General features: G+C 55.4%; 363 protein-coding genes, 7 tRNA genes, 1 pseudogene, 1 riboswitch and 1 other annotated feature (1 of these 373 cut by a window edge). Of the genes and pseudogenes, 172 read left to right on the forward strand and 199 right to left on the reverse strand.

Going from position 1 to position 418,977, the window contains the following annotated elements; genetic code table 11:
- Positions 1 to 1,620 carry the 5' portion of a bifunctional glycosyl transferase/transpeptidase gene (gene mrcB, locus PZBJ_RS08215; RefSeq protein ID WP_101762062.1) on the reverse strand. It extends 924 nt beyond the left edge of the window, so 1,620 of the gene's 2,544 nt are visible here — the first part of the coding sequence; its start codon is at positions 1,618 to 1,620; its stop codon lies off the left edge, out of view.
- Between the two features lie 98 nt (positions 1,621 to 1,718).
- A complete protein-coding gene (gene hrpB, locus PZBJ_RS08220) occupies positions 1,719 to 4,193 on the reverse strand; it encodes an ATP-dependent helicase HrpB (protein ID WP_101762063.1) in 2,475 nt (824 codons plus the stop codon).
- A 36-nt stretch (positions 4,194 to 4,229) separates the two neighbouring features.
- On the opposite strand from hrpB, the gene thpR reads away from it, so the two are divergent.
- The 9 genes from thpR (at position 4,230) to panD (ending at position 11,237) form a co-directional block, all read left to right on the forward strand.
- Complete coding sequence (thpR, locus tag PZBJ_RS08225) at positions 4,230 to 4,769, forward strand: RNA 2',3'-cyclic phosphodiesterase (protein ID WP_101762064.1); 540 nt, start codon at positions 4,230 to 4,232, stop codon at positions 4,767 to 4,769.
- Positions 4,770 to 5,474, forward strand: coding sequence for a DNA/RNA nuclease SfsA (gene sfsA, locus PZBJ_RS08230; protein WP_101762065.1), 705 nt, complete (start codon positions 4,770 to 4,772; stop codon positions 5,472 to 5,474).
- Positions 5,475 to 5,719: 245 nt separating this feature from the next.
- On the forward strand, positions 5,720 to 6,175 hold the full coding sequence (dksA, locus tag PZBJ_RS08240; protein WP_007888770.1) for an RNA polymerase-binding protein DksA: 456 nt from the start codon (positions 5,720 to 5,722) through the stop codon (positions 6,173 to 6,175).
- 70 nt (positions 6,176 to 6,245) lie between these two features.
- The gene (gluQRS, locus tag PZBJ_RS08245) at positions 6,246 to 7,175 is read left to right on the forward strand and encodes a tRNA glutamyl-Q(34) synthetase GluQRS (RefSeq protein ID WP_101762066.1); all 930 of its coding nucleotides are present in this window, start codon (positions 6,246 to 6,248) and stop codon (positions 7,173 to 7,175) included.
- A gap of 38 nt (positions 7,176 to 7,213) precedes the next feature.
- A complete protein-coding gene (pcnB, locus tag PZBJ_RS08250) occupies positions 7,214 to 8,626 on the forward strand; it encodes a polynucleotide adenylyltransferase PcnB (protein WP_206098210.1) in 1,413 nt (470 codons plus the stop codon).
- Positions 8,623 to 9,108 carry a 2-amino-4-hydroxy-6-hydroxymethyldihydropteridine diphosphokinase gene (gene folK / locus PZBJ_RS08255; RefSeq protein ID WP_101762068.1) on the forward strand — a complete coding sequence of 162 codons (486 nt, stop codon included), beginning with the start codon at positions 8,623 to 8,625 and terminating at the stop codon, positions 9,106 to 9,108. Before pcnB ends, folK begins: the two co-directional genes overlap by 4 nt.
- A gap of 42 nt (positions 9,109 to 9,150) precedes the next feature.
- On the forward strand, positions 9,151 to 9,945 hold the full coding sequence (panB, locus tag PZBJ_RS08260; RefSeq protein ID WP_101762069.1) for a 3-methyl-2-oxobutanoate hydroxymethyltransferase: 795 nt from the start codon (positions 9,151 to 9,153) through the stop codon (positions 9,943 to 9,945).
- Positions 9,946 to 9,960: 15 nt separating this feature from the next.
- Positions 9,961 to 10,815 carry a pantoate--beta-alanine ligase gene (panC, locus tag PZBJ_RS08265; protein ID WP_101762070.1) on the forward strand — a complete coding sequence of 285 codons (855 nt, stop codon included), beginning with the start codon at positions 9,961 to 9,963 and terminating at the stop codon, positions 10,813 to 10,815.
- Positions 10,816 to 10,856: 41 nt separating this feature from the next.
- On the forward strand, positions 10,857 to 11,237 hold the full coding sequence (gene panD / locus PZBJ_RS08270) for an aspartate 1-decarboxylase (RefSeq protein WP_101762071.1): 381 nt from the start codon (positions 10,857 to 10,859) through the stop codon (positions 11,235 to 11,237).
- Between the two features lie 54 nt (positions 11,238 to 11,291).
- Here the strand turns inward: panD and PZBJ_RS08275 are convergent, their stop codons facing one another.
- From PZBJ_RS08275 to hpt, 7 genes are all read right to left on the reverse strand, one after another.
- Positions 11,292 to 12,377, reverse strand: coding sequence for a CblD like pilus biogenesis initiator family protein (locus PZBJ_RS08275; RefSeq protein ID WP_158238601.1), 1,086 nt, complete (start codon positions 12,375 to 12,377; stop codon positions 11,292 to 11,294).
- Positions 12,378 to 12,465: 88 nt separating this feature from the next.
- Complete coding sequence (locus PZBJ_RS08280) at positions 12,466 to 15,093, reverse strand: TcfC E-set like domain-containing protein (RefSeq protein ID WP_101762073.1); 2,628 nt, start codon at positions 15,091 to 15,093, stop codon at positions 12,466 to 12,468.
- Positions 15,094 to 15,137: 44 nt separating this feature from the next.
- On the reverse strand, positions 15,138 to 15,629 hold the full coding sequence (locus tag PZBJ_RS08285; RefSeq protein WP_101762074.1) for a CS1 type fimbrial major subunit: 492 nt from the start codon (positions 15,627 to 15,629) through the stop codon (positions 15,138 to 15,140).
- A gap of 59 nt (positions 15,630 to 15,688) precedes the next feature.
- Positions 15,689 to 16,408, reverse strand: a complete 720-nt coding sequence (locus tag PZBJ_RS08290; RefSeq protein WP_101762075.1) for a fimbrial protein TcfA — start codon at positions 16,406 to 16,408, stop codon at positions 15,689 to 15,691.
- A 347-nt stretch (positions 16,409 to 16,755) separates the two neighbouring features.
- Positions 16,756 to 17,526 carry an ABC transporter permease gene (locus PZBJ_RS08295; RefSeq protein WP_101762076.1) on the reverse strand — a complete coding sequence of 257 codons (771 nt, stop codon included), beginning with the start codon at positions 17,524 to 17,526 and terminating at the stop codon, positions 16,756 to 16,758.
- A complete protein-coding gene (locus PZBJ_RS08300) occupies positions 17,523 to 18,449 on the reverse strand; it encodes an ABC transporter ATP-binding protein (RefSeq protein WP_101762077.1) in 927 nt (308 codons plus the stop codon). The genes PZBJ_RS08295 and PZBJ_RS08300 overlap by 4 nt, the downstream gene beginning before the upstream one ends.
- Positions 18,450 to 18,641: 192 nt before the next feature.
- Positions 18,642 to 19,178 carry a hypoxanthine phosphoribosyltransferase gene (gene hpt, locus PZBJ_RS08305; protein WP_101762078.1) on the reverse strand — a complete coding sequence of 179 codons (537 nt, stop codon included), beginning with the start codon at positions 19,176 to 19,178 and terminating at the stop codon, positions 18,642 to 18,644.
- A gap of 165 nt (positions 19,179 to 19,343) precedes the next feature.
- Between hpt and PZBJ_RS08310 the strand changes: the two genes are divergently transcribed.
- Entirely contained in the window at positions 19,344 to 20,633 is a 1,290-nt protein-coding gene (locus PZBJ_RS08310) for a cystathionine gamma-synthase family protein (protein WP_101762079.1), read from the forward strand.
- On the opposite strand, the gene cueO is transcribed toward PZBJ_RS08310, so the two are convergent.
- Positions 20,626 to 22,215 (reverse strand): multicopper oxidase CueO, encoded by a 1,590-nt coding sequence (gene cueO / locus PZBJ_RS08315; protein ID WP_101762080.1) that lies wholly within the window; start codon positions 22,213 to 22,215, stop codon positions 20,626 to 20,628. The genes PZBJ_RS08310 and cueO overlap by 8 nt on opposite strands.
- A 177-nt stretch (positions 22,216 to 22,392) precedes the next feature.
- Between cueO and PZBJ_RS08320 the strand changes: the two genes are divergently transcribed.
- Positions 22,393 to 22,740: a YacC family pilotin-like protein gene (locus tag PZBJ_RS08320; RefSeq protein WP_007888732.1), complete on the forward strand. Its 348-nt coding sequence runs from the start codon at positions 22,393 to 22,395 to the stop codon at positions 22,738 to 22,740.
- Positions 22,741 to 22,959: 219 nt separating this feature from the next.
- On the opposite strand, the gene PZBJ_RS08325 is transcribed toward PZBJ_RS08320, so the two are convergent.
- The 3 genes from PZBJ_RS08325 to dtnK are packed head-to-tail and all read right to left on the reverse strand — an operon-like array spanning position 22,960 to position 25,972.
- Positions 22,960 to 23,721, reverse strand: coding sequence for a DeoR/GlpR family DNA-binding transcription regulator (locus PZBJ_RS08325; protein ID WP_101762081.1), 762 nt, complete (start codon positions 23,719 to 23,721; stop codon positions 22,960 to 22,962).
- 6 nt (positions 23,722 to 23,727) lie between these two features.
- Positions 23,728 to 24,708 carry a D-threonate 4-phosphate dehydrogenase gene (locus PZBJ_RS08330; RefSeq protein ID WP_101762082.1) on the reverse strand — a complete coding sequence of 327 codons (981 nt, stop codon included), beginning with the start codon at positions 24,706 to 24,708 and terminating at the stop codon, positions 23,728 to 23,730.
- Positions 24,701 to 25,972: a D-threonate kinase gene (dtnK, locus tag PZBJ_RS08335; RefSeq protein WP_101762083.1), complete on the reverse strand. Its 1,272-nt coding sequence runs from the start codon at positions 25,970 to 25,972 to the stop codon at positions 24,701 to 24,703. The genes PZBJ_RS08330 and dtnK overlap by 8 nt, the downstream gene beginning before the upstream one ends.
- A gap of 182 nt (positions 25,973 to 26,154) precedes the next feature.
- On the opposite strand from dtnK, the gene PZBJ_RS08340 reads away from it, so the two are divergent.
- From PZBJ_RS08340 to PZBJ_RS08355, 4 genes are all read left to right on the forward strand, one after another.
- Positions 26,155 to 27,303, forward strand: coding sequence for an iron-containing alcohol dehydrogenase (locus PZBJ_RS08340; RefSeq protein ID WP_101762084.1), 1,149 nt, complete (start codon positions 26,155 to 26,157; stop codon positions 27,301 to 27,303).
- Positions 27,304 to 27,320: 17 nt separating this feature from the next.
- A complete protein-coding gene (locus PZBJ_RS08345; RefSeq protein ID WP_101762085.1) occupies positions 27,321 to 28,205 on the forward strand; it encodes a dihydrodipicolinate synthase family protein in 885 nt (294 codons plus the stop codon).
- 143 nt (positions 28,206 to 28,348) lie between these two features.
- On the forward strand, positions 28,349 to 29,302 hold the full coding sequence (locus PZBJ_RS08350) for a phosphoglycerate dehydrogenase (protein WP_101762086.1): 954 nt from the start codon (positions 28,349 to 28,351) through the stop codon (positions 29,300 to 29,302).
- Positions 29,303 to 29,345: 43 nt separating this feature from the next.
- Positions 29,346 to 30,671, forward strand: coding sequence for an MFS transporter (locus PZBJ_RS08355; protein WP_101762087.1), 1,326 nt, complete (start codon positions 29,346 to 29,348; stop codon positions 30,669 to 30,671).
- A 38-nt stretch (positions 30,672 to 30,709) separates the two neighbouring features.
- Here PZBJ_RS08355 and yacL read toward each other — a convergent pair whose 3' ends face one another.
- The 3 genes from yacL to PZBJ_RS08370 all read right to left on the reverse strand — a co-directional run bounded on the left by yacL (position 30,710) and on the right by PZBJ_RS08370 (position 35,074).
- Positions 30,710 to 31,072, reverse strand: a complete 363-nt coding sequence (yacL, locus tag PZBJ_RS08360; RefSeq protein WP_101762088.1) for a protein YacL — start codon at positions 31,070 to 31,072, stop codon at positions 30,710 to 30,712.
- Positions 31,073 to 31,242: 170 nt separating this feature from the next.
- Entirely contained in the window at positions 31,243 to 33,840 is a 2,598-nt protein-coding gene (gene acnB, locus PZBJ_RS08365) for a bifunctional aconitate hydratase 2/2-methylisocitrate dehydratase (protein WP_101762089.1), read from the reverse strand.
- A 238-nt stretch (positions 33,841 to 34,078) separates the two neighbouring features.
- On the reverse strand, positions 34,079 to 35,074 hold the full coding sequence (locus PZBJ_RS08370) for an aldo/keto reductase (protein WP_101762090.1): 996 nt from the start codon (positions 35,072 to 35,074) through the stop codon (positions 34,079 to 34,081).
- Between the two features lie 98 nt (positions 35,075 to 35,172).
- On the opposite strand from PZBJ_RS08370, the gene PZBJ_RS08375 reads away from it, so the two are divergent.
- Together PZBJ_RS08375 and PZBJ_RS24500 are read left to right on the forward strand one after the other, a co-directional pair.
- Complete coding sequence (locus PZBJ_RS08375) at positions 35,173 to 36,072, forward strand: LysR family transcriptional regulator (RefSeq protein ID WP_101762091.1); 900 nt, start codon at positions 35,173 to 35,175, stop codon at positions 36,070 to 36,072.
- A 280-nt stretch (positions 36,073 to 36,352) separates the two neighbouring features.
- Positions 36,353 to 36,499 (forward strand): Hok/Gef family protein, encoded by a 147-nt coding sequence (locus PZBJ_RS24500; protein WP_137385164.1) that lies wholly within the window; start codon positions 36,353 to 36,355, stop codon positions 36,497 to 36,499.
- Between the two features lie 144 nt (positions 36,500 to 36,643).
- On the opposite strand, the gene lpdA is transcribed toward PZBJ_RS24500, so the two are convergent.
- The 4 genes from lpdA to pdhR all read right to left on the reverse strand — a co-directional run bounded on the left by lpdA (position 36,644) and on the right by pdhR (position 43,716).
- Positions 36,644 to 38,068, reverse strand: a complete 1,425-nt coding sequence (gene lpdA / locus PZBJ_RS08380) for a dihydrolipoyl dehydrogenase (protein ID WP_008108560.1) — start codon at positions 38,066 to 38,068, stop codon at positions 36,644 to 36,646.
- A 173-nt stretch (positions 38,069 to 38,241) separates the two neighbouring features.
- The gene (aceF, locus tag PZBJ_RS08385) at positions 38,242 to 40,143 is read right to left on the reverse strand and encodes a pyruvate dehydrogenase complex dihydrolipoyllysine-residue acetyltransferase (RefSeq protein WP_101762092.1); all 1,902 of its coding nucleotides are present in this window, start codon (positions 40,141 to 40,143) and stop codon (positions 38,242 to 38,244) included.
- Between the two features lie 14 nt (positions 40,144 to 40,157).
- Complete coding sequence (gene aceE / locus PZBJ_RS08390) at positions 40,158 to 42,824, reverse strand: pyruvate dehydrogenase (acetyl-transferring), homodimeric type (RefSeq protein ID WP_101762093.1); 2,667 nt, start codon at positions 42,822 to 42,824, stop codon at positions 40,158 to 40,160.
- 127 nt (positions 42,825 to 42,951) lie between these two features.
- Positions 42,952 to 43,716, reverse strand: coding sequence for a pyruvate dehydrogenase complex transcriptional repressor PdhR (gene pdhR / locus PZBJ_RS08395; protein WP_008108566.1), 765 nt, complete (start codon positions 43,714 to 43,716; stop codon positions 42,952 to 42,954).
- Between the two features lie 513 nt (positions 43,717 to 44,229).
- On the opposite strand from pdhR, the gene aroP reads away from it, so the two are divergent.
- The 3 genes from aroP to PZBJ_RS08415 all read left to right on the forward strand — a co-directional run bounded on the left by aroP (position 44,230) and on the right by PZBJ_RS08415 (position 48,103).
- Complete coding sequence (gene aroP / locus PZBJ_RS08405) at positions 44,230 to 45,585, forward strand: aromatic amino acid transporter AroP (RefSeq protein WP_101762095.1); 1,356 nt, start codon at positions 44,230 to 44,232, stop codon at positions 45,583 to 45,585.
- Between the two features lie 161 nt (positions 45,586 to 45,746).
- On the forward strand, positions 45,747 to 47,153 hold the full coding sequence (locus PZBJ_RS08410; protein WP_101762096.1) for a glycoside-pentoside-hexuronide (GPH):cation symporter: 1,407 nt from the start codon (positions 45,747 to 45,749) through the stop codon (positions 47,151 to 47,153).
- Positions 47,150 to 48,103 carry a glycoside hydrolase family 43 protein gene (locus PZBJ_RS08415; protein WP_101762097.1) on the forward strand — a complete coding sequence of 318 codons (954 nt, stop codon included), beginning with the start codon at positions 47,150 to 47,152 and terminating at the stop codon, positions 48,101 to 48,103. The genes PZBJ_RS08410 and PZBJ_RS08415 overlap by 4 nt, the downstream gene beginning before the upstream one ends.
- On the opposite strand, the gene ampE is transcribed toward PZBJ_RS08415, so the two are convergent.
- Together ampE and ampD are read right to left on the reverse strand one after the other, a co-directional pair.
- On the reverse strand, positions 48,085 to 48,939 hold the full coding sequence (ampE, locus tag PZBJ_RS08420) for a beta-lactamase regulator AmpE (RefSeq protein WP_101762098.1): 855 nt from the start codon (positions 48,937 to 48,939) through the stop codon (positions 48,085 to 48,087). The two genes, PZBJ_RS08415 and ampE, sit on opposite strands and share 19 nt — an antisense overlap.
- A 16-nt stretch (positions 48,940 to 48,955) precedes the next feature.
- Positions 48,956 to 49,507 carry a 1,6-anhydro-N-acetylmuramyl-L-alanine amidase AmpD gene (gene ampD, locus PZBJ_RS08425; RefSeq protein ID WP_101762099.1) on the reverse strand — a complete coding sequence of 184 codons (552 nt, stop codon included), beginning with the start codon at positions 49,505 to 49,507 and terminating at the stop codon, positions 48,956 to 48,958.
- A 180-nt stretch (positions 49,508 to 49,687) separates the two neighbouring features.
- Between ampD and nadC the strand changes: the two genes are divergently transcribed.
- From nadC to hofC, 4 genes are all read left to right on the forward strand, one after another.
- Positions 49,688 to 50,584 (forward strand): carboxylating nicotinate-nucleotide diphosphorylase, encoded by an 897-nt coding sequence (gene nadC, locus PZBJ_RS08430; protein WP_101762100.1) that lies wholly within the window; start codon positions 49,688 to 49,690, stop codon positions 50,582 to 50,584.
- A gap of 177 nt (positions 50,585 to 50,761) precedes the next feature.
- Positions 50,762 to 51,205 (forward strand): prepilin peptidase-dependent pilin, encoded by a 444-nt coding sequence (ppdD, locus tag PZBJ_RS08435; RefSeq protein WP_101762101.1) that lies wholly within the window; start codon positions 50,762 to 50,764, stop codon positions 51,203 to 51,205.
- Complete coding sequence (gene gspE, locus PZBJ_RS08440) at positions 51,205 to 52,593, forward strand: type II secretion system protein GspE (RefSeq protein ID WP_101762102.1); 1,389 nt, start codon at positions 51,205 to 51,207, stop codon at positions 52,591 to 52,593. Before ppdD ends, gspE begins: the two co-directional genes overlap by 1 nt.
- Positions 52,586 to 53,785 (forward strand): protein transport protein HofC, encoded by a 1,200-nt coding sequence (hofC, locus tag PZBJ_RS08445; protein WP_101762103.1) that lies wholly within the window; start codon positions 52,586 to 52,588, stop codon positions 53,783 to 53,785. The genes gspE and hofC overlap by 8 nt, the downstream gene beginning before the upstream one ends.
- Before the next feature lie 33 nt (positions 53,786 to 53,818).
- Here hofC and PZBJ_RS08450 read toward each other — a convergent pair whose 3' ends face one another.
- Positions 53,819 to 54,859 carry a GMP reductase gene (locus PZBJ_RS08450; RefSeq protein WP_101762104.1) on the reverse strand — a complete coding sequence of 347 codons (1,041 nt, stop codon included), beginning with the start codon at positions 54,857 to 54,859 and terminating at the stop codon, positions 53,819 to 53,821.
- 218 nt (positions 54,860 to 55,077) lie between these two features.
- Between PZBJ_RS08450 and coaE the strand changes: the two genes are divergently transcribed.
- The 3 genes from coaE to yacG are packed head-to-tail and all read left to right on the forward strand — an operon-like array spanning position 55,078 to position 56,640.
- A complete protein-coding gene (gene coaE / locus PZBJ_RS08455; RefSeq protein ID WP_101762105.1) occupies positions 55,078 to 55,686 on the forward strand; it encodes a dephospho-CoA kinase in 609 nt (202 codons plus the stop codon).
- 4 nt (positions 55,687 to 55,690) lie between these two features.
- A complete protein-coding gene (gene zapD / locus PZBJ_RS08460; protein WP_101762106.1) occupies positions 55,691 to 56,434 on the forward strand; it encodes a cell division protein ZapD in 744 nt (247 codons plus the stop codon).
- Between the two features lie 8 nt (positions 56,435 to 56,442).
- On the forward strand, positions 56,443 to 56,640 hold the full coding sequence (gene yacG / locus PZBJ_RS08465; protein ID WP_061718119.1) for a DNA gyrase inhibitor YacG: 198 nt from the start codon (positions 56,443 to 56,445) through the stop codon (positions 56,638 to 56,640).
- A gap of 27 nt (positions 56,641 to 56,667) precedes the next feature.
- On the opposite strand, the gene mutT is transcribed toward yacG, so the two are convergent.
- The gene (gene mutT / locus PZBJ_RS08470) at positions 56,668 to 57,063 is read right to left on the reverse strand and encodes an 8-oxo-dGTP diphosphatase MutT (protein ID WP_101762107.1); all 396 of its coding nucleotides are present in this window, start codon (positions 57,061 to 57,063) and stop codon (positions 56,668 to 56,670) included.
- 188 nt (positions 57,064 to 57,251) lie between these two features.
- Between mutT and PZBJ_RS08475 the strand changes: the two genes are divergently transcribed.
- The gene (locus tag PZBJ_RS08475; protein WP_101762108.1) at positions 57,252 to 57,638 is read left to right on the forward strand and encodes a winged helix-turn-helix domain-containing protein; all 387 of its coding nucleotides are present in this window, start codon (positions 57,252 to 57,254) and stop codon (positions 57,636 to 57,638) included.
- Between the two features lie 40 nt (positions 57,639 to 57,678).
- Here PZBJ_RS08475 and secA read toward each other — a convergent pair whose 3' ends face one another.
- From secA to ilvI, 21 genes are all read right to left on the reverse strand, one after another.
- Entirely contained in the window at positions 57,679 to 60,384 is a 2,706-nt protein-coding gene (secA, locus tag PZBJ_RS08480) for a preprotein translocase subunit SecA (RefSeq protein ID WP_101762109.1), read from the reverse strand.
- Between the two features lie 76 nt (positions 60,385 to 60,460).
- Positions 60,461 to 60,961 carry a secA translation cis-regulator SecM gene (gene secM / locus PZBJ_RS08485; protein WP_338064763.1) on the reverse strand — a complete coding sequence of 167 codons (501 nt, stop codon included), beginning with the start codon at positions 60,959 to 60,961 and terminating at the stop codon, positions 60,461 to 60,463.
- A gap of 274 nt (positions 60,962 to 61,235) precedes the next feature.
- Complete coding sequence (gene lpxC / locus PZBJ_RS08490) at positions 61,236 to 62,153, reverse strand: UDP-3-O-acyl-N-acetylglucosamine deacetylase (protein ID WP_097094933.1); 918 nt, start codon at positions 62,151 to 62,153, stop codon at positions 61,236 to 61,238.
- Between the two features lie 101 nt (positions 62,154 to 62,254).
- On the reverse strand, positions 62,255 to 63,409 hold the full coding sequence (gene ftsZ, locus PZBJ_RS08495) for a cell division protein FtsZ (protein WP_008108602.1): 1,155 nt from the start codon (positions 63,407 to 63,409) through the stop codon (positions 62,255 to 62,257).
- A gap of 71 nt (positions 63,410 to 63,480) precedes the next feature.
- A complete protein-coding gene (gene ftsA / locus PZBJ_RS08500; protein ID WP_007888634.1) occupies positions 63,481 to 64,737 on the reverse strand; it encodes a cell division protein FtsA in 1,257 nt (418 codons plus the stop codon).
- The gene (ftsQ, locus tag PZBJ_RS08505; RefSeq protein ID WP_101762111.1) at positions 64,734 to 65,573 is read right to left on the reverse strand and encodes a cell division protein FtsQ; all 840 of its coding nucleotides are present in this window, start codon (positions 65,571 to 65,573) and stop codon (positions 64,734 to 64,736) included. Before ftsQ ends, ftsA begins: the two co-directional genes overlap by 4 nt.
- A 1-nt stretch (position 65,574) precedes the next feature.
- The gene (locus tag PZBJ_RS08510) at positions 65,575 to 66,495 is read right to left on the reverse strand and encodes a D-alanine--D-alanine ligase (protein ID WP_101762112.1); all 921 of its coding nucleotides are present in this window, start codon (positions 66,493 to 66,495) and stop codon (positions 65,575 to 65,577) included.
- Positions 66,488 to 67,963, reverse strand: coding sequence for a UDP-N-acetylmuramate--L-alanine ligase (gene murC / locus PZBJ_RS08515; protein WP_101762113.1), 1,476 nt, complete (start codon positions 67,961 to 67,963; stop codon positions 66,488 to 66,490). The genes PZBJ_RS08510 and murC overlap by 8 nt, the downstream gene beginning before the upstream one ends.
- Positions 67,964 to 68,034: 71 nt before the next feature.
- Positions 68,035 to 69,093, reverse strand: coding sequence for an undecaprenyldiphospho-muramoylpentapeptide beta-N-acetylglucosaminyltransferase (murG, locus tag PZBJ_RS08520; protein ID WP_101762114.1), 1,059 nt, complete (start codon positions 69,091 to 69,093; stop codon positions 68,035 to 68,037).
- A complete protein-coding gene (ftsW, locus tag PZBJ_RS08525) occupies positions 69,090 to 70,304 on the reverse strand; it encodes a cell division protein FtsW (protein WP_101762115.1) in 1,215 nt (404 codons plus the stop codon). The genes murG and ftsW overlap by 4 nt, the downstream gene beginning before the upstream one ends.
- Positions 70,304 to 71,620: a UDP-N-acetylmuramoyl-L-alanine--D-glutamate ligase gene (gene murD, locus PZBJ_RS08530; protein WP_101762116.1), complete on the reverse strand. Its 1,317-nt coding sequence runs from the start codon at positions 71,618 to 71,620 to the stop codon at positions 70,304 to 70,306. Before murD ends, ftsW begins: the two co-directional genes overlap by 1 nt.
- A gap of 2 nt (positions 71,621 to 71,622) precedes the next feature.
- A complete protein-coding gene (gene mraY, locus PZBJ_RS08535; RefSeq protein ID WP_007888613.1) occupies positions 71,623 to 72,705 on the reverse strand; it encodes a phospho-N-acetylmuramoyl-pentapeptide-transferase in 1,083 nt (360 codons plus the stop codon).
- The gene (gene murF / locus PZBJ_RS08540; protein ID WP_101762117.1) at positions 72,699 to 74,060 is read right to left on the reverse strand and encodes a UDP-N-acetylmuramoyl-tripeptide--D-alanyl-D-alanine ligase; all 1,362 of its coding nucleotides are present in this window, start codon (positions 74,058 to 74,060) and stop codon (positions 72,699 to 72,701) included. The genes mraY and murF overlap by 7 nt, the downstream gene beginning before the upstream one ends.
- Positions 74,057 to 75,544, reverse strand: a complete 1,488-nt coding sequence (gene murE, locus PZBJ_RS08545; protein WP_101762118.1) for a UDP-N-acetylmuramoyl-L-alanyl-D-glutamate--2,6-diaminopimelate ligase — start codon at positions 75,542 to 75,544, stop codon at positions 74,057 to 74,059. Before murE ends, murF begins: the two co-directional genes overlap by 4 nt.
- Positions 75,531 to 77,297, reverse strand: coding sequence for a peptidoglycan glycosyltransferase FtsI (locus PZBJ_RS08550; protein ID WP_008108616.1), 1,767 nt, complete (start codon positions 77,295 to 77,297; stop codon positions 75,531 to 75,533). Before PZBJ_RS08550 ends, murE begins: the two co-directional genes overlap by 14 nt.
- A 16-nt stretch (positions 77,298 to 77,313) precedes the next feature.
- Positions 77,314 to 77,634 (reverse strand): cell division protein FtsL, encoded by a 321-nt coding sequence (gene ftsL / locus PZBJ_RS08555; RefSeq protein WP_101762119.1) that lies wholly within the window; start codon positions 77,632 to 77,634, stop codon positions 77,314 to 77,316.
- Positions 77,631 to 78,572 carry a 16S rRNA (cytosine(1402)-N(4))-methyltransferase RsmH gene (gene rsmH, locus PZBJ_RS08560; protein ID WP_101762120.1) on the reverse strand — a complete coding sequence of 314 codons (942 nt, stop codon included), beginning with the start codon at positions 78,570 to 78,572 and terminating at the stop codon, positions 77,631 to 77,633. Before rsmH ends, ftsL begins: the two co-directional genes overlap by 4 nt.
- 2 nt (positions 78,573 to 78,574) lie before the next feature.
- Positions 78,575 to 79,033 carry a division/cell wall cluster transcriptional repressor MraZ gene (gene mraZ, locus PZBJ_RS08565; protein WP_007885013.1) on the reverse strand — a complete coding sequence of 153 codons (459 nt, stop codon included), beginning with the start codon at positions 79,031 to 79,033 and terminating at the stop codon, positions 78,575 to 78,577.
- Positions 79,034 to 79,522: 489 nt separating this feature from the next.
- Positions 79,523 to 80,533 (reverse strand): catabolite repressor/activator, encoded by a 1,011-nt coding sequence (gene cra / locus PZBJ_RS08570; RefSeq protein WP_101762121.1) that lies wholly within the window; start codon positions 80,531 to 80,533, stop codon positions 79,523 to 79,525.
- A 197-nt stretch (positions 80,534 to 80,730) separates the two neighbouring features.
- Positions 80,731 to 81,222, reverse strand: a complete 492-nt coding sequence (gene ilvN, locus PZBJ_RS08575; protein WP_008108620.1) for an acetolactate synthase small subunit — start codon at positions 81,220 to 81,222, stop codon at positions 80,731 to 80,733.
- Between the two features lie 2 nt (positions 81,223 to 81,224).
- Positions 81,225 to 82,949 (reverse strand): acetolactate synthase 3 large subunit, encoded by a 1,725-nt coding sequence (gene ilvI, locus PZBJ_RS08580; protein WP_101762122.1) that lies wholly within the window; start codon positions 82,947 to 82,949, stop codon positions 81,225 to 81,227.
- A gap of 732 nt (positions 82,950 to 83,681) precedes the next feature.
- Between ilvI and leuL the strand changes: the two genes are divergently transcribed.
- From leuL to leuD, 5 genes are all read left to right on the forward strand, one after another.
- The gene (leuL, locus tag PZBJ_RS24505) at positions 83,682 to 83,765 is read left to right on the forward strand and encodes a leu operon leader peptide (RefSeq protein ID WP_099686952.1); all 84 of its coding nucleotides are present in this window, start codon (positions 83,682 to 83,684) and stop codon (positions 83,763 to 83,765) included.
- 93 nt (positions 83,766 to 83,858) lie between these two features.
- Positions 83,859 to 85,421: a 2-isopropylmalate synthase gene (leuA, locus tag PZBJ_RS08590; protein WP_101762123.1), complete on the forward strand. Its 1,563-nt coding sequence runs from the start codon at positions 83,859 to 83,861 to the stop codon at positions 85,419 to 85,421.
- 2 nt (positions 85,422 to 85,423) lie between these two features.
- Entirely contained in the window at positions 85,424 to 86,515 is a 1,092-nt protein-coding gene (leuB, locus tag PZBJ_RS08595) for a 3-isopropylmalate dehydrogenase (protein ID WP_101762124.1), read from the forward strand.
- 4 nt (positions 86,516 to 86,519) lie between these two features.
- Complete coding sequence (gene leuC, locus PZBJ_RS08600) at positions 86,520 to 87,926, forward strand: 3-isopropylmalate dehydratase large subunit (RefSeq protein ID WP_101762125.1); 1,407 nt, start codon at positions 86,520 to 86,522, stop codon at positions 87,924 to 87,926.
- 3 nt (positions 87,927 to 87,929) lie between these two features.
- On the forward strand, positions 87,930 to 88,535 hold the full coding sequence (leuD, locus tag PZBJ_RS08605; protein ID WP_101762126.1) for a 3-isopropylmalate dehydratase small subunit: 606 nt from the start codon (positions 87,930 to 87,932) through the stop codon (positions 88,533 to 88,535).
- 36 nt (positions 88,536 to 88,571) lie between these two features.
- Here the strand turns inward: leuD and PZBJ_RS08610 are convergent, their stop codons facing one another.
- Positions 88,572 to 89,759 (reverse strand): MFS transporter, encoded by a 1,188-nt coding sequence (locus tag PZBJ_RS08610; RefSeq protein ID WP_101762127.1) that lies wholly within the window; start codon positions 89,757 to 89,759, stop codon positions 88,572 to 88,574.
- 254 nt (positions 89,760 to 90,013) lie between these two features.
- Here PZBJ_RS08610 and sgrR point away from each other — a divergent pair, with 254 nt between their 5' ends.
- From sgrR to thiQ, 4 genes are all read left to right on the forward strand, one after another.
- Positions 90,014 to 91,675 (forward strand): HTH-type transcriptional regulator SgrR, encoded by a 1,662-nt coding sequence (sgrR, locus tag PZBJ_RS08615; protein WP_101762128.1) that lies wholly within the window; start codon positions 90,014 to 90,016, stop codon positions 91,673 to 91,675.
- 35 nt (positions 91,676 to 91,710) lie between these two features.
- Positions 91,711 to 91,806, forward strand: a riboswitch (TPP riboswitch).
- 46 nt (positions 91,807 to 91,852) lie between these two features.
- A complete protein-coding gene (gene thiB / locus PZBJ_RS08620; protein ID WP_101762129.1) occupies positions 91,853 to 92,839 on the forward strand; it encodes a thiamine ABC transporter substrate binding subunit in 987 nt (328 codons plus the stop codon).
- On the forward strand, positions 92,839 to 94,425 hold the full coding sequence (gene thiP / locus PZBJ_RS08625) for a thiamine/thiamine pyrophosphate ABC transporter permease ThiP (RefSeq protein WP_101762130.1): 1,587 nt from the start codon (positions 92,839 to 92,841) through the stop codon (positions 94,423 to 94,425). The genes thiB and thiP overlap by 1 nt, the downstream gene beginning before the upstream one ends.
- Positions 94,409 to 95,110 (forward strand): thiamine ABC transporter ATP-binding protein ThiQ, encoded by a 702-nt coding sequence (gene thiQ / locus PZBJ_RS08630; RefSeq protein WP_101762131.1) that lies wholly within the window; start codon positions 94,409 to 94,411, stop codon positions 95,108 to 95,110. Before thiP ends, thiQ begins: the two co-directional genes overlap by 17 nt.
- On the opposite strand, the gene PZBJ_RS08635 is transcribed toward thiQ, so the two are convergent.
- The gene (locus tag PZBJ_RS08635) at positions 95,107 to 95,871 is read right to left on the reverse strand and encodes a DedA family protein (RefSeq protein WP_101762132.1); all 765 of its coding nucleotides are present in this window, start codon (positions 95,869 to 95,871) and stop codon (positions 95,107 to 95,109) included. The genes thiQ and PZBJ_RS08635 overlap by 4 nt on opposite strands.
- Positions 95,872 to 96,035: 164 nt before the next feature.
- Here PZBJ_RS08635 and polB point away from each other — a divergent pair, with 164 nt between their 5' ends.
- From polB to rluA, 3 genes are all read left to right on the forward strand, one after another.
- Entirely contained in the window at positions 96,036 to 98,396 is a 2,361-nt protein-coding gene (gene polB / locus PZBJ_RS08640; protein WP_101762133.1) for a DNA polymerase II, read from the forward strand.
- Positions 98,397 to 98,548: 152 nt separating this feature from the next.
- On the forward strand, positions 98,549 to 101,455 hold the full coding sequence (gene rapA / locus PZBJ_RS08645) for an RNA polymerase-associated protein RapA (RefSeq protein ID WP_101762134.1): 2,907 nt from the start codon (positions 98,549 to 98,551) through the stop codon (positions 101,453 to 101,455).
- 19 nt (positions 101,456 to 101,474) lie between these two features.
- Positions 101,475 to 102,134 (forward strand): bifunctional tRNA pseudouridine(32) synthase/23S rRNA pseudouridine(746) synthase RluA, encoded by a 660-nt coding sequence (rluA, locus tag PZBJ_RS08650; protein WP_101762135.1) that lies wholly within the window; start codon positions 101,475 to 101,477, stop codon positions 102,132 to 102,134.
- A gap of 168 nt (positions 102,135 to 102,302) precedes the next feature.
- Here the strand turns inward: rluA and djlA are convergent, their stop codons facing one another.
- The gene (gene djlA, locus PZBJ_RS08660; RefSeq protein WP_061718138.1) at positions 102,303 to 103,115 is read right to left on the reverse strand and encodes a co-chaperone DjlA; all 813 of its coding nucleotides are present in this window, start codon (positions 103,113 to 103,115) and stop codon (positions 102,303 to 102,305) included.
- A 182-nt stretch (positions 103,116 to 103,297) separates the two neighbouring features.
- On the opposite strand from djlA, the gene lptD reads away from it, so the two are divergent.
- From lptD to apaH, 6 genes are read left to right on the forward strand one after another with little or no spacing between them, the layout of a single operon-like run.
- Positions 103,298 to 105,667 (forward strand): LPS assembly protein LptD, encoded by a 2,370-nt coding sequence (lptD, locus tag PZBJ_RS08665; RefSeq protein ID WP_240632902.1) that lies wholly within the window; start codon positions 103,298 to 103,300, stop codon positions 105,665 to 105,667.
- Between the two features lie 54 nt (positions 105,668 to 105,721).
- Positions 105,722 to 107,017, forward strand: coding sequence for a peptidylprolyl isomerase SurA (gene surA, locus PZBJ_RS08670; protein ID WP_101762137.1), 1,296 nt, complete (start codon positions 105,722 to 105,724; stop codon positions 107,015 to 107,017).
- A complete protein-coding gene (gene pdxA, locus PZBJ_RS08675; RefSeq protein ID WP_101762138.1) occupies positions 107,007 to 107,999 on the forward strand; it encodes a 4-hydroxythreonine-4-phosphate dehydrogenase PdxA in 993 nt (330 codons plus the stop codon). Before surA ends, pdxA begins: the two co-directional genes overlap by 11 nt.
- A complete protein-coding gene (rsmA, locus tag PZBJ_RS08680) occupies positions 107,992 to 108,816 on the forward strand; it encodes a 16S rRNA (adenine(1518)-N(6)/adenine(1519)-N(6))-dimethyltransferase RsmA (protein WP_008108647.1) in 825 nt (274 codons plus the stop codon). Before pdxA ends, rsmA begins: the two co-directional genes overlap by 8 nt.
- Before the next feature lie 4 nt (positions 108,817 to 108,820).
- Positions 108,821 to 109,198, forward strand: a complete 378-nt coding sequence (apaG, locus tag PZBJ_RS08685; protein ID WP_101762139.1) for a Co2+/Mg2+ efflux facilitator ApaG/CorD — start codon at positions 108,821 to 108,823, stop codon at positions 109,196 to 109,198.
- Between the two features lie 49 nt (positions 109,199 to 109,247).
- On the forward strand, positions 109,248 to 110,117 hold the full coding sequence (gene apaH / locus PZBJ_RS08690; RefSeq protein ID WP_101762140.1) for a bis(5'-nucleosyl)-tetraphosphatase (symmetrical) ApaH: 870 nt from the start codon (positions 109,248 to 109,250) through the stop codon (positions 110,115 to 110,117).
- Between the two features lie 53 nt (positions 110,118 to 110,170).
- On the opposite strand, the gene folA is transcribed toward apaH, so the two are convergent.
- The 10 genes from folA to ribF form a co-directional block, all read right to left on the reverse strand.
- Complete coding sequence (folA, locus tag PZBJ_RS08695; RefSeq protein WP_101762141.1) at positions 110,171 to 110,653, reverse strand: type 3 dihydrofolate reductase; 483 nt, start codon at positions 110,651 to 110,653, stop codon at positions 110,171 to 110,173.
- Between the two features lie 285 nt (positions 110,654 to 110,938).
- Positions 110,939 to 112,081: a porin gene (locus tag PZBJ_RS08700; RefSeq protein WP_101762142.1), complete on the reverse strand. Its 1,143-nt coding sequence runs from the start codon at positions 112,079 to 112,081 to the stop codon at positions 110,939 to 110,941.
- Positions 112,082 to 112,318: 237 nt separating this feature from the next.
- Positions 112,319 to 115,543, reverse strand: a complete 3,225-nt coding sequence (carB, locus tag PZBJ_RS08705) for a carbamoyl-phosphate synthase large subunit (protein WP_101762143.1) — start codon at positions 115,541 to 115,543, stop codon at positions 112,319 to 112,321.
- Positions 115,544 to 115,556: 13 nt separating this feature from the next.
- Positions 115,557 to 116,705: a glutamine-hydrolyzing carbamoyl-phosphate synthase small subunit gene (gene carA / locus PZBJ_RS08710; RefSeq protein WP_101762144.1), complete on the reverse strand. Its 1,149-nt coding sequence runs from the start codon at positions 116,703 to 116,705 to the stop codon at positions 115,557 to 115,559.
- A gap of 469 nt (positions 116,706 to 117,174) precedes the next feature.
- Positions 117,175 to 117,990 (reverse strand): 4-hydroxy-tetrahydrodipicolinate reductase, encoded by an 816-nt coding sequence (gene dapB, locus PZBJ_RS08715; RefSeq protein ID WP_101762145.1) that lies wholly within the window; start codon positions 117,988 to 117,990, stop codon positions 117,175 to 117,177.
- Between the two features lie 221 nt (positions 117,991 to 118,211).
- Positions 118,212 to 119,165 carry a 4-hydroxy-3-methylbut-2-enyl diphosphate reductase gene (ispH, locus tag PZBJ_RS08720; RefSeq protein ID WP_064737614.1) on the reverse strand — a complete coding sequence of 318 codons (954 nt, stop codon included), beginning with the start codon at positions 119,163 to 119,165 and terminating at the stop codon, positions 118,212 to 118,214.
- Positions 119,146 to 119,616, reverse strand: a complete 471-nt coding sequence (gene fkpB / locus PZBJ_RS08725) for an FKBP-type peptidyl-prolyl cis-trans isomerase (protein WP_101762146.1) — start codon at positions 119,614 to 119,616, stop codon at positions 119,146 to 119,148. Before fkpB ends, ispH begins: the two co-directional genes overlap by 20 nt.
- Positions 119,617 to 119,619: 3 nt before the next feature.
- Complete coding sequence (gene lspA / locus PZBJ_RS08730; RefSeq protein WP_101762147.1) at positions 119,620 to 120,126, reverse strand: signal peptidase II; 507 nt, start codon at positions 120,124 to 120,126, stop codon at positions 119,620 to 119,622.
- Positions 120,126 to 122,945: an isoleucine--tRNA ligase gene (ileS, locus tag PZBJ_RS08735; RefSeq protein WP_101762148.1), complete on the reverse strand. Its 2,820-nt coding sequence runs from the start codon at positions 122,943 to 122,945 to the stop codon at positions 120,126 to 120,128. Before ileS ends, lspA begins: the two co-directional genes overlap by 1 nt.
- A gap of 27 nt (positions 122,946 to 122,972) precedes the next feature.
- Positions 122,973 to 123,911, reverse strand: coding sequence for a bifunctional riboflavin kinase/FAD synthetase (gene ribF, locus PZBJ_RS08740; RefSeq protein ID WP_101762149.1), 939 nt, complete (start codon positions 123,909 to 123,911; stop codon positions 122,973 to 122,975).
- Between the two features lie 318 nt (positions 123,912 to 124,229).
- On the opposite strand from ribF, the gene rpsT reads away from it, so the two are divergent.
- Positions 124,230 to 124,493 (forward strand): 30S ribosomal protein S20, encoded by a 264-nt coding sequence (gene rpsT / locus PZBJ_RS08745; protein WP_036619798.1) that lies wholly within the window; start codon positions 124,230 to 124,232, stop codon positions 124,491 to 124,493.
- 53 nt (positions 124,494 to 124,546) lie between these two features.
- On the opposite strand, the gene nhaR is transcribed toward rpsT, so the two are convergent.
- The 4 genes from nhaR to dnaK form a co-directional block, all read right to left on the reverse strand.
- Positions 124,547 to 125,449 carry a transcriptional activator NhaR gene (gene nhaR, locus PZBJ_RS08750; RefSeq protein ID WP_101762150.1) on the reverse strand — a complete coding sequence of 301 codons (903 nt, stop codon included), beginning with the start codon at positions 125,447 to 125,449 and terminating at the stop codon, positions 124,547 to 124,549.
- Positions 125,450 to 125,484: 35 nt separating this feature from the next.
- On the reverse strand, positions 125,485 to 126,663 hold the full coding sequence (gene nhaA / locus PZBJ_RS08755) for a Na+/H+ antiporter NhaA (RefSeq protein ID WP_101762151.1): 1,179 nt from the start codon (positions 126,661 to 126,663) through the stop codon (positions 125,485 to 125,487).
- A gap of 231 nt (positions 126,664 to 126,894) precedes the next feature.
- Complete coding sequence (dnaJ, locus tag PZBJ_RS08760) at positions 126,895 to 128,028, reverse strand: molecular chaperone DnaJ (RefSeq protein WP_101762152.1); 1,134 nt, start codon at positions 128,026 to 128,028, stop codon at positions 126,895 to 126,897.
- 104 nt (positions 128,029 to 128,132) lie between these two features.
- A complete protein-coding gene (gene dnaK, locus PZBJ_RS08765; RefSeq protein WP_101762153.1) occupies positions 128,133 to 130,037 on the reverse strand; it encodes a molecular chaperone DnaK in 1,905 nt (634 codons plus the stop codon).
- Between the two features lie 300 nt (positions 130,038 to 130,337).
- Here dnaK and satP point away from each other — a divergent pair, with 300 nt between their 5' ends.
- Positions 130,338 to 130,898 (forward strand): acetate uptake transporter, encoded by a 561-nt coding sequence (gene satP / locus PZBJ_RS08770; RefSeq protein WP_101762154.1) that lies wholly within the window; start codon positions 130,338 to 130,340, stop codon positions 130,896 to 130,898.
- A 38-nt stretch (positions 130,899 to 130,936) separates the two neighbouring features.
- Here the strand turns inward: satP and PZBJ_RS08775 are convergent, their stop codons facing one another.
- The 3 genes from PZBJ_RS08775 to tal all read right to left on the reverse strand — a co-directional run bounded on the left by PZBJ_RS08775 (position 130,937) and on the right by tal (position 134,019).
- The gene (locus PZBJ_RS08775) at positions 130,937 to 132,247 is read right to left on the reverse strand and encodes an MFS transporter (protein ID WP_101762155.1); all 1,311 of its coding nucleotides are present in this window, start codon (positions 132,245 to 132,247) and stop codon (positions 130,937 to 130,939) included.
- A gap of 110 nt (positions 132,248 to 132,357) precedes the next feature.
- Complete coding sequence (mog, locus tag PZBJ_RS08780; protein WP_101762156.1) at positions 132,358 to 132,945, reverse strand: molybdopterin adenylyltransferase; 588 nt, start codon at positions 132,943 to 132,945, stop codon at positions 132,358 to 132,360.
- Between the two features lie 120 nt (positions 132,946 to 133,065).
- Positions 133,066 to 134,019, reverse strand: a complete 954-nt coding sequence (tal, locus tag PZBJ_RS08785) for a transaldolase (protein WP_101762157.1) — start codon at positions 134,017 to 134,019, stop codon at positions 133,066 to 133,068.
- A gap of 212 nt (positions 134,020 to 134,231) precedes the next feature.
- On the opposite strand from tal, the gene yaaA reads away from it, so the two are divergent.
- Positions 134,232 to 135,008 (forward strand): peroxide stress protein YaaA, encoded by a 777-nt coding sequence (yaaA, locus tag PZBJ_RS08790; protein ID WP_101762158.1) that lies wholly within the window; start codon positions 134,232 to 134,234, stop codon positions 135,006 to 135,008.
- A gap of 178 nt (positions 135,009 to 135,186) precedes the next feature.
- On the opposite strand, the gene thrC is transcribed toward yaaA, so the two are convergent.
- The 5 genes from thrC to PZBJ_RS08815 all read right to left on the reverse strand — a co-directional run bounded on the left by thrC (position 135,187) and on the right by PZBJ_RS08815 (position 140,918).
- Positions 135,187 to 136,470 (reverse strand): threonine synthase, encoded by a 1,284-nt coding sequence (gene thrC / locus PZBJ_RS08795; protein WP_008108676.1) that lies wholly within the window; start codon positions 136,468 to 136,470, stop codon positions 135,187 to 135,189.
- A 3-nt stretch (positions 136,471 to 136,473) separates the two neighbouring features.
- Positions 136,474 to 137,403: a homoserine kinase gene (thrB, locus tag PZBJ_RS08800; RefSeq protein WP_101762369.1), complete on the reverse strand. Its 930-nt coding sequence runs from the start codon at positions 137,401 to 137,403 to the stop codon at positions 136,474 to 136,476.
- 2 nt (positions 137,404 to 137,405) lie between these two features.
- Positions 137,406 to 139,868, reverse strand: a complete 2,463-nt coding sequence (gene thrA / locus PZBJ_RS08805; protein WP_101762159.1) for a bifunctional aspartate kinase/homoserine dehydrogenase I — start codon at positions 139,866 to 139,868, stop codon at positions 137,406 to 137,408.
- Positions 139,869 to 139,894: 26 nt separating this feature from the next.
- Positions 139,895 to 140,017, reverse strand: a sequence feature (Thr leader region).
- Complete coding sequence (gene thrL / locus PZBJ_RS24510) at positions 139,953 to 140,024, reverse strand: thr operon leader peptide (RefSeq protein ID WP_071531027.1); 72 nt, start codon at positions 140,022 to 140,024, stop codon at positions 139,953 to 139,955. Its footprint overlaps the feature before it by 65 nt.
- A gap of 189 nt (positions 140,025 to 140,213) precedes the next feature.
- Positions 140,214 to 140,918 (reverse strand): tRNA/rRNA methyltransferase, encoded by a 705-nt coding sequence (locus PZBJ_RS08815; RefSeq protein ID WP_101762160.1) that lies wholly within the window; start codon positions 140,916 to 140,918, stop codon positions 140,214 to 140,216.
- Positions 140,919 to 141,507: 589 nt separating this feature from the next.
- On the opposite strand from PZBJ_RS08815, the gene arcA reads away from it, so the two are divergent.
- On the forward strand, positions 141,508 to 142,224 hold the full coding sequence (arcA, locus tag PZBJ_RS08820) for a two-component system response regulator ArcA (protein WP_008108686.1): 717 nt from the start codon (positions 141,508 to 141,510) through the stop codon (positions 142,222 to 142,224).
- A 46-nt stretch (positions 142,225 to 142,270) separates the two neighbouring features.
- On the opposite strand, the gene creA is transcribed toward arcA, so the two are convergent.
- A complete protein-coding gene (gene creA, locus PZBJ_RS08825) occupies positions 142,271 to 142,744 on the reverse strand; it encodes a protein CreA (RefSeq protein ID WP_101762161.1) in 474 nt (157 codons plus the stop codon).
- Between the two features lie 194 nt (positions 142,745 to 142,938).
- Here creA and robA point away from each other — a divergent pair, with 194 nt between their 5' ends.
- A complete protein-coding gene (gene robA / locus PZBJ_RS08830) occupies positions 142,939 to 143,817 on the forward strand; it encodes an MDR efflux pump AcrAB transcriptional activator RobA (protein WP_101762162.1) in 879 nt (292 codons plus the stop codon).
- A 40-nt stretch (positions 143,818 to 143,857) separates the two neighbouring features.
- Here the strand turns inward: robA and gpmB are convergent, their stop codons facing one another.
- Positions 143,858 to 144,505, reverse strand: a complete 648-nt coding sequence (gpmB, locus tag PZBJ_RS08835; protein ID WP_101762163.1) for a 2,3-diphosphoglycerate-dependent phosphoglycerate mutase GpmB — start codon at positions 144,503 to 144,505, stop codon at positions 143,858 to 143,860.
- 51 nt (positions 144,506 to 144,556) lie between these two features.
- On the opposite strand from gpmB, the gene yjjX reads away from it, so the two are divergent.
- Complete coding sequence (gene yjjX, locus PZBJ_RS08840; protein WP_101762164.1) at positions 144,557 to 145,078, forward strand: inosine/xanthosine triphosphatase; 522 nt, start codon at positions 144,557 to 144,559, stop codon at positions 145,076 to 145,078.
- Here the strand turns inward: yjjX and trpR are convergent.
- The gene (gene trpR / locus PZBJ_RS08845; RefSeq protein WP_101762165.1) at positions 145,075 to 145,398 is read right to left on the reverse strand and encodes a trp operon repressor; all 324 of its coding nucleotides are present in this window, start codon (positions 145,396 to 145,398) and stop codon (positions 145,075 to 145,077) included. The two genes, yjjX and trpR, sit on opposite strands and share 4 nt — an antisense overlap.
- A gap of 44 nt (positions 145,399 to 145,442) precedes the next feature.
- Complete coding sequence (gene sltY, locus PZBJ_RS08850; protein ID WP_101762166.1) at positions 145,443 to 147,362, reverse strand: murein transglycosylase; 1,920 nt, start codon at positions 147,360 to 147,362, stop codon at positions 145,443 to 145,445.
- A 258-nt stretch (positions 147,363 to 147,620) separates the two neighbouring features.
- Between sltY and atzF the strand changes: the two genes are divergently transcribed.
- The 8 genes from atzF to urtE all read left to right on the forward strand — a co-directional run bounded on the left by atzF (position 147,621) and on the right by urtE (position 159,353).
- The gene (gene atzF, locus PZBJ_RS08855; RefSeq protein WP_101762167.1) at positions 147,621 to 149,417 is read left to right on the forward strand and encodes an allophanate hydrolase; all 1,797 of its coding nucleotides are present in this window, start codon (positions 147,621 to 147,623) and stop codon (positions 149,415 to 149,417) included.
- A gap of 2 nt (positions 149,418 to 149,419) precedes the next feature.
- Positions 149,420 to 153,037, forward strand: coding sequence for an urea carboxylase (gene uca, locus PZBJ_RS08860; protein WP_101762168.1), 3,618 nt, complete (start codon positions 149,420 to 149,422; stop codon positions 153,035 to 153,037).
- 9 nt (positions 153,038 to 153,046) lie between these two features.
- On the forward strand, positions 153,047 to 153,745 hold the full coding sequence (locus PZBJ_RS08865; protein ID WP_101762169.1) for a GntR family transcriptional regulator: 699 nt from the start codon (positions 153,047 to 153,049) through the stop codon (positions 153,743 to 153,745).
- 28 nt (positions 153,746 to 153,773) lie between these two features.
- A complete protein-coding gene (gene urtA, locus PZBJ_RS08870; protein WP_101762170.1) occupies positions 153,774 to 155,042 on the forward strand; it encodes an urea ABC transporter substrate-binding protein in 1,269 nt (422 codons plus the stop codon).
- A 185-nt stretch (positions 155,043 to 155,227) separates the two neighbouring features.
- Entirely contained in the window at positions 155,228 to 156,793 is a 1,566-nt protein-coding gene (gene urtB / locus PZBJ_RS08880) for an urea ABC transporter permease subunit UrtB (protein ID WP_101762171.1), read from the forward strand.
- Positions 156,793 to 157,869 carry an urea ABC transporter permease subunit UrtC gene (gene urtC / locus PZBJ_RS08885; protein ID WP_101762172.1) on the forward strand — a complete coding sequence of 359 codons (1,077 nt, stop codon included), beginning with the start codon at positions 156,793 to 156,795 and terminating at the stop codon, positions 157,867 to 157,869. Before urtB ends, urtC begins: the two co-directional genes overlap by 1 nt.
- Positions 157,862 to 158,653: an urea ABC transporter ATP-binding protein UrtD gene (urtD, locus tag PZBJ_RS08890; RefSeq protein ID WP_101762173.1), complete on the forward strand. Its 792-nt coding sequence runs from the start codon at positions 157,862 to 157,864 to the stop codon at positions 158,651 to 158,653. The genes urtC and urtD overlap by 8 nt, the downstream gene beginning before the upstream one ends.
- Position 158,654: 1 nt before the next feature.
- A complete protein-coding gene (gene urtE / locus PZBJ_RS08895; protein WP_101762174.1) occupies positions 158,655 to 159,353 on the forward strand; it encodes an urea ABC transporter ATP-binding subunit UrtE in 699 nt (232 codons plus the stop codon).
- An 85-nt stretch (positions 159,354 to 159,438) separates the two neighbouring features.
- Here the strand turns inward: urtE and PZBJ_RS08900 are convergent, their stop codons facing one another.
- The 5 genes from PZBJ_RS08900 to rbsK form a co-directional block, all read right to left on the reverse strand.
- Positions 159,439 to 159,840 carry a hypothetical protein gene (locus tag PZBJ_RS08900; RefSeq protein WP_146001293.1) on the reverse strand — a complete coding sequence of 134 codons (402 nt, stop codon included), beginning with the start codon at positions 159,838 to 159,840 and terminating at the stop codon, positions 159,439 to 159,441.
- Positions 159,818 to 160,204: a polymorphic toxin type 44 domain-containing protein gene (locus PZBJ_RS08905; RefSeq protein WP_101762176.1), complete on the reverse strand. Its 387-nt coding sequence runs from the start codon at positions 160,202 to 160,204 to the stop codon at positions 159,818 to 159,820. Before PZBJ_RS08905 ends, PZBJ_RS08900 begins: the two co-directional genes overlap by 23 nt.
- A gap of 198 nt (positions 160,205 to 160,402) precedes the next feature.
- Positions 160,403 to 161,416: an aldose 1-epimerase family protein gene (locus PZBJ_RS08910; protein WP_101762177.1), complete on the reverse strand. Its 1,014-nt coding sequence runs from the start codon at positions 161,414 to 161,416 to the stop codon at positions 160,403 to 160,405.
- Positions 161,413 to 162,738, reverse strand: coding sequence for an L-fucose:H+ symporter permease (gene fucP / locus PZBJ_RS08915; protein WP_101762178.1), 1,326 nt, complete (start codon positions 162,736 to 162,738; stop codon positions 161,413 to 161,415). The genes PZBJ_RS08910 and fucP overlap by 4 nt, the downstream gene beginning before the upstream one ends.
- A 9-nt stretch (positions 162,739 to 162,747) precedes the next feature.
- On the reverse strand, positions 162,748 to 163,665 hold the full coding sequence (gene rbsK, locus PZBJ_RS08920; RefSeq protein WP_101762179.1) for a ribokinase: 918 nt from the start codon (positions 163,663 to 163,665) through the stop codon (positions 162,748 to 162,750).
- Positions 163,666 to 164,025: 360 nt separating this feature from the next.
- Between rbsK and deoR the strand changes: the two genes are divergently transcribed.
- Both deoR and ettA read left to right on the forward strand, forming a co-directional pair.
- Positions 164,026 to 164,796: a DNA-binding transcriptional repressor DeoR gene (gene deoR, locus PZBJ_RS08925; protein WP_101762370.1), complete on the forward strand. Its 771-nt coding sequence runs from the start codon at positions 164,026 to 164,028 to the stop codon at positions 164,794 to 164,796.
- Between the two features lie 232 nt (positions 164,797 to 165,028).
- Positions 165,029 to 166,696, forward strand: a complete 1,668-nt coding sequence (gene ettA / locus PZBJ_RS08930; RefSeq protein ID WP_097095007.1) for an energy-dependent translational throttle protein EttA — start codon at positions 165,029 to 165,031, stop codon at positions 166,694 to 166,696.
- A gap of 50 nt (positions 166,697 to 166,746) precedes the next feature.
- On the opposite strand, the gene nadR is transcribed toward ettA, so the two are convergent.
- The 3 genes from nadR to serB form a co-directional block, all read right to left on the reverse strand.
- Entirely contained in the window at positions 166,747 to 167,973 is a 1,227-nt protein-coding gene (gene nadR / locus PZBJ_RS08935) for a multifunctional transcriptional regulator/nicotinamide-nucleotide adenylyltransferase/ribosylnicotinamide kinase NadR (RefSeq protein WP_101762180.1), read from the reverse strand.
- Positions 167,974 to 168,078: 105 nt separating this feature from the next.
- A complete protein-coding gene (gene radA / locus PZBJ_RS08940) occupies positions 168,079 to 169,464 on the reverse strand; it encodes a DNA repair protein RadA (RefSeq protein WP_007886867.1) in 1,386 nt (461 codons plus the stop codon).
- Positions 169,465 to 169,477: 13 nt separating this feature from the next.
- Positions 169,478 to 170,455: a phosphoserine phosphatase gene (gene serB / locus PZBJ_RS08945; protein ID WP_101762181.1), complete on the reverse strand. Its 978-nt coding sequence runs from the start codon at positions 170,453 to 170,455 to the stop codon at positions 169,478 to 169,480.
- Between the two features lie 107 nt (positions 170,456 to 170,562).
- Here serB and PZBJ_RS08950 point away from each other — a divergent pair, with 107 nt between their 5' ends.
- Positions 170,563 to 171,243, forward strand: coding sequence for a YtjB family periplasmic protein (locus tag PZBJ_RS08950; protein ID WP_101762182.1), 681 nt, complete (start codon positions 170,563 to 170,565; stop codon positions 171,241 to 171,243).
- Here PZBJ_RS08950 and yjjJ read toward each other — a convergent pair.
- The 4 genes from yjjJ to PZBJ_RS08970 all read right to left on the reverse strand — a co-directional run bounded on the left by yjjJ (position 171,240) and on the right by PZBJ_RS08970 (position 174,199).
- Positions 171,240 to 172,562, reverse strand: coding sequence for a type II toxin-antitoxin system HipA family toxin YjjJ (gene yjjJ, locus PZBJ_RS08955; RefSeq protein WP_101762183.1), 1,323 nt, complete (start codon positions 172,560 to 172,562; stop codon positions 171,240 to 171,242). The genes PZBJ_RS08950 and yjjJ overlap by 4 nt on opposite strands.
- Positions 172,563 to 172,684: 122 nt before the next feature.
- Positions 172,685 to 173,368, reverse strand: a complete 684-nt coding sequence (gene yjjG / locus PZBJ_RS08960) for a pyrimidine 5'-nucleotidase (protein ID WP_101762184.1) — start codon at positions 173,366 to 173,368, stop codon at positions 172,685 to 172,687.
- A gap of 8 nt (positions 173,369 to 173,376) precedes the next feature.
- Entirely contained in the window at positions 173,377 to 173,817 is a 441-nt protein-coding gene (rimI, locus tag PZBJ_RS08965) for a ribosomal protein S18-alanine N-acetyltransferase (protein WP_101762185.1), read from the reverse strand.
- Complete coding sequence (locus PZBJ_RS08970; RefSeq protein ID WP_101762186.1) at positions 173,789 to 174,199, reverse strand: DNA polymerase III subunit psi; 411 nt, start codon at positions 174,197 to 174,199, stop codon at positions 173,789 to 173,791. The genes rimI and PZBJ_RS08970 overlap by 29 nt, the downstream gene beginning before the upstream one ends.
- A gap of 106 nt (positions 174,200 to 174,305) precedes the next feature.
- Between PZBJ_RS08970 and rsmC the strand changes: the two genes are divergently transcribed.
- From rsmC to PZBJ_RS08990, 4 genes are all read left to right on the forward strand, one after another.
- Entirely contained in the window at positions 174,306 to 175,337 is a 1,032-nt protein-coding gene (gene rsmC / locus PZBJ_RS08975; protein ID WP_101762187.1) for a 16S rRNA (guanine(1207)-N(2))-methyltransferase RsmC, read from the forward strand.
- Between the two features lie 132 nt (positions 175,338 to 175,469).
- Positions 175,470 to 175,556 (forward strand) — tRNA-Leu (locus PZBJ_RS08980).
- 34 nt (positions 175,557 to 175,590) lie between these two features.
- A tRNA-Leu gene (locus PZBJ_RS08985) sits at positions 175,591 to 175,677 on the forward strand.
- 29 nt (positions 175,678 to 175,706) lie between these two features.
- Positions 175,707 to 175,793 (forward strand) — tRNA-Leu (locus tag PZBJ_RS08990).
- 93 nt (positions 175,794 to 175,886) lie between these two features.
- Here the strand turns inward: PZBJ_RS08990 and PZBJ_RS08995 are convergent.
- Positions 175,887 to 176,171, reverse strand: coding sequence for a DUF1435 domain-containing protein (locus tag PZBJ_RS08995; protein WP_101762188.1), 285 nt, complete (start codon positions 176,169 to 176,171; stop codon positions 175,887 to 175,889).
- Positions 176,172 to 176,398: 227 nt separating this feature from the next.
- Here PZBJ_RS08995 and PZBJ_RS09000 point away from each other — a divergent pair, with 227 nt between their 5' ends.
- The 3 genes from PZBJ_RS09000 (at position 176,399) to PZBJ_RS09010 (ending at position 179,014) form a co-directional block, all read left to right on the forward strand.
- Positions 176,399 to 177,493, forward strand: coding sequence for a GGDEF domain-containing protein (locus PZBJ_RS09000; RefSeq protein WP_101762189.1), 1,095 nt, complete (start codon positions 176,399 to 176,401; stop codon positions 177,491 to 177,493).
- Between the two features lie 166 nt (positions 177,494 to 177,659).
- Positions 177,660 to 178,454: a siderophore-iron reductase FhuF gene (gene fhuF, locus PZBJ_RS09005; protein ID WP_101762190.1), complete on the forward strand. Its 795-nt coding sequence runs from the start codon at positions 177,660 to 177,662 to the stop codon at positions 178,452 to 178,454.
- A gap of 95 nt (positions 178,455 to 178,549) precedes the next feature.
- On the forward strand, positions 178,550 to 179,014 hold the full coding sequence (locus tag PZBJ_RS09010; RefSeq protein WP_101762191.1) for a YbaK/EbsC family protein: 465 nt from the start codon (positions 178,550 to 178,552) through the stop codon (positions 179,012 to 179,014).
- Here the strand turns inward: PZBJ_RS09010 and PZBJ_RS09015 are convergent.
- The 4 genes from PZBJ_RS09015 to PZBJ_RS09030 form a co-directional block, all read right to left on the reverse strand.
- Positions 179,011 to 180,231: an MFS transporter gene (locus PZBJ_RS09015; RefSeq protein ID WP_101762192.1), complete on the reverse strand. Its 1,221-nt coding sequence runs from the start codon at positions 180,229 to 180,231 to the stop codon at positions 179,011 to 179,013. The two genes, PZBJ_RS09010 and PZBJ_RS09015, sit on opposite strands and share 4 nt — an antisense overlap.
- Before the next feature lie 241 nt (positions 180,232 to 180,472).
- Positions 180,473 to 181,450, reverse strand: a complete 978-nt coding sequence (locus tag PZBJ_RS09020; protein WP_101762193.1) for a nucleoside hydrolase — start codon at positions 181,448 to 181,450, stop codon at positions 180,473 to 180,475.
- A gap of 12 nt (positions 181,451 to 181,462) precedes the next feature.
- Positions 181,463 to 182,485: a LacI family DNA-binding transcriptional regulator gene (locus PZBJ_RS09025; RefSeq protein ID WP_101762194.1), complete on the reverse strand. Its 1,023-nt coding sequence runs from the start codon at positions 182,483 to 182,485 to the stop codon at positions 181,463 to 181,465.
- A gap of 75 nt (positions 182,486 to 182,560) precedes the next feature.
- Entirely contained in the window at positions 182,561 to 183,943 is a 1,383-nt protein-coding gene (locus PZBJ_RS09030; RefSeq protein WP_101762195.1) for an MFS transporter, read from the reverse strand.
- Between the two features lie 584 nt (positions 183,944 to 184,527).
- Here PZBJ_RS09030 and PZBJ_RS09035 point away from each other — a divergent pair.
- Entirely contained in the window at positions 184,528 to 185,082 is a 555-nt protein-coding gene (locus PZBJ_RS09035) for a histidine phosphatase family protein (protein ID WP_101762196.1), read from the forward strand.
- Here PZBJ_RS09035 and PZBJ_RS09040 read toward each other — a convergent pair.
- Entirely contained in the window at positions 185,079 to 186,032 is a 954-nt protein-coding gene (locus PZBJ_RS09040; protein ID WP_101762197.1) for a YncE family protein, read from the reverse strand. The two genes, PZBJ_RS09035 and PZBJ_RS09040, sit on opposite strands and share 4 nt — an antisense overlap.
- A gap of 414 nt (positions 186,033 to 186,446) precedes the next feature.
- On the opposite strand from PZBJ_RS09040, the gene PZBJ_RS09045 reads away from it, so the two are divergent.
- Positions 186,447 to 187,460: a glycosyltransferase family 32 protein gene (locus PZBJ_RS09045; RefSeq protein ID WP_101762198.1), complete on the forward strand. Its 1,014-nt coding sequence runs from the start codon at positions 186,447 to 186,449 to the stop codon at positions 187,458 to 187,460.
- Here the strand turns inward: PZBJ_RS09045 and PZBJ_RS09050 are convergent.
- Entirely contained in the window at positions 187,434 to 188,357 is a 924-nt protein-coding gene (locus PZBJ_RS09050) for a LysR family transcriptional regulator (RefSeq protein WP_101762199.1), read from the reverse strand. The two genes, PZBJ_RS09045 and PZBJ_RS09050, sit on opposite strands and share 27 nt — an antisense overlap.
- A 120-nt stretch (positions 188,358 to 188,477) precedes the next feature.
- Between PZBJ_RS09050 and PZBJ_RS09055 the strand changes: the two genes are divergently transcribed.
- Both PZBJ_RS09055 and opgB read left to right on the forward strand, forming a co-directional pair.
- The gene (locus PZBJ_RS09055; RefSeq protein ID WP_101762200.1) at positions 188,478 to 188,867 is read left to right on the forward strand and encodes a tautomerase family protein; all 390 of its coding nucleotides are present in this window, start codon (positions 188,478 to 188,480) and stop codon (positions 188,865 to 188,867) included.
- Between the two features lie 213 nt (positions 188,868 to 189,080).
- Positions 189,081 to 191,372, forward strand: a complete 2,292-nt coding sequence (gene opgB / locus PZBJ_RS09060) for a phosphatidylglycerol--membrane-oligosaccharide glycerophosphotransferase (protein ID WP_101762201.1) — start codon at positions 189,081 to 189,083, stop codon at positions 191,370 to 191,372.
- Here opgB and PZBJ_RS09065 read toward each other — a convergent pair.
- The gene (locus tag PZBJ_RS09065; protein WP_101762202.1) at positions 191,369 to 192,082 is read right to left on the reverse strand and encodes a GNAT family N-acetyltransferase; all 714 of its coding nucleotides are present in this window, start codon (positions 192,080 to 192,082) and stop codon (positions 191,369 to 191,371) included. The two genes, opgB and PZBJ_RS09065, sit on opposite strands and share 4 nt — an antisense overlap.
- Before the next feature lie 107 nt (positions 192,083 to 192,189).
- On the opposite strand from PZBJ_RS09065, the gene pdxR (PZBJ_RS09070) reads away from it, so the two are divergent.
- Entirely contained in the window at positions 192,190 to 193,638 is a 1,449-nt protein-coding gene (pdxR, locus tag PZBJ_RS09070) for a MocR-like pyridoxine biosynthesis transcription factor PdxR (protein ID WP_101762203.1), read from the forward strand.
- Here pdxR (PZBJ_RS09070) and PZBJ_RS09075 read toward each other — a convergent pair.
- From PZBJ_RS09075 to PZBJ_RS09090, 4 genes are all read right to left on the reverse strand, one after another.
- A complete protein-coding gene (locus PZBJ_RS09075; protein ID WP_101762204.1) occupies positions 193,635 to 194,147 on the reverse strand; it encodes an RcnB family protein in 513 nt (170 codons plus the stop codon). The two genes, pdxR (PZBJ_RS09070) and PZBJ_RS09075, sit on opposite strands and share 4 nt — an antisense overlap.
- 156 nt (positions 194,148 to 194,303) lie before the next feature.
- Positions 194,304 to 195,449: a serine hydrolase domain-containing protein gene (locus PZBJ_RS09080; RefSeq protein WP_240632903.1), complete on the reverse strand. Its 1,146-nt coding sequence runs from the start codon at positions 195,447 to 195,449 to the stop codon at positions 194,304 to 194,306.
- 183 nt (positions 195,450 to 195,632) lie between these two features.
- A complete protein-coding gene (locus tag PZBJ_RS09085; RefSeq protein ID WP_101762205.1) occupies positions 195,633 to 196,415 on the reverse strand; it encodes a MetQ/NlpA family ABC transporter substrate-binding protein in 783 nt (260 codons plus the stop codon).
- Between the two features lie 17 nt (positions 196,416 to 196,432).
- The gene (locus PZBJ_RS09090; RefSeq protein WP_101762206.1) at positions 196,433 to 197,449 is read right to left on the reverse strand and encodes an isopenicillin N synthase family dioxygenase; all 1,017 of its coding nucleotides are present in this window, start codon (positions 197,447 to 197,449) and stop codon (positions 196,433 to 196,435) included.
- Between the two features lie 215 nt (positions 197,450 to 197,664).
- Between PZBJ_RS09090 and PZBJ_RS09095 the strand changes: the two genes are divergently transcribed.
- Positions 197,665 to 198,342, forward strand: coding sequence for a YecA/YgfB family protein (locus PZBJ_RS09095; RefSeq protein WP_101762207.1), 678 nt, complete (start codon positions 197,665 to 197,667; stop codon positions 198,340 to 198,342).
- 83 nt (positions 198,343 to 198,425) lie between these two features.
- Here the strand turns inward: PZBJ_RS09095 and PZBJ_RS09100 are convergent, their stop codons facing one another.
- Positions 198,426 to 199,475, reverse strand: a complete 1,050-nt coding sequence (locus PZBJ_RS09100) for a DUF1176 domain-containing protein (RefSeq protein WP_101762208.1) — start codon at positions 199,473 to 199,475, stop codon at positions 198,426 to 198,428.
- An 83-nt stretch (positions 199,476 to 199,558) separates the two neighbouring features.
- Entirely contained in the window at positions 199,559 to 200,452 is an 894-nt protein-coding gene (locus PZBJ_RS09105; protein WP_101762209.1) for a LysR family transcriptional regulator, read from the reverse strand.
- An 88-nt stretch (positions 200,453 to 200,540) separates the two neighbouring features.
- Between PZBJ_RS09105 and PZBJ_RS09110 the strand changes: the two genes are divergently transcribed.
- The gene (locus PZBJ_RS09110) at positions 200,541 to 201,320 is read left to right on the forward strand and encodes an NAD(P)H-dependent oxidoreductase (protein WP_101762210.1); all 780 of its coding nucleotides are present in this window, start codon (positions 200,541 to 200,543) and stop codon (positions 201,318 to 201,320) included.
- 30 nt (positions 201,321 to 201,350) lie between these two features.
- Here the strand turns inward: PZBJ_RS09110 and PZBJ_RS09115 are convergent, their stop codons facing one another.
- The 4 genes from PZBJ_RS09115 to PZBJ_RS09130 all read right to left on the reverse strand — a co-directional run bounded on the left by PZBJ_RS09115 (position 201,351) and on the right by PZBJ_RS09130 (position 206,173).
- Positions 201,351 to 201,680 (reverse strand): DUF1493 family protein, encoded by a 330-nt coding sequence (locus tag PZBJ_RS09115; RefSeq protein WP_008107769.1) that lies wholly within the window; start codon positions 201,678 to 201,680, stop codon positions 201,351 to 201,353.
- 127 nt (positions 201,681 to 201,807) lie between these two features.
- Positions 201,808 to 202,194, reverse strand: a complete 387-nt coding sequence (locus PZBJ_RS09120; RefSeq protein WP_101762211.1) for a DUF1090 domain-containing protein — start codon at positions 202,192 to 202,194, stop codon at positions 201,808 to 201,810.
- Positions 202,195 to 202,378: 184 nt separating this feature from the next.
- Complete coding sequence (locus tag PZBJ_RS09125) at positions 202,379 to 205,897, reverse strand: AAA domain-containing protein (RefSeq protein WP_101762212.1); 3,519 nt, start codon at positions 205,895 to 205,897, stop codon at positions 202,379 to 202,381.
- Positions 205,898 to 206,088: 191 nt separating this feature from the next.
- Positions 206,089 to 206,173, reverse strand: a tRNA-Leu gene (locus tag PZBJ_RS09130).
- A 273-nt stretch (positions 206,174 to 206,446) separates the two neighbouring features.
- Between PZBJ_RS09130 and PZBJ_RS09135 the strand changes: the two genes are divergently transcribed.
- Positions 206,447 to 206,956 carry a YjjA family protein gene (locus PZBJ_RS09135; RefSeq protein ID WP_101762213.1) on the forward strand — a complete coding sequence of 170 codons (510 nt, stop codon included), beginning with the start codon at positions 206,447 to 206,449 and terminating at the stop codon, positions 206,954 to 206,956.
- A 45-nt stretch (positions 206,957 to 207,001) separates the two neighbouring features.
- Here PZBJ_RS09135 and pdxR (PZBJ_RS09140) read toward each other — a convergent pair whose 3' ends face one another.
- On the reverse strand, positions 207,002 to 208,378 hold the full coding sequence (gene pdxR, locus PZBJ_RS09140) for a MocR-like pyridoxine biosynthesis transcription factor PdxR (RefSeq protein ID WP_101762214.1): 1,377 nt from the start codon (positions 208,376 to 208,378) through the stop codon (positions 207,002 to 207,004).
- A 110-nt stretch (positions 208,379 to 208,488) separates the two neighbouring features.
- Between pdxR (PZBJ_RS09140) and PZBJ_RS09145 the strand changes: the two genes are divergently transcribed.
- The 3 genes from PZBJ_RS09145 to PZBJ_RS09155 all read left to right on the forward strand — a co-directional run bounded on the left by PZBJ_RS09145 (position 208,489) and on the right by PZBJ_RS09155 (position 210,510).
- Complete coding sequence (locus PZBJ_RS09145; protein ID WP_101762215.1) at positions 208,489 to 208,968, forward strand: carboxymuconolactone decarboxylase family protein; 480 nt, start codon at positions 208,489 to 208,491, stop codon at positions 208,966 to 208,968.
- 95 nt (positions 208,969 to 209,063) lie between these two features.
- Positions 209,064 to 209,699, forward strand: coding sequence for a hypothetical protein (locus tag PZBJ_RS09150; protein WP_101762216.1), 636 nt, complete (start codon positions 209,064 to 209,066; stop codon positions 209,697 to 209,699).
- 133 nt (positions 209,700 to 209,832) lie between these two features.
- Positions 209,833 to 210,510 (forward strand): MarC family NAAT transporter, encoded by a 678-nt coding sequence (locus tag PZBJ_RS09155; RefSeq protein WP_101762217.1) that lies wholly within the window; start codon positions 209,833 to 209,835, stop codon positions 210,508 to 210,510.
- Positions 210,511 to 210,599: 89 nt separating this feature from the next.
- On the opposite strand, the gene PZBJ_RS09160 is transcribed toward PZBJ_RS09155, so the two are convergent.
- Genes PZBJ_RS09160 through PZBJ_RS09170 form a run of 3 tightly spaced genes read right to left on the reverse strand, consistent with a single transcriptional unit; the run spans position 210,600 to position 214,399 of the window.
- Positions 210,600 to 211,856, reverse strand: a complete 1,257-nt coding sequence (locus tag PZBJ_RS09160) for a c-type cytochrome (protein WP_101762218.1) — start codon at positions 211,854 to 211,856, stop codon at positions 210,600 to 210,602.
- Positions 211,857 to 211,860: 4 nt separating this feature from the next.
- Positions 211,861 to 213,630, reverse strand: a complete 1,770-nt coding sequence (locus PZBJ_RS09165; protein WP_101762219.1) for a GMC family oxidoreductase — start codon at positions 213,628 to 213,630, stop codon at positions 211,861 to 211,863.
- A 37-nt stretch (positions 213,631 to 213,667) separates the two neighbouring features.
- Positions 213,668 to 214,399: a gluconate 2-dehydrogenase subunit 3 family protein gene (locus PZBJ_RS09170; protein ID WP_101762220.1), complete on the reverse strand. Its 732-nt coding sequence runs from the start codon at positions 214,397 to 214,399 to the stop codon at positions 213,668 to 213,670.
- 532 nt (positions 214,400 to 214,931) lie between these two features.
- Here PZBJ_RS09170 and PZBJ_RS09175 point away from each other — a divergent pair.
- The 3 genes from PZBJ_RS09175 to PZBJ_RS09190 all read left to right on the forward strand — a co-directional run bounded on the left by PZBJ_RS09175 (position 214,932) and on the right by PZBJ_RS09190 (position 219,695).
- The gene (locus PZBJ_RS09175) at positions 214,932 to 216,500 is read left to right on the forward strand and encodes an ABC transporter substrate-binding protein (RefSeq protein ID WP_101762221.1); all 1,569 of its coding nucleotides are present in this window, start codon (positions 214,932 to 214,934) and stop codon (positions 216,498 to 216,500) included.
- Positions 216,501 to 216,834: 334 nt separating this feature from the next.
- A complete protein-coding gene (locus tag PZBJ_RS09185; RefSeq protein WP_101762223.1) occupies positions 216,835 to 218,337 on the forward strand; it encodes a helicase HerA-like C-terminal domain-containing protein in 1,503 nt (500 codons plus the stop codon).
- 80 nt (positions 218,338 to 218,417) lie between these two features.
- Positions 218,418 to 219,695 (forward strand): DUF445 domain-containing protein, encoded by a 1,278-nt coding sequence (locus PZBJ_RS09190; protein WP_101762224.1) that lies wholly within the window; start codon positions 218,418 to 218,420, stop codon positions 219,693 to 219,695.
- A 32-nt stretch (positions 219,696 to 219,727) separates the two neighbouring features.
- On the opposite strand, the gene lptG is transcribed toward PZBJ_RS09190, so the two are convergent.
- Both lptG and lptF read right to left on the reverse strand, forming a co-directional pair.
- On the reverse strand, positions 219,728 to 220,804 hold the full coding sequence (lptG, locus tag PZBJ_RS09195) for an LPS export ABC transporter permease LptG (protein ID WP_101762225.1): 1,077 nt from the start codon (positions 220,802 to 220,804) through the stop codon (positions 219,728 to 219,730).
- On the reverse strand, positions 220,804 to 221,904 hold the full coding sequence (gene lptF, locus PZBJ_RS09200) for an LPS export ABC transporter permease LptF (protein ID WP_101762226.1): 1,101 nt from the start codon (positions 221,902 to 221,904) through the stop codon (positions 220,804 to 220,806). Before lptF ends, lptG begins: the two co-directional genes overlap by 1 nt.
- 269 nt (positions 221,905 to 222,173) lie before the next feature.
- Between lptF and pepA the strand changes: the two genes are divergently transcribed.
- The 4 genes from pepA (at position 222,174) to PZBJ_RS09225 (ending at position 227,748) form a co-directional block, all read left to right on the forward strand.
- On the forward strand, positions 222,174 to 223,685 hold the full coding sequence (gene pepA / locus PZBJ_RS09205; RefSeq protein ID WP_101762227.1) for a leucyl aminopeptidase: 1,512 nt from the start codon (positions 222,174 to 222,176) through the stop codon (positions 223,683 to 223,685).
- Between the two features lie 173 nt (positions 223,686 to 223,858).
- Positions 223,859 to 224,320: a DNA polymerase III subunit chi gene (locus PZBJ_RS09215; protein ID WP_061718226.1), complete on the forward strand. Its 462-nt coding sequence runs from the start codon at positions 223,859 to 223,861 to the stop codon at positions 224,318 to 224,320.
- A 2-nt stretch (positions 224,321 to 224,322) separates the two neighbouring features.
- Positions 224,323 to 227,178 (forward strand): valine--tRNA ligase, encoded by a 2,856-nt coding sequence (locus PZBJ_RS09220; RefSeq protein ID WP_101762228.1) that lies wholly within the window; start codon positions 224,323 to 224,325, stop codon positions 227,176 to 227,178.
- 66 nt (positions 227,179 to 227,244) lie between these two features.
- Complete coding sequence (locus tag PZBJ_RS09225; RefSeq protein ID WP_101762229.1) at positions 227,245 to 227,748, forward strand: GNAT family N-acetyltransferase; 504 nt, start codon at positions 227,245 to 227,247, stop codon at positions 227,746 to 227,748.
- Between the two features lie 157 nt (positions 227,749 to 227,905).
- On the opposite strand, the gene miaE is transcribed toward PZBJ_RS09225, so the two are convergent.
- A complete protein-coding gene (miaE, locus tag PZBJ_RS09230; RefSeq protein WP_101762230.1) occupies positions 227,906 to 228,667 on the reverse strand; it encodes a tRNA isopentenyl-2-thiomethyl-A-37 hydroxylase MiaE in 762 nt (253 codons plus the stop codon).
- Positions 228,668 to 228,727: 60 nt separating this feature from the next.
- Positions 228,728 to 229,150: a ribonuclease E inhibitor RraB gene (gene rraB, locus PZBJ_RS09235; protein WP_101762231.1), complete on the reverse strand. Its 423-nt coding sequence runs from the start codon at positions 229,148 to 229,150 to the stop codon at positions 228,728 to 228,730.
- Between the two features lie 161 nt (positions 229,151 to 229,311).
- Here rraB and argF point away from each other — a divergent pair, with 161 nt between their 5' ends.
- The 4 genes from argF to ridA all read left to right on the forward strand — a co-directional run bounded on the left by argF (position 229,312) and on the right by ridA (position 232,438).
- On the forward strand, positions 229,312 to 230,319 hold the full coding sequence (argF, locus tag PZBJ_RS09240; RefSeq protein WP_101762232.1) for an ornithine carbamoyltransferase: 1,008 nt from the start codon (positions 229,312 to 229,314) through the stop codon (positions 230,317 to 230,319).
- A 243-nt stretch (positions 230,320 to 230,562) separates the two neighbouring features.
- Entirely contained in the window at positions 230,563 to 231,498 is a 936-nt protein-coding gene (pyrB, locus tag PZBJ_RS09245) for an aspartate carbamoyltransferase (protein ID WP_101762233.1), read from the forward strand.
- 10 nt (positions 231,499 to 231,508) lie between these two features.
- Complete coding sequence (pyrI, locus tag PZBJ_RS09250; protein WP_007886734.1) at positions 231,509 to 231,973, forward strand: aspartate carbamoyltransferase regulatory subunit; 465 nt, start codon at positions 231,509 to 231,511, stop codon at positions 231,971 to 231,973.
- A gap of 78 nt (positions 231,974 to 232,051) precedes the next feature.
- Positions 232,052 to 232,438 (forward strand): 2-iminobutanoate/2-iminopropanoate deaminase, encoded by a 387-nt coding sequence (ridA, locus tag PZBJ_RS09255; protein WP_061718232.1) that lies wholly within the window; start codon positions 232,052 to 232,054, stop codon positions 232,436 to 232,438.
- 152 nt (positions 232,439 to 232,590) lie between these two features.
- On the opposite strand, the gene PZBJ_RS09265 is transcribed toward ridA, so the two are convergent.
- Positions 232,591 to 234,975 (reverse strand): beta-N-acetylhexosaminidase, encoded by a 2,385-nt coding sequence (locus PZBJ_RS09265; protein ID WP_101762234.1) that lies wholly within the window; start codon positions 234,973 to 234,975, stop codon positions 232,591 to 232,593.
- A gap of 268 nt (positions 234,976 to 235,243) precedes the next feature.
- Between PZBJ_RS09265 and nrdD the strand changes: the two genes are divergently transcribed.
- Together nrdD and nrdG are read left to right on the forward strand one after the other, a co-directional pair.
- Positions 235,244 to 237,382 carry an anaerobic ribonucleoside-triphosphate reductase gene (gene nrdD / locus PZBJ_RS09270; protein WP_101762235.1) on the forward strand — a complete coding sequence of 713 codons (2,139 nt, stop codon included), beginning with the start codon at positions 235,244 to 235,246 and terminating at the stop codon, positions 237,380 to 237,382.
- Positions 237,379 to 237,945 (forward strand): anaerobic ribonucleoside-triphosphate reductase-activating protein, encoded by a 567-nt coding sequence (gene nrdG / locus PZBJ_RS09275; RefSeq protein WP_101762236.1) that lies wholly within the window; start codon positions 237,379 to 237,381, stop codon positions 237,943 to 237,945. The genes nrdD and nrdG overlap by 4 nt, the downstream gene beginning before the upstream one ends.
- On the opposite strand, the gene PZBJ_RS09280 is transcribed toward nrdG, so the two are convergent.
- On the reverse strand, positions 237,838 to 238,872 hold the full coding sequence (locus PZBJ_RS09280) for a permease (RefSeq protein WP_101762237.1): 1,035 nt from the start codon (positions 238,870 to 238,872) through the stop codon (positions 237,838 to 237,840). The genes nrdG and PZBJ_RS09280 overlap by 108 nt on opposite strands.
- A 239-nt stretch (positions 238,873 to 239,111) precedes the next feature.
- Here PZBJ_RS09280 and PZBJ_RS09285 point away from each other — a divergent pair, with 239 nt between their 5' ends.
- Positions 239,112 to 239,633, forward strand: coding sequence for a type 1 glutamine amidotransferase domain-containing protein (locus PZBJ_RS09285; RefSeq protein ID WP_101762238.1), 522 nt, complete (start codon positions 239,112 to 239,114; stop codon positions 239,631 to 239,633).
- Between the two features lie 38 nt (positions 239,634 to 239,671).
- On the opposite strand, the gene PZBJ_RS09290 is transcribed toward PZBJ_RS09285, so the two are convergent.
- Positions 239,672 to 240,097 (reverse strand): YhbP family protein, encoded by a 426-nt coding sequence (locus tag PZBJ_RS09290; protein ID WP_101762239.1) that lies wholly within the window; start codon positions 240,095 to 240,097, stop codon positions 239,672 to 239,674.
- A gap of 80 nt (positions 240,098 to 240,177) precedes the next feature.
- Between PZBJ_RS09290 and PZBJ_RS09295 the strand changes: the two genes are divergently transcribed.
- Positions 240,178 to 240,465, forward strand: coding sequence for a GIY-YIG nuclease family protein (locus PZBJ_RS09295; protein ID WP_101762240.1), 288 nt, complete (start codon positions 240,178 to 240,180; stop codon positions 240,463 to 240,465).
- On the opposite strand, the gene PZBJ_RS09300 is transcribed toward PZBJ_RS09295, so the two are convergent.
- Together PZBJ_RS09300 and ubiT are read right to left on the reverse strand one after the other, a co-directional pair.
- Positions 240,449 to 240,955: a GNAT family N-acetyltransferase gene (locus PZBJ_RS09300; protein ID WP_101762241.1), complete on the reverse strand. Its 507-nt coding sequence runs from the start codon at positions 240,953 to 240,955 to the stop codon at positions 240,449 to 240,451. The genes PZBJ_RS09295 and PZBJ_RS09300 overlap by 17 nt on opposite strands.
- Complete coding sequence (gene ubiT / locus PZBJ_RS09305; RefSeq protein WP_101762372.1) at positions 240,949 to 241,473, reverse strand: ubiquinone anaerobic biosynthesis accessory factor UbiT; 525 nt, start codon at positions 241,471 to 241,473, stop codon at positions 240,949 to 240,951. The genes PZBJ_RS09300 and ubiT overlap by 7 nt, the downstream gene beginning before the upstream one ends.
- Positions 241,474 to 241,676: 203 nt before the next feature.
- Between ubiT and ubiU the strand changes: the two genes are divergently transcribed.
- The 3 genes from ubiU (at position 241,677) to PZBJ_RS09320 (ending at position 244,694) form a co-directional block, all read left to right on the forward strand.
- Positions 241,677 to 242,672, forward strand: coding sequence for a ubiquinone anaerobic biosynthesis protein UbiU (ubiU, locus tag PZBJ_RS09310; RefSeq protein ID WP_101762242.1), 996 nt, complete (start codon positions 241,677 to 241,679; stop codon positions 242,670 to 242,672).
- Positions 242,673 to 242,681: 9 nt separating this feature from the next.
- Positions 242,682 to 243,566: a U32 family peptidase gene (locus tag PZBJ_RS09315; protein WP_101762243.1), complete on the forward strand. Its 885-nt coding sequence runs from the start codon at positions 242,682 to 242,684 to the stop codon at positions 243,564 to 243,566.
- 117 nt (positions 243,567 to 243,683) lie between these two features.
- Positions 243,684 to 244,694, forward strand: coding sequence for a luciferase-like monooxygenase (locus PZBJ_RS09320; protein ID WP_101762244.1), 1,011 nt, complete (start codon positions 243,684 to 243,686; stop codon positions 244,692 to 244,694).
- A gap of 3 nt (positions 244,695 to 244,697) precedes the next feature.
- Here the strand turns inward: PZBJ_RS09320 and PZBJ_RS09325 are convergent, their stop codons facing one another.
- Entirely contained in the window at positions 244,698 to 245,615 is a 918-nt protein-coding gene (locus tag PZBJ_RS09325) for an AraC family transcriptional regulator (protein WP_101762245.1), read from the reverse strand.
- A gap of 183 nt (positions 245,616 to 245,798) precedes the next feature.
- Between PZBJ_RS09325 and PZBJ_RS09330 the strand changes: the two genes are divergently transcribed.
- Complete coding sequence (locus PZBJ_RS09330; protein WP_101762246.1) at positions 245,799 to 246,545, forward strand: SDR family NAD(P)-dependent oxidoreductase; 747 nt, start codon at positions 245,799 to 245,801, stop codon at positions 246,543 to 246,545.
- 68 nt (positions 246,546 to 246,613) lie between these two features.
- Here PZBJ_RS09330 and PZBJ_RS09335 read toward each other — a convergent pair whose 3' ends face one another.
- From PZBJ_RS09335 to rlmE, 17 genes are all read right to left on the reverse strand, one after another.
- Complete coding sequence (locus PZBJ_RS09335) at positions 246,614 to 248,524, reverse strand: DEAD/DEAH family ATP-dependent RNA helicase (protein WP_101762247.1); 1,911 nt, start codon at positions 248,522 to 248,524, stop codon at positions 246,614 to 246,616.
- A 16-nt stretch (positions 248,525 to 248,540) separates the two neighbouring features.
- Positions 248,541 to 248,597 (reverse strand): protein YrbN, encoded by a 57-nt coding sequence (gene yrbN, locus PZBJ_RS24515; RefSeq protein ID WP_098053093.1) that lies wholly within the window; start codon positions 248,595 to 248,597, stop codon positions 248,541 to 248,543.
- A 104-nt stretch (positions 248,598 to 248,701) separates the two neighbouring features.
- The gene (nlpI, locus tag PZBJ_RS09345; protein ID WP_008104288.1) at positions 248,702 to 249,586 is read right to left on the reverse strand and encodes a lipoprotein NlpI; all 885 of its coding nucleotides are present in this window, start codon (positions 249,584 to 249,586) and stop codon (positions 248,702 to 248,704) included.
- Positions 249,587 to 249,715: 129 nt separating this feature from the next.
- Positions 249,716 to 251,854 carry a polyribonucleotide nucleotidyltransferase gene (gene pnp, locus PZBJ_RS09350; protein WP_101762248.1) on the reverse strand — a complete coding sequence of 713 codons (2,139 nt, stop codon included), beginning with the start codon at positions 251,852 to 251,854 and terminating at the stop codon, positions 249,716 to 249,718.
- Positions 251,855 to 252,163: 309 nt separating this feature from the next.
- Positions 252,164 to 252,433 carry a 30S ribosomal protein S15 gene (rpsO, locus tag PZBJ_RS09355; RefSeq protein ID WP_036620269.1) on the reverse strand — a complete coding sequence of 90 codons (270 nt, stop codon included), beginning with the start codon at positions 252,431 to 252,433 and terminating at the stop codon, positions 252,164 to 252,166.
- Between the two features lie 133 nt (positions 252,434 to 252,566).
- The gene (gene truB, locus PZBJ_RS09360) at positions 252,567 to 253,511 is read right to left on the reverse strand and encodes a tRNA pseudouridine(55) synthase TruB (RefSeq protein WP_101762249.1); all 945 of its coding nucleotides are present in this window, start codon (positions 253,509 to 253,511) and stop codon (positions 252,567 to 252,569) included.
- A complete protein-coding gene (gene rbfA, locus PZBJ_RS09365; RefSeq protein WP_101762250.1) occupies positions 253,511 to 253,918 on the reverse strand; it encodes a 30S ribosome-binding factor RbfA in 408 nt (135 codons plus the stop codon). Before rbfA ends, truB begins: the two co-directional genes overlap by 1 nt.
- 65 nt (positions 253,919 to 253,983) lie before the next feature.
- Positions 253,984 to 256,674, reverse strand: a complete 2,691-nt coding sequence (gene infB, locus PZBJ_RS09370) for a translation initiation factor IF-2 (protein WP_064737725.1) — start codon at positions 256,672 to 256,674, stop codon at positions 253,984 to 253,986.
- Positions 256,675 to 256,691: 17 nt separating this feature from the next.
- Positions 256,692 to 258,179 (reverse strand): transcription termination factor NusA, encoded by a 1,488-nt coding sequence (nusA, locus tag PZBJ_RS09375; RefSeq protein ID WP_101762251.1) that lies wholly within the window; start codon positions 258,177 to 258,179, stop codon positions 256,692 to 256,694.
- 24 nt (positions 258,180 to 258,203) lie between these two features.
- A complete protein-coding gene (gene rimP, locus PZBJ_RS09380) occupies positions 258,204 to 258,656 on the reverse strand; it encodes a ribosome maturation factor RimP (protein WP_137386838.1) in 453 nt (150 codons plus the stop codon).
- 212 nt (positions 258,657 to 258,868) lie between these two features.
- Positions 258,869 to 258,945 (reverse strand) — tRNA-Met (locus tag PZBJ_RS09385).
- A gap of 59 nt (positions 258,946 to 259,004) precedes the next feature.
- A tRNA-Leu gene (locus PZBJ_RS09390) sits at positions 259,005 to 259,091 on the reverse strand.
- A 49-nt stretch (positions 259,092 to 259,140) separates the two neighbouring features.
- The gene (gene secG, locus PZBJ_RS09395) at positions 259,141 to 259,476 is read right to left on the reverse strand and encodes a preprotein translocase subunit SecG (protein WP_101762252.1); all 336 of its coding nucleotides are present in this window, start codon (positions 259,474 to 259,476) and stop codon (positions 259,141 to 259,143) included.
- 214 nt (positions 259,477 to 259,690) lie between these two features.
- On the reverse strand, positions 259,691 to 261,025 hold the full coding sequence (gene glmM, locus PZBJ_RS09400; protein ID WP_101762253.1) for a phosphoglucosamine mutase: 1,335 nt from the start codon (positions 261,023 to 261,025) through the stop codon (positions 259,691 to 259,693).
- A gap of 3 nt (positions 261,026 to 261,028) precedes the next feature.
- Positions 261,029 to 261,862 (reverse strand): dihydropteroate synthase, encoded by an 834-nt coding sequence (gene folP / locus PZBJ_RS09405; RefSeq protein WP_101762254.1) that lies wholly within the window; start codon positions 261,860 to 261,862, stop codon positions 261,029 to 261,031.
- Positions 261,863 to 261,992: 130 nt separating this feature from the next.
- Positions 261,993 to 263,900 carry an ATP-dependent zinc metalloprotease FtsH gene (gene ftsH / locus PZBJ_RS09410; protein WP_036620266.1) on the reverse strand — a complete coding sequence of 636 codons (1,908 nt, stop codon included), beginning with the start codon at positions 263,898 to 263,900 and terminating at the stop codon, positions 261,993 to 261,995.
- A 175-nt stretch (positions 263,901 to 264,075) separates the two neighbouring features.
- On the reverse strand, positions 264,076 to 264,705 hold the full coding sequence (gene rlmE, locus PZBJ_RS09415) for a 23S rRNA (uridine(2552)-2'-O)-methyltransferase RlmE (RefSeq protein WP_007886684.1): 630 nt from the start codon (positions 264,703 to 264,705) through the stop codon (positions 264,076 to 264,078).
- 125 nt (positions 264,706 to 264,830) lie between these two features.
- On the opposite strand from rlmE, the gene yhbY reads away from it, so the two are divergent.
- Positions 264,831 to 265,124 carry a ribosome assembly RNA-binding protein YhbY gene (gene yhbY / locus PZBJ_RS09420; RefSeq protein ID WP_007886683.1) on the forward strand — a complete coding sequence of 98 codons (294 nt, stop codon included), beginning with the start codon at positions 264,831 to 264,833 and terminating at the stop codon, positions 265,122 to 265,124.
- Positions 265,125 to 265,250: 126 nt separating this feature from the next.
- Here the strand turns inward: yhbY and greA are convergent, their stop codons facing one another.
- Positions 265,251 to 265,727 carry a transcription elongation factor GreA gene (gene greA, locus PZBJ_RS09425; RefSeq protein ID WP_101762255.1) on the reverse strand — a complete coding sequence of 159 codons (477 nt, stop codon included), beginning with the start codon at positions 265,725 to 265,727 and terminating at the stop codon, positions 265,251 to 265,253.
- A gap of 246 nt (positions 265,728 to 265,973) precedes the next feature.
- On the opposite strand from greA, the gene dacB reads away from it, so the two are divergent.
- The 3 genes from dacB to pmrB are packed head-to-tail and all read left to right on the forward strand — an operon-like array spanning position 265,974 to position 269,127.
- Complete coding sequence (dacB, locus tag PZBJ_RS09430) at positions 265,974 to 267,407, forward strand: serine-type D-Ala-D-Ala carboxypeptidase (protein ID WP_101762256.1); 1,434 nt, start codon at positions 265,974 to 265,976, stop codon at positions 267,405 to 267,407.
- Positions 267,407 to 268,069: a two-component system response regulator PmrA gene (gene pmrA, locus PZBJ_RS09435; protein ID WP_101762257.1), complete on the forward strand. Its 663-nt coding sequence runs from the start codon at positions 267,407 to 267,409 to the stop codon at positions 268,067 to 268,069. The genes dacB and pmrA overlap by 1 nt, the downstream gene beginning before the upstream one ends.
- On the forward strand, positions 268,066 to 269,127 hold the full coding sequence (gene pmrB, locus PZBJ_RS09440) for a two-component system sensor histidine kinase PmrB (RefSeq protein ID WP_101762258.1): 1,062 nt from the start codon (positions 268,066 to 268,068) through the stop codon (positions 269,125 to 269,127). Before pmrA ends, pmrB begins: the two co-directional genes overlap by 4 nt.
- Positions 269,128 to 269,133: 6 nt before the next feature.
- On the opposite strand, the gene PZBJ_RS09445 is transcribed toward pmrB, so the two are convergent.
- On the reverse strand, positions 269,134 to 271,404 hold the full coding sequence (locus PZBJ_RS09445; RefSeq protein ID WP_101762259.1) for a TonB-dependent siderophore receptor: 2,271 nt from the start codon (positions 271,402 to 271,404) through the stop codon (positions 269,134 to 269,136).
- Positions 271,405 to 271,663: 259 nt separating this feature from the next.
- Here PZBJ_RS09445 and fes point away from each other — a divergent pair, with 259 nt between their 5' ends.
- Positions 271,664 to 272,893, forward strand: coding sequence for an enterochelin esterase (gene fes / locus PZBJ_RS09450; RefSeq protein WP_101762260.1), 1,230 nt, complete (start codon positions 271,664 to 271,666; stop codon positions 272,891 to 272,893).
- Positions 272,878 to 276,789 carry an enterobactin synthase subunit F gene (locus PZBJ_RS09455; RefSeq protein ID WP_101762261.1) on the forward strand — a complete coding sequence of 1,304 codons (3,912 nt, stop codon included), beginning with the start codon at positions 272,878 to 272,880 and terminating at the stop codon, positions 276,787 to 276,789. The genes fes and PZBJ_RS09455 overlap by 16 nt, the downstream gene beginning before the upstream one ends.
- Positions 276,790 to 276,963: 174 nt before the next feature.
- On the opposite strand, the gene PZBJ_RS09460 is transcribed toward PZBJ_RS09455, so the two are convergent.
- The 3 genes from PZBJ_RS09460 to fepD are packed head-to-tail and all read right to left on the reverse strand — an operon-like array spanning position 276,964 to position 279,727.
- Complete coding sequence (locus PZBJ_RS09460) at positions 276,964 to 277,761, reverse strand: ATP-binding cassette domain-containing protein (protein ID WP_101762262.1); 798 nt, start codon at positions 277,759 to 277,761, stop codon at positions 276,964 to 276,966.
- Positions 277,758 to 278,741, reverse strand: coding sequence for an iron-enterobactin ABC transporter permease (gene fepG, locus PZBJ_RS09465; protein WP_101762263.1), 984 nt, complete (start codon positions 278,739 to 278,741; stop codon positions 277,758 to 277,760). The genes PZBJ_RS09460 and fepG overlap by 4 nt, the downstream gene beginning before the upstream one ends.
- Positions 278,738 to 279,727 carry a Fe(3+)-siderophore ABC transporter permease gene (fepD, locus tag PZBJ_RS09470; protein ID WP_101762264.1) on the reverse strand — a complete coding sequence of 330 codons (990 nt, stop codon included), beginning with the start codon at positions 279,725 to 279,727 and terminating at the stop codon, positions 278,738 to 278,740. The genes fepG and fepD overlap by 4 nt, the downstream gene beginning before the upstream one ends.
- Positions 279,728 to 279,868: 141 nt before the next feature.
- Between fepD and entS the strand changes: the two genes are divergently transcribed.
- Positions 279,869 to 281,119: an enterobactin transporter EntS gene (gene entS / locus PZBJ_RS09475; protein ID WP_101762265.1), complete on the forward strand. Its 1,251-nt coding sequence runs from the start codon at positions 279,869 to 279,871 to the stop codon at positions 281,117 to 281,119.
- On the opposite strand, the gene fepB is transcribed toward entS, so the two are convergent.
- On the reverse strand, positions 281,114 to 282,079 hold the full coding sequence (gene fepB / locus PZBJ_RS09480; protein ID WP_101762266.1) for a Fe2+-enterobactin ABC transporter substrate-binding protein: 966 nt from the start codon (positions 282,077 to 282,079) through the stop codon (positions 281,114 to 281,116). The two genes, entS and fepB, sit on opposite strands and share 6 nt — an antisense overlap.
- A 176-nt stretch (positions 282,080 to 282,255) precedes the next feature.
- Here fepB and PZBJ_RS09485 point away from each other — a divergent pair, with 176 nt between their 5' ends.
- Genes PZBJ_RS09485 through PZBJ_RS09505 form a run of 5 tightly spaced genes read left to right on the forward strand, consistent with a single transcriptional unit; the run spans position 282,256 to position 287,112 of the window.
- Positions 282,256 to 283,437, forward strand: a complete 1,182-nt coding sequence (locus tag PZBJ_RS09485; RefSeq protein WP_101762374.1) for an isochorismate synthase — start codon at positions 282,256 to 282,258, stop codon at positions 283,435 to 283,437.
- A 10-nt stretch (positions 283,438 to 283,447) separates the two neighbouring features.
- Positions 283,448 to 285,064 (forward strand): (2,3-dihydroxybenzoyl)adenylate synthase, encoded by a 1,617-nt coding sequence (locus PZBJ_RS09490; RefSeq protein ID WP_101762267.1) that lies wholly within the window; start codon positions 283,448 to 283,450, stop codon positions 285,062 to 285,064.
- Between the two features lie 18 nt (positions 285,065 to 285,082).
- The gene (locus PZBJ_RS09495) at positions 285,083 to 285,937 is read left to right on the forward strand and encodes an isochorismatase (protein ID WP_101762268.1); all 855 of its coding nucleotides are present in this window, start codon (positions 285,083 to 285,085) and stop codon (positions 285,935 to 285,937) included.
- Positions 285,934 to 286,692 carry a 2,3-dihydro-2,3-dihydroxybenzoate dehydrogenase gene (gene dhbA / locus PZBJ_RS09500; RefSeq protein WP_101762269.1) on the forward strand — a complete coding sequence of 253 codons (759 nt, stop codon included), beginning with the start codon at positions 285,934 to 285,936 and terminating at the stop codon, positions 286,690 to 286,692. The genes PZBJ_RS09495 and dhbA overlap by 4 nt, the downstream gene beginning before the upstream one ends.
- Before the next feature lie 3 nt (positions 286,693 to 286,695).
- Positions 286,696 to 287,112: a hotdog fold thioesterase gene (locus PZBJ_RS09505; protein WP_101762270.1), complete on the forward strand. Its 417-nt coding sequence runs from the start codon at positions 286,696 to 286,698 to the stop codon at positions 287,110 to 287,112.
- 40 nt (positions 287,113 to 287,152) lie between these two features.
- Here the strand turns inward: PZBJ_RS09505 and cgtA are convergent, their stop codons facing one another.
- The 3 genes from cgtA to rplU all read right to left on the reverse strand — a co-directional run bounded on the left by cgtA (position 287,153) and on the right by rplU (position 289,162).
- Positions 287,153 to 288,328 carry an Obg family GTPase CgtA gene (cgtA, locus tag PZBJ_RS09510; RefSeq protein ID WP_101762271.1) on the reverse strand — a complete coding sequence of 392 codons (1,176 nt, stop codon included), beginning with the start codon at positions 288,326 to 288,328 and terminating at the stop codon, positions 287,153 to 287,155.
- A 249-nt stretch (positions 288,329 to 288,577) separates the two neighbouring features.
- Positions 288,578 to 288,835 carry a 50S ribosomal protein L27 gene (rpmA, locus tag PZBJ_RS09515; protein ID WP_007886647.1) on the reverse strand — a complete coding sequence of 86 codons (258 nt, stop codon included), beginning with the start codon at positions 288,833 to 288,835 and terminating at the stop codon, positions 288,578 to 288,580.
- Between the two features lie 15 nt (positions 288,836 to 288,850).
- Positions 288,851 to 289,162 (reverse strand): 50S ribosomal protein L21, encoded by a 312-nt coding sequence (rplU, locus tag PZBJ_RS09520; RefSeq protein ID WP_007886644.1) that lies wholly within the window; start codon positions 289,160 to 289,162, stop codon positions 288,851 to 288,853.
- A gap of 252 nt (positions 289,163 to 289,414) precedes the next feature.
- Here rplU and ispB point away from each other — a divergent pair, with 252 nt between their 5' ends.
- A complete protein-coding gene (ispB, locus tag PZBJ_RS09525) occupies positions 289,415 to 290,386 on the forward strand; it encodes an octaprenyl diphosphate synthase (protein ID WP_101762272.1) in 972 nt (323 codons plus the stop codon).
- A gap of 236 nt (positions 290,387 to 290,622) precedes the next feature.
- A complete protein-coding gene (locus tag PZBJ_RS09530) occupies positions 290,623 to 290,904 on the forward strand; it encodes a helix-turn-helix domain-containing protein (protein WP_101762273.1) in 282 nt (93 codons plus the stop codon).
- Positions 290,905 to 290,972: 68 nt separating this feature from the next.
- Here PZBJ_RS09530 and murA read toward each other — a convergent pair whose 3' ends face one another.
- The 7 genes from murA to mlaF all read right to left on the reverse strand — a co-directional run bounded on the left by murA (position 290,973) and on the right by mlaF (position 295,753).
- Positions 290,973 to 292,232: a UDP-N-acetylglucosamine 1-carboxyvinyltransferase gene (gene murA, locus PZBJ_RS09535; protein WP_101762274.1), complete on the reverse strand. Its 1,260-nt coding sequence runs from the start codon at positions 292,230 to 292,232 to the stop codon at positions 290,973 to 290,975.
- Between the two features lie 46 nt (positions 292,233 to 292,278).
- Positions 292,279 to 292,536, reverse strand: a complete 258-nt coding sequence (gene ibaG, locus PZBJ_RS09540) for a BolA family iron metabolism protein IbaG (protein WP_008104351.1) — start codon at positions 292,534 to 292,536, stop codon at positions 292,279 to 292,281.
- A gap of 114 nt (positions 292,537 to 292,650) precedes the next feature.
- Complete coding sequence (gene mlaB, locus PZBJ_RS09545; RefSeq protein ID WP_101762275.1) at positions 292,651 to 292,956, reverse strand: lipid asymmetry maintenance protein MlaB; 306 nt, start codon at positions 292,954 to 292,956, stop codon at positions 292,651 to 292,653.
- On the reverse strand, positions 292,956 to 293,591 hold the full coding sequence (gene mlaC / locus PZBJ_RS09550) for a phospholipid-binding protein MlaC (protein ID WP_101762276.1): 636 nt from the start codon (positions 293,589 to 293,591) through the stop codon (positions 292,956 to 292,958). Before mlaC ends, mlaB begins: the two co-directional genes overlap by 1 nt.
- A gap of 18 nt (positions 293,592 to 293,609) precedes the next feature.
- Positions 293,610 to 294,146, reverse strand: a complete 537-nt coding sequence (gene mlaD / locus PZBJ_RS09555; protein WP_101762277.1) for an outer membrane lipid asymmetry maintenance protein MlaD — start codon at positions 294,144 to 294,146, stop codon at positions 293,610 to 293,612.
- A gap of 4 nt (positions 294,147 to 294,150) precedes the next feature.
- Positions 294,151 to 294,933, reverse strand: coding sequence for a lipid asymmetry maintenance ABC transporter permease subunit MlaE (mlaE, locus tag PZBJ_RS09560; protein ID WP_007886633.1), 783 nt, complete (start codon positions 294,931 to 294,933; stop codon positions 294,151 to 294,153).
- A gap of 4 nt (positions 294,934 to 294,937) precedes the next feature.
- On the reverse strand, positions 294,938 to 295,753 hold the full coding sequence (gene mlaF / locus PZBJ_RS09565) for a phospholipid ABC transporter ATP-binding protein MlaF (RefSeq protein ID WP_008104360.1): 816 nt from the start codon (positions 295,751 to 295,753) through the stop codon (positions 294,938 to 294,940).
- A 227-nt stretch (positions 295,754 to 295,980) separates the two neighbouring features.
- Between mlaF and PZBJ_RS09570 the strand changes: the two genes are divergently transcribed.
- The 11 genes from PZBJ_RS09570 (at position 295,981) to npr (ending at position 303,982) form a co-directional block, all read left to right on the forward strand.
- A complete protein-coding gene (locus PZBJ_RS09570) occupies positions 295,981 to 296,964 on the forward strand; it encodes a calcium/sodium antiporter (protein ID WP_101762278.1) in 984 nt (327 codons plus the stop codon).
- A gap of 13 nt (positions 296,965 to 296,977) precedes the next feature.
- The gene (kdsD, locus tag PZBJ_RS09575; protein WP_101762279.1) at positions 296,978 to 297,958 is read left to right on the forward strand and encodes an arabinose-5-phosphate isomerase KdsD; all 981 of its coding nucleotides are present in this window, start codon (positions 296,978 to 296,980) and stop codon (positions 297,956 to 297,958) included.
- Positions 297,959 to 297,970: 12 nt separating this feature from the next.
- Positions 297,971 to 298,537, forward strand: coding sequence for a 3-deoxy-manno-octulosonate-8-phosphatase KdsC (kdsC, locus tag PZBJ_RS09580; RefSeq protein ID WP_101762280.1), 567 nt, complete (start codon positions 297,971 to 297,973; stop codon positions 298,535 to 298,537).
- Entirely contained in the window at positions 298,534 to 299,106 is a 573-nt protein-coding gene (lptC, locus tag PZBJ_RS09585; RefSeq protein WP_101762281.1) for an LPS export ABC transporter periplasmic protein LptC, read from the forward strand. Before kdsC ends, lptC begins: the two co-directional genes overlap by 4 nt.
- Entirely contained in the window at positions 299,081 to 299,635 is a 555-nt protein-coding gene (lptA, locus tag PZBJ_RS09590; protein ID WP_036648348.1) for a lipopolysaccharide ABC transporter substrate-binding protein LptA, read from the forward strand. The genes lptC and lptA overlap by 26 nt, the downstream gene beginning before the upstream one ends.
- Before the next feature lie 5 nt (positions 299,636 to 299,640).
- Positions 299,641 to 300,366, forward strand: a complete 726-nt coding sequence (lptB, locus tag PZBJ_RS09595; protein WP_008104371.1) for an LPS export ABC transporter ATP-binding protein — start codon at positions 299,641 to 299,643, stop codon at positions 300,364 to 300,366.
- Between the two features lie 48 nt (positions 300,367 to 300,414).
- Positions 300,415 to 301,854 (forward strand): RNA polymerase factor sigma-54, encoded by a 1,440-nt coding sequence (rpoN, locus tag PZBJ_RS09600; RefSeq protein WP_101762282.1) that lies wholly within the window; start codon positions 300,415 to 300,417, stop codon positions 301,852 to 301,854.
- A gap of 21 nt (positions 301,855 to 301,875) precedes the next feature.
- Positions 301,876 to 302,163 carry a ribosome hibernation promoting factor gene (gene hpf / locus PZBJ_RS09605; protein WP_101762283.1) on the forward strand — a complete coding sequence of 96 codons (288 nt, stop codon included), beginning with the start codon at positions 301,876 to 301,878 and terminating at the stop codon, positions 302,161 to 302,163.
- A gap of 160 nt (positions 302,164 to 302,323) precedes the next feature.
- On the forward strand, positions 302,324 to 302,806 hold the full coding sequence (ptsN, locus tag PZBJ_RS09610) for a PTS IIA-like nitrogen regulatory protein PtsN (protein ID WP_176970221.1): 483 nt from the start codon (positions 302,324 to 302,326) through the stop codon (positions 302,804 to 302,806).
- A 52-nt stretch (positions 302,807 to 302,858) separates the two neighbouring features.
- A complete protein-coding gene (gene rapZ, locus PZBJ_RS09615; RefSeq protein WP_101762285.1) occupies positions 302,859 to 303,713 on the forward strand; it encodes an RNase adapter RapZ in 855 nt (284 codons plus the stop codon).
- The gene (npr, locus tag PZBJ_RS09620; protein WP_008104379.1) at positions 303,710 to 303,982 is read left to right on the forward strand and encodes a PTS phosphocarrier protein NPr; all 273 of its coding nucleotides are present in this window, start codon (positions 303,710 to 303,712) and stop codon (positions 303,980 to 303,982) included. Before rapZ ends, npr begins: the two co-directional genes overlap by 4 nt.
- Before the next feature lie 5 nt (positions 303,983 to 303,987).
- On the opposite strand, the gene mtgA is transcribed toward npr, so the two are convergent.
- Together mtgA and arcB are read right to left on the reverse strand one after the other, a co-directional pair.
- Positions 303,988 to 304,710 carry a monofunctional biosynthetic peptidoglycan transglycosylase gene (gene mtgA / locus PZBJ_RS09625; protein ID WP_101762286.1) on the reverse strand — a complete coding sequence of 241 codons (723 nt, stop codon included), beginning with the start codon at positions 304,708 to 304,710 and terminating at the stop codon, positions 303,988 to 303,990.
- 876 nt (positions 304,711 to 305,586) lie between these two features.
- Positions 305,587 to 307,941: an aerobic respiration two-component sensor histidine kinase ArcB gene (arcB, locus tag PZBJ_RS09630; protein WP_101762287.1), complete on the reverse strand. Its 2,355-nt coding sequence runs from the start codon at positions 307,939 to 307,941 to the stop codon at positions 305,587 to 305,589.
- 902 nt (positions 307,942 to 308,843) lie between these two features.
- Here arcB and PZBJ_RS09635 point away from each other — a divergent pair.
- Positions 308,844 to 314,375 (forward strand): glutamate synthase-related protein, encoded by a 5,532-nt coding sequence (locus PZBJ_RS09635; protein WP_101762288.1) that lies wholly within the window; start codon positions 308,844 to 308,846, stop codon positions 314,373 to 314,375.
- A 129-nt stretch (positions 314,376 to 314,504) separates the two neighbouring features.
- On the forward strand, positions 314,505 to 316,259 hold the full coding sequence (locus tag PZBJ_RS09640; protein WP_101762289.1) for a sulfite reductase subunit alpha: 1,755 nt from the start codon (positions 314,505 to 314,507) through the stop codon (positions 316,257 to 316,259).
- Between the two features lie 53 nt (positions 316,260 to 316,312).
- Here PZBJ_RS09640 and sspB read toward each other — a convergent pair whose 3' ends face one another.
- From sspB to zapE, 5 genes are all read right to left on the reverse strand, one after another.
- Positions 316,313 to 316,801: a ClpXP protease specificity-enhancing factor gene (sspB, locus tag PZBJ_RS09645; protein WP_064737765.1), complete on the reverse strand. Its 489-nt coding sequence runs from the start codon at positions 316,799 to 316,801 to the stop codon at positions 316,313 to 316,315.
- A 3-nt stretch (positions 316,802 to 316,804) separates the two neighbouring features.
- Positions 316,805 to 317,446, reverse strand: coding sequence for a stringent starvation protein SspA (gene sspA / locus PZBJ_RS09650; RefSeq protein WP_008104394.1), 642 nt, complete (start codon positions 317,444 to 317,446; stop codon positions 316,805 to 316,807).
- A 329-nt stretch (positions 317,447 to 317,775) separates the two neighbouring features.
- Complete coding sequence (gene rpsI / locus PZBJ_RS09655; RefSeq protein ID WP_007886600.1) at positions 317,776 to 318,168, reverse strand: 30S ribosomal protein S9; 393 nt, start codon at positions 318,166 to 318,168, stop codon at positions 317,776 to 317,778.
- A 15-nt stretch (positions 318,169 to 318,183) separates the two neighbouring features.
- Positions 318,184 to 318,612, reverse strand: a complete 429-nt coding sequence (gene rplM / locus PZBJ_RS09660) for a 50S ribosomal protein L13 (RefSeq protein WP_007886599.1) — start codon at positions 318,610 to 318,612, stop codon at positions 318,184 to 318,186.
- Positions 318,613 to 318,850: 238 nt separating this feature from the next.
- Positions 318,851 to 319,978: a cell division protein ZapE gene (zapE, locus tag PZBJ_RS09665; protein WP_101762290.1), complete on the reverse strand. Its 1,128-nt coding sequence runs from the start codon at positions 319,976 to 319,978 to the stop codon at positions 318,851 to 318,853.
- Between the two features lie 190 nt (positions 319,979 to 320,168).
- Here zapE and zapG point away from each other — a divergent pair, with 190 nt between their 5' ends.
- From zapG to degS, 3 genes are all read left to right on the forward strand, one after another.
- Positions 320,169 to 320,573 carry a Z-ring associated protein ZapG gene (gene zapG / locus PZBJ_RS09670; protein WP_064737767.1) on the forward strand — a complete coding sequence of 135 codons (405 nt, stop codon included), beginning with the start codon at positions 320,169 to 320,171 and terminating at the stop codon, positions 320,571 to 320,573.
- A gap of 104 nt (positions 320,574 to 320,677) precedes the next feature.
- The gene (degQ, locus tag PZBJ_RS09675; RefSeq protein ID WP_101762291.1) at positions 320,678 to 322,048 is read left to right on the forward strand and encodes a serine endoprotease DegQ; all 1,371 of its coding nucleotides are present in this window, start codon (positions 320,678 to 320,680) and stop codon (positions 322,046 to 322,048) included.
- An 86-nt stretch (positions 322,049 to 322,134) separates the two neighbouring features.
- Positions 322,135 to 323,214: an outer membrane-stress sensor serine endopeptidase DegS gene (gene degS, locus PZBJ_RS09680; protein WP_101762292.1), complete on the forward strand. Its 1,080-nt coding sequence runs from the start codon at positions 322,135 to 322,137 to the stop codon at positions 323,212 to 323,214.
- 23 nt (positions 323,215 to 323,237) lie between these two features.
- Here degS and epmA read toward each other — a convergent pair whose 3' ends face one another.
- Complete coding sequence (epmA, locus tag PZBJ_RS09685) at positions 323,238 to 324,215, reverse strand: elongation factor P--(R)-beta-lysine ligase (RefSeq protein WP_101762293.1); 978 nt, start codon at positions 324,213 to 324,215, stop codon at positions 323,238 to 323,240.
- A gap of 136 nt (positions 324,216 to 324,351) precedes the next feature.
- Between epmA and PZBJ_RS09690 the strand changes: the two genes are divergently transcribed.
- On the forward strand, positions 324,352 to 324,876 hold the full coding sequence (locus tag PZBJ_RS09690) for a lipocalin family protein (protein WP_101762294.1): 525 nt from the start codon (positions 324,352 to 324,354) through the stop codon (positions 324,874 to 324,876).
- 39 nt (positions 324,877 to 324,915) lie between these two features.
- Here the strand turns inward: PZBJ_RS09690 and PZBJ_RS09695 are convergent, their stop codons facing one another.
- Positions 324,916 to 325,050 (reverse strand): entericidin A/B family lipoprotein, encoded by a 135-nt coding sequence (locus PZBJ_RS09695; RefSeq protein ID WP_007886592.1) that lies wholly within the window; start codon positions 325,048 to 325,050, stop codon positions 324,916 to 324,918.
- A gap of 145 nt (positions 325,051 to 325,195) precedes the next feature.
- Positions 325,196 to 325,762, reverse strand: coding sequence for an elongation factor P (gene efp / locus PZBJ_RS09700; protein ID WP_034826669.1), 567 nt, complete (start codon positions 325,760 to 325,762; stop codon positions 325,196 to 325,198).
- 42 nt (positions 325,763 to 325,804) lie between these two features.
- Between efp and epmB the strand changes: the two genes are divergently transcribed.
- Positions 325,805 to 326,833, forward strand: coding sequence for an EF-P beta-lysylation protein EpmB (gene epmB, locus PZBJ_RS09705; RefSeq protein ID WP_101762295.1), 1,029 nt, complete (start codon positions 325,805 to 325,807; stop codon positions 326,831 to 326,833).
- Between the two features lie 96 nt (positions 326,834 to 326,929).
- Positions 326,930 to 327,364 carry a DUF1090 domain-containing protein gene (locus PZBJ_RS09710; protein WP_101762296.1) on the forward strand — a complete coding sequence of 145 codons (435 nt, stop codon included), beginning with the start codon at positions 326,930 to 326,932 and terminating at the stop codon, positions 327,362 to 327,364.
- Between the two features lie 64 nt (positions 327,365 to 327,428).
- Here PZBJ_RS09710 and PZBJ_RS09715 read toward each other — a convergent pair whose 3' ends face one another.
- The 4 genes from PZBJ_RS09715 to PZBJ_RS09730 form a co-directional block, all read right to left on the reverse strand.
- On the reverse strand, positions 327,429 to 327,776 hold the full coding sequence (locus PZBJ_RS09715) for a DUF4156 domain-containing protein (protein ID WP_008104416.1): 348 nt from the start codon (positions 327,774 to 327,776) through the stop codon (positions 327,429 to 327,431).
- 197 nt (positions 327,777 to 327,973) lie between these two features.
- Positions 327,974 to 329,626, reverse strand: a complete 1,653-nt coding sequence (groL, locus tag PZBJ_RS09720) for a chaperonin GroEL (protein ID WP_101762297.1) — start codon at positions 329,624 to 329,626, stop codon at positions 327,974 to 327,976.
- Between the two features lie 46 nt (positions 329,627 to 329,672).
- Complete coding sequence (locus tag PZBJ_RS09725) at positions 329,673 to 329,966, reverse strand: co-chaperone GroES (RefSeq protein WP_101762298.1); 294 nt, start codon at positions 329,964 to 329,966, stop codon at positions 329,673 to 329,675.
- A 191-nt stretch (positions 329,967 to 330,157) separates the two neighbouring features.
- The gene (locus tag PZBJ_RS09730; protein WP_192236087.1) at positions 330,158 to 330,610 is read right to left on the reverse strand and encodes an FxsA family protein; all 453 of its coding nucleotides are present in this window, start codon (positions 330,608 to 330,610) and stop codon (positions 330,158 to 330,160) included.
- Between the two features lie 375 nt (positions 330,611 to 330,985).
- Here PZBJ_RS09730 and aspA point away from each other — a divergent pair, with 375 nt between their 5' ends.
- The 6 genes from aspA to PZBJ_RS09760 all read left to right on the forward strand — a co-directional run bounded on the left by aspA (position 330,986) and on the right by PZBJ_RS09760 (position 337,591).
- A complete protein-coding gene (aspA, locus tag PZBJ_RS09735; protein ID WP_101762300.1) occupies positions 330,986 to 332,422 on the forward strand; it encodes an aspartate ammonia-lyase in 1,437 nt (478 codons plus the stop codon).
- Between the two features lie 117 nt (positions 332,423 to 332,539).
- Positions 332,540 to 333,841: an anaerobic C4-dicarboxylate transporter gene (locus tag PZBJ_RS09740; RefSeq protein ID WP_101762301.1), complete on the forward strand. Its 1,302-nt coding sequence runs from the start codon at positions 332,540 to 332,542 to the stop codon at positions 333,839 to 333,841.
- Between the two features lie 83 nt (positions 333,842 to 333,924).
- Positions 333,925 to 335,625 (forward strand): protein-disulfide reductase DsbD, encoded by a 1,701-nt coding sequence (locus tag PZBJ_RS09745; protein ID WP_101762302.1) that lies wholly within the window; start codon positions 333,925 to 333,927, stop codon positions 335,623 to 335,625.
- A gap of 66 nt (positions 335,626 to 335,691) precedes the next feature.
- Positions 335,692 to 336,270 (forward strand): division control transcriptional repressor DicD, encoded by a 579-nt coding sequence (dicD, locus tag PZBJ_RS09750; protein ID WP_101762303.1) that lies wholly within the window; start codon positions 335,692 to 335,694, stop codon positions 336,268 to 336,270.
- A gap of 108 nt (positions 336,271 to 336,378) precedes the next feature.
- Positions 336,379 to 336,454 (forward strand) — tRNA-Phe (locus PZBJ_RS09755).
- 441 nt (positions 336,455 to 336,895) lie between these two features.
- Positions 336,896 to 337,591: an RraA family protein gene (locus PZBJ_RS09760; RefSeq protein ID WP_101762304.1), complete on the forward strand. Its 696-nt coding sequence runs from the start codon at positions 336,896 to 336,898 to the stop codon at positions 337,589 to 337,591.
- Positions 337,592 to 337,725: 134 nt separating this feature from the next.
- On the opposite strand, the gene PZBJ_RS09765 is transcribed toward PZBJ_RS09760, so the two are convergent.
- A complete protein-coding gene (locus PZBJ_RS09765) occupies positions 337,726 to 338,646 on the reverse strand; it encodes a DMT family transporter (RefSeq protein ID WP_101762305.1) in 921 nt (306 codons plus the stop codon).
- 270 nt (positions 338,647 to 338,916) lie between these two features.
- Between PZBJ_RS09765 and PZBJ_RS09770 the strand changes: the two genes are divergently transcribed.
- Genes PZBJ_RS09770 through PZBJ_RS09785 form a run of 4 tightly spaced genes read left to right on the forward strand, consistent with a single transcriptional unit; the run spans position 338,917 to position 342,246 of the window.
- Positions 338,917 to 339,756, forward strand: a complete 840-nt coding sequence (locus tag PZBJ_RS09770) for a transporter substrate-binding domain-containing protein (RefSeq protein WP_101762306.1) — start codon at positions 338,917 to 338,919, stop codon at positions 339,754 to 339,756.
- 2 nt (positions 339,757 to 339,758) lie between these two features.
- Positions 339,759 to 340,469, forward strand: coding sequence for a 5-oxoprolinase subunit PxpB (gene pxpB, locus PZBJ_RS09775; protein WP_101762307.1), 711 nt, complete (start codon positions 339,759 to 339,761; stop codon positions 340,467 to 340,469).
- The gene (locus PZBJ_RS09780; RefSeq protein ID WP_101762308.1) at positions 340,466 to 341,452 is read left to right on the forward strand and encodes a 5-oxoprolinase subunit C family protein; all 987 of its coding nucleotides are present in this window, start codon (positions 340,466 to 340,468) and stop codon (positions 341,450 to 341,452) included. Before pxpB ends, PZBJ_RS09780 begins: the two co-directional genes overlap by 4 nt.
- A 20-nt stretch (positions 341,453 to 341,472) precedes the next feature.
- Complete coding sequence (locus PZBJ_RS09785; protein WP_101762309.1) at positions 341,473 to 342,246, forward strand: 5-oxoprolinase subunit PxpA; 774 nt, start codon at positions 341,473 to 341,475, stop codon at positions 342,244 to 342,246.
- A 33-nt stretch (positions 342,247 to 342,279) separates the two neighbouring features.
- Here the strand turns inward: PZBJ_RS09785 and PZBJ_RS09790 are convergent, their stop codons facing one another.
- Positions 342,280 to 343,482, reverse strand: coding sequence for a pyridoxal phosphate-dependent aminotransferase (locus PZBJ_RS09790; protein WP_101762310.1), 1,203 nt, complete (start codon positions 343,480 to 343,482; stop codon positions 342,280 to 342,282).
- A gap of 485 nt (positions 343,483 to 343,967) precedes the next feature.
- Between PZBJ_RS09790 and nac the strand changes: the two genes are divergently transcribed.
- From nac to PZBJ_RS09825, 7 genes are all read left to right on the forward strand, one after another.
- Positions 343,968 to 344,891 carry a nitrogen assimilation transcriptional regulator NAC gene (nac, locus tag PZBJ_RS09795; RefSeq protein WP_049851333.1) on the forward strand — a complete coding sequence of 308 codons (924 nt, stop codon included), beginning with the start codon at positions 343,968 to 343,970 and terminating at the stop codon, positions 344,889 to 344,891.
- A 109-nt stretch (positions 344,892 to 345,000) separates the two neighbouring features.
- The gene (locus PZBJ_RS09800) at positions 345,001 to 345,417 is read left to right on the forward strand and encodes an acetyl-CoA carboxylase biotin carboxyl carrier protein (RefSeq protein ID WP_101762311.1); all 417 of its coding nucleotides are present in this window, start codon (positions 345,001 to 345,003) and stop codon (positions 345,415 to 345,417) included.
- A 112-nt stretch (positions 345,418 to 345,529) separates the two neighbouring features.
- Positions 345,530 to 346,282 (forward strand): SDR family oxidoreductase, encoded by a 753-nt coding sequence (locus tag PZBJ_RS09805; protein ID WP_101762312.1) that lies wholly within the window; start codon positions 345,530 to 345,532, stop codon positions 346,280 to 346,282.
- 22 nt (positions 346,283 to 346,304) lie between these two features.
- On the forward strand, positions 346,305 to 347,000 hold the full coding sequence (locus PZBJ_RS09810) for an amino acid ABC transporter permease (RefSeq protein WP_061718311.1): 696 nt from the start codon (positions 346,305 to 346,307) through the stop codon (positions 346,998 to 347,000).
- 5 nt (positions 347,001 to 347,005) lie between these two features.
- Entirely contained in the window at positions 347,006 to 347,761 is a 756-nt protein-coding gene (locus PZBJ_RS09815; protein ID WP_101762313.1) for an amino acid ABC transporter permease, read from the forward strand.
- A gap of 9 nt (positions 347,762 to 347,770) precedes the next feature.
- A complete protein-coding gene (locus tag PZBJ_RS09820; RefSeq protein WP_101762314.1) occupies positions 347,771 to 348,508 on the forward strand; it encodes an amino acid ABC transporter ATP-binding protein in 738 nt (245 codons plus the stop codon).
- An 88-nt stretch (positions 348,509 to 348,596) separates the two neighbouring features.
- Complete coding sequence (locus tag PZBJ_RS09825) at positions 348,597 to 348,872, forward strand: YmdA family protein (RefSeq protein ID WP_101762315.1); 276 nt, start codon at positions 348,597 to 348,599, stop codon at positions 348,870 to 348,872.
- Between the two features lie 40 nt (positions 348,873 to 348,912).
- Here the strand turns inward: PZBJ_RS09825 and PZBJ_RS09830 are convergent, their stop codons facing one another.
- Genes PZBJ_RS09830 through PZBJ_RS09845 form a run of 4 tightly spaced genes read right to left on the reverse strand, consistent with a single transcriptional unit; the run spans position 348,913 to position 353,769 of the window.
- Entirely contained in the window at positions 348,913 to 349,923 is a 1,011-nt protein-coding gene (locus PZBJ_RS09830) for a fimbrial protein (protein WP_101762316.1), read from the reverse strand.
- A gap of 11 nt (positions 349,924 to 349,934) precedes the next feature.
- Positions 349,935 to 352,493 carry a fimbria/pilus outer membrane usher protein gene (locus PZBJ_RS09835; RefSeq protein ID WP_101762317.1) on the reverse strand — a complete coding sequence of 853 codons (2,559 nt, stop codon included), beginning with the start codon at positions 352,491 to 352,493 and terminating at the stop codon, positions 349,935 to 349,937.
- Between the two features lie 11 nt (positions 352,494 to 352,504).
- Positions 352,505 to 353,191: a fimbrial biogenesis chaperone gene (locus PZBJ_RS09840; protein ID WP_101762318.1), complete on the reverse strand. Its 687-nt coding sequence runs from the start codon at positions 353,189 to 353,191 to the stop codon at positions 352,505 to 352,507.
- A gap of 53 nt (positions 353,192 to 353,244) precedes the next feature.
- Positions 353,245 to 353,769 carry a fimbrial protein gene (locus PZBJ_RS09845; protein ID WP_101762319.1) on the reverse strand — a complete coding sequence of 175 codons (525 nt, stop codon included), beginning with the start codon at positions 353,767 to 353,769 and terminating at the stop codon, positions 353,245 to 353,247.
- Between the two features lie 910 nt (positions 353,770 to 354,679).
- Between PZBJ_RS09845 and PZBJ_RS09850 the strand changes: the two genes are divergently transcribed.
- Positions 354,680 to 357,172: an inverse autotransporter beta domain-containing protein gene (locus PZBJ_RS09850; RefSeq protein WP_101762320.1), complete on the forward strand. Its 2,493-nt coding sequence runs from the start codon at positions 354,680 to 354,682 to the stop codon at positions 357,170 to 357,172.
- Between the two features lie 21 nt (positions 357,173 to 357,193).
- Positions 357,194 to 359,410, forward strand: a complete 2,217-nt coding sequence (locus PZBJ_RS09855; protein WP_101762321.1) for an Ig-like domain-containing protein — start codon at positions 357,194 to 357,196, stop codon at positions 359,408 to 359,410.
- A gap of 62 nt (positions 359,411 to 359,472) precedes the next feature.
- Here the strand turns inward: PZBJ_RS09855 and PZBJ_RS09860 are convergent, their stop codons facing one another.
- The 3 genes from PZBJ_RS09860 to PZBJ_RS09870 form a co-directional block, all read right to left on the reverse strand.
- Positions 359,473 to 360,642, reverse strand: coding sequence for a Gfo/Idh/MocA family protein (locus PZBJ_RS09860; RefSeq protein ID WP_101762322.1), 1,170 nt, complete (start codon positions 360,640 to 360,642; stop codon positions 359,473 to 359,475).
- A gap of 10 nt (positions 360,643 to 360,652) precedes the next feature.
- Positions 360,653 to 361,576, reverse strand: a complete 924-nt coding sequence (locus PZBJ_RS09865; protein ID WP_101762323.1) for a TIM barrel protein — start codon at positions 361,574 to 361,576, stop codon at positions 360,653 to 360,655.
- A gap of 147 nt (positions 361,577 to 361,723) precedes the next feature.
- On the reverse strand, positions 361,724 to 362,752 hold the full coding sequence (locus tag PZBJ_RS09870) for a LacI family DNA-binding transcriptional regulator (protein ID WP_101762324.1): 1,029 nt from the start codon (positions 362,750 to 362,752) through the stop codon (positions 361,724 to 361,726).
- Between the two features lie 318 nt (positions 362,753 to 363,070).
- Between PZBJ_RS09870 and PZBJ_RS09875 the strand changes: the two genes are divergently transcribed.
- The 4 genes from PZBJ_RS09875 (at position 363,071) to PZBJ_RS09890 (ending at position 366,386) form a co-directional block, all read left to right on the forward strand.
- Positions 363,071 to 363,952, forward strand: coding sequence for a sugar phosphate isomerase/epimerase family protein (locus tag PZBJ_RS09875; protein WP_101762325.1), 882 nt, complete (start codon positions 363,071 to 363,073; stop codon positions 363,950 to 363,952).
- A gap of 141 nt (positions 363,953 to 364,093) precedes the next feature.
- Complete coding sequence (locus tag PZBJ_RS09880; protein WP_101762326.1) at positions 364,094 to 365,113, forward strand: LacI family DNA-binding transcriptional regulator; 1,020 nt, start codon at positions 364,094 to 364,096, stop codon at positions 365,111 to 365,113.
- Positions 365,114 to 365,214: 101 nt separating this feature from the next.
- Positions 365,215 to 366,078, forward strand: coding sequence for a glutathione-dependent disulfide-bond oxidoreductase (gene yghU / locus PZBJ_RS09885; RefSeq protein ID WP_101762327.1), 864 nt, complete (start codon positions 365,215 to 365,217; stop codon positions 366,076 to 366,078).
- A 17-nt stretch (positions 366,079 to 366,095) separates the two neighbouring features.
- Complete coding sequence (locus PZBJ_RS09890) at positions 366,096 to 366,386, forward strand: DUF1330 domain-containing protein (RefSeq protein ID WP_101762328.1); 291 nt, start codon at positions 366,096 to 366,098, stop codon at positions 366,384 to 366,386.
- A gap of 45 nt (positions 366,387 to 366,431) precedes the next feature.
- Here the strand turns inward: PZBJ_RS09890 and PZBJ_RS09895 are convergent, their stop codons facing one another.
- Positions 366,432 to 367,883: a methyl-accepting chemotaxis protein gene (locus tag PZBJ_RS09895; RefSeq protein ID WP_101762329.1), complete on the reverse strand. Its 1,452-nt coding sequence runs from the start codon at positions 367,881 to 367,883 to the stop codon at positions 366,432 to 366,434.
- Between the two features lie 242 nt (positions 367,884 to 368,125).
- On the opposite strand from PZBJ_RS09895, the gene PZBJ_RS09900 reads away from it, so the two are divergent.
- A complete protein-coding gene (locus tag PZBJ_RS09900; RefSeq protein WP_158238602.1) occupies positions 368,126 to 369,052 on the forward strand; it encodes a glycosyltransferase family 2 protein in 927 nt (308 codons plus the stop codon).
- Between the two features lie 44 nt (positions 369,053 to 369,096).
- Here PZBJ_RS09900 and PZBJ_RS09905 read toward each other — a convergent pair whose 3' ends face one another.
- From PZBJ_RS09905 to PZBJ_RS09925, 5 genes are all read right to left on the reverse strand, one after another.
- On the reverse strand, positions 369,097 to 370,344 hold the full coding sequence (locus PZBJ_RS09905; protein ID WP_101762331.1) for an O-antigen ligase family protein: 1,248 nt from the start codon (positions 370,342 to 370,344) through the stop codon (positions 369,097 to 369,099).
- Positions 370,345 to 371,313: a glycosyltransferase family 8 protein gene (locus tag PZBJ_RS09910; RefSeq protein ID WP_101762332.1), complete on the reverse strand. Its 969-nt coding sequence runs from the start codon at positions 371,311 to 371,313 to the stop codon at positions 370,345 to 370,347.
- Positions 371,314 to 371,510: 197 nt separating this feature from the next.
- Positions 371,511 to 372,425, reverse strand: a complete 915-nt coding sequence (locus tag PZBJ_RS09915) for a substrate-binding domain-containing protein (RefSeq protein ID WP_101762333.1) — start codon at positions 372,423 to 372,425, stop codon at positions 371,511 to 371,513.
- A gap of 85 nt (positions 372,426 to 372,510) precedes the next feature.
- Positions 372,511 to 373,290 (reverse strand): TIM barrel protein, encoded by a 780-nt coding sequence (locus PZBJ_RS09920; protein WP_101762334.1) that lies wholly within the window; start codon positions 373,288 to 373,290, stop codon positions 372,511 to 372,513.
- Complete coding sequence (locus PZBJ_RS09925; protein WP_101762335.1) at positions 373,290 to 374,309, reverse strand: Gfo/Idh/MocA family oxidoreductase; 1,020 nt, start codon at positions 374,307 to 374,309, stop codon at positions 373,290 to 373,292. The genes PZBJ_RS09920 and PZBJ_RS09925 overlap by 1 nt, the downstream gene beginning before the upstream one ends.
- Before the next feature lie 197 nt (positions 374,310 to 374,506).
- Between PZBJ_RS09925 and PZBJ_RS09930 the strand changes: the two genes are divergently transcribed.
- Positions 374,507 to 376,462: a sigma-54-dependent Fis family transcriptional regulator gene (locus PZBJ_RS09930; protein WP_101762336.1), complete on the forward strand. Its 1,956-nt coding sequence runs from the start codon at positions 374,507 to 374,509 to the stop codon at positions 376,460 to 376,462.
- A gap of 154 nt (positions 376,463 to 376,616) precedes the next feature.
- On the opposite strand, the gene PZBJ_RS09935 is transcribed toward PZBJ_RS09930, so the two are convergent.
- From PZBJ_RS09935 to PZBJ_RS09945, 3 genes are read right to left on the reverse strand one after another with little or no spacing between them, the layout of a single operon-like run.
- Positions 376,617 to 377,300 (reverse strand): SDR family NAD(P)-dependent oxidoreductase, encoded by a 684-nt coding sequence (locus tag PZBJ_RS09935; RefSeq protein ID WP_101762337.1) that lies wholly within the window; start codon positions 377,298 to 377,300, stop codon positions 376,617 to 376,619.
- Positions 377,297 to 378,484, reverse strand: a complete 1,188-nt coding sequence (locus PZBJ_RS09940) for a sialidase family protein (RefSeq protein WP_101762338.1) — start codon at positions 378,482 to 378,484, stop codon at positions 377,297 to 377,299. The genes PZBJ_RS09935 and PZBJ_RS09940 overlap by 4 nt, the downstream gene beginning before the upstream one ends.
- 1 nt (position 378,485) lies before the next feature.
- Positions 378,486 to 379,907 (reverse strand): sodium:solute symporter family protein, encoded by a 1,422-nt coding sequence (locus PZBJ_RS09945; protein ID WP_101762339.1) that lies wholly within the window; start codon positions 379,905 to 379,907, stop codon positions 378,486 to 378,488.
- Positions 379,908 to 380,176: 269 nt separating this feature from the next.
- Here PZBJ_RS09945 and PZBJ_RS09950 point away from each other — a divergent pair.
- A pseudogene (locus tag PZBJ_RS09950) lies at positions 380,177 to 380,392 on the forward strand (isocitrate/isopropylmalate family dehydrogenase); the annotation flags it as partial.
- A gap of 14 nt (positions 380,393 to 380,406) precedes the next feature.
- Here the strand turns inward: PZBJ_RS09950 and PZBJ_RS09955 are convergent.
- From PZBJ_RS09955 to PZBJ_RS09970, 4 genes are all read right to left on the reverse strand, one after another.
- Entirely contained in the window at positions 380,407 to 381,735 is a 1,329-nt protein-coding gene (locus tag PZBJ_RS09955) for a glycoside hydrolase family 28 protein (RefSeq protein ID WP_101762340.1), read from the reverse strand.
- Positions 381,736 to 381,814: 79 nt separating this feature from the next.
- A complete protein-coding gene (locus tag PZBJ_RS09960) occupies positions 381,815 to 382,630 on the reverse strand; it encodes a carbohydrate ABC transporter permease (RefSeq protein ID WP_101762341.1) in 816 nt (271 codons plus the stop codon).
- Positions 382,630 to 383,502 carry a carbohydrate ABC transporter permease gene (locus tag PZBJ_RS09965; protein WP_101762375.1) on the reverse strand — a complete coding sequence of 291 codons (873 nt, stop codon included), beginning with the start codon at positions 383,500 to 383,502 and terminating at the stop codon, positions 382,630 to 382,632. Before PZBJ_RS09965 ends, PZBJ_RS09960 begins: the two co-directional genes overlap by 1 nt.
- A gap of 59 nt (positions 383,503 to 383,561) precedes the next feature.
- Positions 383,562 to 384,905, reverse strand: a complete 1,344-nt coding sequence (locus PZBJ_RS09970) for an ABC transporter substrate-binding protein (RefSeq protein ID WP_101762342.1) — start codon at positions 384,903 to 384,905, stop codon at positions 383,562 to 383,564.
- Positions 384,906 to 385,433: 528 nt separating this feature from the next.
- On the opposite strand from PZBJ_RS09970, the gene PZBJ_RS09975 reads away from it, so the two are divergent.
- Together PZBJ_RS09975 and PZBJ_RS09980 are read left to right on the forward strand one after the other, a co-directional pair.
- Entirely contained in the window at positions 385,434 to 386,033 is a 600-nt protein-coding gene (locus tag PZBJ_RS09975) for a GNAT family N-acetyltransferase (protein WP_101762343.1), read from the forward strand.
- Between the two features lie 13 nt (positions 386,034 to 386,046).
- Positions 386,047 to 387,138 (forward strand): ABC transporter ATP-binding protein, encoded by a 1,092-nt coding sequence (locus PZBJ_RS09980; protein WP_101762344.1) that lies wholly within the window; start codon positions 386,047 to 386,049, stop codon positions 387,136 to 387,138.
- Positions 387,139 to 387,216: 78 nt separating this feature from the next.
- Here PZBJ_RS09980 and PZBJ_RS09985 read toward each other — a convergent pair whose 3' ends face one another.
- Positions 387,217 to 388,341: an ROK family transcriptional regulator gene (locus PZBJ_RS09985; RefSeq protein ID WP_101762345.1), complete on the reverse strand. Its 1,125-nt coding sequence runs from the start codon at positions 388,339 to 388,341 to the stop codon at positions 387,217 to 387,219.
- 18 nt (positions 388,342 to 388,359) lie between these two features.
- Positions 388,360 to 389,238: a glucosamine kinase nucleotide-binding domain-containing protein gene (locus PZBJ_RS09990; RefSeq protein ID WP_206098208.1), complete on the reverse strand. Its 879-nt coding sequence runs from the start codon at positions 389,236 to 389,238 to the stop codon at positions 388,360 to 388,362.
- Positions 389,239 to 389,505: 267 nt separating this feature from the next.
- Between PZBJ_RS09990 and PZBJ_RS09995 the strand changes: the two genes are divergently transcribed.
- Complete coding sequence (locus PZBJ_RS09995; protein ID WP_101762347.1) at positions 389,506 to 390,666, forward strand: Gfo/Idh/MocA family protein; 1,161 nt, start codon at positions 389,506 to 389,508, stop codon at positions 390,664 to 390,666.
- Between the two features lie 64 nt (positions 390,667 to 390,730).
- Here the strand turns inward: PZBJ_RS09995 and PZBJ_RS10000 are convergent, their stop codons facing one another.
- Positions 390,731 to 391,969, reverse strand: a complete 1,239-nt coding sequence (locus PZBJ_RS10000; protein WP_101762348.1) for an MFS transporter — start codon at positions 391,967 to 391,969, stop codon at positions 390,731 to 390,733.
- A 419-nt stretch (positions 391,970 to 392,388) separates the two neighbouring features.
- Between PZBJ_RS10000 and PZBJ_RS10005 the strand changes: the two genes are divergently transcribed.
- Positions 392,389 to 392,988: a hypothetical protein gene (locus tag PZBJ_RS10005; protein WP_101762349.1), complete on the forward strand. Its 600-nt coding sequence runs from the start codon at positions 392,389 to 392,391 to the stop codon at positions 392,986 to 392,988.
- Positions 392,989 to 393,272: 284 nt separating this feature from the next.
- A complete protein-coding gene (locus tag PZBJ_RS10010) occupies positions 393,273 to 395,663 on the forward strand; it encodes a glucose/quinate/shikimate family membrane-bound PQQ-dependent dehydrogenase (protein WP_101762376.1) in 2,391 nt (796 codons plus the stop codon).
- Positions 395,664 to 395,849: 186 nt separating this feature from the next.
- Here the strand turns inward: PZBJ_RS10010 and PZBJ_RS10015 are convergent, their stop codons facing one another.
- From PZBJ_RS10015 to PZBJ_RS10025, 3 genes are all read right to left on the reverse strand, one after another.
- The gene (locus PZBJ_RS10015) at positions 395,850 to 397,061 is read right to left on the reverse strand and encodes an MFS transporter (RefSeq protein WP_101762350.1); all 1,212 of its coding nucleotides are present in this window, start codon (positions 397,059 to 397,061) and stop codon (positions 395,850 to 395,852) included.
- A gap of 112 nt (positions 397,062 to 397,173) precedes the next feature.
- Positions 397,174 to 398,064, reverse strand: coding sequence for a LysR family transcriptional regulator (locus tag PZBJ_RS10020; RefSeq protein WP_101762351.1), 891 nt, complete (start codon positions 398,062 to 398,064; stop codon positions 397,174 to 397,176).
- A gap of 175 nt (positions 398,065 to 398,239) precedes the next feature.
- A complete protein-coding gene (locus tag PZBJ_RS10025) occupies positions 398,240 to 398,608 on the reverse strand; it encodes a helix-turn-helix domain-containing protein (RefSeq protein ID WP_101762352.1) in 369 nt (122 codons plus the stop codon).
- 165 nt (positions 398,609 to 398,773) lie between these two features.
- On the opposite strand from PZBJ_RS10025, the gene PZBJ_RS10030 reads away from it, so the two are divergent.
- From PZBJ_RS10030 to PZBJ_RS10040, 3 genes are all read left to right on the forward strand, one after another.
- Positions 398,774 to 399,433 carry a response regulator gene (locus PZBJ_RS10030; RefSeq protein ID WP_008105599.1) on the forward strand — a complete coding sequence of 220 codons (660 nt, stop codon included), beginning with the start codon at positions 398,774 to 398,776 and terminating at the stop codon, positions 399,431 to 399,433.
- Positions 399,430 to 400,788: a sensor histidine kinase gene (locus tag PZBJ_RS10035; RefSeq protein WP_101762353.1), complete on the forward strand. Its 1,359-nt coding sequence runs from the start codon at positions 399,430 to 399,432 to the stop codon at positions 400,786 to 400,788. Before PZBJ_RS10030 ends, PZBJ_RS10035 begins: the two co-directional genes overlap by 4 nt.
- A gap of 388 nt (positions 400,789 to 401,176) precedes the next feature.
- A complete protein-coding gene (locus tag PZBJ_RS10040) occupies positions 401,177 to 402,043 on the forward strand; it encodes a nucleoside-specific channel-forming protein Tsx (RefSeq protein WP_101762354.1) in 867 nt (288 codons plus the stop codon).
- A gap of 166 nt (positions 402,044 to 402,209) precedes the next feature.
- Here the strand turns inward: PZBJ_RS10040 and yjdN are convergent, their stop codons facing one another.
- Together yjdN and PZBJ_RS10050 are read right to left on the reverse strand one after the other, a co-directional pair.
- Entirely contained in the window at positions 402,210 to 402,641 is a 432-nt protein-coding gene (gene yjdN / locus PZBJ_RS10045; RefSeq protein WP_101762355.1) for a VOC family metalloprotein YjdN, read from the reverse strand.
- Between the two features lie 78 nt (positions 402,642 to 402,719).
- Complete coding sequence (locus tag PZBJ_RS10050; RefSeq protein ID WP_101762356.1) at positions 402,720 to 403,622, reverse strand: LysR family transcriptional regulator; 903 nt, start codon at positions 403,620 to 403,622, stop codon at positions 402,720 to 402,722.
- Positions 403,623 to 403,735: 113 nt separating this feature from the next.
- On the opposite strand from PZBJ_RS10050, the gene PZBJ_RS10055 reads away from it, so the two are divergent.
- The 4 genes from PZBJ_RS10055 to PZBJ_RS10075 all read left to right on the forward strand — a co-directional run bounded on the left by PZBJ_RS10055 (position 403,736) and on the right by PZBJ_RS10075 (position 409,838).
- Positions 403,736 to 405,049, forward strand: coding sequence for an amidohydrolase (locus PZBJ_RS10055; RefSeq protein WP_101762357.1), 1,314 nt, complete (start codon positions 403,736 to 403,738; stop codon positions 405,047 to 405,049).
- A complete protein-coding gene (locus PZBJ_RS10060) occupies positions 405,046 to 406,491 on the forward strand; it encodes a M20 family metallopeptidase (protein ID WP_101762358.1) in 1,446 nt (481 codons plus the stop codon). The genes PZBJ_RS10055 and PZBJ_RS10060 overlap by 4 nt, the downstream gene beginning before the upstream one ends.
- Before the next feature lie 209 nt (positions 406,492 to 406,700).
- Complete coding sequence (abgT, locus tag PZBJ_RS10070; RefSeq protein WP_101762360.1) at positions 406,701 to 408,221, forward strand: p-aminobenzoyl-glutamate transporter; 1,521 nt, start codon at positions 406,701 to 406,703, stop codon at positions 408,219 to 408,221.
- 189 nt (positions 408,222 to 408,410) lie between these two features.
- Positions 408,411 to 409,838: an MFS transporter gene (locus PZBJ_RS10075; RefSeq protein ID WP_101762361.1), complete on the forward strand. Its 1,428-nt coding sequence runs from the start codon at positions 408,411 to 408,413 to the stop codon at positions 409,836 to 409,838.
- Between the two features lie 49 nt (positions 409,839 to 409,887).
- Here the strand turns inward: PZBJ_RS10075 and PZBJ_RS10080 are convergent, their stop codons facing one another.
- The 4 genes from PZBJ_RS10080 to PZBJ_RS10095 form a co-directional block, all read right to left on the reverse strand.
- Complete coding sequence (locus PZBJ_RS10080; protein WP_101762362.1) at positions 409,888 to 413,052, reverse strand: Ig-like domain-containing protein; 3,165 nt, start codon at positions 413,050 to 413,052, stop codon at positions 409,888 to 409,890.
- Positions 413,053 to 413,402: 350 nt separating this feature from the next.
- Entirely contained in the window at positions 413,403 to 414,722 is a 1,320-nt protein-coding gene (locus PZBJ_RS10085; RefSeq protein ID WP_101762363.1) for a c-type cytochrome, read from the reverse strand.
- An 11-nt stretch (positions 414,723 to 414,733) separates the two neighbouring features.
- Positions 414,734 to 416,518, reverse strand: coding sequence for a GMC family oxidoreductase (locus PZBJ_RS10090; protein ID WP_101762364.1), 1,785 nt, complete (start codon positions 416,516 to 416,518; stop codon positions 414,734 to 414,736).
- Between the two features lie 2 nt (positions 416,519 to 416,520).
- Positions 416,521 to 417,255 carry a gluconate 2-dehydrogenase subunit 3 family protein gene (locus PZBJ_RS10095; protein WP_101762365.1) on the reverse strand — a complete coding sequence of 245 codons (735 nt, stop codon included), beginning with the start codon at positions 417,253 to 417,255 and terminating at the stop codon, positions 416,521 to 416,523.
- Positions 417,256 to 417,551: 296 nt separating this feature from the next.
- Here PZBJ_RS10095 and sbmA point away from each other — a divergent pair, with 296 nt between their 5' ends.
- Complete coding sequence (sbmA, locus tag PZBJ_RS10100) at positions 417,552 to 418,787, forward strand: peptide antibiotic transporter SbmA (RefSeq protein ID WP_101762366.1); 1,236 nt, start codon at positions 417,552 to 417,554, stop codon at positions 418,785 to 418,787.
- The last annotated feature ends 190 nt before the right edge of the window (positions 418,788 to 418,977 follow it).

Below are 418,977 nucleotides of genomic sequence, written 5' to 3' on the forward strand. Positions count from 1 at the left end.
CAGCGCAATCGGTTCATCGGCGATCCAGCTGTTGAGGCGATAGCTGTTCGGCTGGCTCAGCGCGGTGAGATAGGTGGCCGGTTTTGCCAGCGAGCCAATCGAACGACGTGCCTGCAGCGCGCGGTTGTAACCGGCAAACTGTGGATCGGCACCGCCGACCATGGCGCGCACTTCACCGCTGAAGCGATCCACCACCACCATCGCGGTTTCCAGATCTTTCAGGCCACGCTGTTTTTTCAGCGTTGGAATACCTTCAATCACCGCTTTCTCTGCGGCATCCTGCGAAATCGCATCCAGCGTGGTGAAAATCTTCACGCCGGAGAGATCTTTCATTTTGTCGCCGAGCTTAGCCTGCAGCTCGTTACGCACCATCTGCATAAATGCCGGCTGAGGCGTGATCACGCCGCCTTTTGGCTGCACGCCAAGCGGACGCGCCGACAGCATGTCATACAGTTCCTGATCGATGACGTTCTGCTGCTGCAACAAACGCAGCACCAGATTACGTCGCTCCAGCGCCAGTTTCGGGTTACGCCACGGATTGTACAGCGACGCACCTTTCACCATGCCGACCAGCATCGCCTGCTGATCGAGGCTCAGCTCATCCACCGGACGACCAAAGTAGTAAAGGCTCGCCAGCGGGAAACCGCGGATCTGGTCATTACCGGTCTGGCCGAGATACACCTCGTTGAGATACAGCTCGAGGATGCGATCTTTGCTGTAGCGCGCATCCATGATCACCGCCATATAGGCTTCACGCGCTTTACGCCACAGCGAACGCTCGTTGGTGAGGAACAGGTTTTTCACCAGCTGCTGCGTCAGCGTACTACCGCCCTGCACCGCTTTACCGGCGGTGATGTTGGCGAGGAACGCACGACCAATCGAATACGGGCTAATGCCGTCGTGCTCGTAGAAGTGGCGATCTTCAGTGGCGATCAAGGTGCTCACCAGCAGATCCGGGAAACCGGCGCGCGGCACGAACAGACGTTGTTCACCGTTCGGCGACTGCAACATGGTGATCAGGCGCGGATCGAGGCGGAAGAAGCCAAAATCGCGGCCGGTATCGAGATTTTTAATCTCGCTCAGCTCATTGTTGCTAAAGGTCAGGCGCGCGTTGATCTGCCCCTCTTTGCTGTCCGGGAAATCAAACGGACGGCGCAGCAGATCAATGGTGTTGCCTTTGACGCTAAACTCGCCCGGACGGGTAATGCGCGACACTTCGCGATACTGCGTGCCTTCCAGCAGCGCAATCATCTCTTTTTTGTCGTACGACATGCCCGGTTCGAGGCTGACCATGCGGCCATAAACGGCAGCAGGCAGTTGCCACACTTTACCGTCGATGCGGCTGCGGATTTCCGAGTCGAGATAGACGCCCCAGGCGGCCATCACCACCACAAAGACCAGGAAGAGTTTAATCAACCAGCCCAACCAGCGACGTTTGCCGCGTGGCGGACGTTTTTTACTTTTTGGTGGCACCGGTCCACTCTCCTCATCTTCTTCGTCAAAATCGTCCTGATCGATATCATCATCAAGTTCCCTGCGGCGACCCCGCCGCGCACTGCTGCGCGGCGGCTTTGGCGCTTTTCCTTTGCGCCCGATAGGTTCGCGATCGTTCCCAGACATGCTTTTATTCTCCAGGTATTGCTACGGCGGCGGCCGTTACTCTAACTGCTTTCTCATGCTACGCATGGCAGAACCCTCTGAATTCGATCCACAGCGTTTCACGATGAAAATTTCTTGGTCCGCCTTGTGGGTAAGGCGTTGGCCGGATCGTCCGGCCACGGATGCTTTGGATAGCGCCCTTTCATCTCTTTCTGCACTTCGGGATACGCACCACGCCAGAACGCCGCGAGGTCACGGGTGATCTGCAGCGGACGGTGCGCGGGCGAGAGCAGCTCTAACACCAGCGGTACGCGGCCATCGGCCACCGCTGGGTTCTGTGCTTCGCCAAACATCTCCTGAATCCGCACCGCCAGCGCGGGTGGCTTCTCTGCATCGTAGCGGATCGGCAGGCGGCTTCCGGTCGGCACAGTGTAATGAGTTGGCAGCACAGTATCCAGCCGCTGACGTTGTGACCATGTCAGCAAATGTAATAATGCGCTGACAAGGTTGATGCTCTGCAATCCTTTCAGATCGCGTACCGCGCTCATCTCCGGCAGCAGCCAGCTTTCAAGCGTATCGAGCAGGCTTTCATCGTCCAGTGCCGGCCACGCCTCTTCCGGCAGCCACTGCGCGGCACAGTGCACCCGCAAGCGTAGCTGTTCAGCGTCTTCTTTCCAGCCCAGCACCGACAATCCTTTTTCGCGGATCCAGCGCAGCATCGCCGGATGCAATATTTCCGCCTCCGGGCGTGCCTGCGGCTGCGCTTTTAGGACCAGCGCGCCGATCAGTTCGCGTTTCCACGCGCGCAAAGTGCCTTTATCTTCATCCCACTCCACGTCGGTACGCTGCTCAATTAAGGTGGGGCATTCGCGGCGCAGCGCGTCGATATCCACCGGCAGCGCCAGTAACATGCGCGCCTCGGCGGCGCTGGCGCCCTGCAGCAGTGTCGGTGCAATCAGCCACTCATAGCGGCGCAAACCATCCTGCTCGTTAAGCATCGCGCCAATGCCGTTCGCCAGCTGATAGCGCGCGCTGTCGCCACGACGCTGCGCCAGACGATCGGCAAAACCGGCGGCCAGCAGCTGCGGGAACAGGTCGGGATTAATGGTGCCGCCGCTGGCGTTGAGGCGCTTCTGCCACTGACGCGCGCGGCGCTGCCAGTGCGACTGCGGATGGTTAAGCGCATCACGCAGATCTGCGCTGCCGCTGCGTGGCGGATCTTCCAGAATCGCCACCAGCAGCGCGGCGCTGGCGATGGCATCGTTGTTTTGCCCGGCAGCCACCAGAATCGCGCTCAGGCGCGGATCGCTGCCTAGCGCGGCCATTTTTCGACCGCGCGCGTTGAGCTGGTGATTCTCCAGCGCGCCTAGCTGGGTTAACCGCTCGCACGCCGCACGCACGTTGCGCGGCGGCGGCGCGTCAAGCCACATAAGCTGCGACGCATTCTGACATCCCCATTGCAGCAGATCGATCTGCAGCGAGGTCAAATCGCTATTGAGAATTTCCGGTTCACTCTGCGCCGCCGCACGCAGCGCCTGCTCTTGTGGCAGTAAGTGCAGGCAGATGCCAGGTTCCAGACGACCAGCACGACCGGCGCGCTGCGTCATCGACGCCTGGCTGATACGCTGCGTTTGCAGCCGCGTCACGCCGCTGCGCACGTCAAACTGCGCCGAGCGCTCCAGCGCGCTATCGACCACTAAGCGGATACCTTCGATGGTCAAGCTGGTTTCGGCGATGTTGGTCGCCAGCACCACTTTGCGGCGGCCCGCCGGAGACGGCAGGATGGCGCGGCGTTGCGCCTCCAGCGACAGCGCGCCATATAAAGGAGAAAGATCCACCTCGTCACTGACCCGCGCTTCCAGCTCGCGCTTAACCCGTTCGATCTCCGCCACGCCGGGCAGGAACAGCAGCAGCGATCCTGACTCTTCGCGCAGCAGTTGCGCCACCTCGCGCGCTACCGCTTCTTCAAAACGTTGCTGGCTGTTGAGCGAAGCATAGCGGCGCGTGACCGGGAAACTGCGGCCCTCAGAGACCACAAAGGGCGCATCCGGCAGCAGCTGACGCAAACGCTGATTATCGAGCGTGGCCGACATCAGCAGAATTTTCAGATCGTCGCGCAATCCTTGCTGCACATCGAGCAGCAGCGCCAGCGCGAGCTCGGCCTGCAGGCTGCGTTCATGGAATTCATCGAGGATCACCAGCGAGACGCCTTCCAGCATCGGATCGCGCTGCAACATGCGCGTCAAAATGCCCTCGGTGACCACTTCGAGGCGCGTGTTGGCACCGCAGCAGTTTTCACCGCGCATGCGATAGCCAACGATGCCGCCCGGCTGCTCGCCAAGCTGTTCTGCCAGACGTTGCGCCACGTTGCGTGCCGCCAGTCGGCGCGGCTCCAGCATGATGATGCGGCCGGGCAATGGGGTGTGTTGCAGCAGTTGTAATGGCAGCCAGGTTGATTTACCTGCGCCGGTCGGCGCCGCCAGCAACACCTGCGGCGACTGCGCCAGCGCGTCCAGCAACGCAGGCAGCACCTCGCTTACCGGTAACTCACTCAAACTCAACTCCCAAAATGCCTGTGCTAAGATGGCGCGCATTGTAGCACTCTGAGGCGCGGATTACCGGAGGCCAACCTGGCAACGCAACGTCTGTTTTTTGCTCTTGAACTGCCCGCTCCGCTCCAGCAACAGTTGGTGCAGTGGCGCGCGGATAATTTTGCTGCCGAAGCCGGGAAACCGGTGGCGGCGGCTAACCTGCACCTGACGCTGGCGTTTCTCGGCGAGGTCAGCGATGAGACGTCACGCAAGCTGCAGCTGCTGGCCTCACGCATCGAACAGCCCGGTTTTGCCCTCGATTTGGATGACGCCGGTCACTGGCCGCGTCCCGGCGTGGTGTGGCTCGGTTGTCAGCGGGCGCCGCGCGGATTACTGCAGCTCGCCAGCCTACTGCGCGCACAAGCCGCACGTCATGGCTGCGCACAGAGCCCGCAGCCGTTTCATCCGCACGTCACGCTGTTGCGCCAAGCAGCGTCACAGATCGCGCTGCCGCCGCGCGGTTTTCACTGGCGCACCGATATCCGCCATTTTGCGCTGTTCGCTTCGAACGTGACGCGCGGCCGCACACGTTATCAGGCGCTGGCCCGCTGGCCGCTACTATCATCCACAGGAGAGTAAATGGAATTCGATCCGCCGCTTAAACCCGCCCGCTTGATTGCCCGTTACAAACGCTTTTTAGCCGATGTGGTTACGCCAGAAGGTGAAACGCTGACCATTCACTGCGCCAATACCGGCGCGATGACCGGCTGCGCCACGCCGGGCGATACCGTGTGGTATTCAACATCCAGCAGTGCCACGCGGAAATATCCGCACAGTTGGGAACTCACCGAGACCCAACAAGGCCACTGGATCTGCGTGAATACGCTGCGCGCCAATCAGCTGGTGCGCGAGGCGCTGACGCTCGACACGATTCCGGAATTATCCGCTTACAGCCGCTGCCAGCCTGAAGTGAAATACGGCACGGAAAAAAGCCGAATTGACTTCCTGCTGCAAGCGGATGGCCGATCCAACTGCTATATTGAAGTCAAGTCCGTCACCCTTTTACAAGCAGGTAAAGGCTATTTTCCGGATGCGGTGACGGCTCGTGGACAGAAACATCTGCGCGAATTGAGCACCATCGTGGCAGAAGGTCATCGAGCCGTTTTGTTGTTCGCAGTTCTGCATACGGGGATTGAGGACGTTTCCCCGGCACGCCATATCGACGTGCACTACGCAGAACTACTGGAACAGGCGCAGCGTGGTGGTGTGGAAGTTTTGGCGTATCAAGCTCAAATTTCACCGTTAAAGATATTACTTACGCAACCGATTAACGTAGCGTTGTAATATTTAAGGCAATTTGGTGTGATAGGAATGTTCTGGGCGAGGCGCTGAATACGCGATTGTTCAGAGGCTTGTCAAGTAGTGGTCAGGAATAATTGCCAACCTTGATGGCTTCTGCTATTTATAGCGGCCTGTTTTTTTCCCTTTATGGGAATCGATAAGCCCTAAATCGTTTAGGTTGCAGGCACACAGTCAACACATGCAACTTGACGTATCTAGGGAAGTGCGTGTTATCCAGGAGAAACAACATGCAAGAAGGGCAAAACCGTAAAACATCGTCCCTGAGTATCCTCGCCATCGCTGGAGTGGAGCCGTATCAGGTGAAACCGGGCGAAGAGTATATGAACGACGCCCAGCTAGGCCATTTCCGTAAGATTCTGGAAGCCTGGCGCAACCAACTTCGGGATGAAGTAGATCGCACTGTGTCACATATGCAGGACGAAGCTGCCAACTTCCCGGATCCGGTCGACCGTGCTGCGCAGGAAGAAGAGTTCAGCCTGGAATTGCGTAACCGCGATCGTGAGCGCAAACTCATTAAAAAGATTGAGAAAACGCTCAAGAAAGTGGATGACGACGATTTCGGTTACTGCGACTCCTGCGGTGTAGAAATTGGTATTCGCCGCCTTGAAGCGCGTCCGACTGCCGATCTCTGCATTGACTGCAAAACGCTGGCAGAAATCCGCGAGAAGCAGATGGCTGGCTAATGGCCGTAAGCAAATTGCTACCGCACAGCCGGGAAAATCCCTGTTTTCCCGACGTGCGGTACACTTCGTTATGAATCCCTCAAACTGCATTGGGCGTTTCGCTCCCTCCCCTTCTGGTGACCTCCATTTTGGTTCGCTGATTGCTGCGTTAGGCAGTTACCTGAGTGCGCGCGCGCAACAGGGACGCTGGCTGGTGCGCATCGAAGATATCGATCCCCCGCGTGAAGTTCCCGGTGCCGCAACGCGTATTTTGCAGCAGCTGGAACATTATGGTCTTTACTGGGATGGCGACGTTTTATGGCAGTCACAGCGCCACGATGCCTATCGCGCCGCGCTAAGCTGGCTGCAAACGCATCGACAAAGTTACTTCTGCACCTGCACGCGTAGCCGCATCCAGCAGCTGGGCGGTTTTTACGATGGTCACTGCCGCGATTTGCAGCTGCCGCCGGACAACGCCGCGCTGCGCCTGCGTCAGCATGCGCCGGTTAGCGGCTTTGACGATCGCCTGCGTGGCCATTTACAGGCTGAAGCGCAGCTGGCGCAGGAAGATTTTATTATCCATCGCCGTGATGGGCTGTTTGCCTACAATCTCGCGGTGGTGGTTGATGACCATTTTCAGGGCGTAACGGAAATCGTGCGCGGCGCGGATTTGATTGAGCCCACGGTGCGCCAGATTGCGCTGTATCAGCAGTTTGCCTGGCCAGTGCCGGATTATCTGCATTTGCCGCTGGCGGTCAATCGCGATGGCAACAAGCTTTCCAAGCAGAATCATGCGCCCGCGCTGCCCGCTGGCGATGCGCGGCCGCTGCTGGTGCAGGCTTTACGCTTTCTTGGTCAGCCGGTTTCGGCTGGCTGGCAGGATGAATCGCTGGAAAGCCTGTTGAAACAGGCCGTCGCGCAGTGGAATATCCGCCTGATTCCGTTGCAGAACGGTCTTAAAGAGGATGAAACGACATCACCATTCCTAAATGGTTCTCAACAGGCTATGATTAGCCGCTGATTTTATTAACACCCTTTTTCTCACTGTCGAGGTGTCCCATTTTTACCCGAGTCGCTAATTTTTGCCGGAGAGTCCTCAAGCGTGATGAGGAGGCGCCTGAAGAGGTGGAAGCTGAAAGTCCTGGTCAGATGACTGTCATTCCACGAGAAAGCCACAACATCTCACGCAAAGATATCAGCGAAAACGCCCTCAAAGTGCTCTATCGCCTGAACAAAGCCGGATTCGAAGCCTACCTGGTTGGCGGCGGCGTGCGCGATTTGCTGCTCGGCAGCAAGCCGAAAGACTTTGATATCACCACCAACGCCACGCCTGAACAGATGCGCAAGCTGTTCCGCAACTGCCGTTTGGTGGGTCGTCGTTTTCGTCTGGCACATGTGATGTTCGGTCCGGAAGTGATCGAAGTCGCCACCTTCCGTGGTCATCATCATGAAGAGAGCGAAGAAGATCGCAACAGCTCGCAGCGCGGCCAGAACGGCATGCTGCTGCGCGACAACATTTTCGGCAGCATTGAAGACGATGCCCAACGCCGCGATCTCACCATCAACAGCCTCTATTACAGCGTGGCCGATTTCACCGTACGTGATTACGTCGGTGGCTTGCACGATTTGCACGAAGGCATCATTCGCATGATTGGCGATCCGGAAACGCGCTACCGCGAAGATCCGGTGCGCATGCTGCGTGTGGTGCGCTTCGCTGCCAAGCTGCAGATGCGTATCGCGGCAGAAACGGCCGAGCCGATCCCGCGTCTGGCGACGCTGCTGAATGACATTCCGCCGGCGCGCATGTTTGAAGAGTCACTCAAGCTGCTGCAGGCCGGTTACGGCTACCGCACCTATCAGATGATGCGTGAATATCAGCTGTTCCAGCCGCTGTTCCCGATGCTGACGCGCGGTTTCACCGCCGAAAGCGACAGCCTGATGGAGCGTATGCTGGCGCAGGTTCTGAAAAATACGGATACCCGCTTGCAAAATGATATGCGCGTCAATCCGGCCTTCCTGTTTGCCGCAATGTTCTGGTATCCGCAGCTGGAATCCGCCGAACGCATTGCGCAGGAAAGCGGCCTGACTTATTACGATGCTTTCGCCTTGTCGATGAACGAAACGCTTGATGAAGCCTGCCGCGCGCTGGCGATTCCCAAACGTATCACCACGCTGATTCGTGATATCTGGCAGCTGCAGCTGCGCATGTCGCGTCGTCACGGCAAACGTGCGTGGAAGCTGATGGAGCATCCTAAGTTCCGTGCCGCTTACGATTTGATGGCGCTGCGTGCCGACGTGGAAAACAATCCTGAGCTGCAAAAGCTGACGCATTGGTGGGGCGAGTTCCAGGCGGCGGCACCGGTGCAGCAGAAAACCATGATGACCACGCTGGGCGACGATCCGGCCCCGCGCCGTAAACCGCGCCGTCCGCGTCGCCGTCCAACCGGGCCTCGCACAAACAGTCCGCAATGACCCGCGTTTACCTCGCTTTAGGCAGTAATCTGGCCGATCCGCTGCATCAGGTTGATGCAGCGTTGGCCGCGCTCAATGCCATTCCGCATACCTCGCGCATCGCCACATCTTCCCTGTATCGCACGCCGCCGTACGGCCCGCCGGATCAGCCTGATTACCTCAATGCGGTGGTGGCGCTGGAAACCGCGCTGGACGCTGAGGCGCTGCTCGATCATTCCCAGCGCATTGAGCTGCAACACGGTCGCGTGCGCAAAGCTGAACGCTGGGGACCGCGCACGCTGGATCTCGATATCATGCTGTTTGGCAACCAGACCATTAACACGCCGCGCCTGACCGTGCCGCACTACGACATGCACAATCGCGCTTTTATGCTGGTGCCGCTGCTGGAAATTGCCCCGCAATTGTCGCTGCCGAATGGACAAGCCTTATCTGTGATTCTTGCCACCCTGGATCGCAGCGCTATCCGTTTGTGGTCTGAGTAAGCCGTAGTACACTGCGCGCATCAGAAAACTCTGGAGCGTGTGATGAAACCAACAACCCTCTCCCATTTACGCCAACTCAAAACCAGCGGGCGCAAATTTGCCACGCTGACGGCGTACGACTTCAGTTTTGCCCGCCTGTTTGCCGATGAAGGCATTCAGGTAATGCTGATTGGCGATTCGCTCGGCATGACCGTGCAGGGCCATGAATCGACCTTGCCGGTCACCGTGGACGATATCGCCTATCACACCGCCGCCGTGCGCCGTGGCGCACCGCTGGCGCTGCTGATGGCCGATCTGCCGTTTATGAGTTACGCCACGCCAGAACAGACGTTTACTAACGCCGCACAGCTGATGCGCGCGGGCGCCAATATGGTGAAGCTGGAAGGCGGCGAGTGGCTGGCGGAAACCGTGCGTATGCTAACCGAGCGCGCCGTCCCGGTGTGCGGCCATTTGGGCCTGACGCCGCAGTCGGTGAACATCTTCGGTGGCTATAAAGTACAGGGCCGCGATGAAGCCGCCGCTGAACGTCTGCTGGCCGATGCGCTGGCGCTGGAAGCCGCCGGTATGCAGCTGCTGGTGCTGGAGTGCGTGCCGGTGGCGCTGGCGGAACGCGTTACGAAAGCGCTGTCGGTGCCGGTGATCGGCATCGGCGCGGGCAACGTCACTGACGGCCAGATTCTGGTGATGCACGACGCCTTTGGCATTACCGGCGGTCACATTCCCAAATTTGCCAAAAATTTCCTCGCAGAAACCGGCGACATTCGTGCAGCGATTCGCCACTATATCGCCGACGTTGAAGCGGGCCTCTATCCAGCCGCTGAACACAGTTTCCAGTAAATCAGGAGATTTGCAGTGCTGATCATTGAAACACTGCCGATGCTGCGTCGTGAGATTCGTCGCTGGCGTCAGGCAGGTAAACGTATTGCGCTGGTGCCCACCATGGGCAACCTGCACGACGGTCATCTGACGTTGGTCGATGAAGCGCGCGAGCGCGCTGACGTTGTAGTGGTCTCGATTTTCGTCAATCCGATGCAGTTTGATCGTCCCGACGATTTAGCGCGCTATCCGCGCACGCTGCAGGACGACTGCGAGAAGCTGAATCGTCATAGCGTGGATCTGGTGTTTGCGCCCGCGCCCGCCGATGTCTATCCCAAAGGCCTGGATAGCCAAACCTTTGTGGAAGTGCCGGGTTTATCATCGCTGCTGGAAGGCGCCAGCCGTCCGGGACACTTCCGCGGCGTCTCCACCATCGTCAGCAAACTGTTTAATCTGGTGCAGCCAGATATCGCCTGCTTCGGCGAGAAGGATTTCCAGCAGCTGGCGATTATCCGCAAGATGGTGGCGGATATGGGCTTCGATATCGAGATTGTGGGCGTGCCAACGGTACGCGCAAAAGATGGCCTGGCGTTGAGTTCGCGCAATGGCTATCTCACCGCCGACGAGCGTAATATTGCAGCCGGTCTTAGCCAGGTGATGAACAGCATGGCCGAACGTCTGAGCAACGGCGAGCGCCATGTTGAAGAGATTATCGAGCAAGCGGAAGTGGCGTTGCGTGAGAAGGGTTTCCGTCCGGATGGACTGGCGATTTGCGATGCCGAAACCTTACAAGCGCTGAACGTGGACAGCCAGCGCGCGGTGATTTTGATGGCCGCATGGCTCGGCAATGCGCGTCTGATTGATAATCAGCAAGTGGATCTGACGGAGTAGTTTTCCGTTGTTTATTGGCAGCTTAACAAGGTTAGACAGTTATGATTCGCACCGTACTTCAAGGCAAACTGCATCGCGTTAAAGTCACTCAGGCAGATTTGCATTACGAAGGTTCCTGCGCCATTGACCAGGATTTCCTCGACGCCTCCGGCATTCTGCAATACGAAGCCATCGACATTTACAACGTCACCAACGGCCAGCGTTTTTCCACCTACGCGATTGCCGCTGAACGTGGCTCGAAGATCATCTCAGTCAACGGTGCCGCCGCACGCTGCGCCTGCGTTGGTGACATCATGATCATCTGCTCTTACGTGCAGGTCGAAGATGAAGTCGCACGCAGCTGGCAGCCGAAAGTTGCCTACTTCGAAGGCGATAACGAAATGAAGCGCCTCGCTAAGGCGTTACCAGTTCAGGTCGCCTAAACTCAGGGGCGCCCAAAGCGGCGCCCTTTTCCGATTCCCACAACCCGCAGCCTGCTACGGAATGCCGGTTTCGACTTTAAATTCCAGCCTCAGCGTGCCTGAGTACTGACCCGCCGCCTTAGTCGCGTGATCAAAGGCCGGCGTCGATAAGCGTAATCGTCCCAGCGTACAGGCCACCGGAACATTGATTCCCGGCAACATCACCAAGCGGTAGTCACCGTAGTCGTTACGGGGAATGACCAGCGCGGACTGGTTAGTGAATTGACGCGTCATGCCATTCCATTCCACGAATGCCTGAAAATCGATACGCTGGCTTTTATCCGTGTTCAAAGCGCCTTGTTTAATAATCGTGAAATCGGTACTGCTGCGATCGGGCAACATTACGCCATCAGAGAGCGTTAACTGCAGAGATTGACTGTTGGCGCCATAACCATCGTACATGCACATATCCAGATAGCTGTGGCCTGCGCCCGCCATATTTTTTCCCGTATCACGCAAGTTAAGCGCCATACGCGGCGTAGCGGTATGAAACGCGGGAAAATAGAGTTGCGCCGCATTGTCATCGATATTCAATTGGATATTTACGCGCCATTCCGCGGCTTTTTGAAACGGCTCTCCCTGCATCACATTTATTTTTAAATCGGCTTCCCATATGCCGCCGCTGGGCAACAGCGCGAGCTGATCTGCACTGATATAGACGCTCAGGCCCGATCCCTGGCGCAGATAGCCGCCACAGTTGGGCGAGAACTTATCGTTAATGGCATAGTGTTCATGGGTAAAATAGCCTCCGGTGCAGCGTGCAGCCTCGCCACGCCCATAAGGCTGCCGGTAAGCGATCAATTTCAGATTGACGCTATTTTTCGTTTTACGCTCAGTGAAAGTTAATACGATTTCAGATTCCGCTTCGCCGCCAGAATATTTCGCGCTCGTTTCACATGCCCCGTGCTGCGGATCAGTTGATGAGTCGCACAAATAGGTGCCATAGCCCCAGCGCCGGGCATCATCCACCTTCCAGCCAGCAATTTCGCGTACAAAAATATCAATTTTGCTTGGTAGTTTTTGTTTGGATACAGCGGCGGTGACAATTTTATTAATATCACTCGCTTCCTGATCGGCATGGGCCATCGGCGTGATTAACATCGTGCCGCATATTATTATGCCTACCCACTTATATATGCGTGAGCTCAGGGTTAAAAAGTGCATTGTTTGTCACTCGCTTTTGAAGCCATTAAGGGTTATTAAACGCAGCGAGGCTTATATTCTTGCGCATCGCGTCTGGTAGCGCCGCCACATCTATAAGCGGACACATCACTTCACCAACAAACTGCACAGCATTTTTACGCTGCTTCACACGTAGCGCGCAGGCGTATATCTGCATCGACTCCTGCAGATAAAGCGTGGTGATGCGCTGTGCGCTATCAAATAACATGCCGCCGTCGCTATCTAATTGCGCCGGTGTATTTATCACCCTGGCGTCGCGCAATGGCATACCATTTTCTTTGAGCGCCCGTCCGACATAGGTTAAATTCAGCCGCGCTTTTACCTTGCGCTGCACAATTTTACCCGGCAGCAAAAACAATGATTGTTCACTGCCACCGGTACTGAGCGTGGCGGCCTGCTGATTATCACTCGATGTGCTCTCACGAATGCGGTGCGTGCCCGATTGATATCCCACCGCCGGAAGAAAAGCACTGTCGCCAAAATTGAGCGCATAAGTATGGCCATTGGCCATGACTTCTGCCGCTGGACCCGATAACGCGTTGTCAGCATCCACGCTTACCACCACACCCGCCGGAGAATCCGTGCTGCCTGCGCTGCTGCCCGACCAAAATCCCTGAGACGTGGCGGCGAAGGCCGAGTTATAGCTTCCGGTTAAACTGGTTCCACCCTGGTTATGGGATAAGGTTCCATAGACGTTGCCATGCATCCCATCACGTCGCCCCGAGAGCTGAGAATACATTTCGCCTCCCTGGCTGCCCGTCGCGGTCACGCTTAATTCACGATATTCCGGAGCAAACCATGAAACCGCATGTGAAGCCTGCCAACCCATTTCAGCCCCCTGGCTGTGTTGGCGGCGATACTCGCCTCCAATCTGCGAAGTGTGACGCCGATCCGAAGCGGCTTCCTCGCGCGGCACATAGGACAGGGAAATACCGATGTATCCACCGCGATCGGGTTCCTGACCGCTACTTATGCTACGAAAGATGCCCGCACGCGCCGACACTAATAGCGTGTTAAGTGTGAAACTGCGGCTGATATCCAGCTGCCAGCGCGTCTGTTTGCTGGCCTGCTGATCTGTATAGCGCGGATATGAAGGCGCGGGATCAACCCTAACGTCAGGCGTTACTGAGGCGCGGCTCTTGCTGTATCCCAGCGACACCGCGCTGCCCGCAAGCTGACCAGAAAGCGTTGCATTCAGACTCTGTGAACAACGATATTGACCTGCGTGCGTGGCCGATATGCAGGTATTACCTTGCTGCTGATAACGATATAAGGAAAGCGTTGCGCCTTTAGTCATCGCAAGCTGCTGAATATTGCCAGCCAGCCCATGTTTGCTCGCCATTGCCCCGATTCCCAGATTGACTATTCCGAGGGATGAGACGTTTTGCCAATCCAGACGGGTTTCATTAAAGCTTTCTCCTGCCAGCACTGAAACGGCGCTGGTGATCGTCAGCGGTTCGGCAAGGCGCGTTCTGAAGCCACTCTGCAAAGCAAAAGGGGGAGGATTTTTAACGTCTGGCACCGAATTAACGGCCTCAGCCACCTTCCCCAGCTGTGTGAACCATTGAAAATCTGCCGGACCCTGCTGCAGCGTCGTTTTGCTAAACGGGTATTGTTGTACGCGGCTTAATGCGCCCTCTTCATAGAATTTCAACGTTAAAAGATAACGTCCCTGGGGAAATGCCTGACTATTTAGTTTCACCACGCCTGCGGGCAGGTATTGCGTACCCAACAGTTCATCATCGCGATAAACATCCACCCGCGTGGTTCGCGATAATAATAAGGTGATAGGTGTTGTTGTTTCGCTCTCTTCACTGTTATTAACGTAACTTTGGGTGGTGCCCAGCCGTACTCCATAAAATTTAGGCAGCGGTAATAACGATAAATTAAAATTTCCGCCGAGCGCGCCATAGAGATTGCGCTTATCTATTTCGCCAACCTGAACATAGCGGCGTGTGCCAATATCATGACGAACATACAGATCATCATGGCGAAATGTTTTTTCCGTGTAATGTGATTGTTGATTGAACAATGCTTGCCAGCTACCGGAGAGATAACTTTTTTCGCCCAATCCCAATGCACCATTTCCTATAATGCTGATATTTTTAGTTGTGTCAGACGTAGCGATATTGATTTGCTGCTGATGGATAAGTGCATTGTGCGCGTTCAGCGCAGGTGCGTAATAGCCAGTACCCGCAGGGGCTAGTGGCAGCCATGTGACGTTAATAAACAGATCAACATCATTGCGGCTTTCATTATAAATTAGCGCAGCACTTTCGGTATCCAATTGCCCACAACGTATTGAGGAAACATCATTTAAACAGGCTTTATGCCCATTACGGGCGAGTGGCTGACGCAAAGCCGTTGTTAGCTTTTTTTCGTGTTCCTCACTTAAACCATAAATTTCTTTGATCCGCTGAACCAATTTTTCTGGTTGCGAAAACTGGATTTCATCAGGTTTTACCAGCGCATCATAAAGCCCTAAGTCATGGCTGGCTAAACGCACAGACAGTAATTCATACTGACCCAGTAATAACTCTTCAAAACCTAATGGCACGTTCTCCTGGCTCTGCGCCAGGCAGGGATAAATCGCTGCACCGACCAAAAATAGAATTAACCAGGAGAACGTCTTCACAATTAAAATCTCAAGCCAGAAATATTACGATTGTCACAACAGCATTAAGGTGCCTGCACCACTGCCAGTCTTACCAGACCGGTATAAAAACCTGCTGCAGGCGTAACATTGCCGCTGGAGATTTCCAATGGAATGGAACGCGACGCACCGGCACCTTTTGCCGTTGAAAACAGGCTGGTCGCGGTAAAAGTAGTGTTAGTCGTCGTCAACGCTTTCCCATCAAATTTAACCGTCAGCGGAATGGTGTTTGCTGGCGTCAGGGTGTGCGTCAATTGCGCTGCGTTATACAGTTTGATGTTGAGGTCTTTTTCAACATCATTGGTATGCACGCGGGTATTAATAATTTTAGGCGCCAATTTATTCATATCGGCCAGATACTTCATTTCAATCGCTGAGGGTAGATTTGAGCCATCTTCCATCATTAATGTCATCATGGGATCAATGGATGCCGTGACGGTAATATCCTGATCAACCGCATAGGCATTGAAGGCCATGCCTCCCATTAAAGCCATTGCCGCGAGTACTTTCACTTTCATTTCCTATTCCTTTATTCACTTTTATTGAATTGGCTAATGTTAGCCGTTACGCAGGACAATCAAGGGAAGACACTTATTTTCTCTTGATCCTCTCCTTGTAATTTAAATACCAGCCTTAAAGCGCCATGCTTAGGCTGAATTTTCAGCGTGTAACGTTCACCGGGATAGACACTGCGTTGATCCTGGATCCATTGACATGCATTCTCTTTCATCTCTTTTTTGCAATAACTATAACGTTGCAGAATCACGCGAACATTACCGCGATTATGCAACTGCTGTTTATGTCGATCATATTCCACGGCAGGCTGAGCGATTAATGGTTGCTGGCGCACCAGCACACCCCAAATTAAGCTCATGCCAATCGAAGCATTGATTTTATTGGTCACAGCCGGTGCATCACTGTCTAAAGCGGCGACCGGCTCAAAGTAAATACGGTAAACGTGCTCATGACTCACCGGCTGCAGCGCTATAATCCGCACGAGTTTATTCGCTCCGGCAGGCAAAGCGAACTTAACCGGGGATACCACAATATTTTTACCCTGCCAGCTTTTTACTTCGCGTTCTTGTTCCTCTGGCGTTGCAGGATGAATAACCTCTTTAACCACCACACGTACATATTGGGTATTTTCGCTTTTAGAGGTGATTTGAATGGGCGTGTTTTCATTACGCTTTTCATCCAGGTTTATTACCATGGGATAAACGCTCATATTGGCCATCGCGGCATGAATCCCCATTAAGCCCAAAAGAATGGCGCTCAATACTGCTGTTAACTGCTTCATAATGCCTAAACGTCTTATGCTGTTCCGATAGCCTTTTATGACGACAATCTATTGTGGAAATTAAGTCACATCAGGGAAGACGTTTCGGGATAAGGCAGCGAGGAGAAAAGCGGATGCGGTTAAAATTTTAATAAGACCAGTTTCTTCAATATTTTAAGTCCAACCTTTAGAAGGTATTGGCTGTTAGCATCAGTCTTAAGCGCCAAAACAGGGCAGCGTTTAAGACATATCTCAATCTCAACCTGACCCGTTAAGAAGGTGTTAATGCCACAGGCGACAAACTCAGGACGAAAAAAAAGGCCATAAAATGGCCTTTACAAAGGAGGGGACAGAGGTGCTATGCCAGGTTAGGTCCGTAACCCGCGCCCACGCTGAATCAGCGAATACACCAGCACATAAAACACCACGATAAAGGCGATCAGCACAGATAGCGTGAACACCAGCGGCACATCGTTGATGCCGAGGAAACCGTAACGGAAGCCGCTGATCATATACACCACCGGATTCAGCTTCGACACCGCTTGCCAGAACGGCGGCAGCAGCGTCAGCGAGTAGAATACGCCGCCGAGATAGGTTAACGGCGTCAGCACGAAGGTGGGAATCAGGCTGATATCGTCAAAAGTGCGCGCGAATACCGCATTTAGCAGACCCGCCAGTGAGAACAGAATCGCCGTCAGCAACAGCGTCAGCGCCACCATCGACCACGAATGCACGTGGAACGGCACGAAGAACAACGAAATCGCGGTAACCAAAATCCCCACGCACACGCCGCGCGCCACGCCGCCGCCGACATAACCGGCGATAATGATGTGCGTTGGCACCGGCGCCACCAGCAGCTCTTCAATGTTGCGCTGGAACTTGGCGCTAAAGAACGACGATGCCACGTTGGCGTAAGCGTTAGTAATCACCGCCATCATGATCAGGCCCGGCACGATAAACTGCATGTAGCTGAAACCGTGCATATCGCCGATGCGTGAACCGATCAGATTGCCGAAGATAATGAAGTAGAGTGTCATGGTGATCACCGGCGGCACCAGCGTCTGAATCCAGATGCGGGCGAAGCGGTTGATCTCTTTGCTCCAGATGCTCTTGAGCGCCACCCAATACAAGTGCGTCATGCTTTCACTCCTGTTTTTCCCTGTGTCAGGCTGACGAACAGCTCCTCAAGGCGGTTAGCTTTGTTACGCATGCTCAGCACCTGCACGCCCTGCGTGCTCAGCTGGCTGAACACGCTGTTCAGACCTTGCTCACGCATCACTTCCACTTCCAGCGTCGAGGTATCGACCAGTCGATACTGGAAGCCCTCCAGCTGCGGCAGCGGGCTACGCGGCGCCAGATCGAGGATAAAGGTTTCGGATTGCAGCTTGGAGAGCAACCCTTTCATCGAGGTGTTCTCCACCAGCTCGCCGCTCTGAATAATACCGATATTGCGGCACAGCATTTCCGCCTCTTCCAAATAGTGCGTGGTGAGGATGATGGTGGTGCCTTTAATATTCAGCTCTTTCAGGAAACTCCACATCGAACGGCGCAGTTCGATATCTACGCCCGCGGTCGGTTCATCGAGTATCAGCAGCTTCGGCTCATGCATCAGCGCACGCGCGATCATCAGGCGGCGCTTCATACCGCCCGAAAGCATGCGCGCACGTTCGTTGCGTTTGCCCCACAGATCGAGCTGATTCAGGTATTTTTCCGCGCGTTTATTAGCTTCAGCGCGTTCAACACCGTAATAACCAGCCTGATTGACCACGATCTGCATTACGGTTTCAAACGGGTTGAAGTTGAACTCCTGCGGCACCAGCCCAAGCTGGCGCTTGGCGTTGACCACATCTTTTTGCAGGTCATAGCCAAACACGCGCACGCTGCCGCCGGTTTTATTCACTAACGAGCTGATAATACCGATGGTGGTGGATTTACCGGCGCCATTTGGCCCCAGCAGGGCGTAAAAGTCGCCCGCTTCCACGTTGAGATCGAGTCCTTTCAGCGCCTGTACGCCGCCGGGATAGGTTTTGGTCAGCCCGGAAATTTCCAGTGCATATGTCATTGCGAATCCATACCTTGTTGTAGAGACATCAAAGGCCTATGAAAATGGTAATGCGCACGAGCGATGTCGCGGTCATTAACATTAAGAAATCAATGGAGTTTAGCAGAGAGTCGAGCCAGCCCATAAACCGTTGGCTTACGGGCTGCGCAGTGTATCGCAGGCGGGGAAGTTTAGCCTTGGACGATTGTGCGGTTATTCACCGGTCGGGATAACTTTGCCGATATACGGCAGATGGCGATAGCGCTGGGCGTAATCGATACCAAAGCCGACCACGAACTCATCGGGAATGGTAAAGCCAACGTATTCAACCGTGACGTCCACTTCGCGACGCTCTGGCTTATCCAGCAAGGTACAAATCGCCAATGACTTTGGCTCGCGCAGGCGCAGGATTTCACGCACTTTGCTCAGCGTGTTACCGGAATCGATGATGTCTTCCACGATCAGCACATCCTTGCCACGAATATCTTCATCAAGATCTTTGAGGATTTTCACATCGCGGCTGCTCGACATGCCGCTGCCGTAGCTTGACGCCGTCATAAAGTCGACTTCATGCGGCACGTCGATGGCGCGGCACAGATCGGCCATAAACATAAAGGAGCCGCGCAGCAAACCCACCAGCACCATTTCGCTGCCGCTGTCGCGGTAGTGCTCGTTGATCTGCTTGCCCAGTTCGGCAATTCGGGTTGCGATCTCATGCTCGGAGATCATCACGTCGACGGTATGTTTCATTGCATGCGTCCAGTTACGGTTTTTGGAAAGCCACGAAGTCTATCATAGACGAGCCAGCGTCTAACGCCGCGCACAGAACGCAAACGATTCCGTGGCGAAATTTATCGCGCTGGCGTTAACTGTAGGAACACGTCCGCCCCTTTACCGCCGAGTTCTGGAGTTCCTATGACCGCTTCATCCAGTAAAAAAACCAAGATTGGTACGCGCGATCTGCACCCGGAAACGCAGATGCTGAATTACGGTTACGATCCGCAGTTATCGGAAGGCGCGGTGAAACCGCCGGTGTTTCTCACCTCCACCTTCGTGTTTAACAGTGCCGAAGAGGGGCAGGATTTTTTCGATTTCGTCGCCGGGCGCAAGCAGCCGCCGGAAGGCAAAACTGGCGGGCTGGTCTATTCACGCTTCAATCATCCCAACAGCGAAATCGTAGAAGATCGGCTGGCGGTGTATGAAGGCGCGGAAAGCGCGGCGCTGTTCTCTTCCGGCATGTCGGCGATTGCCACCACGCTGCTGACGTTTGCGCGTCCGGGTGAAGTGATTCTGCATTCCCAGCCGCTGTACGGCGGCACCGAAACGCTGCTGAGCAAAACGCTGCACGATTTGGAGATTAAAGCGGTAGGTTTCAGCGATGGCACCGATGAAGATAAGGTGCATGAAGCGGCGAAGCTGGCGTGGCAGCGCGGACGCGTAGCGCTGATCCTGATTGAAACGCCCGCCAATCCCACCAACAGCCTGGTAGACATTCAGTTGATGCAGCAGGTGGCGGATGTGATTGCGCAGCAGCAAGGTTCGCGGCCGATTCTTGCCTGCGATAACACGCTGCTCGGGCCGGTGTTTCAACAGCCGTTGCAGCATGGCGCAGATTTGTCGCTCTATTCACTGACCAAATATGTCGGCGGCCACTCGGACCTGATTGCCGGTGCGGTGCTGGGTAGCAAAGCGTTGATCGGCAAGGTACGTTCGCTGCGCAGCGCCATCGGCACGCAGCTGGATCCGCACTCCAGCTGGATGATTGGCCGCTCGCTGGAAACGCTGTCGCTGCGTATGGAGAAAGCCACCAGCAATGCCGAAAACGTGGCGGCGTTTTTACGCGATCATCCGCAGGTGGAAAAACTGCATTGGCTGCCGTATCTGGCGGCAGAAAGTCCGGCGGGCAAAACGTATCAGCGCCAGTGCAGCGGCGCGGGTTCAACCTTCTCGTTTGATATTCGTGGCGGGCAAGCGGCGGCGTTCCGTTTCCTTAATACGCTGGAACTGTTCAAGCTGGCGGTGAGCCTCGGCGGCACCGAATCGCTTGCCAGCCATCCTGCCAGCACCACCCATTCGGGCGTGCCGCAGGATGTGCGACAGCGTATTGGCATCACCGATGCGACCGTGCGCTTGTCGATTGGTATCGAACATCCTGACGACCTGATCGAGGATATTCGCCTGGCGCTGGAGGCGTCGGTTAACTGACGCTAAAACCGAGCATCATGCCGGTATCTTCATGCTCCAGCAGATGGCAATGCGCCATGTACGCATTGTCGGCGTTAGCGACATAGTTGAAGCGCACCAGCACTTCGCTGCGCCAGCCGTTAACGTTGACGATGTCCTTCCAGCCTGCGCGATGCGCCGCAGGCGGCTTGCCGTTTTCTGACAGGATGCGGAACTGCGTGCCGTGAATGTGGAACGGATGCAGCATGTGATCGCCTTCACCGGAAATCGTCCACTTCTCCACTTTGCCCAATTCCACGTTGAACATCGGCTTGGTCATATTAAATGCCTGACCGTTAATCTTGTTGCCATTATGGAAATCATAGGCGGCAGTTTTGCCGTGGCTGCCGTGATCCATCGCCATATCGCCATGATCCATCGGCTTCGCGCTATCACTCATCGCCATGTTGCCATGATCCATTTTCATGCCGCCCATGGCTTTATCGCCGTAACGATCCATCAGCGCCTGCATACCTTGCTGATCAAGCTGCGGATCCATCATCAGCTGCAGCCAGCGGCTTTGCAGGCCTTCGGTGGCGGGAATGGGCGGCAGATCCACCAGCTTGTCCGGCAGCGTACCGCTGGCCATCACGCGCAGCGGCAGAATGTTGACCAGCGGCAGCGGTTGGTCAAACGGCGCCAGCGTCATGCCCATCTGCGTCACCGGCAGCGTCACCACGTCGAAGGCTTTGCCATCTGACGTATCCACCAGCACTTCAAAACGCTCGCCCGGCAGCAGCGGCAAGCTATCCACTTTCACCGGCTCGGCCAGCAAACCGCCGTCGCTGCCAATCACATACAGCGGACGTTGATCGCTGGTGGCGATATGCAGCGAACGCGCGTTACAGCCGTTAAGCAAACGCAGACGCAGCCAGCCGCGTGGCACCGCATGCTGCGGATATTGCACGCCGTTGGTGAGCATCATGTCGCCAAACCAGCCGACGGCGGCACGCATGATATCGAGCTGATAATCGATTTGCGTTCCCGCTTTATTTAGCTGCTTATCCTGGAAAATCAGCGGCACATCGTCTTCGCCCCACTGCATCGGCAAACGCAGCTTGCCGGACGCTTCATCTTCCAGCAGCACCAAACCCGCCAGACCTTGCGCCACCTGATAACCGGTTTTGCCGTGGTGATGCGGATGGAACCAGCAGGTCGCTGCGGGTTGATCAGGGGTGAAACTGACCTGACGCGTCGCGCCGGGCGCAATAATCCCTTGCGGGCCGCCATCAACATCGCCGGGGATCTCCAGCCCGTGCCAGTGCAAGGTGGTGGCTTCCGGCAGTTGATTATGGATATTCACCGTGACGGCTTTTTCGCGTTGCAGACGCAGCGCGGGTCCGAGCAATCCACCGTTGTATCCCCAGGTAGGCACCGCTTTGCCATTCCATTGGCTGCTACCGGTCATGGCGGTCAAGGTGTATTGCCCGCGGGCATCAGGCTGCAAAATGGAGGGAATCGGTAATAATGGGCGCGTGGCGGCCATTAGTGAGCGGCTCCACAGCGGCAGCGCACCGGCGGCGCTGAGTGCGGCAGTCAACTTTAGAAAATGACGACGTTGCATATTCTTATCCTTGTCGTGAATAAGGGCACAGCGTAAACCTTTACCCTGCGGGAGGGTCAAGCCCTGAAACAGATTGCACTGATAAAAAGGGTGGGAATGGCCCGAAAGGGCAAATTTAGCGGAATAGCGGCAATAACTGTGCTAACGTCAATAAATTGTCCCTTGTTGAGAATGATTATGACGAAAAGCATCAAGATCCTGCTGCTGGCGGGACTCCTTGGCTTCTCCTCCACCAGTTTTGCCCTGAGCGAATCCGAAGCAGAAGATCTGGCCGACCTCACCGCCGTGTTCGTTTATCTCAAGAACGATTGTGGCTATCAGGATTTGCCGGACGCACAGATTCGTAAAGCACTGGTGTTTTTCGCCCAACAGAACCGTTGGGATTTAAGCAACTACAGCAATTACAACATGAAGTCGCTGGGCGAAGAGAGCTACAAGGATTTGAGCGGTATCGCCATTACCAACGACAAGAAGTGTAAGTCGCTGGCGCGCGATTCGTTGAGTTTGCTGGCTTACGTTAAGTAATCATTGCCCGCAGGTTGGTGCTTGCTGTCCTCCTCGGTTGGTGCTTGCTGCCCCCCTCCTTGGTTGGTGCTTGCTGTCCCCCTCCTCGGTCCTCCCCCACAAGTGGGGGAGGAAGATGCTGCAATATGCAGCTCCGAGGTTGCATGTGGCAGCGTCTCCTTCCCCCGCTGGCGGGGGAAGGCCGGGATGGGGGACAGCCAGCACAATCTCAATCTAAATCTAAACCGTCAACTCCAATCCAATACCTCGCTCGCGCAGGTCGCGGCACACCGCTTCATCCAGACGGGCATCCGTTACCACATCGGTCAGGCTATCAATCGGCGCGGCGCAATACAGCGACCATGAACCGTATTTACTGCTGTCAGCCAGCAGAACGCGGCGGCGCGCGTTGGCCAGCAGATCCATCTTCAATCCGGCTTTCTCTTCGGTTGGCGTGGTAATCCCGCGTTCGATGCTCCACGAGTTGCAGCTGACAAAGGCAATATCAGGATTGATGCTGCGCAGCAAACGGCGACCATGTTCGCCAATGCACGACTGGCTGGAATCGTCGATGCGTCCACCAATAATGGTGGTTTCGATTTGCTTAAACTCCGACAGAAACAGCGCGATATGCAGATCGGCGGTGATGACCCGTAGCTTGAGGTGCGTCAGCTGGCGCGCCAGCTCCAGCATGGTGGTGCCGGCATCCAGCACCACCGCATCACCCGACTGCACGTAGCTGGCGGCAAACTGCGCGATGGCCTGCTTCTCGGCGAGATTACGCTGCATCTTCTCCAGCGTGGTCGGCTGATTGGGAATAAAGCGATTCAGCGTAACGCCGCCGTGGCTGCGGCTGATAACGCCCTCTTTGTCCAGCTTGATCAGATCGCGGCGGATCGTCGCTGGCGAGGCAGAAATCGCGCTCACCAGTTGTTCAACAGTGACCAGATTATGGCTCTTCAGATAATCCATAATCTGGTCGAGACGGCTTTGTCCCTTCATATTTCCCTATGCAAGCTGCATCGCGAGTTTAATGGAGATCGCCATGCTCGCAGAGTTCGCTTTACCTGTCCAGGCGATATCAAACGCGGTGCCGTGGTCCGCCGAGGTGCGGATAAACGGCAGGCCCGCAGTGATGTTAACACCATCGTAAAAGCCTAGTAATTTCAGCGGGATATGGCCTTGATCGTGGTACATCGCTACCACCATATCGTACTGTCCTTCCTGACACTGCAGGAACACGGTATCGGGCGGACACGGGCCGCTGACATCAATGCCCTGCGCTTTCATGGCGTTAATGGCAGGCGCGACGATGGTGATCTCTTCATCACCAAACAGACCGTTTTCACCGGCATGCGGATTAACGCCTGCCACCGCGATGCGCGGCTGGTCGAAACCGACGCGGCGCAGGAAGCTGTCGGCCATGCCGATCACCGTTTGAATGCGCTCGCCGTTTAAGGTATCGAGGAACTTACGCAGCGCAATATGCGTGGTGACGTGAATCACTTTCAGCTTATCGGTGTAGAGCACCATGGCGTAATTTTTGGTGTTGGTCAGTTGCGCCAGCAGTTCGGTGTGGCCGGGATAGATATGCCCCGCTGAGTGCAGCGCCTCTTTATTTAACGGTGCGGTGGCGATCGCCTGTACGTCGCCAGCCAGCGCCAGTTCGGTGGCGCGTTTGACGCAACGCCAGGCCAAATCACCTGCTGCTTTTTGCACCACGCCAGGCTGCAGCGCGGCGGCATCCGCCAGCGGCTCATCAATTACGTTGATCATGCCGGGCGCGAAATGCGCATCCTTGACCTGGTCGAGCACGCGCAGTTCAGCCTGCGGCGTGACATGTAAACCCATCACCCGACGCAGCGTGTTAGCACAACCGACCACGACGGCAGGCACGCCCGCTAACTCACCTTCTGCCAGCGCTTTAATGATGATCTCCGGGCCGATGCCCGCCGGATCGCCCATGGTAATCGCAATAATTTTACTCACTCGACTTCTCCTCAATAAAACGAATGGCTTCTACCAGGGTGTTTTCATCACCAAAGCCACCTGCTTTGGTCATCACCGGCAGGTGTAATTCACTGTTAAGCAAAACCCCGTGCGGCACGCAGCCCGCCACAAGGCCCTGAATCTGAAAACCGCGGGCACCTGATGCCTGGGCCACGGCAATCGCCACATCGCCGCCAGAGAGATAAAGCCCAGCAGGCTGCACCTCGCGGCACACGCGGCGGGTTAACTGCGCGAGAAACTGGCAGATGCGTTCGCCCAATAGCTGACGAGAAACCTGATGCTGTTGGCACAACTGCGCAATCTCATGACGCTGCCCGGCATGTTGGGTAGTGCGTACCACGCAATGCGCGCCGTCGTGCAGCGCCTGCTGCATCTCTTGCTGCCACCGTTCAGCCTGCGGCCAGGCCGGTTGGGCAAACAGCTGACGGATATCAATGTCGATAATGCGGATGTCACGCTGGCTAGCGAGGCGTGTAATCTGCTGCTGCGCAATGGCGCTCATCGAACCGACCACCGCCAGCACCGGACGCGACTGACGTGCCGCCAGCAACGCGCCGAGCGCATCGCTGAGCCCGGATGCTCCGGCCAACAACGGACGCGTCTCCAGCGTGGCTGCTGCGGCCATCAACAAGGCAATGTCGGCGTCCTGCTCGATATCCACCACCAGCAAACCTTGCTTGCTGGCCAGCACCTGCGCCAGTTGATCGCTGCGAAGCGTGGCGAGATCGAGGGTTTCACCCGGCAATGTGCTCTGCATCTGCAGACGCGCCAGCACATGGCCGCTGGTGACCGGCGTTTTGGGATCGCTGGCGAATTCGCTGTCGATCAGGCGTTGCTGATGGATCCACACTTCACCCGCACGCGTGGTGCGTCCGAGCTTTGGCACCGCCGGCACCACTAAGGCTAATGTTTTACCGCTGGCCTGCATCGCGGCTTCGATCTCCGCGCCGGGATTGCCGCGCAGCGTGGAATCGATCTTCTTAAATAACCAACCGTCGTTAGCGATGGCCTGATGTTGCTCAATGGCAGCTCGCGTGCGTTGGGCCGCTTCTTGTGCGCTGGTTGCACGGCTATCGGTGCTGATCACCAGCACATCGGCAGCACCAGCGTCGTGTGGCGTGCTGCTCTCAAACAGCACATGCACACGCGCCCCGGCTTGTGCCAGTCCGCTGCCCGCGTCATTGGCGCCGGTAAAGTCATCGGCAATCACTAAGACTGGCGTTTTCCATGGCTGTGAAGTCATGCTTTCTCCTCTTCCGGCCGCTGCCGGGCTGTGATGATTATATTCAATCATGATTGATTATATGTGAGCAAGATCAAATTAATCGAAATCAAATTGCCCTATAAAATTAGGCACTGCAGTGATGAAACTCGCGGCGATTGAGCAAAATCAATCATTCCGCGCAAAAAACGTAAGGGTAAGAGATGAATATCAACAGCACCGTGATCAGTGGCTTTCAGGCGCTTAATGACCTCAGCTATTTACTGCAAGGTAAAGACAAAGCGCTGCTGGTGACCGATAAGAATATTGAAGGCATTCCGGCGGTACAAAAGCTGATCGCCCAGCTCACGCAACAGATTGCCAGCCTGAGCATCGTCAACACGGTGCCGCCAGAGCCTAGCCAGCACGATGTAGCAGCCATTGTCGCCGCGCTGCCGAGCACCGATGTGGATCTGGTGATTGGCATCGGCGGTGGTAGCGTACTGGATGTCGCTAAGCTGCTGTCGATTCTGTGTGTCGAAGATGCGCCGACACTGGAGGCGTTACTGGCTGGTGAGAAGCCGCACACGCGCACCACTTCGCTGCTGATTCCGACCACCGCAGGTACTGGCTCGGAAGCCACGCCCAACGCGATTCTGGCGATCCCCGAGAAAGAGACCAAAGTCGGCATTATCACGCCGGTGATGCTGCCAGATTATGTCGCGCTGGTGCCAGAACTCACCACCAGCATGCCAGCGCACATCGCTTCTTCCACCGGTATCGATGCGCTGTGCCATTTGATTGAGTGCTTTACCGCGACCGTGGCGAACCCGGTGAGCGATAACTATGCGCTGATCGGCATGAAAAAGCTGTTTGCCAGCCTCGAAACCACTATCGCCGAACCCGACAATCTCGAAGCGCGCCTGAATATGCTGTGGGCGTCTTATTACGGTGGTGCATCGATTGCGCATGCCGGTACGCATCTGGTACATGCCATGTCTTATCCGCTGGGCGGCAAATATCACCTGCCGCACGGCGTCGCCAACGCCATTCTCCTCGCGCCCTGCATGCGCTTTGTACGACCGGCGGCGGTGAGCAAATTCGCTCAGGTTTACGATCTGCTGCCGGATGCCGATATCACGCTGGACGACGAAGCCAAATCCCACGCGCTGGTGACGTATTTTGCCGCACTAGTGAAGCGCCTGAAGCTGCCCGCCAGCCTGGAAGAGCTGGGTATCGGCCCGGATCATCTGCCGTATCTGGTGGAAGCCGCGCTCGACGTGCAGCGCCTGATGAAGAATGTACCGATGAAAGTGGGCGCCGAAGACGTACGAAGCGTCTACCTGACGCTGTTTCCGGCTTTGAATCACTAAGAATTATCGAGGACACCATGAGTAAGAAAATTCAGGGCGTATTAACCGCCATCGTCACCACCTTCGATCGCGACGGCGCATTCAACCCAGCCGCCCAGCGCGAGCAGGTACAACGCCAGTTAAGCGCCGGCAACGGTATCTTCTGCGGCGGCACCAACGGCGAATTCTTCGTGCTGAACGAACAGGAGAAGCTGGCGGTGACGCAGACCTGCGTCGATGAAGTGAACGGCAGCGCGCCGGTGGTGGCGCACATTGGCGAGATCTCCACGCGTGAAACCATTCGCCTTGGGAAACAAGTGGCGAAGCTGGGCGTGGATGCGGTTTCGGTCATCACACCCTATTTCGTGCCGCTAAAGCAGGAAGAGCTGATTGCCCACTATCGCGCGGTGGCTGACGCCATCGACGTGCCGCTGTTCCTTTACAACATTCCGGCGCGCACCGGCAACACGCTGCAACCGGAAACCGTACGCACGCTGGCCGCACACCCAAACATCATCGGTATCAAAGACAGCGCCGGCAGCTATGAGAGCCTGAGCGGCTTCCTGCAAGCGGCTAAAGGCATCAACAGTTTTGATGTGCTGAACGGCCCGGATTCGCTGATTCATCAGGGCTTTGTCGACGGCTGTTCGGCCTGTATTTCTGGCCTTGCTAACGTGGCGCCTAAAGAGATCAACGCGATTTGGGCGCGCTTCCATGCTGGCGATATCGAAGGTTCGCGCCTGGCGCAAGAGAATGTGACCGGTCTGCGCACCGATCTGTATAGCGTCGGCTTCTCTCCCGCTGCAGTGAAAAAAGCAGTGACGCTGCTTGGTTTTGAGGTTGGTGACAGCCGCTACGCGGTGAGTTTCTCAGCCGAAGAAGAGCAGAAGATCCGCCAGATTGTGAATCAGTATTTGCAGTAATTAGAGTCATCACCATAGCAGCGTGAAGCCGATTTCAATCGCCGCACAAGCCGTAGCGGCGCGATTTTTCGCGCAATAAATTGCGCCGCTACGATGCATGCGATCCGCGGGAACGGTATTTATTTTCAACATCGGGAAGAATTATGAAAGTCATCTGTACCTCACCGTCGTTTGCAAAATATGACGCGACGCCGATAACTACGCTGCAACAGCACGGTTTTGAGCTGATCACGCTGCCCGCCGATGCGCCGCTGAGCGCACTCCAGCCGCATCTGGCGGACACCGTGGCGCTGATCGTGGCTTTTAACGACATCAACGAAGAGCTGCTGGCGTTAGCACCGCAGTTGAAAATCGTCTGTAAGCACGGCGTTGGCGTCGACAACATCAATCTGGATGCCACGCGTGCACGCGGGATTTACGTCACCAACGTGCCGGATGCCAATAAACATGCTGTCGCTGATTTCGCCTTTGCTTTGATCCTTAACAGCGCGCGTCAGATCACCCAAGCCGCCATCGAAACCCGAGCGGGCAGCTGGCCGCGTATTTTTGCCACCGACGTGTACGGTAAAACACTGGGCATCATCGGGCTGGGCAATATTGGCAAGCAGGTCGCGCTGCGCGCCAGAGGTTTCAACATGCGGGTGATCGCATTTGATTTTTATCCTGATGAGCCGTTTGCTGCTGAACACGGCATCGACTTCGTCACGCTGGATCAGCTGACCGAAACCAGCGATTTCATCACTCTGCACATGCCGCTTACCGACAAAACGCAGAATCTGTTTGATGCCGCGCGCCTCAAACGCATGAAGAAAAATGCCTTCCTGATTAATGCCTCACGCGGCGGTGTGGTGAATGAGCAGGATCTTTATCAGGCGCTGCTGGATAACGTGATCGCCGGAGCAGCGGCTGACGTGTTTGTGCAGGAACCGCTGACCGAGCATCCGCTGTTTACGCTTAGCAACTTCATTCCCACTTCGCATATCGCCGGTTACACCGACGGTGCGATCAGCGCGATTGGTGAACGCTGCGTGACGCAAATTGTGCAGTGCATCCAACAGGGCGAACGCCCAATCAACGTGATGAACGGGCTGGAATAACACGCCGCCTTATCCTGTAACCTTTTTCGAGTGGATAATTACTATGACTAACTCTGCGCGCTCGAGTCGTATCCGTTGGTGGATTGCTGGCCTGATGTGGCTGGCCATCGCCATTAACTACATTGACCGCACCGTTCTCTCGGCAGCGGCTCCGCATCTGATCAAAGAACTCGATATCAATCCTGAAATGATGGGCTTCATCATGGCGGCGTTCTTCTGGTCTTATGCGCTGTTGCAGATCCCAGCGGGCTGGTTTGCCGATCGCTTCGGCCAGAAAAAAGGGCTTGGTATCGCCGTCGGCTGGTGGTCGATCGCCACCATGGCGATGGGACTGGCGACCGGCTTTAAATCGCTGCTGGCGCTGCGTTTAGCGCTCGGCGTCGGTGAAGCCGCCGCCTATCCCAGCAACGCGGGCATTACCGCGCGCTGGTTCCCGGATCGCGAACGCGCCACGGTTTCTGGCCTGTTCGACAGTGCCTCCAAATTTGGTGGTGCGGTGGCCATGCCGCTGATTGTCTTTATGATCGCCCTGTTCGACTGGCGTCTGACCTTCCTCGCTATAGGCGCGCTGGGCTTGTTCTGGGTGATTGCCTGGTACTTTATCTACGCCGAGAATCCGGAAGATCATAAGTCGATAAGCCAGCAAGAAGTGCGCTTCATCCGTAATGGCCAGACGCAAAAGCACGGTGACAAAAGCGTGCGTCCGATGAAGTGGTACAAGCTGCTGCGCTACCGCAATATCTGGGCAATGTGCATTGGCTTTTTCACCATCAACTACACCTCCTATTTCTTTATTACCTGGTTGCCGACCTATCTGGTGAAAGATAAAGGCATGGATTTCCTCAAAATGGGGATGGTGGCTGCGCTGCCGCTGATCTGTGGCATGGTGATTGAAGTGCTGGCGGGTTGGGCATCGGATCGCATGGTGCATAACAAAGTGCTGTCGCTGACCGCTACACGCAAACTGTTTCTCACCATCGGCCTGCTGATGGCGCTGTGTATCGGATTTGCCCCGTTCACCGATTCGGTGTTTATGACCGTGCTGCTGCTGTGTATCGCCAAATCCGGCACCACCGTGGCGGCATCACAAGTGTGGGCCTTGCCGGGCGATGTGGCACCGCAAAACAGCGTGTCGATTGTGGCGGGGCTGCAGAATACCGTTTCAAACATGGGCGGCGCGGTGGGTCCAATCATAACCGGCGCGATTGTTGGCGCAACCGGTCACTTTACCTGGGCGCTGGTGTTCTCGGCGGTGCTGGTGGTAATTGGCATTCTTAACTATCTGTTCCTGATGGGTAAAGTTGAACCTATCGTCGATGAGGAACAGGTGACGCATGCGCATTCCGTGGCAAGTGGCGCGGCGCGGTAATCGTCTGGGTCGCCATCAATGGCGACCTTACTGTTTAGCTATTTACCGGCAATAAACAGCCGATAAGCGGCAATCACTGCGAGAAAATCGTCGACGCCACAGAAAGAGAGGCTCTCTTCGTCGTAATAAGTCATGCCCTCTTCCATGCCGTCATCTTCCAGCGCCAGCTGGTTGGCACGAATCATCACCTCTTCATCATCCAGCCACAGCGTGTATTCATGCCCGACACGCTGCCACTGATTGATGGTGCCTTTCACCTGTTGGGCGGCGGCCTCAACCTCATCCAGCAACGGCAGATTGTCTTTGACCTCTTCGTTGAACCAGTGCCCCACCGCTTCGTGGTCCATCGACATACGCACTTTGACCTGACCGGTCAAATCACGCAGAAATTCATATTCCATGATTGCCTCATACTGATGACGCGCTGTGCAGCACAGTGTTAGTGCATTTTGTGCGCAGCACGCTGAATAAAGTGGGATCGCGCTCGCATTATGCCTGGAGATGTCAGCGGAAAAAAGGGCATAAAAAAAGGGACGATTTTCATCGTCCCATTGTTCATCCCGATAACCGATTAAACGGCAGTCTGGAAGATCACTGTGTCGGCTTTGTCAGTGTATTGTCCCAGCTGATCAAAGTTGAGGTAGCGATACGTGTCAGCCGCGGTTTTATCAACCTGCAGCATGAACTGCTGATACTCGTCCGGCGTTGGCAGCTTGCCAAGCAGCGAAGCGACCGCCGCCAGTTCCGCTGACGCCAGGAAGACGTTAGCACCGGTACCCAGACGGTTCGGGAAGTTACGGGTTGAGGTGGAAACCACCGTCGCGCCGTCTGCCACACGCGCCTGGTTACCCATGCACAGTGAACAGCCCGGAATTTCGATACGCGCACCGCTCTTACCAAAGACGCTGTAATAGCCCTCTTCGGTCAGCTGGGCGGCGTCCATTTTGGTTGGCGGCGCAACCCACAGACGGGTTGGCAGCTGGCCTTTATGGGCATCCAGCAGCTTACCGGCCGCGCGGAAGTGACCGATGTTGGTCATGCACGAACCGATGAACACTTCGTCAATCTTCTCGCCCTGCACGTCAGACAACCAACGCGCGTCGTCTGGATCGTTCGGTGCGCACAGAATTGGCTCTTTGATCTCGGCCAGATCGATATCGATCACCGCCGCGTATTCAGCATCCGCATCGCCTTCCAGCAGTTGCGGATCGGCCAGCCATTTCTGCATGCCTTCAATGCGGCGCTCCAGCGTACGACGATCGCCGTAGCCTTCCGAGATCATCCACTTCAGCAGCACGATGTTCGAGTTGAGATACTCGATGATCGGCTCTTTATCCAGCTTAATAGTACAGCCGGCAGCAGAACGCTCAGCCGAGGCATCGGTCAGCTCAAATGCCTGCTCAACTTTCAGTTTCGGCAGACCTTCGATTTCCAGCACGCGGCCAGAGAAGATGTTTTTCTTCCCTTTCTTCTCAACGGTCAGCAAGCCAGCTTTGATCGCATACAGCGGGATGGCGTGTACCAGATCGCGCAGGGTGATACCCGGCTGCATTTCGCCTTTGAAGCGCACCAGCACCGATTCCGGCATATCCAGCGGCATCACGCCTGTCGCAGCAGCAAACGCCACCAGACCAGAGCCTGCCGGGAAGGAAATACCGATTGGGAAACGGGTGTGTGAGTCACCGCCGGTACCAACGGTATCTGGCAGCAGCATACGGTTCAGCCAGCTATGGATAACGCCATCGCCCGGACGCAGCGACACGCCGCCACGGTTCATGATGAAGTCTGGCAGCGTATGGTGCGTGGTCACGTCAACCGGCTTCGGATAGGCGGCGGTGTGGCAGAATGACTGCATCACCAGGTCAGCGGAGAAGCCGAGGCACGCCAGGTCTTTCAGTTCATCACGGGTCATTGGACCGGTGGTGTCCTGAGAACCGACAGAGGTCATTTTTGGTTCGCAGTATGAGCCCGGACGGACACCCTCTACGCCGCACGCGCGGCCGACCATTTTCTGCGCCAGCGAGTAACCGCGGGTGCTAACAGCCACATCTTTGGCTTGCACGAACACATCGCTATGCGGCAGACCCAGCGATTCGCGCGCTTTGGTGGTCAGGCCGCGACCGATGATCAGCGGAATACGACCGCCAGCACGGACTTCGTCCAGCAGCACGTCGGTTTTCAGCTCAAAGGTCGCCAACAATTCGTCGGTTTCGTGATTGCGCACTTCGCCTTTGTACGGGTAAACGTCGATGACATCGCCCATGTTCAGACGATCAACGTCGAGCTCGATCGGCAAGGCGCCCGCATCTTCCATGGTGTTGAAGAAGATTGGAGCGATTTTACCGCCGAGGCACAGACCGCCGCCCTTTTTGTTCGGCACGTACGGAATATCATCGCCCATAAACCACAGCACCGAGTTGGTGGCGGATTTACGCGAAGAACCGGTACCGACCACGTCACCAACGTAGGTCAGCGGGAAGCCTTTGGTCTGCAGTGCTTCGATCTGTTTGATCGGGCCAATGTTACCCGCATCGTCGGGTTCGATGCCTTCACGGGCGTTCTTCAGCATTGCCAGCGCGTGCAGTGGAATATCCGGACGTGACCATGCATCCGGCGCCGGAGAGAGGTCGTCGGTGTTGGTTTCGCCGGTCACTTTGAACACGGTGGTGGTAATTTTTTCAGCCAGTTTTGGACGCTTCAGGAACCATTCGGCATCGGCCCAGGACTGGATAATTTTTTTCGCGTGTGGGTTACCCGCTTTGGCTTTCTCTTCGACATCGTAGAAGTTATCGAACATCAGCAGCGTGTGAGACAGGGCTTCGGCAGCAATCGGCGCTAAGGCTTCATCTTCTAGCGCTTCAATCAGCGCATGGATGTTATAACCGCCCTGCATGGTGCCCAGCAGCTCAACGGCTTTTTCGCGAGTAACCAGAGGAGAGTGGGCTTCGCCCTTAGTGACAGCTGCCAGGAAACCGGCTTTTACGTACGCCGCTTCATCAACACCTGGTGGGACACGGTTGACCAACAGGTCGGTCAGGAATTCTTCTTCACCCGCTGGCGGGTTTTTCAGCAGTTCAACCAGCGCGGCCATTTGGGAAGCATCTAACGGCTTAGGTACGATTCCCTGGGCAGCACGCTCGGCAACGTGCTTACGGTATTCTTCTAGCACGACGTTCTCCTCGCTCTCATTGTATAGCTTTCCGGTGCACCCCTTGATGCTGTCGAACAGTAGGGTGAGGTGCCCGGTTCCGCGTGGGGCAGCATAGCAGCATTTCGCCTGATTGTTAATCTGTTTACAAAAAAGCAACATTCGTGCGTTTTTTAGCAGCTTCATCTGCAAATTGAGCGGGATCACATAAAAAAGCAGGCTATGAAAGCCTGCTTGTTCTCATGTACGCAGAAGAGTGTTAACGATCAACCAGCACGAATTCGCTGTGGTTATAGCGTTCGCCCAGAATATTTTTCTCGCTAAACAACTCGTCCAGCGTGGCGACATCCGCATGACGTAATGCTAAATCGGCGGCGGCACAGTTCTGTTCCAGATGGGCGATTTTGCTGGCACCGGGAATCGGCACAATAAACTCGCCTTTTGCCAGCACCCACGCTAACGCTAGCTGGGCAGCCGTCGCGTCATAACTTGTAGCCATCTCGGTAAGTTGATTTACTAACTTCTGGTTATGAGCCTGCGCACCCTGCTGAAAGCGCGGTAGCGAACGACGGAAATCATCTTCCGCTAAGGTGGCGGCAGCCGGGAATTTGCCGGTCAGAAAGCCGCGTCCCAGCGGGCTGTAAGGCACAAAACCGACGTTCAGTTCACTACATGTGGCGAGGACATCTTGCTCCGGATCGCGTGACCACAGCGAATATTCACTTTGCAGCGCCGAAATCGGATGCACCGCATGCGCGCGCCACAAGGTGGCGGATGATACCTCAGACAAGCCGAGATATTTCACCTTCCCTTCCCGCACCAGATCGGCCATCACGCCCACCACGTCCTCGATTGGCACCGCCGGATCGAGACGATGCTGATAGAGCAGTTCGATAGTTTCCACACCAAGACGCTGCAAGGAACCTTCGACCGCATGACGAATATGCGCCGGATCGCTATTCACCCCGGTAATCCGCTGCCAGCCTTCGCCCTGATCGGTAATGCGAAAACCAAACTTGGTGGCGACTTTGATATCGCTGCGCCCTTTTATTGCTTTTGCCAATAAGCTCTCGTTGGTGAATGGACCATATACTTCGGCGCTATCGAGAAAATCGACCCCCAGCTCAAATGCCCGCGCCAGCGTGTTCAGCGCCTGTTTCTCATCATTTTGCCCATAGGCGAAGCTCATGCCCATGCAGCCTAATCCCAGCGCCGACACCACTAGTCCCTGATTGCCTAATTGACGTTGTTGCATTGTTTAATCCTCTTCGCTGTTGGTGTTAATGTTATAAACCTCAGCAATCACGGCAACAATTGAGGCATTCTTGCCGATTTAGTGAGTAAAACTCAGCAATGAATAAATACCGTGCGTCTATGCAGGAACTGGAGATGTTTGCTGCCATCGCGCAGCATCTGAGCTTTCGCAAAGCAGCGGAGGAGCGCAACGTCACGCCTTCCAGCCTGAGCCACGCGATGCGCCATTTCGAAGCGCGTTTAGGGGTGCGGCTGCTCAATCGCACTACGCGCAAAGTGGCGCTGACTGGAGCCGGTGAACGCTTTTTACAGCGCATTCAGCCTGCGCTTGCCGATTTGTCGCAAGCGGTGGATGAGCTCAACGACTGGCGCAACGATCCACGCGGCATATTGCGCATTAGCATGCCGCGCTCGGCGGAAGCGCTATTCTTCGATACGCTCATTTTGCCGTTCTTGCTGCGCTATCCCGAGATCACACTGGAGATCGACAGCAACGATTCACTGCTGGATATCGTAGAGGCCGGATTTGATGCCGGCGTACGCTACGGCGATGTGCTGGCCCAGGATATGGTGGCGGTGCCATTTGGCGCACCAATGCGGGCGCTGGCGGTGGCAAGCCCGGCTTTTATTGCACAGCATGGCGTACCGCATCAGCCTGCTGAACTGTTGCAATATCCCTGCATTGAAAGACGCTTTCCCAGTGGACGACGTTATCGCTGGGAATTCTGGCAGGATGGCCGCAAACAGGAAGTGGCGGTGAAAGGGTCGCTGGTGCTGGATAACAATGAGCGGATATTACAGGCAGCCCGTGCGGGCGTAGGCATTGCCTTTCTGCATGAGGCTACGGTGCGGGAAGATTTAATTCGCGGTGACTTAGTAGAAATACTGGCGGACTTCACTCAGGTAGAAGAAGGATTCTGGCTCTACTATCCGAGCCGTAAATATCTTTCTGCTCCGCTAAGGCATTTTATTGATTGGCTTAAAGAAATTAATAGATAATTAAAAACATCCATTACGCGATCTATTTAAATGATTAGATAATATAAAAATCCATTAATTATAAATAATTTAAAATATAAGATGAAATAAAAGAAGTTTGGCGTAGACTGCCTGCGGGCGCTTGAGGCAACTTGCTTCAAGCTGAAAAGATTGAGGTGGGTTGTGGAGCGTAAAACCGTGCAGTTAACTTTCATTAACCGCACGGGCAAGCATCATACCCTAACACCTGAGAAATGTCAGGGTAGTCGCTTGCTCGTGCTAAATCAAGAGGAACGTGACTATGAAGTCTATATTCAGCAAGCTGATTATCAGCGGACTCATTCTATTAGGATTGTGTCTGGTTAATCGCAGTTCACTCTGTGAATTACGATTACGGATATTCACTGCTGAATTATCGGCTGTTATGGCTTACGAAGCACAACAGTAAAACTTCACTAGCGGGAGTTCGCTCCCGCTATTCCGGCATTGCTCATGTGTTAGCTCTCGCGCCTTTTTTATTTGTTTATGTAAATAGAACCACTAATAAAAAACGGCTCCTTAAAGGAGCCGTTAATTTATTCAAAGCGCAAACTTATTTCTTTTTCGCTTTAGGGTTCGGCAGGTCCGTGATGCTACCTTCGAACACTTCGGCAGCCAGGCCGACAGACTCATGCAGCGTTGGGTGCGCGTGAATGGTCAGAGCGATATCTTCGGCATCACAGCCCATTTCAATCGCCAGACCGATTTCACCCAGCAGCTCGCCGCCGTTGGTACCAACAATCGCACCACCGATAACACGGTGAGTCTCTTTGTCGAAGATCAGTTTAGTCATGCCGTCTGCACAATCAGACGCGATAGCACGGCCTGAAGCGGCCCACGGGAAGGTGGACACTTCGTAGCTGATGCCTTTCTCTTTGGCTTCTTTCTCGGTCAGACCAACCCAGGCAACTTCTGGCTCGGTGTAAGCAATGGATGGGATCACTTTCGGGTCGAAGTAGTGCTTCAGACCCGAGATCACTTCCGCCGCTACGTGGCCTTCGTGCACACCTTTGTGCGCCAGCATTGGCTGACCCACGATGTCACCGATAGCGTAGATGTGCGGTACGTTGGTGCGCATCTGCTTGTCGACGCGGATAAAGCCGCGATCGTCCACTTCCACGCCTGCTTTACCCGCATCAAGACCTTTACCGTTCGGTACGCGACCAATCGCCACCAGCACCGCATCATAACGCTGTGCGTCAGCTGGCGCTTTTTTGCCTTCCATTGATACGTAGATACCATCGTCTTTCGCTTCAACAGCGGTCACTTTGGTTTCCAGCATCAGGTTGAATTTCTTGCTGATACGCTTGGTGAAGACTTTGACCACGTCTTTATCGGCAGCCGGGATCACCTGGTCGAACATCTCAACCACGTCGATCTCTGAACCCAGCGCTTTATAAACGGTGGCCATTTCCAGACCGATGATGCCGCCGCCCATAACCAGCAGACGCTTCGGCACTTCTTTCAGTTCCAGCGCATCGGTTGAGTCCCACACGCGCGGATCGTTGTGCGGAATGAATGGCAGTTCGATTGGACGAGAACCGGCCGCGATGATCGCGTTATCGAAATTAATGGTGGTTGCGCCACCTTCACCTTCGACCACCAGCGTGTTAGCACCGGTGAATTTGCCGAGGCCAGTCACCACTTTCACTTTACGACCTTTCGCCATACCCGCGAGGCCGCCAGTGAGCTGGTTGATCACCTTCTCTTTCCACGAACGAATTTTGTCGATGTCAGTTTGCGGCTGGCCAAACACGATACCGTGCTCTTCCAGGGCTTTTGCTTCGTCGATCACTTTGGCGACGTGCAGCAGCGCTTTTGACGGGATACAGCCTACGTTCAGACAAACACCGCCGAGGGTGCTGTAACGCTCAACGATTACGGTTTCCAGACCTAAATCAGCGCAACGGAAGGCTGCAGAGTAACCTGCAGGACCTGCCCCAAGTACCACGACTTGAGTTTTAATCTCTGTACTCATCATGACCTCTTGTTTGATTACCGGCAGTCAGGAAAAAGCCTTTCCCAAGCTCTAATGCCCTATATCCGCCGGGACATTTCACCGCGAGAGTTTACAGAATTGTTAACAAACTGCCAACCGCGGCAACATTGAATGCTTACAACAAGGCCGGCTTTCGCCGGCCTTGATTAACTTCACATCACCAGACGGCGAATGTCGGACAGTGTGTTGTTGATGATGGTGATAAAGCGCGCACCATCAGCACCGTCGATCACGCGGTGGTCGAAGGAGAGTGAGATCGGCATCATCAGACGCGGCTCAAACTCTTTACCGTTCCACACCGGTTCCATCGCTGACTTGGAAACACCGAGGATAGCCACTTCCGGCGCGTTGACGATTGGCGCGAAGTGCGTGGTGCCCAGGCCGCCAAGGCTGGAGATGGTGAAGCAACCGCCCTGCATGTCGCCGGCGGTCAGCTTGCCATCACGCGCTTTCTTCGAAATCGCCATCAGCTCGCGGGACAGTTCAGTGATGCCTTTCTTGTTCACATCTTTGAACACTGGAACCACCAGACCGTTTGGCGTATCAACCGCCACACCGATGTTGATGTATTTCTTCAGCGTCAGTTTCTGTGCATCTTCAGACAGTGAACTGTTGAAGCGTGGCATCTGCTCAAGAGCAGCGGCAACGGCTTTCATGATGAACACCACTGGCGTGAATTTCACATCCAGTTTGCGTTTCTCTGCTTCGGCATTCTGCTGTTTGCGGAACGCTTCCAGATCGGTGATATCGGTTTTGTCGAAGTGTGTAACGTGCGGGATCACCACCCAGTTACGGCTCAGGTTGGCACCGGAGATTTTCTGGATACGGCCCAGTTCCACTTCTTCAATTTCGCCGAACTTACTGAAGTCCACTTTCGGCCAAGGCAACAGACCTGGCAGGCTTCCGCCGCTGGCTGCTGCAGCCGGAGCCGCTTCAGCGCGTTTCACCGCGTCTTTGACGTAAGTCTGCACGTCTTCTTTCAGGATGCGACCTTTACGGCCAGTGCCTTTGACTTTCGCCAGGTTGACACCGAACTCGCGCGCCAGACGACGAATCACCGGCGTCGCGTGTACGTAAGCATCGTTCTCAGCGAACTCGCCTTTCGCATCCGCTTTCGCTGCTGCTGGGGCCGCTGCCGGTTTCGCGGCTTCTGCCGCTGGAGCCGCTTCCTGCTTAGCCGCAGACGCCGCAGCCGGTGCCGGTGCCGCGCCTTCCACTTCGAACACCATGATCAGTTTACCGGTGCTGACTTTATCGCCAGTCGACACTTTCAACTCTTTCACGGTACCGGCGAACGGTGCAGGCACTTCCATTGAGGCTTTGTCGCCTTCAACCACGATCAGGGATTGCTCAGCAGCGACTTTGTCGCCCACTTTCACCAGGATCTCGGTGACTTCAACTTCGTCGCCACCAATGTCTGGGACGTTGACGTCTTTAGCGCCAGAAGCCGCAGGTGCTGCTGCTGGAGCCGCTTCCTGTTTAGCTGCTGGAGCAGCCGCCGGCGCTGCGCCTTCTGCTTCGAACACCATGATCAGTGAACCGGTGTTCACTTTGTCGCCGGTGGAGATTTTGATCTCTTTCACCACGCCCGCGAACGGTGCCGGGACTTCCATTGAGGCTTTGTCGCCTTCAACGGTGATCAGCGACTGCTCAGCCGTTACGGTGTCGCCCACTTTGACCAGGATCTCAGTGACTTCAACTTCGTCGCCGCCGATGTCCGGTACGTTGACTTCTTTGCTGACCGCAGCAGCGGCAGCAGCTGGAGCAGGAGCGGCTTCCGCTTTCTTCTCTTCTGCTGGCGCTGGCGCCGCTTCTGCGGCACCTTCTGCGTCAAAAATCATAATCAGCGAGCCGGTTTCTACTTTGTCGCCGGTCGAGATTTTGATCTCTTTAACCACGCCCGCCTGCGGCGAAGGCACTTCCATGGAGGCTTTATCGCCTTCCACGGTGATCAGCGACTGTTCAGCTTCAACTTTGTCGCCCACCTTTACCAGGATTTCGGTGACTTCAACTTCGTCTGCCCCGATGTCCGGTACGTTAATTTCGATAGCCATTACTCTCTTACCTCTTATGCCAGACGCGGGTTAACTTTATCGGCGTCGATATTGAATTTGGTGATGGCTTCTGCCACCACTTTCTTATCGATTTCACCGCGTTTAGCCAGCTCACCCAGCGCAGCCACAACCACATACGATGCATCCACTTCGAAGTGGTGACGCAGGTTTTCACGGCTGTCAGAACGACCGAAGCCATCGGTACCCAACACGCGATAATCGCTGGAAGGCACGTAGCTGCGAACCTGTTCTGCGAACAGCTTCATGTAGTCGGTCGATGCGACGGCCGGTGCTTCGTTCATCACTTGCGCGATGTAAGGTACGCGTGGCTCATCGGTTGGGTGCAGCATGTTCCAGCGCTCACAATCCTGACCATCACGCGCCAGCTCGGTGAACGAGGTTACGCTGTAGACGTCAGAAGCGATGCCGTAATCTTTCGCCAGGATCTGCGCGGCTTCACGCACGTGACGCAGAATTGAACCTGAACCCAGCAGCTGCACTTTGCCTTTGCTACCTTCTACGGTTTCCAGCTTGTAGATACCCTTACGGATACCCTCTTCCGCACCCTGCGGCATCGCAGGCATGTGGTAGTTTTCGTTCAGCGTGGTGATGTAGTAGTAGATGTTTTCCTGCGCTTCGCCGTACATACGCACCAGGCCATCTTGCATGATGACCGCGATTTCGTACGCGTAAGACGGATCGTAAGAGATACAGTTCGGGATAGTCAGCGACTGAATGTGGCTGTGACCATCTTCGTGCTGCAAGCCTTCACCGTTCAGCGTAGTACGACCTGAAGTACCGCCCACCAGGAAGCCGCGTGCCTGCATATCGCCGGCCAGCCACATCAGATCGCCGATGCGCTGGAAGCCGAACATCGAGTAATAGATGTAGAACGGAATCATCGGCAGGTTGTTGGTGCTGTAAGAGGTCGCCGCCGCCAGCCAGGATGAACCTGCGCCCAGCTCGTTGATCCCTTCCTGCAGAATCTGGCCTTTCTCGTCTTCTTTATAGTACGCAACCTGCTCGCGGTCCTGCGGGGTGTACTGCTGACCGTTCGGGCTGTAGATACCAATCTGACGGAACAGACCTTCCATACCGAAGGTACGGGCTTCGTCGGCAAGGATTGGAACCAGACGATCTTTGATCGACTTGTTCTTCAGCATCACGTTCAATGCACGCACAAAGGCGATGGTGGTGGAGATCTCTTTATTCTGCTCTTCCAGCAGTGGACGGAACTCTTCCAGCGTTGGCATTTCCAGCTTCTCGCTGAACTCAGCCTGACGCGTTGGCAGGTAGCCGCCCAACTTCTCACGCTGACCGTGCAGATAGTTGTACTCTTCAGAGCCTTTTTCGAAGGTGACGTATGGCAGCTCTTCGATTTTGTCATCGGCAACCGGCACATTGAAGCGATCGCGGATGTAGCGAACGCCATCCATGTTCATCTTCTTAACCTGGTGCGCGATGTTTTTACCTTCAGCAGTATCACCCATGCCATAACCTTTGATGGTATGGGCCAGAATCAGCGTTGGCTGACCTTTGGTTTCCTGCGCTTTTTTCAGTGCAGCGTAGACTTTCTTCGGATCGTGGCCGCCGCGGTTCAGCGCGAAGATCTCTTCGTCTGACCAGTCTTTCACCAGAGCTGCGGTTTCCGGATATTTACCGAAGAAGTGCTCACGTACGTACGCGCCGTTACGGGATTTGAAGGTCTGGTAATCGCCATCAACGGTTTCGTTCATCAGCTGAATCAGCTTGCCGCTGGTGTCCTGACGCAGCAGTTCATCCCAACGACCGCCCCAAATCACTTTGATCACGTTCCAGCCAGCACCGGCAAAGATGCCTTCCAGCTCGTTGATGATCTTACCGTTACCGGTGACCGGGCCGTCCAGACGCTGCAGGTTACAGTTGATGATGAACACCAGGTTGTCCAGCTTCTCGCGGGTGGCGATGGTGATCGCACCTTTGGATTCCGGCTCATCCATCTCGCCATCACCGAGGAAGGCGTAAACGGTTTGTGCTGAGGTGTCTTTCAGACCGCGGTGTTCCAGATACTTCAGGAATTTCGCCTGATAGATCGCGTTCAACGGACCCAGGCCCATTGATACGGTTGGGAACTGCCAGAAATCCGGCATCAGTTTCGGGTGCGGGTAAGAAGAGAGACCTTTGCCCTGCACTTCCTGACGGAAGTTGTTCATTTGGTCTTCGCTCAGACGACCTTCAAGGAAGGCGCGGGCGTAGATACCTGGAGAAATGTGACCCTGGAAGAAAACCAGATCGCCGCCGTCTTTGTCGCTACGCGCGCGGAAGAAGTGGTTAAAGCACACTTCATAAATGGTCGCGGAAGACTGGAAGGAGGACATATGGCCACCCAACTCCAGATCTTTTTTCGACGCACGCAGCACCGACATGATGGCGTTCCAACGAATTGCGGAACGGATACGACGTTCAAGAGAGGTGTTGCCCGGATAGTCCGGCTCATCTTCAACAGCAATAGAGTTAATGTAGTTGCTGATTGCAGAGGAACCTGCGGCAACTTTCACGCCACCTTTGCGTGCTGCACTCATTACCTGATCAATCAGATACTGCGCGCGCTCAACACCTTCTTCACGGATGACCGATTCGATCGCTTGTAGCCAATCACGAGTTTCGATCGGATCCACGTCATTCTGTAAACGTTCTGACATGGGGTGTATTCCTTATCTGTGTCTAATACGTTGAAATTATCAGGAGCCTGTCTTCTTGTGCTTTGCTTCTGGTTCACAGCACAAGAAGACAGGCCCGTCGTGTTTTCCGCACGTTCGTTGCCGTGCGTTATTCCTTACGTTGCTGTAAACGACGCAGGGAGCGTTCACGACGACTCTGCTCCCGACTTCTATCCAGCAAGATTTCCTCAATGAACGCCAGGTGACGATGAGATGCCTCGCGTGCTTGTTCTGGCTCACGAGCCACAATCGCCTCGTAGATACTGGCGCGGTGACCGCTCACTTTCGCCAGCATTTCCCGACGAGCGTAGAGCAATTCAAAATTCTGACGGACGTTTTGTTCCAGCATAGGGCCCATGGAACGCAGCAGATGCAGCAACACCACATTATGGGCGGCTTCTGTGACAGCGATCTGATACTTCATCACTGCATCCGCTTCGGCGTCGAGATCGCCGCTGTCCTGTGCCTGCTGAATATGAACGTGGCAGTCGCGGATGCGCTGCAGATCTTCATCGGTTCCCCGCAGTGCCGCGTAATAGGCAGCCACGCCTTCCAGCGCATGGCGGGTTTCCAGCAGGTCAAACTGAGATTCTGGATGTTCGGCAAGCAGACCGACCAGCGGGTCGCTCAGGCTTTGCCAGAGATTTTTTTGGACGAAGGTGCCGCCGCCCTGACGACGTAGCAGCAGGCCTTTAGCTTCCAGGCTCTGAATCGCTTCGCGCAGGGATGGACGTGAGACATCAAACTGTTTCGCCAGTTCACGCTCGGGGAGCAGTTTTTCACCCGGCTGGAGCGTCCCTTCCATAATGAGGGATTCCAGCTGTTGCTCAATCGCATCGGAGAGCTTGGGTTGGCGAATTTTACTGTAGGCCATCTTCCCTTCTTATCAGCCAAACGTCCGGAGTAAATTGGTAATACCAATTGAAAAATGGTGCCGGTAAAGTAACAAAGTATTCACCTTGTGTCTATATGGGTGCGGTCACACTTCAGGGGATGATCGTAGCGCTGGTGCGCTAACCTACCGGCATCAAGCGAGAAATCACCCGCACGCGGCAAATGTTAATGAATTGCACTTTTACCTAACCTTACACTGAGTTAGCGCCCAGAAAACGGCCCAACCATAAGGGAAACCTATTCGTGTTCACCCTTTTTTCATGGCAGAAATACTGCGACGGGCGCGCAGAGGATGCTGCTGCTTTTTCAGTCATCTCTCAGCACAAAAAGCAAAAGCAGGTGCAAACTGACGCGCTTATCACTATTCTGAACGCCGTGGTAGCTCATGCATGCACACAGCACGCCAGATACCGTAAAGAAAAGAATACATTAAGGTAAACAGCCTTACAGTGCGCGCACTGCAGGTGCACAATAACAACATCACGAGGTTTGTATGAAACAACAGCATGGCGACACGCTGCACCGCGGCTTAAAGAATCGCCATATTCAGCTGATTGCGCTGGGCGGAGCCGTAGGTACTGGCCTGTTTCTGGGTAGCGCATCAGTGATTCAATCGGCCGGTCCGGCCGTGATTCTGGGATATGCGATTGCCGGTTTTATTGCCTTTCTGATCATGCGCCAACTCGGCGAGATGGTGGTTGAAGAGCCGGTTGCCGGCAGCTTCAGTCACTTCGCCTACAAATATTGGGGCAACTTCGCCGGTTTCGCCTCGGGCTGGAACTATTGGGTGCTGTATGTGCTGGTTGCCATGGCCGAACTCACCGCTGTGGGCAAGTACGTACAATTTTGGTGGCCGGATTTTCCTACCTGGGCCACCGCCGCCATCTTCTTTGTATTGATCAACGCCATTAACCTGACCAACGTCAAAGTGTTCGGTGAGATGGAGTTCTGGTTCGCGATTATCAAAGTGGTCGCGGTCATCGGCATGATTCTGTTCGGTGGCTGGTTGCTGTTTAGCGGCAACGGCGGCCCGCAGGCGAGCGTCAGCAACCTGTGGGATCAGGGCGGCTTCCTGCCTCACGGCATGACCGGATTGGTGATGATGATGGCAATCATTATGTTCTCGTTTGGTGGTCTGGAGCTGGTGGGCATCACTGCCGCAGAAGCCGACAATCCACAAGAGAGCATCCCGAAAGCCACCAATCAGGTGCTGTGGCGTATTCTGATTTTCTATATTGGCTCACTGGCGGTGCTGCTCTCGCTGCTGCCGTGGACGCGCGTGACGGCGGATACCAGCCCGTTCGTGCTGATTTTTCATGAGCTGGGCGATGCCTTTGTGGCCAACGCGCTGAACGTGGTAATCCTGACGGCGGCGCTGTCGGTTTACAACAGCTGCGTTTACTGCAACAGCCGCATGCTGTTCGGCCTGGCGCAACAGGGTAACGCGCCGAAAGCATTGCTGAAAGTGGACAGTCGCGGCGTGCCGGTCGCCACCATTCTGGTCTCAGCCGTAGCGACCCTGCTGTGTGTACTGATCAACTACCTGATGCCAGGCGAAGCCTTTGGCCTGCTAATGGCGCTGGTGGTTTCTGCACTGGTGATCAACTGGGCGATGATCAGCCTCGCGCATCTGAAATTCCGTAAAAAGAAAGACCAGCAAGGTGTCACCACGCGCTTCAAAGCGGTGCTCTATCCGCTGGGTAACTGGATTTGCCTGGTGTTCCTCGCCGGTGTGTTGGTCATTATGCTGATGACGCCAGGCATGGCGATATCGGTATGGTTGATTCCGGTATGGCTGGTGATTCTGGCTATCGGTTACACCATCAAAAACAAACTACAGAAAGCGTAATGTTGTTCCTGCCCGGCACGCTGTTGCCGGGCAGCACTTCTGATCTGGCTCACACTTTTCCCCGCCCGCGCGTTTTGTCCATCTACCCGACCATTTGCTCCCCAGCAGATTACTGATTTTGCACAGATAATTCCTGCTCATCATATCGCTGGAGACGATCAATGAAAGGAGCAGCCCTCTCGTTCAGAGAGAAACTGGGATATGGCATGGGCGATGCCGGATGCAACATGATTGGCGGTGCCATCATGCTGTTCCTCAATTATTTCTACACTGATGTGTTTGGTTTAGCCCCGGCGCTGGTCGGTACGCTATTACTGTCGGTACGCGTACTTGATGCGGTAACCGATCCGATCATGGGGGCGATTGCCGATCGTACGCACAGTCGCTGGGGCCGCTTTCGTCCGTGGCTGCTGTGGGTTTCCGTGCCTTACGTGCTGTTTAGCGTGCTGATGTTCACCACGCCGGAGTGGAGCTACGACAACAAGGTTATCTGGGCGTTTGTCACTTACTTCCTGATGTCACTCACTTACACCGCCATCAACATTCCTTACTGCTCGCTGGGCGGTGTGATCACCAACGATCCGGGTGAGCGCGTGTCATGTCAGTCCTATCGCTTTGTGATGGTGGGCATTGCCACGCTGATCCTCTCACTTTCGCTGTTACCGATGGCCGAATGGTTTGGAGGCGACAACAAAGCGCGCGGTTACCAAATGGCCATGGGCGTGCTAGCGCTGATCGGTTTGGCAATGTTCCTGTTCTGTTTTGCCAATGTGCGTGAACGCATTCATCCTGCGACGCCAAGCAACGATGATTTGAAACAAGATCTGCGCGACGTGTGGAAAAACGATCAGTGGGTGCGCATTCTGCTGCTGACCTTCTGCAACGTCTGCCCCGGTTTTATCCGCATGGCCGCCACCATGTACTACGTCACCTGGGTGATGGGGCAATCAACGCACTTTGCCACGCTGTTTATCAGCCTTGGCGTCATCGGCATGATGTTCGGCAGCACACTGGCAAAAATCCTCACCGATCGCTGGTGCAAGCTCAAGGTGTTCTTCTGGACCAACATCGCGCTGGCGCTGTTCTCCTGCGGCTTCTACTGGATTGATCCGCACGCCACCGTCGCGGTGGTCATCGCCTACTTCCTGCTGAATATCCTGCACCAGATTCCCTCGCCGCTGCACTGGTCGCTGATGGCCGACGTGGATGATTACGGCGAATGGAAAACCGGCAAACGCATCACTGGTATGAGCTTCTCCGGCAACCTGTTCTTCCTCAAAGTGGGGCTGGCGGTGGCGGGGGCGATGGTCGGTTTCCTGCTGTCGATTTATGGCTACGATGCCGGCGCAAAACAGCAGACCCCCAACGCGATTAACGGCATCATGCTGCTGTTCACGGTCATTCCGGGCGTGGGATATCTGATCACCGCCGGCGTGGTGCGTTTAATGAAAGTGGATCGCAACTTAATGCGTACGATTCAGGCCGATCTGGCGCTGCGCCGTGCCCATTCACACCACGAATCCCCTATCGCGTCCTCTGCGACTGCGCAACCCGGAGAGATCAAATGAGCTGGCCCAATCCTTTTATTACGCAACGCGCCGATCCCTTTATTCTGCGCCATGCCGATGGCTACTATTTTATCGCCTCGGTGCCGGAATATGACCGACTGGAGATTCGCTATGCCTCAACGCTGGCTGGCCTGATTGAGGCAGAAGCGGTAACGGTGTGGCACAAACCGGATACCGGCCCCTTTAGCGCGCTGATCTGGGCGCCAGAACTGCATCACATCAACGGGCAATGGGTGATCTATTTCGCTGCCGCACCGACGCGGGCGATAAAAGATGGCCTGTTCCAGCACCGCATGTATGCGCTGGTGTGTAATGATGCCGATCCGCTGAGCGGTAACTGGCAGCCCTGCCGCCGCGTACATACGCCCATCGACTCCTTCTCACTGGACGCCACCTACTTCCACCATCAAGGTAAACACTGGTATCTGTGGGCGCAAAAAGATCCGGCGATTCCCGGAAACTCTAACCTGTATCTCGCCGAGTTGCTCAATCCGTGGACGCTAAAAAGCGCCCCGCTGATGCTGAGCCGACCGGAGTATGAATGGGAGTGCGCAGGATTTAGCGTTAATGAAGGACCGGCGGTAATTCAGCATGGCGACCAGCTGTTTGTCACCTATTCCGCCAGCGCGACCGATGAAAATTACTGTCTGGGGATATTAAGCATTGATGTGTTGGCCGATCCGCTCAACATCAACGCCTGGCGTAAATCCGCGCGGCCGGTATTTGCCACCAGCTGGGATAATCAGCAATACGGACCGGGACACAATAGCTTTACGGTGGATGAAGCGGGAAGAGCGGTGCTGGTGTATCACGCACGCAATTACACCGAAATTGAGGGCGATCCGCTGTGGGATCCGAATCGCCATACGCGCTTGAAATATTTCGACTGGCGTGAAGACGGCACACCGGATTTTGGCGTGCCGCCAGCCGATCACACCAGCGTGCCGTAGATCGTCAACAGCGCGACCACCACCACCAGCACCAGAGAAATACGTTTCGCCAACGCCACTGCAACACGTGGCGTTTCAACTTTATCCATGTGCGGATCGCGCGCCAGCGAGAACTGCGCCAGGCTGGTCAGCACCTGATATTGCGGGCGATGCAGATCGCCCAGCGCGGCAAACCACGCTGGCAGCGCACGTTCGCCGTGGCCGAGCAACGCGTAAGCCACGCCGGCCAAACGCACGGGGATCCAGTCCAAAACGTGCAGCAGACGATCAACGCCAGACTGCGAGCGCGCCAGCGGCGACTGATGCTTCGCCAGCCAGCTCTGCCAGGCGCGCAGAAACGCATAACCCACCAGCAGCACCGGGCCGTAAGGTCCACCGACCACAAACCAGAACAGCGGCGCAAGATAGAAGCGGAAGTTAATCCAAATCAGCGCGTTCTGCAGTTCACGCAGGAACTCGCGCTCGCTGCACTCAACCGGCACGCCGTGAATCAGCGTCAGTTCAGCCGCCATCGCCTGATGCGCCGCTTCATCGTCATGGCTCGCCGCTTTGAGATAGCTGTGATAATGCAGTCGCACCGAACCCGCGCCGATACACAGCAATCCCACCAAAATCCAGAACAGCAGTTGCGCCACGCCAAACAAGATGCCTTTCAGGCTCCACACCACCAGCCAGACGATCAGCATCGCTATCACTGTCATCATCAGCGTGCGCAGCAGGGAAAAACGCTGGCGGCCACGAAACAGCGGCTCCAGCCGATGGTCCAGTTGCCAATGCTCACCCAACTTAAACAGGCGTTCCCAACCTAAAACCAATAACAAGCTAAACAACGTCATACCCGCTCCTGCTGTCTCAGGGATTCTCCTGCCTGATGGATTCTTTATAGCGCAACCAGTCAAAAGAGGAACCGGGATCGGTTTTCCGCTCTGGTGCGATATCGCTATGGCCGGTGATGCGCGCAGGCGTCAACGGATAGTGCTGCAGCAGGAGTTGAGTCACCTGTTGCAAAGTCGCGTACTGGGCATCGGTATAGGGCAGCGTATCAGTGCCTTCCAGTTCAATGCCCATGGAAAAATCGTTGCAGCTTTCACGTCCTTCAAACTGCGACACGCCGGCGTGCCAGGCGCGCTGATCGAAAGAGACGTATTGCACCAGCTCGCCGTCGCGACGGATTAAACAGTGCGCCGCCACGCGTAAATGGGCGATGTCCGCAAAATAGGGATGCGCATCGGCAGGCAACGTGCCGGTAAATAAGCGATCAATCCACGGCCCGCCAAACTCACCGGGCGGTAAGCTGATGTTGTGAATCACCAACAGCGAGGGCACTTCATCATTTGGACGCTGATTGAAGTGTGGTGAAGGTACTTTACGCGCGCTGGTAATCCAGCCCTCTTCCAGTTTCATGCTGTTAAATCCTAAGCAAAATCAGGCTGAGAATAACATGTTTCACTCAGCAGACTTGCGACTTAATGCGCCGACACAGTTGAGTTCAGGATACTAAACATTTCACCGCCAGCAACTGGCAATGGTCGATAAATCAGGCTAAGGTGAGCGCACGAAATTTCGTCTTATAAGGGGCAAACCATGGCAACGCGTCGTTACGATCCCGATCATCGCCGTCAGGAGCTAATTAAACGTATTGAACAGGATATCCCGGAGGCCGTTGCCCGGGCGCTTCAGGAGGATTTAGGCGGCGAAGTGGATGCGGATCGCGATATCACGGCGTTGCTGCTGCCGGCAGACAAGCAGGCGGTGGCAAAAGTCATCACCCGTGAAGCCGGTGTTTTTTGTGGTAAACGCTGGGTAGAGGAAGTCTTTATCCAGCTCGGTAATAAAGTCACTCTTAACTGGCATGTTGAAGATGGACAAGCGCTGGTTGCCGATCAGCTGCTGTTCGAGCTTACCGGCCCGGCGCGCCTGCTGTTAACCGCAGAACGCACCGCACTCAACTTCGTGCAGACGCTCTCTGGCGTGGCCACCGAGGTCAGCCGTTATGTCGCCCTGCTGGCGGGCAGCCAAACCCAGTTGCTTGATACACGCAAGACCTTGCCAGGCCTGCGTACCGCGCTGAAATATGCGGTGTTGTGCGGTGGCGGTAATAACCACCGTTTAGGCCTTTCGGATGCTTTCCTGATAAAAGAAAACCACATTATCGCCAGCGGCTCGGTGCGTAACGCCGTAGAAAAAGCGCTGTGGCTGTCGCCGGATGTGCCGGTAGAAGTTGAAGTTGAATCGCTGACGGAACTGCAGGATGCCATCGATGCCGGAGCGGACATCATCATGCTCGACAACTTTAGCCTTGAGATGATGCATGCAGCGGTTGCGCTAACCCACAAACGTGCGCTGCTTGAAGTCTCCGGCAACGTAACCGAAACCACGCTGCCACAAATTGCCCAGACCGGCGTTGATTATGTTTCTGTCGGCGCGCTGACCAAACATGTGCGCGCGCTGGATCTGTCGATGCGTTTCCGCGAGCTTTAATGCCCCGTTCTGCCGCGTGTTAGTGCGGCAGATATGCGAGCTGGCTTCCAAAATGCTGTTATCTCCGCTGTAAATCTGACGATTCTCTGCGCGATGCTTTCCAGCCTCGCGCAGCCATGACTTCCGCTTTCCCTCGCCCTTTTCTACCGTAGCGGCTCCACAACAAGGAGCCTCACTATGGACAGACAACGCGGTTTTACCCTTATCGAATTAATGATTGTGATTGGCATCGTCGCCATTCTCAGCGCCATCGGTTTACCGGCTTATCAAAACTACCTGCAACGCGCAGCGCTCACCGACATGCTGCAAACCATGGTGCCGTACAAAACAGCAGTAGAACTCTGTGCCATTGAGCGCGGCGGACCGGCGCAGTGTCAGGCAGGAGAACGCGGCATTCCGGTGGCCAAAGGTTCGCGCTATGTGGCAACGCTGAGCGTGGTCAACGGAACCATCAACCTGACCGGCCAGGAAAGTCTCAGCGGATTAACGGTTGAAATGCTGCCGATTTGGAGCGCAACGGATGGCACGTTGAGCTGGCAACGCACTTGTACCAGCGATAACAGCAGCCTGCGCGATAGCTGCCTCGAGCAGTTTCGCTTTGCCGACAAGGATGCCAACTGATGGACAACCCTAATAGTGCACTGCACACGTTGTGCGCCCGTTATCAGGCGGTGATTCTGCACCATGACGCCACGCTACTGCGCGTAGCGGTAGCCGACACACCCGATCCGCTGCTGCTGGAAGCGCTACAGTTCGCCAGCCAGTGCAAGGTGGAGGTCGAGTGCTGGCCTGCGGCACGGCTTGAGCAGTTGCTGCACGAGCCGGATGCCGCTGCAGCACCACGTGAACAGGCCAGCGCTGAGTCAGCGATTAACGCGGTCGATCAGATTTTGCGCCAGGCCATTCAGCGGCGCGCCTCAGATGTGCATTTTGAACCGCAGCGCCATGGACTGCGGGTGCGTCTGCGCATCGATGGCGTGTTGCACAAACTACCGCAGCCTTCTGAAGCACAACCCGCTGCGATTCTGGCGCGCCTGAAAATTCTCGGAGGATTGGATATCGCCGAACGGCGTCTGCCGCAGGACGGACAGTTTACGCTGGAAATAGAGGACAAACTGGCGGCGTTTCGACTCTCAACGCTACCGGTAAGCCAGGGTGAAAAAGCCGTGGTGCGGCTGCTACAAAGTGAAAACAGCGCCATCACCCTCGATAAACTCGGCATGCCCGCAGCACAGCTGCGTTTACTGAAAAACGCGCTGGCGAAACCGCAGGGTTTGATTCTGGTCACCGGACCGACCGGCAGCGGTAAAACCTTCACGCTCTATAGCGGGTTAAGCGCGCTTAATGTGCCAGAGAAGAACGTTTGTAGCGTGGAAGATCCGGTTGAGATCCCGCTGGATGGTATTAATCAAACGCAGATCCAGCCGCGTAGCGGGCTCGATTTCAATCGTGTGCTGCGCGCACTACTGCGCCAGGATCCCGATGTGATTATGGTGGGGGAAATCCGTGATGCCGAGACGGCCAGCATCGCCGTTAAAGCAGCGCAGACCGGCCATCTGGTGCTTTCCACACTGCATACTAACTCGACTGCTGAAACCCTGACGCGCCTGCGCCAGATGGATATTCCCGGTTATCTGCTGGGCCCCGCTTTGCAGTTGGTGGTGGCGCAGCGTCTGGTCAGACGCTTGTGCGTGCATTGCCGTCAGCCGGGACAAGCCATCGCCCATCTGCCGGCCGAACTCTGGCCGGGCACACTGCAAACCTGGCGAGCGCCGGGCTGTGATCACTGCTTCTCCGGCTATTACGGGCGACTGGCGCTGTTTGAAGTCTTGCCGCTAACCAGCAAATTGCAGAATGCTATCTCGGCAGATATGCCGCTGGAACATCTGCTAACGCTGGCAAATGAACAGGGAATGAAAACATTGCTAGCTGCGGGGCTGGAAGCAGTAAGTCGCGGCGATACTTCTTTCGAAGAGATGCAGCGCGTGGTGGGACTGGGCGATGGCTAATCTCTATCATTTCCGCTGGCAGGCTCTTGATACCATGGGTGTGCTGCAGGAGGGCGAATCACTTAATGCCAGCCAGGATGCGTTGCTCAATCAACTCTCCGATCGCGGCATGCTGCCGGTGAACTGGCAGCGTGGAAAATGCTGGCGTTCGCGCGACTGGAAGTGGCAGCAAAAAATCGATTTGGTGCGGCAACTGGCGACGCTGCTAAAGGCCGGCTTACCTCTGGCGGAAAGTCTGATTCTGCTGGCAGAAGGCCATCCTCATGCCGGTTGGCGGGTATTACTGAAAGGATTGCAGCGCCGCGTCATCGCCGGTGAGCCCTTCTCGCAAGCCTTGCAGGAGTGGCCGCAAATCTTTCCCCCGCTGTTTCCCGCTTTGATGCAAGTGGGTGAATTAACCGGCCAACTCGACGAGTGCTGTCGCCAACTGGCGCAGCAGCAAAGCAAGCAGCAATACTTACGGCAAAAAGTGGTGAAGGCGCTGCGCTATCCCCTGTTTATCTTGCTGGTAGCGCTCGCGGTCAGTGCTGGCATGCTGCTGTTTGTTTTGCCAGAATTTGTCTCTGTCTATGCCAGTTTTGATGCGCCGCTGCCCGCTTTTACTGCTGCGGTGATGTCGCTGTCAGAACTGCTGCAGAAGGCCGCGCTGCCGCTGTCGCTAGTAGGTGCCGTATTAGTGATGATTGTGCAGCAGACTTATCGACGTTCGGTACCGTGGCAAAAACGCGTACATCAATGGTTACTGCGCATGCCACTGTTATCTTCGCTGTGGCGCGGCGGGCAGCTCAGCCAGATATACGCCATCCTGCAACTTACACAACAATCCGGTTTGACCTTGTTGCAAAGCCTGCAGGCGGTTGAAGTGACCTTGGTATCGCGATTGTGGCGCGATGCCATCGTTCAGTTGCAGCAACACATTGCTGCGGGTGCGCCGCTGCATCAGGCGCTGCAACAGCATCTGCTGTTTACACCTCTTTGTGCCCAACTCATCCGAGTGGGTGAAGAAGCGGGTGCATTAGATGTGATGCTGGCACGGCTGGCGGAGTGGCATGAGGCGCAAACATTAGCGCGCGCTGATGCTCTGGCGGCATCGCTGGAACCGATGATGATGGTGGTAATCGGCGGGATAGTTGGCACTTTAGTGATTGCAATGTATCTGCCGGTATTTGGTCTTGGTGATGCCATTCGATGACGGGCTCGCTCGATGCGCGCCCGTTGTCTGAGATCAGCGAGTGAACACACGGTTCTCTTGTTCAGCGACGCGGATAAAGGTGGTGCGTTTCGTCAACTCTTTCAATCGTTCTGCACCGACGTAGGTACAGGCTGAGCGTAAACCGCCAAGGATATCTTTAACCGTCTCCTCAACCGGGCCGCGCACTGGCAACCGCACGGTTTTGCCTTCCGTCGCACGGTATTGCGCAACACCGCCAACGTGGCGTTTCATCGCCGATTCGGAGCTCATGCCGTAGAACAGCATAAATTTCTCACCCTGTTCTTCGACGATGGTTCCTTCACACTCGTCATGTGCCGCAAGCATGCCGCCGAGCATGGTGAAATCTGCACCGCCCCCGAAAGCTTTGGCAATGTCACCTGGAACCGAGCAGCCGCCGTCGCTGACGATCTGTCCGCCTAAACCGTGTGCCGCATCTGCGCACTCGATAACGGCAGAAAGCTGAGGATAACCAACGCCGGTCTTCACGCGTGTAGTGCACACTGAGCCGGGGCCAATACCCACTTTAACGATATCTGCGCCAGACAAAATCAGCTCTTCCACCATTTCACCGGTAACCACGTTGCCTGCGCAGATGGTTTTACCTGGGAAGCTTTCACGCACGCGCAGCAGGAACTGAACGAAGTGCTCAGAGTAGCCGTTAGCAACGTCGATGCAGATAAAGTTGAGCTGCGATGATAACGCCAGAATGGCGGATAACTTCGTGAAATCTGATTCTGATGTACCAGATGAGACCATCACATGACTCAGCACCGCCGCTGGCACGCGTTGTACAAATGCCTGCCACTCTTGCACGCTGTAATGTTTATGCACTGCGGTCAGTACGTTAAAACTCGCCAGGGCTTCAGCCATCGTGAAAGTACCGACGGTATCCATGTTGGCGGCAATAATCGGTATGCCACTCCAGTTCAAGCCTGAGTGTTTAAAGGTGAAGGTGCGTTCCAGCTCAACCTCGGAACGGCTTTTCAAAGTGGAACGTTTTGGGCGGATCAAAACATCTTTAAAGCCCAGTTTTAAATCTTCTTCAATGCGCATAGCTGATTATCCTGGTTAGTGACGACGAACCGCGGTTCGGGTAGCGCTCACGGCTCCAGTGTCGTTATCATACGCGCCATTCGTTCCGCGACAAGACTGCGAATTTCACTTTATTTAGGCTACAATCCCTTAAATTTAGCTGAGAAAATTGATTGTGATCATGCTCTCATCTTGCTGTGGTTAATCGCCGCTCACGATATAAATTTTGCGAGAACGCTATGCCTTATACCGTTGCGCTCACCGGCGGCATTGGCAGTGGTAAAACCACTATTGCCAACGCTTTCGCAGCGCTAGGCGTTGATATTATTGACGCTGACGTCATTGCCAGAGAAGTTGTTGAGCCCGGAACGCCTGCCCTAAAGGCGATTGCTCAGCGTCATGGAGATACCATTTTGACGGCAGAAGGCACGCTCTATCGTGCGCGGCTTCGTGAAATTATTTTCCAACAGCCACAAGAGAAAAACTGGCTCAATCAGTTGCTTCATCCACTCATCAACGCCCGCACGCAACAATTAAAATTATTGGCCACCTCACCTTATGTGCTTTGGGTGGTGCCGCTGTTGGTCGAAAACGGCTTACAGCATCAGGCCGATCGCGTGTTGGTCGTGGATGTGGATACCGCCACGCAGTTGCAACGCACCCAACAACGAGATGGTATTTCGCTAAGTCAGGCGAAAAATATTCTTGCCGCACAGGCTAGTCGCGAACAGCGTCGGGCCTGTGCGGATGACATCATTGATAACAGTGGTACGCCTGAACAGGTGCTACCGCGCGTTGCTGAGCTTCACCAGCGCTATCTACGCCTGGCAGCAACCGGAAAGGATTAACATCATGAGCACAATTGTTCTGTTTGAACACCCTTTGAATGAGAAGATGCGCACCTGGCTGCGCGTCGAATATCTGATTGATCAGCTGCATGAAACGGTGCCGGTTAACGGTTCGGTATCAGCACTTGGCGTTTTCCGTATTCTTAGCGATTTACTGGATATTTTTGAGCGCGGAGATATGCGCACTGAATTGTTAAAAGAACTGGAGCGCCAGCAACAAAAATTACGCGCCTGGCTGGATGTGCCAGGCATTGATGAACTGCGCGTGAATGATCTGCGTCAGCAGCTGAAGCAATGCTCAAGCGAACTCATGGCGGCACCGCGCATGGGCCAACAGTTACGTGAAGATCGCCTGGTTGCTCTGGTACGTCAGCGTTTGAGCATTCCCGGCGGCTGCTGCAGTTTCGATCTACCCAGCCTGCACATCTGGCTGCATCAGGAGCAAGCGGTGCGAGATGTTCAGGTGAATGGCTGGCTGGCATCACTGAATCCGCTGCGTAATAGTTTGACGATGATCCTCGATTTGGTGCGCCAGTCTGGCATATTTCGTCATCAAACCAGCCTCAACGGTTTTTATCAGGATAACGCCGAAGGATCCGATTTACTGCGCCTGCAATTAACTCTGGAAGACGCGCTGTACCCACAGGTCTCGGGTCACAAAAGCCGTTATGCGATTCGTTTCCTGCCATTAGACAGCGAACGCGGAGAAGTACCAGCCCGACTGAATTTTGAATTAGCTTGTTGTTAGAGGAAGTTATGCCGGAAGAGATAATTACCGTACCTTGCCCCAATTGTCGTCGCGATGTGATTTGGGATGAGTTGAGCCCGTGGCGGCCATTCTGCAGCAAACGTTGCCAGCTGATTGATTTAGGTGAATGGGCAGCAGAAGAGAAACGTATTCCCAGCAGCGGTGACCAGATGGACAGCGATGACTGGAGCGAAGAACAGCAGTAAAAAGTAAGGGGCTTAGCGCCCCTTCACTTAAATCTCGCCAGCCACTAATCGGCTGATCAATTCATGGTTCGCAGGCGGAAATTCATCCGCGACCAAATCCTGCTGTTCGACCCAACGCTGTGGCTGACCTTCACGACCATAAGGTTCGCCGTTCCAGCCTTCAACCAGGAAGAAATGCAGCGTAACGCGCAGATCTTCATAACTGTGATCGGCCTGACCAATCGCGCTTGCCGACGTGACTTCAATACCGGTTTCTTCCATCAGCTCACGCTTGAGCGCCTGCTCGGCAGATTCATCTTGTTCAATTTTTCCGCCGGGAAACTCCCACTTATTCGCCATATAGGAGCTTGCCGCACGCTGGGCAAGGAAGATTTGACGTTCTGTATTGCGAATGATGCCCACCGCAACCTGCAGGTGTTTCATAAGCTGGATTCCGCTTTTTTAATAAAATGAGCGCTGAGTGTAAATCAGACATCGAGTGATGTTAACCTTTGAGCGGAAAGTGACGTCCCACGCCCTACAAAAGCCAGTGATTAAGACATGTCGTAAGGATCGCAACCGGGAATGTTGGGAATACTCGCAGCACTTTCTTCTGTTAAACCCGACTACCTATGGAATTCAAAGAAACAACGTTTCTGGCGCAAACTACGCCGGAACAATTACATGCCCTACGCCATCTGGTATTTCATGACATCCTGACGTTAGACAGCGCAAAGAACACCTTAACATGGTGGCCTGAACACAAAGTTATTTCGTTGAATGAAGCGCAAAAACGATTCTTCTCCTGTCTGTTGCTGCGGATTACCTCGAAGCGTCAGATTATTGCCACCGTTTGGAATGAGAGCTATCCGAGCATCAGCGATAACAATTACCATCAGCTACTGTTCCAAAGCCGGGCGCTGTTGAAGCGAGCTGGCTTACCGGATGGTTTGCTGGTCACGCTGCCGTATCATGGCGTGCGCCTAAACGAAGAGAAACTCATGGCGATAACACGCTAAATCGTCAGCAAAAAAAGGAGCCCGAAGGCTCCTTTTTTTATCAGGCCAGACGGCCGTGACACTGCTTGTATTTTTTGCCGGAACCACATGGGCAGAGATCATTACGGCCCACTTTACGCTCCCCGCCTTGTGCGGCTAACGCTTCGGCTGCTGCGGTGGCATCATCAACATGGCTCAGCTGCTGCTGTTGCGCTAAACGCTCCGCTTCTTCACGACGCTGCTGCTCCATCGCTTCCACTTCTTCTGGCATGCGCACCTGAACTTTGCTCAGGGTGCTAATCACTTCGTACTTCAGTGATTCAAGCATCGCCGCAAACATAGAGAAGGATTCACGCTTGTATTCCTGCTTCGGATCTTTCTGGGCATAACCGCGCAGGTGGATGCCCTGACGCAGGTAATCCATCGCTGCCAGATGCTCTTTCCACAACGAATCCAGCGTTTGCAGCATCACGCCTTTCTCAAAGTTGCGCATCATCTCTTCGCCAACCACTTCTTCTTTGGCAGCATAGCTTTCCGCGGCGTGGGTCATGATACGTTCGCGCAGCGTCTCTTCGTGAAGATCGGGCTCTTTATCCAACCACTCAGCAATAGGCAAGTTGAGATCGAAGTCGTTACGCAGACGCTCTTCCAGGCCGGCAACATCCCACATCTCTTCCAGTGACTGCGGCGGAATGTAGGTATCAATGGTAGTTTTGTAGACATCTTCACGGATGCTATTGATGGTTTCAGACACATCAGACACATCCAGCAGTTCGTTACGCTGGCTGTAGATGGCGCGACGCTGATCGTTGGCAACGTCATCGTATTCCAGCAGCTGTTTACGAATATCGAAGTTGCGGCTTTCCACTTTACGCTGCGCGTTGGCAATCGCTTTAGTCACCCATGGATGCTCGATTGCTTCGCCTGGCTTCATGCCCAGTTTACGCATCATGTTCGATACGCGATCTGAAGCGAAGATACGCATTAATGCATCTTCCATCGACAGGTAGAAGCGTGAAGAACCGGCATCACCCTGACGACCCGCACGACCACGCAGCTGGTTATCGATACGGCGAGATTCGTGACGCTCAGTACCAATAATGTGCAGACCGCCTGCAGCCAGCACCGCATCGTGACGCAGTTTCCACGCTTCTTTCATCGCCTGAATCTGCTCTTCGGTTGGCTCGTCCATTGCGGCGAGTTCAGCCTGCCAGCTCCCGCCCAGCACGATATCGGTACCACGACCGGCCATGTTGGTTGCGATAGTAACCGCTGCAGGTTGACCCGCCTGAGCAACGATATCCGCTTCGCTGGCATGGAATTTGGCATTCAGTACGCTGTGTTTAATGCCCGCGCGCGTCAGTTCATTGGAAACGACTTCAGATTTCTCAATCGAAATTGTACCCACTAACACCGGCTGCCCTTTAGCAGTGCAGGCACGGATGTCTTCGATAATGGCGTCAATCTTCTCTTTCTCGGTCATGTAGACCAGATCGGCCATATCTTTACGCACCATCGGACGGTTGGTTGGTACCACGATAGTATCGAGCTTATAGATGGAGCTGAATTCGAATGCTTCGGTATCCGCGGTACCGGTCATACCGGCCAGTTTCTCGTAGATACGGAAGTAGTTCTGGAAGGTAATGGAAGCCAGCGTCTGGTTTTCATTCTGGATTTCCACGCCTTCTTTCGCTTCAACCGCCTGATGCAGACCATCTGACCAGCGGCGACCTTGCATGGTACGGCCGGTGTGTTCATCAACGATGACCACTTCGCCATCTTTAACGATGTAATCAACATCGCGGGTGAAGAGTGCATGAGCACGCAGCGCCGCAGTAACGTGATGCATCAGCATGATGTTGGTCGGGGAGTAGAGTGACTCGCCCTCTACCATGATGTTTTGGCTAACCAGTAGCTCTTCAACTTTTACCAGGCCGCGCTCGCTCATGTGTGCCTGGCGCGCTTTTTCATCGACCCAGAAATCGCCTTCGCCCTGGAAGGTTTCAGAGTCTTCTTTTTCCTGACGCACCAGATGCGGGATGATCTTGTTAACTTTGGTATACAGCTCAGAGCTGTCTTCCGCCGGACCAGAGATGATCAGTGGCGTACGTGCTTCATCGATCAGGATTGAGTCGACTTCATCCACCAATGCGTAATGCAGCTTACGCTGCACGCGCTCTTCCGGACTGAACGCCATGTTGTCGCGCAGGTAGTCGAAGCCGTATTCGTTGTTGGTGCCGTAGGTGATGTCAGCGGCATAAGCTGCACGCTTAGCCACGGCTGGCATGTTTGGCAGGTTAATGCCGATGGTCAGGCCAAGGAATTCAAACAGTGCACGGTTATTTTCGGCATCACGCTGCGCCAGATAGTCATTGACGGTAACAACGTGCACGCCTTTGCCGCTCAGCGCGTTCAGGTAAGCGGGCAGAGTCGCGGTCAGGGTTTTACCTTCACCGGTGCGCATCTCTGCGATGCAACGTTCGTTGAGCACCATGCCGCCAATCAGCTGCACATCAAAGTGACGCATACCGAAGACGCGCTTACTTGCTTCACGTACGGTGGCAAAGGCCTCAGGAATCAGGCTCTCAAGGCTTTCGCCTTTTTTCAGGCGCTCGCGGAACAGGTCAGTTTTCGCTTTCAGTTCATCGTCAGAGAGCTTTACGAAATCCGGCTCCATCTTATTGATGACGTCGACGATTTTGCGCATACGGCGCAGAGTACGATCATTGCTGCTGCCGAATACTTTAGTTAATAATTTGATTAACATGATAAATTTTTCTCAATTCAGCCGTGATTTCACGGGCTGCAAAATCTGATTCAGGATGTGGAAAAAACGTTAGCAGTTAAGCAATGAAAGGCCCGGCGCGGATGCCATGAATAGCAGCTTGCCAATCAGCAGAGGAAAGGATTTGTGGTTCGTTGTGACGCAGGTTTTGTTGCGGCTCAACAACAGTCAGCGATTGCGCCGGAGAAGTCAGCAACGCCTGAAGCGAACCTATCAACGCCAGCTTTTGTGCCGCCAGCGGCACAGCTTGATCGGCTTCCGCCTGAGCGGGCGGCGTCATACTAAAGGAAAGGTGGCGAATAACGGTGCGAATCGCATGCTGGTGCCAGTAATCGACGTTGAAATTCGGTCGACGCGCGCTTTCCTGCAGACGAATCAGGTGATCAAAATGGACAACATTGCCGACAAACAGGCTGCTGATGGGCGAATCATTTGCTTTCGGCTCAGAACTTTGCGCACAGGCAGGCAAACCTAAACTGGCCGCCACCATCCCCAACAGGAGATGTGGCCAGAAATAGCGTCTGCCTAATTGTCGCCAGCGTGAGAAAATCCCGATCACAATCCGTCCACAATGCATTGAATAAAGTAATAAAGCGGTAGCAAAAATCTGCGTTACCCAGCTTATATGAGCGCCAGATGATAGCACTTATGTGGGGCTTCGACACCAGTGATTAAAGGGGCTTCGGCGGAATTCACGTTTTTTTGTACAGGGTTTCGCCAGTTGCTACAGCGAATTGAGATCGGCTTGGCATGAATAAAAATGAGGCAATAAAAAACGGCAGGTTCAACTGACCGGAGAGGGTGTCAGCGAAACCTGCCGTTTTATGTCTGACTTACGCCAGAACTAAATTTGGTGCTTTGAATGCCAGTGGCAGTTCAGCTTCATCTTCGAAGGTCGCCCATTCCCAGGCTTCCTGTTTAGCCAGAACCGCTTGCAGCAACTTGTTGTTCAACGCATGGCCCGATTTAAAGGCGGTAAACGCGCCAATTACATTATGACCGCACATGAACAGGTCGCCGATCGCATCGAGCATTTTATGACGAACAAATTCGTCTTCAAAGCGCAGACCGTCTTCGTTTAATACGCGGAAATCATCAAGGCCAATCGCACAATCTAAACTACCGCCCAGGCACAGGCCTTTAGACTGCAGATATTCGATTTCACGCATAAAGCCAAAGGTGCGCGCACGGCTGATTTGGCGAACAAAGTTCTCAGCCGAGAAGTTGAGCTGGTAACGCTGCGAGCTTGAGTCGATCGCTGGATGTTTGAAGTCGATAGTAAAGTCGAGTGAGAAACCGTTATACGGCTTGATCTCGGCCCACTTATCGCCATCTTCCACACGCACCGTTTGCTTAACGCGTACGAATTTCTTCGCGCTGCTTAGCTCTTCGATGCCAGCGTCCATCAGCAAATAGACAAAAGGCGCGGCACTGCCATCCATGATCGGGATTTCCGGTGCATCAACTTCAACAATAATGTTGTCGATGCCCAAGCCCGCCAATGCGGCGTTCAGGTGTTCAACGGTTGAAATACGCACGCCTTCATCGTTCACCAGGCAAGTACTCAGCATGGTGTCGCGCACATATTTTGCATCAGCCGGGAAATCTACCGGTGGATTCAAGTCAGTGCGACGATAGATGACCCCGGTGTTAGCCGACGCAGGGCGTAACGTCAGTGTGACTTTCTTGCCGGTATGTAAACCGACACCAGTCGCCTGAACAATACGTTTTAATGTCCTTTGTTTGATCATCGCTTTATCTCGCAATATTACCTGTCCGACCGCCAGTATAAATTACCAGCGGGCGAATACTTTAGCACAAAGAGCGGAGAATCCCAATTCTCGGGATATTCTTAATCAGCTTGCTTACGCAAGAAGGCTGGAATATCAAGGTAATCGGGTTCTTTGCTGGATGCCGCCGGTTGGTCATTCACCACTTTCGCAGCCGGCTTCTGCTCCTGCGGCAGCGGCGCCATGCCGTGCTGCTGGTAGCGATGATCCATCACTGGCTGAGTGGCCGGCTTGTTGGTCACCAGCGTGATTTCCGGACGCTTATCCATGCCGATGCCGGTTGCAACTACGGTCACACGCAGTTCGTCGTTCATCTCTGGATCCAGAGAAGTACCGATAACCACGGTTGCGTTGTCAGAAGCGAAGGCGCGGATGGTGTTACCCACGGTTTCAAACTCATCAAGACGCAGGTCGAAGCCCGCAGTAATGTTGACCAGCACGCCGCGCGCGCCAGACAGATCGATGTCTTCCAACAGCGGAGAAGAGATAGCCATTTCTGCCGCTTCTTCCGCACGATCTTCACCACATGCCACGCCTGAACCCATCATGGCGTAACCCATTTCTGACATCACGGTACGCACGTCCGCAAAGTCAACGTTCATCAGGCCAGGACGGGTAATCAGTTCAGCGATACCCTGTACAGCGCCTTTCAATACGTCGTTGGCTGCGCCGAACGCATCCAACAGAGAAATACCGCGACCCAGAACTTTCAGCAGCTTGTCGTTTGGAATAGTAATCAGTGAATCGACATGCTTAGACAGTTCAGCGATACCTTGCTCAGCAAAAGCCATACGCTTTTTGCCTTCAAAGTTGAACGGTTTAGTTACCACCGCAACGGTCAGGATACCCAAATCTTTTGCCACTTCAGCCACAACTGGCGCTGCACCAGTACCGGTACCGCCGCCCATGCCAGCTGCGATGAACACCATGTCTGCACCATCCAGCGCAGCACGCAGTGCTTCGCGATCCTCTTCTGCAGAGTTACGGCCCACTTCTGGGTTCGCACCTGCACCAAGACCTTTGGTGATATTGGTCCCGATCTGGATCGTCTGGCCGACCGCTGTCTTACGCAACGCTTGCGCGTCGGTGTTCACAGCGAAGAATTCCACACCTTCGATACGCTCGCGTACCATGTGCTCTACGGCGTTGCCACCGCCACCGCCGACGCCGATGACTTTAATCACCGCGTCATTGGTTAATTCCATAGGTTCAAACATGATTTCTCTCCGTTATGTGCCTGTCGCCTGGAGATCATAAACATTGCCAGCATGATCTCCTTTTTCAAAAATTAAAACTCTTTCTTCAGCCAGCTGTTGATTCGCTTGAACCAGTTGCCCACTGAAGCACGTTTTTCCGTTTCTGCATCACCGTTCATGTGTGACTCTTTGCCGTAATGCAGCAGGCCAACCGCCGTAGAGTAATACGGCTCCTGCGCATAGTCCGTCAGGCCGGTGATGTTAAGCGGCTGTCCGATGCGCACTTGCGTGTGGAACACGCGCTGTGCGCAGGCTGCCAAACCTTCAATCTGCGCCGCACCACCGGTCAGCACGATACCGGCCGCCAGATGATGTTTCACGCCTTGCTGGCGCAGCTGCTCCTGTAATTGCAGAATCTCGTCGTTGACCAGATTCAACAGTTCGGTGTAACGCGGCTCGATGACTTCAGCCAGCGTTTGACGCTGCAGGCTACGTGGTGGACGTCCACCTACGCTCGGCACTTCAACATTTTCGTCTTTGCCGACAATCGAGCCCAATGCACAACCGTGACGCACTTTAATTGCTTCTGCGTCGGTCGGCGGTGTACCAAAAGCGTAAGCGATATCGCTGGTTACCACATTCCCGGCATACGGGATCACTTTGGTGTGACGCAGTGCACCGCCAGTATAGACAGCGATATCCATTGTACCGCCACCGATATCAACAACACAGACGCCCAGCTCACGTTCATCTTCCGTCAGTACGGAGAAACTGGATGCCAACCCGGCAAAAATCAGTTGGTCAACTTTCAGGCCGCAACGTTCAACGGCTTTGACAATATTTTTTGCCATATCGTTGTGGCAAGTGATCAAATGTACTTTCGCCTGCATACGTACGCCAGAAAGTCCCACTGGATTCTTAATGCCTTCCTGATAATCGATGGCATATTCCTGCGGGATAACATGCAGAATACGATGCTCATCGCGTACGCGAACGGATTTCGCCGTATGCACCACGTTCTCTACATCATCCTGAGTCACTTCCTCTTCCGAAATCGGAACCATCCCGATTTCGTTCTGGCAACTGATATGTTTGCCCGATAAAGCAAGGTAGACCGAGGAAATCTGGCAGTCCGCCATCAATTCAGCCTGATCGATGGCGCGCTGTACGCATTTCACCACCGATTCCAGATCGTTTACGCCGCCTTTATCCATGCCGCGAGACGGGCAACTGCCCACCCCAATAATATTGACCATACCATCGGGCAGAATTTCCCCAACCAGGGCGGACACCTTCGCGGTGCCAATTTCGAGTCCTACTACCAGTTTTCTGTCCGTTGCCTTGATCATTGTGGTTTAGCCTGTGCCTGGTTCTGTTGCTGATTACTGTCCTGTGGCTCTATCGGTGCAGCGGCCCAACCGACTGCGGCGCCCGAATCGTAGCGCAAATCAACGTACGTGATGCGCTGGTTCTGACTCTGGCCCTGCTGCTGCAAATCCGGATAAAGCTCAATAAAACGGTTCAGACGCTTCATGGTATCGCTACGACCTAGTTCGATGCGCACATCGTCACTGGTCACTAATTGCCACGAGCGCCGCGCCGTCATCGACGCGACCTTCAGGGTAAACTTGTTAGCCTTTAATACATCACTCATGGTGTGATAGCCGGCTAACACCTCGTTTTCACTGCCTTCCGGACCGTACAGCATCGGCAACGTTTCTTTGCCAACGTGACTGGCCGGAACGCTGAAGGAGACGCCAGCGGCGTCCACCATATGTGAGTCATTCCAGCGTGCAACCGGAACATACTCCACCAGATTTATCTTCAGCTCATCAGGCCACTGCTTGCGCACACTGACCTGCTTAATCCAGGGTAAACGCTCAATCTGCTGCTGGATGATATCCACGTTCTGCGACATGAAGGTTCCCGGCGCGCCAAGCGATAAAATGGCCTGACGAATATCATCATGCGTGGTGTAGTGGGTTTGCCCGGTCACCACCAGCTTCGATAACGGCAAGCGTGACGCGTCATTCATCCACTTCAGCACCACGAGGCCACCCGCCACCATAATGCCCAACACAATCAACAGGAACACCATGCCAAACAGTCGCGCACCGTTGCTGCGCCCGGAGCGTGTCCGCTCCTGAGGTTCGCGATTGCGTACTCGTATCGCTGCCTGAGACATATCAGTCAGCCAGCTCCAGAATACGCGCCACCAGCTGCGGGAAGCTGTATCCCGCTTGCTTCGCGGCCATCGGCACTAAACTGTGGCTGGTCATGCCGGGCGAAGTATTCACTTCCAGCAGCTGGAAGTTGCCCTCACCGTCAGCCATCACGTCCACGCGACCCCAGCCGCTGCAACCCAATGCGCGCCAGGCTGACCACACCAACGTCTGCAATTCTGCTTCCTGCTCGGCGCTTAATCCGCTCGGGCAGAAGTATTCAGTATCGTCAGAAATGTATTTAGCTTCATAGTCATAGAACTCGCTGGCGGTTTTAATTCTGATAGAAGGCAGAATTTGCTCACCCACGATGCCCACGGTGTATTCCGCGCCGCTCAGAAAAGCTTCGATCAGCACGTCATCATCATGACGAAAGGCTTCTTCAAGCGCTGCGGGTAATGCATCCGCATGGTTCACGCGGCTGATACCGACGCTAGAACCTTCGCAGCTTGGCTTGACAAATAGCGGTAAACCCAGCGCCTCAATGGCTTTGGTAGTATCCGCGTTTAAACCTTGTTCATGCTGCTGACGCGTCAGCCAAACAAATTTGCCTGAGGGTAATCCCCTGCCCTGCCACAGCAATTTGCTGCGCAGCTTATCCATGGTGATGGCGGAAGCCATCACACCGCTGCCGGTATAGGGCAGTTGCAGAAACTCCAGCACCGCTTGCAGCGTGCCGTCTTCACCACCACGACCGTGCAAAGCAATAAACGCTTTAGCGAAACCTTGCTGTTTCAGGTCAAGCACCGACACATCACGCGTATCGACTGCATGCGCACCAATGCCCATTTCACGCAGTCCGGCCAGCACTGCCGCACCGGACATCAGCGACACATCACGCTCGGCCGAGGTGCCGCCCATCAATACTGCAACCTTCTCAGTCATGGCGCGCCTCCGACTTAACGGCAGGCTGTAATTCGTTTTCGGCCAGCTTGCGGGCAATCTTGCCGATGTTGCCTGCACCCTGCACGATCACCAGATCGTCGCCCGACAGCAACGGTGCCAGCGCATCTGGCAGCGCGTCATGCTCAGAGACCAGAATCGGATCAACTTTGCCACGGTTACGAATCGCGCGGCACAGCGAGCGGCTATCAGCGCCGGGAATCGCCGCTTCACCCGCCGGATAGACATCCAGCATCAGCAACACATCCACCTGCGACAGCACATTAGCGAAATCATCAAACAGGTCACGCGTACGCGTGTAGCGATGTGGCTGGAACACCATCACTAGCTTCTTGTCAGGCCAGCCCGCACGTGCGGCTTTGATGGTGACATCCACTTCGGTGGGATGGTGGCCGTAATCGTCGACCAGCATCGCACTGCCTGGATTACCGTTGACGGCGGCGGTATCGAACTCGCCCAGCACGTCAAAGCGGCGTCCGGTGCCCTGGAAGCTCTCCAGCGCGGCCAGAATCGCGTTATCTTCAATCCCCTCTTCGCTGGCAACAGCTACCGCGGCGGCCGCGTTCAGCGCGTTATGACGGCCCGGCGCATTCAGCGTTACTTTCAGCACCGGCTTATCCTGACGAATAATGGTGAAGTGGCCTTGTGCGCCACGCTGCTCGTAATTCTCGATACGCACATCTGCGTCATCGCTGAAGCCGTAGGTGGTTACCTGGCGGCCTACGCGCGGGATCAGGTCACGAATCACTGCATCATCCACGCACATCACCGCGCGTCCGTAGAATGGCAGGTTGTGCAGGAAATTAATGAACGTCTGCTTCAGGTTCTCGAAATCGCCCTGATACGTGTCCATGTGATCCGCTTCGATGTTGGTGACAATTGCCACCATCGGTTGCAGATGCAGGAAGGACGCATCACTTTCATCTGCTTCAGCAATCAGATAACGGCTGCTGCCCAGGCGCGCATGCGTGCCTGCGGCTTTAACCAAGCCACCGTTAACGAAGGTGGGATCCAGTCCGCCTTCCGCGTAAATGCTGGTCACCATCGCGGTGGTGGTGGTTTTACCGTGCGTGCCCGCAACCGCAATGCCATGACGGAAACGCATCAGTTCAGCCAACATCTCAGCGCGACGAATCACGGGAATACGCTGCTCACGAGCGGCAACCAGTTCAGGATTATCCTGCGCTACAGCCGTCGACACCACGACAACGCTGGCATCGGTGACGTTTTCCGGACGATGGTTGAAATAAATCGTCGCACCCAGCGCAGCCAGATGCTGTGTCACCGCGTTCGGCGCCAAATCAGAACCGCTGATGTGATAGCCTTCGTTCGCCAACACCTCGGCAATACCGCCCATGCCAGCACCACCGATGCCGACAAAGTGAATGTGCCGGACGCGACGCATCTCGGGCACAATAGAACGCAGTTTTGCCAATTGTTGTGTATTCATCTGTTTCAATTACCTGTTTTTCCCGTTTGTACCTGCTAAAAGGTACGGGCCAAATCAACTGGCCGATTAATTTACTTCGCGACGCGCGCCACTTCATTTGCAACCCGCTCGGTTGCATCGGGAATCGCGACCTGACGGGCTTTTTCTGCCATCGCCAACAATGTGGTGCGATCCCAGTGACGCAGCGTGTCCGCTACCACAGCCGCGGTGAACTGCGGCTGCTCGAAAATTTTGGCTGCGCCCGCTTTTTCCAGCGGCAACGCGTTCCAGTACTGCTGACGATCTTTGTGCTGAAACGGTACGAAGATTGCCGGTAAACCTGCGGCCGCCACTTCACTTACCGTCAATGCGCCCGAACGGCACACTACGACATCGGCCCAGGCGTAAGCTTCGGCCATGTCATCGATAAATTCGGTGACTTTGTGCTGCGGCTGGCCCGCTGCGCGGTAAGCCTGCTGCACGGTTTCCAGTCCGCCTTTACCGGTTTGATGCCAAACCGTAATGGCATCGCCCAACGCTGCGGCCACTTGCGGCACGGTCTGGTTGAGGATGCGCGCGCCCTGGCTGCCGCCAACCACCAGCACGCGAATCGGGCCGAAACGTGCACTTAGACGCTCTGCCGGTAACGGCAGCGCTAACACATCGGTACGCACCGGATTGCCAACCACTTCAGCATTCGGAAACGCCCCCGGAAACGCCTGCATCACTTTGGTGGCGATCTTAGCCAGCCACTTGTTGGTCAGTCCGGCAATGCCGTTCTGCTCATGCAGCACCACTGGAATACCGCAGCTCCACGCCGCTAAGCCGCCAGGGCCCGAAACGTAGCCACCCATTCCCAGCACCACATCCGGCTGCCAGCTCTTCATGATGCGACGCGCCTGGCGCCATGCATTGAAGATGCGTACCGGTGCCAGCAACTGCGCTTTTACACCTTTACCGCGTAAGCCGCTGATGCGGATAAAATCAATTTCAATGCCGTGTTTCGGCACCAAATCCGCTTCCATTCGGTCAGCGGTTCCCAGCCAGCGCACCTGCCAGCCTTGTTCCATCAGGTGATGGGCAACGGCCAGACCGGGGAACACATGTCCGCCAGTACCGCCTGCCATGACCATCAACCGTTTGCCACTCATCGTGCACCTCGGGTAAACGCCTGCGCTTTTGCCAGACGCGTTTCATAATCTATGCGTAATAAAAACACGATGGCGGTCGACATGATGATCAGACTCGAACCACCGTAACTGATCAGCGGCAGCGTCAGACCTTTCGTCGGCAGCATGCCAGCAGCTGCACCCACGTTAACCAGCGCCTGGAAGCTAAACCACACGCCAATTGAGCAAGCGAGGAAGCCTGAGAAGCGCTGATCGATCTCCAGAGCACGGCGACCAATCGACATCGCGCGAAAAGCGACGAAGAATACCATCAACAGCGCTAAAACCACACCGACATAACCCAACTCTTCACCGATGATGGAGAAGATGAAGTCAGTATGTGCTTCCGGCAGATATTCCAGTTTCTGCACCGAGTTGCCTAAGCCCTGCCCCCAGAACTCACCGCGCCCAAACGCCATCAACGATTGCGTCAGCTGGTAGCCGCTGCCGAAGGGATCTTCCCACGGGTTCCAGAAGGAGGTCACACGGCGCATACGGTACGGTTCGGCAATGATCAGCAGCACCACGGCGAAAATGCCGGAGCCGATGATCGCCAGGAACTGCCACATTTTCGCCCCGGCGAGGAACAGCATCGCCAGCGTGGTAACAAACAGCACAACGACGGTACCGAGATCCGGCTGCGCCAGCAGTAGCACGGCCAGCACCACCATCACGCCCATCGGCTTACAGAAGCCCCAGAAGTTGTTACGCACCTCTTCGACTTTGCGCACCAGGTAACTGGCGAGATAGCAAAACAGCGTCAACTTCGAAAGCTCGGCTGGCTGAATACGCAGCGGGCCAAGGGCAATCCAGCGCGATGCACCATTCACCGAGCTACCGACGACCAGGACGATCAGCAGCATCACCACGGAAACCATCAGCATCACGTTGCTGTAGCGCTGCCAGAAATCCATCGGGATGCGCAAGGTCACCAGCGCCATACCAAACGCCAAAGCGATATAGAATGCATCACGCTTGGCAAAGTAGAACGGATCTTCGTTCAGACGTTGACCAACCGGCATCGACGCCGACGTCACCATCACAAAACCAATCAGCGCCAGCCCAAAGGTCAGCCACAGCAGCGTGCGATCGTACAGCACCACCGGCGCATCATCACTGTCGCGCGCGCCCATCACCCACTCACGCAGGCGCAACGACAGATAGTTGGCGATACCGGCTCCAGGAATGCGCATCAGCTCAACTCCTTCGCCAGTTGCGCGAACTGATCGCCGCGCTGTTCAAAATTACGGAACTGGTCAAGGCTGGCGCAGGCCGGTGATAACAGCACCATATCGCCGGCTTTAACCTGGGCGGCAATCTGCGTCATCGCCTGCTGCATGGTTTCAGTGCGCGTGGCGATCTCCGGACGCAATGCCGCTAACGCATCACCATCTCGACCAAAACAGAACAGCTTCACGTTGTCGCCCTGCAGATAGCGCGCCAGCGGGCTGAAATCAGCCGACTTGCCGTCGCCGCCCAGCAGCAGCCACAAGGTACCTTTCACCTGCAAGCCATTCAGCGCCGCTTCGGTGCTGCCAACATTGGTGGCTTTGGAATCGTTAATCCAGCGCACACCGTGGGCTTCATGCACCAGCTGGAAGCGGTGCGCCAGGCCGGTAAAGGTGGTTAACGCTTTCAGGCTGGAAGCACGCGGGATGTTCACCGCGTCGGCTAATGCCAGCGCTGCCAGCGCGTTGGTGTAATTGTGTTGACCTACCAGCGTCATCTCATCGGTGTTCAGGACTTTCTCGCCCTTTACCCGCAGCCAGGTGCTGCCCTGCTGCTGATTGAGATGATAATCGCCGAGGTTGATACCGAAGCTTACGCAGCGCTGATCAACACCGCGCACCGGCATGGTCATGCCATCGTCAGCATTCACTATGCAGATGCTGGCGTTTTCGTAAACGCGCAGCTTGGCGGCACGATACTGCTGCATGCCGAGCGGGTAGCGATCCATATGATCCTCGGTGAGATTGAGGATCGTCGCCGCCGCCGCCTTCAGGCTGTGGGTGGTTTCCAGCTGGAAGCTGGAGAGTTCGAGTACATAAAGCTGTGCTGGCGATTTCAACAGCGTCAGCGCCGGCAAACCGATGTTGCCGCCCACGCCCACCTGCCAACCTGCAGCACGTGCCATTTCGCCTACCAGCGTCGTCACGGTGCTTTTGCCGTTCGAACCGGTGATTGCCACAATCGGAGCCTGCGCTTCACGGCAGAACAGCTCAATATCGCCGATGATTTCAATTCCGGCATCGGCGGCTTCGCTTAATGCAGGATGCGCCAGCGCGATCCCGGGGCTGGCGATAATCAGATCGGAGGCCAGAAGCCAGTCGCTATTTATACCGCCAACATAGCGCTCCACCGAAGCTGGCAGTTTGTCCAGCCCCGGCGGCGAGACACGGGTATCCATCACGCGTGGCGTTACGCCTTGCGCGAGGAAGAAATCAACACAGGAGAGGCCAGTAATGCCTAATCCAATGATGACGACTTTTCTGCCCCGATAGTCAGCCATGATTAACGTACCTTCAGCGTTGCCAGGCCAATCAGCACCAGCATCAGCGAAATAATCCAGAAGCGCACGATGACGCGCGGCTCCGGCCAGCCTTTCAATTCATAGTGATGGTGAATCGGTGCCATGCGGAAAATGCGTTGACCGCGCAGCTTGAACGATCCCACCTGCAGAATCACCGACAGCGTTTCGACCACAAACACGCCGCCCATGATTAACAGCAAGAATTCCTGACGCAGCAGCACGGCGATAGTGCCGAGCGCACCACCCAGCGCCAATGAGCCGACATCGCCCATGAACACTTGCGCTGGATAGGTGTTGAACCACAAAAATCCGAGTCCGGCTCCGACAATCGCGGTGCAGACAATCACTAATTCGCCCGCGTGCCGTAAATAAGGAATGTGCAAATATTCGGCAAACTTAACGTTACCGGTCGCCCACGCCACCAGCGCAAAGCCTGCGGCCACGAACACCGTTGGCATAATGGCTAAGCCATCAAGACCATCCGTTAAGTTAACCGCGTTGCCGGTACCGACAATCACGAAGTAGGCCAGCACCACGTAGAACAGGCCCAGCTGCGGCATCACGTCTTTAAAGAACGGCACCACCAGCTGCGTTGCAGGCGTATCTTTACCGGCGATAAACAGCGCGAACGCAACCGCCAGCGAAATCACTGACATCCAGAAATATTTCCAGCGCGCGATCAGGCCTTTGGTGTCTTTGCGCACCACCTTACGATAGTCATCCACAAAGCCGATGATGCCAAAACCGACCAGCACCACCAGTACGCACCAGACATATGGATTAGACGGATAGGCCCACATCAGCACCGAAATGGTGATTGAGGTGAGGATCATCACGCCGCCCATGGTTGGCGTGCCGCGTTTGCTGAAGTGTGACTCTGGACCGTCGTTACGCACCACCTGACCGATCTGCAGCTTCTGCAGCCAGGCAATCAGGCGCGGGCCCATCCACAGAGAAATGAACAAGGCGGTCAGCAGGCTGACAATGGCGCGAAACGTCAGATACGAGAAGACGTTAAAGCCGGAATAAAATGCGACCAGATGTTCGGCCAGCCAGACTAGCATGTTCCTTTCTCCTGTAAGCTCTGTACTACCTGCTCCATGGCGGCACTACGTGAACCTTTAACCAAAATAGTGATGTCCTGATGTTCGGACAGCAATGTGCGTAAACGTTCAGTTAGCGCGGTTTTTGTGGCGAAATGCTCGCCTTTACCGCTGTTTTCGCCAATCAGCTGGCTCAGAGTCCCAATGCTCAGCACGCGATCGATACCTGCCGCTTTGGCCGCATCGCCGACCTGGCGATGACACAGTTCGGCTTCATCACCCAATTCAGCCATATCGCCCACTACCATCACGCGGTAGCCCGGCATATCGCCTAGCACCTGTGCGGCGGCAGTCATAGAACCGACATTGGCGTTGTAGCTGTCATCCAGCAGCAGTTGATTGGCCGCCAGTCGAATCGGGAACAGTCGACCAGGAACAGCCTGCAAGGTTTTAAGGCCAGCTTGAATCGCCGACAGCGGCGCATCTACTGACAATGCCAACGCTGCAGCGGCTAACGCATTCGAGATGTTATGACGGCCCGGCAGCGGCAGCTCCACGGCGATATCACCGCGTGGCGTATGTAGCGTGAACAGCGTGGCATCGGCTCGCAGCACGATTTCGCTGGCGCGGAACTCTGCATCAGCCATCGGCCGCGGCGAGAAGCGCCACAAGGTTTTATCTGCAAACTGTGATTGCCAGTTGGCCAGATCGTTGCTGTCAGCGTTGACGATGGCGGTACCGTGTACCGGCAAGCCGCCAAAAATTTCGCCTTTGGCTTTCGCCACACCCGCCAGCGAGCCAAAGCCTTCCAGATGGGCAGCAGCAAGGTTATTCACCAGCGCAGTTTCCGGACGCACCAGATCGGTGGTGTAGGCAATTTCACCCTGATGGTTGGCACCTAACTCGATCACCGCGTAAGCATGCTCTTTGGTGAGACGCAACAGCGTCATCGGTACACCGAAGTCGTTGTTCAGGTTGCCGGCCGTGTAAAGCGTTTCGCCACACTGACGCAAAATCGCGGCGGTCATCTCTTTGACCGAGGTTTTGCCGGATGAACCGGTCAGCGCAACCACGCGAGCGTTCGCCTGTTGGCGTACCCACGCGGCGAGTTGCCCAAAAGCAATCCGCGTATCAGCCACAACCACCTGCGGTACAGAAACCGGCAGCAGCTTACTGACCAGCAGCGCCTGCGCACCGTTGGCAATGGCATCGTTAGCAAAATCGTGAGCATCAAAACGTTCACCCACCAGCGCCACAAACAGGCTGCCGGCGGTGACTTTGCGGGTATCGGTGGTGACATCGGCAAGGGTTAAATCCGCGCCGTGCAGTTGACCGCCGCTGATTTCGGCCAGCGTATTGAGAGAAACGGGAATCATGCCATCACCCCCAACAAACGGGCGACGGTGTCGCGATCGGAGTAATCCAAACGGCGGTTGCCAATGATTTGATAATCTTCGTGGCCTTTTCCGGCCACCAACACGATGTCATCGGCGCCGGCTTGCATCACGGCGTTGGTGACCGCCTGCGCACGACCGGAAACCACGCGTGCGCGGCCCGGATCGAGCAAGCCGGTGAGAATGTCATTCACAATCGCCATCGGCTCTTCGCTGCGCGGATTATCGTCGGTGATCACGACGATGTCGGAGAATTGCTCAGCAATCGCGCCCATCAGCGGACGTTTGCCTTTGTCACGATCGCCACCGCAGCCAAACACGCACCACAGCTGGCCTTTACAATGCAGACGCGCCGCTTCCAGCGCTTTTTCCAGTGCATCAGGCGTGTGAGCGTAATCGACAACCACCGTAGGTTTGTCTGGCGCAGTGAATACTTCCATGCGACCACACACCGGCTGCAGCTGCGGTGCAGTGGCAACCAGCGCATCAAGCGGGTAATCCAGCGCCAGCAGCGTACCCAGCGCCAGCAACAGGTTGCTCACGTTAAAAGCGCCCATCAGGCGGCTATCAAACTCGCCGTTGCCCCAGCTGGAGCTGAACTGAATATGCGCACCGCCGTCGTGATAATCCACCGCCGTAGCTTTCAGCCAGCGGCCATGACAGCCCGATTGCAGATTGTCTTCCATGGTGACCGCTACCGCATCCGGCAATTTTGCCAGCCAGCGACGTCCCACGTCATCATCAGCATTGATGATGGCTTCAGCGACCTGATGCTCAGAGAACAGTAACCATTTAGCGGATTCATAACTCTCCATATCACCGTGATAATCGAGGTGATCGCGGCTCAGGTTAGTAAATACCGCGGCCGCAAACGGCAAGGCGGCAACGCGATGCTGCACCAAACCGTGTGAGGAGACTTCCATTGCCGTCAGGGTTGCGCCCTGCCCGACTAAATCATTCAGCACATGCTGCACATCCACCGCAGAACCGGTGGTGTTTTCGGTTGCCACCAGTTGACCGTAAAGGCCATTGCCTACCGTGCCCATCACTGCGCCGGTTTCACCGAGCAGATTGGCCCACTGCGCCATCAGTTGCGTGGTGGTGGTTTTGCCGTTAGTGCCAGTAACACCAATCAATTTCAGTTTGCTTGCAGGCTGCTGATAAAAGCGTCCGGCCAGTGCAGAGAGACGCTGCTGCAACTGCGCCAGATAGATAACCGGGACGCCATGCATCTCGCGGATATCTCCATCGCTGGCTTCGCCTTCGGCTTCGGCAATCACTGCCGCTACGCCTTGTGCAATAGCCTGCGGAATAAAACGACGTCCATCAGCATGATGGCCCGCCACGGCGATAAACAGATCGCCAGAAGCCGCCGCGCGGCTATCTAGTGTCATGTCACGGAGTGGACGCGCCGGCGCACCCGGCACCCACGGGGCCAGTAAGTCGCGCAGGTTACGATCTGTCACTTGATTCCTCACTTCTATTCTTCACCAACTCGTTCTTATCAACTGTTGGCAGCGCATCAGGTTCGATATTCATGGTACGCAATACGCCGCCCATGATGGCGCCAAACACCGGTGCTGAAACCGCACCACCATAATATTTACCGGCCTGGGGATCGTTGATCACCACCACCAGCGCAAAACGAGGACGGCTGGCAGGCGCAACGCCTGCGGTATAAGCAATGTATTTGTTGACGTAACGTCCATCCGGTCCAACTTTCTTAGCGGTACCGGTTTTGATGGCAATGCGATAGCCCTTGATGGCGGCTTTAACCCCACCACCGCCAGGCAACGCAACGCTTTCCATCATGTGCATCACCGTTTTCACCAGGTCTTCCTGGAAAACGCGTTCACCCGCCACTGGCGGGTCAACTTTGGTGATCGACAGCGGGCGATTGATGCCGTAGCTGCCAATGGTTGCGTAGACTCGCGCTAACTGTAACGGCGTTACCATTAGCCCGTAGCCGAAAGAGAAGGTGGCCCTCTCTATGTCAGACCACCGTTGTTTTTGAGGGTATAAGCCACTACTTTCCCCGACCAGCCCCAAATTGGTCGGTTTACCCAGTCCAAAGCGCGCGTAAGTATCTACAAGTGCTGAGGAGGGCATCGCTAACGCCAAACGTGAAACCCCGACGTTACTCGACTTCTGTAAAACCCCGGTAAGGGTCAATTCGTTGTAGCGCGCCACGTCTTTGATCTCATGACCATTGACGCGGTACGGCACGGTATTCAGTACGCTGTTCTCTTTCACCACACCGCGCTGCAAAGCCGTCATCACCACCATCGGTTTCACGGTGGAACCTGGCTCGAAGATGTCGGTAATAGCGCGATTACGCATCACGTCTTTCGGCGTGTTGCTGAGATTATTCGGGTTGTAAGCGGGGCTGTTCGCCATCGCCAGCACTTCGCCGGTGTTTACATCCACCAGCACCGCGGTGCCTGATTCGGCTTTGTTGAACGCCACGGCATTATTCAGTTCGCGGTACACCAGCGCCTGCAGACGTTCATCAATGCTTAGCGTCAGGTTGTGCGCGGCGCGGCTATCTACCGAGGAGATATCTTCAATGACGCGGCCGTTGCGGTCTTTACGCACCGTACGTTCACCCGGTGCGCCGGTCAGCCATTTATCGAAGCTTTTTTCGATGCCTTCAATGCCCTGGCCATCAATGTTGGTGAAACCAATCAGGTGCGCGGTCACCTGGCCCGCCGGATAGTAGCGGCGCGACTCTTCACGCAGATAGATGCCCGGCAGCTTAAGCTTTTTCACATACTCGCCAATCGCTGGATTCACCTGACGCGCCAGATAGACAAAGCGCCCTTTCGGGTTGGCATTGATACGTGCAGCAAGCTGATCGAGCGGAATCGATAACGCATCCGACAGCGCTTTCCAGCGACTATCCAGCGAGACGCCGCCGTGTTCGGTCAGCTCTTTCGGATCGGCCCAGATCGCATTCACCGGCACGCTCACCGCCAGCGGACGACCGGCACGATCGCTGATCATACCGCGCGCGGTTGGCACCGATTGCACGCGCAGCGAACGCAAATCGCCCTCTTTCACCAGCTTGTCAGGGTTGATCACCTGCAGCCACGCTACGCGCGACAGCAGTCCGCCCAGCGCCAGTAAAATGCACCCGCACAGTAACGCAAAGCGCCAGCTTACAAAGCTGGCCTTATCTTCTTGTTTTTTTAACTTCAGCGTTTTGCCTGCGCCACTCATTGAGTTCTGCGATTCCTTATTTCTGCACCACAATATTTTCCTGCGAAGGATCAACATGCTGCATTTGCAGTTTATCGGTTGCTATCCGCTCTACACGGCTGTGATCGCCCAGTGCGTTCTCTTCAAGAATCAGGTTGCGCCATTCGATATCGAGCGCATCACGCTCCAGCACCAGCTGTTCACGCTGCGCCGTTAACAGGCGCGTCTTATGCGTGGTGGTCACGACCATTACCGAGGACACCAACACCGCGATCAACAGCAACAGCGGAATCTTGCCAAATCGCAGCAAGTCCCCACCAATGACACCGGGTAAGCTGTGGCGCTCGTTGCCAATCATGAGGCCGTTCGCTCCGCGATACGCAATACCGAACTGCGCGCACGTGGATTTTCGTTCACTTCGGCTTCGCCAGGAATCAATTTGCCCAGCGTTTTCAGCTCACGACCGCCTAAGGCTTTAAGCTGCGACTCCGTCATCGGAATGCCTGCTGGTACCTGAGGACCGCGGCTCTGATCGCGCATAAAACGCTTCACTAAGCGATCTTCCAGTGAGTGGAAGCTGATGATCGACAACCTGCCGCCTGGCGCAAGAACCGACAAGGCCCCTTTCAGCGCGGTATCGATCTCTTCCAGCTCACTGTTGATCCAGATACGAATCGCCTGGAAAGTACGCGTTGCCGGGTGCTTAAATTTGTCTTTGACGGGCATTGCGGCGGCAATCACCGTCGCCAGCTCTTTGGTGCGTGTCATCGGCTGGTCGCGGTTACGCTCTACGATGGCGCGCGCAATCCGTTTACCGAAACGCTCTTCACCGTAGGTCTTGATCACGAAAGCGATATCCGCCTCCTCTGCGCTCATCAGCCATTCGGCGGCCGATTGCCCGCGTGTTGGATCCATACGCATATCCAGTGGCCCATCACGCATAAAGGAGAAGCCACGTTCGGCATCATCCAGTTGCGGAGAAGAGACGCCCAGATCGAGCAGAACGCCATCTATCTTGCCGGTCAGCCCGCGCTCTTCAACGTATTCTGCCAAAGCCGAAAACGGCCCGTGGACGATCGAGAAGCGCGGATCGTTTATCTCAGCGGCTGCGGCTATCGCTTGCGGATCGCGATCAATCGCTATCAGTTGCCCTTTCTCACCAAGCTGCGAAAGGATTAAGCGCGAGTGACCGCCGCGACCAAAAGTGCCATCAATATAAATGCCGTCTTCCCTGATATTGAGGCCGTTTACCGCCTCATCCAGCAGCACTGTGGTGTGTTTGAAATTTTCCTGCATAGCTATAGCGACAAGTCCTGCAACCGCTCAGATAAAGGCTCCTGAGCCGACTGTTCTGTGTCAATATCATCCTTAACTTGTTGATACCAGGTCTGTTCATCCCACAGCTCAAACTTATTGAACTGTCCAACCAGCATCACTTCTTTGGTCAGGCCGGCATGTTGACGTAACGTGTTCGCCAACAACAAACGACCCGCATTATCCATCTGGCATTCACTGGCATGTCCCAACAGCAGTCGCTGTACGCGACGCTCGGCAGGATTCATGCTGGATAAGCGAGACAGCTTTTTCTCAATGATTTCCCATTCGGGCAGGGTATAAAGCAGCAGGCATGGCTGGTGGAGGTCAATGGTGCATACCATTTGCCCCTGAGACTCTGCGACAAGCAATTCTCGATAGCGCGTTGGTACTGCTAATCGTCCTTTGCTGTCGAGATTGACTAACGTTGCTCCACGGAACATGCCAGCCTTACCCCTCAATCACCCGTTTTCACCACTTTATCCCACTTTTTACCACGAAACGAGTTTACGGAGCCGATGAAATCCTTGTCAAGCCGCAACGGCAAGTGAATATCACTATTTACATCGGGTGAAATTAATCAATGAGGGAATTAATCGACATGGATTCGTAAAATAAAAAATTAACCTGATGAATAATTGAATAAAAATTTCTGCACGAGGAAAAATGGTGAAAAATAAAGCGCTCCAGCGCAAAAATATAATTGCCCCGCAATCTGCGACAGCGGCGGCATTTTAGGGGATTTCTGAAAGGAAGCCCAGCATCATCGCGCCAGCTCTGCCGCGCCTCACTGGTGAACATGTAAACAATTAAGAAAAGTCAGCAAGGTTAAATTGTTAGCTGGAGTGGCGATTATTTACGCTTATTTACGCCCTAAGGTTTCAAAATATCGACAGGATTAATAAATGCTGGGCAGCGAACTGCCCAGCATTTCATTTAGAGCGGCGACTTAATTGTCCGCGGCGGAATAAATTGCGACGGATACGGGTTAAACCAGGCTTGGGTTTACGTGGTTCATCTAGCGAGGCTAACACCAGTTCCAGCACGCGCTCAGCGACGTCGCGATGACGTTGCCCCACCGCCAGCACCGGGCACTCGAGGAAATCCAGCAATTCATGGTCGCCAAAGGTGGCGATCGCTAAATCTGTCGGCAGGCGCCCATCACGCTTCAGCGTAATGTCCATTACGCCCTGCAGCAGCCCAAACGACGTGGTGAACAGTGCCTCCGGCATCGGATGATCTTCGAGGTACTTCTCAAACAGCGCCGCAGCGGCGGCCCGATCGAAACTGTTGCAGTAGATGTAATCGATTGGCCGCTCATCATCTTTCCACGCATCGCGGAAACCTAACTCACGCAGGAAGCTGACCGACAACTCAGGCAGCGCGCCGAGGAACAGCACATTTTTCACCGGTAGCTGACGCAATTCAGCCGCCAGCGCCTGCGCATCATCCTGATCGGCACCCACTACGCTGGTAAAGTGTTCACGATCCAGCGCACGGTCCAGCGCGATAATCGGTAACGGATCGTTGATCCAACGCTGATAGAACGGATGCTCTGGTGGCAGTGAAGTTGAAACAATGATGGCATCAACCTGGCGCTGCAACAGATGCTCGATGCAGCGCATTTCGTTGTCTGGCTGATCTTCTGAGCAGGCAATCAGCAGCTGATAGCCGCGCTGACGCGCCTGACGCTCCAGATAATTCGCAATGCGCGTGTAACTGGTGTTTTCCAGATCGGGGATCACGAGGCCAATCGAACGTGTGCGCCCGGCGCGCAGCCCAGCCGCGACGGCATTGGGGTGATAGTTGTGTTCACGCACCACCGCCATCACTTTTTCGACGGTTTTTTCGCTGACACGATACTGCCGCGCTTTGCCATTAATTACATAGCTGGCCGTGGTGCGCGACACGCCTGCCAGGCGCGCAATTTCATCCAGTTTCACGGTGACACCTTAATTCTGATAAGCCAGCGCTGACGAAAATATCCGCAGAGTAGCTATGGGTAAAACATTTGTAACATCTAACCGCAGAACACTACGCCGAGCAACCGCTTTTCTCTCGCATCCTGGTTAAGCGCATAAAATAAAAAAACCCGGCATTTCGCCGGGTTAGAATCAGATGAAATCGTTACTTTGGGTGATTAACGCATCACGCGATCGCCGCGCGACACACCCACAATTCCTGAGCGCGCCACTTCGACAATTTCTGCCACGTCACGCACGGTGTTGAGAAACGCATCGAGTTTATCGCTGGTGCCTGCCAGCTGAACCGTGTAAAGCGTTGGCGTGACATCGATAATCTGCCCACGGAAAATTTCCGCGCTGCGCTTCACTTCTTCACGGCCGTAACCGCTGGCCTGGATTTTCACCAGCATGATCTCACGCTCAACGTAAGCGCCCTGACCCAGCTCGCTGACACGTAACACGTCCACCAGCTTGTGCAGCTGCTTCTCAATCTGCTCCAGCACTTTCTCGTCGCCGACCGTTTGAATGGTCATGCGTGACAAGGTGGGATCATCGGTCGGTGCCACAGTCAGGCTTTCGATGTTATAGCCACGTTGAGAGAACAGCCCCACTACGCGGGACAATGCGCCGGATTCGTTTTCCAGCAGAACCGATAAAATACGACGCATAATTAAGTCCTCTCCGTTTTGCTCAGCCACATCTCATCCATCGAACCACCACGAATTTGCATCGGGTAAACGTGCTCGCTGCCGTCAATGTTTACATCGACAAACACCAGACGGCCTTTCGCCAGCGTATCCAGTGCCAGCTGCAGCTTCTCTTCCAGCTCCGCCGGATGCGCAATGGAAATGCCCACATGCCCATACGCTTCGGCCAGACGCACGAAGTCAGGCAGCGATTGCATGTAGGACTGCGAGTGGCGGCCCGAGTAAATCATGTCCTGCCACTGCTTAACCATGCCGAGGAAGCCGTTGTTGAGGTTTAATACCAGCACCGGTAAATCGTACTGCAACGCGGTCGACAGCTCCTGAATGTTCATCTGGATACTGCCATCGCCGGTCACGCAGATAACCGTCTCATCCGGCAGCGCCATCTTCACGCCTAACGCTGCAGGCAAGCCGAAGCCCATGGTGCCTAAGCCGCCGGAGTTGATCCAGCGACGCGGCTTGTCGAACTGGTAGTAAAGTGCGGCAAACATCTGATGCTGACCAACGTCAGACGTCACGTAAGCTTCGCCTTTGGTCAAACGACAGATGGTCTCGATGACTGCCTGCGGTTTGATTTTGTCGCTGGTACGATCGAATTCCAGGCACTTGCGACCGCGCCAGCCATCAATGGTCTGCCACCAGTCGCGCAGGCTATCAAGTTCCTGCTTCGCATCGCTTTGCGCCAGCAGCTCTAGCATCTGTGCCAGCGTCTGCTTCGCATCGCCAACGATTGGAATGTCGGCGCTGACCGTTTTGGAGATCGACGTCGGATCGACATCGATATGCATGATGGTGGCGTTCGGGCAGTACTTCGCCAGATTGTTGGTGGTGCGGTCGTCGAAGCGCACGCCAATACCGAAAATCAGATCGGCATTGTGCATGGTCATGTTGGCTTCGTAAGTGCCGTGCATCCCCAGCATGCCGACACACTGACGATGTGTGCCAGGGAACACGCCCAAGCCCATCAGCGAGGTCGTTACCGGAATATTCAGTTGCTCTGCCAGCTGCAGCAGCTCGGCTTCGCAGCCCGACATAATCGCGCCGCCGCCGGCGTAAATCACCGGCTTGTGTGCTGCCAGTAACGTTTGCAGCGCGCGCTTGATTTGTCCTTTATGGCCCTGAATGGTCGGATTGTATGAGCGCATGCTCACTGTTTCCGGCCAGACGTACGGCAGTTTGTTGGCGGGATTCAGGATATCTTTTGGCAGATCGATCACCACCGGTCCCGGGCGACCGCTTGCTGCCAGCCAGAAGGCCTTTTTCAACACGGTTGGGATCTCTTCGGCGTTTTTCACCAGGAAGCTGTGCTTCACCACCGGGCGGGAGATGCCGACCATGTCGCACTCCTGGAACGCATCGTAACCAATCAGTGACGAAGGCACCTGACCCGAAAGAATTACCATCGGGATCGAATCCATATAGGCGGTTGCAATACCGGTAATCGCGTTGGTGGCGCCCGGACCGGAAGTCACTAGCACCACGCCCACTTCACCGGTCGCACGCGCAAGGCCATCGGCCATATGCACCGCGCCTTGTTCATGACGGACCAATACGTGGTCAATACCACCGACCGTTTGCAGCGCATCGTAAATATCGAGCACCGCTCCGCCCGGATAACCGAATACCTGCTTAACGCCCTGATCGATTAACGAACGGACGACCATTTCGGCTCCTGACAACATCTCCATTTTCTGCCTCCAGGCTTGAGGGACTGAATCCACTGACGTTCGCGTTTCCCGCACGCCACTGATATCCGGCCCCCGATCGCCAATTAAGATCAAAACCTTATGTTTATGCTCAGAAGGCGACGTTCTGTCCACCTTCCAGGTACAGGGAATCTACTTGAGTTAATTATATGAGAGTAGGTCGATTACCATAACCGCAGACAACCCGCCCTGCAAACGCCAGGACGCCACGTCGCGCCCGATCCGGCAATAAAGGCACTGATGCGTGATTATTGCCTGCGAGGATTAAACTAATGCTTCGTCATAACCACAGAGGAAAATGCTGGTTTATAGATTATTTGCAGCGTGTTCTAAGAAATATGATTTTCATATTGCCTGACCACTCAGTCCACAATCTTTTGTGATAATTACTTTCTGGCGTGATTATCTATAAAACGGCCTGATCACATCATATTCTTCTTAACAACAAGCCTAATCTTGTTTTATCAGCAATGCGCATTATCAACTTAAGATGTTAATTATCAAATATTTAAAATAAATTCTATTTTCTAAACGATTTTTTAAGTGGATGGATTCACTTATTCTGTTGCTAATTAATGTCATTGCTCTGCGCAGCCGAAAAATCACAGCACATCGCCCTTCTGACTTCACAGAAATACCCTTGTACTTAAGGTTGACTTCACACGTCAATTCCAGTACCAATATGTGCAGCACTCAATTTACGAGGTTTGACTCATGTTTCATTCTTTCCGCCTACTCGGTCTACTACTAAACGCATCCAGTTTGCGCGGTAGACTCGTGGGCGGAATCAATAACTGATTCGAACCTGCAGAAGTTTAAGAAACCCGCGCCAATGCGCGGGTTTTTTTATGCTCGTAGCACCGGCAAAGTTAACGCATAAGGAAGATTACGATGAGCCAGCAAGTTATTATTTTCGATACCACTCTGCGTGATGGCGAACAGGCTTTACAGGCCAGCCTGAGTGTTAAAGAAAAACTGCAAATCGCTCTGGCGTTGGAACGTATGGGCGTGGATGTAATGGAAGTGGGCTTCCCCGTTTCCTCTCCAGGCGATTTTGAATCCGTACAAACCATCGCTCGTACCATTAAAAACAGCCGCGTCTGCGGACTGGCACGCTGCGTTGAGAAGGACATTGACGCCGCATACGAATCACTGCGTGTGGCTGAAGCGTTCCGTATTCACACCTTCATCGCGACTTCGCCGATGCACATCGCCACCAAATTGCGCAGCACACTGCCAGAAGTGATTGAACGCGCAGTGCACATGATCAAACGCGCCCGCAACTATACCGACGACGTTGAGTTTTCCTGTGAAGATGGCGGGCGTACGCCAATCGACGATTTGTGCCGCATGGTTGAAGCCGCGATCAATGCCGGTGCAACCACCATCAACATTCCGGACACCGTCGGCTACACCTTGCCAGGCGAATACGCCAACATCATTGGCCAATTGGTGGCACGCGTTCCAAATATCGATAAAGCCATCTTGTCGGTTCATACCCACGACGATTTGGGTATGGCGACCGGCAACGCCATCGCTGCGGTATTGGCCGGTGCGCGTCAGGTTGAAGGTACGCTGAACGGTTTAGGCGAACGCGCCGGTAACTGTGCGCTGGAAGAAGTGATTATGGCGATCAAAACCCGCCAGCAGATCATGAACGTCCACACCAACATTAATCATCAGGAAATCTACCGCACCAGCCAAACCGTGAGCCAAATCTGCAACATGCCGATTCCAGCCAACAAAGCGGTGGTCGGTTCTAACGCCTTCGCCCACTCTTCCGGTATTCACCAGGACGGCGTGCTGAAGAATCGCGAAAACTACGAAATCCTGACGCCAGAATCTATCGGCCTGCACAAAATCCAGCTGAACCTGACTTCCCGTTCTGGCCGCGCTGCGGTGAAACACCGCATGGAAGAGATGGGTTACAAAGAGTCCGATTACAACCTCGACACGTTGTACGACGCCTTCCTGAAGCTGGCCGACAAGAAAGGTCAGGTGTTCGATTACGACCTGGAAGCGTTGGCCTTTATCAACAAGCAGAACGAAGAGCCAGAATATTTCGAGCTCAACGAATTCAACGTGCAGACCGGCTCCAGCGTAACCGCAACGGCCTCCGTGCAGTTGGGCTGCGGTGAAGAGACCAAAGCCGACGCCGCAACCGGTAACGGTCCGGTTGATGCGGTCTATCAGGCAATCAACCGCATCACCGGCTTTGAAGCTGAGCTGATTAACTACAAGCTGACGGCGAAAGGCCACGGCGAGAACGCGCTGGGTCAGGTCGATATCGTGGTCAACTACAACGGTCGTAAATTCCACGGCGTTGGCCTGGCGACCGATATCGTCGAATCATCGGCGAAAGCGATGGTGAACGCGTTGAACAATATTTGGCGTGCTAAGCAGGTGGAAAAAGAACTGCAGCGTAAATTTAAAGATCAGAAGGAAACGGTGTAACTATGTCTAAGTCTTCTCATATCGCGGTATTGCCAGGCGACGGAATTGGTCCGGAAGTGATGGCGCAGGCCATGAAAGTTCTCGATGCAATTCGTACGCGTTTCGACATGCGTATCACCACCAGCGAATATGATGTTGGCGGTATCGCCATCGATCGTCATGGTGAACCGCTGCCACCGGCTACCGTTGCTGGCGCAGAGCAGGCAGATGCAATTCTGTTTGGCTCCGTAGGTGGCCCGAAATGGGAACATCTGCCACCTGCGCAGCAACCCGAGCGCGGTGCGCTGTTGCCGCTGCGTAAGCACTTCAAGCTGTTCAGCAACCTGCGCCCTGCTGCGCTGTATAAAGGCCTGGAAGCGTTCTGCCCGCTGCGTAGCGATATCGCCGGACGCGGTTTCGACATCCTGTGCGTGCGTGAACTGACCGGCGGCATCTACTTCGGTCAGCCAAAAGGCCGCGAAGGCAGCGGCCCGCACGAGCGCGCTTTCGATACTGAGGTTTATCACCGTTTCGAAATCGAGCGCATCGCGCGTATCGCGTTTGAATCCGCGCGTAAGCGCCGCAACATCGTCACCTCAATCGACAAAGCCAACGTTTTGCAGACTTCCGTCATGTGGCGCGAGATTGTGAACGAAGTGGCAAAAGATTATCCGGATGTGCAGTTGAGCCACATGTACATCGATAACGCCACCATGCAGCTGATTAAAGATCCATCACAGTTTGACGTGCTGCTGTGTTCTAACCTGTTTGGCGACATTCTGTCAGATGAATGCGCGATGATTACCGGTTCAATGGGCTTGCTGCCTTCCGCCAGCCTGAATGAAGAAGGTTTTGGCCTGTTTGAGCCAGCGGGCGGTTCCGCACCGGATATCGCCGGTCAGAACATCGCTAACCCGATTGCGCAGATTCTGTCGCTGTCACTGCTGTTGCGTTACAGCCTGAATGCGGATGAAGCCGCCGCAAGTATTGAACGCGCCGTGAGCCGTGCGCTGGAAGCGGGTTATCGCACCCGTGATTTGGCCGGTGACGGCAAAGCCGTGAGCACAGATGAGATGGGCAGCATCATTGCCGGTTTCATCGCCGAGGAAAAATAATAAAATGAAAAGCTTATATCAGAAGTTATTTGATGCACATGTCGTTAACGAAACCCCGAACGAAACGCCGTTACTCTATATCGATCGCCATCTGATCCATGAAGTGACGTCGCCGCAGGCCTTTGATGGTCTGCGTGCGCACGGGCGCAAAGTGCGTCAGCCGTCGAAAACCTTCGCCACCATGGATCACAACGTTTCGACGCAGACCAAAGACATCAATGCGTCTGGCGAGATGGCGCGTATTCAGATGCAAGAGCTGATGAAAAACTGTGCTGAGTTCGGCATTCAGCTGTATGACCTGAATCACCCATTCCAGGGCATCGTGCACGTCATTGGGCCAGAGCAAGGTATGACGTTGCCGGGCATGACCATCGTCTGCGGTGATTCCCACACCGCCACGCACGGCGCGTTTGGTTCGCTGGCATTCGGTATCGGTACTTCCGAAGTTGAGCACGTGTTTGCCACGCAAACCCTGAAACAGGGCCGCGCGAAGACCATGAAGATTGAAGTGCTGGGCGAAGCGGCGCCAGGCATTACCGCCAAAGACATTGTGTTGGCCATTATCGGTAAAACCGGCAGCGCTGGCGGTACCGGTCACGTTGTCGAATTCTGTGGCCCCGCGATCGAAGCGCTGAGCATGGAAGGCCGCATGACGCTGTGTAATATGGCGATTGAAATGGGCGCCAAAGCGGGCCTGGTCGCGCCGGACGACACCACTTTCAATTATCTGAAAGACAAGCAGTTCTCGCCGAAGGGCGAGCAGTGGGAACAAGCGGTCGCTTACTGGCGCACGCTGAAGTCTGACAGCGATGCCAAATTCGACAGCATCGTCACGCTGCACGCGGAAGATATCGCTCCGCAAGTGACCTGGGGCACCAATCCAGGCCAGGTAATGGCGGTAGATCAAGCGATTCCGAATCCACAATCCTTTGCCGATCCGGTTGAGCGCGCCTCAGCAGAGAAAGCGCTGGCTTACATGGATCTGCAGCCCGGCATCAAACTGACTGACGTGGCGATCGATAAAGTGTTTATCGGTTCCTGCACCAACTCACGTATTGAAGATTTGCGCGCCGCTGCTGCGATTGCCAAAGGCCGTAAAGTGGCGCCGGGCGTGGTGGCGATGGTGGTGCCAGGTTCGGGTCCGGTAAAAGCACAAGCCGAAGCCGAAGGTCTGGACAAAATCTTCCTCGAAGCCGGTTTTGAATGGCGTTTACCGGGTTGCTCCATGTGTCTGGCCATGAACAACGACCGCCTCAATCCAGGCGAACGTTGCGCATCAACCAGCAACCGTAACTTTGAAGGCCGTCAGGGCCGCGGTGGACGTACTCACCTGGTGAGCCCGGCAATGGCTGCTGCGGCTGCCGTAACCGGTCGCTTTGCCGACATTCGTGAATTGACTCAGGGAGCGTAAGCCATGGCGAACAAATTTACTCAACACACCGGCATTGTGGCGCCCTTGGATGCGGCCAACGTCGATACTGATGCCATTATTCCAAAGCAGTTCCTGCAGAAAGTGACGCGCACCGGTTTTGGCGCGCATCTGTTCCACGACTGGCGTTTTGAAGATGATGCGGGCACCGTGCCAACCGCCAGCTTTGTCCTGAACAAACCGGAGTTCAAAGGCACCAGCATTTTGCTGGCGCGTGAGAACTTTGGCTGTGGTTCATCACGTGAGCACGCACCCTGGGCGCTGACCGACTTCGGCTTCCATGTGGTGATTGCGCCAAGCTTCGCCGACATTTTCTACGGCAACAGCTTTAACAACCAGCTGCTGCCGGTGAAGCTGAGCGATGAAGAAGTGGATGAGATGTTCAAACTGGTTGCCGCGCAGCCGGGCATCACCTTCACCGTGGATCTGGAAGCGCAAACTGTAACCGCAGGCGATAAGACTTATAGCTTCGAAATCGACAGCTTCCGCCGTCACTGCATGATCAACGGCCTCGACAGCATTGGCCTGACGCTGCAACACGAAGCGTCTATCTCCAGCTACGAGACCAATCAGCCCGCGTTCTTACGCTGAGGCAACAAGGGCGACATCCTGTCGCCCTTCTCTTTGCTATCTATCAACCACATCCCGCACGCGCGACGCCAATCCCAACGCCAGCACCGCCAGCCCCAACGCCAGCCAGTAAACCGACTCATGACCAAAGCGTTCGCTCATGGTGCCCTGAATGATGCCAGCGATAATCATGCCGGTGGAAATTGAGGTGGTGAACAGCGTCGTCGCCGCACCTGCGCGGCCCGGCATTAAATCCTGGAACCACAACATGCCAATTCCGGCGATGATGCCAACAAACGCGGCATTAAAAAGTTGCAGCACCATCAACGCTGTCCGCGACTGGAACATCACCAATCCGAGATAAAACACCATCGCCGCCACCAGCGCCAGCAGCATCAGGTTGCGTTTGCCGGTGCGCCGCGCGTAATGGCCAGCCAGCAGCATGATCGGAATCTCCAGCCCGGCGGCGGTGCCCATCAGCAATCCCGCCAGCTTCTCCGGCAGGCCAAGCGTGGTACTGATATACAGCGGCATATCAATGATATACATGGTGTTGCACGCCCACATGGTGACGGAGGCGATAAACAGCAACCGCACCTGACTGTCCTTCCACGGGCTCAGCTGCGTCAGCACCTCTTCAGGCGATGCCACCACGCGCGGCACCGAGGGCAAGGTGCGCCAGATCAGCAGCATGCTTAGCAGGAAAATCCCCGCCGCCACGCAAAACAGCGTCACAAAACCGTAATTAAGCGCCAGTGCAAACGACAGCGGTGGCCCGATCACCCACGCCAGCGACAGCTGCGCACGCATCACCGAGCTGAACATCACCACTTCACGCGCCGACTGATCGGCATATTCCCGCGCGAGGGCGAACACCTGCGGAATCGACACGCTGGCCAGCGCCGACAAAAACACGCCCAGCGTCACCAGCGTTAAATAGTGGCGATTGAAGGCAAACAGCAGCGCATTCAGCGTGGCCATCAGGCAGCAAAACAGAATCAGGTTGCGGCGATCGCCCTGATTATCGGAGCGTTTCGCCATCAGCAGGCTGACCACAATCCCCGCGATCGCATTGATGGTAAAGAACAAGCCGACCCAGAACGGACTTACCTGTACTTCGCGCGTCAGAAACAGGCTCAGCGTCGGCGCCTGTAGTGCACCGGCCACGCCGGTCATAAACGACACCGCCATAAACGAGAGGTAGACCGGATTGATGCGACGTTGACGCGTTAACAGCGATTTCATGCAGAAATCCCTTTGCGAATAAAAAAGGTAGAGAAATGAGGGTAGAAGATTCTACAGCAAAACGAAAAAAGCCAGCAGATAAAGCGCTGCTGGCGGTGAAAATGCACCCTACTCAGAAAGGGGTTCCACGTCGGCGGAACCGCTGGCAGAGCGCCATTCATTACTGAATGCCTCCCGCTCTTCCATTGCCGGGCAGTATGCCTCTAATATGAGGCAGGAAAAACTGAGCGATTCTGACAAGGAGTTCCCCTTTTATGTCCTCTTCACGTCTGCAGCAGCAATTTATCCGCCTATGGCAAAGCTGTCAGGGGCAGGATCAGGAAACCACGCTCAGCGAGCTGGCCGATCTGCTGCACTGCTCGCGTCGCCATATGCGTAACCTGCTCAACGCCATGCAAAGCGAAGGCTGGCTGATTTGGCAGGCAGAAGCGGGACGTGGCAAGCGCTCAATGCTGAGTTTTTGCTACACCGGCCTGGCGCTCCAGCAGCAGCGCGCCGAGGATCTGCTGGAACAAGATCGTATCGAACAGTTAGTGCAGCTGGTGGGCGATAAAAACCAGGTGCGCCAGATGATTGCGGCACATTTAGGCCGCAGCTTCCGCCAGGGTAAACACATCCTGCGCGTGCTCTATTATCGCCCGCTGCCCAATTTGCTGCCCGGTTCGCCGCTGCGCCGCTCGGAAACCCATCTGGCACGACAAATTTTCAACGGCCTGATGCGCATAAATGAGGAAAAGGGGGAAATCGAACCCGATATCGCCCATCACTGGCAGCAAACCTCGCCGCTGCAGTGGCGTTTCTTCCTGCGCCCGGCGATTCGTTTTCATCATGGCCGTGAACTGGAAATGGCGGATGTGATTGCTTCGCTGGAGCGCGTGCGCAGCCAGCCGCTGTTTTCTCACATCAGTAAACTGGATTCGCCCGCGCCCTGGACGCTGGATATCCATCTGAGCCAGCCGGACGATTGGTTGCCGTGGCTGCTGGCCAGCGTCAGCGCGATGATCCTGCCGCGCGAATGGCCCACGCTGCGCCAGTTTGCCCGCCAGCCGCTTGGCACCGGTCCGTACAGCGTGGTGCGCAATCAGCAAACGCAGCTGAAAATCGCCGCCTTTGATGATTACTTTGGCTATCGCGCGCTGATTGACGATGTGTCGATTTGGGTGCTGCCGGAGATCAGCGACGAGCTGGTGTATGCCGGAGTCAAGTTGCAGGGCGAAATCGCCGATGAAAAATCGGAAGAAAGTCGTCTGGAAGAAGGCTGCTACTTCCTGCTGTACGATCAGCGCTCCGAGTTGGGCCGCGATGCGCATTTCCGCCGCTGGGTAAGCTATCTGTTTAATCCCATCGCCTTACTGAATCATGCTGGCGTCGGCTATCAGCGTTACTGGTTCCCGGCTTATGGCTTGCTGCCGCGTTGGCACCATCGCCGCGATCTTACCTCCGCCGATAAACCGGCAGGCTTAACTCAGCTGACGCTGAGCTGGTACAGCCATCACGTTGAGCATGAAGGTATCGCTAACGCGCTGCGACCGCTGCTGGCGCAGCAAGGTGTTGAGCTAATTACTCGTGTCGTGAGCTACGAAGCGTGGTTCGAGGGCGAAGGTGAAAGTGATATCTGGCTCGGCAGCGTCAACTTTACCCTGCCGCTTGAGTACGCGCTGTTCGCGCAACTGTTCGAGCTGCCGTTGATGCATCACTGCATTCCGATTGACTGGCAAGCCGATGCCGCGCGCTGGCGGCAGAAAGCGTTACCGCTGGCGGAATGGAGCAAACAGCTGATCGACCGCGACTATCTGCATCCGCTGTTCCATCACTGGCTGCTGCTGGAAGGGCAACGCAGTATGCGCGGCGTGCGGCTGAATACGCTCGGCTGGTTTGACTTCAAATCAGCCTGGTTTGCACCACCGGAGCTGTGATCCTTTCGCGCTGTCATATAAATGTCTAGAATGAGCCGTTCTCAACGGGGTGCCTTGATATCAGGGCTGAGAGAAACCCGTCGAACCTGATCCGGCTAATACCGGCGTAGGGATTTGAGATGCCTCACGCCTCAGATCCTTTGCGACTCAACATCTCTTCTCCTCAAGGAGCGCAAAGTGTTAAACAAAGTTCTGCCTGTGTTACTGCTGGTTGCGGCACCGGCTTTCGCTGCTAAACCGGTTCTGACCGTCTACACCTACGATTCGTTCTCTGCCGATTGGGGCCCCGGTCCGGCGGTAAAAAAAGCCTTTGAAGCGCAGTGCGACTGCGAATTGAAGTATGTGGCGCTGGAAGATGGTGTATCGCTGCTCAATCGCGTGCGCATGGAAGGTAAAAACAGCAAAGCCGATGTGGTGCTGGGGCTGGATAACAATCTGGTGCAGGCGGCGGAGAAAACCGGCTTGTTTGCCAAAAGCAGTATTGATACCCGCAGCTTAAAACTGCCGGATGGCTGGAACAATCAAACCTTTATCCCGTTCGATTATGGCTACTTCGCTTTCGTCTACGATAAAAACAAACTGAAGAACCCGCCGAAAAGCCTGAAAGAGCTGGTCGAAAGCCCGGAAAAATGGCGCGTGATTTATGAAGATCCGCGTACCAGCACGCCGGGTCTTGGCCTGCTGCTGTGGATGCAAAAAGTGTATGGCGATAACGCAGCTGATGCGTGGCAGAAGCTGGCGCAAAAAACCGTTACCGTCACTAAAGGCTGGAGCGAAGCTTACGGCCTGTTCCTGAAAGGTGAAGGCGATCTGGTGTTGAGCTACACCACGTCTCCGGCTTATCACATCATCGAAGAGAAGAAAGAGAACTACGCCGCGGCCGAATTCAGCGAAGGCCACTATTTACAGGTGGAAGTCGCCGCGCAACTCGCCAGCAGCAAACAGCCTAAGCTGGCGCAGCAGTTCATGCAGTTTATGGTTTCTCCGGCCTTCCAGCAGACCATTCCTACCGGCAACTGGATGTATCCGGTGATCAAAAGCGATCTGCCAGCCGGTTATCAAACGTTGCAGGTGCCCGCGAAGGCGTTGCAATTCACGCCAGCCGAAGTCGCCGACCATCGCGCCGCGTGGATCAGCGCATGGCAACGCGCCGTTAGCCGTTAATGCCCGGCTGGTTGATTCCCGGTAGCGCCATCGCGCTGTTGCTGTGCGCGGTGGCGCTGCTGGCGTTTGGCGCATTGGTGGTGGTCGCTCCGGCCACCGACTGGCGCGCGCTACTCGACGACAGCTATTTGCATCATGTGCTGCTGTTCTCGTTTGAGCAGGCGCTGCTGTCGGCGCTGCTTTCGGTGCTGCCCGCGATCCTGCTGGCGCGCGCGCTCTATCGCCGCCGTTTTCCGGGACGCAATCTGTTGCTACGTCTGTGCGCCATGACGCTGGTGCTGCCGGTGCTGGTGGCGGTGTTTGGCTTGCTCAGCGTGTACGGTCGCAGCGGCTGGCTGGCACAACTGTGCGCGACCATCGGCTTTGACTACCACTTTTCGCCGTATGGCCTGCAGGGCATTCTATTGGCGCACGTCTTCTTTAACCTGCCGCTGGCGACGCGCCTGCTGTTACAGGCATTGGAGAACATTCCCGGCGAGCAGCGCCAGGTCGCCGCCCAGCTTGGCCTGCGCGGCTGGAATCTGTTTCGCTTGCTGGAGTGGCCGTGGCTGCGCCGTCAGATTCTGCCGACGGCGGCACTGATCTTTATGCTCTGTTTCGCCAGCTTCGCCACGGTGCTGGCGCTGGGCGGCGGACCACAAGCGACCACGCTGGAACTGGCGATCTATCAGGCGCTGAATTTCGATTACGATCCGGGCCGCGCGGCGCTGCTGGCGCTGTTACAGCTCGCTTGCTGTTTGCTGCTGGTGCTGCTGAGCCAGCGCTTTAGCAAAGCCATTCCCACCGGCAGCCAGAGCATTCGCGGCTGGCGCGATCCGCAGGATTCATGGCAGGCGCGCATCAGCGATACGTTGCTGATTGGCCTGGCGCTGCTGCTGCTGTTACCGCCGCTGGCGGCATTAATCGTCGATGGTTTGCGCGGCGGCGTTGCCGGTGCGCTGCAACAAGCGGCGCTGTGGCAAGCCACCTTTACCTCGCTGCGTATTGCCGTAGGCGCCGGCGTGCTCTGCGTGCTGCTGACCATGATGCTGCTGTGGAGCAGCCGCGAACTGCGGCAGCGCCAGAACAGAGTCGCCGCGCAGGCGATGGAGATGAGCGGCATGCTGATTCTGGCGATGCCGGGCATTGTACTGGCGAGCGGTTTCTTTCTGCTGTTCAACGCCACCGTGGGGTTGCCGCAGCGCGCCGATGGTTTGGTGATCTTCACTAACGCCCTGATCGCCATTCCTTATGCGATGAAAGTGCTGGAGAATCCGATGCGCGATATCAACGCCCGTTACAGCCAGCTCTGCGCTTCACTCGGCATCTCCGGTTTCAACCGCTTGCGGCTGATTGAGCTGCGCGCGCTGAAACGCCCGATTGCTCAGGCGCTGGCGTTTGCCTGCGTGCTGTCGATTGGCGATTTCGGCGTGGTCGCGCTGTTTGGCAGCGCCGATTTCCGCACGCTGCCCTTCTATCTGTTCCAACAGATTGGCGCCTATCGCGGTGCGGACGGTGCCGTCACCGCACTCCTGCTGCTGCTGCTCTGCTTACTACTTTTTACTCTGATGGAAAAATTACCGGGTCGCCATGCTGACACTGAATAACCTCACTTACCTTTATCAGCATCTGCCGATGCGCTTCAGTTTTGCGGCGCAGGCGGGTGAACGTCTGGCGATCCTCGGTCCGAGCGGCGCGGGGAAAAGTACTTTACTGAGTCTGATTGGCGGCTTTTTGCCGATCAATCAAGGCGCGCTGGTGATGAACGGCGTTGATCATACCCACAGCGTGCCGTCGGCGCGCCCGGTTTCCATGCTGTTCCAGGAGAACAATCTGTTTCCGCATCTCACGGTGCAGCAAAACATGGCGTTGGGCTTACATCCGGGCCTGAAATTGACGCGCGAACAGCAGCAGCAAGTGGTGGATATCGCCGAGCAAACCGGCTTGCAGGCGATGCTCACGCGTTTGCCTGGTCAGCTTTCCGGTGGCCAGCGTCAGCGCGTGGCATTGGCGCGTTGCCTGCTGCGCAATCAACCGATTTTGCTGCTGGATGAACCCTTCTCAGCGCTGGATCCGGCGCTGCGCAACGAGATGCTGCAGCTGGTACGTTCGGTATGCGAAAACCGCAACATCACCTTGTTGATGGTGTCGCACAGCCTGGAAGATGCTCAGCAGATTGCGCCGCGCAGTTTGGTGATCGTCGACGGGCGCATCTATTGGGATGGCAGTACAGAGAGTTTGGTGCGCGGTGAAAGTGCCGCGGCCGCCATCCTTGGCGTGACAGCGCGTTAAGCGAAGAAAACTTTCCACAGCAGGTGGCGGAAGATTGGCATCATCGGATGGAACTGGATTGCGATAAACGCGCCCAGGCCAATCGCCGCCATCAGCGGTGCCAGCCAGCGCAAACGCGATGCAGGCAGATACTTTGTCGCCCAATCCACCGTTTTACCGCTGCGCGACCAGCGCCACAGCAACCAGCCACCGATCCACAGCAGCAGCGCCACCAGCAACAGCAGCCATTTAAAGCTGCCGCCCTGCGCGGCCTGTGGTACATCAATTGCCACGCCCGCCAGAATGCCCGGCATCAAATACGCGGGCGGCCAGAGAATGCAGCCAATCAGGTTAGGCGGCAGGAATTTGCGCACCGGCAACTCCAGCATGCCCGCTGCTAGGGGAATCAGCGGACGCGTCGGGCCGACAAATCGCCCCACCAGAATGGTGAACATGCTGTGTTGATGCAGCGCATGCTCGGTTTTATCCAGCAAACCCTTGTACTTTTTCAGATATTTCCAGCGATGCAGCGGCCCCTGAAACTTCCAGCCGATGCCGTAGGAGACCCAATCGCCAATTAAACAGCCAACGAATCCGGCCGCCCACGCAGGGTAAAGACCAATTTGTCCGCTTCCGACCAGCGCCCCAAGGCTGGCCATTAATACCGTGCCCGGCAACAGCAATCCCACGAAGGCCAGCGACTCAAGGAAGGTCACCAGCGCCACAGCGATCAGCGCGTACTCCAGCGATTGCGAAAACAGGTGTTGAATCCAGGCTTCCATAAATATCCTCTGCGGAATATAGAGGCTGGATTGTCCAGAGCATACACATGGTCGTCAAGGCAAGAATTGTAGAACGATGTTGACAAAGTGGTGACAATTTCGCCTGCAGGACACTGTATAAACATCCATGTTATACTCATTGCAATTCATTCTCTGGAGTTCACGTGACCGATCCGCGCGCAGGTTTTCTGCTTACCCGACATTGGCGAGATACGCCGACCGGCAGCGAAGTGGTGCTGTGGCTGGCCACCGACAGCGGCCCGCAGCGGCTGGTGCTGCCTGCCCAGGAATCCGTGGCGTTTGTGCCTGAAGAGTTTCGTACGCCAACCGAAGCGCTGATCCGCGACGAACGCCATACGCGCCTGCAAACGCTGGAGCTGAAGGATTTCCGTCGTCGTCCGGTGTTTGGCCTCTATTGCCGCAGCAATCGCCAGCTGCAAACTCTGGAAAAGCGCCTGCGTGAAAACGGCATTCCGGTGTATGAAGCGGATATTCGGCCACCCGAACGCTATTTGATGGAGCGCTTTATCACCGCGCCGGTGTGGTTTAGCGGTGAAACACGCGGTGACAGCGTGGTCAACGCGCGTCTGAAACCGCATCCTGATTACCGTCCGCAGCTGAAATGGGTATCGCTGGATATCGAAACCACGCAGCACGGTGAGCTCTACTGCATCGGGCTGGAAGGCTGCGGTCAGCGCCAGGTTTACATGCTCGGTCCGCCCAACGGCGATGCCAGCACGCTCGATTTTGAACTGATCTATGTTGATAGCCGCCCGCAGCTGCTTGAGCAGCTCAACGCATGGTTCGAGCGGCATGAACCGGATGTGATTATTGGCTGGAATGTAGTGCAGTTCGATCTGCGCGTACTGCAGAAACACGCCGATCGCTACGGCATTCCGCTGCGTTTAGGGCGTCAGAAGCAGGCGCTGGAGTGGCGCGAGCACGGCTTCAAACCTGGTGTGTTCTTCGCGCAGGCAACGGGCCGCTTAATTATTGATGGTATCGACGCGCTCAAATCCGCGTTTTGGGATTTCCCGTCATTCAGCCTCGAAGCGGTCTCGCGCCAGCTGCTCGGTGAAGGCAAGGCCATCAATAATCCGTGGGATCGCATGGAAGAGATCAACTGGCGCTTTACCAACGATAAGCCAGCGCTGGCGAAATATAATCTCAAGGATTGCGAGCTGGTGACGCGCATTTTCCAGCACACCGCCATCATGCCGTTCCTGCTGGAACGCGCCACGGTAAATGGTTTAGCGGTGGATCGTCACGGCGGTTCGGTGGCGGCCTTTGGTCATCTCTATATCCCGCGCATGCACCGCGCCGGTTTCGTGGCGCCGAATCTCGGCGAAGTGGCGCCGGAAGCCAGCCCCGGCGGCTACGTGATGGATTCGCGGCCCGGCTTGTACGATTCGGTGCTGGTGCTGGATTACAAAAGCCTCTATCCCTCAATTATTCGCACCTTCCTTATCGATCCGGTGGGTTTGGTGGAGGGTCTGGCGCACCCGGATGACGCCGATTCCGTGCCCGGCTTCCGCAATGCGCGCTTTTCCCGTGAGACCCACTGTTTACCGGCAATTGTCGAGCAGATTTGGCAAGGGCGTGAAGCCGCCAAGCGCGACAACAACAAACCGCTGTCGCAGGCGCTGAAAATCATCATGAATGCTTTTTATGGTGTGCTCGGCACCAGCGCCTGCCGCTTCTTCGATCCGCGCCTCGCGTCATCCATCACCCTACGCGGCCACGCCATCATGCAGCAAACGCGCGAGCTGATTGAAGCGGAAGGCTTTGATGTGATTTACGGCGATACCGATTCCACCTTCGTCTGGCTGAAAGGCGCGCACAGTGAAGCGGAGGCGACGGCGATTGGTCGTCATCTCGCTGAACAGGTTAACGGCTGGTGGCGGCAGCATCTGCAATCAACTTATGGGCTGGAGAGCGCGCTGGAGCTGGAGTATGAAACGCACTTCAGCCGTTTCCTGATGCCTACCATTCGCGGCGCCGAACAGGGCAGCAAAAAGCGCTATGCCGGGATGATTCGCAGCGAGGGCGGCGAGCGGCTGGTGTTTAAAGGCCTCGAATCCGTGCGCACCGACTGGACGCCGCTGGCGCAGCAGTTCCAGCAAAATCTGTATGGCCGTATTTTCCGTGGCGAGCCGTGGCAGGATTACATTCGCGAAACGGTGGCGCAGCTGCTGAACGGTGAACTCGACGATCAGCTGGTGTATAAAAAACGCCTGCGGCGCGCGCTGAAAGATTACGAGCGCAATGTGCCGCCACATGTGCGCGCTGCGCGTCTCGCCGATGAGCAAAATCGCAAGCTGCAGCGCCCGCTGCAGTATCAAAACGGTGGCTCGATCCGCTATGTGATGGCCACGGCCGGACCGGAACCGCTAGAGGCGCGTAATACGCCCCTCGACTACGATCATTACGTCACCAAACAGCTGCAGCCGGTGGCTGACGGCATTTTGCCGTTCGTCGGTGACGACTTTGCTACACTCATTACTGGGCAGCTGGGGCTTTTTTGACAGGTGACGAATGCCTTGCCATCCAGTACCATAGCGCCCTTCCTGATTCTCACCGCACTCACAATCTGACCAAACACCCGTTTGGCGGTTGGGTATTGCCTGAGTACAGGTGAACTTCTTTATGGCATGTCAGAGAGTCGAGCAAAAAATATATGGTTTTTACACTGGGTCAGCGCTGGATTAGTGATACGGAAAGTGAACTGGGATTGGGCACGGTGGTCGCGCTCGATACGCGCATGATCACCATGCTTTTTCCGGCAACCGGCGAAAACCGCCTGTATGCCCGAAACGATTCTCCGGTCACTCGTGTGATTTTCAATCCGGGTGACACCATCACCAGCCACGAAGGCTGGCAGATGACCGTCGATGAAGTCCGCAACGAAAACGATTTAATGACTTACATCGGCACACGTCTCGACACCGAAGAAGCGGGCGTCGTCATGCGCGAAGTGATGCTGGACAGCAAACTGGTGTTCAGCAAGCCGCAGGATCGCCTGTTCGCCGGTCAGCTCGACCGCATGGACCGTTTTGCGCTGCGTTTCCGCGCACGCAAATACCACAGCGAGCAATACCGCCTGCCGATCAGCGGCCTGCGCGGGATGCGCACCAATTTGATTCCGCATCAGCTGCACATCGCTCACGATGTCGGCCGTCGCCACGCGCCGCGCGTGCTGCTGGCGGATGAAGTGGGCTTGGGTAAAACCATTGAAGCCGGGATGATCATCCAGCAACAGCTGCTGGCCGGTCGTGCCGAGCGCGTGCTGATTGTGGTGCCGGAAACGCTGCAACATCAGTGGCTGGTGGAAATGCTGCGTCGCTTTAACCTGCGCTTTGCGCTGTTTGATGACGATCGCTACACCGAAGCGCAGCACGACAGCGACAATGCCTTTGAAACCGAGCAGCTGATTATCTGTTCGCTCGATTTTGTACGCCGTAACAAGCAGCGTCTTGAGCTGCTGGCCGATGCCGAGTGGGATCTGCTGGTGGTTGATGAAGCGCACCATCTGGCATGGAGCGAAGACGCACCAAGCCGCGAATATCAGGTTATCGAGCAGCTGGCAGAGAAAACCGCTGGCGTACTGTTGCTGACTGCCACGCCAGAACAGCTGGGCTTAGAGAGCCACTTTGCGCGTCTGCGTCTGCTCGACCCAAATCGTTTCCACGATTTCGGCCAGTTTGTCGAAGAGCAGCAGCATTATCGTCCGGTGGCCGATGCGGTGAGCTCGCTGCTGGCCGACCACGCCATCAGCAAAGATGAGATGAACCTGATTAACGATCTGATCGGTGAACAGGATATCGAGCCGCTGCTGCAAGTGGCGAACAGCGATCGCGATGGCAAAGAAGACGCGCGTAAAGAGCTGGTCTCGATGCTAATGGATCGCCACGGCACCAGCCGCGTGCTGTTCCGTAACACCCGTAACGGCGTGAAAGGCTTCCCGAAACGCGAGCTGCACCAGATTCGTCTGCCGCTGCCGGCGCAGTATCAAACCGCGATTAAAGTCTCCGGCATCATGGGCACGCGCAAAAGCGCAGAAGAGCGCGCGCGTGACATGCTGTATCCCGAGCAGATTTATCAGGAATTTGAAGGCGATAGCGGCACATGGTGGAACTTCGATCCGCGCGTTGAGTGGCTGATGGGTTACCTCACCAGCAACCGCAAAGAGAAAGTGCTGGTGATCTGCGCCAAAGCCGCCACCGCGCTGCAACTGGAGCAGGTGCTGCGTGAGCGCGAAGGCATCCGTGCCGCCGTGTTCCACGAAGGCCTATCGATTATCGAACGCGACCGCGCAGCAGCCTTCTTCGCCTCCGAAGAGGATGGCGCGCAGGTGTTGCTGTGTTCCGAAATCGGTTCTGAAGGCCGTAACTTCCAGTTCGCCAGCCGTTTGGTGATGTTCGATTTGCCGTTCAACCCGGATCTGCTGGAGCAGCGTATCGGTCGTCTCGATCGTATCGGCCAGATGCATGACATCCAGATTCTGGTGCCGTGGCTGGAAAAAACCGCGCAGGCGGTGCTGCTGCGCTGGTATCACGAAGGGTTGGATGCGTTTGAACACACCTGCCCAACTGGCCGCGCCATTTATGACAACGAGTACAATCAGCTGATTGAATATCTTGCCGCGCCGGAAAATCCGCAGGGACTCGATGAGTTCATCAGCGCAAGCCGCAAGCAGCACGATGCGCTGAAATCACAGCTGGAACAGGGACGCGATCGCTTACTGGAACTGAACTCCAACGGCGGTGAAGCCGCTCAGGAGCTGGCAAATGCCATCGGCGAGCAGGACAACGATACCGATCTGGTTAACTTTGCGCTGAACCTGTTCGATATCGTCGGCATCAATCAGGAAGACCGCAGCGATAGCCTGATCGTGTTGACGCCGTCCGATCACATGCTGGTGCCTGATTTCCCTGGCCTGCCGGAAGAGGGTTGCACCGTGACCTTTAACCGTAACCAGGCGCTGTCGCGTGAAGATACCCAGTTTATTACCTGGGAACATCCGCTGATCCTCAACGGCCTCGACCTGATTCTTTCGGGCGATACCGGTAGCTGTGCGCTGTCGCTGCTGAAGAACAAGGCGCTGCCGGTCGGGACGCTGCTGGTCGAGATGATCTATGTGGTTGAAGCGCAAGCGCCGAAAAGCCTGCAGCTCACCCGCTTCCTGCCGCCAACGCCGGTACGTTTGCTGATGGATCGTGCCGGGAACAATCTGGCGGGCAAAGTGGAGTTCGAGAGCTTTAACCGTCAGCTGAATGCGGTGAATCGCCATACCGGCAGCAAGCTGGTGAATGCGGTGCAGCAAGATGTGCACGAGATTCTGACCCAGGCCGAAAAAGCGATCGTTCCGGAAGCGCAGGCGATTATCGCGGCAGCGAAGGTGGAAGCCGAAGAGAAACTCGGTGCTGAGCTGTCACGTCTCGAAGCGCTGCGCGCGGTTAACCCCAACATCCGTGATGACGAGGTTGAAGCCCTGGAAAGCAATCGCGAACAGGTATTGGAAAGCCTGGGCGATGCAGGCTGGCGTCTCGATGCGCTGCGTCTGATCGTGGTCACGCACCAATAATGTTCAGGACCGCAACATCATGCTGATGGAAGCTTACAACCCGCCGCTTGAACCCTGGCTGCATATTCTGTATCAGGACGAGCACATTATGGTGGTGAATAAACCGAGCGGGTTGCTGTCGGTGCCGGGCCGTCTCGAAGAGCACAAGGATAGCGTGATGACGCGTATCCAGCGTGATTTCCCGCAGGCGGAATCGGTGCACCGTCTCGATATGGCTACCAGCGGCGTGATCGTCGTGGCCCTGAATAAAGCGGCAGAGCGTGAGCTCAAGCGCCAGTTCCGTGAGCGCGAGCCTTCTAAATACTATGTGGCGCGCGTGTGGGGCCATCCGGCGGCAGAAGAGGGTTTGATCGATCTGCCGCTGATTTGCGACTGGCCGAATCGGCCGAAGCAGATGGTGTGTTTCGAAAACGGCAAAGCGGCGCAGACCGAGTATCAGGTGCTGGAGTATGAAGCCACGAACAGTGCGCGCGTCAAGCTTAAGCCAATTACCGGACGCTCACACCAGCTGCGTGTGCATCTGCTGGCGCTGGGGCATCCGATTCTTGGCGACCGCTTTTATGCACATGATGAGGCGCTGGCGATGGCGTCGCGTTTGCAGTTGCATGCGGAGTCGCTGACGATCACCCATCCGGCGTTTGGCAATAGCATGACGTTCAGGCAGCCGGCGGGATTTTAGTGTTGGAGATGCTGCCCCTCCTCGGTCCGTGCTTGCAGTCCCCCTCCTCGGTCCTCCCCCATGGATGGGGGAGGAAGATGTTGCTACATGTTAGTGATGAAGCTGCATGGGGCAGCATCTCCTTCCCCCGCTTGCGGGGGAAGGCCGGGATGGGGGACAGCAATAAAATTATTTAAACCCTTTCTCCTTACGAATCAGATCGTAAGCCGCCTGAATCTCCTGCGCTTTCTGCTTCGCCATCTCCATCATTTCCGGCGGTAAACCTTTCGCCACCAACTTGTCAGGATGATGTTCGCTCATCAGCTTACGGTACGCGCGCTTGATGGTGGTGCCATCATCGCTGCTTTTCACGCCCAGCACGCTGCAGGCATCTTCCAGCGTAGGACCGCGTTGCGCCTGCTGATAGGCGCCGCCGCGGGAAGAACCGCCGCCACCAAACTGCTGACCGCCTTCCATCATGCGCAGGAACTGATCGAACTGTGCGCGTGAAATACCCAGCTCTTCGGCAATCACATACAGCACCTGACGTTCGTTGGGATGCAGTGAACCATCGGCGAAGGCGGCCTGGATTTGGATTTCCAGAAACATCCGAATCAGATCAAACCGGCCAAAGCAGGCGCTGCGCAGCTCGCGCAGTTTACTGCGCAACGGATAGTCGCTCTGTTTACCTTCACGGAACGCACGCTGCGCGGCAGTGCGCGCATCGCCATGCAGCTGCATGCGATCCATAAATAAGGAAGCAATCTGGATATCCGCTTCGGTGACGCGCCCTTTTGATTTGGTCAAATGGCCCATCACCTGAAATGTGGTACTGAAAAACAGCGTCTGACGCGCCTGGTTATTGGCGAAATAGCCCTGTCCTTTTACGCTGCGCACTTTGTCAAACATGTGACCAATGATCAGACCCAGTACAATGCCCCAAAAGCCTGCCCCGGAAAATATCCCGAGCGCCAGACCAATTACTTTTCCCCAGTAGCGCATAAACTCCTCAATTCGCCATGCTTGCGGCTGAAAATTGCATTATCATACCTGTCATTTATCTCAGCGCCTAACGGCAACGCGGACAGACAAGGATTAACACTGGCGCAACGCCGGGCAGTAAGTTAGTCTCTGACCGGATTGTCGGCATGATGCCAGTTTTCATGGAATTATCGAAACCGCGTATGAAAAAACGTATACCTACCTTGCTGGCTACCATGATTGGTGCAGCGCTTTATAGCCAGTCATCACTCGCCGACGATCTGATGTCGCAGTGCATGCTGGGCGTGCCGAGTTACAACCGCCCGCTGGTCAATGGCGACACCAACTCGCTGCCGGTCACCATCCATTCTGATTCCGCCAAAGGCAACTATCCGGATGATGCGGTGTTCACCGGTAACGTCGACGTGCAGCAAGGCAATAGCCGCCTGCGTTCCGACGAAGTGCAGCTGCATCAACGTCAGCAGGAAGGCCAAACCACGCCGGTTCGTACCGTGGATGCGCTGGGTAATGTGCACTATGACGACAATCAGGTCATCCTCAAAGGTCCGAAAGCCTGGTCAAATCTGAACACCAAAGACACCAACGTGTGGAACGGTGATTATCAGATGGTTGGCCGTCAGGGCCGCGGCGATGCCGATCAGATGAAACTGCGCGGTAACAATCGCTACACCATTCTGGAAAACGGCAGCTTTACCTCTTGTTTGCCGGGTTCCAACAGCTGGAGCGTGGTCGGTTCCGAAGTGATTCAGGACCGCGAAGAAGAAGTCGCGGAAATCTGGAACGCCCGCTTTAAGCTCGGCAATGTGCCGGTATTCTACAGCCCTTATTTACAGCTACCGATTGGCGATCGCCGCCGCTCCGGTTTCCTGATCCCGAATGCGAAATACGGCAGTAATAACGGCTTCGAATTCATGCTGCCGTATTACTGGAACATCGCGCCGCAGGCCGATGCCACCATCACGCCACACTATATGGAAAAACGCGGTCTGCAGCTGCAGAACGAATTCCGCTATTTGACGGTATTTGGCGCAGGCTTGATGGAGCTGGATTATCTGCAGTCAGATAAGCAGTACGACAATGACAAAGCAGTGCGTGGTATCGCGCAGGACGATAGCTCCGATCGCTGGCTGTTCTACTGGCGCCATTCGGGTGTATACGACCAGCACTGGCGCTTCAACGCTGACTACACCAAAGTAAGCGATCCCTATTACTTCAACGATCTTGAGTCGAAGTACTACAGCTCCACCGATGGTTACGCCACGCAGAAATTCAGCCTTGGCTACGCGGATACCAACTGGGACGCGACGCTGTCGACCAAAGACTTCCAGGTGTTTGGTAACACCAGCAACAGCAACGTCTATCGTGCGATGCCGCAGCTCGATCTGAACTTCTATCAGAACGATATGGGGCCGTTTGATGGTCGAATCTTTGCGCAGGCGGTGAAATTTACCAACGTCAATAGCCAGATGCCTGAAACCACGCGTCTGCATGTTGAGCCAACGTTGAATTTGCCGCTGTCTAACGGCTGGGCGAGTCTCGATACCGAAGCGAAATTCCTGGCAACCCATTATCAGCAGGATGACGTTGAGTATTACAACACCTCGGTAAATACCGCTCGTGATAATCAGCTGGAAAACTCGGTCAACCGCACGCTGCCCCAGTTCAAAGTGGATGGCCGCCTGGTGTTTGACCGCGATATGGACTGGGAACCAGGCTATACGCAAACGCTGGAACCGCGTGTTCAGTACCTTTACGTCCCCTATCGTAACCAGAGCAATATCTATCCGTACGACTCGACGTTGCTGCAAACCGACTACACCGGCCTGTTCCGCGATCGTACCTATAGCGGCCTGGATCGCATCGCTTCAGCAAATGAAGTGGCGACCGGCGTAACCACGCGTATTTATGATAACGATCTGGTTGAACGTTTTAACGTTTCTGTGGGTCAAATCTACTCGTTTACCCCGTCTCGTACCGGCGTAAACCAGACGAACAAAGAAGATGACACCGGCAGCTTGGTTTGGGCCGGCGACACGTACTGGAAAATCAGCGATCGCTGGGGGGCGCGTGGCGGTCTGCAATATGACACCCGCCTCGATAACGTCGCGCAGGGCAATGCGGTAGTTGAGTATCGTCAGGATGCCGATCGTATGGTGCAGCTGAGCTATCGCTACAGCAGCCCGGAATATGTGGCGCAGGCGCTGAATAACTCAAGCCTGGTGACTAACCCGATCTATAAAAACGGGATTTCACAGGTGGGCGGCACTGCCAGCTGGCCGATTGCGGATGCCTGGTCACTGGTGGGCGGTTATTACTACGATACCCGCAACAGTCGTCCGGCTGAACAGCTGGTCGGCCTGCAGTACAGCTCGTGCTGCTATGCCATTCGTTTGGGTTACGAACGCAAGATCAACGGTTGGGAAAACAACGACAGTAAGTATGACAACCAAATCTCATTCAACATTGAGCTGCGTGGTCTGAGTTCTAACTATGGCTTAGGCACCAACGAAATGCTGCGTCAGGGCATCATCCCTTACCAGCGCGCTTTCTGATGTTGTGATGTTTGACAGGCTCTCCCGCAGTGCGGAAACAACAATGGATAAAGTATGAAGAACTGGAGAATGCTGATTCTTGGTGTAGCGATTACCGCTAACACTGCGTTCGCAGCCCCACAAGTGGTTGATAAAGTTGCCGCAGTCGTGAACAACGGCGTGGTACTGGAAAGTGACGTTGATAACATGATGCGCACCGTGAAATCACAGGCGCAGCAGGCAAACCAGCAACTCCCTGATGACAAAACCTTGCGTCATCAGATCCTTGAACGCCAGGTCATGGATGCCATCATTCTGCAAATGGGTGAAAGAGCGGGCGTGCAGATTACCGATCAGCAGCTGGATCAGGCAATTCAGAACATTGCCGCGCAAAACCGCATGAGCCTCGATCAGCTGCGTAGCCGTCTGGCCTATGACGGTATGAACTACAACGATTACCGTGCGCAAATCCGCAAAGAGATGCTGATTTCAGAAGTGCGTAACAACGAAGTGCGTCGCCGCGTCACTATCCTGCCGCAGGAAGTGGATACGCTGGCTACGCAGGTGGGTGCGCAGAACACGCAAGGTACTGAGCTGAATATCAGCCAGATCTTGCTGCCGCTGTCAGAAAACCCGACGCAGCAGCAGGTTGACGACCAGGAAACGCTGGCGCGCCAACTGGTTGCTCAGCTGAAAGGCGGTGCCGACTTCGGCAAGCTGGCCGTGACTTACTCAGCCGATCCGCAGGCGCTGAAAGGCGGCAACATGGGTTGGGGCAAAATTGAAGAGCTGCCAACGCTGTTCTCGCAGGCGCTGAGCACCGCGAAGAAAGGCGATATCGTCGGTCCAATCCGTTCAGGTGTTGGTTTCCACATCCTGAAGGTGAACGACCTGCGTGGCGAAAGCAAAAGCATCTCTGTGACTGAAGTGCATGCGCGTCACATTCTGCTGAAGCCGTCACCGATCCTGACCGACGCTCAGGCGCAGGCCAAAATCGAACAAATTGCAGCTGATATTAAAAGCGGTAAAACCACCTTCGCCGCAGCGGCCAAACAGTTCTCCGACGATCCGGGTTCGGCTAACCAGGGCGGCGATCTCGGCTGGGCATCTCCAGAGATTTACGATCCGGCATTCCGCGATGCATTGCTGAAGTTGCAGAAAGGCCAGGTCAGCCAGCCGGTTCACTCCTCATTTGGCTGGCACTTGATTCAGTTGCTGGATACGCGTCAGGTTGATAAGACCGATGCCGCGCAGAAAGAGCGCGCCTATCGCATGCTGTTCAACCGTAAATTCGCGGAAGAAGCGCAAACCTGGATGCAGGAACAGCGCGCCAGTGCTTACGTGAAAATTCTGGATAACAATGGTCAGTAATTATCGAGTGGTGATCACGCCCGGCGAACCCGCCGGGATTGGTCCCGACCTCACCCTGCAACTGGCGCAGCAAAACTGGCCGGTTGAATTGGTGGTCTGCTGCGACGGCGAGCTTTTGCGCCGTCGCGCTGCTTTATTGGGTTTGCCGCTGACGCTGCGTGACTATCAGCCTGCCGTTGCGGCACAACCGCAGCAGGCCGGCACGCTTACGCTGCTGCAGGTCGATACCGCTCAGCCAGTGACCGCCGGAGAACTCTGCGTCGCAAACAGTCACTACGTGCTGGAAACCCTGACGCGCGCCTGTGACGGTTGTCTGAACGGCGAATTTGCCGCGCTGATTACCGGTCCGGTGCACAAAGGCGTGATCAACGATGCGGGCATTCCGTTTACCGGTCATACCGAGTTTTTTGCCGATCGCGCCGGTGGCGATTTAGTGGTGATGATGCTGGCAACAGAAGAGTTGCGTGTGGCATTGGCTACCACACATCTGCCGCTGAAAGATGTTTCTGCCGCAATTACCCGCGACACGCTGCATGAAGTGATCACCATTCTGCATCGGGATCTGCAGCAGAAGTTTGGTTTACCGCATCCTCATATCTTCGTCTGCGGCCTTAATCCGCATGCCGGCGAGAGCGGCCATATGGGCCGCGAAGAGATTGATACCATTATTCCGGCCCTCAACGAACTGCGCCAGCAAGGCATCCAACTTACCGGACCTCTGCCAGCCGATACGCTGTTCCAGCCGAAATACCTGCAACATGCCGATGCAGTTCTGGCGATGTATCACGACCAGGGCTTGCCGGTGCTAAAATTTCAGGGGTTTGGCCGCGCGGTGAATATCACACTTGGCCTGCCCTTTATCCGGACTTCTGTCGATCACGGCACCGCGCTTGAATTAGCCGGTCTCGGTCAGGCAGAACCGGGCAGCTTTATCACGGCGCTTAATCTCGCCATCACTATGATCAAGAGCAGTAATGAATAATCGCGTCCATCAGGGGCATTACGCCCGTAAACGTTTCGGGCAGAACTTCCTGAACGATCAGTACATTATCGATAGCATTGTCTCCGCCATTCACCCGCAAAAAGGTGAAGCTATCGTGGAAATCGGCCCCGGCCTGGGTGCATTAACCGAGCCGGTAGGCGAACGTTTGGATGAGCTGACCGTGGTCGAGCTGGACCGCGACCTTGCCGCGCGTCTGCAAACGCACCCGTTCCTCGGTCCTAAGCTGACCATTTTCCAGCAGGATGCCATGACCTTTGATTTCTCTGCGCTGGCGCAAGAGAAAGGTCAGCCGCTGCGCGTGTTCGGCAACCTGCCGTACAACATCTCGACGCCGCTGATGTTCCACCTTTTCAGCTATACTGGTTCGATTAAAGATATGCACTTCATGCTGCAGAAAGAAGTGGTGAATCGTTTAGTCGCCGGTCCGGGCAGCAAAGCTTACGGTCGTTTGAGCGTGATGGCGCAGTACTATTGCCAGGTTATTCCTGTGCTCGAAGTGCCACCAGAATCCTTCACGCCGGCACCGAAAGTGGAATCGGCCGTGGTGCGTTTAGTGCCGTATATGCAGCCACAGTATCCGGTCAGCGATATTCGACTGCTGAGCCGTATCACCACGGAAGCCTTTGGTAAACGCCGAAAAACGCTGCGCAACAGCCTTGCTCATATGTTTGCGGCTGGTGCGCTGGATCAATTAGAAATCGATGCCTCGCTGCGTGCAGAGAACGTCTCTGTGGCGCAATATTGCCAACTGGCAAACTGGTTGAGCAAGCATCAGGCAGAAACTCCGGAGAGTTGAGTGCATGAGTGATTTGGCCCGCGTCTGTATCCATGTGCATAGCCAGTATGTGGAGTCGCAATCCTTGCCCGACGAGGATCGCTACGTGTTTGCCTACACCATCACCATTCGCAATTTGGGGCGCAGCAACGTCCAGCTGCGTAGCCGCTATTGGCTGATCACCAACGGCAACGGTCGCGAGACTGAAGTGCAAGGTGAAGGCGTGGTCGGCGAACAGCCGCACATTGCGGCCGGCGGCGAGTATCAGTACACCAGCGGCGCGATTCTGGAGACGCCGATGGGCACCATGCAAGGCCACTATGTGATGATCGACGATGCGGGCGAAGAGTTCCACGTCGAGATTCCGGTGTTCCGACTCGCGGTGCAAACCCACATTCACTAATCCTCCTCCGCCCGGCCCGTCCGGGCGGCGCGTTTTAATCGGACTGACAATGAGTACATACCTGATTGGCGATGTTCATGGCTGTTATGACGAGCTTCGTGCGCTGTTGGCGCAGGTTGACTTCGATCCGCAGCAGGACACCTTATGGCTTACCGGCGATTTGGTGGCGCGCGGCCCCGGTTCGCTCGATGTGCTGCGCTATGTAAAATCGCTGGGAAATTGCGTGCGCCTGGTGCTGGGTAATCACGACCTGCATTTACTGGCGGTGTATGCCGGTATCAGCCGTAACAAGCCGAAAGATCGCCTGACGCCGCTGCTGGAAGCCGATGATGCCGATGAGTTGATTAACTGGTTACGTCGTCAGCCACTGTTGCAGGTAGATGAAGAGAAGAAGCTGTTGATGGCGCATGCGGGCATTACGCCGCAATGGGATTTAGAGACGGCGCAGCTGTGCGCGCGTGAAGTGGAAGCGGTGCTCTCCAGCGACAGCTATCCGCTGTTTCTGGATGCGATGTATGGCGACATGCCAAACAACTGGACGCCGGAACTCAGCGGTCTGGCGCGACTGCGCTTTAGCACTAATGCGCTGACGCGCATGCGCTTCTGCTTCCCGAACGGCCAGCTGGATATGATCTACAAAGAGTCGCCTGAATCAGCGCCGCCGCCGCTCAAGCCGTGGTTTAAGGTGCCGGGCAAAATCGACAGCGACTATACGCAGATCTTTGGTCACTGGGCATCGCTGGAAGGTAAAGGCACACCGGAACATGTGATTGGTCTGGATACCGGCTGCTGCTGGGGTGGAACATTGACGCTGCTGCATTGGGAAACCAAACAGTATTACGTACAGGCATCCAATCGCGAACAGGCAATGGCCGAAAGCGCGGTGAGTGCGCATCCACCGTTAAGTGATACGCCGTAAATAAAAAACCCCGCATAAGCGGGGTTTTTTATGGGTCGCCATCACAGGCAACGTTACTTGCGGCGATCCAGGATCTCGAAGCAGTAGCTGTGCGAGTTCTGCTCATCGGCGTCATGGAATTCGCTGAAGGTTGACTGCCACTCGTCCGGTTCGTAATCCGGGAACTGCGTATCCCCTTCCACTTCCGCATCGATATGGGTCAGGTAGAGGCGATCCGCGCGAGCCAGCATCTGCTCGTAAACGCGTCCACCACCAATCACCATCATCTCTTCGACATCACCCGCCGCTTTTACCGCCTCTTCCAGCGATGTCACCCAGGTGACGCCTTCATGGTTGCCCGGCTGGCTGCTGACCACAATGTTCAAGCGTCCAGGAAGCGGGCGGCCTATCGATTCAAAGGTCAGACGACCCATAATCACCGGCTTATTCAAGGTATTACGTTTGAACCATGCCAAATCTGCTGGCAGGTTCCATGGCATGGCGTTTTCCATACCAATAATGCGATCCGCTGCCAGTGCCGCGATCAGACTAATCATGTTAAAAGACCTACTGGAAAAAATTGGCGCCATCATACGTAAAGGCGAAACTTTCGTCGATAGGCCGCCCCCGCTATTTGCGTAAAGCTCCGATGCCACCGCACTTTTGTTATTGGACAGAGTTTTACACCGACTTTCCCGGCAATTGCGGGGCGAGGAGCCAGAAATTGCTGACGAGGCGGCACAACTCCGCGCGAAACGTCGCGTTATTGGTATCGCAGTGTAAAGAAAAGCGCACTCTGTGCAAAAAAAGAAAACGGCTCCCGCAGGAGCCGTTGAAACGCTTTAGAAATCGTAGCGTAGACGCACCAGATTCACGTTGCCCAGTGACTTGTCGGTGCTGGAGGTGATGACATATTCGTAGTCGACACGGAAGCCGTAATCCAGCTGCGCACTCACACCAACGCCGTTATCAATACGCTTGTAGTCACGTCCGTTGACGAACTCCAGACGGTCGCCCATGAAGTAAGGCTGAATAGATTTCACCGCATACTGGCCAATTGGGAATTTGTAGCCGGCAAAGTATTCGATGCCCCACGCGTCATCCGCGAAGTAATTGTTAACGGTATTACGTTTGGTTGGGGAGAAGTTCTCATACCAACCCGCTCCGGCTGACAGCGTCCAGTTATCCGGCGTCCAGCTCAGAGCGGTACCGTAGATATTCTGGTCATAGCGTTTGCTGTCGCCATTGCCTGGATTGCGGATATCGGCGCGGGTGTAGTTCCACGCGGTTCCCCACGCCAGGTCTTTGGTGATGTGATAGTTCACACCCAGCGAGCCGCCGCCTTTACGCTTATAGCGCAGGCCGTTACCTGGCAGGAACTCATTATCTTCAAACAGGTACGACGCATACACATCCGCATCGCCGAAGGTATTTTTGTACTTCAGCATTTTGCGCGAACGGTAAGAACCATCGTAATCACCATTGATGCCGTTGCCCGGCGCCTGCGCCAGCATGTCGTAATCCCAGATATCGGTCTTCGCTCCTACGACATCGTAGTAAACGCTGTTCTGCTGACCAAAGTAGAGCTCACCCAAGGTGGCGCTTTTGAAGCCAGTATAAAGTTGGCGGCGCGAGGTGTTATTCGCACCATCTGCATGATGATTGTCCCAACCCCACCAGGCCGGGAAGTTAACGCCCAGCTCGTAGTAACCGACCCAGCTTACGTCGTCGAACAGGTAATAATTGGCGCTGAAGCGGAAGCGTGAGCCACCGTCGTAGCCATTACGTTTGTACGATTTGTCGTTCACGCCATTCTGATGTTGGAACTGCGGACGAATACTGCCGCCCACTTTGAAGTCGAGACGGCTTAGCGCATCGCCCGCCTGTGGATCCTGCTTGAGTAAAGTAATTTCCGCCTGGCTGGCGAGTGGCGCCGCTGCGAGTAACGCAGCAATAGCGCTGAGAGTGAAAGCACGCATTTGCATTTTTTATATCCCAGTTAAGGTGAGCGCTCTATTGGTGAGCGAGCGAAATAGTACGGTGCGCTAACTGGGATCTTATTTATAATTTTGTGCGGATATTCCGAGGTGTAACGCTTTCCGCATCAACTGATAAAACATATGTCAAATCAATAGGATTTTTACAGATAAGGAAATGCGGGCATTGGTAAAAGGATAAAAAAACGGCCCCCGCAGGAGCCGTTAATGGGTAGCCAGCTGGAATCAGCCTTTAATTTGCGCGTGCATTTCCTGCACCGAAATTACCTGCTCTGTCGGATCCGCGTTCAGCGCCATCGCTGTGGCAAAACCGCCGTTCAGCGTGGTGTCGTAATGCACTTTGTACTGCAGCGCGCTACGACGAATCAGCTTGGAGTCTTCAATCGCCTGACGTCCCGCCGTGGTGTTGACGATGTAGGTATATTCGCCATTCTTCAGGCGATCCTGAATGTGCGGACGACCTTCATGCACCTTGTTTACCAGACGTGGATTGATGCCCGCTTCGCCCAGCACCACTGCGGTACCGTGTGTCGCATCCAGCTCGAAACCAAACTTCTGCAGTTTTGCTGCCAGGTCGACGATACGTTTCTTATCGCCTTCACGCACTGACAGCAACGCGCGACCGGTTTTCTTCATGTTGCTCTGCGCACCCAGCATCGCTTTGGCGAAGGCTTCAGCGAAGGTGCGACCGACGCCCATCACTTCACCGGTAGAGCGCATCTCTGGGCCGAGGATTGGGTCAACGCCTGGGAACTTGTTGAACGGCAGCACCACTTCTTTCACCGAGTAATACGGTGGAATCACTTCTTTGGTGACGCCCTGTTCAGCCAGCGTTTTACCTGCCATCACGCGCGCGGCAACCTTCGCCAGCGCCACGCCAGTGGCTTTCGACACGAACGGCACGGTACGCGCGGCACGTGGATTCACCTCAATCAGGTAAACTTCATTGTCCTTCACCGCGAACTGCACGTTCATCAGGCCACGTACGTTCAGCTCGAAGGCCAGTTTTTCCACCTGCTGACGCATCACGTTCTGGATTTCAGTGCTCAGCGTGTAGGCTGGCAGTGAACACGCGGAGTCACCGGAGTGCACGCCCGCCTGCTCGATGTGCTCCATGATGCCGCCAATCAGCACGCGCTCGCCGTCGCAAATCGCATCGACATCCACTTCAACCGCATCATCGAGGAAGCGATCCAGCAGCACTGGCGCATCGTTAGAGACCGACACCGCCGTCTGGAAGTAACGCTTCAGGTCGATTTCGTCGTAAACGATCTCCATCGCGCGGCCGCCCAGCACATAAGAAGGACGCACCACCAGCGGATAACCGATCCCAGCTGCTTTCTCAACGGCCTGTTCCAGCGTGGCAACGGTGGCGTTAGCCGGCTGCTTCAGGCTCAGGCGATCAACCGCCTGCTGGAAACGCTCACGGTCTTCTGCACGGTCAATCGAGTCCGGGCTGGTACCAATCACCGGCACGCCAGCCGCTTCCAGCGCGCGTGCCAGTTTCAGCGGCGTCTGGCCGCCGTACTGTACGATGACGCCTTTCGGCTTCTCGATACGCACGATTTCCAGCACATCTTCCAGCGTGACCGGCTCGAAGTAGAGGCGATCCGAGGTGTCGTAGTCGGTTGAGACGGTTTCCGGGTTACAGTTGACCATGATGGTCTCGTAACCGTCTTCACGCAGCGCCAGCGCCGCATGCACGCAGCAGTAATCAAACTCGATGCCCTGGCCGATACGGTTTGGACCGCCGCCCAGAATCATGATTTTTTCACGATCCTGGTTTGGATTGGCTTCGCACTCTTCCTCGTAGGTTGAGTACATATAGGCGGTGTCGGTGGCGAATTCAGCGGCGCAGGTATCAACGCGTTTATAAACCGGGTGCAGGTTAAATTGCTGACGCAGCTTACGGATTTCGCCCTCAGATACGCCCGCCAGCGCGGCCAGACGGACATCAGCAAAGCCTTTACGCTTCAGCGCGCGCAGGAACTCCGCGTTCAGCGAGTTCACACCTTCGCGTTCAACCTGCTCTTCCAGACGCACCAGCTCTTCAATCTGCACCAGGAACCAGCGATCAATGTTGGTGAGGTTGAACACACCATCAACTGACATGCCGGCGCGGAACGCATCGGCGATGTACCAGATACGGTCAGAACCGGCATCTTTCAGTTCGCGGCGAATGCGCGTTAACGCTTCTGGATCGTCGAGGCTGACTTTCGGGTCGAAACCGTTGGCACCGACTTCCAGACCGCGCAGCGCTTTCTGCATCGATTCCTGGAACGTGCGGCCAATCGCCATCACTTCACCGACCGATTTCATCTGCGTGGTCAGACGATCGTTGGCACCGGCGAACTTCTCGAAGTTGAAGCGAGGAATCTTGGTAACGACGTAGTCGATTGAGGGTTCGAACGACGCAGGCGTTAAGCCGCCGGTGATGTCGTTCATCAGCTCATCAAGGGTAAAGCCCACCGCCAGTTTCGCCGCCACTTTGGCAATCGGGAAGCCGGTCGCTTTTGAAGCCAGCGCTGACGAACGCGATACGCGCGGGTTCATTTCGATGACGATCATACGGCCATCTTTCGGATTCACCGAGAACTGGACGTTCGAACCACCGGTTTCGACACCGATTTCACGCAGTACCGCCAGCGAGGCGTTACGCATGATTTGATACTCTTTGTCGGTCAGAGTTTGCGCGGGCGCCACGGTGATAGAGTCACCGGTGTGGATGCCCATTGCATCGAAGTTTTCGATCGAGCAGACGATGATACAGTTGTCGTTTTTATCACGTACCACTTCCATCTCGTACTCTTTCCAGCCAATCAGCGACTCATCAATCAGCAGCTCATTGGTTGGCGACAAGTCCAGGCCGCGTTCGCAAATCTCTTCGAACTCTTCGCGGTTATAGGCGATACCGCCGCCAGTGCCGCCCATCGTAAAGGAAGGGCGGATGATGCACGGGAAGCCAACGTCTTCGGCCACCGCCAGCGCTTCTTCCATGGTATGCGCGATACCGGAACGTGCGGTGCCCAGACCAATGCTCTTCATCGCCACGTCGAAGCGACGACGATCTTCGGCTTTATCAATGGCATCGGCAGTTGCACCAATCATGGTGACGCCGAACTCAGCCAGCACGCCCTGACGCTCCAGCTCCAGCGCACAGTTCAGCGCTGTCTGGCCGCCCATGGTTGGCAGCACCGCATCCGGACGCTCTTTTTCGATAATCTTGCGTACCACTTCCCAGTGAATCGGCTCGATGTAAGTCGCATCGGCCATTTCCGGGTCGGTCATAATAGTTGCCGGGTTCGAGTTCACCAGAATGACGCGGTAGCCCTCTTCACGCAGCGCTTTACACGCCTGCGCACCGGAGTAGTCAAATTCACATGCCTGGCCGATAACGATCGGGCCAGCACCAAGAATCAGGATGGATTTTATGTCTGTACGTTTTGGCATCGTGGGCTCCTGATTACTTCGCGTTAGAACGGTATGCTTTGATCAATTCGATAAAGTGATCGAACAGTGGCGCCGCATCGTGCGGGCCTGGGCTCGCTTCCGGGTGTCCCTGGAAGCTGAAGGCCGGTTTGTCAGTGCGATGAATGCCCTGCACGGTTTGGTCGAACAGCGACACATGCGTCACGCGGAGATTGGCCGGTAATTGGCTGTCATCAACCGCAAAACCGTGGTTCTGTGCGGTGATCATCACGGTGTTGTTATCGAGATCTTTCACCGGATGGTTGCCGCCGTGGTGGCCGAGTTTCATCTTGATGGTTTTGGCACCGCTCGCCAGCGCTAACAGCTGGTGCCCAAGGCAGATACCGAATACCGGAACATCGGTTTTCAGGAATGCCTGAATGGCGTTAATGGCGTAGTCGCATGGCTCCGGGTCGCCAGGACCGTTCGACAGAAAAATACCGTCTGGATTAAGTGCCAGAACCTCTTCCGCTGGAGTTTGCGCCGGCACGACCGTCAGGCGGCAGCCGCGATCCACCAGCATACGCAGGATGTTGCGCTTAGCGCCGTAATCGTACGCCACCACATGGAACGGCAGCTCTTCCGCCGTTTTCTGCTCCGGCAGGTCACCTTCCAGTGTCCAGCTACCTTGCTGCCACGCGTAGGTTTCCGCGGTGGTCACTTCTTTCGCCAGATCCATGCCTTTCAAGCCCGGGAACGCCTGCGCTTTCTGCAGCGCCAGTGCGGCATCCGGATTATCACCCGCAATAATGCAGCCGCTCTGTGCACCCTTCTCGCGCAGCAAACGGGTCAGTTTACGCGTGTCGATATCGGCGATGCCAACGATGTTATTGCGCTGCAGGTAAGCTGCCAGACTTTCTTCGCTGCGGAAGTTGCTGGTAATCAGCGGCAGATCGCGAATAACGAGGCCTTGAGCATGAATTTGGCTGGATTCTTCATCGGCGGCGTTAACGCCAACATTGCCGATATGGGGATAAGTGAGGGTAACAATTTGGCGGGAATAGGAAGGATCAGTGAGGATTTCTTGATAACCGGTCATTGAAGTGTTGAAAACAACTTCCCCCACTGCCGACCCCGTAGCCCCGATGGCCCGACCGTGGAATTGGGTTCCGTCTTCCAGAACCAAGAGCGCTGACTTAATCAAAACATCCTCCAGGGAATAAACAGTCACAATATTTGCATATTAATTCAAAAGCAGTACCAGAATCAATGCAAAACCCGCCTGAGTACTCGAATTTTGGCAAATTGCGCGCATTCTAATGATCGCCCCGCACCTTGTCTACAATATGTGGTTATTTTTTTGTATATTTCGGGCAACTGAATGTTAAAAACGGTGAAAGGCGATAAAAGAGCGAGATAACTCGGAAAAATAATCGGTTGCCTGACGGCGTTAATGGCAAACTGGTGCTAGCGCGCATAAATTTTTGACCAAACGGTCAAAATTAGCCATCGCAAGCCTGATAATCACTCATTAACTACGATAAATAAGCATTTCGAACCCATAACATAGCAAAACGGTCATTTACAGATAAAATAAAGGGCAATGATCACATTGCCCTCGTCAATCAAGGTCTTACCGATTGAAATAACCACATCACGATGGTTCACAACACTCACAACATCGATAAATCCAGCACATCTCGCATCTCGTAAAGGCCAGATTTCTTGTTCTTTAACCAGCTTGCCGCTTTAACTGCACCATTTGCAAAGGTCATACGGCTGGAAGCCTTGTGGGTAATCTCTACGCGCTCACCAATATCTGCAAACATCGCGGTGTGTTCGCCGACGATATCACCAGCGCGCACGGTAGCAAATCCGATGGTTTGCGCTTTACGCTCACCGGTATGACCTTCACGGGCATACACCGCGTGCTCATCCAGATTCCACTTCATGGCATCGGCAATCGCTTCGCCCATCGCCAGCGCAGTACCTGATGGTGCATCAACTTTGTGACGATGGTGCGCTTCAACGATTTCAATGTCCGCGTAGTCGCCCATCACCTTCGCTGCCTGCTGCAGCAGATTCAGCACCAGGTTGACGCCCACGCTGAAGTTAGCGGCGAACACGATGCCAATCTCTTCAGCAGCCGCGCGAATCGCCGCTTTACCGGCTTCATCGAAACCGGTGGTACCGATCACCATCGCTTTGTTGTGCTGTCGGCAAAACGCCAGATACTCCAGCGTGCCTTCCGGACGGGTGAAGTCGATCAGGACATCGAAGTCGTTAACCACCTTTTGCAGGTCGTCAGAGACGATCACGCCCGTTTTGCCGATGCCCGCCAGTTCGCCAGCATCTACGCCCAGCAATGACGAACCGCTACGCGCCAGTGCTGCGCCTAGCGCAACACCTTCCGCCTGCTGTACGGCCTGAATCAAATTGCGTCCCATGCGGCCCGGCGCACCAACGATAGCAATGCGGATTTCACTCATAATTATTCATTCCTGATACAAATCTATGCATGTAAAGCGTAAACAGGTTAACGGTCAGATAACAGTCACGCCACAACAATAAAGGGATATAAGAATTTTATGCCAGCCGCTAAACATTATCAGTAAAAGCAATCCCGCATGCTGGAAGCAGGATTTTCTACAGCGACAGGCAAAGAAAAGGCCGAACAATGTCGGCCTGATTTTACTACGGTGTAAACCGCTTACTGCACGTTTCGCACGTCGACGCGCAGCTCTTTTGGTACTTCAAACACGATGTTCTCTTCACGGCCAATCAGCTCAATCGCCGCTTCACCGCCGAGCTCACGCAGACGTTGAATCACCTGTTGCACCAGAATATCAGGAGCAGAAGCGCCCGCTGTTACGCCGATGACCTGCTTGTCTTTGACCCACTCTTCCTGGATGTCATCAGCCGAATCAATCAGCTTCGCCAGCTTACCAGCACGCTGCGCCAGTTCGGCCAGACGGTTCGAGTTAGAGGAGTTTTTCGATCCCACTACCAGCACCACTTCAGCATCACGCGCTAAGACGCGTACCGCTTCCTGACGGTTGGTAGTGGCGTAGCAGATGTCATCTTTACGTGGACCGATAATCGCCGGGAAGCGCTGACGCAGTGCATCAATCACGTCCGAAGTATCATCGACTGAAAGTGTGGTCTGCGTCATAAAGCACAGGTTGCTCTCATCTTTGACGTTCAGCTTGAACACATCTTCCGGCGATTCCACCAGATACATGCCGCCGTTAGGATTGCTGTACTGGCCCATGGTGCCTTCCACTTCCGGATGCCCCGCGTGACCAATAAGAATCGCTTCAACACCTTTACGGCTAGCGCGCGCCACTTCCATATGCACTTTGGTCACCAGCGGACAGGTCGCATCAAACAGCATGGTGAGGTTACGCGCTTTGGCTTCGGCGCGAACCGCTTGCGATACGCCGTGCGCGGAGAAGATCAGAATGGCGTTATCCGGCACTTCAGCGATCTCTTCAATGAAAATCGCCCCACGTTCGCGCAAGCTGCTCACCACGTAGCGGTTATGCACCACTTCGTGACGCACGTAGATGGGCGCGCCGTACATCTCCAGCGCGCGCTCAACGATGCTGATGGCGCGATCAACGCCTGCGCAGAAACCGCGTGGGTTAGCTAACAGGATTTGCATCGTTGGCCTCCAGCGCCGGATCAATCTCCAGCACTTCGATGTCAAACTGAATGCGCTGGCCCGCCAGCGGATGGTTGAAGTCTACGGTGATCGAGTCACCGGACACTTCACGAATCACGCCAGGCATTTCGCTGCCGCCGCGGCCGCTGAACAGCATAATGGCACCCACTTCCGGCTCGCCCGCGTCGTTAAAGTCACGACGTGAGAAGTACTGAACCAGATCCGGGCTGGTGCCGCCAAACGCATCTTCCGGCTCCAGCGTAAATGCGTGCTTGTCGCCCACTTTACGCCCGAGTAGCTGCTGTTCCAGCGCGCCCGACAGGCTGCCATCACCCAGACGGAACAGCGCAGGTTTGCCGTTGGCGCGCGTGGATTCGGCCGTCGAGCCATCCTCCAGCTTCAGCGTAAAATGCACCAGCAACGCGCTATCGCGCTGAACTAAGTCTGTCATCAGTTACCCTTTCTGTTTAGCCGGTTTGCCGTTCGGGCTGAGAAAACCTTCCAGCACTACCAGCGCCGCGCCGATGCAGATGGCACAGTCGGCGATGTTAAAGGTCGCGAAGTGCCAGTCACCGACATAGAAGTCGATAAAATCGACCACAAAACCGTGATACGAACGGTCAAACAGGTTACCCAACGCCCCGCCGATAATCAGGGCGTAGGCAATATTGGTTAATTTGTTGCTGGCAGCGTTGCGATACATCATCACCAACAGCGCCACCACGATAGCAATGGCGATGCCGGCGAAGAACCAGCGCTGCCAACCGCCTTTGTCGGCCAGGAAGCTGAACGCCGCGCCATAATTATGCGCGTAGAACAGGTTCAGGAACGGCATCAGCGGCTGCGTTTCATGCAGCATCATGTTGTTGATGACCCACATCTTGCTGCCAAAATCGATGGCAATCACCACCAGCACCAGCCAAAGCCAGCGCAAACCGGTTGAAGAGAGCGCTTTACTCATCAGGCAAATTTCCGCTGTTCGCCATTGCCGGCGACGTTGGTGTAGCAACGACCACACACCGCAGCATGCTCCGGATTCTGGCCAACGTCAGTAGTGTAATGCCAGCAGCGCGGACATTTCTCGCCTTCTGCTTTGTGCAGCGCGATTTTCAGACCTTTGAACAGCTCGCTCTGCTGCGCTTCATCGCTGGCAGTGGCGTAATCCGCCACGGTCGCGCCTGAGGTTAACAGCACGAAACGCAGCTCATCGCCCAGCGCCTGCAGCTTGGCTGCCAGCTCGGCATCCGCATACAGCGTCACCGTCGCTTCCAGCGCACCGCCGATGCGTTTGTCGCTACGCGCTTGCTCAATCACCTTGTTCACTTCACCGCGGACTTTCAGCACATCATCCCAATAAGCATCGTTCAGCGTTTCGTTATCTGCCAGACCAAACAGATCCTGATACCACTCTTCGGTGAACACGTATTTCGCGCGCTCGCCCGGCAGGTAGCCCCAGATTTCGTCTGCGGTGAAGGACATGATTGGCGCCATCCAGCGCACCAGCGCTTCAACGATGTGCCACAGCGCGGTTTGGCAACTGCGACGCGCCAGGCTGTCGCCTTTTGCGGTGTACTGACGATCTTTGATCACATCGAGATAGAACGAGCCCATTTCGATTGAGCAGAAGTGCATCAGACGCTGCACCACTTCGTGGAAATCGTAGTTTTCGTAGGAGTGCACGATATCCTGCTGCGCTGCCAGCGCACGGCCAACCGCCCAGCGATCCACCACCACCATCTCTTCCGGCTTGACGCAATCGTTCGCCGGGTTAAAGCCAGCAAGGTTTGCCAGCAGGAAACGCGCGGTGTTACGGATACGACGATAGCTGTCTGCGGCACGCTTCAGGATTTCGTCGGAGACCGCCATCTCACCGGAATAATCGGTAGAAGCGACCCACAGACGCAGAATGTCTGCACCCAGCTTATCCATCACATCCTGCGGCGCCACGGTGTTGCCGATCGATTTCGACATCTTGCGGCCCTGACCATCCACGGTGAAACCGTGCGTCAGTACCTGACGATAAGGCGCTTTGCCTTTCATCGCCGTGGAGATCATCAGTGAAGACATGAACCAGCCGCGATGCTGATCCGAACCTTCCAGGTACATATCTGGCGTATGGCCGCCGAATTCAGGACGCGCATCCACCACTGAGTAGCTGGTAGATCCAGAGTCGAACCAGACATCTAAGGTGTCTGGCACTTTAACGTAGAGGTCAGCGTCGTCGCCCATCAGGTCGCGCGGATCGAGATCCCACCACGCCTGAATGCCGTCCTGCTCAACCCGTTTCGCGACTTTCTCCATCAGCTCCAGCGTATCCGGATGCAGCTGCTCGCTCTCTTTATGCACGAACAGCGCCATCGGCACGCCCCACGTACGCTGACGTGAGATACACCAGTCCGGACGGTTCGCTACCATCGCTTCGATACGCGCCTGGCCCCAATCTGGGATCCACTGCACGCCTTTGATCTCTTTCAGCGACTGCGCACGCAGGCCTTTCTGATCCATGCTGATGAACCATTGTGGCGTGGCACGGAAGATGATTGGCGTTTTATGACGCCAGCAGTGCGGGTAGCTGTGCAGCAGCTTCTCCACGTGCAGCAGCGCGCCCTTCTCTTTCAGCAGCTCAACGATCATGTCGTTGGCTTTAAAGACGTTTACACCATCCAGCGTCGGGTAGGTGCCTGGTAGATACGCGCCATCCGGCCCCACCGGATTGGCGGTTTCCAGACCGTATTTCTGACCGATAACATAGTCATCCGGGCCATGGCCTGGCGCGGTATGTACCGCACCGGTACCGGCTTCCAGCGTCACATGCTCACCCAATACCACTTTCGATTGGATCTGCTCGAGGAACGGATGCTGGAACAGCTGCAGCTCCAGCGCCGCGCCGTTGCATTCGCCCAGCACGGTCCAGTCGCTGATGCCCGCGCGCTTCATCACGCTCTCAACCATCTCTTTGGCGAGAATCAGGCTGCGACCGTCGATCTGCAGCAGCTGGTATTCAAATTCAGGATGCAGCGAGATACCACGGTTGGCTGGCATGGTCCACGGCGTGGTGGTCCAGATCACCAGTGAAACCGGGCCTTCTGAAGCCGCGACGCCAAACTTCGCGCGCACCGCATCTGCATCCACGGCATTGAACATCACATCGATGGATGGCGAAGTTTTGTCGTAATACTCCACTTCCGCTTCAGCCAGCGCCGAACGGCAATCCATGCACCAGTGCACCGGCTTAGCGCCTTTGTGCAGATGGCCGTTGCCGATGATTTTACCCAGCGCACGGATGATGTTGGCTTCGGTCTGGAAATTCATCGTCAGATAAGGACGATCCCAGTCACCGAGCACGCCGAGGCGGATGAAGTCATTTTTCTGCCCTTCAACCTGCTCTGCCGCATATTGGCGGCAAGCGGCACGGAATTCAGACGCGCTCACTTTTTCGCCCGGCTTACCAATCATCTGTTCAACTTTGTGCTCAATCGGCAAGCCGTGGCAGTCCCAACCTGGAACGTACGGCGAGTCGTAGCCCGCCATGCCTTTCGACTTAACGATAATGTCTTTCAGAATCTTGTTAACTGAGTGACCAATATGAATGCTGCCGTTCGCATAAGGAGGGCCATCGTGCAAAATAAAGGTTTTTTTCCCTTTTTTGGCTTCGCGGATGATGCCGTACAGGTTGTCATCATACCAACGTTGCAGCATTCCCGGTTCACGCTTGGCCAGATCGCCACGCATCGGGAACCCCGTTTCCGGCAAATTCAGGGTAGATTTATAGTCACTCATCAGATTCTCGATTCCGTATTTCGGTCATTAAACCGGTGTTTTTAGCCCAAAGAATTGGCGGGCTGTCACCACATCTTTCGCAATTTGTTCTTTCAGCGCGTCCAGCGAAGCGAAACGCTGTTCATCGCGAATCTTCTGTTTCAGCACCACTTCAATGTGACGCCCATAGAGATTCATATGTGTGTCGAGCAGATGAACTTCAAGCTGCTGACGTAAACCTTTTACCGTTGGGCGCGTACCAATATTGGCCACGCCGGGCAGCGGCTGATCGCCAAGGCCCAACACTGCCACCGCAAACACGCCTTTAACCGGCGTAACGGTGCGACGCAAAGGGAGATTAGCCGTTGGGAAACCGATAGTGCGCCCGAGTGCATCGCCGTGCACTACGCGGCCTGAGATGCTGAACGGATGGCCAAGCAGCGCTTCGGCTTGCGCAAAATCATCCTGCGCCAGCGCCTGACGAACGGCGGTACTGCTGATGCGCTTGCCGCTGTCACAATAAGTCTGGGTGCTGATAACCTCAAAGCCATACTCCGCACCGGCTTTCTGTAATAACAGGAAATCCCCCTGGCGACCAGCGCCGAAGCGGAAATCATCGCCGACGGCCAGGAACTTGACGTTGAGCTTGTCTACCAACAATTCGGAAATAAAACTCTGCGCCGAATGCGCAGCGAAGCGACGATCAAAACGTACGCAGAGTACGGCATCAACACCCGCTTGTTCGAGGTACTTCAGCTTTTCACGCAAACGCGTAAGGCGCGCCGGGGCTTTGTCGCCGGCAAACAGCTCAAGCGGTTGTGGCTCAAATACCATCACCACCACCGGCAGATTGCGTTTTCGTCCTTCGGCAATCAGCTGCGCCATCAAAGCCTGGTGGCCGCGATGTACGCCGTCGAAATTGCCAATGGTCAGGACGCAGCCGCGATGCTGCTCTTTCAGATTATAAATACCGCGGATAAACTTCATGGCTGACTCAAACCGGTGGAAATCGGCGGATTATACCCTTGAATGGCGTTAAGGTTAACCCGTATACGTGCCTTTCCTGCTTCTGGCGCGGCTTATTCCACGCGTGGGCAATTGCTTAGCAAGGATCTGAAGATTTTTGCTGCGAAATACTGTATTCAACGCCGCGTTGCTGGTAGAATCCTGCGCCATCAATTACGTAATCGAGTGTTGTTTTTAAAACGACGCTTATTTGCACAAATCCATTGACATAAGAAGGCGCAAAAGGCATAGTCCTCGGCCTTTGATTTGTCCATATAGATCACATTTGGGAGTTGGACCTTGGCTAATATCAAATCAGCTAAGAAACGCGCCGTAACATCTGAGAAACGTCGCAAGCATAACGCAAGCAACCGTTCAATGATGCGTACTTTCATCAAGAAAGTATACGCGGCTATCGCAACAGGCGACAAAGCTGCTGCGCAGAACGCATTCAACGAAATGCAACCACTCGTGGACCGTCAGGCTGCTAAAGGTCTGATCCACAAAAACAAAGCTGCACGTCATAAAGCAAACCTGACTGCTCAGATCAACAAACTGGCTTAATCGCCCGTCTGTTAATCGCTTTGTAAAAAAGAACCGGCGTTTAGCCGGTTTTTTTATGCCTGCAATTCAGGGGTAAACAGCGCACTAAAGTCGCGATGGCAGATCCGCTGTACCGCCGGATGCTGAATCATCCGTTCGGCAAAGATCACGTGATACTCCTCCATCACCGCATCCAACCGCCCAATCTCTTTGATGGCGTCATCCCGATAAATCTCGTCGCCATACAGCGTCGGAGCCACAAATATCGCGTTGTTCAGCGCACCAAAAGCTTTCATTAATGCCGCATCATCAAACTCGCCCAGAATCTCCACCTGCAATCCCTGGCTGTGAATCCAGTTCAGCAGTTTGCGACCCAGCATCGAGCGACGCCCCGGAATCAGCAAACGCCGCTCTTCCAGGCTGGCAGGAAACGGCAGCGTCGGTAACGGTGTGTTGCACCAGAAGCTGATCGGACACTCGCCCAGCTTGACCGAAAACAGCCCTTCCTGCTGAGTCGAATCAATTGGGCAATCGGAAAGAATCATATCCAGCTTGTGCTGGCTTAACTGTTCCAGCAGCATCTCGTGCGTTGATTCAAAGCAGCGCAGATGGATTCCCTCTTCAGCCACCACCGCAGCCTGCAGCACCTTGCTCACCAGTTGCTTAGACAAGGCATCCGCTACGCCAACATCAAACAGCAGATGCGACTCTTTGCGGTAGTTAACGATATCGAGCATCTCCTGGCTCAGCATGAACATGCGGTCGGCATAGCGGAACACCAGCTGACCAAGCTCCGTCGGCACTAAACCGCGCCCCTGACGACGAAACAGCACGCCGCCGAGTTGCTCTTCCAGCGATTTAATCTGGCCAGTGACCGTCTGTGGCGCCAGGCACAGCACATCCGCCGCGCGCACTACCGAACCGGTTTTACACACCTGCCAGAAGTAGTAGAGATGATTAAAGTTCAGCTGATTCATCGGCAAAAAAGGAGGCTTTCGCCTCCTTCCTCTTTTTAACGCAGTTTGATGCGCAGCAGCGTGTAACCAATCACCGCTGAGAGCAGCGAGCCACTGAGAATCCCTAGCTTGGAGAAGGTCACCAGTTGCTCATGGGCGGCATCAAACGCCAGCGAACTGATAAAGATTGACATGGTGAAGCCGATACCGCACAGCACACCAATCGCCATGATATCGCGTATCGTGGTGCCCGCCGGCAACACCGCCAGCCGCCACTTCACCGCCAGCCAGCAGAACAGCGTGATACCCAACGGTTTACCAATCAGCAAGCCGAGAATGATGCCCAGCGGCTCTGGCGACAGCGTATCCATAAAGGTAATGCCGCTCAGCGAAATGCCGGCGTTGGCAAAAGCGAACAGCGGCAGAATCAGCCAGTTTACCCACGGCATTAAACCATGCGCCAGGTGCTCGGCTGGAGAATGGCCGTTCTTCTCTTCCAGCGGCACGAAGAAGCCAACAATCACGCCCGCTAACGTTGCGTGCACACCCGATTTGAGCACCGCCGTCCACAGCACAATGCCGACTAACATATAGATGGCAATGTTACGCACGCCGCAACGATTGAGAATCGCCAGCAGCACAATCGCACCTGCCGCTACGCTCAGCGACAGCACGGAGAGATCGCTGGTGTAGAACAGCGCGATAATCACGATAGCGCCGAGATCATCAATAATCGCCAGCGCCATCAGGAACACTTTCAGCGCGGTTGGCACGCGGCTGCCCAACAGTGCCAGCACGCCCAAAGCAAAGGCGATATCAGTAGCAGTAGGAATTGCCCAGCCGTTACGTGCAATAGGATCGCCATGATTAAGCATCAGGAAAATCAGTCCCGGCATAACCATGCCGCCAATTGCCGCAATCACCGGGAAAATGGCGCGATCGCGGCTGGCGAGTTCACCGGTGATCAGTTCACGTTTCACTTCCAAACCAATTAACAGGAAAAACAGCGCCATCATGGCATCGTTGATCCACAGCAGCAGGTTTTTGCTGATGTCTAATGCACCGAAGCGAATCTGCACCGGCTCGGCGAGAAACGATTGATAAGCTTGAGCGGTTTCCGCGCTGTTAGCCAAAATCATTGCCGCGACGGCCGCCAGAATCAGCACCATGCCGTTGCTGGCATCGCTGGCAATAAAGCTTTTCAGTAAGCTTCGAAGAGAACGGGGTTTGTTCACAACTCCTCCTGAGTAGAGACATTTAGGCTGAGAAGTGTAGCGGCTCAAACACCTCGTTAAAAGCAGCTTATGTCTCGTTAACGACTCGATAATACCGATGCATTACGAAAGGGTTTCTGCTTTTATCTCACGCCAGGCAGATTGAGCTTATATCAGGAGCGACGCGTTGGCGGGAAAACATAAAAAAAGCGGAGAGTTTCCTCTCCGCTTTATTAAGCATCCCAGACGGGATTAACGTGTTAAATCGTCAAAAAACTTCTTCACGCCGTCGAGGAAGCTTTTGGAGCGCGGGCTGTTTTTCTCGCCGCTCGGGCCGCCAAAACTCTCTTCCAGTTCACGCAGTAACGCTTTCTGTTTGTCATTGAGGCTGACTGGCGTTTCCACCACCACACGACACAGCAAATCGCCTACCGCACCACCACGCACCGATTTCACGCCTTTACCGCGCATGCGGAACAGCTTGCCAGTTTGCGTTTCAGAAGGCACTTTCAGGTTCACACGCCCATCAAGCGTCGGCACTTCAATCTCGCCGCCCAATGCTGCCATCGCGAAGTTAATCGGCACTTCGCAATACAGGTTGTTATCTTCACGCTCGAAGATCGGGTGCTTTTTCACCGAAACCTGAACGTACAGATCGCCCGCTGGTGCGCCCTGTTCGCCCGCTTCACCTTCGCCGGTCAGACGAATGCGATCGCCGGTATCCACGCCTGCTGGAATTTTCACCGATAGAGTTTTACTGCGCTCAACGCGACCGTGACCATGACAAGCATTGCACGGATCTTTGATCACTGAACCGCGACCGTGACAGGTCGGACACGCCTGCTGCACGGTGAAGAAGCCCTGACGCATCTGCACCTGGCCTGCGCCATGACAGGTATGACAGGTCTGCGGTTTGGTCCCCGCTTTCGCGCCGCTGCCGTGGCAGACATCGCACTCTTCCAGTGTTGGAATGCGGATCTCTTTGGTCACGCCGCGTACCGCTTCTTCCAGCGTTAGCTCCATGTTGTAGCGTAAATCGGCGCCACGTGCGGCACGCTGACGGCGGCCACCACCAAAAATATCGCCAAATACGTCGCCAAAGATATCGCTGAAGTCGGCACCGCCGCCGCCGAAGCCACCACCGCCGCCCATGCCGCCTTGTTCAAAGGCTGCGTGACCATATTGGTCGTAGGCCGCACGCTTCTGTGCGTCGGTCAGAATTTCGTAGGCTTCCTTAATTTCTTTAAACTTCGCTTCGGCTTCTTTATTGTCCGGATTACGGTCCGGATGGTATTTCATCGCCAGGCGCTTATAAGCCTTTTTGATTTCACGCTCATCTGCGGATTTAGAGACGCCTAAGATCTCGTATAAATCACTCTTAGCCATATTTGTTCTGCCCTTAACATGATCGCACGGGCGTGGAGAGATCTCCTACGCCCGTGCTGGTTTCAACGGCTGTCAGGCCAGCCGTCGCGCCCGGTCAGGGGCAATTATTTTTTGTCTTTAACTTCTTCGAACTCAGCGTCGACAACGTCGTCTTCTTTCTGTGCAGAAGCATCGCCTGCATCAGCTGCCTGACCCTGCTGCTGTGCCAGCTCCATCAGTTTGCTGGACACTTCCATCAATGCCTGCATTTTGGCTTCGATTTCTGCTTTGTCTTCGCCTTTCAGCGCGGTGTTCAGCTCGGTCAACGCAGCTTCGATTGGCGCTTTGTCGTCAGCAGACAGTTTGTCGCCCGCTTCGTCCAGCTGCTTACGGGTGCTGTGCGAAATCTGATCGCCCTGGTTACGGGTCTGAACCAGCTCTTCGAACTTGCGGTCAGACTCGGCGTTCGCTTCCGCGTCACGCACCATTTTTTCGATCTCTTCTTCATTCAGACCAGAAGAAGCCTTGATGGTGATCTTCTGCTCTTTACCGCTGTTTTTGTCTTTCGCAGACACGTGCAGGATACCATCCGCATCGATATCGAAGGTGACTTCGATCTGCGGCATACCGCGCGGTGCAGCCTGGATACCGTCGAGGTTGAACTGGCCCAGGGATTTGTTATCACCTGAACGCTTACGCTCACCCTGCAGCACGTGAATGGTCACGGCAGACTGGTTATCTTCAGCGGTAGAGAACACCTGGCTGTGCTTGGTTGGTATGGTGGTGTTCTTGCTAATCAGCGAAGTCATCACGCCGCCCATGGTTTCGATACCCAGCGACAGCGGAGTCACGTCCAGCAGCAGAACGTCTTTCACTTCACCCGCCAACACGCCGCCCTGAACCGCAGCACCCACGGCTACCGCTTCATCCGGGTTCACATCTTTACGTGGCTCTTTACCAAAGAACTCAGTCACTTTCGCCTGAACCATTGGCATACGCGTTTGACCGCCCACCAGGATCACGTCGTTGATGTCTGAAACAGACAGACCCGCATCCTGCAGAGCCACTTTCAACGGCTCGATAGAGCGAGAAACCAGGTCTTCAACCAGTGATTCCAGTTTCGCACGTGTTACTTTGATGTTCAGGTGCTTAGGACCGGTCGCATCCGCCGTGATGTAAGGCAGGTTAACGTCGGTCTGCTGTGCTGAAGACAGCTCGATCTTGGCTTTCTCTGCCGCTTCTTTCAGACGCTGCATGGCCAGCGGATCGTTGTGCAGATCGATGCCCTGATCTTTCTTAAATTCAGCCACCAGATAGTTAATCAGACGGCTATCGAAGTCTTCACCACCCAGGTGGGTATCACCGTTGGTTGCCAGAACTTCAAAGGTTTTCTCGCCATCAACGTCATCGATCTCAATGATTGAGATATCGAAAGTACCACCGCCCAGGTCGTATACCGCGATGGTGCGGTTGCCCTGACCTTTATCCAGGCCGTAAGCCAGTGCAGCTGCGGTTGGTTCGTTGATGATACGTTTTACTTCCAGACCCGCGATACGGCCGGCGTCTTTGGTCGCCTGACGCTGCGCATCGTTGAAGTAAGCTGGAACGGTAATAACCGCTTCAGTGACGGCTTCACCGAGGAAATCTTCCGCGGTTTTCTTCATCTTTTTCAGCACTTCAGCAGAGATCTGCGGCGGTGCCATTTTCTGGCCTTTTACGTCCAGCCATGCGTCGCCGTTATCTGCGCCGATGATTTTGTACGGCATAATTTTAATATCACGCTGTACTTCTTCGTCCTGGAAGCGACGGCCAATCAGGCGCTTGATCGCAAACAGGGTGTTCTGCGGGTTGGTCACAGACTGACGTTTAGCCGGTTGACCCACCAGAGTTTCGCCATCCTGTGCATACGCAATGATCGACGGCGTGGTGCGATCGCCTTCGGCGTTTTCCAGTACGCGTGCTTTACCACCATCCATAACTGCAACACATGAGTTGGTTGTACCCAAGTCAATACCAATAATCTTGCCCATCTAAACGTCTCCTACTTAAATTCTTTGCCAATTTGGGTTGTGAAACAGAGATGCGGCCAAACTGACCACTTTCAACTGCTGAAGCAGGCTTTTTTTGCTGCCTCACAACGCTCGATGACAAGTAAATGGGGCCGGTTCGATGCGCATCAAGGGTTAAAACTAAAAAAAATTTCATTCTCTCGTCGATTCAGATCAAAGTTGGCCAAAAAGAGGCCGCTTATTATGCAGCGCCTCGCGCCCCCAGCGGTTTGCGCGGGTGTAAAACACAAACAACATCTTCAACGCTGCTTCTGAGGAATTATGAGCAATACCACGCTGGCGAATCCCGCCCCGTTGGGCCTGATGGGATTCGGTATGACCACCATCCTGCTCAACTTACACAACACCGGCCTGTTTGCGATGGATGTGATCATCCTGGCGATGGGGATTTTCTACGGCGGCATCGCGCAAATTTTTGCCGGGCTGCTGGAATATAAGAAAGGCAACACCTTCGGGCTGACCGCCTTTACCTCTTACGGCAGCTTCTGGTTAACGTTGGTGGCAATTCTGCTGCTGCCGAAACTGGGGCTGGCAGAGGCGGCCGACGGCCACTTCCTTGGCGCGTATCTCGCGCTGTGGGGCGTGTTCACTGCATTCCTGTTTTTCGGCACGCTGAAGTCACCGAAAATGCTGCAGTTCATCTTCGCCAGCCTGACGCTGCTGTTTGCGCTGCTGGCTATCGGCCACCTGACCGACAACGCGGGGTTGCTGCGCGTTGCCGGCTGGATTGGCATTATTTGCGGTTCGAGTGCGTTCTATCTGGCGATGGGCGAAGTGCTGAACGAGAAGTTTGGTCGTACGGTATTGCCGATTGGCGAGTGACAAATGAATAGCGGAGCTGTTTGGCTCCGCTTTTTGCATTATGACGAGTGCAGCGACATATCTAACTGCGCATACTGCTGACGGCTATCGCGCCACAGCCAGATTCCCACCATAAAGCCAATTACCGCAAGCGCCAGCACATACCAGGCTGGCGCCATTGGCGTCAGGCTCATCATCAGCGTTACGCTAATCGGCGTCAAACCACCGAAAATCGCGTAAGCAACATTGTACGAAAATGAGATGCCGGTAAAGCGCACCGCCGCCGGGAATGCGCGCACCATCACAAACGGCACTACGCCGACGACCCCCACGCTCAGGCCCGCCAAACCGTACCAAACAAACAGCATTTCCGGCGTGCTACCTAACTGATGGAAGAAGTTCCAGCTGCCGATCGCCAGCAGTATTGAACCGACCATCAGCGAACGCGCCGCGCCGAAGCGATCCACCAGCCATCCGGCGATAACACAACCCAGCAGCAGCATAATGGTGGCGAAGCTGTTGGCCTGCAGACTGAGCGCGGCGGGAATGCCATGCTGTTTTTGCATCAGCGTCGGCGCCATCAAAATCACCACCACAATGCAGGCCGACAGAAGCCAGGTGAGCAGCATCGAAATTACGATGCCACGCTTATGGCTGGCGAAAATGGTTTGCAGCGGCATTTTTTCTGCCAGCGCTTTACGCTGCTGCATCTGCTGGAACACCGGGGTTTCATGCAGCCAGCGACGCAGATACATCGCCAGCAAGCCAAACACACCGCCGAGGAAGAAAGGAATGCGCCAGCCATGATCGCGCATCGCAGCCGGTGACAGCGTGGTGTTCAGCACCGTTGCCACCAGCGAACCGAGCAGAATCCCTGCGGTTAAGCCTGCGGTCAGCGTGCCGCAGGCAAAACCAATGCGTTTTTCAGGCACATGTTCGGCGACAAACACCCACGCGCCAGGCACTTCACCGCCAATAGCCGCGCCTTGCAGCACGCGCATTAGCAGCATCAATAACGGCGCAGCGATGCCAATGCTGGCATAAGTGGGCAATGCGCCCATCGCCAACGTCGGCAGCGCCATCAGCAGAATACTGAGGCTGAACATCTTCTTACGCCCCACTTTGTCACCAAAGTGCGCCATGATAATGCCGCCTAACGGACGCGCCAGATAACCCGCAGCAAAGATGGCGAAAGTCTGCACCTGACGCAACCATTCAGGAATGTCAGGCGGGAAGAACAGTTCGCCGATCACGGCGGCAAAGAAGACGAAGATAATGAAGTCGTAGAATTCCAGCGCCCCACCAAGGGCGGCCAGCGACAGGGTTTTGTAATCCTGCCCGTTGAGTCGGCGCGTTGCGTGCGTATCCATAATCCAGCGGTATCCAGAGGCAAAACAACTTATGTAAAGATTGAATTACTATACCGTAAATATTTTGCCACACCAGTGCCGCTGGATTTTATGCCTGAAAATGCCGATTTTTAGTCATTTGTCTCACGACGGGCGCTTTTGGGGCGAAAAGCTGCTACCACATCGGCATGAGTTTCCACATACGGCCCTTCCAGTAGCTGTAAACAATAAGGTACAGCGGCAAAAATCCCCGGCACCTTTACCGTTCCATCTTCCGCTTTCAGTCCTTCCAGCGTCTCTTTAATGGATTTTGGCTGGCCCGGCAGATTGAGGATCAGCGACTGCTTGCGGATCACGCCAACCTGGCGAGACAAAATAGCGGTCGGCACAAATTGCAGGCTAATTTGGCGCATCTGCTCGCCGAAGCCCGGCATTTCACGGTCGGCAACCGCCAATGTGGCATCTGGCGTCACATCACGCCGCGCCGGTCCGGTGCCGCCGGTGGTGAGGACCAAATTGCAGAACAGCTCATCGACCAGCTCGCAAATCGCCTGCTCAATCATTGGCTGCTCATCCGGTACCAGACGCGTTTCAATTTCAAACGGCGTAGCCAGCGCGGCGGTGAGCCAGCTCTCTAACGCCGGAATGCCCTGATCCTGATAGATGCCGTTAGCAGCACGATCGGAAACGGAAATTAATCCAATTCGTAAAGTATCCATAGAGTTATCGCTGTGGTTAGCTGCATGGCAGCAAATGACGTGAGTAGTTAGAAGGATAATACAAGAAGCGGGGGAAAAAACGTAAAACCGTGGCAGCGGTTGCCGCCACGGCCAATCACCTTACAGCAGCTCGGCGATCATCTTCTCAAGTTTGCCCTGATCGATGGCAAAGTTGCGGATACCTTCAGCCAGTTTGGTAACGGCCATTGGATCCTGGTTGTGCTGCCAGAAGAACTCAGCTTCGGTCATCTTCGCTGGACGCGCTTTCACTTCGCCGGTGTAGCTCAGCTTACGCTCAACGGTGCCTTCGCTCTCAGCCAGCTCTTTCAGCAGGCCCGGAGAGATGGTCAGACGGTCGCAGCCAGCCAGCTCAATGATTTCACCAACGTTACGGAAGCTTGCGCCCATTACCACGGTTTCATAACCGTGCTGCTTGTAGTAGCTGTAGATTTCAGCCACAGACACCACGCCTGGATCTTCGTGGGCTGCATACTCTTTCTTATCGGTGTTCTGCTTGTACCAGTCGAGGATACGGCCAACGAATGGAGAGATCAGGAACACGCCCGCTTCGGCACAGGCACGCGCCTGCGCGAAGGAGAACAGCAGCGTCAGGTTACAGTTGATACCTTCTTTTTCCAGCTGCTCAGCAGCACGAATGCCCTGCCAGGTTGACGCCAGTTTGATCAGGATACGGTCATTGCTGACGCCCGCATCGTTGTACAGTTTGATCAGGCTACGCGCTTTAGCGATGCTCGCTTCAGTGTCGTAAGAGAGGCGCGCATCGACTTCAGTCGAGATGCGACCAGGGATCAGTTTGAGAATTTCCAGACCAATGTTGACGGCCAGCTTGTCAGAAACCAGCGCCAGCTGATCTTCTTTGTTGCTGCTCTGCTGACGTGCCCAGGTAATGGCTTCGTCAATCAGTTTGCGGTATTCAGGGATTTGAGCGGCGTTGAGAATCAAAGAAGGGTTCGTGGTCGCGTCCTGCGGCTGGTAAAGTTTCATCGCCGCGATATCACCGGTGTCGGCGACCACAGTAGTCAGCTGACGCAAGGAAGTAAGTTTGTCCGTCATGGTTCTCTTTCTCTTAGGTTGACTGTCAGGGTGTAAAAGGCTGTTGCGATAATATCACGCACAAGTGACGGCGCAACACCACGAAGTGCCCTTTACGATAGCGCTAACAAATGGGAGCGATTTGCCGATCCATGCCGCTTTTTTGCTACACTCCTTGCGACATTTTCCCTTCAATTCCCTGATAAACCTGCGGGTCAAAGAGGACGTACACGATGCTGATGGTTATCTCACCAGCGAAGACACTGGACTATGAAAGCCCGCTGGCGACACAACGTTTTACCCAACCGGCGCTGTTAGAAAAATCACACCAATTAATTGACGTTGCGCGCGATCTTTCACCGGCGCAAATCAGCTCACTGATGGGCATTAGCGACAAGCTGGCGCACCTGAATGCCGATCGTTTTAACCAATGGCAGCCGCCCTTCTCGCTGGAGAATGCGCGTCAGGCGATCCTGGCGTTCAAAGGCGATGTGTATACCGGTTTGCAGGCCGAAACTTTTAGCGACGACGATTTTGACTTTGCCCAGCAGCATCTGCGCATGTTGTCGGGTCTTTACGGCCTGCTGCGCCCACTCGATTTGATGCAGCCTTATCGCCTGGAGATGGGCATTAAGCTGGCGAATCCGGCCGGGAAAGATCTCTACAGCTTTTGGGGCGATTTGCTGACTGAGAAGTTAAACGAGGCGATTGCTGAACAAGGCGACGATGTGCTGATCAATCTGGCATCTGATGAGTATTTCAAAGCCATCAAGCCGAAGAAACTCAACGCCGAACTGATCAAGCCGGTATTCCTGGATGAGAAGAATGGCAAATTTAAAGTCATCAGCTTCTACGCCAAGAAAGCGCGCGGTTTGATGAGCCGCTATGTGATTCAGAACCGCCTCACCAAGCCTGCGCAGTTGAAGAAGTTCGATGTGGATGGGTATTTCTTTGACGCGGCAGAAAGTAAAGATAACGAGCTGGTGTTTAAGCGCCGCGAGCAGAAATAGTTCAGCAAGCGCTGCAATGGATTGTGCTCGCTGCCCCCCTCCTCGGTCCTCCCCCATAAATGGGGGAGGAAGATGCTGCAATATGTGAGTTTGGAGGCTGCATGTGGCAGCGTCTCCTTCCCCCGCTAGCGGGGGAAGGCCGGGATGGGGGACAGCGAGCACTTACCCCAGTCAGCACTTACTTCAGCAAAAACGCCCGCAGCTCCGCGAAATCGCCTTTCAGGTTGTGCGACAGCAGCGGCAAATCGGCGCGCTCGGCCAGCTCTTTTGGCAGCGGCAGATCCTGACCCAGAATCTCATCCACGCTCTCTTTGAACTTCGCCGGATGCGCAGTCCCGAGGAACAGGCCATATTCGCCCTCCTGCAGGTTGTCGCGCAGCAAACGGTAAGCAATCGCCGCATGCGGTTCAGAGATATAGCCAATCTCTGCCAGCTCGCGCATGGTGGATTTGGTGGTTTCATCGGTTACCGCGCCGTACGCCAGATCGGTCAAACGCCAGGTTTTGCGGCGGAACAGCTCTTCCACGCGCGGCCAGTTGTTCGGCTGGCTGACATCCATGGCGTTCGACAGCGTTGCTACCGTGGCGTTTGGCTGCCATGCTCCGTTGCCGAGGAAACGCGGCACGGTATCGTTCGCGTTGGTCGCAGCGATAAAGCGCTTAATCGGCAGACCCAATGATTTCGCCAGCAGGCCAGCCGTTAAGTCACCGAAGTTACCGCTCGGCACCGACACCACCAGCTGATTGCGCTTCTCTTGTGGCAGCTGCGCTACCGCTTCGAAGTAGTAGCAAATCTGCGCCAGCAGACGGCTGATGTTGATGGAGTTCGCCGAGTTCAGGCCAATCGCCTTTTTCAGCTCTTCATCATCAAACGCCTGTTTCACCAACGCCTGACACGCATCGAAATCGCCTTCAACCGCGATGGTTTCGATGTTGCCGCCCAGCGTACAGAACAGTTTCTCCTGCAGCGGGCTGATTTTGCCCTGCGGATAGAGAATCACCACGCGCACGTTTTCCATGCCGTAGAAGGCATGCGCCACGGCGGCGCCGGTATCGCCGGACGTGGCAGTCAGAATGGTGATCTGCTCATCCGCACCGCTCACATAGGAAAGCATCTGCGCCATAAAGCGGCCGCCGAAGTCTTTGAACGCCAGCGTTGGACCGTGGAACAGCTCGAGGCAAGCCACATCATCGCTGACCTTCGCCACAGGCGCCGGGAAAGCAAAGGCGTTTTTCACGCGCTCGGCCAGCTGATGCGCCGCAATTTCATCGCCAATGTAGGCAGAGAGAATTTTGCTGCTGCGGCTGACGAAATCCATCTCCAGCATGGCATCGATATCGGTCAATTCGAATTCCGGCAGTTCGAGCGGGAAAAACAGCCCTTGCTGCGAGCCGAGGCCCTGTTTAACGGCCTGAGCAAAACTAACCTGCTCGTTGTGATCCTTAAGGTTGTAGAGTTTCATGCGTTATCCCAATTTACGTGCGCCAGCCGTATCAAGACGGCAGATGTGGACGAAACCTTCTTCATTCTGCAGATAGTGCTGGCTCAGCCAGTCCGCCATCCGCTGTGCCGTTGCCATCTCGTTGCAAACGGCGAAAAGTGTCGGGCCGGAACCCGAAATGCCGCACGCCAGCGCGCCAATATCCTGCGCTGCTTTACGCGCATCGGCGAAGCCTGGCAGCAGTTTGGTGCGATACGGCTCGGCGATGACATCCTGCATAAGTTTAGCCGCCAGCCCAGGTTGACGCGTATGACAGGCGTGAATAAAGCCCGCCAGCAGGCGGCCATGCTTAATGGCATCCTCTTTGCGGTACTGTGCCGGCAGAATGGCACGCGCTTCGGCGGTGGAGACTTTTATCCCCGGATACGCCATCACCCACAGCCATTCGTCAAAGCACGGCACGTCCTGACTGATGATGCCGTTCTCTTCAATCATCAGCTGCACGCCGCCAAGGAAGCAGGGCGCAACGTTATCAAAATGTACGCTGCCGGAAATACGCCCTTCCAGCTCGCCCATCAGCGCCAGCAGTTCGGTGTCTTTGAGCGGTTTGCCGCAGAATTCGTTCATCGCCATCAAACCGGCAACCACCGAACAAGCACTTGAGCCGAGTCCGGAACCAATCGGCATATTCTTTTCCAGCGTCATCGCCACCGGAACTTGCTTGCCAATCGCCTGGCAAAAACGCTCCCAGCACTGATAAACGATGTTCTCCTGCGGATTGGTCGGCAGTTTGCTGACAAAACGCCCGGAGTTCACCAGGCTAAAGCTGTCGGCGGCTTCCACGGAAACACAGTCCCCCAGCAAGGTGCCATCCACCGGCGAAACCGCCGCGCCAAGCACATCAAAGCCGACGCTGACGTTACCTATCGAGGCCGGTGCATAAATTTTTACCATCATCAAACTCCCAACTTCCACGACAGCGTACGCAGCAGGTCAGCAAATACGCCCGCTGCTGTGACATCATTCCCTGCACCATATCCACGCAGAACCAGCGGGATTGGCTGATAGTAGCGGCTGTAGAATGCCAGCGCATTCTCACCGTTCTTCACTTTGTACAGCGGATCGTTGCCGTCCACCGCGTCAATCTTCACTTTGCAGACGCCACCCTCTTCTATCGCGCCGACGAAGCGTAATACTTTACCTTCGTCACGCGCTTTGGCAACGCGCGCGGCAAAGGCGTTATCCAGCTCCGGCAGACATTGCATAAACTGCTCAACGTCGGCGATCTCCGTCAGGCTGGCGGGCAGCAGCGGTTCGATATCGATATCGCTAAGCTCCAGCTGATGCCCCGCTTCACGCGCCAGAATCAGCAGCTTACGCGCCACATCGGTGCCAGAAAGATCGTCACGCGGATCCGGCTCGGTAAAGCCCATCTCACGCGCCATTTTGGTCGCTTCCGACAGCGAAACGCCCTCATCAAGCTTGCCGAAGATAAAGGAGAGCGAGCCAGAGAGAATACCGGAGAACTTGATCAGTTCATCCCCGGCATTCATCAGGTTTTGCAGGTTTTCGATCACCGGCAAACCGGCACCAACGTTGGTGTCGTACAGGAACTTACGGCGCGATTTTGCTGCCGCTGCACGCATCTGCTGGTAATAATTCCACGACGACGTGTTGGCCTTTTTGTTCGGCGTGACGACATGGAAACCTTCGGCGAGGAAATCGGCATATTGATCGGCAACCGCCTGGCTGGAGGTACAATCGACGATCACCGGGTTTAGCAGATGATACTCTTTCACCAAACGCATCAGGCGACCAAGATTGAATGGCTCTTTGGCTTCGTTCAGTTCTGCCTTCCAGTTGCTGAGATCGATACCGTGTACGTTGGTCAACAGCGCCCGCGAGTTAGCGATGCCGCACACGCGCAGATCGATATGCTTCTGTTTCAGCCATGTCTGCTGACGATGCAGCTGATCCAGCAACGCTGCGCCCACACCGCCAACGCCGACCACGAACACTTCAATGACCTGATCGGTAGCGAACAGCATCTGATGCACCACACGCACGCCGGTGGTGACTTCATCGTTGCTCACTACCACCGAGATGGAACGCTCAGACGAGCCCTGCGCAATCGCCACGATATTGATGTTGGCTCGCGCCAGCGCCGAGAAGAATTTAGCCGAGATGCCGCGCAGCGTACGCATGCCATCACCGACCACCGAGATCACCGCCAGCTGTTCCAGCACGTCCAGCGGATCGAGTAAGCCATCTTTCAACTCCAGATAGAACTCCTCCTCCAGCACGCGACGCGCACGCGCCTGCTCGCTTTGCGGTACGCAGAAGCTGATGCTGTATTCCGAAGAGGATTGGGTGATCAGTACCACGGAGATGCCGGTGCGTGACATTGCGGCGAAAACGCGCGCCGCCATGCCGACCATGCCTTTCATGCCCGGACCTGACACGTTGAACATCGCCATGTTATTCAGGTTAGTAATGCCTTTCACCGGATTCTCATCCAGCTCGCCTTCGCCACCAATTAAGGTGCCCGGCGCTTGCGGGTTAGCGGTGTTTTTGATCAGGCAAGGAATCTGGAACTGGGCGATGGGCGCGATGGTACGCGGGTGCAAGACTTTGGCGCCGAAGTAGGAGAGCTCCATTGCTTCCTGATACGACATCGATTTCAGTAAGCGCGCATCAGGCACCTGACGCGGGTCGCAGGTATACACACCGTCAACATCGGTCCAGATTTCACAGCAATCAGCGCGCAAACACGCAGCCAACACGGCAGCGGAGTAGTCAGAACCGTTGCGGCCCAGCACCACCAGTTCGCCCTTCTCATTACCGGCGGTGAAACCGGCCATCAGGATAAAGTGATCGGCAGGGATCTGGCTGGCGGCGATGCGACGCGTGGATTCGGCGATATCAACGGTGGATTCAAGGTAATGACCAATCGCCAGCAACTTCTCCACCGGATCGATAACGGTAACTTTGTGGCCGCGCGCCTGCAGCAGCGCTTCCATAATAGCAATCGACAGCTTTTCGCCACGGCAGATGATGGCGGCATTCACAGCGTCCGGGCATTGGCCCAGCAGGCTGATGCCGTGCAGCACTTGTTTCAGCTGTGCAAATTCCAGTTCAACGCGGGTTTTCAGTCCGTCATAATCAAAGCCCGGCTGCGCATCACGCAAGCCTTGCAACAGATCGGCAAAAATACGTTCGGCATCGCTGATATTCGGCAACGTGTCCAGGCCGCTGATGGTTTTCTCAATCATCGCCACCAGATGATTGGTAATTTTTGCTGGTGCAGAGAGTACGGTCGCAACCTGTCCCTGTTGTGCATTGCTTTCCAGAATATCCGCCACACGGAGAAAACGTTCCGCATTGGCTACTGAGGTTCCGCCGAATTTCAGCACTCGCATATTTGAAGCTCTCCTGAATTTTTGCCGAAAAAAAAGCCCGCACTGTTTAGGTGCGGGCTTTTTTCTTTGTTTTTCCTGTATGCGTCAGCCCGCACCGTTACCTGTGGTAATGGTGGTGGTAATAATAATTGTGGTGTTCAGGCTGAGTTTACGCATTTAGATTTTTTTCTGTCTGTCTTTGTCTTGTCCGTCTGCCTTCCAGAAGTAAAGCAAAGCGCACGTTAAGTCAACGAATTTGTCTTAGCCGCGCCGTCCCTGGCGTTGCGCAGTGCTGCGCTTGCTGAGGCAAAAATTATCGCGATCGTTCAGGAGATGCGGCGGATTGCCGCATCAGTCACTAGCATCTCAGGATTTATCCGAGCAATTATCTATAAGTTTTTTTTCTACGTCGTGTAACAAACGATGCAGCATGGCGCTGTCACGCTGTTCCAGCAGGCCGATGCGCTGATCGATCCAGTCCGCCATTTTGACGTCATCACTCACATCCAGCTTGACCAGCAACTGATGAAAGCGCTGGCGCAATGCCTGCAACTGCTGCTCATTCGCCACTTCTGCGGTCTCAGCCGCAATCTGATTGAGCGCCGACAGCTGATAGCAATACACCATCACTGCCTGACCGAGATTCAGCGACGGATAATCATTGGCCATCGGAATGCCGGTTAACAGATCGACCTGCTCCAGCTCTTCATTGGTTAAGCCGCTGTCTTCACGGCCAAACACCAACGCGATGCGGCTCAGCCATTGGCGCTTCTCCTGCAGGATGTTTTCAACCTGGCTGGGCGTAGCGTAATAACGGAATTTCGCGCGGCTACGTGCGGTGGTCGCTACGGAAAAATCGACATCCTTGAGCGCCTCGCTCAGCGTGGCGTAGGTTTTGACGTTATCGAGGATCTCACCGGCGCCGTGCGCCACTCGACGTGCTGCGGGATCTTGCCAGGCATCGCTGGCGACAATGCGCAGCTCGCTAAATCCCATGGTTTTCATAGCGCGAGCAGCCGCACCGATATTTTCCGGACGAGCGGGAGAGACAAGGATTAAGGGGAAATGCATGATTTTTCCATCGAACTGTTAACAACTCGCATTATGTTGGCATGCAGGAGAGAAAATACCAACTGCGGCTAGAGGAGAAAATAAGATGTTAACGATGTTAAAAGAGGGATAAATCCAGCTGTAGTGGAAATTAGCGGGCATAAGCAAAATTATCGGACCTATTGAATATAAAACCCTTTTCTTTCATATCATTGAAATATAATTTCCTGCGTGTTTTAGTTTTGGTTTTATAAGGACGAAATGTAGCAAAAATGCTGCATTTTGTGAGCTAAACTAGCAATCCTGGAGAAGTTTTTCATAAAAGTGTTAACGTGCTACACTTGCATTTGATATAAGTCAACGAAGCGTTGTTTTTATGCTTATCGGTTGTTGTTGGTGCTGTTAGGTTGCTGTTAATACGGTTAGGATGAGCGCCTGTCCGAGATCCTCGGGGCGTGCAAATATCCATCCTGACTGGCTGAGCTAACACTGAAGTTGACGTAGATGGATGGTGTATTCCGAAGATTATTTCGTATACCGGTTGCAGCACATTAGCGTAACCGACGTACGCCCTGTTTTCGATTTGTTGGCAAATTTTAGGTAGCGAAACATGCAGACCCCGCACATTCTTATCGTTGAAGACGAACTGGTCACGCGTAACACCCTCAAAAGTATCTTTGAGGCAGAAGGTTACGTGGTCTATGAAGCCACCGACGGCGCCGAGATGCATCAGGTTTTGACGGAAAATGACGTCAATCTGGTGATTATGGATATCAACCTGCCAGGTAAAAACGGTTTGCTGTTGGCGCGCGAATTGCGTGAGCAAGCAAACGTCGCGCTGATGTTCCTTACCGGCCGTGATAATGAAGTGGATAAAATCCTCGGTCTGGAAATCGGTGCCGATGATTACATCACCAAACCGTTCAACCCGCGTGAGTTGACGATTCGTGCACGCAATTTGCTGTCGCGCACCATGAATCTGGCGATGCCAAGTGAAGAACGCCGTACCGTTGAAAGCTATCGCTTCAACGGTTGGGAGCTGGATATCAACAGCCGCTCACTGATCAGTCCGAACGGCGACCAGTACAAGCTGCCGCGCAGTGAATTCCGCGCCATGCTGCACTTCTGTGAAAACCCTGGCAAAATCCAGACGCGTGGTGACTTGCTGAAGAAGATGACCGGCCGCGAGCTGAAGCCGCATGACCGTACCGTGGATGTCACCATCCGCCGCATCCGTAAGCATTTCGAATCCACGCCAGACACGCCAGAAATCATCGCCACCATTCACGGCGAAGGTTACCGCTTCTGCGGCGAACTGCAGGATTAAGCGTTGAAAGAAAAAACGCCCGTGAGGGCGTTTTTTTATGCCTGCATTAATGCCACGGCATAATCGGCACGGCGCTCAGCGCATTCTTCGGCGATCCATCCACCACCTTGTCGGAATAGCTTAGGTACACCAGCGCATGACGTTTCTGGTCAAAGAAGCGCACCACCTGCAGCTTCTTAAACACCAATGATGTGCGTTTTTTGAACACCACTTCACCTTGCGCCTTGCCTTGTGCGATTTTCTCGCTAAGCTCTACCGGTCCCACCTGTTGACAGGAGATGGCCGCGTCGGACGTGTCTTCCGCCAAACCTAATCCCCCTTTAATACCGCCGGTTTTTGCCCGGCTGATATAACAGGTTACATTTTTTACGTCGGGGTCATCGAAGGCTTCTACCACGATCTTATGATCGGGGCCAAATATCTTGAATACCGTGTCAACTGAGCCGATCTCTTCGGCCTGAACGCCAGCACTGAATACATATGTTGCCAACGTGATTATAAGAATACGAGCTATTGTCATTGAGTTACCATTGCCAATCGAATAGATGAGAATGTAATGTACTGTCAATCGAACAGAGAACCAAACCTAAAAGGGTTTTAACCCGCTTTGACTTAGCACACTCGATTAGCAAACCGCCCCCACGCTTTTGTGCATTTCGTGCTATTATTCGACGACTTCATAGTTGCGCCACCAGAGAGTTATGAGGATGTTTTATGGACCAAGCCGGTATCATTCGCGATTTGCTTGTCTGGCTGGAGAGCCATCTGGATCAACCGCTTTCATTAGATAACGTTGCGCAGAAAGCAGGCTACTCCAAGTGGCATCTACAGCGGATGTTCAAGGAAGTAACCAGCCACGCGATTGGTGCGTACATTCGCGCGCGTAGGCTGTCGAAAGCCGCGGTGGCGCTTCGCCTGACCAGCCGCCCCATCCTCGACATCGCGTTACAATATCGCTTCGATTCGCAGCAGACCTTTACCCGTGCGTTTAAAAAGCAATTCAACCAAACGCCTGCCTGGTATCGTCGCTCATCGGAGTGGAACTCGTTTGGCATTCGCCCGCCAATTCGTCTCGACGATAACAGCATGCCGGAAGCGCAGTTTGTCACGCTGCCAGAAACGGTGCTGGTCGGCCAGACGCAGAGTTACTCCTGTACGCTGGAGCAGATTTCCAGCTACCGCGATGAGATGCGCCTGCATTTCTGGAAGCAGTTCCTGCTGGAAACCGACACGGTGCCGCCGGTGCTGTATGGCTTGCATCAGGTGCGCGCCAGCCATGAAAAAGATGATGAGCAGGAGATTCTCTACACCACTGCGGTGCCTGCCGATCAGCTGGCAAAAAGCATGCAGTCGAATCAGAGTGTGATTGTGGAAGCCGGTGATTACGTGCAGTTCACCTACAACGGTGCGCGCAGCGCGCTGGGTGAATTTATCCTGCTGCTGTACGGCACTTGTATGCCAACGCTGGGATTAGTGCGTCGTCAGGGACAGGACATCGAGCGTTTCTACACGCACGGGGGTAAAAAACGTAGCGAGCCGCCAACGGAAATCCGCTGCGAATACCTGATTCCGATTCGCCAACAGAATAACTAATAAAAAAATGCCGTCATCACGACGGCATTTTTATTTTGGCTTAGCGTTGAAGCTCGTCTAACGCTGGCGCATCCAGATGCGACACATCGCCCGCCGTCTCAACCACCCAACCGGCCGCCAGCCACGCGCTCTGCTGATGATCCACGCGCGAGATCGAGCAATTCCGCAAACGCAAACGACGTTCCGCATGCGCAGGCAAACCGAGAATGGTACTGACCAACACGCCCAGCGCCATCCCGTGGCTGACAATCAGCGGACGGCTACCGGCAGGCAGCTCCAGCAGCGCATTCAGCGCTTCGTGCATCCGCGTCGCCATCTCAGCCATCGATTCGCCACCCGGAATACGTCCAGCAGTGGTGCCATCCACCAGCGTTTTCCGCCAGTGTTCCTCTTCTTCGGTTAAGCCATCAAGTGGACGTTGTTCCAGGCAGCCCATATTGAGCTCGCGCAGACGCGCATCAAGCGTCACGGTGCAGCCACACGCATCGGCGATAATCTCTGCCGTACGCCGCGTCCGTCCCAAATCGCTGGCAATCACATGGGTAATGCCCAGCGATTTCACTCGCTCGCCCACTTGCTGAGCCTGCTGCTCACCTTTTTCCGTTAACGGGCTGTCAGACTGCCCCTGAATGCGCCGAGCCGCATTCCATACCGTTTCACCGTGACGAACAAGATAGACCTGTAGCATGCTTAATTTCCGTTATACTGCGACAAATTTGCCTCGAGGGTTCAAACAATTATGTACCATGTTGTCGCAGCCACCATCAACCCGGCAAAAATTCGCGCGATTGCTCAGGCGTTCAACGACGTTTTCGGCGAAGGATCCTGCCACATCGAAGGGGTTGAGGTCGAGAGCGGCGTCGCAGCCCAGCCACTTAGTGATGTTGAAACGCGAACTGGCGCACGTCAGCGGGTAGAGAACGCGCGTCAAACGCGTCCACGGGCCGATTACTGGGTGGCGATCGAAGCGGGAATCGAAGGCGATTGCGCCTTTGCCTGGATGGTGATTGAAAACGCGCAGCAGCGCGGAGAATCACGTTCGGCCAGCTTTACGCTGCCGCCGATTGTCGTGGCAGGCTTGGCTGCCGGGCATGAACTGGGTGATGAGATGGCACGCTTAACCGGCGTGGAGAATATCAAACACAAAGGTGGCGCGATTGGTGCCCTCACCCACGGCCTGCTGAGCCGCTCCAGCGTCTACCATCAGGCGTTGATTCTGGCGCTGTGTCCGTTCACCCATCCGCTCTACAGCCAGCGTTAACCGCGGCCAAGACGCGCTTCCAGCCAGCGTTTTAGCTCTGGCGGCGCCTCTTTCAGACTATTAGACCCGCGCGTAATGGTGGCGATGCCGACGCCCAACTCATTCTTCAGTTCACGCTGGCTCATATCGCCGTTCATCAGCTCTTCAATAATGCGCAAACGCGTCCCGTAGGATTCACGTTCATCCGGCGTCATCATCAGTTGTAATAACGGCAGCGCCACGCCATCGGCAAAGGCATTTTGCATCAGTTCGATAAATCGCAGCCAGTTATCTTCAACAGGCTGAGCCGATTCCGGCTGGGAAGAAAGGGGTTGGCTCATGAAGGGCTTCCGTACTCATTAACGAGTACGGAAGCATAGCACAGTCAATACTGGCGATTCCACTCACTGTCGGCGAGAATCTTGTCCGGCTTGCCCATGAAGTAGCGGTAATAGGCATCGTAGGCCAGCACGTTTTTCACGTAGCCACGCGTTTCGGAGAACGGGATGGTTTCGATAAACGCCACTGCATCCAGATTACCACCGCTGGTTTTCTGCCAGCTGCGCACGCGTCCCGGACCGGCGTTATAGGCGGCCGAAGAGAAGATGCGGTTCTGACCAAACTGCTGATAGACATACTCCAGATACTGCGTACCGATCTGAATATTGGTCTGCGGATCCAGCAGCTGGCTGCTGTTCACATAGCCGGGAATGTTATACATCTTCACGGTATGCGTCGCCGTAGCGGGCATCACCTGCATCAATCCGCTGGCGCCCACCGGTGAACGCGCTTTCGGGTTCCACGCGCTCTCCTGACGTGAAATCGCCATCGCATAACTCTGCGGAATGCCTTTGTCGCTGGTGTATTGCTGGTAAAGGTTTTGCCATGCCAGCGGGAAGCGCTCTTTCAGGCTATCCCACATTTTCGCGGTGATGGTGGCCTGCACGCTGAGATCCCACCAATCCTGCTCGTTAGCGTAACGCGCCAGCATCTGCTGCTGCGAACGGGTTTTGCTGGAGATCAGATTGGCCCACTCGCTGCGTGCCAGGTTATCCAGCCCCCAATACATCAGCTCACGCACGCGCGCCATTTCCGCACCTTGCGTCACGCTGCTGTCGGCTGCCGGAGCTTTGTCGACCTGCAACGGATACTCCACGCCCAAACGCTGCGCCGCGACCATCGGATAGAAACCGCGCGCCTGCATCAGCTTCCGCAGAATATCGTTGGCTTCCTCTTTACGGCCCTGCGAAATCAGCAGATCCGCCTGCCAGTATTGCCACTCATCTTTCTCTTTGGCTTCCACCGGCAAACGCGCGATCCAGGTATTGAGACCACGACGATCGTTCTGGCTCAGCGCCAGGCGTACGCGGCGCTCCACCAGCGCGGTAGATTCGCTGTTCATCACCACCGCATCACGCCAGCGCGCCTGCTCGCTGGTGAGATCCGCGCCCATCATGCGCCACACCACGGTCTCTTTCAGATTCTGCTCATCGGCCTGGCTCATCTTCTGCGCCTGCACCAGCTGCGGGATCATCATGCGCGCGTTATCCATATCCTCACGCGCCACGCGGGCGAAGGCGTAGCTGGTCGCCATGCGGGTGAAATCGGTGGGTCCCATGCTGCTGGCAAAGGTGGTGACGGTTTGCGGATTCTGCTGCAGCGCAATCAGCCCGCTGGCGGTGGTTTGATAATCCGCCGGCAGCATTTTCGCCAGATAGTTCACCAGGCTGTCGTTACCGGCTTTCATCGCCAGACGAATACGCTCGAGAATGGTGATCGGCGAGAGTTGCCCGCTGGCTTGCCATACCGAAAACAGCTTGTCGCAGTCGTTCGGTAACGCGGTGCCGCGCAGCCAAATCTCTTTCGCACCGGCAAACGCCGCCTGCTGCTGGCCGGTCGCCCACTTAGCGTAGTACCAGTTACAGCGCGCCTGCACCGGTTTCGGTTCATCCGGGCTGAAGCTGAGTACGCCCTGCCAATCCTGACGGTTCGCCAGCACATTCACAAAGCGCGTTGAGAGCGAGCGCGCCGGCGGCAGCGTAGGATACTGTTGAATAAAGTTCTTCACCGCCAGCGGTGTCTCTTGATCGAGATCCTGCGCCAGCAGGCGATATTGCAGATACGGGTAGAGCGGATAATCCTGCAGCGTCGGCATCAGCTGCGTCACCTGGTCCATCTGTTTGTTATCCCAGGCTTGCTTGATTTGCGCATAGCGCTGTCGCTGCTGATCCAGCGAATCGGCCCATACGCTGCTGGCCGTGCTGGCCAGACAGATCCCTAGCATCCAGTAACGCCACTTCTCCATTACGCTCTCCTCTCAGTGCTGCGATCCAGCTCATGCCAGACTTCTTTCATGCTAACCAGGCCAACCGTCTCTTGCCATGTTCTTCACAAAATTTACGCTCGCGCACCGCCGTTGCGCAGCGTTTGCGCCGCCGTTGTGCAATTTATCATCAGAAAAACGTATTACACATCAATTAACTACCCGGTTTCATCGGCTTACAAAAATGGCACGCGCTTTGCTCTGTTGAATTCCATCTTGTATACCAGTTGGAATTCACTCATGGCATCGACCTTTGGCTTTACGCTCCAGGATTGGCAACGCAGTTACCAACAGGATCCACAACAGATTACCGCCTTGCTGGCGGCTCATCTCGACGCCCTCGACGCGCAGGATAACGCGTGGCTCTATCTTGCCACGCCCGCGCAGTTGCAGGCACAGATTGAACCGCTGCTGGCGAGCTATCAGCGCAACCCGGCGGCGCTGCCGCTGTTTGGCGTGCCGTTTGCGGTAAAAGATAATATTGATGTCGCCGGCTGGCCGACCAGCGCCGCCTGCCCGGCCTTCACCTACACCGCCGAAGCCGATGCCTTTGTTGTCGCGCAGCTCAAAGCAGCAGGCGCGGTGGTGATTGGCAAAACCAACCTCGACCAATACGCCACCGGCTTAGTCGGCACGCGTTCGCCGTTTGGTGCCGTGAGCAACACCTTCAATCCTGATTACGTCAGCGGCGGTTCCAGCTCCGGTTCTGCGTCGGTGCTGGCGCGCGGTCTGGTGGGCTTCTCACTCGGCACCGACACCGCCGGTTCGGGCCGCGTGCCCGCCGGTTTTAACAACATTGTCGGCCTCAAGCCGACCAAAGGTTGGTTCTCTGCCAGCGGCGTGGTGCCCGCTTGCCGCCTCAATGACACCATTTCCGTGTTCGCGTTAACGGTCGAAGATGCCTTCGCGGTGGCTACCGCAGCGGGCGGCTATGACGCGGGCGATGCCTATTCGCGCAGCAATCCGCACACCGCGCCAGCCAGCTTCAAAGCGCAGCCCGATTTCGCCATTCCCGCCACGCCTGAATTCTTCGGCGACAAGCAAGCCGAAGCGGCCTGGCTGGCGGCGCTGGAGCAATTGCAGGCCGGCGGCGCCACGCTGCATCCGATCGATTTTTCCCTGTTCCATCAACTCGCCGAGCAGCTCTATTACGGTCCGTGGGTCGCCGAGCGCACCGTGGCGGTGGGCGAGATGATCAACCGCCCGGAAGAGATGGATCCGGTGGTATACGGCATCGTCAACAGCGGCCTGAAATACACCGCAGTCGAAGCCTATCAGGCGGAATACTTGCGCGCCGAACTGACGCGCCAGATTCAGCAAACGCTGACGCAGTTCGATGCGCTGGTGGTGCCCACCTCGCCAACCATCCATACGCTGGACGAAATGCAGCAGGAGCCGGTGAATTACAACTCGCAGTTCGGCACCTACACCAACTTCACCAACCTGGCCGATCTCAGCGCGCTGGCGCTGCCTGCGCCGTTCCGCGCCGATGGTTTGCCTGCCGGCATCACGCTGATTGCGCCTGCGTGGCACGATCGCGCGCTGGCTGGTTTTGGCCTGCGCTGGCAGCAGCAGATGGCGCTGCCGCTCGGTGCCACCGGCAAGGCGCAGCCTGCTCAGCAAGGCGCATTGCCGGTTTCCGCCGATCACGTCCGCGTGGCGGTGGTGGGTGCGCATCTCACCGGCATGCCGCTCAACTTCCAGCTCACCACGCGCCAGGCGGTGCTGGTCGAGGAGACGCAAACCGCCAGCCATTACCGTCTGTTCGCCCTGCTCGATGGCTCGATTAAGAAGCCGGGCCTGCTGCGTGGCGAGAGCGGTGCGGCGATCACCGTGGAACTGTGGGATATCCCGCTGGCGCGCTTTGGCGAGTTCGTGGCGGAAATCCCGGCCCCGCTCGGCATTGGCTCGCTGACGCTGGCCGACGGACGCATCGTAAAAGGCTTTATCTGTGAACCGGCGGTGCTGTCGCAGGCGCTGGAAATTACCGAATTTGGCGGCTGGCGCAACTGGCTGGCCTCTCTGGGGAGTAAATAAGCATGTTCAGCACCGTTCTGATTGCTAACCGTGGCGAGATCGCCTGCCGCGCCATTCGCACCTTAAAACGCCTCGGCGTGAAAAGCGTCGCCGTCTATTCCGATGCCGATCGCAACGCGCGCCACGTCAAAGAAGCTGACGTCGCCATCGCCCTTGGCGGTGACAAAGCCAGCGACAGCTATTTACGCATCGACAAAATCCTCGCCGCCGCGCAGGAAACTGGCGCGCAAGCCATCTGGCCGGGCTACGGTTTCCTGTCAGAAAGCCTGCCGTTTGCCGATGCCTGTGAAAAAGCCGGCATCGCCTTTGTCGGCCCCACCGCGCAGCAGATTGGCGAGTTTGGCCTGAAACACCGCGCGCGTGAGCTCGCTGCCAGCGCGGGCGTGCCAATGACGCCGGGCACGCCGCTGCTGAGTTCGCTGGAAGAAGCCTTAAGCGCCGCCGACACCATCGGCTATCCGGTGATGCTGAAAAGCACGGCAGGCGGCGGCGGCATTGGCCTGACGCGCTGCGCCGACGCCGATGCGCTGCGCAATGCGTGGGAGAGCGTGCGCCGCCTTGGCGAGCAGTTCTTCAGCGATGCGGGCGTGTTTTTAGAACGCTGCATCGATCGCGCGCGCCACGTTGAAGTGCAGATTTTTGGCGACGGCAGCGGCAAAGTGATCGCGCTCGGCGAACGCGACTGTTCGCTGCAGCGCCGCAACCAGAAAGTGGTCGAAGAGACGCCTGCACCGAATCTACCGCAGGCAACGCGTGAAGCGCTGCTCTCTTCTGCGGTGCGCCTCGGCGAGCTGGTGAATTATCGCAGCGCCGGTACGGTGGAATACATCTACGACGCCGAACAAGATGCCTTCTACTTCCTCGAAGTGAACACCCGCCTGCAGGTTGAACATCCTGTCACCGAATGCGTCACCGGCCTCGATCTGGTTGAGTGCATGCTGAAAGTCGCCGCTGGCGATGCCCTCGACTGGGCGCGCCTGCAGCAAGCGCCCGCTGGCGCATCGATTGAAGTGCGTATCTACGCCGAAGATCCGCTGAAAAACTTCCAGCCCAGCCCCGGCGTACTGACCCACGTCAGTTTCCCGGATGACGTGCGCGTTGATGGCTGGATCGCTACCGGCACCGAAGTCTCGGCGTTTTACGATCCGATGGTCGCCAAACTGATCGTGCATGCCGAGACGCGCGCAGCGGCGCTGGCGAAGATGCAGCAGGCGCTCGACGCCACGCAGCTGCACGGCATCGCCAGCAATCTCGATTATCTGCGCCAGATCGTCGCCACCGACGCCTTCCGCAGCGGCAACGTGTGGACGCGCTTCCTCGATAGCTTCACACCAGCCGCCAGCGTGATTGAAGTGCTGCAACCCGGCACCTTCAGCAGCATTCAGGATTTTCCTGGCCGCCTCGGCTATTGGGATATCGGCGTGCCGCCATCCGGCCCAATGGACGATTTCGCCTTCCGCCTCGCCAACCGCATTGTCGGCAACCACGACAGCGCCGCCGGTCTGGAATTCACGCTGCAAGGCCCCACGCTGCGCTTCCACAGCGATGCCATCATCGCCCTGACCGGTGCCGATTGCCCAGCCGACGTCGATGGCGAAAACATCGCCTACTGGCAGCCCGTCAGCGTCAAAGCGGGACAAACCCTGACGCTGGGCCGCGCGCAGAGCGGCTGCCGCACCTACTTAGCGGTGCGCAACGGGTTCGACGTGCCGGAATATCTCGGCAGCCGATCCACCTTCTCGCTCGGCCAGTTTGGCGGCCACGCCGGACGCACTCTGCGCGTCGCCGACATGCTGCCAATCTCCCAGCCGCAGCTTGCCGCCTGCACCACGCCCGCGCCGGTCAGCGCCCCGCAGGCGCTCGATCATGCGCTGGTGCCGCACTACGGCACTGAATGGCGCATCGGCGTGCTGTATGGACCGCACGGCGCACCGGATTTCTTCACTCAGGCGGCGATTGATGAGTTCTTTGCCAGCGACTGGCAGGTGCACTACAACTCCAACCGCCTCGGCGTGCGTTTGGTTGGCCCGAAACCGACATGGACGCGCGCCAACGGCGGCGAAGCCGGCCTGCATCCGTCCAACGTGCATGACTGCGAATACGCCATCGGCGCGGTGAACTTCACCGGCGACTTCCCGGTGATCCTGACGCACGACGGTCCCAGCCTCGGCGGCTTCGTCTGCCCGGTGACCATCGCCAAAGCCGAACTGTGGAAAGTCGGCCAGGTGAAACCGGGCGACAAAATCCGTTTCCACCCAATCAGCGCCGACGAAGCGGTGGCGCTGGAAAAAGCCCAGGCGCACAGCGTGGCCACGCTGCGCAGCAGCCACGCGCCGGCCTTTGCGGTGCCCTCTTTAGCAGCCAGCGCTATCGGTTCCGCCACCTTGCTGGCGGCGCTCCCCGCCACGGCAACCACGCCAGCGGCGGTTTATCGCCAGGCGGGCGACAAATATGTGCTGATTGAGTACGGCGATAATGTGCTGGATCTGGCGCTGCGTCTGCGCGTGCATCTGCTGATGAATGCGCTACGTGAACGCGCGGTGCCGGGCGTGGAAGAGCTGTCGCCGGGCGTGCGCTCTCTGCAGGTACGCTACGACAGCCTGATTCTCAGCCAGAAACAGCTGATGCAGCTGCTGCTGGAACTGGAAGCCGGGCTCGGCGATGTCAGCCAGCTGAAAGTGCCGTCGCGCATTGTCTGGATGCCGATGGCCTTCGAAGACAGCGCCACACTCGGCGCGGTCGAACGTTATCAGGAAACCGTGCGTGCCAGCGCGCCGTGGCTGCCAAATAACGTCGATTTTATCCAGCGTATTAATGGCCTGGCGAGCCGCGAAGCGGTGCGCGACACCCTTTTTGATGCCAGCTACCTGATTCTCGGCCTCGGCGATGTCTATCTCGGCGCGCCGTGCGCGGTACCGATCGATCCACGCCATCGCCTGCTGAGCTCCAAATACAGCCCGGCGCGCACCTTTACCGCCGAAGGCACGGTCGGCATTGGCGGCATGTACATGTGCATCTACGGCATGGATTCACCCGGCGGTTATCAGCTGGTGGGCCGGACGCTGCCAATCTGGAACAAGTTCCTCAAAAATGAACAGTTTGCGGCCGACGAGCCGTGGCTGCTGCACTTCTTCGATCAGGTGCGCTTCTATCCGGTAACGGAAGACGAACTGACGCAGCTGCGCGATGACTTCCGCGAAGGCCGCGCCACGGTGCGCATCGAAGAAACGGTCTTCGACTTCGCCGCCCATCATCAATTCCTGGCGGAAAATGCCGCATCGATCAGTGATTTCCGCCAGCGTCAGTCCGCCGCCTTCGAACAGGAAGTGACGCTGTGGGCGCAGGAAGAGCAGAACGCGCCGCTCACCAGCGAGGAGACGCTGGTGGTGGCCGAAGCCGACGACGATGCGCTGGCGGTGTGCGCCGATATGAACGGCAACATCTGGAAAGTGCTGGTTCAGCCAGGCGACGCGGTGGAAGCCGGTCAAACGCTGGTCATCGTGGAAGCGATGAAAATGGAACTGGCGATTGTCGCGCCGCAGGCCGGCACCGTGAAACGCATTGCCTGCCAGGCAGGACGTCCGGTGAGTCCGGGCGATGCCCTGCTGTGGCTGGAATAAGGAGCTGGCATGAACACGAGCCCTCGTAGCAAAGGTCGTCCGGAAGCGCTGGCCGAGAAGGTTTATCAGGCGCTGAAACAGGACATTTTTGAGTTCCGACTGATGCCGGGCGATCGCTTCAGCGAAAACGAAATCGCCGATCGGCTGGAAGTGAGCCGCACGCCGGTGCGTCAGGCGCTGTTCTGGCTGGAGCGCGAGGGCTACGTCGAAGTGTGGTTCCGCAGCGGCTGGCAGGTGAAGCCGTTTGACTTTGAATATTTCGAAGAGCTGTACGACTTTCGCACCGTGCTGGAGTGCGAAGCGGTGCGCCGCTTGTGCGCACTGCCCGCACCGCAGTGCATCGACATGCTCACCGCGCTGAAAAGCTTCTGGATGGATGCACCGCGGCTGGCCGATGGCAAAGCGGTTTCGGCGCAGGATGAAGCCTTTCACATGGCGCTGGTGGCCGCCGCTGGCAATCAGGAGATGGCGCGCATCCACGCCGAACTGACCGAAAAAATCCGCATCATTCGCCGTCTCGATTTTACCCGAGACGACCGAATGGAGGCGACATACCGCGAGCACGCTCAGATTTTACGGGCGATTTTCCAGCAACAAACCGAGGAGGCGCAGCGCATTTTAACCGACCACATCGCCGTAAGTAAGGCAGAGGTCAGAAAGATCACATTGCATATGTTACAGCAGGCTCGACTTCAACCCATTGAATAAAAATACAAACATCGTGAGGGGTTTACTGATGAAAAGACGTTCGTTGCTCAAGGCTTTCGCGCTCTCTGCCTCTGTGGTCAGCATGGGCTTTGCCTTTGCGGCACAGGCTGCTGACACCATCAAGGTGGGCATTATGTCCTCGCTCTCCGGCACCATGGCGATCTCCGAAACGCCGCTGAAGGATGTGGCGCTGATGACTATCGATGAGATCAACGCCAAAGGCGGCGTGCTGGGCAAAAAGCTGGAACCGGTGGTGGTCGATCCGGCCTCCAACTGGCCGCTGTTCGCTGAGAAAGCGCGCCAGCTGCTGACCCAGGACAAAGTGGCGGCGGTGTTTGGCTGCTGGACCTCGGTATCGCGTAAATCGGTGCTGCCGGTGTTTGAGGAGCTGAACGGCCTGCTGTTTTATCCCGTGCAGTACGAAGGCGAAGAGATGTCGCCGAACGTGTTCTACACCGGCGCCGCGCCGAACCAGCAGGCGATTCCGGCGGTGGAATACCTGATGAGTGAAGATGGCGGCAGCGCGAAACGCTTCTTCCTGCTGGGCACCGACTACGTTTATCCGCGCACCACCAACAAGATTCTGCGCGCCTTCCTGCACACCAAAGGGGTACAGGATAAAGACATCGAAGAGGTCTATACGCCATTTGGTTACAGCGATTATCAGACCATCGTCTCCAACATTAAGAAGTTCTCTGCCGGTGGCAAAACCGCGGTGATCTCCACCATCAACGGCGACTCCAACGTGCCGTTCTACAAAGAGCTGGCCAATCAGGGCATCAAAGCCACGGATATCCCGGTGATCGCCTTCTCGGTCGGCGAGGAAGAGTTGCGCGGCATTGATACCAAACCGCTGGTCGGTCAGCTAGCGGCGTGGAACTACTTCGAGTCGGTGGATAACCCAACTAACCAGAAGTTCGTCGCGGATTACCGCGCCTACGCTAAGGCGCACAACCTGCCGAACGCCAACACCGTGGTGACCAACGACCCGATGGAAGCGACCTACGTTGGCCTGCACATGTGGGCGCAGGCGGTAGAGAAAGCGGGCACCACCGATGTGGATAAAGTGCGCGCGGCGATGGCGGGACAGACCTTTAAAGCCCCGGACGGTTTCACCCTGACCATGGATAAAACCAACCATCACCTGCATAAGCCAGTGATGATTGGTGAAGTGGAAGAGAACGGTCAGTTCAACGTGGTGTGGCAGACCGAGCAACCGGTACGCGCCCAGCCGTGGAGCCCGTACATTGCGGGTAATGATAAGAAGCCGGACCATCCGGTGAAATCAACGCAGTAGGGGTTGTGCTGGCTGTCCCCCATCCCGGCCTTCCCCCATAAATGGGGGAAGGAGACGCTGCCACATGCATGTTCATTGCTGGCATTGGGCAACGTCTTCCTCCCCCATTTATGGGGGAGGACCGAGGAGGGGGACAGCCACACCAATCCAAACCAAAACAACTTCTCACCATCAGGGCCAGAACCATGACAATCCGCCGTTATCTCTGCTGTCTGCTGTTACTGCTGCCCTGGCTCGCCCAGGCGGGCGATGGCGCAGACTTCGCGGCCGCCAGCCGCGCGCAACAAGCCACGCTGCTCCAGCAGTGGGCCGCCGCACCGCAGGCCAGTCGCTTGCCGCTGCTGCAGGCGCTGCGCAATGAAACCGTGGTCATCGACCAAAAACAGCAGCCGTTCAGCAAACAAGGTGAAGCCTTGCAGCCGCTCGACAGCGCGCAACAGCCCGACGGCGACACCAAAAAGCTGTTTATGAACAACCGCCTGCGCGTATTGATCGCCAGCGCCCTCGCCGCCCATCAGCTGGTGAGCGATGATGCCGCGATCCGTTTACGTGCCGCACAACAACTGCAAAATGATGGCGTCGCCGATATGCTGCCGCTGATTGAGCAGCGTCTGACGCTGGAAAAAGACGCGAAAGTGCACGACGTACTGCTGATGGCAGCGGCCAACCTGCAGCTCGCCAGCCCGGATGCCGCGCTGCGCCTGAAGGCTGTCAAACTGCTCGGCGAATCCAGCGATCCCAACATGCAGGCCAGCCTCACGCGCTTAACCCAGGCCAGCAATGAACCCGATACCAGCGTGCGTGATGCCGCCGCCGCCAGCCTGAAGCAGATTAAACAGCGCCTGATGTGGGGCGATCTGCTCGGTCAGGCGTTTACCGGCCTGTCGCTCGGTTCGATTCTGCTGCTGGCCGCGCTCGGTCTGGCGATCACCTACGGCCTGCTGGGCGTAATCAACATGGCGCACGGCGAAATGCTGATGCTGGGTGCATACGCTACCTGGTTTGTGCAAAGCCTGTTCCAGCAGTTCGCACCGCAGTGGCTGGCCTGGTATCCGCTGCTGGCGCTGCCGGTGGCCTTTCTGGTCACCGCCGGTATGGGCATGCTGCTGGAACGCACCATCATCCGCCATCTGTACGGACGTCCGCTAGAAACGCTGCTCGCCACCTGGGGTATCAGCCTGATGCTGATTCAACTGGTGCGCATGCTGTTTGGCGCGCAGAACCTGGAAGTGGCTAACCCAGGCTGGCTCTCCGGCGGGCTGCAGCTGTTACCGAATCTGGTGCTGCCGTACAACCGTATCGCGGTGATCCTGTTTGTGTTTGCCGTGCTGGCCCTCACCTGGCTACTGCTGAATAAAACCCGTCTCGGCCTGAGCGTGCGCGCCGTGACGCAAAACCGCGCAATGGCCGACTGCTGCGGCGTGCCGACCGGACGTATCGATATGCTGGCGTTTGGCCTCGGTTCTGGCATCGCCGGACTCGGCGGCGTGGCGCTGTCGCAGCTCGGCAACGTCGGGCCGGAGCTCGGTCAGGGCTACATCATCGACTCCTTCCTCGTGGTGGTGCTGGGTGGCGTCGGCCAACTGGCGGGCACCGTGGTCGCGGCCTTTGGTCTTGGCATTCTTAACAAAGTGCTGGAGCCGCAGATTGGCGCGGTGCTGGGAAAAATCCTCATCCTCGTGCTGATCGTGCTGTTTATCCAGAAACGTCCGCAGGGCCTGTTTGCCTTCAAAGGGAGGGTGATTGACTGATGAGCCAGCCAATGACGTTAACTATTGCGCGCAAAGCGCCACGCCTGACGCTCAGCCTCGGCGTGGTGATCGCTGCGCTGCTGCTGGCGCTGCCGTTCTGCGCCCTGCTGCCCGCCACCCATCCGCTGGCGATCTCCACCTACACGCTAACGCTGGTCGGCAAGATTCTCTGTTACGCCGTGGTCGCGGTGGCGCTCGATTTAGTGTGGGGTTACGCCGGGCTGCTGTCGCTCGGTCACGGCCTGTTCTTCGCGCTTGGCGGCTATGCGATGGGCATGTATTTGATGCGCCAGGCTTCCGGCGACGGCCTGCCTGCGTTCATGTCTTTTCTTTCATGGAGTGAGCTGCCGTGGTTTTGGGCGGGCACGCAACATTTTGCCTGGGCGCTGTGCCTGATCATGCTGGTGCCGGGTTTGCTGGCGCTGGTGTTTGGCTTCTTCGCCTTTCGCTCGAAAATCAAAGGCGTTTACTTCTCAATCATGACGCAGGCGCTGACCTACGCTGGCATGCTGCTGTTTTTCCGCAACGAAACCGGCTTCGGCGGTAATAACGGCTTTACCGGCTTCACCACATTGCTCGGCTTTAACGTCACCGCTACCGACACGCGTATTGGACTGTTTGTCGCCACGGTGCTGCTGCTGCTGGTCAGCCTCGGCATTGGCTTCGCGCTGGCACGCAGCAAGTTTGGCCGCGTGTTGACCGCGGTGCGCGATGCGGAGAACCGCCTGATGTTCATCGGATACGATCCCAAAGGTTTCAAGCTGTTTGTCTGGACGCTGTCGGCGGTGCTGTGCGGGCTGGCGGGCGCGCTCTACGTGCCGCAGGTTGGCATTATCAACCCCAGCGAAATGTCGCCAACCAACTCGATTGAAGCGGCGATATGGGTGGCGCTGGGCGGACGCGGCACGCTGATTGGTCCGCTGCTTGGTGCCGCCATCGTTAACGGAGCCAAAAGCTGGTTCACCGTCGCCTTCCCGGAATATTGGCTGTTTTTCCTTGGCCTGATGTTTATCCTGGTCACGCTGTTCCTGCCGCGTGGCGTGATTGGCCTGCTGCGCCGGAGGCGTGATGACTGAACAACTGTTTACCCAACCTCATCCCTCGGATCGCTATCGTGAACAAAGCGATCCGGTATTGCAGCTGGAGAAGATCAACGTGTCGTTCGACGGCTTTCGCGCGCTCACCGATCTCTCACTGAAGATCGGCGTGGGCGAACTACGCTGTGTGATCGGCCCCAACGGCGCGGGAAAAACCACGCTGATGGATGTGATCACCGGTAAAACCCGGCCGGATAATGGCCAGGTGATCTACGACCAGGATACCGATCTCAGCAAAATGTCGCCGGTGGAGATCGCGCGCGCCGGTATTGGGCGCAAGTTCCAGAAACCCACGGTATTCGAAGCGCTGACGGTGTTTGAGAATCTGGAAATCGCGCTGAAAAACGACAAATCAGTGTGGGCCAGCCTGCGCGCGCGGTTGAACAGCGAGCAGCAGGATCGCATTGATGAGGTGCTAAAACTGTTGCGATTGGGCGGCGAGCGTCAGCGCAAAGCCGGTTTGCTGTCGCACGGTCAGAAGCAGTTTCTGGAAATCGGCATGCTGCTGGTACAGGACCCGCATCTGCTGCTGCTGGATGAACCGGCAGCCGGCATGACCGATGCCGAAACCGAGTACACCGCTGAGCTGTTTCGCAGCCTCGCTGGGAAGCATTCGCTGATGGTGGTCGAGCACGACATGGGCTTTGTTGAAACCATTGCCGATCACGTCACCGTGCTGCATCAGGGCCAGGTTTTGGCCGAGGGATCGTTACGCGAAGTGCAGGCGGACGATCGGGTTATCGACGTTTATCTGGGGCGTTAACATGCTGCAAGTCGCGGAACTGAATCAATATTACGGCGGCAGCCACATTCTGCGCGGCCTGTCGTTTGAAGCGAAGCCGGGTGAAATTACCTGCCTGCTGGGACGTAACGGCGTGGGTAAAACCACGTTGCTGAAATGTTTGATGGGGCTGATTCCGGCTAAATCCGGCGAAATTCGCTGGCAGGATAATGTGATCAACAGCCGCAAGCCGCATCAGCGCGTGCAGGCCGGTATCGCTTATGTGCCGCAGGGGCGCGAAATCTTCCCGCGTCTGACGGTGGAAGAGAATCTGCTGATGGGGCTGGCGCGTTTTTCCGGCGCACAGGCCAAAGCGGTGCCGGAGGAGATCTATCAACTGTTTCCAGTGCTACGTGAGATGAAAGCGCGCCGCGGCGGCGACCTGTCGGGCGGACAGCAGCAGCAATTAGCGATTGGCCGCGCCCTCGCCTGTTCACCAAAGCTATTGATCCTCGATGAGCCAACCGAAGGGATCCAGCCGTCGGTGATCAAGGAGATCGGGGCGGTGATCCGCCAGTTGGCGCAGCGCGGTGATATGGCGATCCTGCTGGTCGAGCAGTTTTATGATTTCGCCGCCGAACTGGCCGACAGCTATCTGGTGATGTCGCGCGGCGAGATCGTGCAGCGCGGCGCCGGATCCGCCATGGAAGCCGAGGGCGTACGCGGATTAGTAGCGATTTAGTTGAGCTTGATAATTCAAATGGGCGGCCTAACGGCCGCGTCTACAAGCAGAAGGCACGTCGTTTCGAGCATTTTAAATATTTTAATTAATTTTCAAATTCAAAATCTGCCATGCGAACTTTACTGCTCACTGACACAATTTTTCCACTCCATCCAAAGGTGATATGCCCATTAGCTGATATGTTAATTGAGCGGATGCTTCCTACACCTTCAATGAGAGGTTCCAACGTTTTAAGTTTATTTAAAACTTGTTTTTCGTTGCCGGTAATCTCACTGGTTAAATAATATCGATAAATAACAGGAACAGTGGCACCGCCAGCACTGTATTCAGTCATATATAGCCAGGAAGATTGATTAATTTTTTGACTACGCTTCAATACATCATTATCGCGTGAGCTTTCATTACCGATGACTAAAAAACCAATAATAATCAGCAAAAGAAGAGTCAGTATCAAATGAAATCGCTTAATAACCGTGCTGTTTAGCATACTCAATTCCCTCGCGTATATTGCGTTGATCTGTGGGATCATCTCCATAGGGAGGAACATCATACCACTTTCCCCAGCGAGATTTTGATGTGCCAGCGAGTGTTTGAGCAAATCCCGCGCCCATCAGCAAAATGTCATCGGGTATGCCAGCTGCTCTGCCTGAAGCGCCAAAATTGAAGTTTCCAAAAGCAGCCCAATTGAAGTCGAATTGTTTGTAATCCCAAGGGCCGCGATTGCGTACTTTTTGATAAAACCAGTAATAGGTTTCCGGTGTCGCCATACCTCTCGACATACCATTACATCTGGCTTCACGCATATTATTCTGAATAATTAATGCACCAGGTCCTATCGGTACAGATGCCATAATCCTTCCCTGAACGTAAATTTAAATCAGTTAACTATAATGCACATCCTCTTATTTAATAATTTGACCTAAATCATTAGGTCATTGCAATTAACCGAGGGGAGATAGGGGTATATTTGATATTTTTTAAATGATTTTTAATATCAACATCCGCTGTTGATATTGATTTTAAAATGGCGATCCTAAGACCGCCATTGATTACAAAATCCCGGTCTCAACGCTGAAATGGCGCTGTTCGCCGGGGGCCAGCTCAATCAGCGTGCCGGCGCGCTGTGCGGCTTTGAAACCCTCCGGGCGGCAGGTTGACGGCAGCACATAGGCGGCGACCTGCTGATCGCGGTTATGCAGCATCCAGCGCGTGGCGTGCGGGAACTGTTGGCTGGAGAAGCGTGTCATCAGAGCAAACCCTTGCGGTGAGTGCAGCTCGAACTGCATCTCATCACCGTACTGCTGGAGATCGTCGGCGAAAAACACGATCTCCGGATCGCACATCTGCGGCTGATCCAGCTGCTGAAACGCCTGCGGATCGCGCGCCAGTTGATCGGTGTATGCGCGCCACTGCGGGGTAGGTTTGACGTGCGCCGGGATCGAACTGCGCAGCTGGAACGCATCGGTCGGAATCGACTGCTGGAAACGCCCTTGATCCAGCCAGGCGCTGTTCAGATGACACATATACTGCAGCGGCATCGGCGCGCCTGCCAGGTTAGTGACGTTCATCTCAATGTGCAGGCGCGCAGCATTGGCCTCAAGGCGCACCGCCGGTGCGGCAAGATAGTGATGGCCAAAGCCCTTCACATATTCGGTTTCGCCCTCCAGCGACAGGCGATCGTCCTCCAGCACGATCCATGCGCTGTCCATGCGCGCGCAGGCCATTTCGCCATGCAGCGGATGATCGTCATCCTCTGCCGGACAGCCGTTGGCCAGCAGCCCGGAGTGGAAAGCGAAACAGCCATAGGTATCAATGATCGAACTGCCGGGCAGCGGCTGCTTAAAGCTGTGGCCCATGGTAAGCGAATGGCCGTCAAAGTTGGCGTCCCACACCATCTGACCGTAAAACGGCAGCATGATCACCGTGCCGCGTGGATTACTGATGCGCACCGCTTCCACGCCCGCGGGATAGCGAAACAGCTCGACGTGGAACGTCTCGTTGCGCAGCAGCGTGGCTGACGTTTCATGAAACTGCTCACGACGTAACGGTAAACGGGTTTTCATGGCATCTCCTCAACTAAACGACCGGCTGCTTCTGCCTGTTTTTTATGACGCAGCTCGCCCCAGAAGAAGTAACCCACCCAGGCGAAGCACAGCAGCGAAACGCCGAACGCCAGCTGCATCGATCCCAGATGATCGGAGACGAAGCCCTGAATCGCAGGAATAAAGGCAGCACCGACAATCGACATCACGATAAACGCGCCCGCCACTTCGGTGTATTTGTTATCGACGGTCGCCAGCGTTCCAGCGTAGATCGTCGCCCAGCACGGACCAAACAGCGCACTGACCAGGATGGCGGCATACACGGCGGTAAAGTTCGGCACAAACATCACATACGCCAGCGCCAGAACACCCAGCAGCGAGTAGGCAATCAACACTTTTTCCGCACGGAAGCGCGTCATCAGGACGTTGGCGATAAATTTACCGATAAAGAAGCCGATGAAGCTGTAAATCATAAAGTTAGAGGCATGGCGCTCATTGACCGCGCCGAGCGTCAGCGCCAGACGAATGGTGAACGACCACACCGCCACCTGCATGCCGACATACAAGAACTGCGCCAGAATCCCGCGTTTGAAGTGACGATTCGCCGCCAGATAGCGGAAAGTCTCGCCGAGCGACGGCAACGATTTTTCACTGCTTTCCGGTTTGCAGCGCGGATAGCGGGTGAACAGGAACAGCAGCATCACTACCACCAAAACCATCACCAGATATTTATACGGCTCAAGCGTGTGCTCCAGCATGGTGAGACGGAACGCATGCGCCTGTTCCGCGTTCATGCCGGCCAGCTGACTTTCCAGACTGTCGCCCTCCTGAAACACCAGATATTTGCCCAGCACGATGCCCATCAGTGCGCCCACCGGATAGAAAGTCTGGCTGATATTCAGGCGCAGCGTGGCGTGATCGCGATGACCAATCATCGAGCTGTAGGTGTTGGCGGCGGTTTCGAGGAAGCTCAAACCGATAGCGATGGCGAAAATCGCTGCCAGGAACATGGTGTAGGTTGCCATGTGCGACGCGGGATAGAACAGCACGCAGCCCACGATATACAGCGCCAGGCCCAATAAAATCGCCAGTTTATAGGTGGCTTTACGGATCACCAGCGAGGCCGGAATAGCAATCAGGAAGTAGCCGCCGTAGAACGCGCTCTGCACCAGCGCGCTGGCGAAATCGCTTAACGCGAACACGCTTTTGAACTGGGTGATCAGGATGTCGTTCAGACTCGCCGCACAGCCCCACAACGGGAACAGGCACGAGAGCAAAATGAACTGGAACAGCGGCGTTTTATTCAGATAGCCATCAGATTGCTGAACAATGTTCGGTTGCATAACTCGACCTCAGTGAACGTTGAGAAAACGCTGGAAGGTTTCCGCGTCGGGATAGGAGCGCTGCGTGCCGCGACCGGTCACGCTGCAGGCGGCATAAGCCGAGGCTTGCGCCATCGCGGCCGGGATATCGCCGCTTTTCACCAACTCGTGGGCGAAGCAGCCGATAAAGGCATCGCCCGCGCCGCTGGTATCCACCGCTTTTACCGCGGTGGGGGCAACCTGATGCACGCTGTCGCCAGACATCCACAGCGAACCGCGCCCGCCCAGCGTGATGATCAGGTTTTTCAGCCCGCGTTTGAGCAGCGATTGCCCCGCCAGCTTCACCTCTTCATCCGTGGTGACCGGCATGCCGGTGAGGATCTCCAGCTCGGTTTCATTCGGCATGAAAAAGTCGCATTTGCAGGCGTAGTCGATATTGAGATCCGCCACCGCCGGTGCCGGATTGAGGATCACTTTGATGTCATGCTGACGGGCAAAATCAATGGCGTAATAAACGGTCTCCAGCGGGATCTCCAGCTGCAGGATGATCAACTGGCAGCTTTTCAACGCGTCAGCGGCGGCATCGATATCGGCTGGCTTCAACTGTTGGTTGGCACCTTTAATAATCAGAATGCGGTTCTGCGACTCATCGTCGACGAAGATAGGTGCCACGCCGCTGGAGGTGCCTGGCGCGGTGGTGACGAAGCGGGTATCAACGCCCTGCTGTTGCAGATTGACCACGGTATTCGGCGCGAACAGATCGTCGCCGACTTTACTCACCATCATCACGCTGCCGCCCATCTTCGCCGCTGCCACAGCCTGATTGGCACCTTTACCCCCGCAGCCGATGGCAAAATCGGGTGCTTCCAGCGTTTCGCCCGCTTTAGGCAGCTGATTGGTATAGGTAATGAGGTCCACCATATTTGACCCAATAACCGCAATATCCATTGTTTTCTCCCGGTGAATTTTTAACTTTATAATGTTATTAAAATAACAATATCAGGTTAATAAAGTTAATTGTGTGATAAATTTCACACCTCGACATCCTGATAAAAAGCCGATAAACAGCCATTAATTGGTAGAAATGAATGTTATTATTCTAACAATGAAACAACATTGAGAATCAGAGCGAAGCGGCTTGAGAGCAACACGTTGGCGGCATTGCATGAGGTTTGCGGGCCGATCTCATTACAGGTAAGATTGAAAACTGGCCTGCTGGATACGTCGCAAATCATTAAAATATGTGAGATTTATCGTGATTTTTGACCAGGCCACTTCGACTTCAGGATTAATTACGCAGAGATGATCATGGAAACCCGGCGCGACGAACGTATTCACAAGTTGGCTCAGGCGCTGAAACGCACCGATAAACTGCACCTGAAAGACGCGGCGCAGCTGCTGGGTGTGTCGGAAATGACCATTCGCCGCGATCTCACTGAACCGGCTTCAACCGTGGTGCTGCTGGGCGGCTATATCGTCAGCGATCCGAAAAGCCACGCCGGACACTATTTCATCTCCGATCAGCACGGTCAGAACGCCGCACGCAAACAGCGCCTGGCGCAGGCTGCTGCGGATCTGATCAGTGAAAATGACACGGTATTTTTTGATTGCGGCACCACGCTGCCGTACATCGTAGATGCGATTCCTGACACCTTGCCGTTCACCGCCATCTGCTGCGCGATGAACACTTTCCTGGCGTTGAAAGAGAAACCGGCCTGCAACGTGATCCTGAGCGGCGGTGAGTTCCACGCCGATAACGCGCTGTTCACGCCGATTGGCGCGCATTCGATCCTCGACGATCTCTGCCCGACGCTGGCGTTTATTTCGGCGGCAGGTATCGATCAGGAACAGGGCGCCACCTGCTACAACATTAACGAGCTGGCGATGAAGCACCACGCGATGCTGCGCGCACGTCAGCGCGTGCTGGTGGCGGACAGCAGTAAATTTGGCAAAGTGCTGCCCGCGCGTATCGGTGAATTGCGCCGTTTTGATTTGCTGGTCAGCGATAGCGCACCCGAACCGGCGCTGAAGAGCTGGCTGGCACAACAGAATATTCCGCTGCGATTGCCTAAAGCTTAGAATTCCTCTGTTTCTATTACCGGGAAACAAAACCAGACCCTAAATACTTCGTGTTGCAGGAAGGCGGCAAGTGGGTTCATCCCCAGGAGCATACATTAGTATGTGACTGGGGTGGACACACGCAGCCAACGCACCTGCAGCGCGAAGTATGACGGGTATGAATAAAGGGTGAAAACAGCTAAACTTCTGTACCTAAAGTTCATAACTCACAGACCAAAAGGCTCAATACAACGTGGCTCAATTCGTCTATAGCATGCATCGCGTCGGCAAGGTCGTTCCGCCGAAGCGTCACATCCTGAAGAATATTTCTCTTAGCTTCTTCCCTGGAGCAAAAATCGGTGTACTCGGCCTGAACGGCTCGGGTAAATCGACGCTGCTGCGCATCATGGCCGGTATCGATACCGATATCGAAGGGGAAGCACGCCCACAGCCGGGCATCAATGTGGGTTATCTGCCGCAGGAACCGCAGTTGAACCCGGAGCACACCGTGCGTGAATCCGTTGAAGAAGCGGTATCCGAAGTGGTTGGCGCGCTGAAGCGCCTCGACGAAGTGTATGCGCTGTATGCCGATCCCGATGCGGATTTCGACAAGCTGGCCGCTGAACAGGGCCGTCTGGAAGAAGTGATCCAGGCGCACGATGGTCACAACCTCGATACCCAGCTGAACCGTGCCGCCGACGCGATGCGTCTGCCAGACTGGGACGCCAAAATCGCTACCCTTTCCGGTGGTGAGCGCCGCCGCGTTGCGCTGTGCCGTCTGCTGCTGGAAAAGCCAGACATGCTGCTGCTCGATGAACCGACCAACCACCTGGATGCCGAATCCGTGGCGTGGCTCGAGCGCTTCCTGCACGACTTCGAAGGGACCGTTGTGGCGATCACGCATGACCGTTACTTCCTGGATAACGTGGCTGGCTGGATTCTGGAACTGGACCGCGGTGAAGGTATTCCGTGGGAAGGTAACTACTCTTCCTGGCTGGAGCAAAAAGATCAGCGTCTGGCGCAGGAAGCTTCTTCTGAAGCGGCGCGTCGCAAATCTATCGAGAAAGAGCTGGAGTGGGTGCGTCAAGGCGCGAAAGGCCGTCAGTCGAAGGGCAAAGCCCGTCTGGCACGCTTTGAAGAGCTGAACAACACCGATTACCAGAAGCGTAACGAAACCAACGAACTCTTCATTCCACCTGGCGCTCGCCTCGGCGACAAAGTGCTGGAAGTGACCAACCTGAAGAAATCGTATGGCGATCGCGTGCTGATCGACGATCTGACCTTCTCTGTACCGAAAGGCGCAATTGTTGGCATCATCGGTCCGAACGGCGCGGGTAAATCTACGCTGTTCCGCATGATGTCAGGTCAGGAGCAACCGGATTCCGGCACCATCGAGCTGGGCGAAACCGTCAAGCTGGCGTCAGTTGATCAGTTCCGTGACGCGATGGACAATTCCAAAACCGTGTTTGAAGAAGTGTCTGGCGGTCAGGACATTATGCGCGTTGGCAACACCGAGATGCCAAGCCGTGCTTACGTTGGTCGCTTCAACTTCAAAGGCACCGATCAGGGCAAACGCGTGGGTGAGCTGTCAGGGGGTGAGCGCGGTCGTCTGCACCTTGCCAAGCTGCTGCAAGTCGGCGGTAACCTGCTGCTGCTCGATGAACCTACCAACGACCTCGACATAGAAACTCTGCGCGCGCTGGAAAACGCCCTGCTGGAATTCCCGGGCTGTGCCATGGTGATCTCGCATGACCGTTGGTTCCTCGACCGTATCGCCACCCACATCATCGATTATCAGGATGAAGGCAAGGTGGAGTTCTTCGAAGGTAACTTTACCGAGTACGAAGAGTACAAGAAACGCACCCTCGGCGCCGACGCGCTCGAGCCGAAGCGTATCAAGTACAAGCGTATGGCGAAGTAAGTCTGTTGCTGTGAAAAAGGCGCCATTAGGCGCCTTTTTTTATGGCTGAATCAGCTGCCCAGCATCTGCTTTACTAACTCGACACAACGCAGGAAGCGCGTGTCATAGTCATCTTCTTTAACGTGCACAAACTCGATATTGTTTTCACGCAGCATGGTGATCAGCATGGTCTGGAACTCGCGACGATCCATTGAGCTGCCGAGGCTGCGCAATCCATCCGCTACCCAGGGCACGTTGTTTTCCAGCAAAATCACCAGGTCGAAACGGTATTCATCAATTAACGCCTGCACAAACGGGTGCTCGCGACCTTCGTACTTGAGGCAAAACGCCTGCGTAGTGATGAAATCGGTATCGATAAAGGCGACTTTACTGGCGTACTTCACCGCGAAGTCGATGTACTGGGCCTGACCGAGCGCGATTTTGTCGTAGTCGGAATATTGCAGCGCCATCTCGTCGCCACCGAGGTGCGAGAAGACATAATCGCGGCCATATTCCCATGCGCTGGTGGTGTTGAAGATGTTCGCCAGCTTGTTCACCAGCGTTGATTTGCCGCTCGACTCGCCGCCCAGCACCGCCACGGTGCGCACGAAGAACGGCTTCACTTCGGTCGGAATATATTCCCAGTAGCGGAATGGATCCTGACGAATCTGCCCGCCGCTGATGTTCATAAAGGATCGATTGGGATCGATCACCACCGCTGGAATGCCGAGGTGCTGCTCATACATCGCGGCATCGGCTTCTTCACTGGTGTAGATACAATTCGGCTCAATGCCCTGCTCAGCCAGAAAGGTTTTGACGCCGCCGCTCCACACATCCCAGCCGTGCGGATAAGGTTCAATGCCCTCTTCATCAAACGAATGGATGCGGATGTTTTTCTGGTATTTGAAGGTTTGCAGCAACCAGCGTAGTCGATCGCTGATGGTCGGCTGCTGCGACATGGCGCTGTTTTCAAACAGTTCACGATCGCGCGGCTCGTCGTGGCCCATGATGATATGCAGCTCATCCACCTGACTGCAGGCGCGCTGGATTAAATATATGTGGCCGGTATGCAGCGGATAAAATTTCCCGAACACCACGCCAACGGTTTTATCGCGGCGCGGAAATTCCAGGCCAAGAAAACGGTGCAGCGCTTCCAGCTTCTGCGCGCTCGGGCTTTTAATTTTGGCGTTGAGCAGCTGGCTTAAGTAGCCTTTGGTCATTCCGCTGGCGTCGGCAACCTGCTGCAGCGTGTGGCCTTGCTGGCGAATGGCTGTTTTCAGGTAGTCAAACGATGACATTTAGTGCCTCCTGCGTGGAATAAAGGGCGGTGCGGCCTTTAAGACGGTGCGCATAAATGCGCACCCTACAAACGTAGGGTCGGCATTCATGCCGACCGGTAAAACTTACAACTCATCCAGAATCGCTAACGCATCCGCCAGCTTCTTTGCGCTGTACACCTTCATCCCTTCGACCGGTTTCTTCGGTGCATTACCGGCCGGGACGATGGCGCGCTTAAAGCCGTGTTTCGCCGCTTCGGAAATGCGCTCCTGGCCGCTTGGCACCGGGCGAATTTCACCGGCAAGGCCCACTTCACCAAAGATCACCAGATCCTGCGGTAGCGGACGATCGCGGAAGCTCGATACCATCGCCATCAGCAGCGCCAAATCGACGCTGGTTTCGGTGACTTTTACGCCGCCGACCACGTTAACGAACACATCCTGATCCGCCATCTGCAAGCCGCCGTGGCGATGCAGTACCGCTAACAGGATTGCCAGGCGATTCTGCTCCAGACCCACCGCGACGCGGCGTGGGTTGCCCATCATCGAATGGTCCACCAGCGCCTGAATCTCGACCAGCAGCGGACGCGTACCTTCCCACAGCACCATCACCGAACTGCCCGAGGTGATCTCATCACCGCGTGACAGGAAGATGGCCGACGGATTGCTGACTTCGCGCATGCCTTGTTCGGTCATGGCGAACACGCCCAGCTCATTCACCGCGCCAAAGCGGTTTTTATGGCTGCGTAAGGTGCGGAAACGGGAATCAGCGTCGCCATCCAGCATCACCGAACAGTCGATACAGTGTTCCAGCACTTTCGGGCCGGCCAGCGAACCGTCTTTGGTGACGTGACCGACCATGATGATCGCCACGCCGCGCGTTTTGGCGAAGCGTGTCAGGTAGGCGGCCGTTTCACGCACCTGCGCTACGCTGCCCGGCGAGGATTGGATCTCCGCCATGTGCATTACCTGAATCGAGTCGATCACCATCAATTTCGGCTGCTCCTGCTCGGCGATCAGGCAGATCTGCTCGATGCTGGTTTCCGACAACATATTGAGATTTTCGGTCGGTAATCCCAGACGATGGGCGCGCATCGCCACCTGTTGCAGTGACTCTTCGCCGGTGACATACAGGGTTTTCATCCCTTCTGCCAACTTGCACATCACCTGCAGCAGCAGCGTCGATTTACCGGCACCCGGATTACCACCAATTAAGATGGCGCTGCCCGGCACCACGCCGCCGCCCAATACGCGATCGAACTCTTTGAAACTGGTTGAGAAACGCGGCAGGGCTTCGAGGCTGATCTCCGACAGCTTCTGCACGCGGCTAACGCCCGCGTTGCCGCCGGCATAACCGCTCAGGCGCTCATTACGCGCCGCCGCAGGCGAGGCGGCAATGCGCACCTCGGTGATGGTGTTCCACGCATGGCAGGCGCTGCATTGCCCCTGCCAGCGCGGATAATCAGCGCCGCATTCGTTACAAACGAAGGCGCGTTTTGCCGCTTTGGCCAAATCAAATCCTCAGTTAACGCTCTTCGTGAATCAGGCTGCCGGTCAGGATGCAGAACACACCCATCAGGTCAGCATGACGGATGATGATTTCCGTCTGCTCATTCACTTTAGGTTTAGCATGATAGGCGATACCCAGCGCCGCGGTTTTAATCATCGGCAGATCGTTGGCACCATCGCCAATCGCCACGGTTTGTTCCGGCGCAATTTCAAAGCGCTGTGCCAGATCGTTCAGGGTATCGGCTTTAAATTGGGCGTCGACAATTTGTCCCAGCACCTGGCCGGTTAGCTTGCCGTCGCGAATTTCCAGCTCGTTGGCCACCGCCGCGGCTAAATGCAGCGTCTGGCGCAAATAGTCGGCATAGAAGGTAAAGCCGCCCGAGGCGATCGCCACCTGCCAGCCCAGCGCCTGCAGCTTCTGCACCAGCGTGGTTAAGCCTGGCATCAGCGGCAGCGCATCGCGCACTTGCATCAGGATATTGGCATCGGCGCCCGCCAGGGTGCCGACGCGCTCGCGCAGGCTGGCTTTGAAATCCAGCTCGCCGCGCATCGCGCGCTCGGTGACTTCCGCCACCTGCTCGCCGCAACCCGCCAGTTTGGCGATCTCATCGATGCACTCAATCTGGATCGCGGTGGAATCCATGTCCATCACCAGCAAACCTGGCGTTTTCAGATGCGGGATTTTGCCGAGCGGTGCCACATCAAAACCGGCTTCATGCGCCAGTTTGCTGGCGCGCGGCGTCAGCGAGCCTGCCAGACGTATCACCTGATACTCATCGACATTCCAGGCGCTGACGATCACCATCGCCGCCCCCAGCTTATGCTGATAATCGGTGAGTTTTTGTTTATCGAGCCCGCGCCCATACAGCAACCAGCCAGTCCGACCAGCACGGTAATCCAGCGGCATCACTTCATCACCGCTGAGGGAAAGGGGTAAACCCGGCCAAAGTGAAACATCGGCGGGCAGATCGCACCAGGTAAGACGATTTGGCATTACAGCTCCTGTAGGGACAACAAAACCACGCAAGAGGCTACCTTGTCTGCGCGGGTTCTGGCAACATAATTGCCAGCCTTTCTGCTGTTACATCACACGGGTTTCTGATGGTTAAAACCGCACTGAAATTTCGCCTGCATCGCACGGTGATTGTTCTTATCTCGCTGGCTCTGTTAGTGGTTCTGATGCAAGGCGCATCCTGGTTTAGCCTCGGCCATCAAATGGCTCGCTCTGAACAAGTGGAAGAACTGGCGCGCACGTTGACCAAACAGGTGGCGTTTAGCCTTAAACCGTTGATGGATAACAGCGACGATAACCGCACGCAGATTGCCGCCATCCTCAATCAGATGACCGACAACAGCCGCATTCTTGATGCTTCCGTCTACGCCGATGATGGCAGCCTGGTGGCGCACAGCGGCGAAAGCATTAATGTGCGTGATCGGCTGTCGCTGGATGGCAAACGCGCTGGTAGCTACTTCAACCATCAAATTGTGCAGCCGCTGGAAGGCAAAGATGGCCCGCAAGGTTTCCTGCGCGTCACGCTGGATACTCACGTGCTGGTGACGGAATCACGTCAGGTGGATAACACCACCAACATCCTGCGCCTGATGATGTTACTGGCGCTGGCCATCGGCATTATCCTGACGCGCACCCTGCTGCGCGACCGTCGCACCCGCTGGCAGCAATCGCCGTTCCTGCTAACGGCGAGCCGCACGGTGAAAGAGGATAAAGAGAAAGAGCAAGAAGAGGCGGCGGCGGCAACCACAGAGACTGAAAAAGAGCGTTAAGCCATTTTATACATTGTTACTTCCATCGCTTCCAGTTGCTGTAATGCCTGCCCGGCAATGCTGCGGAAGTTCGCGCTAAACGCAGCATCCTCTGCAATCGCCTGCCAGTAGATTTTCGCCATAGCGCTGGCAGCGCGCCACACGGCGCCTGGCAGCGCGAAATCCAGCGTCAGTTTGACTTCATCGCGCATGTGCCCCTGAGAATTGGGCGCCAGCGCCATCGGCAGCATGTCGTAAGCCGGTGTCAGGCTGAAACGTTCTTCATCAGTAAAGAAAGACAGATTGCCCGCGTGCATGTCGCTATTGGCAATCAGTCGTCCAAACGCCCACTGCAAAGTCCCGCGTTCAACCGCTACCGCATCAACACGTTGCTGACGCTGCAACTCACGCAGCGCATCCGGCCAGTGTTGTTGATGGCCGATAAACTCTGCGCTTACCGCTTCTAATGAACTCATGCAGCGTCGACCCCGTTGATGAATGCGATCAAAACGCTGCACTTCGAGGAACAATTGTCCTTCACTATCAATCAGCTGGCTATGTGCGGCAGGCAATCCCGCCGCCAGTAAATGTTGCAACGCCAGATGCTCCGCGCGTAACAAATCACGCCAGCGCTCAGCATTATCACTTTGACGGGCGACGGTAAATTTCACCAGACAATGACGATCGCCATTCGCCGTTGCGGCATAGCACAGGAATTTCGGTTGTTCGCCGCCAGCCGATGAGCCCGGTTCATCGCCGCTCAGCGCCTGTTGTGCCATCAGCGGATAACGCGCGATTTTTTGCGCCTCGCTGATGGCTTGCGGTGCGGGCTGTTGCAGCCAACGCTGGTATGTCATGTCGCCAACAATAAAAGCGCCCGGCATATCGATGCCGCCGCTTGCCAGCGCCATCAGGCACTGCTCATCACTCCAGAGACGAATATCATCCGTCAGCCCGAGCTGTGGCGCGTATTCACGGCCCCATTGTCGGCCCAGAAAACCTTGCGGACGCATCTCCTGCAGGAACCACGGTAAGCCGTCATAAAAGCGGCCTTGATCGTGCTGGTCCAGATGCAGACAACTGCCCTGCGGCCAGGTTGGCAAAAGGATGCCAGCGGGCGATGCCTGGCCTTCAGCAGAAATACGATACAGCGGGAAGCGGCTTTCACCCCGGATGGGCCGCAGCAACGCATAACGCGTCGCGCGCGCTTTGCCCCATTTGATAATCTGCGGCTGCTGACGCAGTTGGCGTGAAAGCGTGGCCTGGCTGATATGCAATCGAGCCAGCAGATCCGCCGCGCTAAGCGGTCCTTCCAGCAGCAAACTTTGTAGCTCAGCCATTGCCGCCACCTTGCCTGATGAATAGATTGATGAATAGATTCATGCATAGATAATAACATAAAAAAAAGCCCGCACAGCGGGCTTCTCAGCATCATCACGATGGTAACGATGAATAGATACTTTTAACCTTCCGTCAGAATCGTTTCCAGCTCGGCCAGCGTTTTCACCTGCCAGGTTGGCGTGATGTGATCGGGTAACGGACGCGTACCGTGATCGATCCAGCAGGTCTTCAGGCCGGCATTCATGCCGCCGAGAATATCTGATTCTGGCGTATCGCCGACCATCAGCACGCGGCTGCGATCCGGGTTGCCCAGCAAGGCCAGCGTGTGATCAAAAATCGCCACGTCCGGTTTCGGTACGCCAACTTCTTCAGAAATCACCAGCGCATCAAACACATCGAGGAATCCGGTACGCTCAAGGCGCGCCTGCTGTAACGCAGTGAAACCGTTGGTAATGATGGCGATTTTCACTTTGCCTTTCAGCGTTGATAACAGATGAGCTGCGCCTTCCAGCGGCAGGCAGATATCGGCCATTGCGCTGAGGAAATCGCTGTTGAGTACTTCGGGTGCGACGCTCAGCTTTTCGCCCCACAAGGTGAAGCGGCGCGTTTGCAGCTGCAGTGCGGAAATGGTGCCGTTCTGGTAATCGACCCACAGCGGCTTGTTGATCGCCTGATAATCGGTGTAATCCTGCGCAGAAAATTGCACGTCATAGCGGGCAAACATGCGCTGCAAACCAGCGTAAGCATCGAAATGGAAAAGCGTTTCGTCTGCATCAAACAGGATGCAGTCCCAATCGTTTAGCATGGTGCTCCTTAAAGCGTTAGCGCCATAATGATGGCATCTTCTCGTCCGCTGGCAGTGGGATAATAGTTGGGGCGTACGCTCACCTGATGGAAATCCAGCTGCTCATACAACGCAATCGCCGGCATATTTGAGGCGCGCACTTCCAGCCACAGCGTCATCACGTCGCGCTGCTCGAGCTCAGCAATCAGATGCTGCAACAGCTGGCGCGCCAAGCCGCGGCGCTGGAAGTCGGGATCCACCGCAATATTGAACAGCGACGCTTCATCCAGCACCACTTGGGTGATGGCGAATCCGGCCAGCTTACCTTCAACTTCAATGCGGATATTAACGAAACGTTCGCCTTGATTGCTGCTAAACGTCTGCTCGCTCCACGGAAAAGCATGTGCGCGGCGCTCAATCGCCAGCAGCTGCGGCTGGTCTTCAGGGGTGACTAAAGAGATGGCTGTCATGGTTACACATCTGTTGCCACAGGGCGCGTTTTGCTGCGCCGCTGCTGATCAGTTCATTGAAAACGGCGGTGTTGAAGGTAATGCCGTTAAAGGGATGTTCGCTCTCAACGCCCAGCAGCCAACCGGCGCAATCGACCTGCTCCGGCAGCATTTGCAGCTGGTCTGGCGTTAACGCCATGACCTGCGCGGGTTGAATGTTCAGCGCGCGCAGCACGTCGCGAATCAGCGGTTCTTGTAGCGTGGGTGCCTGTTCGGCCACCAAAACCAAACGCGTGTCGGGCAAAAGCGTGACGGCAATTTCCCCTTGCAGCACGCGCGGACGCCGCAGCTGATACTGCGTAATCCCCATTTGCTGTAGAAGCCAGTCGCGCCTTGTGCTCATGCTATTACCCGTTATGCTGCCAGAATGCGACGCTATGCTAGCAAACCCATCGAACATGCGCCAACAAAGCACTATAATCGCGGCTCTGATTTAACAGGAGCGTTCCATGTCTGCTTTTACCCCGGCCAGCGAAGTGATTCTGCGCCACAGTGATGAATTTACCGCCCGCAACGTTTTGTTTGCTGGCGACCTGCAGGATGACCTGCCCGCCCAGCTAGAAACCGCGTCGAGCCGCGTGCATACCCAGCAATATCATCACTGGCAGAACCTAAGCCATCGCCTTGGTGAACGTGCGGTTTACAGCATGGTTGCAACCGCTGCCGATGTTGAAGGCTGCGATACGCTGGTTTATTACTGGTCGAAGAACAAACCCGAAGCGCAGTACCAGCTGCAAAACCTGCTCTCTTTGCTGCCGGTAGGCTGCGATATCTTCGTGGTGGGTGAAAACCGCAGCGGCGTGCGCAGCGCCGAAGGCATGCTGGAAGCGTGGGCGACGCTGGAGAAAGTTGATAGCGCGCGTCGTTGTGGCCTGTATCACGGTCGTCTCGATAAGCAGCCAACCTTTGATGCCAGCAGCTACGGCCATACTTATCAGCTCGAGGATCTCACCATCCATACCTTGCCGGGCGTGTTCAGCCGTGATGGTCTGGATATCGGCAGCGATCTGCTGCTCTCCACGCTGACGCCGCATTTCCGTGGCAAAGTGCTGGATATCGGTTGTGGTAGCGGCGTGCTGGCAACTGTGATGGCGAAAGTGTCGCCGCGCGTGCGTCTGTGGCTGTGTGATGTGCATGCTGCTGCGATTGAAGCGAGTAAAGCTACGCTGGCCGCCAATGAACTGGAAGGTGAAGTGTTTGCCAGTAACGTGTTCTCTGACGTTACCGGCCGTTTCGACATGATCATCTCTAACCCGCCGTTCCACGATGGCCTGCAAACCAGCCTTGAAGCGGCTAACACGCTGATTCGCGGTGCGCTTAAGCATCTGAACAGCGGCGGCGAACTGCGTATCGTGGCTAACGCCTTCCTGCCATATCCACAAATTCTGGATGAAACCTTTGGCAATCACGAAGTGCTGGCGCAAACCGGACGCTTCAAAGTCTATCGCGCCGTATACGGTCGCGGTGCCAAAACGCGTTAACAGCAGCGCGGCGGCAGAAACGTTGCTTTTTACAGCGATCGTTTTGCCGTCGCGAAATATGTGTTGACGCAATGAGTAAAATCTCTAAAATGCGCCTCCGTGGTTAGCAATACTTTAGGGTGTTGTTAGTTTGCGATGGTGGCGGAATTGGTAGACGCGCTAGCTTCAGGTGTTAGTGTCCTTACGGACGTGAGGGTTCAAGTCCCTCCCTTCGCACCAAACTAAAATCACACAGTTTATATCTGCGCACTGAGCGATGGTGGCGGAATTGGTAGACGCGCTAGCTTCAGGTGTTAGTGTTCTTACGGACGTGAGGGTTCAAGTCCCTCCCTTCGCACCAATGCGACGATATAAACAGACAACTAAGATGCGATGGTGGCGGAATTGGTAGACGCGCTAGCTTCAGGTGTTAGTGTTCTTACGGACGTGAGGGTTCAAGTCCCTCCCTTCGCACCAACAGTTGTCACTCCTTTCGAGCAGTAAATCCCCCGAAAGATTTTTCAACGAACTTCACGCTCTCAGCGTGATGTTGTCGTTTCTGCGATTTGATCAGATAACGTGGAAATTGACCGACACCGCCGCTAAGCCGCCCGCCAATGCCATACAAGATGGCAGCAACAGATAGTGACGCAGGCGATGGTGAAACAGCATCACCACGGTCAGCAGCAGTGCCACAATCATCACCACTCGCCATTGACTGAAACTCGGTTCCCATAACGCAAAAATCGGCATCGCCGCGCAGGGTAATAACACGCCCCAACCGCTATCCAGACGTTTACCCATTACCCAGCTCACGCCCCATAGTCCGCAGGCGGCTATTATCGCCATGATCATCGCGCAACCCTCAAATGATAAATATTCGCATTATCATATGACAATATTTCTCATCTTGCAGCGAATTTTTGTCGCAAGCCATGCCGGATGACAGAATTACTGGAAAATGCTAAATTGCCGCCGATAACAATATCGCTAACACAACAATAACGTGCTCTCTATCCGGGTAGGTAAACTATTACTTGCGGGTAGCGCTTTGATATATCAGGGCTGTCACGAGAATAATAATGAAATTACAATCTTATGATGAGTTGAAACAGAGTAAATATCGGCTGTCGCTGATGCTTTTTCTGTTTCTTAATGTCGCCGTTTCGCTTTTTTGCCTGCTGCCGATTTTAGGCAGCGATAGCCCAATACGCTCGCTGCCGGTGGACGTTGTAGCGGGCTTCAGCTCCACGCTGCTGGTTATTTGCTTAATGGCGTCAAAACAAAAATTACCGCTATTAAATCCTGTGGCTTTTATTTTGGGTGCGCTGTGGGCGTGGCATATTAACCACAGATATCATCTGGTTTACTATTTTGATGGCAGCTTTTTAATTATCAGCCTGTTAAGCGTGTTCTTTATCAGTGCCATTGCGCTGAGTGATTATTTGATTGCATTCTGTTTACACATCACACCGCCGGTATTAACCGTGCTGTTATTGGATGATGGTCAGCATTTAATGATGATCTTATTCACCATTACGCTGCCATTAATCGGCTTTTCACTGCACCATTTAATGCGTCGTCGCTTTGATACCTTCACCCGTCGGCTGGTTAGCCAGCTGTATGAGGAAAAAGAGAGCTTCAGCGATTTGAGCATGCTCGATCCGCTTACCGGCTTGTACAACCGCCGTGGATTGAAGAATCGCCTTGATACCATTCTGGAAAACCACGCCGGCAGCCACTTTGTGCTGCTGCTGGATATCGACCACTTCAAAGCCTACAACGACAATTACGGCCATGCGATGGGCGATCAGGCGCTGGCGCGCGTGTCCGTGGCGATCCGCGACGCGGTGCGTTCGCGCGATGTGGTCACACGCTACGGTGGCGAAGAGTTTCTGGTGCTGATGACCAATGTAAACGCCTCAATCGCAATGAAACTGGCTGAACGCATTCGTCAGTACGTGGTGGATTTGGAAATTCCGCACCGCTTCAATGATAAAGTCTCGACGCACGTCACCATCAGCGCTGGCATCGCGCCCATCTTTGCTGACGATTTTGACCAGGCAGTCGCCAATGCTGACCGCGCGCTGTATGTGGCGAAAAATCAGGGACGTAACACTATTCTGGCGTGGGAGGATTTGCCGAAATTGACGCAGGCGAGTAATGAACTGATATAAAGCCTTGTCATTACCCAACGCACACCTCGTCGCGGCGCAATTTTTTGCGCGATAAAACGCGCCGCGACGAAATGTGCGTTAACAGTTGCATGTGCAGAAATGTTGTTCAAAATGCTGGGAACGATTATCATTTGTCTCTCGATTCCCGTTATCACTCAGGACCGGCATGGCCATCATCACGCGTCAGGATCATCGCTTCAGCGAGCATCCACTGATCTTTATGCAGAGCGATCGCAGTTTAGCGAGCGCACTGGAAGATCTGATGCGCGATCAACGCAGCTACATGCTGGATAACCTCAAGCTTGGCCAGCCGGCACCCGCCGGGACGTTAACTCTGGCTGAATGGTCCAATCCGCTTCACTATCGCCGCCTGACGCAGCGCTACAGCGATTATCTCTATCGCGATCATCCTGATGTGCAGCAGGAAGCTAAGCCGCTGCAATCGCTGTGGGCGCAGTGGTATTTTGGCCTGCTGCTGCCACCGCTGATGATGGCGTTATTGCAGGAACCGCGTGCGCTGAACTGCTCGCCGCATCTGATTCACGTTGAGTTCCACGAAAACGGCCATCCGTGCGCTTTCTGGCTGGATGTGCAGGAAGATGAGGATGCGCGCTACCTCAATGCCCAGCAGCGTATCGATCGCCTGATTCAGCAATGCCTGATTCCGGCGGTTAACGGCATGACGCAGCACGGTGATATCAATGCGAAGCTTATCTGGAACAACATGGGCTTTTCGTTTTACTGGTTCCTTGGTGAATTGAAAAACCAGTTGCCAGAAGAGAAGATTTTGCAGCTGGAACAGGCGCTATTTTTCAGCAAATCCCTGCTCGATGGCAGCGATAATCCGCTGTATCGCACCATGATCCCGCGTAATGGCGAAATGGAACGACGCAGCTGCTGCCAGCGCTATCGTATCCCCGATGTAGAACGTTGCGGTAACTGCACGTTAAAAGCGGTGTAGCACCCGCGCATTCTGTTACAGATTCTCCTTTTCTCCCGTTTACACTTTTCCAGGCTTATGGCATTTTTTCGGCTCTGTTTTTACCGGAGATAACAATGAGCCTGGAGTCGGTACGGCACTTCTTTGCCGAACATGCACCGGATATCGACATCATCGAGATGCCGCAAAGCACCGCCACCGTTGAGCTGGCCGCACGCGTTCATGGCGTTCAGCCTGGGCAAATCGCCAAAACCCTGTCGCTGAAAGTGAAAGATGCCATCGTGCTGATCGTTACGCGCGGCGATGCGCGTCTCGACAACCGCAAGCTGAAAGCTGCGCTCGGCGCCAAGGCGCGCATGTTAAGCGTGGATGAGGTGGTGAACTGGACCGGACATCCGGTCGGCGGCGTTTGCCCGTTCGGACTGGAAAATCCGCTTACCGTCTATTGCGATGTGTCGCTGCGCAGCTTTGACGAAGTGCTGCCCGCAGCCGGATCGATTCATAGCGCGGTGCGCATTTCGCCGCAGCGCATGGCGGAACTCACCGCGGCGAACTGGGTTGACGTCTGCGAGGCGCTTTAAGACGACTCGCGCGCGGCGGCACCGGAGATTTCGATGCCGCGCGTCTCGCGACCAAAGGCCACTAATACGCAAATCAGCACCGCCACCGTTCCGGCGACAATCGCCATGCCCAAACCATAATTGCCGCCGTGCGCCTCGGCGATACGCGACTGCAGCGTCGCATTCACGGAGGCGATCAAATTCCCCAGCTGATAGACAAAGCCCGGCAGCACCGCGCGCGCATTGGCGGGCACCAGTTCGGTGAGATAGGTCGGCACCACGCCCCACGCGCCCTGCACCATAAACTGCATCAGAAACGCGCCGATACCGATCATCCATGAACCACTGGAGAAGGCCCACAGCGGCAACACCGGCAGCGCGAGGAATGACGCCAGAATAATCGCGCGCTTACGGCCAATGCGCTCGGACAATGCACCAAAGGTAATGCCGCCCAGCATCGCCGCGATGTTGTAGCTGATGGCAATGATGCTGACGGTGTGCGGATCAAACTGATGCTGCACTTTCAGGAAGGTGGGATAGAGATCCTGCGTACCGTGGCTGAAGAAGTTAAAGCAGGCCATCAGCAGCACCATATAGATACAGATTTTCCAGTGCTGGCGGATAATCGGCAGCAGCGCATTGCTCTCTTTTCGCTCGCGCGCCGCCAGCCACACCGGCGATTCCGGCACTTTGAAGTAGATAAACGGCAGCAGCAGAATCGGCAACGCGCCAATCAGGAACATGCCGCGCCAGCCGACCGTTTCGAAGAACAAACCAAAAATCACCGACGCCAGCAGATAGCCGCACGGATAACCCGCCTGGAAGATGCCGGACATCAAGCCGCGCGAGCGATCCGGAATGGTTTCCAGCGCCAGCGACGACGCCACGCCCCAAATCCCCCCCATCGCCACGCCGTAAATCACGCGGAAACCGAGGAACGCCGTGAAGGTGGGCGACCACGCCGAAAGCAGCTCAAACGCCGAGAACATCACGATATTGAGCATCAAAATCGGTCGGCGGCCATACTTCTCCGCCAGCCGACCAAACAATAGCGCGCCGATCGGACGCACGGCGAGCGTGAGCATGATGGCAAGAGAAACATCGGAGACGCTGGTATGGAAATATTGGGCAAGATCGCTGAGGACAAACACTAAGATGAAGAAGTCGAACGCATCCAGCGTCCAGCTCGCGAAACTGGCAAAAGCCACGTTGCGCTGGGTCGCAGTCCAGTTGAACATGTTGGTATCCTGTCTGATGAGCTTCCGGTTCGTTGGCCGGATTTATAGTAGAAGTTACCGCGCGAATAATTTCACGGGTTACTAATTTGTTAACTATTTGTATATAGCATGTCAGAAAGGCGGGCTGTGGCGGGAATTGTCAGCGAGTGATGCGCGGTGTAAAAAAACGTGTCATTGATGGAGGCAATATCCTGTAGCGGCGCGTTTTATCGCGCCGTTACGGCAGGTGCAGTCAACGGTTTTATAACTGATTAAATGCCTTTTCGATCATCTCAAGCAGCAGCGCATTATTAACGGTTTGAATCACATGCACCAAGGCGCCGGTCTGCGGTGGCACGCCAATATCCAGCCGCAGCGGCGTGCGATAACGCCAGCTTTTGCCGCGCGTGGCGCCAGGCCGCAGCTCAATATCCACATGATAATCCACGCCGTCGGCGACACGCTGATTCAGCAGCCACGCCACCACCAGCGCATCGTGTATCCAGCAACCTGGCAGATGACGGGTGCGGATCGAATAATCGATCCACGGCCGTAACGTCTCGCGCACAAACTGCGGCAACGGATGATCGTTAGCGGTCAGCCGCGTGAGATCCTGCTGTGTCATCAGGGTTTGCGTGGTGGCATCCATCGGTACCAGCGTGATAGCAGCACCGCTGTGCAGCACCTGATGCGCGGCTTCCGGATCGAGGCCAAAATTGGTGTCTTTGATGTAATCATCCAGCGCGAACACGCCGCCCATAATCACAATCTCTGCCACCGATTCAGCCATCTCTGGATAACGCTGCAGTGCCAGCGCCACGTTGGTCAACGGGCCAATGGCTACCAGCGTAAACTCACCGGGATTGTCACAAATCAGTTGGCCCATTACGCCAGCCGCATCATGTCCATCCGCCGGAATACGCTGCGGTTGACGAACGCCGCGCCACAGTTCACCGAGCTTTTCATCAGCAACGTTATCAAGACGCGCACGCCACGGCGCAGGATCTTCACGCAGCGCCTGCAGCGCGCCCTGCACCACCGGAATGTTGCGTCCCAGCCGCTGCAGCAGATCTTTCGCGACCTGCGCACCCACCGCGCTCGGCGTGTTGCCGGTCACAGTGGTAATCAGTTCCAGCGACAGTGACTTTGAGGCCAATGCTAACGCCAGCGCGAGGCCATCGTCGGTGTTGGCACCCGCTATACCGTTTCCCGGATCACAATCAATAATCAATCTTTTCATAGTGTTATAATTTTATTCTTGTTGAGTAAGCTGGCAGCCACAGGACTCACCGATTTCTAAATGGTGAGGAAATTCCGCCAGCTTCGCGTCGCCATCCCAATTTTTGAGCATAGCAATCGCACTGCGCGCCATATCGCGCAGCGGCTGACGTACGGTGGTGAGCGTCGGCACATGAAACGCCGACTGATCGGTACCGTTAAAACACACCAGCGCGACATCCTGCGGCACGCGCAGTCCATGCTCCGACAGCGCACGAATGCAGCCAATCGCCTGGCCTTCATTACTGGTAAACAGCGCGCGCGGCACACGACCGCTGGCCACCATGCGCTGCGCGGCGTCGTAACCGCCCTGCCGCGTGTAGCTGGCAGGGAAAATCATTGCCTCATCGGCCAGCAACCCTTTCTGCGCCAGCGCATCGCGCCAGCCGTGAATACGGTCCTGCGCGTTAAGCATGTCCAGTGGACCGCTGATCATGCCCACCTGCTGATAACCGTGGCTGAGCAGATGCGCGGTCACCTGGCACGCCGCTTCGCGCTCATTGACGCGCAGCATGCCAACGCCTGGACGCGGCTCAATGCGATCCAGCATCACCAGCGGCGTACCGCTGGCCTGAATCACATCGATGTAGGGATGGCGATCGACGCTGTTGTAAAACAGGCCATCAACCTGACGATTTAACAGGCCCTGAATAATCTCCAGCTCGCGTTTGCGATCGTCGCCGGCATCCCCCAACAGCATGACGTGGCCGTGATTCATCGACTCCTGCAACAGCATGTGCGCCATCGAGGCAACAAAGGGATTGCCGATGTTTGGCACCACTAAACCAAAGGTTTTAGTGCTGCCCGAAGCCAGCGCGCGCGCCACCGCGTTGGGGCGATAGCCGGTCTGTTTGATCGCCTCCAGCACGCGCTGACGCGTGGCTTCTGCCACCGGACGCGGGCCGTTATTGATCACGTAACTGACCACCGCCACCGAGGTGCCGGCGATTTTTGCCACGTCCGTGCGCGTTACGTTTCCGGTTGGAGATTTCGCCATTCCTTTGCCCCTGCGTAAATGCCATTGGCCGGAATATCCGGCCAATGGGGGTTGTGATTTACGCGATCCTGCTGGTCAGATGGCATCTTCCGGCAGATTGAGATCGCGTCCGCGCGTTTCCGGCGCCACGAAAGTGGTGAGAAAACCGATGCTGGCCATCGCCGTGAAGTAAACCGCGATCGGCCACCAGTGTCCGGTAAACGACAGCAGCGCCGCCGCCACTAATGGTGCGGTGCCTCCTGAAAGGATAGACCCTAGCTCTTTCGCTACCGCCATCTTGGTATAACGACGCTTCACGCCAAACATCTCGACGCCCCACGCTGCCTGCACGCCGAAAATACCCAGCGATGCCAGCGCCATGCCGACCACAATCACCGCGATGACAATCGTCGGGTCGCGGCTGTCCATCAGGCTAAAGGCGGGCCAGGCGTAGAACATCAGCAATAAGCAGAAGCAACGATAGGTTATACGGCGACCAAAGCGATCCGACAGCCAACCGGCAAACGGAATAATCACGAAGCCAAGTAACGAGGCGATGAACACCGCAGTGGTGGGCACCGACTTATCGATCATTAGCACTTTGGCGACGTAACCGACGATAAAGCCCTGCGCCAGATAAGAAGGGCCGTTTTCGCCGATGCGTAAACCCACCATGGTCCAGAAGGCCCGGGTGCGACGCCAGAAACTGCGCGTATCCACTTCTGCTTTCGCCTGCGCCAGCGTGGCGTTTCGTTCGGCCTGCAATTCCGCCTGCTGGCGTTCAAACACTGGCGTTTCTCGCAGATGACGACGAATCCACAACGCCACCACCGCGATCAGTACGCTGCTGAGGAACGGAATACGCCAGCCCCACGCCAGCAAGCTCTCTTTGTCCATCTGGATCACCGCCAGCCAAACCAGCGAGGCGATCAGCGTGCCGCTGTTTGAGCCCAGCGCAATCACCGATGAGACCAAACCACGACGCTCAACCGGCGCGTATTCGCCCAGCATCACTGTGCCGCCGGACAACTCTGCGCCCGCCCCCAAACCCTGGGTAAAGCGCAGCAGCACCAGACACGCCGGTGCCCAAACGCCAATGCTGGCATAGGAGGGAATCAAACCGATTAATGTTGTGGAGGCGCCCATCAGAATGATGGTCGAGATCATCACCGTTTTGCGGCCTTTACGATCGCCGATCCAGCCGAAAAGCAAGGCACCAATCGGGCGGGCAATAAAGCCAACCGACCAGGTGGCAAAACTCGAGAGCAAGGCGATAGTCGGCGTGGCTTCGGGGAAGAAGACATCACCAAAGATAATGCCGGCAGCGAGGCCATACAGCGCAAAATCCGCATATTCCATCGCGGTGCCGAGCCAGCACGAGAAGGTGGCGCGCCAGAAATCTTTGCGGCCGGATGATGTTTCAAGCCGCGCGTCGGCAGCTGAGGAGGATGTCAGTGAGCTTTGTTGCGAAACCGTCATAACCCAATCCCTGAATGAGGTAAAAACAGCAAACGCCCTTCCGTGGGTCAGTTCCCTTGCAACAAGCGGAACTCCCCGGTGGCGACGTTCAGTAGGCAAACCTGGATGAAAAATCAGTAATGAATTCCCTGGTGTTGGAATCCGCTTCTTCGCCTGTTCCCGCCGATGTAATTTTCATCGATCGCATTAGTAAGGCAAATGTAACTGGGTCATCTCAAGGCCAACTTCGTCTCTGGCACCGTGAGTTATCACTATGGGCATAGTCTATCTACGCGCGTAGATAAATCAAGCAAAAATAGTGATATTTATTAGATAAACTTCACTATAACTCATGAGCACAAGATAAAAGAGGCGTTAATTCATGACATTACATCTAATGCGCGTATGCAAGAAATGTCTGATTACAACGTAATTAACGATTATTGCTTACCATTTAACGGCGCAGACTGCATCTTCATCGCGCTGGTTTTCGCACAGTTCAGTTAAGGTTTAATGACACACCCGCAATATTCTTAAATGCCGTTACCGGTGCGCGACTGACTCAGCGTCTGCATTACACTGGAGAAAGATCACTCAGGAGCGCTATGACCATTATTCTTATGCGACACGGTAAACCCGATCATCCGGTCACGGGGCGCTTCACGGCTCGGGCGCTGGCCGACTGGTGTGAAGGTTACGATCAGGCTGATATTTGCGACTCCCCGCCGCCGCGCAGTCAGACCATTGCGCGCCTGGCGAGTGTGATCGCCACCAGCCCGCTGCCGCGCGCCCGTTCGTCATTAACGCGTCTCGGTTTACAGCCGCACGCGGTGGATGAGGTTTTTAACGAAGTGGCGATACCGACGTTGCCGTTTGAGCGCTTACATCTGCCGCTCAACGTCTGGCTGGCGCTATTGCGCTTGTTGTGGCTGTGCGGCTATGCCGGCCATGTCGAATCGGTGCAGCATGCGCGAGAACGTGCCCGTCTGGCGGCGGATAAACTGGTGGTGCTGTCGCAGCAAGGCACGGTGTTATTGGTTGGGCACGGCATCATGAATAAGCTGATTGCACGCGAGTTACGCAAGCGCGGCTGGCAGGCCGAAAAACATGCCAGCAGCCGCCACTGGAGCAGTGCGATTTATCATCGCCCGTTTATTTAAGGTTTGAGCTGAAAGTAACTCAGCACTTCACAACCGGTACCGGCCTGCGGCGTGGCAATCACTTTCATCTGCTGCAGATCAATCAGGCTGAGCGAACCGTCGCCCTCATTAGCAATCAGCAAGCTGTGATTATCCTCACTGAAGCAGCCATCCATCGGCTTGTTGCCAACATGAATATCGCCGAGCGGATTGAGCAGCTCGTCAAACAGCGTCACCACCGGCTCCTGATCGCCAATCGCCACCAGCCGCTCGCCGTTGGCACTGAAGCGCACCACCTGACACGGTTGCTGGTGGCCCGGCAACGTCAGGCGCTGGCGGATACGATGGCTTTGCCGATCCACCACATACAGCAGCGGCGCATCGGCGGCGCTCGCCACCAGATAAGGATGTTTCGGCGAGGCGGCGATGCCGGAAATCGGGCCGGGCATCAGAATATTGTCAATAATCCGCCCTTCCGCCTCACACAGATCCACCACGGTAATGCTGGCGTCCTCTTCATTCTCGGTGAACAACTTGCGACCGCTGGGCGACAAAGTGAGTCGGTGCGCATTGTGCGAAGGTAGCTGAATGGTTTTCTCCACGCGATCGCTAACGGGATCAATCACCGCCACCGCCGCGCTGTTTTCACAGCAGAGATAAACTTTACCGTCTCGTCCCAGCTGGCCGCTGTGCGGTGCTTTTAACGGCGACAGATCGATAAAACCGCTGATCTGCCGCAGGCGTAGATCGATGATCGCCACTTTGTGGCCGGGATGCGGATTGTCGCCGTGAATGCCGTCGCCGTAGATCGGCACGTAAGCTTTCTCCAGCTGCGGCAGCATCAGAAGCTCGTGTGGACGCGGCGGAAAGGCATTTAACTCTTGTTCAACGGCAAAGGTTTCGGGATTGAGAAACAGCACGCGATTGCCCTGCTTATCGACCGCCAGTAATCCACGGTTGTGTCGCTGCATAGTGTCTCCTTTTGTTCGTCACCTCCTTTAAGCGTAGCCAACCCGCAATCAGGAGGGGATTTTCGCGGCAGGCCAGCGAAAAATGCAGCGAGGTTAACACGTGATCTCACACGCAATTTTTAATCCGCCCCGCGACTTACGCCACGCTATTGTTATTTTATTAGGAATAGTCTTAATGAGATAAAATAGAATAATCAACAATCCACGCGGTTATTTATCGTTAATTTAAAGCTTAACGGATCCTTGATTTTCCGGTTTATCTGAAAGGATCAAAAAGTGATAGCCGCGCCGCACAGAATGTTTTATTAAGCATAGGAGAGTACTTTTTTACACACAGCCTAAAGGACAATCAAGAGCGCTCAGCGCCGCGATCAGGGACGCCTTGCCAGCATAATCACAATAATCAGGTGCATCATGAATAAAAAACGCCTTCAGCCAGCGTTAACCCTCTGGCATAACTGGAAAAGACTCGCTTTTACCAGCCAGACTTTCCTGCAGAAAAAACAGCATAATGCGCTCTGTGCGCCGGAATACGATCCCAGCCAGGAGGACAATATCGTGTTACTTTCTGGCGAAAAAGATCTGCCAGAGATTCCAAAGAAAGTCTGGATGTATTGGGATAATGAATATTTACCGAAATCAATGGCGTTAAATATTAAAAAGATTCGTCAGGATAATCCCGATCATGAAATTCATTTATTAAATCGTTTAACGATAAAAGAAGTTTTACCGGATTTTATCTTTACCTCGACCCAATTAACCGCCCAACAACGCAGCGAAGTGATTCGTCTGGAATTACTGTTGCGTTATGGCGGCATTGCCATTGATTGCAGCACTTTATTATTTGAAGATCTCTCCTGGGTACATCGCGCGCATCAGGAACGTCGCATGGATGTGATTGGTTATTATCACGAAAACGCCACCGTCAACTATCTCGCGCCGGTGATTGAGAGCTGGTTCCTGGCGGCAACCGCCAATAATCCCTTTATCCGCGAGTGGCAAAAACATTACGCACCGATCAAACATCTCGGCGAACAGAATTACTTCAGTGAATTGACCAAGCGCGATGATTATTCCCTGCTGACGCAGAAAATTGCGCAGCCGCAGCAGCAATTAGGTTCTCTGGCGCAGCAGATCGCCATGCGCGAACATCGCCGGGTGAATCTCTATCTGCGTAAATGCGAGGCGAACGCTTATTACTATCAGCGTTTAAGCGGCTGGAAAAGCGAGGCGTTTGCCCACGCGGTGCTGTTTCACCAGCGTCCACTCACGCCGCCACCGGTGATTAAACTCAGCGGCAATGAGCAGTTGCATCTCGACTTCAACCTGCGGCTCGGCAACTACAACCGCGGCAGTTTGTTGGGTCAGATGATGCAAACGCCTGCGCCGATCGCGCTGGCATCACCCATCAACAAAGCGCGCGCGTAACCAGTGAATTAAGGTGGTCACCGCCCGTGGTACCTGTGCGGCATACGGGCGCACCACCCACAACCGGTCGGCGAACGCATCCACCGCTTGCCACTGCGGCAGCACCTGCTGCAACGTGCCGCTGGCGAGTGCCGCGCTGGCGCTGAAATCCGGCAGCATCGCAATGCCCAAACCCTGCAATGCGGCATCGCGGATCGACTCGCTGTTGTTGGTGGCAAAGTTGCCCTGAATCTTCACCTGCACGGTTTCGCTGCCGCCGTCCGCTAATCGAAAGCGCCACTGCGGCGATTCGAGTCCGCGCGGATAATAAAGACAATTGTGCTGCTGCAACGCCTGCGGTGAATCCGGCAGGCCGTTTTGCGCCAGATATGCCGGCGACGCCACCAGCAACGCGCGGGTTTCACACAGCGGCAGCGCAACATGGGTTTCAGGCAGGCTATCACTGTGGCGAATCGCCAGATCAAAGCCTTCACTGCCGAGCGACACCAGACGATCGGTGACATCCAGCTGCAAGCGCACCTGCGGATAGTCGCGCAGGAAATCGCCAATGATCGGCACCAGTTGCTGACGCGCAAACGCCACCGGCGCTGTGACGCGCACCATGCCACGCACTGGACCGGCTTCATCGCGCACGCTGAAAAAGCTCTGCGCGATACGCGCGAAGGGATCGCGCAGCTCATCCACCAGCTTTTCACCGGCGGAAGTCAGTCGCACGCTGCGCGTGGTGCGCTGCACCAACGCCACGCCCGCCATCTTTTCCAGCTCTTTAATCTTCTGACTCATCGCCGCTTTACTGACGTCTAATCGTTCCGCCGCGCGCGTAAAACTGCCGAGCTCAGCCAGCACGGTTAACCAGTGCAAATGGACCCAAAGGCTATCGGTTTTAATTTCTTTCATATCGATTGTTCAAAATAATAAATAATCAATTCAACCAGCGCGCTTTTTCTTTCCGGCAGCAAGCGGCAGCATAGCGCCACATCCTACTCTTTTCATGTGAGCAAAAACGAGGTTTTATTTATGCCGTTACTGACATTCGACGTTATTCAGGGCCGTTCAGAATCAGAAATCCGCACATTGCTGGATGCCGCACACCGTGCGGTCTTAACCGCCTTCAAAGTCCCGGCGCGCGATCGTTATCAGATTGTTCACGAAAACAAAGGTTATCAGATGGTCTTTCAGGATACCGGCTTGGGCTTTGCGCGAACCGACAATCTGGTCATGGTGCGCGTATATACCAGCCCGAGAAGTGAAGAACAGAAGTGCCTGTTTATGGCAGAGTTAGCACGCGAGCTGCTGGAAAATTGTGGCGTACAGGGCACGGATTTGATGATTAGTTTTATCACCAACAGTAAAGGCGACTGGAGCTTTGCCGACGGCGAAGCGCAATACCTCACTGGAAAACTCTGATTCCCTTCTCTGCCCTCACTGGCAGCAGCCCGTCCGTTGCTGCCAGGCTAAACCACAGTCAGCCTGAACCCGCCTTAAACGAATCGGAATGCATCGCACAAATCTGGTTGGATGTGTTGCAGCCATGTGACACCCAATATAGATTGTCGCAAAATCCCCGCAGAGGGTCGTTGGCGCAAGGATTGCGTATTCATTCAAAATGAGGATCTGACGTTGTCCGAATTGGTTTCGGTTGTACTCTTTTTGGCTGCGATTGCAGTCTACTCCTTCAAAGCCGGGCGAAATAAATTCTGGTTTAGTCTGATCCTGCTGCTGCTCACGCTGTTTATCGTGCTTAACGTCACGCTGGTCGCCAGCAACTATTTTACCGGCGATGGCATTAACGACGCGGTGCTGTATACCCTGACCAACAGCCTGACCGGCGCGGGCGTGAGCAAATATGTGGTGCCCGCCATCGGACTGATCATCGCGCTGTTCTCGCTATTTTGCCTGCTTTCATGGTTACTGCGCCGCCGTAAGCGGCCGCATCACCTCGGCTGGAGTTTGCTGGCGATTGCCTGTGCTGCGGGTTCGGTACAAACCACGCCTGCGTTCCGCCAGGTGAAAGAGCTGATCGCCTCACATTCGCGCCTCGCCGATTCGGACTTCGAAACCTATTACAAAACGCCTAATAAGGTGATCGCCGAGCCAAAGCTCAACCTGGTCTACATTTATGGCGAAAGTCTTGAACGCACCTACTTCGATCAGCAGGCATTTCCCGGTCTGGCCCCGGAACTCAGCCGCGAAAAAGATAACAGCATCGATTTCAGCCAAACCGAACAATTGCCTGGCACTGATTACACCATCGCGGGGATGGTGGCTTCACAGTGCGGCATCCCGCTGTTTGCGCCTTTTGATGGCAACGCCTCGGCCTCGCTCTCCAGCTTCTATCCGCAGAATATTTGTCTGGGCGACATTCTGAAAAACTCTGGCTATGAGAACTGGTTTATTCAGGGCGCCGATTTACGCTTCGCCGGTAAAGACACTTTTCTGCTGTCGCATGGCTTTGATGCGGCCAATATGTATGGCTCGCAGGAGCTGAAAAGTCGCGTCGCCGATCCCGGCTATCGTAATAACTGGGGCTACTACGATGACACGGTGATGGACGAGGTGTTTGAGAAATATGAAGAGCTATCGCGCGCGCAAAAACGCTTCGCATTGTTCACCCTTACCGTCGACACCCATCACCCGGATGGTTTTATCTCGCGCAGCTGCCAGCGCAAAAGCTACAGCTATGATGGCAAACCAAACCAATCCTTTAGCGCTGTCGCCTGCTCGCAGGAGCATGTGGCGCGTCTGATTGAACGCATCAAAGCGTCGCCGTGGTTTAAAAACACCATCATCGTGGTGACCTCCGATCATCTGGCGATGAATAACACCGCGCATCAATACCTGATCAAGCAGCCGCGCCGTGACCTGTTTATGGTGATTCGTGGCGATCAGCCACAGGCGGAAGTGCTCGACGCCAAACGCAGCACGCTGGATAACGGCGCCACGGTGCTGGATATTCTCGGCGGGGATAACGCGATTGGACTCGGTCGCAGCGGCCTCTCTTCCACCTCACTGTCAACCGAGTTTGAAGACATGGCGAAGCGCGTCACGGCGTGGAAAGCGGATATCATTCAACTGTGGAATTTCCCCAGTAAGATGGACAGCTTTACCGTCGATCAACAAAAAAACACCTTCACCTTCTCCGGCGCAACCTTCAAATTGCCGATTCTGTTCCGCGTCTCCGATAAGCATGTTGAACCGCTGCCCGAAGGCGAATACGCGGAGCCACTGCGTTATCAGCTGGCTAAATTTGCTGCCGACGACAAATTCGTTTGGGTCGATCGCTGCTTTAAAATGGCGCGCCTGTGGCAGCCAGATTTAGCCCTGTCGAACGATTTGTGTGTTTCTATGGGACAGATGGGCGCCAAACCGAGCGTTACCCGCATTGATAAACCGCAGTGGAAAGCGAAAGTCAGCTTCCCCAAAGCCGAAGTGAGTGCGGCAACCTTCCAGCTCAACGAGCAGCAGATTCGGATTGAAGACAACGCGATTCGCTACAACGCGGACCGCTTCCTGTTATCAGTGCCTGGCGCGCCAACCAGCGTCAAAAGTTTTAAAGGGATATCTCGCCCGGAAGAGTGGGGACGCTGGTCAAATGCCAATCTGGCCCCGGAAGTGAATATTGAGTACACCGATCCGCTGCCAGAACGCTTTGATGTGGTGATCACCGCGCGGGCGTTCGGTCCGAATGCGCACCGTCCGATTCCGGTGCGCGTTGGCGATGAAGAGCAGCAACTGAATTTAGGTGAGGATTTCTCCACCACCACGCTGCATTTCACCAATCCAACCGGCAGCCGCAATTTGATCATTGCGCCGCCGGAGCCGCAGGAGTCAAATGTCGGCAATATTATCGGCCAGGATCCCCGCAAACTGGGGATCGGCATGGTGGATATAAAAATAATTCCGCAAAACTAACGTAGGGTGCGCAGCGCCTCCAGCTTTTCGCGTTGCGTCCCCTCCGCCGTAAAGTTCTCTGCCGCCAGCCAGCGTTCGAAGCCCTGTTTCACCTGCGGCCAATCGCTATCAATAATCGAGAACCAGCAGGTATCCCGGCTGCGGCCTTTATAGACAATCGCCTGACGGAAAGTCCCTTCGAACTGAAACCCTAAACGCTGTGCCGCGTTTCGTGATGGCTGATTGCAGCTGTCGCACTTCCACTCATAGCGCCGGTAGCCCAGTTGCTCAAAGGCGTAGCGCATCAGCAGATAGTGCGCTTCAGTGGCCATGCGCGTTTGTTTGAGCAACGGCGAGAAGGCGACATGGCCGATCTCCACCGATCCGTTTGTCGCATCGATGCGCAATAACGCCAGGCTACCGACCGCGCGGTTGCTAACGGGATCGATCACCGCGAAATGCATCGGATCGCGCCCGTTTTCCAGCTGACGCGCATAGGCAATATAGGCCGCTTCATCGGCAAAAGGTTCGGCGAACATATAGGTCCAGTCACGGCCATCTTCAGCCAGCGCATAGGCAGCATAGAGTTCGCGGCCATGACGCTCAGCACTCAGCGGTTCAAGGCGGCAATAGTCACCGGTGAAGGTTTCATAGCTCGGCCAGGCGCGGGGTTGCCAATCTGGCAGCGGAAATCCTACCGGTTGTCCGTAATCATTCGTGTGTTGCGACATAGCTTAATTCCTTTATCAGTCAGGGCCAGAAACGCAGAGTGCCACTTTGCTGGTGTGTTAAAAAGCGCCACAATGGTTGAAATTGATGGATCCACGGAACCGCGTAAATGAGTGATATTGCACTGCATCGATTATTGTTGGCCCCGCTAGAGACCAACGGCGAGCTGACGCTGCAACAGCAGCTGTTCCAGCGTATCAAGCAGGCGATTCTGACCGGCAAACTCGCTGCCGGTACGCGTTTGCCCGCAACACGCCAGCTGGCGCTGGATCTCGCGGTTTCACGCAATACGGTGATCGCCGTCTGGGCGCAACTGCAGGCTGAAGGATTTTTGCTGAGCGATCGCCAGGGCAGTCGCATCAGCAATATGGCGCAGCTACCGCAGGAAACTCAGCCGGCCGCCAGCAGCGAAATTGCCTTGTCACCGCGCATCGCTCAGTTGCGATCCAGCCATCGCACATTGAGTCAGGAGATGGCGCTGCGGCCCGGCGTTCCTTCGTTGGCACATTTCCCGTTGGCTCAGTGGCGACGGGCGCTGAACCGCGTGATGCTGCATCAGCCCCAGCAACTGCTTGGCTATGGCGATCCGCTCGGCGAACGCACGCTACGCGCCGCGCTGGCGCAGCATCTGGCATTAGCGCGCGGCGTGCGCTGTACGCCCGAACAAATCGTAATTACCGAAGGCGCGCAGCAGGCATTAACGCTGTGCGTGGCGCTGCTCAGCAGCCCTGGCGACATCGGTTGGGTGGAGGAGCCGGGATATCGCGGTGCCAAAGCGGCGATGCGGCTGGGAGATATGCGTATTGAACCGATAGCGGTCGATGCACAAGGTCTGGCGCCGCAGCCGCAGGACTGGCAGCAGCGTCCGCCGCGCCTGATTTACACCACGCCAACGCACCAATATCCCACCGGCGCAATCATGAGCGCACCGCGTCGTCTGGCGCTGCTGGCGGCCGCGCGGCAACAGCAAACGTGGATTATCGAAGATGATTACGACAGCGATTTTCGTTACAGCGGCGAGCCAATCGCCGCCATGCAAGGCATGACGCAGCCAACGCCGGTGATCTACGTCGGCTCGTTCAGCAAAACGCTGTTTCCGGCGCTACGCCTCGGGTTTATGGTGTTGCCGCCGCAGTTGGTCGCGCCGCTGCGCCCTGCGCTGCATGAACTGCTGCGCGGCGGGAATCGTCCTGAGCAGCAGGCGCTGGCGCTGTTTTTACGCAGCGGTGATTTTAGCCGTCATCTGAGCAAAATGCGCCGTCTGTACCGCCAACGGCAGACGACGTTGCGACAGGCATTGCAGCAAACGTTTGGCGCACAGGTTCCGTTGCTGGGCGGCGAATGCGGCATGCATCTGGTGTTATCACTGGCAGCGGATCAAAACGATATGGCATTGGTGGATCGGCTGATCCAGAGTGGCTACGCGCCGGGCGCGCTGTCGGGATTTTATCTCGGTGAGCAGAAGCAACAAGGGCTGGTGCTGGGTTACGGTAACACCAGCACCAGCCAGATTACGGCGGGCGTCGCGCAGTTAGCGCGTCTACTGCGCAGGAATTAACCGCGGAAGAAGATTTCGCCTGATTTGCCCATCACGATCTTACCGGTGTCATCGGTGATCAGGATGTAGTTGGCATTGATGTACGCCCAGTGCGTGCCTGGCTGCGGCGCTGGCAGATGGCGTGGCTTCCACTCAACAATGGTGTACTGTTTTTTACGGTACTCATCTGGCACCACATCGCCCACTTTATACTCTTTGTAGTCGATGATGATGGTGTTCAGATCGTAGTTGTTTGGCGCAGCCGCATTGCCGCTTTGCGGTGGACGAATCGGCGCGACATCGCCGCTGGATTCAGCCGGTTCATTGCTGACAGGCGCATCGGCGGCCGGCGCCTGAGCGGGTGCATCAGCGGCGGGTGCCTGGGTTTGCGCGTCGGGTGCGGTTTGCTGCACCTGTGGCGGCATGGGTACGGCGTCTGTTTGCTCGCCTTCCGCCAGCGCGGCCGGAGCAAGGCTTAAAGCGCCCAGAAAAATTCCTGCAGAAAGAAGATTGACGTGTGTCCTGCGCATGGGTGATTTCCACTCTGGTTAATTATTAACTGTCCATTTAACTGACACGTTAAGCACGCAGAAGGTTCCCCCGGCGCGCTTAGCGCGTCAAATTTCGCTGCTCAGCATACCTCAGCTCAGGCGCTTTTTGGCGCAGTAAAATTGCAAGCAACCATGTTAGTTTTTGTCGTGCGCTTTATTTGCCAGATCCCTCAATAACGCGATGCCCAGATAGTTACTCCAGTTAAACGCGTTCTGCAGCACCACAATCGCATTGCCGTTCTGTTTATCAAAGCCAATAAAGCTGGAGTAACCGCCGATATAGCCAACCTGATAGGTAATCTGCTGATCGCCGTAGGTATCCGTAACCCAGGCGATATTTTGTGACTGATTGCCGTGCTGTTCGTAGCCGTGATTGACCTGCGCAAACGCCGCATTGAGCGAAGCGCCCGCGCCGTCATGCAGGTGCGCATCCAGATAGCGAATCAAATCGCGCGCGTTGCTGTAGAGGCTGGCGGCCGCCACCATATTGTTGTTAAACGCCCAGTCCGGCGTGATTTGCCCGCGAGGAATTAGCTTAGGCTGATCGCCGGCATGGCCGAGCGCACGCCAAGGATAGCCGCGCAGGCTCTGCGGCTTGAAGCTGCTGCTGGTCATGCCCAGCGGCTGGAACAGATTACGCTGCGCCAGCGTTTCGATGTCCTGATGGAAGCGATATTTAAGGATGTAGCCCAACAGCGCATAGCCGAGATTGGAATAGCGCGCGCCAGGATGCGCGGGCGCGTCAAAGTCGGCCAGATAATCCAGCACGGCGTCGCTGTCGAGGTTGCCATAAAAGTTCTCGCCGCTACGCAGATAGCCCATAAATTTCATGAACATCGGCAAATCCATATCCTGACGCGGCAAGCCCGAGGTGTGCGTCACCAGTTGCAGCAGCGTGATGCGTTTGGCATCGGCGCTGAGCGGCACGTTGGGCGGCAAAAGCGTCTCTAAGGTGTCGTTCCAGTGCAGTTCACCGCGATCCACCAGCTCAATAATCACCTCCGCGGTGATGCCTTTACTCAGCGAGCCGAGCGCAAATAAAGTGTCTGGCGTAATGGGATAACGGTGCAGCGCATCGGTGACACCAAAACTGTAAAATTCAGGCTGGCTGCGTTGATGGATAATGGCGATGCTGATGCCAGAAACCTGCTTTTGCTGCATGTAATGGCGCACGATGTCATCGACGTTTTCATTAAAAGTCGCGTGCGAAAGATAGACTTTATCGCTGACAGGCGCGGAGGTTTGCGACAAGGTGCCGCAGGCGCTGAGCAATACGCTCATGCCCAGCACAATGATGCATATTGTTAAACGATGGCACAGCACCCGTTTATTCCTGGCGAAGGTAATCATGGCAATGGATTGAGCGAATTTTTATGTTTTATAAAGGGTGCGACGGGTGTTGGTGGCGAAATATAGCACAGAAGAAAGTCAGCGCCACCTGCCAAAAACAGGTGGCGGCAGGGATTATTGATTAACGGGAATAACCGATCCTTTATAGTGCTGGTTAATAAATTCAGCAGTTTGCTTTGACTCCAGATCTTTCGCTAGTTCCAGAATACGCGGATCGTGCGCCAGTTTCGGCGTAGTGACTAGCACGTTGGCATATGGATTATCTTTCGCCTGTTCCAGCGCCAGCGCATCCTTCGACGGCACTAAACCGGCCTGCAACGCGTAGTTGCCATTGATGATCGCCAACTGCGCATCATCCAGCGCGCGCGGCAGCTGCGGCGCTTCCACTTCGATAATCTTCAGATGGTGCGGGTTGTCAGTAATGTCTGCGGAAGTCACCAGCGTGTTGGCGCTGCTGCTTTTCAGTTTGATCAAACCATTGGCCTGCAACAGATAAAGTGCGCGGCTCAGATTGGTGACATTATTCGGTACCGCCACCTGCGCGCCATCAGGCAGATCTTTCAGTGATTTCACTTTGTGCGAGTAGATGCCAAGTGGCTCAATATGCACGGTGGCGACCACAGAAAATTTCTCGCCCAGCGCTTTTTCCTGATCGCGCAGATAAGGCACATGCTGGAAGTAGTTGGCATCCACGTCACCGCGCGCCAGCAGTTCGTTGGCGTTGAGGTTGCCGTTGAGTTCAATCACTTTGAGATCGAGTTTCTTGTCGCTCTGTTTGATGTGGTTGAGGATTTCGCTGTGCGGTACGGCATCGGCCGCCACGCGCAGCGCGGCCGCCGAGGCGTAAGTGCTGAACACCGAAACCATCGCCAACGCGGCTATCACCTTTTTATTCATCTGCTTCCCTTAGTTTCTTATGATTTAACGCTAATGAGAGTGTCAGCGTAATAACGCTGCGCCACGTCGCGATGCGATCGCAAACGTCCTTTGAGATAGTTCCAGCCCACTTCACGCAGCAGCGGATTGCTGGGATCGCTGGTCGGTCCGCGCGCTTCTGCCGCCAGCTGCGGCGGTAATTGATACAGCGGCACTTCGGCGTCGAGCTGCGCGCCGAGGAAGAAAGCGATGGAGATGCGCTGCTGTTTTGCCGGCGGCGACACTACACGATGCACGGTGGCGCGCAGATAACCGTTGGTGGCGATCTCCAGCAGTTCGCCGATGTTCACCACAAAAGCACCCGGTTTCGGCAGCGCATCAATCCACTGATCTGGCGCGACTTCAACCTGCAATCCGGGTTGATCGTCCTGCAACAGAAAGGTCAGAAAGCCGGAATCCTTATGCGCGCCGACACCTTGCTGGCTGGCAGCGGCATCCTGACCCGGATAGCGAATCAGCTTCACATGTTCGTTGGGGTGCGTGCCGTACAGCGCATCGAAAGCGTCCGGCGGCAGCGACAGGGATTTGGCGAAGGCGCGCAGTAAACGCAGCGCCACGTCAGTCATCGCCTGCTGCCACGCGTGGATCACCGGACGCAGCTGCGGTAGCGCCTGCGGCCACAAATTGGGTCCTTGCAGCTGCTTCCACGCCGGATCGTCTGGTTGCAACGTCAGGGCGGCCCGTTCTGCACCGATATCAAACTGCTCACGCTGATCGCGCTGCTCACGGGTGTATTCCACGCCCGCGCGGTTGTAGCCACGAAAATGCGGTGAATGGATCATCGAAACGCGCTGCTTCTCTTCATCCGGCAAGGCAAAGAACGCGCGCGTGATGCTTTGCACGTTCTTTAACAGCTGCGGATTGATGCCATGATTCACCAGATAGAAGAAGCCGACGTCACGCGCGGTTTCGCGCAGCTCGGCGAGGTATTGCGCCTGTTCCGCATCCGGCAGTTCCAGCAGGGCTAAATCCAGTACCGGCAATGTGCTGGCCATACTTTTGCATCCTTCATGCAGAAAAATTCTGCCTTTACGCTGCCATCTGCTGACAAATGCAGCCAATACTGTTGCGCGATAAGTTATGGCGAATCATTTTTAGGAGAGGTTCAGCAATCGATATGCAAAAAGCGATAAATCGCGCCCGCTTCCCGCTATAATCGCCGCCAATTAACTTTGGGCATGGCCCATCAATGAACCGCAGGAGACGCCGTATGAACCAGGGTCCGTTAACCGAAAAAGAGCTCAACTGGCTTGAAGATATGCTGGAGAAATACGGCAATGAACACTCGGTGGTGGATACCGCTGAGCTGGACGGCATGCTGACGGCGTTGCTCTCAGGCCCGAACGACATCGAACCGAGTGAATGGCTGGTGGCGATGTGGGGCGGCAAAAAGCACATTCCAAAGTGGTCGAATGAGCGTGAGATGGATCGCTTCATGACGCTGACCTTCCAGCATCTGAACGACATCGCCGAGCGCCTGGCCGAATTCCCGGAGCAGTTCGATCCGCTGTTTGGCACCCAAGAGATGGAAGGCCAGGAATTCACCGTGGTAGAAGATTGGTGCTATGGCTATTTGCGCGGCGTGGCGCTGGATGCGGATTGGTCGCTGCTGCCAGAATCACTGCAGCCGATGATGGATACGATTGCCTTGCACGGCAGCGAAGATCATCTGGCGAAGCGCGAAGCCTTCACCCCGGAAGAGTTTGAAGCCAGCATCGAGGCGATTCGCCCCGCGGCGCTGGAGCTGCATGAATACTGGCAGGAACAGCGCATGGCGCAGCCCGATCCTGAACCTCAACTGCCACACTTTGCCGGCGAAAAAACCGGCCGTAACGATCCTTGCCCGTGCGGCAGCGGTAAAAAATATAAGCAGTGCTGCGGTAAATAATATTTGCACCTTCCGTAGCGGTGCAATTTATTGCGCGTCCCTGGCCTTTTAATCGCGCCGCTACCGATATGTGCGTTTTTTTTTCAGGGAGCCGGTTTCACCTCGGTCACCCAGGTTGGCAACTGCCATGCGCCGCCCGCACGAATCGCGCGGCACATGCCGGTGGTGGCATCGCTGCTCTGCTCAAACGCTTTGCCATCCCACACCCACGCCGCTGTACTCCAGCAATCGCCGATGCCACGCCCTTTCTGCGCTTCTGAGATCACACCTTCACTGTAATCAGAGCCGGAATCCGTCACCAGCTGCGGCGTGCCCTGCAATGCTTTATCGATCAGCCAATAGCCATAACCTTCGTTATACGCTCCGCGCCAGCACAGCGCGGCGATCAGCACATGCGCATCATCAACCGGCGTTAAGGTCAGCGGCTCCGCGCCCTCTTCCGGCTGATCGTCGGACGGAGCCAGATTGTCGCAGCTGTCGTCGTCGGTGAGTGAGGCAATCAGCTTTGGCTTCAACAGCGCCAGCTCATCGGCCGTCAACGGACGCGCATCGGCCTTAGCCACTTTTACCTGCTGAATCACCGGCATCGCCATCGCTGCCGGTACGCTGCTTTCCGGCTTGTTGCCTTTGCGCACCAACGCGCCCGGCGTACTGAGACGACCTTGCGCATCATCCATCTTCAGCAGCACCGCAAATGCGCCATTGCTGGAGAGATCGAAAGGCTCTTCACCACCGCGAAACTCCACTTTGCCGCTGCCTTTAATGCCGTTGATCAGCGCCTGGGTTTGTTCATCCGTCAGCGTCCATTCGTCGTTATCGGCTTTCGCCACGTCGCCCAGCGCACGATCATCAATCCACAACGCTAAGTTGTTCGCCACTTTAGAATCGTCATCGCCGGTATCGGCCAGCACCACGCGACCATGCGTCACCGCATTCGCTCCGCCCGCGCGTACCAGCAACACCGAGCCGCCCGCGCCCTCTTCGGCGCTGTAACCGGCGGCACGACAGGTCAGCGTGTTATCGCAGGCCAGTTCCCAGTCTTTGTGGCTAAAGGAGACGCCGTCTTGATCTGCCAACAGCGGCGCACTCAGGCTGGCAAGTAGCGACATCGCCAGCAGCAATCGGGTAATCATGCCATCTCTCCATAATGGTAAAGGTGGCTAGTGTGATGATTTTTGTGACGCGGGAGAAGTGAATTTTTTGCGGCGATGCTGATTTAAAGCGCCGCCACAATCTGCTGCCGCAGCCACTGCTGGGCCGGATCGCGGTGCAGACGTTCATGCCACAACAGCAAAATATCAAAGCCTGGCACCTCCAGCGGCAGATCGACAACCGCGAGGTGCGAATCGTGACGCACCAACCGCTCGGGCAGTACCGCCACTAAATCACTGCTCGCCAGCGTTTCCTGCATAAACAAGAAGTGCGGCACCGACAGCACCACGCGGCGTGAACGCCCGAGCTTCGCCAGCGCATTATCGGTGGCGGCGCTAAAGCCACCGCCATCGGGCGATACCATGACAAATTCCAGCTGACAGAATTGATCCAGCGTCGGTGGACGTTGCAATTGCGGGTGATCGCGCCGTCCCGCCAGCACATAGCGCTCGCTGAACAGTTTGCGTTGATGCAGCGTCGGCGGCGCGTTATCGCCCGTATGAAACACCACATCCAGCTCACCTTTTTCCAACTGCTGTGCTACCAGCGGCGGATTCAGCGCCAATATCGCCATACGACTTTGCGGCGCAGCTGCGCGGATCAGGTTGAGCGCGGGCAGCACCAACGCCGACGAGGTGTAATCGGTGGCGGCGATGCGCCAGGTGATATCGGCATTGGCCGGATTAAAGGTATCGGGCGGCGCTACCGCACGCTCAACCGCTTCCAGCGCCAGACGCAGCGGCTCACGCAAAGCTTCTGCGCGCGCCGTTGGCAGCATGCCACGCGGCCCCGGTAACAATAGCGGATCGTCAAAATGCCTACGCAATCGCGCCAACTGAGCGCTGACGGAAGGCTGCGAGAGATGCAAACGCTGCGCCGCGCGCGTGACGTTGAGTTCGCTTAACAGCACGTTGAGCGTCTGCAGCAGATTCAAATCCAGCGAGTCGATATTCACTATGGCTATACCTGAGATATCAGCAATTGATTTCCACTATAGCCAGCGCCGACTTAATCTGCAGTGGTTTTCATCTCACAGGATTAAGCCCATGAATGTACTGATTGTGTATGCCCATCCGGAACCGCGTTCGCTGAGCGGTTCACTTAAAGACTTTGCCGTGCAGCATCTGCAGCATGCCGGACATCAGGTGCAGGTCTCTGATCTCTATGCGATGCAGTGGAAAGCGCCGCTCGACGCTGCCGACACGCGCGCCCCATTTATGGGCGATCACTTCGATGCGACGCTGGATTCTCGCTTCGCCTACGATCATCAGCTACAGGCCGCCGATATCGCCGCGGAGCAGGAAAAATTGCGCTGGGCCGATACGGTGATTTTCCAATTTCCGCTGTGGTGGTTTTCGATGCCCGCCATCATGAAAGGCTGGTTTGACCGCGTTTACGCCAACGGTTTTGCTTACGGCGTGGGCGAGCACAACGAACAGCATTGGGGCGATCGTTACGGCGAAGGCAATCTTAGCGGCAAACGTGCAATGCTGGTGGTGACGACCGGCGGATGGGAATCGCATTACAGCCCGCGCGGCATTAACGGCCCGATCAACGATCTGCTGTTTCCGATTCAGCACGGCATGCTGTTTTATCCCGGCTTTAGCGTGCTGCCGCCGCTGGTTTTCTATCGGGTACAAAAGTCAGCAGCAGAACGATTTGCTGGCTGGTGCGATGCGCTGGCTACAAGGCTAGATACGTTGGCGGAAACCGCGCCCATTGCCTACCGTCAGCAGAACAGCGGCGACTATGAGATTCCTGCGCTGACCTTAAAGGCGGAGTTTGTCCCGGAAGAGAGTGGCTTTGGCGTGCATGTGAAGCGGTGAAAGGTGGCAGACTCGGCGCTGAGCCTGCTGTTACTCGTACAGCCAGCGCCCCGCTTTTGCTGATTCAATCAACATTCCCAGCGTGAAATCGGGTACCACCGGCACTTCACGCTTATTGAATGGATTGAGAATCTGCGCCAGCGAGGGCTCATCGGGATAGTAGGTTTCAATGACGAATCCGCCGCGATCAACGCTGAACTCGCCGAAGAACTCATCCATCAGCGCAGCGGCTTCTTCACGCTCGAAGTTAAGATCGCTATCGATATCAATTTGCGGCGTCAGCGTTTTTTGCTTAAACAGGTAAACGCCGTCGTAACGTCGCACCAGCTCGTAGATACGCTGCTCAATTTCAACTGTCATCGCTTCTGCACCTCCACTGATTTCACCGGAGCGCCATTCTGCCATGCAATCCCAACAGTTGGATGAAAAAAATCTCCGCGGGAGAATTTTGAGACAAAGAGCCAGTTTTCCAGGCGGGATGCCTGGTTTATTGCGTTAATGCATCCCGAGCTTCTTTCAACTCATCTCGCGCGTCAGCCAGTTTACGCTGCTGCTTCTCAATTTTATCGCTGCGGCCTTTGGCCTGCGCTTCCCTTAGATCTTGTTCGCGCTCCTGCACTTTCAATTGCTTCTCGGCCACTTTCTGCTGGCGCGCTTTGAGCAAGCCGCTGTCGGTGCAGTTTGCATTGGTTTCGCGTAACGCCTTTTCCAGACCGGCGATGCGCGCAGCATTGCCATGCTCACGCGCCATCGCCAGCTCTTGCTGGATATCCTGCTTTTTAGCGGCGCAGCCGGTGGCTGGGTTGGCAGCCTGAACAGACGTCACGGTCAAAGCAGAGAAAAGAATCGAAAGGGAAATTAGGGTGTTTTTCATGGTGAACTCTTGGTTTACATTGATGGGTGCTATTATAAGAAGAGTTCTTAAGAGGATCTTAAAGGTGCAAGCAACTTACTAAGCCGTTTCCATTAAGCTGCCGTTTGACGGTGAAAAAAGGCTTGGCGCTATTAATTTGATACACATAACGCCAAACTCACCTCGGACATGATGTGGCTCCGCCTCACAATTGGCGTTGAATCAAACTCGTGTGAATCGTTTTAATTTCACCTTTTAAGTTATCTCCGCGATACACCATCGACGTATCGTACCGTTGATACTTATCTTCTCGTGTGGCGCTAAACCAATTAAACGAACCAACACACAGTAAACGCTCGTCCCCAATTACGATTTTACTGTGAACGCGATTGACCAGCTTAGTAGTAACACCAAACTCATTCAGTTTTTCCAGTGCGCTGTGAAGCCGCCGCTGTTTTTCTTGACGCTTTTCATAATCACTATGTTCGGTATTGTAATGCTTGTCCGTCACCACAGTAATATCAACACCGCGAGCACGTGCCTGAATCATTGAGTTTAAAAAGCCAGTTTGCTCAAGCATTTGCCAGGTCAACCAAGGAGAGACAATGGTAATGCTCTTCTCGATTGTACCCAATGTCTGATTCAGAAATGCATCATGCTGATCTACCCCATGTAGCGTAGAAACGGGCATCTGGGCTGCGTTCAAGTCTTTACGTACCTGAAATTCAAACGCTAATGCGTTGCTGTCTTGTGCAAACAAGTATTTTGCCAATAATCCTCTTGGCGAAGAGGCAGGTTGGATCTCAAATAAATCCATGTCCCCAAAGACCAGGAAACTATCTTTAGCGCGGGAGACCGCAACGTTCAACATGCTGCTGTCGCTGTCGATAAATCCACCATCCTCATGTTTGGAATAAACTGGGGAGAAGATCACGATTGCTCTTTCTGCACCTTGCAGGGAGTGAACAGTGCCGACGGTCAGTGAATCATCATCTCCACCACAGTTAATACCCAGCTTACTCAATGAGGCTCTAATAGCGTTCACCTGCGCCGAAAATGGCGTTACGATTCCCACCGTTTGATGCAGTGGTTTGTCATAATGATGCTCTATTTCTTCTTTATGGGTCGCCAGCCAAGCCGCTATTGTCTCGGCTTCACAAGTGTTGTATCGGCTGCCACCGTTTGCCCGTTTACCCAACCCATTAATATGCAGATAACCCATCGCTGGAAAAAGTGTCTCTTTTTCACCGCCCCGTTTTGGCTGTAACTTGCCGTGGTAGCAGAGCGCGTTACAGTAACCGATGATGTTATCGAAACAGCGGCGATGCTCATACAGATACATGCCGCGGGCCAGATCCGGGTCATACTGGTAGCGCGAGCTAAATTGGGCGATTTTCATCACGCTGCCCGATGCCGAGCTTTTCCCTGAATCACATATAAGCGCATAAGACTCCGCTAGCGCTTCCTGAGTACCGACAGGGAGGAGGTTCTCCTCAACCATATTGCCGATATCAATGCCCGGCAAACTGTTCCAGATGGGTGCGATCTGTTCCGTATCGCCAATTACTAACGCTTTTTTTGCTAATGCGAAGGAGGCTGCGGCTACCTCCGGCAATACCTGCCCCGCTTCATCAACAATTAATAAATCGGCAAAATTATAAAAATATCCGGATTCAAATTTCTTAGCGCCGCCAACATGTTCGCTGATGACCATATGACGAGGCAGCATGTAACAGGTCATCACCACACAAGGGGTGAGCTTCATTCTTCGATGCCAGCGAGCCAGGGTAGCTTTCGCCCCCTTACGACCTTTTTCCTTTCGAAGATCGCCAATGGCGGCCATGTCCATCAGCCATCGCCCCTCCCAGTAGTGAGATGCAGTAAGAAATGCCGGGAATCGGATAGCCGTATCGGCGAGCGCATCAGCCACAGCAAGGGTTATCTCATCTTTGCCCGCATGTCCCAGGGAAACCGAGAAACCATGCCAAACTCGCAGAGCTTCGCTTTCACGTCTGGAAACGTCCTGAGCAAAATCAATCTGCTGCTGGTACTTGGCCTGCTCTTTTTGGGCGCGAGCAATAAGCCCGTCGATATAAGCATCAACATCTTCCGGCGCTGAGCCCTTAAACTCGGCCATTCTTGTACCAAACGTAGTGTCGAGTAAGAGGTTAATCTGATAGTGGCGCTTTGTACGAACCGCGGGAATCCAGGAGAAGATCGCATAGAGCATCGACTCACTGGCACGATACTGTTGCCACTGCTTTTTACCCTGAGTTAACAACGCAATGTCTTTTGTGCTATCGAGCAGTAGCTTACTTTTATCGTGAATATAAAGGTCGAGGTCTTCGCTAAGGTGGATGCGCTCCTCGCGAATGCGGATCAAATTCCCCCAAGCCTGCTCAATATGTTTAAGCTGAGCTAACTGCGTGGTTAATCGCTCATGTAGTAGATTCACAACTTGTTCTGGAGAACGGCATTCCGCAGATGGGAAGGCTACTTTTGCCCTCTCCAGATAAAGTACCAGCGCATCTTCAACGTATTCGGTAGATTCCACACGGTTGAAAAAGTCTTCAGTCTGGTACTGTTTAGCGGCCTCAGCTTCACGCATTTGAGAAGGGAAATAAGCACCATAACTTTTTAGTTCCGGTAGCCAGCGCCCGGCCATAGCCCCTGTTCCAGTGGAAAAGTCTTTACCGAAGGCCTCAATGATATTGGTAACGGCTTGGTTGTTGGTTGAGGTGGCAATCACTACCGGTGGTTCAGATTTGTTAAATGCCGCTTTAACCCATTCAGTAGCAATGATAGAGAGAACAAGTGTAGTTTTTCCAGTTCCCGGCGGACCATTGACGGCAAGGATATCGCCCGACTGCTGCGTGAGATAATGGTTAAGAGCGTCGCGCTGCGCCACAGCAAGCGGGAATTCATCTCCTGAATGGCCTAATCGCTCGCTGAATTTCGCATTAGATGCAAGCAACGGTTCCAGGATCGGCCTGGCAGCCGAAGCAAAGCGTGTTAATAGCGGAACCTCTTTCTTGCACACCCGAAGATGATCATACAGAGGGAGGATATGGCGGCTGGCACCGCCGGGCTGGTTGGCTTTTATAACGTAACCATATTCGGCGAGTTCATATTGCTCGTGGGTGGCGACCCATTGTCCGATTACGTATTCCAGCAAATTGCTTATTTCAGTCTGAAATTTTTGCCACTGCAGCTGATGCTTCTCATACCGCTGGGCTCGCTGCTCGTCATTTTCCTCTTCGTATTGCTGTTCGTAATCCACTTCAAAGGTGGTCGAGTTATGCGTGGTTTTATATCTATCATATTGCGCCATCTCGCCAATTGAGAAGGTGCCTTTTGGGAGAGGCTCTAATAGATCACGGGGGATAGTGGCCGATGAAGTAGGGAACAAAAAACCTTCGCGATTAAGTAGCGCAGATGATACCAGCGGTGTGACTATTCCAGGAGCGCCTGCCGTTCGCTCTTTGCCGTGCTGTAGCAAACGTAACCAGGCTTTAGGTCGTAGCACTACCTCAACGGTTTTTACCGTGTCACCTTCACCCTCAAAAAACGCATTAACAGTCTCTTCATCCAGCCGTCCCGTGCTGATGTCCACCCAACGAGTAAATTTATCCGCATCCTTACGCTCAAATGCCCCTTTCCCTGATTCGGCATCGGCTAAAGAATTACGCCAGTATGATGTGAATCCCAGAGTATTCCTGTCCATTATCCATCCCTTGACATAATAAAATTATTGATTTAATTGATATTAACGCAACCCATGGTTGAACATTGTCCACGATGAGAACGCGATCGCAATAATTTGTTTATGTTGCTAAGGGAGTGAGATTAGGTAAAAAGCCAGATTTCAGACACAAAAAAAGCCGCTCGTAAGCGACTTAATTTTGCATCAATCGATGGTGCCGAAGGCCGGACTCGAACCGGCACGTATCTCTACGGTTGATTTTGAATCAACTGCGTCTACCGATTTCGCCACTTCGGCACTGAAGAGGATGCGGAAAACGTTGGCGATTATACCGTTACGAACAGCGTGCGCAACCGGAATCGTTAGGGATGTGCGCTAAGCGTTGAAAAAAACAGCACTTCGCGGATAACTGCTTGTTATACCATCGATCCCGCCAACCGACGTTCAAAAATTAAAACCCAGAACGGTCCCAATTTTCCCCAATCAGCCCGATTAACTGGAACTTTCCGAATTCAAACCTCTCTTAACCAAAACTGACGCAGTCAGAACATAAAAGACAACGAGGTTGAGATGAAAGTACAACGCATGATTTGGGGATGGGGCATCGCGGCAGCCATGGTTGCGGGGAGCGCATCGGCAGCAAGCTGGCAGGATCAGCTGAGCAGCGCGGCATCGCAGCTGTCACAGCAAAACAACAGCACCAGCAACACCAGCACCACGCAGAATGGCGGCATGTCGCTCTCATCGCTTACCGGCCTGCTCAACGGCGGCGATAAAGCGGTGAGTTCCAACAGCATGACCAACGCCGCAGGCGTGATGTCCTACTGCGTGCAGCACAACGTGGTGGATAACAACGTGAAGTCGGTAAAAGATCAGGTGCTGAGCAAACTCGGCCTGAACAGCACCACCGCGCAAGAGCAGAAAACCGATTACCAGCAGGGTTTGCAAGGCTTGCTTAACACCGGCAACGGTCAGCAACTGAATTTGCAAAGTCTGAGCAACTCGCCGATGGGTGAGAAGCTGAAAACCAAAGCCTGCGATGTGGTTCTGAAGCAAGGCAAAAAATATATCGGCATGTAAGGACGCGCCGATATCAAGGCGCGAGCTGTCCCTCGCGCCTTTTCTTTAGTCCAGTAACGCTCGCGTCTCCAGCACCGTTCTCTGCAACAACTCCCGCGCCTGGTCCAGCGACCGAATGTTGGTATAGCCAATCACTAGGCCATAACGTTTCTGCGTCTGCATATACCAGCCGGAGAGCGGCAATACGCGCAGCTGATGCCGCTGCCAAATCTCCGCCAGCGCTGTGTCCTGCGTGCCATGCGGCAGGAAGGCGACAATGTGCATGCCGCCATCCGTCAGTTCAAAATCAAACACATCCGGAAAACATGCCTGCAAGGCATCCAGCATCATGCGGCGTCGCTGCTGATAAAGCGTGCGCATCTTTTTGATGTGGCGATAGAAATGCCCTTCGCTGAGGAACTGCGCCAGAATCTTTTGCGGCAGCAGCGACATACCGGTTTCAAGGATTTCCCCCAACTCGCTGAAGCGCGCGATGGTCTCTTTCGGCATCACCAGATAACCCACGCGCATCGCCGGCATCATGGTTTTGCTGAAGGTGCCGGTGTAAAACACCCGATCGTGCACATCCAGGCTTTTCAGCGCCGGAATCACTTTGCGCGTGTAGTGAAACTCGCCGTCGTAATCATCTTCAATAATCCAGCTGTCATTGTGCTGTGCCCACTCCAGCAGTTGATGTTTGCGCGGCAGCGATAAGGTTACCGCCAGCGGGCTGTGATGCGTAGGCGTGACGATGGCGAAACGCGCATCGGCGTGATAGCGCAGCAGATAATCCACATCCATGCCTTGCCGATCGACCGGCACGTAATGCAGATTCGGCGCGATGCGCTTCAGCAGTTTTTGCCCGAAGAAATAGCCGGGATCTTCAAACAACACCTTGTCGCTTGGCTGCGCCAGCACCGCCAGAATCAGTCGCAGGTTGGCGCGATAGCCGCTGGTGATGAAAATCTGTTCCGGCTGGCAGTTAAGTCCACGCGAAATATTCAGGTAGCTGGCGATGGCTTCCCGCAGCGGCTGATAACCCATGACCGGCGGCAAAATCATCTCATCGGCGCGCAGGCTGCGCGCCGCTTTGCCGGAAATAAGCAGCCATTTTTTGTGCGGAAACGCATCCAGCGCCGGGATGCCAAGCCGCAGCTCGCCTTTGCTCTCGCGCTGGATTAACGCGCTCACTGGCGGCGCAGGCACTGCCGTTTTCCCGGTTTTTTCCGGCAGAATCAGTTCAGGATTAACGCGCGTGCCCTTCGCGCCCTGACTGACAAAATAGCCTTCGCCGATCAGGATTTCATAAGCGGCTTCCACCGTTTTTCGCGCCACTTGCAACTCACTCGCCAGCGTACGGATCGCCGGTACGCGGTCGCCCGGCTTCAGCTGCCCTGCAAGAATCTGCTGGCGATATCGCGCATAAATCTCTTTATAACCCACGCCATGCCCTACCTGTTTTCACGTTTTTTGACCCTTTTCACTCAGACATGGAAGTTTAAGATGCCCGCATCACCTTCGCATTGAAAAACGACTGACCTGAGGATAAAAACATGACTGCACGCGTTAACCACTTTAAAACCGTACCGACACTGGTCAAAGCCATGTCCGAACTCTCCATTAACGTCAGTAATGTTTCATTAGAAACCTCACTGAAGCATCTGGTCGATCTGCGCGCCTCGCAGCTCAATCAATGCGCGTTCTGCGTCGACATGCATGTGAAAGAGGCCAAACTGCACGGCGAGCGCGAGCTGCGTCTGCATCATGTGGCGATCTGGCGCGAATCCCCGCTGTTCACCGCCAAAGAGAAAGCGGCGCTGGCGCTGACCGAAGCGCTGACGCGTCTGGGCGATAACGGCATCGACGAAGCGCTGTATAGCGAGGTGCGCGCGCACTTCTCCGAAGTGGAGACCAGCGAGCTGACGTTCTGTATCGCGGTGATCAACACCTGGAATCGCCTGATGGTGCTATCGCAGATGACGCCGGGTGCACTGGACAGCGCTTATGGGTTGGATCGTGCTGATTTACGTTAATTTTTACCGCCAGTCGCTCATGCTGCTGGCGGCACCATGTTCATCTGCGCTGCCTGAGGCTATAGTGAGATTTTGCACCACACAGGACAGCGCACATGAAAGGCATCAACATTGCGATTTACTTCGATCCCGACCAGATTCACATCTGCGTTCACCAGCAGGATGACAGCTATCTCAGCCAACACTTTATTTACGACGACAGCGTAATTGAAGAGATCTATCAGTGGCTGGAGCAGTTCACGCCTAATCGCACCCACATTTGCCTGATTGAGCACGATACCGCCGATATCCTTGCCGATGAATTGGTGGATAACGGTTATCACGTCCATCAGGTGACGCAGCACGATCTCTTGACCTGGTTCGCCAACGAACCGCCTGCCGAACCCGATGGTTCACCGGTGCGCGCGCTGCTGCGTTATCTGGAGAACGAGCAGCCATCCGAATACCAGTCACGCACGCCGCAGATTGAAGCGTTGATGGATCTGCTGGATGAGCTGGACGATCTCGAAGGTGTGGATGAAGTTGAAGATGAAGACAATCTGCCGGATGACGTGCTGCGCCTGATGAAGCAGAAGAAGATCAGTGCGCAAGACGCCGCCCAACGCCTGCTGCCGGATGTGAATGAGCGCATTCGCGAGCATTTAATCAATTATCCCGAACTGATGACGCCTGAGCTGCTGCAGGATTTCTTCCCTGAGCTGATCGAGGCGCTGGATACGCCGAAGCACTAATCAATGAACGCACACACCGTAGCGGCGCGATTTATCGCGCGGTTTTGACCGACTCTCCATCCTCTTAACGCGCAATAAATTGCGCCGTTACGAGCCGTGCGATTATCGAATAATTTTTCAAATGGGACATTTCATGCTGGAGTTGTTTAAAGCCATCGGGCTGGGATTGGTGGTGATTTTGCCGCTCGCCAATCCGCTGACCACGGTGGCGCTGTTTCTCGGCCTGGCCGGAGAGATGAATTTCCAGGAGCGTAATCGCCAGGCGATGCAGGCCTCGATCTACGTGTTCCTGATCATGATGGTGGCGTGGTATGCCGGCAGCGCGGTGTTGCACACCTTTGGCATCTCCATTCCCGGCCTGCGCATGGCGGGCGGATTGATTGTGGCGTTTATCGGTTTTCGCATGCTATTTCCGGCGAAACCGGTCGGGCATTCGGTCGAAGCCGAGCACAAGCAGGATGAACTGGACGCGACCGAGAGCAACCGTGAAACCGTCAACATCGCATTTGTGCCACTGGCGATGCCGAGCACCGCCGGGCCGGGCACCATTGCGATGATCATCAGTTCCGCGTCGACGGTTAAATCGGGCGTAGATTTCCCGGCGTGGGTGGTTGCCGTCGCGCCGGTGCTGACGTTTTTGGCCGTGTCGGTGATTTTGTGGATTTCGCTGCGCAGCTCGGGCGCCATCATGAAGCTGGTTGGTAAAGGTGGCATCGAAGCGATTTCACGTCTGATGGGCTTTTTGCTGGTGTGTATGGGCGTGCAGTTCGTGATTAATGGCGTGTTAGAAGTGATTCACAATTATCATTGAGACCACGTTGAAGACGCGCAATGAATTGCGCCGCTACGGTATTTGCGCCTATCCGTAGCGGCGCGATTTATCACGCAGTTTTAAGCGATTTACTCACCTTTCAACGTTTTACGCACTTCTGCTACCTGATCTTTCTTCACCGCTGGCGCATTGTTGCTCCAGCCCTGACGAATGAAGGTCGCCAGTTTAGCCACTTGATCATCATCCAGACGCTTAGCAAAACCCGGCATTGCCAGCGTTGATGGCGCTTTCTCAGTGGATGGCTGCTGCGCACCGGCCAGAATGGTGTGGATCAAACCACCTGGATCCTTGGCATTGACGATGGTCGCCTGATCCAGCTCCGGGAAGATCCCCGGCGCACCTTTACCGGTGACAAAGTGGCAGGCGCCGCAGTTGTCGATATACAGACGCTCACCTTCCGACAAGCCTTTCGCAGCGGTCAGTTTCGCTTCGGTTGCCTGCTGCTTCTGCACGTTGTACGCCTGCAGCGGCGGATTACCGCCAAGGAACTTCAGGTAAGCCGCGATCGCTTTCAGGTCAGCATCGGTCATGTGCGAGCTGGAGTGCTCAATCACTGACTTCATCTCACCGCCCACTGCGGCCTTATCGTTACGACCGGTTTGCAGGTAATCGACAATCTCCTGCTCGCTCCAGCGCGGCAGACCGCGCAGTGACGGTACATCCCAGCTGTTCAGGCTGCCACCGGCAAGGAACTGATCGTCGCCGCTATCCAGCGCTTTCTCGTTCATGCCGAGGCCACGTGGCGTATGGCAGCTGCCGCAGTGACCCAGGCTTTCCACGATGTAAGCACCGCGATTAACCTCTTCTGACGCGCCGCCAATTGGCTGGAATGGCTTGTCAGAGGTGAACGCCCAGTTCCAGAATCGCATGCCCCAGCGCTGGCTGAACGGGAAGCTCAGATCGGTTTCCGGCGGCTGCTCGCTGCTCGGCTTCACGCCTTTCATGAAATAGACGTAAAGCGCGTGCATATCGGCGTCGGAGATTTTGGCGTAATCCGGGTACGGCATCGCCGGATAGAGACGCGACCCGTTCGGCAATACGCCTTTGCGCACCGCGTCGGAGAACTGCTGCTCGCTGTAGTTGCCGATGCCGTGCTCTTTGTCCGGCGTGATGTTGGTGGAGTAAATGGTGCCGAGATTCGACTCAATCGCCAAACCACCAGCGTAATCCCCTTTACCGGAAACGGTATGGCACGCCATACAGTCGCCGAGACGCGACAGGTATTCACCCTGCTTGATCAATTGAGCTTCATCTTCCGCGTGTGCCTGCAGTGCAAAGCTGCCCAGCAGCACGGCGTTGGCGATTAACAATGATTTTAATTTCATGCGCTTATGCCTGTACCAGTGGACCGGGATTTTTCAGATAATGTTCTTTAATGGCTTGTGCCGCCATCAAGGTGATCGCGCCGATGGTATCGGTCGGGTTCGCCTGGAAGTTTTGCGGGAAGGCGTTGCCGCCCGGTACAAACACGTTATGAACATCCCAGCTCTGCAGGTACTTGTTCAGTGCAGAAGTTTTCGGGTTATCGCCCATCACCGCGCCGCCCACGTTGTGGGTTGAAACGTATTTGGTGAGGTCAAAGTCCGCGCCCATTGGCAGGAAGCTCATGCTCATACTGTCTGGGTTCAGCTCTTTGGCGATGTTGCCGACGATGCCTTTCAGGTGCTGTTGCAGCTTCAGTTCATTCTCTTTCCAGTTGAACGTCATGCGCAGCAACGGCTGACCGCGATGGTCGGTGTAATTCGGATCCAGATCCAGATAGATATCGCGATACGACTGGCAGGTAGTGGTGATGCTGATCTTCATGGAGTGGTTGTACCACTCCTCCAGACCTTCTTTGTAACCCATGCCCCACGATGGCGTGCCTTTCGGCAGCGCAGCAGCCATTGGCGTGCCGGTGGCTTGCGAGCTGTGGATCTTGGCGCCGCCAAGGAAGCCAAGGCCCGGACCGTCGAAGTTGCCTGGCGAGATGTCGTTGAACATCTGGCCGGTGGCGCCGGCGGTGGCGTAAGAGTTGAAGTTTTTGTCTTTGAAGAACAGGGTTGCGCCGCCGTTCGACAGGAACGCGTAGTTACGCCCCACCACACCCTCTTCGGTGATTGGGTTATACGGCTTGCCGATACCGGAGAGCAGCATCAGGCGTACGTTGTAGAGCTGGAAGCTGGAGAGCACCACGATCTTCGCCGGCTGGAACACTTCGTTGCCGTCCACATCGTAGTAAATCACGCCCTTGGCGGTTTTCTGGTCGTCATGCAGTACCACTTTCACCACTTCCGCATGCACTTCGTAAGAGAAGTTCGGCATACGTTTCAACGCATCCATCACCGCCGTTTGTGGTGAGGCTTTAGAGTAGTTGAGGCACGGATATTTCGAGCAGTAGCCGCAGTAGTTACACGGCGCGATCTGGTTGCCGTACGGGTTTTTCCACGCGCGTGATACGCACGCAGACGGGTTCGGGAACGGATGATAGCCGAGTTTGGTGGCCGCTTCTTTGAACATCACGTTGTTCAGCGTATCTTCCAGTGCAGGCAACGGATAAGGTTCAGAGCGCGGACCCTCAAACGGATCGCCGCCCGGCAGAATCTGGCCGCGCAGGTTGCCGGTGTTACCGGATTGACCGCAGATCAGCTCAAACTTGTAGTAATACGGCTCGATCTCTTCCCAGGTGAACGGGAAGTCCATCACGCGCATATCTTCCTGCAGGATGCCCGGCTTGTAGGCCTCATCGACGTAGGTTTTCAGCTTCAGGTCGGTTGGGGTTGGACGAATCAGCACCGCCGTCCAGTGCATGCCCGCGCCGCCCACGCCGGTACCCGGCGCAAACGCACCCCATTTACGGGTGGGCAACGCCGTCTGGCTGCTGTTGTAACGCACGGTAACCGCCACTTCTTTTGGCGTAGCAAACACTTTGTTACGCACGTTGTAGGCGTATTCATCAGCCGGTTTCGGGTAAGCGAAATCCGGGTAATCACGCTCGCCGCCACGCTCCAATGCGCGCACGTCGAGTCCCGCCATCGCCAGTTCAATACTCATCAACGAGCCGGCCCAGCCGAGGCCGCAAACGACGACGTCGACTTCTTTCTTTGTAATCTGTGCCATGTTAATCCTGTCTCACATACCAAAAACGGGGGTGTGCTTACGCGCTTTCACCCAGGAGGCTGACCGGTCCCAGCGGGTACGGCACGTTGTGCTGCTTCACCCATTCGGTAAAGCTGGCGCGCGCGCCCGGGAAGCCGATGGCGATCCAGGCTTTCATGCCTTTGTTGCCGCCATACATCGGGTCAGCGAGGTAGCCGTGTTTGGTATCTGCAAGCAGCTGGCCGAAGAACTGCGAGGCCTTCAGGTTCTCTTCGCCCAGGGCGGCGAAGTCAATGCCGTCGTTTTTGTTCACTTTGGTCAGCACCGCATCTTTCTCTTCCAGTGACAGCTCATGGAACGGTTTCTGGAAGTTGCTTTGCGTCCACTGATTCACCAGCTTGATACCGGTTTGGTACATCTGCTGTGGCGTGAACGGGATTTGATAACCCATGGTGGCAGGCGCATGCACGTTGAACGGACCCTGCATGTAAATCTCTGCCCCGAACTCCGGGCTGTGCAGCTGCTGATCAATAAAGATCGGCACGTTGGTTTCCAGTGCACCTGGCGCTTTACCTTTGCCGCCGGCTGGAATCAGGCGATCGGTTGCGGCCAGAATAAATTGCCACTCATCGGCACTGAAAAAGATCGGTTTATAGTCGGCGAGCTCGGGTGCTGCCATTTCCGCAGCTTGCGCCGCAGTTAATCCCTTAAATACCAGGTCACTTAATGGCAAAGCCAAAAGCGACCCAAGTAAAAACTTACGTCTGGTGGTCGGTTTATTTAGAAGCATGGCGCGACGACTCTCACTTGCTAAGAAAGATAATTATTTTTGTTAATAGCTTTATAAATCGGTAAATAACCTGGCAATCTTAGGGATATAGGTATTTCAGAATGTAAAAATTCAATTATGGATGTGTTTTGATGAAATTAAGTCATCATGTTGAATTTAGGTTAAGGCTTGGTAAAAGGCTTTCGAGGCGAAAAAACAGGGTTTAACCGTACATTTGATGGGAAAGTGGCACGAATCAGTGGGCATTTGACCAGGAATTATCGCGCAAAGAAATAATCGCAGAAATGAATCAATGAAAAAAAATCATACTTCCATACCAGAGAATTATTCTCATTTATAACATCTTATTTACTTTATTGACCAGCAGATGAACGATCTATTTAGCGGAAATGACAAGTCGCGCACAAAATAAACGCAATAATTCCCCCTGGTAATCAATTGTAATATTCCGGCACAGCTCAGAACAAACCGGCATTTTGCCAAAGCGACGGCAGAGATAGAGTGAATTTATCTATCACTCAGGACAATAATAATGCGCTCACTGATTTTGCTCGTCGCTTTATGGGGCAGCAGTTTTGCACTGCACGCCGCCACACCGAAAGATACCCTTGTCGTCGCCGTCCCGCTCGACGGCATTATTAGCTTCGATCCCGCTGAAAGCTTCGAAACCGTCAGTAACAGCGTGCAGCGCAACATCTACCAAACATTAGTGGAGGCGGATCGTCATGATCCGCAGAAGCTGGCACCGCTGTTGGCCACCCACTGGCAACAGGGCAGCACGCCGCACAGCTTAGTGTTCAACATCAAACCCAACGCACACTTCTCCAGCGGCAATCCGGTGACGGCGCAGGATGTGATCTTCTCACTGACGCGCGCGGTGCAGCTGAACAAAGCGCCCTCTTTCATCCTCGCCGAATTTGGCTGGACCAATGAAAACATCGCCAGCCAGTTCAAAGTGCTGAATGACCATCAGCTGGAGATTCAGTGGCCAGCGCAGATTGGTCAGAACCTGGCGCTGCGCCTGCTGACCGCTCCGGTGGCCTCGGTGGTGGATAGCAAAACCGTGCAGCAACACGTCGCTAATAACGATCTCGGCAACGGCTGGCTGCATACCCATTCCGCCGGCAGCGGCGCATTTATCCTTCAGCAATATGTGCCACAGCAGGCGCTGGTGCTGAGCGCCAACCAACAAGCGAATCCGCAGCCGAAGCTGAAACGCATTCTGCTGAAAGGCGTGGCGGATGCCAGTGCGCGTCGTCTGCTGATTCAGCAAGGCGATGTTGATGTGGCGTATCAGCTTGGCCCGGATCAAATTGATGCGCTGAAGAGCGACAAGAATCTGCGCATTGAAGCCTTCCCTTCGAGCCTGGTTTACTACCTCGGTTTCAATACCAAAGATAAAGCGCAACCGGCCTTGGGCAATCCGGCGCTGTGGCAAGCCGCGCGCTGGTTGGTGGACTACAACACCCTCTCGAAGGATTTGCTGAAAGGTCAGTACCGCATTCATCAGAGCTTCCTGCCGCAGGGCTTTGACGGCGCGCTGGACGATCAGCCGTTCCACTACGATGTGGCGAAAGCCAAAGAGATTTTAGCCAAAGGCGGCATCAAGCCGGGGACGAAGTTTGCGCTGACGGTGATCAATCAGCCGCCCTATATTGACGTGGCGCAGGCGCTGCAGGCCAGCTTCGCCAAAGCGGATGTGCAGATTGAGTTACAGCCGGTGGCGGAATCGGAGCTGTGGAGCAAAATGCGCGGTCGCGATTTCCAGTCGATCTTCATTTACTGGGGCGCAGACTATGTCGATCCAAACACCAACGCCAGCGCCTTTGCCTATAACGTGCCGGGCGGTTCCAAAACCCTGGCGTGGCGCGTCGGCTGGGATATTCCGGATCTGAGTGCGAAAACCCGCGCAGCGGCCGGTGAAAGCGATGCGGTTAAGCGCCGTGCGCTCTATACCGATTTGCAGAAAACCGTGCAGCAGAACTCACCGTTCGTGGTGACGCTGCAGGGCGCGCAGCAGGTTGCGGTGCGGAATAACGTGAATCATGTGCAGCAAGGGATTGGTGTGAGTTTGCTGTTTTTTGATACGGTGCAGAAATAGTTTTGGATTGTGCTCGCTTTCCCCCTCCTCGGTCCTCCCACCAAAATTGTGCTCGCTTTCCCCCTCCTCAGTCCTCCCCCATTAATGGGGGAGGAAGATGCTGCCATATGCCAGTGCTGAGGCTGCATGTGGCAGCATCTCCTTCCCCCGTTTACGGGGGAAGGTCGGGATGGGGGACAGCGCGCGCCTAACCTCCTTCCCCCGTTTACGGGGGAAGGCCGGGATGGGGGACAGCAGGCACATAATTACGCCTTTTTCGGCACAATCCTCCTCCCTCCTCGCGCGCCGCTTGCTATCCTTCTGGCATAACCTATTGCCTGAGAGCGAAAAAATCATGACCACTCCGTTACTGATTGCCCAAACGCCTGACGTTCAACTGCATCTTCTCTCCAACATGGCGAACCGCCACGGTTTGATCACCGGCGCTACCGGCACCGGCAAAACCGTTACGCTGCAAAAGCTGGCGGAATCCTTCTCCGATATCGGCGTGCCGGTGTTTATGGCCGATGTGAAAGGCGATCTCACCGGCATTTCCGCCGCAGGCGAAGGATCCGAGAAGCTGCTGGCGCGTCTGGCGAAGATTGGCGTCAGCGACTGGCAGGCGCAGAAAAATCCGGTGATGGTGTGGGATATTTTTGGTCAGCAAGGCCATCCGGTGCGCGCCACGGTATCCGATCTCGGCCCGCTGCTGCTGGCGCGGCTGCTCAACCTTAACGACGTGCAATCGGGCGTGCTGCAAATCATCTTCCGCATCGCCGACGATCAGGGCTTGTTGCTGCTGGATTTCAAAGATTTGCGCGCCATGACGCAATACATCGGCGACAACGCCAAAGCCTTCCAGACGCAATACGGCAACATCAACAGCGCGTCCGTTGGGGCGATTCAGCGCGGATTACTGGCGCTGGAGCAGCAAGGTGCTGAGCACTTCTTTGGCGAGCCGATGCTGGATATCCGCGACTGGATGCGCTGCGATAGCAACGGCAAAGGCTTTATCAATATCCTCTCGGCAGAAAAGCTTTATCAAATGCCGAAACTCTACGCCACCAGCCTGCTGTGGCTGCTGGCCGAGCTGTATGAGCACTTGCCCGAAGCTGGCGATCTCGATAAGCCGAAAATGGTGTTTTTCTTCGACGAAGCGCATCTGCTGTTTACCGACGCGCCGCCGGTGCTGCTGGAGAAAGTTGAGCAGGTGATTCGCCTGATCCGTTCGAAAGGCGTTGGCGTCTATTTCGTTACGCAGAATCCCGCCGATATTCCCGATAACGTGCTGGGCCAGCTCGGCAACCGCGTGCAGCATGCGTTGCGCGCCTTTACCCCGAAAGATCAGAAAGCGGTAAAAAGTGCCGCCGAAACCATGCGCGCCAATCCGGCGTTTGATACCGTCGAGGCGATTCAGGCGCTCGGCACCGGCGAAGCGCTGATCTCCTTCCTCGATGAAAAAGGCAGTCCATCGATGGTGCAGCGGGCGATGGTGATTGCGCCCGGATCGCGCATGGGGCCGGTTACGCAGGATGAACGCAATGGCCTGATCAACAATTCGCCGCTGTACGGTAAATACGATAGCGAAGTCGATCGCGAGTCGGCGTTCGAAATGCTGCAAAAAGGCGTGCAGGCCACCACGCAGCAAGCCAACGCGCCGGAAGCCAAAGGCAACAAGGTTGCCGTTGATGACGGTATTCTCGGCGGTCTGAAGGACATTCTGTTCGGCACCACTGGCCCACGCGGCGGCAAGCGCGACGGCGTGGTGCAGAGCGTGGCGAAGAGTGCCGCGCGCCAGGTCACCAATCAGATCATTCGAGGTGTATTAGGAAGCCTTCTTGGCGGCCGACGTCGCTAATACCCGGCATACTTCAAGCCGCAGGTGCGTTAGCTGTATGTCTTCCTGCAACTCGAATTGTTTAGGGTATTTAAGGAACTATGGATAAATTCCAACAACTTAAGCGCAGTAAACGTCTGGCGCTGTCACTGCTGCTGATTGCGGCAGCCACCTTTATTGTGACGCTGTTTCTGCCAGCCAACTTTTGGGTGCTTGGGCTGAAGGCAATCGCAGAAGCGGCGATGGTCGGCGCATTAGCCGACTGGTTCGCCGTGGTGGCGCTGTTCCGGCGCGTGCCGGTGCCGTTTATCTCACGTCATACGGCAATTATTCCGCGCAATAAAGATCGCATTGGCGAGAATCTGGGTCGCTTCGTGCAGGAGAAATTCCTCGATACCGATTCGCTGCTGGCGCTAATTCGCCGCCACGATCCGTCGCAGATGCTGGCGCAGTGGCTGAACACGCCGGGCAACGCCGATCGCATTGGTCGTCATCTGTTACAGGTGATGCGCGGTTTTCTCGATCTCACCGATGATCAGCGCATTCAGCGCTTTCTGCGCCGTGCGGTGCATCGTGCGCTGGATAAGGTTGATCTTACCCAATCCAGCGCGCTGCTGCTGGATAGCCTGACGAAAAATAATCGCCATCAGGAGCTGCTGGATGCGGCGGTACAACAGCTGCTGCGCTTGCTGCACAAGCCCGGTACGCGCGAGTTTATCGCCGCGCAGATTGTGCGCTGGCTCAAGCGCGAACATCCGATCAAAGCCAAAATGCTGCCCACCGAATGGCTGGGCGAACACAGCGCCGATTTGGTGGCGAATGCGGTGGATTCGATACTCGATCAGGTCGCGCTCGATCAGGGGCATGAGTTGCGCCTGGGCTTCGACCGCGCGGTGCAGCGGCTGATTGAGCGGCTGAAAAGCGATCCCGAAATGGCGGAACGTGCTGAAAACATCAAGAGCTGGCTGAAGGAAGATGAGTCGTTCAATCGCTACATTGGCGAGCTGTGGCAGGATTTACGGGGCTGGCTGAAAGACGATCTAAATAGTGAGGATTCACGGGTGCAGGAGCGCGTCAGACTGGCCGCGCTGTGGCTGGGCGAGACGCTGGCGGCTGACGAAGCGCTGCGCGCCTCGATGAATCAGCATCTGGAAGATGCCGCACGCAGCATAGCGCCTGAGTTTGCTGCCTTCCTGACGCGCCATATTAGCGATACGGTGAAAAGCTGGGATGCGCGCGATATGTCGCAGCAAATTGAGCTGAATATCGGCCGCGACCTGCAGTTTATCCGCATTAACGGTACGCTGGTTGGCGGGACGATTGGGCTGATTTTGTATGTGTTGTCGCAGGTGCCGGGTTGGATCGAGCGTATTCAGTAAAAAGGTCGCCATGAATGGCGACCTTACAAGGCTTAGCGGCGTTTCATCAGCAGGAACAAGCTGATGGCGAAGAACGCGCCGCTTGGCAGAATCGCACCCAGAATCGGCGGCAAACCGTATACCAAACTTAGCGGGCCAAAAATCTGATCTAATACGTAGAACAGGAAGCCAAAGCTAATCCCCGTCACCACGCGCACGCCCATCGATACGCTTCGCAGCGGACCAAAGATAAACGACAGCGCCATCAGCATCATCACCGCCACAGAGAGCGGCTGGAAGATTTTGCTCCACATATTCAGCTGGTAGCGCCCTGCAACCTGGCCGCTCTGCTTGAGGTATTTGCTGTAGTTATACAGGCCGGTGATCGAGAGCGCGTCCGGGTCCAGCGCCACTACGCCGAGCTTGTCAGGCGTCAGGTTGGTTTTCCATTCGCCGCTCAGGCTTTGCGAGCCGGTAATTTGTTTGGCATCTTGCAGATCCGATTCATCGACCTGCGACAGCGCCCAGACCTTTTTATCCGCATCCCAGGCGGCACTCGCCGCATAGCGTACGCTGAGTAAACGGCGCTGATCGCTGAACTTGTAGATGCTGACGCCATCAATCTCGTTATCGCCTTTGATGCGCTCGATGTAGATGAAGTCGTTGCCGTCTTTCGCCCACAGGCCGTTTTGCGTCGAAACCAGCGAGCCACCGTACAGCTGCTGCGCACGGTAGTTACGCGCCATCTGTTCACCCTGCGGTGCAACGAATTCGCCCACCGCCATGGTCAACAGCACCAGCGGAATCGCGGTTTTCATTACTGCCAGCGCCACCTGCATGCGGGTAAAGCCCGATGCCTGCATCACCACCAGTTCACTACGCTGCGCCAGCGTGCCCAAACCGAGCAGTGCGCCCAATAGCGCCGCCATCGGGAAGAAGATTTCGATATCTTTCGGTACGCTGAGCAGCGTGTAATAACCGGCGTCCAGCGCGGTATAAGCGCCCTGCCCGGTTTTCCGCAGCTGATCGACGAACTTAATAATGCCCGACAGCGACACCAGCATGAACAGCGTCAGCATGATGGTGTTAAAGATGGTTTTGCCGATATAGCGGTCAAGAACCTTAAACATCAGACCGATCCTCCACGGCTAAAGCGCGCGCGGATGCGACGCATCGGCACGGTATCCCACATGTTCAGCAGCACCGCCAGCGCCAGATAGGAGAAGTTCACCACCCACATCCAGATGGCCGGATCGAAGCGGCCTTTCGCGGCGTTGGAACGCAGAGAACTTTGCAGTAAGAAGAAGATCAGATACAGCAGCATGGCAGGCAGCATCGACAGCACGCGGCCCTGACGCGGGTTCACCACGCTAAGCGGCACCACCATCAACGCCATAACCAGGACTGCAAAGATCAGCGTCAAGCGCCAGTGCAGTTCCGCCTGGAACTGCGGGGTTTTGGTCTTGATCAGCGTGCTAATATCCGCCTGATCGGCATCGTTCGGATCGAGCGTGGCTTCTTTGTAGCCTATCACCGCCTGATAGTTGACGAAGTCCGTGATGCGGAAGTCACGCAGCAAGGCGGTGCCTTCAAAACGCGTGCCTTTATCCAGCGTCACCACCTGCGAGCCATCTTTGTGTTGCTCCATGTGGCCGCTATCAGCCAGCACCACCGAGGGACGCGCGTTGCCTTTCGGACGCAGCTGCGCCAGGAACACGTTGCCGAAGGTATTGCCCTTCACATCTTCAACAAACAGCACCGCATTGCCGTCGCTAGAGGTCTGGAACTGCCCAGCCGCCAGCGCCGCCGCGCCTGGGTTAGATTTGGCGTTTTGCGTCACTTCCTGCTGATAACGTGATGACCATGGCCCTAACCAAATGACGTTGACTGCCGCCACAAGCGAGGTGAACAGCATCAGGATCATCGCGGCTTTAATCAGCACACTTTTGCCCAGGCCGCAGGCATGCATCACCGTGATTTCACTTTCGGTGTACAGCCGCCCAAGGGTCATTAAAATCGCCAGAAACAGGCTTAGGGGCAGGATAAGTTGTGCCATTTCAGGCACGCCGAGTCCTAACAATGTCAGAACTAAGTTTGTTGGGATTTCGCCATCCACCGCAGCTCCCAAAATCCGCACTAACTTCTGACAAAAGAAGATCAGCAGCAGGATGAAGAGGATAGCCAGCTGGCTTTTGAGCGTTTCCCGAACCAGATATCTAATGATGATCACGCTTAGTACGCCTGTGATAACTTGTCTTTTTGCAGGAAAATCGCTAGTTTCAACGCTTATCAGCCATTTTTCTTCATCAATGGCCGTCATCGTAGCTAAAATAGTATGACGAACGCGTTAGTGTGGTGAAAAAACAACATACTTGTCACCACCACTCATTATGACTACCGGCGTTGAATTGTCATGGCGTCGCAACGAATTAATGAGTTACGAGCGCGCTACATTCTAACGACAGCCAAGGCCGTTGTCTTTAAGATTCAGGAGAGTGCATGGAGTTCAGTGTAAAAAGCGGTAGCCCGGAAAAACAGCGTAGCGCCTGCATTGTTGTTGGCGTTTTCGAACCGCGCCGTTTGTCACCCATTGCTGAGCAGCTGGATAAAATCAGCGATGGCTACATCAGCGCCCTGCTGCGCCGCGGTGAACTGGAAGGAAAAGTGGGCCAAACGCTGCTGCTGCACCATGTGCCGAATATCCTCTCCGAACGCATCCTGCTGATCGGCTGCGGTAAAGAGCGCGAGCTTGATGAGCGCCAGTATAAGCAGGTCATTCAGAAGACAATCAATACCTTGAACGACACCGGCTCAATGGAAGCGGTGTGCTTCCTGACTGAACTGCACGTCAAAGGTCGCAATACTTACTGGAAAGTGCGCCAGGCGGTCGAAACCTCTAAAGAAGCGCTCTACAACTTTGATCAGCTGAAAAGCAACAAAGTCGAGCCGCGCCGTCCGCTGCGTAAGCTGGTGTTCAACGTGCCGACCCGCCGTGAACTTACCAGCGGCGAGCGTGCCATTCAGCACGGTTTGGCCGTAGCTGCCGGTGTGAAAGCCGCCAAAGATCTCAGCAATATGCCGCCAAATATTTGTAACGCCGCGTATCTGGCGTCGCAGGCGCGTCAGCTGGCGGATGCGTACAGCAAAAATGTCACCACCCGCGTCATCGGCGAACAGCAGATGAAAGAGTTGGGGATGAACGCCTATCTGGCGGTCGGCGCAGGTTCGCACAATGAATCGCTGATGTCGGTGATTGAGTACAAAGGCAATCACGATCCGGAAGCGCGCCCCATCGTGCTAGTGGGTAAAGGCTTAACCTTTGATTCCGGCGGTATCTCGATCAAACCGGCCGATTCCATGGATGAGATGAAGTACGACATGTGCGGTGCGGCGTCCGTTTACGGCGTGATGCGCATGGTGGCGGAACTGAATTTACCGCTGAACGTGGTTGGCGTGCTGGTGGGCTGTGAAAACATGCCTGATGGCAAATCGATGCGTCCGGGCGACGTGCTGACCACTATGTCAGGTCAAACCGTTGAAGTGCTGAATACCGATGCCGAAGGCCGTCTGGTACTGTGCGATGCGCTGACCTACGTTGAACGCTTCGAGCCAGAAGTGGTGATTGACGTGGCCACACTGACCGGCGCCTGCGTGATTGCGCTGGGTCACCATGTCAGCGGTTTGATGTCGAACCACAATCCGCTGGCGCACGAGCTGATCAGCGCATCTGAGCAGTCCGGCGACCGCGCCTGGCGTCTGCCGATGGCGGATGAGTATCAGGAGCAGCTGGAATCCAACTTTGCTGATATGGCGAACATTGGCGGCCGTCCTGGCGGTGCGATTACCGCCGCCTGCTTCCTCGCGCGCTTTGCGCGTAAGTTTAACTGGGCGCACCTGGATATCGCCGGTACCGCATGGCGTTCCGGTAAAGCCAAAGGCGCAACCGGCCGTCCGGTACCGCTGCTGTCGCAGTTCCTGCTGAATCGCGCAGGGTTGAACGGCGACGATTGATCTGGTGATGGCTGTCCCCCATCCCGGCCTTCCCCCACAAGTGGGGGAAGGAGACGCTGCTACATGCGAATTCACAACTAACATAGGGCAGCATCTTCCTCCCCCACTTGTGGGGGAGGACCGAGGTGGGGGGACAGCAAGCACCCAGCCCCCCCTCTCATCCAAAGGATCCCATGAAAAACGCCACTTTCTATGTGATGGAGTCTGAGAGCGCCGACGACGGCCTAACCGCCATCGAAGCGTTGGTGTGCTCTCTTGCCGAAACACGCTGGCGTGACGGCAAACGCATCCTGATTGCCTGCGAAAACGAAGAACAAGCCAATCGGCTGGATGAAGCGCTCTGGCAACTTCCGGCTAACGCCTTTGTGCCGCACAATCTGGCGGGAGAAGGCCCGCGCTACGGCGCTCCGGTTGAGCTGGCCTGGCCACAGCGTCGCGGCAGTTCACCGCGCGACCTGCTGATCAGCCTTCTGCCACAGTTCGCAGATTTTGCTACTGGTTTCCATGAAGTGATAGACTTCGTTCCTTATGAAGAATCTCTAAAACAACTGGCGCGCGATCGCTACAAAGCCTATCGCAGCGTTGGTTTCCAATTGAATACGGCGACGCCACCCTCGCCGCAAACGACAGTGTAGAAATGGAAAAGACATATAACCCGCAAGATATCGAGCAGCCGCTCTACGAGCACTGGGAACAGCAGGGCTACTTTAAACCGAATGGCGATACCAGCCAGGAAAGCTTTTGCATCATGATCCCGCCGCCGAACGTCACCGGCAGCTTGCATATGGGTCACGCTTTCCAGCAGACCATCATGGATACCATGATTCGCTACCAGCGCATGCAGGGTAAAAATACCTTGTGGCAGGCCGGTACCGATCACGCCGGTATCGCTACGCAGATGGTGGTAGAACGCAAAATCGCCGCTGAAGAGGGCAAAACGCGCCAGGATTATGGCCGCGATGCGTTCATCGACAAAATCTGGCAGTGGAAAGCGGAATCCGGCGGCACCATTACTCGCCAGATGCGTCGTCTCGGCAACTCGGTTGACTGGGAGCGCGAGCGCTTCACCATGGACGAAGGTCTGTCCAACGCCGTGCGCGAAGTGTTTGTCCGCCTGTACAAAGAGAACCTGATTTACCGTGGCAAACGCCTGGTAAACTGGGATCCAAAACTACGTACCGCAATCTCCGATCTGGAAGTGGAAAACCGCGAGAGCAAAGGCTCGATGTGGCACATCCGCTATCCGCTGGCTGACGGCGTGAAAACCGCTGAAGGCAAAGATTATCTGGTGGTGGCGACCACGCGTCCGGAAACCCTGCTGGGCGATACCGGCGTCGCGGTTAACCCGGAAGATCCGCGTTATAAAGATCTGATCGGCAAAGAGCTGATCCTGCCGCTGGTGAACCGTCGTATTCCGATCGTTGGCGATGAACACGCTGATATGGAAAAAGGCACCGGCTGCGTGAAGATCACGCCTGCGCATGACTTCAACGACTACGAAGTGGGTCGTCGTCATAAGCTGCCGATGATCAACATTCTGACCTTTGATGGCGACATCCGCGAGCGCGCGGAAGTGTTCGATACCAATGGCGAAGTCAGCGACGCGTGCGCAGACGACATCCCGGCACAGTTCCAGAAAATGGAGCGTTTCGCCGCGCGTAAAGCGATGGTTGCCGCCATTGATGAGATTGGCCTGCTGGAAGAGATCAAACCGCACGACCTCACCGTGCCTTACGGCGATCGCGGCGGCGTGGTCATCGAGCCAATGCTGACCGACCAATGGTATGTGCGCACCGCACCGCTGGCGAAAGTCGCGGTTGAAGCGGTAGAAAATGGCGATATCCAGTTCGTGCCGAAGCAGTACGAAAACATGTACTTCTCATGGATGCGTGACATTCAGGATTGGTGTATTTCACGTCAGCTGTGGTGGGGACACCGCATCCCAGCATGGTACGACAACGACGGCAACGTCTATGTTGGCCGCACCGAAGACGAAGTGCGTCAGGAAAACAATCTGGCCGCCGATGTGGCGCTGCGCCAGGACGACGACGTGCTGGATACCTGGTTCTCGTCCGGTCTGTGGACCTTCTCGACGCTGGGCTGGCCGGAGAATACCGAAGCGCTGCGTACTTTCCATCCAACCAGCGTGCTGGTGAGCGGCTTCGACATCATCTTCTTCTGGATTGCGCGCATGATCATGCTGACCATGCACTTTATCAAAGATGAAAACGGCAAGCCGCAGGTGCCGTTCAAAACCGTTTATATGACCGGTTTGATCCGCGATGAAGAAGGCCAGAAGATGTCCAAGTCGAAAGGTAACGTCATCGATCCGCTGGATATGATTGACGGCATTTCGCTGGAAGATCTGCTGGAGAAACGTACCGGCAACATGATGCAGCCGCAGCTGGCTGAGAAGATCCGCAAACGTACCGAAAAGCAGTTCCCGGACGGCATCGTGCCTTCAGGTACCGATGCGCTGCGCTTCACCCTTGCCGCGCTGGCTTCTACCGGTCGTGACATCAACTGGGATATGAAGCGCCTCGAAGGCTACCGCAACTTCTGCAACAAGTTGTGGAACGCCAGCCGCTTCGTGCTGATGAATACCGAAGAGCAGGATTGCGGACAAAACGGCGGCGAAATGAAGCTGTCGCTGGCGGATCGCTGGATTCTGAGCGAATTCAACCGCAGCGTAAAAGCCTACCGTGAAGCGCTGGATAACTATCGCTTTGATATCGCGGCCAACATTCTGTACGACTTCACCTGGAACCAGTTCTGTGACTGGTATCTGGAGTTGACCAAGCCGGTGATGACCAGCGGTAGCGAAGCGGAACTGCGCGGTACGCGTAATACGCTGGTCACCGTGCTGGAAGCGCTGCTGCGTCTGGCGCATCCGATCATTCCTTACATCACCGAAACCATCTGGCAGCGTGTGAAAGGCCTGAAAAACATCGATCACGATACCATCATGCTGCAGCCGTTCCCGCAGTATGACGCGGCGAAAGAGGATGCCGAGGCGCAAGCCGATATCGAGTGGATGAAGCAGGCGATCGTCGCGGTACGTAATATCCGTGCTGAGATGAACATCGCACCAAGCAAGCCGCTCGACGTGCTGCTGCGTGACTGCTCTGCCGCCGCGCAGCGTCGCGTCGAAGAGAACCGCACCTTCCTGTCGCGTCTGGCGCGTCTGGAAAGCCTGACCATTCTGCCTGCAGGCGAGAAAGGCCCGGTTTCGGTCACCAAGATTGTTGAAGGCGCTGAGTTGCTGATTCCGATGGCGGATCTGGTCAACAAAGAAGCCGAGCTGGAGCGTCTGGCGAAAGAGCTGGTGAAACTTGATGTCGAAATTGAGAAGATCCAGACCAAGCTGGCGAACGAAGGCTTTGTCTCACGTGCGCCGGAAGCGGTTGTCGCCAAAGAGCGTGAGCGCGTGGCTGAGCTTGAGCAATCAAAAGCAAAACTGTTTGAACAGCAGGGCGTGATTGCGGCATTGTAAGCGCTTCAGTCCAACTGCTTAATCGAAGCCGGGCACTGCCCGGCTTTTTTATACCGGAAGATAATGATGACCACCGACGCTCCCATTAATTTAAAGGTGCGCCCCATTACAGCCGCCGATAACCCGCTGATTGCACAGGTGATCCGTGATGTGTCAGCCGAATTTGGCCTGACGGCGGATAAAGGCTACACCGTGTCCGATCCCCATCTCGATCGCCTGTTCGAACTCTACAGCGAAGCCAACAGCGCTTACTGGATTGTGGAACATGACGGTGTGGTGGTGGGCGGCGGCGGCGTTGCACCGCTGGCCTGTAGCGCGCCGGATATCTGTGAGCTGCAGAAAATGTATTTCCTGCCGCAGGTGCGCGGCTTAGGTCTGGCGCGCGATCTGGCGCTGCGTGCCATGGAATTCGCCCGTCAGCAGGGCTTTCAGCGCTGCTATCTGGAAACCACCGGCAGTTTGACGCGTGCGATTAAGTTGTATGAGTCGTTGGGGTTTGAGCTGATTGAGAGCGCGATGGGTTGTACCGGGCATGTGGATTGTGAAGTGCGGATGCTGAAGGTGTTGTGATTTGCTCGCTGTGTGTGCTCGCTGTCCCCCTCCTCGGTCCTCCCCCATAAATGGGGGAGGAAGATGCTGCCACATGTCAGCGTTGAAGCTGCATGTGGCAGCATCTCCTTCCCCCGCTAGCGGGGAAAGGCCGGGATGGGGGACAGCGCGCACAAACCTAAACCGCCGGCACTCCACTATGAAACCGCAGTTCGCCATCCGGCTCGCTGATTAAGCGCGCTTCTGCCTCGCCAAACACCTGCACGCGAGGCGCAATCTCCTTCGGCGAAATCTGCTGCGCCAGCTTCAGGTAATCCTGATAGTGACGCGCTTCCGAGCGCAGCAGCGAAATATAGAACTTCTCCAGTTGCTCATCCAGATACGGCGCCAGGCTGGCGAAACGTTCGCAGGATCGCGCTTCGATGTATGCCCCGCAAATCAGCTTATCCACCAGCGCTTCCGGCTCGTATGTGCGAATTTCGCGAATCAAACCTTTGGCATAGCGGCTGGCAGTGATTTTGCGATACGGCAAACCGCGCGACTGCATGATTTCCCACACCTGATAGAAGTGGTGCAGCTCCTCTTTCACCAGCAGCACCATCATCTCCACCAAATCATCGGCCCACGGCAGCTCGTTGCGCACGATAATGCTTTTGGTCAGATTCTTGTGGGCATTGATAAAGTTACCGTCCTGCTCGTCGCGGTAGATAAAATCTTCATACGGCTTGAGCCACGCCAGAATGGCATCACCACTTGGCTTATCCGCCACGTATTTACGGATGATGAACACCGCGGTTTGCGCGGCTTTCAATTCACAAACCATGTGATCGGTGAGCAGCAACGTCAGATTTTCCGGCTTGCGCGCTTCATCAATCCACGCTTGTGGCGTGCGGCAATGCAGGAATTGATAGATCGGTTCTAATAGCGGAGCGTAATTCATGGGCAGTCTTTTGTCTTACGGGGAAACGTGTTCAGGGCGGCGAGTGCCGCCCATTAATGCTTAGTGACGCACACCGTTGTCTTCTTCGTCGTCGATGAACTCGCCTTCGTCGTCTTCATCTTCGGCATCAGGATCTTCAAAGTAGGTGCCCCAACCGTCGTAATCGACATTGTAGCTGCCCGCCAGATTCACCAGCTGCTCAACCTGCGCATCAATCAGCTCTGGCTTCAACGCGCCTTCGCTCAGGATATCCACACACATTACGGTGGTGCCGTCTTCCAGCTCCAGCTCTTCTGGCTCGCTCACTTCGTAGCCCAGCTTGAAGGCATCAACCGCGACCTTCTCCAGCGAGTCGAAGTTGTTGCAGGAGAGATGATGCTCAATAGTGTAAAGCGCATCTGGATCGCTGCCGTCTTCCAGCAACTCTTCAATGATCAGTCGCGTCTCTTCGCGCTGTTCTTCCAGCAATGCTTCATATGCCATGGGTGTGTCCTCAAATATTCGGCTGAATTCAATTATTTTCCCACACTGCCTCGCGCGCCACTACACAAAACAACAAGTTTCTTAACACCGGGGTTGAAAATGCATATTCATACGGTTAAATTGAATTTTAATTCATTTAATGTAGGCATCCGGAGCGCTGTATGAGTCAGCTACATCAAAGACATTTCCTGAGATTGCTGGATTTCACCCCAGCCGAAATCGATTCTCTGCTAAGTCTGGCAGGTGAATTAAAACACGCAAAGAAAAATGCCAGCGAAACGCAGTACCTGAAAGGCAAAAACATCGCGCTCATCTTCGAAAAAGACTCGACTCGTACCCGATGCTCTTTCGAAGTTGCCGCTTACGATCAGGGCGCTAACGTCACCTATCTCGGCCCAAGCGGCAGCCAAATCGGCCATAAAGAGTCGATGAAAGACACCGCGCGCGTGCTGGGACGCATGTATGACGGTATTCAGTATCGCGGCTACGGCCAGGAACTGGTGGAAACCTTAGCGGAATTCGCTGGCGTGCCAGTGTGGAACGGCCTGACCACCGAATTCCACCCCACGCAGCTGCTGGCCGATCTGCTGACAATGCAGGAACATTTGCCGGGTAAATCGCTGAATGAAATGACGCTGGTTTACGTCGGCGATGCGCGCAACAACATGGGCAACAGCATGCTGGAAGCCGCTGCGCTGGTCGGCCTCGATCTGCGTCTGGTGGCGCCAAAAGGCTGCTGGCCGGAAGCGGAACTGGTGGAGCAATGCCGCGCGGCCGCACAGCAAACCGGTGGCAAAATCACCCTGACTGAAGATATCGCTGAAGGGGTGCAAGGTGCCGACTTCATCTACACGGATGTGTGGGTGTCGATGGGCGAAGCCAAATCGGTGTGGGAAGATCGCATCGCCCTGCTGCGTCCTTATCAGGTTAATAGCGCGATGCTGGCGCTGACCGGCAATCCGCAGGTGAAGTTCCTGCACTGCTTACCGGCCTTCCATGACGACAAAACCACGCTGGGCCGTCAAATGGCCGAGCAGCACGGTTTGCACGATGGCATGGAAGTGAGTAATGAGGTGTTTGAATCTGCGCACAGCATTGTGTTCGATCAGGCTGAAAACCGCATGCACACCATTAAAGCGGTGATGGTCGCGACGCTCGGCAAGCTATGATTGGTGGCGCCGCAAACGTTTACCTCGCGCGCGATATTTGCTTGATGCAAATCAGTGAATGCGTATAATGCGGCCCAATTTGCCGGAGGAAACATGCAACAGCGCAGCGCACAATTTGACGCTCAACGACGCCTGACAGCGGGCGGCGCATCTGTTTCTTTCCGTCATCAATCGATCGTAAAAAAAGCCCCTTAAGCAGGGGCTTTTTTTTGTCCGCAATCCGGCAGCGCAGAGGAGAACGCTATGGCCAACCCGCTATATCGCAAGCACATTATTTCCATCAACGATCTCAACCGCGACGAGCTGGAGCTGGTGCTGCATACCGCTGCCCAGCTGAAAGCCAATCCCCAGCCGGAGCTGCTGAAACACAATGTGATCGCCAGCTGCTTCTTTGAGGCTTCAACGCGTACGCGTTTGTCGTTTGAAACCGCGATGCATCGTCTCGGTGCGTCAGTGGTAGGCTTCGCCGACGGTAGCAACACCTCGCTCGGCAAGAAAGGCGAAACCCTCGCCGATACCATTTCGGTGATTGGGACTTACGTTGATGCCATCGTGATGCGTCATCCGCAGGAAGGCGCCGCGCGTCTGGCGACGGAATTCTCCGGCGGCATTCCAATCCTCAACGCCGGTGATGGCGCTAACCAGCATCCAACGCAAACGCTGCTCGATCTCTTCACCATCCGCGAAACGCAAAATCGCCTGGATAACCTAAATGTGGCAATGGTCGGCGACCTGAAATATGGCCGCACCGTGCATTCACTGACGCAGGCGCTGGCGAAGTTTGATGGCAACCGCTTCTTCTTTATCGCGCCGGATGCGCTGGCGATGCCGGCGTACATCACCGATATGCTGGATGAGCAGAACATTGCCTGGTCACGCCACGACACCATCGAAGAAGTGATGCCACAACTCGATATTCTGTATATGACGCGCGTGCAGAAAGAGCGCCTCGATCCGTCGGAATACGCCAACGTTAAAGCACAGTTCATTCTGCGTGCCGCTGATTTAGCCGGTGCGCGCGACAACATGAAAGTGCTGCATCCGCTGCCGCGTATCGACGAGATCACCACCGACGTGGATAGCACGCCGCACGCCTGGTATTTTCAGCAGGCTGGAAATGGCATCTTCGCTCGCCAGGCGCTGCTGGCGCTGGTACTGAATCGCGAACTGGCACTGTAAGGAGAAAGCGATGACTCACGATAATAAATTGCAGGTTGAAGCCATCAAACGCGGCACGGTGATTGACCATATCCCGGCGCAGGTCGGCTTTAAGTTACTTTCGCTGTTTCGTCTGACCGAAACCGATCAGCGCATCACCATCGGCCTCAACTTGCCGTCGGGGGAGATGGGCCGTAAAGATCTGATCAAGATCGAAAATACCTTCCTGACCGACGATCAGATCAATCAGTTGGCGGTGTATGCGCCGCTCGCCACGGTAAACCGCATTGACGAATACGAAGTGGTGGCGAAGATCGCCCCCACCTTGCCGGATCGTATTGACCGCGTGCTGACCTGCCCGAACAGCAACTGCATCAGCCGTAACGAGCCGGTGTTCACCAGTTTTGCGGTGAAAAAGCGTGAAGATGATGTGCATCTGAAGTGCAAATATTGCGAGAAAGAGTTCGCGCGCCACGTGGTGCTCGGTCACTGGTAATCGCCCGCGTCGTCCCTATAATGGGACGATTCATTTCGCGGCGGACATCGGTCGGCCGCGCACTTTCAAGGAGAAACAATGTCTCGCGAAATCAGTACTTCAAACGCACCCGCAGCGATTGGCCCTTACGTGCAGGGCGTGGATCTCGGCAGCATGATCATCACTTCAGGCCAGATCCCGGTTGATCCGGCCACCGGCGCCGTTGCCGACGATGTTTCCGCGCAGGCACGTCAATCACTGGAAAATGTGAAGGCGATTGTCGAAGCCGCCGGCCTGAAAGTGGGCGATATCGTGAAAACCACCGTGTTTGTGAAGGATTTGAATGACTTTGCCACCGTGAACGCAACCTACGAAGCGTTCTTCACCGAGCACAACGCCAGCTTCCCGGCGCGTTCGTGCGTGGAAGTGGCGCGCCTGCCGAAAGATGTGAAGATTGAGATCGAGGCGATTGCGGTACGTCGTTGATTTGGTTAGTGCTGGCTGTCCCCCTCCTCGGTCCTCCCCCATAAATGGGGGAGGAAGATGCTGCCACATGTCAGTATTGAAGCTGCATGTGGCAGCATCTCCTTCCCCCGCTTGCGGGGGAAGGCCGGGATGGGGGACAGCCAGCACAATATTTATTTAAACGATCGCAACAACTTCTCCAGCGGCCGCACCAGCGCCAGCACTGTTTCATCCTGCACCTGCGCTGCCGCATCCAGTTGCGTATGCATTTGCGCCACTTCACCTGCGCCATACGCCTGATTACGTTCCAGCGCATTGACCAAATCCAGTCCCATCCGGCTCAACTCTGCTACTTGCTGTACTTGCTGCTGCAGCGGCTTGAGCTGATAGCTGCCCAGAACTAGCGGCATCACCGCATCGCTGTTGTTCTGCCAGCGCTGCAATTGCTGACGGATGGCATGCGCCGCCGCATGATCGGCGCGATTGGCGATCAAGCGATCCACCTGCTTATCCAGCACACGCACCGCGTTGCTCTCGGCAGGCAACACATCCGCCAAACGATTGAGCGGTTCAAAGTAGTCGTAATGTCCCGCCTGAAATTTCAGATGCTGGCGCGTGTAGTATTGCGCTGGCTCCAGCACTTCGGCCAATATGCGCAGCGGCGTGATGTCGCTGCTGTTCGCCAGTCGCATCATCTGCACTTCAGCCTGCTGATGCTGCTGCAAGCCGACTGAAATAGTGCCCCAGCGATCCACCGCGCTCAGGCGCTGATACATGTTATCGCTGTCGGTGACATCCTGCGCCGACCATAACCGCTCCGCCACCACAAAGGCGCGCGGCCACAGGCGTGTATCGATTACCCGGCTGTTAACATTCTCCGCCCACAGCGCCGCTTCGCCGCCAATCAGGTTGTTCTGCATCTGTTGCGGCGTCGGCAGCGATGGCGCAATGCCGGCTGGCACCTGCGGCAACTTGCTGCCTTCTGCGGGATAGCGCACGTTGCCCACCAGCATATAACCGGTCAGCTTGTCTTGCGTTAGCGTCACCATCGGCTGGAATGGCCCCATCCACGTATCGACGCTGAACGTCAGCTGTGTGGGCGACAGCCAGCGAATATCACTGACCATGCGACGCGCTTTGCCGCTGAAATCGATAAAGCCGCGCCAGCCGTTTTTCCCTTCTATCAGGGTAAAGCTGCCTTTCAGCGCGCTGCCTTTCAAACGCGGCATGGTGAATTGCCAGCTCTGCGCCTGCTCACCAGCCTGCACCTGATCCGCGCCGTTGAGCCCCTGCGGCCAGGGTTCATTGCGATAGTGGTAAGCGGCGGTTTGCGGCTGATCGAGATAGAAACCGGTGGAGAGGATGCCGCGGAAGTCGTTTTTCGCCACCGTGCCCAACGCATCCTGTCCTTGCCACGATTGAATCAGAATGCTTTTAGGCAGATCAGGATGGTAAACCTCATCCCAGCCGATCATGCGGCGCTGATGCGCTTCAAGGATTTTCTCAACGCGCTGATTAAACCAGGCTTGCAGCGCATGCGTATCCTTTAGACCGTGGTCGCGCATAAACTGCTGAATGCGTGTGGAATCATTCCACTGGGTTGGATCAACCTCATCACCGCCAATGTGGATGTAGGGATCGGGGAAGATCGCCGTCACTTCGCCCATTAAGGTGTCGATAAAGCGAAATACCGCTTCGTTGCTGGGATCGAGCAGCGGCTTAAACACGCCCCAGCCGCGCTCCATCTGATACGGTCCCGGCGCGCTCATTAACTCCGGCATCGCTACTGCTATCGCCGACGCATGACCGGGCAGATCGATTTCCGGTACCACGCGTACGCCGCGCTGCGTGGCGTAGCGCACCACATCGCGCATCTGCTGCTGCGTGTAGTACAAGCCGTCACTGGCTTTCTCCTGCAGCTGCGGATAGTGGCTGGAGGCAAATCGCCAACCTTGATCGTCGGTTAAGTGCCAGTGAAACACATTCATACGCGCGGCGGCGATGCCGTCGATTTGTCGTTTCACGGTTTCAATTGGCAGGAAGTGGCGCGCCGAATCGATCAGCACGCCGCGCCACGGAAAGCGCGGTTTGTCGTCAATGGTGACGTAGGGAATTTCGGTGCCATTTTCGGTGTTTTCAATCAGCTGCAACACGGTTTCCATGCCGCGCATCGCGCCAAAGCGCGTGTTGGCTTTCAGCAAGACGCCATCGCTGTTAACCAGCAGATGATAACTTTCGTCGCTGTCTGGTTGGGGAAGCGGATCAACCGCCTGCGCGATTTGCACCTGAATGCTGGGATGATCGCTGGATGCGCTGGTCGGCAGCAGCGGCCAGCCGGTTTGCCGCGCAATGCGCGCGCGCCAGCGCGATTCAGCACCTTCCAGATGATCGCCCGAGATATGCAACGTGAGCTGCGGTGTTAACGCATACGCCCTGCCGCCGCCTGGCTGGACAATGCTTTGTGGCCACGGCATCAGCGGTAAATCTCCAGCCGGCGCGGCGAAGGCGGAAAAAGTCATGGATAAACAACAGGCAAGCAGAGTTCTTTGCAATGGCATCTGGGCATCCTTGTAAATGAAACAACGGACCAAAATGGGCAAAAGGCCCATTAAACCTGTTTCGCATTGCAAAGCAAGTGGCCGCAAACTGAAATCAAGGCGGGTTAATACTTTTGTATTTTAGCCAGATTAACCATTGCGCGGCTTTCATTCCTGGTTGTGGCTTCTTTGTTGTAGGTCAAACCGCCGGCGATTAATCTCAGCGCAAACACCACATATAGCGATTAAACTCCTTAAAATTATCTACATATAGTTTCATGGAGAAGAAATGGCGACGGTGGTGATTAAGCGTGACGGCTGCAGAGTGCCGTTTGATGCGCAGCGGATCGAGGCGGCAGTCAACGCGGCTGCAGCTGCGGTACAAATCGATGATACGGCGTGGTGCGCGCAAGTGGCGGCGCAGGTCAGCCAGCAGCTGGCTGAACAGGCTGAAGTGGATATCCGCGACATTCAGTGTGCGGTGGAAGAGACGCTAATGAGCGGACGCTGGCCGCAGCTGGCGCGTGCCTACATCGAATATCGCCATGACCGCGATTTAGCACGCGAGCAGCGCGGTAAACTGCATCACGCTATTCGCGGTTTAGTGGAGCAAACCAACGCCGCACTGCTCAATGAAAACGCGAATAAAGACAGTAAAGTGATTCCCACCCAGCGCGATTTGCTGGCTGGCATCGTCGCCAAACATTACGCTCAGCAGCAACTCTTGCCACGCGATGTGGTGCTGGCGCATGAACGTGGTGACATCCACTATCACGATCTCGACTATTCTCCGTTCTTCCCGATGTTTAACTGCATGCTAATCGATCTGCACGGCATGCTGACCCACGGTTTTAAGATGGGCAACGCCGAGATCGAGCCGCCCAAATCAATCGCCACCGCCACGGCGGTGACCGCACAGATCATCGCGCAGGTCGCCAGCCACATTTACGGCGGCACCACCATCAATCGCATTGATGAAGTGCTGGCACCGTTCGTTACGCTCAGTCTGGAAAAACACCGCGCGGTGGCGCTGGAATGGCAGATTCCGGATGCCGAAGCCTATGCGCGCGTTCGCACCGAGAAAGAGTGCTACGACGCGTTTCAGTCGCTGGAATATGAAGTGAATACGCTGCACACCGCCAACGGCCAGACGCCGTTTGTCACCTTTGGCTTTGGCCTCGGCACCGACTGGGCCGCGCGCCTGATCCAGCAATCCATTCTGCGCAACCGCATTGCCGGATTGGGCAAAAATCACAAAACCGCGGTGTTTCCTAAACTGGTGTTTGCAATCCGCGAAGGCGTGAATCGTCGGCCTGCCGATGTTAATTACGATATCAAGCAGCTGGCGCTAGAGTGCGCCAGCAAGCGCATGTATCCGGATATCCTCAACTACGAAAAAGTGGTGGAAGTGACCGGCTCGTTTAAAACGCCGATGGGCTGCCGTAGCTTCCTTGGCGTCTACGAGGAGAACGGCGAGCAGATTCACGAAGGCCGCAACAATATTGGCGTCATTAGCCTCAATCTGCCACGTATCGCGCTGCAAGCCAAAGGCGATGAAGCGCAGTTCTGGCGCTTGCTCGATGAACGTCTGGCGCTGGCGAAACGTGCCTTAATGACGCGTATCGCCCGGTTGGAAAAAACCAAAGCGCGCGTAGCGCCGATTCTCTATATGGAAGGTGCCTGCGGCGTGCGCCTGAAAGCGGATGACGAAGTGGGCGCCATTTTCCGCAACGGCCGCGCCTCAATTTCCCTTGGCTACATCGGCTTGCATGAAACGCTGAATGCGCTTAGCGGCAACCAAGTGCATCCGTATGACGCCGATTACCTGCGGGAAAAAGGCGTGGCGATTGTCACGCACCTGCGCCGCGCGGTGGATGCGTGGAAAGCGGAAACCGGCTACGGCTTTAGCTTGTACAGCACGCCGAGTGAGAATCTGTGCGACCGCTTCTGTCGCCTCGATGCCGCCGAATTTGGCGTGGTGGCCGGCGTTACCGACAAAGGGTATTACACCAACAGCTTCCATCTCGACGTGGAGAAGAAGGTCAATCCGTACGACAAGATCGACTTTGAAGCGCCCTATCCCGCCATCGCTAACGGCGGATTCATCTGTTACGGCGAATATCCCAACATCCAGCACAACCTCAAAGCGCTCGAAGATGTCTGGGATTACAGCTATCACCGCGTGCCCTATTACGGCACCAATACGCCGATTGATGAGTGCTACGAATGCGGCTTTAGCGGCGAGTTTAGCTGCACCAGCAAAGGGTTTACCTGCCCATGCTGTGGTAATCACGATCCGGCGCGCGTGTCGGTGACGCGCCGCGTGTGCGGCTATCTCGGCAGCCCGGATGCGCGTCCGTTTAACGCCGGTAAGCAGCAAGAAGTACAGCGGCGCGTTAAACATCTGGAGACAGGAAAACTGGGATGATGCGCATCCACGGCTATTATCCGGTTGATATCGTTAACGGGCCCGGCACGCGCTGCACGCTGTTTGTCGCGGGCTGCGAACATCAGTGTCGCGGCTGCTACAACCAAAGCACGTGGCGGCTGGATTCCGGCGTGCCGTTTACGCTGGAGATGGAAGAGCAGCTGATCGCCGATCTTAACGATCGGCGCATTGCGCGCCAGGGCTTGTCGCTGAGCGGCGGCGATCCGCTGCATCCGCACAACGTGCCGCATATACGTCGTCTGGTGAAACGCGTGCGGCGTGAGTGTCCGGATAAGGATATCTGGCTGTGGACCGGATATGAAATGGCGGAACTCAGCGCGGCGCAGCGCGAAGTGGTGGAGGAAATTGATGTGCTGATTGATGGACGCTTTATCGAAGCGGAGAAAGATGCGCGGCTGCTGTGGCGTGGCAGCCGCAATCAGAAGATTTGGTGGTTACGCCAGCCACAAGGCGAGCACGCCGAGCAGCATGCCGCTGCCTGCCACGCCGATCAGCGCGATCCACAGCGCCCGTGCGGGAAAGGCGCGATGCAGCATCAATAACGACGGCACACTCACGGCGGGCAGCGTGACTAATAACGCCAGCGCGGGCGCAATGCCCATGCCCGCCAGCATCATGGTCTGCACAATCGGGATTTCCGCGGCGGTAGGAATCACAAACAGGCAGCCGGCGATTGCCATCAACATCACCCAAAACAGCGTATTACCCACCGCGCCATCCGCGTGCGGGAACAGCCACACGCGCGCGGCGCCGAGCAACAATACCGCGATGATATACAGCGGAATGGTGTTGCAGAACAGTCGCCACATCACCCGCAGCCAGCGTGACAGAAACGGCTTTTCATCACGGGCCGGGATAACGGGCGCGGTAACGGCTTGATCCGGCACGCTGCGCTGCACCAGCCACGCGATGCCCAACACCATCATCAAACCTGCCACCAGCCGAATCGCCGCAAAATGCCAGCCGAGCACAAAGCCCATAAAAATCAGCGTGGCAGGATTGAGCAGCGGATTCGCCAGCCAGAACGCCATCGCCGCACCGCTGGAAACCTGTGACTGACGTAAGCCAGCGGTCACTGGTGCCGCACAGCAGCTGCACATCATGCCCGGCAAACCTAATCCAGTGCCCATCAGCGTCGAACCAAAGCGTGAGCTGCCCATCAGACGCAGCAGCCAGGCGCGCGGAATCAGCACCTGCACCAACGATCCGAGGATCACCCCGAGCACGGCCGCTTTCCACACGGCGAGGAAATAGACCATGGCGTAATCAAGCGCCGCGCGCCACGGTGAGTCCGCCGCATTGGCCAGAATCGATTTACCGATCGAATGCGTTTCGGCAGCAGTAAAGGCTTTGCCGTAATAAGGCTGCCATTTGACATACCACAGGCCGATTACTACCACGGCGAGGAACAGCAGCGGTTTCCACCAGGCGAAGCGTGTCGCCGGGGCATGAGAAGGGAGTTGGGTCATCACGGAATTCCGTATTCAACTGAATAACGATGCCGCGTTAGGATACGCGGCGGAAAGGCCTTAGTGTCATTCAGGTCATTTCATTGCGCCATGTGGAAATCGCCTAAACTTGATCCGGCGCGGAAATTTACCTCCCGGAAGAATTGCCGGCTGGCTTGCTTTTTGCGACATGGCTACCAGGCTTGTTGGGTTAGAAGTGCAACGAACATAAGGTTCGTGATCAACAAGGAGGAAAAAAGATGAGCAAGAAAATAGCGGTACTGATTACCGATGAATTTGAAGACTCAGAGTTTACCTCACCGGCGGAGGCTTACACTCAGGCGGGCCATGAAGTGGTTACCATCGAGTTTAAGGCCGGCAACATCGTTAAAGGGAAGCAGGGTAAAGCTGAGGTCAACATCGACAAGGCTATTGATGATGTGAATGCAGCCGAGTTCGATGCGCTGCTGCTGCCCGGCGGACACTCGCCCGATGCCCTGCGCGGTGACGATCGCTTCGTCAACTTCACCAGGGAGTTTGTCGCCAGCGGCAAGCCGGTGTTTGCCATTTGCCATGGCCCGCAGCTGCTGATCAGCGCGAACGGCGTGCGCGGCCGCAAAATGACCAGCGTAAAAGCCATCGCCATCGATCTGCGTAATGCCGGTGCGGATTTTTACGATAAAGAAGTAGTGGTGGATGATGACAAGTTAGTTACCAGCCGCACGCCTGAAGACCTGCCCGCGTTTAATCGCGAATCGCTGCGGATTTTGAACGCGGCCTGATAGTTTTTCCTGCATTGGGGTCGCCGTGAATGGCGGCCCTAAGGCCGGGTCCAGATAATCTTTTTGCCAAAGCCCAGCGCATTGTCGGTCATCTTCACTTCGTCGAGCACGATTTCCCACAATGGTGCGGTGACCTTCTTTGCCACTGGAAAACGCTTCTGATAGGCGTGACGCGCAATAACTTCCCTGTTTCCGCTTAGCAGCTGAATCACGCCGCGATACTGCACGCCTTTAATCAGCAGCACACTTTTGGGCTGGCCATTCACCGTGCCCGCCACGCGCGGATTTGACTGGATTAATGCGCCATGGCGCGTGTCTGGTTCAGTCATCAGCCAGAACGCCATGTTCGCGGCATCAAATACATAAAAGCAGTTGGCACACCACAGATCGTCGCCGTGGCTGGCAGATAACGACAGCACGTGCTGTTTTTTTAAGTAGCGAATCAGATGAGCATGGTCGGACAAAATTGGACTCCGTGCGGCGAATAGCGATGCGGCCTGAAGCGCGCTACACTGCCTGCCAGCTAATTTTCTGGATAAGTATGATGGAACAAGGCTGGCAGCTTTATCTGCTACAAACCGCCGCAGGCATGCTGTATACCGGCATCACCACCGATGTTAATCGTCGGCTGCAACAGCATCAGCAGGGACGCGGCGCGCGTTCGCTGCGTGGCAAGGGCCCGCTGACGCTGGTGTTTCACTGCGATGCGGGCGATCGGGCGGCGGCGTCACGCCTGGAATATCAGGTGAAGCAACTGAGCCGCGCGCAAAAGCTGCTGCTGGTTGCACAGCAGCCGCCCTGCTTAGTGGCCTGGTTTAGTCGAAACGGTTAAACGGCAGCGCGAATTCGATCAGCCCTTCTGCACCGACAAACGCATCGTCGGCCAGTTTGTAAACCTGAAAGGCCGCTTCACTGCCTAACCAGCGACAGTGCAAACCATGACGTGCCGCCGGTTCAAAGCCGAGTGGATTGTAGAACTCAGGATCGCCCAGCACCACCACGGCGCTGTAGCTGAACTCATTCAGTGAATCCAACCCTTCATACACCAGCCGTTTAGCAAGGCCCTGTTTGCGCACCGATTCATCCACGGCGAGCGGCGCCAAAGCGACCCAGTTGCGGTCTTCTCCCTGCAGGGTCACCGGACTGAAAGCGGCATAACCCAGCACCTGACCTTCATCATCCGTGGCAACTACACCGAGAGTCAGCAAGCCATCTTCGCGCAGTTGCTGTATCAGTTCCGCTTCGGCAGCGGTAGCAAAACTGCGCTTTAACAGGCTATCGATGCCTGCTGCATCAACGCCAATTTCAGTACGAATCAACATGAGATCCCCGCGCGCGCCTCAGCGGCCTTCGCGTCCTGTTTCATTCCTGTCTCAATAAAAGCAGCGAGCTGCTGCAATCCCGTGCGTAATGGCGTGGGCATGGCATCCAGTTCAATGGCATCCATCAGGTTTTTCACCTCAAGTCCCAGCTCAGTGTCACCTTCAATCACCAGACGGCGTTGAAAGAACAACATATCGGGATCCGCTTTGCGTGCTGCCACCAGCAACAGATCGTTGGCTTCACCGCGAAACCAGACATCAGCCTCGGTGTCGCGCGAAACGGTCAGGCGCCCTGCTTGCAGGGTGGTGATCCAGCGCAGATTCACATCGGCAACCTCAATCCCCAGATAACGCCCTTCCAGAAAGTCTAACTCACCTTCAGACAAAGCATGACGAAATTGCCAGTTTAGGAGTTGTTGCAGAATAGCTTTTTTTAGCGGGAAAGGGGTAATGGAAACAGGTAAAGCAAGGAATTCTGGCCCTTTTTCAACAATCAGACCGCGTAAGCGCGCAAACATCATCGTCATTCCCTTCAGAAAATTTCATCTATTTTGCCACATCTGACCGGCTTCGCCTCCACTGAGATCAAGGAAATCGCCGCCTGGCTGGACGAAAAACCTTCACTCCCAATCATCAATGCCGCTTTCACTGCCTTAAATCAATATTGCTGTCGGGTCAGTTATTTACACTCTTCGGCTTCAGAATCCGGGGAGGAAAATGTATGGAACTGCTGTGTCCGGCGGGGAATTTGCCTGCGCTGAAATCGGCGGTGGAGCATGGTGCTGACGCGGTGTATGTCGGCCTGAAAGACGATACCAATGCCCGCCACTTTGCTGGCCTCAATTTTACCGATAAGAAACTGGCTGAAGCCGCACGCTATCTGCATCAGCATCGGCGCAAACTGCATGTGGCAATCAACACCTTCGCCCATCCTGATGGCATCAATCGCTGGCAAAGCGCGATTGATGTTGCCGCTCAGAACGGCGCGGATGCGTTGATTCTGGCCGATATTGCCACGCTGGAGTACGCGGCAAAACACTATCCGCAGGTTGAGCGTCACCTTTCGGTACAGGCCTCCGCCACCAATCTGCAGGCCATCCATTTTTACCATCGTCATTTTCAACTCAGCCGCGTGGTGCTGCCGCGCGTGCTGTCGATGCATCAGGTCAAACAGCTGGCGCGTGAAACGCCGGTACCGCTGGAAGTGTTCGCTTTCGGTAGCCTGTGCATTATGGCTGAAGGCCGCTGCTACCTCTCTTCCTGGCTGACCGGCGAGTCGCCTAACAGCGCGGGAGCCTGCTCGCCGGCGAAATTTGTGCGTTGGCAGCAGACGCCAAAAGGCATGGAATCGCGCCTGAATGAGGTGCTGATTGACCGTTACGCGCCCGACGAGAGCGCTGGCTATCCCACCTTGTGCAAAGGCCGTTATGAAGTGGATAACAAGCTCTATCACGTATTGGAAGAACCCACCAGCCTGAACACCTTGTCGCTGCTGCCTGAACTGCTTCGCGCCAACATTGCCTCGGTGAAAATTGAAGGACGTCAGCGCAGCCCGGCCTATGTGGCGCAGGTAGCGAAAGTGTGGCGTCAGGCCATTGATCGCTGCATGGCATCGCCGGAACAGTATGCCGTGCAGGAACCCTGGATGCAGGCGTTGGGCGAGTTATCAGAAGGCAGCCAAACCACGCTCGGTGCTTATCACCGCGACTGGCAATAAGGAGATCGCATGAAATACGCCATCGGGCCGGTGCTGTGGTACTGGCCAACTGCAACGCTGGAAACCTTTTATCAACGCGCCGCCGAGAGCAGCGCCGAGATCATCTATCTCGGCGAAGCCGTCTGCAGTAAAAGACGCGCCACCTCGTTCCATCAATGGATGGACATCGCGCGCATGCTAGCGCTGCAGGGCAAGCAAGTGGTGCTGAGTACGTTGGCACTGCTGCAGTCGCCATCGGAAGTCAAAGAGCTGCGCCGCTATGTCGAAAACGGAGAGTTCCTGCTGGAAGCCAATGATATCGGCACAGTGAATATGGCGGCGGAGCGCAAATTGCCGTTTGTCGCCGGCCCAACGCTGAATGTGTATAACGCGCAGACGCTGCAACTGTTGCTGAAAGAAGGCATGACGCGCTGGTGCATTCCGGTGGAGATGTCCCGCGACTGGCTGATTCAACTGCTGCAACAGTGCGATGCGGCGGGTGTGCGAGAACAATTTGAGGTGGAAGTGCTTGGCTATGGTCATCTGCCGCTGGCGCTGTCAGCACGCTGCTTTACCGCACGCGCTGAGAATCGTGGCAAAGATGATTGCCAAACCTGCTGCATCAATTACCCAACCGGCCGCCGCGTGCTCTCGCAGGAAGGCCAGCAGGTGTTTGTGCTCAACGGCATTCAGACCATGAGCGGCTATTGCTACAACCTCGGCAATGACCTGAGCGGCATGCATAACTGGATCGACATTGTACGTTTGTCGCCCCAGGGCGAAAGTACACTCGCCGAAGTGGATCGCTTCCGCGCCAACGAAGCCGGTCAGGCGCCGCTAATGATGGCGCGCGGCAGTGATTGTAATGGTTATTGGCGTCGCCTGGCGGGAATGGCACTGGAAGGCGGCAGGTAAAGGCACATTCCGGCTATATTCCTGCTGTTATTAGCAGTTTTAATATAGGTAACGATGAGTAATACTCACAAGCGCAGGTCCGACTAAACACCTGCGCCATCCCTATTTGGAGTGCCCATGTCTGAGAAAAAAACTGTTCGCCTGTCCGTGTTGGATCTGGCCCCTATTCCACAAGGTTCCACTGCACGCGACGCGTTCCATAATTCGCTGGCACTGGCCCGTCAGTCCGAAGCATTGGGCTTTCACCGCTACTGGCTGGCGGAACACCATAATATGACGGGGATTGCCAGCGCCGCGACGTCAGTGCTGATTGGCTATTTAGCGGCTAATACCGAAACGCTGCGCCTCGGTTCAGGCGGCATTATGCTGCCCAATCACGCGCCGCTGGTGATCGCCGAACAGTTTGGTACCCTCGAGTCACTCTATCCTGGGCGCATCGATTTGGGACTGGGCCGCGCGCCGGGTTCCGACCAACGCACCATGCTGGCGTTGCGTCGTCATCTTTCCAGCGGCCAGGCAGATAGTTTTCCGGAAGATGTCTCTGAACTGATTCGCTGGTTTGACGCCGAAGAGGGAGAACATCCGCCAGTACAACCGGTTCCAGGTTTAGGATTGAAAATTCCGGTGTGGCTGCTCGGTTCCAGCCTGTACAGCGCGCAACTGGCCGCTCAGCTGGGTTTGCCGTTTGCATTTGCCTCGCATTTCGCGCCGGATCTGCTGTTCCAGGCGCTGCATCTCTATCGTGAGAAATTCAAACCTTCCGCGCGTCTGGCGAAGCCGTATGCGATGGTGTGCGTCAACGTCGTTGCAGCCGATAGCGAACGTGACGCTCGCTTCCTGTTCACCTCGATGCAGCAGCAGTTTATTAACCTGCGTCGCGGCAAACCGGGTCCGCTACCTGCGCCGGTGGAGAACATGGATAATCTGTGGTCGCCGTCCGAGCAATATGGCGTGCAGCAGGCACTCAGCATGTCGATTGTCGGCGATAGCGATAAAGTCCGCAGCGGCCTCGCAGCGCTGATGCGTGAAACCCAGGCGGATGAAATTATGGTTAACGGCCAGATTTACGATTCGCAGGCGCGTCTGCGCTCCTTCGCGCTGGCAATGGAAGCAGCGAGCACGCTGTAAACCTCATTGCGGTGGGTTTAACCACTCTGGGCCCACCGCAAGGGTTCGCACGTCTCGCGCCGGTGACTGACCGTGAAAACGGCTGTATTCGCGACTGAACTGCGAAGCACTTTGATAACCCACCCGATAACCCGCCGTGCCGGCATCCAGCTTCTCAATCAACATCAAACGCCGCGCCTCGTTGAGCCGCAGCTGCTTTTGATACTGCATCGGCGTCATCGCCGTTACCGCTTTAAAGTGATGATGCAGCGACGAAATACTCATCCCTACGCTGCTCGCCAGAAAATCCATTTTCAACGGCTGATGAAAGTTTTCGCGTAGCCAACGCGCGGCGCGCGCCACTTTGTTGCCTGGCCGTTCCGTCAACGCCATGTTGAGAATGCGCGGCCCTTCGGGTCCAGTCAGCAAACGATAGAAAATCTCCTGCTCAATCAACGGTGCCAGCGCGGCTATGTCCTGCGGGTGATCCAGCAATTCGACTAAACGCATCACCGCATCCACCAACGGGGGCGCGACTTTATGCACGGCGATACCGCGCTCGCTCACCGCCGTGCTGCCGAGTTGATGGTGCGGAAAGTGTTCCAGATAACGCATCAGACGCGTTTCGTTAATGGTGATGCCCACACCAAGATTCGGTTTCTCTGGCGTAGCCATGACCACGCAGGATTGCACCGGCATATCAAGCGTTACCAACAGTAAATCGCCCGGCCCGTAATGCATCACTTCATCACCCATGCGCAGCGCTTTTTGCCCCTGCGCGATCAGGGCAAAGCTCGCCCAGGTCGCCACGTGCGCCAAACTGGTGGGCTGAGAACTGCGGCCGAAAGAGAGAAAGTCGATTGGGCAATAGTGACGACCATCCTGCGGTACGTGGCGAGCAATAATTGCCACCAACTGCTGCCATTGTTCCTGATGAATCATGCGCTCGGTGCTCCGCGGTAAGAAATCACTGATTTGATATTCTCGCTTGTAGTTGGCGCTGCGACTAGTCCTTGAACAGCAGATTTGCAGGATCGTGCAAGAAGCTTGCAGGATTGCGCTACCACCCGATTGTATGGACAGCGCATGCTTTATTTTCCCCGAAATCTCAGGTGGAGAGACACGATGAAAACACTTGAAGGCAAAATTGCGCTGGTGACGGGCGCTTCGAAAGGCATTGGTGCCGCCATCGCCATGACTTTCGCGGCGGCCGGTGCTCGGGTGGTGGTGAATTATCTTCAGGACGAAGTGGGTGCGGCGGATGTGGTGACCGACATTCAGGCGCTGGGTAGCGACGCCATCGCCGTACAGGCTGATATTTCACGCGAGGCCGATGTGCAGCGCTTGTTCGCTAGCAGCATTGAGCAGTTTGGCGCACCCGATATTGTGGTGAATAACGCCGGCATTTTTCACCACGGTGACTTTGCCGGGCTTAGCCTCAGCGAGATGCAGCAGCAGCTGAATGTGAATCTGCTGGGCACCTTGCTGGTGTGTCAGCAGGCGGCAAAACATTTCCCCGCACGCGGCGGTTCCATCATCAACCTTAGCGCTTTAAATAGCCAACGCAGCACGCCCGGCTCGGTGCTTTGGGCAGCAACCAAAGGCGCGATCGATACCTTAACGCAGGGCCTCGCACGCGAGCTTGGGCCACGTAATATTCGCGTCAATGCGTTAGCACCCGGCATTATTTTGACCGAAGGTTTGCTGGCGGCGAAGAAGATGCACCCGGAGTTGAAAGCACAGCTGATAGCGGCAACGCCGCTCGGACGCTTTGGCTTGCCGGAAGATGTGGCGCAGGTGGCGCTGTTTCTGGCGTCAGAAGAGTCAGCTTACGTTAGCGGTGAACGCGTGCTGATTGCTGGTGGCGTGTAAAATTTACCTTCCACGCGCATAAAAAAAGGGACGCGTTAGCGTCCCTTTTTACTTTTCGCGTTTATCGCTTATGCGTCACGACGACGTGGTGCAGCAGCGCCTTCTGGACGCGGGCCACGACCACCTTCACGGCTGAAGCGTCCGCCTTCACGGCCACCTTCACGACGTTCGGAGAAGCGACGTGGAGCGCCTTCGCCACGTGGAGCACCATCACCGCGCGGTGCGCCATTGCCACGACGTTCGCCGCCAGCAGATGGACGACGTTCGCTACGCTCGTGCACTGGCGCATCACCCATCAGCTGCATATTCATCGGTTTGTTCAGAATACGCGTACGAGTAAAGTGCTGCAGCACTTCGCCCGGCATGCCTTTCGGCAGCTCGATGGTTGAGTGAGTACCAAACAGCTTGATGTTACCGATGTAACGGCTGCTGATGTCGCCTTCGTTAGCGATCGCGCCAACGATGTGACGAACTTCAACACCATCATCACGGCCCACTTCAATGCGATACAGCTGCATTTCGCCAACGTCACGACGTTCACGACGTGGACGATCGCCATCGCGGCTGTCACGGCTTTCGCGTGGACCACGAGAATCACGTGAATCACGACGCTCACCACGGTCAGGACGATCGCTGAACTCGCGACGTGCTGGACGCGGTGCTTCTGGTGGCAGAATCAGTGGACGTTCGCCCTGAGCCATTTTCAGCAGTGCTGCGGCCAGCGTTTCGATATCCAGATCTTCGCCCGGCTGCATTTTGCTCAGCAGTGCGCGGTACTGATCCAGATCGCTGCTTTCCAGCTGCTGCTGTACTTTCGCCGCGAACTTAGCCAGACGACGCTCACCCAGCAGTTCTGCGTTTGGCAGCTCAACTTCTGGAATGGTCAGCTTCATGGTGCGTTCGATGTTGCGCAGCAGACGACGCTCGCGGTTCTCAACGAACAGCAACGCACGACCTGCACGACCAGCACGGCCGGTACGACCGATACGGTGAACGTAAGACTCTGCATCCATTGGGATATCAAAGTTTACGACCAGACTGATACGCTCAACGTCCAGACCACGTGCTGCAACGTCGGTCGCGATCAGGATGTCGAGACGACCATCTTTCAAACGCTCCAGCGTCTGCTCACGCAGTGCCTGGTTCATGTCGCCGTTCAGTGCTGCGCTGTTATAACCGCTGCGCTCCAGCGCTTCGGCCACTTCCAGCGTGGCATTTTTGGTACGCACGAAGATGATGGCTGCATCGAAATCTTCCGCTTCCAGGAAACGAACCAGCGCATCAGTTTTACGGCCGTATGCGGTCCAGTAAGACTGAGAAATGTCCGGGCGCGTAGTCAGGCTTGACTGGATGCGCACTTCCTGTGGATCTTTCATGAAACGCTTGGTAATACGACGAATCGCTTCTGGCATGGTGGCTGAGAACAGCGCGGTCTGATGACCGTCTGGAATCTGCGCCATAATGGTTTCAACGTCTTCGATGAAGCCCATACGCAGCATTTCATCCGCTTCGTCCAGCACCAGACCGCGCAGGTTAGACAGATCTAACGTGCCACGCTTCAGGTGATCCAGCAGACGACCAGGGGTACCCACAACAACTTGTGGTCCCTGACGCAGTGCGCGCAGCTGTACGTCATAACGTTGGCCGCCGTACAGAGCTACCACGTTAATGCCACGCATGTGTTTAGAGAATTCTGTGACGGCTTCAGCAACCTGTACCGCCAATTCGCGGGTAGGTGCCAGCACCAAAATTTGCGGTGCTTTAACAGTAGCATCAATGTTGTTTAGCAGCGGCAGTGAGAATGCCGCAGTTTTACCACTACCGGTCTGCGCCATACCCAACACGTCACGGCCAGCCAGCAGATGAGGAATACACTCAGCCTGGATTGGAGAAGGCTTTACGTAGCCCATACCGTTCAGTGATTCGAGGATGTCGGCGTTCAGGCCAAGGTCAGCAAAAGTGGTTTGAATATCAGTCATGTAGTACACGTGCCTCTTAGATTGCGGCGGCCAGTCTACATAACTCGTCGTGAAAACTTTCAGTCATTTTCATCAAAAAGTGTGAACCGGCTCAAATTAGAAGTTTTGACGAACAGAAAAGCCCTCATCTCTGAAGATGATGACTTTACAGGTATTCAGGCAATAAAAGTTCGTCAGCTATTGCTGGTCAGATTCTGATAAATCGTCTTGTGTCTGGCCGAGTTGCGCCAGTTCCAACAATGCGTATCGGTGCTCAACAAAGTTATTTACGTTGTTGGCCACCGCCAGTTTGAACAACGCTTTCGCGTCGTCCTTCTCCCCCAGACTTAGGTAATACTTACCTAAATAGAAGTTGGTTTCACTGAGATGTTCAGCGAGCGAGGTGTTATCCGTTGCGTCCGCCTTGAGACGTTCCATCAGCGTTTTTTCACTGATGTCGCCAAGGTAGAACTCGACAATATTCCATCCCCATTGATCGCGAACCGCTTTGTCATGACGCTGTCTCAGCGTAACTTTTGCCTTGTCGGCATCCATATCGCTTTCAACGAGATAGAGCCAAAGGCTGCGGAATGGATCGTTAGGATCGTCTTGATAAAACGCCAGCAGATCATCTTGCGCTAACTTGTATCGACCGCCGTAATAGAGGGCGATACCACGGTTTAAATGCGCATAGTTGTAAGTTGGATCAAGCTCAAGTACAGAATCAAACGCTTCATAGGCAGCATCAAAGTTGCCTGCCTGCGTTAAGTATATACCGAGATAGTTAAATACCTCAGGCATATCTGGTCTTATAGACAGCGCTTGCGAAAAATCGTTCCGCGCTAATGCCCTCAGACCCAAACTATCATACAACACTCCGCGCTCATATAATAGCTGTGCGCGTTCATCATCGGTCAGGGCACGACTGGCAAGAATTTGTTCCATTCGCGCCAGGATCACCTCTTGCTGCAGTGTGGGCTGCAAAGGTACTGCCAGAACTTCGTTCTTACGCCAATTGGAGTTGCTGCATCCTGCCAGCGTGATAGCTGTCGCAACAAAACACCAGCGCAAAAAAGGCTTCATTTCCCACTCCCGAATACAAACATTGGGACAACCATCCTGTCATCCTCCTGCTGTGCACAAGGATTCCCGCCCTCGCGATGATCTAAACACCTCTCCCCGCAAAGCAGGGAGAGGTAAATCGGTAAACGCTTACTCGGCGTCAGATGCATCAGATGCAGCGGTAGCAACTTCTTCCGCTGGTTTCTGCTCTGTCGCTTCTTTGATGCTCAGGCGTACACGGCCCTGACGGTCCACTTCCATGACTTTTACTGGAACTTCCTGGCCCATCTGCAGGTAATCGGTCACTTTCTCTACGCGCTTATCGGCGATCTGAGAGATGTGCACCAAACCTTCTTTACCGCCGCCGATTGCCACGAAGGCACCGAAATCAACGATACGTGTCACTTTACCAGAGTAAACGCGGCCAACTTCGATCTCAGCAGTGATCTCTTCGATACGACGAATGGCTTCTTTGGCTTTCAGGCCATCAGTAGCAGCAATCTTCACGGTACCGTCATCTTCGATTTCGATGGTGGTGCCGGTTTCTTCGGTCAGCGCACGGATCACTGAGCCGCCTTTACCGATGACATCTTTGATCTTGTCTGAACTGATTTTGATGGTGTAAATGCGCGGCGCGAACTCAGAAATTTCCTGACGCGGCGTGCTGATTGCCTGTTCCATCACGCTCAGAATGTGCAGACGCGCACCCTTCGCTTGGTTCAGAGCAACCTGCATGATTTCGCGGGTGATGCCTTCGATTTTGATATCCATCTGCAGCGCAGTGATACCATCGCGGCTACCCGCTACTTTAAAGTCCATATCGCCGAGGTGATCTTCGTCACCCAGGATGTCAGACAGAACCACAAAGTTGTCGGCTTCTTTAACCAGACCCATCGCAATACCGGCTACGGCAGCTTTGATCGGTACGCCAGCGTCCATCAGTGCCAGAGATGCACCGCACACGGAAGCCATCGAAGAAGAACCGTTAGATTCTGTGATCTCTGAAACCACACGCACGGTGTAGGGGAAATCAGCTTGCTTAGGCATTACTGCCAGCACGCCGCGCTTCGCCAGACGACCGTGACCAATTTCACGACGCTTCGGTGAGCCAACCATACCGGTTTCGCCCACGCAGTATGGAGGGAAGTTGTAGTGGAACAGGAAGCTATCGGTACGCTCGCCCATTAACTCATCCAGATTCTGCGCATCACGTGCGGTACCCAGCGTTGCGGTAACCAACGCCTGCGTTTCACCACGTGTAAACAGTGAAGATCCGTGCGTGCGTGGCAGTACGCCAGTGCGCACATCCAGGCCACGAATCATATCTTTCTCACGGCCATCGATACGCGGTTCGCCACGGATGATGCGGCTTCGAACAACACTCTTCTCGAGATCGTGCACGATGTCAGCGATATCGCCAGCATCAAGCGTTTCATCTTCAGCCTGCAGTGCAGCAATGGTCGCGTCTTTCACTGCGCCAACCTGAGTGTAACGCTCTTGCTTATCAGTGATGCGGTAAGCGTCGCTGATGCCCGCTTCTGCCAGTGCAGTAACGCGTGCGATCAGTGCATCGTTAGTTGGCAGTGGCTGCCAATCCCAACGTGGTTTACCCGCTTCGGCAACCAGCGCATTGATGTTTTCGATAACGATCTGCTGTTGGTCGTGGCCGTATACCACAGCGCCCAGCATCTGTTCTTCGGTCAGGATGTCAGCTTCTGATTCCACCATCAGCACCGCGTTCTGGGTACCGGCAACAACCAGGTTCAGACGTGATTCGTTGATTTCATCAGCAGTTGGGTTCAGCACGTACTGATCGTTGATATAACCCACGCGCGCTGCGCCGATTGGGCCATTGAACGGCAGACCTGACAGAGCCAGCGCAGCAGAGGCGCCGATCATCGCAACGATGTCAGGGTTAACCTGTGGGTTAACAGAAACAACGGTTGCAATAACCTGCACTTCGTTAATGAAGCCTTCCGGGAACAGCGGACGAACTGGACGGTCAATCAGGCGTGAGATCAGGGTTTCGCCTTCGCTTGGACGGCCTTCACGACGGAAGAAGCTACCCGGGATACGACCAGCAGCGTAAGTACGCTCCTGATAGTTAACCGTCAGCGGGAAGAAATCCTGACCTGGTTTAGTTTTTTTCTGGCCAACAACGGTAACGAATACAGCAGTGTCATCCATGCTCACCATTACTGCAGCGGTAGCCTGGCGCGCCATCATGCCGGTTTCCAGCGTGACGGTATGCTGACCATATTGGAATTTGCGTACGATCGGGTTCAGCAAAATTTAAGTCCTTAAATTCAGAGGCGCAGCCCATTCTGGCGCGCCGGGGATTACCGATCTTCAGTTGCATCCTCGCGACTAATGACAACCTTAACCGCCCATGCGGTAAAGCCTCTCATTAGCCGCGCGAACCTCTGCAAGCAAAGATCACTCTCTGCAACAATACATGAGTTTGGTCCGGATTGCTGCGGATTGCTCGAAAAAAGGGGCCATAAAGGCCCCCTTTTCGCGAAACTCGCACAAATCTGATCGTCAGATGCGTTTTTTTGCATGGTGCATGCGCTACATCCTTGATCAGATTCTTCAGACTTAGCGACGCAGACCCAGGCTTTCGATCAGACCGGTGTAGCGAGCAACGTCTTTACGCTTCAGGTAGTCCAGCAGCTTACGACGCTGGGATACCATGCGCAGCAGACCGCGACGGCTGTGGTGATCTTTCTTGTGCTCAGAGAAGTGACCCTGCAGGTGGTTAATCTGAGCAGTCAGCAGAGCAACCTGAACTTCAGTTGAACCGCTGTCGTTGGTACCACGACCGTATTTAGCAACGATCTCTGCTTTAGCTTCTACGCTTAGAGACATAATAAACTCCGTTGGATAATGAATGTATGGGTGCCGATCTCTAATTCAGCAGCCCGCTTTTAAAGCCGCGCCATTCTACTCTTCGCCTGATAGCAACGCAAATGCGCCGTTAGGTCAAATGCGAGAGGCTTGATTACGCAGGAAATTCTACCACCAGACGACGCGGCGCCACGCGTCCATCGTCGGCGATTTCGGCCATACCAATGAATTTTTGCTCATCACCTTCCGTCACGCGCACCAATCCCTGTTCCGGCGCATCCGCCACCTGAACCGGCATACCTTGTTTGAAATAAGCCGCCACCGTAGGCAGCAAATTCACCATCGGGAACTCTTCTGCCGGACTATCCATCGGCAGCAATAACGCATCGAGCGCACTGTAATCCGGCGTTTCCGCCATGTTGACGGTGGCCGCCACTTCCTGCAGCTGCTCCAGCGTCACCATTCTTTCGATCGGATAACGCGCCACCTGCAGACGACGCAGCATGATAACGTGCGCACCGCAGCCAAGCCGTTCACCGAGATCGTCGATGATAGTGCGGATGTAAGTGCCTTTAGAGACGTGAATCTCCAGCTCCAGTTCATCACCTTCCCAGCGAATAAACTGCAGCTCAAACACTTTGATCGGGCGCGCTTCACGCGGCACAGTTATGCCTTCACGTGCGTACTCGTATAGCTTGCGTCCCTGATACTTCAGCGCGGAGAACATGGTCGGCACCTGCATGGTGTCGCCACGAAAATAGTCCAGCGCTGCATTCAGTGCCGCCTGATCAAAAGTAATTGCACGCGTCTCAACAATATTACCGTCGGCATCAGACGTATCGGTGCGTTCACCCAGGCGAGCAATGACGCGATAACGCTTGTCCGAATCGAGCAGATACTGCGAAAACTTGGTGGCTTCGCCGAGGCAAATCGGCAGCATGCCGGTCGCCAGGGGATCGAGGGCGCCGGTGTGGCCCGCTTTGTTCGCGTTGAACAGACGTTTTACTTTCTGCAGCACATCATTAGAAGATGCGCCTTGGTGCTTATCCAGCAGAAACACACCGTGGACGTCGCGACCGCGACGACGAGGACGACTCATTAGTCCTCCTTGTCATCTTCCGCCGGGCTATCGCCACGACGCTCAACATCGCTCTTAATAACGTTGCTGACCAGGTTCGACATGCGCATACCTTCGATCAGCGAGTTGTCGTAGAAGAAGGTTAGCTCCGGCACGATGCGCAGGCGCATCGCTTTACCTACCAGCGTGCGGATATAGCCAGAGGCTTCTTTCAGCGCCTTCAGGCCGTTTTGCACTGCTTCTTCATCTTTATCATTCAAAAAGGTCACAAACACCTTGGCATAGGCAAGATCGCGCGACACTTCGACGCCCGAAACCGTCACCATCATACCGAGACGTGGATCTTTAATTTCGCGCTGCAGGATAATTGCGATCTCTTTCTGCAACTCCTGAGAAACGCGCTGTTGGCGGCCAAATTCTTTTGCCATTATTCTTTCTCCCAAATAATTCGGGAGGCCAGAGGCCTCCCAAATTGCAACACATCAAATGATGATCAATCGATGGTGCGTTTAATTTCAATCACTTCGAACACTTCGATCATATCGCCAACGCGAACGTCGTTATAGTTCTTCACGCCAATACCACATTCCATGCCGTTACGAACTTCGTTAACGTCATCTTTGAAGCGACGCAGTGATTCCAGTTCGCCTTCATAGATAACCACGTTGTCACGCAGTACACGGATTGGGTTGTGACGTTTGATGATACCTTCAGTGACCATACAGCCCGCGATGGCACCAAACTTCGGTGATTTGAACACGTCACGTACCGCAGCCAGACCGATAATCTGCTGTTTGAACTCTGGAGCCAGCATACCGCTCATCGCAGCTTTCACTTCGTCGATCAGATTATAGATGACGGAGTAATAACGCAGGTCAACGTTTTCAGCGTCAATCACGCGGCGAGCAGATGCATCAGCACGCACGTTGAAGCCGAGAATGATGGCGTTGGATGCTGCAGCCAGCGTGGCGTCGGTTTCGGTGATACCACCCACGCCTGAACCGATAATGCGTACTTTCACTTCGTCGGTAGAGAGTTTGAGCAGCGAATCAGAGATGGCTTCAACAGAACCCTGTACGTCAGATTTCAGCACGATGTTCAGCTCAGACACTTCGCCTTCAGTCATGTTGGCGAACATGTTCTCCAACTTAGACTTCTGCTGACGCGCCAGCTTAACTTCGCGGAATTTGCCCTGACGATACAGTGCAACTTCACGCGCTTTCTTCTCATCACGTACTACAGTCGCTTCATCACCCGCAGCCGGCACACCGGACAGACCGAGGATTTCGACTGGAATGGATGGACCCGCTTCCAGTACTTCACGACCCAGTTCGTCACGCATCGCACGTACACGGCCATATTCGAAGCCGCACAGTACGATATCGCCTTTATTCAGCGTTCCTTCACGTACCAGCACGGTAGCAACCGGGCCACGACCTTTGTCGAGGAACGATTCAATCACTACGCCGCTGGCCATACCTTCACGGATAGCAGACAGTTCCAGAACTTCAGCTTGCAGCAGAATCGCATTCAGCAGGTCGTCGATACCGGTACCGGCTTTCGCAGAGACGTTAACGAACATGTTCTCACCGCCCCACTCTTCCGGAAGAATTCCGTATTGGGTCAGTTCGTTCTTAACGCGGTCTGGATCAGCATCTGGCTTATCAATTTTGTTAACCGCAACAACCACTGGCACACCGGCTGCTTTCGCATGCTGGATAGCTTCAACGGTCTGAGGCATCACGCCATCGTCAGCAGCCACAACCAGGATAACGATATCCGTGGCCTGCGCACCACGAGCACGCATTGCGGTAAACGCGGCGTGTCCAGGGGTATCGAGGAAGGTGATCATACCGTTGTCAGTTTCAACGTGGTAAGCACCAATATGCTGGGTAATACCGCCCGCTTCGCCTGATGCCACTTTCGTTGAACGAATGTAGTCAAGCAGCGAGGTTTTACCGTGGTCAACATGACCCATGATGGTGACGACTGGCGCACGGCTTTCCTGCGCAGCATCGGTGTCACGATCGTCCATTACCGCTTCTTCCAGCTCATTCTCACGGCGCAGGATCACTTTGTGACCCATCTCTTCCGCAACCATCTGAGCGGTTTCTTGATCGATAACCTGGTTGATGGTCGCCATGGCGCCCATCTTCATCATCGCTTTAACGACCAGAGAACCTTTGATCGCCATTTTGTTAGCCAGTTCAGCAACGGTGATGGTTTCACCGATTACAACATCGCGGTTAACCGCCTGAGCTGGCTTGTTAAAGCCCTGCTGCAGGGTGCTTGGCTTACGATGCTTACCGCCTTTGCCGCCACGCACCTGAGCACGCGCTTCTTCGCGATCGGTTTTAGCTTCAGAGTGCTTGTTGCCTTTCTTAACCGGACGAGCCGCTTTGGTGGTGCGGGCACGTGCACGGCCAGCTTCTACCTGGCGATCGTTCTCGTCTTCTGCCTGGCGGGCGTGAGTAGAGGTAGTGACGTGATAATCGCCTTTATCCTCTTCTTCAGGTTTTGCCCATTCAGCGCCTTTCTCTTCAGCCAGGCGGCGGGCTTCTTCAGCCACGCGGCGCGCATCTTCTTCCAGCTTACGGCGTGCTTCTTCTTCTGCTTTACGTTTCAGTTCGGCAGCTTCTGCTTCACGACGGGCTTTATCAGATTGCGCAGCCTTGGCTACTACATCGGTAGGTTGATTAGTCAATTTCTCTTTTTCCGCTGCTTCACGTTTAGCCTTGTCAGCGGCTTCGCGCTTGGCTTTGTCTTCGGCTTCACGTTGCGCTTTCTGTTCAGCTTCGCGACGGGCTTGTTCTTCCGCCTCGCGACGCGCCTGCTCTTCCGCTTCACGCTGCGCCTCGGCTTCCGCTTCTGCCTGAGCTTGCTCAGACTCTGCATCGCCTTTCACGTATGTGCGCTTTTTGCGGACTTCGATTTGTACCGACTTACTTTTACCCCCGGTGACGGGAATATTCAAGGTGCTGCGCGTCTTGCGCTGCAAAGTCAGCTTGCTTGAACCGGTCTGACCGTGCTCACGATTCAGGTGAGACAGTAAGGTTTCTTTCTCTTGCTGGGATACCGCATCGTTTTCAGACTTACGAATCCCTGCATCAGCAAATTGCTGTACCAGGCGATCGACCGGGGTCTGAATTTCGGCGGCCAGCGATTTTACGGTTACATCTGTCATGCTGTTCCTTCCTGTTATTACGCGTCATCGCCGAACCAGCAGATATTACGTGCAGCCATAATCAGCGCACCGGCTTTCTCGTCATCCAGCCCTTCAATATCTGTCAGATCGTCAACACCTTGCTCAGCGAGATCTTCCAGCGTGCAAACGCCTTTCGACGCCAGGCGATACGCCAGCGCACGATCCAAGCCCTCAAGATTCAGAAGATCCTCAGCGGGCTCCTGATTACCAAGGCTCTCTTCTTTCGCTAATGCCAGGGTGGTTAACGCATTTTTTGCTCGTTCACGCAGGGCTTCAATGGTCTCTTCATCGAGGCCGTCGATTTCCAGCAGCTCGTTGATTGGCACATAAGCCAATTCTTCCAGCGAAGAGAAGCCCTCTTCCACCAGAATGGTGGCGAACTCTTCGTCGATGTCGAGATGTTTGGTGAACATATCGATCGCTGCATGGGCTTCAGCTTGGTGCTTAGCCTGCAGATCATCGACGGTCATCACGTTTAGTTCCCAACCGCTCAGTTGGGAAGCCAGACGCACGTTTTGGCCGTTACGGCCGATCGCCTGAGCCAGATTGCCGGCTTCAACAGCGATATCCATGGTGTGATTATCTTCATCCACCACAATTGACGCCACATCGGCTGGCGCCATAGCGTTGATAACGAACTGCGCCGGGTTGTCGTCCCACAGCACAATGTCGATACGCTCGCCACCCAGCTCGCTCGAAACCGCCTGGACACGCGCACCGCGCATACCGACGCAAGCGCCCACTGGATCAATACGTTTATCGTTGGTCTTCACCGCGATTTTGGCGCGTGAACCCGGATCGCGCGCTGCCGCTTTGATCTCGATAACTTCTTCGCCAATTTCTGGCACCTCAATGCGGAACAACTCGATCAGCATTTCTGGTTTAGAACGGGTGACGAACAGCTGCGCGCCACGCGCTTCAGGGCGAACGGCATACAGCACACCGCGGATACGGTCACCTGGACGGAAGTTTTCACGCGGCAGCATGTCTTCACGCAAAATCACCGCTTCAGCATTGCTGCCGAGGTCCAGTGAAATGTTGTCACGGTTCACTTTCTTCACCACGCCGGTGATGATTTCGCCTTCGTGCTGACGGAACTGATCAACCACCATTGCGCGCTCAGCTTCACGTACTTTTTGTACGATAACCTGCTTAGCAGTTTGGGTGGTGATACGGTCGAAGGTGACAGATTCAATCTGATCTTCGACAAATTCGCCCAGATTGAACGCTTCGTCTTCATAACGGGCTGCATCCAGCGTGATCTCGCGAGTCGGCTGCGTGACTTCTTCTACAATCTGCCAGCGACGAAAGGTGTCGAAATCGCCGCTGCGGCGATCGATGCTGACACGCACTTCGATCTCTTGCTCATACTTCTTTTTGGTCGCAGTGGCCAAAGCGCTCTCCAGCGCTTCGAAGATTTTCTCACGCGGCAGGGCTTTTTCGTTAGAAACGGCTTCTACTACAGCTAAGATCTCTTTGTTCATCCTGGTTAGCCTCAATCCGGACTTTTAAAAGTGGGGGACCAGGTTCGCTTTCTGAATGTTGCTCAGCGCGAACACTTCATCGTTACCCTCAACGGTCACCGTGATCATCTCGCCTTCAACAGACTTGATGATACCCTGCCATTTACGGCGGTTTTGTACGGCCATGCGTAGTACCAGGCTCACCTCGTCACCGACAAAACGTGCATAGTGTTCAGCAGTGAAAAGAGGACGTTCGAGACCCGGCGAGGAAACTTCAAGGTTGTAAGCCACGGTAATTGGATCTTCCACATCCATTACTGCGCTAACCTGGTGGCTAACATCGGCGCAATCATCAACATTGATACCCTCTTCACTATCAATATAGATGCGCAGGGTTGATGTGCGACCACGAATAAACTCAATACCGACTAATTCGTAGCCAAGCGCTTCTACTGGAGCAGAGATCAACTCTGTCAATTTTTGCTCTAATGTGGACAAGCCCACCCCCAAGACATAAAAAAAGGGCCTATAGCCCAGTGTTTCGATTTCCTGATAACAAAAAACCCCGAATATTCGGGGCTTTTTGTGACTGGACCCTGTACGCCGCATAGCGGCTTCGGAGCACAATCCAAAAGAATTTTTTTCAAAAATCACTGAGATTGCGTCCGTCGATGCATACAGTATATTTGAAAAAGAACTCTAAGGGAAAGTGGTTGCGGGGGCCGGATTTGAACCGACGACCTTCGGGTTATGAGCCCGACGAGCTACCAGGCTGCTCCACCCCGCGTCCGAAAACGTGGCGAATAATACGCCGACCTTGCAAAAAATGCAAGTTAAACTGAGATTTGGTACCGAGGACGGGACTTGAACCCGTAAGCCCTTTCGAGCACTACCACCTCAAGGTAGCGTGTCTACCAATTTCACCACCTCGGTACATCACTAGACTGCGACGTTGTTTTATCGCACTACAGCGTTGACGATCTTAATGCGGGATATCATTGCCCGGTGTTGCCGGTTTAGCTGGCTGAGTCTGCTGTTCAGACTGCGCCGGCGCAGTGAGGTTATCCCACTCGCTACCTTTGGCTGTTTTATTACTGTTCAGGTTACCCAGAACCAGGCTGATGATGAAGAACAGCGTAGCCAGTACCGCGGTCATACGAGTCATAAAGTTGCCAGACCCATTTGAACCAAACAGCGTACCAGAAGCGCCTGCACCGAATGAGGCTCCCATATCAGCGCCTTTGCCTTGCTGCAGCATGATCAAACCCACGAGGCCAATCGCTACAATAAGGAAAACAACTAACAGAGCTTCGTACATAATCAACCTGTTTCCTTGCGCGTATCTGCACAGTTAAAGCTTCAACCAATATCGATGGGGAGTCTCGTCATCACCCATCAGAAGCGGGTGTGAATACTAACCAAAGGCACATACCTCTGCAAGTGCAATTTTCACCATCGCTTTCGATTGCGGAAAAAAGCACCATCCCGGTGATTTTGCAGGCGGAAAGTTTAAAAACTCCCCGCCTGAAAACTTACACCGCTTTTACTGCATCCGCGATTTTATGCGCCAGCGCACTGACCTGCGCCTCATCTTCACCTTCCACCATCACACGAATCAGGGGTTCAGTGCCGGATTTGCGCAGCAACACACGACCGCGTCCCGCCAGCGTTTTTTCAGCTTCCGCAGTGACAGCTTTCACGCTTTCGCTTTCCAGCGGATCGTGCTCGCCAGCGAAGCGCACATTGACCAAAATCTGTGGCAGCATTTTCATGCCGCTGCACAGGTCATGTAGCGTCATATGGTTACGTACGATTGCAGTAAGCACTTGCAAACTTGCCACGATGCCGTCGCCGGTAGTGGTTTTGTCCAGCAGAATGACGTGACCGGAGTTTTCCGCTCCTAGACGCCAGCCCTTCTCCTGCATTTTTTCCAGCACATAGCGGTCGCCCACTTTCGCACGGGTAAACGGAATACCCAGCTGTTTCAGCGCCAGTTCCAGACCCATGTTGCTCATTAACGTGCCCACCACGCCACCGCGCAGCTGGCCCTGACGCAGCCCTTCACGCGCAATGATGTAGAGAATTTGATCGCCATCGACTTTGTGACCTAAATGGTCAACCATCATGATGCGGTCGCCATCACCGTCGTACGCCAGTCCGAGATCGGCCTTCTCTTCCAATACGCGATGCTGCAGCAAACGCAAATCGGTCGCACCGCAATCTTTGTTGATGTTCATGCCATCCGGCTGCACGCCGATAGCAATCACATTCGCACCCAGCTCGCGCAGCACGTTAGGCGCAATGTGATACGTCGCGCCATTCGCGCAATCAACCACAATCTTCAGCCCATTCAGGCTCAGCTCGCTTGGGAAAGTCCCTTTGCAGAACTCGATGTAACGACCAGCAGCATCGACAATGCGACTGGCGCGGCCCAGTTCAGCCGACTCCACGCAGGTGATCGGCTTTTCCATCTCCAGTTCGATGGCTTCTTCAACTTCGTCCGGCAGCTTGGTACCTTCAGCCGAGAAGAATTTAATGCCATTGTCGTCAAAGGGATTGTGAGAAGCTGAAATCACAATGCCCGCTTCCGCGCGGAAAGTACGGGTCAGATATGCAATTGCAGGGGTCGGCATCGGGCCGGTGAAAGCCGCCGACAATCCCGCCGCCGCCAGACCCGCTTCCAGTGCCGATTCCAGCATATAGCCTGAAATACGCGTATCTTTACCAATCAATACTTTGCGTGACCCCTGGCGCGCCAGCACCTTACCGGCCGCCCAGCCCAATTTGAGGACAAAATCAGGGGTAATCGGTGCTTCACCGACTTTGCCGCGAATCCCATCTGTACCGAAATATTTACGATTACTCATGCTTTATCCTTTTGCTCTCCGTGTCGCTTCGACGACGCGCATCGCTTCGACAGTCTCTTTCACATCATGTACGCGAATAATTTGCGCCCCTTGCATGGCGGCAATCACCGCACAGCTGAGGCTTCCGGTCAGACGCTGGGCCGGACCGACATTTAGCAACTGCCCAACCATCGACTTGCGTGACATTCCTACCAACAGCGGTAAGCCGTAGTGGTGGAAATGGCTGAGGTTGGCCAGCAGTTCATAGTTGTGGCTGAGATTCTTACCGAAACCGAAGCCAGGATCGAGCATCAGATTATCTTTTTTGATGCCGGCGGCTTCACATCGCGCAATCTGTGCAGCGAAGTAAGCGTCCACTTCGCTCACGATGTGGCTATATTCCGGTGCCTGCTGCATGGTGCGCGGTTCTCCTTGCATATGCATCAGACACACCGGCAAGCCTGTTTCTGCCGCCGCCGCCAGCGCGCCCGGTTCGGACAAAGAACGAATGTCATTGATAATGTGAGCACCCACTCGCGCCGCTTCACGGATCACTTCTGGCTTGGAAGTATCGACCGAAATCCACACCTCAAAACGCTGCGCGATGGCTTCCACCACCGGAATAACGCGTGCCAGCTCCTCTTCCACGCTAACTTCATCAGCGCCCGGACGCGTTGATTCACCGCCCACATCAATAATGGTGGCACCGGCATTCACCATTTCATTGGTGTGCGTCAGCGCATCGACCAGCGTGTTGTGACTTCCACCATCAGAGAAAGAGTCCGGCGTGACATTCAAAATACCCATCACATGGGGAAAAGAGAGATCGAGATGGGAATCACGGGCGAACAACTTCATGGCGAGAATCTCCTTGAGGAATCACTGAATCGCGGAATGTAAAAAACCCCGGACTGGCCGGGGTTTGCATTGTAACAAGTATTGCGGGAGGGAGAACTGGCGGTGAGCAACGCATCCCGCCAGAATGCCATCACATGATCTTGTCTGAACCCGGCGTTTTCGGGTCATCAACAGGACGTGGAGCCTGCGTAGAGTCGCCGTTACCCACAGCAACTTTCGCCTCTTCCCAACCTGCTGGTGGACGCACTTCGCGACGTGCCATCAGATCGCTGATCTGCGGTGCATCGATGGTCTCATACTTCATCAGCGCGTCTTTCATCGCGTGAAGGATGTCCATGTTTTCATTCAGAATACGGCGTGCACGCTGGTAGTTGGTATCGATAAGGTGTTTAACTTCCTGATCGATAATGCGCGCCGTTTCATCTGACATGTGTTTTGCTTTCGCCACTGAGCGACCGAGGAATACTTCGCCCTCTTCTTCAGCGTAAAGCAATGGACCCAGCTTCTCAGAGAAGCCCCACTGCGTAACCATGTTGCGTGCTACGCTGGTCGCCATTTTGATGTCAGATGAAGCACCGGTAGAAACATAGTCCGGACCATAAATGATCTCTTCCGCCAGACGTCCGCCGTAAGCCACAGAAATACGGCTTTCCAGCTTCTGACGGTTGGCGCTGATCTCATCGCCTACTGGCAAGAAGAAAGCCACACCCAGAGCACGACCACGCGGAATGATGGTGACCTTGTGCACCGGATCGTAACCCGGAACCAGCGTACCCACGATCGCGTGACCCGCTTCATGATAAGCCGTCGATTCTTTCTGCTCTTCGGTCATCACCATGGAGCGACGTTCCGCACCCATCATGATTTTGTCTTTGGCTTTTTCAAACTCAACCATCGAAACAACACGCTTGTTGCCGCGAGCAGCAAACAGCGCAGCTTCGTTGACCAGGTTAGCCAAATCCGCACCGGAGAAACCAGGCGTACCACGTGCGATAACTGATGGATCCATATCGGTTGCCAGCGGCACACGACGCATATGGACTTTGAGAATCTGCTCACGACCACGCACGTCTGGCAGACCCACCACAACCTGACGGTCGAAGCGGCCTGGACGCAGCAGCGCCGGGTCAAGTACGTCTGGACGGTTAGTTGCCGCGATAACGATGATGCCTTCATTACCTTCAAAGCCATCCATCTCAACCAGCATCTGATTCAGCGTTTGTTCACGTTCATCGTGACCACCGCCTAAACCGGCGCCACGCTGACGGCCAACCGCATCGATTTCATCGATAAAGATGATGCACGGTGCCGCTTTCTTCGCTTGTTCGAACATGTCACGCACACGAGATGCACCGACACCGACAAACATTTCCACGAAGTCAGAACCGGAAATGGTAAAGAACGGGACTTTGGCTTCACCAGCAATCGCTTTCGCCAGTAACGTTTTACCGGTACCCGGAGGGCCGACCATCAGAACGCCTTTCGGAATTTTACCGCCCAGCTTCTGGAAACGGCTCGGCTCACGCAGATACTCAACCAGCTCACCAACTTCTTCTTTGGCCTCATCACAACCGGCCACGTCAGCAAAAGTGGTTTTGATCTGATCTTCGGTCAGCATGCGGGCTTTGCTCTTGCCGAAGGACATCGCGCCCTTGCCGCCGCCGCCCTGCATCTGACGCATAAAGAAGATCCACACGCCAATTAGCAGCAGCATTGGGAACCATGAGATGAAGATGGAAGCCAGCAGGCTTGGTTCTTCAGGCGGTTCGCCAACGACTTTGACGTTTTTGGTCAACAGGTTATCGAGTAACTTAGGATCGTTGACGGGGATATAGGTGGTGTATTTATTGCTGTCTTTTTTGACAACGTTAATCTCACGCCCGTTAATTCGTGCCTCGCGGACCTGATCTTGGTTCACTTCCGATAGGAAAGTTGAATAATCAACCCTACGGCCATTCGACTCGCTGGGCCCAAAGCTCTGGAATACAGACATCAGCACGACCGCGATGACTAACCAGAGAATCAGGTTTTTCGCCATGTCACTCAAGGGATTAACCTCATATTACAACGATGTTAACAGACAGCGTAGGGTACTATAGATCCTTCATACCTGGAATCGCAGTGCGGATGATTTTGCTTGTTTACCCTGAAACTCAGAATTACACATCAGAGTAAACGCATTGGTCGTCTTGCTTTGATTCCGGCAATTCGGGCTAAAGTTTGCGCCCCGTCGCCACAATGTACACTTCGCGCGAACGTAATCGCGAAGCGTCCGGCTTACGAATTTTTACTTTCGTAAACAGGGAGCGAATTTCCCGCAGGTATTCATCGAAGCCATCTCCCTGAAACACTTTCACGACAAAACTGCCGCCTGGGGCCAGGATATCCCGACACATTTCCAGCGCCAATTCTACCAAATACATCGAACGTGGAATATCAACCGCAGGTGTACCGCTCATGTTGGGTGCCATATCAGACATCACCACCTGCACCTTTTGGTCGCCAACGCGCTCCAGTAAGGCGTTAAGTACCGCCTCATCACGAAAGTCGCCCTGCAAAAAATCAACGCCGACAATCGGATCCATTGGTAACAGATCGCAGGCGATGATACGACCACTTGATCCGATAAGCTGAACCACATATTGCGACCAGCCGCCGGGTGCCGCACCGAGATCAACAACCGTCATCCCGGGTTTGAAAATCTTGTCACCCTGCTGAATTTCTTCAAGTTTAAACCAGGCACGCGAACGTAACCCTTTTTTCTGTGCCTGCAGCACATATTTATCGCTAAAGTGTTCCTGTAGCCAGCGACTGGAACTGGCCGAACGCTTTTTACCCGTCATAATTTTTCCAATTAAATCGTCATCGTAGCGATAAATCAGCACGCAATGGTCGCGTTGATTTGGCGATATACCCGAGATGGCGGTAGAATGAACCGTTTTCAATCCCTGAGTAAGCAAAAAATACGATGAATCTGAGTACCAAACAAAAACAGCACCTGAAAGGCCTTGCCCATCCGCTTAAGCCGGTTGTCATGCTGGGCGGAAATGGCCTGACCGAAGGCGTGCTTGCCGAAATCGAACTGGCGCTCGAGCATCACGAATTGATCAAGGTAAAAATTGCCTCGGAAGATCGTGAAACTAAGCAGCTGATCGTGGACGCTATCGTGCGTGAAACTAAAGCAGGCAACGTACAGGTAATCGGCAACACGCTGGTGCTGTATCGCCCTGCCAAAGAGCGTAAAATTACTCTTCCGCGTTAATCATGCCTTTAAAGGCGGCGACGGGCAAAGAAAGTGCCACGCTCCTGCATGTGATAAAAGGCCGCAATGCGGCCTTTTTCCTTTCTTTACAAAATGCAGCGACATATTGCAAAGCGTAGCAATATCTTAAAGGTATTCCACCTTCAGGACTTCATATTCCACATCCCCGCCTGGGGTTTTCACAATCGCGACATCGTCGGCTGATTTTCCAACCAATCCACGCGCCATCGGCGAATTCACTGAAATCAGGTTCTGCTTGAAGTCAGCTTCATCGTCACCCACGATGCGATAGGTGAACTCTTCTTCCGTATCCACATTGAGGATGGTCACGGTAGCGCCAAAAATTACGCGACCGGTTTTCGGCATGGCAGTCACATCAATGACTTGCGCATTGGAAAGCTTGGCTTCAATCTCCTGAATACGCCCCTCGCAGAAACCCTGTTCTTCGCGAGCCGCATGATATTCGGCATTCTCTTTCAAATCGCCGTGCTCACGGGCCGTGGCGATGGAGGCGATGATGCGCGGACGCTTCACAGTTTTCAGTTCGTTCAGCTCTTCGCGCAGCTTCTCAGCGCCTTTCAACGTCATCGGAATCTGATTCATTTTGGCTCCTCGTCATCTATCCTGGTTAACGGCGTCATCCTGACCGGTGACAGCAGAAAATAGCTTCTGCAGCGCGTTACCTCTTTTCACAAGCAAAAGAAGCCTGACCCGGAAAGCTTTCCGGGTCAGGTTCGGTTTTGCATTTTGATACGTATTTTACCCCAGAGTTCCCTGTGGGTCATCGTTTACTTTGCACCGTCCGGGGACGTAGTATTGACGCCCTCACCCGTCAGTTACCGCGAGATTATGCGATTTTCACGACTTGTTACCGGATTAACCTGTGCGTTTATGCTGCAGGCACAAGCAGCTCCCGTTGAAGAATACATGCAGTATTTGCCAGACGGCGCAAACCTGGCGCTGATGGTACAAAAAGTGGGCGCATCCACCCCGATAATCGATTATCACGGCAAACAGATGGCGTTACCGGCCAGCACCATGAAAGTGGTGACAGCGCTGGCGGCTTTATTAGAGCTCGGGCCCGATTTTCGTTTCCAGACCAACATGGAAACCAAAGGTGCGGTCAATGATGGCACCCTGAATGGCGATTTAGTGGCACGATTTGGCGGCGATCCTACGCTGAGCCGCCAGGATCTGCGCAACATGGTCACGGCGCTGAAAAAGCAGGGCATCACCCATATTAAGGGCAATCTGGTGATCGACACCTCGGTGTTCGCCAGCCACGATATGGCGCCAGGCTGGCCGTGGAACGATTTGACGCAGTGCTTCAGTGCGCCACCGGCAGCGGCCATCGTCGATAAAAACTGTTTCTCAGTATCGCTGTATAGCGCCAATACGCCGGGCGAAAACGCCTTTGTGCGTATCGCCTCCTATTATCCGGCCCACATGTTCAGTCAGGTGCGCACCATTGGCCGCAACAGCGGTGACGGACAATATTGCGAGCTGGATGTGGTGCCAGGCGAGCTCAATCGTTACACCTTAACCGGCTGCATGCGTCAACGTTCAGAGCCGCTACCGCTGGCCTTTGCCGTGCAGGATGGTGCTGCGTGGGCCGGTGAGATACTTAAAGCCGAGCTGCGCGCCGCCGATATTGATTACAGCGGTCATCTGGTTCGCCAGGCGCAAGTGACGTCGCCGGGTACCGTGTTGGCTTCAACGCAATCAGCGCCGCTGCACACGCTGCTGCACACTATGCTGAAGAAGTCGGACAACATGATTGCCGACACCGTGTTCCGCACCATCGGCCATCATTACTTCAATGTGCCGGGCACCTTCCGCGCGGGTTCAGATGCGGTACGTCGCATTCTGCGCGAAAAAGCCGGGGTCGATCTGGGCAACAGCATTCAGGTTGATGGTTCCGGACTGTCGCGTCATGACCTGATCGCGCCAGAGACCATGATGCAAGTGCTGCAATACATTGCGAAAAATGATTCGACGCTGAATTACATTTCGATGCTGCCGCTGGCCGGTTACGACGGCACGCTGCAATATCGCGGCGGTCTGCATGAAGCAGGCCTGGATGGCAAAGTCTCGGCGAAAACCGGTTCGCTGCAGGGCGTCTATAATCTGGCAGGATTCATCACCACCTCCAGCGGCGCGCGCGTCGCCTTTGTCCAGTTCCTGTCCGGTTACGCGGTACCGCCGGAAAATCAGAAAACGCGCCGCATTCCGCTGGTACGTTTTGAGAGCCGCCTCTATACGGATATCAACAAGAACAACTGATGAAACTGCTAATCGTTGAAGATGATGCGCTGTTGCAATCGGGCCTTGCGCAGGCGTTAAGCTCGCAAGGCTACGCCATCGACTGCGCCAGTACCGCCGCAGAGAGCAACGCGCTGCTGCGTAGCGGTCAGTACAGCCTGATCGTGCTCGATCTCGGCTTGCCGGATCGCGATGGCGCATCACTGCTGCGACAATGGCGACGTGACGGCATTGCGGTGCCGGTACTGATCCTCACGGCGCGCGATGCGCTGGAGGATCGCGTTGATGGTCTGGATGCCGGCGCTGACGATTATCTGGTGAAGCCGTTTGCGTTGGTTGAACTGCAGGCACGCGTGCGGGCGCTGATCCGCCGTTATCAGGGCCACAGCGACAACCTGCTGCAACAGGGCGATCTGACGCTCAATCTCAGTTCACAACAGGTTTTGCTTGAAGATCAGCCGCTGGAGATCACGCCCAAAGAGTTCGCACTGCTCACCCGCTTACTGATGCGCGTGGGGCAAAACGTACACCGCGAAACGCTGCAACAGGATCTCTACAGCTGGAATGACGATCCCGGCTCCAACACTCTCGAAGTTCACATCCACAATTTGCGTCGCAAGCTCGGAAAAGATCGCATCAAAACCGTGCGCGGCGTCGGTTACCGTCTGGAAATCCGCGAATGAACAGCATGCGTCAGCGGTTATTGATTATGCTGGCGCTGATTCTCCTCACCTGTCAGGTGATGAGCGCCATCTGGCTGTGGCATGAAAGCCGCGAGCAGATCAGTTTTTTAGTCAACGAAACGCTCTCTGCGCAGGCGCGTAACGATCGGGTAGAAAACGAGATCCGTGAAGCCATTGCCTCGTTGCTGCTGCCTTCCTTAGTCATGGTCGCCCTCACCTTGCTGCTGTCGTTTTGGGCGATTAACTGGATTATTCGTCCGCTGAAATCGCTGCAGGACAGCCTTGCGCATCGTTCAGCGGATAATCTGACACCGTTGCCGATCTACTCCGAAATGGATGAGATCGTGGCGGTAACCACCTCGATCAACCAACTGTTTTCACGCCTTGATCACACGTTGCAGCAGGAACGCCTGTTCACTGCCGATGCGGCGCACGAGCTGCGCACGCCGCTGGCCGGATTGCGCCTGCATCTCGAGCTGCTCCACCAGCAGAACGTGCCGCAGAGCGAGATGCTAATTGAACGTATCGATCAGTTGATGCACACCGTGGAACAGCTGTTGATGTTATCGCGCGCCGGGCAAGCGCTGGCGGGCGGTCACTATCAGCAGTTGCAGTGGCAACAGGACATCATGCAGCCGCTGGAGCCAGAAATGACCGAGCTGTATCAACAGCGTCAGCAAATCCTGCACTGGCCGCAGAACGACGATGTGCCGCAGCAAGGTGAAGCGGTACTGCTGCGCCTGATGCTGCGCAATCTGCTGGAAAACGCCTCGCGCTACAGCCCGGAAGGCAGCGAAGTCGCGGTGAAGATGCAGCAGGACCAGCAGCAGGTGATCATTGAAGTGTGGGATCAAGGCCCGGGTATTGAAGCCGCCGCCGCGGAAGAACTGACGCAGGCGTTTCGTCGTCGCGATCAGCGTTATGGCGGCAGCGGTTTGGGTTTGAATATCGTGCTGCGCATCGTGCAGATGCATCGCGGCAGGCTGGAGCTGGTGAACCGTGAAGATCGCAGCGGGCTGATTGCCCGCTGCTATTTACCGCATCAACTGATTGGCTAAGCGCCGTTAGAAGTGGGTATTCAGGCTCATAAAGTAAGTACGACCAGATTCGTTGTAGGTATTCGCACCCGCTCCATACAGATAAGAGTTGGTGTTGGCGTTACCGGTGGTTTGCGCATTACCTTCGCGATAGTGACGTTTATCGAACAGGTTATCGATGCCCACCGTGACGCTGGCATACTTGTTGATATCGTAGGTACCGCTCATACCGATAATTGAGTAAGGACTCACTTTATCCGTTGCGCTGCCGGTCGAAAGATTCCCTTTGTAATCATACTTCTTCGGCGTCTGCGTGCCGTACCAGGTCAGCGTGGTTTGCAGCGACAGATCCTGCGTCGCCTGCCAGCTCAGCGTCGAATTCAGCGTGTATTCCGGAATCACCGATAAACGATCGCCGGTCTCTTTGTTCTTACTCTGCAGCATATAGGTGAAGTTGTTATTCCACATCACGCTGTCGGAGAACGGCACGTTGACGGTGCCTTCCAGCCCTTCCACCACCGCTTTCGGTACGTTTTCCCACTTATAAATATCTGTGGTGCCATTGGATGCTTTGCTCACAGGCGAGTAACCGGCTTCGATCTTGTTGCGATAATCGTTGCGGAACCAGGTTAAACCGGCCTGATAACCTTCGTGTTTCCACTCCAGACCAATCTCTTTGTTGATGCTGTTTTCCGCTTTCAGGTCGCTGTTACCCTGCAGATAACAGGCGCCGGTGCTGGCCGCACAACCCTGACCGTTGCTGTACAACAAGTAGTTCGGGTTGGTCTGATACAGGCTCGGCGCTTTATAGGCGCGACCAATCCCCATCTTCAGCGTGAAGTCATCGCCCAAACCTTGTGACAGGTTGAGCGACGGGCTCCAGTTATTGCCAACAATCGAGTGATGATCAAAACGCAGGCTTGGCGTCAGCATGGTGCTGTCGGTCAGCTCCATGTTGTCTTCCGCAAACAGCGAGAAAATCTCTGCCTGGGAATACGGGCTGCGACCGCTGTTATCGATGCCCGGCACCGCACCGTAGCTCGCCGCCTGCGTGTTGGAAGAGCCATCTTTCATGCGCTGCTGGTTCCATTCGGTACCCAGCGTCGCCGTTTGGTTAAACAGCAGCTCAAACGGAATGCTGACTTCGCTATGCAGCAGCACGTCATCCAGCTGAATGGTGTTGAAACCGCTGTTAGAGAAGATGCCTTCGGTGCCGCCGGCCAAACCTTCATTGATGCGCGAGTTGCGGGTTTTCTCGTAGCGCGCGTAGGTATTGGTGCTGACGCCGTTGTCCCATGCGCCGGTCCATTTTAATGAGACGTTCTGGCGATACAGGCGGTTAGTTTCATCACCGTACAGGCTTTTCACCAGCGCGCTGGTGTTGGTGTTCTGCGTATCACCCGCATACAGGTTGCCCTGACGGCTGTAACCGGCCTGCAGCTCCAGCGTCTGCATCGGTGCAAACGCCCAGCTCAGCAAGGCATTGATATCTTTATTAACCGAACCTTCACGACCCGCCGGATAGCTGCCCGCATAGCTGCCGGTGCGCGCCGCCGCATGCCCTTCGTTGATGTCATAGGCATCGGCCTGGGTTTTGGCTAAACCACCGTACAAACGGAAGTTGAAATCATCGCCCAGCGGCCCTTCCAGACTGAAGTTAGTGCGCTTAGTGGCGCCTTCCGCTTTATGTTCCGGCACGTTGTAATAGGTGTTCCAGGAACCGTGCCACTGCTGATCGGTCTGTTTTTTGGTGATGATATTCACCACACCGCCCGCCGCGCCGTTACCGTAACGCACCGCCGCCGGTCCGCGAATCACGTCGATGTGATCGATCATCTCCGGCGGCACCCAGTTGGTGTCGCCACGCGTATCACGCTCGCCACGCCAGCCAAGGCGCACCGAGTTGCGGCTGGTGATCGGCATGCCGTCCACCATGATCAGGGTGTTTTCCGGGCCCATACCGCGAATGTCGATCTGGCGATTGTTGCCGCGCTGGCCGCTGGTGGAGTTGCCGGTCAGGTTAACGCCGGGCATGGTACGGATAATTTCAGACACATCACGCGCAGGCGGATGTTTTTTGATTTCGTCGGCAGTAATGGTTGAGACGCCCGGCGCTTGCAGGTTCTGCTGCTGCGCGGTGACCATCAAGGTGCCGCCGTCCATTGATTGTGCGTCAGTCGTGCTGGCTGAGGTTTTGCTGGAGGAAGTCTCTGCTGCCCAGGCGCCGCTGGAAAGCAGTGAGGCGCTGAGCCCCATTTCAATCAGAATGGCTAACGATAACCGTGAGTAATTTTTCATTTTATACGTTCCTGGATGGCCAGCAAAAAGCCGTTGGATGCTTAACTGGCGAGCCGGTGAGAAGATCCCTGTCCATATCGCGCCCAGTTCCAGACCCTTCAAACCATCCGTAGCGCAACCTTACCGAACGGTAAGCCTCTGGCGGAACAGGCGTGCTCATTTTTGAGCGCAGTCACCCTATTGCAAATGCAAATTATTATCAATAGTATTATTCATCAGGCTTATGTAAATCTCCGCGTAAACACCGACTGGCAGCCCTATGACCTGGCGAAATGATGTAACCGGCAGTGCGGCCTGGTGGCAGGCGCAACAATCCCAAGGCATTCCCCGCATTGAGTTAGCAGACGATGGCCAATGTCAGGTCACCTTCTTCTGGCGTGACCCGCAAGGCGACGAGACGCAATCGTCGACCCAGCGCGTGTGGATTAACATTACCGGCGTGACCGATCACCACCAGCGCCGCCCGCCGCAGTCGTTAATGCGTGTGGCGGGCACCAACGTCTGGTATTGGCAGACCTCGCTGCCCGCCAACTGGCGCGGCAGTTACTGTTTGATGCCCGATGAACAGGCCACGGACTTCACTGGCGTTGCCGACATGTCCACGCTGCGCAACTGGTGGCGCGACAAATTCCCGACGGCGCAGGCCGATCCTTTGAACAGCTTACGTGGCTGGTCCGGTGGTCGCGGCATGGGCGTCTCGCCGCTGCATCTGCCTCACGCGCCCGATCAACAGCTGTGGCAAGCGGTGGATAACGGCACAGCGCCAACCATTGAACTGCAACAGCAACAATGGGATAGCGCGCTATTAGGCAACAGCCGCAAGGTGTGGATTTACACCACCGGCGGAGCCAATCCCGCACAGCGTCCGCTGGCCATCATGCTTGACGGGCAATTCTGGGCGCACAGCATGCCGATTGCCGGACCGCTGCAGCAGCTCACTGATGCCGGTTCTTTGCCGCCAGCGGTGTATCTGTTTATCGACATCATTGACCGCGAACACCGCAGCCGCGAGCTGCCGTGTAACGCGCAGTTTTGGCAAGCCATTCAGCAAGAACTGTTACCGCAAGTTGCACAATCAACGCCTTATCGCCAGCAGGCGGACAGTACCATCGTCGCCGGACAAAGCTTTGGCGGCCTGGCGTCGGTGTTTGCCGCGCTGCACTGGCCGGAAATCTTTGGCAACGCGCTCAGCTTATCGGGCTCCTTCTGGTGGCCGGAACGCGGCAATCCGCACGGCTGGCTGCTGCAGGCGCTGGATAACGGTCTTGCACCGCGTCAACCGCTGCGTTTCTGGCTCGAAGCGGGCAAGCGCGAAGGCTTGATTCTGCAAGCTAATCAACAACTTCAACAGCAGCTTAGCGCTGCCGGCTATCAGGTGAATTACCTGCCGGTGGAAGGTGGCCATGACGCGCTCTGTTGGCGCGGCGGCCTGCTGAATGGCCTGCAAGCGCTGTGGAGCAAACCGGAGCATCCATGTCCGAATCCCTGATGAATAAGCCTATGACCGACCAACAAACCTTGCCGTTAGTCGCGGCACAGCCCGGCATCTGGATTGCCGATCAGCTGTCACCTCACCACAATGCTTACGCGGTGGCGCATTTTGTCGAACTGCGCGGTGAGATTGATAGCGCCCTGTTGGCGCAGGCGATCGTTGCGGGCATGCAGGAAGCCGATACGCTGAATATGGCCTTTGGTGAGGTGGAAGGCGAAGCCTTGCAGTGGCCGCAGCCACACGCCTTTAGCCTGCCGCAGATTGTCGATTTGCGCGCGGAGGCCGATGCACCCGCCAAAGCGCGCGCGCTGATGCGTGACGATATGAATGGCGATCTGCGTGTATTGAGCGGCGCAAAGCTGTGGCATCACCGCCTGTTCCGTCTCGACGATCAGCATTGGTTTTGGTATCAGCGCTATCATCATTTGGTGGTGGATGGCTTCAGCTTTACCGCGCTGACGCGCCGCATCGCCAATCTATACAGCGCGGCTGTACGCCAGCAAGCCGCTGAACCGACGCCGTTTATTCCGTTTAGCGAAGTGGTGGACGAGTATCAGCGCTACCGCGAATCCTCCTCTTTTGCGCGTGACAGCCAGTTCTGGCGCGAAAAAGGGGCGGCGCTGCCCTCACCGGCTTCGCTCTCGCCGCTGCCGCTCGCCGGTCAACACGCCAGCACCGATCTGCTGCGCCACAGCGTTACGCTGGATCGCAGCACCTTCCAGAGGCTGGTGCAGCAGCATCCGCACGCCAGCGCGGCCGATCTCGCCTTTGCGCTGGTGGCGCTGTGGCTGGCGCGTCTCAGCGGGCAAAACGACTTTGCCGCTGGCTTCATCTTTATGCGCCGCATCGGCTCGGCTGCTTTGTGCGCCACCGGTCCGGTAATCAACGTATTGCCGATGGCAATCCATTACGATCCCGCGCAGCCGATCGGCGCGCTCGCCGCCCAGCTGGCGGGCGAAGTGAAAAAGATGCGTCGTCATCAACGCTATGACGCCGAACAGGTGCAGCGCGATCTCGGCCGCCTCGGCGATGGCGATCCGCTGTACGGTCCAGTGATCAACCTGAAGATGTTTGATTACCAGCTCGATTTCGCTGGCGTGGAAGGCATCACCCATCAACTGGCGTCCGGGCCGGTGCGCGATCTGGAGATCGCCATTTACATCAGCGAGCACGGTGAACTGACGCTGGAGCTGCTGGCCAATGCCGAACGCTACAGCGAACAAACTTTGCAGCGTCATGCCAGCCGCTTTGCCCTGCTGCTCGATCAGCTGGCGCAACAGCCGCAGCAGCCGTGCGGCGAACTCGATCTGCTCACTGCCGAAGAGCATGCGCAGATTGCCGCGATCAACCAAACCGCCTATCCGCTGCCAGCAGAAACGCTGGCGTCACTGTTAGCGCAGCAGGCGGCACGCACCCCCGATGCACCGGCGCTAGCCGATGCGCAGCATCAGCTTAGCTATCGCGCGATGCAACAGCAGGTGTTTGCGCTGGCCGCCGATCTCAGCGCCGCCGGCGTGCAGCGTGGCGATATTGTCGCCGTGGCGCTGCCGCGTTCAGTGCAGCTATCCCTGGCGCTACAGGCGATTGTTTCGCTCGGCGCTGCCTATTTGCCGCTCGATACAGGTTATCCGGATGACCGCTTACAGCTGATGCTGGAAGACGCCGCGCCAAAAACGCTGATCACCTGCGCAGCGCTCAGCGCGCGCTTCAGCGCCATCGCGTCGGTCAATCAGCTGCATTTTGATGTGCTGTATCACAATGCCCATGCACCGCAGCCGGCCAGCGCGCCGACGCCGCAGGATGGCGCCTATATCATTTACACCTCAGGTTCGACCGGTCGCCCTAAAGGCGTGCTGGTGGGGCATGAAGCCATCGTCAATCGCCTGTTGTGGATGCAGGATCGCTATCCGCTGCAAGCCGATGACGTGGTGCTGCAAAAAACGCCGAGCAGCTTCGACGTTTCGGTGTGGGAATTCTTCTGGCCGCTGCTGGTCGGTGCGCAGTTGGTGATGGCACCGCCAGAAGCCCATCGCGACCCGGAAGCGCTGCAGCAGCTGTTTGCCCGCTACCAAGTCACCACCACGCATTTCGTCCCCTCAATGCTGGCGGCCTTTGTCGCGGCGCTGGATGATCAACCGGCAATTGCCTGCTGCGCCAGCCTGCGTAACGTGTTCTGCAGCGGTGAAGCGCTGCCGACGGATTTATCGCGCGAGTGGGAAAAACTGACGCGCGTGCCGCTGCACAATCTGTATGGCCCAACCGAAGCGGCGGTGGATGTCAGCTGGTATCCGGCGTTTGGTGCTGCCCTGGCCGCCGTCGAAGGTGCCAGCGTGCCGATTGGTTTCCCTGTGTGGAATACCGGCCTGCGCATCCTTGATGCCCGCATGCAGCCGGTGCCGCCGGGCGTGGCGGGCGATCTCTACTTAACCGGCGTGCAGCTGGCGCATGGCTATCTCGGCCGTCCCGATCTCACCGCCAGCCGCTTTATCGCCGATCCTTTCATGCCCGGCGAGCGCATGTATCTCACCGGCGACGTGGCGCGCTGGCTGGATAACGGCGCGGTGGAATATCTCGGTCGCAGCGATGATCAGCTGAAAATTCGCGGTCAGCGTATCGAACTAAATGAGATCGATCATGTGCTCAGCGCGCAGCCCGGCATTGAGCAGGCGGTCACAAACGCGGTGGTGCTTGGCGGCACGGCAGCGCAAGGTGATGCGCGTCAGCTGGTCGGCTACGTGATTGCCGGGCAGCCGGTTGATCGCGACGCGCTGCGTCAGGCGCTGGCGCAACGCTTGCCCGCGCATATGGTGCCGGTAGCCATTGTGCAGCTCGATGCCTTCCCGCTCAGCAGCAATGGCAAGCTGGATCGCAAAGCGCTGCCGTTGCCCGCATCCGCCAGCGCCCACACGGGACGGGCACCGCACGCTGGGCTGGAAACCACGCTGGCAAACGCTTTCTGTCAGCTGCTGGCGCGCGAGGAAATCAGCGCGCAGGATGACTTTTTCGCCCTCGGCGGCCATTCGCTGCTGGCGATGCGCTTGGCGGCGCAGCTGCGCCGTGAGCTGCAACAGCCGGTGTCGGTGGGACAAATCATGGTGGCCTCCACGGTGGAGAAGCTGGCAACGCTGCTCAGTGATACGCAATCCCATCAGCAAGCCGGTTTCGAAGCGGTGCTGCCGCTGCGTCAGGGCAACGGACCAACGCTGTTCTGCTTCCATCCGGCGTCAGGGTTTGCCTGGCAATTCAGCATCCTGCAGCGTTATCTCGATGCGCGCTGGTCGCTGGTCGGCATTCAGTCGCCGGATATCAGTAGCCCGCTGAACCAAAGCGCGCATCTGGATGACGTGTGCGACGCCCATCTGCAAACCCTGCGCGACGTGCAGCCGCACGGACCTTACTATTTCCTCGGCTATTCGCTTGGCGGCACCCTGGCGCAAGGCATTGCGGCCCGGCTGGAAGCAGCCGGTGAAGAGGTGGCGTTCCTCGGCCTGCTGGATACCTGGCCACCAGAAACGCAAAACTGGGATGAGAAACGCGGCGAGAACGTGCTGGATCCGGCGGTGCTGGAAGAGGTGAACCGCGAGCGCGAGCAGTTTATCGCCGCGCAGCGCCATCAGGCCGGTGAAGAGATGCGTGCGATGTTCGATACCATCGAGGCCAACTACGCCAGTTCGGTGCGCCTGCTGGCAACCGCACGCAGCGCGCGTTTCAACGGTCGCGCCACGCTGTTCCTCGCCGAACAGACGCAGCAGCCAGGACAAGATGCGCGCCGCGCCTGGGCGCCGTATATCGGTGAACTGGAAGTGTGGCCGATGGATTGCGCCCACGTGGAGATCATTTCACCGCAGATGTTTGAACAGATTGGGCCGTTGTTGCAGCGGTTGTTGCAATAGCGATCTTTCCCTCACCCTAACCCTCTCCCGCAAGCGGGAGAGGGAACAATCAGGAGCCGCTGGCGGGAGAGGGAATGTTTAGGTGTGGTAAGGGGGTAACATACAAGCTGGGTCGGCCCCTTCTCCCGCAAGCGGGAGAAGGCTGGGATGAGGGCCCGCGCGCACCGTGTTTAATTATCCCCCGCGCCCCAGCGGCACAATCATTGGCGTATGCGCCACCGGATCGTCCACAATCACGCAGCGCAAGCCATACACCTGCTCGATCAACGCGGGCGTCACAATCTCCGACGGCTTCCCTTCGGCGACAATCCTGCCGTCACGCATCGCAATCAAATGCGTGGCATAGCGACAAGCGTGATTAAGATCGTGCAGCACCACCACCAGCGTTCGCCCATGCTGTTGATTCAGCTCCTGCATCAATTCCAGCAGCTCAATTTGATGGGTGATATCCAGCCAGGTGGTCGGTTCATCCAGCAGCAGCAGCGGCGTTTCCTGCGCCAGCACCATGGCAATCCACACGCGCTGACGCTGACCGCCCGATAACGTATCCACCGACTGCTGGGCCAAATCGGCCACGCCGGTGGCGCGCATCGCGTTCTGCACCGCCACTTCATCTTCCGCACGCCAGCGTCCAAACAGCGCCTGATGCGGATAACGTCCGCGCGCCACCAGCTCGGTGACGCTGATGCCCGCCGGCGCGTTGGAACTTTGCGGCAGCAAACCCAAACTCCTCGCCACTTCTTTGGTGGGATAGCTGGCAATGGCCGCGCCATCCAGCAACACCTCACCTTTTAACGGCGTATGCAAGCGACTCAACGTGCGCAGCAGCGTCGATTTTCCGCAGGCGTTAGGGCCGATAATCACCGTCAGCTCACCTTGCGGAATCGTCACTGACAGATTCTCTGCCACCACCTTTTTGTCATAGCCCAGCGTCAGGCTATCGCCGCGCAGACGTGAAGGGATATCGGTCATTGGCGTCGCGCCTCCCGCACCAGTAAAGCAATCAGATAAAGTCCACCGAGAATGACGGTTATCACGCCAACCGGTAATTGATATGGCAGGAACAGATGCTGTGCGGCGAAGTCTGCAGCAATCAATAACAGCGCACCGCACAGCGCCGCCAGCGGCAAGGCACCTTTAACGCCGCCGCCAAGACGACGGGCAATCTGCGGCGCCAGCAGCGCGACAAACGAAATCGGCCCGACCAGCGCGGTTGACGCCGCCGTGAGCACCACGCCAATCAGCATCAGCCACATGCGGCTGCGCTCCACCGGCACGCCAAGCGCGCAGGCGGTATCGTCGCCCATCTCTAGCAAACGCATCCGCCGCGCCAGCAGCGCCATCAACAGTAACGCCAGCAGCAGCACCGCAATCACTGGCGGCGTTTTTGCCCAGGTAATGCCGTTGAGCGATCCGGCGCTCCACAAGCCCGCACTCAGCGCCGACTCCAGCGAGGCGCTGATAATCAGCCAGGAATTCAACGCCATCAGCAGCGCGCGCACGCTGATGCCGACGATAATCAGGCGGAAGGTCTCTACGCCGTTGCGCCAGGCAAACAGATAGACCAGCGCCGCCGTGGCGATGCCGCCAATCAACGCTGCGCCGGTCATCGCCGTGACGCTTTGATTAAATAGCACCAGCGCCACCAGCACGCCGCTGTAAGCGCCGGTGTTGAAACCGAGAATGTCCGGGCTGCCAAGCGGATTACGCAGCAGCGACTGGAAAATCGCGCCGCTGATGCCTAACGCCGCACCAATCAGCAGCGCCATTAGCACGCGCGGCAAGCGCCATTCCAGCACGATCAGTTTGACGTTGCTGGCGCCCTGCCCGAGCAGAATTTGCCAGATTTGATCACTGCTGATCTGCAATGCACCGCGCGTCATCGCCAGATAAGCCAGCAGAGCGCAGGCGCACAGCAGCCAAAGCGTATGTAACCCGACACGACGCGTCATAGTGCACCCCGGCCCAATTTACGGCGCACCAGCACAATCAGCATCGGCGCACCGAGCATCGCCGTGACGATGGAAACCCGCAGCTCACCCGCCACCAGCAGGCGGCCAAGGATATCGGCGGCGAGCAGCAAAATCGGCGTGATCAGCGCGGTCGCAGGCAGCATCCAGCGGTGATCGTTGCCCACCAGCCAGCGGGCAAAGTGCGGCGTCATTAAACCGACAAAGGCAATCGGGCCCACCGCCGCGGTGGCTGCGCCGCACAGCAGCGCAATCGCCAGCAGGCCCAGCAGTTGGGTGCGCGCCACCCGCGTGCCGAGCGCGGTCGCCATGTCGCCGCCCATACTCAAACTGTTCAGCGCCTGCGATAGCGCAATGGCGACCACACTGCCGAGCAGCACCGCCGGGAACAGCGTGCGCAGCGTAGTGAAATTGCGAATATCCAGCGAGCCGCTGTGCCAGAAGCGCAGATGATCGTAAATATCGGGATTGAGCAGCGACAGGCCAGAGGTTAATCCTTCCAGCACCGCGCCCAGCGCCACGCCGGCCAGCGTCAGACGCACCGGATTGACGCGTCCGCCGCCAATCGCGCCGGTCATCGCCACCAGCACGGACGCCAGCAGCGCGCCGCCAAAGGCGAAGCCGAGCCAATCCACCGGCGAGTCAGCACCGAACAGCGCAATGCCAATTACCACCGCGAAACCTGCTCCGGCGTTGACGCCAAGAATGCCGGGATCGGCCAGCGGATTGCGCGTCAGGCTCTGCATCAACGCACCAGCGAGGCCGAGCGCCACGCCCGCCAGCAAACCGGCCAGCGTACGCGGCAGGCGCGCATCACGCACAATGACGCACTCCGCGCTGTGACAGGAGGTGGTAAGCGAATGATAAACATCGGGAAGCGGTATTGATTTTGCCCCCAGCATTAAGCTGAGCGCAATGAGGAGCAAGAGCAGAATCCCTGAGCCTGCTAATGCACGAATCTGGCGCATAGCGTTCTAAACCTTCACTGTTCAACGTCGTCGCATGCGCGATGTAACTTGATAATGGTTATCGTTATTACTCGCGTTTAGCTATGTTACCATGACTCGCCTCGCGGACGATGAGGAAAATTGGTGCAATAAGGCGAACACATGAACAAATCTTCCCACTTTATCGATCTCTCGCTGCTGAAAACCCATCCGGCTTTTCGCGCGGTGTTTATCGCGCGTTTTATCTCGATTGTCGCGCTCGGCATGCTCGCCGTGGCGGTGCCGGTGCAGATTCAGCACATGACCCATTCACCGCTGCTGGTGGGATTAGCGGTGACACTGGCCGCTGCGGGCATGTTTATCGGCCTGCTCACCGGCGGCGTTTTGGCGGATCGCCATGAACGCAAAAAGCTGATTTTGTTTGCCCGATCCACCTGCGGCTTAGGTTTTATCGCGCTGGCCATTAACGCCGCGCTGCCAGAACCCTCTCTGATCGCGGTTTATCTGCTGGGTTTCTGGGATGGTTTTTTCGGCGCGATTGGCGTCACCGCGCTGCTGGCGGCGACGCCCGCGCTGGTCGGTAGGGAAAACATTATGCAGGCGGGCGCTATCACCATGTTGACGGTGCGCTTCGGCTCCATTTTATCGCCGGCGATTGCTGGTCTGGTGATTGCTCACGGCGGCGTGACGTGGAACTACGCACTCGCTGCCTTTGGCACCTTACTTACCGTGTTAACGCTGCTGAAATTGCCCACTTTGCCGCCGCCGCCACAACCGCGTGAACATCCGCTGAAATCCCTCGCCGCTGGCGTGCAGTTTCTTTTCGCCAGCCCGATTGTCGGCATGGTGGCGCTGATTGGCGCATTAGTCACGCTGGCCAGCGCGGTGCGCGTGCTCTATCCGTCGCTCGCGCCGCATTGGTCTGTGAGCGCTGACCAGCTTGGCCTGATGTATGCCGCCGTGCCGCTCGGCGCAGCTATCGGCGCGTTCACCAGCGGTAAACTGAAACACGCCGCGCGTCCCGGACAGCTGGTGCTCGGCAGTGCGATTGCAGCATTTGTCGCGCTGGGTTTGTTTAGCCTGATGCCGAACCTGCCGCTGGCGTTAGCCGGTTTAGTCGCTTTCGGTTACTTCAGCGCCATCAACAGCCTGGTGCAGTACGCGATGATTCAGGCATTAACGCCAGATCATCTGTTAGGCCGCATCAACGGCTTGTGGACCGCGCAGAACGTGACCGGCGATGCGATTGGTGCGGCGGTGATTGGTGCGATGGGTTCATGGTTGCTGCCACCGCAGGCCGCCGCGGTATTTGGCTTTACGGCGGCGCTGCTCGGCATCGTGATGTGGTGGGTGATGGGCCGTTTACGTCGTTACCATCCGCCAGCACCGGAGCTGACGGAACAGGCATCATGATTTAACGAACAGCTTCTCCAGACGCGCCAGCAGATTGCTGGCGCTGTAGTAATCAAGGCGGAAGGAATCGACGCCCAGCTCGTAAACCTGCTTGCCCTGCACCGCCGCGTTTTGTGCAAGGAACGGATTGTTCAGCACCGATTGCGTGGTTTTATCGTCAGCGGCGAACAGCAGGAAGGTTTTACCGGTCAGGCCGCTGGCAACGTTTTCGCCCGACAGCTGAATGATGTCTTTGCGCTGTCCCATGCTGTGTCCCTGCTCAACCGTCGCCGGTGGCGTTGCCAGGGTGAAGCCAAGTTGTTCCAGCAGCTTGCCCTGCGCCGAAGCCGCGGTCCACACATTGACTGCGCGTCCGCCGCCGTTCCATACCATGGCGGAGACCGGCTGCGGTGGCAGCGTGATGGCTTTTTTCAGCGCCGCTTCACGATCGTCGAAAGCTTTAATGCGCTGCGCCGCCTGCGCTTCATGCCCGGTCGCCTGGCCTAACTGCGTGACGACATCCTGCCAGCTTTTGTCGTCGTAATTGACCACCAGCGTCGGTGCAATAGCCGAAAACTGTTCGGCGAGCTTGATGGCAGAATCGTTGCCGGTGGCGCTGACGATAATCAGATCCGGCGCTTGCGCGGCAACCGCTTCGGCATTCGGTTCACCGATGTACAGACGTTGAAGATGTTGCTTTTTGGCAACATCGCTCCACTGGCGGAAGAAACCCTGATCGTCGGCCAGGCGACTGTTCGGCGCAGTTGCGCCGGAAGCAATCACCGGCGCATCAATGGCCAGCAGCGATCCGGTCAGCGTGACGCTGGTCGAGACAATGCGCTGCGGCGCGTGATTGAGCGTAATCGCTCTGTTGGCACCCTGAACGGTGCGCGGCCAACCCTGTTCGGCATGAGCGACGCTGGTGAAAATCTGGAAAATACCTATAAGGGCTGCAATGCCCCAAAAACCGCATTTATTCATAAGTTTTGGTCCACTTTTTAGCATATTGCCCTGCTGAGCGTCAGCGCCTGATTACGGCTAAACGCAGCTGAAATCCCGCGAATGGATTGACACTTTTGCCCAATCGACGTAGGTTACAGGCCCATAATAAAAATGATAATCATTCTTAATAATCTTATCATTTATAGGTGAAAATTATGGTGGAATCTTCCACGTTTGAAAATGCCTGGCTGAAGGATTATTCCGCGCTAAGCCGTGGTTTCCTCTTTACCTCGCCGTGGCGTAGTTTGGCAACGCAAGGATGCTATACCACCGTTACCGCGCCGGTAGATGACGCCGCGTCGCTGGACGGTGATTTCCAACAACAGTTACGTCAGCATTTTGCCGCGGCGAAAAAACAGGGCATCGACAATCCGATTCTGGTCGGGGCGATCCCGTTTGACGTCAGCCAGCCCGCCGCGCTGTTTATTCCTGAATCCTATCAGACGTTTAATCGCGCTGACCTGCAAAACGCGTTGCCGGAAAACGTCAGCGATCTGCCGCAGGTGCGACGTCGCACCGCAGTGCCGGATCACGATGTGTTTACCACGATGGTGGCAGATGCGGTGGCGGCCACGCAGCGCGGCGATCTGGATAAAGTGGTGCTGTCGCGTCTGATGGATATCGTTACCGAACAGCCGGTTGATACCGCAGCGCTGATGCAGCGCGTGATTGCGCAGAACCCCAACAGCTACCATTTCCATCTGCCGCTGCCGCAAGGCGGTGCGCTGATTGGTGCCAGTCCGGAGCTGATGCTGCGCAAACAGGGGCGCGATTTTAGCTCTTGTCCGCTGGCGGGCTCAGCGCGGCGCAATCACGACGATGCCCAGCAGGATCGTGCCGCTGGCGATAAGCTGATGGATTCCGGCAAAGATCGTCATGAGCACAAACTGGTGACCGACGCGATGCGCGACACCTTGCAGCCGCGCAGCCGTTTGCTGTCGGTGCCGACCATTCCGTCGCTGATTACCACCGCCACGCTGTGGCATCTCGCCACGCAAATCGACGGCGAAGTGCAGGATGAGCGCGAAAATGCGCTGTCGCTGGCCTGCCTGCTGCACCCGACGCCTGCGTTGAGCGGTTTCCCCCATCAGCGCGCGCAGCAGCTTATTCAGCAGCTGGAACCTTTTGATCGCCAACTGTTTGGCGGCATCGTCGGCTGGTGCGATAGCCAGGGCAATGGCGAATGGGTGGTCACCATCCGCTGCGGCACCGTGCATGGCACGCGGGTGCGCCTGTTTGCCGGTGCGGGCATCGTGGCCGACTCCCAACCCGAATCAGAATGGCGTGAAACCGGCGTGAAGCTGGACACCATGTTGCGCGCCTTTGGACTGCAATAAAGGAAAGAACATGAGCATTCCCTATACTCGCTGGCCGGACGACCTGGCTGCGCGCTATCGCGAAAAAGGTTACTGGCTGGATGTGCCGATGACCGACATTCTGGCGCGTCATCAGCATAATGATGCCATCGCGGTGATTGATGGCGATCGCCAGATCAGCTATCGCGAAATGGACGTGCTGAGCAGCAACCTGGCCGCCGCGCTGCAGCGTCGTGGCCTGCAAAATGGCGATACTGCGCTGGTGCAGCTTGGCAACGTGGCCGATTTTTATGTCACGGTATTTGCGCTGTTTAAGCTCGGCGTAGCGTCAGTATTTGCGCTGTTCAGCCATCAGCGCACCGAACTAAGCGCCTATGCGGCGCAGATCGAACCTAAACTGCTGATTGCCGATCGCACTCACACGCTGTTTGCTGATGATAGCTTTATCAACGCGCTGTGCGCCGCGCAGCCTTCGCTGCAGCAGGTGATTCTGCGTAATGACAACCAGCCGGAAAATACGCTGGAAGCGCTGATGGCGGAAGCCGCGGGTGATTACCTCGCCACACCAACCGCCGCTGATGAAGTGGCGTTTTTCCAGCTCTCCGGCGGCAGCACCGGCACGCCGAAGCTGATTCCGCGCACCCACAACGACTATTACTACAGCATTCGCGCCAGTGATGAGATTTGTCAGGTGACCGCCGATACGCGTTATCTCAACGCCCTGCCCGCGCCGCATAACTTTGCCATGAGCTCCCCGGGTTCGCTCGGTGTGTTTTATGCCGGTGGTCAGGTGATTCTGGCTGCCGATCCCAGCGCCACGCTCTGCTTCCCGCTGATTGAGAAGCATCAGGTCACCGATACCGGTTTGGTGCCGCCGGCGGTGAGTTTGTGGCTACAGGCGATTCAGGAATGGGGCAGTAATAAACAGCTGGCTTCGCTGCAGCGCATTCAGGTGGGTGGCGCCAAGCTGGGCGAAACCCTCGCGGCACGTATTCAGCGTGAAATTGGCTGTCAGCTGCAGCAGGTTTTCGGCATGGCCGAAGGTCTGGTGAACTACACGCGCTTTGGCGACGATGAGAACATCATTCTCACCACGCAAGGCCGCCCGATCTCTGAAGATGACGAAGTGTGGGTCGCTGACGAGCACGGCAACGCGCTGCCAACCGGCACCATCGGTCGCCTGATGACGCGCGGCCCCTACACCTTCCGTGGCTACTACAAGAGCCCGGAACATAACGCCGCCAGCTTCGACGCCAACGGGTTTTACTGTTCGGGCGATCTGATTGAGATCGACGCGCAGGGCTACATCACCGTGCAAGGGCGCGAAAAGGATCAGATCAATCGCGGTGGCGAGAAGATCGCCGCGGAAGAGATCGAAAATCTGTTGCAACGCCATCCGGATGTGATCCACGCCGCGCTGGTGTCGATGAACGACGAATTGATGGGTGAAAAGAGCTGCGCCTTTATCGTTGCCAGCCAACCGATCAAAGCAGTGGCGTTGCGTCGTCACCTGCGAGAACTGGGCGTGGCCGAGTTCAAATTACCTGACCGTATTACCTGCGTCGATGCCCTGCCGCTGACGCCTGTCGGCAAGGTGGATAAAAAACGTTTACGCCAACAGCTTGCCGACCAACAAGCGCAAGCCTGACCTGTTCCGGAGATTGTAATGGCTATTCCAAAACTGAACGCTTACGCGCTGCCCGCAGCGACTGAACTGCCTACCAACAAAGTGAAGTGGGCGCTTGAGCCTCAGCGTGCCGCGCTGCTGATTCACGATATGCAGGCTTACTTCCTTAATTTCTGGGGCGAAAACAGCCCGCTGGTTAATCAGGTGGTGGAAAACATCGCTCGTCTGCGTGCTTACTGCAAAGCGCAGGGCATACCGGTGTTCTATACCGCTCAGCCGAACGAACAGAGCGATGCCGATCGCGCACTCCTCAACGACATGTGGGGGCCGGGCCTGAACAAACATCCGGATCAGCAGAAGATCGTTGATGCGCTGGCACCGGATCAGGACGACCAGGTGCTGACCAAATGGCGTTACAGCGCCTTCGTGCGCTCACCGCTGGAATCGATCCTGCAGGAGATGGGCCGCGATCAGCTAATCATCACCGGCGTGTACGCGCACATCGGTTGCCTGACCACCGCGACTGACGCCTTTATGCGTAATATCCAGCCATTTATGGTGGCGGATGCGCTGGCCGACTTCACGCGCGAAGAGCACATGATGGCGCTGACTTACACCGCAGGTCGCAGCGGTAAAGTAGTGATGACCGCCGACCTGATGCCGCTGCCGTTGAGCAAAGACGATCTGCGTGCGCTGATTCTGCCGCTGCTGGAAGATGACGATGTACCTGCAGATGACGAGAACCTGATCGATTACGGTCTGGATTCAGTACGCGTGATGGCGCTGGCGGCGCGCTGGCGTCAGGTGCACAGCGACATCGATTTCGTCAGTCTGGCAAAAAATCCGACCATCGATGGCTGGTGGGCGCTGTTATCAAGGGCGCCAGCTAAATGAGTGCAACTTTCGATTTCAGTGGAAAAATCGTCTGGGTAACCGGCGCAGGCAAAGGGATTGGTTACCACACCGCGCTGAGCTTCCATCAGGCGGGCGCGCAGGTTATCGGCTTCGATCTGCGTTTCGAACAGGCCGACTATCCTTTCACCACGCAGGTGCTGGATGTGGCGAACGCCGCCGAGGTGAAAGCGGTTTGTCAGCGTTTGCTGGCAGATCAGCCGCGTCTCGATGTGCTGGTGAACGGTGCCGGCATCCTGCGTATTGGCAGCACCGATGAACTGTCGTTCGACGATTGGCAGGCGTGTCTGGCGGTGAATGCCGGCGGCGCGTTCAACCTGTTTCAGCAAACCTTGCCGGTGTTTCGCCAGCAGCGTGCGGGTGCGATTGTGACTATCGCCTCTAATGCGGCACATGCGCCGCGCCTTGGTATGTCCGCTTATGGCGCTTCCAAAGCGGCGTTGCGCAGCTTGTGTCTGACCGTGGGTTTAGAGATGGCGCCTTACGGCGTGCGCTGCAATATCGTTTCTCCGGGTTCCACCGATACCGATATGCAACGCAGCCTGTGGCATACGCCAGAAGCCGAGCAGGAGATGATCAATGGTTTCCCGGATCAGTACAAGCTGGGGATCCCGCTGCGTAAGATCGCTAAACCGCAGGAGATCGTTGCTAACGTGATGTTCCTCGCGTCGGATCTTGCCAGCCACGTGGTGCTGCAGGATATTGTGGTCGACGGTGGCGCAACGCTGGGATCCTAAGTTATGGCAATCTGGAAACGTTCGGTCGATGTTGAAACGTTGAATAAGATGGGTGAAAACTCGCTGGTGGCACACGTTGGCATTGTGTTTACCACCATCGGTGAAGATTATCTCGAAGCCACCATGCCGGTGGATGCCCGCACGCATCAGCCGTTTGGCCTGCTGCACGGCGGCGCTTCTGTGGTGCTGGCGGAGTCGATGGGATCGATTGCCGGTTATCTCAGCATCGAAGAAGGTAAAAGCGTGGTGGGGATTGAGGTGAGCGCCAGCCACCATCGTGCAGTAAGCAGCGGTGAAGTGCGCGGTATTTGCCGCCCGTTACACCTTGGTGCGCGTAATCAAAGCTGGCAGATTGAGATTCGTAACGCCCGCGACCAACTGTGCTGCACCTCGAGATTGACGGTGGCGGTGCTGGGTTAAGACATAAAAAAAGCGGCCTTCGGGCCGCTTTTTTGTACGATTAACGCTGGTAAATGATTTCGACGCCTTCGTCGTCTTCTTCGTCCCAGTCGTCATCCCAATCGTCGTCTTCTTCCACTTCCTGCGCCGTTTCCATGGCTTCACGGTGATAATCATCCCACATGAAGGCCACTTTCTCTGGCTCTTTAGTTTCTTCTTCGGCTTCTTTTGGATTTTCGATGATAAAGCTCATCACATCCCAGCAAAGATCTTTCACGCCATCATGGCTAGCCGCAGAGATTAGGTAATATTTTTCTTCCCAGCCTAATGCTTCCACTACCGCTTTGGCACGGCTTTCCGCTTCTTCGCGGCTCAGCAGGTCACATTTGTTGAATACTAACCAGCGCGGCTTCTGGAACAGTTTATCGCTGTATTTCTCCAGTTCGCCGAGAATGATGCGGGCATTTTCTACCGGATCAGATTCATCGATAGGGGCAAGATCGATCAGGTGCAACAGCACGCGGCAGCGCTCAAGGTGCTTCAGGAAGCGAATACCCAAACCTGCGCCATCCGCTGCGCCTTCAATCAGGCCAGGAATGTCGGCGACAACAAAGCTCTTTTCGTTGTCCATACGCACCACGCCAAGGCTTGGCACCAGCGTAGTGAACGGATAATCCGCAACTTTGGGTTTCGCTGCGGATACCGAGCGAATAAAGGTCGATTTACCGGCATTCGGCAGACCCAACATACCAACGTCAGCCAGCAGCATCAGTTCCAGTTGCAGGTCACGCTTCTCGCCCGGTGTTCCCATGGTTTTTTGACGCGGGGAACGGTTAACTGAGGATTTAAAGCGCGTGTTACCAAGGCCATGCCAGCCGCCTTTCGCCACCATCAGCTTCTGCTCATGACGCGTCATGTCGCCCAGCGTTTCGCCGGTACCCTGGTCAATTACGCGGGTACCAACGGGCACTTTAACGATAATGTCTTTACCACGTTTACCGGTGCAATCACGGCTTTGGCCATTCTGGCCACGTTCGGCACGGAAAGACTTTTCAAAGCGATAATCGATCAGGGTGTTGAGATTTTCATCCGCCAACAAATACACGTCGCCGCCGTCGCCGCCGTCGCCGCCATCCGGGCCGCCTCTTGGAATATATTTTTCACGGCGGAAGCTTACGCAACCATTGCCGCCATCACCCGCGACCGCAAGGATCGTCGCTTCATCTACAAACTTCATTTTATTTCTCCGTCACGCTGTCGTTCACGGCAGCTTGCAGGCCGCAAACGGGTCCGCCAGGGTCTTCTGCGCTGACCGACGGCGGATAATACAAGACTGGCAAAGCCAGGAGTACATAAATTGTACAACAACTGTGCTAAAGCGTAACTGTTATCCAGCAAGCTCAGTAGCAGAATGTAAAAAGCCCCGCAAAGCTGCGGGGCCTTTCATTCGTGTATTCAGACGTTAGACGTCTGCAGCACGACAACCTTACTCAGCAACGATGCTGATATATTTACGGTTGTTCGGGCCTTTAATCTCGAATTTTACTTTGCCGTCTGCGGTGGCAAACAGGGTGTGGTCACGACCACAACCTACGTTGCTACCTGCGTGGAATTTGGTGCCACGCTGACGAACGATGATGCTACCTGCCAGAACAGATTCGCCACCGAAACGTTTTACACCCAGACGTTTTGCGTTGGAGTCGCGACCGTTACGGGTCGAGCCACCAGCCTTCTTATGTGCCATTTGTCAGATCTCCTCTTACGCGCCGATCACAGTGATTTTCACATCTGTGAACCACTGACGGTGACCAGCTTGCTTACGGTAGTGTTTACGACGACGAAACTTAACGATTTTAATTTTCTCGCCACGACCGTGAGCAACAACTTCTGCCTTGATCACACCGCCTGAAACCAGTGGCGCGCCGATTTTCACGTCTTCGCCATTTGCGATCATCAGAACCTGGTCAAACTCAATGGTTTCACCGGTTGCGATGTCCAGCTTTTCCAGGCGAACGGTCTGACCTTCGCTTACTCGGTGTTGTTTACCACCACTTTGGAAAACCGCGTACATATAAAACTCCGCTTCTGCGCGTGCCTTTCTATTCATCAGGCGGCGCGATAAATATTCACAATAGGGCGCGAATTCTACGCAATACTCCAGCAGAAGACAAGAGCACTTTGCACTCTCTTGCAGAAAAAAAGCGCAAGGCGAATGCAAACGTTTCGCAACCCGATTTTTCAAGTACAATCAGTAACAGATTACCTGAACTCACGCTGTGTAAAGCGCTTACCATGCAAAAAACGAGTAAAGCTGAAAAGACGAATGAACTTAGAACAGATTAATGAATTAACCGCGCAGGACATGGCGGCCGTCAACCAGACCATCCTCGAGCAGCTGAATTCAGAAGTCTCACTGATTAACCAGTTGGGCTATTACATCATCAGCGGCGGGGGCAAACGCATCCGTCCGATGATCGCTGTGCTGTCGGCACGCGCGCTGAATTATCAGGGATCGTTGCACATCACTAATGCGGCGCTGATCGAATTTATCCATACGGCGACGCTGCTGCACGATGATGTGGTGGATGAATCCGATATGCGCCGTGGCAAAGCCACCGCTAACGCCGCGTTCGGTAATGCGGCAAGCGTGCTGGTGGGCGATTTTATCTATACGCGCTCATTCCAGATGATGACCAGCATGGGATCCTTAAAGATCCTTGCGCTGATGTCGGAAGCGGTCAACGTGATCGCCGAAGGAGAAGTGCTGCAGTTAATGAACTGCAACGATCCCGATATCACTGAAGAGAGCTACATGCGGGTGATCTACAGCAAAACCGCTCGCCTGTTCGAAGCTGCTTCGCAAGCGTCGGCGATTTTAGCTGAGGCGACGCCCGCGCAGGAAAAGGCGTTACAGGATTATGGTCGCTACCTTGGCACCGCTTTCCAGTTAATTGATGATTTGCTGGATTACAGCGCAGATGGTGAAACGCTGGGCAAAAATACCGGTGATGACCTGAGCGAAGGTAAACCGACGCTGCCATTGCTGCACGCGATGCACAACGGAACGCTTGAGCAGGCGCAGATGATCCGTAAAGCCATTGAAGAAGGTAACGGTCGTCATCTGCTGGAACCGGTGCTGGCAGCGATGCAACAGACTGGCTCGCTGGAGTGGACGCGCAAACGCGCTGAAGAAGAGGCAGATAAAGCCATCGCAGCACTGCAGGTATTACCCGAAAGCCCGTGGCGCAGCGCCCTCGAAGCGCTGGCGCACATGTCAGTACAGCGCGATTTCTGATTTCAACGGGGCCTTCTCTGGCCCCGTTTCCTTCCTCACTCTTCTCCCTTTTTACTTACATCTCTTGCATCGCTTTTGCGAAAAGCGACGCAGTTTCGTGCGCCGGCCAAACATTTACTGGAAAATTACGGGAAACATTTGCTATAAAAACGCGGGTTTTTTCCAGATATCTCTGCCACGGGAGCGCCTTTTTACAGCGGAGATGAAGTAATAACACGGACATGGAGAAGAGAGTTATGTACACAAGGAAAGCGGATTGGCACCCGGCAGATATCATTGCTGCATTACGTAAGAAAGGCACATCACTGGCAGCGCTGTCACGCGAATCAGGGCTCAGCTCCTCAACGCTGGCCAATGCGCTGTCGCGTCCCTGGCCCAAAGGTGAGTGGCTAATCGCCAATGCGATCAAGGTTCATCCGGCAGACATCTGGCCAAGCCGATATTACGATCCTGTTACCGGCCAGTTATTGGATCGCAAGAAGTGCATACGATCGCCGAAGGATCGTAAAAAGATCTGACTGTAATACCAATGAAAAAAAACCAGCCGCGTTGCCGTGACTGGTTTTTTTGATCTACGAAGCAGAAATTATTCGCCGCTTACGCGTTCGATATTTGCACCCATCGCTTTCAACTTATCTTCGATGTGCTCGTAGCCACGGTCGATGTGATAGATACGATCCACTATCGTGGTGCCTTCCGCGATACAACCCGCCAGCACCAGACTCGCTGATGCACGCAAATCGGTGGCCATCACCTGCGCGCCCGACAAGGTTTCTACGCCATGACAAATCGCTGTATTGCTCTCAATTTCCGCGTGCGCGCCCATACGAATCAGCTCAGGGATATGCATAAAGCGGTTTTCGAAGATGGTTTCGGTAATCACACCGGTTCCTTCTGCCACCAGGTTCAACAGTGTGAACTGCGCCTGCATGTCAGTAGGGAAGCCAGGATGCGGCGCGGTACGGATATTCACCGCTTTTGGACGCTTACCGTGCATATCCAGGCTGATCCAATCTTCGCCCACTTCGATCTCTGCACCAGCCTCACGCAATTTAGACAGCACGGCATCCAGCGTATCTGGCTTCGTGTTGTGGCAAATAACTTTGCCCCGTGAAATGGCTGCTGCGACCAGGAAAGTACCGGTTTCGATACGATCTGGCAGCACGCGATAAACGCCGCCGCCCAGACGCTCAACACCTTCAATGGTGATTTTGTCTGTGCCCGCGCCGGTGATTTTCGCACCCAGCGTGTTGAGGAAGTTTGCCGTATCGACAATCTCCGGCTCACGCGCGGCGTTCTCAATGATGGTGATGCCGGTGGCCAGCGTGGCCGCGCTCATGATGGTAACGGTAGCGCCGACAGACACTTTATCCATCACGATATGCGCGCCCTTCAGACGGCCATTGACAGAAGCTTTAACGTAGCCCTCTTCCAGCTTAATTTCCGCACCCAGCTGTTCCAGGCCAGTAATGTGCAGATCGACCGGGCGTGCACCGATAGCGCAGCCGCCCGGCAGTGAAACCTGGCCCTGACCAAAACGCGCCACCAGCGGACCCAGCGCCCAAATCGAAGCACGCATGGTTTTCACTAAATCGTATGGCGCACTGAAAACATTAACTTCGCGAGCATCAACGTGGACCGAACCATTGCGCTCAACGCGCGCACCCAGCAGATTCAGCAGCTTCATGGTGGTATCGATATCACGCAGCTTCGGTACGTTCTGAATCTCTACCGGCTCTTCAGCCAGCAGCGCAGCAAACAGAATCGGCAACGCAGCATTCTTCGCCCCGGAAATGGTCACTTCACCACTTAAACGGGTGGGGCCTTGCACACGAAATTTGTCCATTAACACCGCTCTCAATTATCTATCAATAAAACAACCGGTGAGGCACTTAGAAACCGTTGAGTTTACGGTCGCGCGCCCACTCGGCTGGGGTATAAGTTTTGATGGAAACCGCATGAATACGGTTATCCGCAATATATTCCATCAGCGGCGCGTACACAGCCTGCTGCTTCTTCACGCGGCTCAGTTCGCCGAACATTTCGCCCACCGCGATGACCTGAAAATGGCTGCCATCGTTGCTGAGTACGTGTACTTCTTCTAATGCCAGCGCCTGCATCAGCACGGCCTGAACTTCACTATTTTCCATCGCTCGTTACTTCGCTTAATAATAATAAGGCAGACATCTTAGAGGAAAGCGTCTGACTCTTAAATACGCAAAAGCCCCTGAAAAAATCAGGGGCTTAGCATCGACATCATTTGATCAGGCGATTTTTTCCGCAGAAACAATAATCTGCTGCAGGTTATACAGCGTGATCAGTGACTGGAGTTTATCGGAGATCCCAGAGAAAAGTGGTGCGCTGCCTTGAGCACGCGCAATTTCACGCAGATGCACCAATAGCGCTAAACCCGCTGAATCCACCCTTTCCAGCCCGGCGACATCAATGGTGGTGATATCAGCCACCGCAGTGTCACGTTCCTGCCACAAGGTCAGCAAAGTATCACGATCTAATTTGCCGCTTAAGGCCAGCGTGCTGGCAGTGCGCTGCCAGCTTAACGGTTCACTCATTATTGCTTTTTATCCAGGGTGATCGGCTGTGCGGCATAGGTTTTCAGCTGAGCCGTCAAGCCATCAATGCCTTTGGTACGCAGCAGATCGCCCCACTCATTCTGTTTCGTGGTGATCATGCTGATGCCCTCGGCCACCATATCATACGCCTGCCAGTTGCCAGTTTGGCTGTTCTTACGCCACTGGAAATCGAGACGCACAGGCGGACGCCCATTAGGATCGATGATGGTGACGCGAATCGCCACGATATTGGCATCGCCAATCGGCTGCTCCGGCTGAATCTGGTAGGTTTGACCGTTGTACAGCGCCAGCGCCTGGCCGTAAGCCTGTGCCAGATAATCACCGAACGCGGCAAAGTAGGCATCACGTTGCGCCGGTGTCGCATCGCGATAATAGCGACCAAGAACCAACGCACCGGCATATTTTATCTGTACGTACGGCATCAGTTCCTGACGTACCACTTCGCGTAGATAGTTCGGATCCTGCTTAATCTTCGGCTGTTCGTTTTTCAGGCGGGTGAAGGTCTTTTCCGCCGCTTCGTTCATCAGCTTGTAAGGATTAGTTTGATCCGCTGCGGCGTTGGCTGCCAGCGGTGCGATTGCCAACAGGGCAATCATCAGTAAACGTTTAAACATCATGTTTTACCTCGTAGGTTATTCCGTTGTTGCAGGTGCTGCCGGTGCACTCTGCGCACCCTGTGATTTATCGTCAGATTTGTTATCGCCGCTTTTATAGAGGAATTGACCGATCAGGTCTTCCAGCACCAGCGCCGACTTGGTGTCACGCAGCGTGCCGCCATCTTTCAGCATAGAAGAGCCAAGCTCGGGATCGTCAAAACCTAAATTCAGCGCCAGGAACTGCTCACCGAGCAGGCCTTGAGTGCGGATGGCTAATGAGCTGGTGTCGGGAATCTTATTAGCGTATTTATCGCTAATATCCATGGTCACACGCGGTGAGAGGGTTTTCTCATCCAGCGCAATATCTGACACCCGGCCAATCAACACGCCGCCAATTTTCACCGGAGAACTGACTTTCAGTCCGCCGATATTATCGAAGGTGGCATACATCTTCCACGTTGGTTCGGTGCCGATAGTTTTGAGATCGGCAACGCGCAGGCCGAGGAATAACAGCGCCAGCAGCGCAGCCAGCATGAAGACGCCAACCCAGATTTCGTTTTTCTTGCTTTGCATTGCATCAATTCCCAAACATCAGTGCTGTCAGCACAAAATCCAAACCGAGTACCGCCAGTGAAGCATGCACCACGGTACGCGTTGTCGCACGACTGATCCCTTCCGAGGTCGGGATGGCATCATAGCCATTAAAGAGCGCAATCCAGGTTACCGTGACGGCAAAGACTGCGCTTTTGATCATGCAGTTAACGACATCAGTGCGGAAATCTACCGCGTTCTGCATCGCCGACCAGAAGAAACCGGGATCGATCCCTTTCCAGCTCACGCCAACCAGCGCGCCACCGGCAATACCAACGGCGGTAAAGATCAACGCCAGCAACGGCATGCTGATAAATCCGGCCCAGAAACGCGGTGATACCACGCGACGTAGCGGATCGACGGCCATCATCTCCATGCTGGAGAGCTGTTCGGTGGCTTTCATCAGCCCGATTTCAGCGGTTAACGCTGAACCCGCACGGCCTGCAAACAGCAACGCCGTGACGACCGGACCGAGCTCACGCAGCAGCGAGAGCGCCACCAGCATGCCAAGGCTGGTTTCCGCATTGTAAGTGGTGAGCACCAGATAGCCTTGCAGCCCCAGCACCATGCCAATAAACAAGCCAGATACCACGATGATCAGTAACGATAACACGCCCACGCTATACAGCTGTTTCACCAGCAGCGGCGCATGGCGACGAAACGCCGGCTTACCGACTAACGCATGAAATAACATGAGGCCTGCGCGGCCAAAAGCGGCACAGGTATTGATTCCCTGACGTCCAAATGACGCTAGCGCCTGTAACAACATCAGTTTACGTTCTCCCTGAGCGGGTCAAGTCGCTGAGATAATCGCCAGCGGCAAAGCGGAAAGGCACCGGACCATCCGCATGACCCTCGATAAACTGGCGCACACGCGGATCGGGATTTTCCCGCAGTTCCGGCGCGCTACCCTGAGCAATGATTTTTTGTCCGGCAACAATATAGGCATGATCGGCAATGCTCAAGACCTCAGGCACATCGTGTGAAACCACGATGCAGGTCAGGCCCAGAGCATGATTCAGTTCATCAATTAACTTCACCAGCACGCCCATGGTAATTGGATCCTGGCCGACAAAAGGCTCATCGAACATGATCAGTTCGGGTTCCAGCGCGATAGCACGCGCCAGCGCCGCACGGCGGGCCATACCGCCAGAAAGTTCAGCAGGCATTAGTTTAGCGGCTCCACGCAAACCCACCGCTTCCAGCTTCATCAATACGGTGCTGTGCAACAGCTCTGGCGGCAGCTGCGTATGTTCACGCAACGGCCAGGCAACGTTTTCATACACGTTGAGATCGGTAAACAGCGCGCCGGACTGAAACAGCATGCTCATTTTTTTACGCGCTTCGTACAATTTGGTGCGGGAAAGCGTCGGGATATTTTGATCGCGGAACCAAATCTCGCCTTTATCGGGCTGTAATTGCCCACCGATCAGACGCAATAATGTGGTTTTGCCAATTCCGGACGGGCCCATAATCGCGGTGACTTTACCGGCAGGTACCGTTAACGAGATGTCGTCGAAGATAGTACGATCTCCGCGCGTGAAACTGACGCCACGAACCTCAACCAGATTCGTTTGCTGCTGGATCATCTTTACCTCTTTATGCGGATCGGGCGCTATCAAAGCTGTGGATGGTAGCCTGGTAGCCTCGAATGCACGATAGTTTTACAGAAACTTACCCACTTAGTGTGGCGAAAACGGCCTTAAAATTTACTTTTGCCTCTCAGACAGTCAAAATCAGCGCCTGTTAGTGCGTGCAGAATGTTTTTACCCGTCGGACAAGGTTCGCCGACACCTCCATCCATCAAGGATTTTTAATGTTCGTAGCCTCTGCCTTGCTGTTTATCGGATTGATTTTACTGGTTTACGGTGCCGACCGTTTGGTATTTAGCGCCGCGATCCTCTGTCGATCCTTTGGCATCCCACCGCTGATCATTGGTATGACGGTGGTAAGCATTGGCACATCATTACCGGAATTGATCGTCTCGTTTTCGGCCGCACAGCATGGGCAGATGGATTTAGCGGTTGGCACCGCGTTGGGCTCGAACATCACCAATATTCTATTAATTCTGGGCGGCGCGGCACTGCTCCACCCATTGACAGTACACTCCAATCTGATTCGGCGCGAATTGCCATTAATGCTGCTAGTCTCACTGCTCAGCGGCATCATGCTGTTTGATAACTATTTAAGTCGACTCGACGGCATCGCGTTACTGCTGATTGCATTGGGTTATCTGCTGGTGGTGATTCGCATTGCTCGTCGTGCTGAACGCGATAACAACGACACGCTAACCCGCGAACAGCTGGCGGAGCTGCCGCGCGATGAGGCAGGCAATACCGTGGCCTTTCTGTGGCTGGCGGTTGCACTGATTATTTTGCCGATGTCGACGCGTATGGTGATCGACAACGCTACCGTCTTTGCCGACTACTTTGGTGTGAGCGAACTGGTGATGGGCCTGACGCTGATCGCCGTCGGCACCAGTTTGCCCGAACTGGCCACCGTGGTGGCTGGCGCGCTGAAAGGTGAGGACGATATCGCGATCGGTAACCTGATCGGCGCCAATATTTTCAATCTGGCGATTGTTCTCGGCCTGCCGGCGCTGATTCATCCCGGCAGCGTTGATGCGCATGCCTTCGCACGTGATTACTGGGTGATGCTGGCAGTGAGCGTACTGTTCGCCCTGCTCTGCCTGCTGCGCAAACGCCGTATTGGTCGTATCGCAGGCACACTATTATTAGGTGGTTTTATCGCGTGGGTGCTGTGGCTATGGCTGAGCCCCATGCTTATCACAAGCTATTAAGGACGGACTGACCATGTCACATCAGCAACCGGATTTCGATTTTCAGCAAGCAGGCAAAGCGGTGCTGCGCATCGAACGCGAAGGGCTGGAGCAGCTTGATCAATATATCAATGATGATTTCGATCGCGCCTGCGCGATGATCTTTGCCTGCCGCGGCAAAGTGGTGGTGATGGGCATGGGCAAATCCGGGCATATCGGTAAAAAAATGGCCGCGACTTTTGCCAGCACCGGTACACCTTCGTTCTTTGTGCATCCCGGCGAAGCCAGCCACGGCGATCTCGGCATGGTCAGCACCAATGATGTGGTGATCGCGATTTCTAACAGCGGTGAATCCGGAGAAATCCTTGCGTTGGTGCCGGTGTTAAAGCGCCAGAAAGTGCAGCTGATTTGTATCACCGGTCGTCCAGATAGTGCGATGGGCCGCGCTGCGGATGTGCATCTGTGTGTGAAAGTGCCGCAGGAAGCTTGTCCGCTCGGCCTGGCACCAACCACCAGCACCACCGCGACTTTAGTGATGGGCGATGCGCTGGCCGTGGCGTTGCTGGAAGCACGCGGATTTACCCAGGAAGATTTTGCGCTGTCGCATCCCGGCGGTGCGCTGGGCCGCAAACTGCTGCTACACGTTAGCGATATCATGCACAGCGGCGATGAGATCCCGCACGTAAGCCGTGATGCGTCGATGCGGGATGCGCTGCTGGAAATTACCCGTAAGAATCTCGGTTTGACGGTCATCGTCGATGACCTAATGAAAATCGAAGGCATCTTCACCGATGGTGACTTGCGTCGCGTGTTTGATATGGGCATCGATTTCCAGAAAGCCACCATTCAGGAAGTGATGACCAGCGGCGGCATTCGCGTGCGCCCCAATATGCTGGCCGTTGACGCCCTTAATTTGATGCAAAACAAAAACATCACCGCCCTGCTGGTGGCCGATGACGATCGCCTGCTCGGTGTGGTACATATGCATGACATGCTGCGCGCTGGCGTGGTCTAACAGGAAGAAATAATGAGTGCTGAAACGGCGATGGTCGAGACTTGCTACGGTCCGGTGAGCGCGGACGTCATGGCGCGTGCTGCGAAGATTCGCCTGCTGATTTGTGACGTCGATGGCGTGATGTCCGATGGCGTCATTTATATGGGCAACAGCGGTGAAGAGCTGAAAGCTTTTAACGTGCGTGATGGTTATGGCGTGCGTTGCCTGCTGACCTCCGGCGTCGAAGTGGCTATTATTACCGGCCGCAAAGCAAAACTGCTGGAAGATCGCTGTAAGACGCTCGGCATTACGCATCTTTACCAGGGACAATCGGATAAGCTTTTGGCCTGGCGGGAACTCCTGGATAAACTGTCATTAACGGCCGATCAGGTCGCCTACATTGGCGATGACCTGATCGACTGGCCGGTAATGGCGCAGGCGGGTTTGAGCGTTGCCGTTGCTGATGCTCACCCGATTTTACTGCCGCGCGCGCATTATGTGACCCGCATTGCTGGTGGCCGCGGTGCGGTACGTGAGTTGTGCGATCTGATTTTGATGGCGCAGAACAAATTTGAGGATGCCAAAGGGCAATCAATATGAGTAAGAGCAGGCGTTGGATGACGCTGATCCTGGCCTTGATCGCCTTAGTGCTGATCGGCTGGAATCTCACCAACCAGGATGACGACAGAACGCCGGTGGCAACCAACGATCAAGCGCCAACCTACACCAGCGAGAAATCGAACACGGTGGTGTATAACCCCACAGGCGCGCTGGGCTATAAGCTGGTCTCCGATAAAGTGACCTACTTTGCTGCCGATGAGATAAGTTGGTTCGATAATCCGGTGATGACCACCTATGACGTTAATAAAGTGGCGACATGGTCGGTACGCGCCGATAAGGCAAAGCTGACCAAAGATCGTATGCTTTATCTTTACGGCAACGTTGTTGTCAATTCTTTGACTCAGGATTCACAGCTTGAGCGCATCCTTACCGATAACGCTCAGGTTAATTTGGTCACCCAGGATGTGACATCTGACGATCAAGTCACCCTTTTTGGCCGCAGTTTTAATTCCACTGGCATGAAAATGCGCGGCAATTTACGGACGAAACATGCTGAGCTGCTTGAAAAGGTCAAAACTTCCTATGAAATTCAAAATGAACAAAAATAGCCTTAAGTTATTGCTGGTGAGTACGCTGCTGGCAACGAGCCTGCCTGCGCTGGCATTAACCGGCGACTCAGACAAACCGGTAAATATCGACTCCGTTAACCAGGCGCTGGATCTGCAGGGCAACGTTGCGACCTTTACCGGCAACGTAATTGTGACGCAGGGTTCCATCAAGATTACCGCCGATAAAGTGGTGGTCACTCGTCCGGGCGGCGATAGCAAAAAAACCATTGTTGATGCTTACGGCACGCCAGCCACCTTCTATCAGATGCAGGATAACGGTAAGCCGGTGCAAGGCCACGCCAGTAAACTGCACTATGAATTGGCGAACGATTTTGTTGAGCTGACCGGCAATGCCTTCATCCAGCAGCAGGACAGCAACATCAAAGGCGACCGCATCACTTACCTGGTGAAAGAGCAGAAGATGCAGGCGTTCAGCCAGGGCGACAGCAAGCGCGTGACTACCGTTCTGGTACCGTCGCAGCTGCAGGACAAAAACGGTTCGTCCGCGAGCCCTAAAAAGAGTAACTGATTGCTATGGCTACACTAATCGCTGAAAACCTGGCGAAAGCCTACAAAGGCCGCCGCGTGGTGGAAGATGTTAGCCTGCAGGTAAAATCCGGCGAGATTGTCGGCCTGCTGGGCCCAAACGGTGCCGGTAAAACCACCACCTTCTACATGGTGGTGGGCATTGTGCCGCGCGATGCCGGCCGCATCGTGATTGATGATGAAGACATCAGCATTCTGCCGCTGCATGCGCGCGCCCGTCGCGGCATCGGCTATCTGCCGCAGGAAGCTTCGATCTTCCGTCGCCTGAGCGTGTACGACAACCTGATGGCTGTGCTGCAGATCCGTGATGATTTAACCGAAGAACAGCGTCAGGATCGGGCCAACGAGCTGATGGAAGAGTTCCATATTGGCCATCTGCGCGACAGCATGGGCCAGGCGCTGTCGGGTGGTGAACGCCGTCGTGTGGAAATTGCCCGCGCGCTGGCGGCTAATCCGAAATTCATCCTGCTGGACGAACCTTTTGCTGGTGTTGACCCGATCTCGGTTATCGACATCAAGAAAATCATCGAGCATCTGCGTGACAGCGGCCTTGGCGTGCTGATTACCGACCACAACGTGCGTGAAACCCTCGCGGTGTGTGAACGCGCTTATATCGTCAGCCAGGGACATTTAATTGCCCATGGCACGCCTGATGAAATTCTTGTAGATGAGCAGGTTAAGCGTGTTTATTTGGGCGAAGAGTTCAGACTCTGATAAGGTGTTGTAACACCCTACGTTTGCTTAGGAAATTCTTACCGAATTATGAAGCAAGGTTTGCAACTCAGGCTCAGCCAACAGCTGGCGATGACTCCACAGTTGCAGCAAGCCATTCGCTTGCTGCAACTCTCTACGCTTGAACTCCAGCAAGAACTGCAACTGGCGCTGGAAAGCAATCCGCTGCTTGAACAAACCGAACTGCACGAAGAAGTTGACGCACGTGAATTTCAGGATCAGGAAAGTGATTCGTTAGACACGCGCGAAGCGCTTGAACAGAAAGATATGCCTGAAGAGCTTCCGCTCGACGCTACCTGGGACGAAATCTACACCGCAGGCACACCATCAGGCACCGGCACCGATTACCAGGATGACGAACTGCCGATCTACCAAGGCGAAACCACCCAATCGCTGCAGGATTACCTGATGTGGCAGGTTGAGTTAACGCCGTTCACTGATACTGATCGCGCGATTGCCACGTCAATTGTTGATGCCATTGATGACACCGGCTATCTCACCGTCAGCTTACAAGACATTTATGACAGTATTGGTGATGAAGAGTTGGCGCTGGAAGAAGTCGAAGCCGTGCTCAAGCGCGTGCAGCGTTTCGATCCGATTGGCGTCGGTGCACGTGATTTGCGTGATTGCCTGTTAGTCCAGCTGTCGCAATATGCTGCCGACACGCCCATGCTGGCGGAAGCGCGTCTGATTGTTAGCGAACATCTCGATCTGCTGGCCAACCATGATTTCCGCAGCCTGATGCGTGTAACCCGTCTGAAGGAAGAGGTGCTGAAAGAGGCGATGCTGCTGATTCAGTCACTCGATCCGCGCCCAGGCCAGTCGATCAATACCAGCGAACCGGAATATGTCATTCCCGATGTTCTGGTGCGCAAAATCAGCAAGCGCTGGACGGTTGAACTCAATTCCGACAGCATGCCGCGCCTGAAAATCAATCAGCAGTACGCGGCGATGGGCGGAGCTGGCCGTAATGAAAGCGATAACCAGTTTATTCGCAGCAACTTACAGGAAGCCAAGTGGCTGATTAAGAGCCTGGAGAGCCGCAACGACACGCTGCTGAAAGTGACACGCTGTATCGTTGAACAGCAGCAGGCGTTTTTTGAGCAGGGTGAGGAGTACATGCGTCCGATGGTGTTGGCGGATATCGCTCAAGCTGTTGATATGCATGAATCCACCATTTCCCGCGTGACCACGCAAAAGTATTTACACAGCCCGCGTGGCATCTTTGAACTGAAGTATTTTTTCTCCAGTCACGTCAACACCGAAGGCGGCGGCGAAGCCTCTTCCACGGCGATTCGTGCATTAGTGAAAAAATTAATCTCGGCGGAAAACCCCGCAAAACCCTTGAGCGACAGCAAACTGACCTCCATGTTATCCGAACAGGGCATCATGGTTGCGCGACGTACGGTTGCTAAATATCGCGAGTCTTTATCTATACCGCCATCAAACCAGCGCAAGCAATTGGTTTGACCGAACGAAGAAGGAAGACCTATGCAGCTAAACCTTACCGGACTTAATGTTGAAATTACCGAACCTCTGCGTGAATTTGTAAATACCAAATTTGCCAAACTGGAACACTATTTTGATCGTATCAATCAGGTTTATATTGTTCTGAAGGTAGAGAAGGTGACGCAGGTTGCGGATGCAACACTGCACGTTAACGGCGGAGAGCTGCACGCCACATCGGAAGCGGAAGACATGTACGCGGCCATCGACGGGTTAATCGATAAACTTTCCCGTCAGCTGACCAAACACAAAGACAAACTGAAAAAACACTAACCTTCACGCTTGCAGAGTGCTGACTGATTCGGCACTTAGAGCATAAATGGGGCGGAACTTACCGCCCCGTTTTGTCATCTGCGCAAGCGCCAGCGGGTGAACGGTAATGAAATCAATTGCCTGAAACTCGCGGCTATGTGAACTCGCAAGTGAAACGATGATGAACAACGATCTAACACTGGAATTGAGCTCGGTCCTATCACTGGACTGTACCCGTAGCGGCGTACACTGCCAGAGTAAAAAACGCGCGCTGGAGATTATCAGCGAGCTGGCAGCGAAGCAGCTCAATCTGCCGCACCAGACGCTTTTCGAAGCCATCCTGACCCGCGAACGCATGGGCAGTACCGGTATTGGTAACGGCATCGCCATTCCACATGGCAAGCTGGAAGAGGACACCTTACGCGCTGTCGGCGTGTTTATTAGCCTCGATCAGCCTATCGCTTTTGATGCGGTAGATAATCAGCCGGTTGACCTGCTGTTTGCCCTGCTGGTACCCGCGGACCAGTGTAAAACCCACTTACACACGCTTTCGCTGGTTGCCAAACGCCTCGCAGATAAAACCGTCTGTCGTCGTTTGCGCGCGGCACAGAGCGACCAAGAGCTCTACGCCATTATCACAGAAGCTCAGGAAGCACACTCTTAAGCGAGATACACTTTTACCGGCGTATTCGCCGGTTTAAAACGGGAGAAATGTGATGGTGCTGATGATCGTTAGCGGTCGGTCAGGCTCAGGAAAATCAGTCGCGCTGCGTGCCCTCGAAGATATGGGCTTTTACTGTGTCGACAACTTGCCGGTAGTCCTGCTACCGGAGCTGGCGAATACCTTAACCGAACGCAATATTTCTGCGGCAGTCAGCATTGATGTGCGTAACATGCCGGAATCACCGGAAGTCTTTGAAGCGGCGCTCAACAATCTGCCCGATGCCTTTTCGCCGCAGCTGCTGTTTCTTGATACCGATCGCAACACGTTGATTCGCCGCTACAGCGATACGCGTCGCCTGCATCCGCTCTCCAGCAAAAACTTGTCGCTGGAGAGTGCTATCGATGAAGAGAACGATCTGCTGGAGCCACTGCGCTCACGCGCCGATCTGATTATCGATACGTCTGAGATGTCGGTTCATGAGCTGGCGGAGATGCTGCGTACCCGCCTGTTAGGCAAGCGTGAGCGTGAACTGACCATGGTGTTTGAGTCATTCGGCTTCAAACACGGCATTCCGATCGACGCCGATTATGTCTTCGATGTGCGCTTCCTGCCAAACCCGCACTGGGATCCTAAGCTGCGTCCGATGACCGGCCTGGATCGTCCGGTGGCCGCCTTCCTCGATCGTCACACCGAAGTGCACAACTTTATCTATCAAACGCGCAGCTATCTGGAACTGTGGCTGCCGATGCTGGAAACCAATAACCGTAGCTATCTCACCGTCGCCATTGGCTGTACCGGCGGTAAGCATCGTTCGGTGTATATCGCGGAACAACTGGCGGATTATTTCCGTTCACGCGGTAAAAACGTGCAGTCTCGTCATCGCACTCTGGAAAAACGCAAATCATGACCGTGAAGCAAACCGTTGAGATTCGTAACAAGCTGGGCATGCACGCGCGCCCAGCGATGAAGCTGTTCGAGCTGGTGCAGAGTTTTGATGCTGAAGTGTTGCTGCGTAACGAATCGGGCACCGAAGCTGAAGCCAGCAGCGTGATTGCGTTGCTGATGCTCGACTCAGCGAAAGGCGGTCATATTGAAATCGAAGCCAGCGGCCCGCAGGAAGAGCAGGCGCTGGCAGCGGTCATCGAACTGTTTGAAGCGGGCTTTGACGAAGATTAAGCCTTTCAATGCAGCTTGTAGCGATTCAGGAAACCCTCGCCGCCTAACTGGCGCATCTGCCGCATAATCCACTGCTGGCGCTGTCGCGTGTAGCCTGAAGGCGCATCGGCACGGAAGCGGATCGGATTGGGTAGAACCGCCGCCAGTAACGCGGCTTCAGACATCGTCAGGCGGCTGGCGGGTTTATGCAAATAGCGCTGTGAGGCCTCTTCCACGCCAAATACGCCATCGCCAAATTCTGCAATATTGAGATAAACCGTCAGGATGCGCCGCTTGGTCCACACGGTTTCGATTCCCACCGTGAGTCCTGCTTCCAGCCCTTTACGCACCCAGCTGCGGCCATCCCATAGAAACAGGTTTTTCGCCGTCTGCTGAGACAAGGTTGAAGCTCCGCGCATGCGTTCATTGCCATCGTTATCCAGCACTGATTGAATGGCATCAACATCAAAGCCCCAATGCTCGGGAAACTTTTGATCTTCAGAAGCGATAACCGCTAAAGCCATCCACGGCGAGATCTCGTCCATGCCGACCCAATCCGAGTGCGCCACATAATCAAAACGCCCTGTAAACCAGGCACCGATTTGCCGCTCCATCATTACCGCCGAGAACGGTACCGGTAAAAAAGCAAACAGCAGAATGCCCGCTAACCAGATGCCGAGCCAGGCCAGCAGCACTTTAGCAATCAGTACTTTAATACGTTTTCCCAGCGTCCCTTTACTCTTGCTCATGCAATTTTCTCTTACCTGTTCCCTGTATTAATCAATCACCCAAGTCACAATAGCTAATACCAACGATTAACCACTAAATTTTATCCTCTGATTGGCAAAAACGTCAGTGAAATTGTTGCCTGCGCAATCAACGTTCCTCTATTAGAGCCAATCACATCAAGCACTTCCGCCAAAAAGGAATCGGTTCCATGATGTTAAATGCACCAGGCGCTGCGTGCATGAACACTTAACTGAATGTGATATCGCTCACGCAAAAGCTTTCATGAAGCTTAACTATAATTTTTTATGATGTTCGAACTTGTTCATTGATTACAGAGACCAATCTGAAAAATGCGACCAAATCTGTCTGATCCTGCCTGCATTCAGCCTCAATGATGGTAAAGCGATTTACCGCACAATTGGTTTACATCATTCAATAAACTATAAACTGGAACTTTCCGTTTAAGGTTTCCAAAACGTTTTGGATAAGCCGTCAGAAAACCTTACTTTATTCATCAATATCAGCACGTTAATCTAACTTAACTTCAATTTTTTGTCAGAATCACATTTTCCATGCTCGTGTCAGGCTTTTCCTGCTAACGACTGAAGCAAAACCAGGCAAAAAGCAGAACAATTGGTCAAAAAAGGTGCAATATGGCAAAGAAATTAATTCCTTGCTTGACTGTGTCAGCAAATTAATGTTTTCTGTATTTAATCGCTGCTCAACATCACACAATTTAATGAATCTTGTCGCAGGCATTGGCGAATTTGTTAAGGTGATTTGGAAGCGTTAACCAATACCGAATTGCTGCTTTCTTATTCGATTTCTAATAATAGCAGCAATGCCCATTTCCCTGGTGTTGGCGCAGTATTCGCGCACCCCAGTTTCGACTGGGGTCATTTTTTTCTAACGTCCTGTAATTTTTCCCGCTCCGCTACCCATTCACGTAACACGTTCACGTCTTTCAGCCACTCTTGTTTTAACTCATCGACCCACTCTTGCACGTTGTCCCACCACGCTGGCAATTCCGGCGACTGAATCTGCTTCGCCAACTGCTGTATATGCAGTAAGCCAACCGAACCTGCCGCACCTTTGATCTTGTGCCCTTCTTCAGCAATGCCTTTTTGATCGCGCGCCATCATGTTGGAATCCAGCACCTCGAGATAGCCCGGCATCATCTGCTCAAACATGGTCAGGCTTTGGGTAATCAATCCAGGGCCAACCAGTTCAATGTATTGCTCCAGCATCGCCACATCTAGCAGCGTGCGCGACTGCGCGTCTGATGATTCGGTGGCGATCTCTTCCAGCTCCGGCTGATAATCCCAGAACTTCTTGATCACCGCCGTAAGCGCTGGCACAGCAAGCGGTTTGCTCAACACATCATCCATGCCGGCATCGAGATACTCTTTTTTGTCTTTCAGCACATTGGCGGTCAATGCCACCAGCGGCGGCAGCGCCACATCTGCGTGACGCTGATGGATGGCACGTGACACGTCGAGGCCCGTCATATCCGGAAGCTGAATATCGAGCAGCACCAGATCGAACTCCTGCGGATCAAACATCGCCAGCGCGTCCGTACCGGTCATCGCGACTTCGACGCTGCAACCCAGCTTCTCCAGTACCGAACGCGCAACAATCACGTTGAGTTCAATATCTTCCACCAGTAATACGTGCAGCGCCGGCAACGGCATACTGTCATCCAGATTGTCGTCTTCCACTTCCTCAGCGACGCGTGGCGCGTTGATCTCCACGGTGAAGCAGGAACCCTGCCCCGCGACGCTACTCACGCTGATATCGCCGCCCATCGCTTGGGCTAAACGACGCGAGACCGCTAAACCGATGCCGGTGCCCGTTGCCGGCTTGCCGCCGTGCTGATCTTTCACCTGGTAATACATGGCGAAGATCTTATCCTGCTCTTCCTGCGGAATGCCCATGCCGGAATCCTGCACTTCAAAGTGCAGCGTTTCATCCTGACGATAGGCAACGCGCACCACAATCTCGCCCTGCTGAGTAAATTTCACGGCATTGCCGATCAGGTTCCACAGAATCTGACGCAGACGCGTGCCATCCGCCGAAATTTTATGGGGCAGCGGCAGCTCCGGCGCCATGACAAATTTCAGCCCTTTTGGCTGCGCCAGCAGACCGGAGAGGTTTTCCAGATCGGCGAGGAAACCGGTGAAATCCAGCGGCTGATTATCCAGCTGCACTTTGCGGCGTTCGATTTTGTCCACTTCAATTACATCATTGAAGATGTTGCCCAGCGTGATGGCCGACACGTGGATGGTTTTGAGGTACTTCAGCTGCTCCTGATTGAGATCGGTATCCAGCAGGATGCGGCTCAGTCCGACGATGCCATTCAGCGGCGTACGCAGCTCATGGCTGATAGTCGAAATAAAGGTAGTCTTCTCACGGCTGGCGTTCTCCAGCGCGTCCTGATAGCGCTTACGCTCGGTAATGTCGCGGCCAAAGCCCATCAGGCCACTGCGTTTTCCGACACGGTCGTAATAGGGCACTTTACGGATTTCGAAACAGGCTTTGCGCCCGTCGGGATATTGCAGCCACTGTTCGTAGGTTAGCGACACATTGTGGCGGAACACCTTCTCATCGGTTTCCAGCACTTTGGTGGCGGCTTCATCATCATAGATATCGCGTGGTGTCAGGCCAATCAGCTGCTTTTCACTCATGCCGGTTAGCAGTTCCATGGCGCGATTACAGCCGGAGAACTGCTTATCAATGTTGCGGTAGAACACCAAATCCGGTGACGCATCAAGGAAGGAGCGCAGGAAGGAGGATTGCTGTTCCAGCTCAATTTGCGCCTGCTCGCGTCGTGCCATCTCTTCGCGCAGCTTATCCATCACCTGCTCGCGCGCCTGCTCGGCTTTAATACGGTCGTTAATTTCCTGATTAAGCTGGGTGATGGTCTCTTTCATCTGCTGGTTCAGCTCGAGATCGCGCGTACGCATCTCTTCCAGCTTATCCACCAGTTTCGACAGGCGCTGGCGCGACTCTTCCAGCTGATCGACCACCACTGAGAGGAAATAGACGGCCCAGGGCGTAATCAACAGACCGAAGAAGATGGAGCGGACGACGTCGATGCTCTCCACATGCCCACGCAATACCATGGTGACGGCCATCTGTACCACCATCGCCAGCACCACCAGCGCTGAGGCTAACAGCAGCGAAAAGCGTACCAGGCCGAGTTTGACCATCAAATCAACGTAGTACTGCGCTAAAAGACGAATCTGTTTCATTACGAGCTCCCTGAACGAAATCTGGCTCATGATAGCGTAATTATCGCTGCGCTGCCCCGCTTCACCCGGCCATATCGCGCAGGTTATGCCCTGTAATGGTGCATCGCAGCGTGATTTCGCCGACGTTCCCTTCTATATGCGCAAAGCGCTTGACTAATTCTGCCAACTGAATAATCTGGAGGGCCGCGCTTTTGCGAACCTTTCCTCAACATCCGGTGCTAATCAGCACCCTGGCAGCCATTCATCCTGATGGTTGCACCTCTTTATTGCATACCCATTCAATTTAAATGACTTTCTACGCATGCTTTGCGTGATTAATTTTACTAATGGCAGCGCCATTTTGATTCAAATATGACGCCATAAGAAAAACAGATACATGCTGTGTATCAACTGCCCCTAACAGCATTAAATGCTGTTATAACCCTTTCTGCCAGCATTGTTTGGATATTAGAGGGCTGGGTCACAGTGAGACGGCTCACACTTCCTGGGGGAATGCGCAGCGGGATATTGACATAAATTTACGCAATAAATTCTTATTAATCATTTAATTAAGTGACAAGAAAGCCTATTACCCGCATCAAAGCTGGCTATTTGACCTGAGTTCGCTTTCCCGATAAGTTGGAATTCCACTGGAAGCTTTCCTGGTGGGCCTGTGTCTCGGCATATCTATGCAGCAAGAAGCCTCCCTCTGGATGCAAGCTATCTCCCGAAAGAGACCGGAATAAAAAGAGCAGCTCATTAAGGACGTGACAACAGTGTCTTGAGAGCCCTTGCTCGGTGCTGCGACGCCTGCTCTTTACTGAGCGGCACAAGAATTGATACCGCCGCGCTGGCTTACATTGTCACGCTGCGGTACACGAAATAATGCAGGTAATGTCAAAAGAAGTTTAAGGAGACTCTCAATGTCCACGCAAAAACCGAATCCCTATGGTTTGTATGACCCATCAGCTGGCAGTGACAGCTGTGGTGTAGGTTTCATTACCCGTAAGGACGGCGAGCAGACTCATGAGATTCTGCGGATGGCCCATAGCGCGCTGTGCACGGTTCCGCACCGAGGCGGCATGTCTGCCGAAGGCGTGGGCGATGGCGCGGGTGTGAACGTCGATCTCTCCCTGAACTTCTTCCGCAAGGTCACCGGTCTGGCGCTGGAAGCCGGCCGTTTTGGCGTCGGTAACTTCTTTGTACCAAAAGACGCAGAGCTGCGTGCAAATGCTGAGCGTCTGGTTGAAGAAACGCTGGCGGCGCATAACTTCCCGGTATTAGTGAAACGCGATATGCCGCTGGACGGCAGCGTGACGCGCCCGGCCGCCCTGCAATTCCAGCTGCCGATTGTGCAGTGGATTTTTGCCGCGCCGCAGGAAGTGACTGAACAACTCGAATTCGAGCGCCAGATTTATCGCGCGCTGCTGGATATCGAAGCGCGCGCCTTTACCGAAAGCGAATTCGGCGGCCTCTATCCGCTGTCGCTCTCTTCGCGCACGCAGGTATTTAAAGCGCGTCTGAACTCCAACGAAGTGATTCCTTACTTCAAAGATTTGACCGATGCCGATCATCAGGTGCGCGGGCTGTTCTTCCACACCCGTTTCTCGACCAACACCGATCCGCATACCACCATGGCGCAGCCATTCCGCTTAATGGCGCACAACGGCGAGCTGAACACCGATCGTAAAAACCGCATTGCCGAAGCGGCACTGATGCTGGCGCGCGGTAAAAAAATCGTGCGTCCAAAAGGTCAGTCCGACAGTTCGCGTCTCGACCAGAGCATCCATAGCCGTTTGATGGAAGATAACCTCGATCTGATCAACGCAGTAGTTTCGATGATGCCGCCAGCGTGGGAGAACGATACCTCGCTCTCGAACGAAGTGCGCGCCATGCTCGAGTACTTCTCTTTATATGAAGAGAAGAACGATGGCCCAGCTGCGCTTATCTTCGGTAACGGTGAAGTGATCGGCGCGCGACTTGACCGCCTCGGTCTGCGTCCGCTGCGTTCCGTTGAAACCGCGGAGTACATCGGAGCGATGTCTGAAGCGGGCCAGATCGCCTTCCCACCGGAAAGCGTGCTGCGTCGTGGCCGTATCGAAGCGGGCGGCATGCTCTATTACGATCACAAAGAGAAACGCTCTTACACCACGGTTGAAGCGCTGGAAAAACTGGCCGCTGAAAAAGATTATCTGTCACTCCTGAGCAAAGCGCGTATCGATCTCGCCGACCTGCCAGAAATTCAGGCAGAGCAGCTCGGCTCGCCGCTGCGTTATCGTGGTGACCTCAAAACCTATCAACGTTTTGTCGCCTACTACTACAACCAGGAAAGCTTCAAATTCATGATGGATCCGATGCTGCAAACCGGCGCTGAGAAGATCTCAGCCATGGGTTACGGCAACGCCATCAACGGCCTGTCTGACCACGAAGGCGGCATGGCGCACTACTTCTCACAACGATTTGCCCAGGTTACCAACCCGCCGCTCGACTCCATTCGTGAAGCGGACGGCATGACGCTGCGTGTGGCGCTGGGTGCGAAGCCGCATCTCGGCCGCAGCAAAGGTCAGCAAATCATTGTTCCGACGCCAATCCTGACGCACCTCGACATGCTGCGCCTGCGCGAGCAAACCGTCGCTCCTTATGCGCGTTTCGAGATGCTGTATGAGCCGGTGGTCGGCAAAGATATCGTCAGCCGTGCGGCCAACGCCAACGCGCTGGAAAAAGCCATTGATGACTTAGCCCAGCAGGTAGTGGATTTCGCACGCCAGCAAGGCGGCATCGCGGTGATCACCGATCGTCATATCTCTTCAACTCACGCATCAATCCCGATGCTGCTGATGGTGTCGGCGATCAACCAACGTCTGGTGCAGGAAGGTCTGCGTCTGGATGTTTCGCTGGTGGTCGAAAGTGGTCAAAGCATCTCTTCACACCATATCGCGGCGACGCTGGGCTTCGGTGCTTCTGCCGTTTACCCACTCGGCGTGCAGATGCGTGCGGAAGAGAAATTCGGTGAAGGCGAAGAAGGCAATAAAGCCTTTAAACGCTATGCCAAAGCAGCCGAAAAAGCGCTGATGAAAACCATGGGTAAAGTCGGCCTGTGTACCGTTGAGAGCTACAGCTGCGGCGAGTTCTTCGAGCCGAACTTCCTGAATACCGACGATCCGGTATTGAAAAAGTATTTCCCGAATATCAAAACGCCGGTTGGCGGCGCGGGCTTCCCGGCGATCGCCCAGATGGCGGTAGACTGGCATCAAAGCGCATTAAAAATTCAGGGCGAAGCGGAAGTGCCGTTGCTCGGCCTGTTCAAAGAGCGTGCTGAAGGCGCGGGCCACTCATACGGCACCATCGCGGTGCGTACCTTCATTGATATGACGGAACAACCGATTCGCTTTGCTAACAAAGAGCGCGAAGAGGACAACTTTATTCGTTTGATGACGCTGGCCAAACTGGATAATGCGTTCAACATCAAAGCGGAAGCCTTTAAAGACAGCAGCTTCGAGCGCATCCCAAATGATGTGATCGACAGCTTTGCCATCACGCCAGATTATCGTCAGTTCTCCAGCCTGATGCATGCCGAGCGTAAACGCCGTCCTGCGGCGCTACGTGACATCCTTGCGCTGCCGTGCGATCTGACCCACGTGGACAGCGAAGCCGAATTCGGCCGCAAACTGGGCCGCTACTCGCTGGTGAACAACGGCTTCGCTACGCGTGGCCTGAAATGTGAAGCAGTGAACGGCAGCCTGAACCAGTTCGAGCTGCGTCTGATCGATGCAATTGCTGGCCTGAAACCAGAAAGCGAGCGCCTGGAAGCGCTGGCACGGGCACTGAAAACCCGTTTCACCGACGATATCGAAAGCAGCAACGTAGCGGATGGCGTGCTGCACATCACCGCTTACGGCAAAGCAGCCGATTATCTGTCGCTGATCTTCACCGCGCTGCCATCGCTGCCGCTGGAAGAGATTCAGCCAGCCCACGAAATCACGCGTACCTTTGCTTCCGGTGCGATGAGCCACGGTGCGTTGGTTGCGCCGGCGCACGAAGCTGTCGCGCACGGTACTAACATGGTTGGCGGCATGAGTAACTGTGGTGAAGGTGGCGAGCACTATTCTCGTCACGGCACCATCCGCGCGTCACGTATCAAGCAGTTGGCATCCGGGCGTTTCGGCGTGTGGGCGGCTTATCTTGCTGATCCAATGCTGGAAGAGCTGGAGATCAAAATCGGTCAGGGCGCGAAGCCCGGTGAAGGCGGCCAGCTGCCGGCACCAAAAGTGACCGTTGAGATTGCCGCAGCGCGTGGCGGTACGCCGGGCGTTGAGCTGGTTTCACCGCCGCCGCACCACGACACTTACTCCATCGAGGATTTGGCGCAGCTGATCCACGACTGTAAAGCCGCGCGCGTGCGTGTCATCGTCAAACTGGTTTCATCTGAAGGTATCGGCACCATCGCCGTCGGCGTGGCGAAAGCCGGCGCGGATGTCATTAACGTCGCAGGTAACACCGGCGGCACCGGCGCAGCGTCCGTTACCAGCCTGAAATATACCGGCCGCGTCGCGGAAATCGGCATCGCTGAAGTGCATCAGGCGCTGTGTGCCAACGGCCTGCGCGACAAAGTGCAGCTGCGCTGCTCCGGCGCGCAGCAAACCGGCAGCGATGTGATCAAATCTGCCCTGCTCGGCGGCGATAGCTTCGAGTTCGGCACCACCGCGCTGATGATGCTGAAATGCGTGATGGCGAAAAACTGTAACGTCAAATGCCCGGCCGGTTTAACCACCAACGCCGAAGCCTTTGATGGTGATCCGCGTCAGCTGGCGCAGTACTTCATCAACGTGGCGCAGGAAGTGCGTGAGTTCCTCGCCCGCCTCGGTCTGCGTTCTCTGCGTGAAGCGCGTGGCCGTTCGGATCTGCTGCACTTGATGGATCACCCGCTGGAAGTCGGCAAACTGGATCTGCGTGCGATGTTGACCGTGGTGCCAGAGCAGAAAATTGCCAAGCCGGTGTATCTGGAAAAAGACTTTGAGCTGGATGATGGCTGGGTCAGCGAGCTGAAAACGCAGCTGGTTGGCGCGGCAAGCCGTGAAATCGCGCTGGGCGCGGGCATCACGCTGAACAACCGTAACAAAAGCGTCGGTGGTCAGCTGGCGATCGATATCGAACGCATGCTGAACCATGAACTCTCGACAGAGCAGCTGGCTGCATTGCCAGCGGTGCTGAAAGACGATCGCGGTCGTCACTATCTGGCGCCAGCCACCGTGCTGATTAACACCAGCGGTTCTGCCGGCCAGTCGTTCGGCGCGTTCTGCAACGACGGCATGCAGATGAAGCATTACGGCACCTGTAACGACGGTGTCGGCAAAGGCCAGTGCGGCGGCGAGTTGGTGGTGATGTCACCAGGCGGCGGCGCACAGGATAGCGATGGCAACGTGTTGATCGGTAACTTCGCGCTGTTTGGCGCCACCGGCGGCCGTCTGTTCGTTCAGGGCCAGGCGGGTGACCGCTTCGCCGTGCGTAACTCCGGCGCAACCGCGGTAGTGGAAGGCGTTGGTGACTTCTGCTGCGAATACATGACCAACGGCGCCATCCTCAACCTTGGCACCTTTGGTAAAGGCTTTGGCAACGGCATGAGCGGCGGTTTCGCTTACCAGTACGATCCGTATGGATCGCTGGCAGCCCACGCAGCAGGTGATTCGGTGCTGTTTGGCTCTATCGCCGATGAAGATGAAATGGCGCAGGTGCACAAACAAGCGGTGCTGACCATGCTGAACTGGCATCTGGAAGCAACCCAATCGCCACGCGCGGCCTGGCTGCTGGATAACTGGGAAACCGAGTGCCACCACTTTGTTTATGTGATGCCGCGTTCACTGCTGCTGTATCAGGATGGCACCGAGATCCTGAAAGCCAAATCACGTAAAGACCTGCTTGAAGAGCTGTCAACCTCGCTGGCTGCGCATCAGGTTGCGAAGTTCAAATCAGCGTGGCGTGACGGTAAAACCATTGCCAACGGCGCAGTTCCGGCTTATGGCGCGACCGATACGCTGGAGATGTTTGTTCTGCTGAACAATTACACCGTTCTCAGCCTCGCGCAGCAGCTGGCGCTGGGCAAGCTGCCGAAAGGCACGGCGGTGGAAGATCCAGCAGTAGAAAAAGCGGTACGTAATCTTCTGATGACCGAAGATTTCACGCTCATCAGCAAGCTGCAACGTCATGCACGCTCGGCGATTGAGAGTTACAGCGATGACGAGCTGGCAAGCCTGATCGCCGCGAAACGAATGTCAGATTACAAAGCGGCATTAACGCAGCGCAACATTCGCTCGATGGACAGCCTGGCGACTTACGGCTGGATCATCTATCAGGATGCCTGCAACCGTGAAGTGCTTGGTCATCTACCTGATTTTGAAGAGCTGTTTGCGCGTGCTGCCTTGCCAGAAATCGCTGCTGCGGTCGGGAAACTTTCCTGATTACAGCGCCAATGAACAAGTGTAATTTTGACCTCTCCCTCAATACTTCATGGTGCAGAAAGGCGGCAAACGCCTCTGCAACCTGAAGTATGACAGGGATAAAATTTTGAACAGGATTGAGCCTTACCGATGAAAATTCCTTACATTCCTGAAGATGCACCGTTTAACGGTGAGCAGAAATACTGGCTGGCGGGCTTCCTCGCTGGCCTCCATTCGCGCCTGCTGGTATTAGAAGACAAGCAGAGCGCACCGGCTGCAGGTGCCAGCACCAATACGCAGCTGCACATCCTGTTCGGTTCACAGACCGGCAACGCTGAAGCGCTGTCGCAAACGGCCGCTAAAGCCGCACGCGCCAAAGGTTTGGTGCCGGTGGTTCAAGCGCTGGGCGAAGTGGATCTGGATGTGTTCGCTACCATGCGTCACGTGCTGATCGTCACCTCGACCTACGGCGAAGGCGAAATGCCGGACAACGCCCAGCTGTTCTGGAACGCGATTTCAGCCAGCACCGCGCCGCGTCTGGAGCAGATGCACTTTGCGGTATTGGCGATTGGCGACACCGGCTACGACGGTTTCTGCCAGGCAGGTAAATTCATCGATATGCGTCTTGAGCAGCTCGGTGCAAAACGCGTCGCCGATCGTATCGACTGCGATATCGACTTCGAAGAGCCATCCAGCGCGTGGATTGGTACGGCGATGCCGCAATTCGCCGCCAGTGCAGGCAGCAGCGGTACAGCATTAGAAAGCGCGCCAGAAGCGCCGGTCATTCCGGGCAGCAATAAGCAAAACCCATATGCGGCTGCGTTGGTGACTAACAAGCGTCTTTCGGCAGAAGAGTCGGCGAAAGATATTCGTCACTTCGAGTTTGATCTCACCGACAGCGGTTTGAAATATGAAGCGGGCGATGCGCTGGGTGTGATCCCGGTGAATGACGCAGCACTGGTTTCACTGCTGCTGACTCAGCTGAAAGCAGATTACGAAACGCCAGTTCCCAGCTTTGATCGCAACCTCGGCGATCTGCTGACTTATCAGTTCGAAATTTCCGAGCCATCACGCAAACTGATTGAGTGGGTTGGCCAGCACACCACCAACCAGGAACTGCGTCACGTCCTGCAGCACGACGATAAAGATACCCTTGCCGTTTGGCTGTGGGGCAAAGACACGCTGGATCTGCTGCAGCTCGAGTTGACGCGAAGCCTGTCGGTGCCGGAATTCGTTGCCATGCTGCGTCCGTTACAGCATCGCGCTTACTCCATCTCGTCGAGCTCGAAAGCCCACCCAAATCAGGTACATCTGACCATTGCTTCCGTGCGCTATCACAGCAGCGGCCGCGAGCGTAAAGGCGTGTGCTCAACTTATCTGGCTGAACGTGTACGTCGCGGCGAAAAGCCGGCGATCTTCATCTCACCAAACAAAGCGTTCCGTGTACCGTCAAACGGCAATGCGCCGCTGATCATGGTTGGGCCAGGCACCGGTATCGCACCGTTCCGCGCCTTCCTGCAGGAACGTCAGGCAACGGGCGCAGAAGGTAAAAACTGGTTGTTCTTCGGTGACCAGCATCAGGCACACGATTACATCTACGAAGAAGAGTTGCAGGCATGGCAGGAGAAAGGTCTGCTGACTAATCTGGATCTGGCCTTCTCGCGCGATCAGGAAGAGAAGATTTACGTGCAGAACCGCATGCTGGAGAAAGGCGCTGAGCTTTACGCCTGGCTGCAGGATGGCGCTTACTTCTACGTGTGTGGCGACGCATCTCGCATGGCAAAAGACGTTGATGCGGCGCTGTATGAAGTGGTTCGTCAGTTCGGTGGCTTGTCCAGCGAGCGCGCGGCGGCTTACGTTGATCAGCTGAAGAAAGATAAACGCTACCTGCGCGACGTCTACTAAGACGCGCAGGCATAAAAAAAACGGGCCAATCGGCCCGTTTTTTATTGCACGTTTTACTTCACCACACGCAGTGAAGGTCGTCCGCCACGCGGCGGAGGCTCATCATCTGGCGAGTGATCGTCATCAGTCGCATCATCCGGACGATCGCCATCAATCACAGACATCATTGTCTCTTCCTGACCGCTACCTTCCTGCTCGTCCGTCGCCAGCTCATAAGCCGGTTCCGGCTCGAACATGGTGCCAGCGCCGTTTTCTCGGGCATAAATCGCCAGAACTGCAGCCATCGGCACAGAAACCTGACGCGGGACGCCACCGAAACGCGCGTTGAAACGCACTTCATCATTGGCGAGGTCAAGATTGCCTACCGCACGCGGCGCGATGTTCAGAACGATCTGTCCATCACGCGCATATTCCAGCGGCACCTGCACACCTGGCAGATTGATATCGACCACCAAATGCGGCGTCAACTGGTTATCCAGCAACCAGTCGTAGAACGCCCGCAACAGGTAAGGACGACGCGCCGTTAGTTGCGACATTTCCATACATTAGCCCCGAGCTTGCAGGCGCATTTCACGTTCTGCTTCCGTCAGTGACGCAAGGAAAGAGTCACGTTCAAACACACGCGTCATATAGCCTTTCAGCTCTTTAGAACCGGCACCAGACAGGTCAACGCCCATCTGCGGCAGACGCCACAGCAGCGGCGCCAGATAGCAATCCACCAGGCTGAACTCTTCGCTCATGAAGAACGGTGTGCGTGCGAACAGTGGTGCAATCGCCAGCAGCTCTTCGCGCAGTTGCTTGCGCGCTGCATCGGCTTCGGCACCGTTGGCGGTTTCGATGGTGCGCATCAGGCTGTACCAATCCTGCTCAATGCGGTGCATCATCAGACGGCTTTCACCGCGCGCTACCGGGTAAACCGGCATCAGCGGTGGATGCGGGAAACGCTCATCGAGGTATTCCATGATGATGCGTGATTCATACAGCGTCAGTTCACGGTCGACCAGCGTCGGTACGGTGCGATACGGGTTGAGGTCAATCAGATCCTGCGGCAGGTTATCCGTTTCAACCTGCTCGATCTCCACGCTGACGCCCTTCTCAGCCAGTACGATACGTACCTGATGGCTGAAAATGTCAGTCGGACCAGAAAACAGCGTCATTACCGAACGTTTGTTGGCAGCGACAGCCATGAAAACCTCCAAGTTTGTTCACAAAAAGATACTGCGAATAGCCAACCACGCGGCGACTCACCGGCTCATCAGATTCGCCTACCGTCAGCGTCAGGAGCATCGACCGGTCTTCCGGACAGGAACGACATGCACAACGCTGCGTCTTGCAGGCGCAAAGTGACAGTGAGTTTACCAGATTTTAAGCAGCTTGTGGGGCGGGCGTGATGATTTGCGGGCAAAATGCGGGTAAAGCTCGCGTTTTTCGTGGGAAAAAATCATTAATGCAGGCAATAAAAAACCCGCCGAAGCGGGTTTTTTGAGCCAACTGCCGCTGCCGAAGCAGCAAACAATTAACGCTTGGAGAACTGCGGACGACGACGTGCTTTACGCAGGCCGACTTTCTTACGTTCAACTTCACGCGCATCACGGGTAACGAAGCCCGCTTTACGCAGTTCAGAACGCAGAGACTCGTCGTACTCCATCAGAGCGCGTGTGATACCGTGACGGATCGCACCAGCCTGACCAGAAATACCACCACCTTTAACGGTGATGTACAGGTCAAATTTACCAACCATATCAACCAGCTCCAGCGGCTGACGCACGACCATGCGTGCAGTCTCGCGACCGAAGTACTGCTCCAAAGAGCGCTGGTTAATTACGATGTTACCGCTACCCGGCTTGATGAAGACGCGAGCGGCAGAGCTTTTGCGGCGACCAGTGCCGTAGTTTTGAGTTTCAGCCATTGCCTATAATCCCGATTAAATGTCAAGAACTTGCGGTTGCTGCGCCGCGTGGTTGTGCTCGTTGCCTGCGTAAACTTTCAGTTTACGGTACATAGCACGACCCAGTGGGCCTTTCGGCAGCATGCCTTTAACCGCGATTTCAATCACACGCTCAGGACGGCGCTCGATCATCTCTGCAAAGGTCGCTTGCTTGATACCACCGATGTGGCCAGTGTGGTGATAGTAAATCTTATCAGTACGCTTGTTGCCGGTTACAGCAACTTTTTCTGCGTTCAGAACGATGATGTAATCACCGGTATCAACGTGCGGAGTGTATTCCGCTTTGTGCTTACCACGCAGACGGCGCGCCAGTTCAGTCGCCAGGCGACCCAAGGTTTTGCCCGTTGCGTCAACAACATACCAGTCACGCTGTACGGTTTCTGGTTTAGCTGTAAAAGTTTTCATTGAAAAGCTTACCCAAATAAAAAGTTACACGTTGGTGAAATCCCAAACGCTAAGTAAACGATTGAGGCTCACACGACCATTTTGCCCAGCAAGCCACCCCTTCAAGTGAGTTACCGGATCACATCGAGTTCTTGGGAAAGAAAACCGATGCTGTAACGTGGGGTCGCAAGATTATAGAGAAGTCGAACTCAAAGATCGAACCTTTTTGCATCTAAAACCTACGATTTATGCCACGTCATCAGGGCAGATGCGGCAGACGCAAATACTCTTCGCTCTGCATCTCCTGCAAACGCGACAAGCAGCGCTGATACTCAAACTTCAAGCGTGTGCCCTGATAAATTTCAAACAGTGATGTTTCAGCCGCGACAACCAGTTTCACGTGGCGTTCGTAGAACTCATCGACCAACGCAAGGAAGCGGCGCGCCTGATCTTCGCTCTTATAAATCATCACCGGCACATCATACAGCAAGACGCTGTGAAAACGGCGCGAGAGCTCAATATAGTCGTGCTGACTGCGCCCTTCGCCGCACAGCGTCAGGAAATTGATCGCCAGCACGCCTTCATGCACGCCCAGCGTGGGCATCTGGCGATGGTTGATTTCCAGCACCGGCGCGTCTTCACGCGCTTTGCCGGAAAGCGCGCGGAACATGCGCTCCATTTCGCTATGCGTGGCATCGTTGAGCGGGAAGTTCCACAAATGCGCCGACGTTAGTGTGCGCAAGCGGTAATCGATACCCGCGTCCACATTCATCACTTCACAATGACGCTTGATTTGTTCGATGGCTGGCAGGAAACGCGGGCGCTGCAGGCCGTTGCGATAGAGCTCATCCGGCGGAATGTTCGAGGTGGCTACCAGCGAGATGCCGCGCGCAAACAGCGCCTCCATCAGCGTGCCCAGCAGCATGGCGTCGGTGATATCCGAGACAAAAAACTCATCGAAACAGAGAATGTCGGTTTCCGCTTTAAAGCGATCGGCGACAATTAGCAGCGGATCGCTGTGGCCTTGCAGCTGCGTCAGTTCCTGATGGACACGCAGCATAAAGCGGTGGAAATGCAGGCGCAGCTTACGATCACCAGGAATTGACTGAAAAAACAGATCCATCACCCAGGTTTTACCGCGTCCCACACCGCCCCACATATACAGGCCGCGCACTGGCGCTTCGCGGGTGCTTTTCTCTTTATTCATTATCTTAGACAAGCGGCCCAACAGACCTTTGGCAGCCGGTTCAACCTGTTGCTGGCGGGCAATCAATCCTTGCTGGATGGTATCTAAGCGGGTAATCGCTTCTCGTTGTACGTCATCCGGGCGAAATTCGCCCTGCGACAGCGCCTGCTCGTAGCGTGCAAGCGGAGATGAGGTTTGCATGGTTCTCTCAGAATCCCTGAAAAAGTCCGATTCACGGGTCGGTTGACGAAAATTAGGCCGCTCTACACTAAGCGATGCAGCCCGATAGTTCCACTTCCAATAGATTATTGGGTATAGTGGCTGCTATTGAAGTTGATGTTGCAACAGAAGCAATGCCCTACGAAACAACGGAAATTACACGGGAGTCATTATGACCTGGGAATACGGGCTGATTGGTTTAGTGATTGGCATTATTGTCGGCGCAGTCGTCATGCGTTTTGGCAACAAGAAGCTGCGTGAGCAGCGTAGCATGCAGTATGAACTGGAAAAATCGAAGGCTGAGCTGGCGGATTACCGCGAGGAGCTCACCAACCACTTCGCCCGCAGCGCCGAGCTGCTGGACAATATGGCGCATGATTACCGCCAGCTGTATCAGCACATGGCGAAAGGGTCTAACGACCTGCTGCCAAATCTGCCCGGCGAGAAAAATCCGTTTGCCTACCAGTTAACGGAAGCCGAAGCGGATAACGATCAGGCGCCGGTGCAGATGCCGCGTGATTACTCTGAAGGCGCATCCGGCCTGTTACGTGGCAGCGACCGCGCTCCGCGTAATTAATCCTTTTGGGGCACAGCTTAGCTGTGCCCTTTTTGTTTTCGAACACAAACCACAAACTACTGTCACACTTCTTTTATCCCTTTCGCAGCGAGAGCGTTGTAGCAATGAAAAAACAAGCACGTCTGTTAAGCGCATTAGCCTTAGGTATCGGGATGAGTTTGGCTGCGGCGCCGAGTGCGCTGGCAACTCTTCCCGCCCAGATTCAGGGACAAGCATTGCCAAGCCTGGCACCGATGCTGGAAAAAGTTCTGCCCGCAGTAGTGAGCGTGCGTGTTGAAGGTACCGACAGCGGTCAGCAGGCGCAGGATATTCCTGAACCACTGAAGCGCTTTTTTGGTCAGGCACCGGGACAATCGCAGCCGCAGCCTTTTGAAGGTCTGGGTTCTGGCGTGATCATTGATGCCGCTAAAGGCTATATCCTCACCAATAACCATGTGGTCAGCAACGCCGATAAAATCAGCGTGCAGCTGGGTGACGGCAACGAATATGACGCTAAGTTAATTGGTCACGATGAACAAACCGACATCGCATTGATCCAGGTTGAAGGCGCGAAAAACCTGACGCAGGTGAAAATCGCCGACTCTGATTCGCTGAAAGTGGGTGATTTTGCCGTGGCCATCGGTAACCCGTTTGGTCTGGGTCAAACCGCCACGTCGGGCATCATCTCTGCGCTCGGTCGTAGCGGCCTGAATCTGGAAGGACTGGAAAACTTCATTCAGACCGATGCCGCGATTAACCGCGGTAACTCCGGTGGTGCGCTGGTGAACCTGAATGGTGAGTTGATTGGTATCAACACCGCGATTCTGGCGTCAAGCGGCGGCAACATCGGCATTGGCTTCGCCATTCCCGCCAATATGGCGATGAACCTGGCGCAGCAGCTGATTCAGTTCGGCGAAGTGAAGCGCGGTCAGCTTGGTATCAAAGGTACGGAAATGACCGCCGATATCGCCAAAGCGTTTAACGTCGATGCGCAGCGCGGTGCCTTTGTTTCGGAAGTGCTGCCGAAGTCAGCCGCCGAGAAAGCGGGCATCAAAGCTGGCGATATCATCACCTCCATCAATGATAAGCCGATCACCAGCTTTGCTGAGCTGCGAGTGAAAGTCGGCACCACACCGCCGGGCCAGGACGTAAAAATCGGCCTACTGCGTGAAGGCAAACCGGTTAACGTCACCGTCACGCTGGAACAGAGTGCGCAAACCACCGCCAGCGCGCAGCTGATGTCGCCTGCACTGCAAGGCGCAACGCTGAGCGACGGCGCGACTAAAACCGGTGATAAAGGCGTGAAAGTCGATGCCATTGAAAAAGGCACGCCAGCGGAGCAAGTCGGTTTGCAGAAAGATGATGTGATCATCGGCGTAAACCGCAATCGCGTCGCTTCTATTGCCGAAATGCGCAAAGTGCTGGAAGGCAAACCGCCGGTGCTGGCACTGAACGTGGTGCGCGGCGAAGAGACGATTTACCTGCTTCTGCGATAATCCTCGCAACAGGCGGACAAGCAGGTGTTTGTCCGCCTTTCTCATGCTATTCTGCCCTGCGATCTCACCTGGCTTGAAATAACACCATGTTTCTTAAACTTTTGCGTTCTGTGGTGATGGGCCTGATCGTGGCTGGCTTACTGCTCGTCGCGATCCCTGCGCTGCGTATGGGCAGCAACGTCACCTTTGATCAAGACAACAGCGACGATGAAGCACCCGTTAGTTTTAATCAGGGTGTGCGACGTGCCGTGCCCGCGGTCGTTAACGTCTATAACCGCAGCGCCCACGGCAACAATAATCGCGGCATCACGACGCTGGGTTCCGGCGTCATCATGAACGGCAAAGGCTACATCCTCACTAACAAACACGTGATTAATAACGCCGACCAAATCATCGTCGCGCTGCAGGATGGACGCTTCTTCGAAGCCACCTTAGTGGGTTCCGATGCCATGACCGATTTAGCGGTGCTGAAAATCAGCGCCTCCAACTTGCCGGTTATCCCCATCAACGCCAAACGTATCGCGCACATCGGCGACGTCGTCATGGCGATCGGCAACCCATACAACCTCGGCCAAACCGTGACGCAAGGCATTATCAGCGCCACCGGACGCGTGGGCCTGAGCTCATCCGGACGACAAAACTTCCTGCAGACCGATGCCTCGATCAATCAGGGTAACTCGGGCGGCGCATTGATTAACTCGCTGGGTGAACTGATGGGCATTAACACCTTGACGTTTGATAAAAGCAGCGATGGCGAAACGCCGGAAGGGATTGGTTTCGCCATTCCCACCGCGCTGGCGAGCAAAATCATGGATAAGCTGATTCGTGATGGTCGGGTGATTCGCGGCTACATCGGCATCACCGGGCGCGAACTGCCGCCGCTGCACGGCCAGGGCAGTAATCTTGATCGCGTGCAGGGCATTATCGTCAGTGACGTCACGCCGAATGGCCCCGCCGATAGCGCCGGCATTCAGGCCAATGACGTGCTGCTGGAAGTGAATGGTAAACCGGCGCTCTCGGCGCAGGAAACCATGGATCAGGTGGCAGAAATTCGGCCGGGCTCGGTGATTGACGTGCAGATCTTGCGTAATGAAAAGAAAATGACCTTGCCGGTGACGATTCAGGAATTCCCGGAAGTGACCGCGCCCGCCACCACCACGCCATAAGGGCGCTTGCGCGCCCTGATGATTTAGCTGCGATCGACCGGGAAGGCGATCACTTCGCTTAGCGAGCTGGCTTTCAGCGCCAGCATGATCAAACGATCCACGCCCAACGCCACGCCAGAACAGGCAGGCATACCGTGCGCCAGCGCATCCAGCAGATAGGTATCGATAGGATGTTGCGGCAGGCCACGCGCGGCTCGACGACGATTGTCCTGCTCAAAGCGCTGACGCTGCTCGCGGCTATCGGTTAACTCACGGAAACCGTTCGCCAGCTCAATCCCTTTGTAATAGACCTCAAAGCGCTCGGCGACGCGGTGATCTTCCGTACTGATCTCCGCCAGCGCGGCCTGCGTCGCAGGGAAATGGTAGACGAAGCACGGCTTATCGTTACCAATCTTCGGCTCAACGCCCAGCATAAACAGCAGCTGCAGCAGCGTATCGCGGTCTTCTTCACGATTGGCCAACTCGCCCTCGCCCAGCTTCTCCGCCACTTCGCGTAGCTGCGCTTTATCAGCCGATAACGGATCGACTTCCAGATGGCGGATAAACGCCTGCTGATACGACAGGGATTCCGCGCTGTCGCACTCCAGCACCTGCTGCATCAAATCGTCCACCTCGTTCATGAGGCGGTACATGTCGTAGTGCGGACGATACCACTCCAGCATGGTGAACTCGGGATTGTGGTGACGCCCGGCCTCCTCATTACGGAAGCTGCGCCCCATCTGGTAAATCGGACCACTTCCGGCCGCCAGCAGGCGCTTCATGTGATATTCCGGACTGGTCATCAGCCACAGATCGCGCCCTTCGGCTGCGCCTGGCCCAACAAAACGCGTCTGGAACGGCACCAGATGGATGTCAGTGATGGTCGCCTGGCTCATCGCCGGGGTATCGACCTCCAGCACGCCGCGATCGGCAAAGAAACGACGTATTTCCGCCATGATAGCGGCGCGTTTCAACAAATTGGCAATGGGTGCGCTCGGCTGCCAGCTTGCCGTTTCGCTCATGTTGATGACTCCTCATACAGATAAGGGGTGGAAGTCTACCCGCAATGCCGATGGCAAACAACGGCAGCGGGCGCAGGCAGCAATTTGCTAGCGGGAAGCTATACTTAACCCATTAAAATCGTAGAGGAATCCCACAATGTCCCCATGGAAAACCCTGCTTGCCAGCCTGAGCGCTTTTCTCTCCGTTGCCTGCTCAACCGCGCCACCTAAAGGTGTTACGGTAGTAGAAGGTTTCGACAGTCAGCGCTATCTCGGCCAATGGTATGAAATCGCCCGACTCGATCACCGCTTTGAGCGAGGATTACAACAGGTTACCGCTAATTATAGTCCGCGCGAGGACGGCGGCTTGAAGGTGATCAACCGCGGCTACAATCAGCAGAAACAGCGCTGGCAAGAGAGCGTTGGCAAAGCCTATTTCACCGGCGATAAACAGCGCGCCGCGCTGAAAGTGTCGTTCTTTGGCCCTTTCTATGGCGGCTACAACGTGATCGCACTGGATCCTGACTATCGCTATGCGCTGGTGTGCGGGCCGAATCGTAGCTACTTGTGGATTCTGTCACGTACGCCGCAGCTGGATGAAAATGTTAAGCAACGCCTGGTTGAACAGGCCAGAAGTGCCGGATTCCCGGTGGATGAGCTGATTTGGGTGGAGCAGAAATAGAGAGGACCGGTGCGAAAGTCGCTTTCGCACCGGACTATCTTACTGTGCGCTGCGCTGGATTGCCTTGCCGCCCGCCGAAACGTCTTCGCCAACACCACGCGTGGTGTTACAAGCGGTCAGAACGGATGAGAGCACCAGCACGGAAAAAATCGCGACAATACTTTTCTTTAACATAGCCATATCCTTTTTGGTTGCAGTAAAAGTACAGCTCTTAAAGCATAGTCTTGATCTGTAAAACTGCGGATTGGACGGATGAAAAAAGAGAAGGGAAACACACAGTGAGAAAAAAGGCGCATCAATGATGCGCCTGATTTGACGATTATTTTACGCGAGAAACGTATTCGCCAGAGCGGGTATCTACTTTTACTACTTCGCCAATCTGTACGAACAATGGCACTTTGATTACCGCGCCAGTCGACAGCGTAGCGGGCTTACCGCCGGTACCTGCGGTATCACCCTTCAGGCCTGGATCGGTTTCGATAACTTCCGCTTCGATGAAGTTCGGTGGCTGAACAGCGATCGCTTTATCGTTCCACAGGGTAACGATACAATCCGCATTGTCCTGCAGCCACTTGGTCACGTCATCCAGCACTTTAGATTCGATCTGATACTGCTCGAAAGATTCCGGGTGCATGAAGTAGTAGAAGTCGCCGTCGTTGTAAGAGTATTGCAGCGTCATATCACGAACGTCTGCGCCTTCGGCAGAGTCAGTAGATTTGAAGGTCTTCTCAACGCGAGAACCGGTCAGCAGACGACGCATTTTAACGCGCGCAAATGCCTGGCCTTTACCCGGCTTAACGAACTCACTGGCTTCGATGGCATATGGCTCGCCTTCGAACATGATTTTAAGACCGGGACGGAAATCGTTGCTAAGATAAGTCGCCATAAAGGCCCTCTGTAAATATTGAACTGGTAAATAGCCAAAAAAATGGCACACATTGTAACCCTAAATCCCCCCGTCAGAGAAGATTGGTTGCAGCAACTAGCTGATGTTGTCACCGAACCTGCTGAATTACTGCAACTTTTATCTCTTGATCAGCATGCTGATCTGGCTGCAGGCGCCGATGCGCGCAAGCTTTTTGCCCTGCGCGTACCGCGCGCCTTCATCGCACGCATGAAAAAAGGCGATGCGACCGACCCGCTGCTGCTGCAAGTGCTCACCAGCCGTCAGGAATTTATCGATGCGCCAGGTTATAGCACCGATCCGCTGGATGAACAAAGCAGCGTGGTGCCGGGTTTACTGCATAAGTATAGAAACCGAGCGCTGCTGCTGGTAAAAGGCGGCTGTGCGGTCAACTGCCGCTACTGTTTCCGCCGCCATTTCCCCTATCAGGATAATCAGGGCAACAAGCGCAACTGGCAGGCAGCGATTGACTACATCGCCACGCATCCGGAACTGGACGAGATCATATTCTCCGGCGGCGATCCGCTGATGGCGAAAGATCATGAACTGGCATGGCTGGTGGGCGCGCTGGAGAAAATCCCGCATCTCAAACGCCTGCGTATTCACAGCCGCTTGCCGGTGGTGATCCCGTCGCGTATCACCGAAAGCTTGTGTCAGATTCTGGCGGACACGCGCCTGCAGGTATTGATGGTGAGCCATATCAACCATGCGCAGGAAATTGATGATGAGCTGCGTTACGGCATGCAGATGCTGAAGCGTGCCGGCGTGACGCTGCTCAATCAGAGCGTGTTGCTGCGTGATGTGAATGATGATGCGCAGACGCTAGCGGATCTCAGTAATGCGCTGTTTGATGCTGGCATTCTGCCCTACTACCTGCACGTGCTGGATAAGGTGCAAGGCGCGGCGCACTTCTTTGTGTCAGATGAGGAAGCACGTGGGCTGATGCGCCAGCTGCTGCCGATGGTTTCCGGTTATATGGTGCCGAAACTGGCGCGCGAGATTGGCGGCGAGCCAAGCAAGACGCCGCTGGATTTGCAGCTGCGTCAGGTATAACCAAGACCCAACTGAATGATTCCTGCCCATCGTTCCTCTATAAAAGCTCCTGAAATTATCTGGCACATGGTGTGCTGAGGTTATACAGGAGCTGTTATGAAAAAAGTGGCATTAACGCTACTGGCACTGTTATCGCTGAGTTTGGTTTTTACTATGAAAGCCAAGGCCGCTCAGGATTGCGCCACGCGTCACGCGGCAATTAGCGAAGAATTACGTTACGCTGAAGCCAATAATAATTATTCACGGATTAACGGCCTGCGCAGCGCGCTCGCTGAACTGAATGCGCATTGCACCCGCAGTAACGTCATTTACGATACACAGCGCCAACTCGATAAACTCAAAGATAAAGTGGCGGATAAGCAGAAATCCATTGGTGAAATCGAGTTTGATTTAAGGCGCGCTCGTGTAGACGCAGATGCGAAAAAAATTCGCAAATATCAGCATAAGCTAGAAGATAAACAAGAAGAACTCGCTGAAGCACAACAAGAGCTAGCGCGAGTACAGAATGAGATGTCCGCATTGAGGAAATAACAAAATGGCCGAAGCAATTCGGCCATTTTGCATTCAACTTTTCATGCATTTACGCCGGAAAAATTCACGGGCACTTATACACCTGGCCGGTCATTTTGCTGTCGAGCGGTGCGAAAGCTGACAGCAGATTCTGCGTCGGGCTGGTGGCGCCATAAATCACGTTGCCGCCCATTTCTGCCGCGCGGTTGCGTAGGTCGTTAGCCGCGCCACGCAGTGAACTGCCTTCACCGCCTGAACCGCTCAGCCAGTTGCTCTGAGAGCCGGTAAGCGTTCCCAGCAGCTGACATTGACTTGCGGGTTGTTGGTCGACGAAGGTCACACGTTCGCCGCCAGCACTCAATTGATTGGAGCTGCTACAGCCCGCCAGCAGTAAAGTTCCGACTGCCAGACCGAGCAAGAGGTTAATCCGCATTGTAATCCCCATTTATTATCATCAGTGTCGGGCGGCAGCGTAGCAGAAAAGCGCACTTTTTTTCTGAACATTCATTGCCCTAAACCCGTAAAGCCGAAGTATTGCGCCCTTACTTATACCTTGTTCCCCAGCAAAAGAAAAACCCCCGACCGTTTCCGATCGGGGGTTTTCCAGATGACTTAAACAGTCAGGGGCAATTACATCATGCCGCCCATTCCGCCCATGCCACCCATACCGCCAGCGCCGCCTAAATCAGGTGCGTCGCTTTTTGGCAGGTCAGTCACCATCGCTTCGGTGGTGATCATCAGGCCCGCAACCGATGAAGCGTACTGCAGCGCAGAACGAGTCACTTTGGTTGGATCCAGGATACCGAAGTCGATCATGTTGCCGTACTCTTCAGTCTGCGCGTTATAACCGTAGTTACCGTCGCCTGCTTTCACGTTGTTAGCAACAACTGAAGGCTCTTCGCCGGCGTTGGAAACGATCTGACGCAGCGGGGCTTCCATTGCGCGCAGCGCAACTTTGATACCCACGTTCTGATCTTCGTTATCGCCTTTCAGGCCAGATGCGGCGATTTTCGCTGCAACGCGAACCAGCGCCACACCACCACCGGCAACCACGCCTTCTTCAACCGCAGCACGGGTCGCGTGCAGGGCATCTTCAACGCGTGCTTTCTTCTCTTTCATTTCAACTTCAGTTGCTGCGCCCACTTTCAGCACGGCTACGCCGCCTGCCAGTTTCGCTACGCGCTCCTGCAGTTTCTCTTTGTCGTAATCAGAGGTTGCTTCTTCGATCTGCTGACGAATCTGCGTTACGCGGCCAGAGATAGCGCCTTGATCGCCCACGCCATCGATGATGGTGGTGGTGTCTTTGTTGATCACAACGCGTTTTGCCTGACCCAGATCTTCCAGGGTAGCTTTCTCCAGCTCCATACCGATCTCTTCAGAGATCACGGTACCGCCGGTCAGGATAGCGATATCCTGCAGCATCGCTTTACGACGGTCGCCGAAGCCAGGTGCTTTAACCGCAGCCACTTTGACGATACCGCGCATGGTGTTCACCACCAGCGTTGCCAGAGCTTCACCTTCCACGTCTTCTGCAATGATCAGCAGTGGCTTACCGGCTTTCGCAACGGCTTCCAGCACTGGCAGCATTTCGCGGATGTTAGAGATTTTCTTGTCAGCCAGCAGGATGAACGGGGTTTCCAGCTCAACTGCGCCTGTTTCTGGCTTGTTGATGAAGTACGGAGACAGGTAGCCGCGGTCAAACTGCATACCTTCAACCACGTCCAGCTCATCTTGCAGGCCGGTGCCTTCTTCAACGGTGATAACGCCTTCTTTGCCCACTTTGTCCATCGCGTCGGCAATCAGTTTGCCCACGGTTTCATCAGAGTTAGCAGAGATGGTACCAACCTGTGCAATTGCGCGTGAATCCTGGCAAGGCACAGACAGGGTTTTCAGTTCTTCAACGGCGGCGATAACGGCTTTATCGATACCGCGTTTCAGATCCATCGGGTTCATGCCCGCAGCGACGGCTTTCAGGCCTTCGGTGATGATGGCCTGAGCCAGTACAGTTGCGGTGGTGGTGCCGTCGCCTGCTGCGTCGTTCGCTTTAGAGGCCACCTCTTTCACCATCTGTGCGCCCATGTTTTCGAACTTGTCTTCCAGCTCGATTTCACGCGCAACAGAAACACCATCTTTGGTGATGGTCGGTGCACCAAAAGATTTATCCAGAACCACGTTACGGCCTTTCGGGCCCAGGGTAACTTTTACTGCATCTGCCAGTACGTTTACGCCGCGCAGCATTTTTACGCGTGCGTCATTACCGAATTTTACGTCTTTAGCTGCCATTTCAAATATCCCTTAAATTCGTTTCGTTCAGTGAATTGCGCGTAAATTACGCTTCAACAACTGCCAGGATGTCGCTTTCGGAGATGATCAGAACTTCTTCGTTGTCGATTTTCTCGGTTTTGGCACCGTAGCCTTCGCTGAAAATCACCAGATCACCCACTTTTACGTCCAGTGGCTTAACTTCACCGTTTTCCAGGATGCGGCCTTTGCCAACAGCCAGGATTTCACCGCGGGTAGATTTACCGGCAGCTGAACCGGTCAGCACGATGCCGCCCGCTGATTTAGCTTCGACTTCTTTACGCTTGACGATAACGCGATCGTGCAATGGACGAATTTTCATTTGATAGCTCTCCTTTAGAAAGTCCAATCATTCATTTTTGGGGTTGAGCCGGACAGCAGGGCTTCCAGCCTCGTGCTGGAAGAGATAGGGGCAATAAGTGGGCTTTCAAGGGCAAAAAATATAAATATTTTCGTTTCTGCAACAGACGGCGAAAAAAGCAACAAAAAGGCGGCTTGCGCCGCCTTGATTATCTAATGGTCTTTGTCATGTCCTATTTGGTCCTGATCTTTGCGCTCATATTCACCGTCCACGGTGAAACCCGCATCCGGACCGGCGCCCGGACCGCGCCATACGCGCAAGTGCGGCATCAGCTTCAACGTCAGATGCTTCTGCACCGGCGGCAACAGCAGCAGTAAACCGAGGAAGTCGGTGAAGAAACCGGGCAACAGCAGCAGGAAGCCGGAGATAATCAGCGAAACGCTTTTGGTCATCTCAGCCGCCGGGCTTTCGTTACGCGCCAGCTTCTCCTGCATCAAACGGAAGTTCTTCATGCCCTGATTTTTCACCAGCGACACACCAATACACGAGGTGAAGATCACCAATAGCATGGTGAGCAGCACGCCCAGCGCATGCGCGACCTGAATGAAAATTGAGATCTCAATCCAGGCCAAAACAAAAAAAATCACGAACGGTAACCAGCGCACCGAGTTCTCCTGTGAGTTGAAGCTGCCCCGCAAATGGCCAGGCAGCAGAAAGGGAGGGTCTTTACGACCGTATTGATAGAGATGGGCATTTGCACCGGCATTTTCAACCGATCCTGCCATTTTTTTCCCACTGACTTAAAATTGCGAAGTACATCACATATCGTTATTACCGCTGGGCCTGCAAAAGCCCGTAAAGTGATCTGTGCACAAACAATTCTGTAACATCAGAATATGATCGTGCCCGTCAGTGCGAAGATGGATAATATGTCGGCGCTGACATTCCACGACAATATAATCGCTTCACCTGCACGTTGTTTGCCGCCCGTCCATCCCGACGCCCGGCAGTAACCAGGCAGCAATAACAAGAAGGTAATCATGGCGAACAACATTCGTATCGAAGAAGACCTGTTAGGCATGCGCGAAGTTCCGGCAGACGCTTACTACGGTGTTCATACTCTGCGTGCGATTGAAAACTTCTACATTAGTAATAATAAAATCAGCGACATACCGGAGTTTGTCCGCGGTATGGTGATGGTGAAGAAAGCAGCCGCGCTCGCCAACAAAGAGTTGCAGACCATTCCCCGCAATATCGCCAACACCATTATTCAGGCCTGTGATGAAGTGCTGAATAACGGTAAATGCATGGATCAGTTCCCGGTTGACGTCTATCAGGGCGGCGCGGGCACCTCGGTCAACATGAACACCAATGAAGTGCTGGCCAACATCGGCCTGGAGCTGATGGGCCACCAGAAAGGTGAATATCAGTACCTCAATCCCAACGATCACGTGAACAAGTGTCAGTCCACCAACGATGCTTATCCAACCGGTTTTCGTATCGCGGTGTACGCTTCGATCCTGAAACTGCTCGACGGCATTAATCAACTGAGCGAAGGTTTCCAGCGAAAAGCGGTTGAATTCGAAAGCATTCTGAAAATGGGCCGTACTCAGCTGCAGGATGCGGTGCCGATGACGCTTGGCCAGGAGTTCCACGCGTTTAACGTGCTGCTGAATGAAGAGACTCGCAGCATTCTGCGCACCGCTGAACTGCTGCTGGAAGTGAACCTCGGCGCCACCGCCATCGGCACACGTCTCAATACGCCGGATGGCTATCAGCAGCTGGCGGTACAGCGTTTGGCGGAAGTGAGTAATCTGCCGGTGGTGCCTGCAGAAGATTTGATTGAAGCCACCTCCGACTGCGGCGCGTACGTGATGGTGCACTCGGCGCTGAAACGCCTGGCCGTGAAACTGTCGAAAATCTGTAACGACCTGCGCCTGCTCTCCTCCGGTCCGCGCGCCGGCCTGAATGAGATCAACCTGCCTGAACTGCAGGCCGGTTCATCGATCATGCCCGCCAAAGTCAATCCGGTGGTGCCAGAAGTGGTGAATCAGGTGTGTTTCAAAGTGATCGGCAATGACATCACCGTCACCATGGCGTCAGAAGCGGGTCAGCTGCAGCTCAACGTGATGGAGCCAGTGATTGGCCAGGCGCTGTTTGAATCGATCAGCATCCTGACTAACGCCTGCTTCAACCTGCTGGAAAAATGCGTCAACGGCATCACCGCCAACAAAGCAGTGTGTGAAGCTTACGTGTTCAACTCGATTGGTATCGTCACTTACCTCAACCCGTACATCGGCCACCACAACGGCGATATCGTCGGTAAGATTTGCGCCGAAACCGGTAAAAGCGTACGTGAAGTGGTGCTGGAGCGCGGCCTGCTGACGGAAACCGAACTGGATGACATTTTCTCCATTCAGAACCTGATGCATCCGGCGTACAAAGCCAAACGCTACACCGACGAAAACGAACAGTAATCCGTTCCGGATCAAGTTGCCAACAGCACGCCCATATACAATGCGGCGTGCTTTTTTCATTTTGGCGGCTACAACTTTAAGAGTCGGGATTTCTCCGCGGCTCAGGGAGTGGAACGAATGGTAGTAGTGGAGTTGGTTATTGTCCTGCTGGCGATCTGGCTCGGTGCGCGTCTGGGCGGCATCGGTATTGGTTTCGCGGGCGGTTTAGGTGTGCTGGCGTTGACGCTGATTTGCGGCTTGAAACCCGGCGCGATTCCCTTTGATGTAATCGAAATTATCATGGCGGTGATTGCCGCAATTGCCGCGATGCAGATCGCCGGTGGTCTCGATTATCTGGTGGGATTAGCAGAACGCCTGCTGCGCCGCCATCCACGCTATGTCACCTTCCTTGCGCCGCTGGTCACCTATGTCATGACGCTGCTGGCCGGCACCGGTCACACCGCGTTCTCCACCTTGCCGGTGATTGCCGAAGTGGCGAAAGAGCAAGGCGTGCGCCCGTCGCGTCCGTTGTCGATTGCGGTCGTCGCCTCGCAGATTGCCATTACCGCCTCGCCGCTCTCGGCGGCGGTGGTATTCTTCGCTTCAATCCTGGAACCGCATGGCGTGAGTTATCTGGCGCTGCTGGGTGTGGCGATTCCCTCTACCATGGCAGCGATCTTCTGCGCCGCCATCATCACCAGTTTTCTCGGCAAGGAGCTCAGGGATGATGAGAAATATCAGGCGCGTTTAGCGAAAGGTGAAGTGAAACTGCGCGGTGAGCAGGTTTATGACATCAAACCGGGCGCGAAGCGTGCCGTATTGCTGTTCCTGATCGGCATCGCCGCCGTGGTGCTCTACGCCACCGCAATTAGCGACAGCGTTGGCCTGATCAGCAATCCCGTGCTGCCACGCAACGAAGCCATCGTGGTGTTTATGCTGACCGTTGCCACGCTGATCTGCCTGACCTGTAAAGTCGATACCGGTGAAATCCTCAGCGCCAGCACCTTTAAATCGGGCATGAGCGCCTGTATCTGCGTGATGGGCGTAGCGTGGCTGGGCGATACCTTTGTCAAAGCGCACCTCAACGATATCCAAGCGTTAGCCGGTGACATGCTGCAAGGTTATCCGTGGATGCTAGCGCTGGTGCTGTTCTTCGCCGCCACGCTGCTCTATTCGCAAGCCGCCACCACCAAAGCGTTGATGCCTGCCGCGTTGATGCTGGGCGTCTCGCCGCTGGCCGCCGTCGCGTCCTTTGCGGCGGTTTCCGCGCTGTTCGTGCTGCCGACCTATCCTACGCTGCTGGCCGCGGTGGAAATGGATGACACCGGATCAACCCGTATCGGCAAGTTTGTGTTTAACCACTCCTTTATTATTCCGGGCGTGTTAGCGATTGCCTTCTCGGTGGCGTTTGGCTTCCTGTTTGGCAGCCTGATTCTGTAGCGCGGTTACATCCTGAAAACCTCGTGGCGAAGCGGTCGTGTTATTATCGCGGCCTATTCGCCACCGGAGCTCATTCATTCGCTATGGCTGCACGACTCTTTCGCCTTGCCGGCTTTTGCCTGGCGCTGGTTTTCTGCCTTTCGGCACAAGCCTCACTCTTCTCCCCGAACAATAACAGCCGCTTTGTGCCGGTTGATCAGGCGTTTGGCTTCGATTTCACTCAGCAAGGCAATCAGCTGACGCTCAGCTGGAAAGTGAAGGATGGCTACTATCTCTATCGCCAGCAAATCCACGTCACGCCGCAAAAAGCGCAAATTGCTCCACTCACGCTGCCGCCGGGCCAGCCGCACCAAGATGAGTTCTACGGCAAAAGTGAAATTTATCCGCAGGATCTGCAACTGCCGATCACGCTGCGCCAGGCCGCTGCCGGCGCGGCCGTCACCGTGACCTATCAGGGCTGTGCGGCTGCGGGCTTCTGCTATCCGCCGGAAACCCGCGCGGTGCCGCTGAGCGCGGTTGCCGCCAATCAGGCTGCGCCTGCGGTCAGTGCGCAGCCCGCCAATCACAGCACGCCGCTGCCGTTTTCACCGCTTTGGGCGCTGCTGATTGGTATTGGCGTCGCTTTCACGCCGTGTGTGCTGCCGATGTATCCGCTGATCTCCAGCATCATTTTAGGAGGCCCGCGCCGCTATTCGATGGGGCGATTGTTCGCGCTGGCGATGGTGTATGTGCAAGGTATGGCGCTGACGTACACCGTACTCGGCATGGTTGTGGCAGCGGCCGGATTACGCTTCCAGGCGGCGCTGCAACATCCTTACGTGCTGATTGGCTTGTCGGCGCTGTTTATCGTGCTGGCGCTGTCGATGTTTGGCCTGTTCTCGCTGCAATTGCCTGCCAGCCTGCAAACGCGCCTCACGCTGTGGAGTAATCGCCAGCAAGGTGGCTCGCTGCCGGGCGTATTTATGATGGGCGCACTGGCCGGATTGATCTGCTCGCCCTGCACCACCGCACCGCTCAGCGCCATTCTGCTGTACATCGCGCAGAGCGGTAATCTGTGGGCCGGAGCCGGCACTCTGTGGCTGTATGCCTTCGGCATGGGCCTGCCGCTGATTGCCGTGACGATGTTTGGCAACAAGCTGCTGCCAAAAAGTGGGCCGTGGATGCAAACCGTCAAAGAAGGTTTTGGCTTTCTGATTCTGGCGCTGCCGGTATTCTTGCTGGAACGCGTGATTGGCGATCTGTGGGGCATCCGTCTGTGGAGCCTGCTTGGCGTGGCATTTTTTGCCTGGGCATTCAGCCTCAGCCTGCGCGCCAGCGGCAAATGGCGCGTGCTGCAAGTCATCATGCTTGCCGCCGCGCTGGTCAGTGCGCGCCCGCTACAGGATTGGGCGTTTGGCAGCAGCAACAGTGCGCAAGCCGTGGCGCATCTGCCGTTCCACACCATCAAGAGCAGCGAGCAGCTCGACAGCGCGCTACAGCAGGCGCAAGGCCGTATCACCATGATCGATCTCTACGCCGACTGGTGTGTGGCCTGCAAAGAGTTCGAGAAATACACCTTCAGCGATGAGGGCGTGCGTAACGCGCTAAGTCAGGTACAACTGCTGCAAGCCAATGTCACCGCCAATAACGCGCAGGACAACGCGCTGTTGCAGCATCTGCAGGTTTTAGGTTTGCCCACCATTCTGTTCTTCGATGCGCAAGGCAAAGAGATCCCCGATTCGCGCGTCACCGGCTTCCTCAACGCCGCCGATTTCCGCGCGCATTTGCAGAATGTGTCACGTTAAACGACACTGTCAGCAGGACACTGCCCGTTCGTCCGCGAGCGGGCCCGCATTCCAGAGGAGAGTCACTTGCAACGTGAACAAATACTCGAGCATGCGTTGAATGTGCTCGAACAAAGCGGCCTGGCCGCCACCACTTCCCTAACTCAGCTGGCTGGCGCAACCGGTCTTGAAGCCGAACAACTCACGCGTTTCTGGCCCGATCGTGATGCTTTGCTGTATGACGCGCTGCGCTATCACGGCCAGCAGATTGACAGCTGGCGTCGTCAGGTACAGCTTGATGAACACCTCAGCGCCGAACAAAAGTTGTTAGCCCGCTACGAAGTGCTGAGTGAGCACGTCAGCAAAGGCCGTTTTCCCGGCTGCCTGTTTATCGCCGCCTGCAGCTTCTATCCGCAACCCGATCAGCCGGTGCATCAGCTAGCCGAACAGCAAAAGCGCAGTTCCTGGCAATTCACCCATGAAATTCTGGTCGATTTAGCGCTGGATAATCCCAGCATGGTGGCCGATCAGATGGAGCTGATTCTGGAAGGTTGCCTGAGCAAACTGCTGGTGAAACGCAACGTACAGGATGTCGCGACGGCGCGCCGTCTGGCGGAAGATGTACTTGGTATCGCGCTGTGCCGTAAAAATGGTGCGCTGGCGTAGCCTTTTTGTTCACCTTGTCTGAAAAGCAAGCAATCAATCACGATTGCACCGCTTTTTTGACGAAAGCCGTTGACGGCTGTAAGCCATTAGGGTTTAATGCGCCCCGTTGCCCGGATAGCTCAGTCGGTAGAGCAGGGGATTGAAAATCCCCGTGTCCGTGGTTCGATTCCGCGTCCGGGCACCAACATTCTGAAAACCCAGCTTATGGCTGGGTTTTTGCTTTTCTGCGTTTGCTCATCTCAGCTACTGCCTCCCTTCCCTCTATACATGCTGATTATCCAGCATTGATCGATGCCAATATATTTATCTCCAGCTAATACTTTTAATCTATCTCCCCATAATAAAACCCAATAAAATTAATTATCAGTGAGTTAAATTCATCCGAAATAATAATTCGTGATCCTGTCTCGGTTAGTCGTAACATCCCCTGCGTAACATCTGCGTAATCGCGTAAGCTTAATCACGTGCCAGTAATCATCCGATGATTCAGCTTGTTAGCTGAACACCCTATTCAATGAAGTAATGACTCATCAAAAACAAAAATAAAAATTCTTACTTTTACATTTAATTATTTACCCAGGAACACAACGCGATTAATTAAATCACTCCCTACAGGAAAATAACCATGAGCGCAGGAAACCGAATCTATTTACGTCGTCCCGCCGATGCCGAACCGCTGTTGGAAGCTTTTCGCCGGTTACCGGCTGCGGTGGTGGCGGATTGCATGAGCCGTTTGCCCGCCTTGTCGGCCGAGATCAGCCTGAAAACCGCGCCGCGCCAACCGATCATGTGTGGCCTGGCGGTGACGGTTAAAGCGCGTTCCGGTGACAACCTGATGCTGCACAAAGCGCTGGATATGGCGGGCCGAAACGATGTGATTATTCTGTCGAACGAGGGCGATCGCAGTCAGTCGCTGATGGGCGAAGTGATGGCGACCTATGCCAGACAGCGTGGTATGGAAGGCATTGTGCTGGACGGACCGGTCCGCGATATCGAAGGGTTGTCACGCATGGACTTCCCCATCTACGCCGCCGGTCACACGCCGGGCGGCCCGTTCAAGGATGGTCCGGGCGAGATCAACGTGCCAATTGCCTGCGGTAAAATTCACGTTTCACCGGGCGATATCGTGTTGGGCGATGCGGATGGTGTGATTGTGATTCCTCGCCAGGATGCAGCACGCATTCTCGAAGCGGCGCAGGCGTATTTAATCGTTGATGAACACAACTTCGAGCTGGCGAAAACCGGCTCACTCGAACGCAGCTGGCTGGATGAGACGCTACGCACCAAGCAGGTTGAAATCATTGATGATGTGTTTCGTTAGAAACAAAACCGCGCGATAAATCGCGCCGCTACCGATGCGTGCACCTATGTGTAGCGGCGCAATTCATTGCGCGATAAATCGCGCCGCTACGGATGCGTACACCTATTTGTCGCAGCGCAAATTATTGCGCAACGCTAAGGCGTACTGCTCACCATCGCCAGTTTGCGCTGGCGATTCTCACGCCACACCGCAAATATCCCGGCCAGCGCTACAATCGATGCGCCCAGCAAGGTGGTGCTGCCCGGCAGGCTGTTCAGGAACAGATAACCAATCAGCATCGACCACACCAGCGTGGTGTAATCGAACGGTGCCAGCAGTGACGCATCGGCGTAACGCAGGCTCAGCGTCACCAGAATCTGCGCCAGACCCCCAAACAGGCCGCAGCCCACCAGCAACAGCAGCTGTATCGCGCTGGGTTTGCTCCAGCCAAACAGCGCCGTCGCCAGGCCAATTACGGTAGTCATCAGTGAGAAATAGAACACGATCGCGCCCGGCTTCTCGATGCCGTTGAGGAAGCGAATTTGCACGTTAGAGGTCGCAGAGCACAGCGCCGCCAGCAACGCACATGCCACACCAATACTCGTCGTCGCGTTGCTGGGCCCATGGGAAAACAGCGCGCCGCTGGTGCTCAGGCTGGAAGAGAGCATGATCAAAATGCCGGACAATCCCACCACCACCGCGACCCAACGCGAAACCCGCACCCGCTCTTTCAACAACATCGCCGCCAGGATTACGGTAAACAGCGGCGCCGCATAGCTCAGCGCGGTGGCATCGGCCAGCGAAATATAGACCAGCGCCAAATAGTTAAAATACATGCCGCCAGTGCCGGAGAAGCCACGAATAAAGTGACCAGACAGGTTACGCGTCTTGAGATTGTCCAGCACGTTGCCCTGCATTTTCAGCCAAATCAGCAGCGGCAACAGCGCGATAAAACTGCGGAAAAAAATCACTTCGCCGGTGGGAATGGCGCCGTTCAGCCCCTTCACACACGCCAGCATCAAGGTGGCGCACAGCGCGGCCAGTATCTTCAGTAACACGCCTAATCGGGCATTCATGCTTTTTCACTTCTCTCTACCACATGCAATCGGCGGGACTGCCGAGAGGACTTGCAATCAGCCTGGCGAGAAAAGTGTGCGCTGGATAACACTTTTTTGCTCTGCCCGAATAGAAAGAACTTATGCGCCGCTTAGCCATATTTTTTTGCTATTGCACGACAGGGTTTCCCTCTTTTTCGCCTGAAAACAAAGCCGATATAGTCCAGAAAAGCGAGAACGCAGGCGCTCCGTCCCGGTGACGCCGTGGTATTCATCATTGAGGAAGTTCACATGACCATGAAAAGACTTACCACCATCGGGCTGGCACTGCTGCCGCTGCTGGCTATTTCGGCTGCGCATGCCGACATGATGGCCAACATCAAATCCAGCGGCGAGCTAAAGTGCGCGGTCTATTCGGACGTGCCGCCCTTCTCTTCTCCGGATCCGAAAACACGTCAGCTGGCGGGCATGGATATCGATCTGTGTAACGCGCTGGCGAAGCAGATGAACGTCAAACTGACGCTGGTGCCCACCTCGGTGGAAGCGCGTATTGCGGTGATTGCTACCGGCCGCGCCGACGTACTGATCGCCAATCTGGCCTACACCAAAACCCGCGGCAACCAGATTCAATTCAGCGATCCCTATTACGTCGCCAAGGAGATGCTGCTGGTCAAAGCACCGCTGGCCGACAAGCCGCTGAGCTATTTCAAGGGCAAACGCATCAGCGCCACCAAAGGCACCACTTCTGAGCAATCAATCCATATCCAAGGCGGCAAAGCGGTGACCTTCCAGGATTCAGCCTCCGCGTTCCTCGCGCTGGAGCAGAACAAATCGGTGGGCTTCGTCACCAACACCATGACCGGCATCAAAACCATTTCGCAGGCAAAAAAAGACGGCATCAATCTGGCGATGATCAAAGAACCGATGGCGCTGGAGCCGATTGGTGTCGGCATGAAGCGTGATGAACCGGCGCTGCTGGCCAGCGTCAACAGCAGCCTGAAGGCGATGGACGATGACGGCACCATCGACAAAATCTGGGATACGTGGATTGGGCCCAACACCGAATACAAAATGGTGCGCGAAGAGCGCGTACAGCCGCTCTCCAGTCTGAAATTTGAACCGCTGGAATAACCATGCCCGTGAAGTCGCACTCTGCTCTCCAGCCTGCCAGCGTTCCCGCGCTGGCTTGCTCCTCTGCTATCAAGCTCTCCACCATCGGCGCACGCGCGTGGCTGGTGGAAGCGCCAGGCGGTTTCGATCTCCCGGCGCAGCGCCGCATCTGGTCGCTGGCGCGCCTGCTGCATGCCGATGAAGCGATTGAAGCGCTGATCCCCGGCGTCACCAATCTGCTGGTACTGTTCCGCCATATTCCAGCTGATGAAATCGCCGTGCGTATGCAGCTGCATGCCGCATGGGATCAGGCGCAGGCGATCAGTCCGCAGGGCAAACTGATTGAAATTCCGGTGCATTACGGCGGTGAACACGCCACCGATCTCGAGGCGGTGTGCCGCCATACCGGTTTGAGCCCACGCGAGGTGGTGCGTCTGCACCATCAAAGCGAATACACGGTGTTTGCATTGGGCAGCGCGCCGGGCTTCGGTTATCTGCACGGTCTCGATCCGCTGCTGGCGACACCGCGCAAGAAAGTGCCGTCGCTTAGCATGTTGAAAGGAACCGTCACCATCGGTGGCGCGCAAGCGGGCGTTTCGGCGCTGACCGGCCCGAACGGCTGGAACGCGATTGGTTTTGCCGAGCTGGCGGTGTTTGACCCGCTGGCCGCATCGCCCGCGCTGATGGCACCGGGCGATCGCATCCGTTTTCTGCCGCAGAGGATTGAGCTGTGATTGAGATCGAACAGAGCGGTGCGCTCAACACGGTGCAGGATTTAGGTCGCTTCAACTATCGCCACATCGGTGTATCGGTGAGCGGTGCGATGGATCCGCTGGCGCTGCGTGCCGGTAATTTACTCCTCGGCAACGACGAAAATGCGGCGGCAATTGAAGTGCAGCTGTTCCCGTTCCGCGTGCGATTTTTGCAAAACAGCAGCATCGCGGTGACCGGCGCGGATTGCCGCGCCACGCTGGATGGCACGCCGCTGCCGCCGTGGTGGGGCTGCAGCGTGCGGGCCGGGCAAGTGCTGGAGCTGCGTTACCCGCGCAGCGGCGCGCGTGGCTATCTGTGTGTTGCTGGCGGCATTGATGTGCCGCTGGTGCTTGGCTCGCGCAGTACCGCGCTGCGCGGTGGCTTCGGCGGCGTTGAAGGACGTCCGCTGCAGCGTGGCGATCGGCTGGCACTCGGCGAAAATCGCGGCCCGGCACTTCCGCGCAGCGGCATCGGTATTGAACCGCCAGACAGCGCATTACACGCCAGTTTTCCCCGCAACAGCGCCGGAGACATTCAGCTGCGCGCCATTCCCTCCGGCGAATACCCACTGTTTGCCGCCGATGCCGCGCGCTTCTGGCAGCAATCCTGGCAGGTATCAAATCAAAGCAATCGCACCGGCTATCGGCTATCAGGCGATCCTATCTTCCCGTCAGAAACCGTTGAGATGCGATCGTACGGGCTGATCCCCGGCATTGTGCAGGTGCCGCCGGGTGGTGAACCGATCATCCAGCTAAGCGATGCCAATACCGCCGGCGGTTATCCGAAGATCGCTGGCGTGATCGAGCAGGATCTGTGGCGGCTTGGGCAAGTGCTGCCGGGCCAATCGATCCAGCTGATCCACAGCGATGTGCATGAAGCGATCGCCATCGAACAGGAAGTGGCGCGCTGGCTGAGCCGTTTGCGCTTCAGCTGCCAGCCACTGCGTAAAGCGCTTACCGTTTAATCCGCACAAGGAAACCAGACATGAAGATTGATGTGAATTCCGATATGGGCGAAGGCTTCGGCATTTACCAGCTGTGCGATGACGCCGCACTAATGAAAGTGGTGTCATCCGCCAATATCGCCTGCGGTTTCCACGCTGGCGATCCGGCGATCATGACCAACATGGTGCGGCTGGCGAAGGCACATGGCGTGGGCATTGGCGCGCATCCCGGCTTGCCGGATCGTCAGGGTTTTGGCCGCCGCGAACTGCCGTTTAGCGCCGAAGAGATTTGTCAGCAGGTGGCCTATCAGCTCGGCGCGCTGACGGCGATTGCCCGCGCGGAAGGCACCCACGTTTCCCACTTCAGTTTCCACGCCGCGATGGGCAACATCGTCAACCGCGATGCCGCCCTGGCGCAACAGGTGATGGAGTTAGTGGCGCGCATTAATAACGATCTGATCATCTTCGCCCAGCCCGATACGATCATTGAAGTCGCGGCGCAGGCGGCTGGCCTGAAAACGCTGACGCTGTTTCTGGCTGACCGCGCCTATGACGCGCGAGGCCGTCTGGTGCCGCGCGGCATTGCCGGTGCGGTGATCAACGAGGAAAGCGCGCTGCGCGCCCGCGTGCGCCAGTTTTTGCAGCACGGCACGGTGACGACGATTGAGGGTGAAGAGATTGCGGTGCGTGCGCGCTCGATTCTGGTTCACAGCGACACGCCAGGCTCCCTGGCGCTCGCCACCATTGTGCGCAGCGAAATCGAAGCCAGCGGCCATCAGGTAGCCCCGGCGGCGGAAGTTCTACAATCCAGGTAAAAAACCAAGTCGCCTTTTTTGGCGACCTGGACATTAAACACATCCACCACAAAACGCCGCAATGCGATCGCATCCCGTCTCTAACCGCTCCATGCTCGTGGCATACGACAAGCGGATAAACGGACTCATGCCGTACGCCGCGCCCTGCACCGTCACCACGTGCTGCTCCTCAATCAGCGCCAGCACAAAATCGGCATCATTGGAGATCAATCTGCCACCGGCGCTGGTTTTGCCGATGTAGCCCGCGATATTCACAAACAGATAAAATGCGCCCTGCGGTTTGTGACAGCGCAGGCCATCAATCGACGTCAGGCGATCCAGTACATAATCACGGCGCTGGCGATAGATGCGCGCGCGCTCCTGCAGCAGATCCTGCGGGCCTTCCAGCACCGCTACCGCCGCGGCCTGCGTTAAGGTGCAGACGCCGCCGCTGTTCTGGGTATTCACGTTGCTCATCGCTTTGATCAACGGCGCCGGGCCGCCGCAGAAACCCAATCGCCAGCCGGTCATGGACCAGGCTTTCGACACGCCGTTCACCGTCAGCACGCGGTCAACCAGGCGCGGCTCAACCTGCGCCAGCGTGTAAAAATGCACATCGTCATAAATCAGGTGTTCATAGATATCGTCGGTCATGATCCACACCTGCGGATGGCGCAGCAGCACCTCGCCCAGCGCGTGCAGCTCCGCTTGGCTCGCCACCGAACCGGTGGGATTGCTCGGGTAGTTGAGCAACAACCATTTGGTTTTGTCGGTAATGGCGGCGTCTAAATCGGCCGGCAGCGGTTTGAAGCCGTTCTCCTGCGTGCAGGGTAGCGCCACCGGCACGCCACCAGCGAATCTGACGATATCGGCATAGCTGATCCACGACGGCGTCGGGATCACCACTTCATCGCCCGGATTGATGGTCGCGAGGATCGCGTTAAAAATGATCTGCTTAGCGCCGCCAGCGGTGAGGATCTGGCTGACGTCGTAATCGAGCTGATTATCGCGTTTGAACTTCAGCTGGATCGCTTTGCGCAGCGCCGGCGTGCCGTCGGTGGGCGGATAGCGCGTATCCCCGGCGCGCGCAGCGGCATAAGCGGCTTCAATCGCGTGAGGTGGCGTGGGGAAATCGGGTTCACCGGTAGAAAGCGCCACCACATCAATGCCCTGCGCCGCGAGATCGCGGGCCTTTTGGGTCATGGCAACGGAGGCAGAAACGGTCACATTCTTTAATCGATCGGCTATCTCGGGCATGGGTTAATCCTGGCTCAGTGTCAGCATGAACGGTTTGCAGCAAGCTGCAAACACGACGTTTACCAGAGGATAGGTTTTTGCCCGAAGCGGCGGTTAATAGTGCTTTGTTGTGGTGATATAACACAAAGCGATGACTGAACCGACCGCACACTTTCGGCATAAAGGTGGCGAGCCTGATGTGGAAATGCGCGGCAGGTCACGCGCCAGCGCCTGACGCAATGTTAATAGAGTGTTACTTTGAGTGCCGGTTAACAGCGCGCAACGTCGGTTTACTCACTCCCATCATCGCCAAATCTAATGAGTGAATCGCACCATACCAGTGCAAAGTTCGCTGTTTTACCCTCGCCGTCTCGGCAACTGTCCAACTCAGCACCTGCCGTAGGAGGCACTGTGGCTCTACCCTCCTGTCTGAGTTCATTCGCGAAAGCTTATTTGGCATCAACTTTGCTTGATACCCGCTATGCGTTCTGTTGGAGGAAGCGTTCATGAATCTTCGTCGCCTGAAGTACTTTGTTAAAATTGTTGATGTGGGCAGCCTGACCCAGGCCGCCGATATTTTGCATATTGCCCAGCCCGCGCTGAGCCAGCAGCTGGCTACGCTGGAAGGGGAAGTGAATCAGCAACTGCTCATTCGTACCAAGCGCGGCGTGACGCCGACCGAAGCCGGGAAAACCCTCTATTCCCACGCGCAAGCGATTTTACGCCAGTGCGAGCAGGCACAAAGCGCCATCGAGCTGGTCGGCGCGTCACTGAGCGGCAGCGTCTCAGTGGGCTTAGCGCCGGGCACCGCGGCACAAAACCTCGCATTACCGCTGATGATGGAAGTGCAGCAGCAACATCCCGGCATCGTGCTCTACTTCAATGAGAACTTCGGCACCACGCTGAGCGAACTGATCATGAATGGTCGCATGGATATGGCGGTAATTTACGATCACCGCACCATTCACGGTCTGCGCTTTATGCCGCTGATGAAAGAGGATCTCTACTTCGTCTGTCCGTTCAGCCTCGCGCAACCGGTGAAAGAGATCCCGCTGGCGCAGGTGGCGCAATACGATCTGTTCCTGCCGCGCGTCTACAACATCATGCGCAAAGTGCTCGACGATGCCTTCGTACACAACAATCTGCAGTACCGCGTGAAATGCGAGATCGAGTCGCAAACCACGCTGAATGCCGCCCTGAGCGCCGGTCTCGGCACCACCATCATGCCGGAATCCGCCGCGCGCGCGATGCTGAAAAGCGGCGATGCGTGGATGGCGAAGATCGTCGATCCGGATGTGCAGGTGTCGCTGTCGTTCTGCATGTCGGATCACTTGCCGCTGTCACAGCCGGCTGAAGCGGTGAAATCGATCCTGCTGTCGCTGATGTCGCGCCGCAACGTTGAGAATCATCCTTTGACGTTGGTGGGATAAGTCCCGCTTATTGCCGCAAAGCGAAACCCTCTTACTGCCCGTATTTCGAACGCGCTAGATTACGATTTTGCCCGCTCAGGCGGGCGTGTTTCGCTTTGACGGGAATTCCATGGATAAAACCGCAATACCGCTGCCGACGCTGCGTGCGCTGGCGCGCAAGATGCAATCCTCCGGGCTGAACAGCCTGGCGCTCGATGGCAAGCACTGGTCAGTGCGGTTGACCTTCGCCGCCACGCCAGCCACGCCCGCGCCTGTCACGCTTCCCGCCGCTGAAAACCCCCTCATCCCGCAACGCATCGTCGCACCGATGCCCGGCACGCTGCTGCGCCGCCATCCGCATAGTCCGCAGGATTTTGTCGCGCCCGGCCAGCACATCGAGGCCGGTGCGGTGGTGGCGCTGGTGCAGGTTGGCCCGCTGTATGTGCCGGTGATCAGCCCGGATAGCGGCACGGTGCAGTCGTTCGCGGTAGAGCATTTGTCTGCGGTGGAGTATGGCGAGGACGTGTTGATGTTTCAGTCGCCATGAATGGCAGCCCTGCGGGGTTATAAGGGGCGCTTATTGCCTCAAAATTTTTATGTCTTATGCCCTTGCGGCATAACTGCATACAGTCAAAAGACGCCATAACGAGGAGAGGCAGATGCCATTTTCAGATTACAAAACCGCGCTGGTGACCGGCGCATCGGCGGGAATGGGCGAAGCGATTGTTGAGCGCTTGTGCCAGGAGGGCATCACCGTGCACGCGGTGGCGCGCCGGAAAGAGCAGCTGGCAGCGCTGGCCGATCGTACCGGCTGTATTCCGCACGCGGTGGATGTCAGTGACATAAAGGCGCTGACCGCGCTATGCCAGGATCTCGAAATCGACATTCTGGTGAATAACGCTGGCCTGTCGCATCCGGGCTCGATCCTCAATGCCGACGAGAACGTGATTGAAACCCAGGTGGACGTCAATCTGCGCGCGGTGCTGCATCTGTGCCGTTTGCTGGTGCCGGGCATGGTGGCGCGCGATCGTGGCCACGTCTTCAATATCACCTCGATTGCTGCCATCTACAACTTCAACGGTAACTCGGTGTATCACGCCACTAAAGCCGGCGTGCATGCCCTTTCGCGCCAGCTGCGCGTCGATTGCTACGGCGCGCGCGTGCGCATCACCGAAATTTGTCCGGGCCGCGTCGCCACCGATATCTTCGGCAACGTGTCTGGTGATCACGAAGAGGCGCGCCGCCGCTTCATTGATGGCTTTGAACTGCCGCAGGCCAAAGATATCGCCGACTGCGTTGCTTTCGCGCTCGCGGCACCGCTGGCGGTAAATATCGGCAACATCGAAATCACCCCGACATTACAGGTGCCGGGCGGTCTTTCCACCATGCGACCGGGCGAGCACAGCGCGTAGCAGGCGAAGATGAGGTAACAGAATGGCTCTCGATTTCAGCAGTGTGATAACCGGCCAATACGGCCAGATGATCGTTGACGGAACGGTGATCACCCTTGAACTGGCGTTGGGTGCCTGGCTGCTGGCGATGGTGCTGGCGCTGCTGCTGGTGGTAATTCGCCTGACTGAAAACCGCATCGCGGTTGGGCTGGTCAAAGCCTATGTCTCTTATCACCGCAATGTGCCAACGCTGATCCAGTTGATGATGTGGTACTTCGCCATTCCCACGCTGCTGCCGGAAGCGCTGCAGATGTGGATCAACAACTACAACGCCGAGTTCCTGTTCTCCCTCACCGCGCTGGGCCTGTGTCAGGCGGCGTACTTCTCCGAAGATATCCGCAGCGGCCTGCGCGCCATTCCCGACGGGCAGAACGAAGCCGCGCGCGCACTCGGCATGAGCTACGTGCGCGCCATGCACGGCGTGATCCTGCCGCAGGGCATTCGCAATGCGATGCCCGCGATGATCAACCACACGGTGCTGCTGTTTAAAAACACCAGCCTGGCGATGGTGATTGGCGTGGCGGATCTCACCTATGTAACGCGCGATATTGAGAACCAAACGTTCCGTACCTTCGAATCCTACATCGTGGCGACCGTGGGCTATCTGTTCTTCTCCCTGCTGCTGATGGGCCTTGGCGCACTGCTGGCCCGCCGCTTCCAGCGCGTCTATGCGAGGTAATGGCGATGTTTGAGATGTTCACCATTTTGCATGACAACGGCATGCTGCTGTTGATGGGGCAATACCCGAACGGTCCGATTGGCGGCGTGCTCTGTACGCTGCTGATCTCGGTGCTGGCGGTGCTGCTGGCGTTTCCGATTGGTGTGCTGCTGGGCCTGGCGCGCCTGTCGCCGTGGCGCTGGCTGAGCTGGCCCGCCACCGGCTGGGTTTATCTGCTGCGCGGCATCCCGCTGATGATGGTGGTGTTCTGGACCTACTTCTGTGTGCCGCTGCTGATCGGCCACAACATCAGCGGCTTCGCCACCATGCTGTGTACGCTGGTGATTTATGAGAGTGCCTATATCGCCGAAATCGTGCGCGGCGGCATTCAGGCGCTGCCGCACGGCCAATACGAAGCCTCGCGCGCGCTGGGCATGAGCCACCTGAAAACCCTGCGTCTGGTGATTCTGCCGCAGGCGCTGTTCAACACCCTGCCCAGCCTGGTTAGCCAGCTGGTGTCGATTATCAAAGACAGTACGCTGGGCTATGTGATTAACGTGCCGGAGCTGACCTTTGCCGCCAATCAGGTGAGCAATCAGCTGCTGACCAAACCGTTTCAGGTGTTCGCCATTGTGGCGCTGAGCTACTACCTCATCTGCTTCAGCCTCACCTGGCTGGCTAATAAACTCGAAGCGCACATTGCGCAGAAACGTCGTCAAGCACCGCAGCCAACGCCCAGCATGGCGCCCGCAGTGATGCTGACTAAAACCTCTTCGCAATAAGGAAACCGCATGGGACCGATGATCATGTTTAATCAGGTTAATAAATGGTACGGCGCGTATCAGGCGCTGACCAACCTGAGCGCCGAGATTAATCCCGGCGAAGTGGTGGTAGTGTGCGGCCCTTCCGGCTCGGGCAAATCGACGCTGATCCGCACCGTTAACCGTTTAGAACCGATCGATGACGGCCAGATTGTGTTTGATGGCACCGATATTCACGGCAGCAGCACGCGCCTCAATCAGCTGCGCACGCGCATCGGCTTTGTGTTTCAGAGCTTCAACCTGTTCCCGCATGTGACGGTGGCCGAGAACATCATGATGTCGCCGATGAAAGTACTGGGCGTAAAGCGCAGCGAAGCGCGTCGTCAGGCGGGTGAATTGCTGGAGCGCGTGGGCTTAGCGCATAAAGCCGATGCTTATCCGGCGCAGCTTTCCGGCGGCCAGCAGCAGCGCGTGGCGATTGCCCGCGCGCTGGCGATGAAGCCGCCGGTGATGCTGTTCGATGAACCGACCTCGGCGCTCGATCCGGAGATGGTCGGCGAAGTATTGTCGGTGATGCGCGGTCTGGCGCAGGAAGGGATGACGATGATGTGCGTGACCCACGAAATGAACTTTGCCCGTGAGGTGGCGGATACCATCTGGTTTATGGACCAGGGACAGATTCTGGAGAAATCACAACCAGAACAGTTCTTCACCCAGCCGCAGCACCCGCGCGCGCAGCGCTTTCTAAGCGACCTGCGATCGCATTAAGGGGGATATTTTTTCACTATCGCCATTTTTAATTAAAGTTTGGTCCTAACTTGTCGTTCTTCTTTATGCCACCACCAGGAGAAGACCGATGAAAACAGCATTCGTATTATTTTCTGGTTTGCTATTTGCCCAAGCCGTTCTGGCTGAGGGCGGTACCGTTTCTTTTACCGGTGCGATAGTTGAGCCTGCCTGTACGACGACGACCAATAGCCAGCATGCCGCAGTGCAATGTAGCCAGAATGGTGTCGATAAAGTGCGTCAGATTAGATTCAATAAGCAACAGCAGACGCTGCCGTTTCAACTCGGCAATGTCAGCGTGCAATCATCGGGTCATATTAAAGCTGTTGAAGTGATCTATCGGTGAGTCATCACTGACAATTTTCCCCCGCCAGGGGGAAAATTATTTATTGATAGGTCAGAGTGAAAGTCGCGGAACTGTTAGCTGTGCCAGGTGTAATGGTTGCGGTCGTTTGGTAATAACGCGCCTGAAGCGGAATGTTATAATTCCCCGCGCTGGCCGAGGTTCCGGCAACAATATTAGTGCCCAGTTGCACAGGCGCATTGTTAAACAGCAGCTGCACGCCCACTCCACTTGCCGTATTGGCACCTGATGTCAGATTTAATACCCCATTGGCGGAGTTTTGGGCATTTCCATCAATTTTCACATTGATGCGGGTGCCGGCATTACAGTTAAGCGGAAGGGTAAAATTACGCGTAAAGCTGGCATCGGGTGAACTGCCTGTCCCATTGAACGCACGCTTATCCACGTTGCCCATATTCACGGCGATGGCTGTATTGCTTACTGAACACGCCAGCGTTGTGACACTAAAACCATTCATAAGAATCGTCGATCCCGGTGAATGCCAGAGCGCCTGGTTGTTGCGCAAAATAAACGCTCCGGCCTCCTGCGCGGTAACCATCCCTGAACCGGTTGGCCCCGTTTTATAGAACTGTAACAACGCTTGCTCGCGCAGAGGTTGTCCCGCCATTAAGCCATTGACCGAACACAGCAACCTATTGTTCGCATTACCATCTCCCGTACCGGTTCCATCAACCCAGCCACTAAAGTTATTGCAGTTGTTCACTGAGATGGCACCGATAGCAAAGCCTATTCCCGCAATATTGGTGCTGTAAATTCGTCTGCCTCCAATGGTCGTGACATAGTTACCGGTGCCTTTTACGCCCACACTTTGATAAGTCAACGCGGGGGCCGTGTTAGTACAGTTAAACGTGTTCACCGCACCCGAGGTGATCTGGCTGCCAATCAACGATCCTACCGGTAAATCCCGTTGAATCACTATCGCAGGTGGAGAAATTGTTGTCGCTGCTGTGGTGGTAGTACAGGTATAAGCCTGCGCAAAGTTAACGTACAACCCAATAAAAAATATGCTCGGTAATAAAAGAAATAAACGCATAAATGTTTCCTTTAGCGGCATTGTGCCGTCACAGAATTGACACCAAACTGAGCCTTTCCTAACGTAAACGGAGCCTGACATTCGCCGCCCTTCCAGTTCACCTTAACCACGCCCGCTGCGGGCACGCCGCTGAGGTAAACATGTTGTTTGTCATCAACGATGCCATGCGAAAGGGTTTCGCCGTTGGCAACGCTGGCACGTGCGCCGAACGGCACTTGACGCCCACGCAAGGTGACGACCATTTTTGCCCCCGATACCGTGGGATAATTGGCTAATGCTACGGCCCCCTGCGTAGGCACCACTGTTTGGCTGTCACTCAGCAGATCGACGTTATCGCCGAGCGAATTGGCATCAAGCGAAAGCGAGGTGCGGCGATAAGGTGTTACGTTAGGTACGACGGCATAACCTCTGCCATCAGTCAGCACGCCGGTTTGGTTGAGCACGCGAACCGCTTCCGCGTCTTCAGCGCGCACTAACGCCATGGTGTCACCTAACGGCTGGCTCAGAGTCACACCATAGGGATGCACCACAATGCCGCCCGTTGCGCCGTAATTCAGTTGTCGGGTATTCCGCGAGTAGTTATAGCCAGCCTGGTATTCGCCAAAGCGTGCTTTATAGTTGACTGACGCATTGCCATTGGCGCCAACCCCTTGATTGGTGTAACCCTGCTGCACGCTATAGCTCAGGTTATTGTCTGCCAGTGCAGTGCCTGACAACCCCACCGCGCCAGTGGTTTTATCGCGATTGTCGGTGCTGCCCGAGAAGTTCAGCCAGCTTTTGGGTAAAAATCGGTCAAAGGGAATCTGCACCGCCAGCGAAAAAATTTGATCGTGTTTGGTGTAGAACGGCGTCTGTGAATAGCTGTAGTTAAAGGAGTAATTGATGGCGTTGAAGCTGGAGTTATAGCCCAGCGTCAAACTGCGCTCCTTTTCTGTCACGCCCCAATATTGTTGCTGGTAAGCGGAGAGAAAAAGACTGCCATAATCACCCAACGATTGATTAACGTTGAGTTGGGATTTACTGCGTCTGTTATGGCTATAACGCCAGTTTCGCCATTCGCGTCGGGCTTGTTCAACTTCATTGCGGTTGTTGGGATTACCCCGGAAACCCGGCGGTAGTGTATTCGCGTAATAGCCATTAGCTTCATTAAAATCGTAATAACCAGAGGTGGAATAACGGTAGCCAGCCAGAGTAAAAGTGGTGCCGCTCATTGCGAAATCTTTTGCATATTGAAAACGAAATGAGCCACCGCGATGAGTTTCTTCCATTAAACGGGCATTGGCGAATGTCCCGTCCAGCGAAATCGAACCCAATAACCCCAGACCTTTCCCCACACCAACCGATGCTGACGTGTAATCACCCGACAGGATAGATCCACCATAAACGGTTGAGCTATAAGGCAAACCATAAATACCTGTGCCTTGTATAAAGCCCGGTTTTTTTGCCGATCCCCCGGTTGAACGATATTGCCCGGCCGTGAAAGCATATTTGAAACGCCCTTCACGCTGCATGATAGGCACCGCAGAAAATGGCTGAACAAACTGTCGGACGCTGCCATTCGCTTCTTTTATTACCACCTCAAGATCGCCACTGGCCGAGGTAGGATAAAGATCGTTTATGGCGAAAGGTCCGGGTGGCACATAGGCTTGCCAAATGATGTTACCGTCCTGACGAATGGTAACTTGCGCATTGCTCTGCGCAATGCCTCGTACAACGGGTGCGAATCCTCGTAAGCTTTCAGGCTGCATATTGTCGTCTGAGTAGAGCTGAGCTCCACGAAAGGGGAAGCTATCGAATACCTCTGATGGCGTATAACTCTCTCCCAATACCAGCTGGCTTTTCCAGGGTTTGATGTCACGCTGAACGTAGGTATTAATACTGTTCCACTTATCATCACCCTGACTATGGCTATAGGTGGTGTAATTGCGCGCGCGCCAGGCCCCGAGATTGATACCGCTACGCAAATTGAGATACGCGTTGTTATCACTTCCCTGACGATAATCACTCCAGTTATTGGCACCTGAATAGCCATAATTCATAAATAGCGCGTTGACACCATCGTCCCACTCATCTGGGCCAACATACCCTTGTGCGTTTTGTCGCACATATTCTTGTGGAATGGAGACATTTAAGCGTTGCTGGTTTAAATCAAAGCGGGTTTGCGCCTGCGGGATGATGGCAGCGATATTCGTCACTTCCTGCGCAGGTGAGATTTTCACGAAAGCGGGTGTGGCATTCTCTTTCACGCCCCAGCGCATAAAATCGGCTTTCATTAATAGGGGCTGCAGACCCTTCGCACCGGGTTCAAAGCGTATGCTTTTTGATCCAACAAAATTGTCGTTCAGGTAAACGTCGGCGTTGTAAACGCCCGCCGCTTGACCCCCACTGCGACTAAAAGTGGAAAGATCCAGATTTGCACGCTGGCCGCTGTGTCGTTCCACCGTGTCAGGATCAAAATAATCCTCTGCAGCCACATCATTAATGGGTATTGCAGCCAGTATTACCATGTTAAGTAAGGTGCGCTGAAAAGCAGGCCTCAGCGTTAAAGGTATATTTTGTCTCATCGACATGGCCCTCTCCTTTAATCGGTGCCCACTTTTAATGTTTGTTCTGCTGTAATGCCGCCGAAATCATTAATCGCTCGCCAGCTCACCGGATTGCCAACGTGCACTTTTTGGCCAAGAACGATTTCCTGTGAAGGCAACACCATCGGCGGTTTGGTCATGGTTGAACCGTTTACGGTCAGGTCGTAGAGCGAAACGCTGTAAGGCGTGGGATTAAACACGGCGAGTTTGCCCTCACGCTGGCGAAATTTGAGCCTGGTAAAAGCCAATGCGGGATCGCCGCTTAACTCTGCGGGCCGGTAAAATAACTTCATCTTGTTTTTAATGGTGATAACGAGATCGTTAGTGGCCTGACGATTGACCGTCGGGATAATCTTGATATTCAACCAGTGCACGGATTCCTGATCGTCTGGCAACGTGTGACCACTGTAGATAACGCGCACCGAATTCTGGCTATGAGGCTCAAGGCGGAAGAGCGGGGGCGTGGTGATGAAAGTGTCATCAGCGGTATCACTCTCTTCCTGACTGCTAACCCAGGATTGAATCAAATAGGGACGATCGTCTGGATTAGTCACACTTATCGCGGCCAGCTTGTTTTTACCGTCATAAACCAGACGTGTGCCACCAATCTGCACACCAGACTGAGCCATAGGCGACAGGCACAAAAGTGCCATGGCCAATGGCCAAAGACTTTTTTTAAACATCCATCTCTCTCCGTGACGAAAGAAAGAGCCGCATGACGCGGCTCTGAAACTACTTAGTTGTAAGCAATGGTGAAGGTCGCCGTGGAGTTTGCTGTACCCGCAGTAACTGGCGTGGCCGTAGCGTAATATTTCGCTATGTAGGTCAGTACATTAGGGCCGGCTGCCGTGATTGGACGATCAGCCGATTTGCTGGCGATAGGGATGAGAGTGGAACTGTCTTGCTCATACAGCGCGACACCCACATTAGTGGCAGTTTGCCCTGAGTTCAGAGCGAGGATTTGGTTATTTCCCGCAGAGGTTGCGCCATCGAAACGTACGCTGGCCGAGGTTACCGCAGCAGGACAACTTGTCAGATTAATGTTGAAGCGAGTCGGTGCCGCGGTGACACCGGCTCCGGTGAAGGTTTTGCTCGAAACGGTGCCCAGATTCACGGTTTGGTTGGCAGAGCCAGTATCCACCGTGCAAGCGTTATCGGTAATTGTACCCGTGAAATTAATCGTGCCATCAGCAGCAGTTGTCGTGCCAATAAATCCAAGAGAAGCCGTAATTGCAACCAATACTGCGAACTTGCTTTTCATGATTAAGCCTCAAAAATCGTCATAAAAAATGTCTCTGCTCAAGCAATGAACTTTCATTTCCACAGCAGATAAAACATTAATCGAAGTAATGTTGGAGCCCTTCGACCGCTTTAAGTAAATGACAATTTTCAACCTATTGAAAGTTTTTTTGATTATTCGTGCTTAATTTGAAATATAACCCTAAAAAAATTAGCGCAACGGTTAATTTACAGATCTTTGATCTTTTTTAAGATCCTTTTTTAGAATAAAAAACTTAACATTTGTATTTTAACGATCTAAAGATCTAAAAAATCACCTAAGACAGCATTTTATGCGAATGAGACAAAATGTGACTTCTCCAGGATATGTCTTCTTTTTCTGCTATTACCGTCAAAGATGCCCCTTTATTTTCAGGAAAACAGCATGAATTCGGTTTTTATTTGTACAATAGTTATAAGCCAGGTTTAACTATTACAGAAATAAAACTGTTATATTGCGTTGGGTTAATGATGAGGGGTGTGATTATTGGTTGCAGACAGAATATTGTTCTACGCCTGGTATAAAAGCGCATAAAGGCGCCAAAAAGCGCGTAAAAACGCAGAGAAACCGAAGATAAAATGGCATCAAATTTTTAGGTAAAGCGTGAAAAAAACGGCAAGTATGACGCCTGAACTGATATCGCATCAAGTCAGCGCTTTACACACTTGCCTATCTACAGGTCGCTTCGTAAGCGTATGTGTTGTTGTCCATCTAGCGGTATTTTCGTCCTATCCCCCTTTTAATCTTGTTCCTCGCAAGTCATTCCTGCCTTGCTTTTTTCAAATCACTTAAAAGGTTTAAGACCCGTCTCAAGCGCTAACAACTTCTCCCCGCGTGAGAATTCCCCCTCACCTACTTCATGACCCCCTTTTAGCCAAAACACGAGAATTTTATGGACAACACACGTTCGTCAGCGTCACGCGCCGATGCCTCATCCCGCTGGATGCGACCGCTCATCTTTACCCAGATTGCCGTCCAGGTGGGCATGGCACTCACCCCCTTTTGGGCATTATCTGTTGAAGCCGCCATCCGTCCGGGCGAAGAGACCTCACTCAGCAGCGCTGCCCAGCAGGCCAGTGGACTGGCTGAGGCGCATCAATCCGGTAACCTAAGCGGCTATCTCAGCCAGCAGGTCACTGGCGCCGCCGTAGGCCAGGCGCAAGAATGGCTAAAACAATGGGGTACCGCACGCGTCGAGCTTGGCACGGATGAGCACTTTAAGCCGCAGACTGGCTCGTTTGACCTGCTGTTACCGCTCAATCAGACGCCGGACCGCCTACTTTTCGCTCAACAAGGCCTGCGCAATAAAGACGGTCAATTTACTGGTAACTTCGGTCTCGGCCAGCGCCACTTCACCAGCCGCTGGATGCTTGGCTACAACGCCTTTTACGACCAGAACATCAGTCGCAGTCATAAACGAATGGGCATTGGTGCCGAAGCCTGGCGCGACTACCTCAAGCTTTCCGGAAATGGTTATTATCGCCTGAGCAGCTGGCGCAACTCTGTAGATGTTGAAGACTACGATGCTCGCCCGGCAAACGGGTTCGACCTTCGGGCCGAGGCCTGGCTACCCGTCTACCCGGCGATTGGCGGGCGTTTTATGTACGAAAAATACTACGGTGACGAAGTTGCATTGTTCAGCAAAGAGAGGCGCCAAAGTAACCCTGCTGCCTTCACCGCAGGTTTGAGCTATACCCCGGTGCCATTGGTGTCGTTCACACTGGACCATAAAGCCAGTGGTCATCAGCGCGAATCCCAATTAGGCCTCCAGTTCAACTATCAATTGGGTCAGACGCTCAGTAGCCAGCTCGATCCCAGCGCCGTAAATCTAAACCGCACTTTAGCTGCTAACCGTATGGCGCTGGTTGAGCGTAATAACAATATCGTGCTGGAATATCGCAAACAGGAGCTGATTCAACTTGGCCTGCCGACCGAAATCAATGGTCGCAGCGGTAAAACCGTGACTCTGAATTACAAGATCATCAGCAAGTACGGTCTGGCATCAATTATCTGGAACGACGCCGAGATCGTCGCTGCGGGTGGTCACATTCAGGACCTGGGTAACAACCAATACCAAATCGTGTTACCGCGCTTTATCGCTGGCGGCCATAACCGCTATACCCTGAGCGGCGTGGCCATAGACACACGTAATAACCGTTCGAAAGTTTCCTCGACTGTGGTCAACGTCAGTAGCCCGGCGATAAATGCCAGCACTAGCACGCTGAGCGCCTCGCCTGCCACTTTGCTTGCCGACGGTAAGGCCACGTCGCAGATCAGCATCCTGCTGCGCGATGAAAACGAGCAGCCAGTGACCGATGTGGCTGCGTCCATCGCGCTAAGTGCTACCGAGTTGAGCAACGCCCCGGAGAAAGCCGGTGTTGGTGCTCGCCCCAGCACCCATGCGGCTACCGCTGCCGCGAAGACGCCGGTGTTGAGTGCTGTCACAGAAAAAGGCAATGGCGAATACCTCGCCACGCTAACCGCCGGTACGCGTGCAGCAGACGTTAAACTCAGCGCCACCATCGATACGCTGCAACTGAGCCCGCTGACCATTAAACAAATTAGCGACACCGGTAGCGCCACCGTGGCTGACGGCGATCTACGTCTGACACGGGATAATGTAGTGGCCAACGGCAGTGCCATTGCTCGCGCAGAAGCTCGCGTGACAGATGCTATGGGCAACCCGGTTGCGGGTGTGACCGTGACCTTTGCATTGAGTGGCTCCGCGCAAGTCGCAGCAGGCAGTAGCCTGACGGCCATCAGCGACGACAACGGCATGGTGGTAATCGCCTTTACCGATACCGCGGCAGAAACCATTACAGTTACCGCGTCTACCGCCAACGGCAGCGCCAACGCCCTGGCGAATTTCATTGCCGACGCATCCACCGCCGCACTGGATAGGAGTAACCTTACAGTTGATCGAACCACTGCCATCGCCAATGGTAGCGATTCTGTCACTTTCAGCGCGCTGATTAAGGATGCCAATGGCAATCCAGTACCGGGCGTGAAGCTCAACTGGCACAGTAACGGTGGTGCATTGAGTGCTGCTGAGAGTCAGAGTGGCAAAAACGGTATTGCCATCGTCACCTTGAAAGATACTGCGGCGCATGATGTGCAGGTACAGGCACAGCTTGGCACGCAGGCCGCCGTGGATGCACCCGTCATCAGCTTTACCGCCGATGCCGCTAGCGCCACCATCGACGCGCGCGACTTTATTGTGGATAAAACCAGTGCCGTGGCCGATGGCAGCGATCTCGTGACTTACACCATTACTGTGAAGGACAAAAACGGAAACCCGCTGCCCGCACAAGTTGTAAACTGGCAGACCTCACTCGGAACACTTAGCCAGACAACAAGCGTGACAGGGCCAGACGGCAAAACCTAGGTCACGCTGACCTCAACCCAAATGGGCCAGGCGGGTGTAAGCGCAGCGCTGGTTGGCAAACCCGCGCTAAGTGCCGTCCTCGTGACTTTCGCCGCCGATGCCAGCAGCGCGCGAATCGGCAGCGGCGATTTGACCGTGGATAAAACCACCATTGTAAGTAGCGGCACGGATGCAGCACGCTTTACGGCGGTGGTTAAAGACGCTAACGGCAACCCAGTGGCGCATCAGCAGGTCAACTGGACCAGCAATCTTGGCAAACTCAGCGATGCAACGTCTGTCACCAACGTCAACGGTGAGGCCACGGTTACTTTCACCGGTACCACTGTAGGGTCGGCGCAGATCATCGCTGCGGTCAACGGCAACCCGGCAAATGCACCGAGGGTAAACATCGTCGCCGACGCGGCATCGGCCCGTCTGGACAGCGGTGATCTCACCGCCAACAAAACTAGCGCGCTGGCTAACGGCAGCGACAGCGTGTCTTATACGGCACGGGTCATCGATGCCGCCGGTAACCTGGTGAGTGGCGTAACCGTTGGATGGAGTAGCGATCGCGGCACGCTGAGCAGTGCGGCCAGCGTGACTGGTCCGGACGGTAAGGCAACCATAACGTTAACGTCTACGGCTGCAGGTAACGCGCAAGTAAAGGCGGTGGTGAACAGCCGCGCAGCGGTTAATGCGCCGGTGGTTGACTTCAAGGCTGACGCCGCTTCGGCTAGCATCAGCGACGGTGATTTAACGGTAAACAAAACCAGCATCACAGCGGGCACTCTTGACATGGCGATCTTCCGCGCCGTAGTGAAAGACGCCCACGGCAACCCCGTAGCCAACCTGCCTGTGTCTTGGGCAACCAGCGGTGGAACGCTGAGCGGTACGACGTCTACCACCAATACCGCTGGTGAGGCCACTATCTCACTCACCGCCACATTAGCAGGCACCGTGCAGGTTAACGCTCGCGTCAACAGCAGCGCGGCTGTGAATGCACCGCCAGTGACGGTGACGGCAGATACCGCCAGTGCACAAATCGCCAATGGCGGTGTGACGGCGGACAAAGTCAGCGCCATCGCGAATAGCGGTGAGAAAATTACTTACAGTGCAACGATTAAGGATGCCTATGGCAACCCGCTGAGCAATTTATCTGTGAGCTGGAGCACCGACCGCGGCAACCTGGCGCAGAATAGCAGTAAAACCAACGTCTCAGGCGTGGCGACGGTAACGTTAAGCTCAACGGTTTTGGGAGCAGCTATCGTCACGGCGCAGCCGGGTAGCGGCACGGCGGTGGCGGCGACGGCGGTGGAGTTCACGGCGGAGACCAGTAGCGCCAGCCTTAACGCCGGTGATCTGATCGTGGATGCACGACAAATTCCAGCGGACAACACTAGTAAAGCGACCTATACCGCACTGGTGAAAGATCGCTATGGCAATCCCGTGAAAGGGCTGCTTATCAACTGGACCACCAACTTTGGCCAACTTAACGGGCAAACACAGCGCACAGATGATGAGGGAAAATCGCATAATACCTTGCAATCAGGTGCACCAGGCAAAGGGATTGTCAGCGTGAGTGTCGGAGCCAACGCGCCAGTTACCGCACCAGAAGTCGAATTTGTGGTCGATAGCTCCACCGCCACGATTACATCAATGCAAACCTCTAAAAACGCGGTATACGGTTTTGGTGGCGATAATCCAGTGATTAGCGTGGTGGTAAAAAATGCGCAAAATCAGGCGGTACCCAATTACAAAGTTAACTGGTCGACCGATATTGGTAGCATCGATAGCGAATCATTCACTGATGCTACAGGTACGGCGACCGCCACTCTTGATAGCTTGCATGTGAACAGCAATAAGAGACAGGGCACTGTTCAAGCGTTGCTGGCTAACACTTCTCAGAAAACGATCAGTCAGACCATTACTCCGGTATACAGAGCCGGCAATCATCAATACCTTGCCCTTGCCTATGACTCGACTGGGGTAACACCGCCTGTTCAGGAGGTGAGAGATTTTTGTAACAATATGGGTGCCCATCTAGCTGGTTCCGCAGAATTGGCCGTATTTGCCCAGGAAGGCGGCGACTTTGTTGAAGCCAGAACGCTGTTAACACAAAGTGGATTCATCAGCACTTGGTATGCATTGAGTGATAGCTGGAAAGGCCTCAAAGGCAATTTCGATTCCACCCTAGGCACCGTAGGAGATATCGCCTCAAAATCAACAGCTCCTACTGTTTACATTGTTTGCACGCGATAAGTCATTCGGTATGCTCATTTTGGGTCGGCTGGACATGCCGACCCATTTTCTTTACCGCCCCCTTAGCACGTCACCCACACTGATCCCGCATCCGCAGACTTCACGCACTGCTCCACCCATCGCACGCCCATCAAACCGGCATGCGCGCCCGGATACCAGAAGTCTTTCAGGAATGCCTGATCGCTACGATCGGTGGCATCCATTGCCAGCGCAAAACGGCGATAGAGATTGGACCAGGCTTCAAACAATCCTTCCGGATGTCCGCCGCCAATACGGTCGTCAGCCAGCGCACTCGGATGCAGATAACCCATGCCGCGCTCGAGAATCTGCACCGGCTCGCCCTGCACTTCATAGCGCAGCTGATTCGGCTGCTCATCCCACCACTCCAGGCTGGCTTTCTCGCCGATCACCCGCACCTTCTGGCCGTGCATCGAACCGCAGTTCACCGCCGATGCCCACATGGTGCCGACTGCGCCGTTGTCGTACTCCATCATCACGAAGGCGTTATCCTCCAGCGGCGCACGGGTTTTGACAAAGCTCTGGCGGCTGCACAGCAGGCGTTTGACCTGCAGATGCGGCACCATGGTTTCGGCGATAAACAGCGGATGCGTCGCCAAATCGCCCAGCACATAGCTCGGCCCGACGAAGCGCGGATCGACGCGCCACTTGGTGCTTTCGTTCTGCAATTCAACCGCTTCGTTATGGAAGCCGTGCGCGAACTGCATGTTGATGATGCGGATCTCACCCAGCAAACCTGCGGCAATCATTTCGCGTGCCTGATGAATCAGCTGATGTCCGGCGTAACCATAAGTCACACCGATGATTTTCTTCTTCTCAGCACACAGCTGTTCCAGCTCATCGGCCTCGGCAGCGGTGAAGCACAGCGGCTTCTCACACACCACATGGAGACCCGCATTCAGTGCGGCGCGGCAGATGGCGAAGTGCGTGTTATTGGGTGTGGCGATCGACACCGCTTCGATGCCGTCGGCGCGCGCCGCTTCTGCCGCAAACAGGGTTTCGTAATCTGCGTAGCAGCGATCGGCTTCGATACCTAGCGAAGTGCCAAAGGCGCGGCCGCGCTCGGCGTTGATATCGAATGCGCCTGCCAGCAGCGTGAAGTTGTTATCACGCGTGGCCGCCGAACGGTGAATGTAACCAATCTGGCTGGTGCCGCCACCGCCAACCATGCCCCAGCGCAGCGAGCGATCCAGAGCCTTAATGCCGTTGATCATGTTGTTCTCCTCAGAATCCGACCGATTGCAAATAGTGCAGGCTGGCGGTGACGTCACGCAGGCTGGTGTCGGCATCACGCGGATCGCGCTCCTGCTCGACGGTGATCCAGCCCTGATAATTGCGCTCCGCCAGGAAGGCGCGCACCGCTGGATAATCAATTGCCCCTTTGCCAATCGGGCACATCACGCCTTCTGCGCAGGCGGCAAAGAAATCGACGCCGCGCGCAATCACGTCGCGCCATACCGCATCGTTAACGTCTTTGAAGTGCAGATAATCGATGCGATCCCAGTAGCGGCTGAGGTAAGGAATCGGATCCATGCCGGAGTAGTACAGATGGCCGGTATCGAGGCACAAACCAGCGACTTCATGCGGAATGTCTTCCACCAGCTGTTGCAGCTCGTCGGCGAACTCAATGCAGCCACCGGCATGCGGATGGATCACCGCACGCACACCGTATTCGTTCCAGGCAATCTGGCTCAGCGTGGTGATGTGCTGCATTATGCGCTGCCACGCTTCAGCTGACAGGCGCGGCGCCTTGGCGGATTGACCAGCGTATTTGGCGCGTTCTGGATTACCGAAGTCGATAATCACCAGATAAGGTGCGGGTTTGTTGTCCGCATGGGTTTTGGTCGCGGTCGGTACCAGAGACAGGTTGCGACAGATGTTGTGCGTCAGCTCAACCATCGCCGGAAAATTGGCTTCACTCACCAAATCATCAAAAATGGTGCCCGCCACCAGCGACAAGTCGTGCGCTTCCAGCTGCTGACGCAGTTCGGCAGGCTCAACCGGCAGATAGCTCCATGGGCCCAGCTCAATGCTTTTATAACCGGCCTGCGACGCTTCACTCAGGACTTTCTGCCACGGCGGCAGGAAGGGATTTTTCGGGTCATCAACGCCCCAGCTACAGGGCGCGTTAGCAATATGGATAGTCATGATCGTTCCTTGCGGTAGTGGATGGCGCAAGTATCAAATAAATATTTCATCATCAACAACCATGAAACATTCATTTTTTGATAGCGATCATAGTATTTCGCATCATTAAAATGATAGAAAATATATCAAATACAGCAACGACGCGGCCTACAGGTTTTCACGCGTGACGATATCAAACGGCAGGATGATCTGGGAGAAATGATCGCCCGGCTGCGCATGATGCTGCTGCACCATCTGCGCCAGGCGCATGGCCATTTCGTCGATGCGGTTGCGGATCATCACCGTAATGGTGCCATCAATCAGCGCCAGCTCGCCCTCTTTCACCGGACCATGACATATCAACGCCACCTTGCGCTGCGGCTGCTGGCGCAACGCATGAATCACGCCCTCAATGCCGCCGCAAGGCGCGAAGATCAGTGCCAAATCGGCATGTTCTTCCAGTAACTGACGCGTGGAACGGTAGCCGCCATCAATCGATTCATTGGTTTTCAGCGGCTCCAGCACGCGTCGCGCGCTGTCCTGCTCACGCAGATAGGAGCGGAAACTGATCTCATTGCTCTCCTGACAGATAAAGCGATGGTCGCCCACCAGCACGCCGACCGAACCCGGCTGATGCAACAGGTGCGTGGCAATCCACGCGGCGGTGCGTCCGGCTTTCTGGTTATCCAGACCGACATAACCGGCGTGACCGCACGGCGAAAAGTTGGAAAACAGCGCATAAACCCGCACGCCCTGACGCGATATGTTTTCTATCGCATGGCGAATCAGCGGGTGGTCCAGCGCGACTAAGCCAATCGCATCCACCTGCCCGGCCAGCGCATACAGCGAGGCCACCACCGCTTCCACATCATCAATGTCGTGCCAGGTAAAAAGCGGTTCGCTGCCTGCCGGATGAAACGGCTGCGTATGCTGGCGCAGCGCATCAGTGAGGGAATGATAGAACGAGTAGGATTTTGACAGCAGGATAAAGCCCATGCGCAGCGTCACGCTGGCGGCAGGCGCGGTGCCGCTCAGCAGCGGCACATTGCCGATGCGATAACCGAGGCGATTAGCGGCTTCCAGCACCTTCTGCTCCGTTGCAGCGCGCACCGGTGCACGACGATTTAACACGCGATCGACGGTCGCCACGCCAACCCCGGCGGCGGCGGCAATCGCGGTCATGGTGATTTTACTCATGCGCTACTTCCCTGAATGAAATGATAATAAATTATCAAAAATAATGCCTTAACCTGCGGTAAATCACCAATCATCCCGCACAGAAATCATCAGTAATTGGCTTCGAGTGATAGAGAATCTCTCATTATTTTGAGCGCTCTCGCAAAAATGAAATAATTCATTTCATCTTAATACCATTCAGAATAAATGTTTGATATTCATGTGCGTATTCAAAGCGGTCCGGCTGATGGTTTCACATCAGAATACGTGATGAAGCGCGTAAAAAGATCAGTATGGTCATCATCAAAGTCCGCACCGCTTAACGCTCAGGAGAAAACAATGAAAATCGCTTTTGATGTGGATGTAATCAGGGATCTCGGCATCACGCGCATAGTGCATCAGGTGGCGGAATGGGGCTACAAGTACATCGAGCAGTCGCCGCACCCGCAGATCAACCCGTTTTATAAACATCCGAAAGCCAGCCGTGAAATCATGCGCGAATACAAAAACGCGCTGAATGCCACCGGGCTGGAGATCTCCTCGTTCATTACCGTATATCGCTGGTCCGGCCCGGATGAACTGCGTCGTCAGGCGGCGGTGAAGAACTGGAAACGCATGATCGAGATTGCCGTCGAAATGGGTGTGCAGGTGATCAACACCGAGCTTTCGGGCAATCCCAACGAGCCAGAAATTTGTGAAGAGATGTTCTATCGTTCGATGGAAGAGCTGCTGCCGATCATCGAACGTGAAGGCATCCGCGTCGAAATTCAGGCGCATCCGTGGGATTTCTGCGAGCAAAGCAACGAAACTGCAGACATTGTGAAGTCGTTCCGCAGCGAAAACGTGAAATACATCTACAGCGCACCGCACACCTTCTATTACGACAAAGGTGTGGGCGATGTGAAGAACATGCTGCATTACGCCGGCGACGATCTTTCACATATGCTGATCGCCGATACCATGAACCACACTAAGCACTGCCGTTATATCGTCAACCCGCCAGGCGTGGATGCCACCATCCACCAGCACGTGGCGGTCGGTGAAGGCGAAGTGAATTTCGATGCGCTGTTTGAAGCACTGCGCGAGATGAATTTTGCCAACCGCACCTTTAAGGTTGGCGGCGAGTCGATTATCTCGGCGGCGCTGTTCGGTTATCCGGAGAAGATGAAGTATCAGGCGGTGGAAACCCGCGAGCTGATTGAGCGTGAGCTGTTGGGATAGTTGAGTGCGTGCTGATGCCCTCACCCTAACCCTCTCCCACCGGGAGAGGGAACGGGATGGTGCGGCTTGCTCGATCGGTCCCTTCTCCCGCTGGTGGGAGAAGGTTAGGATGAGGGCCCGCCCTATTGGAATGCACGTAACATGAAAGCAGTGACGCTGGCCGAGCTGGCAAAACAACTGGGCGTCGGTGTCGCCACGGTTGACCGGGTACTCAACGATCGCGGTGGCGTATCGCCCGCCATGAGCAAAAAAATCCTGCAGGCCGCTCGTGACGCCGGTTTAAAACGCATTCTGCCCGAGGAGCATCGCCATCCGTGGCAGATCGAAGTGCTGCTCAGCGGCAACGCCTCCTTCTTCTTTCAGCAATTAGCGCAAGACTTTGCCAAACTCGCCGACCAGCTCGGTTATCGCCGCCTGCGTCTGCATCGCACGCTGATCCCGGAAAATGCACCGGAAAAACTCGCCGCACACATCACCGCCAGCAGTAAAAAGATGGATGCGCTGATCGTCTTCGCCCATCAAAACCCGCTGATCTACGATGCGCTCGCCGCCTGTAAAGCGCGCGGCGTGCCGGTGATCACGCTGGTCGCCGATCTGCCCGATGCCGCGCGGCTGTGCCACGTCGGTATCGATCAATACAAAGCCGGGCGCACCGCCGGTTTGATGCTCGGTAGCATGCTGTCGCAGCCGGGTGAAGTGGTGTTGATGAGCGGACGCGCGGATTACGCAGCCCACCGCCTGCGCATTGAGGGCTTTCAGGCGGTGCTGGCCGAACGCTTTCCGCAGCTGCGCCTGCGCGAGATTCTTGCCGGTCAGGATGAGCGCGAACGCATTAGCCGCCTGTTAGAAAAAACGCTGGCCGCCTCGCCGCCGATTGTCGGGCTGTATAACACCGGCATTGGCAACACACAGGTGCACGAAGCGCTGGCGCGTCATCGTCTCGACGGTAAAGTGCTGTACGTCACGCACGAGTTGTACAGCACCACACGCCGACTATTGCAGGATCGCGTGCTGAACCTCACCCTCGATCAAAACACCCTGCGCCATGCTCAGCTCGCCTTAACGCTGATGCTGCGGCATCTGGAAGAGGGCGACATTCCCGACACCTATCAGCCTGGTAGAGTGGACTTTATGCTGTTTACGCAAGAGAACTTTACATAATCGGACTTTGCGTCCCACCGCCAGCGCGGTTAAATCGCCTGTATCACGCGCTGCTACACTCAGTAGCAGCAAAAATACAATCACAACAAGGCGAAACCACTATGTCGGAACATCAGTATCAGCCCGCGAAAGTCTGGACCTGGGACCCGGAAGCCAAAGGTAACGGCGCGAAAACCAACCGTCCAACCGCCGGGCCGACGCATGACAAAACCTTGCCGGTCGGCAAACATCCGCTGCAGCTATACTCGCTCGGCACGCCAAACGGCCAGAAAATTACTATCCTGCTGGAAGAGTTACTGGCGGTGGGTGCCAAAGACGCCGAGTACGATGCCTGGCTGATCCGTATCGGCGATGGCGATCAGTTCTCCAGCGGTTTTGTCGATGTAAACCCGAACTCGAAAATCCCGGCGCTGAGCGACCATTCCGTCACGCCACCGCAGCGCGTGTTTGAATCCGGCAATATCCTGCTCTATCTGGCCGAGAAGTTCGGTCACTTCCTGCCGACCTCGCTGGCAGGCCGCACCGAAACCCTGAACTGGTTGTTCTGGCTGCAAGGTTCTGCGCCGTATCTCGGCGGTGGCTTTGGTCACTTCTATCACTACGCGCCCGAGAAAATCGAGTACGCCATCAACCGCTTCACGCTGGAAGCTAAACGTCAGCTGGACGTGCTGGATCGTCAGTTGGCCGACCATCGCTTCCTCGCCGGTGACGAATACACCATCGCCGATATCGCCACCTGGCCGTGGTACGGCAATCTGGTGCTGAACAACCAATATGGCGGCAGCGAATTCCTTGATGTGCAGTCGTACAAAAATGTGGTGCGCTGGGCGAAAGAGATTGCCGAGCGTCCGGCGGTGATTCGCGGGCGTAAAGTGAATCGTGCTTTTGGTGCCGAGCCGCAGGATCAGCTGCTGGAGCGCCATGATGCCGCCGATTTCGATAACAACACTGAAGACAAACGCTAGGCGAGAGGAGAGAAATAATGGCTGCATATGTGGTGTTTATTAAGGACGAAACCTTAGACCAGGACGAGCTGACGGCGTATGCCGAGAAAGCCGGACAGGCGCGCGGCGACCATCCCATCACCCCGTTGGCGTTTTATGGCGCCCTGGAAACGCTGGAAGGCCCGGAAGCGGAAGGCGTGGTGGTGCTCGAATTCCCGGATGCTGAGGCGGCGAAAGGCTGGTATTTCAGCCCGGCGTATCAGGAAGCCAAAGCGCATCGCCTGAAAGGCGCGAAATACCGCGTGCTGCTGGTTAATGGCGTAGAGTAATTAACGTAAGGTCGCCATTCATGGCGACCTTTGCAAAGGTCACGCTTACCCCAACTTAAATAACGAAATCGCCTGCTTCAGCGCATTGGCCTGCTGCTGTTGCTGCTGCGCCACTTGCAGCGTTTCGGCCACGTGCTGCACGTTATGATGCACGCTGTGATCAATGCTATTGATGCTCTGCTGAATCTGCTCAATGCTCAAATTCTGCTGCTCACTCATCGCCGACAGTTCCGTCACCAGCTGCGATAACCCGCTAATACTGCTGTGAATCTCGCGCATGGTTTGCGCCGCATGCTCCACCTGCACGGTGCCGTGTTCGGTGCTGGTGGAACTGGCATCCATCAGTTGACGAATTTCGCGTGCCGCACTTTCGCTGCGCATCGCCAGATTACGCACTTCGCTGGCGACCACGGCAAAACCGCGTCCCTGATTACCGGCACGCGCCGCTTCCACCGAGGCGTTCAGCGACAGAATGTTGGTCTGAAACGCAATGCCGTCGATCAGCTCCAGGATGATCTTCACCCTTCTCGACTCTTCGCTGATTTTCTCCATCGAGCGAATCGCCGACTGGATATTCTCTTCACCACGCGTCGCCACCGCGCGGGTTTCACTCGCCAGCTCGCACGCGCTTTGCGCTTTGTCCCGGGTTAAGCTGGCAGCGATACTGATTTCGCTCATGGCGCTGGCCGCCACTTCCAGCGCTTGCGCCTGCTCGTCGGTACGCGTCGAGAGCGCGGCGTTGCGCTCCAGAATGCTGTCGGATTCCGCCAGCAGTTGACCGACGCCGTCGCTGACCTGATGCAAAGTGCCGTGTAGGGTCCCAAGCGTAGTACTGAAGGTGCGCGCGAACGGCGTTTCACTCCGCTGAGTATCGGCACGCAGCGTGAGATAACCGGCTTGCTGATTAATGTGTGCCGCCAGTTGCGCCACTTCGCTGGCCGAGCGCGCATCCGCTGCCATCTGGCGTGCAATCACCAGCAGCATCGCGGTTTGCACCACGACAAACAGCGCGTGGAAAAACACCATGTCCCAGCCGGGATGATGAAACACCACCACGCCAAACAGATCATTTTCCTGCAGATAATTGAATAACACATGATGCGTGGCTGCCGCCGCAGCGCCCATTACTAACGGGCGCACATCTCGCCACGCCAGCAGCGCCGACATCAACACAAACACCGAGAAGTGGTATTCGGTTGCGCCACCGCCAACCTGAATAAGCAGCCCAGCCCAGCCGATTAACAGCGCGGATAAGACCATGCGCGACGTGAGCGTACCGCGCAGCGCGGTGCCGAAAAACGTCGCCAGCAGCGCCAATACCAAACCCGCAATTAGCGCCACCAGCACGCTGTCATTTAGCCAGCCAACGCCAAGTGCAATCGGCAACAGCGCCCAACTGAGGATCACCGCCAGGCTATCCGCGCGCTGTGCGATACGTTTGAGCGAAACCATCTCCACCGGCGAAGCCGCCGGGCCTGACAAGGGCGTTGCGATCATGACATTTTTCCACACCAGAAGTTGATCGTAGAGCCCCAAAATCGTGGGGCAAAGCGCACGGACTCAGTGGTAAAAAACATCGGCAAGGCGGGAGGAAAGTTTAGTTGTGCTGATTAACGACGCGCAGAGCTGTGAGTATGATCACCTAAACCATGCAACACAATTTCATTCCCTTCGGCGTAGAAAGCGATAGACTTGTTAGCAATGAATGCTCTCAGAACATTAACGGATAGATGCTCACTATGGATTCACCTTGCACTCTCAGCGTCCTGGTCACGGCTCACAATTGCGAAAAATACATTGTTGAGACGTTAAACAGCCTCAAAAAGGCCTGCTCTGGCGTTGAGGATGCGGTCGAGGTTGTATTGGTGAATGACGCATCCACAGATAACACCAGCGAGTTGCTGCACAGCTTTGCCGCTTCATTCAGCCAGGTGAAAATTTTTGACGTGATGTTCCGTAACATCGGCAAAGTGAGAAATTTTGGCGTCAGCAAATGCAGCGGCCACTTTGTCACGATGCTGGATGGCGACGATCAGCTTTTGCCGAACTCTTTTGCTGACATCGTGCAGTTTTTGCAGGCGCAACAACCCGATATTCTGCTGGCGCCGCTGAATGAAATTTATGAAAAGAAGACCAAACTACACCAGTGGAAAGGTTTGCAGGTTAACGCCTTGTCGCAACATCAGGTGATTGAAAAATTCCTCATCCATCGTGATATCCAGGCGCATTTTATCGGTCAGTTTATTAAACGCTCGCTGTTGGAAGATAACCATTTCCCTGACTTCAGTTGCTACGAAGATGCGTATTTATTCCCCTCGATTCTGAAAGCCAGTCAGACGATATTTTTAGCGAAGCAAAGCCCGTATCTCTATTTCAAACGAGAAAAAAGTCTCTCCAGCGCGCTGGATGCCGATAAAATATCGATGCTGATCAAAGCCACGCAACAGATGGATAATGTGCTCGGTGAAAGCTACCACAACCTGCTCGCTTGTCATTGGATCAATCTGGCGCATAAGTTTTATCCGCTGATTAACGCTGAACATGAGAAACAGGTGGTGAAGCAGGCGATTGAAAACGTCTCTTTCGTTTCATTTTTGCTGGACAGTAAAGTCAGATTTAGTTTGAAGAAAAAATATCTGAGAATGAAATTGCGGAGAATGAACTGAAGCGTTGAGAAAATCGGTCGCCTTCAATGGCGACCTTACAAATATTAGATATGCGTTCGGGGCTTATGCTGCATCAGCGCATAGCTCATAATAATCGATGCCATCAGAATAAACACTGAACTGCTTTGAATCCATACGGTATCAGTCAAACCGAATATAAAAATGGAAACAGGAAGCAGCGCAACATCCAATGCCCGACGACGTATTGCCGCCACAATTAAACCGACATAAAAAAGAATCAGGGTGACAGCACCCGCGATACCTTGCAGCGAAAGCGTTTCTAAAAAATCATCGTGCAAGTGATACATCACATTTTTATAAGCCTCAGGATTAGCGCGTTCATAGGTTTTAATATAAACGCGCGCTTTATCCGTTCTGTCATCCGGACTTTGCCCCAGCAGCGACCAGGAAACGCTGTGATAGCCACTTTTCCAGATCGAGAAACGCGCACCAATTGAGGTATCATTATTTTTCTGATAGCTGTCTATTTCGTTCTGGATGTTGTCCAACCGATGCATAATGGAGCTGGGCATAAAGAACAGCCCCCCCGCAATGCAAAGAACTAAAATCACCAGCGAATATTTTCCTGCCCAGCGATGAACCAGATAAAAACAGAGCAAGTATAAAACGGGCAGCACCAACACCGCCGCACGTGACTCAGTGAGGAACATCAGCAGCATATTCACCACAAAGATAGCGGTGAACAGCAGAATTTGATTAAGGCGGTGAACTATGACCTTATTCACAATAAACAGGGCTGTTAATGCTAACGCCGTCATCAGGTATGAAACGGTACCGGCTGAATCGGTGAGTAATTTAATGCGTTGCTGCGTCTGAGCATGTTCGTACCAGCCGGCGCCCAGCGTCAGCAGCAAGCCAAAAATTAACAAGCACACGCTAATGCGCAGGACTTTCGCTGACAAACAGTGACGCCACGCAATGAAAAAATAGCTGACAAAAGCGGAGATAATGAAAAGTTTACCGCCCTGAAAATAGTTATCCACTACATCGCTAAAATAGGCATCGGCATAAATGCGCGACCATATTACCCTGACTATGCCCAATAATAGAATGGGAACGGCGACGATGAAAGCACTCTTATCGATAATGAATTTTCTTTTTATTCCCTGGGCCAGCAGAAAAAATAGCGTTAAATAACCCACCAGATAAAATGTTTTCTTAGGATATGCGGGGATAACTAACGAGGTCGCAAATGCCAGGGTTAACAGCAGAAAGCACAGCTGATAAATATTGTTTTCGGTTAACAGCGGCTTTAAACGTAAAGTCTGCACTCAAAAATACCTCATTTTAAAATACTTAATGCGCCAATAGAGTGCCGGCATCCATTGATGACTACGGAACAAAAATTTGTACATTCTCTTCGCTTGTTGCGCGTTTTTCGGTGTTTCAAAAGAGACGTCGGCTAATGGTGAAATCTGATAAAGATCGCGATAGTAATGGCCAACGTGCTGTTGATTCCACCGCTGCCAGGGTTTATCGGCACCCGCATAATGCAATAAGCAGGTATTTTTCGGCACATCCTGTGTATAACCGCTATCATCGTGTGAGAGCATATTAATGGTGTTAAAGCGCGTTTCCGTGAATATCACACGGTCCTCAAGCAACGTATTCAACGCATCCTGATCAAGATACTGGAATTGTTTTCCCTTTTCGCTAAGCAAATTAAAAGCGCGTTCACTGATCTGCTCGCGGTTCCACTTTTGAACATCAATCAGCATCATGCCGGCATTAAAATAGCGCTTTCCACGCAAGCCCACCTTTTCAGCCAACTGCGGTTGCAATGCCTGAATCTCGCCAACCACCAAGGCAATAACGTCAGCTGGCATGGCAATCTGCCATAATTCATCAAGAGGATTCAGACACACCATATCGGCATCGAGATAAAGCAATTTAGTGGCATGCGGCAAGATAAGCGGAGCGAGAAAACGATAATAGGTCGCGCGAGTGAACAACTCTGTGGTAGGGAACGCGCTAAACAAACTATCCTGAATATGATGCAGCGTTAACCCATGTGGCGATCCAGCGAATATTTTTTCCAGACGCGCAGTATCAACTGCAGATATTTCCGAAGAGATAAGATGAAAGTGATAACGAACATCATTGGCATGCTTGATTATCGACATGATGGTAATCAGCGAGTGGCCAATGAATTTACCATCAACACCAAAAAAAATATGCCGGTCGCTGTGCGCGGGAAAAAGGTGCTGAGAATTTATGGTGTTGAGAATCTCTTTATCCATCCTGCACTTCTCTCCGGTCGAAAGCATGCGTTCTGTTAATGCATCATGCCTGAGCAATCATTAACCAGAGACAATTCTGGTTGCAGCCGGAGTTTATCAGTCAGAGTTAGGCAAATAAAGCGAAGTGGAGGAGGAATAAATCGGGTTTCCAGCGTAAAACTCTCCTGCGAGCAGGAGAGTTTTGGTAAATAAAAATGTTATTTCGCCGCGAACTGCGCATAGTTCTCAGGCGTGATGGTTTGATACGGAATCCAGTTGAACTCCTGCACTTTTTGCTTCTCCAGCAGCGCTTTGGTCACCTGCACCGCGCCGGTCGCCTGCCCTTTCGCGTCCTGGAAAATGGTCAGCGTCATTTTGCCGTTCTTCACGAACTGCTGACCATCCGGCGTGCCGTCGATACCGGCGACCAAAATCTTCTCATTTTTCGCCTGGTTGAGCGCCATGATGGCACCAATCGCCATTTCATCATTATTCGCTGCGATAGCGTCAATCGGGCGCTGATTCAGCAGCCAGCTCGATACCACATCCACCGCTTCGTTGCGCTGCCATTTGGCGCTCTGCTTTTCAATCACCTTCATATCTTTGTATTTGGCAATCACGGCTTCCACCGCGCGGGTGCGTTCACGCGCTTCTTCATTCGACAGCGCGCCCATCAAAATCGCCACGTTGCCTTTGTAATTCATCTTCTTCGCCAGCGCTTCCATCTGCATTTCTCCGCCCAACGCCGAGTCTGAACCAACATACGCCATGTCGGTTGGCAGTTTCACTTCTGGCTTACGATTGACGAAGATCAGCGGAATGCCGGCATTTTTCGCCGCGGTAATCATTGGCAATACGCCTTGAGTGTCCACCGGATTGAGGATGATGGCATCGACACCCTGATTAACAAAATCATCCACCTGCTGCACTTGCAGCGCGACATCGCCTTTGGCATCAACAAACTGGCTATTGAGCTGGTTAGCTTTCAGCTCTGCCTGCATCTGGGTGCGCAGAATCGAGACGAAGTTGAGATCGAAGTTAGCCAGCGCGACGCCGACGGTGAAGGTTTTAGCGCTCACGCTCAGGCTGAGCAGCAGCGCGCAGAGGCACAGCATCACATTTCTGATGTTCATGGGTTAGTCCTGTAGGGTTAAGATATTATTATTCATTTCATGAAGTTAACGCCGGCAAACAGGCGAATACCCGGCGGTGGAACCGTTAAAGCGTGAAGTGATCGCGAAACTGCTGCAGCGCGGCGCCGCTTTCGCCGCTGGCCCAGCCTTCCAGCGCCACGGTACCCTGATAACCAACATCGTGTAGCGCACGGGCGATGGCGCGATAGTTAATCTCGCCGGTGCCCGGCTGCTGACGCCCCGGCACATCGGCCACCTGAATCTCACCTATCGCCGAACCACAGCGACGAATCAGTTCGATCAAATTACCTTCGCCAATCTGCGCGTGATACAGGTCGAGGTTCATCTTCAGCGCCGGGCTTTTAACCGCTTCCACCAGCGCCAGCGTGTCGGCCGCCAGCGCGAACGGCGTACCGGGATGATCAACCGGCAAGTTAAGGTTCTCCAGCGTGAAGGTGCGTCCGGCGCGCTCGCCCAGCTGCGCCACTTTGCGCAGCGTGTCGGCCGCTTTCAGCCACATCGCGCCGGTCACCACGTCAACCGGTTTAACCGGCAAACCTTTGTTATCCAGTCCGGTACCGTGCAGGTTCAACGCCGGACAGTTGAGCCGCTCGGCCACCGCCAGCGACGCTTCAGCACTTTGCAGCAGTTGCTGAATCTCATCATCATCGGTCAGGTTGCCGCTGAGGTAGCCGGTCATCGAGGTGAAACGCGCGCCGGTCGCCGCCAGCGCATCGATATCTTTGTTGGCCCAGCCCCAGATTTCGACGCCAAAGCCCAGTGCATGAATGCGTTTCACGCGCTCGACAAAAGGCAGATCGAGAAACACCATTTCGGCACATACCGACAGCTGATAACCGGCCATTAGCGACCTCCCAATTTGATGGGTTGCTGCTGCTGCACCGAGTCGATACAGGCCAGCGCGATTACCAGCGCGTTGCGTGCATCTTCACCGGTAGCGCGCGGCGTTTCGCCACTGCGAATGCAGCGGGCAAACTCGGCCATCTCCGCCACATAGGCTTCGCGCAGCAGGTCTGAATCCATGCGTGAGGTTTCAATCGCGATGCCATCCTGGTGATAGCGCACACAGTTGTTAACGTTGATGTGGCCCGCCTGCAGCATGCCTTTGCTGCCGAACACTTCGCCGCGCACATCGTAGCCGTATACCGCCTGGAAGTTGGCTTCAGCGGTGGCGATCGCGCCGTTATCAAAGCGGATGGTAACCACCGATGTGTCGAGCAAGCCTTTGTCTTTGAAATCCGGACGCACCAGCGCATCGGCCAGCGCATAGACTTCCACCGGCTTCGCGCCAGGGTTAAAGTGCAGCAGCGTGTCGAAATCGTGGATCAGGGTTTCAAGGAAGATCGTCCACTGCGGGATGCGCGAAGGATCGTGCAGGCCCGGATCGCGCGTCAGCGATCGGCTCAGCTGCGTGGTGCCATTTTCACCCGCTTTCACCGCCGCGATCGCTGCAGCAAAGCCGGAATCAAAGCGGCGGTTAAAACCGACCTGCAACACCACGCCGGCCGCTTTCGCGGCAGCAATCGCGCGATCCGCCTCTTCCAGCGTTACCGCCATCGGCTTCTCACAGAACACATGTTTGCCCGCCTCGGCGGCAGCGATCACCCATTCGGCGTGCGTGCGCGCTGGCGCGGCAATCGCCACCGCCTCAATTTCGGGATCCTGCAGCAGCGCATGCAGATCGCTATAGGCTTTAGCGACGCCGAGCTTATTGGTCAGCGCGTCGGCCGCGCCCGGTTGCGGATCGGCCACCGCTGCGAGGATCGCACCCGGCACGCGCCAGGCCAGATTTTCCGCGTGGAAGCTGCCCATGCGACCGGCGCCAATCAGGCCGACGCGTACTGGCTTAAGATGAAATGTCATGACCTATTCCTTATTGTTTTGGATGTGCTCATTCGAGCGCAGGGATGTGCAATCGGTAGTGCAAAGGCGATGCCAACTGCAATCCGCCGCTTTATGTGAGGCATAACACAGATATAGCTCACAATCTGGCAACAAAATTTACATGTCAACTTCACATGTCAATAAAATGTACATTCCATCTTGTTCAGGAGTGTCACATGCGTGCCAGTGAGCGTTTGCCGTTTAAAGATGAAAGCGATCCGATCTTCAGCTTGCCGGACAGCGCGGAGGTGGGCGAATGGGATACGTTGTTGTGGCAGGGCTGGCACAGCTTCGAACGCGGTGAACAGCCCGGCTGGATGCGGCACAGCATTTTGCAGTCGTGGCGGCGATCGCAGCAGCGCGCGATCGATCCCGCCACCTTTGCCTATGTCTCGCCACCCGCTGCGGAACTAGCGGCGATCCTTGAGCACAATGCCGAGTTGATCCTCGCGGCGCGCAGCATCATGGAAAACCTGCTGGCGTATAACCCGGATGGCCACATCAATCTGACCGATGCGCAAGGCGTGACGCTGCACTTCTGCGGCGCGGATCTGACGCCGGTCGGCAGCATCCTGCGCGAAGAAGTGCTCGGCACCAATTGCACCGCGCGCTGCCTGATTGAGCAGCGGCTGGTGTACGTGTTGAGCGGCGAAAACTGGAAGCTGGATCTGCGCAAACGCCATCGCCAATGTGCTGCCGCACCGGTGCGCGATGCCAGCGGCCAGCTGCTTGGCGTGCTCACGCTTACCGCCACGCCTGACAACTTTAATGCGCATACGCTCGGCACGGTGCAGGCGGCAGCGGAAGCGGTTGGTCAGCAGCTGATGCTGCGCCGTTTGCTGGCCGAGCAGCAGTCGATCCTCGAAACCCTGAACGAAGGCGTGATCGTCTGCGATCGTCACGGTCGCATCAAAACGCTGAATCGCTATGCGCGCCAGATCTTTAGCGGCCTCGATCCCAGCGCCGGACCGATCGACGTGCTGCTGCAACCGCAAGGCGGATCGCTGCTCACCATGCCGTTCTGCAATGACCGCGAGCTGCAATTTATGCCGGATGGCGTGCATCCCCTTTCCTGCCTTATTTCGCTGATGCCCGCGCCAGACGGCGGCCGCGTGCTGTCGCTGCGCGAGAATCAACGTATCCGCGCCATTACGCGCCGCGTGATGGGCGTCGGCGCCAGCTACACCTTTGAGATGATTCGCGGGCACGCGCCGCGCGTGCTGCAAGCGATTCAGAAAGCGCGCGCCAGCAGCCGCAGCGACAGCACGGTATTATTAACCGGCGAAAGCGGCACCGGTAAAGAGCTGTTCGCGCAGGCGATTCACAACGCCAGCCCGCGCCAGCAGGAAGCCTTTATCGCGCTGAACTGCGGCGCATTGCCACGTGATTTAGTGCAGAGCGAACTGTTTGGCTATGTCGACGGCGCTTTTACCGGATCGCGACGCGGCGGCTCGGCAGGCAAATTTGAGCTGGCCGATGGCGGCACCTTGTTCCTTGATGAGATTGGCGAGATGCCGCTCGAGGCGCAAACCAGCCTGCTGCGCGTGCTGCAGGAGGGCGAAGTGGTGCGAATCGGCGCGGCCCATCCCATCAAGGTCAACGTGCGCATCATCGCCGCTACCCACTGCAATCTGCTGGATGCGGTGGAAAAAGGCGCATTCCGCCGCGATCTCTACTATCGTCTGAATGTGATTTCGCTGGAGATCCCGCCGCTGCGCGAGCGTCAGGAGGATATTCCCGGCCTGGTGAATACCTTTATTCAGGCGCTCTGCACCCGGCTGAAGCGCATCGCGCCGCAGCTTTCCGCTGAGGCGATGCGCTGTTTACAGGCGTGGCACTGGCCCGGCAACGTGCGTGAGCTGGAGAATCTGGTCGAGCGCATGGTGAATTTGTGTGAAGGGCTGGAGATTGAGCGCCACGATCTGCCGGAAGAGATGGTGCAGCGTAACGCGCCTGTCGCCAGCGAATTGACCTCGCTGCAGGAGAATGAGCGCCAGCATGTGATGCAGGTGGTGCGTGAGCAAAAAGGCAACCTGCGCCAGTCCGCGCAGCTGCTGGGGATTTCACGCACCGCGCTGTATAACAAGCTGCATCAGTGGCAGGTGGATGTGGCGGGATTGCGGCGCGGTTAGGTGCGACTTATTGCCCTCACCCCAGCCCTCTCCCACTGGGAGAGGGAGCTAGTCGGTGCACTATTCCATTCCTTCTCCCTTTGGGAGAGGGAGTTAGTCGGTGCACTATTCAATTCCCTCTCCCTGTGGGAGAGGGTTAGGGTGAGGGAAAAAACTACAACGACGCCCCACCACAGATCACCAACTCCTGCCCGGTAATCGCATCGGCGGCAGGCGACAGCAAAAACCCTGCCAGCGCCGCCACTTCCTGTGGCTTGATATAGCGCCCCATCGGCGGCAGCTTTGGGGGTGAACTGGCGCGGCCGGGCTGCAGCAGCATGGGCGTCTCCGTCGCCCCCGGCGCAATCACATTCACCGTGATGCCTTTGGGTGCCAGTTCCGCCGCCCAGCTGCGTGCCATGCCCACCATTGCCGCCTTGGTGCTCACGTACTGGCTGCGATTCGCCGCGCCGCGTGACGTGCGGCTGCCAACCAGCAAGATACGATCGCCCTGCGCCATCTGCGGCTGCAAGACATTTGCCATTATCTGCGCCACCTGCACGTGCAGGTACCACAAACGCGCGCTCTGCTCCTCATCCAGCTCACCGAGCGGCGCAGCCGCCATCATGCCTGCGGCATGCACCAGCGCATCCACCTTCGGCAGCGCCAGTAGCGCCTGCTTCAGCAGATTGGCATCCAACAGATCCACGCTGACCGAGGTGAACCCTGGATGATCGTTCTGCACCGACGTGCGGCTAAAACCGGTCACCTGCCAACCTTGTTGCAACAGATGATCGGCGATGGCAGCGCCTATGCCAGAGCTGACGCCCGTCACCAGCGCGTGTCGCTGCCTGCTCATCCTTTCACCCAGCTTTCATCGACGCGCACATATTTAATCGCCTGACGAAAATAGGTGTAAGCCACATGCAGCGCGCCATCGTCACTCTGTTTGATGCTCGGATAGGAGAACTCGCGGTTAAGCTTTTGCTGCGAATTATTGGTCATGCAGTAGCCGTCGCCCTCGTCGAGATTACGCTGCCATGGCCAGCTTTTGCCGCCATCGGCGGAAATCGCCAGCGTCATTGGCGCGCGGGGTGCGCCCCAAAACGCGCTGCGTCCGCTGTGCACCAGCGGCTCTGCCGCCACCGCCACATCGCCGTCATCCTCTTCATCTTCGATTTCGTCATACAGCGATAAGCGGCGCTCGCTGGCATCTCTGGCGCTCATGGCATTAAACACCAGCGCCAGATGGCCGTTGTGCAATGTCGTGACCTGAATCGACGAGTTGTTGTTTGGCAAGTCAGTCGCCAGCGGCGCACTCCAGCTTTCGCCGCCATCGGTGGAACGACTTTGATAGATGAAATCGGCCCAGCGGCTGCGATACAGCGCCAGTAAGCTGCCATCCTGCAGCAACGTGATGTTCATATGCACGCAGCCCAGGCTGTCTGGCACCGCCACATCGCGCCAGCTTTGGCCTTTATCACTGGAGATTTTCACCGCGCTGATATCGTCGTTACCTACCCATTTCACGCCAGGCTGAGTTCGGCAATAAAACACCGGCAGCAGCCAGTTACCGTTTGGCAGCACCACAATCGGCTGGCGAATAAAGGTGCCGGGCTGATCGAGCAAAGTGTCGATTGCCCCCCAGCTGCGGCCAAAATCGCGTGACTGACGATAGCGCACAATCGCGGTGTCCTGATTGCCGGATTTCTGCGCCGTCCACAGCAGCCAAAGCACCTGTTCGGGATCGAGGAACAGCAGCGGATTTTGCTCGGATCGCGTGGGATCGTCCGATAGCTTTTGCGCCTCGCTCCACTGTGTGCTGCCGCTTTTCAGCCGCGAGCACCACACAGAAATATCGGCGATCCCTTCCTGCGTGCCGCCAAACCACACACACAGCAGGTCGCCATTGGGTAGCGGCAGCAGATTCGCCGCATGGTTCTGCGGGCAGACCGAAGGCAGCATCGCCGTGAGCTGTTGCGCATCCTGCGCGTGCGGATGGAGGTTACCGCTGCGTTCAACGGTAAGGGTTAAATCACTCATTTCAGGCTCCACTGTTTTGCATTGAAGATTTCGGGGCTTTTTTCACATGGGTTTGGCTTGAAGGGATCAGGCGGTCAATCACCATGATGACCGCCGGCGTGATCAACGCCACGTACATGTTGTTGATACCTAATGGATCGCCGAGCAGATACCACACTGACGTCATGACGCACGCACCAATCAGGCCTGCATTGGCGCCGCGCGTGCTTTTAAAGAACGGCAGATAAAAGGCAATGATTGCCACCACTGAAATCGACAGCCGAATAGCGCGGGTGAAGAAGGAGAGCTTCAACACTTCCGGCACGAACAGCACGAAAATCAGCGGCAGGAAACCGATCAGCAGCGACAGCCAGCGCGTCATGCGGAACTCGCGCTCCGGTGTCGGATTGCGATAGGGCACGTAGAAATCTTTTACCACCAGCGAGGCAATCGCCAGCGCTACGGTGCTGACGCTGACAAAGATCGACGCCACGAGTGAGGTGGTGACAATCCCCGCCAGCCAGGGACTCATGTCCTGCAGGAACACCGGCAGCGCATAGAGACTTTTAATATCGGGATGCAGGTATTTCGCCGCCACGCCAATCAGCGCGATAGCAATGGCAATCGGCATGCAGAAGAAGAACGCCACCCAGGTTGCACGTTTGGCGGACTCGGCACTTTTGGTCGAGGCAATCGCCTGAATCACAAACTGAGTACAGAAGATCGAGCCGATAGTACCAATCATCCAGGCGAAAATAGTGCTGCCGCCAACGTTGCCGTCCCACGTCCAGTAGAAATGCGGCATCTCTTTGATCATTGGGCTGACGCCGCCGGTCATGTGCAGGGCCACGCCGAGAATGATCAGAATACCGATATATTTCAGTCCGCTGTGCAGCAGCGTGACCCAGGCGATGCCTTTCATGCCACCGAACATAAAATAGAACGTACTGACGATCGCGGTGATCACCGCAGCGGTAGTGAGATCGAGGTTGAGCACCGTTGAGATCGCCGCCGCACCGCTAACGTAGTTACCGACGTTAACCAGCAATAGCGCATAGATCATGATTAGCGAGATGATGTTTTTGGTGGAGTTGCCATAACGTTCAGCGATCGCCGCAGAGATGGTGATTTTGCCGGTATTGTAGATGCGCTTTACCAGCAAAAAACCAAACAGCGGGAAACCGATAGCGGCACCAATCACCGACCATGAAGCGGCAAAGCCATCTTCGAAAGCTGCCTGAGCCGTACCGATGGTGGATTTGGCGCCGATGTATTCCGACATCAGCATCACGCCCACCACAAATGCCGGCATCACATTGGAGCCAGCCATAAAGTCGCCGCTGTTTTTACTGCGCAGACGCCAGGTGAGCCAGGTGGTGAACAGGATGTACGCAATGACAATCCCGACGATAATCACCATCCCTTCTGTAGAGAATTGTTTCATTTCAGCCTCATCGATAACGTAGGGTCGTGGAACGCGCTGGGCTTCACGCGTCCCGTTGATGAGGTGGCCAATGTTGTTATTCACCGTGTCTACGCACTTCGCCACCCCACTTATGCTTATGATTCATTTCGCTCAAATAAGAATGAATTTACGCATATTAGAGGCGTTTTATAGGCTAATCAGGGCTTAATTTGTTTGAAGCTGCTCACAAAGCATCAAATATGATTACAAATAATCAAAATCAACGCATTAATTACAGCGCCTTTGAATCGGCACCCGATATCGCCGGTAAAGGCGTGAACAACCTGATTGGTCAGATTTGGAGTGGCGCGATGATGCTGGAGCACCTCGATTACGCCGAAGCGGGCGCAGCGGTGTTGGATGCCATCGAGCTTACGCTGGCGGCGGGCAACAGCCTGACGCGCGAGCTCGACGGCCGCGCGTCAATCGAGGAGCTGCGCGCGGCTATCGCTGCTGCGTTGTAACCTCCAGGCGTGCCCTAAAGAATCTGCACTGTTTCCGCATGCCAGCCGTGGGGCAACGGCTGCGGGCGCGTAATCACCACGTTATGCAACTGCAGATTCTCCACGCCGCGCGCAAACACGCCCGGCAAACCATCCGGATAGGCGGCAACACCGTACGCTAAGCCCGATGCGCTATCCAGTTTGTACGCATTGTCCAACCCCATACCGGTCGGCGATTCGGGGTTACACGGCGGGCGCACATCGTAATGCCCTTGATCCGCACCTGCTGCTACCACTTGCCGCAGCTGCACATTCGCCAGCATCACATCACGGATCTGTCCCGGTTGTTCCGCATGCAGGTTAATTGCTCCTTCCATCACACCGCTGACGTTGCTGAATTGCAGTTGCTCAATGCTGCCCGGCGCTATCGCCGGATCGCGCGCGCGCACTGAAACAAACAGCGCATCGGCTTTACCCCAATGGCACGGCGGCGCGTGACGGCAGGCCAGCGTGATATTGCTGAACAGCAAACGGCGGAACTGGCCGCCATCGCGCGACAGCAAGCCAATCGCGCGGTTGGAATCAAAGAGGGTGCAGCCGGAGACGGTGACATCTTCCACGTCATCGAAGGTTTCGGTGCCAATTTTGAACGCGCAGCTGTAGGAACGCAGCAGGCAGTTGCTGATCATGATTTGTCGCGCGGCACGTCGCAGATGCGCGGGTTTTTGGCTGGTTTTGATGCAGATGGCATCATCGGCCGCGCTCAGATAGCTGTTGCTGACAAACACCGCTTCACAGCTGTCGATATCCAGCGCATCGGTGTTCGGCATGCTCATGCTGTTATTGATGGTGAGATGGTCGACATGTACATGGCGGCAACTCACCAGATGTACCGTCCACATCGGCGCCTGAATGATGGTGAAATCTTGCAGCGTCACCTGCTCGCAATCCTCAAACACCACGATGCGCGGGCGCTGCGCACGCGGCAGGCGATAACCCTGCTCGTCCTTTTCCGCAGCAAACCACGCATCGCCGTTACCATCGATCACCCCTTTGCCACTGATGCTGATATTGCGCTGCCCGACGGCGTACAGCAGCACATGCTGCGACAGTTCAGCCTGGCTCTGCGCCAGCTGCTGCTGATAATCCTCAACGCGTGAGCTGGCGAGCAACGTGGCGCCCGCTTCGAGATGCAGATTAATGTTGGAACCCAGCGTTAGCGTGCCGAGATGATAGCGGCCAGGCGGCACTGATAAGGTGCCGCCGCCGCGCGTTGCCAGATGATTGAGTGCGCGCTGGAAGCAGTGTGTATCCAGCGTTTCACCATCGGCGATGGGGTAGAAATCAGCCAGTGAAACGTGCATGCGGTTCTCCTGAATAGCGGCGATGCGCTATTGCAGCACGCGCCGCATGACCAAAACCTTTTGCTGGTGGACAAGATGGTTATTTCACCGCGCCTTCGGTGACGCCGCTGATAAATTTGCGCTGGAACACCAGGAACACCGCCACCAGCGGCAGGATGACAATCATCGCGCCCGCCATCAGCACCGGAATATCGATGGTGTTTTTGTTCTGGAAAAACATCATGCCGATCGGCAAGGTGCGCAGCTCATCTTTATTCACCAGAATTAGCGGGATAAGGAACTCGTTCCACGTCCAGATAAACAGCAGCAGCGCCAGCGTGGACAGCGTCGGCCAAATCGCCGGCACCAGCAGGCCCCAGAGAATTTTGCGGCGTGATGCACCATCCATCACCGCCGCTTCCACCAGCTCGCGCGGCACCTGCTGCAACGCGGTGGCAATCATCAGCGTGGTAAACGGCAGCGACAAGGCAATTTGCGGCAGAATCAGCGCCAGATAGGTATTGGTAAGGCCCATCCAGCGTAGCTCGTGATAGAGCGGAATAATAAAGGCTTCACTCGGTAGCACCATGCCAAGACCCAGCAGCGCGGCAACCACCGTTTTGCCGGGGATCTTCAGCCAGGCAAAACCGAATCCCGCCAAAATGCCGAGCAGGATGCTGCAGATCACCACCGGAATCACCACCAGCACCGAGTTCATGAAGTAGACGTTGAAATGTCCCTGCTGCCACGCGGTGATGTAGTTTTTAAAATTGAGCGACGAGGGCAAGGTAAACACGCCCTGAAATAGCTCCATCTGGGTTTTGAACGAGGTCATCAGCGCCATTAAAAACGGCAGGATGGTCATCAGCGCGACAATCCAGATCAGCGCGCGTGAGACAGTTGGCGTGCCGCGCATCAGTGACGCTCCCGTAAACATAGATGAATTAAGCCGTTGATCATTAAAACAATCAGCATACTGAACACCGCCACGGCGGAGGCATAGCCAAAGTAGTGCAGGTCAAAGCCCTGCTTATACATAAAGATGTTGGTCACCATAGTGGAAGTGCCCGGCCCGCCTTGCGTCATCACGTAAACCAGATCGAAGGCTTTCAGGCTGGCGATTACCGTCAGCAGCAGCGCGATACGCAGTTCCGGACGCAGCGACGGCAGCGTAATGCGCATAAATTTCTGCCGGCGTGATGAACCATCGAGATCGGCCGCTTCCAGCAGCGACGGATCCATGCGTTGCAAGCCCGCCATAAACAGCACCAGGCAGAAACCGAAGAAGTACCAGGTGGCGACAAAGCCGACCGCGGGTAGCGCCCAGGTAAAATCACCCAGCCACGACTTCGCCAGCTGCGGCAAACCCACGGCGCGCAGGAATTGATCGATAGGGCCAAACGCCGGGTTATACAGCCAGCGCCACACCACGCCGAGCACCGCCATCGGCATGATGTACGGCAGGAAGAAGAGGATACGCAGCACGCTGCGCTCTTTGTTATTGCGCGTCTCATACAGGAAGCTGCACAGCAGCAGTCCAACGCCAATCGGAAACAGCGTGTAGAACAGCATCAGCAAGGCATTATTGCCGAGCGCCACCCAGAACACCGGATCCTGGAACATGCGCAGATAGTTGCCCATGCCGATGAAAATCGGCCACGAGGTGCCATCCCATTCGGTGAAGCTGATCCCTAACGAGGCCAACAGCGGCATCAGCAGAAACACCGCATACACCAGCACCGCGGGCAGAAGATAGAGCGCATTGCGCCAGGCAGATTTATTCAGCATAACCGTACTCGCTTGCGGGCCTGTTCGCGGCCCGGCCACTTGCGCCGGGCCGTACGTCATCAGTGCTTGAGGGTTTTCAGGTAACGTTGATAGTTGTTATCGAAGTTGATCACCATCTGGTCGGCGGTTTGACGTCCCGCCAGCAGCAGCTGCACATTCTGATTCAGCTCGGCGTTCATGGTTGGCGTGGCCCAGTCGAGATAATGGCCGAGACCATCGTTGTCATTTAGCGTCACCCACACCTGATACGCTTCTGCCAGCAGCGGGTTATCCGCCGGAATCTGCGCATTTTTGCTGGTGCCGGCCGGCAGGAAGCCCACTTTCAGCCAGCGGTTCGCCATCTCATCTGAGACGATGTAATCGATGAACTTCGCTGCGGCATCCTGCTGCGCTTTGTCTTTGGCGGTGCTGGTGATGGAGAACGCCAGATCGGTGCCGCCCACCATCAGTGGATGCTGCACGCCCTCGCCCGCTGGCATCGCAGCGAAGTGCAGATCTTTGTTGTCTTTAAACTGGCCGAGATACCAGGTTCCGCTCACCAGGAACGCTGCCTGACCATTCTGGAACAGGGTCGCCGCATCGTCGTGCCCAATGCCCTGGAAGCCGGGGAACAGATAGCCTTTGTCGTTCCAGCCCTTCATCATATTGGCGGCTTTCACCAGCTTGTCGTCTTTGAACGTGCCGCCCACGTCGTAAATCAGATCGTCGAGTTTTTTCCGGTCGCTGCTCTCAATCTGCGCTTCCCACAAGGTGCTGAGCAGCTGCTGGCCCATGTTGCCGTCGAGCAGGCCGAGCATCATCGGCGGTGTACCGGCGGCTTTGAGTTTCTCCATCGCCTGTTCGAGTTCCGGCAAGGTTTTAGGCACCGCAACACCGGCTTTATCCAGCAGCGCTTTGTTGTAGTACAAACCCACCATCTCGCCAAGGCTCGCCACGCCGTAGAGTTTGCCGCTGCCGAAATCTTGTTTATCTGACCAGCGGTTACGTTTCAGGATTGAATCCGGGAAGCGCGTGGCCCAGCCGTAAGTTTTGGCGTAATCATCCAGCGGCCACAGCAGCTTGTCTTTCACCAGCGAGCCCATATCGCCGCCGCCCTGATTCACCTGGGCGATTTGCGGGCCGTCACCGGCGGTTAGCGCCAGCTTAAGCGGAATGCGCGTGTCTTCGAAGGAGTGCACCGAACGCTGAATCACAATGCCCGGATTCTTTTGCTGGAACGCTTTTACCGCTTCATCCACCGCTTCGGTCTGCTGCGGATAGTTGTAAATGTCCCACTCATTCAGGGTAACGGCCTGCGCGGCTGCCATGGTCGCACCGAGCAGAATCCCGGCGGAGACCAGACGCGACACCGTGCGCAGTGAGCTTTGCAAACGGGAAGGACGATTGGTTGAATCACACATCATGCTCGGTTTCTCCAACAGATGACTGGCATCCCTTCATCTCGACACCTGCGATTCCCGGCAGGTTGATTCAGCAGCGACAACGCACATAATTCATACTTACTTTATGCACAAAAGAAAGTCAAACATCGCCACTGCGGAATTTTTGCTCTGTGATACAGTGCAAAGAGTAAGAAGAAAAGCCGCCAGAACAGCAGAGGATGCTGCGATTCAGCGCGCAAACCGGACAGCGCCGCACAGTAAAGCCTGAGCATCGGTATAAATCACTCAGCCAAGAGAGACGCATTAACTCACTGATAGAGCATACGAAAATCCTATAGTTATCATCACAGCAATAGATAAGCGAAAGGCAATGTGCTTTCAACCAGCGCTCATACCGGCGTTGCGCGTGAGTTTGTCAGCCGCCCAGTCATGCTTTGTGGTTATAGTTCGCATCAGCTTTGTGCGCCAGCGCAATTATTACACCTTGAAAACTAAGTCGGCTTTCTTTACCGTAAAATCTGTTCATCTCCTGACCACAGAGGCTCCACCATGACGGCTGAAGGTGTTATTCGTCGCGCCAGCGAGGCAGATTTTCCCGCCTTGTCGCGCATCTGCTTAGAGACCGCCAATGCCGGCACCGATGCCAGCGCGCTCTACTCCGATCCCGCGCTGCCCGGCCTGCGCTTTGTCATTCCCTACGCGCGCTTTGCGCCCGAATTTGCTTATGTGCTGGAACAGCACGGCGAGGTAGTCGGCTACGCGGTCGCCGCGCCCGATACGCGCGCCTTCGAAGCAAAGTTGAATACTGATTGGTGGCCACAGCTGCAACAGCAGTATCGCGATTACGCGCCGCAGGCGCCGCTCGACAGCAAAGTGCTGGAAGCGATTCATCAGCCCGATGCGGCAGCGGATCAGCTGGTGATGCAATGGCCTGCGCATCTGCACATCAATTTGTTACCCGCCGCGCAGCAAGGTGGCTGGGGCCGCAAGCTGATTGAACAGCTGCTACACGATCTGCGTGCTGCGGGCGTGCCGGGCGTTTATCTCGGCGTCAGCCTGCAGAACGAGCAGGTGTGCGGCTTTTATCAGCGCCTTGGCTTCACGCCGATTATGCGCAGCAACGCCATTTATATGGGCCAACTTCTCTGAGTCGAGGCATCGCATGACCAGCCTGCATCTGCAAAACGTTAAAAAGTCCTACGAAAATGTAAACGTGATTCATGGCATCGATCTCACCATTAACAGCGGCGAATTCGTGGTGTTTGTCGGCCCTTCCGGCTGCGGGAAATCTACGCTGCTGCGCATGATTGCCGGGCTGGAGGAGATCACCGACGGTAAGTTGCTGATTGAAGGCGCCGATATGACCGATCAGCACGCCACCGAGCGCGGCATCGCCATGGTGTTTCAGTCCTATGCGCTCTACCCGAACATGACGGTGCGCGGCAATCTGGCCTATCCGCTGGAAGTGATGAAGCGCCCGAAAGCGGAAATTGAGCAGGCGATCAAACAGACTGCGGCGCGCCTGCATCTCACCGAATTTCTTGACCGCTTACCGCGCGCGCTGTCCGGCGGACAGCGGCAACGTGTGGCGATTGGCCGCGCGATAATCCGCCATCCGCGCATTTTTCTGTTTGATGAGCCGCTGTCGAACCTCGATGCCGAGCTGCGTTTGCAGATGCGCATTGAGATTGCTCGCCTGCACGCTTCGCTGGGCAACACCATGATCTACGTGACGCACGATCAGCTGGAGGCGATGACGCTGGCGGATCGCATTGTGGTGCTGCGTCAGGGCCGCATTGAGCAAGTCGGCGCACCGATGGCGCTGTATCGCGATCCCGACAACCTGTTTGTCGCCGGGTTTATTGGCTCGCCGAAGATGAATTTCCTCACTGCCGAAGTGGCCGCGATCGCGCCGGGCGCGGTGCAACTGCGGGTGCCGGCGCTGGGCATTAATCAGCTTACGTTGCCGATCGCCGCGTCGTGCCGCGAAGGGCAGAAAATCACGCTGGGCGTACGTCCAGAGCATTTCCAGCCAGTGAGCAGCAACGATGATGTCCTGAGTTTTAGCGGCGAGTTGTCGTTTAGCGAGATGCTGGGACACACCAATTATCTCTATCTCGATATTGGCGAAGAGAAGCTGCTGGTGATTGAGGAGCGTAACGTGGCGGAACACGCGATTGGCGAGCGGCTGAGTTATCAGCTGCGTGCCGAGCACTGTTTATTGTTTGATGAGCAGGGTTTGCGACTCAGATAAGGTAAAAGCCGCATCTTTTCGTCGCGGCGCGATAAATCGCGCCGCGACGGAATGGGCGGGGATTTATCGCGTGATTCATTATTGCGGTGCGATCTCTTCATCAGCCTGTGCGGCCAACAAATCCAGCAGCTTATTCACCGCAAACCCGGCCGCGCCCTGCGCCCACATGCGGTTGGATTCCGTAAGGAACTGCAGCGGCGTCATGTGCGGCGTCAGCTTCAAACGGTAAGTCTGGAAACTCTGCGTAACGTGGTCGAGCAAAATGCGCGAAGCCATTTGCGGCTCCATCGCCAGATATACCACGTCCGGATCGTAAGCCACCGACAGATTCGCCAGCGACATCCCCAGATGCTGCCCGGCCTCGGCCAGCGCGCTCAGCACCTCCGGCGTTGGACGCACATCGAGATCGCGCAGCGTATGCGGCACCTCTTCTTTGGTGGTGGCCACCACGCGCTGCAGAATCGCCTGCGACGACGCCACATCCTCCAGCAGACGCTCAGAACCATCGCCCAGCAGCGACACGCCAATCTCCCCTGCTTTGCCGTGACGACCACGATAAAGCTGGCGATCGAGCAGAATCCCCGCGCCGATGCCTTTGCCGAACGTAGCTATCACCGCCGACTGCGCATGACCGAGCTGACCAAACACCAGCGCCGCCATCGCCAGCGCGTTGGCGTCATTTTCAATAAATACCGGCAGCGAGAAGCGCTCTTCCAGCAGACGGGCAATCGGCACGTTATCCCAGCCCAGCGCGCGTGACAGCACGCAAACGCCATTGCTGGCATCGACCAAACCCGACAGCGCCAGACCAATCGCCCCAACCTTTTTGCCCTCAACGCCACGCAAAAACTTCGCCAGCGCATCGCCGAGCTGTTTGGGCGTCATCGCGCCGGAAGGAATTTGCTGCTCGCCGATGATGTTGCCGCTGAGATCGGTCAGCACCATCAGGTTGCGTTCGGCATTAAGCTGAATCCCCACCACGCTGGCGTGATCCGGATTGAGGCCGAGCAGCGTTTTGGGCCGTCCCATCGAGACGCGACGTAGCCCCAGCTCCTGCACGATGCCGCCGGTCAGCAGACGATTGGTGGCTTGCGACACCGTCGACATGCTCAGGCCGCTGCGCACTTTGAGATCGGATTGACTAATAGGCGCATTTTCGACAATCAGCCGCAGAATGCGCGCGGTTACGTTGGGAGCGCTCATGAGCCTCTTTATCTGAAGTTAAGCGGGAAGTGTCAGGCTGAACTGCGTGGCAAGGCGAAGCGCACCGCTCAGCGCATCGCCCTGCGGCGGCACCAGCAGCGCGGCGATATCCGCCGGTAGCCACGCCTGAATGGGCGCGGCTAATCCGCCCATCAAAGCCAGCTTGCCGTGGCTGCGCGCCAGCAGCGGCTGCACCATCTGCACGATATCCGCGGCGGATTGCTGCACCAGCGCTGTGCCGTGCACATCGCCCTGCTGCGCGGCAGCGAACACCTCAGGCACCACGCGGCCCCAATCAGCGGGTGTCGCCTGTTTCGACCACATCAGCAGCTGTTCCGGACTGTTTTGATAGCTTGCCATGATGCGCTGCGTTAACGCCGAGGTGGGCACAATCTCTTCGTGCGCCAGCAGCGCCAGCCGCAGCGCGCGTTGGCCGAGAATCGCCCCCGAACCGGCATCTGACAGGGCAAAACCCCAGCCGCCGAGCAGCGTGAAGTGCGTGCCATCCCAGGCCGCGCCCTGGCTGCCAGTGCCAATAATAAACACCGCGCCTGGCGCACCGGCGTGCGCACCGGCACAGGCGATTTCGACATCGGTAAACAGATAGCGCGCCTGACAGCGTGGCTGCCAGCTGGCGAGACGGCTTTGCACCGAGGCGACGTTCGCGCCCGCCAAACCGGCGACGATCACCGTGCGGTCGCGCGCTTCAGCGAGTAAATTCGCCTGCGTAAACAGATCGTCAATGACCTGATCAATGGCCATGATGGCGGCATCAAACTGCGACCAGACGTTAGCGGGACCGCCTTTGGCTTCCGCCAGCAGGCGTCCGGCGCTGTCGGTCAGGCGTCCACGACAGTGCGTACCACCGCCATCAATACCCAGCATTAGTGATTGCACGCGCTTCCTCCTGCCAGCCCGAAACGGTATGACGCTTATAGATGTGCGAAAGATAGGGGAAAAAAACTTAAATCGCAATAATAAATAAATAGGCAATCCATATAGTTAATTAAAATAGATATAAATCATATAAATAACAATTTTTCACCAATTGAGATCCGCCACACGGATTGACATTAGTTTTTCTGTCGTAATAAGTTAGCGGTCAGATTATCAGCAGCCTGACAGGTCGGGCGGCTTAAAGGCAACGGGCTTCAGGGGTACAACATGAAAGTGGGCATTATTGGTCTGGGCTTTCGGCTTTCCCATGTGGTGAAAGAGTTCAACAAAGCCGACACAGCGTTTTCCGTGGTGGGTTATGTCGATCCGGCTCCGGCGGGATTACCGAATCTGCACAGCTTTGGCATCGACGCGGGCACCGCGTTTGCTAGCGTGGATGCGCTGTTGCAACACGGCGGCTTTGATCTGCTGCTGGTGGGTTCGCCGAACTTTATGCACCTTGAACACATTCGTCAGGGCTTAGCGGCGGGCTACACGGTGTTCACCGAGAAGCCGGTGGTGATCAACGAAGAGCAGACCATGGCGATGGCGCAGCTGGTGCAGCAATATGGTCACGAGCGCATTCTGGTCGGTTTGGTGTTGCGCTACTCGCCGCTCTATCGCGACCTGCTCACCGCGCGTGATGAAAATCGCCTCGGCGAAATCACCTCAATTGAAGCCACCGAACACATCAAGCCGTATCACGGTGCGTTCTTCCAGCGCGACTGGCGCCGTCTGGAGAAGTACGCCGGCCCGTATATTCTGGAAAAATGCTGCCACGATATCGATCTTTATCAGGGTCTGGTCGGCGAGCGTCCGGTTCGTGTTGCCAGCTTTGGCGGACGCAAAAACTTCACCCCGCAGCACGCGCCTAAAGGTGCGGTAACAGCACAGTCAGAGGTGTATCACGTTAAACCGAGCGGCTGGTCGAGTACCGATGCGGTGTTTGACGGCGATGCCGACATCGTCGATTACCAAACCGCACTGATTGAGTATGCCGGTGGCGCGACCCTCGCCTTCCACGCCAACCTTAATGTACCGGATGAGTTCCGCCGCTTCTGCGTGATGGGCACCGATGGCATGGCCGAAGGTGACTTCGTGCGTAACTACTTCCGCGTGCACAACGCGCGCACCGGTGCGCGCGAAGTGGATACCGAGTATGACGGCAACGCCTATGACGGGCATTACGGCGCAGATGCGCTGATGGCCGAAGAGATTGTGAAACACATTACACAGGGAACGCCGCTGAAGGTTTCAGTGGTGGACGCATTGGAAGCGGGCCTCACTGCGATCAAAATCGATGAAGCGCGAAAATCGAAAACCGTGGTGGATATGACGGAGAGTTGGAAAAAATTTGACGCCAACCTGGGGAAAGCAGCAATCGCGTAAGACACGCGCAATAAATTGCGCCGCTACAAACCGTAGCGGCGCGATTCATCGCGCGATGTTGAAGTTAGGTAACGGTTTCGTTTTCCAGCTTCTGCCGCTTACGCAGATGCGGGAAAATCGTCATCCACACGCCCACCACGATCAGCGTGCCGATGCCGCCAATCGCCGCCGCGGGCACTGCGCCCATCCATGCCGCCAGTAAACCTGACTCAAACTCGCCGAGCTGATTCGAGGTATTAATGAAGATGGCGTTGACCGCATTCACGCGGCCACGCATGTCATCCGGCGTATCGAGTTGCACCAGCGCGCCGCGAATCACCATGCTGACCATATCGAAGCCGCCCAATGCCGCCAGCGCGATCACCGACAGCCACAGCTGCGTGGAGAGCGCGAACACCAGCGTCGCCACGCCAAAACCGGCCACCGAGCCGAACATGATCATGCCGACGTTCTTTTCCAGCTTGTGACGACTCAGCCACACGCCAACCAGCAGCGCACCGACCGACGGCGCGCCGCGCAGGATGCCCAAGCCCCACGGCCCGGTATGCAGGATATCTTGCGCGAAGATCGGCAGCAGCGCGGTGGCGCCACCTAGCAGCACGGCAAACAGATCGAGTGAAATCACGCCGAGCACATCTTTGCGATCGCGGATAAAGCGCACGCCCGCAAACAGGTTCGGCAGATTCATCGGCAAGCGCGCCTGCGGCGGCCGCTCATAGCGCAGTCGGCTCACCAGCACGATGGAGAACAGATAGAACAGCGCCGAGACGCCATACACCACTTCCGGACCGGCGACATAAAGGAAGCCACCGAGCGTTGGGCCGATAATCACCGCCGCCTGTCCGCCCACCGAACTGGCGGCCATGGCGCGCGCCAGAATCGGCGGCGGCACCAGCGCCGGCAGCATCGAGGTAATCGCTGGCCACTCAAGCGCCTTGGCGACGGAGATCAGAAACACCAATCCCCAAATCTCGATCTTGCCCGCCCAGTTCATCAGCGTGAGCGCAACCAGCCCCAGCAGCGCCAGCCACTCAATAAATTGTCCGAGCAATACGATACGACGACGGTCAAGCTGATCGGCCAGATGCCCGGCGGGCAGCGCCAGCAGTACAGAAGGCAGAAACTGCATCAGACCGATCATGCCGAGCGCCATCGCGCTGTGGGTCAGCGCGTAGATTTGCCAGCTGACCGCGACCGAAAACATTTGAAAACCAAACGATGAACAGGTGCGCGCCAGCCAAAAGGCGACAAACGACCTGTGCCGCAGCAATGAATCCTCTGCTGCGGAGACTGGAGAACCCATAGTTTTATCCCATCCTAAACAATTACATCGGTTAGCGTCGTTGCACTAACCTGGTGAAAAGCCACGTTGCGGCTTCCGCTTTATTTTTTCAGGCCACAGAGTGCGGCATCTTACTGAGCCAGGCAATGGCTAGCCGTGCTGTTTAAAAACAGAAGCTTATCCAAAAATTAGCTAAGCATGGAGCTCTTAATATTAGCAGGCTGATGATTATGAGATGAAAATATCCAAAAGTTTCCCAATATGGCAATAGCCGATTAATTCATCCTGCTCAGCGCCTAATATCTCTCTATCAGTGACAGTTAAAAAAAGGTGATCTTGATAAACAAAACGATCTATATTGACTGTGTTTAGATTTCATTATCCCGCCGTCCTTATAATAATTAAGACGCTCCAGTTAATTAATTTATTCACAGAGATAAATGGAAAACAGTTCTTATAATCCTTATGTTACTGAGCGCATCCATCGCTTCGACGGGGCGCTAGCTGGCGTGTGTTATTCAGCCCCCTTTATGCATTGCGAACAGGAAAACACAGCAATACTTAATGGACACAACATAATTTCGCTGCATAATCAGTTGCCGGATACACCCGAATTAATAATCATCCCGTTAACGGGAAATAACCTTATGCGTTTTTTACAGGATCCGGAAATTTATTCCAGCCTGCAGGATGAGAATGTACAGCTGGCAATCAATTATGCCGATTTAGTTCAGCAAGATAGTGCTTTACGTAGGGCCGCAGAGCGTTTCTCATTTTGGCTCTATGATTTGGCACCGCCCGGCACCTGCTGGAAGAATATCGCTGCGTTTCCATTTAGCGGTATTGCGCTGACCGACGAGTTTTTTCACGATAATTATCTCAAGTTCAGCTTTCCTTTTCTGCTGGAATCCTGTCGTGAAAGAGAAGTGGAAGTAATATTACGCACGCCACAGTTAACGTTGCCCGCTGAGCACTATGCGCAACTTAATTTGAGCGGCTGGCAGGAACAACACACCAGCAGCACGCTGTTTGAAGGGTAAACGTTTACACAATGTGTTGCTCTTAGGTGTTGTGGCCCGATCTAACCGGACATAACACCTTTATTCCCTCATAAAATGTCGCAGTACTTCCCTTCAACGAGTGCAAAGCACTAAAAATATCAAACCCTTTAACGTTTTTAAGATAAAATTTAACGCAAAGGGAACATCTCGCCGCACGGAAAGCGTCGCTCGAACCGTTTCGTTATTTCGTACTCTATGTCGGGAAGCAACCCAACGCGTTGTTTCCTTTTTAGTTTTTAATGGCAAAGAAAGAGGTCAATATTATGGGGAAAGCTTCCTCATCTTTTGGCGTAATCCGTTTTCTCACAGTGCTGTTTGCACTGCTGACGGGCGCGTTTATGCTGGTTGGTGGCGTTTGGTTAGCCGCCATTGGTGGTTCCTGGTACTACGTTATTGGCGGTGTGGTCATGTTGATCACCGCTATTCTGCTGTGGCGCCGTAGCGGCTCAGCATTACTGCTGTACGCATTGCTGCTGTTGGCAACGCTGGTGTGGGGCGTGTGGGAAGTCGGTTTCGACTTCTGGGCGCTGGCACCGCGTACCGATGTGCTGGTGATCTTCGGCATCTGGCTGATTCTGCCGTTTGTGTATCGCGGTCTAAATAATGCCGGCAAAGGCGCTCTGGCGCTGCTGTCAGTGGCGCTGCTTGCCAGCGTACTGGTGCTGGCGTGGGCGGTATTCCACGATCCGCAAGAGCTGAACGGTGAAATTCCAGCGACAGCAGCCAATGCTCCGCAGGCACAGCCGCTGAGCAACATCGCTGATGCTGACTGGCCGGCGTATGCGCGTGACCAGCAAGGCACCCGCTTCTCCCCGCTGAAGCAGATCAACACCGGTAACGTTAAAGAGCTGCAGGTTGCCTGGCAGTTCCAGACCGGCGATTTGAAGACGCCAAACGATCCGGGCGAAATCACCGATGAAGTCACGCCAATCAAAATCCGTGACACCCTGTATCTCTGCTCACCGCACCAGATTCTGTTTGCGCTGGATGCCAAAACCGGTAAGCAGAAGTGGAAATTTGATCCGGGCCTGAAGCCGAATCCAACCTTCCAGCACGTGACCTGCCGTGGCGTTTCTTACCACGAAGTGCCTGCTGCGGCCGATGCGGCCAATACCCAACCTGCGCTGTGCTCACGCCGCATTTACCTGCCGGTGAATGATGGCCGCATGTTCGCGCTGGATGCGGAAACCGGTGAACGTTGTGCTGCCTTTGGCAACAACGGTGAACTGGATCTGCAGCACAAGCAGCCGGTATTGACGCCAGGCCAGTATGAGCCGACGTCGCCGCCGGTCATCACCGACACCACCATCGTGGTCGCGGGTGCGGTCACCGATAACTACTCTACCCGTGAGCCGTCAGGCGCCATCCGTGGCTTCGACGTTAACACCGGTAAACTGCTGTGGGTGTTCGATCCGGGTGCCAAAGATCCAAACGCGATTCCAGCGGATGAACACAGCTTCACCATGAATTCACCGAACTCATGGGCACCGGCGGTGTACGATCCGAAACTGGATATCGTTTACCTGCCGATGGGTGTGTCAACGCCAGATATCTGGGGCGGCAACCGCACACCAGAGCAGGAACGTTATGCAAGCAGCGTACTGGCGCTGAACGCCACCACCGGTAAACTGGTGTGGTCGTATCAGACCGTGCATCACGACCTGTGGGATATGGACCTGCCGTCGCAGCCGACGCTGGCCGATATCACGACTAAAGATGGCAAAACCGTACCGGTGATTTATTCACCGGCGAAAACCGGTAACATCTTTGTCCTGGATCGTCGTACCGGTGAGCCGGTTGTCCCTGCGCCAGAAACTCCGGTTCCACAGGGTGCCGCTAAAGGTGACCACGTTGCGCCTACTCAGCCGTACTCCGAACTGACCTTCCGTCCGAAACAGAATCTGACGGACAAGGACATGTGGGGCGCGACGATGTACGACCAGCTGGTGTGCCGCGTGATCTTCAAGCGTCTGCGCTATGAAGGTCCGTTCACCCCGCCGTCTGAGCAAGGTACGCTGGTGTTCCCAGGCAACCTTGGCATGTTCGAATGGGGCGGTATCGCAGTTGACCCACATCGTCAGATTGCGATTGCTAACCCAATGGCGCTGCCGTTTGTGTCCAAGCTGGTTCCGCGCGGTCCGGGCAACCCGATCGAGCCACCGGCTGACGACAAAGGTGGTTCAGGTACCGAAACCGGTATCCAGCCACAGTACGGCGTACCGTACGGCGTGGAGCTGAATCCGTTCCTGTCACCGTTTGGTCTGCCATGTAAACAACCGGCGTGGGGCTATGTCTCCGCAGTTGATCTGAAGACCAACGAAACCGTGTGGAAAAAACGCATTGGTACGGTCCGCGATAGCGCGCCAGTGCCGCTGCCGTTCAAAATGGGTATGCCAATGCTGGGCGGCCCAATCACCACCGCCGGTAACGTGTTCTTCATTGGTGCCACCGCAGATAACTACCTGCGTGCGTTCGACACCAATACCGGTGAAATGCTGTGGCAGGCACGTCTGCCAGCAGGCGGCCAGGCAACGCCGATGACCTATGAAGTGGATGGCAAGCAGTACGTTGTTATCGCTGCCGGTGGTCACGGTTCGTTTGGCACCAAGCTGGGCGATTATGTGATTGCTTATGCACTGCCTGATGCGAAGTAAGTTTTCGCGTTGATGTGTTGATGTAATGAAAAGGCGGACTGCGAAGTCCGCCTTTTTTTATGCTCAATGTTTTGTTATTGCACACTTCGTAGCGGCGCGATTCATCGCGCATATCAATGGCGGCTCGACGCCCATCCAGGCATTGCGCAATAAATTGCGCCGCTACGGTATGTGCGGGTTTTAACTTCAACGCTTGCGCAGCACCCGGGCATTTAACAGCGCGCACAGCGCCATGATCACACAGGTCGCCATAAACACCGGCCGCATACCAAACGCGCCGCCAATAAAGCCGCCGAACAGCGGACCTGAAACCTGACCGACATACTGCGCCGAGGTTGAATAACCCAGCATCTTGCCCACCTGCGACTGCGGCACGCTGTGACGAATCAGCGCGGTGACGCACGGCATCAATCCACCCAGCGCCATACCCATCAGAAAACGCAGCACCACCAATTGCCACGCTTCGCGGATAAACGCCTGCGGGATCAGCAGCAGCGCGCAGGCTATCAGCCCATACACCAGCACGCGACCATGCCCGACGCGATCGGCCAGCCGTCCCAGACGTGGCGCGGAAATAATGCTGCCGAGCGCGGCGGCGGCCATCACCAATCCGGCGGTGACGGTGATGGCGTGATCGCCGTTAACAAACTGGCCGATATACAGCGTGATGATCGGCTCAATCGACATATTGGCGAAAATCAGCAGCATGCCCGACAGCCACATTAGCCGCACCACCGGCAAATTGAGTGACTTCGCATCGTCAGCACTCTTCTGTGGGGTTTTCTTGCCAGAGGAGCGCGGCACCTCTTTCAGCAAAAAGGTCGTCGCGAGGAAGGCGAGAAAAATCACCGCGCCGGTCAGCCAGAAGGTGTGACGAATGCCAATCAGCGGCGGCAACACGCCGCCCAGCAGCGGCCCCACCACGTTGCCGGCCATAATGCCGGATGACAGCACGCCGAGCGCCCAGCCGGTTTGTTCTTTCGGCGTTTGCGCCGCCACCAGAATGGTCGATCCCGAGGCGTAGCCGCCGAGCAAACCCGCCAGCAAACGCAGCGCCACCAGCTGCCACGGCGCGGTGGCCATACCAATCAGCGACATGGCAATCGCCATGCCGAGGCTGGCGCGGATCAGCATCAGTTTGCGGCCATAGCGATCGGCCAGTTTGCCCCATAACGGCGCGGTCAGGGCGGCGCTGAGGAAGGTGGCGCCGTAGGCCGCACCCGACCAGCGCGCAATCGCCGCGGGTTCCTGCACGCCGAGTTGCTGCACGTAGAGCGGCAGAAACGGCAACAGCAGCGTCATCGCCACAATGGTGCTGAACGAACCCAGCACGCAGACACACAAATTTCGCTTCCAGTGTTGCTGTTCGGGCGCTAACGCGAGTGGAGGTTGCTGCATGGTGATATCCCTGTTTTTTGCTTTTTTAGCAGGCTAACAGTGACGTTGCGCAGAAAACAGAGTAGCGCGGATAATTGCCAGGCGGCGCAGCATTGTTGCCAGATAACAACAATTACGCTGTACCAAGGGTGTTGATTAACGCATCGCACAGCATGGTGACCGGCGAAGAGGGTTGCGGCTGCTCTTTCAGCAACAGATAGCTGTGCAGGCGATCCATTTGCCAATCTGATAGCACCTGCTGGATTTCGCCGCGCGCTAAGGCATCTTGCGTCATATAAGCGGGCAGATAAGCGATGCCGGTGCCCGCCAGTGCGGCATTAAGCAGCGCCATGCTGTTGTTGGCGCGGAAACGGCTGTGCACATCCAGCGCCAGGCGCTGTTTATCACGGCGAAACGGCAGCGCGGCGGTGTGCGCCGGGCCGTGAAACAGCAGCAAGTCGTGACGCATCAGGCGGTCGGGATGATCGATGGGCGCATGCGCCGCCAGATAATCTGGCGTGGCGTACAAGCCCCAATCAATGCTGGCGAGTTCACGATAATTGGCCGCGTCGGGCGCACGCGCGCGGATCACAATCGCCACGTCGGCGCTGGGTTGCGGGTCATCGCTGGTGGTGAGGTCGAGATCGACGTTGATGTGAATATGGCGGCAAATAAAGTCATTCAGCGTGGGGACCACGCACTGACAGCCGTAGGTGATCGGCGCCTGCAAGCGCACATTGCCTGCGGGCAGTTGATGTACCTGCTGCACAAAGGCGTCCGCGCGATGCATCTCTTCCAGCATGCGCACGCAGAACGGATAGTAAGCCTGGCCGAGCTCCGTCAGCACCACTTTGCGCGTGGTGCGCTGCAACAGCTTGATGCCGAGGCGCACTTCCAGTCGCGCCACTTCACGGCTGACGTGCGATTTGGAGACGCCTAAGGTGCGTGCGGCTTCGCTAAAGCTTTGCCGTTCCACGACGCGTGCAAACAGCATCATGGCGGAGAGATTGTCGCTGTTATCCATGTTCTCTGGCAGTTAAGAGAGTGAGAACAGCAGCTTAAAAGCAAAAGGCGTCATTAGTCCATCAGCGTACATTTCGTAGCGGCGCGATTCATCGCGCTTATCAATGATGGCAACGAGCCCATCCAGATATTGCGCAATAAATTGCGCCGCTACGAATGATGCGCATAGGCATACATCAACTCGCCATCGCCAATGGGAACAATAAACGATCCGGCTCAACGCGACGCTGGCGGCGCAGCTGGCCTGGCGTCACCATGAAGTAGTTTTTGAAGGTGCGAGTATAAGCCTGCTGCGTATCGAAGCCGTAACTCATCGCCACCTGCAAAATCGCCTCATCGCTGTTAATCAGCGTCAGCGCAGATTCGGTTAACCGGCGCTGGCGAATGTACTCGGCCAGTGAAAAGCCGGTGTGCTGACGGAACAGACGTTGCAGATGCCAGCGGGAGTATCCCGAGCGGCGTGCGACTTCATCCAGATGCAGATCGTGCCCTAAGTTATTCTCTATCCAGTCCAGCAAACTACGGATAAATTCACGCTGATTCATGGGATTCTCCTGCGTTGGCAATATGTCCAGTGCCGCCACAATAGCGCGTTAAATTTATCCCTTAATTAGCAGAAAATTAGCGCAGAATTAGCAAGCGGGAAAACGGGTATAATTCTGGCCTAATTATCTGTCGCTACACTGCGTTCAGTTAAGTTGGAGGGCATCATGCGTGTGCTGCTGGTAGAAGATGACGAAATGATTGGCGCCAATCTGCAGCAAGCGCTGGAAGCAGCAGGTTGGTCGGTGGATTGGGTACGCGACGGCGTGTATGCCAGCAATGCCTGGGCTGAAGGCGGCTATACCTGCGTGTTACTGGATCTGGGCTTGCCGCGTGAAGATGGCCTGCAGGTGCTGCGTCGTGCGCGCACGCGCGGTGACATGACGCCGGTGCTGGTGCTCACCGCCCGCGATACCGTGCAGCAACGTATTCAGGGATTGGACAGCGGCGCTGACGACTATTTGCTGAAACCCTTTGATCTGCAAGAAGTGCTGGCGCGTATGCGCGCCATTACCCGCCGTCGCCACGGTGCAGCAGATTCTCTGCTCGGCAGCGGCGATGTGCAGATCGACATCATGACGCGCGAAGTGCTGTACAAAGGCCAGCGCGAACAGCTCACCGCACGCGAATATGCCCTGCTCTACGCCTTGCTGGAGCGGCCGGGCGCCATTCTTTCGCGCGAACAGTTAGAAAACCGCATTTACGGCTGGGGCGAAGAGGTCAGCAGCAACGCGGTGGATGTGCTGATCCACGGAATGCGTCGCAAACTGGATAACGAAGTGATCCGCAACGTACGCGGACTTGGCTGGCGGGTACCGGCAATATGAAACCTTTCACCTTTATGCGCTCGCTGCGTAACAAGCTGCTCGCCACGCTGGTGATTCTGCATCTGGCGATGATTGGCGGCGTCACCTGGTATTTCTATCACTGCTACGGCGACATGATGGGCACCATGAAAGACGACCAGCTCGCCAAGATCGCCGATGCGTGGGCCAGCAGCCAACGTATGCCGGCCCTAATGCCGATGGTGATGCATGAAGAGAAACTGAAAAGCACCTATATCGTTCAGCTGTGGGACGAAAGCAATCATCTGCGCGCCAGCTCCTGGCCGGGCCTGCATGCGCCATTGCAGCTGAAAAAAGGCTGGACCGATTTGAAAGTCGGAGACTGTGGTGACGACTGCGAATGGCGTGTTTACACGCGACCCGGCGAGCTGGGCAGTGAAATTGGCAACATTCAGGTGCTACACAATATCGGCTACATGAAAAGTATCATGGTCAAGCGAGCGCTCTCCGCCATCATTCCGCTGGTGCTGATGATGCCGCTCTCACTGATTGTGATATGGCTGGTGGTGCGCGCTATTACGCGCGATTTACGCGTGGCGTCGCGCCATATCGCAGCGCAGGAAACCCTGCATCCGCATAGCGTTTCACCTGATGGTTTACCGGATGAAGTGCTGCCGCTGGTGGCAGCTTACAACGCCTTGCTGGATCGACTGCGCGCGGCATGGTCATCGCAGCGCCAGTTCCTTGAAGATGCGGCGCATGAGCTGCGCACGCCGGTCACCGCCGTGACCTTGCAGCTGGAGAATCTGCGGCAACATATTCAACCCGGTGAAGCCAGCCGCCAGTTTGACCAGCTGGAAGCGGGCGTGACGCGCACGCGCCATCTGGTGACGCAGCTGCTGAATATCTCGCGTCAGGAAGATCAATCGGTGGTCGCCACAGTGGAAAACATCGAACTGGACGACCTGCTAAAAGAGAGCATTGAGCAGCTGATGGTGGTGGCGGATAAGCGCGGCATCGATATCGGCTTCAACGGCACCACACACTATCGTCTGCACGCCAGCCGCTCCGATCTGCGCAGCCTGTTCGATAACCTGATTGGCAATGCGATGCTGCATACGCCAGAAGGCAGTTTGGTCGATGTGCTGCTGCATCGCGTCGGCAATCACACCGTGGTGGATATCGTCGATAACGGTCCCGGCATGGCCGAATCCTTTATCGAGCGCGCCTTTGACCGCTTCACCCGTTCGCCGGATGTGCAGGCGCAAGGCAGCGGACTGGGCTTGTCGATTGTGCGCAGCGTAGCGCAGAAACATCAGATGCAGGTTGCGCTATCGAACCGCCACGATCCGCATGGCCAGATTGCCGGCCTGCAGGTGCGCGTGACATTGCCATAAACTTCACCGTGCCGTAGCGGCGTAATTTATTGCGCAAAGTTGCTGTGGGCACGGTGCGACATCAAAACAACGCGATAAATCGCGCCGCGACATCCCTTTCCTATATCAAACACGTTTCCTGCTGTACGCGACACGTAAACGGTTGCGGGGTTCCGTTCGCTACACGGGTTTAATGTGATAGCGATCACATTTTCAGTGAATCAAACTGCAACACTTTTTGACAAACGTGACCAAAATCTATTTTCTATGCCTCTGTTACAGGCACATTACGCAAGCTTGAAAATCTGGCGATGCAGACCGGATACGACAACTCACTGCCCATCCCCTGGGATCAATTTCACCCGATCGCGGCGACGGCCCGGCGATCAAAAGCATGTGGTTAACAATAATGAAATATAAAGCGTTGATAGCAGGGGCCTTATTGGCCAGCAGCTGGACTGGTGCGGCACAAGCAGCAGACAGCGATCCGCAGTACGTTTCTGACTGGTGGCATCAGAGCGTGAACGTGGTGGGCAGCTACCACACCCGTTTTGGACCCCAGTTCAACAACGACGTGTACCTGGAATATGAAGCCTTTGCCAAAAAGGATTGGTTCGATTTCTATGGTTACCTCGATCTGACCAACTTCTTCGGCGTGGGCAACAGCAACGCTAACGGCGTGTTCGACCACGGTTCGCCGATGTTCATGGAAATCGAGCCACGTTTCTCCATCGATAAGCTGACCGGCACCGATCTCTCTTTTGGTCCGTTTAAAGAGTGGTACTTCGCTAATAACTACATCTATGACATGGGTCGCAACAGCGATAACCGTCAGAACACCTGGTACATGGGTCTTGGCACCGACATCGATACGCACAGCGATATCGGCCTGTCGCTGAACGTTTACGCTAAATACCAGTGGGAAAACTACGGTGCGGCGAACGAAAACAGCTGGGATGGTTATCGCTTTAAGGTGAAATACTTTGTGCCGATTACCGATCTGTGGGGCGGCAAGCTGAGCTATATCGGCTTCACCAACTTCGACTGGGGTTCAGATCTGCGTGATAAGTCCGATCGTTCACGCACCAGCAACTCGATTGCGTCCAGCCACATTCTGTCGCTGAACTACGATCACTGGCATGTTTCTACTGTGGCGCGTTATTTCCACAACGGCGGCCAGTGGGCTGACGGCCAGGAGCTGAACTTCGGTAACGGCCCGTTTGAAGTGAAATCAACCGGTTGGGGTTACTATTTGGTGGTGGGTTACAACTTCTAAGTTGTTGGTTTCCCTCACCCCGGCCCTCTCCCGCAAGCGGGCGAGGGAGTAAATAGGCTCGATCGGTTCCCTTTCCCACCCGTGGGAGAGGAAATAATTCGCTTGATCGGTTCCCTCTCCCACCTGTGGGAGAGGGTTAGGGTGAGGGCCAGCGCGCACCCTCTACTCAAATCTGCGGCTTATACGCATTCACCATCCACGGCACGCCGAACTTATCGGTCAACATGCCAAAGCCATTAGCCCAAAACGTCGGTGCCCAGCTTTTCGTCACCTCACCGCCCGCTGACAACGCATCAAACCAACGCTTGCCTTGCGCTTCATCCGGCGTGGATAAACTCACGGCAAAACCGCCATACGCCGCCTGCGGTGCGCCGTCACTCATCATCAATTCACCCTGCCCGATACGCAGATGGGCATGCATGATCTGCTCCGGCGAAAAGCTCACGCCCGAGATACAACCTTCATCCTCCACCGGCGTTTCATCCGGCATATCGCCATAGGTCATCTTGAACAGCAGCTCGCCGTCGGTGGCATCGAGGTAGAAGGCAATCGCCTCTTCGCAGCGACCGCTGTAAAACACATACGGGGTAACTTGCATGGTCTGTTCTCCATAAAGGGAATGTCCACTGCAAGTGTAGTGCGCATTATTTAATCGGTTGCGAGCCGGGCCGCACTCTTACCTTTGCTGACAGTAGCGCCGGAACAGCTGCGCCATATAGGCACTCATCGGCGTCAACGCGGTGTCTTTGCGCTGAATAAGATAGAAAGTGGCTTTCGGTAAAGGTTCGTCGAGAACGAGAGAAATCAGCTGGCCGCCGTGCGTTGGATCTTCAATCACGTCGCGCGAAATAATGCTGACGAAATCGCTCTGCGCCACCAGGCTGGTGCAGGCCATAAAGGTCTCGCAGGTGACGACGATTTTCGGCGCCATGCCGCGCTCGCCAAACAGATCGTGTAGCAGCCGATAATAGCTCCCTTGCGGCGTCGGCATGGTCCAGTCGCAGTGCTGCAGCTCGGCCAGCGTGCGCGCATGCGCCATCGGATGCCCTTTGCGCATCACCACCTGATAATCGCGCTCCATCAGCCGTTCAAAAACTAACTCCTGATCGAGATGATTTTTATCGTAGGTATTGATGGTGAAATCCAGCTCGCCCTGACGCAGTTCATGCACCATCGAAACCAGCTGACCTTCAACAATCCGCACCTTGACCAGCGGATATTCGCGATGAAACTGATTGATCACCTGCGGCATGACGGTGCGCGCAATACTGCCACCCACGCCGATATTGACGCGCCCGCCGGCCAATCCCAGCCGCTGCTGAATATCTTCCTGCGCCACCCGCAACTCTTCCAGCACCAGGCTGGCATGCTTGAAAAAGTTATCACCGATATCAGTCAGCGTAACGCCCTGCTGTCGCCGCTCGAACAGGCGCGCGCCCAGCGCCAGCTCCAGTTCCTGGATCGCTTTGGTCAGCGCAGGCTGTGAAAGCCCGGACAAGCGGCTGGCGGCGCGGATGCTGCCCTGACGCGCCACAGCAACAAAAGCGCGCAGCTGATGAAGTTTGAGGTTCGCAGACATAGTTTGGTGATAACCGTTGTTTATCAGTAGCAAGATATTCGCATCTTATGCGCGGCAAAACCAATGTGTAGATTCGGATGAATGCATAAAAAACCAACACAAAGGAAATGCCGATGAAAACCCTTTCTGACCTCGTCAACGCGCGCATCCCACAGATGCAGGCCTGGCGACGCGATCTGCACCACTTTGCCGAATCGGGCTGGCTGGAGTTCCGCACCGCCACACTGGTGGCAGAAGAGCTGCATCGTCTTGGTTATCAACTCAAGCTGGGCCGCGAGGTGATCGATGCCGATTCGCGCATGGGATTGCCCTCTGATGAAGTGCTGGCGCAGCAGGAAGCGCGCGCGCTGGAACAAGGCGCGCTGCCGCAGTGGATTAAACACTTCTCCGGCGGATTTTGTGGCGTGGTCGCTACACTGGAAACCGGTCGTCCCGGCCCGGTAATGGGTTTCCGCGTGGATATGGATGCGCTCGATCAGAACGAAAGCCACGCCGCCGATCATCTGCCAACGCGCGAAGGCTTTGCCTCCTGCAATCCCGGCATGATGCACGCCTGCGGTCACGACGGCCACACCACCATCGGTTTGGCGCTGGCGGGCGTGTTGATGGAGATGAAAGCGCAGCTGAGCGGCACCATCAAAATCATTTTCCAGCCAGCGGAAGAAGGCGTACGCGGTGCGAAGGCGATGGTGGCCGCTGGCGTGGTGGATGATGTCGATCTGTTCACCGCCATTCATCTTGGTACCGGCGTGCCCGCCGGCGAAATCGTTTGTGGCAGCGACAGCTTCCTCGCCACCACCAAACTCGACGTCAGTTTCACCGGCGTCGGCGCGCACGCCGGCGGCAAACCAGAAGAGGGCCGCAACGCCCTGCTGGCGGCGGCGCAGGCCACGCTGGCGCTGCACAACCTGCCGCAGCACAGCGGCGGTGTGGCGCGCGTCAACGTCGGCGTATTGCAGGCCGGAACCGGACGCAACGTGGTGCCCGACTGCGCGCTGATGAAGGTGGAAACGCGCGGCGTCAGCAACCAGGTTAACGATGATATCTATCAGCAGGCGCTGCGCGTGATTGGCGGTGCGGCAGCAATGTACGGCGTGGAATATGAGGTCAAGCTGATGGGCGGCGCGCGCAGCTGCACGCCGAGCCCGCCGTGGGTGGCGTTCATCCACCAGCAGGCCGAGGCGCTGGGCATTTTCACCTCAGTGGTCGATACGAAACAGCAGGCGGCGGGCTCGGAAGATGCCACTTACATGCTGGAACGCGTGCAGCAGCGCGGCGGCCAATCCTCCTACGTGATTTTCGGCTGCGATCTGGCGGCGGGCCATCACAACGCGAAGTTCGATTTTGACGAAGCGATCATGGCGACCGCGGTGCAAACGCTGGCGACGCTGGCCCTTAATCACGCACAGTTTGGAGGCCAGCGATGAGCCACAGCGAATTTATCGATCGCTACATCAACCAAAACCAGCCGCGTTTTACCGCCCTCAGCGATGCCATCTGGGACGTACCGGAAACCCGTTTTGAAGAGACAAAGTCCTCCGCACTGCTGGCCGATGCGCTGGAGCAAGAAGGTTTTCGCGTGGAGCGCGGCGTCGGCAACATCGATACCGCGTTTATCGCCAGCATTGGCAGCGGCAAACCGGTGATCGCCATTCTCGGCGAGTTCGATGCGCTGGCCGGTTTAAGCCAGCAATCGGGGTGCGCCACGCCACAGCCGCTGGTGGAAAACGGCAACGGCCACGGCTGCGGACACAATCTGCTCGGCACCGCCGGTTTGGCCGCCGCTTTCGCCATCAAAGCCTGGTGGGCGCAACACGGCCAGCGCGGCACGCTGCGCTTTTACGGCTGTCCCGGCGAAGAAGGTGGCTCCGGCAAAACCTTTATGGTGCGCGAAGGCTTGTTCGACGATGTCGACGCGGCGGTGACCTGGCATCCCGAAGGTTTTAGCGGCATGTTCAACCTCAGCACGCTGGCCAATATTCAGGCCGCCTTCCGCTTTAAAGGCGTAGCGGCGCATGCGGCCAACTCACCGCATTTAGGGCGCAGCGCGCTGGATGCGGTGACGCTGATGAACACCGGCGCCAACTTTCTACGCGAGCACATCGTGCAGGAAGCGCGTCTGCACTACGCGGTGACCAATGCCGGCGGCGTCTCCCCCAATGTGGTGCAAGCCGATGCCGAAGTGCTGTACCTGATTCGCGCGCCGCAGCTCGATCAAGCGCAGGATATCTATCAGCGCGTCATCAACATCGCCAAAGGCGCGGCGCTGATGACCGACACGCAGATGACGGTGCGCTTCGATAAAGCCTGCTCCAATTACGTGCCGAATCGCGCACTGGAAAGCGTGATGGAGCGCTATTTGCATCAGTTTGGTTTGCCTGACTACAGTCAAGCGGAACAGGCGTTTGCCGCCGAGATGCGATCCACGCTGAGCAAAGACGATCTGCGTAACGCGCGTCTCAATGCGGCGCGCACCGGCGGTGAAGCGGGCGTTGCCTGGGCAGCGGCGCTGGGCGACAAGATTTTGATGGATGAAGTGGCGCCCTATGCGGTGACGCGCGAGATCCTTTACGGCTCAACCGACGTCGGCGATGTGAGTTGGGTGACGCCCACCGCGCAATGCTTTGCGCCCTGCTTCGCCTTCGGCACGCCGTTGCACACCTGGCAGCTGGTGGCGCAGGGCCGCACGTCCATTGCGCACAAAGGCATGTGTCTGGCCGCCAAAGTGATGGCCGCCACCGCGCTGACCTTGCTGCAGGATGACGCGGCGCTGGCGCGCTGCCGCGACGAGTTCCAGCGCGTACGCCGCGAGCAGCCTTACGTCTGCCCGATTCCAGCGGATGTCACACCGTCGAAGTTAACGTCCTAGGATTTACCTCTCGCGTTTATAAACGCGGGCAAAAAAAATATAAAAACTAAAGCCCAAAATAATTCGAGCTGCAGGAAGGCGGCAAGTGCGGGCATCCCCAGGAGCTTACTCAAGTAAGTGACTGGGGTGCACGCACGCAGCCAACGCACCTGCAGCTCGAAGTATGAAGGGCTTGCAAACACAATAAGACGACTAACGAGGATTGATCTATGGAAGCCACCACGGAGAACCGCAGCCCTGGAAAGCTGTTTAGCTGGATTGAACGCGTCGGCAACAAAGTGCCGAACCCGTTTTTACTGTTCGTCTATTTGATTGTGGTGCTGATGGTGGCCACCGCCGTGCTCAGCAGCCTCGACGTGGCGGTGAAAAACCCGGCCAACGGCGAGCTGGTGCGGGTGAATAACCTGCTGAGCGTGGCAGGGATTCAATGGATCCTGCCCAATATCATCAAAAACTTCAGTGGCTTCACGCCGTTGGGATCGATTCTGGCGCTGGTGATTGGTGCTGGCCTGGCGGAAAAAGTCGGCCTGCTGCAGTCGCTGATGGTGAAGATGGCTTCGCGCGTGAGCCGTCGCTACGCCAGCTACATGGTGCTGTTTATCGCCTTCTTCAGCCACATTTCGTCCGATGCCGCGCTGGTAGTAATGCCGCCGCTCGGCGCGCTGATCTTCCTCGCGGTGGGACGTCATCCGGTGGCGGGATTGATGGCGGCGATCGCGGGCGTGGCGTCCGGTTTTACCGCCAACCTGCTGATTGTCACCACCGACGTGCTGCTGTCCGGCATCAGTAGCGAAGCCGCCAAAGCGGTGAGCGACACCGTACACGTTAGCGTGATCGACAACTGGTACTTTATGGCCAGCTCGGTGATTGTGCTGACCATCGCCGGTGCGCTGCTAACCGATAAGTTTGTCGAGCCGCGCCTGCCCGCGTGGAACGGCGGCAATAGCGATCGTCTGCCGCCGCTCACCGCGCTGGAGAATCGCGGCCTGAAAGCCGCCGGCATCGCCGCGCTGGTGTTTATCGCGCTGATGGCGCTGCTGGTGGTGCCGGAACACGCGCCGCTGCGCAATCCGAAAACCGGCGGCATTATTCCGTCGCCGTTTATTCAGGGCATTGTGCCAATCATCATCCTGTTCTTCTTTGTGGTGGCGATTGCCTATGGCGCGGTAACCAAGCAGATTCGACGCGCGGATGATATCCCGCAGCTGCTGGTGGATCCGATGAAGAGCATGGCGGGCTTTATTGTGATGGTGTTTCCACTGTCGCAGTTCGTGGCCTTCTTCAACTGGAGCAACATGGGCAAGTTCATGGCCATCGGCCTGACCGATGTGCTGGAGAGCGCGGGCATCAGCGGCGCACCGGCGTTTATGGGCTTGATGTTCCTGTCGGCGTTCCTGTGCATGTTTATCGCCAGCGGCTCGGCGATCTGGTCGATTCTGGCGCCGGTATTTGTGCCGATGTTTATGCTGCTTGGCTTCCATCCGGCGTTTGCCCAGATGATCTTCCGCATCGCCGATTCTGCGGTGTTGCCGCTGGCACCGATGTCACCGTTCCTGCCGCTGTTCCTCGGCTTCCTGCAGCGCTATCAAAAAGATGCGCAACTGGGCACCTATTACGTGCTGATCTTCCCCTATCCGCTGGTGTTCTTCACCACCTGGATTGTGCTGCTGCTGGCGTGGTATGCGCTGGGTTTACCGATCGGTCCCGGCGTCTACCCAAGCCTGCACTAAGCCTGCGCCACGGATGGCGATCACTTTTCTGTGAACTGCAACGTATGTTGCCAAAATGTCACCGTCCCGCCTCTCGGCAACTCTCAGCGAATTTATTATCCTGCTATTCCTTCGCTTGCTAACGGTTAATTATTTTTAAAACCATCTCAGCCGTCAGCGGGTTCTGCAAACACCGAGGTATACATAATAATGACAACCATCACGTCGACAGGGATGGCGAACGATCACATGAGCGCGGATCGCCGTACCTTAGCCGGGCGCATTGATGCGCTGCCCTCGTCCGCCGGTCTCTGGCGCTTTATCACGCTGCTGGCGCTGGGCGGCTTCTTTGAGCTCTACGATCTGTTTGAAACCGGCTATATCAGCTCCGGCCTGGTGGCGGCGGGCGTGTTTCATACCGGTTCTGCGGGCGTGTTCGGCATCGCCGACCAGGCCGCATTTGCCTCGGCCACCTTCCTCGGTTTGTTTGTCGGCGCGAGTTTGCTTGCGCCCTACGCCGACCGTTTTGGTCGCCGCCTGACCTTTATGTGCGCGCTGGCGTGGTACGGCGCGTTTTCGCTGCTGATGGCGTTCCAGCAGAGCGCAGAGATGATTATCCTGTTCCGCTTCCTGGTCGGCATTGGCCTCGGCGTCGAGCTGGTGACCATCGATACCTATCTTTCCGAATGGGTGCCGGCGCATCTGCGCAGCCGCGCGTTCGCCTTCTCCTTCTTTATCCAGTTCCTGTCGGTGCCGACGGTGGCGCTGATGTCGTGGTGGCTGGTGCCGCAAACCATTCTCAGCCTCGAAGGCTGGCGCTGGGTGGTGATTGCCGGTGCGGTCTGCTCGCTGGTGATCTGGCTGATTCGAAAAAACCTGCCCGAATCGGCGCGCTGGCTGGCGCAACAAGGACGACATCAGGAAGCGCATCAGGTGCTGAGTGCGATGGAAAAGCGCTGTGGTATCGCTTCTCCCCTTCCCCCTGTTGCGGAGGAAGGCCGGGATGGGGGACAGTTCGCACCTGAGCAACCTAAGCAAGGGCGTTTCAGCGAGATTTGGGCACCGGCCTATCGCCAGCGCACGCTGATGCTGGTGGTGATGAACTTCTTTCAGGCGATCGGCTTTTTTGGCTTCGGCAACTGGCTGCCGGCGCTGCTGTCGGGCAAAGGCGCCACCGTCACGCACAGCCTGCTGTATGCGTTTTTCATTACGCTGGCCTACCCGCTCGGCTCGCTGATTTGCAGCCGCTACGCCGATAAGCTCGAGAATAAATGGCAGATCGTGTTTTCATCGCTGATGACGGTGGTGTTCGGCACGCTGTTTGCGTTTATGACCAATCCGGTGCTGATGATCATCTGCGGCTTCCTGATCACCTACAGCAACGCATGGCTAACCTTCAGCTATCACGCTTATCAGACCGAGATTTTCCCGACGCACATTCGCGCCCGCGCGGTGGGTTTCTGCTACTCGTTTAGCCGCCTGTCGACGGTGTTCAGCAGTATTTTGATTGGCCTTATTTTGCAGTATGCCGGCAGCCAGGGCGTGATCGCCTTTATCGTGCTAAGCATGCTGATTGTGATGCTGTCGGTGGGGATTTACGGGCCGAAAACCCGAGGGATGGATTTGGAGAATATTTGAAGACTAATAAAGAAATGGCGGCCAATATTGCCGCCATGATTAGACGCGGTTAAACCAGATCGATTTTCACGCCTTGTTCTACCAATAATTCAACATCCAAGCCGTCGTGGGTATATATCTGATATTTCAAGCCTGCCACTGATACATTTCCTTTCTGCCGATGCCAATCACCTTCATCAATGCCATTGCCTAACAAATCATCAAGCTTAATGACATCATTTATATTGCCATGCACCACCATTTGCGTTTTGCCATCCTGAATAAAGAGATCTTTGCTACCCGCGCTAAGGATGTCACTGACATTAATACTCAGTGTATTCCCAGCAGTGCTATTAGCCATATTCACAATCGATTTTTGGCTGCTGGTAGCGAGTAAGTCAGCTGAGTAATCGGATGAAATGCCATTCATTTCGGATGTAAAACTATCGGGTTTGGCGTCAAAGGTGAAAATAGTCGCTTTAGGATCCCGTACCGTGCTGCCGGATACCTGGAAATCGTGCCTGCCGTATGCGGTGAGCTGCGGCACATTAAATGTCCATTCGCCATTGGCATTAGCCTTCGCACTGCCACTGATCCACCATGTGCCGTTGTCATGCCTGGCATGAATGTAAACGGTGCTGTTAGCCGATGTATAGCCTTTCAGGGTCGGCGTCAAATCGTCAGTCCGGCCACCGTTCTCAACACTGCCCTGGAGCAGACCATTGTTGTCATGGGCAGAAACAATGACCGGAACAACCAAACTATCAGGCGCGGCATACAGCGAGAAAATGCTGGCGCTGGGATCGCGTACTTCACGGCCAGAGACCTGGAATGCGTAGGTGCCGTAGGCAGTCAACTGCGGCATATCATATGCCCACTCTCCTTTGGCGTTGGCTTTCGTGCTGCCACTTATCCACCATGTACCATTTTCATGCTTAGCATAAACGTAGACGGTATCGTTAGCAGGGGCACTGCCTTTCAGGGTTGGCTTCAGGTCGTCGGTACGTCCACTGTTCGCAATGGTGCCCTTGATCAGGCCAATATTGTCGTAAACGGAATCAATCATCGGAGCATCAGGAGCCGCATACAACGTGAAAGTAGCGGCTTTGGGATCGTGGGTCGCGCTGCCCGAAGCCTGAAAATCGTAGATGCCGTAATTAGGCAGTTGCGGCATATCATATGACCACTCACCTTTGGCATCCGCTTTCGCACTGCCGCTAACCCACCATTTGCCGCTTTCATGCTTGGCATGAATGTAGACAATTGCGCCCGCAGAGGCATGCCCTTTCAGAGTTGGCGTCAGGTCATCGGTTCGGCCATTATGCTCGATTGTGCCCTGCCTCAGACCGTTGTTGTCGATGAGGTAATCAATGACCGGTGGAATCTGCACGTCCGGGCCCGCATACAGCGTGAAAGTCGCGGCTTTTGGATCGCGTGTCGCGCTGCCAGAGGCCTCGAAATTATAGTTGCCGTAGGCGGACAGCTGAGGTAAATCAAATGTCCACTCCCCCTGGGCGTTGGCCTTGGCACTGCCGCTGACCACCCAGGTACCGTTTTCATGTTTAGTATGAACGTAGACAATCGCGCCAGCAGAGGCATGCCCTTTCAGGGTTGGTGTCAGATCGTCGGTACGCCCGCCGTTCTGGATGGTGCCCTGAAGATAGCCATTATTGTCGTAGGCAGAATCAATGACCGGCGTAATCTGCACGTCCGGGCCCGCATACAACGTGAAAGTCGCTGCTTTTGGATCGCGTGTCGCGCTGCTGGAGGCCTCGAAATCGTAGTTGCCATAGGCGGAAAGCTGCGGTAAATCAAATGTCCACTCTCCCTGAGCGTTGACCTTCGCACTGCCGCTGACCACCCAGGTGCCCTTTTCATGTTTAGTATGAATGTAGACAATACTGTTAGCAGTGGCATGCCCTTTCAGGGTTGGCGTCAAATCGTCGGTACGACCACCGTTCTGGATAGTGCCCTGAACGTAGCCATTATTGTCGTAGGCGGAATCAATGACTGGTTGCACATATGCATTGATCTGGAGAGAGAATTCGCCACTCTTACCGTTATAACTCGTTGAGTTAGATGCCTGGAAATCATACACGCCATTGCCGTTAGTCAGCTCAGCTACTTCAATATTCCAGAATCCGTTTGCATCGGCTACGGCACTGCCTTTAAGGGACCAGCTGCCATTTTGATGACGCGCATGAAGGTAGACAATACTGTGAGCTTCAGCACTGCCACTAAAGGATGGCGTAAAATCATCGGTGTCAGCACCAGAAGCGAGTTTGCCCTGCGAATTACCGAAATTATCCCATGCATACTCAATCTTCACGGTAGTGGGGGCAACTGCAATCACGTCAAACGCTGCGGTTGGCTGGCTTAATTCACCTCGGTTGTTCTGCGAACGCAGAGTAATGCTGTTTTTGCCATAGTGCAGAACATCTGAGTTTGCTTCCCAATCCCACTTTCCATTCTCAACCGGAGCAATCCCTACGCGCTTTCCATTAACATAAATATGTACGGATTCGGCGCCAACTGGCGCATTACCACTCAGTGATGGACGAAGATCATCTGTATTTTCGCCATGTTTGATGACACCGGTTTCCTGGCCGTAATTGTCATACACCTCCAGCAATTGAGGTTTATTGATGGTGGGTTCATTGATAAATAGCGTGAAGACATCAGAATCTTCACTGACTTGACCAAAACGATCGGTAGCGGTGATGTAGATACGGTGTTCACCATCACTCAATTTAGGTTCCATTGTCCACTGGCCATTTTTCTCAGCCTGCACACTACCCAATAAGATGCCATTGCTGTATACACGAACAATACTGTCTGGCTCGGCATAACCAGAAATCGTCGGCTTAGGGTCATCAGTAAATCCCTTATTTCCAACTGGCCCCTTAACACTCCCCACATCATCCATAACACTTGTGATACCAGGCTTATCCGGTGCGCTGAGATCAACATTGATGCGTGATTGATAAACATCACCACGATTACCCGCTGCATCATAAAAACGGATGGCAACATTATGTCCACCTTCAGCCAGTTGGAGAGGCAACTGGAATTCCCAATCACCGTTTTCTGCAACTTTGGTCCGGAATGTTTTTCCATTAATAGTAAACTCAACGGTACCATTTTTTACATCAATATAATTTCCTTTCCAGTATTGATACGGCGTATTTACCCAAATTTCCAGACCTGGCAGAGTGGGATCATAAGATTTTAACATAACAACTCCTTGTGTTAATTTGTTAACAAATTATATAAACTCATCTTGAGGTCCGGATTTTAAGTAATTACATAATAATAAAATAACAGAACGGTCTTAAAAAAAAGAAGAGCAATCAATAAGATAATAATAAAAAACAATACTCAAAGTTAATCGCTTCACATTACCCCTCACTATCGCAAAATTAAAAAAAAGCATACCAATATATAAAAAATTTAATTATGTAAAAATCAAACAAACCACATTTAATTTTACATAAATACTTAAAGTAAGATAATATTAAAGGAGTGAGGATATTTTGATAAGTGTACATGATTAAAAAATGGAGGCCATACCGGCCTCCATTAATATTACTGCCCTTCCAACACCTTAATATCCGCATTACCCTGCTTCGGCTGCACGGTTTCATCTTTACGCAACTCGGCCACATCTTTCGCCGACACGCTCGACTTCACGCCATTGCCCCAGCTGCCACGGATAAAGTTCACCACATCCGCCACCTGCTGATCGTTCAGACGCCAGCCGAACGCTGGCATGGTGATCGCCGTCGGTGCGCCTTTCACGCCAGGCAAAGTGCCGCCGACCAATACGATGTGAATCAGCGAGGTCGGATCATCTGCCATCACCACCGGATTGCCGCGCAGCGCCGGATAGAAGCGCTGATAGCCGCTGCCGTCGGTTTTGTGGCACGCCGCGCAGCTATCGACATAAGTCGATGCGCCTGGCTGGCTGTCGTCACCTTTCCACAACGCCTGAGACACCGCATCATCCTGCTTAAACACCGCCTGATTCGGATCTTTCGCGCCTAGGGATTTCAGATACTTAGCAATCGCGCTGATATCGTCATCGCTCAGATACTGCAGGCTGTGCTGCACCACATCGGTCATGCCACCAAACACCGCAGTGTGATCGTTGCGGCCAAAGCGCAGGAACTGCCTGAGATCCTCTTCGCTCCAGCGGCCTAAGCCATCGCGGTTATCGCCACGCAGGTTGCTGGCGGTCCAGCCATCAATCGGTGCGCTGCTGCCGGCGAGATAGTTATTGCCTTCGCCATTGTTGAGCGCTTTTTCCTGCATGGTGATGCTACGCGGCGTATGGCAAGCGCCACAGTGACCGAGACCTTCCACCAGATAGCGACCGCGTGCCAGTTGCGGATCTTCCTGTGCCGCCGGCTGGAACGCTTTCACATCCGGCGCAAAGATGCCGCGCCAGATGGACAACGGCCAGCGCATCGACAGCGGCCACGGAATGTCGCTCTCTTTGTTGGCCTGCGCCACCGGCTGCACGCCGTGCATGAAGTAGGCGTAGAGCGCCTTCATGTCGTCATCGCTGACCACCGCGTAAGACGGATACGGCATCGCCGGATAAAGCGTGTCGCCGTTTTTCGCTACGCCGTGACGCACCGCTTTCTGGAAATCGTCGTAGCTGTAGTCACCAATCCCGGTGGTTTTATCCGGCGTGATGTTGGTGGAGTAAATGGTGCCGATCGGCGTCGCCATCGGCAGTCCACCGGCAAACGGCTGGCCGCCCTGCGCGCTGTGACAGGCCACGCAGTCGCCCGCGCGCGCCAGATACTCACCGCGCTTCACCAACGCGTCCGAACCTGCTTCGTCCGCCACTGCGGCGAACGTCATGGTGCCCAGAAACAGGGCTAAAATGCTTTTAATCATCGCCGTGTTCCTTATGCCTGTACCAGCGGGCCGGGGTTCTTCAGATACTGTTCACGAATCGCTTTGGCTGACCAATAGGTCAACGCGGCGACCATGCCCGTTGGGTTGTAGCCGAGTCCCTGCGGGAAAGCCGACGCACCTGGCACAAACACGTTCGGCACATCCCAACTCTGCAGGTAACGGTTCACCGCGCTGGTTTTCGGATCTTCACCCATGATCGCCCCGCCGCTCATGTGCGTGGTTTGATACACGGTGGTGTCGAAGTGCGAGCCCGGCCCTTTCGCGCCGCCGATGATCATTTTCGGGTTCATCGCTTCGGTGATTTTGCGCATCTTACCAATCATGAACTGCGCCATCTTGATGTCGTTATCCTGCCAGTCAAAGGTCATACGCAGCAGCGGCTGGCCATAGGCATCTTTGTAGTTCGGATCGAGATCGAGATAGTTGGCGCGATACGACTGGTGCGCGCCGTGCGCATCCATCGAGATGTGATGGTTGTAAGTATCCGCGACCGCAGATTTCCACTGGCTGCCCCAGTTTGGCGTGCCTTTCGGCGTCGGCAAACCCGAGATCGGCTTGGTACCGGCCTGGTTCACCCAGAATGGCGAACCGCCAACGAAGCCGTGCGGACCGTGATCGAAGTTGTCGGCGTTGAAATCGTCCACCGCCACACCTGCGCCACCGGCACCGATAAACGGGTTGGTGGTGGTGTTTTTGTCGAACAGCGCTTTCAGCGTCGAGATGTTCTGATAGGCGAAGTTACGCCCCACCACACCTTCGTTGGAAATCGGGTTATACGGCTTGCCAATGCCGGAGAGCAGCATCAGATGCACGTTGTGGAACTGGAACGCCGACAGGATCACCAGATCCGCAGGCTGCACCACTTCGCGGCCCTGACCATCGAGATAGGTCACGCCGGTGGCGCGCTTTTTATCGTCGGTCAGATTGACGCGCAGCACGTAGGCGTTGTTGCGCAGCTCGAACTTCGGTTCCTGACGCAGCGCGGGCAGGATATTGACGTTCGGCGAGGCTTTGGAATACATGTAGCAGGCGTAACCGCTGCAAAAACCGCAGAAGTTGCACGGGCCCATCTGTGCGCCGTAGGTGTTGGTGTAGGGGCCTGAGGTGTTGGCCGACGGCATATCATAAGGGTGATAACCCACTGATTCCGCCGCTTGCGCGAACAGCTGCGCCGAGTAGGTGCGCTTCTGCGCCGGCAGCGGGAAGTCGCTGGAACGATCTGGCGCGTACGGGTTGCCGCCCTTCTCTTTGCCCAGCAGTTTGCCTTTGATTGACCAGGCGCTGCCCGAGGTGCCGAACACTTTCTCGGCCTGATCGAAGAAGGGTTCCAGCTCGTCATAGTTGACGCCGAAATCCTGGATCGTCATGCCTTCCGGAATGAAGTTTTTACCGTAACGCTGCTCGTAATGGCTGCGCAGGTTTAGTTCTACCGGGTCAACGCGGAAATGCACGCCTGACCAGTGCAAACCTGCACCGCCGGTGCCGGTGCCGGGCAGAAACGCCGCCAGCTGGCGATAAGGTACGGCGGTTTGCGAGGCATCGTGACGAATCGTTACGGTGCTTTTCGACAGATCCTGGAACAGCTTTTTGCGGATGTTATAGGTCAGTTCATCGATCGACTGCGGATAGGATCCATCCGGATAGGTATCGCGATGCGGACCGCGCTCCAGCGCCACCACATTCAGGCCCGCTTCGGTCAGCTCTTTCGCCATGATGGCACCCGCCCAGCCGAAACCGACGACGACCGCATCCACTTTTTTCAATTCATTTGCCACGCTTACGTCCTCTCCCCGCGAATATCCACTGACGGGAACGGATAACGTTCGCCGCGTTCTACCCAATCCATAAAGTCAGCGCGCGCGCCCGGGAAGCCAATCAGCTTCCAGCCCACCATGCCTTGATTGCCACCGTGGATCGGATCGCTGAAATAACCCTCGCGGGTGTTTTGTAGCAGGAAAGAGAAGAAGGTTTTCGCTGGCAGCTGCGGGAACTCGGCCGTGCCGCTTTCAAACGCGGTCAGCAGCGCGTCTTGCTGTTCGCCCGTCAGCTCGGCAAACACTTTGCCATGCTGTTTTTTGCTCCAGCCATCGGCATCGGCGAGGCCGAGACGGTAGATCTGCTGCGGCACCAGCGGCAGCTGATAACCCAACTCTTTTGGCAGATCGGGATTGAACGGGCCTTGCATGTACCAGTTGTTACCGGTGGCATACGGCGTGTTCATTTGACGATCGATAAATTCCGGCACGCCAGCTTCAAGTGCGCCAGGACCGCGTTCGTCGTTGGGGATCAGGCGCGCCACGGCCGCCGTGATAAAGGCAAACTCTTCGGCGGTGAACCAGGTGGGCTGGTAGCTACGCGCCTGTTGTGGTGATGCGTTTTGTTCTGCTGCCCCAGCGGCCATTGGTGCCACCAGTGCGCCCATCGCCGTACTGCCCACCGCCATTGCCGGCGCCAGGGTGATGGTTCTCAGCAGAAAATCCCTGCGAGTGTGACCATTTTTTTGTTCTGACATGACATTGCCTCAGTACCACATATAATGCGGCATGAAAGTTAAGTAGTTGCGTTGTATTGTTTTTTTATTGATAGCTTAAGGGATACAGCAGCACTGTTACCGGTAACAGTGCAAATATTGTAACACCATTGCTGTGGATAATTTAGTTGTTAGAAACAAATTCGCACTAATTACTTAACAATTGCCGCTGTCGTTTTACATCGCAGCGGCGAAACTGACATCGTCAGATACAACCCACAACAGACAGATAGAGGTCTGAAGCGGTATAAAAGCGTACACACAACAGCGGAGTGCCTATGTTTAAGTCCTTTTTTCCGCGGCCAACGCTGTTTTTCAGCTCAGCTGCGATTTGGAGTTTGCTGGCGATTTTTGCCTGGTTTGGCTTTTTCAGTGATTTCCCGGCGCGCTGGCCTGCACTACAGGCGGCGATGCACGAACCTTTGCCAACCAATGCCAGCCGTTTTATTCACATCAGCCAACTGTGGTTTTACGCCTATTACTGGATCGTTGCCGGCCTCTTTGCGCTAGCGTGGCGCGTGATTGATAACCATCCGTGGCAGCGCTGGTCGGTTTGGGGTTCAATTCTGATCATCTTTGTCACCTGGTTTGGCGTGCAGGTCGGCGTGGGCGTTAACGCCTGGTACGGCCCGTTCTACGACATGATTCAACAGGCGCTGACCAAAGCCGGTTCCGTCGCCATCCACCAGTTCTATGTGCAAGTGCTGGCGTTTCTCGGTATCGCGCTGATTGCGGTAGTGATTGGCGTGATGAACTCGTTCTTCGTCAGCCATTGGGTATTCCGCTGGCGTACCGCGATGAACAATTACTACATGCACAACTGGCAGCGTCTGCGTCTGGTTGAGGGGGCGGCACAGCGTGTACAGGAAGACACCATGCGCTTCGCTGGCACGTTGCAGGATTGGGGCATCAACTTTATTCAGGCGATTATGACGCTGGTGGCGTTCCTGCCGGTGCTGGTCACGCTGTCGCACCATGTGAAAGAGGTGCCCATTCTTGGCAGCATTCCGTATGCATTGGTGATTGCCGCGCTGCTGTGGTCGCTGTTTGGTACCGCGCTGCTGGCGCTGGTGGGGATTAAACTGCCGGGGCTGGAGTTTCGCAATCAGCGGGTGGAAGCGGCCTACCGTAAAGAGCTGGTATATGGCGAAGACGATCCTGAACGCGCCTCACCGCCGACGGTGCAGGAGCTGTTTAGCCGCGTGCGTCAGAACTATTTCCGCCTCTATTTCCACTATTTGTACTTCAACATCACCCGCATTATGTATCTGCAGGTGGATAACGTGTTCGGGCTGTTTGTGCTGTTCCCGTCGATTGTGGCGGGTACCATTACGCTCGGTCTGCTGAACCAGATCACCAATGTGTTTGATCAGGTGCGCTCGTCGTTCCAGTATTTGATCACGTCGTGGTCAACGCTGATTACGCTGATGTCGATCTATAAACGTCTGCGCAGTTTCGAGCAGATTTTGCAGGATATTCCACACGAAGAGATGATGCGCGAAGCCGCGGAGTAAGGTGGTAGTGCGGTGCGGTCTGGTGCCCTCACCCCGGCCCTCTCCCTGTACAGTCCGGGGACATGGTAGACAGGTGTTCGGGGACATGGTGAACACTTTTTAACATCCTTTACCCATGGTGATCGACTTTTTCTTCAGGTCGATCACCCCCACTTTTGTGCTGTACCACCATACCTCGTAGCACCCGTCT

The sequence above is a fragment of the Pantoea endophytica genome (genome assembly GCF_002858935.1).
In the GTDB taxonomy this organism is placed as follows: Bacteria; Pseudomonadota; Gammaproteobacteria; order Enterobacterales; family Enterobacteriaceae; genus Pantoea; species Pantoea leporis.

Coding starts and splice junctions, on each gene's coding strand:
- hrpB (WP_101762063.1), bottom strand. CDS start 4,193: ATGCGCGCCATCTTAGCACAGGCATTTTGGGAGTTGAGTTTGAGTGAG.
- sfsA (WP_101762065.1), top strand. CDS start 4,770: ATGGAATTCGATCCGCCGCTTAAACCCGCCCGCTTGATTGCCCGTTAC.
- dksA (WP_007888770.1), top strand. CDS start 5,720: ATGCAAGAAGGGCAAAACCGTAAAACATCGTCCCTGAGTATCCTCGCC.
- gluQRS (WP_101762066.1), top strand. CDS start 6,246: ATGAATCCCTCAAACTGCATTGGGCGTTTCGCTCCCTCCCCTTCTGGT.
- folK (WP_101762068.1), top strand. CDS start 8,623: ATGACCCGCGTTTACCTCGCTTTAGGCAGTAATCTGGCCGATCCGCTG.
- panB (WP_101762069.1), top strand. CDS start 9,151: ATGAAACCAACAACCCTCTCCCATTTACGCCAACTCAAAACCAGCGGG.
- panD (WP_101762071.1), top strand. CDS start 10,857: ATGATTCGCACCGTACTTCAAGGCAAACTGCATCGCGTTAAAGTCACT.
- PZBJ_RS08275 (WP_158238601.1), bottom strand. CDS start 12,377: ATGTTAATCACGCCGATGGCCCATGCCGATCAGGAAGCGAGTGATATT.
- PZBJ_RS08285 (WP_101762074.1), bottom strand. CDS start 15,629: ATGAAAGTGAAAGTACTCGCGGCAATGGCTTTAATGGGAGGCATGGCC.
- PZBJ_RS08290 (WP_101762075.1), bottom strand. CDS start 16,408: ATGAAGCAGTTAACAGCAGTATTGAGCGCCATTCTTTTGGGCTTAATG.
- PZBJ_RS08295 (WP_101762076.1), bottom strand. CDS start 17,526: ATGACGCACTTGTATTGGGTGGCGCTCAAGAGCATCTGGAGCAAAGAG.
- PZBJ_RS08300 (WP_101762077.1), bottom strand. CDS start 18,449: ATGACATATGCACTGGAAATTTCCGGGCTGACCAAAACCTATCCCGGC.
- hpt (WP_101762078.1), bottom strand. CDS start 19,178: ATGAAACATACCGTCGACGTGATGATCTCCGAGCATGAGATCGCAACC.
- PZBJ_RS08310 (WP_101762079.1), top strand. CDS start 19,344: ATGACCGCTTCATCCAGTAAAAAAACCAAGATTGGTACGCGCGATCTG.
- cueO (WP_101762080.1), bottom strand. CDS start 22,215: ATGCAACGTCGTCATTTTCTAAAGTTGACTGCCGCACTCAGCGCCGCC.
- PZBJ_RS08320 (WP_007888732.1), top strand. CDS start 22,393: ATGACGAAAAGCATCAAGATCCTGCTGCTGGCGGGACTCCTTGGCTTC.
- PZBJ_RS08325 (WP_101762081.1), bottom strand. CDS start 23,721: ATGAAGGGACAAAGCCGTCTCGACCAGATTATGGATTATCTGAAGAGC.
- dtnK (WP_101762083.1), bottom strand. CDS start 25,972: ATGACTTCACAGCCATGGAAAACGCCAGTCTTAGTGATTGCCGATGAC.
- PZBJ_RS08340 (WP_101762084.1), top strand. CDS start 26,155: ATGAATATCAACAGCACCGTGATCAGTGGCTTTCAGGCGCTTAATGAC.
- PZBJ_RS08345 (WP_101762085.1), top strand. CDS start 27,321: ATGAGTAAGAAAATTCAGGGCGTATTAACCGCCATCGTCACCACCTTC.
- PZBJ_RS08350 (WP_101762086.1), top strand. CDS start 28,349: ATGAAAGTCATCTGTACCTCACCGTCGTTTGCAAAATATGACGCGACG.
- PZBJ_RS08355 (WP_101762087.1), top strand. CDS start 29,346: ATGACTAACTCTGCGCGCTCGAGTCGTATCCGTTGGTGGATTGCTGGC.
- yacL (WP_101762088.1), bottom strand. CDS start 31,072: ATGGAATATGAATTTCTGCGTGATTTGACCGGTCAGGTCAAAGTGCGT.
- PZBJ_RS08370 (WP_101762090.1), bottom strand. CDS start 35,074: ATGCAACAACGTCAATTAGGCAATCAGGGACTAGTGGTGTCGGCGCTG.
- PZBJ_RS08375 (WP_101762091.1), top strand. CDS start 35,173: ATGAATAAATACCGTGCGTCTATGCAGGAACTGGAGATGTTTGCTGCC.
- PZBJ_RS24500 (WP_137385164.1), top strand. CDS start 36,353: ATGAAGTCTATATTCAGCAAGCTGATTATCAGCGGACTCATTCTATTA.
- lpdA (WP_008108560.1), bottom strand. CDS start 38,068: ATGAGTACAGAGATTAAAACTCAAGTCGTGGTACTTGGGGCAGGTCCT.
- aceF (WP_101762092.1), bottom strand. CDS start 40,143: ATGGCTATCGAAATTAACGTACCGGACATCGGGGCAGACGAAGTTGAA.
- aceE (WP_101762093.1), bottom strand. CDS start 42,824: ATGTCAGAACGTTTACAGAATGACGTGGATCCGATCGAAACTCGTGAT.
- pdhR (WP_008108566.1), bottom strand. CDS start 43,716: ATGGCCTACAGTAAAATTCGCCAACCCAAGCTCTCCGATGCGATTGAG.
- aroP (WP_101762095.1), top strand. CDS start 44,230: ATGAAACAACAGCATGGCGACACGCTGCACCGCGGCTTAAAGAATCGC.
- PZBJ_RS08410 (WP_101762096.1), top strand. CDS start 45,747: ATGAAAGGAGCAGCCCTCTCGTTCAGAGAGAAACTGGGATATGGCATG.
- PZBJ_RS08415 (WP_101762097.1), top strand. CDS start 47,150: ATGAGCTGGCCCAATCCTTTTATTACGCAACGCGCCGATCCCTTTATT.
- ampE (WP_101762098.1), bottom strand. CDS start 48,939: ATGACGTTGTTTAGCTTGTTATTGGTTTTAGGTTGGGAACGCCTGTTT.
- ampD (WP_101762099.1), bottom strand. CDS start 49,507: ATGAAACTGGAAGAGGGCTGGATTACCAGCGCGCGTAAAGTACCTTCA.
- nadC (WP_101762100.1), top strand. CDS start 49,688: ATGGCAACGCGTCGTTACGATCCCGATCATCGCCGTCAGGAGCTAATT.
- ppdD (WP_101762101.1), top strand. CDS start 50,762: ATGGACAGACAACGCGGTTTTACCCTTATCGAATTAATGATTGTGATT.
- gspE (WP_101762102.1), top strand. CDS start 51,205: ATGGACAACCCTAATAGTGCACTGCACACGTTGTGCGCCCGTTATCAG.
- hofC (WP_101762103.1), top strand. CDS start 52,586: ATGGCTAATCTCTATCATTTCCGCTGGCAGGCTCTTGATACCATGGGT.
- PZBJ_RS08450 (WP_101762104.1), bottom strand. CDS start 54,859: ATGCGCATTGAAGAAGATTTAAAACTGGGCTTTAAAGATGTTTTGATC.
- coaE (WP_101762105.1), top strand. CDS start 55,078: ATGCCTTATACCGTTGCGCTCACCGGCGGCATTGGCAGTGGTAAAACC.
- zapD (WP_101762106.1), top strand. CDS start 55,691: ATGAGCACAATTGTTCTGTTTGAACACCCTTTGAATGAGAAGATGCGC.
- yacG (WP_061718119.1), top strand. CDS start 56,443: ATGCCGGAAGAGATAATTACCGTACCTTGCCCCAATTGTCGTCGCGAT.
- mutT (WP_101762107.1), bottom strand. CDS start 57,063: ATGAAACACCTGCAGGTTGCGGTGGGCATCATTCGCAATACAGAACGT.
- PZBJ_RS08475 (WP_101762108.1), top strand. CDS start 57,252: ATGGAATTCAAAGAAACAACGTTTCTGGCGCAAACTACGCCGGAACAA.
- secA (WP_101762109.1), bottom strand. CDS start 60,384: ATGTTAATCAAATTATTAACTAAAGTATTCGGCAGCAGCAATGATCGT.
- lpxC (WP_097094933.1), bottom strand. CDS start 62,153: ATGATCAAACAAAGGACATTAAAACGTATTGTTCAGGCGACTGGTGTC.
- ftsZ (WP_008108602.1), bottom strand. CDS start 63,409: ATGTTTGAACCTATGGAATTAACCAATGACGCGGTGATTAAAGTCATC.
- ftsA (WP_007888634.1), bottom strand. CDS start 64,737: ATGATCAAGGCAACGGACAGAAAACTGGTAGTAGGACTCGAAATTGGC.
- ftsQ (WP_101762111.1), bottom strand. CDS start 65,573: ATGTCTCAGGCAGCGATACGAGTACGCAATCGCGAACCTCAGGAGCGG.
- PZBJ_RS08510 (WP_101762112.1), bottom strand. CDS start 66,495: ATGACTGAGAAGGTTGCAGTATTGATGGGCGGCACCTCGGCCGAGCGT.
- murC (WP_101762113.1), bottom strand. CDS start 67,963: ATGAATACACAACAATTGGCAAAACTGCGTTCTATTGTGCCCGAGATG.
- murG (WP_101762114.1), bottom strand. CDS start 69,093: ATGAGTGGCAAACGGTTGATGGTCATGGCAGGCGGTACTGGCGGACAT.
- ftsW (WP_101762115.1), bottom strand. CDS start 70,304: ATGCGCATTCCTGGAGCCGGTATCGCCAACTATCTGTCGTTGCGCCTG.
- murD (WP_101762116.1), bottom strand. CDS start 71,620: ATGGCTGACTATCGGGGCAGAAAAGTCGTCATCATTGGATTAGGCATT.
- mraY (WP_007888613.1), bottom strand. CDS start 72,705: ATGCTAGTCTGGCTGGCCGAACATCTGGTCGCATTTTATTCCGGCTTT.
- murF (WP_101762117.1), bottom strand. CDS start 74,060: ATGATTCCCGTTTCTCTCAATACGCTGGCCGAAATCAGCGGCGGTCAA.
- PZBJ_RS08550 (WP_008108616.1), bottom strand. CDS start 77,297: ATGAGTGGCGCAGGCAAAACGCTGAAGTTAAAAAAACAAGAAGATAAG.
- ftsL (WP_101762119.1), bottom strand. CDS start 77,634: ATGATTGGCAACGAGCGCCACAGCTTACCCGGTGTCATTGGTGGGGAC.
- rsmH (WP_101762120.1), bottom strand. CDS start 78,572: ATGCAGGAAAATTTCAAACACACCACAGTGCTGCTGGATGAGGCGGTA.
- mraZ (WP_007885013.1), bottom strand. CDS start 79,033: ATGTTCCGTGGAGCAACGTTAGTCAATCTCGACAGCAAAGGACGATTA.
- ilvN (WP_008108620.1), bottom strand. CDS start 81,222: ATGCGTCGTATTTTATCGGTTCTGCTGGAAAACGAATCCGGCGCATTG.
- ilvI (WP_101762122.1), bottom strand. CDS start 82,949: ATGGAGATGTTGTCAGGAGCCGAAATGGTCGTCCGTTCGTTAATCGAT.
- leuL (WP_099686952.1), top strand. CDS start 83,682: ATGTTTCATTCTTTCCGCCTACTCGGTCTACTACTAAACGCATCCAGT.
- leuA (WP_101762123.1), top strand. CDS start 83,859: ATGAGCCAGCAAGTTATTATTTTCGATACCACTCTGCGTGATGGCGAA.
- leuB (WP_101762124.1), top strand. CDS start 85,424: ATGTCTAAGTCTTCTCATATCGCGGTATTGCCAGGCGACGGAATTGGT.
- leuC (WP_101762125.1), top strand. CDS start 86,520: ATGAAAAGCTTATATCAGAAGTTATTTGATGCACATGTCGTTAACGAA.
- leuD (WP_101762126.1), top strand. CDS start 87,930: ATGGCGAACAAATTTACTCAACACACCGGCATTGTGGCGCCCTTGGAT.
- PZBJ_RS08610 (WP_101762127.1), bottom strand. CDS start 89,759: ATGAAATCGCTGTTAACGCGTCAACGTCGCATCAATCCGGTCTACCTC.
- sgrR (WP_101762128.1), top strand. CDS start 90,014: ATGTCCTCTTCACGTCTGCAGCAGCAATTTATCCGCCTATGGCAAAGC.
- thiP (WP_101762130.1), top strand. CDS start 92,839: ATGCCCGGCTGGTTGATTCCCGGTAGCGCCATCGCGCTGTTGCTGTGC.
- thiQ (WP_101762131.1), top strand. CDS start 94,409: ATGCTGACACTGAATAACCTCACTTACCTTTATCAGCATCTGCCGATG.
- PZBJ_RS08635 (WP_101762132.1), bottom strand. CDS start 95,871: ATGGAAGCCTGGATTCAACACCTGTTTTCGCAATCGCTGGAGTACGCG.
- rapA (WP_101762134.1), top strand. CDS start 98,549: ATGGTTTTTACACTGGGTCAGCGCTGGATTAGTGATACGGAAAGTGAA.
- rluA (WP_101762135.1), top strand. CDS start 101,475: ATGCTGATGGAAGCTTACAACCCGCCGCTTGAACCCTGGCTGCATATT.
- djlA (WP_061718138.1), bottom strand. CDS start 103,115: ATGCGCTACTGGGGAAAAGTAATTGGTCTGGCGCTCGGGATATTTTCC.
- lptD (WP_240632902.1), top strand. CDS start 103,298: ATGAAAAAACGTATACCTACCTTGCTGGCTACCATGATTGGTGCAGCG.
- surA (WP_101762137.1), top strand. CDS start 105,722: ATGAAGAACTGGAGAATGCTGATTCTTGGTGTAGCGATTACCGCTAAC.
- pdxA (WP_101762138.1), top strand. CDS start 107,007: ATGGTCAGTAATTATCGAGTGGTGATCACGCCCGGCGAACCCGCCGGG.
- rsmA (WP_008108647.1), top strand. CDS start 107,992: ATGAATAATCGCGTCCATCAGGGGCATTACGCCCGTAAACGTTTCGGG.
- apaG (WP_101762139.1), top strand. CDS start 108,821: ATGAGTGATTTGGCCCGCGTCTGTATCCATGTGCATAGCCAGTATGTG.
- apaH (WP_101762140.1), top strand. CDS start 109,248: ATGAGTACATACCTGATTGGCGATGTTCATGGCTGTTATGACGAGCTT.
- folA (WP_101762141.1), bottom strand. CDS start 110,653: ATGATTAGTCTGATCGCGGCACTGGCAGCGGATCGCATTATTGGTATG.
- PZBJ_RS08700 (WP_101762142.1), bottom strand. CDS start 112,081: ATGCAAATGCGTGCTTTCACTCTCAGCGCTATTGCTGCGTTACTCGCA.
- carB (WP_101762143.1), bottom strand. CDS start 115,543: ATGCCAAAACGTACAGACATAAAATCCATCCTGATTCTTGGTGCTGGC.
- dapB (WP_101762145.1), bottom strand. CDS start 117,990: ATGAGTGAAATCCGCATTGCTATCGTTGGTGCGCCGGGCCGCATGGGA.
- ispH (WP_064737614.1), bottom strand. CDS start 119,165: ATGCAAATCCTGTTAGCTAACCCACGCGGTTTCTGCGCAGGCGTTGAT.
- fkpB (WP_101762146.1), bottom strand. CDS start 119,616: ATGACAGACTTAGTTCAGCGCGATAGCGCGTTGCTGGTGCATTTTACG.
- lspA (WP_101762147.1), bottom strand. CDS start 120,126: ATGAGTAAAGCGCTCTCTTCAACCGGTTTGCGCTGGCTTTGGCTGGTG.
- ileS (WP_101762148.1), bottom strand. CDS start 122,945: ATGAGTGACTATAAATCTACCCTGAATTTGCCGGAAACGGGGTTCCCG.
- ribF (WP_101762149.1), bottom strand. CDS start 123,911: ATGAAGTTTATCCGCGGTATTTATAATCTGAAAGAGCAGCATCGCGGC.
- nhaR (WP_101762150.1), bottom strand. CDS start 125,449: ATGAATCAGCTGAACTTTAATCATCTCTACTACTTCTGGCAGGTGTGT.
- dnaJ (WP_101762152.1), bottom strand. CDS start 128,028: ATGGCTAAGAGTGATTTATACGAGATCTTAGGCGTCTCTAAATCCGCA.
- dnaK (WP_101762153.1), bottom strand. CDS start 130,037: ATGGGCAAGATTATTGGTATTGACTTGGGTACAACCAACTCATGTGTT.
- satP (WP_101762154.1), top strand. CDS start 130,338: ATGAGCAATACCACGCTGGCGAATCCCGCCCCGTTGGGCCTGATGGGA.
- PZBJ_RS08775 (WP_101762155.1), bottom strand. CDS start 132,247: ATGGATACGCACGCAACGCGCCGACTCAACGGGCAGGATTACAAAACC.
- mog (WP_101762156.1), bottom strand. CDS start 132,945: ATGGATACTTTACGAATTGGATTAATTTCCGTTTCCGATCGTGCTGCT.
- tal (WP_101762157.1), bottom strand. CDS start 134,019: ATGACGGACAAACTTACTTCCTTGCGTCAGCTGACTACTGTGGTCGCC.
- yaaA (WP_101762158.1), top strand. CDS start 134,232: ATGCTGATGGTTATCTCACCAGCGAAGACACTGGACTATGAAAGCCCG.
- thrC (WP_008108676.1), bottom strand. CDS start 136,470: ATGAAACTCTACAACCTTAAGGATCACAACGAGCAGGTTAGTTTTGCT.
- thrB (WP_101762369.1), bottom strand. CDS start 137,403: ATGGTAAAAATTTATGCACCGGCCTCGATAGGTAACGTCAGCGTCGGC.
- thrA (WP_101762159.1), bottom strand. CDS start 139,868: ATGCGAGTGCTGAAATTCGGCGGAACCTCAGTAGCCAATGCGGAACGT.
- PZBJ_RS08815 (WP_101762160.1), bottom strand. CDS start 140,918: ATGCATTTCCCCTTAATCCTTGTCTCTCCCGCTCGTCCGGAAAATATC.
- arcA (WP_008108686.1), top strand. CDS start 141,508: ATGCAGACCCCGCACATTCTTATCGTTGAAGACGAACTGGTCACGCGT.
- creA (WP_101762161.1), bottom strand. CDS start 142,744: ATGACAATAGCTCGTATTCTTATAATCACGTTGGCAACATATGTATTC.
- robA (WP_101762162.1), top strand. CDS start 142,939: ATGGACCAAGCCGGTATCATTCGCGATTTGCTTGTCTGGCTGGAGAGC.
- gpmB (WP_101762163.1), bottom strand. CDS start 144,505: ATGCTACAGGTCTATCTTGTTCGTCACGGTGAAACGGTATGGAATGCG.
- yjjX (WP_101762164.1), top strand. CDS start 144,557: ATGTACCATGTTGTCGCAGCCACCATCAACCCGGCAAAAATTCGCGCG.
- trpR (WP_101762165.1), bottom strand. CDS start 145,398: ATGAGCCAACCCCTTTCTTCCCAGCCGGAATCGGCTCAGCCTGTTGAA.
- sltY (WP_101762166.1), bottom strand. CDS start 147,362: ATGGAGAAGTGGCGTTACTGGATGCTAGGGATCTGTCTGGCCAGCACG.
- atzF (WP_101762167.1), top strand. CDS start 147,621: ATGGCATCGACCTTTGGCTTTACGCTCCAGGATTGGCAACGCAGTTAC.
- uca (WP_101762168.1), top strand. CDS start 149,420: ATGTTCAGCACCGTTCTGATTGCTAACCGTGGCGAGATCGCCTGCCGC.
- PZBJ_RS08865 (WP_101762169.1), top strand. CDS start 153,047: ATGAACACGAGCCCTCGTAGCAAAGGTCGTCCGGAAGCGCTGGCCGAG.
- urtA (WP_101762170.1), top strand. CDS start 153,774: ATGAAAAGACGTTCGTTGCTCAAGGCTTTCGCGCTCTCTGCCTCTGTG.
- urtB (WP_101762171.1), top strand. CDS start 155,228: ATGACAATCCGCCGTTATCTCTGCTGTCTGCTGTTACTGCTGCCCTGG.
- urtC (WP_101762172.1), top strand. CDS start 156,793: ATGAGCCAGCCAATGACGTTAACTATTGCGCGCAAAGCGCCACGCCTG.
- urtD (WP_101762173.1), top strand. CDS start 157,862: ATGACTGAACAACTGTTTACCCAACCTCATCCCTCGGATCGCTATCGT.
- urtE (WP_101762174.1), top strand. CDS start 158,655: ATGCTGCAAGTCGCGGAACTGAATCAATATTACGGCGGCAGCCACATT.
- PZBJ_RS08900 (WP_146001293.1), bottom strand. CDS start 159,840: ATGCTAAACAGCACGGTTATTAAGCGATTTCATTTGATACTGACTCTT.
- PZBJ_RS08905 (WP_101762176.1), bottom strand. CDS start 160,204: ATGGCATCTGTACCGATAGGACCTGGTGCATTAATTATTCAGAATAAT.
- PZBJ_RS08910 (WP_101762177.1), bottom strand. CDS start 161,416: ATGAAAACCCGTTTACCGTTACGTCGTGAGCAGTTTCATGAAACGTCA.
- fucP (WP_101762178.1), bottom strand. CDS start 162,738: ATGCAACCGAACATTGTTCAGCAATCTGATGGCTATCTGAATAAAACG.
- rbsK (WP_101762179.1), bottom strand. CDS start 163,665: ATGGATATTGCGGTTATTGGGTCAAATATGGTGGACCTCATTACCTAT.
- deoR (WP_101762370.1), top strand. CDS start 164,026: ATGGAAACCCGGCGCGACGAACGTATTCACAAGTTGGCTCAGGCGCTG.
- nadR (WP_101762180.1), bottom strand. CDS start 167,973: ATGTCATCGTTTGACTACCTGAAAACAGCCATTCGCCAGCAAGGCCAC.
- serB (WP_101762181.1), bottom strand. CDS start 170,455: ATGCCAAATCGTCTTACCTGGTGCGATCTGCCCGCCGATGTTTCACTT.
- PZBJ_RS08950 (WP_101762182.1), top strand. CDS start 170,563: ATGGTTAAAACCGCACTGAAATTTCGCCTGCATCGCACGGTGATTGTT.
- yjjJ (WP_101762183.1), bottom strand. CDS start 172,562: ATGGCTGAGCTACAAAGTTTGCTGCTGGAAGGACCGCTTAGCGCGGCG.
- yjjG (WP_101762184.1), bottom strand. CDS start 173,368: ATGCTAAACGATTGGGACTGCATCCTGTTTGATGCAGACGAAACGCTT.
- rimI (WP_101762185.1), bottom strand. CDS start 173,817: ATGACAGCCATCTCTTTAGTCACCCCTGAAGACCAGCCGCAGCTGCTG.
- PZBJ_RS08970 (WP_101762186.1), bottom strand. CDS start 174,199: ATGAGCACAAGGCGCGACTGGCTTCTACAGCAAATGGGGATTACGCAG.
- rsmC (WP_101762187.1), top strand. CDS start 174,306: ATGTCTGCTTTTACCCCGGCCAGCGAAGTGATTCTGCGCCACAGTGAT.
- PZBJ_RS08995 (WP_101762188.1), bottom strand. CDS start 176,171: ATGATCATGGCGATAATAGCCGCCTGCGGACTATGGGGCGTGAGCTGG.
- PZBJ_RS09000 (WP_101762189.1), top strand. CDS start 176,399: ATGAAATTACAATCTTATGATGAGTTGAAACAGAGTAAATATCGGCTG.
- fhuF (WP_101762190.1), top strand. CDS start 177,660: ATGGCCATCATCACGCGTCAGGATCATCGCTTCAGCGAGCATCCACTG.
- PZBJ_RS09010 (WP_101762191.1), top strand. CDS start 178,550: ATGAGCCTGGAGTCGGTACGGCACTTCTTTGCCGAACATGCACCGGAT.
- PZBJ_RS09015 (WP_101762192.1), bottom strand. CDS start 180,231: ATGTTCAACTGGACTGCGACCCAGCGCAACGTGGCTTTTGCCAGTTTC.
- PZBJ_RS09020 (WP_101762193.1), bottom strand. CDS start 181,450: ATGAAAAGATTGATTATTGATTGTGATCCGGGAAACGGTATAGCGGGT.
- PZBJ_RS09025 (WP_101762194.1), bottom strand. CDS start 182,485: ATGGCGAAATCTCCAACCGGAAACGTAACGCGCACGGACGTGGCAAAA.
- PZBJ_RS09030 (WP_101762195.1), bottom strand. CDS start 183,943: ATGACGGTTTCGCAACAAAGCTCACTGACATCCTCCTCAGCTGCCGAC.
- PZBJ_RS09035 (WP_101762196.1), top strand. CDS start 184,528: ATGACCATTATTCTTATGCGACACGGTAAACCCGATCATCCGGTCACG.
- PZBJ_RS09040 (WP_101762197.1), bottom strand. CDS start 186,032: ATGCAGCGACACAACCGTGGATTACTGGCGGTCGATAAGCAGGGCAAT.
- PZBJ_RS09045 (WP_101762198.1), top strand. CDS start 186,447: ATGAATAAAAAACGCCTTCAGCCAGCGTTAACCCTCTGGCATAACTGG.
- PZBJ_RS09050 (WP_101762199.1), bottom strand. CDS start 188,357: ATGAAAGAAATTAAAACCGATAGCCTTTGGGTCCATTTGCACTGGTTA.
- PZBJ_RS09055 (WP_101762200.1), top strand. CDS start 188,478: ATGCCGTTACTGACATTCGACGTTATTCAGGGCCGTTCAGAATCAGAA.
- PZBJ_RS09065 (WP_101762202.1), bottom strand. CDS start 192,082: ATGTCGCAACACACGAATGATTACGGACAACCGGTAGGATTTCCGCTG.
- pdxR (WP_101762203.1), top strand. CDS start 192,190: ATGAGTGATATTGCACTGCATCGATTATTGTTGGCCCCGCTAGAGACC.
- PZBJ_RS09075 (WP_101762204.1), bottom strand. CDS start 194,147: ATGCGCAGGACACACGTCAATCTTCTTTCTGCAGGAATTTTTCTGGGC.
- PZBJ_RS09080 (WP_240632903.1), bottom strand. CDS start 195,449: ATGAGCGTATTGCTCAGCGCCTGCGGCACCTTGTCGCAAACCTCCGCG.
- PZBJ_RS09085 (WP_101762205.1), bottom strand. CDS start 196,415: ATGAATAAAAAGGTGATAGCCGCGTTGGCGATGGTTTCGGTGTTCAGC.
- PZBJ_RS09090 (WP_101762206.1), bottom strand. CDS start 197,449: ATGGCCAGCACATTGCCGGTACTGGATTTAGCCCTGCTGGAACTGCCG.
- PZBJ_RS09095 (WP_101762207.1), top strand. CDS start 197,665: ATGAACCAGGGTCCGTTAACCGAAAAAGAGCTCAACTGGCTTGAAGAT.
- PZBJ_RS09100 (WP_101762208.1), bottom strand. CDS start 199,475: ATGATTACCCGATTGCTGCTGGCGATGTCGCTACTTGCCAGCCTGAGT.
- PZBJ_RS09110 (WP_101762210.1), top strand. CDS start 200,541: ATGAATGTACTGATTGTGTATGCCCATCCGGAACCGCGTTCGCTGAGC.
- PZBJ_RS09115 (WP_008107769.1), bottom strand. CDS start 201,680: ATGACAGTTGAAATTGAGCAGCGTATCTACGAGCTGGTGCGACGTTAC.
- PZBJ_RS09120 (WP_101762211.1), bottom strand. CDS start 202,194: ATGAAAAACACCCTAATTTCCCTTTCGATTCTTTTCTCTGCTTTGACC.
- PZBJ_RS09125 (WP_101762212.1), bottom strand. CDS start 205,897: ATGGACAGGAATACTCTGGGATTCACATCATACTGGCGTAATTCTTTA.
- PZBJ_RS09135 (WP_101762213.1), top strand. CDS start 206,447: ATGAAAGTACAACGCATGATTTGGGGATGGGGCATCGCGGCAGCCATG.
- PZBJ_RS09145 (WP_101762215.1), top strand. CDS start 208,489: ATGACTGCACGCGTTAACCACTTTAAAACCGTACCGACACTGGTCAAA.
- PZBJ_RS09150 (WP_101762216.1), top strand. CDS start 209,064: ATGAAAGGCATCAACATTGCGATTTACTTCGATCCCGACCAGATTCAC.
- PZBJ_RS09155 (WP_101762217.1), top strand. CDS start 209,833: ATGCTGGAGTTGTTTAAAGCCATCGGGCTGGGATTGGTGGTGATTTTG.
- PZBJ_RS09160 (WP_101762218.1), bottom strand. CDS start 211,856: ATGAAATTAAAATCATTGTTAATCGCCAACGCCGTGCTGCTGGGCAGC.
- PZBJ_RS09165 (WP_101762219.1), bottom strand. CDS start 213,630: ATGGCACAGATTACAAAGAAAGAAGTCGACGTCGTCGTTTGCGGCCTC.
- PZBJ_RS09170 (WP_101762220.1), bottom strand. CDS start 214,399: ATGCTTCTAAATAAACCGACCACCAGACGTAAGTTTTTACTTGGGTCG.
- PZBJ_RS09175 (WP_101762221.1), top strand. CDS start 214,932: ATGCGCTCACTGATTTTGCTCGTCGCTTTATGGGGCAGCAGTTTTGCA.
- PZBJ_RS09185 (WP_101762223.1), top strand. CDS start 216,835: ATGACCACTCCGTTACTGATTGCCCAAACGCCTGACGTTCAACTGCAT.
- PZBJ_RS09190 (WP_101762224.1), top strand. CDS start 218,418: ATGGATAAATTCCAACAACTTAAGCGCAGTAAACGTCTGGCGCTGTCA.
- lptG (WP_101762225.1), bottom strand. CDS start 220,804: ATGTTTAAGGTTCTTGACCGCTATATCGGCAAAACCATCTTTAACACC.
- pepA (WP_101762227.1), top strand. CDS start 222,174: ATGGAGTTCAGTGTAAAAAGCGGTAGCCCGGAAAAACAGCGTAGCGCC.
- PZBJ_RS09215 (WP_061718226.1), top strand. CDS start 223,859: ATGAAAAACGCCACTTTCTATGTGATGGAGTCTGAGAGCGCCGACGAC.
- PZBJ_RS09220 (WP_101762228.1), top strand. CDS start 224,323: ATGGAAAAGACATATAACCCGCAAGATATCGAGCAGCCGCTCTACGAG.
- PZBJ_RS09225 (WP_101762229.1), top strand. CDS start 227,245: ATGACCACCGACGCTCCCATTAATTTAAAGGTGCGCCCCATTACAGCC.
- miaE (WP_101762230.1), bottom strand. CDS start 228,667: ATGAATTACGCTCCGCTATTAGAACCGATCTATCAATTCCTGCATTGC.
- rraB (WP_101762231.1), bottom strand. CDS start 229,150: ATGGCATATGAAGCATTGCTGGAAGAACAGCGCGAAGAGACGCGACTG.
- argF (WP_101762232.1), top strand. CDS start 229,312: ATGAGTCAGCTACATCAAAGACATTTCCTGAGATTGCTGGATTTCACC.
- pyrB (WP_101762233.1), top strand. CDS start 230,563: ATGGCCAACCCGCTATATCGCAAGCACATTATTTCCATCAACGATCTC.
- pyrI (WP_007886734.1), top strand. CDS start 231,509: ATGACTCACGATAATAAATTGCAGGTTGAAGCCATCAAACGCGGCACG.
- ridA (WP_061718232.1), top strand. CDS start 232,052: ATGTCTCGCGAAATCAGTACTTCAAACGCACCCGCAGCGATTGGCCCT.
- PZBJ_RS09265 (WP_101762234.1), bottom strand. CDS start 234,975: ATGCCATTGCAAAGAACTCTGCTTGCCTGTTGTTTATCCATGACTTTT.
- nrdD (WP_101762235.1), top strand. CDS start 235,244: ATGGCGACGGTGGTGATTAAGCGTGACGGCTGCAGAGTGCCGTTTGAT.
- nrdG (WP_101762236.1), top strand. CDS start 237,379: ATGATGCGCATCCACGGCTATTATCCGGTTGATATCGTTAACGGGCCC.
- PZBJ_RS09280 (WP_101762237.1), bottom strand. CDS start 238,872: ATGACCCAACTCCCTTCTCATGCCCCGGCGACACGCTTCGCCTGGTGG.
- PZBJ_RS09285 (WP_101762238.1), top strand. CDS start 239,112: ATGAGCAAGAAAATAGCGGTACTGATTACCGATGAATTTGAAGACTCA.
- PZBJ_RS09295 (WP_101762240.1), top strand. CDS start 240,178: ATGGAACAAGGCTGGCAGCTTTATCTGCTACAAACCGCCGCAGGCATG.
- PZBJ_RS09300 (WP_101762241.1), bottom strand. CDS start 240,955: ATGTTGATTCGTACTGAAATTGGCGTTGATGCAGCAGGCATCGATAGC.
- ubiT (WP_101762372.1), bottom strand. CDS start 241,473: ATGTTTGCGCGCTTACGCGGTCTGATTGTTGAAAAAGGGCCAGAATTC.
- ubiU (WP_101762242.1), top strand. CDS start 241,677: ATGGAACTGCTGTGTCCGGCGGGGAATTTGCCTGCGCTGAAATCGGCG.
- PZBJ_RS09315 (WP_101762243.1), top strand. CDS start 242,682: ATGAAATACGCCATCGGGCCGGTGCTGTGGTACTGGCCAACTGCAACG.
- PZBJ_RS09320 (WP_101762244.1), top strand. CDS start 243,684: ATGTCTGAGAAAAAAACTGTTCGCCTGTCCGTGTTGGATCTGGCCCCT.
- PZBJ_RS09325 (WP_101762245.1), bottom strand. CDS start 245,615: ATGATTCATCAGGAACAATGGCAGCAGTTGGTGGCAATTATTGCTCGC.
- PZBJ_RS09330 (WP_101762246.1), top strand. CDS start 245,799: ATGAAAACACTTGAAGGCAAAATTGCGCTGGTGACGGGCGCTTCGAAA.
- PZBJ_RS09335 (WP_101762247.1), bottom strand. CDS start 248,524: ATGACTGATATTCAAACCACTTTTGCTGACCTTGGCCTGAACGCCGAC.
- nlpI (WP_008104288.1), bottom strand. CDS start 249,586: ATGAAGCCTTTTTTGCGCTGGTGTTTTGTTGCGACAGCTATCACGCTG.
- rpsO (WP_036620269.1), bottom strand. CDS start 252,433: ATGTCTCTAAGCGTAGAAGCTAAAGCAGAGATCGTTGCTAAATACGGT.
- truB (WP_101762249.1), bottom strand. CDS start 253,511: ATGAGTCGTCCTCGTCGTCGCGGTCGCGACGTCCACGGTGTGTTTCTG.
- rbfA (WP_101762250.1), bottom strand. CDS start 253,918: ATGGCAAAAGAATTTGGCCGCCAACAGCGCGTTTCTCAGGAGTTGCAG.
- infB (WP_064737725.1), bottom strand. CDS start 256,674: ATGACAGATGTAACCGTAAAATCGCTGGCCGCCGAAATTCAGACCCCG.
- nusA (WP_101762251.1), bottom strand. CDS start 258,179: ATGAACAAAGAGATCTTAGCTGTAGTAGAAGCCGTTTCTAACGAAAAA.
- secG (WP_101762252.1), bottom strand. CDS start 259,476: ATGTACGAAGCTCTGTTAGTTGTTTTCCTTATTGTAGCGATTGGCCTC.
- glmM (WP_101762253.1), bottom strand. CDS start 261,025: ATGAGTAATCGTAAATATTTCGGTACAGATGGGATTCGCGGCAAAGTC.
- folP (WP_101762254.1), bottom strand. CDS start 261,862: ATGAAGTTGTTCGCCCGTGATTCCCATCTCGATCTCTCTTTTCCCCAT.
- ftsH (WP_036620266.1), bottom strand. CDS start 263,900: ATGGCGAAAAACCTGATTCTCTGGTTAGTCATCGCGGTCGTGCTGATG.
- rlmE (WP_007886684.1), bottom strand. CDS start 264,705: ATGACGGGTAAAAAGCGTTCGGCCAGTTCCAGTCGCTGGCTACAGGAA.
- yhbY (WP_007886683.1), top strand. CDS start 264,831: ATGAATCTGAGTACCAAACAAAAACAGCACCTGAAAGGCCTTGCCCAT.
- greA (WP_101762255.1), bottom strand. CDS start 265,727: ATGAATCAGATTCCGATGACGTTGAAAGGCGCTGAGAAGCTGCGCGAA.
- dacB (WP_101762256.1), top strand. CDS start 265,974: ATGCGATTTTCACGACTTGTTACCGGATTAACCTGTGCGTTTATGCTG.
- pmrA (WP_101762257.1), top strand. CDS start 267,407: ATGAAACTGCTAATCGTTGAAGATGATGCGCTGTTGCAATCGGGCCTT.
- pmrB (WP_101762258.1), top strand. CDS start 268,066: ATGAACAGCATGCGTCAGCGGTTATTGATTATGCTGGCGCTGATTCTC.
- PZBJ_RS09445 (WP_101762259.1), bottom strand. CDS start 271,404: ATGAAAAATTACTCACGGTTATCGTTAGCCATTCTGATTGAAATGGGG.
- fes (WP_101762260.1), top strand. CDS start 271,664: ATGACCTGGCGAAATGATGTAACCGGCAGTGCGGCCTGGTGGCAGGCG.
- PZBJ_RS09455 (WP_101762261.1), top strand. CDS start 272,878: ATGTCCGAATCCCTGATGAATAAGCCTATGACCGACCAACAAACCTTG.
- PZBJ_RS09460 (WP_101762262.1), bottom strand. CDS start 277,761: ATGACCGATATCCCTTCACGTCTGCGCGGCGATAGCCTGACGCTGGGC.
- fepG (WP_101762263.1), bottom strand. CDS start 278,741: ATGACGCGTCGTGTCGGGTTACATACGCTTTGGCTGCTGTGCGCCTGC.
- fepD (WP_101762264.1), bottom strand. CDS start 279,727: ATGCGCCAGATTCGTGCATTAGCAGGCTCAGGGATTCTGCTCTTGCTC.
- entS (WP_101762265.1), top strand. CDS start 279,869: ATGAACAAATCTTCCCACTTTATCGATCTCTCGCTGCTGAAAACCCAT.
- fepB (WP_101762266.1), bottom strand. CDS start 282,079: ATGAATAAATGCGGTTTTTGGGGCATTGCAGCCCTTATAGGTATTTTC.
- PZBJ_RS09485 (WP_101762374.1), top strand. CDS start 282,256: ATGGTGGAATCTTCCACGTTTGAAAATGCCTGGCTGAAGGATTATTCC.
- PZBJ_RS09490 (WP_101762267.1), top strand. CDS start 283,448: ATGAGCATTCCCTATACTCGCTGGCCGGACGACCTGGCTGCGCGCTAT.
- PZBJ_RS09495 (WP_101762268.1), top strand. CDS start 285,083: ATGGCTATTCCAAAACTGAACGCTTACGCGCTGCCCGCAGCGACTGAA.
- dhbA (WP_101762269.1), top strand. CDS start 285,934: ATGAGTGCAACTTTCGATTTCAGTGGAAAAATCGTCTGGGTAACCGGC.
- PZBJ_RS09505 (WP_101762270.1), top strand. CDS start 286,696: ATGGCAATCTGGAAACGTTCGGTCGATGTTGAAACGTTGAATAAGATG.
- cgtA (WP_101762271.1), bottom strand. CDS start 288,328: ATGAAGTTTGTAGATGAAGCGACGATCCTTGCGGTCGCGGGTGATGGC.
- rpmA (WP_007886647.1), bottom strand. CDS start 288,835: ATGGCACATAAGAAGGCTGGTGGCTCGACCCGTAACGGTCGCGACTCC.
- rplU (WP_007886644.1), bottom strand. CDS start 289,162: ATGTACGCGGTTTTCCAAAGTGGTGGTAAACAACACCGAGTAAGCGAA.
- ispB (WP_101762272.1), top strand. CDS start 289,415: ATGAACTTAGAACAGATTAATGAATTAACCGCGCAGGACATGGCGGCC.
- PZBJ_RS09530 (WP_101762273.1), top strand. CDS start 290,623: ATGTACACAAGGAAAGCGGATTGGCACCCGGCAGATATCATTGCTGCA.
- murA (WP_101762274.1), bottom strand. CDS start 292,232: ATGGACAAATTTCGTGTGCAAGGCCCCACCCGTTTAAGTGGTGAAGTG.
- ibaG (WP_008104351.1), bottom strand. CDS start 292,536: ATGGAAAATAGTGAAGTTCAGGCCGTGCTGATGCAGGCGCTGGCATTA.
- mlaB (WP_101762275.1), bottom strand. CDS start 292,956: ATGAGTGAACCGTTAAGCTGGCAGCGCACTGCCAGCACGCTGGCCTTA.
- mlaC (WP_101762276.1), bottom strand. CDS start 293,591: ATGTTTAAACGTTTACTGATGATTGCCCTGTTGGCAATCGCACCGCTG.
- mlaD (WP_101762277.1), bottom strand. CDS start 294,146: ATGCAAAGCAAGAAAAACGAAATCTGGGTTGGCGTCTTCATGCTGGCT.
- mlaE (WP_007886633.1), bottom strand. CDS start 294,933: ATGTTGTTACAGGCGCTAGCGTCATTTGGACGTCAGGGAATCAATACC.
- mlaF (WP_008104360.1), bottom strand. CDS start 295,753: ATGATCCAGCAGCAAACGAATCTGGTTGAGGTTCGTGGCGTCAGTTTC.
- PZBJ_RS09570 (WP_101762278.1), top strand. CDS start 295,981: ATGTTCGTAGCCTCTGCCTTGCTGTTTATCGGATTGATTTTACTGGTT.
- kdsD (WP_101762279.1), top strand. CDS start 296,978: ATGTCACATCAGCAACCGGATTTCGATTTTCAGCAAGCAGGCAAAGCG.
- kdsC (WP_101762280.1), top strand. CDS start 297,971: ATGAGTGCTGAAACGGCGATGGTCGAGACTTGCTACGGTCCGGTGAGC.
- lptC (WP_101762281.1), top strand. CDS start 298,534: ATGAGTAAGAGCAGGCGTTGGATGACGCTGATCCTGGCCTTGATCGCC.
- lptA (WP_036648348.1), top strand. CDS start 299,081: ATGAAATTCAAAATGAACAAAAATAGCCTTAAGTTATTGCTGGTGAGT.
- lptB (WP_008104371.1), top strand. CDS start 299,641: ATGGCTACACTAATCGCTGAAAACCTGGCGAAAGCCTACAAAGGCCGC.
- rpoN (WP_101762282.1), top strand. CDS start 300,415: ATGAAGCAAGGTTTGCAACTCAGGCTCAGCCAACAGCTGGCGATGACT.
- hpf (WP_101762283.1), top strand. CDS start 301,876: ATGCAGCTAAACCTTACCGGACTTAATGTTGAAATTACCGAACCTCTG.
- ptsN (WP_176970221.1), top strand. CDS start 302,324: ATGAACAACGATCTAACACTGGAATTGAGCTCGGTCCTATCACTGGAC.
- rapZ (WP_101762285.1), top strand. CDS start 302,859: ATGGTGCTGATGATCGTTAGCGGTCGGTCAGGCTCAGGAAAATCAGTC.
- npr (WP_008104379.1), top strand. CDS start 303,710: ATGACCGTGAAGCAAACCGTTGAGATTCGTAACAAGCTGGGCATGCAC.
- mtgA (WP_101762286.1), bottom strand. CDS start 304,710: ATGAGCAAGAGTAAAGGGACGCTGGGAAAACGTATTAAAGTACTGATT.
- arcB (WP_101762287.1), bottom strand. CDS start 307,941: ATGAAACAGATTCGTCTTTTAGCGCAGTACTACGTTGATTTGATGGTC.
- PZBJ_RS09635 (WP_101762288.1), top strand. CDS start 308,844: ATGTCCACGCAAAAACCGAATCCCTATGGTTTGTATGACCCATCAGCT.
- PZBJ_RS09640 (WP_101762289.1), top strand. CDS start 314,505: ATGAAAATTCCTTACATTCCTGAAGATGCACCGTTTAACGGTGAGCAG.
- sspB (WP_064737765.1), bottom strand. CDS start 316,801: ATGGAAATGTCGCAACTAACGGCGCGTCGTCCTTACCTGTTGCGGGCG.
- sspA (WP_008104394.1), bottom strand. CDS start 317,446: ATGGCTGTCGCTGCCAACAAACGTTCGGTAATGACGCTGTTTTCTGGT.
- rpsI (WP_007886600.1), bottom strand. CDS start 318,168: ATGGCTGAAACTCAAAACTACGGCACTGGTCGCCGCAAAAGCTCTGCC.
- rplM (WP_007886599.1), bottom strand. CDS start 318,612: ATGAAAACTTTTACAGCTAAACCAGAAACCGTACAGCGTGACTGGTAT.
- zapE (WP_101762290.1), bottom strand. CDS start 319,978: ATGCAAACCTCATCTCCGCTTGCACGCTACGAGCAGGCGCTGTCGCAG.
- zapG (WP_064737767.1), top strand. CDS start 320,169: ATGACCTGGGAATACGGGCTGATTGGTTTAGTGATTGGCATTATTGTC.
- degQ (WP_101762291.1), top strand. CDS start 320,678: ATGAAAAAACAAGCACGTCTGTTAAGCGCATTAGCCTTAGGTATCGGG.
- degS (WP_101762292.1), top strand. CDS start 322,135: ATGTTTCTTAAACTTTTGCGTTCTGTGGTGATGGGCCTGATCGTGGCT.
- epmA (WP_101762293.1), bottom strand. CDS start 324,215: ATGAGCGAAACGGCAAGCTGGCAGCCGAGCGCACCCATTGCCAATTTG.
- PZBJ_RS09690 (WP_101762294.1), top strand. CDS start 324,352: ATGTCCCCATGGAAAACCCTGCTTGCCAGCCTGAGCGCTTTTCTCTCC.
- PZBJ_RS09695 (WP_007886592.1), bottom strand. CDS start 325,050: ATGTTAAAGAAAAGTATTGTCGCGATTTTTTCCGTGCTGGTGCTCTCA.
- efp (WP_034826669.1), bottom strand. CDS start 325,762: ATGGCGACTTATCTTAGCAACGATTTCCGTCCCGGTCTTAAAATCATG.
- epmB (WP_101762295.1), top strand. CDS start 325,805: ATGGCACACATTGTAACCCTAAATCCCCCCGTCAGAGAAGATTGGTTG.
- PZBJ_RS09710 (WP_101762296.1), top strand. CDS start 326,930: ATGAAAAAAGTGGCATTAACGCTACTGGCACTGTTATCGCTGAGTTTG.
- PZBJ_RS09715 (WP_008104416.1), bottom strand. CDS start 327,776: ATGCGGATTAACCTCTTGCTCGGTCTGGCAGTCGGAACTTTACTGCTG.
- groL (WP_101762297.1), bottom strand. CDS start 329,626: ATGGCAGCTAAAGACGTAAAATTCGGTAATGACGCACGCGTAAAAATG.
- PZBJ_RS09725 (WP_101762298.1), bottom strand. CDS start 329,966: ATGAAAATTCGTCCATTGCACGATCGCGTTATCGTCAAGCGTAAAGAA.
- aspA (WP_101762300.1), top strand. CDS start 330,986: ATGGCGAACAACATTCGTATCGAAGAAGACCTGTTAGGCATGCGCGAA.
- PZBJ_RS09740 (WP_101762301.1), top strand. CDS start 332,540: ATGGTAGTAGTGGAGTTGGTTATTGTCCTGCTGGCGATCTGGCTCGGT.
- PZBJ_RS09745 (WP_101762302.1), top strand. CDS start 333,925: ATGGCTGCACGACTCTTTCGCCTTGCCGGCTTTTGCCTGGCGCTGGTT.
- PZBJ_RS09760 (WP_101762304.1), top strand. CDS start 336,896: ATGAGCGCAGGAAACCGAATCTATTTACGTCGTCCCGCCGATGCCGAA.
- PZBJ_RS09765 (WP_101762305.1), bottom strand. CDS start 338,646: ATGAATGCCCGATTAGGCGTGTTACTGAAGATACTGGCCGCGCTGTGC.
- PZBJ_RS09770 (WP_101762306.1), top strand. CDS start 338,917: ATGACCATGAAAAGACTTACCACCATCGGGCTGGCACTGCTGCCGCTG.
- pxpB (WP_101762307.1), top strand. CDS start 339,759: ATGCCCGTGAAGTCGCACTCTGCTCTCCAGCCTGCCAGCGTTCCCGCG.
- PZBJ_RS09785 (WP_101762309.1), top strand. CDS start 341,473: ATGAAGATTGATGTGAATTCCGATATGGGCGAAGGCTTCGGCATTTAC.
- PZBJ_RS09790 (WP_101762310.1), bottom strand. CDS start 343,482: ATGCCCGAGATAGCCGATCGATTAAAGAATGTGACCGTTTCTGCCTCC.
- nac (WP_049851333.1), top strand. CDS start 343,968: ATGAATCTTCGTCGCCTGAAGTACTTTGTTAAAATTGTTGATGTGGGC.
- PZBJ_RS09800 (WP_101762311.1), top strand. CDS start 345,001: ATGGATAAAACCGCAATACCGCTGCCGACGCTGCGTGCGCTGGCGCGC.
- PZBJ_RS09805 (WP_101762312.1), top strand. CDS start 345,530: ATGCCATTTTCAGATTACAAAACCGCGCTGGTGACCGGCGCATCGGCG.
- PZBJ_RS09810 (WP_061718311.1), top strand. CDS start 346,305: ATGGCTCTCGATTTCAGCAGTGTGATAACCGGCCAATACGGCCAGATG.
- PZBJ_RS09815 (WP_101762313.1), top strand. CDS start 347,006: ATGTTTGAGATGTTCACCATTTTGCATGACAACGGCATGCTGCTGTTG.
- PZBJ_RS09820 (WP_101762314.1), top strand. CDS start 347,771: ATGGGACCGATGATCATGTTTAATCAGGTTAATAAATGGTACGGCGCG.
- PZBJ_RS09825 (WP_101762315.1), top strand. CDS start 348,597: ATGAAAACAGCATTCGTATTATTTTCTGGTTTGCTATTTGCCCAAGCC.
- PZBJ_RS09830 (WP_101762316.1), bottom strand. CDS start 349,923: ATGCGTTTATTTCTTTTATTACCGAGCATATTTTTTATTGGGTTGTAC.
- PZBJ_RS09835 (WP_101762317.1), bottom strand. CDS start 352,493: ATGTCGATGAGACAAAATATACCTTTAACGCTGAGGCCTGCTTTTCAG.
- PZBJ_RS09840 (WP_101762318.1), bottom strand. CDS start 353,191: ATGTTTAAAAAAAGTCTTTGGCCATTGGCCATGGCACTTTTGTGCCTG.
- PZBJ_RS09845 (WP_101762319.1), bottom strand. CDS start 353,769: ATGAAAAGCAAGTTCGCAGTATTGGTTGCAATTACGGCTTCTCTTGGA.
- PZBJ_RS09850 (WP_101762320.1), top strand. CDS start 354,680: ATGGACAACACACGTTCGTCAGCGTCACGCGCCGATGCCTCATCCCGC.
- PZBJ_RS09855 (WP_101762321.1), top strand. CDS start 357,194: ATGGGCCAGGCGGGTGTAAGCGCAGCGCTGGTTGGCAAACCCGCGCTA.
- PZBJ_RS09860 (WP_101762322.1), bottom strand. CDS start 360,642: ATGATCAACGGCATTAAGGCTCTGGATCGCTCGCTGCGCTGGGGCATG.
- PZBJ_RS09865 (WP_101762323.1), bottom strand. CDS start 361,576: ATGACTATCCATATTGCTAACGCGCCCTGTAGCTGGGGCGTTGATGAC.
- PZBJ_RS09870 (WP_101762324.1), bottom strand. CDS start 362,752: ATGAGTAAAATCACCATGACCGCGATTGCCGCCGCCGCCGGGGTTGGC.
- PZBJ_RS09875 (WP_101762325.1), top strand. CDS start 363,071: ATGAAAATCGCTTTTGATGTGGATGTAATCAGGGATCTCGGCATCACG.
- PZBJ_RS09880 (WP_101762326.1), top strand. CDS start 364,094: ATGAAAGCAGTGACGCTGGCCGAGCTGGCAAAACAACTGGGCGTCGGT.
- yghU (WP_101762327.1), top strand. CDS start 365,215: ATGTCGGAACATCAGTATCAGCCCGCGAAAGTCTGGACCTGGGACCCG.
- PZBJ_RS09890 (WP_101762328.1), top strand. CDS start 366,096: ATGGCTGCATATGTGGTGTTTATTAAGGACGAAACCTTAGACCAGGAC.
- PZBJ_RS09895 (WP_101762329.1), bottom strand. CDS start 367,883: ATGATCGCAACGCCCTTGTCAGGCCCGGCGGCTTCGCCGGTGGAGATG.
- PZBJ_RS09900 (WP_158238602.1), top strand. CDS start 368,126: ATGGATTCACCTTGCACTCTCAGCGTCCTGGTCACGGCTCACAATTGC.
- PZBJ_RS09910 (WP_101762332.1), bottom strand. CDS start 371,313: ATGGATAAAGAGATTCTCAACACCATAAATTCTCAGCACCTTTTTCCC.
- PZBJ_RS09915 (WP_101762333.1), bottom strand. CDS start 372,425: ATGAACATCAGAAATGTGATGCTGTGCCTCTGCGCGCTGCTGCTCAGC.
- PZBJ_RS09920 (WP_101762334.1), bottom strand. CDS start 373,290: ATGGCCGGTTATCAGCTGTCGGTATGTGCCGAAATGGTGTTTCTCGAT.
- PZBJ_RS09925 (WP_101762335.1), bottom strand. CDS start 374,309: ATGACATTTCATCTTAAGCCAGTACGCGTCGGCCTGATTGGCGCCGGT.
- PZBJ_RS09930 (WP_101762336.1), top strand. CDS start 374,507: ATGCGTGCCAGTGAGCGTTTGCCGTTTAAAGATGAAAGCGATCCGATC.
- PZBJ_RS09935 (WP_101762337.1), bottom strand. CDS start 377,300: ATGAGCAGGCAGCGACACGCGCTGGTGACGGGCGTCAGCTCTGGCATA.
- PZBJ_RS09940 (WP_101762338.1), bottom strand. CDS start 378,484: ATGAGTGATTTAACCCTTACCGTTGAACGCAGCGGTAACCTCCATCCG.
- PZBJ_RS09945 (WP_101762339.1), bottom strand. CDS start 379,907: ATGAAACAATTCTCTACAGAAGGGATGGTGATTATCGTCGGGATTGTC.
- PZBJ_RS09955 (WP_101762340.1), bottom strand. CDS start 381,735: ATGCACGTTTCACTGGCTGATTTCTACCCCATCGCCGATGGTGAAACG.
- PZBJ_RS09960 (WP_101762341.1), bottom strand. CDS start 382,630: ATGCGCGGCACGCCAACTGTCTCACGCGCGCTGATCTGGATTGTCGCG.
- PZBJ_RS09965 (WP_101762375.1), bottom strand. CDS start 383,502: ATGCTGAATAAATCTGCCTGGCGCAATGCGCTCTATCTTCTGCCCGCG.
- PZBJ_RS09970 (WP_101762342.1), bottom strand. CDS start 384,905: ATGATGTGTGATTCAACCAATCGTCCTTCCCGTTTGCAAAGCTCACTG.
- PZBJ_RS09975 (WP_101762343.1), top strand. CDS start 385,434: ATGACGGCTGAAGGTGTTATTCGTCGCGCCAGCGAGGCAGATTTTCCC.
- PZBJ_RS09980 (WP_101762344.1), top strand. CDS start 386,047: ATGACCAGCCTGCATCTGCAAAACGTTAAAAAGTCCTACGAAAATGTA.
- PZBJ_RS09985 (WP_101762345.1), bottom strand. CDS start 388,341: ATGAGCGCTCCCAACGTAACCGCGCGCATTCTGCGGCTGATTGTCGAA.
- PZBJ_RS09995 (WP_101762347.1), top strand. CDS start 389,506: ATGAAAGTGGGCATTATTGGTCTGGGCTTTCGGCTTTCCCATGTGGTG.
- PZBJ_RS10000 (WP_101762348.1), bottom strand. CDS start 391,969: ATGGGTTCTCCAGTCTCCGCAGCAGAGGATTCATTGCTGCGGCACAGG.
- PZBJ_RS10005 (WP_101762349.1), top strand. CDS start 392,389: ATGGAAAACAGTTCTTATAATCCTTATGTTACTGAGCGCATCCATCGC.
- PZBJ_RS10010 (WP_101762376.1), top strand. CDS start 393,273: ATGGGGAAAGCTTCCTCATCTTTTGGCGTAATCCGTTTTCTCACAGTG.
- PZBJ_RS10015 (WP_101762350.1), bottom strand. CDS start 397,061: ATGCAGCAACCTCCACTCGCGTTAGCGCCCGAACAGCAACACTGGAAG.
- PZBJ_RS10020 (WP_101762351.1), bottom strand. CDS start 398,064: ATGGATAACAGCGACAATCTCTCCGCCATGATGCTGTTTGCACGCGTC.
- PZBJ_RS10025 (WP_101762352.1), bottom strand. CDS start 398,608: ATGAATCAGCGTGAATTTATCCGTAGTTTGCTGGACTGGATAGAGAAT.
- PZBJ_RS10030 (WP_008105599.1), top strand. CDS start 398,774: ATGCGTGTGCTGCTGGTAGAAGATGACGAAATGATTGGCGCCAATCTG.
- PZBJ_RS10035 (WP_101762353.1), top strand. CDS start 399,430: ATGAAACCTTTCACCTTTATGCGCTCGCTGCGTAACAAGCTGCTCGCC.
- PZBJ_RS10040 (WP_101762354.1), top strand. CDS start 401,177: ATGAAATATAAAGCGTTGATAGCAGGGGCCTTATTGGCCAGCAGCTGG.
- yjdN (WP_101762355.1), bottom strand. CDS start 402,641: ATGCAAGTTACCCCGTATGTGTTTTACAGCGGTCGCTGCGAAGAGGCG.
- PZBJ_RS10050 (WP_101762356.1), bottom strand. CDS start 403,622: ATGTCTGCGAACCTCAAACTTCATCAGCTGCGCGCTTTTGTTGCTGTG.
- PZBJ_RS10055 (WP_101762357.1), top strand. CDS start 403,736: ATGAAAACCCTTTCTGACCTCGTCAACGCGCGCATCCCACAGATGCAG.
- PZBJ_RS10060 (WP_101762358.1), top strand. CDS start 405,046: ATGAGCCACAGCGAATTTATCGATCGCTACATCAACCAAAACCAGCCG.
- abgT (WP_101762360.1), top strand. CDS start 406,701: ATGGAAGCCACCACGGAGAACCGCAGCCCTGGAAAGCTGTTTAGCTGG.
- PZBJ_RS10075 (WP_101762361.1), top strand. CDS start 408,411: ATGACAACCATCACGTCGACAGGGATGGCGAACGATCACATGAGCGCG.
- PZBJ_RS10080 (WP_101762362.1), bottom strand. CDS start 413,052: ATGTTAAAATCTTATGATCCCACTCTGCCAGGTCTGGAAATTTGGGTA.
- PZBJ_RS10085 (WP_101762363.1), bottom strand. CDS start 414,722: ATGATTAAAAGCATTTTAGCCCTGTTTCTGGGCACCATGACGTTCGCC.
- PZBJ_RS10095 (WP_101762365.1), bottom strand. CDS start 417,255: ATGTCAGAACAAAAAAATGGTCACACTCGCAGGGATTTTCTGCTGAGA.
- sbmA (WP_101762366.1), top strand. CDS start 417,552: ATGTTTAAGTCCTTTTTTCCGCGGCCAACGCTGTTTTTCAGCTCAGCT.